Below are 461,373 nucleotides of genomic sequence, written 5' to 3'. Positions count from 1 at the left end.
AGTAGTGGCGTCATCGGGCAGGAACTGGTTGGAAAATAATAATCCCCATACCTGGAACAAGGCCTTGTTCTGGTCGTTATTAATTTCTTTCAGGTGGGCCGCTACTCCACTTTCATAGGCCAGGCTGCCTACTTCCGGTAATTCGATGGAATAAGTGATGTCCGGCTTCAAGAGGGCGCCACGTAAGTTAATCAGTACATCTACTTTTTCGGTGCGGGTAGCCAGCTTATCAGAGCTAATGTTGGTGCCTTGTCCTACCAGGTTATAAAGGCTCACCTTGGGCAGGGAGTACTTAGCCATAATATTTACCCGCGCTTCGGATGGATCACCGTTCCAGATGATGCTGCTGTTCTTTTCTATATCAAATTTCCAGCTGGTTAGGCGCTGGAAGGTAAAGTTGTAGGACCCATTATTGATTTCGTAATTCCCGAACATGGTAAAGTCGCCTTCGGTATTCACGGTGATCTGCAGGTTGCCGGTACCGTTGGCCGAAATGATATCGCCGGTAGTGGCATCCAGGATAACGTCTATCTGTGCATCCGGGTTGGCGGCAATGTCGAGTTTAACCGTGAGTTTGGTATTATCTTTTTTCTTCTTCTTTTCTACGATCTCGGTACCATATGTTTTGAAGGTGATGTAGTCGTATTTACCAATATCCTTGCTGTCGGACATGGGCAGGTAGAAGTGGGTGCCTTTAATGGGCCTGGCCAGGATATGCATCTGCATATCGTTGATCGGGCCGGAGAAGTATACTTTACCATCGGCAATCACATCGCCATAGAACAGGTCGTTGTCATTGGCGGTAGTGCCCAGGAAAACGAAGCCACGGCCGGTTACATCAAAATCGAAATTCAGTTTGTCGAAGTGATCATGACTGATATAGCCGCTGGCGTTACCCTGGGTATTATTTTTATCGACCAGTACAAAATTGCCGAATTCAATCAGGTTATCGTCTACATTGATGTTCAGCTTGGGAATCCGGTAATGGGTGCCGAGGTAATCAACAGTTACGCCCACTGTATCCAGGGAAAGGGTGCCTTTCACCGATGGCTGTGTGGTAGTGCCACCTATTTTGAGGTTGCCGGCTACGGTGCCGGTAAGGTTCGACACATAGCCCGCCAGGTACTTATTCAGCAGGCTGATAGAGGTGCCGTTGAGCTGAATGCCGGCGTCGATATTGTTGTTGCCTGCCAGCAGGCCTACCTGTCCCTGCGCGGCGAAAGCCTTGCCCTCATTGTCAGACTGTACGCTGAAGGTGGCTATCCCCGTTTGATGATGATAGGAGCCATCAACATTTACGATGCCGATAGAATCGTTGTCTATGCGCAGTTCCCGGGTTCTCAACGCGGTATTGATATCCAGGTTGGCGGTTGGATCCGCAATATTGATGGTACCATCTGTAATCCCTTCAATGCGGGTGGTAATGACCTGGGCAGGGATGACGTCGGCCAGGTTCAGGTTTTTAAGGGTAACGATGAACTTCGATTCATCCGGGTTAAACTCGTTGGTTTCTATGGTAACGCTTTGATCATTGCGGGTAATGCGGAAATTTTTTACCGTGAGAAAGTGTTTGCTCCAGTAAATTTCATTGCCGGGTGTTACATTCCACTGGCGCTCGTTCACCGTGAACGCACTATTGAGGAAGTTGACTTTTACCCCTTCCGCGACGGTGATGATACGGGCATAAAAGCCATCCAGGGAGGAAGTGTCTTCTGCGGAGAGGTCTACTTTCACATAAGAGGTATCATGCCCCGAGCTGGCCAGTATCACCGGGTTTTCAAACATTACGTTCTTACCGGATAATATTTTACCAATACTGGTGCTGATATTGACCTTATTAAAATTACCTTCTCCCTTTACCTGTAAATCCTGTACATGGTAACCCCGGAAACCGGCTTCCGGTATGTTGATATTCAGCGCCAGGTTGCCTCCGTTCATCGTATTCAGGGCGCCGTCGACCCGGCTTTGGTTAAAGCCGGTGAACTGGTTTGTAAAGCCTTTCAGCAGTTTATCCACGTCTCCCAGGTTGAAGGCAAAGGTGAAGTCCTGGTTGATATTGGTTTGTGACGGCGGGCTGAAATAGCTGGGATAATATTTATAAAGCAGCAAGTGAAAGGCGTTGGGTAGTTGGAGAAAGCTATATTGTCCTTTTACAAACCCACTGATTTCACTACCGGCAAATTCCAGTACTTTTTTATTGTCCACCATATGCGACAGCACGTTGAGGGAGTCGAACTCCAGTCGCCGGTTGTCTTTGAACACTGATACTTCATACATCCGGGCGCTTCCATCGAAGTTGTCGATGTTACTGCCTTTGAAATTTAGATCCAGCTTGGCCTGCAGGGTAACGGAATCTTCCGTGAGGTGCAATGCTTTCAGGTCACTTTTACGGATTTCTGAATTGAAATTAAATACGGGAAGGGCCTCGTTGAAATCGATGGTACCGGCAAAGTCCATATCGAGGTTGGGATCATTGGCAGTGAGAGAGCCATTGAAAAATTTACGGCTCATTTCCCCTTTGGTTTTGATGTTGCGATAGTCGTAGCCGAATAGGGAAATTTCCTGTATATTGGCGTCTACACTGGCTTTGAGCGTTTTAAAGTTAAAGCCGGCGCCGTCTACTTTGGCATCCAGGGAAACGGTAGACAGGTTATCGTTGTCGAAAAGGCTGCCTATATCAAAGTTGCTGGCCTTGAGGCTACCGGAATACACTGGTATATCCCTGCTGGTTTTAAAGTTCAGATCGGAGTTGAGCTTACCCAGGTTGGTCTGAAACTGGCCATAGGCCACAAAGTCATTGATGAATCCGGTGTAGCTTCCCTGGAAATGGATATTGGATAACCGGTCGATGCGAACGGTATTGACAACGTCCTTTACGATAGGCATGATTTGCATTACATCTTTACCGGTAGTTACCAGTTCGTCGGTATGGAAATCGATGAACGTTTCGTAGATGTCTGGCAGGCCACGCATTTCCAGGCTTCCTTTCAGGCGGGTGGTGCTGCCGGCGCTGAGGTCTATTTCAGATGCTTTCAGGTTACTTACCGGCCCCCGGGCTTTTCCGTTGAGAATAATTTCTTTTTTCCAGGAAGAAAGAGGTGGGGCAAAAAAGGCAATATCGTCGGAAGATAGTTTACAGTTTTTGAAATGCGCCTGCATAAACACATCATCGATATAATTGCTCATATCACTGATGTCGCTGTATTGCATGGTGTAGTAGTCGCCGATATGGCTGCGGTTTGTTTCCAGGTCGAGCTGCGAGAACTCCATTTCTACGGGCGACATTTTAAAGCGGCTACTCAACTTCTTCACTTCAAAGCCGCTGCGCTCTTTGGTACGCAGGATAAGGTCGCCTATCACGCTATCCTTTACCAGGCTGGTATTGGTGAGGGAAAGGTTGATATCATTGAAGCGGATATGATGTGGCGCAAAGTAGCCTGCCTCAATTTTAGTGGTATCGTCGGGATTATCGACGCCGAACATCCCATTTTTGATATTAATCTCTTTTATAATAAGTTTCCAGTTAGCGCTATTCCACCGAAGCTCATTGATCCGGCTACTATCCACGGGGTTGGTGCCCGGGGCAGGGCGTCTGCGGTGGCGCAGGGGGGAAGAGGCATAACTGCTCACGATAAACGTTGGTGCCGTGAGGGTGAGTTCCTGGATATCGATATTATGTTTTTGCAGGTCGAGGTTCTTGGCATCCAGGTAAATGCGCTTGGCGGAAGCCCTCATATCTTCACCTACCCAGGCATCTACCTGGTTGAACTGTATATTGCGAAGGTCTATTTTTTTAAGGTCCAGCGAAATGCCTTTGCTGGGCGTACGGCTCGTATCCGTTGGACCAGAGAACGCTTCTTCCAGGAAGTGATAGTTCCACACAGAGTCTTTGCGGGAACGGAGGAGGTTTACCTGCGCGTTTTCCAGTCCTATAAACTTGATCACCGGCTTGTCCTGGAAAAAGAACCAGTCAGTAATGCGTACCTGTAGTTTGCCGGCGTACAACAGGGTATCGCGATGTTGATCTTCTATCAGCGCTCCCTCCAGCTGCATATGATTGAACAGCTGAAACTTTACACGGTCAATCTGTACCCTTGTTTTCAGCTGTTCTGATAAACGGCTGGTCACTTCCCCCACGAGGAAGTTCTGTACCACCGGGATGTTTACCAGTATTCCGATCAGGATAACAAGGCCTAACAAACAGAGTAACACGACAGATAATATTTTCCGTACTTTTTTCAGGCGCCTAAAGTTTATCCGGCAAAAATAATTAATAGTTGCCAGTCCTTGGCAATCAGCCAATAAATAAGATGGATTTCCCGTTTAAACAGCGTAATGACGGGTGCTTTTTTCGTATATAGATAACAGTGAGTAAGATGTTTTTGGCGCTGGTGATCAATATTTGTATGGGTAAAATGCATGATAGGTATTTATCACTGGATTGTCTTGTATGTATCATTATGATGATGTTATTTTACCGTATTGTGGTTTTATTTTCATTTGCCATATATTGATATGATAATTTTATGTTTTTTAATATATTGATTATGAATTTATTATATTCATCATAGCAATATTGGTATAGTAATTCTTTCTGTCACTGCATTGTCAATAATTACCCCTATGCCTATTAAGAAAATTTTAACATTTCTAATTTTCCCCCCGGAACTGTGAACAATTGAAGTAACATCGACCAAAAAAGTAGACAGTTATTATCAGCGTGCCTTAATAAGTGAACAATACCACGAGCATTAAACATCAGTAACATTAACCAGGATCAATAATGACATGCTTACACAAATTTCAGGTGAGTGCTTAGAGAAGAAGATTATTACCCGTGAACGTTAATAAGTGAACAACATTTCAGGACTGTCAACCAAAAAAAACAAAAGAAACAATAAACGATTTCCAGTGAACAAAAGGTAGTTATCGACCCATCTGATAATTCCAGCTTAATTTATTAAACCAGAATCTATGCACAAAAAGTTGCTATTGCTAGCGCTAATGGGACTGCTATGCCTGCAGGTATGGGCCCAGGAGCGAAAAATCTCCGGTACCGTTAAAGATGACAAAGGGGTTGTATTGCCCGGCGTATCTGTGAAAGAAGTGGGTACCAACAACGGAGCCGCTACTACACCAGATGGTAAGTTCACCCTGACGTTAAGAGGTAACTCCGGTAAGCTTTCCATCTCCTATATAGGCTTTGAAACGCAAACCATTGTCCTCACAGGTAATACTTCCTACACCATTTCATTAAAACCGGATGCTAAAAGTCTAAAAGACGTAGTGGTGATCGGGTACCAGGAAGTAAAGCGTAAAACCGTAACAGCAGCGGTATCCAGCGTGAAAGGTAAAGAAATTGAAAACTTGCCTTCTCCCAGTTTCGACCAGCTGTTGCAAGGCCGTGCTGCCGGTTTGAACGTACAGAACTTTACCGGTGAACCCGGTGTACGTGGCTCCTTTGTGGTAAGAGGAAATACTTCCATCAGCCGCAACGCCTCTGCCGCCCGCACTTTGAGCTCGCCTTTATTTGTGATCGATGATATTCCCATTTCTATGGATGATGCAGCTGCATTTGATAATACCGGTACCAACTATATTGCCGGCATCAACCCTAACGATATTGAATCGATCGACATCCTGAAAGATGCATCTGCAGCAGCCATCTATGGTTCCCGTGGGGCCAACGGCGTAGTGATCGTGAAAACAAAACGGGGTAAGCCCGGTAAGCCACAGGTAAATGTTTCGGCCTACACCGGTTTGGTGCAGCAGCCTAATTTCGAAAAAGTATATGGCGGCGCGGAAGAAAGACAGTTTAAAATGAATTTCCTCCAAAAGAACCTGAGCTATGATCAGTTGGCCATCAGGATACCTATGCTGCTGACAGATAGTCTCAACCCGGCTTTTAACGGAGCCACCGATTGGCAGGATCTCTTTTACCAGAAAGCCCTGATCCAGAACTATGATCTTTCTGTGGCCGGCGCCAACGACATGACCAATTACCGTATCAGCGGTAACTACTATAACGAAGAAGGAACCATTAAAGGAACCGGCTTTAAGCGCTACACCGTATCTGCCGCCATGGGCGTGAAACTGAGCACGAAGCTAAATGTAAGCTCCCTGTTCCGCCTGAGCCGTGGCGATAGATCCAGGGGCCGCGGTACTGCGCCCGGTGAAGACGTGATCCCGCTGGCCGGCGGACAGTATCGATCTTCTCTCTTTAACCTTTCGGATTTAGATAAGAAAAACTTCGTAGGCGACTTTGCCGATGGAAAAGATAAAAATATCAATGATGATATCACAGCCAGTGTAACGCTCAACTACGATTTCAGCAAAAAGCTGCGTTTTGCTTCTACCGGTTCTATACAGTCGAGCGTCAATTCCCGCGATATTTTCAGACCCGGTGCGTTGAACGTAGCCGGATTGTCCTATGCACAAAGCAGCAAGTCGCGTTATGAAAACGTAAACCTCGATAACACCCTGAGTTACACGACCAACATAGTGAACAATGATCACCATCTTAACGTGTTGCTGGGTAACACCATTAATAACGTGAAGAATGAATACACCGGTATCGGCGCAGGCGCGCTGAGTAACGACAACGTGAAAGTAGTACAGGGTTTTGTTCCGAACTATTTAACATTCTATGATGCTGGCGGAAACCTGGTTTCCGGATCCAATTATCAGTCAGCTGGTCTGCTGTCTTTCTTCTCCCGTGTTAACTATGACTATAAAGAAAAATACCTGTTGTCGCTCGCTTACCGTGCCGATGCGTCTTCCCGTTTTGGTAAGGACAGCAGATGGGGATACTTCCCTTCTGTTTCTGCCGGATGGAATATTTCCGAAGAGCCGTTTATGGCGCCGGTGAAAAAGTGGGTGGAGTACCTCAAAATACGTGGTAGCTTTGGGGTTACCGGTAGTTTGCCTACCGATTATTACCTGCCATTCAATACCTACAGCATCAACCAGGGAACCTACGGAGGTTCAAACGGCGGTACTTACAATGGAGTGAATGCAGTAACACCGAACTTTAGTGACGGGGTAGCACAGAATGGCTTGACCTGGGAGCAGGCACTGCAATCCAACATCGGTATCGATGCGAGCTTCTTTAGCGGCCGTTTGAACGTTACTGCAGATGCGTTCAACCGCGGTACTTCCCGCAAGCTGTTCGACCTGATGCTGCCTGCCACTACCGGGTATAATAAAGTAAACACCAACGCGGTAGATGTACGTAACACCGGTGTCGAATTCACCGTACAAGGTAGAATTATGCCTGCTAACAGCAAATTCCAGTGGAACTCTACGCTGATTCTCTCTTTCATCAAAAACCAGATCGTGGCATTGCCTAATGGTAACCGTGATCTCGTGGTACCTGATGATAATACCGGTATGACCTATATCCTGACCAAAGGAAGGGCGATCAATGAGTTTTACCTGATGCAGAGCAAGGGCGTATACAGTACCGCAAAAGATATTCCTTTCAACCCTTATACCGGTGAGAAACTGACCTATTGGAACGGTAACCATACCGTACAACCGGGTGATTTTATCTGGGTAGATCAGAATGGTGACTACGATGTATGGGACTGGAATGATAAAGTACGTGCAGGTAACCCTAACCCCGGTTGTACCGGCGGCTTTACCAATACTTTTATGTATGGTCCCTGGAGCTTGCAGGTGTATATGACCTTTACCCTGAAACGTGATATTTACAATAAATACATGTCCGACAGGCTGGAAGCTTTAACCAACCGTTATGCGGACGTAGCGGCTATCGACCCTGCCTCCATCGACAGCTGGCATAAAGAGGGCGACCAGAGCAAGTATGCGCAGGTAATTCCTTATAGCCAGAATTATTATTACCAGTTCTTACCATTTTCTTCAGCCTTTGTGGAAAATGGTTCTTATGCCCGTATCAAATACCTGAACCTTTCTTATACCGTAGGGCCTAAATTATTGCAACGTGCAAAACTCAGTAAGCTGCAGATATATGGCGTGATCGACAACGTGAAAATGTTCCAGAAATCCAGCGTGCCTGATGCGGAAGCGGTGGATGAGAAAGGTACTTACACCGGTGGCGGATACCCTATTCCAAGGAAGTTCACATTAGGGGTAAATGTTGGTTTTTAATTTTAAAAAGAAGTTGATATGAATTGTCTTAAAAATATATTTACAGTGATGGCAGCGGGGCTGATGTTATCGCCATTGGTATCTTGCCGCAAGCTATTAAACCAGGACCCGATTAACTCGCCGTATAGTAATGTTTTCTGGCAAAACCAGCGGGATGCAGAGCAGGGCGCAGCAGGTGGGTATGCCTTATTGCGCCGGGCCTTAACTACCAATACAGACTGGGACCAGAGCATGTCGCATTTTGCCTACGGCTCCTTGCCGGCTTTCGAGTTCGCAGACTATGGCACTTATGATGTAAGGGCGTTGGTGAAAGGCGGAGATGGATTCAATAATGCTGACTTTTTAGGGGCTTACCTGGATAAATACCACGACTGGTCGCCGTACTACAAAATAATTACCCAGGCGAATATTATGTTGCATAATATTCCCAATATCCCCGATAACCAGTTTACGGACAACCCTACCCGTACCCGTAATCGTTTCCTGGGAGAGGCGTATTTCCTGCGTGCATTTTCTTATTTCTATATGGCCCGTATCTGGGGCGATGTACCGGCTGTATTTCAATATGATGCCGACCCGGCACATTCGACCAACATTCCCAGAACCAGCGAAAAGACTATCATAGATAGCTGCGTGAGCGATCTGAAAAATGCGATCCGCCTGCTGCCCTGGGAATATAAATCCGGTACAGAAAGAGCGGTGAGAGCCAACAGGGGAGCAGCCTTTGGATTGCTGGCACATGTGTATATGTGGAAGAATTTCCTGAATAAAGGCCAGGTGGTTTCAGATGTTACTAACGCCATCGCAGCGGTTGATTCTGTGGAAAACAGCGGCATGTACCAGCTGGAGCCTTATGCTAATTATCCGAAAGTGTTCCATGGAAAATCAAATGAAGGAATCTTTGAGATCAACATGCAGGCCGCTAACGGTGAGCAACAAATTGAAACAGGTTTTTATTATAGCCTGATGAAAGCGCCTTTCATCTATAATAAAAGCTCCAAAGTAGATGTGGTAAATCTCGACCTGATCTACTCCCTGTATGACGTGCCTTCTTCAGATGTACGTACCAATTACTTCTTCTCCGGGTTAACGGACAACAGCAATGCCTATGATGTGATCCTGTGCAAGTTTGCAGGCCCTAACCGGGAAAATATCAGTTATAAAAATCCGGGCGACAACAGCGGCGCATCGGTAGACGCCAATATTATGTTGCTCCGCTATGCCGACTTGTTGCTGCTGCGTGCCGAAGCCTATGCCGATCAGGGCAATGAAGGTGCCGCACTGCAGGATATCAATACCGTAAGAGCCCGTGCGCAGGCTGCCCCGCGTACTGCTGATGATATCGACAACATTAAATGGGAAGTACTCCGCGAGCGTTCCCGTGAACTGTATGGCGAAGGCCAACGTTGGTATGACCTGGTACGTACCGGTTTCCTCACTAACCAGGATTTGAATGGCGGTGGTATATTCCCGCAGAGCCGCTTTGATGCCGGTGGCTGGAAATGGCCAGTGGGAAGAGTACTGTTTCTCAATAACAACGTGATTACCCAAAACAGTTTCTGGCTGGGTAAAGTGAAATAGCTTTTAAAATCTTACAAACGTATTGACATGAACAAACTGAAAATATATACTACCCGGGGCGGATGGGCTATGCTGCTGCTGGCGATGTTGTTTACCGCCTGTAAAAAGGATGATCACTTTATTGGAGGCAGCCCCACCAATGATCATACACCAATGACAACTTACGATTACCTGAAGGCGAATCCTTTGTTTGATACGCTGATTTTGCTGATCGATAAAGCCGGGTTAAAGGAAACGGTAAATAGCGATATTACTTTTATTGCACCTACTGATTATTCCATTAAAACGTTCCTGGCGATGCGAACGTTCCAGTTGCAAAAGGCCACAAATGATGAGAACGTTAAATACACCATCGATAGTTTGAAAGCGCCTGAGCTGCGGGATTCCCTGATGGCTTATATGTTTGACGGCAAGATTGTAAGAGCAGACTTGTCGCTGGAAGCCCAGGTGTATAAGAATAAGGTAGGAGAAAGCTTTGCCTTCAAGCAGGTAAAATCAGGCGACTATTCTGATATACTTTCTTCAGGTGTGCGTTACCTGTCGGTAGCTAAGATTATCAATGGGCTGGATCCGGATCCGCTGCCTGATGGCTACCCCGACGGGGATAAGGACAAAACAAACATCCTGCAAACTACAGGCATTATCACCACTACGGGCGTGTTACATGTACTGGAAAACAAACATGCCTTTTACTGGAAATAGTCATTTATCAAAAAACTTAAAAGTATGTCTGAAAAATATAACCTGAAAAAATTACTGGGGCCTGCTATCCTGTTGGGTGTACTGATAGGTGGATGTAAAAAGATCGATGAAGGTTTTTTGAGTGATGGACTCTATGTGCCGGATAATCCTCTTACCATACAACGGGGTAATCCCTTCCAGAAAACCAACGCTATCCTGGCCGATGGTACCACACAGCCGATGACCATTACTTTACTGGATGTGAGAAGGGCAGATACCAAAAAACATGCAGATGAATTTTATAAGGAGTACCCGGTATACGTATATACGGCGTCGGTAGATCCTGCCGTTGACACCACCATCGAACAGGTGAATAAGAAGCGTACCCTTAAAAATCTGAAACCATTTGTGTTTTTGACGAGCGGCCAGTTCATATTCAATGGCGCTACAGATAGTTTGCCATTGGGTGTTACTTATGAGTATGATATCCAGGTGTCTAATGTGGCGGGATCCAAGGTGTATAAGAATATTGCTACCATGACTACCGTCGATCCACCTTTGATAACAGAAACGACGGCCAATTGCAACTTCTTCCCGAATGATGGCTCTGCTACTATACCCATGGGAGCGCCTACGATGACGATTACCCGCGTGAATGAAAGTGGTGCATCGGTTATCCTGAAAATAACCGATAAGAATGGCGTACCGTTTAACCCGGCTAAGGGAGAAATCATCAAGCGCGGCGACCGTCCTATTTTCGAGAACTATGCCCGTTTCCACCCTATCCAGTATACGGATACGGCCATGATCTGTAATTTTGAGATCGCGCCATTCCCGCTGAGTAAATATTCCAACGGAGGTACCAACTGGAACTACCTGATGTATTATCGGGTTCCTTCTACTTTTTTAAAGGTGGATCCGGCTTTAACAAATAAGATTGGTAGCGCCAATCCGCTGTTTGCCTTCCGTTTAATGAAAGCAGGCGTATACGTAGTAGAAATAAAACTGCCGAAAGTAACGCATATCTGATAAGGATACCGTTATGGTATATAGATTGTCTGAACCGGGAGTCATCCTGGTTCAGACAATTTCTTTTAGGAACTGGTGCAGCGTGGTAATGTCTTCCCGCAAATGCAGGGCAGATACTACAGCCCTGTTCACGGGCACGTTCTGTGGCTGTGGATAAGGAAAGCTGGAGATAATGATATCGCGGTCTTCCAGCGATTTTACCAGTGTGTCTCCCGGTGGCAGGATAAATACCGGTAACCCATGCGGATTATGCACCGGAAGATCTGCCATGATTTGCTGCATATGTGTGATATTTTGTTGCAGCAGCTTACGCATTTTTTGTATCAGCTCCCCTGCATGCAGCCAGGCATGGGCATTGGCGGGCGCCATGGGAGTGCTGCCTGCAAAAAGAGGGCTCTTTTTTAAGGCCATAATATCTGCGGCCGATCCGGCTACTACACCGCCCTGTATGCTGTAGGCCTTGGCCAGGGAGGCGGTGAGCAGGTAATGTACCTGAGGCGTTTTAGGCATAAAGTGGATACTGCCTTCTCCTGCCGGGCCAAGTATTCCTATGCCATGGGAGTCGTCGGCTACTACCAGCACTTTGCGTTCCAGTTCCTGCAGCCATTGAAAAGGGTGCCGTGTGCTGGTCAGCGGGTTGACGGCGTCGGTAATAATCACAAAGGTATGATCCGGGTGACTGTTTACCTGTTCAATCGTTTGGCGGATCCATTCTTCCCGGGTTACGAGGGGAAGTGCGGTGGGCAGGCCCCACAGCGCAGGATGCGTATCCGGTGCATATAGTGGTTTACCGCAGGTGAGCGCATAATGCACGGCCGCCTGGGAGGCGAGGAAGCCGGATGAAAATACAGCGGCCGACTGTAGATGCAGCAGTGTACAAAGCGCATGTTCTATTTCTTCGTATAGCGATAACCGTATGTTGCCTGCCCTGGAGGACGGGAAAACGGTACCATACTTTTCCACCCCCTGTGCCAGCAATGCCTTAAAAGCAGGCTGCTGGTGCAATCCAAGGTAAGCAAATCCTGAAAAAAACAGGCAGGTCCGGCCTTCCAGTAAGGTAGTTCTGCCGGGCGTATGATCTGTATACTGCATCTGGTGTTATTCTTTTTTGGTACAAAGGATAAACTGGAAATCGGTCGATGTTACTTTCATATCGAAGTAGTCGTCTGTTAACTTTGTAATGGTCACCAGGTTTTCCACTTTCCTGTCGCCGTTTTTAGCGGTCACAGAAATCATGGCGCCGTTACTGAGTATAAAATATTTACCGGTATCTGATTTACCGGCAATGGTAGCTACGAAAACATTCCCTTTCAGAAACTGGTAGTACGCATCCCGGTAGTAGGTCTTTTTAAGGTCTTCCGCCTGGATATACTGGGTGTTGCTGATAGGCGCGTCGGGCGGTACTTTTACGTCATATACCCGCCACTTTTTATTCATTAGCAGTTCATTGTTCTGTTGGCTCTTGCAGGCTGCCATCATTCCTATGCCGGATATAACGGTCAGTACTATACGTATTTTCATGAATTATTTATTCCCTGTTTTTGCTTTGTTAAAGGCGGCCGATCCTCCTTTGGGGATAGACAGGCTTTGCCATTTATCCTGGAGAATCATTTTACCGATATATACGATCTGGCCTACGTGATAGGGCACATGCGCCAGCTGGCGGTTGATGGCATCTACCACGATATGTGGTTCGTTGCGGATAAAAATGGTTCTGTCGAGATCACTTTCCTGGAGGCTGCGGATCGCATTCATCATACAGTCCCAGCCTTCATTCCATTGTTCCAGCAGCTGAGCGGCACTAGTATCGTGTTCTTCAAATTCCTGGTCCCTGTCCCGGTTGGGTTTTTCTCCATCGGTTGTCAGAAAATCGGTCCAGCGCGACAGCATGTTACCATGCAGGTGTTGTATAATATGAGCAATGCTGTTGGGTTCGCCCGCAGGTTGCCAGTGTAGTTGTGCAGTATCTAATCTTTCAATGGTTTTCAGGCCTAGCTGCCGGTGGGTTTCCAGCCGGTTTAATACGCTTTGCAGATAGATGGATTGGAAGGACATAAAAAAGGTATTTGGGTGTTATTGATTTAGTATCCAGCTGCACTATCATCGCCCCGTTTATCGCCAGACGCTTCCAGGAAGCGGCTCTCAGGAGCTCTTTTAATGATTTCGGTGCGACCTATGGGCCCTCGTTTGCTGATCTTATATCCCATGGCTTCCAGCGCCTGGATGGTACTGTCGGGGAAGTCTTTTTCCACGGCAATTTCATCTGGCAGCCACTGGTGATGAAATTTGGGCTTATTGATGGCATCTGCCGGTGACATACCAAATTCCAATGTGTTAATGAGTGCCTGGAAGACTGAGGTGATGATAGTAGATCCTCCCGGTGTGCCCAGGGAGTACAGTACCTGGTTTTGTTGTAATACCAGGGTAGGCGTCATGGAGCTGAGCATGCGCTTGGCGGGTGCAATGGAATTGGCTTCGGTGCCTACCAGGCCATACATATTGGGTACGCCGGGTTTTACGCTGAAGTCGTCCATTTCGTTATTGAGCAAAAAGCCGGATTTGCCCACTACCGTTCTGCTGCCGAAGTGCCCATTGAGCGTAGTGGTTACTGCTACTGCGTTTCCATCTTCATCGATGACGCTGAGATGGGTGGTTTCTTCGCTTTCCGGCAGTACGCCAGCTTTGGTTTTATCGCTGGAACCAGCCTTACCTGGCGTAAAGTCCTGCATGCGGGTGGCCAGGTATTTTTTGTTAGTCAATTTTGCTACCGGTACTTTAACAAAGTCGGGGTCGCCCAGGAATTGTGCCCGGTCGGCATAAGCACGGCGTTCTGCTTCCACCATCAATTGTACAGACTGTGGGGATTGGAAGCCCCATTGCGACAACGGATAGTTTTCCACCATTCCCATCAGCTGTTGCAGGCAGATGCCCCCGCTGGAAGGCAGTGGCATGGTGACAATTGTATAGCCTTTATAGTTAAAGGCCACGGCTTCTCTTTCGCGGGCCTTATAGCTTTTTAGATCCTGGAGGGAGATGATACCATGGCCCCTTTTCATTTCAGCTACGATATTGGTGGCGGTTTCACCCTGGTAGAATCCTGCCGCCCCTTTATTGCGTATAAGCGTGAGCGTATGTGCCAACTCCTTCTGTATGAGGGTATCTCCTGCTTTCCAGGGTTGTTCTTTAACGAAAGCTGTTTTGGTTGTATTTAATCTTTCGAAGTCTGCCCTGGCAGCATTCAGCCCATTGGCCTCTGCTTCGGTGATCACAAATCCTTTCTCTGCCAGCCGGATAGCGGGGGCTATCAGTTTGGAAAAAGGCAATTTGGCGTATTTCATGGAAGCAAAGAGTCCTGCTACGGTGCCGGGGATGCCGGCAGCCAGGTGCCCGTCCAGGCTAAGCTGGGTAATGGGATTGCCGGCTGAGTCGAGGTACATATCCCTGCTGGCTTTGGCAGGGGCGGTTTCGCGATAGTCGATGGCTATATTGCGCCCATTTTTCAGATGCCCTACCAGGAACCCACCGCCGCCAAGATTGCCGGCGCCGGGGTATACCACTGCCAGCGCCAGCTGTGTGGCGATGGCGGCATCGATGGCATTCCCTCCCTGTTGCAGTATCATGGCGCCCACCCGGCTGGCCAGGGGATGCGCTGATACAACAGCGCCATGCAATACTTTGATGTCTTTCTCAATCGTATAATCGAAAGGATGTAAATCATCTATGGGTTGTTGGGCACGGGCGGTTTGCCAGGTACACACCACCAGTCCGAGCAGGATCAGGAAACGCATGGGTATCGTGTTTGAAGCTAAATTAAGATAAGCGCCGAACTATAGAAAATTTATCATCCGGAGAACCGGGGAAACATTCATGCAAACAGCCATAACCGGAAAACAATTCCTACCTTACAGTATCTAATTATCAGGCTTTCTATGTGCAGACTCGTTTTACTGACGTTCGTGATGCTGGGCTTTCTTTGTACTCATGCCCAGGTACCTACCCCAGATCAATTCCTCGGCTATCCCCTGGGAGCCCAGTTTACTCCCCATTACCGGGTACTCGACTATTTCAGGCAGGTAGCTGCCACCGCTAAAAATGTAAAGCTGGAACAGTACGGTACCACTTACGAAGGCCGGCCCCTGATGATGGCCATTGTAGCCTCTCCGGAAAATTTTAGCCGCCTGGAAGACATCCGGCAACATAGTCTTGATCTTTCCAACGCCCGCAGCAACAGCAACGGCCAAGAGCCGGTTATCGTATGGTTAAGCTACAATGTACACGGCAATGAAGCCGTATCTACAGAAGCGGCTATGCAAACGCTGTATGAACTGGTGAATAACGCCAATGCACAAACGCAGCAATGGTTGAAAAATACGGTAGTCATCATTGACCCATGCCTGAACCCCGATGGACGGGAGCGGTACGTAAATTTTTATAATGCCACCCGCGCGGTAAAACCCAATGTATACGCCTGGTCCCGCGAGCATAATGAGCCCTGGCCCGGCGGAAGGTCCAATCACTACTATTTTGACCTGAATCGCGACTGGGCCTGGCAAACACAAAAAGAATCGCAACAACGGATTGCAAAATACAACCAATGGATGCCGCAGCTGCATGTCGATTTTCATGAGCAGGAAATAGAAGCACCTTATTATTTTGCGCCGGCAGCAGAACCATTCCATGACGCTATTACGCCTTGGCAGCGCGAAATACAGGTATTGATAGGCCGCAATAATGCAAAATATTTCGATCAGCAGGGCTGGTTGTACTTTACCAGGGAGCGTTTCGACCTGTTCTATCCCAGCTATGGCGATACCTATCCTATGTACAACGGGGCTATTGGCATGACCTATGAGCAAGGTGGCAGCGGAAGGGCCGGTGTGGCCGTGCTGAAGAGAGATGGAGATACCCTGACCTTATCAGATCGTATTGCGCATCATTTTACCACAGGGATGTCAACCATCGAAGTAGCTTCTCAGCAGGCTGGAAAGATCATCACAGAATATGCCCATTATTTCCAGGCTGCCCGGAAAACGCCGCAAGGAGGCTATAAAGCCTACGTAGTGAAAGCCAATGGTAATACCGAAAAGCTGAATACGCTGGCCGACCTCCTGCGCCGGAATAACATTGAAATAGGCTATGGCGCCAATACCGGCAGTGCCAGCGGATTTAACTATTTCACCGGCAAAACGGAATCCTTTACCATCGATAAAGAAGACCTGGTAATCAGCGCCTTTCAGCCTCACTCCAATATGCTGCGGGTACTGTTTGAGCCGGTATCCCACCTGACAGATTCTGTCACCTACGACATTACTGCTTGGGCGCTGCCCTATGCTTACGGGCTCACTTCCTACGCCCTAAAACAGCCACTCACACCTGCGGCAACCACGGCAACTATACGAAATAACACGCCGTTATCAGCCCAGAAGCCTTATGCCTACCTGGCCCAATGGAACAGCATACGGGATGTAAAGTTCCTGTCTGCCTTATTACAGCATGATATTAAAGTACGCTTTACAGAAGCGCCTTTCAGCGTTGCTGGAAAAGACTTCTCTGCTGGTACGCTGATCATCACCCGCTCCGGTAATGCCACCCATGGCGACCAGTTCGACCAGTTTATTACCTCCCAGGCCAATCGTTTCAAGATATCCCTGGACGCGGTATCCAGCGGTTTTGTAGATAAAGGAACTGACTTTGGTTCTGATAAAATCAGGTTCATCAAAAAGCCCAACGTAATGTTGCTCACCGGCGATGGCGTTTCTTCACTGGGGACAGGGGAAATCTGGCATTTTTTTGAACAGCAGCTGGACTACCCGCTAACGGTAGTGAATGCACGGAATATAGGAGAGGTGAGCTGGGAACAGACAGATGTTATCATTTTGCCAGATGGCAGTTATAAATTATTCAGTGAGAAAGTTGCAACAGAGCGTTTGAAAGAATGGATTAATAATGGCGGAAAACTTATAGCCCTGGAAGGAGCTGCGGTGGAACTGGCCGGCATGGATTGGGGCATAAAACTGAAGAAAGAAAAAGAAGAAGAACAGAAAGAAGACAAGAGAAAAGTTATTCCCATGAGCAACTACGATGCCCTGAAACCTTATGCCAACAGGGAGAGAGAGAGCATCCGCCAATTTGTTCCCGGTGCTATTTATAAAGTACAACTGGACACAACTCATCCGCTGGCATTTGGCTACGGCCCTTACTATTATACACTAAAGCAGGATGCCCATTTGTATGATTTCATTGAAAGTGGCGGCTGGAATGTAGGCGTATTGAAGAAAGACAGCTATCTCAGTGGTTTTGTGGGTGCAGATACCCGGGCGCAGCTGAAAGATGGATTACTATTCGGGGTAAAGGAAATGGGCAGCGGTCAGTTGATTATCCTGGCAGATAATCCATTATTCAGAAGCTTCTGGGAAAACGGTAAGCTGTTGTTCAGCAATGCCGTATTCCTGGTCGGACAATAAAAGCAACGAAAAAGCAGCTGTTTTGCGACTGCCCTGCATAACAGCTGCTTTCAAAACAGTGTGTATACCTTATAGGTTGCGCTTTATATTACAACCCAGGCTATGGGAAGTGTTTACTGCTACCGGTTTTCCGGTCAGCATTTCATTAATGGCATTATGGAGTAGCCGTGTTTTTACTGCGTCGGCATTCCCCGGGCTGTCATCAATCCCACCCTTATAGGTCAGGCGGCTATTCTTATTGAATAAAAAGCATTCAGGAGTGTGGTTGGCATCAAAGGCATCTGCCAGCACTGCTTTCTTATCTACCACATAATACCAGCTGAATTGTTGTTTGGCCGCATATTCCTTCATGGCTGCAAAGGATTCCGGGCCATTGCGGGCTGCTTCGTTGGAATTGACCATTACCACACCGATATTGTTTTTACGGGCATAGGTACATACCTCACGCAGCCGGTCGTGGTTCCGTTGCATATAAGGACAGTTATTGCTGCAAAAGATCACCAGCAACCCGTTTTCCTGTCTGGCTGTATTCAGGGAAATTTCCTTGCCTGACACGTCGGTACAGGTGAGCTCGGATTTAGGTAATAAGGCGCCCGGCTCTAACGGTGTTTCCAGTTCAGGTTGAAATGAAGAAAGTAATACAGTACAACAGGATAAATAAAAGGTGGCCTTCATCATAACAAATGGTTTTCAGGTCCGGACTAAATATAGTAAATGCGACAGTTATTTGCATGTGTTTGTCAAATAAACATATCAAGATATAGAAGAAAAATACAAAATAAAAATAATTATCAAGTGAAAAAAAATAATAAATTGATTATCTGGTGGATAGCGGAGCAGTGTTGGGTTTTTCATCTTGTCTTGCATCGCTCACGCTCCGGATGCTGGCATTTAGTTCAAATCCTACGAGGAGAAAGAACGAGTTGAAGAAGATCCATAGCATGAGTACCAGGATGGTACCGATAGATCCATAGATTTTATTGTAGTTACCGAAGTTGTTAACGAACCAGGAGAAGCCGATGGTCACCAGGATCATACAGACTGTGGCCACGGTAGCGCCGGCGGTAATAAATTTCCATTTGCGCGTGGTAGCGGCGCCAATGCGGTAAAGTACTGCGTTGACTGAGTAAAATAACATTACAATCACTACCCACCTGGCAATATCAAGCACATTTCTTAGCGGGGCGCTGGTAATGCCTACCAGGTTAAATAGCCAGCGGAGCGTGGTGCCCTGGGCAATTATAAGAGCTACCGTTATTAGTATCAGTAGTACCAATATGGCAGTAAGTTGCAGGGCGATTAACCGGTTTTGCCACCATTTTCTTTTTCGGAAACCGGCGCCCTGTATTTTGGAAAAGGAGCGGAGGATGCCCATGACGCCGTTAGACGAATAAAAGAAACCCATCAGGAATGCGATGGAGAGCAATCCATTACGGTGGGTATACAGAAAATCGTGGATCATTCCCCTCACGATCATGTAGGTATTGTAGTTGGGTGTCAGATCCTGGGCTAGGTCATAGAGGGTAGGCTCTATATTTTTTACCGGGATATAAGGTACCAGGGTAAAAAGGAAGATGAAGAAGGGTGGAATGGCCAGCAGAAAGTTGAAAGAGATGGCCCTGGCGCGGTCGCCCAGGCCCCTGTTTTTGGTTTCCTGTCCGAAGTGTTTAAGCACATCATACAAGGGTAGCCCTTCAAATCCCGGCAGGATAAGGGTTTTAGTCCTTTCCACCAGCCGGCGGTAGGGGCGGGAATGTAGGATGATGTTTTCGGGCTTGAACGGCAAGTTTATTTTTTAAAATTGATTATTCCCTTATTTCAACGGCGTTTGTTGCTGTTAAAATAAGGGAATAATTAAATATAGTATTTGTTAGAATCCTCTTTTATTTAGTTCTGCCTGGTATTTCCTGGCATTCACCAGGTGCTCTTCGTAGGTGGCTGCAAAGGCATGGTAACCGGAGAAATCGGACCTGGCGCAAAAATACAGGTAATCTGTGTCAGGTGTGTTTAATACGGCATTTAATGTTTTTTCTGAAGGGGTACAGATAGGGCCGGGAGGAAATCCGCTATAACGGTAAGTATTATACGGAGAATCGAACAGGGTATGATTTTCCCTTATCCGTTTCAATCCGAAGTCCTGCAAGGCAAACTTCACGGTAGGATCGGCCTGCAGGCGCATACCTTTACGGTAGCGGTTCAGGTATACGCTGGAAATCAGGGGCTTTTCATCGTTTTTATTCGATTCCTCTTCCACTATGGAAGCCAGTATGGTGACTTCATTGATAGACAGGCCCAGTTTGGAGGCTTTTTCTTTTCGATCATCTGTCCAAAAAGCCATCCTGGCTTTTTCCAGTTTTTTGAAGACGGCTTCCGCGCCTGTATTCCAGTAAAATTCGTATGTATCAGGCAGTACTCCACACATCACGGTATTGGTATCGAGGCCAAATTGACGAAGGTATACCGCATCGGCCATCAGGGAGCGCAACACGGTTGAATCGGCTTCCAGGTTGTTGGCTATCTTCCTGACAAAATCGTCTTTAGTGCGTATTTTATTGATGACCAGGTCTACGGGTGACTGTTTCCCGGAGCGCAGCATGCGGGCGATATCGAAATTGCTCATTCCCCGGTTAATCTTATACCGGCCAGCCTTTACCCGGGAAGGATAATCCAGCCGTTGAGCTACCCAATTGAAGCTGTTGCGGTTGCGTATAATGCCTTGTTCTTCCAGTCCATCCAATACATTGGCGTAGGTGCTGTTAGTACGGACATAGAAGTATTTGCTATCGCCAAAAGCCTTGGTATTGGGGCCAAATACGCGGTAGGAGATATATACCAGTGCTCCGGCCAGCAAGCAGCCGGCAATAACCAGTATTCGCCTTATCCAGACAGACTTTGAGCTGGGTTGTTTGTTTTTTTTTGCCATAGATAGTGTTGGACATTAGAGTGGGGCGAATGCGCGCTATCAGCTGGTTTTTCAATATACTCTGTCAGTCGCCATTAAAAAAAACCTCGCTTTTAACGGCGAGGTTTTAAATATTATTATTCAATATGTTATTTATTTCTGTGCAGGAGCAGGGGCAGGAGCCGGAGTGCCAGCAGGTTGCTGAGCCGGAGCCTGTGGTACTACAGGTTGACCACCAGCTGCTTTTTCTATTGCACTGGGAGCCATTGTTTGTACTTTACTGGTTTTACCAATGAAGAAAGGAGCTGTCAGGCAGAGTAATGCGATCACTACCGCCAGGATCCAGGTACCTTTTTCCAACACGTCAGTAGTCTGACGCACCCCAATCACCTGATTACCAACACCACCGAAGCTGCCGGATAATCCGCCACCTTTAGGGTTCTGGATCAGCACAAAGAAGCCTAACAACACACAGGCTAATATGATCAGGATACCGAAAATTATCAACATAGAAATTATTGTTTATTTTTTGTCTGTTAGTGACTTTAATTCTAATATCTTTTGCGCAAAATAAGCGTTTTTGTCGGGATTAAGCAAACTTAATTTTTGATATATCTTAATCGCGTTGCCATATTGGTGCTGGCGTATCCATATCTCTGCCAGGGTTTCTGAAACGATGTCATTGTTGAAAACAATAGAATTCATGGCCATTTTCTCTACGGTTTCAGACACTTCCGGTTCTTCATCTTCTTCATAAATGCGGTGCAGCTGTTGCTGGTACCAGTCTTTGCTGGTTTTACCTACAAAGTTGTCTTTCATCTGCCGCAGCCAGGAAGTAAAGCTTCTCATTTCTGCGGCGCCTTGTATGCTTAATTCATCTGCTTCTTCCGGATTTTTCAATCGTTTATAAGCGAAATAGTCGTCGGTGTATAAAGGCTGGAAAGTAAGTTCCGTTTCTGTTGTATCTACTGCCAATGGGAATATTTTAATAGGCCCCGGAGAAGGATCTTCTTCTTCCGCTACCGGCAGGTCAACCGGCGCAGGAGGGGGCATCACCGTGGAGGCATTTGCAGGATGCACATGGGTATCCTGTTCAAAGTCGGCCACGGCAAGTGGTGTATGGTGAATAATGTCCTGTTGTGGCAGGGCATCTTCCGGAATTACGGGTGCAATGCGGTCTTCCACTACTGGTAAGGTCGTTTCCTGTGCTATTTCTTCAGCTATGGTGGCTGTAATGCTTTCTCCCGGTATGACGGTTTCGGTGGTGACAGCAGTAGTAGCTTCCGGTGCCGGGATTTCCGTACCGTTGTGGATAGCGGCCATCGTATGCTCCGGTTCCTGCTGTGGCAGGGCATCTTCGGGGATTACGGGCGCAAGACGGTCTTCTACTACAGGTAATGCTGCAATGTCTTGTGCTATTTCCGCGGCGATGGAGGTGGTAGCATCTTCTTCCGGAAGCGTGTTTTCCGGCATATCACCCGTAATCAACTGGTAGACATAATGGGGCTGGTCGGTATACAACAGCGCTTTTTTCACGGCGTCGCCCTGAAGATTGCCGGTTTGCTGGTATACTTTTTTGGCCAGTAACAGCCTGCCTGCAGCAAAATAAGGGTGATCTGCCACGAGCTGCTCCATTACAGCTTCGTCTACCTGTTGCAGGGAAGGCTGTAGAAACACATGCGATATAATCCTGTTTACCGTCATAGGTTACTAATGTAATAAAAAATGAGTTACCCGTTACCAGTTCGCAAAAGCCCTGTTGAAGATATCATCTGTGATACCCGGGATGATCTGATCATCCAGCAGTCCGTTTTCCACGGTGCTGGGCAGCTGGGTAGCCTTGAATTCAGCAGAGCGGGAAAATGACTGGGTAAATCCTTTTTTATCGCCTATTCGTTTAATGAATACAACATTAACGGTCACGTTCAAACGGGAAGTAGCTGCCTGGTCAACATTGGTAACTGCCGCGTTGGAGAAGGAATAACCGGTGATAGTAGCTTTGAATTCGTAATCGGCTTTCGGTGCGTTCTCGTTGATCTGCGTCAGGCGGGTTTGTGACGTGATTTTATCGCGCAGCTTCTGGGTCAGTTTCTGGCTCAGGGTAGGGTTGTTGATCGGCGCCCTGTTTTCAATAAAGCGCACGTTCACCGTAGAAGCGCCCTGGTCTATACTGGCGCCGGTAGCTGAATATTTCACGCTGCACCCTGCTGTGGATACCGCCAGCATAGCTACTGACAGCCATGTTTTAATACTTTTTATCATTGTAGTGCTGATATTAATTCGTTTATTCTGCGATGTTATATTCTTTGAGTTTGCGGTAAAGGGTTCTTTCCGAAATACCCAGGTCCAGCGCGGCATCTTTACGTTTGCCCTTATGTTTTTTCAGCGCTTTTACAATGAGTTCTTTTTCTTTATCGGCAATAGACAATGTTTCTTCTACTTCTTCGTGATGATCAATTTTATTATCAGAGATGATAATGGGTTGTGCCGTGGCGATGTTGCTGCCTGATGGCGTACCCAGATCCGTAGTGGCAGGGAAACTATGCAGTACATGGTTGTTCTCTGGGTGATACTCTGCTGCATGCGCCATATTAGGATTCTGCAGGATATCGAAGAACATTTTCTTTACCTCAGTTACATCTTTCTTCATGTCGAAGAACAGTTTATACAGGATATCCCTTTCGCTGGCGAAATCGCTGTTTTGCTGCTGTGGCGCGGCCAGCATTGGTAAACGGTTTACTTCCGGCTGGTCGGGCAGGAAACGTTTCAGGTCGTTGGCAGTTACCAGTTTATCGGATGATAACACGGAAATCTGTTCTGCAATATTTTTCAGTTCGCGGATATTACCTCTCCAGGGATAGTTCACCAATATATTACGGGCTTCTTCATCCAGTTGAATAGAAGGTGTTTTATATTTTTCGGAGAAGTCTACCGAGAATTTTCTGAATAACAGGGGAATATCTTCTTTACGGTCGCGCAGGGCGGGGACGCGGATAGGCACGGTGTTGAGACGATAATACAGGTCTTCCCGGAATTTGCCCTGTTGGGTACGTTCCAGCAAATCGCGGTTAGTAGCGGCTACTACGCGCACATCTGTTTTCTGTACTTTGGAGGAACCCACCCGGATATATTCGCCGGTTTCCAATACACGCAACAGGCGGGCCTGAGTGCCCATAGGCATTTCCCCGATTTCATCGAGGAAGATAGTGCCGCCGTTAACGGTTTCGAAGTAACCTTTACGGCTGTCTACCGCACCGGTAAAAGATCCTTTTTCATGGCCGAAAAGCTCTGAATCGATAGTTCCTTCCGGGATAGCGCCGCAGTTCACCGCAATAAAGGGATTGTGTTTGCGTGCACTCAGGGAATGAATGATCTGGGAAAATACTTCCTTACCCACCCCACTTTCTCCGTTAATCAGCACTGTAAGGTCGGTATTGGCTACCTGAACAGCCACCTGCAATGCGTAGTTGAGTGCGGGACTACTACCAATAATGCCAAACCTGTTTTTTATAGCCTGTATGTCCATAAGCGGTTGTTCGTATGTTTGATGGTTAAATTTATAGCGGCATTGTTATCTGCCGGCAACTATTGTATGGCTTTTCCTAGGAGGGTACCAGAGGTACAGCTTTCTACTTTTACCATCACATAGTCACCTTTTTTGAAGTTTTCTTTAGGGAAAACAATGACTTTGTTCTGGTCGTTGCGGCCAAAAAGCTGTTCGTCAGAGCGTTTGGACGTTCCTTCTACCAATACTTTGAAGGTTTTTCCTATTTCTCTTTCCATCCCTGCCTGTGAATGTTTGCGGTGTAATTCCACTACTTCGGCCAGCCTTCTTTTCTTTACTTCTTCCGGGATATCATCGTCATAGCGGCGTTCCGCCAGGGTGCCCGGACGTTCGGAATAGAAATACATATAGGCCAGGTCGTACTGCGCGTATTTCATGAGACTGAGGGTATCCTGATGATCTTCTTCCGTTTCTGTGCAAAAGCCACAGATAATGTCGGTCGACAGGCCACAGTCAGGAAGCAGTTCCTTGATACGGTCTACTTTTTTCATGTACCATTCCCTGGTATAGGTACGGTTCATGAGCTGCAAGATACGGGAGCTGCCGCTTTGTACCGGCAGGTGAATATAGTTGCAGATATTCTCATACCGTTGCATGATAAAGAGTACTTCGTCGGTAATATCTTTCGGATGGGAGGTGCTGAAGCGTACGCGGAGCAGGGGATCTATCTGCGCTACTTTTTCGAGCAACATGGCGAAGGTGATGGTTTCGCTGCCGTCGGTGCTGGTCCAGTAGTAAGAGTCAACGTTTTGTCCGAGGAGCGTGACTTCCCGGTAGCCATTATCGAACAGTTCACGGGCTTCCCGTACAATGGAATAAGCGTCGCGGCTGCGTTCCCGGCCACGGGTAAATGGTACTACACAAAAAGTACACATATTGTTACAACCTCTCATAATGGACACAAAGGAGGTGACCCCGTTATTATCCAGTCTTACCGGGCTGATATCGCCATAAGTTTCTTCGCGGCTCAATAATACATTCACTGATTTTTGCCCGGTTTCTGCTTCTGCAATCAGGGCAGGGAGGCTGCGGTAGGCATCGGGGCCTACTACCAGGTCTACCAGTTTCTCTTCTTCCAGGAGTTTTCCTTTGATGCGTTCGGCCATACAGCCTAAAACGCCTACCAGCATGCCGGGTGTTTCCCGTTTCAGCTTTTTGAATTCTGTAAGTCGTTTGCGAACGGTTTGCTCCGCCTTTTCACGGATGGAACAGGTATTAAGGAGAATGAGACTTGCTTCTTCTGCGTTGCGGGTTGGGCCATAACCCTCTTGTCCAAGTATAGAGGCAACAATTTCACTATCGTTGAAATTCATTGCACAGCCATAGCTCTCAATGTAGAATTTTTTAGTATATGTTTGGGTGCCAGTCACTGCGGGAGCATAGGCTTCTCCCTGGCGACTTTCATCATGCACTTTAGTTTCCAGATCAAGCATCCTGACAAAAATTTTGGAAGGCAAAAATAAGTAATAAAAACAACAAAATGACAGAATGGCAGCATGTAAAATAAAACGCTCTGTAACCACCGGTTACAGAGCGTTTCAATATTTTATACTTGACTACGCTTTCGCTGCCAGTTTTTTCCCTACCCAGCTGTCTTTCAGCGGTACCAGCCACTGTGTATCCAGCTCTTGCCTGGTGAGTACGGTATTATTCAGATAGAGTGTATTTTCATCGATATAACCTTTTTCAAGTGCATAGGGCACCTGGGCCATCGGCAGGAGTTGTACTTTATCTTTTACGATAAAGCCCAGCAGCAGGCGGTCAAACATATTTACCCCGTACTGCTTTTCTATGCTTTTAATGATTCTAACGGAACTATCTGTACTGCAACCACTTACGGTAGTCCGGGATTCATCTGCAATAAGAATGATCACCTGGTTCAACACCACCTGTCCCCAGCCTTTTACCGGTGCGCCGTGAGCGTTCCATTGGGCGGTAAACTGGTGCAGCTGTTCATTTATCTCAAGTATCTCCTGCTCGTTGAACGGTCTGTTGCTTTGGTATATCCACACCCTGGAGGCCGGAGAGAAGTCTGCAGGGAAGATGTTGTTCGTATTCATACCGCAAATTTACGCAAATGAATTTATTTCATGCTTTGCTCAATTAATTCTGCAATGTCGAGCACTTTTACGCTTTCTTCCTTACCGGCTTCTTTTACGCCATCGGTCAGCATGGTCATACAGAAGGGGCAATTGGCTGCAATCACGGAGGCGCCGGTAGCTACGGCTTCCTCTCCGCGTTCGAAGTTGATCCGGGTGGTGCCTTTTTCTTCTTCTTTGAACATCTGTGCGCCGCCGGCGCCGCAGCAAAGTCCTTTACTCCGGCAACGTTTCATTTCTATCAGTTCGGCATCCAGCGTTTCCAATACTTTACGGGGCGCTTCATATATGTTATTGGCGCGTCCGAGATAACAGGAATCATGATAGGTGATCTTTTTTCCTTTAAAGGAGCCGCCCTCCTGCATTTTAACCCGGCCTTCATCGATGAGTGACTGCAGGAAGCTGGTATGATGTATGACTTCGTAGTTGCCGCCCAGCGCGGGATATTCATTTTTCAGTGTATTAAAGCAATGTGGACAGGCAGTAACAATTTTTTTTACGCCATACATATTTAACAGCTGTATGTTATTCTGCGCCATCATTTGGAAGATGAACTCATTGCCGGCTCTTCTTGCCGGATCTCCAGTACAACTTTCTTCCTTACCCAGTATGGCAAAGGAAATTCCTACTTTATCCAGTATCGTGGCAAATGCTTTTGTTATCTTTTGGGCACGCTGATCAAAACTGCCTGCACAACCCACCCAGAAAAGGACTTCAGGGGTTTCTCCGTTCGCGGCATATTCTGCCATTGTTTTAATATGCATTCGTATCTTTTTTTAATGAGTTATTCTGTAGCCCACTTATCCCGGTCGTCCATACTGAATTTCCAGGGAGCCATATTATTTTCAATATTGCTGAACATGCCGGTCCATTCTGCCGGGGCACTGGATTCCTCCATCACCAGGTGACGGCGTAGTTGCAGGATAATATCCAGCGGATTGATACTTACCGGGCATTCCTGTACACAGGCATTGCAGGTGGTGCAGGCACGCAGCTCTTCTTCGGTGATATAATCGCGCAGCAGTGTTTTGTTGTCGTCTGTAAACGTGCCGTTGTTGGCTTTGATGTTGCGGCCTACTTCTTCCAGGCGGTCGCGGGTATCCATCATAATTTTACGGGGCGACAACAGCTTACCGGTGATATTGGCCGGGCAAGCGGCAGTACAGCGTCCGCACTCCGTACAGCTATAGGCATCCAGTAAGTTTTTCCAGGTAAGGTCGGTCACATCTTTGGCGCCGAATTTAGGCATAGTGTCCGAAGCCGGCGCATTGGCGGCCAGTTCCGGTTGCAGCATCAGCTGTACTTCATGTTGTACGGCGGGCATATTTTCCATTTCCCCTTTGGGTTCTAGGCTGGCATAGTAGGCATTGGGGAATGCCAGGATAATATGCAGGTGCTTGGAGTAAGGGAGATAGTTCAGGAAAGCCAGTACCCCGGCAATGTGGAGCCACCAGCAGCTCCGCTCTATTACTTCGAGGGTGCCGTCAGACATACCCGCAAATATGGGCGTAAACATACCGGAAACCCAGAAGTTGCCGGTAGGAATATAATGCGCGGCGCCCCTGGCTTGTAATGCCTGGTCTGCCGCATTCATGGTCAGGAAGAGCAGCATCAGCACTATTTCAGTGATCAGGATATAGTTAGCATCGGAACGTGGCCACCCGTCGAGATCTTTGCTAATAAAGCGTTTTAGCTTTAAAATATTTCTGCGTACCAGGAATATGGCGCAGCCGGTAATAACCAGTACGGCCAGTATTTCAAATAAGCCGATTAAAACGGGATACAACCCTCCCAGTACGGGAACGAATAAACGATGTTGCCCAAGAATACCATCCAGGATAATTTCCAGTATTTCAATATTAATAATCAGGAAACCGGCATACACAAAAAAGTGGAGTACAGCTACCAGTGGATTGCGGAACATCTTCTTCTGGCCAAATGCCAGCAGGAGCAAATTTTTCCAACGCAGGTTGGGGTGATCGTTCAGGTCTTTGTCCCGTCCCAGTAAGATGTTTTTCCTTATCTGGCCGGCCTTTCTGGAGAAAAGGTATACTGCTGTTCCAAACAGGATGACAAATAATAATTCTTGTACAATTCGCATTATCTCAGATTTGACTCCCTAATTTATGTCTTTTTTAGGTGCCGGCCATTCGACTGCTATATTTAGTAGTATTGATTTTTTGAGAGATAACAGCAGCCTAATGGCTAATTGCTTATTTTTGCCGATATGGAAAGCAGGAACATCATTCTAACACAGGATATCATTCAAAAGAAAATTGAACGCATCGCTTACGAAATTTATGAACTCAACAGCGATGGCGGTGAAATCATTCTGGCTGGTATCTGGGACCGGGGTGTGATTGTAGCACACAAGATAGCCGCTATACTGGAGCAGATTTCTCCCCTGAAACCCCATATTATCGAGTTACGCCTCGATAAGCAACGTCCGGGAGAAGTGGTAGTATCGGAAGATCTCGACTTCAGTGATAAGGTAATTGTGGTGGTGGATGATGTTGCTAATTCTGGCCGGACTATGCTGTATGCCCTGAAACCTTTTCTGAAATACCTGCCTAAAAAAATCCAGACCGCCGTGCTGGTTGACCGTAAACATAAGTCCTTTCCATTATCCGTCGACTTCGTAGGCTATTCACTCGCTACTACACTACAGGATATGGTATTGGTGGAAATGAACGGAGAAGAAATTGTATCTGCTTATTTTGAATAACGCCGCCTAAAAGTACAAAGCGTGTAATTTCACCTGGCCTGATGAGTTCAACTCCAGGGTGGGTGCGGGAATTTTTATCATGTTCAGTACCTGGAACAATACCTTTACGCCTTTTTTACGGGTATAAATTTTAGTAAAGTCCACATCCGGAGAAAGATAGAACTGTCTTATCCGTTTCAGGTGGCTATAGTCCTGGTCCACGCCATGCTGATCTGTCCAGGTATTATCCCTGCCGCCCAGCATGTTATCCGCGCCATATCCTACCGCTATATTCAGCCATTTTGGAAAGTTACTTTCCTTATAGAAGGAGTAAACGTTGACAGACAGCCAATAGGTTTGTCCGTTATAGTTTTTCAGGGTTCTTTCCCAGAAGCTTTCGCCAAACAGCTGGCCGGCCTTGGCCCGTAATGTAGGATCATTGTATAAGTCGGGGTGTGAGGAAAACTTCAGTTGAATGCGTTGTTCATTCCAAAATAATTCCTGGCTGACCAATATGCCGGAACCGATGGCATTGGCGCCCATATCGCCCCATGAAAATCCCCACTCTGATGAAAAGCCATCCAGTACTTCCACGACCGACTGAAATGCAAAGCCGGTTAAACCCCCGATCCAGATTTGCTTTTTCCTCGGAAGTCCCGACCATCGCCACATTTCACGACTGTATTTACCAATAAAATAAGCGCTGAAGATATGCCCGGCTTTATCCATCTGGTTCCATTCGCCCATATCGTTGAAAAAATGGAAGCTGGACCTCGGATAGCCTTTATACCAGGCGGTATTCAGGGCGGCGAGGCTGGCGCCATACAGCGCTGCAGTAGTGCCGGTAAGTATCCATACATGTGAAGGGGTGGTGGTATCGGGAATAGAAAAGAAAGACACTTTTTTTTGTGCTTCGCCACACAGGAAATGTAGCAGCAGGATCAGCATCAATAGGTTTTTTTTCATGCGGGTATATCAACAATAAACCCGGGAATGCAGAAAGGGTGTTTGTTTGATGCGTCCTTTCAACATTCCCGGTGGCTTCCTCTTTAGGGGAGGAGTGGGTATTATTTCAGTTTCAGATCCTGGATAATACCATTTATTTTCTGATCCAGTTCAGCAGTTACTTTATCATAATCAGCTGCGTTGGCCAGCGGTGCATTTACACTGAAGTAAAATTTAATTTTAGGTTCCGTACCGGATGGGCGGGCAGATATTTTGCTGCCATCGGCCAGTAAAAACTGTAGTACGTTGGATTTGGGGAGGTCGAGTGCTTTTGTTTCCCCGGTTTTAATATCGCGGATCTGTTGCAGTTGGTAATCGTAGAGCGTTACTACCGGAGACCCGTTGATGGTTACTGGTGGATTTTCGCGGTATCCCCGCATCATTTCTGCAATTTCTTCGGCGCCTCTCATGCCTTTCTTGGTGATGGAGATCAGTGATTCTTTATAGTAGCCATAGCGAACGTAGATGTCGATCAGTTCTTCAAACAGCGATTTACCCTTGCTGCGTGCATAGGCCGCCATTTCACAGATCATGGCTACGGAAGAAATTGCGTCTTTGTCACGGATATTGTTGCCTATCATGTAACCATAAGATTCTTCTCCTCCGCAGATAAAGTTTTCCTGTGGCTCTTTCCGGCGGATCAGGTCAGCAATCCATTTGAAGCCGGTCAGTACATTATAGCAGTTAATATTGTTTTTTGCTGCAAATACGTCAATCAGGTCAGAGGTTACCACGGTTTTGGCAATGAAGTCGTTGGGTTTGGCCAATCCTTTGTTTTTGCGGCCTTCCACGATATAGTTGAACAACAGTACGCCGGTTTGGTTACCGTTGAGCAGTATCCACTCGCCTTTCAGGTCTTTTACGGCAATGCCTACACGATCGGCATCGGGGTCGGTACCCAGGAGGATATCGGCATCGAGTGCTTTGGCTTTTTTCAGCCCCAGGTTCATTGCTTCGGATTCTTCCGGGTTAGGGAATACGACCGTTGGGAAGTTGCCGTCGGGTGTGGCCTGTTCGTCTACGATGGTTACATTGGTAAAGCCATAACCAGCCAATACGGCGGGTACCTGGGTAATACCTGTACCATGAATAGGCGTATATACTATTTTAAGGTCGTGCTGTTGTTTATTAATGTCCGGGTTGATGGACAGGCTGATAAGCTCCTGCTGGTAAGCTTTGTCTATTTCAGCCCCAATCAGGGTAATATTAGCTTCGCCACCGGTCCATTTCACGTCATCGGGGGATGCGATATTCTCCACTTCGCGGATCACATTACCATCGTGGGGAGGTACCAGTTGGGCGCCATCATTCCAGTAGGCTTTATATCCGTTATATTCCTTAGGGTTATGGGAGGCGGTCAGTACCACGCCGGCATGGCAGTGGAGATGGCGGATGGTGAAAGATAGCTCCGGCGTTGGACGCAGGCTTTCGAAGAGAAATACCTTAATACCGTTTGCGGCGAATACATTTGCCACCGTTTCAGCAAAAAAGCGGGCATTATTGCGACTGTCGTGGGCAATGGCTACTTTAATATCGCCGGTAAAGGTTTTTTTAAGGTAGTTGGAGAAGCCCTGGGTAGCCATTCCAATGGTATATTTATTCATCCGGTTGGTACCTACGCCCATGATACCACGAAGTCCGCCGGTACCAAATTCGAGGTTACGGTAAAAGGCATCAGTGAGTTCGTCGGGGGTACCTTCCTGCATCTTCTTAATGGTGGCCACGGTTTCGGTATCGAAGTTACCGTTGAGCCATTGTGATACTTTGTTTTGAATACTTATATCCATAGTATTTTTTTTGAGCCGTAAATGCTAAAACGAAGTGTAAAGTAAAAATAAAAAAATGAATGTGGGAAATTACAGATTTCAAAAAAGCATTGAAAATTGTGGGTAATGGTTAATTTTGCGGCCATGAGGCGGTATGAAGATACTTATAAGCAAAAAGGCTTACGTAAACAACTAGTGGATAGTATCCGTCAGAAAGGTATTACCGATGAAAGCGTACTGGCGGCCATAGGCGCCATTCCGAGACATTTTTTCCTGGATACGGCTTTTGAGAGCATTGCATACGATGACCGGGCTTTCCCGATCGGGGAGGGTCAAACCATTTCCCAGCCGTATACAGTGGCTTATCAGACACAACTACTGGAGGTGAAACCCTATGAAAAAGTGCTGGAAATCGGTACCGGCAGCGCCTATCAGGCCTGTGTGCTGGCGGAGCTGAAGGCCAATGTTTTTACTATTGAGCGGCAACGCAAGCTGTTCGACCAGGTGAAAGCATTTCCTTTTAAAGCCCAGTACCCCAATCTCCGTTTTTTCTACGGAGATGGCTATGAAGGCTTATCTACCTATGCTCCTTTTGATAAAGTACTGGTGACTGCGGCAGCGCCACATATCCCTGAAAAACTACTGCAGCAGTTAAAGCCCGGGGGAAAGATGGTCATCCCGGTAGGAGGGCATGAAATACAGCGCATGTTGCGCATTACCAAAATCAACGATACGGAAAACGAACAGGAACTGTTCGATAACTTCTCTTTCGTGCCTATGCTGGCAGGAAAGAAATAATAAAGAGCGGAAAGCTTACGCTTTCTGCTCTTTAGAGCCTGCCAGTACCTTCTTTGGGTTTCTCCTCTTCTTTTTTCTCTTCTTCTTTCTTATCATCATCGTCCTGCGGCTTCTTTTTCTTGAACAGGTTGGGGTCCATTTTGCCGAACCGGTACCGCACATTCAGGCGGATAAAGCGGGTCGTTCTTTTGCGGTCGTAGTCCTGTATGAAAGTAGCGGTTTGGTAATGTGAATTGAACTGCTGGGTGTTCAGGATATCTGAAATATTAAGCGCCACCACCAGTGCCCTGGTTTTCAGGAATTCTTTGCGAACGCCGAAGTCCATCCCATTCATGGCTTTAAAAGTACCCTGGGGCTGGATCCGGGGAGAGCGGAAATGGCCGCTCAGCTCCACGCTAACCCTGCCGGGTAAACGAAACTGGGTGTTGCCATTGAGCCCATAGCTGAAATTTTCGTTGTTGATGGTAACGCTGGTAAGCTTGTTATATTCCAAATTGAGGTTGGCCCATACCTTCCACCATTTGGAAAGATTGAGGCTATAGGAAACGTTGCCCCCGATGTTTTGCTGCGTAGCCAGGTTCATCGGCTTGGTGGTGGTTACCCCCGAAATGGTGTCCAGTGTGCTGATCCGGTCTATGTTGTCGTTGGTTTGAGCATAGTAGCTGCTGATGCTCATATAGTTATTGGTTTTGGGATAATATTCGGAATAACTGACCTCGAATTTATGTGATAAAGCTGGCTGCAGTTCCGGGTTACCTGTACGGATATTCTGTGGATCGGAGTTGTTGACGTACGGTAACAACTGGTCAAAGTTGGGCCGGTCTATACGGGTAGAATAGTTGAATACCAGGCTCTGGTTCTGGTTTTTAGGCAGATTGTACTTCAGGAATACGCTGGGAAACAGGTTAAAGAAGCGATTATTCACAGTAGTATCCCGGGTAACGGAATACCCTTTGAGATGCGATTGCTCGGCGCGTACACCTACCTGGTAGCCGAGGTTACCGATAGCATTAGCAAAGTTGAAGTACCCGGCAAAGATGTCTTCTTCATAATTATACTGGTTGGATAACACGGGGCTCACCTTGTAATCGGGTATACTCCAATCATACAGGGAGGCGATGTAGTTGTTATCGATATGCCGCATGGTGGTTTTTACCCCTGCCTCCAGTTTACCTTTGGCGCCTATGGGAGAGGTATAATCGGATTGCAGGTTCCAGAAACTGTTTTTGTTGCGGGAGGTGTTGTATTGTTTATCCGCGTTGGGCAAGGTATCTATGCCGGCAACATGATACTGCGTATAATAGTTGCTGCTGCTGTTGCTGCTATTGCCGCTGTAGCTCACATAGGCGGTGAGCTCCTGGTTGGGCTTATCGAAAGTATGTTTATAGTTGAGATTGGTGTTGTTGTTACCGCTGTTGCTGCGGCTGGTATTATTTCGGTCTCCGTAGCGAAGGGTGGCTTTTTTATCATCCATGTAGTTCAGGAAGATATTGTCTTCATTCTGGTTATTATTACGGTTAATACCTTGAGAGATGGTAAAGGTATTATGGTCGTCGAGGAAGTAATCGAAGCCAAACCGTCCTCCATTATTGCGGTTGGTATTTTCGTTCCGGCTCGATTGGGAGAAGAAGCTTGTATGGCTGCTGTCGGCGATCAGGTTTTGGCGATAGCTGTAGCCGCTGCCGTTTACCTGTTCATATCGCCCGTTGTAGTTGCCGAAGAAGTTAAACCGTTTTAAGCGCAGGCTGGCGTTAAGACTACCACTTCCTTCGCCCCTGGTGGCGCCGCCGGCGTTGATCATTACATTGTAGCCAATTGCCTTATCTTTTTTCAGGACGATGTTGATAATGCCGCCGCTGCCGTTGGCTTCGAACTTAGCGGAGGGGTTGTTGATCACTTCCACCCGGTCGATGCTTTCGGCGGGGATCATTTGCAGCGCTGTTTTAGCATCGCCAAAGGGAGAAGGTTTTCCATCCACATAGATGGTGACACTTTTTCCCCGGAGAGTAATGTTATCATCTATATCTACGTCTACACTGGGAATGTTTTTCAATATGTCGGTACCGGTTCCACCTTCGGCGTTAATCATGTTACCGGCATCAAATACCTGGCGGTCTATCTGCATGGAGAAGGCAGGTTTTTCGGCTTTTATTTCCACGGCGTTCAGCACTTTCCCGGCAGGTTGCAATCTTAAGGTGCCGGCAAAAGTATTTTTTCCTTCCGTTACCTTCACTGCTTTTTCGAGCTTTTCATATCCCATGAAGGTGATACGTAATACATATATGCCCGGGGTGATATTATTCAGGGAGAAGTTGCCGGCAGGGTTCGTATAAGCGCCGGTAACCATCGCTGAATCGGCTTGTTTGAGTAATACAACTGATGCGTATTCAACGGGTTTGCCGGTAGCGATGTCTGCTATTTTTCCGGTAACTTTTAACGGGGCCGCTGCTGTCGTTTGGGCGTTCACGTTATACGACGCCACGAACAGCACGACGATGAGAAAGAGATAATTTCGCATGCGTGGATTTAGCAACTTTAATTCTTTGATACAACAACCCCATAAAAGTAATAGCCGTATGGTTAAACATCGACGAAATATGATGAGTGGTAGCTAAAAAAACATGGCCGGCAGCCGCGCTACTGCGTGGCTAACCGGCCTGTGGTTTGCATTCACCTTCTTAGATATCTTTTAGAAACTCTGCATAGGATCGCCCATCTGCATATCGTTTCCATTTCCCTGGTCTTTCTTTTTCTTTTTAAAGAGCGAAGCATCGAATTTTCCAAAGCGATAGCTGAAGTTGAGCTTCAGTATACGGGATTCGCGCTTGCGGATATAATCCTGCGCAAACTCCGGAGTGGCCTGGTTTAGCTCGTACTGGCGGGTATTGAAGATATCCGACAGGCTAAGTGTAACTGCTGCTGCTTTGTTTTTGAGAAATTCTTTCTTCACTGCTATATCTACGGTACTGAAGCCTTTGATGGTGCCCTGTGCGGTGGTTGGAATCTGGTTGAAGCCGCCGCCGCCGCCACGGCCTCCACCACCGCCGGATGCCGGCAATGCAATGGTAGGCGCCTGGTAGGTGGCATTTACCTGTACCGTGAAATTGGCAGGTAACCTGGTTTCTGAATTAATTTTGGCAAACCAGCTAAAGCCACTGTTGTTGTAGTTCTGACCATTGGCATTTACCTTCATATCCGTTTGATAAAGGTTCACATTGCTGGTAAGATCCCATCCTTTTACTACCTGGTTTTTCAGCGTAAGTTCTGCGCCATAGGAATTACTCCTGTTGGCATTGATAAACTGGGTGAGCAGTGTATCTGCACCAATAGGCGTACTGATGGTGGAAATCATGTTATTAGTATTCCTGAAATATACGCTTCCGAGGAAATTGCTGTTAGCCCAGTTTTTAACATAAGAAAACTCAAAGCTGTTGGTGTATTCCGGCTTCAGGTTAGGATTTCCTTCGCGTTGGTTCTGCGGATCGCTATAATCGCGATAAGGAATCAACTGGAAGAAATTAGGCCTGTTTACCCGGCGGGAGTAGTTGAGCTGCAGCTCCTGTTCATGTTTTAATTTCTCTGACAGGAATAAGCTGGGATATAGTCCTGGTACAGCTTTGGTAGGCTTGTATTTGGTGCCTTCATTTTCGCCGGCATATACATATTGTTCTACGCGTAAGCCTGCCTGATAGCCGAAGTTACCAATGGTATTGGCGAAGTTGGCATAGCCGGCGTATATTTCTTCGTTGTATTTGTAGTTGTTGGACAACAGTGGGTTGGGGATAAAATTACCACTGATGGTATCTTTGTCAAACACGTTATACATGCTGGTATAATCACGCACGGTGGCTTTGGCGCCCAGTTCCACCTTCCCGTTTTTCCCGATTGGATTGGTATAATCGGTTTGGAAAGTCATGAAAGTTGTTTTGCCGGAGGTGGTATTATTTTGCAGCATGGCTTGCCCCAGTGGCTGGCCCATGGCGTCCTGCGCCTGGGTGAGGTAGTCACCATTGCGGCTATTGGAGCTCCGGTTATAGTTAATGTCGGCCGTCCACTCTTTATTGGGTTTAGCATACGTATGCTTGAAACTCAATGCAGTGGTATAGTTCCGGAAGTTGAAGTTGTTATTGTTGAGCCGGTTGCTTTTGCTGGTGATAGTATGATTGCGATCGGAAAAAGTACTGGCGAGGTCTTCCTGGTTTTTGAAATCACCTGCTACGATGTTCTGTGAAACAGAGATCGTGTTCCGGTTATCGAGCATATAGTCGAGTCCGAAGCGACCAAACTGGAACAGGGGTTTAGTGGTGCTGTTGCTGTTTTGGAGCAGGTAGCTGGTATCTTTGGCGGCGCCACTGCGATAGTTGCTGCGATTGGTAGTACCATCAGCCCAGTTGTGATTGGAGTTGATATTGTAGTTGGCAAATACGTTGAATTTTCCCTGGCGGATGTTGATATTGCCGCCGCCATTGAATTTGTTTCCTGTGCCTACGCCTGCATTTACCGAACCATTGAATCCTGCTTTACGGTTTTTCTTCAGCACGATATTTAGTATTCCTGACATTCCTTCTGCGTCGTATTTAGCAGAGGGATTGGTTACCAGTTCAATGCTTTCAATGGCATCTGCCGGTATCTGATCGAGGGTGAGCGTAGAAGGTTTACCATCTACGAAAATATTGGGAGAAGCGTTACGCACAGTAACGTTACCATCAAGGTCAACGTTTACTGCCGGTACACTTTTTAATACGTCTTGAGCTGTACCACCTACGCTGCTAAGGTTTCTGTCTACATTAAATATTTTTTTATCAATCCCCATAGTGAAAGCGCTTTTCTGGCCGGTTACTTCCACGCTTTGCAGGGTTTTTACATTGGGTTGCATTTTAAGGTTGCCCAGGTCCTGTTCTATTGTCTGGCCGGTGATGACTACTTTTTTGACTACGCTGGTATAACCCATGAAGTTAACGCGTAGTATCATGGGCCCGAAGGGTAGATTTTCCAGGCTGAAATCTCCATTAGGTTTAGTGAGCATGCCGGTTACAAGAGCAGAGTCTTTTTGTTTCAGTAAGGTAACAGAAGCATATTCTATGGGCTTTCCTGTTTTGGCGTCCACCAGTTTGCCATAAAGGTGGCCTATCTGTGGCATGTTGGGGCGTCCCTGTTGAGTAGGTCCTTGCTGGGGATTCGTAGCTCTCGGCGTCTGTGCATGGGTATGGACTTGCCATAGTAATAGCCCGGCAAGTACTGCATAGCATTTTTTCATCCTGTTTATGTTTTATCCCGACTTTTCTTATCAGATCAAACAAAAGTATCGGGGTATAGGTATGAAAGGTCGGAGATTGTGATGAGTGGGATTATTATCCGCAGGAAATCACAAAAACAGGCGCTAAGAGGTCTTAACAGTAGTTAACAAAGCCGGTGTGGCAGCTTAAAGGAGACTAATACCCATGGCAATGAGCCCGGTGATAAACCCGGTGAGAGCGCCCAGCCATTTAAATTGCCGGAGGGCAGCGGGGAGGAGGCGGTGAACCGTACGTTCCAGCTCTTCTGCGGAAATGGCCGTAATTTTTTCTGTCACCATTTTTTCCAGGTCCAGGTCTTTTTCTGCGTTGTCGAGGTATTGGTTAATTAAAACAGGGAAGAGTGTATCCAGTTCAGCTACCAGGTGTGATTTGATCTGGTTAACGATGCTGTCGCCGATGAACATGGAGAGAACCGGCATTGCTTTGGGGAGTCTTTCGCGGAGGAAGGCATCCAGGTGGGTTTCCACCAGCGGAATGATTTTTTTTATCTTTTCCGGATCTGTCAGTTTGCGCTTAATGTCTTCAAAGGAAAAACTTCCGGCCACCATAGCACCAATACCTGCGGCCAATTGCGCCTGTCTTTTGGGGAACATCCCGTGTAAGGTGATGAACCCGATTTTTACGGGTTGATAGGGGCGAAACAGCAGTGTAGTAGCAAGGCTGTTAAGCAACCAACCAATGAGGGCGGCAATAACCGGGAGGAAAAAGATCATTATGAGTAATTGATTTTCAGGTTATCACAAATGTAGAGAATCAACAGGCAATTTTTGCATAGTTTATAATAAGATTGTTTTAACGATATGCTTTCTTCCAGATGGAATAGTTACTGTGGTTATTTCTGCGCGGAAAAATCTTATTTAAAAAAACAAAGAAAAAATTTCTTTTGTAGAGAAAGTTTCTCTTATATTTGCACTCCCAAAAACGAGATAATCGTTTGGACACGGTGGTTGTAGCTCAGTTGGTTAGAGCATCAGATTGTGGTTCTGAGGGTCGAGGGTTCGAAACCCTTCAATCACCCAAGATAAAGTAAGGCTTCAGTAATGAGGCCTTTTTTATTTTTATATCTCTCGCAAAACAGTCAAGCAGTAAAGTCGCTAAGCAATTTTTACAGCAATAAGATGGCAGGAAATTTTTCGATGAAGCAATAAGGAAGTGAAGACGTTATGCTGAAACCTTTTTTACTGATTTGTTCCGTTAGAAAAACAAAAAAGGCTTCGTATTTTACGAAGCCTTTTTAAAACCTGGGTGATTGAAGGGTTTCGAACCCTCGACCCTCAGAACCACAATCTGATGCTCTAACCAACTGAGCTACAACCACCGTTTTTCCGTTGTTGGGAGTGCAAAGATAAGCGAAAGTATTTTTAAATTCCAAAAACTTTGAATAAAAAAATTTCAAGGCGTTACATATGTGAATTACTGTAAATGTAATTGCCGGTCCACCATGTTAACTGATCTGGTTGTTTGTGGGCATTTGTTACCAGGTTTAGAATTATTCACAGGTTTTGCACACTTCCGGAAAAAATGTATCTTTGCGCACTTTCCCATTCCATTCCCATTTTTTTAATTAGTTGATTATCAGCTGAATGTTGTTTGCTTAGCATCATTGATGTCCTGGTTTCCGGGTATTTTGATGCGGTTGAGTGCGGATATGTTACCCAGGCTGGAATATTTAACAAAATTCCTTTACTACTGTCAATTAGAGTAATATAAGTGTTTAATTTTTAATTGTATATACATTATGGATCAGCTAAAACTGAAGTTACAGGAGTACTATCAGCGTTACCAGCAAATGGACCAACGGGTGAAGCCTGGAAAGGAGGAGCCTGGTTTTGAGGACGTGCTGGACATGGAAAACGATATTCTTTCACAGTTTGGATTGCCGACGTCCCGTCGATTTGTACAGATACTGCACGACTTTGTACATCACGGTCATGTGAGCGACCAACTGCTGGATTTTGTGAGCAAGAAACTGCGTACCGCTGCGCGTAAATACCTGTTATCGCCTGTTATGTCGGACATTGATTTGCTGGAAGGAGCCCGCGAACAGAAACGGAGTCCCTACGATGTATTACCGGAGTTGGGCTACCCGGTACATGAATATGCATTGTTCCTGCTGGGAGAACTCTTTTACCGCCGCAACATGGCCGCTACCGATATTGTGGATGAGCTGAAAAAAATGCAGCACTTCGACAGCTGGAGCGATCTGATGTTGTTGAGCAAAATACATAATCACACTACCCATGAATTGTATACCAAGCTGAAAAAGCATGAGCTGCGCTTCATCGATGAGTTTATACAGTTTACCCGCCGCCAGGAACCATCCCGGCTGGTAAATAAACGCGCTACTCCCCTGGAAGAAGGTTATACACCCAACTACAAAACCATTACCAAGGTGCAGGTGGAAGACATCATTTTCGATGAGCAAACTTCTCCCAGCTTATTTGGTAAAATAAAGAGTGGTCGCGGTTACGCCCGCATCACCATCAGCCTGGAGTTTTCAGAATTGAACCAGATCCTGATGAGCAGCGATGAACTGGGCGTAGAGATCAGTAATCATATCAAAAAACGCCTGGCTAACCCCGCTGCGGAAAAGCCAACGGTAATAGATATACGTGCAGAATTCGGAGATGTATTGAAACTCGACAACTGCTATCTCGAGGTATATAAACCTCAGCACAGAGAAGGCAGCAAATGGGTAGAAGACAAAGATAACTTCTACTTCGTAGATAAAATTCTCTCTAAAAAAGAATTTGAAAAACGGACCAAGGAAGCAGAAGTAAAACGTAAAATACAAGAATGCCTGGAACTAATCGGCGGCTCCTATGTATATTACCAACGGCTGCGCCGCCTCGGTATCACGGATGAAGAAGCCAAGCTGCGTGCAGGCTTACAGGACGAACTCCTGTTTAAATTGTCTTTCTTCCTGAATAAAGTGAAAGAGTAGCGTAAAGCTAAAAGCATAAAGCAAAAAAGCTATTGAGGCGAATGACGTAAGCGGATACTCGCTCGGTTCATTCGCCTCAATAGCTTTTTTGCTTTATGCTTTTAGCTTTATACTTTCGCCCCTAGAGCAATCCGATACCCAGCGTGAGCACACATACGGCGAGTAAAAGAACACCTGTATATAAAATACCTATCCATTGATTGGGGGCTGTTCTTGTCCTCCCTGCGGCTGCTGCAAAAAATCCGCCGCTGATCAGCAACGTACTCACGGGCACGCCTATCCGGACCAGCCAAATCAATCCTGCACTCAACGAGGCCTCATCTGCCAGGAGCTGACAAATCAACGATAAAAGTAACAATACCCCTGCATGCGCATGGCCTGCCCTGAACATGCCCTGCTGAAAAGGGGTAAGTGATAACCGGGACATCTTTCCGCTGACGACCTTTAAAAGAAAATATCCTCCAAATTCTATGGTGGGAACGGTGATCAGGATAAGCCCGCACATCAACCTGGCTGAAGCTGTCATAGTACAAGTATTGGTAAGACGATAAATATACCTGCTTGTTTATTGCGGTCCCTTAACAAATGTTAGTTTCTTCCTTACAGGGAATTTTTTATGTTTGAGGAAAAAAGATGGAAGAACTTACATTGGGCGTTGGCTCCAGGGTGCAGCACGCCCACTTCGGCCCCGGCGTAATTGTAGCAGTAAAATATGCACAATACCGGGTAACCTTCATGGACCACGGTATTAAAATGATCGATAAAACGGATCCACTCTTTGAAGTACTCGTAGCGGAAAACGCAACGCCTGAAGTAGAAACGGCATCCGACGTGGAAACATCGCTGCTCAAAATCCTGCGCCTCTGGGGCGGCATTACGGAGGTAGTGCCTCTGGGCGACCGCTGGAAAGGTGGTACGCTGATCCTGCAGCCGGGCGATGCTGGCCTTAAAGCCAAAGAATTGCCGATAGATACCTTTTTCCATAAAATAGTGATGCTGCGCGATCGCCTGCGTGTACTGGAACAAAACATCAACAGCCATAAAGTACTGACGGATGAAGAAAAGATAAATATCCAGCAATATATTACCCGGATCTATGGCTCTCTTACCACCTTCAATGTTTTGTTCAGAGACAAGGAGCATTGGTTTACCGGTGAGAAGACCAACGACTAGTTTGTATCTATATGATAAATCTGTTCCAGCTCCCAGCGGTAAGGCCCCAACATGTGATGGGTAAATACGTTTTTACCGTTGAAAGGAAATTTTTCATCATACCCGTTTACAGGATATAATATCACCGGGGTGCCTGCCGGGGTATAACTGTGGCTGTTCACAAAATCCGGCCGCCCATACCCCGGCAAAATTTTCTGTACCCGCTTGGCAGCAAACTTTCCCAATACCCGTTGCAAACGCCGGGATGACCGTTTGGTAGGGCGGTCGAGGCGGCCGTACATATAGCGTAAGGCGCCGCGGATAGGCCATTTTTGTGCTTTGATAGCGCCGCTGATATCTGTAAAGGGATTAACCGTAGTAAAGTCGCGGGTAGTTTGAATAGAGAACGGAGTTTCCGGTACCCAGTCGCGCGTATTCACAACTCTTAAGCCCCAGCCATCGCGGCTGATGTAGTCAAAATCATATGCATATTCCTGGTTACCTGGTTTAGGAGCGGCGCTGGCATAGGTTTTAAACACCAGGCCCTTGGGAAGCCCTTCCGCATACTCAAAATAGGAGCGCATCAGGAAACAGATAGCACCGCCCTGGCTATGCCCGAAGATAATATATTCGTGTATGCCTTGCTGATAGTATTCATTGATTTTACGGATCATGTCGGGACCCATAGCGGCTACAGCCAGCATCCAGCCGGCATGTACATAAGCTTTCGGATTTTGTGCCACTTTGTAGGGAACAATGGTGCTGTCGTTCAGTTTTAGCTTTCCCTCGGCGGGGATCATACCGGCGTAAAAGTTTTCCAGCCAGGAAGTGCTGGTACCGTTGGTACCACGGATAGAAATAATGCCTACGCCATCTTTGCGCAACCATAGATCCCAGCGATTTTCCAGTCCCACTACCGGCGAACGGTACACCAGCTCACAATCCCGGGGTGGCGTGCTCGTCACTTTTGTCCAGGGCGTGTCTGCCATGCGGTCTACCAGTTTTAACAGTTCGCTGTACTCCGAAGGATTGAAATTAGGTGCTAGGTGCTGTCCAACAGCATTATTTCTCCCGAAAAATAAAATTAGAAAACAGAACAGTGAAATGCGGATCCCCATAGAAAATTACGAATTACAAAACATGAACAACGTATAAAATACTAATAAAAGTGCGTTGCTTTAAAACAAAATGAAACAATCCAGATGATGCTATTGTTCTAAATGCGTTTAACTTCCATGCCTAAATTAATCTAAATATGGGAAAGAGAATTGAGCACGATTTCCTCGGAGAAAAGGAAATACCCCAGGATGTTTACTACGGTATTCAAACATTGCGTGCTATTGAAAACTTTCATATTACCGGTATTCCGCTGATGGTGGAACCCGTATTTGTTCAGGCATTGGGTTATGTAAAGAAAGGTGCGGCTATGGCTAACCGGGACCTGGGCGTACTGGATAAAAATATTGCGGAATATATTATTAAGGCATGCGACCGGGTGATAGCAGGGGAGTTCAATAACCAGTTCCTGAGCGACCTGATACAAGGCGGCGCCGGTACTTCGGTGAATATGAACGCCAATGAAGTGATTGCCAATATTGCGCTCGAAATGATGGGCAAGGAAAAAGGGCAATATGAATTTTGCCATCCCAACAATCATGTAAACTGCTCCCAGTCTACTAACGATGCTTACCCCACGGCCTTCCGTATTGCGCTGATGAATAAACTTACCGGTTATAAAGAGATACTGGGCGACCTGGCAGGAGCCTTCCATGCCAAGGGAGAAGAGTTTAAAGACGTGCTGAAAATGGGCCGCACCCAATTGCAGGATGCCGTACCTATGAGCATGGGAGATGAGTTCAAAGCTTTTGCCACCAATATCAATGAAGAGCTATCACGGATAGAAGACAGCAAACGCCTGATCTCCGAGATCAACATGGGAGCTACCGCCATTGGTACGGGTGTAAATGCGCCCAAAGGATATGCCGCGCTGGTAACTAAATACCTTGCCGAAATAACCGGGCTGGAACTGGTGCTGGCAGGCGACCTCATTGAGGCTACTTACGATACAGGCGCTTACGTTCAGCTGTCGGGCGTGTTGAAGCGTACTGCGGTGAAGATTTCCAAAATATGCAACGACTTGCGGTTATTATCTTCCGGACCACGTACGGGGCTAAACGAAATTAACCTGCCGCCTATGCAGCCGGGTTCTTCTATTATGCCGGGAAAGGTAAATCCTGTCATCCCGGAGGTGGTAAATCAAACAGCTTTTTATGTTATTGGCGCCGATCTGATGGTGACCATGGCAGCCGAAGCAGGGCAGTTGCAGCTCAACGTAATGGAACCTACCATTTCTTTTGCATTGTTTACCGCCATCACTTATATGAGCAATGCCTGCAAAACCCTGAAAGACAAATGTGTGGTGGGTATTACGGCCAATGCTGACCGTACGCGGGAAATGGTGATGCAGAGTATTGGGATAGTGACCCAGCTGAATCCTATTATCGGTTATGAGAAATGCTCTGCCATTGCGCGGGAAGCGCTGGAAACAGGTAAATCGGTACATGACCTGGCAGTAAAGGAAAAGCAATGGGTAACACAGGAGAAATGGGATGAAATTTTCACCTTCGATAACCTGATCAGGCCTCAATTTATACAATAAGTATGCGTGCCGGCTAACCGGATAACCGGCTGGCCGGAGCTACACCGCAGTATTACAGGCATTGATAGCGACTGGTATTTATGACTGAATATGGTTATCTTCAGCCATACTTTCTTCATATGATCTGGTTACAATTTGCAATTTTACTGGGGGCTATCCTTATTGGTGCCCGTATGAAGGGCATAGGATTAGGGGTGATGGGTATGGTGGCCCTGGCAATTTATATCTTCCTGTTCAGGATGCGTCCTGCAGATCCGCCTATCGATGTAATGCTGATCATATTAGCGGTAGTGAGCACTGCAGCTACCCTGCAGGCTGCGGGGGGAATGGATTACCTGGTAAGGCTGGCGGAGAAGATCCTTCGTAGCAAACCTTCACTGATTGTGTTACTGGGACCGTTGGTCACCTATGTATTTACCCTGTTTGCCGGTACAGCGCATGTCACGTATTCCCTGCTACCCATTATTGCAGAAGTATCTACCAAAAAACGTATACGGCCCGAAAGAGCGCTGAGTATTTCCGTGATCTCTGCCCACCTGGCTATTACTGCGAGCCCCATATCAGCGGCTACTGCGGCGTTGTTGACGATCCTTGGTGGCAAGATGGCCCTGCTGGATATCCTGAAAGTCTGTATTCCGGCTACGCTGATAGGCACACTGGCGGGCGTAGCAGTATGCTGGAAGAAAGGGAAAGACCTGGATAAAGACCCATTGTTTCTCGAGAAAATGAAGGATCCTGCTTTCGCCGCAAGTATCAATACAGATGTGGCTACGGCCGCAGCGCCTTTGTTGCCCGGCGCCAAAGTTTCAGTTTTTATTTTTGGGTTAGCGGTGTTGATGATTGTGTTGGTGGGCGCGTTTCCTGCTATGTTGCCTTCATTTGGAGCGGGCAACAGTAACCTGTCGGTAGATGCGCTGGGACATATTAAGATGTCGGCCATCATAGAACTGGTGATGCTGGCGGCAGCTGCGGCTATTATGTTGATTTGCCGTACAACAGCAGCGGCGGTGGCTAAGGCTAGTTTGTTCAATTCCGGTGCGCAGGCAGTGGTATCTATTTTCGGGGTAGTGTGGATGAGCGCTACTTTCATGCAAAGTAATGCCGCTACCATAGAGCATGCCCTGGGAGATATGGTGCGTTCGGCGCCCTGGACTTTCGCTATTGCCTTGTTCCTGCTGAGCATCCTGCTTTTCAGCCAGGCGGCCACTACCAAGGCATTGATGCCGCTTGGGGTCACCCTGGGTATTATACCACCCTATATGCTGGCCATGTTCCCGGCAGTAAACGGCGACTTTGTATTACCTGGTTATCCTACGCTGCTGGCAGCCATTAACTTCGACCGTACCGGCAGCACCCATATAGGTAAATATCTCGTGAATCATAGCTTTATGATACCCGGTATAGTGAGTGTAGCTGTGTCGGTAGCAGCGGGCTTTTTGCTTGCAGGGATATTGTTGTAGTACTTACTATCATAAAAAAGGGAAGGCGAATGATGATCATCATTCGCCTTCCCTTTTTTATGACATGATTTTATCAAAATTCCTTTTCCAGCCGGCCCACGCTACCATCTTCGGTAATACCTTCCGCCACCAGGCGGAAACGTTTAGTGAAGTCGTTGTTGTAGAAATGGAAACGGGCGGTATGCATCGTAGTGTCTATCGCTACATTCGGATTCCAGTAGAGAGTGAGGCGCTTATCCGGTAGGGCATGCACCTCTTTCTTCACGGAGTAATCAGGAGAATAGAACTGTTTTACAACTGTATAGCCAGCTTTCTTATACAGTTTAAATCCTCTGATGCTGGGATCATTTTTAGGTGCATTGTCGCCGCCTTTCTTAGTATATACCGCGATGGCGCCGTTAGCGCCCCCAAAGCCGCCCATAAATGGAGGACGGAATACTTTTACCAGGGCGATGTCCTGCATGGAGAGAGTGCTCAGCATGCTCACATCTGTTTGCATTTCATTCAGGTATAAGCCTGGTTTTCCACCGCGCCAGGAGAGGGAAGGATTGTTGAGATCACCGGTGATCTGTAACCCTGCTACTTTTGACTGGAGATATTGGAAAACGTTGAGTGAAATCGGTGTTTCCTTGGTGAGGTCGAAGGAGTAACCATCGCCGCCGGAGAACATACCGGAAGTATAGCGTTTTTCGGTGGTTTCCTCTGGTTTCACCTTTTTGGCATTTACGTTTACTTCCTGCAGGTATACCGTTTTGTTGTTGATAGAGCGCATTACTTTGTTGCCTTCTGATGCCGTTACGAGGAACTGCTTCAGCGCGTTAGGATCTACTGCTGGCGGTACCCGCAGCGGATAAGGTATTTTAATTTGTGTAGGACGTTCGAAGAAGTGGTTATCGAACTTCACATTTACATCTACTCCTTTTTTCACGAGGTCGTTGCCCTGGTAATAGATATAGGCTGTATCGGGGAATACCATGTTGGCTACTTCAAATTGTCCTTTGTCATTGATAGGTGCAGAAGCAAACATAGAGGAGCTGTCTATCGGCAGGCGGATGATCATATCCAGTTTGCCGGTAGGCATGGGCCGGCCATTGAGCATGGTGGCAACTCCTTTCATGCTGAGTCCCTGTTCGTAAGGGAATCGGATGTCAGGAAACTCGTTTTTGACGATTTTTTCCCAGCTGAAGCGCGACCAACCATTGGTCATCATCACCAGGTCCAGTCCTTTCAGCGTAGAGTCGGCGGTATTGCGGAAGTACCAGGATGGGTTATAAATATATCCTTTCAGATCGGAGGTCAGTAAGAAGGTAGATACAATGTTGTTGGAATTTTTATCTACCGGTACCGCATCGGCATCTGTTACGGATACAGAGATGTTGGATTGCATGCTATCGGGTAATCTCAGCTCTATGGTATTCAGTGACCGGGGTTCTTTATGAGTGTCGGCATCCAGTACATCCATTTCCAGCAGGTCATTTTTACGGACAAACGCCAGTCGCTCAGACAAAGGCAGTCCTGTTTTGGCAAAGAGGGTGATGTGGAGGATACCGGTAGGGATGTGATCTGCCGGGATAAAGCCACTGATGCGGCCTTCTCCAACATTGAGACTGGCTTTATATACCAGCTGGGAGCCCATTTGGGCCAGGATGACAAGGTCGTTGAGCGAGGTGTCGGTAACATTACCGGGAACGGCCTGGTAGAAGATGCGGTTGCCTTTGTTGAATATTTTCAGGGAAGCACCGGTGGTTACTGCTGCAGGAAGAGCAATGGTTTTGGTGCCTTTCGTGCTTTTCACAACCGCCTGGAATGCATCCTGGGCATCTGCGGGTGTAATTTCGAAGCTACCCATTCCATCATGCAGGGTTTTAATGACTGCGTTGCTGGTGTTTTTACTATTTTTTACCGTACCGGAAACTTCTATCGGGTAGCCGTTGTTGTCGATGGCTTTAAAGGCCACCACGTTAGGCTGGCCGGCGATCAGGTTTCCGCCTTCGGGGAAGAACTGTACAGAAAAGTCGGGCGCCGTGGCGGCGGCAGTATCTGCCGGTACTTTACTTTTGCCGGAGGCATCAAATATTTCAATATTCCTGCTATAGCTGAAGGCGGGGTCGAAGTTGAGCATCCAGGAGGTGTAGGCGCGGAGCTGGTATACGCCTGGTTTCTGGGTTTCTGGCAGTTCGAAGAAGCCCGGTGAGCCCCCATTGCCTACGGCGAACAATTTTTTCTGGACAATAGTATTGTTTTTATCAAGCAGTTCTACATAAAGATTGGTGGCGGTGGTAGCCGGCGCGCCCTGCAAGGTGAGGTATCCTTTGAACCAGATGGTTTCCCCGGCGGCATAATAGTCCTTGTCGAGGTGCAGGTATACCTTTTCCGCAGGATAGCGGGAGCCAAATGTATGTAATGCTTTTATGATGCGGTCGGACCAGTCATCATTCGATGGTAGGATAGCCAGTGCACTCATTACGCCGGTTAACAGAACGGCTGGGATCATCCATTTCAGGTGATGTCGCTTTTTCTTCAGGTGCGGTTGCATGCAATATAGTTTGAGCCAGTATAATATATGTAAAAATATAAACTTCGGAAGATTAATCGATAAGATTACAGCAGGTTTGTTATTATTGCGTGTTCAAGCCGTGGTTTTAACAAGATTTTAATGAATTCAGAAAGAAAACGTTTAGTGGTGACTGGTGGCGGGGCTGCCGGCTTTTTTTGTGCTGTGAATGCAGCGCGGCTTTGTCCGCAGCTGGAGGTGATATTGCTGGAAAAAACAGGTAAGCTGTTATCTAAAGTAAAAGTGAGTGGCGGCGGGCGTTGTAATGTAACGCACAATGCGCCGGATATTACGTATATGGCTAAACGCTATCCAAGGGGACAACATTTTGTAAAGAAGGCGTTCTCCCGGTTTTTTGTACCTGATACCGTGGCCTGGTTTGCAGAAAGAGGGGTGAGGTTGAAGGCGGAAGAGGATGGCCGGATGTTCCCGGTAACAGATAATTCCCAAACTATCATCGATTGCCTTTTGAAGGAAGCCGATAAGTATCATGTGAGCATACGTACCAATACAGAAGTAACGGGTTTTACGAAAACGGCCCAGGGCCATTGGGAATTGCAGTTGCAGGCGGGTACTATGCTGAAGGCAGATTACCTGTGCATTGCTGCCGGCGGCTATGCGCAGGCTGGCAAGTTTGCCTGGCTGGAGGCTTGCGGGCATAGCATCGTACCTCCGGCGCCTTCCTTGTTTACTTTTAATATGCCAGGGAACCCGATTACCAGCCTGATGGGCGTGGCTACCACGGCACTGGTAAAGGTAGCCGGTACCAAACTACAGGAGCTGGGCCCGGTGCTGATTACCCACTGGGGTATGAGTGGCCCGGCAGTATTGCGTTTGTCGGCCTGGGGCGCCCGGGAGCTGCAACAAATGCAATATACTTTTACTGCCATAGTGAACTGGTTACCGGATTACAACGAAAACACGCTGCGTGACTACTGGCAACAGGCACGTATCGACGCGGGTAAGCAGAAAATATATAATAAGAATCCTTTTGGATTACCCCAGAGGCTGTGGCAGTTCCTGTTACAGCAGGTGGATATCGGGGAAGATATCCGCTGGGCGGATCTTCCGGCCAAAGACCAGAACCGGCTCATAAAGCTGCTGGTGAGTATGGAGTTTCCAGTGAAAGGAAAAACGACTTTCAAAGAGGAGTTTGTGACCTGTGGCGGCGTTACACTCAGTGAAATAGATCCTGCTACAATGGAAAGCCGGATAGTGCCTGGTTTATATTTTGCCGGGGAAGTAATGGATGTAGACGGAATCACGGGCGGCTTTAATTTCCAGCATGCCTGGACGAGTGGTTTTGTAGCGGCAGCAGCTATTGCTTATAAAGCGCAAAGCTAAAGGCATAAAGCATAAAGCTATTGTGGAGAAACTCAGCGAATATTTAAAATTCGCTTAAATCAATCTCCGCAATAGCTTTATGCTTTATGCCTTCAGCTTTATAGCTTCAAATAATGTACTCCTGGCGCGTATTCCTTTTCCAGTGCCTGCAACAGGTTTTCAAAATCTTTCGGTTGCCGCAGGAAATCCACTTTCGTGGTATCTATCACGAGGGTACGTACCGGATGTTGTTTAATGTACTGCATATAGGTGTCGTGTACATTCAGCAGGTATTCATCCGGAATATGCTGCTCGTAGGACCGGTTACGGTGTTTAATGTTTTCCTGAAGTTTAGCTACCGGCGCATTCAGGAAGATGAGCAGTTCGGGTTGTACCAGCTGCGGATTAATGATATCGAATAATTTCTGGTACAGGGAATATTCTTCTTCCGGCAGGTTAATTTTTGCGAAGAGCAAGCTTTTGATAAAGAGGTAATCAGAAATGATGACATCGCTGAAAAGGTCTTTCGATTGCAGCATTTCCTTCAGTTGTTTATAGCGTTCGGCCATAAAGAACAGTTCCAGCGGGAAAGCGTATTGCTGCGGGCGTTCATAAAAGAGCGGTAAAAAAGGGTTGTCAGCAAATTCTTCCAGGATGAGTTTAGCAGAGAAATGAGCAGATAACATATTTGCCAGGGTGGTTTTCCCGGCGCCTATATTTCCTTCTACCGTAATAAATTTATAGTGCATGAATGTTTATTTAGTATGTAAGCATCGCGGTGGGTAGCTATTTAAGGTTGATAGCGGCTGGCCGGCAATGTGTCGGTGCAGCTGGCTGCCAGTTCGCGCACTGTTTGGTGTAATCCTGGGTGAACATAGTCGGGTACTATTTCCAGTAGTGGTACGAGTACAAATTGCCGGAGCTGCATCCGGGGATGCGGTACTTTCAGTTCCGGCAGCGAGATCACGCTGTCATTGAAAAAGATAAGATCTATGTCGATCACGCGCGATCCCCATTTCTGCTGGCGGATGCGTCCTATTTTCCGTTCAATTTCCAATAGTGTATGCAATAACGTTAGTGCATCCATGTTGGTGCGGATTTCCAGCCCCTGGTTCAGGTAATCGGGTTGATCCACGGCTCCCCAGGGAGCGGTCTGGTATAAGGCGGAGGTTTTTACTACCTCTCCGGCAGTTTCCTGGATAAGGTGTACCGCCTGTTGGAGGTTCCCGGTACGATCTCCCAAATTGCCACCTATAAGTAATATTGCTGTATTCATGTATATTTCGAACCTCAAAAGTAGCCATATTCCTTATTTTTGAAAAAATGTATCTTGTTATCTCAGTTTCATCTTAACAAAAACGTATGCGTTTCTTTAAAGTTTTCCTCGCTTCCCTGCTTGCTTTTATTGTTTTCACGATTATTTGCTTCCTCGTATTAACGGTCATGATAGGTAGGGCGCTTACCTCAGAAAAGGTAAATATTTCCCCTAATGGCGTGCTGGTACTTGAAACCGGTCAGGCCTATAAAGAACAAAAGCTAGTTAACCCGATCGGCGCATTGTTAAGGGATGAACCGGGCGAGGTGCCGGGATTGTACCAGACAATACGCCTGATTGGCAATGCGGCTACAGATGACAATATCAAGGGTATTTACCTGAAAGTAAATGGTAACCCCAATGGATTTGCCAGCACGGAAGAGCTGCGTGATGCGTTGCTTCGTTTCCGCAGGTCCGGCAAATTTGTGGTGGCTTACGGCGAGGTGATGGAGCAGAGTGCCTATTACCTGGCTACTGCGGCCGATAAGGTGTACCTAAACCCCAAGGGAGCAGTAGATTTTACCGGTTTTTCCAGCCAGCTGACGTTTTTAAAAGGAACGCTTGAAAAGCTGGAGATCAAACCGGAAATCTTTTATTGCGGGAAGTTTAAGAGCGCAACAGAACCTTTACGCGAAACGCAGATGACTGAGGCTAACCGGGTGCAGACTACACAGTTCCTGGGCGAGTTATACAGCAATTTCCTGACGGGCGTAGGTAAAGCCCGTCATATAGATACCGCTACCCTGCATGGGTATGCCAATGAAAACCTGATCCAGGAGCCCGCGGATGCGTTGAAGTATAAGCTGGTAGATGGATTGAAATATGACGATGAAATTGTGGCAGAGCTGCAGGGTAAAACTGGTATCAAGCCGGATGAGAAGGTAAACCTGGTGAGCCTGGGTAAATACAATAATGGCACCACGTTAAGTGATGGCAGTGGTGATAATAAGATTGCGCTCATTTATGCACAAGGCGATATTGTTGGAGGAGAATCCGAGCGCGATAATATTATTGCCAGTGAAAATTATATCCGGGAAATCCGCAAAGCCCGGCAGGATAAAGACGTGAAGGCAATCCTGTTTCGTGTTAACTCGGGCGGTGGTAGCGCGTTGGCGTCGGAAGTGATCTGGCGGGAATTGTCGCTGGCCAAAAAAGTGAAGCCGGTAGTGGTTTCTATGGGTGATTATGCGGCTTCCGGCGGTTATTACATCTCTTGTATGGCCGATAGCATCTTTGCGGAACCCAATACCTTAACCGGCTCTATCGGCGTATTTGGAGTAATGTTTAATATGCAGGACTTCTTTAAAAATAAACTGGGCGTTACTTTCGATGGGGTAAAAACCGCTCAGTATGCAGACCTGGGGTCTGTAGGGCGTCCGTTGACAGAAGGCGAAAAACGTTTTATACAGAATGGGGTCGACAGCACCTATGCTTCTTTCAAATCCCGTGTAGTAGCCGGTAGAAAACTGGATGCTGCTATAGTGGACAGCATTGCACAGGGACGTGTATGGAGCGGCCTGGAAGCCCAGAAGCTGGGATTGGTAGACCGTATTGGCGGTATTACCGAAGCCCTGGCCTGTGCTGCCCGCCTGGCTAAGTTGTCTGAATACCGTTTAAGGGAGTATCCTGAGGTAAAGGACCCGGTGTCGAAACTGATGAAGACAGTAGGTGCAGATGTAAGTACACATATGGTAAAGAAAGAGCTGGGGGTTAACTATGAGTTATACCAGCAAATTAAGGACATGCAGGCTATGCACGGGGATATCCAGGCAAGAATGCCATTTAAGTATAGCTTTTAGAAGCTTTTGAGCATAAAGCTTAAAGCAAAAAGCTATTGTAGCGGGTGAGCAAAGCAGATATTTAAGAATCGCGTCCCCCCGCTACAATAGCTTTTTGCTTTCCGCCTTCCGCTTTCTGCTTTTTTATAGTAGTTTTACCGCCGTTTTTAAAAGCAGATCAGATGAATGGAGCTAAGTACAGTCAGCTAAGGGCCATGCTGGCGATAACGAAGGGCAGTTTACGGGGCATTTTCCGCAGTCCTTCCGCCGTGGTATTCAGTTTGGGCTTCCCGATGGTATTTATCCTGGTATTCGGGTTTATTGGCGGCAGCAGTGTTTCCGTAAAAGTGGGAATTGACCGGCAAACGGATATCAAGAGTGAGTTTTACCAGGGGCTGATGCATGTTAACACCCTGAAGATGATTGCCGATCAGCCCGCGGCAGAGATGGAAGATGACCTGAAAAAGGGGCGTTTGGTAGCTATTCTGAATATTGTACCCAGCGAGGGGGCTGATCATGTGATGCACTATGATATCCAGATGCGCACTTCCACGGCGTCGGATGCCAGTAAGAAACAGATCCTGTTGAATATCCTGAAGGGGGTGACGACGAAACTGGATGACGAAGCATATAAACGTCCTACGGTGGCTACCATTAGCCAGACAGAGATCCCTGGCCGTGAGTTTAAAACTATTGACTTCATTTTACCCGGGCAGCTGGGTTTTGCGTTGATGAGTGCGGCGGTTTTTGGTACCGCTTTCCTGTTTTATAATATGCGTCAAACGCTGGTACTCAAGCGTTTTTTTGCTACGCCTATCAAGCGTACTTATATTGTATTGGCGGAAGCCGTGAGCAGAATGATCTTCCAGCTGATCAGTTCGGTGGTAATCATTGCTTTGGGGCATTTTGCCTTTGGCTTTACGCTGGTGCACGGATTTGCCACCTTCCTGGAAATGCTGGTATTATCGGTATTCGGACTGCTGGTATTCATGGGTTTTGGTTTTGTGGTCAGCAGCCTGGCGAAGAATGAAAGCACGATCCCTCCTTTGGCTAATATTGTGACCCTGCCCCAGTTTCTGCTGGCGGGCACCTTTTTCCCGATAGATTCTTTTCCTGGCTGGTTGCAGCCCATTTGTAAAATTATGCCGCTCACTTACCTGATAGATGCCTTACGCAAGGTAGCGTTTGAAGGACAGCATTTATGGCATGTAAGCTGGGATATTGCTATCCTTACCCTATGGGGTGTTGTCGTGTATGCGGTAGCCGTGAAAGTATTCAAATGGGAGTAGCGCGATTTCGTTAGCTTTGTGCTATCTAAATCCAGTCAGATGCAAGCCTTTTTCATTATCCTGGGTGCATTTATTGTCCTAGTACTGGGGCTCTTCATTTTCAGTTTATTCTTGTCCCCCTCCGTAAAGGTAGAGCGATCGTTGCTCATGCCTGCCCAGGCAGGCGCTATTTTCCCGTTGGTCAATGTAGTGCGCAACTGGGAGCTATGGTCGCCCTGGAAAGAACAGGACCCGATGGTGAAGATCACCTATGGGGAGAAGGAAAGCGGCGTGGGCGCGGGCTATAGCTGGGAAAGTCATAACCGTAACGTGGGAAGAGGGCATATGTCGGTCACCGAATCACGGGAGGATCAATATATTGCTACCAACACGGATTTCGGGGGAATGGGGATGGCCAAAGGCTATTTCCGTTTCGATCCCATGCCGGAAGGTACGCTGGTTACCTGGGGAATGATATGCGACATGGGGCACCACCCGCTACGGAAGGTAATGGGCCTGATGATGGATAAGTGGGTGGGGAAGGACGTTGAAAAGGGATTGGGCAATATCCGGCACCTGTTGCAACGATAAGGGGATAAGCCCTTCAACGATAATATATTTTTTCTATGCGTCTTTTTAAGTCATTGGTGATCGGTGTGATCATTTTATGTGGATTGAGTTTCTTACTGTCCTTATTATTCCCTTCCACTGCGGTGGTAGAGCGTACGGGGGTTATTAATGCGCCTATTGATACGGTATACGCCCATGTGAGCAATCTGCGGGCCTGGGATGGCTGGAATCCCTGGACCCGGCCGGACAGTACCGCTACCCTGGTATATTCCGATCCGGCGGCCGGCACCGGCGCCTGGTATAGTTGGGAAGGAAAGCTAAACAGTGGTAAAGTGACCATACTGGATAGCGCGCCAGGCAAAGGAGTACATTACCTATTGGATATCAAAGGGGTACGCCCGGTAAACAGTGGTATAGAACTAAAACCTACTGCCGATGGCAAAGGCACGGCGATATTCTGGCACCAGGAAATAAAACTGGGATTGCTACCGTGGTGGAAGCTCCGGGGGTTCGTGGCTGATAAAATTTATGGACCTGTGATGGAAAGCGGGCTGACGAAGCTCAGCCAGGTTTGTGAGCACCGTTAAATATGGATTTATTTTACCATTGATCCAATAGTTTGGTTTTCGCTGGATAGAATAGTTTAAATTGTTAAGCTATCTCAAAACAATCATCTCATTCCAGAAAAAACTTAGCAAATGAAACATTTCTTTTTGGCAACCTTATTTTTGGCAGTTACCAGCCTCGTTTTTGCCCAGGAAAAACCACCTAAAAGCCCGCATGTAACTGTAGAGGCCAACGGTATCAAAGTAGTATATGGACAGCCTTCCAAGAGAGGCCGCGTTATTTTTGGCACCCTGGAGCCATGGGGTAAAGTATGGCGTACCGGTGCTGACCAGGCTACCGAAATTACCTTCTCCAAAGACGTTGTTTTTGGCGGAAAACCAGTAAAAGCAGGTACTTACACTTTCTTCTCTATTCCTGATCCTAAAACCTGGACGGTGATCCTGAACGGCAAACTGGGACAATGGGGCGCTTATGACTACGAAAAGAATAAAGGCGAAGATGTAGTAGCGGTGAAAGTTAAGCGGGAAGCACTATCCACTCCTGTTGAAAAATTAACTTTCACTTTACCCGGAAATGCGGTGGTGTTTGAATGGGATGACACCCGGATCAGCGTGCCGGTTAAATAAGCAGAAGGCATAAAGCACAAAGCATAAAGCTCTTGAAGCGAATGAACGAAGCGGATACTTATTCGCTCCGTTCATTCGCTTCAAGAGCTTTATGCTTTATGCTTTTAGCTCCCTCAGCAGCTCGCGAATGCTTTGATACACCTGTTCCAGTTGTTCATCCGTAATACAGTAGGGTGGAAGAACGTAGAGGGTATTGCCCAGCGGACGAAGCATGATCTTCCGGGCGCGGAAGAAGCGATGCAGTTCGTCGGCCAATGAATTCGTATATCCGTCAGCATTGGTAGTGCTGATTTCAAACGCCAGAATAGTGCCCAGCAACCGGGGATGTTTTACGATGGTTATTTGTTGCAGCTCCTGTAAAAAAGCCTGGTGCTTTTCGTGTATACGCTGGCGATTAGCGGCGCAGGCGGGATCTATGAAAAGGTCCATGCTGGCCAGTGCAGCAGTACAAGCCAGTGGATTGGCCGTAAAGGAGTGTCCGTGAAATAATGTTTTTAATTTGTCGTTCGACAAAAATGCATCGTAGATGGCGGCAGTACTGGTAGTAACGCCCAGCGCCATGGCGCCACCTGTCAGCCCCTTGGAGAGACAAACCATATCCGGCAATGTTTGGAGATATTCCATAGCGAAATTCTTCCCGGTTCTGCCAAAACCAGTCATCACCTCATCGGCAATCAACAGGATATTCCTGGATTTACAGTATTGCAGCAATTGATCAAAGGCGTTGGCTTCATACATAATCATACCACCGGAGCCTTGCAGTAGCGGTTCAAAAACAAAGGCGGCTATATCTTCCGGTTGTAAGGCGTTGATGGTAGTTATGAGCTGGGAGAGATTAGCCGCACTGGGCACATCGATGAAATGTACATCAAACAGGAGGTCATCGAATACGCGGGTGAACACACTTCTGCCGCTAACGCTCATAGCACCGAACGTGTCGCCGTGGTAGGCATTGTTGAACGCCAGTATTTTACGTTTGCGAATGCCCTGGTTATCCCAATACTGTATGGACATTTTGAGGGCTACTTCGATGGCAGTGGAGCCATTGTCGGAATAGAAAACGCGGCGCTGGTTGGGGGGCAATACCTGGAGCAGGCGTTCTGCCAGGTTCACAGCCGGGGGATGTGTATACCCAGCAAAAATGCAATGTTCCAGTTGCAATGCCTGGGCAGCTAGCTGTTGCGCAATATGCGGGTGGGCATGACCGTGTATGTTCACCCACCAGCTGGAGGTGGCATCTATATAGCTTTGGTCGTTTTCATCGAAAAGAAGGGCGCCCTGTCCGCGTACCATGCCGATAGGCGCGGGGGCCGTCTGCATTTGGGTGTAAGGATGCCAGATCACGTCGAGGTCGCGGGCCGACAAAGATTTTGTTTGCATAGTTGCCTGCTTTTGTGCAGGCGCGAAGTTAGTACAAAAGGATTTATACTGGTTTATGCTGTGCGAGTATGTCCAGCAGTGCTTCTGCTGCATAAGGTTTAGGCAGGATATCTTTTATCCGTAAGGCAGCCAGTCGTGTAGATACTTCAGGGAGTATATCGGCTGTTACTACTACAATGAATGCACCGGGTTGCAGGCGTTGTATATGCGGAATGGTATCGTATCCATTCATTTCTGGCATATGCAGGTCGAGGATAATACCATCAAAAGTAGTGCTTTGTATTTTAGAGAGCGCCTCGCGCCCATTGCTGGCGGTTGTAATACTGGCGCCGGTTTTTCTCAGCTGTAATTCCAATATGCGGACATTAATGGCGTTGTCTTCCACGATCAATAACCGGATGCCATGGAGAAAATGAGGGCTGGTAGTGTTATTTTGATAGGACATGGTTAGTTTTTAGTGATGGTGCGGCCCCGACAGGTGCCGTCATGCATTTTGTTTTGGTTGCTTAATACGAGCCGGCGTGACTGTGCTGCCGGAATAATAAATGTAAGTATTTACCGGGGAATATGAACAGTCAAAGGGTATCCTTAAAAAAACGGCGTGCAGGTATTGCTGTGCCTGCACGCCGTTGAATATATAAAAGCGGTATGCTATTGCTTCATGCCATTGTTTTTAAACAGGTAGTAGGCGGTCTGGTAGTACGCGAGACTGTTTTTCAGCAGGCTGCTGTCCATTGCTGCCGGGTGTTGCTCATTTTTTGTGGCGTTCCAGCTAAAGCACTGGGCCTTCTGCTGCGGGCTCAGGATTAGTAGTTTGCCGGGTTCCAGGTAGCCTAATTTTTGGTAGGTACTCACCATGGCCCGTGGCTGATAGGCGGAGTCGAGTACATTTTCTCCATAAAGTTTGCTTTTATAGGTCCAATGCAATAAGCCCAGCAAAGTAGGGTAGATGTCAATCTGCGAGCACATTTGGGTAATTTCCCGGTGCGCCTGGCCAGGTACATTATACAGGATGCAGGGAATATGATACTTACTGATTTCTATTTCATTTTTGCCGGCGCTGCTGGCGCAGTGGTCTGCTACGAAAATGACGATCGTGTTTTTAAACCAGGGTTTGGTGCTGATCTTTTTTAAAAACTCCCCGATGGCATAATCGGTATATTTTACCGCTCCTTCCCGGCTGCTGCCGGAGGCAATGTCAATTTTTCCGGCCGGATAGGTAAAGGGCCGGTGATTGGAGGTAGTCATGATGAAGTCGTAAAATTGCTTGCCAGCAGCATATTTCTGGTCGGCGCTCTTAATAGCAGCCGTATAAATATCTTCATCACAAATTCCCCACGCATTTTCGAACTGGATATCACTTTTCGGGATGCTGGTGCGCGTGGTAGCAATGTTGTCTTCTACCAGGTTATTAGGATTTTTATGATCCACAATATCGTAGCCGTTGTTGCCAAAGTACTTGTTCATATTATCGAAGTAGCCATCACCTCCATAAAAGAAGGTGCTTTCATAGCCGGCCTGTTCAAAGATATGTCCGATGGTGTAGAGGTTTTCATTGTTTTTGCGGCGTACGATACTTTGTCCCGGTGTAGGCGGAACGGCCAGAGACAGGGCTTCCATGCCTCTTACGGTGCGTGTGCCGGTAGCATACAGGTTAGTAAACAGGATGCTTTGTTTGGCAATGCTATCCAGTACCGGTGTGATATGCTGGGTATTGCCGAAACGGTCCATGAAATCGGCGCTGAAGCTTTCAATGGTCACCATCATGATGTTGGGCATTGCTGTGGCAGCGGTATCGGTGATGTTACGGTAAATACTGCGGCCGTTTTCCAGGTATTGGCTGCCAGGCTCCTGGAGCCGTGTACGGAGCTGGTGAAAGTTATTGTCTTCATCTTCCATCAGATAATATTTGTCGTAAGCCAGCTCATTATTCAGAAAGGCAGATACAAAGGAATATACCCCTGTTTTGGAGAGCTCCTGTGCATAACGGTTTTTGCTTTTTTCTGCCCAGGTGTTGCTCACCAGGAATACATGCAGTAGTAATACGCCCAGTAGTAACAAAAAGGTAAGTAGTCTTTTACTGAAGGGGGTGTGCGATTGAAAGCTGTTACGGAAGATGCCCCGGCGCGCCGTGAGCCAGGTGAGCAGGGCGGTAAACAGTAACACGCCACCGATCAGCAGGGGCAAAGGATACGACTCGTTGATATTCTCTATTACTTCGTAGGTATAAATCAGGTAATCAACAGCAATGAAGTCAAAGCGACCAGCATATTCTCCCCAGAAGGTAAACTCCGCAAAGAAGGAAAATACCAGGATCATGGTGGCCAGGAAGAAGCCCACATAGGTAAAGATGCGGTTAAACCGGGTGTTGTTGATCCGTTGCGGTAACAGCAGCAGGTACGCGGCATAGGCAATTGTGAAAAACAGTGCTACGCCCAGGTCGTAAATAAAGCCTTTACCGTAAATAGCGGGTATATCGGAGATATGAAGACCAGACTGCGGGAGGGCCCAGATTAACAATGCAGTTCTAACGAGGAAGGACAGGCTAAGGACTAAGGCGCCGAACCCGAAGAGGACGGCGTACCTGGATTTAAACGATCTCATTTGCACAGAAAATTAGGATCGCAAAGGTACGCCGTTCTCAATATTATCTATAAATTAAATTTTACGGAGAGGTTGATGGTACGGCCATCGATAGGTCCCCATAGCGGGGCAAAGGTAGGGTTGCTTACTGTGCCGGTATACAGCGGGGTATTTTTACCCTGCCTGGCATCAAAGATGTTTTCCCCGTTGAGTACCACGGTGATATGCTCGCCGAATTGACGGGATATCATGGCTGCCCAGAACCAGTAGTTGGGCGTTTTTTGATTGTTGTAATCATATTGGTTACCCACCCAGGCGTTTTCTATGCCAAAGCGCCATTTCTCTTCTATTTCATAGGCCAGGGTGCTGGCAAATTTGTCTTGTGGTGCAAAGGCTACATGTGTAGCAGCGGTATTATCATATTTTGACACCGTATGATTATAGCCAAGGTACAACTCCAGGTGGTCGAGGGCCATGCGCAGGTAAGTATCTGTACCCAGGCTATTTACCGCAAAGGGCATATTTTCCAGCCGAACCATGTTTTTAGCATCTGCTACTGGTAAGATAGGGTTTTTGATATGGGTGTAGTACAATGCCTGGTTAAGGGTGATTTCTACCTTACCGATATTGGTCCGGTAGTTACCATCGAAATTAATGCCCTGGCTTTTTTCAGATTTCACTCCGGCGTTCAGCGGGAGGAGGTTGCGGTAACCAATGGTTTGTGTTTGGGTGGTAAATACAGCGGGTGATTTATAGCCAGTACCTGCACTCAAACGAATAGAGATATTTTCTATGGGTTTGTATACAAAGGCGAGGCGTGGCAGTACATACCAGCCGAATACGTTGTGGTAATCGGCGCGGAGTCCTGCTTCGGCCATGAACTGATCAGTGATGTGGTAGCCGTCCTGTATAAAGGCGCCCATGGTGTTGTAGGTATAGTTATTCAGGAGTGTACTGTCGCCTTTGGCGCGGCGGTATATTTCGCCGGTGTTGTTCAGTCCTGCTACCCAATCATGGCGACCGCTTTTTTTATTGTAGGCGGCTTCCGCGTAGGTGCTGGTTTGATTACCCAGCAGGGAAAAGGTTCCTTCATCGTTTTGCAGGTGAAAGAAACTACCTACTCCTTTTACTGTGAGGGCGCCACCGCCCAGGTTTTTGCGGGTAAATTGCAGGTCTACGCTATGGCGATTGCTGTTGTTTACTTCTGTATATTGGTGAATATTGTCCGCCTGGTGTTCCAGAACCTGCATATCGCCTCCTTCCCGTTTTTCGATGGTACCGGTGTACCCGGCTATCAGCGTGCTTTGTGGGTTAATATACCAGAAGAATCTTGGGTGGAGGAGATATTGGCGAACGCGGGGCACATCACTGAATCCGTCTTTATTTACGTCTACCGGGTTTTGGGTGGTAACGCCGGCGAAGAGGGTTAGGCCTGTTTTTCCATAACGTTCTGCGTAGAAGGCGTTTACGTTGGTTTCTTTGAGTGTGCTCCGGTTGGCCAGTATGGTCAGCTCCGGCTTGTTGCCAGGTGTTTTGGCGATGAAGTTGATGATTCCGGCGATGGCGCCACCGCCATAGAGGGTGGATACGGAGCCTTTGATAATTTCAATTTGTTTAAGGTCCAGTGGTGGGATGGCGAGCACGCCAAAGTTGCCGCTTAAGCCTTCATATACCGGCATGCCATCGCGGAGTAGCTGGGTATATTTACCATCCAGTCCTTGCATGCGGATGGCGTTATTGCCGCTAACGGCAGACGTGTTTTGGATATGTATCACGGATAAGTCGCCCAGTATGCCGGCTACGTTACCTGGTTTGATACCGCTTTCTTCTATCATTTCTTCTTTACCCAGCACTTCTACTTTCATGGGCAGATCTTCGATGCGACTGTTGTTGCGGGTAGATGAGATCACTACTTCTCCCAGGTCAGATATTTTGCTGATAGTATCTTTTGACGGTGCGGGCAAGGTGTCTTTAACGGGAACGGGCACACGGTTTTGTGCCTGTATGGTTCCTGTAATGCTCAGTACGATGGCTACCAGTAAAATTCGTTTCATATGATGGCTCTGATACTTTAATAGTACAAAGAAAGGAATTGAATCTGGAGTAAATCTGAACATCAGCCGTTAATGGCTGAATATATGCCAGCGCTGAAAGTATGCCATCCGGTTTCGTAACTGTATTGTAGTGACAGCTGGTAGGAATCAGCAATTTTTTTTACGATAGCCAACCCTAAGCCGTTAGAGTTCGTATACACGTTATGTTGCTTTTTAAAGCGTTGGAAAAGTATGTCTGATGGAATCTGTGGTAATTCGCTGGTATTGGAGATGCTGAAGGTTTGTGCGCTGATATGGATGCGGATATGGCCAAGGTGGTAGTTGTACTTGATAGCATTACCGAGCAGGTTGCTCACCAGAATATCGGTGAGCGCGGGATGGAGGGGCCAGGGTGCGGTAGCAATCATCTCGGCGTGGATTTGTAGTTCTTTTTCGCGGATCAGTTCTTCAAAGAGCGAAAGGTATTTTTCTACTACGGTGCACAGATCTGGTTGATCGGTAACCGGGTATTGCTGGTTTTCGATTTTTGCCAGCAGGAGCAGGTTATGATTTAATCTTGATAAGCGTTGCAGTTCGTCGTAGCTGGTCAGGATGCCTTTGAGTTGTGTTTCGGAGAGTGAGTCGTCCTGCAGCAGTAGTTCCAGTTTACTTTGTGCAATAGCTAGTGGCGTCTGCATTTCATGGGCGGCATCTTCTGTGAGTTCTTTGATGTTGGTATAATCCTGGTGAATGCGGGTAGTCATATTATTAAGCGCGGCATTCAACTGGTTGAATTCGTGGGTAGCCGTACGGTCAAACACGGTATTTTCCAGTTTGTTGAGCTGGAGCCGCTGTATTTTATCCAGGGAGGCGTAAAATGGCTTCCAGATGCTTTTGCTGATTAACCAGTTGGAGAGCAGTACAAACAGGAAGAGACCTCCAAAGGCTGCCAGCATCACATGGATAATATTTTTTATGAGGTCATCTTTTTCAATGAGTGATTTGCGTAATGTCAGCTGGTAGTTTCTGTTATTGACGGTAATGACCTGGGTCAGTTGCCGGAAGGGGGCATAAGTATCTTCCGGTTCCTGGTAGATATTGACTCCTTTGAGATTATGTTTGGTTTGAACTGGTTTGTCGGTGGGTTGTAAATTGAATTCAGGTGTATTGATAGCGAATACGGGATTGCTGATAGTGGCTGTATCAAGATAGCGCATCCACTGGAGTTTATCGTTGACCAGTTCTTCATCTGTTTCGTGTTTTATTTCCTTATTGAAGGTGGCATAGAGATAGAAGGCGCCTGCGGTAAAGACAGGCAGCATGATAAGTAGGAAATACACCATTGTTTTGGTCAGCAGCTTCATGGAGCGGGTATCTTTTTTCACTGTCAGGGAGATTTTAACCGAAGCGGTATCCGGTGCCATATACGGTTTTGATATAGTCTTCACCATCTGCCTCCAGCATTTTTTTACGGAGGTTTTTGATGTGGGTATAGATAAAGTCATAAGACCCGGCCTGGTCGTATTCATCGCCCCAGAGATGTCCGGCCAGTGCTGATTTGGTGACTACGCGGTGTTGGTTAGCGATAAAATAAAGCAGTAGCTGGTATTCTTTGCCGGTGAGGGTAATTGATTTGTTATGTACCAATACTGTTTTAGACGCAGGCTTGATAGTGATTTCATTGAAGGTGATAGTGGTATTGCCGTCAAATTTTTTGCGTCGTAAAATGGCATTTACGCGGGCGTTGAGTTCGGAGAGATGGAAAGGCTTGGTGAGATAATCGTCTGCGCCGAGTTCGAGGCCCCTAAGTTTATCTTCCAGTGAATCTTTGGCGGAAATGATGATGATACCGGCTTTGGATTCCAGTACTTTCAGTTCTTTGACCACATCGAGTCCATTTCCCAGGGGAAGGCCTATGTCTGCCACAATACAATCGTAGTCAAATTCATTGACTTTGTGGATGGCTTGTTTAAAATCTTCCGCCAGTTCACAGATATAGCCCTGGTGAGTCAGGTATTCCTGTATACTGTTTCTGAGTGCGGGTTCGTCTTCTATAATCAGCACTTTCATGGGCTAAAATTAGGGATAATTCCTAAAGGAATTCTGTAGCAGCGGGATTTGGCGGGAACTACCCCGGAAGTGGTTGTTGGTGGCCGGTTTTAAATTGATGTAGTTAGGCGTCCATATCAGTAAAATGGATTTAGTAGCTTGTCAATGCCCTGATTGCTAACCGGTTTTTTTGATAAAAGACAAAACTATGAATGGTTGAATATCGTAGATATATTACGGATAACTAAAATACTTATGGCGCTTATTTTATGAATACGTATTTTAAAATCGTTGCGAACCGGCTTATAGCAGGTTCGCCGGCAGAAGATGCAATACGGGCGCGGTCTGCGCCCGACGATGATACAAAGGAGCTGATTGCTTTGATGGATCATATCCCCAATGCCCGGTCGGTGGCCATTATGTACCGGCAAATGATGAAATCCGGCTTATTGGAGAAGCGTTTTAATACCGGTGATCCGGGCAGGCGCTGGCTGGAGATAGAACGGATGATCCTGGACAGGGAGATAAGGCGCAAAGGCAATAAACGCAAGCTTATCTGGATGTTGATCATATTTATCCTGGTGGGGATTACTTCTTATTTTGGAGGTGTTTATTTATTGACCAGGAGCCGGCATTTGGCTGTACAGGCTTTTAAATAGGCTACTTCTATGTTTTTCCCCATGAATGGTAGTGTTGGGATGAATTGTTAGCTTCCGTAATTATTTTTCTGCCTGGGTTATCCCGCAATTGAAAGCCTTGCCACTCCCGGGTTCCATTTTTCCCTCTACTGAGCTGTCTGTATATCGTTGCGCTGATCCTGCACAGGTTGGCGGTGGTGTTCTATTGCCTATTGTAAAGCGTTTTCCGGGCAGGTGTGTCCCTGCCCGGTGATGATTAATTTTTTTCCGGCATCTTAATGCTGAGTGGCAGCTCATTGCGGAGCATTTTCGCGGCCTGCCCGGTTAGCCAGAGGTAGTGATCGGAAGGCTTCCCATCCAGGTCGATAAAAGGAGTGGTGGTGCTCACAGGTGGCTGATCGGTGGTTTTAAAGATGGCAGTGGCTTCATTCACTTCATCGAACATGGCTACATACAGCATGGTGGCGCCGGCGTTAATAGCGGTAGTGATTTGCTGCCAGTAAAAGCGACCGCCCTGCCGGGGAATAGAACCCGATGGCTTTACATCGTCCGGAAATTCATAGCGGCTGAGGTTATGCCAGCTGAAGCCGGGATACACACAGGGCACATATTCCAGCCGATGCTGACGACACCAGGCCATGTCTTCCAGGGTGTTGTCGCGGTAGCGGTCCATATCATTATGCAGCAGGGGAGAGTAGCGTTGTACCGTCCAGGGCAACACAATATCTGCCTGTTGGAGCAGGGTGTGCAGGTATGGGTCTGGTACACAATCGGCGTTGAGCGTACGCCAGGCGGTAGGTACGCCCAACATCACGGCACATCCTCCGTATACCGGGTCATTTTTAAGAAAATCGATCAGTCGTTCCAGCCCGATATTTCTTAGTTGGTAAGGACGATCCGGGAACCCAATGCCCCAAATGGCCACCACTGGTTTACCATTCTCCTGTAAATAAGTTTTAGCGCCTGGCTGATTGGTTACTTTCAGCTGATCTACCAGGTATTTCCAGTCGGCAATGATGGCCGAGCAGTCTTCTCCGCTGGCTTTGAGCCCGGATAAGTCATACATGACGGCGATAGCACGGTGATACTTTGACGCGGCGGCGAGGGCATTTTTGAGTATCACACCGGAGCTGCTGTCACGGTGTTTGGCGGTGTTGAAGAAGCGTTGCATGAAAACGCCGTCTATACCATATTCCTGCATCCATTTGAAATGGAGGTCGGTTGTGCTTTTATCGTAAGAACTGAAGAACTTTGCCGGTTGCCCATCAGCGAGCTTAAAAGGAGTACTATAGGTTTTCTCATATTCACTGACATCCGGCCACATATCGATTCCACTTCGGGTTTCATCACCATAAGCAAAGTGGCTGGCGCCGGAGCCATCGCCAGCAGCCCGGAACCAGCCCTGGTAGCCGGCCATGATCAATCCGTGATAAGTAGGGTACTGTGACTCCCGGCTGTGTTTTCGCTGGGCCTGGACGGGTATGGTCACCAGGAAAAGGAACGCGGTTACATAACGCTTCATATGCATACTATTTGTTTATAACGGGAATGGTTATAGCTGCAAATAAAGCGGGAAGGCCTAATGAAAGGCCTAACAAACCATTAATAAGCGGCATTAATGGCAATAAATGTTGTTTTTTATTCTTTCCAGGGGGTAGCGGGATTGTTGACGGCCTTCCAGAGCAGACCATCCAGGTCGTTGAAAAAGCTGCTGTCGGTGCGGGTATTACAAAGCATGGCCCAGGTAAAGCCATGATGAGAGCGGATCACTTCAGCAGCGGTGCCGGGCAGGGAGCCGGAATGCCACCAGTTATGGTAGGGATTCACTGCCCATCCGAGGGCATAGCCGGGGTTGGCCGCAGAGGCAGTGGTCATAGCAGTAATGGAAGCGGGCGTCAGGATGTCGGCGGGTGCAGGAAAGCCGTCGATATGTACCAATAGCCTGGCGAGGTCGGTGGCAGATGCAATCCATCCGCCATGGGCGTCCATGCGGGAGATATTATAGATATAAGGCTGTTCGCTATGCTGGCCGTAGTATACTACCTCATTACTTTTTCTTTGTTCCTGCGTATTACCGCCAATTTGCATGCTCGTAATGCCGCAGGGCTGTAATATGGCCGTTTTTACATACTGCTCATAGGTCATGCCCGATACTTTTTCAATGACCCGGCCCAACACACAATAACCGAAGTTGGAGTATGCATACACCTTTCCGGGGGTATCCACCAATGGCTGATGATCGAGCGTCCAGCTGAGGAGTTGTTCGGCCGTCATTGCCGGGTGCATAAACATCGGATCTTCCCCGTTGTTGGTCCAGCCGCCGGCGGTATGTTGCAGCAGTTGCCGGATAGTAATCTTTTCCAGGTTGGGCGCGTAAGGTTGTTGGCCATAAGTGGTGCCCAATACACCATGTGGGCCGAACACGGTATTATCGAGCGATAGTTGTCCCGCTTCCACCAGTTTCAGTATAGCCGTGGCAGTGATACATTTGGAAACGCTGGCAATGCGGAACAGGCTGTTGCTATTAACAGGTATTTTGTGAAGCGTGTCGGCATATCCGTAATTACGGGCATATACTAACTTACCATGATGCGAAATGGCAATAGCCATACCCGGCACCTGGTATTGGGTCATGAAAGCCTGTACGGTGCTGTCGATTTCCGGGATAATTTGGGCGTTTGAGCGCGGGGGCAGAAGGAACAGGAAGGGGAGGAGTATGCGGGAATATGTCATGAGAGGAAGGTACGGAAATAATTTTTGTGGGGAACAAGACGGTTGCGGCAAGGGTAAATAGAAGGTACATAAAAGCAGGTTACTGAATCTGGATATTTTTTAATGCAATTTTAAATGCTGTAATTATTGGGGTTTTTAATGAAAAAGAATTTACTTTAGTAGTGATATAAAATGACTTTGTTTAGAATCCTTTGATACGTTATAAGACCCAATGGCATAATTCTCCATCTAAAAATAATATAACTCCATATTGTATTCCAAAATACCATCGTAGTATTGGGTGGATTCCCTGGCACTAGAAAAATTGGACGCTGAATATCTGAACCATGGCGACAGACAGGGGAGCTAAAAAAACTGTTTTATATGCAACAAATGACTTTTGCTCAAATGGAAGAGATCCAGGGAGGCTATAAAATGCCTCAGGCAATTATGTGTGGCTTGACTGTGGCCGGTTGGGGGCTCTCTATTGCTTCGTTGATTGCCGCCCATAATCCGCTCAGCGCGATTGGGTATTCAGTTTCAACAGCCGCATTGGCTGGGTGTTTTGTATAAGTCATTAAAATGGGCTGGGTGGAAGAGGCGTCATAATCACGCCTTTCCATCCTTTCTGAAACTATGACTGAGGACGGTGCCCAGCTCGTTCTCCTTATTTAAGTCAAAAAAAGAAATCTTTTTGAAAATGAATCACAATTATTATTTCATTTTGGGCCTCACAGCATTAACAATTGCCGGTATCATGTTGGCCCTGGTAATTAGTAGGTATTACTCAACAGGCTTTGATAAAGCCGTTATCTATTATACACTAGGCTTTTTAGGGACCTTAATCGCAGGAATAAATTTTATCCTAGCTAACAAAAAGCTGAGAAACGGCAGAAGTTAAACATGCTTAGGGAGATCCTCTCTTAATCCTTGTTGTCCTACGGCCACATAACCAGCGCATAAAACAATTGAGAGATAACTTGCTACAATACAGATTAGTTTGGTCATATTGCTACATTCATTTAGGGTATAGTTATCGTTTTATCAGTGGTCCCGACAGGTATCTTACTTATTCTTTTCCTTTTTTAGCAATTGAATTTCCTTATTCAACTGAATAATATACAGCGTTAATTCCTCTACTTTCTGCACCAATGTCCGGTTCACTTCTCCCAGATCCACTCCTTCTGCATTTACAGTGGCTGCTGAGGGCAGTTGGGGCAGGTGTTTGTGCTGGTCAATAAATTGTTCGAGCGTATCTAATTTGGGAAGATCATATGTTTTGTCAAATACATAATCCGGCCAGGGACTGGCTTGTGTAACCTTTACTCTCCGGGCGCTTAGGAGCCCTTCTACAGCAAGTTTGCTGGTGCCAGGATCGGTAGTACCGACGCCTATGTTGCCGTTGGGTTTAAACACCATCCAGGGTGTAGAGACAGGTATATTTGCAGTAGTATTGCCTCCGATATAAGCATAGATAAGGTTTTCGTTGTTGGCATATGCGCCCAGGGATACCAGTTTCCCGGTGCCCAGTGTGGCGCCCTTGTAGGAAATACCAAATTCTCTTGCCCAGTTGCCAACATAGTCCGCATCTATATTAATCCCATATGGATAGCCATTTGGATTAGTGGCTTTTATATTTCCTCCGTTTACATCCAGCAGGGAGGATGGTGCAATGGTACCAATGCCTACGTAACCGTTGGGCTTAAACGTCATCCAGGTAGCGTTATGTGACGCATAGTTCGTGGTGTTTCCGCCAATATAGGCATAGTTGAATATTCCGTTGTTCATATAAGCGCCAAAGGAAGCCACTTTCCCCGATGCTTTATAAGAAATACCAAATTCCCTTGCCCAGGGAGATGTAGTAGAATCCATGTCGATATTAACACCGTAAGGATAAAAGTTAGGATTGGATACTTTGATGTTTCCATTGTTTACATGTAATGAGGCGGATGGCGTGTTTGTTCCAATGCCCACATTTCCGGTGGAAGGATAGATGTTCTGGGCTTTAACCGGTAAACCGGCAAACAGCACAATGGCTGTAGTGATGACGTATTTCATGGTACAGTATAAATTAAAATGATCATGTTGTTCGTACGCAATTCCCGTAAACTTCCAATTAGGCTTCATTGAAGAAAGGCACTCACCGTTTAAAAAGGCCGCTATTGCACCTTTGGGTATAGGCGGAATGTTGTTTTTTCATGGGCACAGGCAGTTTTATAGTCCGGAGTTTAACAGCAATTTGTACAGATAATCGGTTTTTGATAAATGTACGAACTTAAATGTACGGTAGCAATAATAATAACACATTGCGTAACCAATCTGCGTAACAAACCTTCACAGGTTATGCCACAAAAATATTTCCTTCCAGGTAAGTCCTGCACGTTCCTCCAATTAGCACTTTATCTCCGGAGTCTTCGCAATAAAGTTTGCCTGTTCTGGCAGACAGCTGCAACGCCGTCATTGTTTTTTTGCCCAGTTGCTGACTCCAGAAAGGGATAAGGGAACAATGTGCGGAGCCGGTCACAGGATCTTCGAAAATGCTGGCCTGCGGCGTAAAGAAGCGGGATACAAAATCCACTGTTTTACCTTTGGCGGTAACAATAATGCCACCGGGGTCGAGATTGATCTGGTCGAGGATACTTCTGTCGGGGCGCAGGTTACGGATAATTTCTTCATCGTGATAAATCAGCAGGTAGTCCCTCGCTTTGAGCACCTCCATAGGATATACGCCCATGCCTTTTGCGATTTCAGGAGGGAGAGAAGCCGCGGTAGCCGGTCTTGCAGGGAACTGGAGTACCAGGCGTTCATTCTGTTTATATACCATTAACACACCGCTTTGGGTATGAAAGGAGATCTGGTGCATATCCCAACCTAAGTGGTTCATGAGGATATGTGCGCTGGCAAGGGTAGCGTGTCCGCAGAGGTCCATTTCTATTTCAGGGGTAAACCAGCGTAATTCATAGTGCCCGGGTTGGCCGGTGGGAACAAAAAACGCCGTTTCGGGCAGGAAGTTTTCTGCTGCAATAAGCTGTAGCACTTCGGTGGGTAGCCATGCTTCCAGGGGACAAACGGCAGCAGGGTTTCCTTTAAAAAGTTCGTCTGTGAAGGCATCTACCTGGTAAATGGGCATATGTGGCATAACGAAACGTTTGATGGCTACTGTAAAGGTATTGTATTTCCCGCAGGGAAGCATTTAATCAAGTATGCGCAGTTGTGCTTCAATCAACGTGGAGAGTAATTCATTGTCGGGGTACATCCTGCGGGTAATACCCAGCCCATTCCAGTTATTGAGCAGTAGCCGGGCCAGCAGGGCAGGATCTAGTTTAGAAGTGAGGATACCTTGTTGTTTGCCGCGTTGGAGCGCTTCGAGGAAATTGGCTTCCAGTTCCTGCAGGTGGTGGGTGGCCTGCTTCATCAGTAGCGGGTCTATATTGGATAGTTCAGCGACTGCATTGCCGAAGATGCACCCTTTTTGATGTATCTTTTTGGGTTGCCGAGCAATGCCCCGGAAGAATTCCCGGATGTATTCAATTGGATCTGCTGCCGCATCGAGCTCTTTCCGGAACCTGCTCACCGCAGCCTGGTCAAACTGTTCCAGCACTTTCTCATACAGCTCTTTCTTACCACCTTTAAAGGCAAGGTAAAAACTACCTTTGCCAATACCCATGGCGGCCAGCAAGTCTTCTGTGGAGGTAGCTTCATAGCCCTGGCGCCAGAATACTTCCGCCGCTTTGGAAATGACTGCTTCGTTATCAAATATCTTTGGCCTGCCCGACATGTGTGGTTGTTTTATCTGGCAAAGATATATTCTTTACCGGGTAGTACAAAAAGAACTAACTTTCTCTCACACCATGTAGTAATTTTTCCATCGCATTTTGCAGAGACCCGGCACGGGTTACTTCGCCGGAGTTGACAAAGAATATCTCATCGGCATTTTCGATGGTGTTCAGGCGGTGTGCAATGATCACGCGGGTAGTGGTATCGGGCAATTTTTCAAGGATTTCTCCCAGCAGCTGTTCTGTAACCGTGTCAATATTCGCGGTAGCTTCGTCGAGGATGAGCAGGTCGGGTTGCCGGAGCACCGCCCTCATAAAGGCGATCAGCTGTTTTTGCCCTAAGCTCACACCATCGCCTCCGGATACTACTTTGGTATCCAGCCCGTTTTCAAAAATAGCCAGCAACTTTTCGAGGTTAGCCTCATGAATAGCTGCTGTGAGTTGTTCGTTGGTATAATCTTTATAACGAGGGTTGCCGTATAAGATGTTCTCTTTTACGGTGCCGGTAAACAGGAACGGTTCCTGGAGAATGAATCCGATTTTCTGGGAACGCTCATCTGCGGCATAAGCCCGGATATCTTTCCCGTTCAGCAAAACGGTACCCTGGGTAGGATCATACAGGCGGGCAATCAGGGAAGCGGTTGTAGTTTTACCTCCGCCGGTAGGTCCTACCAGCGCATAGGTTTTACCTTTCTCTAAAGATAAATTGATGTTGTGCAATATTTCCCTGCCCTCTGGGTAACCGAAATGCACATGCCTGAACTCCAGTAACGCCGGCGCAAGGGATGGCTGCGTGGTATCGGGAATGGTGACCAGGTCTGTTTCCAGCTCCAGTATTTCGGCGATACGATCCCAACCCGCCATAGCCACCTGGAAGTTGGCCCAGAGCGTAGCGAGTTGTCGCAGCGGATTGTAAAAATAGGTAGCATACGCGAGGTAGCTCACCAGCAGGCCTATACTGAATTCTCCCTCGCTGATCAGGTAAATACCTCCCGTGAGCACCAGCAATTGCGCTATACTGGCGCACATGGCATAGAAAGGAAGGAAGATATTGTTGGCTAAACCCGCGCCGATAGCGGTTTGATAATTTTTTTCGTTGGCTTCATTAAAACGCTTCCGGAAATAATCGCGGCGATTGAAGGCGATGATTACTTTAAAATTACTGAGACTTTCCTGTATCTCTGCACTCATACCACCCACCGTTTTCAGGTTGGCCGCATTCTTTCTCTTAATCCAGGGCGAAAGGATACGGGTAAATAACAGGATCAGCAATGCAGGCGCCAGTGCGGCAATACCGATTTTATAGTTGATGATCAGCAGGAAAACACCAGCACCGATCATGGTAACGATGTTGCCCACAAACTGCATCAGTGATTGTGAAAAGAACTGGTTGAGTTTATCCGTATCATTGTTTACCCGGGAGATGAGATCGCCGGCCTTGTTCTGGTTGAAGAAAGCTACGGGTAGCTGCTGTATTTTGCTGAAGATCGTATTCCGCAAGGTAAACAACGTTCTTTGTCCTACGCTTCCCATCAGCTTCGTTTGAAAGAAGCTGGTGAAAAGCGCTACCAGGTACATCGCCAGCAGGATGCCGGAAAACACCAGCACGCCATGATACTGTTTATGCTGCACATAATGGTCGATGGTATACCCGATAAGGAATGGCCCCAGCAGGTTGAGGGTAGAGTTGAGCAGGATCGCTAACAAGGCCACCACCAGGTTTTTCTTTTCGTGAGAAATTAATTGCAGCAGGTTTCTGAACGCCGTATAATTTGACGTTTTATGCTCCTTGCCGGTATATTTATTAAGATTGTAATTCATAGTTGCTGGTACTTTGTTGGGAATTAAAAATCTGGATGTACTCAGGACTGGCGAGCATCAGTTCCTCGTGCGTGCCAGCGGCAATAATTTCGCCTTGCATGAGCAGGATAATCTGGTCGTAATGGGTGACGGCGGCTATCTTCTGGGTAACAGACAACAGGGTGATGCCTGGGTACAGCAATTGCACATTATGCAGGATTTTCTGTTCGGTGTTGGAATCTACGCGAGCCGTAAAATCGTCGAGCAGCAATATCCTGGGATTCACGGCCAGCGCGCGGGCCAGCATAATCCGTTGCTTTTGTCCGCCGGAGAGACTAGCCCCTCTTTCCGAAACGATGGTGTCCAGTTTGTTGGGCAGACTGTTAATAAACTCCTTTAGTTCGGCAGCCTGGATCGCTTTTTCCAGGGCTTCGTCGGTAACGGTATCGTTGAAGGCGATATTTTCGCGGATACTCATATTGAAAATGATACTATCCTGGAATACAAAGCCCACCTGGCTGTGGAAGGATTCGCTGTTATAGTCTGTTACGGGGTGGCCATCTACCAGCACAGAACCCGATGATGGTTTCAGGAGACCGGTAAGCAGGTTGAGTAATTGCGTTTTTCCGGCGGCGGTGGGGCCTATCACCGCTACTTTTGAACCTGCCTTAACAGAAAAGCTGATGTCTTTCAGCACCGGTTTCTGACCGTAGTTTACGGTTACCCTGTTGAAGGCGATATCTCCCTTTAACTGCGCTGTAAGCGTACCACTGGGCATCAGGTCGGGCATATTGATCACGGCGCTAATGCGTTGGTAGGAGGCGGTTGCTTGTGCAATGATGTTGCTCATGAAGCCGATTACCAGGATCGGGAAGATGAGCAGTGCGAGGTAGCTGTTAAATGCCGCAAAATCCCCCAGGGTCATACTGTTGGTGATCACAAAATGGCCGCCCAGCGCCAGGATAATTAGCCCGGCAATACCGGCGGTGAAGGTGATCACGGGAATTAGTCCCGCAAACAGCCGGACAATCGACAATCCGAAGCCCATCGCTTTGCCATTGGCATCGAGAAATTTTTCGTATTCCAGTTGCTGGGAATTGATAACCCTGATAAGGGCTGCGCCAAGGATGCTTTCATTGATGACTTTGTTGAGCCAGTCCATGATTTCCCGACTTTTCATGAACAGGGCCCTTACCTTGCGTAAAACCAGGAAGAAAGTGATGCCGATAACAGGAAGGGTGGCGATAACTGCCAGTGCCAGTTTCCAGTTAATGGTCAGCAGCAGAATGCTGGCGCCGATAATAATGAACAGGGATGATACCAGGGAAACGATGGCCTGTGAAACAAATAATTTGATGGAGTCGACATCGGCAATGAGGTTGGTCAGCAACCGGGAAGGGTTGGCCTGTTCTACCCAGGCGTAGCTTTGCCCGGATATTTTGTTGGATATTTTCGTGCGCAGGTTGCGCGCTACCTGTTCAGACACATAAGTTTGTATGATGTTTTGCAGGTAGGTGAAGGTGAGGATGATGATGACCGCTACCATAAATTTTATGAGTAGGGGCTGGAGTTGAAAGGTGCCGTGTTCATAGGCATCAATTCCATTTCCAATGATTTTGGGTAGCCATAGGTTGAGCCCATTGCTCACCAGCGTAAACAGTATGAGCAGTGCAACCATGCCCATGTACGGTTGCAGCAAACTGAATATGCCGGCTTCTTTCTTTTTAGTACCAGCTTCTTGTTTCATCTTAACAGGTGTGTGTTTGGCGGTGCAGCTAAAAAAGGTTTTCCGTTTGGAGACGAATCCGCACTGCAAATATTGTAAAGGGGAGCAAGATATCACAATTTTTTTGCTCCTGGGGGATAAAAATTGGGGGAAGAATATAGCGGAAGAAGCCCGTTTCTTCCGCTATATCCGGGTGTTATACGGCGAGTGGTTGTAATTGTTTCTTCTCCTGGACGGCAGATGCCAGCCAGTAGAAATCATCGATGAATTTTTGTGCCGACCGGGTGGTGTGTTCATTCGTCAGTTCGTGTCCGTCATTGAATGCGCCGTATACTTCTGGTACCAGCAATTTGGTCGGCAGCGGAAATGCGCCCAGGCTGAGGATGACCTGCTGCAGCTGTGATGCAGCATTGATCCCGCCAAATTTCCCTGCGCTGACGCCTACTGTGCCAACTACCTTTTTGTTGAATTCGGCGTAGAAGTAGTCCAGTGCATTTTTCAGTACGCCGGAGAAGCTCCCGTGATATTCCGGCGTAACCAGGATAATGGCATCTGCTGCATGGAGCCGGTTGCTGAGTTCCTGTGCTGTATGCGGCAGTTGTGGATGCTTACCTACGCGTTCTTCCAGCATCGGCAGTTGGACGTCGGCGAGGTCGACCAGGTCGGTGGTCAGGCCCCGTTGCTGTAATACCTGCTGAAGATGATGTGCTATTTTATGGGATTGCCTTCCCTGGCGTATACTCCCTATTAATATTGCTATTTTCATCGCAATGGATTTTATGTGTAAGTAAACAGGCAGTGCCGGGTGTATGGCAACCGCGTTATTATTACAAGCTATCAGCCGGAGGGCCCGGCCAGCTGACAGATGGGAAAACGCAGACGCTGCCATGGCCTGTATACCAGGCCTGTAGTAGGTTTGCCACGTTTCGTTTTAGTTATGGAACAAAGATAGTATCTTTACTGAATAAACCAAATAAACACTTTGTTTATTATGAATAATAATTTTCCGGAGAATGACCGGGCCATCTGGGTACTGAAGACAAAAGGGCCTCAGGCCTTGTGTGTGGTGGCGGAGGAGCTGAAGATAACGATGGAGGGCGCGCGTTTCCAGTTGCTTAAGCTGGCCAATGAAGGCCTGGTAGAGGCCAGCACAGAGGCCAAAGGCAGGGGAAGACCGAAGCAGATATGGTCGCTGACAGAAGCGGGGCATGCCCGGTTTCCGGATAGGCACCAGGATCTGGCCACCCGCCTGCTGTGTACGATGAGTAGCACCTTGTCGCCGGAAAAGATGGGGGAAGTATTGCGTGCTACCGCACAGGGCATCGTAGAAAAATACCGCGAGGCATTAAAAGACATTAAAGACCTGGAGAGCAAAGTACGTGTGCTGGCAGATCTCCGCAAACGGGATGGTTACATGGCGGAGTTTCAACAAGAAGGTGACAGCTTTCTCTTGATAGAAAATCACTGCCCTATTCATGCCGCTGCCAAATGCTGTCAATGGTTTTGCCAGTCGGAGCAGGACATGTTTACCGAAGTACTTGGAAAGAAGGCGCATATCACACGTACCGAGCATTTGCCATCAGGGCAGCGCCGCTGCGTTTATCGTATCAGCGGAACGTAATATTTTTTGCATATACGCAATATTAAATCGTAAATTAGTATTTATCCCAACCAATATTCTATGATCGCACTTGTAGTAAGATGGGCCTCCCTGGTAGCCATCGCCGCCGGCACTGCCGGTATGCTTTTTTGTTTTCCGTTTCTTTTTTCTGCTCTTCATGAAGACCTGATCGGCGCAGGGTTTCCGTTCGCGGGGGGCGCTATTATTGCGGGTGCAGGTTTAACAGCGCTTTCCAAAATCGTGGAGGAGGGGGAGGGGTTTATGTGTTTGCTCGTAAAATGGGGGGCATTAACCGCCATAGGCTTAGGGGTAGCGGGCATGTTTTTCTGCCTGCAATTCCTGTTCTCCGCCCGCATGGCGGACCTGATAGGGGCTGGCTTCCCATTTGTAGGCGGGGCCATTATTGCCAGCGCAGGATTGATTACATTGTCGAACCTGGCTGTTAAAAAGATTAGTGAATAAATATAGATGGAAGCAGTAATTTTTTGTGGCATACAGGCCACGGGTAAATCTTCTTTTTACAGGGAGCGATTTTTCGACACCCATATGCGGATTTCTATGGATCAACTGCATACGCGCAACAAGGAAAACCGTTTTCTTGAACTTTGTTTTTCGATGCAGCAGGCTTTCGTATCTGATAATACGAACCCGGCAAGGGCCGACCGTGCCCGGTATATTGCCCTTGCCAGGCAGCATAAATTTAGAATAACGGGGTATTATTTTCAGTCAGCCTTGGAAGGTGCGATGGCGCGAAACAGCCAGCGCTCAGGCAAAGCATTGATCCCGGAAGTAGGAATACGCGGCACTTATAACCGCCTGGAACTGCCTTCACCGGGAGAAGGATTTGATGAGTTATATTTCGTAGAAATTGTTGATAATCTATTTGTCGTTAAACCCTGGAAGAATGAAATTTGATGAATTAGACCAGAAGATGCGGTTGTATGAAACTGCGCACGATCTGGTGGTTTTACCGGAAATGTATATGGTAGCCAGGATCGATGGACGGGGATTTACCCGTCTCACTAAAGAAACACATGCTTTTGAAGCTCCATTTGATGAGCGGTTCAGGGATTACATGATTGCCACTACTCAACATTTGATGAATTGCGGCTTCCACGTGGTATATGGTTATACCCAGAGCGATGAAATTTCGTTACTGTTTGATTTTAATGAAGCCGCCTTTTCACGCAAACTCCGGAAGTATCATTCTATATTGGCCGGGGAAGCCAGCGCTAAGTTTTCTATGTTGTTGGGAAGCGTAGCTACCTTCGATTGCCGTATTTCCCAATTTCCCCATGAAAGGCTGGTGGTAGATTATTTTCGCTGGCGTAATGAAGATGCTTACCGCAATGCCCTGGAAGCGCATTGCTACTGGCGCCTCAGAAAGGATGGCTACTCCCGGAATGAAGCCGCCCAGCGACTCTCCGGCGCCAGCGCGGCGGATAAGAACGAGTTGTTATTTTCCTATGGCCTCAATTTCAATGATTTACCTCAATGGCAGAAGCGGGGAACTGGCATTTATTGGGCAGAGGTGGAAAAGGAAGGCTTTAATGTAAAGACCCAGGAAGCGGTCACCGTAAAAAGACGACAATTGTATAGCAATACCGAGTTGCCCATGAAAGATGCTTACAGCGAATTTGTGCAGCAATTTGTCCCAAAAACCGCATTATAAGGCATCCCCCAGGTATTCCGCTGTAATAAACCGGGTACACCGATGTTGTAGATCCCGGCACTCGTCGAATAATAAAGCTGCACCCTGGTGACGCTGCACCTGTTGTGTGACCAGCTCCAGGAATAAATCTTCCCTGGCTACTCCCACCGCCTGGAAGTCGGCCATTATAGCATTGGAGAGCGATAAGGCGCAACACAATTGGATAATGGCCTGATCGTTCGCATTAACCTGGTGTATATTACTGTGGGGATAAACATTTGGCAGCTGGTATATCTCCCGGATAATTGGATGATGGGGATTCCCATTTTTTGTCACGTAGGACTGTACCGTTTCGGGGATCAATTTTCGCCAAAAAGACCTGGACCCGATTTTTTTTGCATAGATGAAAGGGGATATCTCCTGGAGCTGGGGCACCATTAATCTAACCGTTTCCATAAAGTAGGGCCCACCTGGCAATCCAATGATAACTACCTCGCCGGGACTCACCGTAAAGGATGGTATATAAAAACGACCAATAGTGGCGCCTGTAAAGCGTAATAGAATATTATCCATTTAATTAAAAGCTTATCAAATATACATCACCTGCTTTGCCCCACTTTGTTTCTTGTGGCAAAGAACTTAAGTACTCACCATAAATACTTAAACTATCACCACAAACAGTTAAGCCGTTTGCCGGAAATTTGATCTATCAAAAAATAAACAAATGGCAACGAAAAACAAAATAGCATTGGTTACCGGCGGCAGCCGCGGATTAGGCAAAAATATGGCACTACAGCTGGCACAACAGGGTTACCAGGTACTGATCACTTATAAAAGCAATAAGGAAGAAGCGGAAAGGGTGATAACGACTATCCGCGAAATGGGAACATCCGGCGCCGCTTTTCAGCTGGATACCGCGAATACCAAAGCATTTGACGCGTTCTTTACTACGTTATCCGACTACCTGCAGAAGGACAATGGCAATGGCCGGTTCGATTTCCTCGTCAACAACGCAGGTATTGACCGGAGGGCGTTGATTACACAAACAACGGAAGAAGAGTTTGATGAACTATTCCAGGTACATTTAAAGGGCGTGTTTTTCCTGACACAAAAAGCATTGCCTTTTATGAACGATCATGGACGTATCATTAATTTATCGACCGGCCTGGCAAGGTTCGTTACACCTGGATACGCTGCTTATGCTGCCATGAAAGGCGGTATTGAAGTATTTACCCGTTACCTGGCAAAAGAGGTGGGCGGTCGTGGTATTACCGCCAATGTAGTAGCTCCTGGCATCATTGAAACAGATTTTACCCGGTCCGTATTTGAGCATGCCCCTGAGGCTATTGCGCATATCAGGTCGCAAACGGCGTTGGGCCGTACCGGCGTACCGGATGATATTGGCGGAATTGTGGCATTCCTGTGTACAGAGGAAGCCCGTTGGATTACCGCCCAGCGTATTGAGGCCTCCGGCGGAATGTTTCTCTGATATTTAAGTTGAAAGATAAAGTGGCTGTCCGGTTACCGGACAGCCACTTTTATGAGCAGCGTTTTTTTAAATTGCTCTACATTTAAATCAAAAAGTAATGTTGGGAGAAGCAGTATTGAAGAAATTATACTTTCATAAAGCTGGAAGCGCTTTAATTGTCAATGCGCCGGAGGTATATACCACCTTAATCGGCGACGTGGCGTACGATCAGCGTCCGGCGGCCCAAAAGAAGGGCGCCTATGAATTTGTGCAGGTATTTGCGACTACCCAAAAGGAGCTGGAGCAGCTGGTACAGGCTACTGTAGGAGTGGGGAAGCCGGATTGTATCTACTGGGCTTGTTATCCCAAAGGTACCGGCAGTATTAAAAGTGATATCAAAAGAGAAACGGTATGGGTGGCCTTTGAAAAAGTGGGATTGGAGGCTGTCAGCAGCGTGTCTATCAATGATACCTGGACGGCCTTGAGGGCCAGGCCAGCGGTCCGGTAACCCAGCCGGGTTAATTGCCCGCCAGGGGAAGTTCCAGGAAAAAGGAACTGCCACCTGTTTCATTGCTTTCAAACCAGATCTGTCCTTTTTGCGCTAAGGTGTACTCCTTGCAGAGAAATAGCCCCAGGCCAATTCCTTTTTCATTATCAGTACCGAAGGTGGACCTTACTTTCAGCGAAAATATATCTGCCTGCCTGGCCGGATCGATCCCTTTACCGCTGTCTTTTACTTCAATACGGCATTTGGCATCGGCAGTTCTGCTGGTACGGATGTAAATAGCTCCGCCGGCAGGAGTAAATTTTGCTGCATTGCCTACCAGGTTGCGGACAATCAGCTGTAGCATATTCATATCGGCCATTACTTTAATGGAAGCATCTATATTGATGTCGAGGGCAATCTTCTTTTTGACTACCGCCATTTTATTGATTTTTAGGATAGGGTGTATGGCCGTAGCTACATCTACAGGTGTGAGATGGGTATTAAGTCCGTCCATCTGTGTTTTAGACCATACCAGGATGTTATACAACATTTCCTGGGTGCTGTTAACAACATATAGCAGCTCTGTTTCTATCTGGGCCTTGTTTTCCGCGTCGAGCTCTATATCCCGCATCAGTTGCAGGTACGATTGTATAGAGGCCATGGGATTACGCAGGTCGTGGGAGATAATGGAAAAAAGTTTACTTTTTTCGGAATTCAGTAGTTCGAGCTTGCGGTTTTTTTCTTCCCCTCTTTTTTTCTCCTGGTTGTAGGCATTTTTCAGGTAGACGGTACCTACAAAAATGACCAGTATACAGGTGATATAAGTGGGGGTCATATCTTCAAAAATATCTCCGCGGGTTTTATAAACGTTTAATACGGAATTGGGGTGATAGTATTCGTAGCAAATTAACCCGATTACAGTCACCAGGTTGAAGGCCAGCCACCAGTAGTATTGTTTGACCGGGGAAATGAGCATGATCAGGAAAAAAGCCAGGGTGAAGGACAACAAAGAAGCGCCTTCTATGCCGCTGCTGTAAAAGTAGTTGATACCAAACATCACGTTGATGCTGATCACCGCCAGGGCTACTCCCAGGTTTACCTGTTTCCGCAACCTCGACAGGTAATAGATAAAGCCGAATATCAGCGTCAGGATCACAAATATAAAGGAGGTGACGGTTAGGCCCGTGGCATAATTATAAGGGATATTAAAAGCGATAATAAAGATGGCGATGGCGCAGATGGTATTAAAAATGCGGTTCTCGAGGGAAATATGAAGTGGATCACCGATAATATTATGAACCATTCCTTGTACCCGCTGCGACAGATTCCGGTTGCTGTTTATTGACATGATACGAATTTAAACAAAAAGATTTCTTTGGTATAGCTGTATATAAGGTAATCGGGATATTGAAATGTCATTTTTTTTCAGATTTCTTCTTACAATTTGATTAATTTTCAAAAAGAATCGTTGTACAACCAAAATATAATTTCAGCCGTTATGAAAAGCATTGTCTGCGCTACATTGCCCCCCTATGGCATAAATCAGACCAACTTAATTAATGTTTTAATAATGTAACATTCGTTTACCCGGTAAACGGATAAAAGTAATTTCGTCAGGTGCGATCATTCAATATATGACAACCCATTTAACAGACATATCATTGTTTCATCTTATCAAGGAGGATAACATGGAAGCCTTTACAGCATTGTATATGCGGTACTGGGAGGAGTTGTATGGGTATGCCTGGAAGATACTGGAAGACAAAGCGCCTGTAGAAGATATACTGCAGGAACTTTTTTTGCATATCTGGGACCGGCGGAAGCGTCTTAATATAGACCATCACGTAAAAGCCTACCTTTATAAAAGTCTTAAAAACCGGATCTATAATTTTCTAAAAGCCAATGCAGTGAAAAACGCACATTATGAGGCGTTGTTCAACAGTATGGGCCAGCTGGCAGAAGAAGATGCCACTATAGACCGGAAAGATTACATACAGCGCTTACTCTGCCACCTGGAGGCGCTCCCGGGAAAAATGAGGGCCATTGCGCGCCTTTATCTCCTCGAAGGCCATAATATCAAAGAAATTTCCGATCAACTCTCCCTTTCAGAACATACCGTTCGTAATCAGCTGGCCAATGTAAAGCGACGACTTCTCCGAAAATAGCATTTGTTAACGAAATGTTAAATAAGAGATCCGCCTGATCAAAAAATAACCGCCCGATTGTCTTCGTGTACACATACCGGTTATTATGCGGCGACGAGACAAAAAAATAGCGGACTTCCTGGATCGGGTGAGCCACGGGAACAAAGCCACTCCATTTGCTTCGGAAGAAGAGCGGCAACAGGCCCAACAACGCCTGCTGAGCGGCATTATGGCGAGAGCCGAAGCCCCTGTGCCACGTGTCCATATTATCAGCATTGCCCGCATTGCTGTGGCTGCCGCTACGCTTTTACTACTGGCCGGAGTTACCTGGCTATGGCAACAGCGCTCCGCTAATAGGCCTGCCGCCCTTACCTGGATCACCACCGGGGCGAGAGAACAAAAGCGGGTAATGCTCCCCGATAGTTCCATCGTTATATTAAATGCCGGTACCCGGCTCAGTTACAGTACCGCTTTTAATAAAAACGACCGGGTAATTACCCTGCACCAGGGAGAAGCCTTTTTTGATGTACATACCAACGCTACTATTCCTTTCAGGGTGTTTACAGACAGTATCAGCACTACAGTGCTGGGCACCTCTTTTAATGTCATGAAATATGCACGTGCCCATACGGTGAAGATTACGGTGAAAACAGGAAAGGTACAGATAGGTACCACCAATAAAGTACTGGGTAACCTGCTGCCAGCCGATATGATGCTGGTAAACGCCCGAACTGGTCATTTTACCAGCAGTCATGATGATGGCCTGCAAGGCGATGAATGGACCAGTGGTCGCATCATCATGCGGGAAGAACCTTTATCCGCTATCCTGGAACGCCTGGAAATGATTTACGGGGTAACATTTGACCGGCATTCGCTGCCCGACGATTCGCTGCGGACAATCACCTTCAATGCAAGTATGCCCCTGCCGCAGGTGCTGACAATTGTAGAAACCATTAGTAATGTGCGGTTCGGTAAGAAAGACGACCAAAACAAAATTCACGTCTATGTAAAATAAAACAGCATTCGCCCTAACGAATGCTGCTGAAAAACTCTCACATAAAATGTAAGCTCATGATTCTCATTTCTAAAATTAGAGAAAGGATATCTATTTGCCAATTATTTAGGGCAAAAGTACTCCGATTGTTTTTATGGCTGCTGCCATTGGCCTGGAGCAACACCATGGTAGGGCAAACCGGCGCGCAGCTCGACAAAAAAATCCCCCATGTGACCATTGCCGCCGGTAATGCACTGGACGCCCTGAAAGAAATTGAAAAAGTAACCGGGCTCAATTTTGCCTACAATGCCAACCAGCTAAAGAATTTCCCGGTAAACCGGCAGGTATACGACAACAAATCCCTGCGTGAGATATTAGCCAGCATATTGAAAAACACGAAATCCATGGTGAATGAACAGTCGGGCGTCATCGTCATTTTACCGGGAGCGGCACAGGATACTGCCCCCGGCAGACCTGCAAAGAAAGCCAGCGGTATCGTTACCGACAAAACCGGCCCTCTTCCCGGCGTAACCGTCATTGAACAAGGTACCAACAACGGTACTGTTACAGATGAAAACGGGCGCTATACTATCAAGCTCAAAAGCGTACCATCTACCCTGGTATTCAGTTTAACCGGCTCCAAAAAACAGGAAGTCCCTGTTGCAGAAGAAGGTACCTTGAACGTTAACATGGAAGGAGATTTACAGAAACTGGGAGAAGTAGTGGTAACGGCTTTAGGCATTAAAAGAGAAGAACGCTCGCTGGGATATGCTGTACAGAAAATAGGCGGAGAACAGGTCGGTACCAGCAAGATTACCGACCTCAAAACAGCGCTGGCAGGAAAGATTGCCGGCGCCCAGCTGGTAGGCGCTCCCAGCTCCACTTTTCGCGATGCCGGCATCAGGATACGCGGCGCCAACAGCCTGGGAGGCGGTTCCCCGATTTATGTACTGGACGGTACCATCATTTCTCATACCGATATTAACCTCGACAATATAGAATCTATTTCCGTGCTGAAAGGTGCTGCAGCTACCGCTCTATACGGTATCCGGGCTGCTGCCGGCGCCGTATTGCTGACCTCCAAAACAGGCAAAAGAAATCAGCGTATGCGGGTGGAAGTTAACTCCGGTACCGCTTTTGAAAAGCTGTCGGTGATCCCGCAATACCAGAATATTTATGGTGCAGGAGATAATACCAATTTTGACGTATTTCATTTTGATCCCAACAAACACCCGGCCGACTGGCAACGATTCGATGGACAAAAAATGGTGCAATATTATATGGACCAGAGCTGGGGGCCAAAAATGGATGGCACCATGGTAAGAGAGTGGTTTAGCTGGTATCCTGGTGACGACTTTGGTAAGGAAACACCCTTTGTATCGCATCCCAATAATATCCGTGACTTTTTTCGCACCGGTATCAACCTCAATAACAGCGTAGCTTTTTCCGGTGGCTCCGAGCGGGCGTCTTACCGCTTGTCGTATGCCAACCAGTACCGGGATCTTATCTATCCCAACGCCAACCGTAAACGTAATTTCATTGATTTTACCGGCACCTTTGATGTGACCGATAAATTTTCTGTTTTTGCAGACATTAATGTAGTAACCACGAAGCAGATTGCCGAACCTTATGATGGCGGTAACTCCAATCAGCGTAGTATCATGGCGCAGTTTAACCAGGAGTTTCAACGCTCTGTGGACATGAAACGGTTATGGCCCTACAAAACGCCGGATGGCACCTACCGTACCTGGAATATCCTGGGCCCTAACGGCAATGATTCTGCTACCGCCTTACGCCCGCGCAAGCGCGATAACCCTTACAGCGTGTACTATGAAAGCTATCGCCGCTATTCCAACTTCCGCGTGTTTGGTAACGCCGGGTTCAACTATAAGATTTTGCCGAACCTGAAGTTAACGTCGCTGGTACGCGCCGATATCATGGTAGATGATTACGACGATCGCATTGCATCGGGTACCGTAAAGCAAGACTGGTACAAATCCGGCTCCTCGCTGCCACGTGAGTTCAACTACGAAATGACCCTGAACTACAATAAGCAGTTGCGTGACTGGTCGGTCGACGCATTGTTGGGCGGCAATATCCGTCATTATAAAATGACCCGTAATGAAGCCAACACTGTGGGGGGATTAAGTGTGCCCAACTTATACGCCATCACAGCTTCTAACCAACGGCCCAATGCGTTCAACGATTACTTTGAACAGGAAGTTCGAAGTGTATATGGTAAGCTGTCGCTGGGATATCGGCATTTGTTATATATAGATGTAACAGGGCGTAATGACTGGTCATCTACCTTGCCGGTTGCGAAGAACTATTATTTCTATCCTTCCGTATCCGGTAGCTTTATTTTTACAGAGCTGCTGCCGAAGAGTAACTGGCTAAACTTTGGTAAAGTAAGATTAGGGGTGGCGCAGGCCGGATCAGATGCTGGTATCTACGCCATCAACACCGGGTATAACCTGCAAAACCCTTATGGCAGTTCCCCGGCGTTGAATACGCCCGACCAGCTGATAGACCCTCATCTGTCGCCTTCGTTGAGCACCAGCATAGAAGCGGGACTGGCTTTGAAGCTCTTCAACAACCGTGTAGGCGTTGATGTAAGCGTTTACAAGAATAAAAATACCAAACAGGTGGCCAGCCTGCAGATCAGCGAAACCAATGGCTACAATAGCTACCTGACTAACCTGGGAGAAATACAGAGTAAAGGAGTGGACCTGGCTATAACGGCTACCCCCGTACGAAATCGCGATTTCAGCTGGGATCTGTATGCTAATATCGCCACCAATAAATCGAAGGTCATTGACCTGGCGGCCAATATGGACAACTACCTGGCAGCCTCCCGGGAAAATGGACTAAGATTGGAGCTGGACCACCGCAAGGGCGCCGAATGGGGCCTGCTGGTAGGGCCTACCTTTCAATATTACCAGGCCAAAGACGCCAATGGCAAACCGATAGAAAGCGCATCGAATGGTAAACCCATACTCAACGCCAACGGTGCGTACCTGACCAACGAAAACCAGCCATTGGGTTCTATCCTGCCCAAGTTTACCGGGGGATTGGGTAGCACCTTTGTGTATAAGAATTTCGACTTTAGCTTTTCCATCGACTACCAGGTAGGTGGTAAATTCCTGTCGCTCACCAAGATGTTCCTGCTGGGTACCGGCCTGGATCCGGCTACCGTAGGCACCAACGACAAAGGTATCGATTGGCGTTTGCCGGTAGCCCAGGGCGGCGGTATCAAGCCGGATGGCGTACTGGCTGATGGCACGCCATTTAACGGTTACGTGGAAGCACGTACGTACTATTGGACTTACCTGTTTAACAAAGTGGCGCCGCCATTTATTTTCGATGCCAGTTATGTAAAGCTGCGGGAGCTGCGCCTGGGGTATACTTTTGCAGCAAAGCCCTGGACCAGGCGTTTGGGTGTCAACAGCCTGAATGTAGCCTTGTATGCACAGAATCCGTGGTTGATTTATACAGCCCTGAAAGGCATCGACACTTCCGAACTGGAAAGTTTTTGGGAGGAAAGGGGACAGGTGCCGGCAACCCGCACCATTGGCTTTAACCTGAAACTGGTATTGTAGGCTATCAAAATATTTACTTATGAAGCGTCAATATATTACTTATATACTATTGCTGGTATTATCACTGTACGGATGTAAGCCGGGCGATTTCGGGGATATTAATACCAACCCTAACATGCCTACGAAGCCTTATACCGGCTATCTGCTCACCAATGTTATCAGGGATATGGCGTCGACCATTGGCGGCAGCAGTGGTAGCCCTATCCGGGAAGCGCCCTTATACGCGCAGCATTTATCCGAAATGACTTATCAACGGGAAGGAGTATACGTAAAGGGTAACTGGGATTTTGGCTACTACCAGGGAGCATTAAACGATTTGCAGGTAGTGATCAGCGTAAACTCCGATCCTGTCAGGAAGGCCCAGGCGCTGTCGTTTGGCTCCAATGCCAACCAGCTGGCCGTGGCACGTATCCTCCGGGCGTATTTCTTTTTACACCTGACCGATCGTTGGGGAGACGTACCTTATTTTGAAGCCCTGAAAGGCAACGATAATCTTACTCCTGCCTACGATAGGCAACAGGACATTTACAATGACCTGTTCAAAGAATTAAAATCGGCAGCCGCGCAGTTTGATGGAGGAGTAAATGTAAAGGGAGATATTTTATTCGGAGGTGACCCGTCAAGATGGAAAAAGTTTGCCAATACCATGCGTTTGGTGATGGCCCTGCGTTTGTCGAAAATAGATGCTGCCAAAGGGAAGACAGAATTTAATGCCGCCCTGGCCGATGGTGTGATCACAGATAATAAGGACAATGTGGTGTACAATTACCTGGCAGGCGATCAGAACAATGAAAATTACTGGTCGTACAGTTGGCGGGTAGACAATAATCCTTATGCGTTGTCCAAAACGCTGGTAGATATGCTGCTGGCCAATAATGACCCCCGTTTGCCGAAGTTTGGCGACAAAGCCGGAGATGGTTTATACCACGGGCAGCCTTATGGCGTCATCAATACCAACTTTGGCGCTATGTCCATGTTGGGAGCGGGGATGCGTAAGCCAGAGTCGCCGGTGTATGTGTATACCGCCGCCGAAGTACAGTTTGCCCTGGCAGAAGCGGTGAAGCTGGGCTGGATACCTGGCAATGATACAGATGCCGCGGGTTATTATCTCAACGGTATTAAATATTCCCTGCAGCAATTTGGCGTATATTCCGATGCGGCCTATGCCACCTGCATTGCTACCCCTGGTGTAGCTTACGACCCAACCCATGCGCTGGAGCAGATTGGTACGCAGAAATGGGTATCCCTATTCCTCAATGGTTGGGAAGCCTGGTATGAGTGGAGGCGAACGGGCTTTCCCAGGTTACAGCCACCTGCCAATGCACAAACCCGCGATGGGCAAATTCCCCGCCGTCATGGATACCCTTCCAGGGAGGCATTACTGAATAAAGCGCATTACGATGCAGCCGTGCAACGCCTGGGCGGGCCGGATGACCTGAGCAGCCGGGTATGGTGGGATAAGCAGTAAGAAGCGGAAAGCATAAAGTAAAAAGCTATCGAAGCGAATGACCAATGCGGATAATTATCCGCGATAATCACTCGCTTCGATAGCTTTTTGCTTTTTGCTTTCCGCTTTCCGCTTTCAACATTCCGCTTTTCCCAAAGATTATCACTATTTTTCCGGCGTATTTGGCCACTTAATATGCGCAATAATGATGGGCGATGGTGATTTACTACAGCTTATAAGGCAAGATGATACAGCCGCATTTGAATCTATTTATGATAAATACTGGCAGGCCCTTTATTTAAAGGCTTGCCAGCGGGTGGATAAAGATGAGGCAAAAGATATGGTGCAGGAGGTGATGATCACTTTGTGGAGAAGGAGGCAGGAGATCTGCGTGAAACAGGAAGGCGATTTGGGACGGTACCTGTTTACCGCCATCCGGTACCGGGTGATCAGTCATTATGCATTTACCGCAACAGAAATTAAGCGAGCCGGTTTTTTCGACACTTTTGAAAATCAAGTAGCAGCAGATACCCTGGAGGCGAAAGAGTTGCAAGTACGTATTGAAGCGGAGATAGGGCGGCTACCCGCCCGAATGCAACAGATTTTCCGCCTGAGCCGGGAAGATGATCATACCATTACAGATATTGCGCGTATGCTCCAGTTGTCGGAGCAAACGGTGAAAAACCAGCTGACGGATGCGCTGAAAAGGCTCCGTACCTCCCTCAAAGCCTCTTCTACCAGCGATTGGACCCTGGTATTGCTATACCTGTTCTTCCACGTACATAATCACCATTAATCCGTTCCTTACTATCCTGTTCCGTTGGTTGTGATCAACCAGGGGAGAAGTATGTGCGATAGGCTGGCGGGTAAAATTTTTTTTCCAGTGGACTAGTACCAGATCAATTTTTTTCAGATAAGTAATAAAATCGCAGGCATTGGAAGTCAGTAAAATCAGACAACTCTTTAAGAAATATATGCTGGGGCATACCTCGGGGGAGGAGCAACAGGCGGTGGAGCAATGGTATCAACTTTTTGATGCCGATGTGTTGCCCAACATGAACGAAGCAGAGCAGGCCCGGGTAAAGCAGGAAATATGGCAGGGTATACAACCGCAAATTGTAGTGGCTAAAACGTTTTATCTCAGGCAGCCCTGGATCAGGGCGGCGGCAGTTATATTGTTACTGGCCTGCGCTGGCGCCACCTGGTTTATGCTTCATTCCCGCAGCACTGCACCACGTTATGCCACTTATACCACCCGCGTGGGGGAAAGAATTACCATTCACCTGGGAGACGGCTCCCTATTGGCCCTGAACGCCGGTACTACCATCCAGGTGCCGGAAGATCTATCCAAGACAAGAACCCTGCAACTCATCGATGGGGAAGCTTTCTTTGACGTGAAAACAAACCCCAACCTGCCCTTTATCGTAGAAAGCGGCCCCGTGCGCACTACGGTACTTGGTACTTCCTTCAATGTAGCCGCCTATAAAGACATGCAAACGCTCACCGTAGGCGTGGTATCCGGAAAAGTGCGCATCGCCACCAACCACGAGCAGCTACAGGTATTGGAGCGCGACCAGGAGCTCATCTATAATAAAGCGAACCGGCAAATGAGAGTAGCCTCTGTAGATGAAAGTTTGCCCGGATGGAAAGAAGGCAGGCTGGTATTTAACGACGTGTCGTTCGATGACATGGTAATACTGATGGAAAAGAACTTTGGTATCAGTATCAGCACCACGGCAGACCATGTGAAGTCAACCCGGTATACCACAGAACTGCCAACCGGCATGGATCCGGAAAAAGCCGCACAGGTACTGGCAGCCATCCACCACCTGAAAGTGCGGGTAGCAGGCCCTCATGCCGTGATTTACGAGTAATAAATAATATATAACCAAAAGCTAAACGCAAAAAAAGACAGCAATGCCACGTAAATGGAACCTTTTGTTAATGCTAACAATTAATGCCTAACCACGTATGAAGAAAATTGTAAAAGAATTTAAAAAACGAATGCTGGTCATCGTTTTAATGCTAACCTGTGCGCCGACCCTATTGCCGGCATACGCAGGACAGGGGCAAATCCTGCATGAAACCAGCGTTACCATCGCCCTGAAAAGCGGTAGCCTGGAATCAGCATTGCGCGATTTGCACCGGCATACGAAGATTACCTTTGCCTACGACCGGCAACTGATCAGTGCCTACAAGATAGACGGGCACTCTTTTTCCAATGAGCGACTCGACTATGTACTGGAAAAATTATTGCAGCATAAATCGCTGGGGTTCGCGGAAGTAAATAATATTATTGTCATCAGTAAATTGAATACGCCGGCATCATCCATTAGTAGCCCTGCCCGCCAGGAAGTGGTGGTGTCCGGGATCATCAGGGATGAAACCGGCAAACCACTCCCCGGTGTAAGCGTAGCCGTTAGAGGCGTGAGCACCATGACCACCACCGATGCAGAAGGCAAATACAAAATCCTGGTCAACCCGGATAACGCCGTACTGGCCTTTAGCTTTATAGGCTATGAAACAGCTGAAGTAACAGTAGGAAGTCAAACAGTGATCAACCTGCAACTGAAACTGGCCAGCAAATCGCTCGGGGAAGTAGCCGTAGTGGGTTTCGGTACCCAGCGTAAAGTAAGCCTGGTAGGGGCGCAGTCCACCATCAATGCCAGTGAATTTAAACAGCCGGCATCAGATATTTCAACCATGCTGGCAGGCCGCATATCGGGTGTAGTGGGCGTTCAGCGCTCCGGCGAGCCCGGCAAAAGCGGCGCCGACATCTGGATCCGCGGTATCGCTACCTTTGGCGACGGCAACAAATCAACGCCACTGGTATTGGTAGACGGTGTAGAACGGGCCATCAACAACATCTCTCCGGAAGACATTGAATCGTTTACCATCCTGAAAGATGCTGCCGGAACGGCCGTATATGGCGTACGTGGGGCTAACGGCGTTATTCTCCTGAAAACAAAAACCGGTAAGGTAGGTAAACCGCAGATCTATTTCGACTACAACGAAGGCGTTAACTCTTTTACCAAAAGACCTAAAATGCTGGATGGGATCACCTATATGAACCTGGCCAATGAAGCAGCTACTGGTCGAAACCAGAATCCTATCTATTCCCAGGAAAAAATTGATAAAACAAAAGCAGGCGCCGATCCGCTGTTATACCCGGATGTAAACTGGATGGACGCCGTCTTTAATAAATATGGCCGTACCCGCAGCGCTAACCTGAACGCCAGCGGGGGCGTGGAAAATGCGCAATACTACGTATCACTTGGCTACTTCAATGAAAGTGGTTTCCTAAAAACAGACGAGCTATCGAAGTACAACTCGTCCTTAAAGTACAATCGCTATAACTTCACGTCCAATCTCAACCTGAAAGTCACTAAAACAACCAAACTGGATGTGGGTATACAGGGATATTTCTCCAATGGTAACTACCCAGGTATTCCCAGTCACGATATCTTCCAGAGCGCCATGGATGCGTCTCCGGTGGCTTATCCCATTATGTACCCGGGTAACCTGGTACCAGGACAATCTGCCAACGGCGGTTTCCGTAACCCCTACGCAGACCTGACCCGCCGTGGATACCGCAATGAGTTTAAAAACCAGCTGTATTCCAATATCCGCGCTACCCAGGACCTGAAAGCCCTTACGCCCGGATTATCGGTAACAGCGATGTTTGCGTTTGATACCTATAACCAGAATTATATCATCCGTTCCAAGAGAGAGGATACGTATTATCCGGATATGAATAATCCCTACAAGCCGGATGGTTCGCTGAACCTGATTAAAACTTTTGTGGGAGATGATTACCTGGGATTTGACAACGCCAACAATGATCGTCAAACCAGCCGGCAGTTTTATACAGAAGCCGCTATCAACTACGATCGCGGGTTTGGCAAGCATCATGTGACTGGTTTGGGACTGTTCTATTCCAGCGACAAGACCAATACACTGGCGGGCGATTTCATTAATTCTATCCCCGAACGTTACCTGGGTATTGCGGGTAAGGCGGCCTATTCTTACGATGACCGCTATTTTGCGGAGTTCAATTTCGGTTATAACGGGTCAGAATTATTTGCACCGAAAAATCGTTATGGTTTCTTCCCCGCTATTGGCGTGGGTTGGGTAGTATCGAACGAACGTTTTTTTGAACCGCTGAAAAACGCGATCTCCTTCCTGAAGTTCCGTTACTCGAATGGTAACACAGGCTTGGGTAGTGCACGGGAAAGGTTTCTGTATATTACCAACCTGAATACCAACGACAACACCTATAAATATGGAACCGGTTTCGTCGACAATGGGCGCGGTATCAGTATTAACCGCTATGCTACCGATGTACGCTGGTCCGTGTCCAATAAACAGGACCTGGGCGTAGAAATGGTAGTGCTGGGCGACCGCCTGAGAGTGAACCTGGACGTATTTAAAGAACATCGTACCGGTATCTTCCTGCAACGCGCATCCAACGTGATGTTTATGGGATTGGAAAACCAGCAGTTTGGTAACCTGGGCGTTGTCGATAACCAGGGACTGGATGCTAACCTCGAATACCGTATGAAGATAGGACAGGTGGCCGTAAATGTGCGGGGCAACATTACCTGGAATAAGGATAAACTGATAGAAGATGACCGTCCGCCACAGCTATACCCCTGGATGGAGCATCGCGGCAATAATGTAAACGCCCGCTATGGCTATATCGCAGAAGGATTGTTTAAAGATCAGGGGGAGATCGATAAAAGCGCAGTGCCCGGCGACCGCTCCCAGGTAAAGCCAGGAGATATCAAGTATAAAGACCTGAATGGCGATGGCATCATCAACTCTGCCGACGTCACTAAGATTGGACGCGGCGATATACCAGCCGTGGTATATGGTTTCGGCGCCGATATCAGCTATAAAGGCTTTAATCTCACTTTCCTCTTCCAGGGCTTATCCGATGCCGACCGCCTGTTATCCGGCAGTGCCGTGATTCCTTTCAACGGTGGCGGTGGGGTTACCAACGCCTTCAGTATTGCTACCGACCGATGGACAGAAGACAATCCCCGCCAGGATGCCTTTTATCCAAGGCTCGCTTATGGAGAAGCGGAAAACAAAAACAATACACAGGCCAGCTCCTGGTGGGTGAAAGATGTGAGCTTTATCCGTTTGAAACAGTTGCAGCTGGCGTATAACCTCCCTGGCAGCTGGCTACAGCGCATAGGGATCCGGAATGCGGCTATCTATCTCAATGGTATCAACCTGCTCACCTTCAGCAAGTTTAAGTTGTGGGATCCTGAGCTGAATACGGATAACGGCTCGTCTTATCCTAATGTAAGAACGATTTCGTTGGGCGCTAACCTGAAGTTTTAATCACATAAGTCACTGATCATGAAAAAGCTATTATATATTTTGCTGGCTATAGGATTATTATCTTCCTGTAGAAAATACCTGGACCAGGTGCCAGACGACCGCTTAACCATTGAAGAAACGTTTCGTACCTGGGCCACAGCCCAGCGTTTCCTCGACAACGTATACAGCAGGATTCCTGATGAATTCGGGCAGCGTAATCCAGGCGATAATACCAACCGCGGGTTGTGGACCGGCGGTTGTGACGAAGCCGATTACGTATGGGGTTTTGTACAGTCGAACGATGTAAACATTGGTAACTGGGATGCCAAGTCAGGTTTTGTAGGAGATTACTGGAGAAACTTCTATAAAGGTATCCGCGCTGCCAGCGTATTTATCGACAATGCTGACAAAATCATTGACCTTACGCCGGAGCTGAAAGAACAGGCCAAAGCCCAGGCCCGTGCACTGAGAGCCATGTACTATTTTTACCTGATGCGTATATACGGACCCGTTGTATTAATGGGTGAAAAGCCGGTAGCTGTAGACGCCACCCTGCAAATTCCCCGTAATTCTTTCGAAGAATGTGTAAACTATGTAGCAGACGAATTGCAGAAAGCCGCGGCAGTACTGCCGGTAGATTATTCTTCTGATAAGCTGGGACATATTACCAAAGGGATTGCACTGGCTTTCCGCGCCAATGCCCTGATGTATGGCGCCAGTCCTTTGTACAATGGGAATACCGACCTAGCGGCGCTGAAAAATAAGGATGGCAAGCAGTTGATCGGCCAGACCTATAATCCCCAAAAATGGAAGGATGCTGCCGCGGCGTATAAAGCTTTCATTGACGAATTTGTACCGGGCACCTATCATCTGTTCACAAAGAATGATGCCAATGGTAATTTTGATCCGTATCTTTCCTGCCGCGATGTATTCCTGACCGACTGGAACCCGGAAGTTATCCTGGCCCGCCCGGATAACTCTCTTGGCTCCCGCCAGTATGAAATGACGCCTTATCACAGTGGGCAGGATTCGAGGGATGTAAGAGGCAGCGGTGGTTTGGGCGCTACGCAGAATATGGTAGATGCTTTTTTTATGAAGAATGGCCGAAGCATCGATGATCCGTTGTCCGGCTATGTGAAAACCGGTTATTCCGATTTCAGGGCGCCTAACGATAAGGTAACACAGAGCATCTATAACCAGTGGGTAAACCGCGAGCCCAGGTTTTATGTAAACATCACCTATGATGGCAGCATCTGGCTGAATAAAAGTTATCCGAATATTGTAACCCGCCTTTATAACACAGGTAATTCGGGTAAAAAAACAGGGGGTAATGATTACACGCCTACCGGTTACATTGTGCGCAAAGCTATGGGATTAGATAAATGGGATATCGGTGGTCGTACGCTGATGCTGATCCGCCTGGCGGAAATCTTCCTGAGCTATGCAGAGTGTGTAAATGAAGCTGATCCAGGCAACCCGGACGCGCTGAAATACATTAACCTGATCCGGGAAAGAGCGGGTATTCCACAGTATGGTTCGGCTTCATTGCCAGCGCCTGTTGGGCAGGCGGCTATGAGAGACGCCATCCGTAAAGAACGCCGCGTAGAGCTGGCCTTTGAAAACAACCGTTTCTTTGATGTTCGTCGCTGGAAGATAGCAGAGCAAACAGAAAATGGCCCTATTTATGGGTTGAACATCAATGCAGACTTGCCAGATTTTCTGAAAGTAGTACCTTTCGAAACACGTGTGTTTAATAAACGTCATTACTTTTTCCCGATCCCATCCGATGATGTAGACAATGACCGCGAGCTGATACAGAACCCGGGATGGTAACAATGCTTAATACGATCAGTAAATAAATAGCTATGAAAAGAACCTTTATGTTGCTGGCTGCTTTGCTGTTGCATAGCAATTGTTCCCGTAGCAGCGCTAAAAATGATGTACCGGGGCCTGCCCCGGTACAAGGCGTTTCTTTTACGCTGAAAGACGCAACTACGGCCTATAACACGTTTAACCAGTATTTCTATAGCAGCAGCGATAAGCTGTATTATGCTACTACGGCGCAAAAGGCAATCGGCGCCATCTGGACCCAGGCCATTTACTGGGACATGGCCATGAACGTATATAGGCGCAGCGGCACTGCGGCAGATCTCCAAAGGGTAAATGATATTTTCCAGGGAGGCTTTAACCGCTACGACCAGTATAACTGGAACAATACCAAAGAGTGGTTTATCTACGACGATATGATGTGGTGGATCATTTCCTTAGCCCGGGCGCACCAGCTCACAGGAAACAAGAACTACCTCGACCTGTCTTTGTCGGGATTCAAACGGGTATGGGATGGTTCCTACGACCCTGCAGGCGGCGGCATGTTCTGGGATTTTAATCATAGTGGAAAAAATGCCTGTATTAACTTCCCTACCGTGATAGGCGCTATGACCTTATACAATATTACGCACGATGCTACTTACCTGCAAAAAGCCAAGGACGTGTACAGCTGGGGCGTTAATAACCTCTATGATGCCAACTCCGGCAGGGTGGCGGATAATAATGTAAATGGGCACAAGGGCTGGTCGGATTATACTTACAATCAGGGGACTTTTATTGGCGCCGCCGTAATGTTGTATAAGGCCACCGGCGCTCCGGCTTATCTTGACCAAGCGAAGCTGGCGGCTACCTATACGCAGAAAACCATGAGCGATGTAAATGGTATACTGCCTGCGGAGGGCGACTGGAATGAACAGGGTGTGCTGAAAGCAATTTTCGGTCAGTATATCATGATGTTAATCAATGACGGCAAGCAAACCCAATTTATGCCCTGGGTACAGCAAAATATCAATGCTGCCTGGGGTAACCGGGATGCTGCCCGGGGACTTACCTACCGTAATTATAAGGTGCCTTGCGTTACTGGTGAACTGCAATCGTATGAGGCCAGCAGTGCGGTATATATGATGCAGATTTGCCCGCCGGCTAAGTAAACGGGAACATCGTTTTCATTAGGTAAAGTGCTACTTTTGCACTTCAATATTTTGTACCATATGAAGACGATGTTCTTTTTTTGTTTTGTTTGTATCCTCTCTTTCCTAACCTGTACTGTATTTGCCCAGGAAGAAACAGATGGCCGTACCTGGGGTTTATTTGCCGACCAGTCCCGCTACGTCTATGGTGATACCGCGTTTGTACGTGCCAGCGCCGATACCAAACAAGCTCCCATAGATACTTTGTATACCGGCGATGAAATTGCCATTACCGCCATCACCGACAAGGTGTTATCTCTCAAAGGCATGAAATTGCCCTGGATAAAAATTAAGTATAAAAAAGAAGGACAGGATAAAGAAGGTTTTCTCTGGCAGGGCGTAATATCGCTGGCGCCGATGCGCCGGGGCGAGCTTAAACTGGTGGCGGGAATGGAGCGCCGCATGGATACCATCCTGGTATACGATGATGGCAGTAAAAACCCCGGGAAACAGTTTTTAGTAAAAGTCAAAGCGGTAGAAGGTGGAAAAGTAGCCGCCACCAATTCCTTTCGCATGATGGATGACGAGGCCGCCAACTTTGCGGAGCCCAAAGTAATGAGCGGACTGGGTTTATCCAATGTACAATACATTATGGTAATAAGCTTTGGTGGAGAGGCTTGTGGTATTCCCACCAACTACCATTACTTTGCCTGGTTGAATGACAGACGGCTGGTAGCCTTACCGGAAAGAATGTGCGTAGGCGATGCCGGCGCTTTTTATCATGATGAATCTTTTATCTTCCCGGTAGAAAAAGGTGGGGAACCAGACACCATTATCTGGCATGTGGAAGAAGAAGAAGCAACAGATAAAGATGACAAGGAAGGCAATCCTATTATGAAAACTAATATCAAAGAGTCCAGTAAATATGCCTGGGATGGGGTGAATGGTACTTTTAAGAAGGTTGGTAAATGGAGGTCTTAAGGCGGTAAAATAAAGTTGGTAACCTTATCATTAGTAATGGCCGTTCATCTATAATTTTTACACCGTGCTATTTTATTGAAATAGCTTTGTGAAGTGTAAAAACCGCCCAGTCATTACTTCCCATGTCCGTTTACCATCAGCCCAGAAAACGCGTAATCATACTCATTATTACGGCTTTAATATTGATCATTACAACCAGGTTATTGTTCCTGCAGGTAATAGAAAAAAAATATGCCCGCCTGGCAGATGCCAATGCGGTGGTCAGGAAAACAGTATACCCCAGTAGAGGAATTATTTTTGACCGGCAGAACCGGAGTATTTTAAGCAACGATATTCTTTATGACCTGGTAGTAACGCCGGCTGCCATTAAAAAGATGGATACTGCTTACCTCTGTAATATCCTGCAAATAGATGAGGCGGAATTCCGGTCACGTATTGCCGATGCCATTAAGAAAAATGGAAGGGTCCGGCCTTCCGTGTTTGCAGGCTTATTGTCGGCGACTACGTATAGCCGTTTACAGGAGAGCATGTATTTGTTTCAATCGGGTTTTGAACTGGTACCACGGCCTATCCGGTCATATCCGTATAAGGCTGCTGCCAATATATTGGGGTATATCGGGGAGATTTCTCCAGGGATGCTGAAAATGAGTGCCTACCAGGATTACCAGTCGGGCGACTACATAGGATTAACTGGCTTGGAAAAGACCTATGAAGCTGTGTTAATGGGGCAACGGGGTACGCAATACATCCTTAAAGATAACCTGAATCGCCCGCAGGGAGCATTGGAGAATGGAGCGTTTGATACTGCGGCCATAGCAGGAAAGAATCTCCGTTTATCATTAGATATAGAATTGCAGGTATTGGGCGAGCGCCTGATGCATAATAAGGTGGGCAGTATTGTGGCTATTGATCCGCAAACGGGTGGTATACTGGCCATGGTAAGCGGGCCGGTATTTGATCCCAACCTGTTGACCGGTAGTTCCCGTACCCGTAACGTGGGTAAGTTGTTTAGCGATCCTACAGCACCTTTTCTCAACAGGGGGATACAGGCAACTTACCAACCGGGATCGGCGATGAAGCCATTAACCGCGCTGGTGGCCCTGGATGAAGGGCTGATTACACCCGGCTTTGGTTATCCTTGTCATGGCGCCTATACCAGTTGCGGGCACGTGGTGAAATGTTTACACAGCGAGGAGGGGCATGCCGCTAACCTGCGGGTAGCGATGGCACATTCCTGCAATGCTTATTTTATTCATTTGTACCGGATGGAGGTAGATGCCGACAAATGGGGAGGGGTGAAGAAAGGGCATACCAAATGGCGGGAATACATGACGCGCTTTGGATTGGGGCATAAGCTGGGCGTAGACATTCCGGGTGAAAACGGTGGTGTTGTGGCAGATACCACGGTATTGAACCGGCTTTACCGGGGGCAGTGGAATTCCTGTTCTGAATTATATGTCGGAATGGGGCAGGGCCAGGTGGCGGTCACGCCCCTGCAAATGGCCAATGTGATGTGCATGATTGCCAACCGCGGATATTATTACCTGCCTCACCTGGTGCAGTCGATTGATAATGATCATTCCAACCTGCTCAAGAAATACAAAGAAAAGCATGCTATCGGTAATGTGTCTGATACTGCCTATCGTTCTGTTATTTATGGGATGGAAGATGTGATAGAACATGGTACTGGCCGGGGCGCTCAAATCGCCGGGATTGCCGTTTGCGGTAAAACCGGCACCGCGCAGAACCGGGGCCGGGTAAATGGGAAGGTGGTCGACCTGGAAGACCATTCCGTATTTGTAGCTTTTGCGCCTCGGGATAATCCCCGTATAGCCATTGCCGTAATTGTGGAGAATGCTGGTACCGGCGCCCGGTTTGCCGTGCCTATTGCCAACCTGATGATGGAAAAATACCTGAAAGATACCTTGCCTGCTTCCAAAATGGCTATTATGCAGCGGATGTTGGAAAGCAATACGATTCCGTCGGAAAAGCAGGAGAATTCGAAGATTGATTCACTGAATACTACTACGGGCGCGTTAACGGCGGCGGATATATTAAAGCAGTATTTTCACTAAGTCGCTTATTCGTATCTTGGGTAACAAAATCTCCTTCCAATGTTTATCTGGAAATGGCTGTTGAAAATATCCGGTATACTGGCCCTGCTGTATATAGCGGTTTGTATACTGGTTTACTTCATACAGGAGCGGTTGTTGTTTTTCCCTGAGCGGTTGCCACAGGGATATACTTTCCATTTTGATGGCCGGTTCCGGGAGTATGAAATTGCCATGAAGGATGGTACGAAGCTGAATGGATTATTGTTTCTCGCGGATACATCGAAGGGACTGATCTTTTATCTGCATGGCAATGCCGGGTCTTTAGCGGGTTGGGGAGAGGTAGCGGATACGTATACCCGATTGGGTTACGATATATTTATTTTTGATTATCGGGGATATGGAAAGAGTGAAGGAAAGATCAGCAGTGAGGCCCAGTTTCATGAAGATGTACAAACCATATATGATAGTATCTGCCGGCATTACCCGGAAGATAGCATCACCATCCTGGGATATTCTCTTGGTACGGGACCTGCGGCGAAGCTGGCGGCTGGCAATCATCCGCAGCGGCTGATATTGCAGGCGCCGTATTACAGTCTCACTGATTTAGGCAGACATGCCTATCCTTTCCTGCCTTCTTTTTTATTGAAATACCGGTTTGCCACTTATCAATATATAAGGCAAATAAAAGCGCCGGTCGTTATTTTTCACGGCAACCAGGACGAGGTCATTTATTATGGTTCCTCTGCTATAAAGTTAAAGGCTTGCCTGAAACCTGCGGATACCTTGATTACCCTGCCGGGGCAAGGGCATAACGGCATTACAGATAATCCTGCTTACCAGGCGGCGATCGGTAAACTATTACAGTAATGACGTACTACACCGTAATTACTTTTACCCCTTTCTTTTTGCAGTACGATAGCTGGTCGGGAGCAGCATCCGTGATGATCGTTTGCACGGTTTCCAGTGGTGCAAAATGCAGGTAAGAAGGTTTGTTGATTTTGGCCGCATCGCAGAGCAGGTAAGTGGTATGACTATGACGGGCCAATGCCAGTGCCATATCTGCTTCCTTTTCACTATGGGCAAACAACCCCTTGGCCGATAAGCCATCTACCCCAATGAATGCTTTATGCGCCTGGTAGCGGGCAATATGTTCGATAGCCATGCTGCCATGAATGGCTTGTCGCGCGGCATCGTATTCGCCGCCGATGATATTGAGAGATACAGCGGTGTTCTGCAAAGCCTGGATGATGGGCATGGAATTCGTAATCACTTTGATTTTCCGGTTTTTAATAAACTGGCATAGGCGGAAAACCGTGCTGCCACAATCCATGAATATGATGTCACCATCATTGATGAGGGCGGCTGCCTTACGACAGATATTGTCTTTAGCGGATTGATTTGCCGTAGCTTTATGGGTGAACTGAAACGGGAGCGGGGGCTGATTTACCGGGATGGCGCCACCGTGGGTGCGGTATAGTTGCCCTTCGTCTGATAGCCGGTTCAGATCCCGGCGTATGGTAATTTCTGATATGTCCAGGGCCAGCGCAAGTTCCCGGGTATCCACTTCTCCCCGGGATGCCAGTTGCGCCAGAATTTTATTTTTTCGTTGTTGGAAATTCATATGAAATGACTAACTTGATCAAATATAATCAAAAACGATCAAAAACGATCAATTTATATGAAAGCAATCAACATCCTGGAAACAGCCATCTTATCCGACAACTGGTATACGTTGAAGAAGATCACTTATGAGATAAAGGGAAGTGATGGTGTGATGGTGAAACAGGAGCGGGAAGCGTATGATCGTGGGAACGGCGCCACCATTCTCCTGTATAATCAAGAACAGAAAACAGTAGTACTCACGCGACAGTTCCGTATGCCTACCTATATCAATGGTAACGCATCGGGCATGCTGATAGAATGCTGTGCTGGGTTACTCGACGCCGATAACCCGGAGGACTGCATCCGCCGTGAAACGATGGAGGAAACCGGTTATGCCGTTACGAATGTGCGTAAGGTATTTGAGGCGTATATGTCGCCCGGCTCTGTTACAGAGATTTTGCACTTTTTTGTGGCGGCCTATTCTGCTGCGCAGAAAGTGCAGGAAGGAGGAGGATTGGCAGAAGAGCAGGAAAATATACAGGTGCTGGAGCTACCGTTTATGCAGGCGATGGAAATGATCCGCAGTGGTGATATTAAGGATGCCAAAACTATTATGTTGTTGCAATATGCGGCGCTTCACCGCATTTTCGATTAAGATAATGAAAGGGGCGTTGGTGGGGAAAACGTTTTATCTTTGCAGGTATTATCCGGCAGCATATGAAAATAGCCCATTATTCACCATCGCCTCTACTGGTTCCCTTCGTCAAAACTTTCCTGGTAATAGAAAGTGAGGAGGGGATAGAGAATAATACCTTGCCGGATACATCAGTGGTGATGAGCTTCCGTATTCGGGGAACAGTGAGCTTACGCCAGGAAGCGTTGTTGACGCCATTGTCGGAAACGAACATAACAGGGTTGCGGAAATCCGCAAGGCTATTGCACTATGCACCGGGCACCACCATGTTGCTGGTGATATTCCAGGAAGGAGGGGCTGCTGCATTTTTTAAAGCGCCTTTGCACGAATTATTTGATACGCATTTGCCATTGGATGACCTGGTACAGCTACGGAAACTGGAAATGGTGGAAGAGCAGTTGCGCGAAGCTGCACAGCCTTCGCGGTGGATAGCTATCGTAGAGCAGTTTCTCCAACGGGAGCTGGTCAGGCAGCCCGATGTATTAATTCATCATGCTGTGGCCCAAATAAAAGCGGCGGACGGGCATATCAAAATAAAGTCTCTCGCTGCTTCGCTGTTTATTAGCCAAGATGCATTTGAAAAGCGCTTCCGGCGCAGCATAGGTACTTCTCCCAAGCAGTTTGCTGCTATTGTGAGATTAAGACACCTGCTGGCACATTATACACCACATACCTCATTGACGGCAGTCGCCTATAGCGCCGGGTATTTCGACCAGGCGCATTTCATTAAAGACTTTAAAGGATTTACGGGACAATCGCCCCAGGCTTTTTTCCAGTCGGCCGACTGGTGGTAACAGTGCAAAGCCCGTGTTCCCGGTAGTTTTACGAATATTGGCGGTTCATTTTTTCTGCGGAGGATGGATTTAAAAAAAATAAATCGCCGAAAATTTTTAAATGAGCAATTGCTCACTTATATTTGCAGGTAATGAGATACCGTGACGAAAATAAAATGCAGGCGATTCGGGATTGTGCCATTGAGATGGTAGCGAAGAATGGTTTGGAAAATTTTGGGATCAACCGTTTGGCAAAAGCAGCGGGCGTATCTCCGGCTACTATTTATATCTACTATAAAGACAAAGAGGATTTACTCACTTCCATCAGTATTGAAGAAGGGGTGAAGATGACCCGTGCTACGCTGAAGGGATTTGATCCGAATGCATCGTTCCGCGAGGGATTATGGGTACAGTGGAAAAACCGGGCAGCGTTTTCGCTGGATAACCTGCTGGCCGCTGAGTTTTTCGAGCAGCTGCGTAACTCCACCTATAAAGATAAGATGAGGGAAGCCATTAGCCTGGAGTTCCGCAAAAGCATGGGCAGCTTTATAGAAAATGCCGTGAAGCGGGGAGAGATCAACGAAATGCCGCTGGAAGTGTATTGGTCGGTAGCTTTCGCACCGCTATATGCCCTGATCAGGTTCCATAATGAAGGACAAAGCCTGGATGGCCGTAAGTTCAAATTTTCGGAAAGTATCATGAAACAAACATTTGATTGCGTGTTAAAGGGATTATCGAAATAGCTATTTTTTTTCTCAAAAAAATAAATGAGCGCTTGCTTATATAACATGAAAACAGCAAATCATATTCTCATTTTCAAAACGAACATCACTACTCCGGAAGACCGCCTGAAAGTAGCTGCCGTACTCGATCAGCAGCCATTCATCAGCAAATGGACGGTAGACACAGAAGATATAGACCGGGTATTGCGGATAGAATCGGCCATTGCTGCAACGGCGCCAATCATTCACCTGATCCGTTCGCGCAATTATGAATGTGCCGAGTTGGAAGATTAACATCATTGACTAATTAATACCTCCATCATGAAACAAATGCCTGCTTTCACCACCCATCAGAAGCTGGTGATCACCTTGTTGGCCCTTACCCAGTTTACCGTCGTACTTGACTTTATGGTGATGTCGCCCCTGGGCGATATGCTCATGAAATCGATGAGCATTAAGCCGAACCAATTTGGCCTCATCGTATCTGCTTACGCCTTTAGCGCAGGTGTGTCGGGCCTGCTCACCGCGGGTTTTGCCGATCGTTTCGACCGTAAGCGGCTACTCGTATTCTTTTACGGCGGATTTATCCTCGGCACTTTTTGTTGTGGATTGGCCAACAGTTATGTAACGATGGTAGCAGCCCGTATCGTTACCGGTTTATTCGGTGGTGTGATCGGCGCTATTTCATTAGCCATTGTTACTGACCTGTTCGACATTTCCCAACGCGGCCGCGTAATGGGATTTACCCAAATGGCTTTTGGAGCCAGCCAGGTGCTGGGCATTCCCATCGGCCTATACCTGGCCAATGCCTGGGGCTGGGAAGCACCGTTTCTCCTGATCGCCGGACTGGCACTGGTGATAGTACTGCTCATCTGGTTTATCCTGGAACCCGTTAACGCACATCTGGCCGTACAAAGGGATAAGAACGCATTTTTGCATTTGTGGCACACCGTGCAAAAAAGAGATTATCGTATAGGCTTTGCCGCTACCGCATTAATGTCGGTTGGTGGTTTTATGATGATGCCATTTGGTAGTGCTTTTGCGATTAACAACCTGCACATCACGGCGGAACAACTTCCGTTCCTCTTTATGGTCACGGGGGTCAGTTCTCTTTGCATCATGCCATTACTGGGTAAGCTGAGCGACAAAATAGATAAGTTCCGCCTTTTCGCTACTGCCGCCCTGCTTATGATGGGCGTAGTGATTGTATATACGCACTTGTCGCCACACCCGCTGTGGATGATCATGGGATTAAATATCCTGATGATGGGCGGTATTATGGGGCGTATGATCCCGTTTACCACGCTCATCACAGGTATTCCAGACTTATCGGACAGGGGCGCCTTTATGAGCGTTAACTCCTCCCTGCAGCAAATAGCCGGTGGGATAGCCGCCCTCATTGCCGGTATGATCGTATCGCAACAAAGCAAATACAGTCCATTGGAACATTATGATACCTTGGGTTGGGTGATTGTAGGACTCACCATTCCGTGTATCTTCCTGGTATATTGTGTAAGCGTGCTGGTAAAAAAGAAACTGGCAAAAGGTGCTGTGGCACATGTCGCCTCTTTCCCGGTGGAAGCCTGATAGAAGTTTTTTAAAAATGGGGGGCGCCTTCGGCGCCCCCCATACTCATCGTTTAATTTCTTTCCTGGTTCTTTATTTTTTGCGATAACTCCTGCACCTGTTTGTTTAGTTGAATGATGTACAACATTTGTTCCTCCACTTTCTGCAACAGGAGTTTATTCATTTCGCCGAGGTCAATCCCCTCTTCTTTTACCTGTTGAGTAGTGGGAATGCCCGGCAAGTGTTTATTTTGCTTAATAAAATCAGCTACTTCATGGACAGCGGGTAGCTGATAATCTTTGTTAAATACAAAGTCTGCCCAGCTTTCCTGGGTAACCTTCACCCTGCGGGCGCCGATAGTGCCTTCCACTGCCAGCTTATATCTCTGTGGATTATTATTACCGATGGCAACATTACCGGTGGCACTGATCGTCAATAAACGCCCATTGGGATTGGCGCTTAGGTTAGCATTCACAAAGTTAAATCCGCGTAGACCTGTATTAAGATTAAAGTTTACACCATCATCATTTACGCCTACCCCTAAACTATAGCCAGAGGTACAGGTGCCGGTTCCGAAAAGAAATTGTTGGTTATCACTTATAATGTGCAGGCGGGCAGCAGGGGCTGGAGGTGTACCACCAGCATCTAATCCAATTCCAACATTTCCATTTGGTGCGATATTCATATCAGTTTTATTTACTGTCCCTCCTAAGAGTAAACCGTAATTAGTGAGGCCATATACCTGCACAATAGATCTTGTAAAGCCAATACTATAAGCCTGGCCACCGAAACTGCCGTCTACTCCCAGCTTAAAGAATTTTTTTACATTCAGCGTATCCACCTGGGCATACGATTGAGCAACCAGGAATAGGGCAAACAGTGTTGCAAAAACTCTCTTCATAGATATTCATGTTTAGTGATAGATAATTCAATACGGGAAACAAAAGAGGTTAAGGGGTACCATATGTCGATGGGCATAAGTTCATATACAGGGTTACCACAACTGGAACAGCTTTCGCTCACAGAATAATGGTGTGAAAATAGCGAAAATACTTACAACAAAAAAGGATGGCACATCCGTGTGCCATCCGGGAGAAATCTGTTACAGAAGCGTACTAGCGGAGGTATGTCAACGGCGTATTTTCTTTCGCGACAGTTAAGCGGTGATAAAAAACATACGAGCCAAACAGGAGTATATATGCCACGGATATAGCCGCCCATTGCGGCACCGGATCTCCTACCGCCATACCGGAATACATGGCGCCGGTAAAGTCGAAGAACAGCCCCGCATAAGCCCACTCTTTCAGTCGGGGGAAACGGGGAACCAGTATGGCTATAACGCCCAGTATCTTCGCCAGTCCCAGGAAAGGGGAGAGATAAGCAGGGTAGCCCAGGTGTTTGAATATGGCCAGTGCTTCGGGAGTACTGAGTAAATCAGGAATAGCACCCAGCAGGGTGAGGGCAGATAATATGCCTGTGAAAATCCAGTAAGTAATTTTTGTCTTTTTCATATTTGTCAGCTATTTTGATGAGGAGTGATGAACGATACAAAAGTACTTTCCTGCTTTGACGAACACCTGGGGTGTACACGACTTAAAAAGGGTTGATTCCGACAATCTTTTGTCTTAGATTTGGAATATGAAACAGATATCCATTCTCGTTCCCAGGGGTGCGGTAGCACTCAGTTGTATTGAGGGCTCCTTTGTTGCTTTTACCAAGGCAAACGATTTTTTGGAGAGCTTAGGCCGTCCGCCGCTGTTTAAGGTACAGTTGGTGGGGCTAACGAATGAGGCGCAGGTATATGATCGTTTATTTAAAGTAACGCCGGATACTACGATTTCACAGGCGCAGGCTGCTGACCTGATCATCATTCCGGCGGTGAATGGGGAACGGGCGGATGTTATTGAACAGAACAAGGAATTTTATCCGTGGATTGTAGCGCAGCACCAAAAGGGCACGGAAGTGGCCAGCCTTTGTGTGGGCGCTTTTTTACTAGCGGCTACCGGCTTGCTGAAAGGCCGGCGTTGCTCTACGCATTGGCTGGCGGCGGATGAGTTCAGGAGTATGTTTCCGGATATAGAACTGGTGTCAGAGAAAATTATCACTGATGAAAACGGGATCTATTCCAGCGGGGGGGCCAATTCATTCTGGAACCTGTTGTTGTACATCCTGGAAAAATATACTGACCGTGATATGGCCATTTTAGCTGCTAAATATTTTGAGATAGAAATAGACCGGAACAACCAGTCTTTCTTCACCATATTTAAAGGGCAGCGGGAACACCAGGATGAATCGGTGAAGGCGGCGCAGGAGTTTATTGAACAGAACTTCCAGGAAAAGATTACTGTAGAGCAGTTGTCATCTATGTTTGCGGTGGGGCGCCGGAGTTTGGAAAGACGGTTCAAAAAAGCAACTAACAATACAGTATCAGAATATATTCAACGTGTAAAAGTAGAAGTGGCAAAGAAAGGATTTGAAAGCAGCCGGAAAAATATCAATGAAGTGATGTGGGAGGTTGGTTATTCTGATACAAAGGCTTTCAGGACTATTTTTAAGAAAACCACCGGATTGTCGCCATTGGAATATAGAAATAAATATAACAAGGCGGTTGTCAGGTAAGCAATTTAATGGTCGTGGTTAGCAGGAACGGAAAATAGCTTTTGCCACTGGCCTTCCAATACGCCTTTCAGCATGCTGCATAGCTCCTGGAAGGTATTAGGCTTGGTCAGAAATAGTTTGGCGCCCAAACGGAGGGCATCTTCCATATCCTCTTTCATGTCGGAAGTACTGAGAATGATGATGTTGGTTAATTTATGCTGCAGGATTTTTTTCAGCTCAATTAAACACTCCCGTCCATTCATCAGGGGCATGTTAAAGTCGAGAAAGATGTAGTCGTAGTCAGGCTGCGGACTTTTTTCTTCCTGGAATAAGGCGAGGGCTTGTATACCACTGTCACACACCTGTGTTTCTATTACTGGTGAGATATTATTGATGGCTTCCTGGAAGAAACTACGGTCATCCGCATCATCATCAATAATCATTATTTTTTGTGGTTTCATCATAATGGCTAAAATTTAAGATACTGGATTTTCATTCTACATTGATGGCGGGAAATATGAAGATAAACAAAAATGTGAGAGTAGTCGAATTAATTATTTCGTAATACATACGGCTGACCTGGGATGAGAAGGTGCTTATACGCCAGGATGTTGGCGGAGAGCGCCGGTAACAGATGAAAAGGTAATATAATTATCTGGTAAGAGAAGTCACTTGCGAGCCGGTAAATGAATGATATGAAGATATTTCAACAAGCTATACAACTACGTCCGAGAAAGCGGGGTTTTCACCTCATCACGTCTGAACTGGTGCATGCATTTTCCGGGCTGTCGGAAATTAAGGCGGGTATGCTGCAGGTATTTATCCAGCATACCTCCGCTTCGCTGACGCTGAATGAAAATGCAGATCCTACAGTGCGGATGGATTTTGAAACCTGGTTTAACAAAGCGGTGCCGGAAAATGATCCTGACTACCGTCATAACGACGAAGGGCCGGATGATATGCCCGCTCACCTGAAGGCGGCCCTGCTGGGTAGCTCCGTCATGATTCCTATCCATAACGGCCGGTTGGCATTGGGCACTTGGCAGGGCGTTTATTTATGCGAGCACCGTAACTATGGCGGCGCCCGTAATTTATTACTGACCGCCTGGGGAGAATAGCGCTCAGGTCAGTGCATCGTGGAAGATAATACCCAGGGTATGCCTTTGCCCGCTTAGTACCGGGCTTACGCCGTGCTTCATATTTACCCGGTAGTATCCTTTGCTGCCTTTAGCCGGACGGAAATTAGTCGTAAAAATGAGCAGGTCGCCTTTCCCGGGGCGTAACACATTGGCTTTAGACTGCGCCCTGGGAATTTGTTCGGTCAATACGAATTCACCTCCCGTATAATCTTCTCCCGGTTCATTCAAAAAAATAACCAGCTGCATCGGGAAATAAATATCACCGTACAGATCCTGATGCAGGGTATTGAATCCGCCGGCGCCATATTTCAATATGAGCACCGTTGGCTGCGTTTGGCCGTGGGCGTGGCAATATGCTTTTAGATCCGCATGCGCCGCCGGAAACCGGCCAGGTAACTGCAACAGTTCCATCCACTTGTCGGCTACGGGGGCAATAAAAGGGTATACTGTTTCCCGGATACTGTTGATGAGGCCTGGAAGGGGATATTGGAAGTATTTATATTCTCCTTTGCCAAAACGGTAGCGTTCCATGACAATTGTTTTGCGATAAGTATGATCAGCCTGGTAGGCATGGATAAGCGTTTCACATTCTTCAGGCGTTAGTACCCGGTTCACTACGGCATATCCCTGTTCCAGCAATTGTGCCGTAGTATCCGGCCAGGAATGTGCCAGCAATCTTTCCGTAATCGTTTTCATCTGTTTATCATTTAATGTGAAGTAAAATTAGCCGTAACAGAACGGCGGAAAAACCCGGTTCTTGCGGTCTTGTAAAGTTGGCAAATGGTATTATTACAATTATGCGTGGTGTTTTTTAGACAACCTGTTTGACGGGGAAACATTAAGTTGTAACGTTGCGCAGGTTTTAAAGAAAAGCGAGATGTTGAAGGTAGCTATCCTGAGTGATATTCATGCGAACCTGCCCGCCTTGCGGGCAGTATTGGAAGATATAGCCCGGTTTGGGGCCGACCAGGTATATTGCCTGGGGGATCTGACGGATGCGGCGCCCTGGCATAATGAAGTAATTGACCTGGTGCGGCAGCGGTGTATTCCGGTTATCATGGGGAACCACGATGAACGTATTGCTTTTGATCACCCGGTGCTGCCATTGAGCAAACATGGCGAAGAAGAACGGGAGGCCCGTATTAGAGCCATTGCTCATACCAAGACAACCATTACTGCCAACAACCGTGCTTTCCTGGGGAGTTTGCCCGGGCACCTGCGACTTGTTTTTGCATCATTTACATTGTTGCTTGTACATGGAAGTCCCCGCAGCAATGATGAGTACCTTTATGAACAACATGATGAAAATGATATCCTGGATATGATGGCAACACATCAGGCTGACGTGCTGATTACGGGGCATACACACTTATCGTATGTACGACCCTTGTCTGTACCGGGAAAGATGATCATCAATGCGGGATCGGTGGGGCGGTCGAAGGAAGTGGATCGTTTAGCAGCTTATTTGCAACTGACAATTACACCGGGTAAGATTACGCCGGTGATCCGTAAGATTGCTTACCCGGTGAGTGAAACCGTGATGGCTATCCGACAAAGTCCGATACCGGATTTTTATGCTGATTTTTTAGCTGGATGATATTAGTATCTTTATATACTAAATCATACGTATGGAAGCCACGCCACGTGATTACAGCAGTATTAGCCCCACAGCCAGAGCGCTGTTGTTACTGAAAGGGATGACCACTATCCCATTTATGAAAGAAGCAGCACAGCTGATCCTGTCGCCTGACCCTTACGCACCCGATTTCAACAGCAGAGACCTGGCCATGTGGGCGGGGGTATTACATTTCGAGGATCGTTACTGGAGTATTGACCAGCTGCTGGCGGGGCTGCCCCTGCGGAATGTTTTGGAGTTGTCTTCAGGTTTTTCTTTCCGTGGATTGGCGATGATGCAGCAGCCGGGTTATTATTATGTGGATACCGACCTGCCGGATATTATCCGGCTTAAAAAGCAACTGGTAAGTGCTTTAGATTCGGTGTCTACCACGGGTACGCTGGAGTTGCTGCCGTTAAATGCTTTGGATGAAGCGGCGTTTTCGCAGGTGGTAGCGCATTTCCCGGCAGGAGCGCTGGCGATTGTGAATGAAGGGTTGCTGATGTATCTCAGTATCGCGGAAAAGGAGCAGCTGTGCGGTATTATCCGCCGGGTGCTGGAGCAACGTGGTGGATACTGGATCACGGGAGATATTTATATCAAGACAGACGAGCGGAAGATGGATATGCAGCGTAGCAAGGAGTGGCAGGAATTTTACCGGCAGCACCAGATCCATGAAAACAAGTTTGATAGTTTTGACCAAGCGGAATCTTTTTTCAATAGTATGGGATTTGTGGTAGATAAGATGGCAGTGCGGGAACATGCGCGGTTAACAGCGCTTCCCCGGTTGCTGGATGTAGCTACCGAGGGGCAGTTGCAGCAAATGCGCAGTGTGGGGCGTGCCAGGGCCACGTGGCGGCTGAAGTTAGCGATGTAGCCGCTGCTAAGCCATGACTACCAGTTCTTTCAGGGTAGTGTACAGTTGTTCGATATTTACTGGTTTACTTAGAAATCCGTCGGCTCCTGCGGCGGTGACTTCTTCTTTTACTTCATTAAAACTGTTACCGGACACCAGGATAAAAGGTATTTGTCGCAGTTTTTTATCTGCCTTGAATTGTGCCAGCATTTCCACGCCGCCTACATGCGGCATGATCATATCCATAAGGATGGCGTCTGGTTCATGGATGCGGGCTTTGGTAAAGCCCTGATGGCCGGTGTCGGCCAGTATTACTTCCACGCCCAGTCGTTTGAGGGCGAGGGAGAAGGCGAGGTGATTCAGCGGGTCATCGTCTACTACCAATACTTTCATACCATTTAGGCGGCCATAGTCGATGTTGTTGCCGGCGCTAAGCGGAGGAGCGGAGACTTCCAGGGGCATTACCAGGGTAAAGATGCTGCCGCCTTCCGGGTTATCGGTAGCGGTCAGATCGCCCCCCATCATCCGGGCGATATGCCTGGCGATAGGCAGGCCGAGGCCACTGGACTCTGTATGTTGTCCCATTTCAGTGACGTAGGGATCAAAGATATGTTCTTTCCTGTCGACCGGGATGCCCGTGCCCTGGTCGGTGACCGAGAAGATCAGCTGTTGGTTTTTGACAACGGCTTTCACGGTGATAATGGAGCGTGCTTTGGTAAACTTGATCGCATTGCTTAGCAGGTTGGTGATGATGGTGCGTAGTTTGGATTTATCAGCCAGGATATATTCAGGCACCTGGTCGCTGAAGGCGATATTGATATGTACGGATCTTCTTTTAGCAAGGTATTCGTAAGTATCGCAGAGTTGCAGTATCCAGTCAGTGAAGTGGAAGGGTGACTTGTTGATTTCATCTTTCCCCGCTTCAATCCTGGACCAGCCCAGCGCATTGCTGATGACCAGCTGCATATCCTGGCAGGCAAAGTGTACAGCTTCCAGGTGAGCAATGCCTACCTGGACGGTATTTTTTTCCTTGTCGGCCGTTTCAATATAGTTTTGGAGAATGCTGTTGACCACATTGAGGGGAGACCTTATTTCGTGGGTAGTTTCCCGTACATAAATCCGCATGGCCTGGTTGGTTTTGTCAAGTTGGTTTACCAATGCCTGCAACTGTCTATTCCGGAAGCGGCTTTCTTTCGTAAAGTAATAGAGTGCGGTACCATTGAGGAAGGTGGCGGCAAATATAGCGAGCCAGTGGAGGGCATCGTTGGATGCTTTGTCCAGCGGAAGGCCGGCAATGACCGGGTGCCGGTAGTTTAATTCTACCAGTAGTAAGGCAGCAGCACTTGCCGTGATAACAAGGGTTTGCAGTAATGCCGTATGGAAGACAAGGAATACGCAAAACACCAGGAAGGGGGCAAAGAGGTAGATTTGGGAAGCAGGGCCCAGCAGTATGCCAAAGTACCAGATGGCCAGGCTGTGCAGGAGAAACATCAGCTGTTGCCCGTATTCGGGCCGGCTATACCTGGTTACCAGTAATACTGATAAGAACAACGCACTTTCTATCATGGCCGGGTACAGGATGATTTTGTAACCAGTCATATAGTATAATATGCAGCCCAGTGCAAAGGCCAGCAGACTGGCGCCAACGGCCAGTGAATTAATAATGGAAACCACTCTTGCGGTGGGGTCGTCTGCTTTATTCATATCAGTACAATAGTGCTCGGTCCTGGGTAATACATTTTTCATAATCCTATTTTTTTCCAGGTTGATTGTTTCAAATCGGGGCAGGTTTTCCATCTTGCCGCATTCAAGGTAGAGGAATGCAGATTATCAATTGTAAATTCTTTGTTAACAACATACTTATTTTGGCGTAAGTTTAAAAGGAATCAGGGAAGATTTTCACAAGAAACGCACATTTTTACGTGGGTTATGAACATTGTATCATATCTGCAAAATGCACTACATACAGCCGGTTGTTTCTTAAATGATTTGTGATATAGCAGTTGCCCCATGTTTTATCATACTCCTTTTTTTACTACATTTAATGTGCCCGCAGATGGGCAGTACTACCTATATTCCAGGTACTGTTTCCGCGATAGCTTTGCGTGACCACATGTTATCCGCTTATACCAGGCATATCACTTTGATGATACTGATGATCGTATTTATCAGTGCCCACACTTGCGGGCAGGGTCTGACGCTCCGTAATACCGACAGTATATATACTTTAACGTACCCCGCGCTCTTCCGCGATGCCGGCAAGAACATGGATATTACCGCGGTGCAGTCGGCCCCCTTTGCCCCTTCACCGCAGGCGGTGGTGGCACTGGGCGTTACTACCGATGCAGCCTGGATTTATTTTGATGTGGTCAATCAAACCGGGCGGAATAACTGGTGCGTGGAAATAGCGGCTCCGGTGTTACATACGGTGGATGTATACCTTAAGGACACCACCGGTACCCGGCATATGCAGGTAGCGGTAGATGATCATGGGTTTGCTGCACGGCCGGTGAAAGTAAATGACCTGATCTTTCCCCTCCACCTGGCGCCGGATACGGTTACCCGTATATACCTGCGGGCGACCAGCAACAATACCCTGCGTATCCCGGTGCGTATCGCCACGATGGAACGGTTGTATGAAACCAATCATCGTATTGATTTCGGAAACGGATTTTATTTTGGCCTGATGGTCACCCTAACGGTGTATAACCTGTTTGTATTCCTGCTGTTGAAAGACCTCACTTATCTTTATTATGCAGGATATATTTTCTTCAGTGCCATCTTACAATTGATATGGAATGGATACCTGTTGGACTTCTTCCCCGGCAGTGCATTAAACCTGGCTTCCCTGGCCTGTGCCATATCTATGATTTTCAGTGTGCTGTTCACCAACGCTTTTTTGCAAACCGCCCGGGATCTGCCACATATTTACCGTTGGCAGCCCTGGCTGATTGGATTGCTCTGCATTCCTGTACTATTGCTGATGACGGGCATTGCCAACTGGAGCTTCCGGGTTTTTCAATGGGAGATGTTCGGTGGCTTTATCTTTTGGCTGTATACCGGCGTGATGAGCTGGCGCAAAGGGTATCCTCCCGCTAAATATTACCTGGTGGCCTTTGTGACTTTGATCGTGACCAGTCTCATTTTTAATGGACGCGACAATGGAAGAATACCGGACCATTGGTTTTCTATGCTGACCTTGCAAACAGGGCCTTGCCTGGAAGCGTTGATACTGTCTTTTGCCCTGGCGGTGAAACTGAACCGCTATAAAAAGGAGAAAGAAAAGACCCAGGCGATGGCGTTGGCACAGGCCAATATTTTTTCTCGCGACCTGATTACTATGCAGGAAATGGAACGGAAAAGAGTCGCTTCTGAATTGCACGACAGCGTAGGGCAACAACTGATATTGCTGAAGAACAGAACCCTTTCCCTGCGGGGGCATACCGACGAAACCGTGCAGCGGCTATCGCATGAACTGGGCCAGGATATAGGCAATGTATTACAGGAGATCCGGGATATTTCTTATTCCCTGCGCCCGTACCAGATGGATATGCTGGGGTTAACAGAATCGGTGAAAAGCCTGGTGGCCGAAATGATGGAAGCTGCTGGCATCGATTGCACTATCGCGGTGGATAATATAGACCAGGTGTTGGATAGGGAGCAGGAAATGAACCTGTACAGGATTGTGCAGGAAGTGGTGAATAATATTGTTAAACATGCCGGCGCCTCCCTGGCAGCTATCAGTATCCGCCGTGAGCCTGGTCAGTTGGAAATTATTATCCGGGATAATGGCAAAGGTTTTCCTCCGGATACAAAAGTAAAGGGCCTGGGGCTAACAAGTATCCGCGAGCGCGTGGCGCTGCTGGAGGGCCATCTGGACATTACCCCATATCTGCCATCAGGAACAGTTGTTAAAATAATCATACCGCTAAAACCATGAGTACAGTAAATATTTTAATTGCAGATGATCACCCTATTTTTTTAAAGGGGTTGAAGGAAGTGGTGGAGGCAGGGCATCACCTACAGGTGATTTACCAGGCGGCAAACGGGCAAGACGCTATACAGGGCGTAGCCACTAAATTGGTGGATGTGGTGATCCTCGATATAGACATGCCCGTCAAAAATGGTTTGCAGGCCGCCGTTGAAATATTACAGTTAAAACCGGAAATGCCCGTCATTTTATTGACCATGCATAAAGCAAAAGACGCGTTTTTAAAAGCGCTGGATATAGGCGTCATGGGATATGTGTTAAAGGAAAATGCGGTCGTAGATGTCATGTATGCAATAGAAGCGGTGTTGCGTGGGCATTCCTATATCAGCCCGGAGATGACCTCCTTTTTGCTGGCGCAGAAGCGCAGCCGGCAACCGGTGATGGATAACGTGACCACTTTACTCACTTCTTCCGAAATAAAAATATTAAAGATGGTAGGAGAATATAAGAGTACGAAAGAGATAGCAGACGAGTTATATATCAGTGAAAAAACGGTGTCCAATCACCGGATGAACATCACTAAAAAATTGCAGTTGACGGGGAAGAATAGCCTCCTCCGGTTTGCAATTGAGTGGAAACAATAGTATATGCGCATAGGTAGCTGTACCCGGTTTATATTCCTGTTGCTGGCAGGCCTCTTTACTTTGCCGCCTGTTGCAAAAGGAGCGGAAGTGCAGCTGTTAGAAAACAGGGGCATATACCCGGTGCACGGTGTTTCCTATTATGTGGACAACAGCCGGCAAATGGATATCACGGCGGTGCTGCAGCATGCAGGAGACTTTCACCGGGTCCATTCTACGTTGTTATCTTTGCATACTACCGCTGCAGCAGTATGGGTAAAGATCAGCATAGATAACCATACTACCGATACTTCCTGGTATTTGCAGCTGGCTAGTCCCCCGGTGATGCAGGAAGTGATCTTATACGAATTAGCACAGCAGCACCCCCGTCGTATTTTCCATCTTCCCAAAAACAGTAAGGCATTAAATCAAACAATTATGCCGCTGCGACCTGCGGCAGGTGTTATAACAGACTATTATCTCCGGGTACGGGGCGATAATATGGTACGGCTATCAATGGCGGTGGCGGATATACAAACATTGTATGAGCGCAATCACCGGCAGGATGTGCTGAATGGCATTGTGCTGGGCGTGCTGGCAGCATTTATGGTGTATAATATTTTCATTTTTCTCCTGTTAAAAGAACCTGCTTATTTCTTTTATGTGGGCGGTGTTTTTTGCTGGGGGCTGAACCTCGCTTTTTATAACGGGTATCTTCCGCTGATCGTTCAAACGCCTGGTTGGATGAACAGCGCTTCAGTGCTGATACCTGTAAGTACGTTTTTTAGTATCTGGTTTACCAATGCTTTTTTACAGACAAAAATATACGCTTACCGTTTTTACCAGCTAGGTTGGTGGCTGACAGGAATCCTGGTCATCCCGATGACATTAGGGGTATTGGGATATTGGGCGGCAGGTTTCACCGTAATCCAATGGATCATGTATCCGTTCTTTTTTTATTGGATAGGAGCCGGCGTGGTCAGTTACCGCCGGGGATTTATTCCTGCAGGCTATTACCTGGCCGGATTTGGCGCTTTTGTGCTGGGAAATACCATCAACAACCTGAAAGACCTGGATATATTACCGGATGTTTTCCTCACCCGTACCAGTATGCATTGGGGAGCCATTGCGGAAGCATTTATCCTGTCGCTCGCATTGGCGCAGAAATTCAATTATTATAAACAGAAGGAAGAGAAAATACGGCGGGCGGCACTGAAGCTAGCCATTACCTTTTCTCACGACCTGATACAGGCACAGGAGAAAGAGCGGAAGCGTATCGCCACTGAATTACATGATAGCCTGGGACAAAAGCTGATACTGATCAAACATAAATTGTTGCTGGCACAAAAGCAGGGTATTGATTTGCCGCAGGATCAGTTTTCAGGGAATGTAGGGGCTATTATAGAAGAGGTGAGAAATATTTCCTATTCGCTGCGTCCTTACCAGATCGACTTAATAGGGCTTACGCAGGCGTTGCAAAGCCTGGCGGAAGAGCAGGCCGCTGCGGCAGGTATCACTTGTCATTTGTCGATAGATTCCATGGATGGACTTTTTCCACCGGATAATGAAATCAATATTTACCGCATTGTGCAAACGCTCTTACAGCAGGCGTTGCTCCCTGCGCCAACGGTAAACGCTTTTTCGCTGACCTTGCGCAAAACGAATGAAGAGATACATTTATTTTTTACGCCAGATCCCTATGTACCAATGGCGGACGATATCCTGCTGAGGGATATTCGTGAGCGGGTGAGCATATTACAGGGGCGCTTCCTGGTGCATGCCAGCGGCTATGATATGTCGCTGCCCGTAGTGCCCTGGCGGCCATAGGTATTGCTGCCTATATAATTAAACAGTAATGCCCATTTTTCCCGCAGGGGGCCGGAAGTACTTTTGTAGCAGAGTAATTCTGAAGATATGGCACAATTACGGTTCAATGTTTTTAAACAGGCGCACAAAGGTCTGAGGCTCTTATTAAACGATACCATACAGGCAATTCAACAAACAGATTTTTCTATACTGGCGGATGGAAATGCCTGCATAGTCACCATAAAAACTACCCTGCAACTGTTTCACGTACATGCCAGCCTGGAAGACCAGGATGTATTTCCCATGCTGTTGCCAATAGCGCCTGCCGTGGTAGTGCACTTCGAGAAGGAGCATGAAAAAGATGAAGCGCTGATTATGAATCTTCATAAGATTTTTGAACAGTATGAGTTGGCGGATAGCCCGGAAGCGCTGCTGGCCGCAGGTAATACGCTATTACATGAATTCGTTGCCTTCACTGCTTTTAACCTGGAACATATGAGCCAGGAAGAATGCCTGCTGAATCCTTTTTTATGGTCGCACTATACCGATGACGAAATAATGGCCATAGCTACTGCTGCTGTGAAGAAAATACCTCCGGCCAAAAACGATCTTTTTATACCCTGGATGCTGAAAGGTAACAGCGATAAGGAAGTAGCGCAATGGTTGCAGCGGGTAAAGGAAAGTGCGCCGGCGCCTGCCTATGAGCGCCTTTATGCTACTGCGGTACAAACATTGGACAGTAGCAGGATGCAGCATATTACCGCTGTTATGGAAGGATGATATAGGTAGTGTTGCCTATATAAATGATCATTAACGCTTATGATTGGACGGTATGAGTTCCGCTAAATTTGAGTCACTGATAATTAAATCATCAACGATGAGACGCCCCATATTAACAGGTATTTTCCTGCTGGCTATGCTGGCCTGCCGCCATCGACCAACAGAACAGCCGGAGCCGGTTGTACCTCAAACCTATACTTCCTTTGGCGATAGTGCCATTGCTTATGCACACCCCACTGCTATTGACCTGGATAAAGACGGTGCACAGGACTTCACTGTGATGGTACCATTGATAATGGAGAATGGACGAAGTGAGATGCGGTTCGTGGTGGTACCGGCCCTCGGCAATAGCACTTTATTAAATGGCAGTTTGCCGGCGAGTTACGCTGCCGGAGAACGGGCGCCGCTCACCGACCAGTCGCCACTGGTATGGGCGGTGCATCAGTCGCCGGTGCTGGTGGCAAAAATATACGATCCCGCTACCCAGCTGACGCATTGGAATGGCGTATGGAAGCAGCAATATAAACGCTCGCTGGCGGTGCGGATGCAAAAGAATGATAAGGCCTATTTTGGATGGATACGTTTTTCTTATGCAGGAGACGACCAGGAGGCGATCGTGCTGCATGATGCCGCGATTGCTACCCAGCCAGGCGTAATGCCCAAAGCACTTTAAGCAACAATACGGGCACACCTTTTTATATGGATTCAGCGTAAGCACTGCGCATCGTCAGGGCATAACCCCAAGATAAAGGACCTCCCTCTCATAGGGCAGGTCCTTTTATTATAATACTATTACTGTACCCGGAAAGAATTTTTTTATTATCTTGCCTTCTTCAAAGGAATTTTTTTTATGCATCGCATTTATTCAAGTACTCCTCCTCCTGCTGTTGTTGTAGTATCCGCACAATAACCAGCGTTCTTTTACTTAGCAGCTGCGCCTGTTGCAGGCAGCAGTATGTCCATTTTATATCTAAGTCAGTCAGACCTGGTTATTCTTCGTGCCCTGTATTTTCTCTTTTTTATTGTTTTAAACGAAAATAATGACCAGGTATATATTCATGGTTTTTGCCGGTGCGTGCAGCTTCGGCATCCTTTCTACATTTGTAAAGCTGGCTTACCGGGAGGGGTATGCCGCAGCCGAGATATCCGTCACACAAGCCTTTACAGGCATGCTGGTGTTATGGGGCCTTACCTTGATTTATCAACGGAGTAAAGAAAAACTGAGTGGGCGAGACTGGCGCTGGTTGTTGTTTACTGGCGCCACGATTGGGCTTACCAGCTTTGTATATTATGTATCGGTAGCGTATATACCGGCTTCGGTAGCCATTATCCTGCTGATGCAATTTACCTGGATAGGGTTGTTGCTCGACTGGATCATTTTTGGAAAACGTCCATCGGGTTTGCAATGGCTCACTGCGGGTCTTATCCTGCTGGGTACCTGGCTGGCCAGCGGTTTGGCCAGCGGGCGTATGGAAACGTTGTCGGTAAAAGGGGTGGCCTATGCGGGTGCTTCCGCGGTGCTGTATGCCATTTATGTGATCGCCAATAGCCGGGTGGCCAAACAGCTGCATCCCTTGCGGAAGAGCGCTATTATCATGACAGGTTCGACGATGGGCGTGCTATTGGTAAATGCGTCGGCGCTGGCGGTGAGCACACATTTTAATGTGGGTCTCATCAAATGGGCTTTGTTCCTGTCGCTGTTCGGAACGATCATTCCACCGTTGCTATTTGCGCGGGGAATACCTAAAGTAGGTGCAGGTATCAGCGCCGTTATCATGACGGCAGAATTGCCGGTCGCTATTATTTGTTCACACCTCTTGCTGGCGGAGCCGGTAAATGGTGTGCAATGGGCCGGAGTGGTAGTGATGCTGCTGGCCATGGTGCTGTTGAATGCGCATTATTTCAGGCGTTGATGAGTGCTGAGCAGGAAGCAGAAAGCTATTGAAACGAAGGATCTGCGGAAATCGCCATCCGCCTCAATAGCTTTTTGTTTTCCGCTTTCTTTACCGCGACATTACTACGATCAGCGCCAGCGCCAGTCCATAATCTTTAAACTCGCTACGCATGACCTGCAGGGATTTTCCCATATGTTTTTCTACGGCTTTCACAGAAATGCCTAAACGTTGTGCTATTTCCTTGTGACTGAGGTGTTCGCGGCGACTGAGTAAAAATACCTGCCGACTGCGTGCTGTTAATTTATCCAGTGCTTGTTCCAGTTGCTGTTCCAACAGTTTCACATCGTAGGTGTTGGCCGTTTCTGTTATTTTATCTGTGGGGAGATGTTGATGGTGTTGCTGGTGCAATAGTGAATTCCTGATTTCATTGAATATCCTGTTGCGCAGCGCGCCATACAGGTATGCTTTTATATTTTTTATCTCCCCCAGGGTATGGCGGTTTTTATACAGTGCAATAAAAATATCCTGGAGCATATCTTCCAGCAGATGCGGTACTGGAAACCTATTGTGGGCATGACGATACAGGTCGGCAGCATAACGCTGATACAAGGTTTCGAACGCCTTGTTGTCATTGTTCGCCAGTAATATTACTAATGCTTCATCCTGTAATGCAATATACTCGGTCATTCTTTCCCACTTATGCCGGCAAGGTCAGATGGCCGGCTATGCTTGAAGGCTTAAGATATAAAAAAAAGGGGGCAACGTATCAAACCCGCAAAAAATAAATTTAAAAAAAGGGGTAGGGTAGGAAGACAGTGGGGTGTCTACAGCATTAGACAACCAAAATAAATGAGTGATCAGCAACTGATTGGATTACTGGAAAAATACCTGCAGGGTAACTGTACAGCAGCTGAGAAAGCCGCGCTGGAAGCCTGGTACGAAGGATACAGGGCAGCGGTCCCGGCAGATGGGGAACCTGCATCGCCCAACTTACTGGCAGTTTATCATGACATCACCGGCCGGCTAAAAAAGGAAGGTGATTGGGTGGAAACGCCGGTGCGCACCCTCGCTCACCGGTGGTGGTGTATTGCTGCGGCTGTTTTAGTGCTGGTAACTGCCGTGGGCATCTGGAAATATTATCCCCGTCCTGCCCGGCAATTGGCCCTCGATACAGACGAAGGCATCCGGAAACAAGCCACCCTGGCAGATGGTACAGAAGTTTGGATGAACGTGGGTAGTCATCTGCGCTATCCAGCCAATATGGATAAGAGCCGCGAAGTATACCTCCAGGGAGAAGCTTTTTTTGCGGTTACTAAGAACGATGCCCAACCTTTTATTATTCATACCGATGATATGCAGGTGCAGGTACTGGGCACCCGCTTCAACGTAAAAGCCTATACCGGCGACGAATCGCTGGAAGCTACGCTGGTGGAAGGGCGTATTGCCATTGCCCACGAGGAACATATGCTAAACCTGGCTGCCGGCGAAAAATTAACGCTGAGGAAGAAAACCGCTTCCTTCCAGCAACCACCAGGCAGCCGCGTACTGGATTGGGGCGACCGGATCGCTATCGTGGAAAAAATGGCGCTGGCAACAGAGCGGGACAACACGGGCGAACTGGTATGGATGGATAACAAGCTGGCATTTAAAGATAAGTCGTTCCCTGAACTGGTAAGACTGATGAGCCGTTGGTATAACCGCAAAATTATATTGACAGATACTTTCCCGGCAGACTACCGGTTTAAGGGTACTTTTAAAAAGGAAACAGTAGAAGAGGTGTTGAATGCATTACAAATAACAGCTGATTTTAAGTATACAGTCAAAGGCGATTCCATCTTCCTGCATCACTAAATCAACCAAATCATAAAAAACACGCAATGAAAAATTTTACCTGGGTTCCACCTAAGTGGGTATAGCCACTCCTTCTGCCAAAAGAAAGGGACGCGTGCGGCGTCCCTTCCAGCCAAACATGGAATGAAACAAGTACATCCGTGCGGGATGCTCATTGTTTCAAATGTCTAACGTTCAATTTCAAAAGTATGAAAAAAACGCTGTGTTTAAAAACAGCCCGTTCCAACTATTTAGCGCGAAAAACATTCCTGGGTATGAAGCTTTGCCTGATTCTCATAACTGCTGCTGTTTTACAGGTGCGTGCAGAGGCTTATTCACAAAGCAAGTTTACACTCAATAGCCGGCAGATAGCACTGCATAAGCTGTTGGAGTGGGTGGAAACGAAAAGTGATTACCGTTTCCTCTACAACTACAAAACTTTTCCGAAAGATGAAAAGGTTGATGTAAACTTCAAAGAGGCCACCCTGCCGGAAATCCTGGACCAGGTACTCACTAAAAATTTCAGATACCGGATGCTTGAAGGCGGACTGGTAGCCATTTCGGAAAGTACCGCCGATATCATCGTAAAAGGTAAGGTAACTTCCGAAAACGGACAGGAACTGCCCGGTGTAAGCATACAGCTGAAAGGTACGGGCCGCGGTACCGCCACCGATGTAGACGGTAACTTCACCATCAACGTGCCGGAGAACGGCATACTCCTCGTGTCATTCCTGGGATACCAGGCCGTAGAAGTACCGGTAAAAGGGATGAAGCAACTACCAGTGATCAGGCTGAAGCCTTCGGAAGCAGGACTAAATGAAGTAGTCGTACTGGGATACGGTCAGAAGCAAACCCGCCAGAGTATTACCGGTGCTGTATCCAGCGTACAAACCAAAGAGCTGAAGCAAAGCCCCGTCGCCAATTTATCGAATGCATTGGCAGGACGCCTGCCAGGCCTCATTACCGCGCAGCATTCCGGACGCCCCGGTGGCGACGATGCCCAACTGTTTATTCGGGGCATCAGCACCATCGGCGCTACCAATCCCCTCGTAGTAATCGACGGATTGCCCCGCGGCGATGCTAACATCGGGCAGCTGGACCCCAACGAAGTAGAGTCGGTGTCTATCCTCAAAGATGCTTCCTCTACGGCATTATACGGTATACAGGGCGCTAACGGTATCGTGTTGGTGACCACCAAACGCGGTAAAGACGGTCCTCCCAACATCCAGGTGAATATGCAGTATGCCTTGCAGCAACCGACTAACTTTCCCCGCTTCCTGAGTTCTTATCAATCCGGCGTGCTGGAAAATGAAGCCGCCAAAAACGATGGACTGCCTCCCGTATTTTCAGACCAGGAACTGGAATATTATAAAACAGGACTGAAACCCTATGATTATCCCAATACCGACTGGTACCAGGAAATGATCCGGAAAAACTCCCCGCAAAAAACGGCCAACATCAATATTGGCGGTGGTTCCAAGTATGTGAAATACTTTGTTTCCGGGTCTTACCTGCGGCAGGAGCCTATTTACCGCAGAGCTAACGAAAACATCTACGGCGTAAAATATAAATATGACCGTTTCAATTTCCGGTCCAACGTAGATATTACGCTCGACAAAAATACCGACCTGCAGGTAGACCTGGCCTCCCGGCTGGAAAACAGAACTGGTCCTTCCAGCGATCGTAACAACAACGAATTCCTTTGGGTAGTATTGTCGCAGATGACCAACCGCCTTACACCCCGGCTCAATCCCAATGGGAGTATTGCTTCCGGCACCATGCGGGAAGACTTTTACAATCCCTATGGTATGCTCACCCGCGGCGGCTACCTCGATGCCTACTGGCATAGCACCAATGGCAGCGTAGCCATGACGCGTAAGCTGGACTTCATTACTCCCGGGCTGAAAGTAAAAGGGCTGTTTACTTTTGAAAACTATGGCGACATCAACTTCGCGCTGGACCAGGAGTTTGACTCCTATCGTTATAAGTCGGTGCCCGGCGGCGATGGTATATATACCCAACACCGCAAGGCCACCAGCCTGCAACGTTCCGGCTATTCCAGCGGCGAAAGATATTATTACTACGATCTCAAACTGACGTATGACCGTGACTTTGGTAAACACTCCATCAGCGGCTTATACCTGTTTAACCGTAATTACCGGTCCCAATCAGGTAACCTGCCAAGAGTATACGAAGGATTTGTAGGCAGGATTGCTTACAACTATGCGGCTAAATATTATCTCGAATTTAATGCCGGTTACAACGGTTCTGAGAACTTCCCTCCGGGTAAGCGTTATGGCTTTTTTCCGGCAGTTTCTGCCGCTTGGATACTGAGTAGCGAAGAATTTATGAAGCACCAGTCGGCCTTTAGTTTCCTGAAAATGCGCTTCTCGCATGGTTATGTGGGCAATGACCAGATAGGCGGCGACCGCTGGTTGTATATGTCTGATTACGCCCGGGGTGGCGGATTTACTTTTGGTAGCGTAGCATCTTCTGTTGGCGGGTATTATGAGAACAGGATTGGTAATACCGCTATCACCTGGGAGAAAGCCGCCAAAACCAACCTGGGAATTGAAACGGGTTTCATGAAGGATAAGCTGAAGTTTTCGGTAGACATCTTTAATGAGCTGCGTAAAGACATTCTTACGTATGCCGGTACCATTCCTGCTTATATGGGTATCACCGCTTCGCTCAACAGGAATATGGGGCGCATCCGTAATAAAGGGATAGAAGCGGAGCTGAACCTGTATACCAATATTTACCAGGTAGGTGTTTTTTCAAAGCTGAATTACCAGTATGTAAAAAACAGGATACTGGAGCTGGACGAACCTAAGCTGGCTTATCCTTATCAGAGTGCTGTGGGCAATCCTATTGGCTACGACCTGGGATATGTGGCAGAAGGGCTGTTCCAGAGCCAGGATGAAATCAACAAGAGCGCGAAGCAGACTTTTTCGCCGGTGATACCGGGAGATATTAAATACAAGGACCTTAACAACGACGGTAGAATAGACGAGGCCGACAGAACCATGTTGCCCATGATGAATGTACCCACCAGCTACTTCGGTGCCACGTTAGGCTTCGACTATAAGGGGCTGGATGTAAGTGTATTGTTCCAGGGTGCGGGCGGCGGGCGCCAGATCTTTTCAGCGCAGCTGACTGCCAACTACCGCGAAAGCTTTCGTCCTTTTCATGAAAGCCGCTGGACACCGGAGAATGCCGCCAATGCTACTTTCCCGGCACTGCACCTGACAGAGGCCAATATGGCCAATAACTTCGTGTCCTCTACCTACTGGATACGGAAAACAGACTACGTGAAATTAAAGAATGCAGAAATAGGTTACCGCTTACCTGCGAGCTGGCTGAAGCGGGTGAAGATGAAAAGCGTACGTATATACGTGAATGGTATGAACCTCGTAAGCTGGGACAATGTGAAAGAACTGGGTATTGATCCCGAATCAAATACCGGCGGACGTTGGGGATGGCAACCTTATCCCATTATGCGGGTATACAATGCTGGTGTGACGATCAATCTTTAATCATCTGCGATAAAATATAACCATGAGAACGTTCTTACATAAAACAGGAATCGCAGCGGTGCTGGTGTTATGCGTGGCTGCCTGCGGAAAAAATTATCTCGATAGAAAGCCCAGCGACCTGATTACCGAAAAGGAAGTGTTTTCCAATATCGAAAACGCCGAGGGGTTTGTGAATAACATTTATACGAGTTTACCTAATATCTTCAAGCCTGGCGCTGCCTGGGGACTGAGCAGTGCTACCGATGAAACCAACCAGGCGAACGACTCCTATGCTGGCAGCTTTAATACCGGTTCTATGAGCCCTTCTAATTTCCCGTTGCAAAGCTGGTGGGGCGATTACTATGGTAAAATACGGGCCTGTAATAAGTTCCTGGCGCAATATAGCCTGGTGCCGGAAGACCCGAACTATCCGCAGCGCCGCTCCCGTTTAAAAGGCGAAGTGCTGCTGTTGCGCGCCTTCTACTACTTTGAGCTGATGCGCTCTTTTGGTGGCGTGCCGTTGTTGCTGGAGGAAAAGAATCCTTTCGATAACCCATCGGGTATTTATTTCAAGCGCAACAGCATCGATGAAGTTACCGCCGCTGTTATCAAGGATTTGCAGGATGCTGCTGCGTTGTTGCCGGTTACTTATAATGAACGTCCTTCCAATTGGGGACGTGCCTCCAAAATGATTGCCATGGCCCTGGAAGGAAGGGTGCGGTTGTTTTATGCCAGCCCGCTTTTTAACCCGGGTAATACAGCTGGCCGCTGGCAAGCTGCTGCCCTGGCTTGCAGAGCGGCGTTAGATACCGCTCTCGCCAACGGATATACGTTGTACGACAATTACGGCGATATCTTTACGCAGTATTTCAACCGGGAAGTGATCTGGAGCCGTGGCGCCCCCGGCGCTTTCGGTGATGGCGGTATAGACCGGGAAATGAATCCCCGTAGTGCTAACGGGTATGGCAACATTACACCATTACAGGAACTGGTAGACGATTATGAGATGAAAGCAACTGGTTTACCTATTACAGATCCCGGTTCTGGCTACAGTGCGCAACGGCCTTATGATGGCAGGGATCCGCGCTTTTATGCCACCATCCTGTATCCCGGCTGCAGCTGGAAAGGAAAGGTACTGGACCCTAACGGCGCCGATGCGCCACGCTCCGGGCAGATAGCTACCAACTACTGGCCACGTAAATACCTGCTGCCTTCAGTAGACCTGTTTGCCGGTACCGGCGCCAGCGATCGCAAGTGGGTACTGATCCGCACAGCGGAGTTGTATCTCAATTATGCAGAAGCACAAAATGAAGCAGCTGGTCCCAGTGGCGATGTATACAATGCCCTCAACGCGATCCGTACCCGGGCCGGCATGCCCGCTTACAGCGGAGGAAACCAGGCCACCCTGCGGGCTAAGATACGTCATGAAAGAAGGATAGAGCTGGCCTTGGAAGATCACCGTTTCTGGGATGTACGTCGCTGGAAAATAGCGGAAGTGGTGGACAACAAAGAAGTACATGGTGTAGCGGTGAGCGGCACCGGTAACATCACCTATACTTACCCGGTTATCCGGAAAAGAGTATTTGACCCCGCAAAAAATTACTGGCTGCCCATTCCACAGAGTGAAATAGATAAGGTCAGTGGCCAGAATCCTGAATTTAAGCAAAATCCGGGTTGGTAACGGTTTGTATCTCCTTAAAAAAATAACAAATGAAAACTATTATATACCGTTTGCAGGTAGTTCTGTTGATCCTTACAGCTACCGCCTGCAACAAAGACAAAGGTTTTGTACACGACAACAATGCCCCGGTGATAGTGGATAGATTTACGCCGGAGGCTGGCGCCGCCGGAACCGAAGTGTTGATTTACGGCAGCAATTTCAGCACCGATACCACGGGTATTACCGTTACCGTAAATGGTAAGAAAGCCTTGATAGAAGGCGTGATCAGCGATCATATCCTGGTGGTGATACCGGAGAAAGCCGGCACCGGAAAAATATCGGTGACCATCAATGGACAAACCGGGACGGCGCCCAAAGACTTCCAGTATCAAACTTCGTATAAGGTAACTACCCTGGCCGGTAATGGCGCCGCGGGGTATGGGGAAGGGAAAGGCAGCGCAGCATTTTTTAATTTCAATAACCGCTGCGGATTGGATGTAGATGCACAGGGAAATGTATATGTGGCAGACGGTGGTAACCTGCGGGTAAGGAAGATTACACCGGATGGTACGGTATCTACTCTTTGCGGCAACGGTACTTACGGGTACCTGGAAGGAAAGGGCACTGATGCCCAGTTTATGCTGCCTATGGACATTGCCACCGACAACCAGGGCAATGTGTTTGTGACGGATCCTATCGCCTGGACGATCCGCAAGATTACCCCCGATGGTACTTCTTCGCTGGTATGCTGGGGGAATGCCTGGGGGATAGGGATCGATAAGCGAAATGGAACGATGTATTATGCCAATGCGCAAAAGCCGGGAAGCATTTACCAGGTAACGCCCGACGGGCAGTCCACACAAATCATTACCGGCCTAGAATACCCGGCAGATGTAGCAGTAGATGATAAGGGCAACCTGTTTGTTACAGAAAATGGCACCTCCGTTATTAAGCAATTTAAGGCCGGCACCTGGGAGCAGGATGGCATCGCCGGTGCAGCGGGTCAAACCGGGTTGGTGAATGGCATTGGCAGTGCTGCCCGTTTTGATTATCCCTGGTTTTTAGCTATAGACGCCACCAACAACCTGTTTGTAGCGGGCAATGGTACCTGGGATGGATCTTCCGTGAATACCAATCAATGTATCCGCCGTATCAACATAGCTACCTGGGATGTAACCACCTATATTGGAGGCACTACAGCAGGATTTGCAGACGGCTCCGGCGCTGCGGCCCTGTTCTATGCTCCTACGGGCGTAGCGGTAGATAAAGACGGTGTAATATATATACAGGATAGAAACAATAACCGGATTCGCAAAGTAATAGCAGAGTAATGAAAAGGATCATGAAACAATACCTGCTGGCAGCGGCATATTTGCTGCTGCCATTGACTGCGCCCGCGCAGCAACCCGCCTTTAAATGGAATGTATTACCAGTAAAAGGGCTACTGCTGAGCGTACCTGCTCCACAGGACGTACCCTTGCTTTGCCGCTTCATCAAAGAAGCATTGAAGGCAGAAGGCGTAAATACACTGGCACTCAGGATTGAATATGCATACCAGTTCAAGTCGCACCCGGAGCTGGCAGAACACAACGCCATTTCAGAGAACGACCTGAAACAGATTGTGCAGGCCTGCAGGGAAGCGGGCATCCGGTTTATACCGACCATGAACCTGCTGGCCCACCAATCTGAGCAAACCGAGATAGGGCCTTTATTAAAGCGCTATCCCCAGTTGGATGAGTCGCCCGACTATAACCCGCCGGTGCCCTGGAAAAATGGCGGTATGTTCGACTTCTACAGCAAGTGTGTTTGCACGCAGCATCCCGATTTGTTTCCTATCTTTTTTTCACTGATGGATGAGTTGATTGATGTGTGCGGCGCCGACGCCTTTCATGTAGGTCTTGACGAAGCATGGATTATCGGCTATGATAAATGTCCCCGTTGCGGTGGGCGTGACAAAGCGGAATTATTTGGCGCCTATGTGACTGCGCTGCATCAGCATCTCAAAGAAAAAAAATGCCAGCTATGGATGTGGAGTGATCGCCTGATAGATGGTAAAACTACCAACCTGCTGGCATGGCAGGCCAGCATGAATAATACCGCCCGGGCGATAGATATGATACCAAAGGATATCATGATCTGCGACTGGAAATATGAGGATGCACCGCCTACTCCCGGCTACTTTGCGGTGAAAGGATTTCAGGTGCTGCCTGCCGCCTGCGGGAATAAAGACGTAGCGCTGGCGCAGTTGGAGCAGGTATATGCCGCCCGTAAAAATGCCCTCCGGGCAGAATTTTCCCGTACGTTGTCAGAACGCATGCCTGGCGTATTTGAAACCATGTGGGTAAATACCCGTGAATTTATAGATGGTTATTACAACCGCAAAGGTGTGCGTCCGGCTACACAGGACAATGTAGATACTTTTAAGGCGTTGTTTGCCGAAATCCGGAAGAAAGAGAAGCAGTAGTAGCTGGCAGCATTTAAGATACAAATGAAGGAGGGCGTTTCCAAACGCCCTCCTTCTTGTTTTAATGAATTAGTATCAAAATAACAATTAAATAATAACCCCTCCCTTTTCTTATCTATATTATTGTCAATACGACAGTTAACATACTTGTATTATAGCGTTATTGGGTATTTTGGGATAATATACGTTTACAATCGGTTAATTATTCTGTATCCATGTTTACTGCTTACCCCTACTTTTATTGTGCTAACTATTCTATGAGAGCCTTCAACTGTCAACCAAACGTTAATCAAATGGCACATTCAGTAAAATCAGCAGTATCACGATGTTTCATACCGCTATGCGTGGTATGTTTTCTTGCGCTCTTCCCCCGTGCTGCATCAGCACAGAAGAGGGCGATTACAGGTACTGTGGCCGATTCATCCGGCACGCCTGTTATCGGCGCCACCGTCCGGGAAAAAGGTGGTAAGGCTGTCACTACCTGTGGCGCCGACGGGACTTTTAAATTAACCGTAGATGAAAAAAATTCCCTGCTCATTTCCAGTATCGGGTTCCTGAATGCGGAAGTGCCGGTAGGCAGCAGAACTATCTTCGCCATTACGTTAACCAGCAACACCGCCGCGCTGAATGCAGTAGTTGTAACGGCGCTGGGCGTAAAGCGGGAAAAGCGCAACCTGACATTCAGCTCCCAACAGCTGAACGGGGAGGAACTGTTAAAAACCAAGGAACCTAATCTGGTCAATACATTGGCAGGAAAGGTACCGGGCATACAGATCACCAGTTCTTCCGGTAATGCAGGGGCCTCCTCCCGCATTGTGATCCGGGGTAATTCTTCTCCTACCGGCGAAAACCAGGCATTATTTGTGATCGACGGCGTGCCGGTAGATAACACAGAAACCGGTAATATCAGCGGTGGTGCAGCAGGTTCCGGCGTAAACCGTATTGCTGATATTGATCCTGCCATTATTGAAAATATAAATATCCTCAAAGGCGCCGCCGCTACCGCGTTGTATGGTTCTTCCGGCGCCAGGGGCGTAGTGCTCATCACCACTAAAAATGGAGGGGTGGATAAAAAGCCGGTATTCAATTTTTCGTCAGATGCCTCTTTTGAACATCCGCTATTACCGGAACGGCAAACCATGTATGGACAGGGTACCAACGGCATCTTTTATAACGGGGAGGACGCCGATAAGAAAACGAGCCTTTCCTGGGGCCCCCGCATGGATACACTCAAGGTAAACGGCCAACCTGCGTCCACCTATAACCCGTACAACTTTTTCCGTACCGGTATCACCACCAACAATACTATTTCTGCTGCCGGCAGTAACAATAATTCCAACTACTTCCTCAGCTACTCCTATTTTAACCAGAAAGGAATAATGCCAGGAAATGATTTTAAACGTCATTCCTTTTTTGCGAAATACAATTCCAAAATAGGAAAATATGTAAGCACCACTTTCCAGCTGGGATACAGTAACTCCGGCCAGGACAGGCTGCCGGAAGGCGCCAGCAACGGACCTTTATTTGTATTGCTGGTGCAACCGGTATCCTGGAATCCTTACCCGGTGTTCAAGCCAGACGGCAGCCAGCGCGGCTATCGCAATTCCAGGAATATGCCCCTGTGGACGCTCGATAACATCAGCAACAATTCTAAAGTTAACAGGTTTCTCCCGGTATTTACCGCCAATATCACGCCCACCAGCTGGCTTACTATTACCGAGAGACTGGGCGCAGATATGTATACAGAGTCCGATAAATACATAGAACATCCCAGCCCGCAGATCGGCCTCACCGGGCAGATCAGGAACCAGAACGTCAACTTCCAGCAGTTTAACAATGACCTGATCGTGAACGCTACCAAAACATTTGGCAAGTTTAATGTGAACCTGCTGCTCGGTAATAATATCTATACTACCTACAACCAGTATATGAATATTAATAGCACCGGACTGAATATTACGGATTTTAACAACTTATCGTCCGGTACCACTATTACTGGTACAGAAAGCCATACCCAGCTCCGGAAGGTGGGCTTCTACTCACAGGCTAACATTGAGTACAATCGCTTCCTGAACCTGTCTTTAACCGGCAGGTACGACGGTAGTTCTGTGCTCAACCCCGACAAAAACTTTTATCCTTATGGATCGGCCGCAGCCAGTTTTATCTTTTCTGAGTTCCTAGGACCCAGGGCTTCCAATGTCATTAACTTCGGAAAGGTACGGTTGAGCTATGCCACCGTAGGTAACGACGGCGTTGGTGCGTATGCGTTATCTACTCCTTATATACAAGCCGGGCGGAACACGAATGCCGGTTATTTCCTGTTCCCCTTCCAGGGACAACAGGGATTTTTGCTGACATCAGCGCTGGGTAACCCATCACTCATTAATGAACGGCTAAATGAGTATGAAGCAGGGCTTGAAATGCGTTTCCTGAAAGACAGGATCAGCTTTGAAGGGTCCTATTTTAGCCGGCGCTCCAAAAATGGTCTCATTCCCGGTTCACAAATCTCTAATGCTACCGGCTTTAGTAATACCACTTTTAACTCCGCAGAAATATCCAACAAAGGAATAGAACTATTGCTGGGAGCCACTCCTGTGAAATCAAAAGATTTTAGCTGGAATATTACCCTCAACTTTTCGAAGATCAAAAACAAAGTGCTGACTTTGGGACCAGGCATTGAGCAGTTGGGACGCCTCATCAAAGGTCAGCCTTACAATATCTTTTATGGCGCCCGCTATAAACGCGCCGACAACGGGGAACTGCTGATTGATGCCGGCGGATTGCCGGTAGTCGATCCCCAACAGGGCATTGTAGGAGACATCAACCCGGATTGGCTGGCCGGACTGGATAACAGCTTCCGCTATAAACAATTCAGCCTTTCCTTCTTCTTCGATATGAAAAAAGGCGGCGATGTGCAAAATGATGTAGAAGCAGCCGGGCTTTACTACGGTACATCGAAAGAGACAACCACCCGCGGCAAAATCGTCATAAAAGGAATCAGCGAAGCAGATGGAAAGCCTAACAACGTGGAAGTAGATGCGCAAACATATTACCAGACCAGGCAATACGAATCAACCATCCAGGATGGTACTTATATCAAATTGCGGAACGTGAGTCTTTCCTACTTCCTGCCGGCATCCTTCCTGGCTAAAACGCCGTTCAAATCCGCTTCGCTGGCGGTTTCCGGCAGGAATCTCTGGATCTATAGCCCGCACTTTACCGGCGCGGATCCTGAAGTAAGCTCCTACGGCAATGGCAATAGCTCACAGGGCATCTATGCGTTTTCTACGCCCACCGCACGCTCTATCAACTTTTCACTGAAATTCAGTTTTTAGTATGCCAGCACCACTAAAATTTATCAACATGAGAAAGTCTTTTTATATACTGCTGATCGGGGGACTTTGTTTACAGGGCTGTAAAAAATTCCTGGATGTAAACAAAGATCCCAACAACCCGGTGGATGTGCAGGAGTCCTTGATCCTGGCGTCGGCAGAACTGAATATTTCCGACAATATACAAGGCGGTAATGCCGGGATCATTATACAGAACTATGTACAGAATATAGCTGCCAACCAGCTGAATCCTTATGTGGGCAGTTACCAGCTGTTTAATATTGATATGGATGGCGACTGGTCTAACTTTTACGTTACCTCGCTCAACAACCTGATTACTCTGAATAAAAAGGCAGAAGCGAATAACAATTGGAACTATGCGGCCATTGCCAAAATACTCACTGCGTACACACTCGGTACTGCCACCGATTTCTGGGGAGACATTCCTTATTCAAAAGGATTTACCAGCGGTGTTTTCACCGTGCCGTACGACAAACAGGAAGATATCTACAAAAGTATCCAATCGCTGCTCAGCGATGCCATTGCCAACATCGATAAGAACAGCAGTCCCAAAAGTCCTGCTGGTGACGACTACTTCTACAACGGCAATATGAGCGCCTGGCGTAAGCTCGCGTGGTCGTTGAAAGCCAGGTATTATATACATCTTACCAAAGCGCCCGGGTATATTGCCAAAACGCAGGCAGAAAATGCGATAGCCGCTTTAAAGAATGGCATGACTTCCAACGACGACGATCTTAAGTTTAGTTATGCAGGTGCTGCAGGCGCAGAAAATATCTGGTATCTCACCTTTACGCCGGTAACTACTTGCGTGATGAATGCCACCCTGGTAGATTCATTGCGTAACCGGAACGATCCCCGGTTATCAAAGATGATTGCTCCTGCCACTGCAACAGGATTGTATACCGGTAGAAAAATTGGTACGCCCACCGGCGACCTGGCCAGCTATGCTTACCCTGCTGCATTTTACGGCGCCAAAGCCTCTTCCAATTATATATTCAATTATACGGAGGCACTATTCATACAGGCAGAGGCGCTGCTGATCACCAGCGGTTATGCCGCGGCACAGCCGGTATATGTAAATGCTATCAATGCTCATCTGTCTAAATTGGGTATTGATCCCACTTCCGCTGCGGCGACTGCGTATGTGAACAGCCGTAAACTAACGGCTGGCAATGCGTTGCAGCTGATTATGGAAGAAAAAGCGGTGGCTAATATCTTCAATTTTGAAACGTATAACGACTGGAGGAGAACAGGTTTCCCAAAACTGCAGAAGGTAGACGGTGCATTGATAGACATCCCCCGGCGGTTATTATACCCGCAGAGCGAGATCATAACAAATGCACAACCACAACAAACCGCCATCCAGAGCACGAGGGTGTGGTGGGATAATTAAGACAATAGCACAAATAAAGAGGCTGTACCATTTGATTATGATACAGCCTCTTCTTTGATGCCGGGGAAAATTATTGTTTTACTACTTTGATCGTCTTGCTTTGTGTACCCTGTCTGACATGGATATAATAAATACCCGGTGTCAGGTTTTGGCCAAGCTGATAATAGGCGCCGGCATTTATCCTGGCAGAATAAACGGTGTTGCCAGCGGTGTTAACAATCATCAGCAATGCCGGAGCATTCGAAGAAGAGGTCATCCTTACATTAAATGCACCACCGGAAGGATTCGGATATATGCTGGTGGTAAAATCCAGTGTAGGATGCGTACTTAATTTGTCATCGCCTACTACCATCGTACCGGAATTTTCGCTCAAACTTTGCAAGGTATCTCCGGGGAAGGTCGTCCGTACTTCGATCGCCGCAATGGAGCCGCTGTAAGGATCATACTGCCCTGTTTTAGGATGGAAGAATACCTGTATCAGGCCTGTGCTGTTGGCTCTTGCCCGGATGGTTTTGATAACAACCGTATTCAACTTATTACCGGCTGCCTGGTATACATTAAAGTTGGTCAGGCTGTCGAGGCCGTTGGTGGCTTTTATGCTGAATATCCGGTTATTTTTCTGTGCATCCTGTGGCTCCACGAAGTGTAAGCGGATGGCATAAACTGCATTAGGCGTAAGGCCGCGCAGGTAATAACGCATTTGGGTTACGTTATCTTTGAATACCCGCATATACTCGTATATCTGTGGCGGAGCAGGATCAACTACATGAGATACATCCACCGGGCCATCTACCTTTTGTACCCAGGTATAACCGGCATGCCACAGTTTATCTGTACCCGTAGGACCTTCCGGTACATATTGCGCAAAGGTGGTATTGGCATATGGGCCCGGAGGCGTGTTGGTGGTACCGGCGTTGATGCCATAAACAGCCGATTTATTTGTTTTTAACACTTCTATACAATAATCATCCACCCATAGGGTGCCGGTGCCGGTTTTAGCTATCCAGTAGGTAAGCCCGGTGGCGCTGTCGGGCACATTGATGGTATCTCTTATCTGGGCCCAGTTGTCGCGATATGCTCCTACGTTATCCACCTGTTTTTGATAACCAGCATTGCCCGTTGCTGCGCCGGTACTATCAATGAAACCAACGCCATAACCAGCCCACCACGGATAGCCTATGACATCTTTTTCTACTTTAATCCATTGGGTAAATACGATGATACTGCCGCCTCTCACCGGTATGGCGCCTTGTACATTTAAAGCGGTTTTGGCAGTGGTGTAACCCATGGTGGCTGCCTTGTCGCCGGAGTGGCCTTTTCCACTAACTGCGTATACGGCGCCCGGAGTGAGCGTGGTATCTTTATAGGTTAACCAGTTAACCATACCACTTTCAAAGCCATAGTTGGGAATACCGCCACAGGAATCAAATGGCACTACCGTTACCGGCACGGCGGCTGAAACCCCGGAGTTGTCAACCGTATTGGCGGTAATGGTAAGCGTACCCTGTTTAAGGGCAGTGATCACGCCTGCACTGTCGATGGTCGCCAATGCCGCATTGGAACTGCTCCAGGTCACTTTTTTGATGGAGGTATTGGCGGGTATAAAGGAAACGTTTACGCGTATCGTATCTCTTTCGCCAATGGTAACGGAAGATGGCTGGAACGCTAAACCAGTGGCCAGTACATTGGCTACATGGATATTGGCTTGTGCAGTTATTGCCGGGTTATCTGCCGATGTAGCTTTGACGATCACATCGCCCTGTTTGATGCCGCTGATAAGACCGGTGGCGCTAACGGTAGCCAGGGTGGTATCTGAAGAGGTCCATATCACGCCTTTATTGCTGGCTTTGGCCGGACTGATGGTTGCATTCAGCTGCAGCGATGTTCCTACAAATACATTGGCGGAGGTGCTATCTAACGTTAACGTGGTAACTGGTATGTAGATGACATGGTATGTTTTGGTAGCAGTGAAGCCACTTTCTGCGGAGGTGGCCGTGATGGTAACCGTGCCCGCTTTTTTTCCTGTTACGATTCCATTCAGGTCTACCGTAGCAATGGAGTCGTTAGAGGATTTGTATACCAGGTTCCGGTTAGTGGCGTTGGCTGGTGTAACTGTGAGTTTCAGCGTGTCTTTATAGCTTACATACAAATTGCTGCTATCTGAATAAATATTGATTCCCTGCAGGGGGATAATATTTGCCTCAAGGGCGGCTATAGAAGCGGTGTATGGACCGTTGATAACGCCATTTGGATAAAAGAACACGGCTAATAAACCCTGGTTGTCTGATTTGGCTTCCAGGGTGCGTGTCACCACGGTATTCAGCTTATTGCCTGCCGCCTGGTAAGGGTTGAAGTTAATGAGACTATCGCCGGCTGTTTTTACACTGAATAACCGGTTGGCTTTATCCACATCGCTGGGTTCAATGAAATGTAACCGTATGGAGTAGTTGGCATTGGGAATCAGGTTGCGGAAATAATAACGCATCGGTGTTTGATTATACCTGGAGATGCGCATGTATTCATATACCTGGCGGGGAGCAGGCGATGTTACCAGGGTCAGGTCCACTGTTGCGGTAATTTTAACGTTGCCGGTATATCCTGCATGCCATAATTTATCCGTACCGGCTATGCCTTCAGGTATATACTGACCTACATTGGTATTCTGATAAGGTGTTGCCGGGTTACCGGTAGTTCCTGCATTGATGGCAATTACCGTTGTATTTACCACCAGCTGCACGGTTTTGGTGAAGCCGCCGTCTGCCGCAGCAATAGCAAGGGTAGTCGTACCCGTCTTAAAGCCGGTTACTACGCCGCTGGCATCTACTTTGGCAATAGTGGTATCCGCTATCGACCAATGCAGGGTTTTATTGGTAGTATTAGCCGGTATAATGGCCACGGCTATTTGTTTAGGCGTATTCATGGTGCCATATACAATACTGTCTATCGTAACACCAGTGGATATGGTAGGCGGAATGACGACCAGCTGCCGCGTATTTGTTTTTCCGCCGTCGACCGAGGTCAGCGTGATCATGACAGTACCTGCATTGAGGGCCTTTACGTTTCCGAAGGGATCTACTTTTGCTACTGCCGTATCAGAAGAGCTCCACGTAACGGAAGGATTGGTAGGATAGGTTGGTGTCAGCTTCGCATTCAGTGTTATGGCGTATCCCTTTACAATGGTATCTGAGGAAGGATTGACGATTTCGACCGACTGCACAGGGCCGCCTATCGGTGCACCAAAATAGATACCATTTCCGTGGGCGGAAATAATCATTCTACCTTTGTTATCGGCAGCAATGCTTGGCGCTACCCCCGGCAAGCGGTCCAGGATGGTAGTCCAGGTACGGCCGGTATCATCCGAGCGGAAGGCACCGTAGTAAATACCATTGATAGGAACGGCCTGGCTGGTGACGAACAAAGTCACATGTGCAGTAGGGGTAGTGTCGGACATGGCCACTGCTACCCATTTCGGCTTAATACTGTCGCCACCTACTTTCACGAATGTTTTACCAGTGTCGGTGGTATGATAAAGCGCACTGTTCTGAGGATAGGCTTCATTGTGATAGGCAATCCATACATCCCCTGTTTTTCCCGGCGTTGTTTCCACGTTGGAGGTAGTGGCGTAAGCGGAGCCATTGGAATTATTGCCACCATTGGCGGTAAGCCCGGCGGCAGCGGTTTGCGCGAATGATTTTCCACCATCGGAGCTAACAAAAAAGCCGCCCCGGTCCCATACATAAAAATAGTCGCCGTTTACTTTATCCGAGGCCAGGTGGTTTTCACCGGGATATACCATCCACTGCCCGCCTGCGGGTAAGATCCCGGAAGAAAGGCCGGTAGATTTAGTCCAGCTGGTACCCAGGTCAGACGACCAGTAAACGTTGCCCAGGTTATTGCCATCCATTTGCGTGAGCCAGACAATATTCCGGCGATCGGCAGATACGGCCATACGTCCGCGTAAACCCGGTGATTTTGGGAAGAGGGTATAGGTATCGCCGCCGTCGGTGGAATAGCCCGAACGTGAGTCGCTGATGTTGGAGGTATTTGCGCCATCGGAGCCCGCGCGCACGATAAAATTGGGATCGGTATATTGGAAAGCTATACCGTTCATATTGAATGCGCCAAAGACGTTGTTGTGCAGCACGGTATTGGAAACAGCACCCTGGTATAATGGCTCTGTCAGGGAACGATGATGACCGCCGCCGACATCTGCTGTAGCAGTGAGGAGAACGTTCTTGCCGCCGGGAGGACACAGCATAGGACCGGTTACCATGATTTCTTCCAATCCTACTACACGGACCTTCCAGTTGTTAGTGGCATCGGAGATGTTATCGGTAGAAAGTATATCCAGCAGGTCGTTGATCCATACCCTATTGGGATAAAAAGGATCCCACGTAAACGCGATGGCATTATGTCCTGGGTCATTATACGGCAGGCCATCATTCGCTGAATGCGGCGCTTCTGTATTATCGCGGGTGATGAGCCCCTGCGTATAAGAGCCCAGGGCACCGCCGTTCTTGGAAATATAATAGGGATCTTTTTGCCAGGAGCCACGGGTGCTTACAATGATGTAATCTGAATTGGCAGGGCTTACGGCCACCTTAGAGAAAAACCGGTCGTTTTTTACCGGATCAGGTTCTAAAGTTACCGGTGAGATGTCTTGCCAGGTGCCATTCCTATACTTGAATACGCCCTTTGGCAGGTTTTCAGCGCCGGCAGATATGTACAGGGTCCCATCGGCATGAATCGTAGCCCGGATGGGATATAAGGGGCTATTGCTCATCAGGTTGAATGAACCACCACCATCATTTGATACATATACACCTGTGGCGCGACCAATATAAATCCGCTTGCTGACATTTACGCCATTGAGGTTAATGGTACCTGCACTTTTGTCGTAAAGGAGGAAGGAGCAGTAGCCCGATGTTGTAATGGAACTTACCTGCGACCAGGTAGCGCCGGCATCTTCCGATTTCCAGGCACCGGTCTGGTCGGTTACTACCCATACCCGATTACTGTTGGCCGGATCTACCTGTATACGGTCGCCATAAGCCTGTGTGTTGTTGGGACTTACCCAAATAGGTACATGCAAATCCGTCCATGAATCGCCCCGGTCTGTACTCTTCATGATAGTGCCGGCACTGGTACCTTTACCGGGCCCGGATCCGGCTATGTGTTCTACGGTAGCATACAGGATGTTACCGGTAGAATCATTGGGATCAACGCCAATACTCCCACAGCGCTGGCTAAATTCCCAGCCCCAGTAGTTAACAGGCATCTTTTTGAATAACATTAAATCCTCCCATCTCTGCAGGTTCTTGTTCCATCGGTAAGGAGTACCTACATCGGTGGTGATGAAATAGAGGTCGGCTACCTTCGGGTGCGGTACAAAAGAGGGTAGCGCGCCAGACCCGCCTATCCGGACCTGGTTCCAGGTATACGTTTGCGCATGTAAGCCCTGCAAGACTGCCAGGAGAAAAATAGTAAATAGTAATGTGTAGCAGATCTTTTTCATGTTCATAGTGGAATTATAAGGGTTTTTTAAAATGATCCTGGCCGATGTTTTCATGACGAAGCGTAACAGACGTCTCGATGTCACCCTGCACGTGTCATTAAAATCGAAGGTTGGAAGTATGGTAACAGGCTATCGGGAACAGCCCCCGAAGGGCTGTGTGTCGGTTTTCCGATTGATAGTTTATTTGATAAACTTGATCAATCATTTATTCAACATTGTTTCACATTATGTACAGCTGATAGAGTAATACGTTTGTGAAGAACAAACTACGTAGTGGGGAGAGGGAAATATTTTTAAAACGGGGAACCCTTTACAGGAAAGTGCTTGACTAAATGGCGAGATCTGTTGGCCGCCCAAATCAGTTGGGTATTTTTAAAGTGTAAAAAGGACGTCTCATTTATTTTTGAGACGTCCTTTTATATAAGTGGTTGGTTTTTGCCAGCTTAGAAGCTGCTCATAGGCATGGCAGCGGCGGCTTTAGGAGCGCTGGCTTTGGTGCCGCGGGAAATCACCTCTTTAATTTTAGTTTCGGTATCAGTACCGAACCCGGTGAAACGCTCCATAATTTTTCCTTCTGTATCTACCAGGTACAAGGTAGGAATACCGGAAAACTGGAACTGCTCCATCGTTTTATCTTTGTTGTCGCTGAGCAGTTGTTCCCAGGGCATTTCTTCCTCCTTCATGGCTTTTCTCCAGGCATTTTTATCGGTATCTATAGAGATGCTTACCACATCGAAGCCTTTAGCGTGATAAGCTTCGTATAGTTCTTTCACTTTTGGAATAGCCTGGCGGCAAGGACCGCACCAGCTTGCCCAGAAATCTACCAGCAGGTATTTACCTTTGTATTTTTCCAGTCCGGCAAGTGAACCGTTGGCATCCGGGTATTTCACAGCAGGCATGGGCTGCCCGGTTTTCAGCTTCATGGCTTGTGCGCGGTTGGTAATAATGGTTTGCTTTAATTGTTTGGCTTCTGTTAACCATGGATAACGGATAATCAGTTTTTCCAATGCGGCCATGGCTTTGTCATACTGCGCAGACGACTCTGTGCTGGCCATCCCTCGCAAACCATATACCATTACGGGTCTGTCGGCATAGGCACGGTTCAGTATTTCCTCGCGTTGATTGACATCTTCACGCATAGGATTATACTTCTTGTGATTTTTCATATAATCAAACCAGGTAGTATCCTTGTCTGCGTATTTTTTGGCGTAATACTCCATATTGTATTCATCTATCATGCGGCGGTAGTATAATTCGTTGTTCAGTACCGACAGGTTGATGTAGTTGTTGTCATAAGATCCATCCACATAGTTGTAGTGCGGAACTTTTACTTTAAAGAAAGCGGTATCATATCCCCTCATTTCCACTTTCACATCGGCATCGCTCCAGAAGGTGGCGTGGTCCCAATGCAGCGCGTCTATGCTGTAGATGCCCTGGTGATCCTGTTTGATTTTAAAAGTGAAGGTATTGTCTTTTCCCAGTACGCAGGAGTCCACCACTTGTGGCTTACCGCTGAAGTTGTCCTTGGATAACCATACTTTGTTGACTTCCACTTTGGGATCTGTAAACGCTACTTTACCATGAACAGTAATGGATTTTACCACATTGTTTTGCTGTGCCAGCAAGGCGGCAGGTGTGGCCAGCATGGCCAGTGGCATAGATAAGGCAAGAACTGCTTTCTTCATTATTGGTAGTGATTTAAGTTATTATGAACGTAGCAGCAAAATACAGCGCCGGGTATATCCCGCCGCGAATAATGGACATACAGGGTACGTTTATGTACATTCTCCCTTTTGAAAGGGATGAACGCGTTGTAGGCCAGTTAGCTGCAGAGGCCCGCCACTGAGGACGTAAAATCTTGTATGACCTGCCTTTTTAAAAGTACGAACCAGCCAATGGGAAGGACGAAAAAAATAAGCGGATTTTTATAGCGAAACCTTTGCGGCATATAGTATCTTCAGCCCTGTTAACAATGATATTATTGAAATCGTCATATCGTTATTTCATACATCTCGCCATTTGGATGGCGTTATTGGGACTATACGCGTTTCCCCAGCTGCGGGTCAACTGGCCTTCTGCTGTTGGGCTGAAATGGGTGTTAGTGCATGATGTCGCCTATGGATTTATCAATTTTCACCTTTTTTATGTGTTGGTGTTTACCTGGTTACCATCGCCGGTAAAGCAGCGCCAGTACGCCAAAGGGGTAGTGGGTACGTTGTTGATAATATTATTGTTTGCAGTGATTAAGTTCCTCGTGGGCTATTACTTGTTCCCCGACCAGATATTACAACGGATGATCGCGTTAACCGGCGTGCCTAAAATCTATATGTCCTTCCGGGAATACTTGCCAGCTACCATCAGAACTGGACTGGGAGTATCGCTGCTGGCCTATGGCTACCGGCTTTTCCTGCAATGGCGCAATACTGAGCCGGAAGACAGGATGCTGGCTACAGCGGCTACGCAGGCCCGCTCCAGGTATGATCGCATGCAGGAAGGGTCCAGGCAGTTGTTGCATCATTTGCAACTACTCACCCCCGTGCTGGAAGATGAGCAAAAACGAGAACACGAAGGTACCAAGGCTATTCTGATCTTGTCTGACCTGTTGCGATACATGTTGTATGATAAAGCCCTGGAGAAGGAAAGGGTGCCTTTAAAAAAGGAATTAACTCACTTTGAACGTTATGTGGAACTACGCAACTTACTTCATCCTCAGCAACTCCTGCAGCTACATACCGTGGGTGAAGCTTCGCTGGGTACTATTGAAGGGCTACGCCTGCAACAGTTCCTGGAAGCTGGTTTGCAGCAATGGAACGAGGTAGCCGGTTCTATTACCATTGAATTGACTTGCAGTGAACACGTGGTAGCATTATCACTCGCGGCGCCCCATCAAAAAAGCATTCATCAACATATTCGGCTGTTTCCCGACCATGGATAGAACGCGTACACATATCCGTGAATTTTTGCTCCTGCTGCTGGTATGGATGCTATTAATGTATGTAGGTAGCTTTTTGCTGTTAAGAAATTATACAGCGGAAAGTATGCGCAATATCAACATTAACGATGGTGTATTTGGCCTGATCAACTTTGCCCAGTTTTATATTTACCTGCGATGGGTAGTTACCCCATTCCTGCAAAACAGGAACTGGAAATCTTTTGTCGGGAAGTTGTTACCGGTATTTGCCGGGTTCGTTATCATAAAATATACCATTGCTGCTGGTTGTTTTCCGAAAGATGTACTATACCGTGGGTATCGTATAGAAAACAGGCAACGGGTAGATATATACGTTACTGCCACGGAGTACGCTATTAGCAGTTTATGGAGCGGGGTATTGGTGGTGCTGGCTGCTTTTTTCTACCGTTTTTTTATATGGTGGCTGGCAGAAGATAAACGCAGAGCTATTTTGCAAAAGCAGCAACTACAGGCAGAGTCAGGATTTCTGAAGATGCAGTTAAACTCACATTTCCTGATCAATAGTTTAAACAGCATTTACTCCCTGGCGTTGATGGGGTCGCCGGAAGTGGTAAAGGCCAATAAAACGCTGACAGACCTGCTGTCGTACATGGTGGATCAGCCTTCTGATATTGACTACCGTGGACCGGTGTCCGCTGAAATCCATTATCTGCAGGATTTTGTAACCTTGCAGCGCCTCCGTACCGGTTGTGAAGCGGGGGCCGTGTTTAATATCCCGGCTCGGTTGCCGGATAAGCAGATAGCGCCTTTATTGCTGGTACCTTTTGTAGAAAATGCTTTTAAACATGGAGTGAGTAACCGGCCGGAAATGCCCGTTACTATAACGCTGGAGTGTAGTGATCAACAATTGGTATTCCGGGTGCATAACCATATTTCCGGCCATCAGCGGGATAAAACCGGCGGAATCGGGTTGGATAATGTGAAGAAACGGTTGCAATTGATTTACCCGGGGCGTCACCAGCTGGAGATCCGGGATTCAGGCAATGAATATTATAGTAACTTAGTGATTAACTGGTAATGATATGGCTTTAAAGTGTATAGTGGTAGATGATGAACCATTGGCGGCCCAGGTATTGGTGTCGTTTATCAATAAAACGCCGGACCTTCAGCTGTTGAAAGCCTTTCATCATCCATTGGAAGCATTGCAGTTTCTGAAGCAGGAGAAAGTTGATGTGGTATTCCTGGATATCCAGATGCAGGAGCTTAGTGGGATAGAGCTGATGCAGCTGGCGCCTGCGGGCTTGCAGATTGTGATCGTATCGGCATATGACGAGTATGCTGTGGAAGGATTTGACCGGGAGGCGGTAGACTATCTCCTGAAACCAGTATCATTCGACCGCTTTGCGCGGGCAGTACAGCGGGTGCTGGCAAAAAGTACACCCGCCATATCCCAGCCCGCCGGCACTGATTATATTTTTGTACGCACCGACAAGCGTATAGTGCGTGTAGACCTGAAAGATATTCTCTTCGTGGAAGCGCTTCGCAACTACGTGGCGATACAAACCAGTCGCCAGAAAATACTCACCTTGCAGAACCTGCGCAGTTTCGAGGAAATCCTGGCGCCTTTCCGGTTTTTCAGGGTGCATAAGTCGTATATTATCTCTTTGGATAAAATAGACAGCATAGAAAGACAACGTATTTTTACCGGCCCTCACAGCATTCCTATCGGGGACGCCTATTTGAAACAATTCCTGGAGGTGATCAATATGCCGAGGTAGGCATTAATTCAGTTCCTGGCTCCACTGTAAAAAAAATTGCTGTACGGTGTGCGTAGCTTCGGAGCCGCACAGTAGCACATTTTCCAGATGTAAGGCTTCTTTTCGTATTCGGGGTTTACAAATACGTTCTTATTGCGGACGCCATCTTTAAGCTCGGCGCCGAAGTCTACTTCTTTCATCTCGTTCAGCAGCTTCATTAGCCCCCGCTTATAGCCTTCCCTTACCTCGCCAGACATTTCTTTTATCTCTACTATTTCCACATATGTTTTTTTCATTTCCTGCTGTGAAAACAGGAGGTTGGGATCGGACACCGTGGCAGGCTTCCGTTCCCACATCAGCCAGGCTGCCAGTGTCAACACGATGCTGATGGTGAGTAATTTTTTCATGTCCTGTTGTTGTGTATATGGAAAATATTAACGTACACAAAACTAGGGATAGCAAAAGGTAAGGCGCATAGGTAATAGTGTTCATTTACCTGGGTAATGTTGCCATATAGGTAGTGTTACCTATGTAAATGAATATTGCTGCTTATATGCAGGTATTCCTTCCTCTTTACTTTTGTGGTATAAAGCATGGATTTTGTGATAGTAGGAACAGATGAAATGATAATCGTTGATAGGAAAAAGGACCGGTATATTGATACCGGTCCTCGTTAATTGGGCTGCATTGCATCAGCGCGATTGTTTTGGTGTATTATTTCTCCGCCTCGTGAATCGCCATCACCGTTTTTATGACGGCATCTGGTGTAACTGAAATACTATCAATTCCCTGTGATACCAGGAATTTAGTGAAATCCGGGAAGTCGGAAGGCCCTTGTCCGCAGATACCTACTTTTACCTTCATACGTTTAGCTACCTGTATCAGGTGGGTGATCATGCGTAGCACTGCCGGATTGCGCTCGTTATAAATATTGGCCACAAGGGAGGAATCCCTGTCGAGACCAAGTGTGAGCTGTGTCAGATCATTAGATCCTATCGAGAAGCCGTCTATGAGGGCGGCAAATTCTTCCGCCATCATAATATTGGAAGGCAATTCTGCCATCAGGTATACTTCCAGACCGTGTTCGCCACGGCGTAGTCCGAACGATTCCATGGTGGCCAGCACCGCCTGCAGTTCTTCTATAGTCCGGCAGAATGGGATCATTACTACTACATTTTTAAGCCCCATGGTTTGTCTTACTTTTTGAATGGCTTTGCATTCCAGTTCAAAAGCAGGCTTGTATTGGGCGGAATAGTAGCGGGAAGCGCCTCTCCAGCCAATCATGGGATTTTCTTCTGTGGGCTCAAAGTATTTACCTCCTAAGAGGTTGAAATACTCGTTGCTTTTGAAATCAGAGAAGCGAACGATGACTTTCTCAGGGTAGAAGGCGGCGGCAATTTTTCCAATGCCGTAAGCCAGTTTACTCACGAAGAAGTCTGCTTCGTTGTCATATCCCTGCATCAGCTGTGCAATCTGTGCCGACAGTTCCGGGTCATTGAGCTCTTTGTGTTTGAGCAGTGCCAGCGGATGCACTTTGATGTAGTTGTTGATAATAAATTCTTCCCGGGCCAGTCCCACGCCTTTGTTGGGCAGGTGGGTAAAAGAGAAGGCCATGCCGGGAGAACCTACGTTCAGCATCAGCGGTGTGCGAATAGCCGGGAGGGTAGACAGGTCCAGGTGGTTTTCCCGGAAGGGAAGTATATGTTCATATACAATCCCGTCGCTGCCTTCTGCGCAGCTGACAGTGATTTCCTGGCCGGCATTGAGTCTTTCTGTAGCATCGCCGCAGCCAACAATGGCAGGTATGCCCATTTCACGGGCTACGATAGCCGCGTGGCAGGTACGCCCGCCCTTGTTGGTAACGATAGCGGAAGCCATTTTCATGATAGGCTCCCAGTCGGGATCTGTCATGTCGGTGACCAGGATGTCGCCGGGTTTAAATTCACTGCCTGTAATTAAACGGTTGTCGAGGGAAAAGAGAATATTTACTTTGCCGGCGGCAATTTTATCGCCTACGGCGATGCCTTTCAGCAATACTTTAGGCAGGGAGCCATTATGGTGAATGGCAAAAGAAGATATCTGGTTATGATCTTTCCGGGAGTGGATGGTTTCCGGACGGGCCTGTACGATATACAGTTCATTAGTAAGTCCATCTACCGCCCATTCTATATCCATTGGACACCAGCGTCCTTTCTTTTCAGAGTAGTAGTCTTCAATACAACGTACCCACGTGGCGAGTTGCATGATTTGCCTATCATTTAAACAGAAGTGGTGTTGCTGCTTTTTCTCCACCGGGATAATCCTGGTGCGTTGATCGCTGCTTTCGCCGTACACCATTTTCTTATCCTTCACGCCCATTTTTTTCTCAATAATGGGGGTGTATCCTTCCTGCATACAAGGCTTGAATACGATAAATTCATCAGGGGATATGGCGCCCTGCACCACCATTTCTCCCAGCCCCCAGGAGCCGTTGATTACCACTACATCTTTAAACCCGGATTCTGTGTCGAGAGAAAAAGCTACCCCGGAAGCGCCCAGGTCGGCACGTACCATTTTCTGTACGCATACAGATAAGCCTATGCTGAAATCGTCGTATCCAAAGTTGCGGCGATAGCTGATAGCACGGTCGGTGAACAGGGAAGCGAAACAGTTTCTTACGGCATCGATCAATGCTGCGGGGCCCCTTACGTTGAGGAAAGTTTCCTGTTGACCCGCAAAGGATGCATCGGGAAGGTCTTCCGCAGTAGCGGAAGATCTCACGGCCACGTCGGTCTGGTCTTGCCCGTATTGCTGCGACAGGGCATAGTAGGCGGCAATAATTTCCTGGCTGAGTTCATGGGGAAACCGGGTGCTGCTGATGGCTTGCCTGATTTTTTGCCCCGCCCGGCGGAGGGTAATGATATCATTGAAATCGACGGTAGCCACCTGTTCTGCAATAAATTCTTCCAGCCCGCTTTGTTTCATGAATTCGTAGTAAGCGTTGGTGGTGATGGCAAACCCGGAAGGCACCGCTACGCCGGCTTTGGAGAGGTTAGCAATCATTTCGCCCAATGAGGCCGATTTGCCTCCTACCAGGGCAATAGCGTCCATGCCCACCGCTTCAAGCGGCAGTACAATACTTTCTCTCATGTAAAAATGAGTTTAGTGAATAAAAAATATGGAAGGATAACTTAAGTCTTCCGAACGTGGTTGTGTTTTTGTTACCAGCAAATTAGACCATGTAACGGTGCCACGATAAGGATTCGGACAAAAGCGAAAAGAAAACTAAAAAGGATGCTTATAACAGACTTTTTTTCTGAATCAGTAGCCATATTCCTATTTTTGATAAAAATACGCCCATGACTTTCATACCTGACCAGATTGATATGTGTATAATGGACATATTGCAGGAAGATGCCAGGACAACCAATAAAGAGATTGCTTCCCGGTTAGGTAAGTCTGTTACTTCTATATTTGAAAGAGTAAAACGGCTGGAGGCAGAAGGCTATATCCAGCGATATATTGCCGTACTCAATAAACATAAGTTGGGTAAGAACCTGGTGGCCTATACCAGCGTTACGCTGAAGGAGCATGGACACGACCGCCTGCTGTCGTTTGAGCAAAAGATCAACTCTTTTCCGGAGGTGATGGAGTGTTACAAAATGAACGGGCAGTTCGACTACCTGCTGAAAGTGCTGGTAGCAGACATGGAGGCCTATGAAGTGTTTAACCTCACGAAATTATCGCGACTTGATAATATCTATAAGATCCGTAGCCTCTTTGTGTTGTCAGAAACCAAGCATGAGGTGGAGCTGAACCTGAAAACTAACTGGCAGGCGAAACTGGTTCCTAAAAATAAATAAATTTAAAAAGTAAGGATTTCTCATCTTCCCACTACCGGGAACTGTGCAATGCGCAATTGTGTACAACCATAAGGTATCAGTGTAATCTCTTCTTCTTCTCCCATTTCCATACCGTAGGTAATACTATAGGGGATGGGACCGGTCATGTCGTTATATAACTGCCACGACGGAATACGTTTGGCTTTGGTGGTAATGGAGATAGGGGCATTAGCCTGATTCCAGGGCGAGTCGGCCAGTGTCCCGGTTTTAACTACCTTATATTGCGCTGCCAATTGATCGGTGGGCGTGGCTATCAGGGCATAGTTCCAGGGGGTGGTGGGCCGTACTTCCTGGTAAGTATCGCCATAATCCAGTGGATCTTTGGTGTTTTTAACAGTGTTCACCGCTTCTCCGATCTTCAGCGCATAGGTAACCGGGCCCCGTTCTACCGATACCGAATTTTCGAACCAGGTAGGTTGTTGAATGGTCATAGGCAGCTCCAGGGTTACCACATCTCCGGAGGCCCATTCCCGTAATACGGGTACTACCTGGTTGCCGGTCACTTCCTGCCAGGTTTTCCCGTTGATGCTAACCGTTCCTTTTTTGCACCAGGCAGGGATGCGCAGGTGAAGTGGGAAGCGCACTTTTTTACGGGTTTGTATCATAAACGTGACCGTTTCTTCAAAAGGGTATTGTGTGGTTTCGGTAATGGTAACGGGTGTATGTTGCGGGCCTACGTTTATTTTCACTTCGCTGGGAGCGTAGATCATGGCGGCTGCGCCGCTGTCGGCGCTGGCATACCAGAGGTGTTGCACTAATTTAGGCCAGCCCTGGTGCATGTTGGAGGTACAGCAGGGGTACCCTGATAATAAGCCATAACATACATCGGTGCCGCTATGATTTACATCGAAATTACGGATATGGCGGGTGGCCATTACCTGGTTGGCCTGCTGGAAATACTGCCGCTGCATAAAGTCGCCGGTTACCTGTGCGGGTAGTGCATTGAACGCAATTTTCTCCAGCTGGTCGGCATACCTTACTTCCCCGCTAACTTCCAGGATACTTTCCAATGTAAACATCATTTCCACTGCTGTGCATAGCTCTGATCCCTGGGTGGGGTTATTACCATGCAAGGCTTCATCGCCGCCATAGAGGCCATGGGCCATGCCATTGAAGCGTTGCAGGTCGTCGAAGCCTTTGCGGGTGGCTTGCCGGTATTGGTTGTCGGGGTGTTGCTGGTAATAAATCATGGGCTCTTTCATGCCCTGGGCCAGGTTTACGCCATGAATACTGCCGGGAGTAGACAGGAGATTGGTATGTAAAAAAGCCTGCGTGTAATCGAATGTTTGTTTGTGGATGAGTTCCGCCAGGTCGAGCAGGAAAGCATCGCCGGTGATATTATACAACCAGTACACCACCATCAGGTTATCTCCGGCGCGATAGCGCGCCCAGAACGTCCAGTGATCCAGTGGGTGCTGGGGCAATTCTTTGAGCTGGTAGCGAAAATAGCGGGTTAACAGGGTAATGATGCGGGGATCGGCAGTGGCCTGGTAGTATTGTTTCAGTACTTTCAGCATCACCATTTTAGGCCACCAGTCGCGGCTATTGTCCCGTTGTATGCCGGGTTCAGGGGGATAGTCTTTTGCCGGACCAAAATAGCCATTGGCCTGTTGACTTCGGATAGACCATTCCACCCATGGTTTAACTTTGGCAATAAGTGCCGTATCGTGCAGAATATAGGCCAATGGCAGTAGTCCGTCGAGCCAGTAAGGACCTCGTTCCCATTGATCGCCATCGCCGCCCAGCCAGCCATTGCGCTGGTTCATTACCAGTGGATACAGTTTATCCAGCTGCCCGGTAGCGCCATTTTTTTGCTGTATCAGCATATGCCGCAACCATCCTTTGGGCGCGATTGCCCCAATGGGCAATTCGGTAAAAGGCTTTTGATATAAGGGCGCCCGGTTAAAAATATAGTTCGTGGCTTGTTGGCTGCTTACAGGGTTACCCCAGGAAAGACCGAGCCATAACGTGGAAAAAATAGCAATACGTTTCTTCATGCTTGCTGTTCAGCGCTTATTAGAGAGGCTAAGTTAGGCGTGAAAACTGCCGGTAGTTAGCCGGATCTGCTCATTATTTCGCTAAAATGTATCAGGAATGTATCGGGAATGAAAGTAGAATAACTACAAATTCCTACTTTTGCATCACGAAAAACACCTATTTATGAAGCTATATATGGCAGTAGCAATTCCGGCATTTTTGCTAATAATACACCCTGATGCGCTTTTCAGTAAAGACAAAGCAGCGGTGGAAGCAGTAGCCCCCAAGCCCCAGTCACGCATTTCCTTTGGCAGTGGTATCGACCTTATTGTAAAAGGACTGGGATTAAACATTGATAATATCCGCTTTATCAAGGAGCCTAAGGCCACCGATTACTTCGCGAAAGCGAATAATAAAGCGTCTTATGCATCGTCGCTGATTATTGCCGCCAACAATGGCATAGAATCGGGCCGCTCGCTGAATCCCGAGTCGCCGGCTACCCGGGAACAGTTTGCCCTGGCCCTGTTTGAAGCGATAAAGTCTACCGGTCCATACCCTGAAACAATGAACTGGGTGATCATCAAAGACGAAAAATCCTTTACCGGAGGAGGGTTGCAGGCCGTACAATCGCTCAGCAAGTACAAAGTGGTTACGCTGGAAAATGGCAGCTTCCGGCCCAAAGCCTATATCACCAAAGCAGAGGCTACGAAAATGGTGAAAGCCGCCGCTGATTTTGTAAAGTCACACCGTGGTGCCGCCGAAAATGATAATGCCGGTAAAGAAGTAATTACGTATACCACCAAACCGGTAAATGATAAAGTGAAAAGTGTGGAGCTTTCAGCTGGAGAAAAACCTACCGGTGGTTATGACCTGCTGGTGAACAGTATCGTGTTTTCAGGGACCGACGCTATTATTCACTATAAGTTGATGCCACCACCTCCCGGCAGCATGAATGTACAGATGATTACGACTCCTAAGGCTACTACTTATATTCCATCTACCTATAACGTAGTATTACAGCAAGATTAACAGATTAACGTATAGTCGTCCTCGTTATACACTTTTATAGTTAGCCGCAAACGTTACAGTGATCATAAAAGCAGGGCCTCCGATATTCATCATACCGGAGGCCCTGCTTTTATGATCACTTTTAAATACTGTTCTTTCCAATCACCGTCCAATCCTCCTGCCCATGCCCTTTGGCAATCCATTGATCCATTTCTTTGGCAATAGCTGGCAGTACCGCCAGGGGAACGCCCGCTTTATTGGCAGCGTCGATAAACAGCTGCGTATCCTTCCGCGCCATATTCAGCTCCCAGGAAGGGTTGTCGTAGCTGCCGGAAGTCATACGTTTTATCCGGGCGGCGAGGCCGTTGCCGGGATTCCACTCGCCAAAGAGGCCCGTCACATCACTGAGAGGAATGTTCAACGCTTTGGCGAGCGACAATGTATCTGCGAGGCCGGCGGTTAAGGTCACGAGAAAGCTGTTGCCGATCAGTTTTATGCCCGCGGCCTTCCCTTCTACGTCGCCAAAATTGATTACCTGGCCCGTCATTTCTTTCAGTACCGGCAGGTAGGTGGCCACTACTTCCTGGTTGCCGGAAACAAGCATATACCCGGTGCTTTCCAGGGCATTCTGCGGACCCATAAATACCGGTGCGTGGAGATAGGTAAAGCCTCGGGCTTTCCAGTCCTTTGTTCTTTGCACAGCGCCATCAGCAGAGGTGGTAGTATGATCTATGATCACGGCGCCGGGTTGAAGCCCCGGAGCGGCCGCTGCCAGTACCTCATCTACTGTATGATCATCTTTTAATGTAATATGTATGCGGCTTGCACCTTTCACGGCCGCCGTTACGTCTGCAAATGCTTTGGCGCCATAAGCCTCCAGTGCAGTGGCTTTTGAGGTGGTACGATTCCATACCTGCACACTGTTCCCTTTATTAATCAACGCCCTTACGAAATTTGACCCGAGGAGGCCCATGCCTAAGAATGCTATCATAACCTTTTTTCTTTCGAAGATAGGAAAAAGTTAAAAGGTATGGGGGGGAAGTGACGTCTTGCACGTCATATAAACGATTGTGCTGTTTCTTTTTTAAGGAAATTATTGGACTTGATGCCGTTTACCTACAACTGTACCCGCAAGGGCGTAATGTGCCTGTTATTGTGGTGGATTTCGGGCGCAGTATATGGACAAACTGCGCCTGGGATCACCGGAAAAGTGGTGAATCAATTTACGCAGGAACCACTGCCCTTCGCCACCGTTTACTGGAAAGCTGCCGGCTTTGGCTGTATGACAGACAATGCCGGCATATTTAAGCTGAAACCAAGTAGCCGCCCGGCAGATACGCTGGTGGCGCGCTACGTAGGATATGCTGTTAAATACCTGCCCATGCAGCATCCGTACAACAATACGGAGCTGATCCTGCAACTAGAAGCTACGATGAACAAAGGCGTGGAAGTAAAAGCAAAGCTGGACCGCGGCCTGGTTTGGTGGCGGCAAATAGTGGCGCATAAAGTGGAAAATAGTCCCCGCCATTATAATAACTACTACGCCGAACTATACAATAAATTGGAACTCGACCTGGCTAATTTTAACCGGAAACGACTGGCCAACAATAAACTGTTACAACCTTTTGCCTTCGTATTGGATCGGGTGGACAGCACTTCTGAACAAAAGCCTTTCCTGCCGGTATTTCTCGGCGAATCGGTATCAGATTATTATGTGGCCGGCACACCTCCCCGGATACGGGAAGAAATCAAAGCTTTGCATACCAGCGGTATTAAAAATGAATCGGTGATGGAATACCTCGGTGGCATCAACCAGAAAATTAATACCTACAACAACTATATGCTGATATTCAAACGGGAATTTATCAGCCCCGTCAGCGAAAACGGCGACCGGTACTATCGTTATAAAGGACTGGATACCATACAGCTGAATGGACAATCCTATTTCCATCTTGCCTTTACGCCGAAACGGGAAGGGGAAAATCTTTTCTCGGGTGATTGCTGGGTCAACAGCCATAGCTGGGCATTGCTGAAAATCAGTTTGTCGGTGTCGGGCGCTGTGGATATCAACTTTGTAAAACGACTCGACATCATACAGGAATTTGCCCAACTGAATGAAAAAGATTGGGTAGTGACGAAAGATAAATTTATTGTGGAGCTGGCGCCGCTCGGCAACGAGAAAACTACTTTTATTGGCCGGAAAACCACGCAATATCAACAGATCAGGGTAAATGCACCCGATATTGCCGGCAAAGTAATGGCCAATAAAAAAGCGGAAGAAGTGTTGATCGCAGACACGGCCTTAACGGCAGGTAAGGAATACTTACGTCAGCACCGCCCCGATCCCCTGAGTAAAAATGAACTGCACGCTATCACATTGGTAGATACGCTGAAATCGATGCCCGCCTTTACCCGGTTAAGCAATACTTTCACCTTCCTGGTAGACGGACATATCAAGCTGGGTAAAGTGGAGATAGGCCCCTGGTATAAATGGATCAGTCGTAACCGTATTGAAGGGATGCGATTACGTTTCGACCTCGGCACCACGCCTGAATTTAACCGGAATCTGCGCCTGTTCGGCTACCTGGCCTACGGCAGCAAAGACAAAGCCATGAAAGGCAAAATGGCGGTAACATACGAATTGCCTAAAACAGGATGGAGCTTTGCCTCCTGGTATAAAGACGATCTTGATAATAACCAACGCGGATTTAACGGCGAAGAGGTATCCCTGGATAACATATTCGGCGCCCTGGTACGGCGGCATGGCATTCCACAAAAGTTTATACGCCAACGTGAGTTTAAACTGCTGGCCATGAAGAAGATTGCCGGCACTTTTTCCATACAGGGAGCCGTGTCACATAGTGCCTACACCACTTTTGATCCGTTACCTTCCCATAAAATGTTCCTGCGCCAGGGAGAAGAAAGAAATAACCTGGTGAATATGGAGATGCAACTCAATCTCCGTTATGCACCGGGAGAAAAGGAAATCCACACTTTCCGGAAGATACGCAGGATACGCGGCCAGCAACCCGTGCTGGAACTGAATTATGCGCTGGCGCCTTCCGGTATCCTCGACAGCCGGTATAACTACCAGAAGGTGAACGTAAGCCTGATGCAGCAGGTTCAGCTGCCTAACTGGGGGCAACTCAGTTACATGGTGTACGGTGGAAAGATCTTCGGCGACCGGTTGCCTTTTATGTTATTGCAGATGCACCCCGGCAACGAAACATACTATTACAATAAGCAGTCGTTTAGCCTGATGAACAAGTACGAGTTTTTCAGCGACCAATATGCAGGGATTAATATCGAACATCATTTCGACCGGAAACTGTTAAACCTGCTGCCTTTTATGCGGAGAACCGGTGTGCGCCAGTTCTGGAACGTGAAGACGGTAGTCGGCAGTATGTCGCCCAGCAACCGGAGCTTTAACCATATTGAATTTTCGGACTATGGCATGCGCTCTCTTAAAGGAAATGTATATACCGAAGTAGGTACGGGGATAGATAACATCTTTAAATTTTTCCGTGTGGATGCTGTATGGCGATTATATCCCAATAGTAAGAATGCATCCCATGCTGGTAATTTTGGACTGTTTGGCAGTTTGCGGCTACAGTTTTAAACCGGCACGCAAAGGAGTAAAGCAGCAAAGGCGCGAAGCTCTTTGTTGCTTTGCGCCTTTACCTCTTTGCGTGATCAGGTTTTTGCTTTTTCAAAGTTGCTGTTATCCCGGTTTTCCTTGCTGGTTTGCAACAAGATTACAAATGGAGCTTCCTGGTTTTTATGATCCAGGTGAATAAAGTATTCATTTTTGCCAATCAGTTCCGGTGTTCCGCTGATGATATTTTTTTCCAGGGAAGTCACATTTACCAACGTAGTTTGCGCAGGGAGCTTTACCCGCAAGCTGCCAGATACGGGTACATTACAAACCACCATGTACACGCTGTCTGTACCGGATTTGCGGATATAATATCCCCAGTCCTGTTTTGCGAAGCCGGCATCTGTACCACCGTAGATAGCGCTGCTGTTTATCTTCATCCAACGGCCTATTTCCTGCATGCGCTGCACTTCTTCTGCACGGAAAGTGCCATCACTTTTAGGGCCGAAGTTGATCACGAAATTACCGCCCAGCGAAGCAGATTTCACCAGCATTTCAATGAGTTCGTTGGATGATTTGATATGTCCCGCCCATTTGGCGTTGTAGCCCCATTGGTTTTCAGGAATGGTCATTACACCTTCCCAGTCGTTACCATGTACGTCAGATGATCTTTCCGGCAGCTTACGTTCCCAGCCCTGTTCATAATCACCCATCAGGCGGCCATTGGAGTCGAAGTGGCGGGCGCCTTTTTCATCGGCACGTAAACGGCTGCCGATGATGAGACCAGGGTGCAGCCGTTGCAGGTATTGCTCCAGCTCATCGGAAAATGCCCCGTCATTTTTCCAGGAGTCGTCCCAGGTGCCGTCGAACCAGAAACCTTTTACCGTTGGGTATCGCTGTAATAATTCGGTCAACTGGTTTTTTACAAATACCTTGAACCGTTGATAGGCAACGGAGTCTGCCGGCGTTTTTAATGCAGCGCGCCAGTCGGCCTGGTTCCAGTCGATGATGGAAAAATACAGGTATACATCAATTCCCTTTTTATTGTAGGCATCTACCATGGGACCAATAACATCTTTTTTCCAGGGAGATGCAGCCACGGTATATTTACTGTATTTACTGGGCCACAGGCAAAAGCCATCGTGGTGCTTGGTGGTGATGATCATGTATTGGGCGCCCATATCGCTGGCTTGCTGCGCCCATTCTTCCGGTTTGTAGTTGACCGGGTTAAATTGTTTATACAGGTTATCATATGCCTGTTGTGGCATCTCCTTCCAGGAACGTATCCATTCGGCGGCGCCGTTATAGGTTTTCCCTTTCCATTCGCCACCCGGAATGGCGTATAGTCCCCAGTGAATGAATTGCCCCAGGCGTTGGGATCGCCACCGGGCCATGTCGGCATCTGTTCTGTTGCCAATGCGGTGGGCGCCGTGTTCCAGCGGGAGCGTGTCTCTTATGCTTTGATTCGTTTGTGTGTGGCCGTGCAGCTGTAATAACAGGAGGGCGCTGGTGGCTATAGTACTGAATGTTTTTTGCATCATGATCAGTTAAGTGTCCAGGTAATGGTATCCGTATAGGCTTTGCCGTTATAGGCGCCGGTGGCAGTGATCGTATTGTCGCCGGGTTGAAGAGTAATATCATCAAAGATAAAATCTCTTTTATTAGCGCCTGTATGACCGGCAACCGGCGCATTATTATTTACCCGAAGGGTTACCTGCCCGAGGTTGCTGAATACTTCTACCTTTACGTGGGCCTGGTGACGGATATTGTTGCGGCGTTCGGCGATATATACCATGGGCGCCGGGTTCCAGTTGGATTTATACCAGTAGAAAGCATCTTTTTTCTGTTGACGGTCGTAGGTGATCAGGCCTTTCAGGTTGCGGGCATTCACGCCGCCTCGGTTCCACATGGGTACAGCAAACTCGAACATATTCCATAAATAGGAAGCGGTGATATACGGATGTTTTTCTATCACTGCCCATTGTTGCACGTGTGTAGCTGTTTGATAAGTTTCCGGAAATACCTGCCCGCTTACCGGGTCAAAGTCTGTTACCAGGCTATCGGTATGTTGATGAATATTCCCATCGGCGCCATATTCCGTTAGCATTAGTTTATAATCGGGGTAATCTTTTTCCAGTCCTTTTACCCAGCCTTCTATATCGCCGATCTTGCCTTCATACCAGCCGAAGTAACGGTTCATACCCTGGATGTCTGTGGACAGGTTGGCGGGGCGATTCATTTCGCCATAACCGCTTACCGCCACGGTATACCGGCCAGGGTCATTGGTTTTAGCCACGTCATTCAATTGACGGGTGAGTACCGCCACATAGTCGTCGGGTGTTTTGGCATATACTTCATTGTGCATACCCCATACGTAAATGGCCGGGTGGTTGAAATTTTGCCGGATTAACTCAGTGAGTTGCTGTTTGGCATTTTCACTTTCTTTCCCGGAGAAGTTATTAACGAAAGGTATTTCCGCCCAGATCAGGAAGCCCATGCTATCGCACTGGGAGTAGAGGTATTCTGATTGCTGGTAGTGGGCAAAGCGGATGGTGGTGGCGCCGATTTCGCGTATCAGGTCCAGGTCTGTTTTGTGCTGTGTATTGCTGAGCGCATTGCCGCAATCCTGCCATTCCTGGTGGCGGGTAACGCCATGCATCGGGTAGGCTGCGCCGTTCAGGAAACAACCTTTCCCCGCCTGCACTTCGATGCGACGCAGTCCCAGTGGCTGGGTTACGGCATCCAGTACTTTGCCGTTGGCAATAATGGAAGTAGTGAGGGCATAGAGATAAGGATCTTTGAGCCCGTTCCATAAATGCGGATGAATTACCGGTAGCTCCTGGCGGATGATGTTCAGTCCTTGTGGACTAAGGTTGACATCTTTAACGGAAATGGATACACGCTTATTTTGCTGATCTTTTATTTCCGTTTGTACCTGTACGTGCGTATAATAAAGGCGTTTGTTTTCGATCTTGGCAGTTACCCCTACCTGTGCTGTTTTATTACCCAGCTCCTGGGTAATATAAATGCCCGGAGAAGCATAGTCGGTCGTGGTGATGTTGATATCGTTGGTGATCAGTAGGTTGACCGGCCGGTAGATACCTCCAAAAATGCCAAAGAGAAAGTTGTTGACAGGCAGCACATCTTCCCTGGCTTTATTATTGACTTTTACCAAGATAGTATTTTCTTCTCCATACTTCACCACGTGTGTTATCTCAAAGCAGAAAGCGGCATAGGAACCTTTATGCTCGCCGATGAAACGATTGTTGACATATAAGTCGGCCACGGAGCCTACGCCGTCGAAGCGGAGGAACAGGCGCTTTCCTTTCAGTGAAGTGGCTACAGGAAATTGCTTTTGATAGCAACCTTCGCCGGCGTAAAAGTTTTTGCCCTCCTGCATATCTTTATTATTCCAGGTATGCGGGATGGTTACGCTTTGCCAGCTGGTATCGGACTGTGTCTTTTCTGCTATGAGCGGACCTTTTCGGAAGGCCCATCCATCGTTGAAGGGGAGGATGGTTCTTCCTGTTTGTCCGTACCCCTGTGAAAACAGGAGTACAGACAATAAGGAAATGAGGAATGATTTCTTCATGGCAATGATTTATTTACCGTAGCCATCATTTTGTGTGAGCACGGCATCTTTATTCACATCAATTTCTGATTGTGGAATAGGCAGATGTATGTTAAAATCGCTGATGGTGGGTGCTACTTTCGGATTGTATTTGCGTACTCTGGCCACCAGTGTATTAGTCCTGATGAGGGTGAGGCGGCGCAGCTCTTCTGCGGTGAGTTCCCGGGCCCTTTCATCGAGGATATAGTCCAGCGTTACATCGCCGGGTTGCACCGGTGTTGCGTGGGCGCGGTTGCGGATTACGTTGATGCTGGTGGCGGCATCAGCATTGTGCCCCTGCTTGAACTGTGCTTCTGCCAGCAGCAGGTAAGTCTCTCCAAGACGCATCTGTATCCTGTCTTTGTACGATTGCGCGCCCTGTATATCCTGTGGTTGGAACTCATACCATTTGGTGGTATGGGCATAGATGTTCTGGATGGTATCGAAGCCGGTAGCATTCACGGGTTGTCCATACTTAGGAGAAGCAGGATCGTTGTAATAGTACTGGCGGCGGATATTGAAGCGGGAGTTGCGCATATCGTCGTTATCATACAGGTTGTATGTCCACCAGTTGGTAGGCCGTATTCTGCCGATGCCGCGTCCGCCGAGGGAATCGCATACTTTCATGCCGGCTACGTTTACATAAAAAGGTCCCCACTCGCGGCGGCGCTGATCAAATGCGGAGGCGCCTCCCGGGATATTGTATTGTTGCTCTATAACCCAGATGGCTTCGGTATTGCCCTGGTTACGGCGCATATTACCGTAGGTAAACATATCGGCAAAAGGATCACCTGGTTGGGATGCTTTTACGCCATAGCGGGCATTGATGAGGCTAAAGAAATTGCTATTGATAATCCTTTTGGCGGCGGCTTCTGCATCGGCAGGCTTGTTGGCGCGCAGCAGGGCTTCGGCTAACAGTTGTGCCGCCGCAAATTTATTGATGCGCCCCTGTTTCTTTACACTGGCCGGATCTGGCAGGTGTGCCTCTGCAAAGGTGAGGTCATCGATGATTTGTTGTATCACCGCTGTTTCAGTAGCCCGGGTAAAATCGGTGCGGGGTGCTGTTACCGGCGTGGTAATCAATGGCACCCCACCAAACAGGATAGAGAGATGGTTATATGCATACGCTCGGAAGAAACAGGCTTCCGCTTTGTATAAGTCGCGCTGGGCCTGCGTGAGCGTTGCCTTCGGGTTGGCCGAGGCGGTAATGATCGCATTGGCCGTATTGATTAATTTATAACCATAGTTCCAGATGCTGCTCAGCGAACCTGTTTGGGAATTGAGGTTCTGGTAGTTTTCATATGGCGCCTGTATGGTATTCGGCTGACCGGTAACGGCCATATCAGTACCTACATAAAAGGTGGCCAGTAGGCCCTGCGTATCTCCGTAGTCATTGCGCATGACACTAAGCATCCCGGTGCTGGCGGCTTCGAAGCCTAATTCATCTACCAGCGTATTATCCAGTGCATAGGCCGATTTAAGGTCTTCGTCAAGAAAATGTTTACTGCAGGAGGAAACAGACAGTGTTAATACCCCCGCAACTAAGATCCTGCATATATATAAGCAATTTTTCATGGTCATCTCTTTTAAAATTATAAACTGATATTAACACCCAGTATCAACGACATATTCAGCGGATAAAAATCGGAGCTCTGCTGGCCCGCGCCCTGTCCGTTATTTAAGCGCGTGCTGGAAGAAGTAATAGAGGACGGCGATGTTTCCGGGTCGTATCCCTGCCATTTGGTGATGGTAGCCAGGTTACGGCCACTGATATATACCTGCAGGTTAGAAATGTTGTAACGCTGTAAGGCCTGCTTGTTGAAGTTGTAGCTGAGGGTTACGTCTTTCACGCGGATAAAGGAAGCATCCTGGGCATATTTATATCCTTTTGGATTGGTGTAAAACAAGGCCGGGTTAGTATTGATCTTGTTTTCGGAAGTCCAGTAAGGAATGGAAGCCGGCAGGTTGATAATGCCTGCCTGATCACGGTTGTCGAGGATGTTGTTGGCCCGTAGCGCTCCGTGTACATCCTGCAGGAAGATATTCAGTGAAAAGTTTTTATAGGTAAAGGTGTTTGTCAGGCCGGCAATATATTTTGGTAATTGTGTGCCGAGATAGGAACGGTCGGCGGCATCTATTTTACCACTGTTATCCAGGTCTTTGAATTTGAGATAACCTGCTTTGGCGCCGGGATCTATTTTAGCATCTTCTCCTTCCTGCCAGATGCCTGTCATGGTATAATCGTAAATGCCCAGCAGTGGCTTACCAATGAACAGGTTGTTGCCGATATCATCTTTGTTATCGCCATACAGCGATACTACTTTATTCCTGTTGAAGGAGATGTTGAAAGCCGTTTGCCAGGTGAAGTTTTCGGATTGGATATTGCGGCTGTTCAGTAATATTTCCAGCCCCTTATTGGCCGTTTCGCCGATATTGTCATATACAGAAGTATAGCCGTTGGCAGCCGGTATTTTCCTGCTCAGCAACAGGTCGTAGGTGCGGGTGCTGTAGGTTTCAATGCTACCGCTGAGGCGGTTGTTCCACAAAGCAAAGTCGATGCCCAGGTTCAGACCGGAGGTTGTTTCCCATTTGAGTTTGCTGTTGCCTAATATATCGGGGACTACACTTACGGCTGTAACCCCGTCAAATACATAATTGGTAGTGGCAAGGCGCGACAGGGTGCGATAGCTGCCTACCGCCTGGTTGCCGGAAGTACCATAGGAAGCGCGTAGTTTTAGTTGGGAAATCAATGGGAGTTGCGCCATGAATTTCTCATTATGAATATTCCAGCCTACCGCCACAGAAGGGAACACGCCGTATTTATTATCCGGCCCAAAGCCGGAGTAGCCATCACGACGGATAGTGGCAGTGAGCAGGTAGCGGCTGTCGTAGTTATAGTTGATCCGGAACATTTGCGACAAGAGCATGCTGCCGGTGTAGGAAGTGGTAGTTTTCTGCACCTGTGCTGCTTTCATATTGTAGAAGTCGAGGTTATCGTTTACAAAAGAATTGGCATCCAGCTGGGAGGTAAAGTTTTCGTCTTTCTGTGCACTGTATAAACCGGTGAGATCGAGGTGATGTTTCTTCCACTGGGTAGTATAGGTAAGAAGATTTTCAACGATCCATTGTTTACTTTCTCCGTTAATCACCTGGGCAGTGCCTTGCATATCGCCCATTTTGCGACCGGTATAGTCGCCACTGCGGTTAGGGCGGAAAGAATAGGAGGCGTTGACCCGGTATTTCAGTCCTTTTACAAAATCTGGTGCTATTTCCGCATACCCGCTGGCCGTCATGTTTTTACTGCGACTGATGGCCGGATCGTACAGATTGATCAGGGGGCTTGTATACAGTGTTTGCGGTGCAATCGGGTATACCTCGTAGTCGCCGGCTGCGTTGTAAAGCGTGCCGTAAGGGCTGAGGGCATTGGCACTAAAGAGCGATACTTCACCGCCATCGTTATTGTTATTAACGAGGAACATATTCACGCCGGTTCTCAACCAGGACGTTACCTTGGCGTCTACATTAGCGCGGATGCTGGAGCGGTTGTACTGGTAGCCTTTAAGGGTACCATCTTCTTTCAGGTAGGTACCGGAGAGATAATATTTCACGTTGTCGCTACCGCCGGAAATACTCAATTCGTGGCTATGAATATATCCCTGTTGTGCAATTTCTTTGAGCCAGTCTACTTCTTTGGCTCCGTTGGCAAAATTATTTTGTTCAGATAGGTAAGGCAAGTCTGGTGCATCGGGGCGGCCCGCCTGGATATTATACCAGTGGTTTTTGGTGCGGTATTGTTCACCGTTCATTTGTTTTACTACGTTGGACTGGTATTCCGGGCCGGCATAGCCATTATAGCTGATCTGTGGCTTACCGGTTTTACCTTGTTTGGTGGTGATCATGATCACGCCATTGGCGCCCCTGGAGCCATAGATGGCCGAGGCAGAAACATCTTTCAGCAGATCGATCGAAGCGATATCGTTGGGGTTGATATCATTATAGCTGCCGCTGAAAGGGATACCATCTAATACAATGAGGGGCTCGTTACTGGCGTTAACGGATTTAAGGCCGCGCAAATAGAAAGCAGGAGAGCTTCCTGGCTTGCTGCTGTTGCTGATGATATTTACCCCGGGTGTAGTTCCTTGAATCGATTGCAAAACATTTGTAACGGGAAGATTTTGCAGTCTTTCTTTCGGTACAGAGGATATGGCGCCGGTTACATCGCTTCTTTTCTGTGTACCATAACCTACTACAACCACTTCTGTTTGTTGCTCCAGGGAAGCTTTCAGCGTTATGTTGAATGTGCCGCTGCTGGCTACGGCAACTTCCTGGGGCGCCATTCCCACAAAAGAAAAGATTAATACCTGAGGGCCTCCTGCGCTGATGCGGAGGGTGTAAGAACCATCATCGGCGGTACTCACGCCCTGGGAGGTATTTTTAACCCTTACTGAAACGCCGGGCAGCGGATGGCCGGTTTCATCGGTTACTTTTCCCCGTACTTCGATGGGAGGCGCAGCAGGACTGCTGTTGTTGTTATAGGTCGTTGGTCTGGGAGAGATGAATACAGACTTGTTTTCAATCACATATTTCAGCGGCTGATCTTTCAGCAGGAGATCGAGGAAGGTCTGTATAGATACATTTTCCACTTTCAGGGTAATGGGATGTGCTTTTTCCAGTACTTCGCGGCTGGCTACTACGGTATAACCGGATTGCCTCCGGATAACCGAGAATAGTTTTTCTACCGGCACATTGCGTCCCGACCAGGTGATCAGTTGCGCATACCCCGTGGCACTCACTTGCAGTAAAGCGGTAGTTAATAATAAGAAAGTCAGTTTCATAACTAACAGCATTTTGGTTGAAAACCGGCTCCTGTTGCATGTTTTTCCTAACATAGGCGCATGGGAATACCGGTTACAAAGAGCAATTTTTTGCATAGCTTTGCATTGATTTGGCTTGTAAATAGATTGTTGTATGGAATACTCAACTGTTTTGCATAGCTGTATCTTTCTTAGCCGGAGGTGGGTCGAAACACTTCCGGTTTTTTATTACAGGTGTCCTGCTTGTTGATGGTTGAATGTTTAGTTCACTGTTTTTCTATAACATGTCTGATAAAAACGTCTTTTTATGATTTTATAATTATTTTTCTGCCTGTCAGCTGGAAGTGAATGCCTGAATCTTTCAGGAAATTGAGTACGCTGGAGAGGTTTACATCACTACCTATTTCTCCTACAAAGGTGATGTCTGGCGGCGTTGATTCATATACCACTTCAATATCATACCACCGGGCAATGATGCTCATGACGGTGGTTAGTTTTTTATCCTGGAAATTAAGCACCCCATTTTTCCATGCAATAACGGCCAGGGTATCTACCTGGTGTTGCAGGGTGGTGGCGCCGGTTGGTTTATTGATCAGCAGCTGTTGCCCTGGCTGCAATACTTTTGGTTGATGATGTACATTTACGCGCACCGCACCTTCGAGCAGGGTAGTGCTGATGTTGGCGTCTTCCTGGTAATTATTGATATTAAAATGTGTGCCCAGCACTTCTACGCTGGTTTCATTATTTAATTTCACAATAAATGGCTGCCGGCTGTTGGGTGCTACCTCAAAATAGGCTTCCCCATTGAGGGTAACAGTTCTGTTGCTGCCGGTAAAGGCGGTAGGGAAGCTGATGGCGCTGGCGGCATTGATCCATACCTGGGTACCATCCGGCAGTTGAAGCCTGAATTTGCGACCGCGTGGGGTGCTCATGGTATTATAACTTACTGTGCCGGCGGCTGATGCATCATAGGCCAGCTGGCCGTTTTGAAGGGTAACGCGGGTACCTTGCTGGGTGGTTACCACGCCATTGTTTAAGCTGTCCAATACTACCTGGCTGCCATCTCCGAGCGTTAATACAGCGCCATTCTTTCCCGGTTGCACATCAGTATTGGCCGTTATTGCCACGGGGGGCGGTGGCGTATGATGCCGCCAGGTAAACCAGGCAGCGGTGCTGAGGAGTAGTCCGGCGATTGCCGCCGCCGCCACATAAGGGCGACGATAGAAGCGGATTTTTTTTACCACTGGTTCTCCATGCAAAATACGCTGGAGCTGTGGTTCATATACAGAAGGATCATAGGCCGGATCGGCTATAGCAGTGGTATGCAGCTCGTTGATGAGCGCGGTCCATTCCTCGTCGTCGTTATTGGTACGCAATGCTGCAAACAATTCAGCTTCCTCCGCAGCGGAGGCGGTACCTTCGTAATAACGCTGTAATAAAAAGCGATAATAATCTTTAGCTTCCACGATACTGTTCCCTTCTTTTGCTGGTTAGACGCTAAAAAATAACAAGTGTACTATGCGTCAGAAAAAAAATCACAAAAATCTCGACAACAGGGTAATCAGTAAGATAGGAAGGCGGGTGCCGGTGTGTTTTTCCAGGTATTCCCGGATAAATTTGCGGGCGGTAACCAGTTGGTTTTTAACGGTGTTTTCAGAGATGTCCAGCGCTTCGGCAATTTCCCGGCGGGATTTGCCTTCCTGCGTATTCATCATAAATACTTCCCTGCGGGAGGCCGGTAATTTTTCCACCGCTGTTTTAATCAGGCCTTGCAGCTCCTTTGCATAAATGCCGGCAGAAAAGTCATCCTGATCAGGAATGTCAGCGATGATATCGTCTTGCCGATTTTTTTCCCGGGCATGTTGCCGGAGCACCGACAACGATCTGTTGGAAGCCAGTGTGTACAGCCAGCCGCCTGGATTTTCGATATCTGCCAGCGTGTCGCGGAGCAGCCATACCTTTAGGAATACTTCCTGCATCACTTCTTCTGCGGTGGTATCCGACTTCAGTAATTTTTTGACAGAGCCTATCAGCAAGGCATTGTACCGGTGATATAATAAACGAAACGCTGCTTCATCTCCATGGGCGATTGCTGAAAAAAGTTTTCTGTCGTCTGGTATGTTCACAGCGTGTTCCTGGTTATTGGTGGCAAAAATGTTTAGCTGCCCTCAATATTAGGGCATTTAGGGGTTTTCTGCAAACGCTTTCTTTGATAGATGGCATTTCATTTTACTTTTTTATTTTTATACCACTACCGGAAACTTTTAAACGACTGTATGACTAATTATACTAACATGGCTTCCGCAGCTATCCATGCCGCGCAATCCCATATCGCTGAGAATGCCCACCTGGTGCCAATTTTCGCTACTTCTACATTTACTTTCGATAATGCGCAACAAGGTATGGACCGTTTCCAGGGTACGGCCCCCGGTTATATTTATTCCCGCTTCGGCAACCCTACAGTAACCGTTGCAGAAGAGGTGATTGCCGCACTGGAAGCGCTGGGGCTGGAACAAGAAGATGGCAGCTCACTGCCGCTGAAAGCTATTTTACATGCCAGTGGACAGGCCGCCATGGCTACCCTGATGCTGTCGAACCTGGTGGCGGGCGACCAGGTGCTTACTCACTATTCATTATATGGAGGCACCCACGAGTTCCTGTTTAACTTCCTGCCTGCCTTTGGGGTAACGGCACAAATTGTAGACCTGCACGACCAGGAAGGACTCGATGCCCTGTTGTCGGCTAATCGTGCTGTGAAACTGATCCATATTGAATCGCCCGCCAATCCCTCTATGCGCTGCGTCGACCTGGAAGCGGTATGCCGCATCGCCGGCAGGCACCAGGTGAAAGTGAGTGTAGATAATACCTTCGCTACACCCTACCTGCAGCAGCCATTCCGCTATGGCGTTGACTTCGTATTTCATTCTACTACCAAGTTTATGAACGGGCATGGCACCGCTATCGGCGGCGTGTTTATTGGAAAAGATATTGCCTTTATGCAGTCGAAGGCGCGTAAAACCGCGACTTTGCTGGGTGGTTGCGCCAATCCTTTTGATACCTACCTGCTCATCCAGGGCATTAAAACCCTGGAGCTCCGTATGAAGCAACATTGCAGCAACGCGCAACAGGTAGCGGAATTTCTTCACGGCCATCCGGCGGTAGCCAAAGTAAACTTTAATGGGTTGCCTGATCATCCAGATTATGCATTGTCGGCCCGGCAAATGCGCCACCCTGGCGCGGTAATGAGCTTTGAACTAAAAGCGGGATTTGAAGCGGCCGTACGATTTATCGACCGCCTGCAAATGTGTTTACGGGCAGTGTCGTTGGGTACGGTAGATACGCTCATCTCTCACCCGGCGTCTATGTCGCATTCCGGTATGAAGAAAGAGGACCGCGAAAAAGCAGGTATTTCTGATGGCTTAATCCGCCTGAGCGTAGGACTGGAGGATGTAGACGATATTATCCGCGACCTGGACCAGGCGCTTTCTGCATAATATTATATCCCCGGCAGGCAACGTGATAACCCATACACGCCTGCCAGCGATACCAGCGCCATCACGATAGTGCTGGTACTATATACCCGCAGCATATCCTTTACTTCCAACCCGGAAAACCGGGAAATAACCCAGAAGTAGGCATCGTTTGTATGGGAAATCATCATCGATCCGGCGCCCATAGCCAATACACAGATGATGCGGCCATTGCCGGAATCTAACCCGATAATGGGCAGCAATGGTTGCATAATTGCAGCGGCTGCAATGATAGCCACGGTCGAAGAGCCTTGGGCAGTTTTGAGCAACGCGGTGACGAGGAAGGGGAGTAATAACCCCATGGCGGCCACTGCCGGGCTTTGTGCAATGTGACTACCAATATCGGCTTTGGCCAGGATGGCCCCAAAAGCCCCACCAGCGCCTATAATCACCAGTATGCCGGCAGCTTTTTCTGCGCTTTCCTGCAGCAAAGCGCCGGCCTTATTTTTCAATTGTGTTAAGGCTAACAGGATGCCCACACTGAGCGCTATTTCCGGGGTGCCCAGCAACGCCACGGTTTTTAAGGCATGAGATGGCGCCACGCCGGTTTCCAGGCTAAAGAGCGAGCGTACCGCAATCAGTAAGATAGGAGCCGCCACCGGCAGCACCGACATCCCTACAGAAGGTCCCGCAGCCACTGGCGTGGCAGTATTTTCGGTACTAACGTGAGCGGCTAAACGTTTTCCTGCAAATACGGACCATACATAACCGCCTGCGGCCGCGGGGATAGCAATCAGCAGGCCATAGAGCATCACCATACCGGTTTCGGCATGAATGGTAACAGTCGCCGCAGTAATACCCGGATGTGGCGGCATGAGGCAATGCACGGCGTATAAGCCGGTGGCCAGAGAGGAAGCCATGATCATCAGCGATACGCCGGAACGCTGTGCCAGCGCTTTGTTTAATCCGCTTAATACAATAAATCCCGAATCACAAAAAATAGGCATGCCCACCAGGTAACCAATCATATTCATAGTCAATGCCGCCTTACCGGTACCAATACGTTGCAATACATAATTGGCCAGTACCGCCGTGCTGCCACTCTGTTCGAGTATCAGACCCAATGTAGTGCCCAGTATAATCAGTAATCCTAATGAACCTATAATGCTGCCCATGCCGGATTTGATACTGCCGAGAATATCTGCTGCCGGCAGGCCTAATATACAACCGGTCAATACTGCTGCCAGCAATAAAGCAAAAAATGCATGTACCCGGAACCGGGCCGTGAGCAATACAATGAGGGCAACGCCCGCTAACAGGCCCAATAGGCTTTGTAGTAAAGGAATGGTCGTCATAGTTACTACAAGATAGAAATTAATGCTATAAAAAAAGGCCGGATCATTGGATCCGGCCTCCCTCCTGCAACAATTATTGCTACTGGATACTGATCTGCTGTGCAGCAGCGGTATCCAGGTAAGGTGTCTTAATATGTAACGTACCTTTTTTATCGGATGCATTAAAGAAGCAACCGGTAGCCGCTTTATCGAAGGCCTGTTGACTGCTGAACACTTTCACTGCCTGGCCATTGACCATCACCTTTTTTGGAGCGGTAGCACGGTGTACCTGGAGCAGGTATACGCGTTGTTTGTTGATACCGGGATAAGCGCCCCTGGCCGCGTTGATGGTGATACGTGTGCCCTGGGTGGCATCTGCTTCGATCAGCGTTCTGGCAAAGGCCCCGTTTTTGTATTCGCGGGTCAATCCATCATCTTCATATAAATCGAAAGAAGATTTACCGGCAGGATAAATGTCGAGCGTGAGTGTATCTGTTTTTTTTTCTCCATCATAGTTCATCTGCGGATACATAGGAATAATGGCGCCTTGCTTTACAAACAGCGGTAACTTCTCCAGCGGGGCGTTATAGTTATTCAGCACGGTGGCGCCGGTATAGGCGGTGCCATCCCAGTAATCGTACCAGGTGCCGGCAGGGAGATAAATGCTGTCGCGCTTGCCTTCACTTTTATATACGGGTGCTACCAGTAAGGATGGCCCGTTCATAAACTGGTATTGCGTAGCGGTACCACGGCATACCGTATCTTCCGGAAATTCCAGTATCATAGCCCTGGATGCAGGAACGCCGGTAGCATGGGCATCTGCGCAGAGGGTATACATATAGGGGGTGAGCCGCATTTTGAGCCGCAGGTATTTCCGGTTGGTGGCGGTGTTTGTTTCCCCCTGGAGATAGGGCTGCTTATTTTTCTTTGCCCAGCCATTCATGACCATGAGTACGGGCGTAAAACATTTCCATTGAAGGTCGCGTACGTAGGTAGAGTCGCTGCCCCGGAAAATGCCGTCTACATCGCCGGTGGCGGCGTTTTGGGCCGATAAGCCCGCGCCAATGATGGTGGGGATGTGAAAGCGGATATATTCCCAGTTGCCCGATTGGTCGCCCGACCATACGGTGGAATAGCGTTGGGTACCTGCCCAGCCCATTACGCTCCAGATATAGCCCCTGGCATCGCTGTTATTTTCGATGCCTTCATAAGCGGCCTTGCAACCATCCAGCGCAAACTTATAACCAGGGCCTACCCAGGCTACATCCAGTTTGGCTAACCGGGAGCCGTATACGCCTACTTCTTTGGCTATTTTATCTACCCCGTTTTCTGTCCACAAGCCGGTATAGAAACCACGCTTATGGAGTTCCATGATGGTAGAGTCCAGTTTCGTATAACCACAGCCGTAGCCATCGTTCGGCAGAATCCAGCCACGGGGCATATCGTTTTCGATGTATTTGTCGGCCACCAGCTTAATTACATCCGGGGTGGTACCGGTAGTTCCGGTACCTTTATATGCTTTGGAGTCGGTGCCGGTACCGCCGCGATTGTAGCAGTTGGCGTCGCCCAGGCTCAGCGCCCAGCGAGGCATGAGGAAAGGTCGGCCGGTAACGCGGGTATAGCCATCGAGAATTTGTTTGAGGGAAGGGCCGTAGAAATAGAAGCAGTCGAAACGGTTTTCATTGTGTTTGAATTGCAGCGTATCTCTAAAATCATATTTACCTACATCGAATGTGTTCCTAAAAGCACCGTATCCGGCAGTGGACATATAGAATGGCGCGGGGTTAGGGCGGCCGCCATTATCCCAGCCATTTCCTTTTTCTATTAAAATTTCCTGTCCGCGATGGGAGAAATAGCCATTCTGCATGCCGCCGCCATAGAAATATTCGTTGGGCTGACGTTTCATGGTTTGGGTGGTCACCGAGCCAAACGTAAGCGGGGCCGACTCTTCCCAGATAGCTTTGGTATCGGTAATATCGTATAGGGCAAAGCGTAAGGGCTGCTTATATATACGTACCACGCAGCTGTTGCTTTTTACCTGGTAGTAAGCACCTTTGTCGCTGCTGCTAAGGGAAACCTTTCCTGGCTGATTCATCACCACGATGTCGTTGCCGGCGGGGTCGGTAAATTCGCCATCCGGGGCCATCCAAAGCCGGAAGATATCATCCGCGTAAAAGATGAGCTTAGAGGCCGATAAGCCTGCGCGGATATCAAATTCATTGGCGCCGGCAGCCTGGAAGCCGGTTACATTACCGATGTGCGACGCATTAGCGTTGATGTGTACGCGCAGGGAGTCATTGGCGTGGTGTTCATCTTCCGGGTACTGCAATACAAACGCCACATTATGCATAGGGCGATCGGTGAGGTCGGTAGCCGGGAATTTGATGTTCAGTTCCTGGCCGGGCTGCAGTCCCTTTTTATTGGCAGGTACAGTCACTGTTACCGGTGGTCGCTGGTCGATGTTGCAGCGCACGGTAAAGGCGGATTTGATGGCATCTATCCCGCTGTTTTTCACGGTGATGGCCAATTCATCGGCTTTGGTGAACGTATTTTTTTCTTCTGTATGGGAAGTGAGGCGAGTAAGAGCCAGGTCTTTTTTGTAACCTTCTGCCAGTTCAATATCATCGATCATCCAGTACCAGCTGTAAAATCCTTTCCAGTAAAAACGGATGTATACCTGTGGCTGGTGAGCGGCTATTTTAGAAATGTTGAGTTCCTGGTTAATAGGAATAAACATGTCGTTGGCCGTTGGTACATTGTTCATTACGTTGAAGTCGGTCCAGTGAATGCCATCGGTGCTTATACCTGCCAGCAAAGCGGCGCCGGGGGCGGCAAAGGCGCTGTTGTACCGGAAGGTATGCTGGAACCGCAGTATCACCGACGACTTGCCGGCACAGTTGATAGCGGCAGTCTGGACCCACGTGTCAGGATATTCTTTCTTTTTAACCCAGGATGGCTGGTCTTCATCTACGAAGTAGCCTGCCTGGAATTGCAGGTGATAGCCGCGGCTTTTAGAGGCGATGGGAGGTGCCTGTTGCTGGTATTCGAATGAGCCGGGATAAGGCTGATTGGTAATGATCCAGTTGAGTTGTTTATGACTTGAGTCTACGTTTTTCCATCCGTCGGGCAGGTCGGCGGTATTGAAATGTTCGGCCCAGAACACCCGGGTGTCAGCGGGAGCATTTTGGGCCATGGCTTGCAGGCCAGCTACGGCCAGTAGAGCAAATAGCAGTGCTTTTTTCATGAATTGTTCACCGTTAAAATCAAAAAAATTCCGGGAGGCCGGAAGGAACCCCAATATTATGTTATTGTAATGTCCTATGCCAGCCATAGGGAAAGAAAATGACATTCGCACTACTTTTCGCCGAATCCCGGCACTGGTAGCTGTCATCCGGGGACGAGCCATAACAGTATATAACATTAACGCATATATGTTTTTCTGAATATTAGAGATTGTCGGTGCAACAGCTTGATAATGGCTATTTTACATACCTTTGTGCCCTAATACACAGGATATGAAAAGAATGTTATTCATGACACGCTATTGTTTGCTGGCCCTGGTAGCAATGGCTTTTATGGCTTCCTGCGCATCTACCAAGAAAAGCAGCAGTCCACATGTATATATGAGCAAGCAGTACGAAGAGTTGAAGAACGTATTGAATGAAGCGGAAGTAAGTATTATCAAGGACAGTTTAAAGATTATTTTCCCCAACAACGTATTATTTGCCTCTTCATCCGACCAGGTAAATGACGCTATAAAGCCTACTTTTGGCCGTTTTGCTGAAATTCTCAATAAGTATAGCAAAACCAAGATATTGATTACAGGTCATACGGATAATACCGGTTCGGCCGATTATAACAGGGAGCTGTCTGAGAAGCGGGCGGCTTCTGCGAAGGGATTGCTCAACAGTTTTAATGTGAACAACGACCGTATGTTTACCTGGGGATTATCGGATCGTGATCCGATTGCCTCTAATAATACAGATGCCGGCAAGGCCCGTAATCGCCGGGTAGAGTTCGTGATTTTGTATGATGTAAAACAGTAAGCGGAAAGCAGAAAGCATAAAGCGAAAAGCTATTGCGGAGATTTACGTAAGCGAATTTTTAAATACTCGCTGAGTTCTTTCCCTCAATAGCTTTTCGCTTTATGCTTTCAGCTTTTTTCCGTATTATTAAACCATTCGTGAAACCCAAAATATTCCCGTTATGCATTCTCGCCGCAATTTCTTACAGCAAATCGCCGCTACGGCCATGGTATTGCCTTTTATGTCGCTCCCCGGTTGGGCCGTTACCCGGCGTCCGAAAGAAGGAAAAGTACTGAGAGTAGCCCTCATGGGATTAGGCAGCTATGCCAACCGCGTAGCCGATGCCATGAAGTCCTGCACCAAGGCCAAACTGGTGGGCGTGATCAGCGGAACGCCTTCCAAAATCACCGACTGGCAGCAACGTTTTGGCATCCCGGCCGCCAATTGCTATAACTACGACAACTTCGACCGTATCAGGGATAATCCTGACATAGATGTGGTATACATTACTACGCCTAATGCTTTGCATCATGGGCAAACACTGCGGGTAGCCGCTGCTGGCAAACATGTGATCTGTGAAAAGCCAATGGCCCTCAATGCCCGTGAAGGCGCTGAAATGATAGCAGCCTGTAAAAAAGCCAACGTGCAATTGCTGGTAGGCTATCGTATGCACTTTGAACCCAAAACGCTGGAGATTATCCGCATGCGGAATAATGGCGAATTCGGGAAAATATTATTCTTCCAGGGCCAGTGCGGCTTCCGTATAGGCGATCCTACCCAATGGCGGTTGAATAAGGAACTGGCAGGTGGCGGCTCGCTGATGGACATTGGTATTTATGCCATCAACGGCGCGCGCTATATGACGGGAGAAGAGCCATTGTGGGTAACCGCCCAGGAAACCAAAACAGACCCGGTAAAGTTTAAAGCTGGCGTAGATGAAACCATACAGTTCCAGCTGGGATTTCCCAGCGGCGCAGTGGCCTCCTGCCTGTCTACCTATAATATGAATAACCTCGACCGCTTCTTCCTCAACGGAGAAAAGGGGTTTGCAGAACTGCAACCTTCTACCGGCTACGGACCCATCAAAGGACGCACTTTTAGAGGGGAACTCACCCAGCCGCATATGACCCATCAAACGGTGCAGATGGAAGAAATGGCTGACATACTGCTGGCCGGAAAGCAGCCGTTGGTAGCAGTCAATGGCGAAGAGGCGCTGAAAGACCTGAAGATTATAGACGCTATTTACCAGGCAGTAAAAACAGGAAAAAAGGTTAATCTCACCTGAGCAGCCATGGAATTGGCCGAGGAAATTCCGGGCATGACCGTTAAAATCGGCAGGATCATCTATTAGTGAATTCCCGCCCGCAATACGTATCAGATCCCTTCGTTTCTTTATGGTTAAAATAACAACTATGAAAAAACGAATGCTGGCAGCTTTGTGTGTTTTCTGCTTTGCTGTTTCATCCCTCAGTGCCCAGGGGTTTCACTATGGCCTAAAAGCCGACCTGAATATGTTTAAGCTGGATGGAGAAGGTATTAATCCCAACTATACGCTGGGAGGAAGAATTGGCGTATTTGCCACCTATGATGTTACGAAGAAATGGGGGATACAGCCAGAGTTATTGTTTTCACAGGTCGGTCCCAAGCGGGCAGATGACTTCAGCGCACGGTATATTCATGATAGTAACGACGGCGCCAATAAAAATATCAAGTTAAGCTACGTCACCCTCCCGGTATTATTGCGTTACAATGTTAATAAAATGATTACGATTAATGCAGGACCGGAATACAGCTATCTTTTCTACGAAAATGATAACCTGCTCACCTATAACCGCAGCGCGTTTAAACGCGGCAACCTGGGAGCCGCTGCCGGCGCTACGTTAACCTTTGACGTGCTGCATGTATACGCCCGATATGTATTGGGCCTGTCCAATATCAATGATATCGATGATCGTTATCAATGGAAAACCCAGCAGTTGCAGGTGGGATTAGGGATTAACTTTAAGTAAGCGGAAAGCTTAAGCAGAAAGCAAAAAGCTATGGCAGCGAGTGACCAATGCGATTTTCAATAATCGCAGAATATCATCCGCTACTATAGCTTTTTGCTTTAAGCTTTCTGCTCCTTCAACACATGCGCCTGGATATTTTCCAGCTGGCGGATATGCCGCCGGGTATGTATATTGATAAATTTGATCCACTCCAACCGGGTAAAAGGACCAAATCCGGGTACTTCAAAAGCCAGGCATTCTTCGTTGAGATCTACGGTGTTGGCAGCGGTAGTCAGCTTATCCCATACCTGGTGAATATGCTCCATTACCTGCGTTTGCGTATGTGGTGCATTGCCGGGGGCAATCATCTCAGCTGCATTAAATTTTGCATTATAATCCTGGAACAAAGCCTTTATCGCATTTACCTTTTCGTCGGCCGCCCGCTGCGTAGGTGCTGACGGGCCATACACCACGCCACAATCTCCCGATTTCCAGATATGTTCCGCTACCTGCGCCGCCGTCCAGCTACCTTCAAAAGGTACGGTATTGAGTTGTTTATCATCGAAGCCCGACAACACCTCTACCAGTAGTTGACCGGTTAGTGCTGTTTCGCTAATCAATTGCCCTCTCATAAGTGATTTTTTAAAGGATGAATAATACAGCAAACTTAGGATGATCTGCGGAGTTATACCGGGTGGTAATGCGACAAATAAGCGGGCGGAAAGCGACAGCATGCAGCGAGGTTTTCCCGGTTCCAGTCCTCCCGGTTTTTGGTCCCCTAAAAAAAATAAGCAGCTAATAATTATTAATTGTATATTAGACAATTAATAATGACAGGCGTCGGTCCTGAGGTAAAAGTCAATTCGCAGCAGGTGGTTTTTGCCGGGATCAGACAGGTTTCACGTTTATGTTAATTTTCCACTTATGAATGGTGTGCATCTTCAACAATATGCAGACGATCTTCTATTAAACTTGCTCAAAGAAGGCAACAGGGAAGCCTTTGATGTGATATACCTGCGCTATTGGGAACAACTTTACTTTTACCTGGTAAAAGCCATCAAAGACACCGAAGAAGCAGAAGATATTCTGCAGGAAGTGTTTGTCTCGTTATGGAAACGGCGCCACAACCTGGGCAACATTACCTCATTATATGCCTATCTCTTTTCTTGTGTACGATATGGAGGCTTCCGCTACATCCGGCAGCAAATGAAAAAAACTACTTTCCGTCAATCGTGGGGCTTCCTGTTTTCAGAAGCCGACGACGTATTTGAACAGCAGCTGGACGCCAGTGAACTACTTCACCTGGTGAACCGGGAAATAGATAAACTCCCCCTGAAGATGCGCGAAGTATTTATCCTGAGCAGGAAAGAGGATCTTTCGCATAAGGAAATTGCTCATAAGCTTAACATATCCGACAAAACAGTAAAGAAACAAATCAATAATGCGTTGAAATACCTGCACCTGAAACTCAATGTATAAACGCTGTTTCATGAAAACATCCCGCCACTGAAATTTTTTTTTCCTCATCTACTACCAACGTTTCTTTTCCGACACTACTTTATAGATTGCCCAAATTGTTTTTAATGAAAGAAGAAACGCCCGGACGTTTACTAGACCGTTATTTAAAGGGAGAATGTACGCCGGAAGAACAAAGACGCCTGGAACAATGGCTGGATGAACGATCGGCGGCCGGCACGCACAATATGGCCACCTTTAACCGGGAGGAAGTGCAGCAGCGCCTTAAAGCCAAAATTGACCGGCAACTGGAAGCCCGGCCATTGGTTTATATGTTACGCGCATTTCGTATAGCCGCTGCTGTTATTGTAATATTGCTGGGTACTTTTATCATTTTTAAAAACACGGAAACAGGCAATACTATATATGCCACTACCAGGGCGGGCAGAGGACAACGCCTGCGGCTTACCCTGAGCGATGGCTCTGTGGTTACGCTCAACGCGGGCACCAGTCTCCGCTATCCCCGTGTTTTTAAAGGCAACAGCCGGAAGGTAACCCTGCAGGAAGGAGAAGCCTTTTTTGAGATACAACCACGGGAACGATGCCCTTTTATAGTAGGCACTGCCAACACAGCAACAACAGTACTCGGTACTGCTTTTAATGTACAGGCCTACGCCGCTGCCAAAGAAGTAAAGGTAACCGTAGTGAGCGGAAAAGTAGCAGTAAAGGAGTCCCATGGATCCGAAACCATGGTAGTGCTGCCTGATGAACAAGCAGCCCTGTCGCCCGCAGGGATAGATAAAAAACAGGTCAGCGCTGCCGATAACACCGGTTGGCTACAAGGGAAACTGCAATTCAGAAATGAAAGCCTGGAAAAGGTAGCATTGATACTGGAAAACAATTACGATGTAACGATTACTTTCAGCAAAGAAGCAACGCGGCATATCCGTTTTACCGCCACCTTCAGCACCGACGACCCGCTGGATAAAATTCTTTTTGCCATCACCAAAGCCAACAAACTTAATTATTCCATGAAAGATAAAATCATATCACTCTAAATCACCTGGTTATTTATCAGGAATAACCACAAGTTGAACTAAATCACTAGCACATGTACTGACAATCATCAACAAAAAATAACCAGCATGATCCGCGAAATCATAGCTGGCTATCAGGTAGCCTATGGCTGCCCTGTTTAGAAAAATAAACGACCATTTATTTAACCAAAACGTTCAAATGTATGAAAAAATTCATTTGGTGTCATCTCTATGCCCTGCAGAGAATAGGGTGTATCCTGTTCCTGCTCGGCATCACCGCCGCCAGCGGATGGGCAGAAGCACAAGCCAGACCCACTGCAAGCAGGGTAAAGATCGATCTGCAGCTCACCGATAAATCACTACCGGAAATATTGGGCCTGATAGAAAAGAAGAGCGGACTCGGCATGGTATATAACGATCAGCTGGTAGCCGGTTATGATCATCTTTCTATTACCGCCAACCAACAACCGGTAACCGCTGTATTGGATAAGCTCCTGAAAGATACCCGGCTCCACTACCTGCAAAAAGATAACCTGGTGATCATCATTGAAAAGGAAAACAAGCCGGCTTCAACGCCTGTCAACACCAGCGGTCACCTCAACGAACAGGAACCCATAAAAGGTAAGGTAACAGACGACAAAGGCGAAGCGCTGCCCGGTGTAAATGTAAAAATAAAGAACGCTGCTACCGGTACAGTTACCGACGTAACAGGGCATTATACCCTGCATGCCAACAGCGCCGATGCTGTGCTCATATTTTCCTATCTTGGCTTCCAGGACCAGGAAATACCGGTAGCCGGGCGTACTTCCATCGATGTGGTGCTGAAAGCTACCGTGGCCAACCTGCAGGAAGCCGTTGTAATCGGCTATGGTACCCAGCGTCGCGGAGATGTAACCAGCGCCGTGGCCACCGTTAAATCGGCCAACTTTGTAAAAGGACCCGTGCAGGACGCCGGACAACTCATACAAGGCAAAGTAGCAGGTATGACCATCGGTACGCCCAGTGGTAATCCTACCGCCGGTTCCCAGATATTACTGCGCGGTAATACTACCCTTTATGGCGCCAATGCCAACCCTCTCGTCATTATCGACGGCGTACCCGGTGATCTTAAAACAGTAGCGCCGGAAGACATCGAATCGGTAGATGTGCTCAAAGATGGCTCTTCTGCCGCCATCTACGGCGTAAGAGGCTCCAACGGCGTTATCATCATCACCACCAAAAGAGCCCGCGGCAGTTTCTCCAACACCGTTGACTATAGCGGCTATACGACCACGCAGGTGATTGCCCGGAAATTGAATATGCTCACCGCCCAGGACTACCGCGACCAGATCCAAGCCGGTACCCGCCTGGCTTCCTGGGATGCGGGCAGTTCAACCGACTGGCTGAAAGAAGCTACCCGCACACCCATTTCTCATGTACATAATCTTACCATCCGCGGGGGCAACGCTACCACCAACTACCTCGTATCCGGCAACTACCGCGCATTACAAGGCATCTTTAAAAAGAGTGATAACAATACCTTTTCCGGAAGAATTGATGTAAACCACAGCATGTTCAACGATAAAGTGAAACTGAACGTGGGCATTCTCAATCAAACTAATAACTATACCCGCAACAATAACGGCGACAATAGTTTCAACGGATGGATATACCGGCAAACTGTGATTCGTAACCCTACAGAGCCGGTGCGTAAAGCCAATGGCGACTTCTACGAACAAACAGGCAACTTCGATTATGAAAACCCACTGGCTTTGCTGTATGAAAGCGACGGGCAAGCCAAGAATGTAAACTCCCGCATGAATGCCACGGTAACATATACGCCGGTTAATAACCTTAAGTTGTCAGCATTGTTTTCCTATGCCCGGTTTAATTCCAACAAAGGGTATGCGGAATCAAAAAAGCATATTTCCAATATCAAAAGCGGGGTGAATGGCTTCGCCTCCGTAGCTGCCGACCTGTCGATCGACCGCCTAACAGAGTGGACCGCAGAGTATAACCGCAACTTTGGAGAACACCATTTTACAGTTTTGGGTGGCTACGGCTACCAGGAAAACGAATCCTCCGGCAATTATGCCGATAACCAGGATTTTCCTACCGACCTGTTTGGTTATAATAACCTGGGGTTGGGAGAAGGTATCAAGAATAAACTGGCCAATATCAGCAGTTATAAAACAGAAACAAACCTGATCAGCTTCTTCGGCAGGCTCAATTATAACTATGCCGACAAATACCTGTTGCTGGCGAGTTTGAGAAGAGAGGGCGCCAGCCAGCTGTACGGCGCTAATAACCCCTGGGGTAATTTCTGGGCGGTATCTGGCGGCTGGAGAATTTCCAATGAAGGATTTATGAAACAGCAACGGCTGTTCGATGACTTGAAGCTGCGCGCTGGTTACGGTATCACCGGTAATCCACCTAATGCGGGCTTTCTTAGCAAACCATTGATCGGTTACGGGGATTATGTGTATACGAACGGTAAATGGTCTAAGATCCTGGTACCTGCTACGAACCCTAACCCGTTTATCCGCTGGGAAGAAAAATCTGAGGCTAATATCGGGCTGGACTTTAGTATGCTCAAAGGCCGCATCAGTGGTAACATAGATGTATACAACCGCCGTATCAAAGGATTGCTGTACAACTACGCGGTGCCAAGCCCCCCGAACCTGTACCCGATCACGACGGCCAACGTAGGGAAGATGGAGAACAAAGGGATAGAAATCATGCTGAACTTTGTACCGGTAAAAACGAGTGATTTTACCTGGAATACCAGCGTTAACTTTTCTACCAATACCAACAAGTTAATCAGCTTATCCAACGAGCTATACCAGACCACCACCCCTTATTTCACTACCGGCGCGGCAGGTGTGCCTATTCAAACCTTTACCAATATTGTAACAGTTGGAAAAGGAATAGGCGATTTTTATGGCTATAAAGTGATTGATATCGATGACAAAGGGAAATGGATCTATGAAGGGAGAGATGGTAAGCCGGTTAAATACGATGATTTCCCACATGCTTTCGAAGATAAGAAAGTGATTGGAAATGGATTGCCTAAGTATTATGCGGGCTGGAATAACAATTTCTCTTATAAGCGCTTCGACCTGGGTATTACCATGCGCGGAGCTTTCGGCTACCAGATCATCAACTCCCAGCGCATGTACATGGAAAACCCTACCATCCAGAATTATAATATCCTGAGATCCGCCTATGACAAGGTATTTGGGAAAACCGAACTAAAAGTAAATGCCCTGGAGTTCAATAGCTACTATGTGGAGAACGGAGATTTCTGGAAGATAGATAACATTACATTGGGCTATACGTTTCCCGGGTTTAAAAATAAGTACCTGAAAGGAGCGAGGGTATATGTGTCTTCCCTGAATACTTTCACTATTACCGGTTACAAAGGACTGGACCCCGAGGTGAACAGGATTGGTTTAAGCCCAGGTATGGACGACCGTGATAAATATCCTACTACCCGTTCCTTTACGCTGGGTGTAAATCTGAATTTTTAATCACTAAAATGACTGCACATGAAAATGCGCTTTAACATATATGCTTTACCATTAGCGATGCTGATGATCGTTACTGGCATGGCCTGTACCAAATTAAAAGATAAGCCGTATACGACTATTATCTCCACGGAATTTAATCCTACTAAAGATGACATAGCAGCGCTGGTCGGCGCCGGCTATTCGCAGTGGCGGTTTATATTGCTTGATTGGAACGGCTTGTGGCGTGCCCAGGAAGTAACAGCCGACCAGCTGGTGATACCCAAACGCCCCTGGGGTTGGTTTGATGATGGCGTATACCAGCGCTTACATCGCCATACCTGGACTACCGACGACGATGTGGTGAATCAAACCTGGTCGAGAACTTACGCAGGGATTACCAACTGCAACCGGATTATTTACCAGATAGAATCCGGCCTGATACCGGTGGGAGACGCGAAGCCCGCTACGCTGGCAGAATTGAAGGTACTGCGGGCTTCGTACTATGCCGTGTTATGCGATTTCTATGGTAATGTTCCCCTTGTGACCCAGTTCGATCTGCCTATGGGATATTTGCCGAAACAAAACACAAGAAAAGAAGTGTATGATTTCATTGTAAAGGAAATCACGGACAACATTCAGTTGCTGAGCAGCGCCAACGATGTAACTACGTATGGCAAGTACAATAAGTGGGCGGCGTTTACCCTGCTGGCCAAGATGTACCTGAATGCCGGCGTGTATACCGGCACGCCGCAATGGGCTAAATGCATTAGTGCCTGCGACAGCGTTATTCACTCCAACGCATATATCCTGGAGGCGGCGCAGAAGAATGTTTTTGTGACCGAAAACCAGAACTCCAAGGAAATCGTGTTGGCCATTCCTATGGATGAAGACTATACCAATAACTGGAACGCCTTTGACCTGCACATGCAAACGCTGCAACAGGAAAACCAGGCTACCTATAACCTAAAAAATACCCCCTGGGGCGGCATTTGCGCCATTCCACAGTTCATCAGCACCTTTGACGTGGCCGATGCCCGTTACCAGCGCAACTGGATCAAGGGACAGCAATACACCTCTTCCGGGCAAATGCTGTATGTGGCGCAGGGCGATTTTGCAGGCAAGCCATTGAGCTTCGTAAATGAACTGCCGGGGCTGGAGAAAGGCGAGTCCGTACATGGATTCAGGCTAGGTAAGTTTGAAATAAAAATGGGTGCTTCTAATCGCCTCAGTAACGACTTCCCGGTATTCCGTTATGCAGAGGTGCTGATGATGAAAGCAGAGAGCTTGCTGCGTACCGGCAAAGCCGATGAAGCGGCGGCAATAGTAACACAGGTTAGGCAACGGGATTTCCTCAACGATCCTGCCAGGGCAGTAGTAACGGGCACTCAGCTGAAAGCCGGCAGTGTATATGCTTATGGCATGAAAGACCAGGTAAATAACCAATTTACCAACGAAGGCGGCGCCGATATTGAGTACGGCCGTTTCCTCGATGAACTGGGCTGGGAATTTGACCAGGAGGGCCACCGGCGTACAGATCTGATCCGGTTTGGCGTGTTTACCAAAAAGTCGTGGTTATCGCATGCGGTTACCAACAATAACAACAGGATCCTGTTTCCTATCCCCAGAACGGAAATACAGAAGAATGGTAACCTGACCCAGAATCCGGGGTATTAGAGACATCGGTGTGGGGCTGCCCTGCGGGTACTTTTTCGTGTAAAGACGCGAAAAAATACCCGTAGGGCAGCTTTTTTTATATGTATATTTATGCAAATAATGTCAATAAATCACCTATTTTCAATCAACTGAAATCAACAAGAAAACACCTATATCGTTGGCCAATAGGGATGTTACCCAAAACTGCTGTGTTTTAAAAAGCGAGGAAATCATTTGTCTGTAGATGCCACACATATCAATAAAGAGCTGCTCCTGCGTATAGCCGGTGGAGATGAAAAAGCATTTACCCAACTGCTGATGGAACATTCAGGGCTGTTGTACGGCTTTGTGCTGCGGCATACCGGGGTAAAGGAGGTGGCAGAAGAAATTGTACAGGATATTTTTACCCAGGTTTGGCAGACCCGGGAAACGCTGGCGGAAATCCGGAATTTTCGTACTTATTTGTACGTCATTTCCCGTAATCGTATACTCAATGAAATCAAGCGGCTGATGCGGGAACGGAAGCGTCATGCCGAATGGGTGCATACCGCTGTAGAAGTACTGGAGGAAGATACTGCAATAATAGAGCAGCAATACAACCTGATAGAAGCGGCTATCCGGCGTTTACCTCCGCAACAAAAGAAAGTATGGACCCTGAACCGGCAGGAGGGAATGACCTACCAGCAGATAGCAGCGGCGATGAATATTTCCAGGGAAACCGTTAAGACCTATATCCAGCATGCCAATGCGGCTATTACCAGGTACATTGCCAGTCACCCGGGTATATAATTTAAAATTTTTGCTCGCCCTTTACCCCCTTTTTTCAAGTTGCGTTGTCCTTATGGATAAAAAACGTCCGATTTTGGAAGATTACCGTGCCAGGTTCGCGCAACTGCATCAATTATGGTCCATACAATCCCTCTCTGCAGCGGAGCAGGAAGAGTATGTGGCGTTGCTGGAGCAATACGGTGAAGCGGATGCGTTGGGAGCTATGTTGGACGACAGCTGGGATACAGTAGAGGATGAAGGAACGTTTGCCGCATCGGACAAAGCCGCGCTGGCCCGTCGTATTATTTCCGCGGCGCCGCCGGAGCGATTTACAACAACAAGGATACACTTACTGCGTCGTTGGTGGGTGGCTGCTGCGGTATTGTTTGTGATAGCATTGGGCGGCTGGCAGTATTATGTGTATACTCATCAGGTTGCACCGGTAATGGGGGTAACAGATATTGCACCGGGTGACAATGGAGCTATTCTTACGCTGGGCGATGGCAGCCAGGTGGTATTGGATAGTTTGAGTGATGGGATAGTAGCTAAACAACATGGCACGAATGCGGTGATCAGCAAAGGACAGCTGGCTTATGAGGCAACAGCCGGTCAGCAGAACGGAGAAGTGGTGTATAATAAAATGTCGACGCCGAGGGGAAAACAGTTTCAACTGATATTACCTGACGGCACAAAAGTATGGTTGAATGCCGCTACCGCTATCCGGTATCCTACTGCGTTTACCGGTAATGAAAGAAGCGTGGAGGTAAGTGGAGAAGCTTATTTTGAAGTGGCCCCCGATAAATCCAAACCTTTCCGGGTTCATTTCATATCGGCGGAAGGCCGCCGCCAGGGTACTGTACAGGCGTTGGGGACCAGCTTTAACGTATGTGCCTACCAGGACGACCTGGCCGCCAAAATAACCCTGCTGGATGGAAAAGTATTGATAACCCCATCGTTGGCCGACAGCAAAGGCACTATCCTGGTTCCCGGTCAGCAAGCGGCCCTCACGTATCGCCAACTGGCGAACTTAAAGGTACAAACCGCCGATACCAGCCGCGTAATGGCGTGGAAGAATGGTATGCTTAACCTGCATAATATGGCCCTGGCAGAAGTGATGAAGCAAATATCAAGATGGTATAATATAGATGTCGTATATGAAGGCAATATCCCGGATATTACCTTCTGGGGCGAGATCAGCAGATCAGAACACCTGTCAACTGTACTTGGCTTTATGGAAGAATCAGGCATTAAATTCAGCATCGGTGACGGAGGAAGGCAAATAATCGTCAAAAAGAGTAATTAATTAAAAATAAGTAGCATACCCCTGTTCCTGTGAAAGTCAGATAGGTAGCTGTAGTTCCGTTACGACGGGGAGCGCAATTTTATCAATCAAAGTAAACCAAGTCTATGCACTTTACAACCTGCAAAGGTCGTCCTGGAAAGGAACGGCTTAGTAAGCTATTGCGGAAGCTGACTGCATTTGTCATCCTCATTATGTGTTTACACATCAGCGTAAACGGCAGTACGCAGATCGTTTCCATTTCCGGAAAGAAAATACCCGTAGAAGAGGTATTTCTCACCATTAAAAAACAAACCGCTTATGCCGTTGTCTGTAAATCCTCTGTGATAAAAGAGATGAAGCCGGTAGACCTGAATGTAAAAGACATGCCGCTGCGCAACCTGATGGACCTGACCGTCAAAAATCAGGGATTGCAATACACCATCGGTAAAAATTCTGTATTTATTTTTCCTGATTCGGCGGCAGCAAAAAATGATGCTAAAAAAAACGAAAGGGAAGACGTTACCCGGCAGCAAGAGCCCGTAACCGGTAAGGTAACTGATTCTACCGGCGCCCCCTTGCCAGGGGTGACTGTTTTCGTGAAAGGAAAATATAGTACTGCGGTAACCACCAGCAAAACCGGTAGCTTTTCCATCGCTGCCGCTGATGGTGATGTGCTGGTAATCTATAACCCCGGCTTTACGACTCGCGAAATTCCCGTAAAGAAAGGGCAAACACTGCAGGTGACATTAAAAGTGCCGGAAAAATCACTGAATGAGGTGATCGTCACCGGTTTCCAACAGTTGAACAAGGAAACGTTTACCGGCGCCGTAGGCAAGGTAGATAAAGCCCTGCTGCAGCGTTCGGGCGTGGGTGATGTGTCGCGGATGCTGCAGGGCGCCGTAGCCGGTGTTAGCGTAGAAAACGTATCCTCCACCTTCGGCAGTACGCCAAAGATCAGGATCCGGGGAAGCGCCTCCATCAGCGCTAACCAGGAACCCTTATATGTGGTAGATGGCGTACCCGTTAGCTCTCCTGCCAATATACAACCCAACCAGTTATATTCCGGCGACCCCGCCGCCCTGCTCGGATCTGCCATTGCTGGCCTAAACCCCGCAGATATTGAAGATATCGCCATCCTGAAAGATGGATCCGCAACCTCCCTCTATGGTACCCGCGCCGCCAATGGCGTAGTATCCATCACTACCAAAAAAGGAAAAAAAGGACAGATGACGGTCAACGTAGGAAGCGCCCTGACACTCGGCATCCGCCCCAGCGTAGCCACCTTTAACCTCATGGACTCCAAGGAACAAATGGAGCTTTCCAATGAGCTTTACCGCTATGGTTATCTTTCAGTATTAAACTACCCGAGCACCACCGGCGCCTTTACAGATATCTATAACCAATATACCCAGCGTAATATTACCCTGGCCCAGGCCAACGAATTGCTGAATAAAGCCCGCGCAGTGAATACCGACTGGTTTAAGGTATTATTCAGGAATAACCTCGTACAGGAACATAACCTCTCTATCGGCGGCGGCAGCGAAAAAGCAACTTACTTCCTGTCCGGCAGCTACCTGCACGACGATGGACAAGCCAAAGGATATAATACCAACCGCTATACGGCTAATTTTCGTACCGTGATTAACGTTACCAAAAAGCTGGATGTGGACTTTATCACCAACTTCACCTACCGGGATCAGCTCACTCCGGGAACGTTCAACAGCAGTACCCGTAATGGCCAGTCGTCCCGTAACTTCGACCTCAACCCATTCAGCTATGCGGTGAATACCAGCCGTGCTATGGTGCCCTATGATGAAAATGGTAACTACAAATATTACCTGCGCGATTTCGCGCCGTTCAATGTATTGAATGAGCTGCGTGAAAATTTCAATACACTTAGCAGCACAGATATCAGAACAGCGTTGAAGCTGACGTACAAAATCATCCCGGGGCTCACGTATGAAACGCTGATGTCGGCCCGGAAAACCAGCGCAGACCTGAGCCACGTGATGACTGAAAGATCCAATGTGGCTGCCGCTTACCGGGTAGCCTCCCCGCTGTCTATCGCCAACCTAAATACCCTGCTGTATAAAGATCCGAACGATCCTAACGCTATACCACAAACGATTTTGCCCACAGGCGGTATCCTTGATCAGCAAACCGCCCGGGGAAGTTTTTTAACGATGCGACACGCGTTAAACTGGAACCATGCTTTTAATCGCCTGCATGTTGTCAACGTATTTGGCGGCTTCGAAATAGGCAGTGATAAAGTTAATACGACCTCCACCCGGGGATGGGGATACCAGTATTATGCTGGTAAAATTATTTCCCCCAGCCCCCTGGCATTAAGAGCGGCCATTGAAAAGAATGAGCCATATTATACGGAAACATTTACACGGGAAAATAAAACGGCTTTCTTTCTCAATACCAACTACGTATTCGATGACAAGTATATCGTAGACCTGGCCGCCAGGGTAGATGGCAGCAACTTGTTTGGTTCTGCCACCAAAACCCGGTTCCTGCCTAACTATAGTATCGGGCTGGCCTGGAACGTAAGCCGCGAGAAATTTATGGAGCAGCTGAACAGCGCCGGCAAAATAGATTTCCTGAAAGTAAGAGGTAGCTATGCCTTACGAGGGAACGCATGGCAAAGTTCTCCGGCCTTAAATGCCAAATACCAAAACTATTACCGCGGCGATCCTAACTATGATGAGTTAGGCATTAACATCCTCTCCCCGGAATTATATAACCTCAACTGGGAAAAAGATTATACCACCAGTGTGGGTATTGACGTAGGATTGTTCAACAAAATTACCCTCACAGCAGAATACTATAACCGCGCCAACAAAGACTTGGTAGCATCCAGGAACGTATCCTATGAGGATGGCTTCAGTACCAAAACGATCAACTGGGCCAGTATGACCAATAAAGGGATAGATGTAACCCTCGGGATTAAAGACATTGTACGCACGCGGGATTTTCACTGGAACTTCAATGTGCTGGTGGGGCAGGTGAAGAACAGGCTAACACAAGGTATTTTTTCACCATTGTTAACCCAGAAAACAGCGCCAACAGGTTATGGAGAAGTGGGCAAGCCACTGAACGGCTTATACGCCTATCGTTTTGCCGGCCTGGATAATATGGGACAACCCCTGTTTTATGGGGCAAAGAATAACAAGTACAGTAACATTGTGCTGTCTTCACAGGATGACTCACTGATTGCATACCAGGGTTCCCGTGATCCAACCGTAACCGGCTCTTTTACCAACAGCTTCAACTATAAATCATTCGAGTTACGGGTGTTTTTCACTTATAGCTTTGGCAATAAAGTATTCAGAAACCCTATTATCAGCAGCATTTACGACGACAACCTGGCTACCCAAAAAGATGTGGCTGCCCGTTGGCGTGTTCCTGGTGACGAGAAGATCACCAATATCCCCGGCCTGGTATCCAATATCCAGGACGCCTATAACCAGGCTGCTTTTATTCAACGGGAGTTTGCCTACAACAGGAGCGACCTGATGGTGGTAAATGCCGCAGTGCTCCGGTTGAGTGAAGTTACTTTGTCGTACGACTTTGTACCGAAGAAAGCAAGCCCGTTGAAAATGGCTCGTTTGTCGCTCGCTGCCAACAATCTTTATTTCTGGGCCGACAGGGACTTACGTGGAGTAGATCCGCAAAGCATTATTTCGGGTGTCAATCTCCCTAATCCTACATCTTATACACTCAGATTAAACGCCCAATTTTAAAATATTCAGCTATGGTAAAGACAGCTCTGAAAATAAGCAACCTGGCGATGTTACTGTTGCTCTTCTGCGGGGGAATGACAGGTTGTAAGAAGTTTACAGAAGAAGCATATGATAACCGAGCGCAAATAGAATCGGCCGATCAGTATGCCAAAGTATTGGTAAATGCCTACCCGGTAAGACATGACCTGTTTACAGACATTCTTACCGACGACTATGACTTTCATGCGCAGCTGGCGCAGGCTTCCAACATCAGTGCCTACCTGCCCATGTATTTATGGAAAGATGATTACCCGGATAATATTAACACCGGACCGGCAGTGGCCTACGCAGGGTTCTATTCAAAAATATACTATGCTAATTTAGTCACAGAAGGTATTGATGCGGCCACCGGGTCGCCGGAACAAAAAGCGGCGGTAAAAGGAGAGGCCCTGCTGGTCCGCGCCTATTGTCATTTTATATTGGTGAACCTTTTTGGACAACACTACAATGCGGCCACGGCAGCCAAAGACCTGGGCATTCCGCTGGTGACTGAAATCAATAAAGGGAATATAAACTTCTACCATCGCAATACGGTGAAGCAGGTATACGACCAGGTAGAAAAAGACGCTACCGACGGCCTTGCGTTGTTACAAAAAGGAGGCACGTATGTACCGGCCAACCCTTACCATTTTTCCGTCGCCAGTGCTAATGCTTTTCTTTCCCGTATTAAACTGTATAAGGGAGAATGGGATGAATCAGTTAAATATGCAGATGCCGTGATCGCGGAAAAGGGACGTATCGTCCGGAACCTGGCGGCGGATCTTGTTTTCCAGCAATCCAACGGCTTGCCTTTTTTTGCAGCAAGGTATATGGACCCGGCTTCTCATCCTAATTTGTTGATGTTATCCTATGTGACTAACCTGTCGCCCATTACCCCAACCGGCTTTTCTATTTGTGGTTTTTTCCCCAGCGACTCCATTGTTCCGCTGTTTCAGCCAGCAGGTACCAGCGATCTTAGAAGAAGGGTGTTTACGGCAGTAGGTACGGTAATTGACCGGCGGCTGATTGCCATCAAGTATGGCACGCAGCCTAACAGTCCGAATAACACGCCCATTAAAACACCTTACTTCAGCATGGAAGAAGTACTGCTCAATCACGCAGAAGCCCTGCTGAGAAGCACTAACGGTAATGCTATCGCCGGCGCACTGGCCGATGTGGAATCCATCCGTAAGGAAAGATATGTGCCCTATATGGCACTGGATCCAGCTATCACGAAACAGGCGTTACTGGATATAGTGTTGTTGGAGAGAAGGAAGGAATTTGTAAATGAAGGATTGCGTTGGTACGATGTAAAAAGGCTGGGGCTAAGAGTAGAGCATCGCACCTCCAGAGGCGGCCCTCCGGCAGATGTACTGACTGCCGGCGATCTGCGGAAAGCCTTGCAGATACCACGTTTGGAACAGGAACGGAACGTACCTATTGCCTCTGAATTAAATCCCAGATAACCACCTGCAAACTTCTTATTATGAAACAAGTAATCAAATTATCTGTCATAACTGCAGTGATCAGTCTGATCTGTTTCTCTTGTGTGAAAGACAAGCAGCCGATGATCAACGATACCATCGATTATTTTCCCAGGGGAGCGCTGAGAAATGGGCTGGATAGCCTGATAGATACCATTCAGCAAAAATATGGATTGCGGGTTATTTATAAGTTCGAACCCCGGGTAATTGACCCGACTACTTTTTTTGTGCCCGCCAAATATGATAAAGCCAAGCCCTATACGAAAGTAGTGGTGGAAAAAATGTGGCTGGAACCGATCAGCATCTATGCACCGGAGTTTTCCAAACACCAGATACCGATCGAATTCCTGACGGTAGGAACCGGTATCCACTTTAACTCGTTGAACTCAGGGCCCGCTGCCGGCGCAGGATTGAACGCCCAGTATTACCGGTTAGGTATGGGAGATGTGGATAACTACGTGTTGGACCGGGGGTGGATCAGGGACCATATCTGCACCGTATACCACGAACATGCACATCAGCTGGATCAGAAGTTTGGGCGCCCAATAGGATATGACCAGGTATCACAAGGGACTTACTACGATTTACAGTTCCAGTATAAAACAGATGAACAGGCAAACCAGGACGGATTTTTTACGGCTTACGGGGGATATTTACCAGAAGAGGATTTTGCCACTACGGTAGAAACCATCATTCGGCTGCCCAAGTCGGAAGTGCTCCGCATTGCCGCCATCAATCCAAAACTGGAAAAGAAGTATAAGATGGTCAACGCTTTTTACCTGAGCAAAGGTATCGACCTGCACCTGATGAAGGTAAAGCTGGATTCTACCGTGATGGCGCTGGTACCCTAACGTATTTAATGACATTAAAAAAAGGGAAAATGAAAACTACATATCAACTCCTGATAGCCCTGGCGATGGTGGCAAGTATGGTGGGGTGTACAAAATATGAAAAGGATTTTAACCTGGATGAGCTATCGGCTAAACAGGACCGGCTCAATACACAAATTCTGCAGCGGCTGGCAGATGCGCCCAATGGCTGGGTGATCTACGTGCCCAACCCGGATACGGCGGTGCTGAGTGCTACCCCCATCATCCTGAAGTTTGATACGGCCAGCCGTACCTATACTTCGAAATCGCCATTCCCGGTATCCAATGCCACCACGCCCACTTTGTTTGACGTGAGCAGCGCTACCGGTGCCCCTTTGCTGAGCTTTGCCAGCGGCAGTGTGTTCTCAGGCTGGAACGAATCGGGCGGCATCAGCGATTTCTTTTTTAAAGTACTGAACGTAGGCCAGGATACTATAGATATACAACCTTATCGTAAGGGGCAAACCTACCAGTCGGAAGGAGGTATTCCCATGAAGATGATTCGTTTAAAAGCGCCTATCACCTGGTTTGATAACCCCTTCAACCTGCGTTCGCTATTGCTGTCAGCGGCATCGCCTTTTCAGAAGAGCAGCATCAACGTATTGCAGTTGACCTATCAAAATGGATCCGCCCCCAGTTCTCTCAGCATGGCATTCTTCGCGATGGGGCCGGATGACCTGGCATTCCTGAACGCCTATGTGCCGTTTAACCGGGATATGAAAATGTATCCGGCTGCAGTGGCGGTAAACGGAGATCCGGATTATTTCAGTTTGTATCACCTGGGTAATAATAGCTTTTTCTCCCACGTAGACAATGGATTTTCTCCAGGATGGCTGTTTATCGACTTACCCCGGGCAATCATTAAGAAGTTGAAAACCGATCACCTGATCGTGCGGGCAGTGAGTAACGATCGCGCTAAAGTAACGGTGTTTGCCGTGGATAAAAATGGGAATGAAGTGATTACAGGCTTGCTGGAAGCGAGACCGTAAACGATTGTCATTTCCTATAAAGCAGGTGTTCCCTTTAATGGGGAGCACCTGCTTTATTTTTTATTCCTCCACAAAAAAGCATTGTTTCCCAACGATGAATTATTTATTTTTAGACAGATTCGCTTAAACGATTAAGCATTTTGTTGCCCATATTAACAAACAGGTGTTCCCGTTATGGGCTATGTAACCAGGATCGGCGTATGAAGACGACCGACCCGGCATCCATCTCAAAAAAATATGCGTATGAAAAAAGATAACAACCGGCGTTCTTTCCTGAAAAATGTAGCCATTGCCTCTTTCGGCGTAACCGCCCTGCCTTCGGTAGCTGCAGCGGCTCACCCGCCAGTTGACGATGAAAAACGGGATAACAAGGAAACCGGTACCCGGCGGAAATTCAACGGCGTTTATACCGGTAAATACAACAACCGGCCGGCATTTCCTATAGGCGGCATCGGGGCTGGCATGTTTTGCCTGGAAGGCACCGGCGCTATCTCTCATTTATCAGTGCGCCATAACCCCGAAATGTTTCACGAGCCGGCTATGTTCGCCGCTATTAGTCTGAAAGGTACGCCCGGACAGGCACGGGTGCTGGAAGGCCCGGTGCCCGACTGGAAAAAATTTGGACAACGCGACGCAGGCCTTGGAGGTACTGGCGGCGCTACCTGGGGATTACCCCGGTTTAAAACGGCCACATTGCAGGCTCGTTTTCCCTTTGCTCATATCACGCTCGCCGATCCGCAACTGCCATTGCTGGTAAGCATAAAGGGCTGGAGCCCTTTTATTCCCACAGATGAAGACCATGCCAGCATGCCCATCGGCGCCCTGGAATACCAGTTTACCAATAAAGATAACCAGGCGGAAGAATATGTTTTCTCTTACAACGCCCGGAACTTTATGCGCCAGGGCGACGCTGGCAATGCTATAAAACCTTACGCCAATGGATTTATATTATCACAGGCCGCCCTTGCTGATGCACCGGAGAAGCAGGGGCACTTTGCTATCTATACCAACGACAGCGAAACCGTAGTGGATCATTGCTGGTTTCGTGGTAACTGGTTCGATCCCCTCACCATGGTATGGAACACGCTGAAAGAGGGTAATACCCGCAACACCCCACCCGTGGCACAGGATGCACCCGGCGCATCCCTGTTTGTACCTTTCCGCCTGCAACCAGGTGAAAAGAAAACTATTCGCGTGATGATGGCCTGGTATGTACCGGATTCCAAATTGCGTATAGGCGACACCATTAGCAACAAACCGGGAACGCCACCATATTATAAACCCTGGTACAGCAGCCGGTTTGACAGCATACTGGCGGTAGCTGGGTATTGGACCCGGCATTACGATACCCTTCAGGAAAACACACAACGCTTTACCGATACTTTTTATAGCAGCTCTTTGCCACCGGAAGTGCTGGAAGCGGTGGCTGCCAATCTTACTATCCTGAAATCGGCTACTGTCATGCGGCAGCATGATGGGCGCTTCTGGTGCTGGGAAGGCTCCGGCGACACCTGGGGTAGTTGCCACGGCAGCTGTACCCACGTATGGAATTATGCGCAGGCCGTGCCTCACTTGTTTCCTGCATTGGAAAGAAGTTTACGCAACACGGAGTTTAACGAAAATCAAAATGCCGAAGGCCACCAGGGTTTCCGCGCCAATCTGCCGATCTCTCCGCTGGTCCATAATTTTCACTCGGCAGCAGATGGACAGCTGGGTGGGGTCATGAAGGTATACCGCGACTGGCGCATCAGTGGCGACCACAACTGGCTGAAGAAAATGTATCCGCTGGTAAAAGTGAGCATGGACTATTGTATCCGCACCTGGGATCCCGAAGGAAAAGGACTGGTGGAAGAACCACATCATAATACCTACGACATTGAATTCTGGGGCCCTACCAGCATGTGTACCAGTTTTTACCTGGGCGCATTGAAGGCCATCATGCACATGGGCACATTCCTGCAACAGGAGATAGCGGCCTACAACAGCCTTTATGAGAAAGGGAAGCAGGCATTGGAAACGACTTTATACAACGGCGAATTTTTTATACAGCAAATTAAGTGGACGGGCTTAAAAGCACCCGACCCGGTAAAGGCACAGTCGTTCAGTACACAATACGCGGAAGAAGCATTGATGTTGCTGAAAAAAGAGGGCCCCAAATACCAGTACGGAGCCGGCTGCCTGTCCGACGGTATACTGGGAGCCTGGATAGCCAGCGTGTGTGGACTGGAAGAACCTGTTGATGCCTCCAAAGCCAAAAGTCATTTGCTGGCGGTACACAAATACAATCTGAAAAAGGATCTGAGCACCCATGTAAACCCGCAACGCTCCACCTATGCACTGGGAGCGGAGGGCGGTCTGTTGCTGTGCTCCTGGCCTAAGGGAGGCATGCTGTCGCTTCCCTTTGTATATAGCAACGAGGTATGGACGGGCATCGAATACCAGGTAGCAGCTCACCTGATGTTTCATAGTGAAGTGGAAAAGGGATTAGAGATCGTGCGTGCGTGCCGTCAGCGATACGACGGTATTGTGCGTAATCCTTTCAATGAGTACGAGTGCGGGCATTGGTATGCCAGGGCCATGTCGAGCTACGGATTGTTACAGGCGCTGACCGGCGTGCGCTACGATGCCGTGGATCGGGTGTTGTATATCGATTCCCGGGTAGGCGATTTCAGCAGTTTTATTTCCACGAATACCGGTTTTGGTACGGTGAGCTGGAAGAAGGGAGTGCCTTCGCTGAAGGTGGCGTATGGAACTATACCTGCCACGCACGCGGTGGTGGCAGGTAAGAAAATGTCTTTGCAATTGGCATAACTATCCGCGAAGCGTTTGTATGTTGTTGACCAGCTGACCGATATGATCGATGCTAATTTCAACGCGGTCGTGATCCTGCAGGGTGAAGTCGTTGCCGGGTACAAGGCAGGTGCCGGTCATCAGGTAACAACCAGTGGGGAAAGCGCAGCCTTTAAAGAGAAAGCGGACCAGCTCTTCATGGCTGCGTTTCATCTGGCTGATAGGTACGTTGTCGTTGTATTGCAGCTGTTCCTGCCGGTAAATCGACATGCTGATGGTGGTATTGGCCGGGATGGGCTGGTCGGGCACCATCAGGCAGGGGCCCAGTCCCGCACATTTTTCATACACTTTTGCCTGCGGCAGGTACAGCGGATTTTCTCCTTCAATACTGCGGGAGCTCATGTCGTTGCCTATCGTATAGCCTTCCACGGTACCCTGGCTACTCACAAATAAGGTAAGCTCCGGCTCGGGTACATCCCAGGTAGAATCTTCCCGGATATATAAGGTTTGCTGATGCCCGGAAACGCGGTGGGGAGTGGCTTTAAAGAAGAGCTCCGGACGTTCGGCCACATATACTTTATCATAGAAGGTGGCGCCACCGGATATTTCCGATTCTTCCATGCGGGCGGTGCGACTGCGATAGTAAGTAACGCCGGCGGCCCATACTTCCTGCGATCCGATAGGCGCCAGCAAATCGTGGGCGAGCACAGTGGCCGCCGCATTCCTGGAGACAGGCGTACGGCCGTTGATATCTGCAAGCACATGTTGGTATAATCCCGGTCTGTTTACATATTGATCCCAGGCGGCATTAATGGAGTAGTACTGTTCCTCGTGCGCTACCAGGAGGAACTGGGAAGTTTTATAAATGTGGAGGATATTCATGTGTGTTTATTTGCTGGTGAGAAAATGTTGTACTTCTTCCAACGGCAGTTGCCACAGTTGTTGTGCCATTGCCTGTAGGGCCTCCCGGCTCCCTTCGAAGTGCATCGTCACTTGTTTATAGGTCATGGCTTCGCCAGGTTTTAAAGCCTTGGCATCAGAAGAAGATTCCACTTCATAGAAGGGCCCCATTTGTGTGCCATCGGCCAGTGGACCATCATTGTAGCAGTTCACAGCATCGCCTTTAAACGGTTCTTGTTGGTGTTCCCATTTGGCGTTAACGTAATGTCCTTCTGGTACCACTTCATAAAATAATACGGTGAGTGTATTATTGGCAAGGTCGATACTGCCTGCCCCTTTTTTTGCTACGAGTGGAGAGAGGCCCAGTTTGCCACGTGATTTACCATCGGCTCGCAGGAGCAGCAGGCTGTCTTTTACCTGCAGGTTAGCGGGACCTATTTTACCAAAATAGTCATCGGTGATGTGCTTTTGTGTGTCGGGGATATGCCTGAAAGGAGCTACCACGGCGGTTTGGTCCGATGGTTTGAACATGCCGAGCAGCCATATGCTCAGGAGGCCGCTTTGTTCCTGCCAGGTGCTATCGCCTTTGTTGGTGAGGGTGTTAGTAGTTTCATAAGCCACGCTGTGTACGCCTGCCGGTAATGAAAATCCCAGTGTTGCGTTGATGTCCTGGTTATTGAGCAGGTGGATTGTGCGACTGATAAGCAGGCGGAAATGGGTACCGGAATAATTCTGCAGGGCGCCCTCTTGCTGGTAGGTGATGGCGGTATCGGATTGCGTGGTAACGGTATAGTGCGCAGTGTCTATCAATCCGGGTGTTTGCCAGTTGGCAAAATCAAAGGGTTTTCCCGGTGGAAAGAAAAGGGCGTACTGTCCTCCTTCTGGCCCCAGCCAGAAGCGTTCTTCGCCGCCAAATGCGTTGATATGGGGCGCATATTTTCCGGAAGCGACCAGGTTGTAGTTGATCCAGCCAAAGCTTTTACCGCTGTTGCTGCCGGTGGTGCTAGTCATTACACGGGCCTGGTAGTCGCCGGTTACTACTACGCGGCCGCTGTCGCCGGCATGTTTTAATACCACCACGTTTTGGAGGTGTTGTTGCAGGAAAGCCACGTCTTCGTTGAAGTTGCTGGGAGTGGCAGTATGTTGCGCCGTGTTTTTGGTACCGCTGTTACAGGCGGCCAATCCTGCGGCGAGGCATCCAGATAGGAGGATAGATTTCATATCGGTGGAATTGAGGTGAATGTTTATATCAGCGCCCTGTCGAGATGTACATAGCCACCGTCCACATGTATCAGTTGCCCGGTGGTATGGCTCGATTTTTCTGACAACAGGAACGCAGTGGTTTGTGCAATTTCTTCCGGGTGCGTCATGCGTTTACCGAAAGGTATGTTAGCCACGATGCTTGCGAGCTTGGCTGTTTTATCCGGGAAGGTGTTGATCCAGCTTTCATACAGCGGCGTCCATGATTCCGCCACGATGATGGCGTTGACGCGGATACCGAAGGAGCGGAGCTCCACAGCCCATTCCCGGGTGAGGGCATTGCGGCCACCGTTGGCAGCGGCATAAGCGGAGGTGTTACCCTGGCCGGTTTCAGCGGTTTTGGAGCTAATGTTTACAATAGCGCCTTTGCTGGCAATCAGGAAGGGAAGGGCGTGGTGTGCCATCAGGTAATAGTGTACCAGGTTGCGGTGGAGGGATTGCATAAACCCTTCATAGGAACCTGTTTTAAGTCCTACGCCATCGTTAATGCCGGCATTGTTTACCAGTCCGTCGATCCTGCCGAATTGGGCAGTTACGGAGGCAATGGCTTGTTCACAGGTGGTAGGGTCGGTGAGCTCCGCTACAACCTGTGCGCCTTTCCCTCCGGCTTGTTGAATATGTTGCAGGTGGGCCTGGTTATCGGCTTCATTGCGGCCAATGATAACGGGAATAGCTCCTTCCTGTGCCAGTATGTTAGTAATGGCGGCGCCTATGCCTTTGGCGCCGCCGGTAACGAGGATGATTTTATCTTTCAGACCCAGGTCCATAGCTGATTATTGTGTGTTTGAAAAATGTCCGTCTACCAGTCGCCATATACCCAAAGGATTGCTGTCCTGCAATTCGGGTGGCAGCATTGATGCGGGGAATCCCTGGAAGCATACCGGCCGGCAGAAGCGGTAAATAGCGGCAGTACCTACAGAAGTGCCGGCGGCAGGGGTGGCAGCAGGCCAGGGGCCTCCATGTACCATAGCGTGATTAACGGCTACGCCTGTAGGAAAACCATTGACAATGATCCGGCCTGCCTTCTCCCGTAAGATATCTATCAGGGGGGCATGTGCAGCCAGCTCTGTTTCCGTACCGTGAATGGTAACGGTGAGTTGTCCCTCCAGCCGCTGTGCCAGCAGATATACTTCTTCCATATTGCTAGCTTGTATATGAAGGGAGGAAGGTCCGAATACTTCGTGACAGAGCGCGGGATTTTCAAGCGCCTGGGCCACAGATACCTGTAACAGGCAGGGACTTCCCTGGTGTGGGGCAACAGGTGCTTTCCCCAGTACCACCGCGCCTTGCCCGGTCAGTTGTTCCACACCGCTGGTGTAGGCTTCCAGTATGCTTGGTGTAAGCATATACCCGCCAGCTGCCGTGGCAATGCCTTGTTCCAACGACTGTACAAAGGCGCCGGCGCCGTCTTTAGCGGTGATGAACATACCGGGATTGGTACAGAACTGTCCAACGCCCTGTGTCACCGATTGCAGGAATTGTTGCGCCAGTTCGGCTCCTTTTTCCTGTAAGATACCCGGGAGAAAGAAAACAGGATTTACGCTGCCCATTTCAGCAAACACCGGGATGGGCGTAGCTCTTCGTGTAGCCGTTTCATATAGCGCTTTGCCGCCCTTGAAGGAGCCGGTAAATGCGATAGCGGACAGTAGAGGATGTGCGGCCAGGTATTGCCCTGTTTCATGGGAGGTGCCATGCAGCATAGAAAATACCCCTTCGGGCATTTGCGTGCTGAGGGCGGCCTTACGGATGGCGGTGGCTACCAGGTGAGAGGTATGCGGATGCGCGGGATGTGCTTTAAACACCACTGTACAACCGGCGGCCAATGCAGCGGTGGTATCGCCGCCTGCCACTGAAAAGGCGAGTGGAAAGTTGCTGGCGCCAAAGATGCCGATCACGCCAATAGGTATTTGTAGCTGGCGGATATCGGGCTGGGTGTTGATCCGGGCGTTGACCCAGGAGCCTTCGGTGATGGTGTCGGCAAATAATTGTAGCTGCCCGGTGGTGCGGTCTCTTTCGCCCTGTAGCCGCGCAATAGGTAGACCGCTTTCTGCAGCGGCCACCTGGATGAGCTCATCGCCCAAGGCCGTGATTTCTGTTGCAATGGCTCGCAGGAAAGCTGCGCGCCGGGTGGCGGGCAGCTTTTTGTAGTGCGGAAAGGCTTTGGCCGCCAAAGTGAGAGCGGCATCCATTTCGCCGGCAGTGGCTTCCCGGAATTCGGTGGGCAGCCATTGTTGCTGCACCGGGTCAAATGCACGGAAAGTATGGTCGCCTTCTCCTGAAAAACTGGTGCCGATCAATTGTAATCCTGTTAACATGGTTCTGCTCATCGTCCGGGTAGTTTATGCGTATACGTTAGTTTACTTCCAAATCATTTTTTGCCGGTAGTGCCGGGAAGGGAGCATGTGGTTCGCGTTGGTACCAGAACACTACGCTGCTGATATCGGATTGTTGTGGCAGATACCGCCCGCCACTGCGCCAGCCCAGGTCTTGTATGGTTACCTTCAGCTCTTTTTCGAAGCGGATGGGATCCATAATATGCCAGCGGTATAAGCCAAAGCGTTGCTGGGATTTATAGAGTCCGTCGGGACGGATTACCTGGTGCAGCCCGGTATACGGCGTATTAAATTCCTGGTAATGTCCTTTGTTGTCGAAGTTGTAGGAGCCGCAGAAATAGTCTTCCGTACCGGTACCACAGATGGTAGGGGCCTGGCGGTCGCCATCCAGGAAGAATTTGATTTCTCCTTCTCCCCACCAGCCGTTGTTGTTAACGCCCCAGGCGAGGTAGGTGCCTACGTACTGGCCTTTTCCTTTCACGCCGTCTATCATGGTAAACTCAGCGCCTTTTACCGGGTTATTGCGGCGGAATTGCGCGTGGAAATAGCCGGCATCTTCCGGTACCTGGGTAAGAGTGTAATCTACCTGGTAATAGAGCGTCATTCTTTCGGTGTTGATATTTTCCATGGTGATTTTGCACTTCTTGCGGAAGGGCATGGCCCAGTAGCAGTTGAAGGCACTACCCGGATTTACGCATATGGCGAGGGAACTGAGCGGTGCATATTCTCCCCAGCCCATACCAAAAAAATCGCCTACAGGCACTTCTACCGAGGGGGTGGATTCATCATCCCAGTAGATGCGGAGAATAGAATAGCGCCAGTTGCCGGTGGGCGTCATCCAGATGTGCTGGATGGCGCCGGGCCCGCTCATTTCTGCCAGGGTAACCGTTTTTCCGGCCTCGATGTTGATGAACGGATTCACTTTCCATCCTTGACCTAATTCCCTGGCGGCGTTTTTAGCGGTGCCCTGGTCTAATGGTGTCATACCGCCTTTGCCGGGTTCGCCGGTCAAGTTTTCCGGGCTGATAGAACGGGTTTTAGCGTCAGATAAACGGAACAGGTTACCCATGTTCATATCCAGGCCATTAAAAGGTTGTTGTGCATAGATGGCCGCGCTGACACAAGTGGTAAGAACAAGCAGCAATAGTTTTTTCATTTTTACGTGGTATTAGATCACTGTGAATAATAAGCTTTAACGTTTAAGCATGGGCATCACACTACACGGGTTTATGACTGGTGGCGGGTTAGCGGCGTTTGCCACAGGATTTTCTGACCACCAGCGTGGTATCGATACAAATATGTTCTATGCCTTTATGCGGTTGATTGATTTGTTCCAGTAATACCCGTACAGCGGCTTTACCCATTTCAGCGATAGGTTGCCGTACAAAGGTAACGGGACAGTAGAACAGGTCCAGCGCATCCGTTTCATCGAACGTGATGATGGCCAGTTCATCGGGGATACGGATACCCCGTTCATTGATATACTTTAATCCCTCTATCGCCAGGCTGTTGGTGGCAAAGAAGATGGCATCGGCCCGATGGCGGCTGTTGAGCAGCTGATCGATGGCCAGCTGCATATCTTCTTTGAGATGCGAGTAGCGGGCGGTTTTCAACAGGCTACGGCCGGCGTCATGGCCATGCGCCTGCAGGGCCTCCTGGTAGCCGCGTTTGCGCTCACTGATATGATGCAGGGTTGTTTTATACGCGATCATACCTATCCGTTGCCTGCCTTTGCGGATCAGGTGTTCCACCGCTTTCTTAGCCCCCTGGTAATTATCCACTGTAATGTAACTGGCCGCCATGTCCGGGAAAAAACGGTCGATCAGTACAAAAGGAATATTTTGCGCCTGCAATTGCCGGAGCTGTTGCTCCGACCCTTCGGCAGGAGTAATGATCAAGCCATCTACCTGCCGGTTCAGCAACACATTTACCAGGTCGCCCGACTTAGCAGCATTTTCATCCGAGCTGCCAAAAATAACGGTGTAATTATTCCGCTTGGCTTCATCTTCAATCGTTCGCGCAATATGGCCGAAGAATGGGTTGGAAATATCTGCCACTATCAATCCAATGGTAAATGAGCGCCCGCTCTTCAGGCTACGGGCAATATGGTTAGGCTGATAGTTTAGCTTCCGGGCAATTTCCCGGATCTTCTTCGCAATTTCTTCGCCTACCCGGGCCTCTTTTTCTTTGTTCGTCAGCACATAAGATACCAGGGCGGTAGATACGCCGGCTGCAGTTGCAATATCTTTTAGTGAGACTTTCTTCATTCCTTAAAAATATGCTTAAACGTTTAAGGATGCAAGTTTTTTGGAAAATTTTCTAACTTCCCATTAAGGATATCTATACGGCCGCGGCCGGCGGCCGCAAAAAAATCCAAATACCCTGTCCAATCCGTACAAAACCATTTGTTATACAGGTATAACATTAAAACGTACAACAATGCAAGAGTTTATCCTGATTTTCAGACATGAAGACGGCCATAAGATAGCCTCTCCGGAACAAAACCAGATATGGATGAAACAAACCATGGACTGGATCGGTGGTATTGCCGCACAAAACAAATTTGTAGGCGGCAATGGTCTTCCTTTCGCAGATGCGAAGGTGGTACATGCCAATAGAACCGTGACCAATGGTCCTTTCGGCGAGATAAAAGAAACCATTGGCGGCTACATTATCGTAAAAGCCGGTTCAGTGGAAGAAGCTGTGGAGTTTGCAAAGGGCTGTCCCATTTTGCAGGGCGATGGCAATACAGTGGAGGTACGGCAAATCGCTAAAGGTGATGGCGTACATTAAAAAAGGCATTAGTCCCGGTAACATCGCTACCGGGACTGTTTTATTTTTATGTCATGGAACAACCGGCCTTAATACCACATTTATTCAGGACTGAATTCCGGAAGATCACTGCAGTGCTCTGCAAGGCTTTTGGGATAGAAAACATCGCTGTTGCGGAAGATATCGCCGGCGAAACGTTTTTGTCTGCCCTGGAAGTATGGCCCTACAAGGGTATTCCGGAGAACCCGGTGGCCTGGTTGTACCTGGTGGCAAAGAATAAAACCAGGAATTATCTTTTACGCCACCAGCACTTTGCAGAAAAGATAGCCCCGCAGATGAAGGCCGTGGCAACAGACAGCGAACAGCTGGATATCAATCTCTCGGAAAAAAATATTACAGACAGCCAGCTACAGATGTTGTTTGCCATTTGTCACCCCGCTATCCCGGTGGAAGCCCAGATAGGACTGGCCCTTCGTATTCTTTGTGGCTTTGGGATCCCTGAAATTGCCAACGCTTTTTTAACGAACAAAGAAGTGATCAATAAAAGATTGTTCCGGGCAAAAGAGAAGTTAAGAGATGAAAAAATTCCCATTGAATTCCCCCCGCCCACGGAAATCAACCAGCGTCTCGATGCGGTGCTCACAACTTTGTACCTGCTGTTTAACGAAGGCTACTACTCAGAAAGCCAGGATGCCGTACTACGGGAAGACCTTTGCCTGGAAGCAATGCGGCTCACCTATTTATTGATAGCGTACGAAGCCACCAACCAGCCGGAAGTCAATGCCCTGTTTGCATTGATGTGTTTTCATGCTTCCCGGTTTGAAGCCCGTAAAAGCGACAACGGGGAAATTATATTGTACCACGACCAGGACGAAACCCGCTGGAACCAGGAACTGATAGGCCGTGGAGCATGGTTCCTGCACAGGGCTTCAGAAGGCCAACGGCTTTCCCGTTACCACCTCGAAGCGGCAATAGCCTACTGGAGTACACAAAAAAATGATACGCCCGAAAAATGGGAACAGGTGCTGCAACTCTATAACCGCCTGCTCCAGGTAGCCTATTCTCCTATTGCTGCGCTCAACCGAACCTATGCCCTCGCTAAGGTATACGGCGCAGCCATTGCTATTACCGAAGCGGAAAAATTGAAGCTGGAAAACAACCACTTTTATTTTGCCCTGCTGGGAGAGCTGTATAGCAGTATTAACCCCAACAAGGCCCGCGAACATTTTCAACGGGCATACGAAATGGCAATAACGGAGACGGATAAACGAACAATGCGGCAGAAGATAGATATGCTATAAGCCGGTACATCTCCGCAAGAAACGGGTTGTGTACACCCTGTGCAAACGTCACCTTTACTGTAAAAACAGACGTTATGCATGTAGTCAGTGAACCGGCTATACTCTACTTTGGAACACCGGTTGTATTAATCAGCACACTCAATGAAGACGGATCAGCTAACCTAGCACCCATGTCATCAGCTTTCTGGCTGGGACAAGGATGTGTATTGGGACTGGGAGCCTCCTCCAAAACGACCCAAAACCTGTTGCGCACCCGCACCTGCGTACTCAATCTTCCTTCAGTAAAAGAAGTTGCCGGCGTAAACCGCCTGGCACTCACGACCGGCAGTAACCCGGTTCCGGAATTTAAACAGCAAAAAGGTTATCGGTTTGAACCTCATAAATTCGAAACAGCCCGTTTTACACCATTGCCCGCTGATAAAGTATCCGCACCCCGTGTAGCGGAATGCCCCGTACACCTGGAAGCCACGGTATCGGCAGTACATTCCCTGGGCACCACACAAAGTATATGTATCATTCACCTGGATATAATCCAGGTACACCTTCACCCCAGCATTCTGATGGATGGGCACCTCAACCGCGTAGATCCGGATAAGTGGCGGCCGCTGCTCATGAGTTTTCAGCAATTATACGGGTTTGGAGAGAGAGTGGAAGAATCGGTATTGGCTCAAATCCCTGAACACCTGTACGCAGTTTCTAAACGGTAAAACTTTCTTAATTTCAATAGGATAAAATGTGTGGGGTATGTTACAAAACAGGGTAGACCCATTCGGCCAGCTGATTAAAACCAGCGCCCATGGTGGCTGGATGGGCAACCGGGGCATATTGCATGATGAGCAGCAACATATTTGCCGGGCATATAAATCTACTGCCTGGATCACCTGTGTACTGCAATTCAAAAACCGCAAACGAACGGTGATGGCGCCCGGTCGTTATACCGAATTGTTTTTCCTCGATGAAGCTACTGCCTTCTCCGCAGGCCACCGTCCCTGCTTTGAATGCAGGCGTCCGGCTTATCAGCATTTTAAATCCTGCTGGCTGGCAGGCAATCCGCAATATGGATTTACTACGGAGGTATCGATCCAGGAAATAGATAAGATTTTACAACAGGAAAGAATCAACAGGAAGAAGGAAAAGATCACCTATGAAGATACTTTTGGACAACTACCGGACGGTGCTTTTATCGTCATAAAAGAACAGCCCTGCCTGGTATTCCGGCAAGCGGCTTATCCCTGGTCGCCTTTTGGCTATGGTGCATCTGTAGCCGTCAGCTCCGATGCAACGGTAATGGTGCTAACGCCGGCTTCCATCATCCGGGCGTTCCAGGCCGGGTACATGCCCGAAATAATACTTCCCGGTATTTAAACAGGTAGCTTTCTTATTTTTGCACTATGAAACATATAGATTGTGCGGGCCTGATTGTGGTGAAAAACCGTCGGCTATTGCTTGCCTATAGTAATAACAAAGGCGCCTGGTATTTGCCGGGAGGAAAGGTAGATCCGGGAGAAACGGCGGTAGCAGCCCTGCAACGGGAAATTAATGAAGAGCTGAATATCCGTTTACCGGAAGAAAGCCTGCGATGGTACTACTTTATTACGGCGCCGGCTTTTGGTGAAGATAACCTGGAAATGCGACAACATTGTTTTTTGCATGAGCTGGAACAGGAGCCCGTTCCCTCTGCTGAAATTGGCGCCCTGCGATACTTTACGCCTGCCAGTTATCAAATGGAAGCCCATCAGGTAGCGGGCGTGTTAATGGCTTTCGACAAGCTGCGCGAAGACGGGCTCGTAGATTAAATTCATAAAATTTGATACCACTGCATGATATCACACGACGCGCTACTACAGCGTTTTAATGAGGCTGTTGATCAATGGATGGCTTTCCTGGACCATTACTCCTGGGAACAATTGTTGCTATCGCCAGCGCCGGGAGCCTGGTCATTAGGGCAGCTATATATGCACCTGATCGACGATACAGCGTATCATATCGAACAAATGAAGGCCGCCTTACTGGCTACCGGGGATAGCGATAAAGAGATGCACCCTGATGCTAAAGCGATCTTTGCGCGAGAGGGATTTCCCGATGTGTCGATAACAGGACCGGCTACTTACGACAGCGTATCGCAGCCAGTGAACAAAGCCGCACTCTTACAGGGATTGGAGCAGGTAAAGTACGATGTACAACAACTACTATCAGCTACCGATATTACGCAGGCCAGGGGCAAAACCATGCACCCGGGGTTACATTTTTTTAGCGCAGCAGAATGGTTACAGTTTACCACCATGCATATGCAACACCATCTGCGGCAAAAAGCACGAATCGATCGCCTCATCAATAAAAATGACCAGGAATGGGACAGGAAATAGAAAGGAAGTTTTTGGTAAACGCAGCACAATGGCAGCAGGCGGAGAAACCTGTGGGAGAGCGTTACAGGCAGGGATATCTCCTGTTGGACCCGCATAAGACCATCCGGGTACGCCTCACACCCACCAAAGGTTTTTTGACGATCAAAGGGAAGTCGACCGGCGCCACCCGGGCAGAATTTGAATATGAAATACCGATGGAAGAAGCCAGCGCCTTGTTAGATCAGTTTGCGATCGCTGAGCTGTCGAAGATCAGGTATACTCTTACCTACCAGGATAAAGTTTGGGAGATCGATGAATTCCTGGGGGATAATGCCGGTTTGATCGTGGCAGAGATAGAGCTGGAAAGCGAAGACGAATCTTTTGAACGACCAGCGTGGGTAACGGAAGAAGTGACAACTGATGCCCGGTATTATAATGCGAATTTGACGACGAGGCCTTATAACAGATGGTGAAGGCTGGAAGTAAAGAGCTGAAAGCTGAAAGCAAAAAGCTATTATAGCGAATGATCCATGCGGATAATTACTCGCTATAATAGCTTTTTCCTTTCGGCTTTCTATTAATATCCTGTATTCTGTATCAACACCGGTGCATTTCTATCTATTTCTGTTTGTGGAATAGGCCAGAAATCATACTGAGGCAGATACTTGGTTTTGATGGTGGGCTGCAGCGGATTAGGCACAAACCCATTCAGTTTCTGGGCAGCAATTCCCCATCTTCTCAGGTCGAAGTAGCGGAGTCCTTCCAGGGCAAATTCCACTCTTCTTTCATGCCGGATTTTGGCCCGCATCTGGGTTTGCGATAAACCCGCAGGTAAGTCGGGCATATTACTGCGGTTTCTCACCAGCTTAATAGCGGCATATACGGAGGCATCAGGGCCGGCCACTTCATTTTGGGCTTCTGCATACATGAGTAGCACGTCGGCAAAACGCAGCAATATAAAGTCATTGTCATCAATGGTACCATAGTCGGGATCTACAAGGGAAGGATCCAGCCATTTCTTTACGGCATAGTAGCCGGTAGTCCAACTATCTTTACCCGGGGTGGCAATCGCCAGGGCGCCTGTAAATGGCCAGCCTTGTGCTTTAGTATCGCCAGGGAAAAAGAAAGTTTGGCGCATACGCGGATCACGGTGTTCGTATGGCTTGCCAGGTACATACACGGCAGAGGAGGCGGTATCTTTTCCATCGGCGGCTTCATATTCGTCAATCAGGTCCTGGGTGCCTTGCTCTCCCTTCCAGCGTTGCAGATTCACGGAAATAGCCACATCCTGGTGCAGCACATTGGGACGAAGATATTTCACAGAAAACATAATCTCCTTACTGTTATTCTGATCAGGCTTATAGAAGTTGCCGGCATAACTCGGATTCAGTGAATATTTGTTGCCGGTAATGATTTGCTGTGCCAGGGCAGCAGCTGCTGCATAGTTTTTCTGGAAAAGCAATACCCGTACTTTATATCCCTGGGCAGTGCTCTTTACAGCATGTCCATTACCATAGGCATCGTCAGGCAGCGCGGCGATAGCAGCATCGAGGTCCGTCAGCACCTGCTTGAGTACGGCATCGCGATCTGATTTAGCCCGGCTGGATTTATAGTCGAGGCTAAACGGATCTTCTGTTACAATTACGGTATTGCCGTAGAGCTGTGCCAGCCAGAAGTAGTTGAATGCCCGCAGGAAATAAGCTTCTCCCTTGTATTGGGTAAGTTTATCGCCGCTCAGCACTTTGTCTACGTTGGCGAGGAAACTATTTACAGAGGCAATCGCCTGGTAACAGTTGGTATAATATGATAACACAAAATCGCCCGACTGTGGCGTAATACCACCGGTCAGTGCATTGAGGCCACCACCGTAGTTGTATTGCCCATAGGAATCATCGGTAAAGTTATCCCAGGCAAATACAGTGTACTGGGAAGTAGCATATCCGCCACTGCTTGCGTATAAAGTATTGTATAAACCGGTAAGTGCTTTGTCGGCATCATCAGGTGTTTTCCAGAAAAGGGAGGAGGCCAGCTTATCCGGCGGCGTTACATCCAGCACATTTTTACCACAGCCGCTGCCTATGATCATCGCTATTCCTACTAATATTAATAATTGCTGATATTTTTTCATAACTAGTCATTTAACAGGAAGAAATTAAAACTGTACCATCGCACCAAAGGTGTAGGTCTTTGTTTGCGGATAGGTAACATAGTTGCCGCTGCTTACGCGCTCAGGATCCAGTCCGGGAAACTTGCTGATGGTAAATACATTGTCGGCGGTGAAATATACCCGGAGCGATTTAATACCCACCTGTTTCAGCATGGGAGCAGGTAAGTTATAGCCCAGTTGTACATTCCTCAAACGCAGGAAAGACGCATCTTTCAGGAAATAGGTAGATGCATAATTCTGTACGGGTTGATAACCATCTGCTACATAAATCTTAGGCATCGTGTTGGTATGGTTCGTTGGCGTCCAGCGGTCTCTCCACGCAGTGGTCGGTACAGAGCCTTGTCTGAAAGGTTCTATACCCCAGCCGTTCACATAAATTTTTTGTCCTTCGGAGGCATACAGTTGGGCACTCAGGTCAAAATTTTTCCAGGAGGCGCCCAGGTTAATGGCATACTGGAAAGAAGGGTATTTCCCTTTGATGTAAGTGCGGTCTTTATCATCAATCACGCCATCGTTATTGATATCTTTTATTTTCAGATCGCCAGGAGTAGGCGTGACAGGCTGTTTGGGCGATTTGGCGATTTCATCTGCACTCTGGAAAATGCCATCCCAGGTGTACAGGTAAAATTCATCCAGCGAATGGCCTTCTTCCCGGATAGTGGTGCCACTGATTTCTCTTTTACCAAATTTCTCCAGCGTGTTTTTATACGCCTGGAAGTTACCGCCTATATACCAGGTGAAATTTTTCCCGATGCGGTCATTATACTGTACGCTAAATTCCACACCCTTGTTTCTTACAGCGCCGTTGTTGATAACAGGTGGTTGTAATCCTAACCACAGCGGTACTTGTGAGGTGCGGAGAATATCAAAAGTATACTTGTTGAACCAGTCGGCGGTAAAGCTGAGTTTATTATTCAGCGCGGTCAGGTTCAATCCAAAGTCCAGTACCCGCGTGGTTTCCCAGGAAAGTCCCGGATCAATGATCTGGCGGCCATTGAAGCCTGTGGCAATGCTGGTGCCAAATACATAAGGGGTATTGTCGAGGGTGGACTGATACGGGTAAGTTCCAATATTCTGATTACCTAACTGTCCCCAGGAGGCCCTTAACTTCAGGTCATTGATCCATGACACGTCTTTCATAAAGGCTTCTGAAGACATTCTCCAGGCGCCGGAGAAGGAATAAAATAAACCCCAGCGCGTGTTGGAAGGCAGCCTGGAAGTACCATCGTATCTTAGGCTGGCGCCAAACAGGTATTTATCTGCGTAATCATAATTGGCATTCCCATAAAAGGAGCGGATACCCCATTGTCCGGAAGTTCCATTATTGGCCTGGCCATCTTTAGGACCGAAATCAAGCTCCCGTAAATCGTTGGTAGGAAACTGCGTACGGCTGGCGCCTAAGGTATCTGCTTTGTTCAGCTCTTGTTGATAACCGGCCAATGCGGATAGCTGGTGATCTCCGAATTTCTTCTTGTAGGTGAACTGTGAATAATACACGGTATAGAGATAACCCATATTGCCCACCGTAAGGCCGGGAGTACCGTCATCGAGTAAACCGGCGGGACTCATGTCGCTAAAGTAATAAGTAGGAATAGTAGGGCGGAAGTCATTGAATTTGTAGTTGTCGTAATTCATACCGGCCCTGTTTTCCCATCTCAATCCATCTACGATATCTACATCGAGCGACAGGTTGCCCTGTGCGTAGTAGTCGCTGGTTCTTACGCGGATATCTTCCTGTACAATGGCTACGGGGTTTTTGTTGCCCAGTTCATTGGAATAGGCCTTTTTGATCCACTTGCCATCTACAGAAGCAGGGTACAAAGGTGACTGTGCCAGTGCAGACAGGAACATATCGCCTGCCCCATTTTCTGGATATTTTCTGTCGGCATAACGCATTTGTACATTGGCGCCTACCGTAATTCTTTTATTAACCCTGGAACTCAGGCCCAGGTCGAGCGTATATTTTTTGTAGTCGAAGCCAATCAGTACGCCGGGCTGGGTGCTTATGCCTACGCCCAGGCTATAGTTGGTGTTGTCTTTACCACCGCTCATGTTCAGGTAATGATTCTGGGTATAAGCGGTTTGGAAGATATCGTTCAACCAGTTGTGGTTAGGATATTTAACACGGTCGGTGGCATTCTGGTAGAGGTCAATTTGCTGCTGGGTATAGAGCGGTGACAGGCCGGAATTGGTCCGCGCTTCATTCGACAACTGCATGTATTCAGCTGAGTTGGTAATGATATCCGGCAGTTTGGCGGCTTTGGAAATACCGAGGTTGTAGTTGTAGCTAAGCGAAAAACCTCCTTTCCCTTTTTTAGTTTTCACCACGATCACACCGTTGGCGCCGCGTGATCCGTAGATAGCAGCAGATGCCGCATCCTTCAATACCGATACCGATTCAATGTCGTTGGGATTGAGGATATTCATGTTGCCGGGTAGTCCGTCGATGATGACTAATGGATCATTGCCCGCGCCGCTGAAGGTGCTCACACCACGAATCCGCAGTTGTACATTTTCGTTGCCTGGCTCTCCCGATCCCTGGGTTACCTGTAGGCCGGGCAGTTGTCCTTGCAGGAGAGAGGCGGGGTTGGTGGCCACGCGTTTGTTGAGATCGGCTCCCGATATGGTAGCTACGGCGCTGGTGAGCTTATGTTTTTCCTGGGTGCCGTAACCTACTACCACTACTTCATTCAAGCCGGCCACATCCTCTCTCAGCGTGATGGAGAACTGGCGCTGATCGCCTACTACTACTTCCTGGCGGAGAAAGCCAATGGCAGAAATAACGAGGATGGCATTGTCTGGTACTTCCAGCGAAAACAATCCTTCCGGGGAGGTGAGGGCGCCCTGCGTAGTGCCTTTGATCTGTACGGTGATATTGGGCAGGGGATTCCCTTTTTCATCTACCACTTTCCCACTGATTTTTTTGCTGCGGATTTGTTCCGTGGCGTTTTTTAGCACCACCATATTGTTTTCCAGGATGCTGTAATGCAGTCCCGTTTGATGGGTGATTTCCTCGAGCACGGCCTTGATGTCGGCCTTTTCCATAGTGAGTGTTAGCTTGGGCAGCTTTTCTATATCGCTGTTGCTGTAGTAGAAAGTATAGCCCGATTTTTTTTCGAGATAACGGAATACTTTTTCTGCATCTGCTTTTACAAAGGAGAGCGACAGGTTGTTTTGTGAATATCCGGCTGCTGAAGCCTGGAAAAATAAAAAGAGTAGAACACCAGTAAACTTGAACATCAGTAGTAATTTACTTCCATTACATGGCACTACAAACGAAATTAGTTTGGTTGCTATTTTCATAACCTGTAGAATTCTTAGGAATACTTTAAAAAATGTGGAATATGGAATAAAATACCGGGAAATTCCGGGCATAGCTTTCCCACTAGGGAGGTCGCTCCCCAATCATGATAACGTGCATCATAGCTGGATTTTAGTTAATTGTTATGATATCGTCCTGGATGGAATATTTGAATGGTTGAATTTCCTGTAAAATGTTTAATAGTTTTTCTACGGACACGTTGTCGGCGCGGCCGGAAAACCGTGAGCCGGCCAGCTCCGGATCCCGGATAATGATTTTAACGCCATACCAGCGTTCCAGCCGGAGTGCCAGGCTTTGCAATGTTTCATTACGGAATATCAGCTGGTTATTTATCCAGGCTGTTTCCAGTACATGTGTGCTGTCGGCCGTTGAAATGGGCGACAACGGTTGACGTTCTACCGCCACGTTGCCGGCCTGCTCCCGGGCTACGCCTACATTTCTTCGGGAAGGCGCGGCCCCTGTATGCACAATTACTTTTTCGTTGGGAGCTACTTTAAGTCGCTGTTGTCCCTCTTTTAATATTACTTCCACCGCACCGGATATCACGGCCGTTTCTTCAAAATCTTCTTCTTTATACGAACGTACATTGAAAGAAGTGCCCAGCACCCGGATATCCATGGTAGCAGCATGAATAATAAAAGGCCGGTTGGCTGCATGTTTAATATCAAAAAATCCTTCCCCACTGAGGTATACCTCCCGCTGATGTTTATCCATTTTAGTGGGATAGCGCAGCGTGCTGCCGGCATTGAGCCAGATGGTACTACCATCCGGTAAGCGGATCTTTGTTCGCATTCCTGCGTCGGTACTCACTATTTTATACCCATTCTGTTTACCGCCATAGAGGTAACCCCACAGCGCGCCTGCACAGCCCAGCACGAATAAAAAGCCCATCAGCAATTTAAGCACCGGCCATTTGCGGCGTGGCGGCTCAGCAGCCGGAGGCTCCGCAGCAATTGCCTGCGTGACCTTATCCATCAGGCGCGCGGTAGCGTCGTCCTCGTCCTCAGCAGATTTTCTGCTGAACGAAAGCTGGTTTAGCATCCCCGACCGAAGCCAGTCGCCCGGATGCTGCAATAACAACTCATCCAGTTCTGCCTTTTCCTCATCGGAAATCTCATTGTTCCAATGCAAGGACAGTAACTCCCATAGCCGTTTGGTCATTTATCAAAAATATAATGATTCATGGATATGCTATAAAGACAACACCCAAACAAAAAACAATTAAGCGAAACGAAAAAATTTCAGGAGTAGGAATAGAGCAAGGTAGTGCCCAGGGATAGCCACATTTTTTTCAGGGCCAGGGTCATTTGTACATTTACGGTGGCTTTGGAGATATCGAGCAACGTAGCTACTTCTTCATAGCTAAGCCCTTCTTCTTTTACGAGGACGAATACCTGCCGGCAGCGTGGCGGCAACGACCGGATAGCAGCCTGTATAAGATCCAGGTGCTCTTTGCTGATCATAATATCTTCCGGATTGCGATGGTGGTGGCGGTTCACTTGTATTTCCCAGGCAGCATGATGAGCCTCGCGGCGCCCCTGGCTTTTCAGATAGTTCAATGCCGTATTTCTAACGGCTTTAAACAGGTAATAACGAACATTCTGCGGGCAGGCTACCTGTTGCCGTTGTTCCCATACCTTAATAAATACATCAGCTACAATCTCTTCTGCTTCTTCCTCATTACCCACAATACTGTACGCGAAATACCTTAATGAAGGCGTAAATGCCCTCATCATTTCCTTAAACGCGGAAAGATCCCCCATGACCCAAAAGGATGTGTAAAGCTGGTTGACGTTGATCATAGCAAAGTGTAAACTAAAGTAGCATTTCTTTTAATGCACGCAGTATGGTGAATTACCCATATGTAATAGTATATTACCTGAAACAGGCATTCCTCATTGGGCCTTTACTATATTTAAGTAAACATTAATGTAATTTTTGAATATTTCCAGTTAGATTCAGGGAATAATTATACTACATGACATTTTCATCCCTTAAGGGCGTAATCACCTCCCTTGTTTGCCTTGGATTAATAACAACTGCCCATGCGCAGTTATCAGACAGAATCAGCACCCTCTCCAGGCTGGAACCCGCGCTCACACAAATGTTAGCAGAAACCCATACCGCCGGATTCGCCATTGCTGTTGTTGAAAAGAATAAAGTGGTATATGCCAAAGGGTTTGGTTATCGCGACCTGGCCTCCAGGCTGCCGGTTACTCCTGATACCCGTTTTGCCATAGGCTCCTGTACCAAATCCTTTACCAGCGCACTGCTGGGTAATCTGCGGCAGCAGGGGAAAGTAGATTTCGATAAACCGGCTACTACTTACCTGCCGGCACTGCATTTCAATAACCCCGACCTCGACCACCAGGTAACCCTCCGCGATATGATGTGCCACCGAACCGGTTATTCCCGCTATGATATGGCCTGGTACCTGTTTGGCACCGACTCCCGGGATACGCTCCTGAAACGGATGTATTATATGAAACCCGATTTCCCCCTGCGCGCCCGCTGGCAATACAATAACTTCATGTTCATGGTGCAGGGCATGGTAACAGAGCAGCTCACCGGCAAATCATGGGAACAAAATATCAACAGCCAGATTTTTGAACCCCTGGGTATGCAGGCATCGTCTATCGGTACCGTGGCATTAGCGGCCGCCCCGGAACGCTCCCTGGGTTACGAAGTAGATGATAAAAGCAAGATCAAGGAAATGAAATACCATCCCATTACCGCTATGGGCCCGGCAGGCGCCATCAATAGCACGGTAATGGATATGTCGAAATGGCTGATCACCTGGATCAATGGAGGTGTCTACAACAAAAAAGAAATCATTCCCGCCGATTATGTAAAAGAAGCCCTCTCTTCGCAAATGGTGGTATGGGGAGGTTTGCCAGACAACAAATCTACTTATTCCCAGTTCCTCAACTACGGCTTTGCCTGGATGCTGTTTTCCTACCGCGGGCATTACCGCGTAGAGCATGGTGGCAATATAGATGGTTTCACTGCACTGACGGCCTTTTATCCTACCGATAGCATCGGCATCGTGGTGCTCAGTAACCAGCAGAATTCTGCCGTGCCTACCCGGGTAACAGACCTGGTTTCTGATCACCTGATGGGTATCAATACCACGAAAAGAGAAAAGCCCAAGCCTAAGCAGGACGGCGGCCCCGGACCGGAAAAAGATTCCGCGTTTACCCCGCACCCGGCTTCCCATCCTTTATCAGCATTCGCCGGGCAGTATAAGAATGATGCCTACGGGTATTTTGACCTCTACGTAAAAAATGATTCCTTATACGCCAGGTTTCCCTATATCACCTGGTACCTGTACCACGAAAACTATGACATCTTTTCCCCGTTCAATGCAGCCGACTCCGTGATCGATGTGAAATACAAATCCAATATGAGGGTACAGTTTCTTCTCGCCACCACCGGGGAAGTAGACCAGCTGCAGTTTTCCTTCGATCCCATTGGCGGACCGGTTATCTTCAACCGGGTAGGCCAAACGCTATACCTATCGCCGGATGTCCTTAAAAAATTTACCGGACAGTATAAGGGCGGAGACCTGTCTATCAGCGTTAAACTTGCTGCCAATAATGTGTTGCAGGTGTATGTACCCGGACAACCCACTTTCACGCTGGAAGCGGAAGACAGCCACCTTTTCCGGGTAAAGGAACTAAAGAATTATAAACTGAGCTTTGTGGAAGACGGGGACCAGGTGACGGCTGTAAAACTAATGCAGCCTAATGGCACATTCCGCGCGGACCGGGTAAAAGAAGAAAAGTGAAAATTCAGCTAAAGTTTAGCAGGGAATAATTATTTTTGGAAGCATGGACCGGGCATCAAACACCGGCCCAACGGTTATCACTGTAATCATCCGGATGAGCAGCACCTATACTTATTTATTATCGGTCAGGAGTCCACGAAACAATGTTATCATATGAACAGGTTATTTGATCTGGCCGCAGCGCAGGCCACCGCACGTCCCAACAGCATTATGCTTGCCTCAAAAGTAAATGGCGCCTGGCAAACCCTCACTTGCCGGGAAGTAATGGAACAAGCAGCCGCCTTTGCCGATGGATTACTGGAATTGGGGATACAAAATGATGAATTGCTGCCGGAGAAACAGGAAAAAATAGCCCTTGTGTCGCAAAACAGGCCGGAGTGGATTATCGCCGACCTGGGGGTTCAGCAAACCGGCGCCATACTCACACCTATTTATCCAACGATCAGTCCCACCGAGTTTGCACTGATCCTCAACGAGGCAGAAGTACGTATCATGATCTTCGCCGGTAAAGAGCTGTACGACCGCTTCCAGCCAGCATTTAAAGATATTCCTACACTTACCCACGTATATACATTTGATGAAGTACCCGGCGTAAAGCACTGGAAAACACTCACCGCTTCCCCGGCTGGCGCTGCCAAACGAAAAGCTGTATGCGACCGCATTGCCGGCGAAACGGTAGCTACCATCATCTATACCTCCGGTACCACCGGTACTCCCAAGGGAGTGATGCTCACCCATCGCAACATTGTGAGTAATGTCTTTGGCTCCATGCCTGCATTTTCGTTTGCCCGCAAAGATGATCGCTGCCTTAGCTTTTTACCGCTGAACCACATCTTCGAAAAAACAGTCACGTATATCTATATACAGGCAGGACTCAGCATTTATTACGCCGAAAGTATGGATACCATTGGGGATAATCTGAGAGAGATAAAACCGATGATATTTACCTGTGTGCCCCGCTTACTGGAAAAAGTGTACGAAAGGATTATGGGAAAAGGCATGGAGTTGAAAGGCATCAAACGGGCGCTGTTCTTTTGGGCAGTCGACCTGGGAAAACGATATGATAATATCCACCGGGGCAGCATTTTTTATCGTGTGCAGCTGGCCCTGGCCAATAAACTCATCTTCAATAAGTGGCGGGAAGCGCTGGGCGGCAGGGTAGACGCCATTGTGAGCGGATCGGCTGCTATGCAGGAAAAGCTGATCCGCATTTTTACTGCCGCAGGTATTATCGTGATGGAAGGTTATGGTTTAACGGAAACATCGCCGGTTATTTCTGTAAATCGTATCGAAAGTAAAGACCGCCGCATTGGCACCGTAGGTACGCTGATCGATGGCATAGAAGTAAAGCTGGCAGAAGACGGAGAAATCATTTGCCGCGGGCCCAATATCATGTTGGGCTATTACAAAAAGCCTGAACAAACAGCCGCCGTCATTTCAGCGGATGGCTGGTTGGCTACTGGCGATATAGGTGTTTGGGTAGAAGACAGGTTCTTAAAAATCACGGACCGGAAAAAGGAAATATTTAAAACTTCCGGTGGAAAATATGTGGCGCCCCAGGCCATTGAAAACAAGATGAGGGAAAGTCCTTTTATCGCACAGATGATGATCGTAGGCCCCGGCCGTAAGTTCGTGTCGGCACTGATTGTACCTGGCTTCGACCAGGTGCGGAACCGGCTGGCCAGCCAGGGGATTGCCTTGCCGGACAATAACCGGGAGCTGATCAAATTGCCTGCCGTCATTCAGCTGATCCAGGAGCAGGTGGACCGCTACAACCCACTCTTCGGACACGTAGAACAGGTAAAGAAATTTACCCTGCTCCCCGGCGAGTGGACCGTCGATAACGGCATTCTCACGCCCAAGCTCTCGCTCAGGAGAAAAGTGGTAGAGCAACAATTCGAAAAAGAAATAAACGCCATGTACGAATAAGCTGCCAGCTAAAGTCGCTGTATATTTGCATCGTTATATGCAGGTACCTCCATCCATAGCGCTATCTGGTTTTATTAAACACTACCTTTTCCTGGAAACGACCACGGAAGCGGTAAAGCAGCTCCGGTTATTTGCCGATGGCCATACCGGTTGGGTGTTTTCGTTTAAAGACCGGCTGATCCGCGGGTTTACCGCCGATGATACACCCGCTTATTTACCGGATAGCTTTGTATATGGGCAGGTAAACGCCTTCCGAGATCTATACGGCCATGGGCATATTTCCCTGATGATCGTGGTGTTTCACGCACATGCTGTCTACAGCCTGCTTGGCATCCCTTCCGGTGAACTCAAAGACGATATTTTACCAACAGCCGAGTTATTCGGCACTGCCGCAGAAACTTTGTATGACAGGCTACTGGAACAACCCGGTATTTCCGAAAAGATCCAGCTGGTGGAAGACTTTTTCGGTACGTGGTTGTCGGGGAAAAGTTTTCCGGTGCAGCCGCCCGTAATTGCCGCCATGCGCTTTATTGCCGCCAGCAAGGGCCTGGTGACGGTGCAGCAGCTTACTCAACTAACGGGATGCCACGAACGAAAACTGGAGCGGGCATTTACCGCCGGCATCGGCGTTTCTCCCAAGCAGTTTGCGGGGATTGTAAAACTGCATGTATTTCTCCGCTGCCTGAAAACATCGCCCTCCTCCACACACCTTACCTCCCTGGCGTATGATGCCGGTTATGCTGATCAGCCGCACCTGATCCGGGAGTTTAAAAAATATACCGGGCTTACCCCCTCTCAATACCGGCACCAGGTACACCCGCTGGCGGTTAACTTCCTGGCATTTCGGTCACCCGGTGCTTAAAAAAAATGCTTTTGTCGGATTTGTACATTTTTCGCAAAAAGGGAGCCATTAGTTTTGTGCTATAAACAAATAGCCATGAACAATATAAGCATTGCCACCGCACAGTTTGAGAACAAGAGCGGGGATAAAAGTTATAATCTCTCCGTTATCGAAGAACTGGCAGAGAAAGCTGCCGGCGAGGGCGCCAACGTTATTGCCTTTCATGAATGCGCCATTACAGGCTACACTTTTGCCCGGCATCTCAACAAAGAACAAATGCTGGAGCTGGCGGAATTTATGCCCCAGGGCTCCAGTATAACACGCCTTCAGGAGATAGCCGCCCGCCACAACATCGTGGTGCTGGCCGGCTTATTTGAGAAAGATGAGCAACAGCGCCTGTTCAAGACTTATGTATGCGTTGATAAAAATGGACTGGTAGCCAAATACCGGAAATTACATCCTTTTATCAATCCCCATCTTACACCGGGAGACGCCTATTGTATTTTTGAGATAGAGGGCTGGAAATGTGGTATCCTGATTTGTTATGACAACAATATCATTGAAAATGTGCGGGCTACCCGTTTGTTGGGCGCCGACATTATTTTCATGCCGCATGTAACGATGTGCACGCCTTCTACCCGCCCCGGGGCCGGGTTTGTGGACCCCGTGCTGTGGGAGCGGCGGAAAACAGATCCTACCTCCCTGCGACTGGAGTTTGATGGTATGAAGGGCCGCGACTGGCTTATGAAATGGTTGCCTGCACGGGCCTATGATAATGGGGTATATGTCGTTTTTTCTAACCCGATTGGTATGGACGACGACCAGCTAAAAAACGGTTGCGCGATGATAATAGATCCTTTTGGAGATGTGATCGCGGAATGCCGCACCCTAGGCAACGATATCATTACCGCTACCATTAACCCAGAAAAACTCGCACAGGCGGGCGGTTCCCGGTATATCAAGGCGCGGCGCCCCGATTTATACCGTGATATTATCGGACAGGAACATGCACCGGAACAAAAGGTGGTGTGGCTGAATAAATAATCAGCAACGAGCATCTGGCTTAGATACTATTATCTCCCGGAAATACAGTATTTTGGTTACACTGCCGGAGTAACCTTACCGGGAAATATGGTAAAAGCAAGTCGCCTTATGCTTACATTGGTCATCGAATATATCCTGCTCGTTTTTATTATCCTGTTTTTTGTTTTGCTGGCGCGGCAGCTGAAGATCGCCTACCCGATTGTGCTCGTGCTGGGCGGTCTCCTGGTGAGCCAGTTTCATTTTCTTCCTTCCATACAAATCAACCCGGAGCTGATCTTATTGATCTTCTTACCCCCTTTGCTATATGAAGCGGCCTGGTATACGTCGTGGAAAGAGTTTTGGCGGTGGCGAAGAGTGATTACCAGCTTTGCTTTTCTTATCGTTGTATTTACTTCGCTGGTGGTGGCGGTGGTATCGAAGGCGTTGATCCCCGGATTTACGCTGGCACTGGGCTTTCTGTTAGGTGGCATAGTTTCGCCCCCGGATGCAGTGTCGGCCACTACCATCCTGAAATATGTAAAAGTACCTAAGCGGATTTCTGCGATACTGGAAGGAGAGAGTTTGATGAATGATGCCTCCAGTTTAATTGTATTCAGCTTTGCCCAAACAGCGGTGATGACGGGCGTATTCGTATTCCACGAAGCGCTGGGCAGCTTTGTGGTGGCCATAGTGGTGGGAGTAGCCATTGGGCTGGCGGTTGCAGTGGTATACTATGGCATTCACCGCTGGTTGCCTACCAGCGCGCAAATGGATGTAGTGCTTACCCTGACGGCGCCCTATGTAATGTACATTGCGGCAGAATCGCTACATGGCTCCGGCGTACTGGCGGTAGTCAGCGGGGGCCTTTTCCTCTCCTCCCGCAGCATGCGCATCCTAAACTACCGCAGCCGCCTGCAGGGCGCCAATACATGGGCTACGCTGGGATTCCTGTTGAATGGACTCGTATTTATGCTCATTGGGTTGGAGCTGCCTGTTATTATCCGCGAGCTGGGAACTGTGAGCATAGGCGCCGCTATTAAATATGGATGTATTATTACCGGCGCCCTGATTGTAACGCGCTTGTGCTGTACGTTAGGCGCTTCTGTGTTCACCGTATTTATCAGTCGGTATATTACCACTGCCGACAACCGTCCGGGCTGGAAAGGCCCCGTCATTATTGGCTGGGCGGGCATGAGGGGTGTGGTGTCGCTGGCGGCGGCCTTGTCTATCCCGGTGTTGATGAACAACGGCCAGCCTTTCCCGCAGCGCAACCTGGTATTGTTTATCACGTTTACAGTGATCCTGCTCACCCTGGTGGTACAGGGGCTGACTTTACCCTTGGTGATCCGTTGGGTGAAGATGGAAGATCCCGACAAGGTATGGTCTACCGAAGAGCAGGAAGAAAAGATCCGCGAGGCGCTGGTGGATCATAGTATTCAATACCTTGATGCCCATCATACCGGTGATATGCAGGCCATTGTGGAGCTCCGGGATCTGCGTACAGACCTGGCCACCGGTAAAGCAGTTGCCATCCGCCACAAACGGCCGGGTATGGACCGTGAGGGATATAAGAATGTATTCCTGAAAATGCTCGATCATCAACGCCATGTATTACATGAGCTGAATAAAGACCCGCATATGGACCACGAAATTATCCGGAAATACCATGAACTGGTGGATATTGAAGAGGAGTTGCTGAGGATGAAGTGGGAAGAAAGCGAATAGAACTCCCGCATAAATTGTACCTTGCCGGCATGAGAATGAGTCAATATCTCCGGCAGGGAAAGTCTGAAAACTACCAGGACGCCGAGGCGAAGGGATTGCTGAAAGCCGGTGAGGTAGCGGCCTTGCTGTCTAAACGTTTTAATAGGAAGATCGCAGCAAAGGAGCTGGAAGTCTTTGCTTCGGAGTGGCATCATGCCGGCGTATTTAAGCGGACAGCTTCCGGTAAGCTGGGTGGGCGCCGGGTTTACTTCTTTTCCGCCACCGATATCGATCGTATCTCCCTGGAGAAAATACAGGCCAACAGGCTGGCCGCTGCCAGCAAGCCAGCACCTGATACCCGGGTGGTACAGGGTTGGTATCCCCAGTTTTTTCGTATGACCGATCCTGCTACCCGTAAAACTTTTTCCAAACCTTTTATCGGGATCTATAAAGGACGGGCCGACAAAGCGCCTAAAGGGTTTACGCCATTGGAGGATAAAGCTTTTGCTGCGGCAGAAATGCAGCGGGGTAAAGCGCTGAAGCCGGGGGAAGTGCCGGTTTTTTAAGGTTGTATTACTTTTTGTCGTATCTGCCGGTATTGTGCGGTAAACAGATCAGGCGACAGCCGCTTTTCCAGCAGCAGTAATATTTCTTTGTAGGGTCGTTTTAGAAACATGCTACGGGTAATCGTCAGCTTTTTATCACCGTAAAACAGGGTAACCTGTGGCTCCATAAATTTTCCCGCTTCCATCATTTCTACTTTGTAAATGTCGCCCCAGGGAGCATGATGGGCGAGCCATCCACCGGTAAAGTTCAGCGACTGTTCGGAAAAGGTAAGTTTCAGCCGGGTATAGGCAAACATGGACCAGGCCAGGAGCAGGCTCGCAAACGTGATAAAGATAAACAGCGGGGATTCGTTGATCTGGGAAATGGCATAGCCGGTCATGGCCAGCATCACTACACTCATGACAAGGCAGGTGATTCTGAAAAAAGTGGGTATCCGGAATTCCCTGTTCATTTACGATTGGTTTAAATCTGCCTGTAAGATAATATCTAATATATTTGCGTCCTCAAAAAATACAGTTGCCGGAACGAGGATCCGCTGCATCCCGATTACAGCTTTTTTACTTATCTTAAATGAAGAAATCATCCACGATATGAAAAGCATACCTACTTTGCCACTGGTGTCGAAATATGTTGCAGAGCAACCACGCTTTACTTTACTGGATTCCGTTACCAACAGGATAGTCCTGGTTGTTTTTTGCAGCATTTTCAGTTTCCTGTTCATGTATATTTTCCTGCCATTTAATATTAATATCTGGTATGAAGGGCAGCACCTGGCGCTGATGCCCCTGTTCCTCATTTTTACTTTGTGTGGGGTAGCTGTGCTCTGTATCACCCAGTTTGCCCTGGCAGGCTGGAAAGTGCGCCGGAAGTTAACCAATGCCACCTACGGTTGTTGGTTTTTGGGAGAAGTATTGCTGGTGTCGCTGCTGGTTACCATCGTAAATGTGTCTATCACGGATACTTTCTTTTTTACCTGGACAGAATTTGTGAATACCCTCCGTTATACTTCCCTGATTTTTCCATTGCCTTACTGCATAGCCCTGCTTTGGTTTTTTACCCGGGAGAAAATAGCCCAGCTCAAAAGCCTGGAAAAAGATAAAGAACAGGTAGGGGAGAAAACGGAAGAAAATTGTATCCTGATCCGCGATGAACATGATAAGCCCGTGTTGACCCTGCATCCTGGGAAACTGCTCCTGGTAAAGGCAGAAGATAATTATGTACAAGTATATTACCTGTCGGGTAACCAGGTTTGTAAAGAGCTGGTGAGAACGTCCCTGAAGAAACTGGAAGGTTATTTATCGCCCCGGCATTTTGTGCGGGCACACCGTTCTTACCTGGTGAATATTACCAAGGTGGTGCTTTTTAAGAAAAATACAAAAGGGCATTACCTGGAGTTGGAGGGATTACATGATTTCCCCGTACCGGTATCTGCTACCTGTTTGCCGGTGTTCCAGGAACGATTCACCCCCGCGGCCTGATTTCTACCCCTAATAGCCCCATTTTCGCCCCAAAGTCTTACCTGGTAACACTTCCCCTTTCGGTATTTTATTAATATCGCTCTATCACACATGACCTTTCATTGCCAGTAAAAATTAACAACCAAGCCATCTAAATCGTTCTGCCGATGTTTAAATCCACTTTTATAAGTATGGTTTGCCTGTTCGGGTTACAATTTGTTGCTACCGCACAGATTGTCATTTCAGGAAATGTTCGGAACAGCGTTACCAAAGAAGTAGTACCTGTAGTATCTGTTACCATGAAAGAAGCCCCCAACGGCGACTATACCAACGACCAGGGGAATTTTAAGTTCTCCACGCGAAAGACATATCCTGTTACCCTTATACTGTCATCGGTTGGTTTTGAAACAAAGGAGATCACCGTTTCCGGCCCCGGTTTCCAGCGGGTAGAATTATCACCTGCCTCGGTATTAGGGAAGGAAGTGGTGGTTTCTGCCAGCCGCTTTGTACAAAAGAAAATTGAGTCGCCCGTAACCATCGAAAGAATTGGTACCAAAGACATCATCAACTCCCCGCAGCCCAGCTACTATAACATGATCCAGGGCCTTAAAGGAGTAGACGTGACTACTTCCAGCCTGTTGTTTACCACCATCACCACCCGCGGCTTTAATACCAGCGGTAACACCAACTTCACCCAGATTGTAGATGGGATGGACAACCAGGCCCCGGGGCTCAACTTTCCCATAGGCGCTATCATCGGGTTGACGGAGCTGGATGTCGATAACCTGGAAGTACTCTCCGGCGCCTCTTCCGCGCTGTATGGTTCCCGCGGATTAAACGGTACCATGGTGATGACCGGCAAAGATCCGTTTAAATACCAGGGACTCAGTGCCCAGATCACCCAGGGCGTGAACCATGTAAAAAAGGGGAAGTCTAACGACCCGTTGGGACCCTCGCCTTATTACGACTGGACCGTGCGTTGGGGAAAGAAAGTAAGCGATAAGTTTGCGTTTAAGATAAATGTGCAGTACACCCAGGCGAAAGACTGGATGGCCAACGATACCACGAATACCAATGGCCCCGGTGGCCCGCGGCAGGACCCTAACTACAATGGCGTAAACATTTACGGCAGTAAAACCTCCGCAGACATTAACCCCTTCCTGGAAGGCGCTCTGGCGCAGGTGCCGGAATTGGCGCCTATTATCAACCCCATGCTCGCAGAAGGAAGTCATTATGTGGCCCGCACCGGCTACCCCGAATATGGTTACCTGAGCAGCGATGCTAAAATGTTCAAAGCCAACGTAGAACTCCGCTATAAGATAAAGCCTAAGTTGGAAGCTATTTTATCCGGCACCTACGGCCAGGGCAACGCGGTATACAGTAATGATACCCGTTATGCACTGACCGGCTTTCACCTGGGCCAGTACCGGGCGGAATTAAAGGCCGAGCACTGGTTTGTTCGTGCCTATACCAGTCGCGAAAACTCCGGGCACACCATCATTGCCATGCCTACTGTGCAACTGATCAATGAAGCCTGGAAGCCCAGCTACAATGCCAATACCGGCGATGGTTGGTACCCGCAATATACCAGCGCTTTGCTGGAAGCTATGTCGCAGGGCAAAAGCTACCTCGATGCCAGCAATATGGCCAGGGTATTTGCAGACCAGGGCCGGCCAGACGTCGGTAGTCCCCGGTTCCTACACCTGAAAGACAGTATCTCCAATATCCCGACATCAAAAGGTGGTACCCTGTTTACCGACCGGAGCCGCCTGTTCAACACCGAAGTACAATACAACTTTACCCACCTGGTAAAATTTGCCGAGCTGATTGCCGGGCTCAACTACCGCCTGTACCGATTGGACTCCAAAGGCACCTTATTCCCCGATAATGATGCCCCGATCGATGTAGCAGAATACAGCGCTTATGCCCATCTCACCAAAAAAGTAATACACGATAAACTCAGCCTGGCAGCAGCATTCAGGTACGATAAAAATACTTTGTTTGCCAAGCCACGTATCACTACCCGGGTATCTGCCGTACTGGAAGTAAACAAGGAAAGCTTTATCCGCTTCTCTTACCAGAACGCCTATAGCTTCCCTTCCAATATCCAGTCGCTGCAAAGCACCCTGATAGACTACAACAGCTTCGCTTCCGGGGGCTCCGACCGATTACTGAATGGCGTGTATCATTTTGATAAATACCCGGCTTACACCCTGAGTAGCGTAGACTCTTTCCAGCATAGTAAAAATCCGGCCGACCTGAAACAGTTTCAGCTGAAAGATATCCGGCCACAATCCGTAGATGCATTTGAGTTAGGCTACTCTTCCCTGATTGCAGGCAGGGTACTAATTGATGTATTGGGATATTACTCTACCTGGAAGAACTTTATCGGCTATGTAAACGTAGCCAATACGCCGGGAACCGATGATCCACAGGCATTCCTAGACCACAGCAAATATATTCAATACAATATCGCTTACAATGGCGCCGAAAAAGTAAATACCTATGGCTATGCGGCCAGCGTGAGCATTGATTTCTCCCATCACTTCCTGGGAAAGGTCAATTTCTCGTCCGACTTCCTCAAGAACCGGAACAACAGCCAGGTAAATAATTTTAATACGCCCAATTATAAGTTTAATATAGATTTTGGTAACACAGGTTTTGGTAAGAAAGAACGTTATTCTTTCAATACTACCTTCCGTTATCGCCCGGCTTATTTCTACCAGATAGGCTTCGGAAGCGGTACCGTGCCGGCATCTGCGGTGATCGATGCCCAGGTGAGTTACCGCCTGCTACAAGCGCATTCCACCATCAAGCTGGGAGGTACCAATCTTACCAATACCTATTACAGGAACGGCTTTGGTAGTCCTGCTATTGGCGGTATGTACTACATCACTTTTGCATACAATGTTTTCTGATAATAAAAATAAATTACATGAAACGATACACACACTACCTGTTGTTGTTATCCTTACTGGCGGCCTGCAAGGGTCCGGAAGTAAAAGATGCCGGAGATGCCGGCGGTTATAAGAAACAGCTGAGCTTTGGTCCGGGAGACGAAACAAAAATAGCGGAAGCATTACTGACGCTCACCGACAGCAGTAACATTACCCTGAAAGAGGGACTGTACAAATTTGACAACTTGAGCATTGCGCAGCTAAAACATATCAAAATACAGGGTGCTGGCCCGGATAAAACGATCCTGGACTTCTCGGCGCAAAGCCAGGGTGGGGAAGGTATCCGGGTTACCGACGTAAAAGGATTTACCATTGATGGTCTTACACTGCGGGATTCCAAAGGCGATCTGATCAAGATCAACAAAAGCGAAAATGTGGTGATCACTAACCTGCATGCCGTGTGGTCGGTATCAGATTCCACTACCGGTGGATATGCTATTTACCCGGTAATGTGTAAAAATGTGCTGGTAGAAAACTGTTATGCGCAGGGTGCTTCCGATGCCGGTATTTATGTAGGGCAAACCGATAGCGCCATTGTACGTAAATGTAAAGCATATAAAAACGTAGCCGGCTGTGAAATAGAAAATACTTCGCACGCAGAAGTGTATGACAACGAGTTTTGGGGAAATACGGCCGGTTTCCTGATTTTCGACCTGCCGGATTTATCTAAAAGGGGCGGTTTTGTAAAAGCATACAACAACTATTTTCATGATAACAACGAACGTAATTTCGCCAAATCAGGCAGCTTTGGCTCTACGTGGGGGGTTGGTAATGCGGCTCCCGGCAGTGGAGTGGTGATTTTGGCGGCATCTGATATCGACCTTCATCATAATCGTATTATCAACAACAACTCCAGCGCTATTTCTGTAGTATCCGGATTTTTTATCGATGAAAGCGCGGGATCAAAAATCAATGATCATTATTTCCCGATTCCCCGTAACGTGCATATCCATGATAATACTATGGAGGTGGGCGCTGCGTTTCCACCGGCCGTTTACGAGCATCATACCGGTAAAATACTGGTAGGTATTGAGCAGCAGCTGAATGCGATGGATCCGTCCCGCAAAAATGCCCGTTTACCGTTTATTACTTATGATGGTATTACGACCAATGTGCTCACAAAAGGTACGGCGGTAAACCCTGATTCCCTCTGTATTCAGCAGCAGGGTCCTAATCTATTTGTGAATGTGGATGCGCTGAATATGAAATCGAAGAACTGGCATCCCAGCACGGATGTGACACCTTATGTTTGTAAATAAATTTTTCTTAGAGAGATGAGGAAGCTTTGCTTATTGATATTGTGTATAATACTATGGCTGGCCGCCGTGCAGAGTTGCCAGCAACGCCCGGCGCCTGCTGCGGTGGCCGGGCCGTTTCAATTTAAAGATAAATTGTCGGACTACGGCTTTTTCACCGGTGCCCTGAAAACACTCACACCCCGCAAGGGTGTAGTGAATTATGAGTTAGCCACACCGCTGTTTACCGACTATGCAGTGAAAGACCGTTTTGTAGTAGTGCCGGCAGGAAAACAAATCCGTTATACCGATCACGGTGCACTGGATTTTCCTGATTCTACTTTCATCGTTAAAAACTTCGCGTACACCAGTCCTGCACACGAAAAGGTGATGATAGAAACCCGGTTGCTATTCAGGGATCCGGCCGACCATCAGTGGAAGGTAATGAATTACCTCTGGAATAAAGACCAGCAGGACGCGGCCAAGTGGATACTGGGTAAGAAAATTCCCATTACTTTCCTGGACGATAAGGGGCAGGAGCAGTCGACCGTATACCAGATGCCTAATACCAACGATTGTAAACGTTGTCATATCAACAACAGCGTGCTTACGCCCATTGGGCCCAAGGCGCGCAACCTCAATTATGTACGCCATGGGCAAACGGCCAATCAATTACAGGAGTGGGCTGCCAACGGGCTACTAACAGGTATGCCTGTCCTGGATAAGGTACCGCAGCTGCCCGACTGGAAAGACAGTGTGCACTTTAGCGTGAGTCAGCGCGCCCGGGCCTACCTCGATGTAAACTGTGCCCATTGCCATACCCAGGGTGGCGATGCCTATAACACCGGTCTATTCCTGGAATATGAACAAACGGGAACCGACCACCTGGGAATGATGAAATCGCCGGTATCGGCGGGTGGCGGCGCCGGCGGCCTCGATTACGACGTAATCCCCGGCGATGCACAACACTCCATCCTGGTATACCGGATGAATAGCATTGAGCCTGGTACGGCCATGCCGGAATTGGCCCGTACGGTGATTCATAAAGAAGGGGTGGCGCTGATCCGGCAATGGGTGAATGGGATGAAGCCAGAACGCTAACTATTTGGATTTCAATGAAATAGCGAAAGTCGCCTGTACACAGGCGACTTTTTTGTGTTTTCCATTTTTCCGTTTTTTTCCCGATTGCGTAAATCATTTTCCCGATCTGATACCTTTAACGAACTGAATCACCGCAACTTTGCGAAAAATATAAGTAGTTGAAGCATTTATACTTTATTCTCAGCCTCGTTTTAATAAACCTTACTGTACTGGCGCAAAACGGCACCATCAAAGGAAAGATTACCTCTGCGGATGGCCAGCCAGCCGGCTTCGTAACCATCGGTTTAAAAGACACCAAAAAAGGCGCCCTCACCGATGAAGAAGGTCAATTTATCATCAAAAATGTAAAGCCAGGTAATTACGTCCTGGTGGTTTCCTATACCGGTACTAAAACCCTCCACAACAACATTACCGTGGCTGCCGACGAGGTAACCGCCCTGCACCTGGCCCTGGAAGCAACTTCCAGCCAGCTGAATGAAATTGTGGTAGATGGTACCCGGACTCGCACCATCAATAAAAAGCCAGTGAGCATCGGTAAATTACCAGTACCCGTGATGGACCTGCCCCAGAGCGTGGCCATCATCGGGCATGAAGTGCTGGAAGACCAACAATCCCAGCGCATGAGCGATGTGGTGAAAAATATCAACGGCGTATACATGGCCTCCACCCGCGCAGGTACCCAGGAAGCTTTCAACGCCCGCGGATACGCCTTCTCTTCTACCAATATGTTCAAGAACGGCGCCCGCGTGAATGCCGGTGCTATGCCGGAAATGAGCTCCCTGGAAAGAATAGAAGTGCTGAAAGGAAGCGCTGCTATCCTCTATGGAAACGTAGCGCCGGGAGCAGTGATGAACATGGTCACTAAACAACCTAAATTCAACTTCGGCGGAGAGATAAACCTCAGAGCCGGTAGCTTCGGACTCCTGAAACCCGCTTTCGATGTATATGGTCCTATCTCCAAAAAAGTAGCGTTCCGCGTAAACGGTACCTTCGAAACCGCCGACAGCTACCGCGACCAGGTACACTCCAAACGTTATTATATCAACCCCTCCCTGTTGTTTAAGTTGAGCGACCGCACCGAATTAGTGGTACAGGCCGACTACCTGAAACACGACTTTACACCGGACTTCGGTATAGGCTCTATCTCCGATACAGCCATCATGAAAGTGCCACGCAATACTTTCTTTGGGGAAAGCTGGCAATATGCACATACCCAGCAAACGACTGCCTCTGCTAATATCCGTCATAAACTGGGCAAAGGCTGGTCGCTCAACGGTATCGTGTCTTACTCCAAATACCAGCGCGATTACTACGCCATAGAAAGAATACAAATACAGTCCGACGGTAAGTTCAGACGCCCGCTAGGCAGAAATGCTACTAACGAAGACTATTATTCCGGTCAACTGGATCTTACCGGTAAAGTAAGAACGGGTTCCCTCGAACATACTATCCTCGCCGGTGTGGATGCCGACAGATACCTGACTGGCACCTATGCTTACGGCGTACCAACTGTATTGCCGGGTACTACCGGTATCTACGACAGTATCAATGTATTTGACCCGGCTAAATATAACCGCAGAACCGATCTGCCAACCTCCACGCTCACTACCGTAACTAATGCTCCGATCAACAGAGTAGGCGTATACGCTCAGGATCTCATCAGCATTTCAGAAAAACTGAAAGTACTGGCTGGTCTGCGTTATTCTTACCTGCAAACAGAAGGTACAGTGGCATATGATTTCAAAGGAGGTAAAAAAGTAGGTGACGGAAAATATGATCAGGCATTTTCACCCCGCTTGGGTATCGTTTACAAACCAGTAGCCAATACAGCCATCTTCGCCAGCTACTCTACCTCCTTTACGCCAAATACCGGCCTGGATGTGGATAGCCAGACATTGAAACCTTCTATCATCAGTCAATATGAGGTGGGTGTTAAAAACGATTTCTTCAATGGCTTACTGTCTGTAAACGTAACTGCTTATCGCATCCGAAATAACAACTATGCACAAACAGCGCCTTACCTGAAAGATGGTGTAACGCCTAATAACAATACCACTATTAAAGCACTGATTGGGGAAACCCTGAGCCAGGGCGTGGAACTGGATATCGCCGGCCACCCGCTGCCAGGACTGGATGTAGTAGCCGGTTACAGCTACAACAACATGACCATCGAAAAGACCTCTGGTCTGAAAGGTAGCTCTATAGAAGGAGAACGCCTTGTAGGCAACCCTAATCATACGGCCAACGCCAGCGCCTTCTATACTTTACAACAAACTAAACTGAAAGGACTGAAATTTGGTGCAGGATTCTATTACATTGGTCAACGTTACGCCGGTTGGAACAATACTGTCGGTCAAACACAAAAATTCAGCCGCCTGATCTCTGTACCTGGTTTCTCCACTCTCGACCTGAGCGCCGGATACAACTTCAAACGTTTTGCCGTAATGGCCAAGGTGTCTAACGTTACCAATACTTACAATTACTACGTACACGAAAACTATAGCATTAACCCGATACCGCCTACCCAGTTTACCGGAACGGTATCCTATAAATTCTAAACTGAATTAAAAACGCGACAGCCGGTTCTTTAAAAGAGCCGGCTGTCGCATTTTATAGAAGATGTCAGTAAGCTATTTACATTCGCCGGCTACCAGCGGAATGCTATCAAACTTCAATTTATCGTTATCCAGGTTAAAAACCGGTTGGCCCAGGCGGTCTATGCTTTCCGGCAGGGCTTCATAGGCATGTTGGCCTGAAATCTTAAAAATAGCAGGCCTGGAACTTTCCACCCCTTCACTGAAGAAAGTATACTTACCCCGGATAATCCCGTTGTGCAGTACGCCATTGAATTTACCGGTGTTTTTATCTTTCTCAAAGAAATTATAAAGGAGCGCGCCGGTGGCTACGCTGTCGGAAAAGGAGATGCTAAGCTGGATAGTATCCCTGCCTACCGCTTTGGTGTAACAATGCGTGGTGTTTTTTTCTTCAGCAGGTGCAGCGGTAGTCAGTGTATCCGTTGCCGTAACGGCTTGTTTGGATGCCTGTTGCTGGCAGGATATCAGGATGTCTGCTGCCAGTACCAGTAAGATGATAGGTGTTTTCATACCCTTAAATTAACACTATTTTATTTCCCGGAAAGAAATTGTAATTATGTGGCATCATGAAAAAACTGATCTGCTCCTGGTTATGCTGCCTGCTGGCGGTTACCTGCTTTGCCAAATATGAAAACCCATCTGATACCGCATCTACAGTGGCCAGCTGTCGCAAATGTATAGTGGTAGCGGAACAATCGCAACATCGTATCGTGATTGTAAATGTCACTACTGGGGCCATGATCTGGGAGTGGAAACCGGAATTATCCAACATCCAGCCGGCGCACGTTAAATGGTTCAGCAATCCCAGCGATGCCAAAGTGGTGTATAATAATCAATATATTTTAACCAATGCCTCCGGCGGGGGAGTAGCCCTTATCCGCATTGCGGACAGGAAAACCGTGTTTTACGCCTATGCCGGCGGTAATACGCATTCGGTGGAGCTATTGCCTGATGGTAATATTGTGAGCGCCTCCAGTACCGGCAATTACCTGATGCTGTTCAGAACCGATACCTTGCGCTATCCCGATGGCGTATATACGAAAAAGATTCCCGTGGCTTTTGGGCACAACGTGGTATGGGACGCCACCGGCAAACGCCTCTGGACTGCCGCCATGGATACTATGCACGTATTCCGCTATAACTTTAACTGCCAGGCCCCCGACCTGACGCAGGAAGCAGCGGTGGCCATCCCCGGAACGGAAGCCCATGACCTGTTTCCTGTATATAGAAAAAATAGCTTATGGCTTACGAACACAACCAACGTATATACTTTCGACATAAAAACCCGTAAAACCTCGCAGGCGCCGGTATTACAACACGATATTAAAAGCGTATCCTCCGGACCGGCCGGCTACCCGGTGCTGCTGGTAAAACCCAAGGAATCGTGGTGGACCGACGAAGTAATAGATGCCGGCGGGCATACTGTCTTCTCCCAAAAAGGCTGGAAAATTTATAAAGCGAGATGGGTATTGCCCAATACCTTCAGCTATCCCGCCGGTGATCAGTTGCATCTTTGCCGCTAACGCGCGCCAAATTTAATTTTCGTACTTTTGCGCCAAATGCAAAAAGAAAAGTACTCCTTAGGTAATATACTTACCAATCTTAAGATCGATTCACTCAACGACATGCAACAGGCATCGGTAACCGCTAACCAGCAACATGCCGATGTAATCCTGCTGTCGGCCACCGGTTCCGGTAAAACGCTGGCGTTTTTACTGCCCATATTGGAAAGACTGGATCCTGCCAATAAAAACACCCAGGCCCTCATCGTAGTGCCTTCGCGGGAACTGGCCCTGCAAATAGAAAAAGTGTTCAAACAAATGGGCACTGGCTATAAAATTACCGCCTGCTATGGCGGCCACCTGCGGGAAACCGAAGAAAATAATCTCATTCAGCCCCCGGCAGTCATTGTAGGCACGCCCGGACGACTGGGAGATCATATCCGCCGCGAAAATATTACGGTCGCCGCTATTAAAACACTGGTGCTCGATGAATTTGATAAAACCCTGGAATTAGGCTTCCAGGAAGAAGTATCCTTCATCGTGGAATCATTGCCCAATATCAAAAAGCGTATCCTCACCTCCGCTACAGAAGCCGTGGAGATCTCGGCATTCCTGGCGCTGGATCAACCCGCAAAACTGAACTTCCTGCCGGAAAACGGTACGCCGGTTGAAAGGCTCGCCATCAAGCAGGTATTATCGCCGGAAAATGATAAGGTGGAAACCCTCTTCCGCCTGATCTGCTACCTGGGCAACCGCTCTACCATTGTGTTTTGCAACCATCGCGAAGCGGTAGAGCGTACCAGCAAAATGCTGTCGGAGAAAAGTATTATTAATACCTTCTACCATGGCGCTATGGAGCAACAGGAACGCGATGCAGCCCTCTGCAAATTCCGGAACGGGTCCGTAAATGTACTGGTGACCACCGATCTGGCCGCCCGTGGACTCGATATTCCCAACATCCGCTACATCGTTCACTTTCACCTGCCACACACGGAAGACAGCTGGACACACCGTAACGGTCGTACCGCCAGGATGGAAGCCAGCGGCACCGCTATCGTGATCCTCGCCCCCGATGAAAAGCTCATGCCTTACCTGGCCAATGAAACCATAGAAACCATTGAGCTGCCCGAAACAGCGAAATTGCCCGAGAAACCTAAATGGACTACGCTGTTTATTGCCGCCGGTAAAAAGGATAAAGTAAATAAAGTAGATATCGTAGGCTTTCTCGCCAAACAGGCGCACCTGAAGAAAGAAGATATCGGCTTAATTGAAGTAAAAGACTTCTTTTCATTTGTAGCAGTGGTGAAATCCAAAGTGGGACACGCGCTGGAACAGATTAAGAATGAAAAGATCAAGAATAAGAAAGTGAAGATTGATATAGCGAGATAATAACGCTTTATATAGTTAGAGGCAGTGGTCATGGGACCACTGCTTTTTTATTTTTTCGACTTACAGTGATATAATGATATGATAGGTCATTTCCCTTCCTGGTAATAAGACTGCGTAACCTCAATCGCGCCCACAATATGATCATTAAAGGCTTCCAGTTCCTCCGCTGGTACCCATAGTTCGTTGTGTATAACTCCACCTACATTTTCCACCGGGTATCTTTCCAGGAAACGGCTGTCCACCGCAAAGCGGGTCACAAAGCCGGAGCCGTAAGCAGGAACATTCCATTCTACTGAAATCTGGATGGCATAAGCTTCGTTCATAACAGGATAAAAAATGGGTTGATCTGGCTTCCGGGGCGGAAATCTTTTCCAGCCCGACTGTTCTATTAATTTTAGTTCATCTGGGCCTACGGGCCGATATAAGGTGGTTAACTCCATTGCAGATAATTGTCTAATTTTAGTGACGAATATAACATAATGGCTACGAATACCCAACTCCGCCGGCAAGACATTCCGCAGTATGTATTGAATGATTTCCGGCATCTGCACCGGGTAGAGCACGATACTTCCGATTTTGGTTACAGCAACCTGGATGCGGCCAAACGTGTTCCCGGTTTTGAAATATACTCCAGCGAAGGATTGCGGCCGGCAGTAGGCCCGCTGAAGTCCGACTTCTACCGGATCAGCATTACCCTGAGTGGTAGTGTGGATGTGCAATTGGGGCTGGAACAGTTTAAACACCGGCCCGGCACATTGAGCTTTACCTTTCCTGGCCAGGTATTCAGTAAAGACAATATCAGCGCAGACACTTTTGGCTACTATATTTTATTCAATGCCGACTTCCTGGAAGATATTATCCCGGCAGCGAAAATCCCGGTGGAATTTCCTTTTTTCGACTATTCCGGCGTACCCTTTATACAGCTGGAGGTTGCCGCTATTACAGCGGTAGCGGATTTTGTGAGAAAAATCAACGAAGAGCTGCAGCAGCACCGGCCCGGCTGCGAAAAGGCTATCCATATGTACCTGTACCTCTTATTGCTGGAAGTAAAGCGAAGTTATGTAGCACAGGGATTGGATGTTACGGCAACGGATACACGTAATACCTACCTGGTGCCGCGGTTCAAGAAGCTGGTGAGCCAGCATTTCCTGGCCAAGAGAAAGGTAGGGGATTATGCCACGCTGCTGGGCGTTACGCCTAATCACCTGAACCGTACGGTAAAGGAAGTCACCGGGCATACCGCATCGGAGGCCATTGCCGATATGCTGGTACAGGAGGCCAAAGCGGCGTTGCGGTATACAGATACTTCCGTGGCGGAAATTTCGTGGCGACTGAATTTCAGCGACCCTGCCGGTTTTAACCGGTTTTTCCGGGAACAGACCGGGCAAACACCGTTGGCGTTTCGTAGAAAAGCATAATTGGGTTAATACAAAGCATAATTGCGATAACAGTGCCCCGCCTTTTATGCCGCAACTTTGTGAGCATAAAAGTTAATGATATGTCTACCTCATTTGAAAGTAAGAAAGTAGTGATTGCAGGCGGTTCTTCCGGCATTGGATTAGCCACAGCAGTAACATTGGTACAACAGCGGGCGCAGGTAACCATTACTGGTCGCGATGCGGATAAACTGACCCGGGCGGCGGCCGCCCATCCAGGGTTACACACGGCGGCGATGGACAGCTGTAACAGGGCGGCACTGGATCAGTTTTTCAAGGCCCATGGGCCTATCGATCACCTGGTGATTGCGCTGAGTGGCGCCAAGGGAGCCGGTACTTTTGCCGACTTGTCGCTGCAGGAACTACGGGAAGGGTTTGAAGGAAAGTTCTGGCCCCAGTTGAATACCTTACAGGCAGCTTTGCCCTATGTGAATAAAACAGGCAGTATTACCCTCATTACCGCGATATCCGCTATTACGCAGGCTCCTGGCGTATCCGGGCTGGCCGCTATCAATGGGGCGCTGGAATTAATGATTCCTTCCATTGCCCGGGAAATACAACCTTTACGTATCAACGCTGTTTCGCCGGGCGTGGTAAACACTGCCTGGTGGGATTTCCTGCCTGCGGAGGCCAAAGCTGCCACCTTTGAACAGTTTGCCACACAAACACCAGTAGGCAGGGTAGGAGAGGCGGAAGAAATAGCAGATAGCATCCTGTTCCTGATGCGAAATAGGAATATAACGGGATCGATTATACGTTGTGATGGTGGATTAAGTCTGTAACAGGGGGACTATGTATGTCGCAGGGATTTCATCACCTGTTGAAATACCTGCCGCAGCATTTCCGTAGTAAGGGAAAAGGGCTGGCCTGACATGCTGGCATTATCGATATGAAATTTAACTAACGTATAGAAGGCGCCATAGGCAATAGCCCAGAACACTTCTATGGGCAGAGAAATAATTTCTCCCCGGTTCATAGCATTTTGGGTAAACCGCTGCATGGCCGCTTTGAAGGCAAATTCCGGGGAACCGTCCTGTTTTTCGATCAGGGGAGAGTTTCGGAACTGTTCTGCAAAGCGGTAATGCAGCGGGTATTGCGTAATATATTGATAGCGGTTGTACCATTGCTGCCATAACCCGGTTTCAAAATCCGCATCAGGGTCAAATCCTTTCATGGTTTCTGCCACAAAGGTGGCGGCGGTGGCAGCATATAGCTGGTTAAGGAGGTCTTCCCGGTTCTTGAAATAGATATAGATCGTAGATACCGATATATTGGCCGCTTTGGCCAACTTATGCATACTAAGTCCGTCAAATCCTTCCTGGACAATCATTTCCATTGCCTTCTCCCGGATGGCCAATGCTTTATTTTCGTCTTTAATACGCATAAAGACAAAGATAAAAGAATGATTGTTCTTTTTAGAATATTTATTGCAGGAAAGCCAGGGAACTACCTGCCGGCAGTTCATAGGCTTCCTTGCCTGCTTCGAAGATGCGGGCGCTTAGGGCGCCTTCCAGGGTGAGTTGCCTGCCCCTGGCGTAAATCCAGCTGCCTTCCCGCAGTCCCAGCACCGGGGTGGTATTTTGTGTATGATATTCTTTGATCCTGGTTTCCCGGGTTTCGCCCATATGCTGGGAACCCTCGATGGGGTCCAGGTAATGTGGATTAAGATTGAAAGGAATCAGCCCCATGGTAGCAAAACTGGGCGGATATACGATCGGCATATCGTTGGTATTTTGCATAGACACGCCCCCGATGTTGCTGCCTGCGCTGCACCCCATATAAACGGCGCCGGCTTTCACAGCTTCTCCCAGGATATTCATCAGCCCTTTTTCATGCAGCTGTTTTACCAGCAGGAAAGTATTGCCTCCACCGGTGAAAAAGCCATTCGCCCCGGCAATAGCGGCCCCCGGGTCATCGAAGGTATGCAGTCCCCGCACTTTTACACCAATAGCTGCAAAGGCTTCGGCTGCCCTGCTGGTATAATCATCATGCGAAATCCCTCCCGGGCGTGCATATGGAATAAATATGATCTCGTCTATCCCTTCGTACAACACTTTCATGGCCGGTTGCAGGTAAGCCAGGTAAGTTTCCCCAAACAAGGTAGAAGTGCTTGCCAGTATAAAATGTTTCATAGGCCATAAAGGTACAGAAAAGCAGAAATAGGAGCGCAAGAAGCTCACTGCTTCCCGCTTCTCAAAAAAAATATTATTTTTAATTGTAAATATGACAATTATTTTGTTTTTTTGAATTCTCACAGGTCAGGCAACGACGCCTGCCCCTGTTTTTTTAAAAGCCTCGTTATGAAAAAGCACTATCAGTATATCCGCACAGGTATTTTAGGAATCCTGCTTTCCGCGGGGGCAGCATCTGCCCAGAACACGGTCACTTTTAAACCGGACGCGCCTACCCAAACCATTAACCGTAATATTTATGGTCACTTCGCCGAACACCTGGGGAATTGTATCTATGGCGGGTTTTACGTGGGCGATACATCTCATATCCCCAACGTAAGCGGGGTACGCAAAGATGTAATTGCCGCCCTGCGCAAAATGAAGATTCCTAACCTTCGCTGGCCCGGAGGATGTTTTGCAGATACCTACCACTGGAAAGATGGCATAGGGCCTAAAGATAAAAGACCTACCATCGTAAATACCTGGTGGGGCAACGTAACGGAAGATAATAGCTTTGGTACTCACGACTTCCTCAACATGTGCGAAGAGCTGAACACGGAACCTTATATCTCCGGTAACGTAGGTAGCGGTACGGTGCAGGAGATGACTGATTGGGTACAGTATGCCAACTTCCCCGGCAAAAGCCCGATGTCTGACCTGCGCCAGCAAAATGGTCGTAAGGAACCCTGGAAAGTGCAATTCTGGGGCGTAGGCAATGAAGCCTGGGGATGCGGTGGTAACATGCGCCCTGAATACTATGCTGACCTGTACAGGAAGTACGCCACCTTTATGCAGGGAAACGTCTTCCGTATCGCTTCCGGCGCCAATGGCCCGGACTATAACTGGACAGAGGTGCTCATGAAAAATATTCCTCATCATTTGTTACAGGGTATTGCCCTGCACCACTACTCCACGGTAGAATGGAGTAAAAAAGGCGATGCGGTAAATTTTAACGAGCAACAGTATTTCGCAACGATGAAGTCGGCGCTGTTTATGGACACCCTGGTTATTAAACACAGCGCTATAATGGATAAATATGATCCGGCTAAAAAAGTAGCACTGGTGGTAGACGAATGGGGTGGATGGTATGATGTGGAAGGCGGTACCAATCCCGGGTTCCTGTTTCAGCAAAATACGATGCGCGATGCCATGATTGCCGGCGCTACGCTCAATATCTTCAACAACCACTCCGACCGGGTACGCATGGCCAACCTGGCGCAGGCCATCAATGTGCTGCAATCCGTTATTCTCACTAAAGGTGATGTGATGGTATTAACGCCTACCTACCACGTGATGGAAATGTATAACGTTCACCAGGATGCCACTCTTATCCCCATAGCACTGCACAGCAACGACTATGTATATAAAAACGAGAAATTGCCTGCCGTTTCTGCCTCTGCGTCGAAAGATAAAAATGGCGTTACCCATATTTCACTGGTGAACATCGATGCACACAAAACGCAGGACATTACGCTGGATACGCATGGACAAGGATACAAGTCCATCAGCGGCCGCATACTGGCTTCTGCCAAACTGCAGGACTATAACAGCTTTACCAAACCAGATAATATCAAGCCGGCCGACTTTAAAGGCGCTACCCTGAAGAACAACCAGGTCAGCGTGAAATTACCTCCGTTCTCAGTAGTCGTACTGGAACTGAAGTAAGTAACTTACCGGTCGACAAACGGGTGTAAACGCACCCGTAATTTTTATCTCTTTTTAAATAAGTGTCAAGATTACAATAAATATGAAGGCGTCATACGTAATAGGAGTAGACTATGGAACGGATTCTGTCCGGTCTATCATAGTAGATGTACAAAATGGGCAGGAAGTAGCCGCATCGGTATTTTACTATCCCCGCTGGAAAGATGGTCTCTATTGCAATGCAGCGCAGAGCCGTTTCCGCCAGCATCCGCTGGATTACGTAGAAGGACTGGAAACGACCATTAAAGCCTGCCTGCAACAGGCCGGCAGTACCGTGGCCGCTAATATCAAAGCCATTTCTGTAGATACCACCGGCTCTACCCCGGTAGCGGTAGACGAAACCGGTACGCCGCTGGCGCTCAACCCGGCCTTCCAGGACAATCCAAACGCCATGTTTGTATTGTGGAAAGATCATACCGCGCTGAAAGAAGCTGCTGCTATCAACGCTACTGCCGCCACTTTCGGGGAAAATTACCTTCGCTATGTCGGAGGCATCTATTCTTCTGAATGGTTCTGGGCCAAGCTCCTGCATATTCTCCGGGTAGATGAATCCGTTAGAAATGCTACGCATTCCTGGGTGGAACACTGCGACTGGATCCCATTCCTGTTGTCCGGTGGAAAACATGCCAGTGAGCTGAAACGGGGTATCTGTAGCGCAGGTCATAAAGCCCTGTATGCTGCCGAATTTGGTGGATTGCCGCCAGATACGTTCTTCACGGCAATAGACCCACTGTTAAAAGGATTTACCCAACGGCTGTTTACGAAAACATATACTTCCAGCGAAGCAGCTGGTAACCTTTGTCCCGAATGGGCAGAAAGATTGGGACTGCCCACCAGCGTAGTGATTGGCATTGGTGCGTTTGATGCGCATATGGGTGCCGTAGGCGGACAAATTGAGCCCTATCACCTGAGCAAGGTAATGGGCACATCTACCTGTGACATGCTGGTAGCACCTATGGAAGAAATGAAAGATAAGCTGGTGAAAGGCATCTGTGGCCAGGTGCCCGGCTCAGTGATCCCTGGGATGATGGGAATGGAAGCAGGCCAATCAGCTTTCGGCGATGCTTATGCCTGGTTCAGTAACGTACTGGCATGGCCGTTACAACAGCTGCTGCCGGGTTCTTCGCTCATAGATCCGGAACTGGCTGCAAAGCTGGCCGCCGAAACCTCCGGCAGAATGATTGCCGAATTATCCAGACAAGCCGCCGGGATTGCTCCCGACGAGCATAGTGAGCTGGGCGTTGACTGGTTGAACGGTCGCCGTACTCCCGATGCAGACCAATCCCTGAAAGGAAGTCTGACTGGCCTCAACCTCGCTACCGATGCGCCGCGCATTTTCCGCTCCGTAGCAGAATCAACCTGCTTCGGCGCCAAGGCCATCGTAGAACGTTTCGAAAGAGAGGGCGTGCCGGTAAAAGGCCTTATCGGCATTGGTGGTGTGGCTAAAAAGTCGTCCTTCATCATGCAAATGATGGCCGATGTAATGAATATGCCTATCCGTATTCACCGCTCTGAACAAACCTGTGCGTTGGGCGCCGCCATGTTTGCTGCTACCGCCGCGGGACTCTTTACCCGGGTAGAAGAGGCCATGGAAGCTATGGGACAGGGATTTGAAGTAACCTACCACCCCGATGCTCAACGGGCCGGCATATACGAAAACAGGTACCGGAAATATAAAGCATTGGGCGCTTTCACCGCGAATATCAACATCGATTAATTTATTGTATGCAACAGTATCAACATATCCGGCAGGCTGCCTACGAAGCCAATATGCAGCTGCCAGCGCTGGGGCTCGTGATCTTCACCTTCGGCAATGTAAGTGCGGTAGACCGGCAACTGGGTGTATTTGCTATTAAACCCAGCGGGGTGCCTTATGGGGAGTTGTCGCCCGACAAGATGGTCGTTGTAGACTTTGACGGCAAAACAGTAGATGGCCAGCTGCGCCCTTCTTCTGATACCCTCACCCACGCGGTATTGTATAAACATTGGGAACATATCGGCGGTATTGTACATACCCACTCCACCTATGCCACCGCATGGGCGCAGAGCCAGCGCGATATTCCCATTTATGGCACCACGCACGCTGATCATAACACTGTAGATATTCCCTGCGCACCGCCTATGTCGGATGCCATGATTGCCGGCGATTATGAGTACCAGACCGGTTTCCAGATTATGGATACCCTCCGGGAACGGGGACTCACCTACGAAGAAATTGAAATGATCCTGGTCGGGAACCATGCCCCTTTCACCTGGGGTAAAACTGCTGCCAAGGCCGTATATAACAGCGCCGTGCTGGAGTCTGTTGCCCAGATGGCGTATCTTACAGAGTCTATCAACAGTAATGCTCCCCGTCTAAAAGACGCACTGATAAAAAAACATTTTGAACGTAAACATGGCCCCAATTCCTATTATGGGCAATAAACCAAACAACATGACGAATCTGAAAACTCTTGAGATCTGGTTTGTAACCGGTAGCCAGCATTTATACGGAGAAGAAACACTGAAACAGGTAGCGGCACATAGCCAGGAGATAGCAGCTTCCCTCAATAACGATGCGCGTATACCCGTTACCGTAGTATACAAACCTACCGTAAAAACACCGGATGAAATTTATGCCGTTTGCATGGAGGCCAATGCTGCTAGGAACTGTATCGGTATAGTGACCTGGATGCATACTTTTTCGCCGGCCAAGATGTGGATCCGTGGCCTGAAAGCGCTGGCGAAACCTATCTGCCACCTGCATACGCAGTTTAACCGCGATATCCCCTGGAAGGAAATAGATATGGACTTCATGAACCTGAACCAGAGCGCACATGGCGACCGGGAATTTGGATTTATGATGAGCCGGATGCGCATGAACCGTAAAGTGATTACCGGTCACTGGCAAGACCCCGAAGTGCTGGAAGAATTGGGTGGCTGGGCCCGGGTGGCCGCCGGCTGGAACGACTGGCAGGGAGCACGTTTTGTACGCTTTGGCGACAACATGCGCTTTGTAGCAGTGACCGATGGCGATAAAGTGGAAGCAGAGTCAAAGCTGGGCTTTTCCTGCAATACGCATGGTATAGGCGACCTGGTAGCAGTGATCAACAGTATTGGCGATAGCGAAGTGAATGCCCTGGTAAAGGAATATGCCGACACTTATACGATTTCTGCGGCCCTGTTACAGGACATAGCCCTGAAAGATGCCGCCAGGATAGAGCTGGGACTAAAAGCATTCCTGGAAGCAGGTAATTATAAAGGTTTTTCCGATACGTTTGAAGACTTACATGGCATGATCCAGCTGCCGGGTATTGCTGTGCAACGGCTCATGAAGGCTGGTTATGGCTTTGCCGGTGAGGGCGACTGGAAAACGGCAGCACTGGTAAGAGCGATGAAGGTGATGGGCAGCGGGTTAGCCGGTGGTAACTCTTTCATGGAAGACTATACCTATCATTTTGACCCTGCCAACCCAATGGTACTGGGTTCACATATGCTGGAAATCTGCGAGTCAATTGCTGCCGGTAAGCCTTCCTGTGAGAAACATCCGCTGGGAATAGGCGGTAAAGCCGACCCGGTGCGACTGGTGTTCAATGCGGCGGCAGGTCCCGCTATCAACGCTTCCCTGGTAGATATGGGTAACCGTTTCCGTTTACTGGTGAATGAGGTAGAAGCGGTGTTGCCGCCACAGGATTTGCCTAAACTGCCGGTAGCGAGAGTATTATGGAAACCATATCCCGATATGAAGAAGGGCTGTACTGCCTGGATCCTGGCAGGGGGCGCACACCATACCTGCTATAGTCAGAACCTTACTTCGGTACATATGCAGGACTTTGCAGAAATGGCCGGAATAGAACTGGCGCTGATAGGTAAAGATACCGATCTCCGCGAGTTTAAAAATGAGCTGCGCTGGAATGATGCCAGCTACCGCAGCTATTAAATGCTGGCGAAGGGCAGCAGGTATTTGAAAATATGGAGATACCTGCTGCCATCCCGCCGCTATATCAACCGATCTTTCAACACGCATAAGCCCAATGCTGATTGCCAACTGCTAAAAGGCACACAAATTACCCGTTATGAAAAATATACTTTCCATTGGCGATGTCATCGTCTTTGTTATTTATTTCGTCATCGTTGCCACTTATGGTTATTGGATATACCGGAAGAAGAAAAAAGCGGCTACTGATACAAAAGACTTTTTCCTGGCCGAAGGATCCCTTACCTGGTGGGCTATTGGCGCCTCGCTGATTGCCTCCAATATTTCGGCTGAGCAGTTTATCGGCATGAGTGGCGATGGTTATTTTGTAGGAATAGCGGTAGCTGCATATGAGTGGATCGCCGCCATCGCCCTGATCATTATCGCCGTCTGGTTTATTCCCATCTACCTGAAGAATAAAATTTATACCATGCCGCAATTCCTGAAAACGCGCTACAATGAGACGGTGGCGCTGATCATGGCAGTTTTCTGGCTGTTTCTCTATGTATTCGTTAACCTCACCTCCATTTTATACCTCGGCGCCCTGGCCATCAATGGATTGCTGGGCGGTCAATACCTGCATGTGGTAATGATTGCGCTGTCGGTTTTTGCAGTCATCATTACCCTGGGAGGTATGAAGGTAATCGGGTATACCGACGTGATACAGGTAGGAGTATTGATTATCGGCGGCTTGGCTACTACCTATATGGCACTCACCATGGTGAGCGAGAAATTTGGGTTGGGACATGATGCGATTGCCGGTTTTGGCGCACTGATGAAAGATGCGCCCGATCACTTTCACATGATCCTTGCCAAACCGGATGCTTCGTCTTCCCAGGAATATATCAACAAATACCTCGTGCTCCCTGGTATCCTGATGTATGCAGCAGGGCAATGGATTGTGAACCTCAACTATTGGGGTTGTAACCAGTACATCACCCAGCGGGCGCTGGGCGCTAACCTGCAAACTGCCCGTAACGGGATTATGTTTGCCGGCCTGTTGAAAATTATGATGCCCATTATCGTTATGCTGCCCGGTATTGCGGCGTATGTGTTGCAAAAAAATGGCCATCTGCCCGGACTGGAAAATAAAGACGGCGCATATGCTGCTATTCTCGGTTTCCTCCCTTCCGGTCTGAAAGGATTGTCGATAGCCGCGTTAACAGCAGCGATCGTAGCTTCCCTGGCGGGAAAGGCCAACAGTATCTCTACCATTTTTACCCTGGATATTTATCGTAAATATGTCCGCCAGGATGCCTCAGAAGCCAAGCTGGTATGGACCGGCCGCATTACCGTGGTTGCTGCCATGGTGCTGGCAATCCTGTTTACCTGGAATGATTTGCTGGGCATAGGCGGAGCCGGTGGATTCACCTTCATTCAGAAATATACCGGCTTTATCAGCCCCGGTGTATTTGCCATGTTCCTGCTGGGTATGTTTTGGAAACGGACTACCGGTGCGGCAGCAGTGGCAGGTATTATTACCGGTTTTACCCTCTGCGTGTTCTTTAACCAGTTTGCACCGGCGGTGCTGGGACATGAAACGATTTTCTATACCGCTTACCCCAATGGTAAAGGCGGCTACGAAATTCCTTTCCTGATCTGTATGGGCCTGGCTTTCCTGTTTACCATGATCGTAATGGTTGCTATCAGCCTGGCGGGACCTAAAGTAAATCCGAAAGCATTTATATTCGATAAGGGAATGTTCAGGATCAGCCCTGCTACAACCGTGCTGATCGTTGTAACGTTGCTGTTACTATCGGCTTTGTATATACGTTTCTGGTAATAGCTGTGGCGACTATCTTTTTTAGCCCCGTGTTTCGCGGGGCTAAACTTAATTTGTATTTTTATTGTTTAATCAATCGCTATGAAAAGATATTCGCAGCAAAGTCGCTTATTATTCGCTGTTGACTGTATTATTTTTGGATTTGACGGACAAGAGCTGAAATTGCTGCTGATACAAAGGGGCTTTGAGCCTTTCAAAGGACAATGGAGCCTGGTAGGCGGATTTGTACAGGAGAGTGAAAGCGCTGAAGATGCCGCCAGCAGGGTGCTGAAAGACCTCACGGGGCTAGATGGCATTTATATGGAGCAGCTGCATACCTTCAGTTCCCCCTCCCGCGATACGGTAGAACGTACCGTATCGGTGGCTTATACCGCCCTGATTGATATACAGAAATATAAACAGCAGCTGAACGAAGATTTCCACGCTGTATGGTTTCCTATCAACCATCACCCGGAACTGATTTTCGATCATAAACAGATGGTAGACCAGGCCAAGGCAAAGCTACGGTATAAAGCCGCGCTGCATCCGCTGCTGCTGGAACTGTTGCCGGGTAAATTTACCATCCCGCAGTTGCAGCATCTCTATGAATCCGTTTATAATGTGGCCTTCGATAAAGGTAATTTTAGCCGTAAAATCCTCTCTACTAAATTGCTGGTAAAGCTGGCGGACAAAGATAAGCTCAGCTCGAAAAAGGGCGCTTTTTACTACCGGATAGACCGTAAGAAGTATAACGCCAATTTCCATGCTTTCCTCAATTTTGTGCCCGATCCGCATATATTGGCCGCTACAAACGGGGTGTAAGGGAAATATAAGTTTTTACGTGTTTGCTGAACAATTAAAAAACTTCCGTAACTTAGGCCCACGCAGTGCAAGGGGATAGTGAACGTGTTCTTCGGAACACTTTTTTATACGATTTTTTTTAATTGTTTATTTGACAATTAATTAGAGTTTAAATCAATGCCTGATATAAATTTTTAAAACACCGTATATGAAATGGACGACTGTATTTTTGCTATCGTCCCTGTTTTTTTATTTTCACGGCCATTGGCCTGCTGCTCGTGAAGCAGCCCAGGAAAAGTAATTACCACATATGAGAACACAACGTTTGATGACAGCAGCGGCTTTGTTGATGGGCATGTATACCTTGCCGTCGGTAGCACAACAGCCCCTGCAATTTACAGTAAAGGCTAACGAGATAAAAACGCCTGTAGCCCCGCATATGTGGGGGATCTTTTTTGAAGATATCAACCTGAGTGCCGATGGCGGTATTTATGCAGAACTGGTGAAAAACCGTTCGTTCGAATTCAATGCTCCCCTGATGGGCTGGAATATCCCGAAGGAAGCGGCTGCCAACGGAAATGTACTGGTGGTGAATCGCCATGATACCCATCCTTCCAATCCCCGCTTTGCACGAATAACTGTAACGGGCACACGCAGTTTTGATATGGTGAATGAAGGCTTTCGTGGCATGGGCATTAAAGCCGGTGAGCAATATAATTTTTCTGTATACGCCCGTCAACAGGGGAGCACACTGGTAAAGATCAGGGTGGCCCTGCTGGATGAATCCGGGAAGGAGATCGGTAATGCGGCTGTATTGCCCCAGGGCAGTGAATGGCAGCCTTATAAAGCATCATTTACCGCATCGGCCACCGTGGCTAAAGCCAGGCTGCGGGTGGAATTCAGCGGACCAGGCATCCTCGATGCCGACATGATATCCCTGTTTCCCCAGCACACCTGGAAGGAGCGGAGCAATGGGCTGAGAGCCGACCTGGTACAATTGCTGGCCGACCTGCACCCTGGTTTCCTGCGTTTCCCCGGTGGCTGTATTGTAGAAGGAAAGGAGCTGACCAACCGTTACCAATGGAAGAAAACCGTGGGCGATGTGAAAGACCGCGAACTGATTATCAACCGCTGGAATACGGAATTTGCACACCGCGCCACACCGGATTATTACCAGTCATTCGGATTGGGATTCTTTGAATATTTCCAGCTGGCAGAAGACATTGGCGCATCACCATTGCCTATCCTCAACTGTGGCATGGCCTGTCAGTATAACAGCGGAGAAGTAGTAGCCGTCAATGAACTGCAGCCTTATATCCAGGATGCACTCGACCTGGTGGAATTCGCCAATGGCGATACCCACACCAAATGGGGCGCATTGCGAGCCAGGATGGGACATCCCGAGCCGTTTCACCTGAAAATGCTGGGCGTGGGCAACGAACAATGGGGCCCTCAGTACGTGGAACGCTATACTATTTTTGCAAAGGCCATTAAAGATAAATACCCCGACATCAAGCTGGTGAATAGCCTGGGCCCCAGTCCCAATGGCGATAAATTCGATTTCCTGAATGATACGCTTCGCCGCCTGAATGCCGACATCCTGGATGAGCACTACTATAGCTCTCCCGAATGGTTTTTGAGCAATGCAGGTCGCTACGATCATTACGATCGTAAAGGCCCTAAGATCTTTGCGGGCGAGTATGCTGCGCATACCAAAGACAATGGCGCCAATAAAAACTCCTGGCAGGCCGCCCTGGCGGAAGCCGCGTTTATGACAGGCCTGGAGCGTAATACCGATGTAGTGGTAATGGCCTCCTATGCACCGCTGCTGGCGCATGTTGACGGCTGGCAGTGGGCGCCGGACCTGATCTGGTTCGATAATCTGCGGTCGTATGGCACCCCCAACTACTATGTACAGAAACTCTACGCCAACCACAAAGGATCGGAAGTAGTATCCATGCTGAAAGGCAGCCAGGCGATCAGCGGACAAGACAGCGTATATGCCTCTGCGGTACTCGACAAGGCCACCGGGGAGTTAGTAATAAAGATGGTGAATGCAGCAGCAACGCCCGTTCCTGTGGCAGTAGCTGTACAGGGTGTGAAGGGACTCGCTGCCAGCAGTCGCCTCATCACGCTGCAAAGCAACGACCTCCAGGCGCTGAATTCCCTGGATGCGCCTACGCATATTGCGCCCACAGAAAAGACCATCGACACTCGTGGCAAAACAATTAAAACCACCATGGCGCCCTGGTCTTTTTATGTGATCCGCACAAAGATAAATCCGTAGTTGTCGCTTGACATATTTGTTGTAACCGTTGGCGCCTGTCAACGGTTTTTTTTCGATTTTATTATGAGCAAAGCCTTATTGATCGGATTCCGGTTCCTCTTCAGGAGCAGCCAGGCGCGGTATATATACAGCCCGCTGGCATGGGGTAGGTCATAATGCAGCAATCCGCGTGGATAGTATCGACTACCTGGTGTTTCACGCCTATGATGCCGGTAACCAGGGGAAACCGGTATTAAGAACGGCCCCCATTTAATGGAAGAACGGGGGGCCGGTAGTTCATTAATCTTTGATCATCCTGCATCCATACAACGGACCTGCACTGTTGTTGGCTTTAGGCACAAAGCGGATCTGTACCTGTTGCTTGCCTTTGGTAAGGTGTGCCGGGATAGGATAAGCGATATCGTAAAAGCGGCTGCCTTTGTACTTGTTGATATCTTCAGTGGCAATGGTAGTACCATCGACCAAGATATCGAAGGTTCTGCCGCGGTTATCCATGCCCCAGTAAGTACATTGCAGTGTGTGGGTGGCCTGTGGATCTACTTTCATGGTAAAGGCAAAATATCCTTCGGGCCAGGCGATGCGCCATTTGCGGCCATGCTCTTCTTCGGTGGTTGTTTTTTCACCGGTAAAATTGTGATCGCGTTCGGGCTGCATTTCACCCGGGCGCAGGATATCGGTGGTGCGGGCATCCAGCTCCTGTTGCTTTTTCTTTTCCGCCGCATATACTGCCTGTTGCTGTTTCCAGCTATCGGGGCTAAATACATCCCAGTATACGGTGTAATACTCATTGCGGGTAGTGTTGAAAGGCACCAGGGTAACGTCCTGCGGCTGGCCGGTGCCGGCGGAGCGGAAGCTGAGCTCGCGGCTGTCGGCACGCTTGATCCAGGTATCAGGGGTTTGATTGGCGGTTACCAATACAGGTACTCCGCTTACCGGGTCGGGTTCTTTTTCTCCAAGTATACCAGATAACAATACCGGGCCGTAGAACAGCGCCTGGCGATTAGGATTGTCAGGCATCGCTTCTGTATATACATCCGCTGGTAAAGTCAGCAATACCCGGTCGTTGTTTTTCCAGGTACGGGCGATGGTAAAATAGCCGCTTTCATCCGTTGTCAGCGGTACCTGTTGTCCGTTTACCTGTAAGCTGATACCAGGGCGTGCCCAGGCTGGTTTGCGGATACGAAGGGTAAAGGCGCTAACTTTACGGCTACTAACGGTGAGGGTTACACGGTTATCTGCCGGTAGTCCGGTAGTCTGGGTTATGGTGATGCCTTTTTCCTTCCATGTTAATACAGAAGGGATAAAGAGGTTCACATAGAGGCTGCCGTCTTCCCCGCGATAGTAAATGCTTTCACCATATTTTACATGGTTTTCCATACCCGATCCCACGCAGCAGGTAAAGGTTTCAAATTCGTCGCTGTATTCTTTGTGGCCGCCCATACGGAGGGGGATAAAGTAACACATCATACCGGTTTCGTGGTTTTGTGAAGCCAGGATATGGTTGTACAGTGCCTTTTCGTAATAGTCCATTAACCGGGCTTGTGGCGACAACGCAAACAGGTGTCTCGTCAGCTTCAGCATGTTATAGGTATTACAGGTTTCGGTGGTATTATCGGTTAAAGCGTCGTTCAGGTGACGGGCAGGACCGAAGTATTCGTAGTTGCTGTTGCCCCCGTTGGCGTAGGAATGATCCCGGGTGACCATTTCCCAGAAATATTTGGCGATGGCAGCATCTTTGGCATCTTTATTCAGTTCGAACCTGCGTATGCTGGCGATGGCCTTGGGGATCTGGGTATTGGAATGTTTACCCGGTAAAATATCTCTCCCGATAGCCAAAGAATCCAGGATCCGTTTATCATAAAAGCGATAGGAGAGATCCAGGTATTTTTTATCGCCGCTTAGCGCGTAGGTATTGACCAGTGTTTCCGCCATGCCGCCATATTCGCAGATCAGCATTTTTTGCATCTGCTCTTCCGAGAGATTTTTAACGATATTGCCGGTCCAGTCGGCCAGGCGTTTATTAACTTTTAGGGCAGTAGCATTATTGCAATACAGCCAGGCATCCAGCAGGCCGGCCATAATTTTATGCACAGTATACCAGGGCGACCAACCGCCGTTCAGGTCAAAGCCACGGGAGCGGATATCGCCTGCAGCAACCTCCGACCATAATTTATTATCGTTGGGGAAAGCGCCGATGTAGCCATTCTGCCGTTTGTCCTGGCAAATGGCCAGCTCACTTACGAGGTAGTTGACCCGGTTTAGGTACGCCGTATCTTTAGTGGCGGCATATTGCATGGCACAGGCCGAAAGGTAATGTCCCATGGTATGCCCCGCCAGCCCGCCGGTTTCCCAGCCGCCATACTGTTTGCCTTTAGGCTCCAGGCCAGCATTGGATCGGAATGCCGACAACAGTCTGTCCGGATCTATTTTAAGCAGATAGTGCGCATCAGCCAGCATAGCGGTTTTGAAGGGGCCATCTGATAAAGTAACATCCGATATGGGAAAAGGATATGCTTTAATGTCTACAGCCGGCAACACTTTCATCTTACTTTCTTTCCATCCTGGAACATAGGATTGTGCCTGCGCACTATAATAGCATTGCAGGCCGCCCGCCAGTAACAGGCAGGGAATGATCAGTCTTTTCATGTCGTCAATGTTTAACAAGGCTAAAGCTAGCTACCACCCCGTATACTTACTTTTTAATTATTGACAGATAGTACACGTATTTTAATCAATCGCGTTTTTAATTGTTATTTTGACAATAAATTTCAAATAAATTTATTTGATTGTAGCAAGATTATCCCGATATTTAGACACTCTTTTTTCACTTAATACCAAAATACGTTATGGATATGAACTTAAAGGCATTGTCCGCCCTATTGATTTCCGGTGGAACCCTCATTGCATCCTGCAATAATGGTGCAAGTACCAAAAAGGAAGATAAGGACTCCACATCAACTACTGCCACTGCCAGCGCTTCTGCTCCCGCTAAATTCGGACAGTCGGATGGCCAGGAGGTGCTGCAATACACCCTGAAGAATGCTAATGGCATGGAAGTTAAAATACTGAACTATGGTGGCATCATTACAGATATTATTACCGCTGACAAGAACGGGCAGAAAGGCAATGTCGTTTTATCCTACGACTCCCTGTCTGGTTACCAGCAGAAGGGCCAGCCTTACTTTGGTGCGCTGATTGGCCGTTATGCCAACCGCATTGCCAATGCTAAGTTCAAACTGGATGGTAAGGAATATTCCCTGGCAGCCAATGACCACGGTAATACCCTCCATGGGGGTCTTAAAGGCTTCGATAAGGTAGTATGGGCCGCCACGCCGGCCGGAGACAGCAGCCTGCAACTCACCTATACCAGCAAAGATGGAGAAGAAGGTTATCCTGGTACCTTACAGGCTACCGTGGTGTATACACTCACCACTGATAATGCCCTGCAAATCAACTATAAGGCTACCACCGATAAACCAACACCCATCAACCTCACCAACCACGCTTACTTTAACCTCTCCGCAGGCAAAGACAGCAACATCCTCGGACATGAACTGTCGCTGAAAGCCAGTCGCTATACGCCGGTGAATGATAAACTCATTCCTACCGGGAAACTGGACCCGGTAAAAGGTACGCCTATGGACTTTACCGCTCCCAAGAAAATTGGTGCGGATATCGACAAGGTAAAAGGTGGTTATGATCACAACTGGGTACTGGATAAGAAAGACAACGAACTGGAAACCATTGCGACTCTATATGATCCTACCAGCGGCCGTTATATGGAAGTGGCTACCACGCAACCCGGTATCCAGTTTTATACCGGTAATTTCCTGGATGGTACCCTGGCTAATACCCGCGGCGGACAAAAATATGGCCAGCATGCAGCCCTCTGCCTGGAAACGCAGCATTTCCCTGATTCTCCCAATCAGCCATCATTCCCCAGCGTTATCCTGAAACCCGGAGAAACATTTTCACAGACTACGGTATATAAGTTTTCTACTAAATAGCGGAAAGCAGAAAGCTTAAAGCAAAAAAGCTATTGAGGCGAATGATTAAAGCGGATATTAACTCGCTCTGGTCATTCGCCTCAATAGCTTTTTTGCTTTAAGCTTTCTGCTTTCCGCTATCCTAATAATTCGGATTCTGTATCAAAGTGCCTTTACTTCTGTCGATTTCTGTTTGCGGCATGGGGAAGAAGTAGTTCTTCGGACGGGTGAACTTGCGGGGAGCGCCACCACGGGTCACTACCGAGCCATTATAGGCCAGTTTAGGTTTGGCGTTGATGGCAACAATATCTACCAGTTTGGCTTTATCCCAACGCAGGAGGTCCTGCTGACGCTCATTTTCACCGCACAATTCCACCCGGCGTTCATGCATCAGCTCTTTCATACCGGCATTGGTAACGGCAGGCAGTGTGGCGGAAGCGCGTTGACGTATGGCTTTGATTTCGGCATCACCGGCGCCGGGGCCATTGAGGCGGATCTTAGCTTCGGCTACCAGCAGGTAGATGTCGGCCGAACGCATCAGCGGGGTTTTTAAGGAATAGTCTAAACCACCGGAAGGCTTCCAGGCGCAGAATTTCTTATAATGATAACCTGTCCAGGAGGCAGCTGCATCGTAAGTAGCGATACTGGTGCCAATGTTTACCTGGTCGCCGGGTTGCATGATGCAGATATTTTTGCGGGGATCACCTGCTTCAAATTCATCTACCAGTCCTTTTGTAGGATAGAAAAAGCTCCAGCCATTCCAGTTCCTCGGCGCGTGATAGGTGATGAAGTCGGAATAACCGCTACCATCTACGGTTTGAACTGCCAGCAGCATTTCGCTGTTGTTGCCGGTGGCTACGCTGAAGTTATCTGCATAGCGGGGAGCCAGTTTGTAGTTGGCATTAGTAATTACTTTATTACCAACTTCAATGGCTTTATCCAGCTTTTCCCAGTTCATATACAGCTTGCATAACAATCCCCAGGCAGTGCCCTTGCTGACGCGGCCTTTATCGCCATCGCCGTAGCTTTCGGGCAACTGGTCAGCAGCGGCCAGCAGGTCGGTTTCTATTTGGGCGCGCAGCTCGTCGGCGCTTACTTTAGGTTTGTTGTAGTTGGATTTTACTACGTCGTCTTCTGTTACCATCGGTGCTTCGCCATAAATCAGCAGCAGACGCCAGTACGCAAAGGCGCGGAAGAAATGGGCTTCCCCAAGGCAACGATTTTTAATTGCCGGGTCTATATCGGTTATTTTAGGCACGTAGATCAATACGTTGTTGGCGCGGTTGATCGTTTCATATTTCCATCTCCAGCCCACTTTTACACTATAGGTAGATGCATCATAGCTATAATCTTCGATGGCGGCATCATAGTCGTGATCGCCACCACGCACCTGGTCATCGGAGCAGTTGTCGAACACAAACTCGTTAAAACCGGTGTAATCTTCTTCCAGTAACACGTTATAGATACCGGTAACGCCGTCTACGGCATCGCTCTGGTTGCGCCAGTAGTTACCGGTGGTATAGTTCCCCTTGGGTTTCACATCGAGCACGCTTTTACAGCCTGCCATAAATAATGCGGAAAATGCGAGTATATATTTGATCCGTTTCATGATAATTCAGTTTAAGTTCCCGTTAATCAGAAGTTGAGTGTAGCGCCGAAAGTAAATGTCCTGGCCTGTGGATAGGCAGCTACGTCTACGCCTCTTTGCCTGTTGCCATCCCCGGTGCCGTTGGCGCCATTGGTGGACGTGCTATATCCCAGTTGTGGGGTAAGCCCGGAATATTTGGTGAGGATAAATAGATTTTGTGCTGCCGCATATACATGGATATCGGAAATACCGCTACGGCCCCATATTTTAGCCGGGATGGTATATCCCAGGGATGCATTTTTGAGGGCAAAGTAGTTACCATTTTCCACAAAGCGATCGGACACGCGGTTGTTCTGGTTGGCATTGCCCAGGGTCATGCGGGGGACGGAGTTGCTGGTACCTTCGCCATGCCAGCGGTTGAGCGCATCGGCGTACATGTTGTATGGATAGTTGGGATCCATACCCTGCATTTTATCGGCGTTATAAAGTTTTACGCCGCTAACACCGGCAAAGGAGAGACTCAGGTCAAATCCTTTATAGCCGGCGCTGGCCTGGATACCATATACCATTTTCGGATTGGGGCTGCCCAGGTTTACGCGGTCTTTTTCATTGATGATACCATCGCCGTTGGTGTCCACAAAAATGACATCGCCAGGTTTGATATTATCCTTGTTGGGATCATTTTTAATGTTAGCATCGTTCTTGATTTGCGCATCGTTTTGATAGATACCATCTGTTTTCCAGCCATAGTAGGAGGCCAGTGGCTGCCCTACATAGGTGCGGGAAATTTCCTGTCCCTGGCGGCCATAAGGAGTAGAGCCGATATAGGAAGTAGGATCATACAGCTTGGTCACTTCATTTTTGATAAAGGAGGCATTGGCGCTGATGTTATAATGAAAACGGTCGTTACCGCCCTGGTAGCTGGCTTCCAGTTCCCAGCCTTTGTTGTTCAGCTGTCCCAGGTTGCGGTCGGGGATAGCGGAAGTACCATGCAAGTCCATCTCTGGTGCTGGCACCAGCATGTCGCGGGTTTTCTTGTTAAACCAGGTGATGGTGGTGTTCAGGCGGTTGTTGAGGAAGCCGGCTTCCAGGCTGATATTGGTCATCTCTGCTTTTTCCCAGGTTATATCGGGGTTGGCTAAGCGGGAATTCCAAACGCCGGTGTATGGGTTTTCGCCGAAGTTATAGCGTCTGTCTTTATCGATAGGTGCCAGGTATTGGAAGTCGGCTACGTTTTGGTTACCAAGTTGTCCCCAGCCGCCGGTGATTTTCAGGTTGCTGATCGCTTTCACGTTATCCTTGAAGAAGGTTTCGTCCGAGATGCGCCATCCGGCTGAGAAGGCGGGAAAGTAGCCCCAGCGTTGGTCAGGTGCAAACCGGGAGGAACCGTCGGCACGGAAGGTAACGGTGAGCAGGTACTTGTCTTTGTAGCCATAGAAGCCTCTTACAAAACCGGAAGCGATGGCATTGGAGGCGTAGTAATTACCGGTTGCATCGTGGATATCGTTACCATTGCTTAATACCCGTTGGTCCAATGCTTCGTCGTTATAGCCCCAGCGGTCGCCCCGGAACCAGGAGCCGTTGAAGGTTTGCTGGGAATAGCCACCGGTGAGGGTGATATGGTGCACTTGTGAAAATACCTTGTTATAAGTCAGGAATACTTCACTAAGCTGGTTGTTATTGGTTTCATTGCGGTTAAACAATTCAGCGTGGTCGCGGGCCCTGGTTTGATCCAGCACTTTAGGTGCAAAGCTATATTGATTGGCCATGGAGCCATCGAAGCCGAAGTTACCGCGGAGGGTGAGGCCGTCGGTGATTTCCAGTTCGCCGTATACGCTGGCCAGCATGCGGTAGTTTTTGATCCACGTATCGGTGGTTTCTGCGGTGTATACCGGGTTATTGATATCGCCCAGTTCATTGCTGGCTTTGGAGCTGCCATAGCTGCCATCCGGGTTATGAAGGGGAATGGCAGGGTTGAAGCGGAGGGCGCTGAAGATAAGGCCGGTCTGGCTGGAATAGGTATCCGGCCCGCTGCTTTTCTTGTACGTAAGCTGCATATTTTCACCTACTTTGAAACGCTTGCCCAGCTTATGTTCTGAGTTGATGCGAACAGAGTACCGTTGAAAGTAGGAGTTGGTGATGATCCCATTTTCTTTGTAGTATCCTGCGCTGACGAGGTAGTTGGAGCTACTGTTGCCACCGCGCAGGCTTACGTCTGCGTTGGTGATATCGCCGGAGCGTAGCAGGGCACGTTGCCAGTCGGTGCGCTGGGTGGAATAATAGGGGTCTTTCCAGATTGCTTCTACCGGAACGCCATCGTTGGTATAGCGTTCCTGTTTGAGCATGGCCAGGTCGGGAGCGGTGAGCAGGGGAATATAGCGGACGGTGTTGGAAACGCCCCGGTATAAGTTAACGGAGGTTTTCAGTTTTTCACCGTAATTACCTTTTTTAGTGGTGATGATAACTACGCCATTGGCGGCCCGGGTACCATAGATCGCGGAAGAGGAGGCGTCTTTGAGTATTTCCATGGAGGCAATGTCGTTAGGGTTTACATCACTGAGACCGCCGGCGGGAATTCCATCGATAATGATCAGCGGGTCGGCGTTATTGATAGTACCGGTACCGCGTATACGAATGGAGGGTGTGCTGCCGGGGGCGCCGTCAGAGCGGACGATATCCACGCCGGAAACGCGACCCTGGATGGCTTGTGCGGCATCCGGTACCGGTATGTTTTTAATATCTGATCCTTTTACGGAAGCAATAGTACCGGTAACATCTCTACGGGTTTGTACACCGTAACCTACTACCACTACTTCTCCCAGGCCTTTGGTGGTGGCGGCCAGGGATACATTGATAACGGTTTTGTCGCCAATGGTGATTGTTTGCGGTTCATAGCCTATAAACGTGAACAAAACCGATTTAGCACCTGTTGGTAAAGAAAGGGTATAGTTCCCTTTTGTATCGGTGCTGGCGCCACTGCTGGTACCGGGTACGGTTACGTTTACGCCGGGCAGCCCTTGTCCGTCAGCTGCTCCGGTGACTTTCCCGGTAATGGTCTTTTGGGCAAAAGCCGCACTGGCAGCGGCACATAAAAAGACCATCAGAAAGCATAATTTTCCAGTGAATGAATACCTCATGATAAAATGAATAAGACGTGAATAGAAGAAACGTGATCGCAACAGTTATACGGCTTGTTCTTTCCTGTTGTCGCTTTCCTGTTTTTTGGCGGTGATTAAATAAAAAATGCTAAATCGTTTTTGCGCTCTTGTCTGTTTTTTTATCGGCGTAATATGGTTTTTAATGTGGACGAATAATGATTGCTAAAATGTTATGGCACGTTGCTGTTGTAGGTATTGTAAGATGTAGATTCTGATAAACGGGCGTACAAAAACGGGATGAAAGAAGGTTGACATGGTTACTCGATTAGCATTTTCACAGTTCGACAGATGGTGACCACACCGCAAATGATCAATTGATTATTGGTATTACATTCACACAGTACACACTTCACAACATGGTTGGTTCAACCGAAAAATACACTTTTTTTTGGCTGACAAGTACAGAATTTTTTTCTGTTGCCAGAAAGGTAGTGAATTTTACAAATGTAAGGGTATAGTTTTTTACCGGGGATTGATGCTGGATTAAATAAGTATTAACTATGGAAACAGGATAAGGGAAATGCTTATCAGCAAAATAAAAGCCGGGACCACTCCTAGGGTCCCCGGCAAAGGTTGGTTTATCAGGTAATTTTATGACTGTACATCTGCCGTTTCCCGCACGGAAACAGCCGCTGCTTCACCATTTTTACGTTTAGCGAGGTAATAAACCGGAATGCCAGACAAAGTAATGATCAATCCCGGCCAGGTAAACCTGGGCTTATAGATAAATAATAACCCACAAAAAGCCAGCCCCATAATAATATACAGTATCGGTAGTACCGGATAGCCAAATGCTTTATAGGGACGCTCTGCATCGGGACGTTTCCTTCGCAGGATAAAAATACCCGCGATGGTGAGCATATAAAAAGCTACTACCACAAAGGAGATCATGTCGAGTAAGTCGCCATACCGGCCGCTTAAACACCACAAACAGGCCAGCAAACATTGGATCCATAAAGCAAAAGAGGGTACCGCTGCTTTGTTGAGCGTGCCGGCCCGTTTAAAAAATAAGCCATCATTGGCCATGGTGTGGTATACCCGCGCGCCAGCCAGTATCAGTCCATTGTTACACCCGAAAGTAGATACCATGATCATGACGGCAATAACGATGGTGCCTGTATTACCAAGTACCGCCTGTGACACGGACACGGCTACACGATCTTTAGGGGCGTGTGCTATTTCTGTTAAAGGGAGTACGGAGAGATAGGTAATATTGGTGAGCAGGTAAACCACGGTTACAATAGCGGTACCCAGGAATAAACTTAATCCTATATTTCGCCTGGGATTTTTTATTTCGCCAGCTACAAAGGCCACATTATGCCAGGAGTCGCTGCTGAATACCGAGCCCACCATAGCGGCGGCTATGGCTCCAAAGGCGGCCATGGTAGTATAGGAAGCTGTGGTACCGGTGTCGGTTAACGCATGCAGGTGCCAGGCATCGTGCCAGTTGGCCTGCCATATCGCCGGCTTTAGGGCTACCAGTCCGCATACGATCAGCGCGCCCAGGCTGATTAATTTGGTAAGCGTAAAGGTAGTCTGTATGGTTTTACCTCCTTCAATACCCCGTGTATTCATGTACGTGAGAAATACAATGACGAGTATCGACAGCAGCTGCGCAGCAGTGATCTGCAGGCTGCCCAGTGGCAGCACCACGTTTTCTTCGCTGAATACCGGCAACAGGTAAGCGGTGAACTTAGCAAAGGCTACGCCCACGGCCGCAATGGTAGCTGTTTGTATGACCGTGAAAAAGCTCCAACCATACAGGAAAGCTGTCATCGGGTTGTAAGCTTCTTTCAGGTATACATATTGACCGCCGGCACGGGGAAACATGCCACTCAGCTCGCCATAGCTCAGCGCAGCGGTAAGGGTCATAAAGCCCGTAATAAGCCATACAAGCAATAGCCAGCCCGCACTACCGGTATGCCGCGTAATATCGGCGCTGACAATAAATATTCCGGAACCGATCATACTGCCCGCCACCATCATGGTGGCATCCAGCAGCTTGATAGAAGGCTTGAATGAAGGAGTGGCTGACATAAGTAGCTATCGTAATTTGGTTGATATGCAGGTATTTGTACTCCTTAAAACTACAGCTACTTTGCTGGCTATTCTATTCGCTTATTGACCAATACTATGCAGATTTTGTACTGCCGTCATGGTCCAGCTGGTCATATTCCCGCAGGTAGCTGCGGGGCGATTTACCCGTAATACTCTTAAACACCCGGTTGAAGTTGGCGATGCTGTTGAAACCACAGTTGTAAGCTACCGTGGCAATACTGTCGAATGAACCCCCAGCAAGTTTTTTGCAGGCTTCATTGATACGTACTTCGTTGAGGAACGATACAAACGTTAAACGCGTATGTTTTTTAAAATACCGGCAAAAGGCCTGTGGCGTCATATGCGCCTCGCGGGCGATGTCTTCCAGCTTAATCTCTGTATCATAATGTTGCATAATATAATTGTAGATATACCCGATGCGGATACCTTCCTGTTCATTAACAGAGGATAACCTCGACCCCGTAATCAATGGCTCGAGATTTTTCAGTGTAAGAAAGAAATTCATCAGGTCTACAAATGCCATGAACTGCAGTATGCCCTGTGCTTGATGGATCTTCAGCATGCGGCTGGATACCTCCAGCACATGCGCCTCGGGGATCTTAAATCCATTTTTCGACTGCTCTACAAATGATTTGATCTTCTTAAACTCCGGCAAGTCAAATAACGGCGCCAGCTTACCATCGGGATTGAAGAATACGGTGAGCGCCTGTACATTCTTTTTGTTCTTTCCCACAAATGGCATCGCCTCGCTCTTTAATACATGCGGCTGGTTACTACCTATCCAGTATATCTCATTCGACCAGAAAGCGTGCATATTGTTTTCTACTATCAGGGTGCCCTGCCCATGCTGTATCCAGGTTAACTGGATCTCTTCATGCCGGTGCAAGTGCGGATAAAATGCAGGCAAGGAATCATGCTGTGTGATGATAGTTTTATCATGCGCCACAGGTATGGTAAACTGCAATACTTTCATGGAATCACATTATTCTTTTTTTAACACCTTTGAAGGAATTGAGCCTCAATTTAGGTGAAGATATGAGAACAAGTTATTAAAAAACGTTTAAAAACTAAACTTTGTGCATAGTACTTTTAATAAAAATATATCCGCCAGGTTATCGATTAACTGTCGATACTACATTTATTTATAACAGACCGGAATGACTTATGAAATACAAGAAAATACTTTGCTGGCTGTTTTTATGGGGGACTCCTGCCACCTGCCTGCATGCACAGCAAAGTAAACCAACACCTTATCAGCCCACGCGTGCAGAGATACTGCAACGTTACCGCAATGCGCAGCGATGGGATACCGCTACCCGGAAAACGGTGTTTAAACACAATGTCGACGCCAACTGGCTGCCAGGCGGAACGTCTTTCTGGTACGCCAATACGGCCAGGGATAGCAGCCGCACTTTTTACCTGGTACAAGCCGCCACGGGAAAAAAAGAGCTGATAACCGACTCCGCAAAAATTGCGCAACTTAAAAAAAATGCCCTGGCGCCTAACGCTGTCCGTTCTCATGAACCCAGCCGCTGGGAAGGGTTTGCGACCGACAGCCTTTCTCCTGACAAACAATGGGTAGCCGTTACAATCGATGGCAACGTGTGTGTGCGCTCTGTAAAAGATGGGTCACTTACCCAATTTACAAAAGACGGCAAAGCCACTAAGGACTTCTACGGCGCATTGGCCTGGTCGCCCGACAGCAAATACCTCGTAGGCTACCGCATCCACCCCGTGGAAGATTCGGCCGTTTACTATGTACTCACCGACGTACCCGGTACCACCCGCGGGCAACTCCGCTCTCAGCCCTATAAGCAACCCGGCGATCCGTTTACTACCTACGAAATGTACCTGTTTACGCTAGCCAGTAATACCACCACCAAAGTCAATGCAGACATCATCGATTTCTTCGAGGCGCCCGTATTGCACTGGCGGCATAACGATGCCCGCTACTTCCTCTATGAAAAAGTGGACCGCGGACACCAGCGCTTCCGGGTAATGGAGGTAGACGCCAGCAACGGGCAAACCCGCACAGTACTGGATGAAAAGTCGCCCACCTTTATTTATGAATCAAGGTTGTATACCCACTACCTCCCAGACACCAACGAAATGCTTTGGACCTCCGAAAAAGACGGCTGGCGGCATATCTATCTCGTAAACACCCTCACCGGGGAAATTAAAAACGAGGTAACAAAAGGCGACTGGCTGGTAAGGGAAATCGACAGCATAGATGCAAAGAAACGGGAAATATGGTTCCGCGGCAGCGGCAGAAATAAGCATGAAGATCCCTACTACGAACATTATTACCGTGTCAACTTTGCAGGCAATAAACTGGTAGACCTTACGCCCGGCAAGGGCAACCACCTGGCTTTCTTTTCTCCCGACAGAAAATACTTTATAGACAAATACTCGCAGGTAAACGTACCACCGGTCAATGAGTTGCGCCGCACGGAAGACGGGAAGCTGATCACCGTGTTGGAAAAAGCAGATGTGAGCGCCTGGCAGGCACTCGGAGTACCTTTCCCGACGCCCTTTGCCGCCAAAGGCCGGGATGGCATAACGGATATTTGGGGTATTATGTGCCGCCCAACAGATTTTGATCCTACCAAACAATACCCGGTAGTGGAAAACATTTATGCAGGCCCCCAGGATGCTTTCGTTCCCAAGAATTTCATGAGCTACTACAGCGATATGCAAGGCCTGGCCGACCTGGGATTTATTGTGGTGCAAATCGATGGCATGGGCACTGCCAACCGCTCCAAGGCCTTTCATGATGTATGCTGGAAAAACCTGGCCGACGCCGGCTTCCCCGACCGTATTGCCTGGATTAAAGCCCTGGCAAAGCAATACCCGTTTGTAGATACTTCACGGGTAGGACTTTACGGTACTTCTGCAGGCGGACAAAATGCACTTGGCGGGTTACTTTTCCATCCTGAATTTTATAAGGCAGCCGTGGCATCCTGTGGCTGTCACGACAACCGCGTAGATAAGCAATGGTGGAATGAACAGTGGATGGGATACCCGGTAGGCAAACATTATGAGGAACAGTCCAATGTTACCAACGCCGGCAAATTAAAAGGCGACCTGTTACTGATTGTAGGAGAAGCAGATACCAACGTGCCGCCGGAGTCGACCTACCGTGTTATCAATGCACTGATTAAAAACGGGAAGCGATTTGATTTCCTGCCCATACCAGGTATGGGACATAGCGATGGAGGCCCTTACGGCCGTTCCAGGCGCCGCGACTTTTTTGTACAACATCTGTTACATACCACGCCACCCGATAAAAATATCAACGAATAAAATATCAGCTACTTGAAAAAAATACTATTACTGATGGCCGGTCTGCTGTTGCAACAGGCCATCACCTATGCGCAATCTGCCGATAACGACCTGTATCAGCAAACCAGTGAAGTAAATAATATCATGGTGCAGTACGAGGCAGATGCCGGCAACCTTCGCCGTTTTTATTTTGTAGAAACATCGCCGGAGCATATTGCCCGTATGAATGCGCTCATCAAAAGCTACCAGCAACGTCTGGAGGCGTTGGACTATAGCCATCTTAAGGTAGGCGCCCAGGTAGACTATACGCTGTTTCGTCGCCGGCTGATTGCCACAGCAACCGACCTGAAAGAGGCTGGTGAGGAAAATGAACGCGTGAAAAGATGGTTCCCCTTCGCGGATAAGATTTACCAGGTAGAACAAAGTCGCCGCCGGGGTACCAAACCGGATGCACCGGCATTTGCTGCTCAGCTCAGCAGTATTGCCAAAGAAATCGTGCTTCTGAAAGCTAAGCTGGATAAAGACAGTAGCTTTGCTCAACCAACGGCCCGCCAGGGAATGGCTACCGCTAAAGGTTTACGGCAGGCGCTCAACAGCGTGTACACGTTTTATAATGGATATGATCCACTCTTTTCCTGGTGGATACCGGCGCCTTATCAACAGGTAGACAGCCTCTTAAAAAACTATGGCGCCGCTTTTGCCGCCAAAGAAAAGAGTAGCGCTAAAATGCCGGACGACGGCAGCGGTATTGCCGGTCACCCTATTGGCCGCGCTGCGCTGATCAGGGGACTGCAGGAAGAAATGATTCCCTATTCCCCTGAGGAGCTGCTGGCTATTGCCAATAAAGAATTTGCTTTCTGTGACGCAGAAATGGAAAAAGCTACCCGGGAAATGGGACTGGGCACCGACTGGAAAGCCGCCATGGAAAAGGTGAAGAACAGCTATGTGCCACCGGCCGACCAGCCGGCGGCAATGATGAAGTTATACAACGAATCGGTGGACTTCCTAAAGCAGAAAGACCTGATCACCCTGCCGCCACTGGCAGAAGAAACATGGCGTATGATCATGATGACGCCGGAGCGTCAGCTGGTTAATCCCTTCTTTACAGGAGGAGAGGAGTTCAGTGTATCCTATCCCGTTAGCAGCATGAGCCACGACGACAAGATGATGAGCATGCGCGGTAATAATCCCCATTTCTCCCGGGCTACGGTTCATCATGAACTGTTGGCAGGGCACGCGCTGCAGGAATTTATGCAAAACCGTTATAAAGCCTACCGGCATTTTGAAACGCCCTTCTGGATCGAAGGCTGGGCATTGTATTGGGAAAGATTGTTGTGGGACCAGGGCTTTGCCAAATCTCCTGAAGACCGTATCGGTATGCTCTTCTGGCGTAAGCACCGCTGCGCCAGGATCATCTTCTCTATCAACTACCACCTCGGTAAGTGGACGCCCCAGCAATGTATCGACTTCCTGGTAGACCGTGTAGGCCACGAACGCGCCAACGCGGAAGGAGAAGTGCGCCGCTCTTTCGTAGGTGGCTATAGCCCTCTTTACCAGATTGCTTACATGATTGGCGGCCTCCAGTTTGAAGCCCTGAAAAAAGAGCTGGTAGACAGTGGGAAAATGACATACAAACAATACCATGATGCCGTACTGAGAGAAAATATGATGCCTATTGAAATGCTGCGGGCTATCCTCCTTAATAAGCCCGTGCCGAAAGACTTTACCAGCAGCTGGCGCTTTTATAAATTATAGCAGAAAGCTGAAGGCAGAAAGCAAAAAGCTATTGAAGTTGTTAATCAATGCGTTTTAGTATCCGCTTCAATAGCTTTTTGCTTTCTGCCTTCAGCTTTCTGCTCCACCGATCCTGTTAAAATCATCAGCCTATGAGTTAATTTTCAGGTAGTAATATCCGCACTTTTAAAATAGTTTTGTAACAGATAATAATTGTCAATATAACACTTAAATAAATCAGCCAAAAGAACGTCCATTGCCTTGTCGACAGTGTATATATAGACCTGTATCATAGAATATCAACCAGAATTTTTCAACATAGCTAAATCCTTCTCCATGCGAAAACTTGTCATGGCCTTTATCGCCCTATTGGCGGTCTTACCATCTGTTGCCCAGACAGTAAAAATAACGGGCACCATTACAGATGAAAGAAGCGGGCCACTTCCCGGCGCCTCCGTGAAAATTAAGGGCGGCTCCCAGGGCGTTGTCACCAACGACAAAGGTGAATTTGCTATCATGGCATTGCCGGATGCCACCCTGGAAATTAGTTTTGTCGGCTACCTCAAACAGGAACAAAAATTAAAAGGCCGCTCACATCTCAGCATTGTATTAACACAAAAGAATGGCGCATTGGAAGACGTGGTCGTTATCGGTTACCAGACCGTGAACCGGAGAAAGGCCACTGCGGCGGTATCCAGCATACGGGGAAAAGACATTGAAAACATCCCCGCTGGTAGTTTTGAACAACTGCTCCAGGGGCGTATGTCGGGTGTAAACGTACAGAACTTCACCGGCGAACCCGGCGCCGCACCCACCATCTCTGTAAGAGGTAACACGGCCATCGGTACTTCTTACCAGAACAACCAGTACAAAATCCTCAACAAACCACTGTATGTGATTGACGATGTACCGCAGTTCAGCGATGATATGATTGGTCCGGACATGGGAACCGGTACCAATAACATTGCGGGTTTAAACCCTAATGAAATTGAATCCGTTGACGTACTGAAAGACGCCGCCGCAGCAGCTGTATATGGCTCCCGCGGTGCTAATGGGGTGATTATCATCAAAACAAAACGCGCCCGCACCGGATCGCCCCGTTTTAGTATTTCTACCTACGGGGGACTAACGGAAATACCTAAGCTCCGTACCGTACTGGTGGGGGCAGCAGAGCGTAGGGAAAAGATACGCCTCTACGACGATGCATTTGCCGGTAACCAGGACCGTCTCATTCACCGAAGTCTGATCATGACCGATAGCCTCAATCCCGATCTGAATAAGGCTACCGACTGGCAGCGGCTATTTTATCGCAACGGCTTTATCCGAAATGTAGACCTTAACGTATACGGGGGTACGGAGTATAATACCTATCGCTTGTCTGCCGGTTATTATAAGGAAGATGGTATCGTAAAAGCCTCCGGTTTCAAACGCTATACGCTCAACTATTCTTCCTCTATACGGACTAAAAATGGTGCGTTGGAAGTGATTCCCAATATCCGCCTGGCCCGTATGGAAAGAGGCCGTGGGTCGGGTAGTGCCGACCTGCTGGGCGCCGTAGGGCAAAGCATGCCTTCTTCGCTTTTTGCCGCCGATGACAATAGCCTGCAACGCGTACTGGGCAGATATAGCAGCAATATGGATATCAATATCGATAACCAGGTAAACGGCGATATCTCGTTTAACCTGCGGTTATCTAAGCAGTTGTCTTTCCGCTCCCGTAACTCCGTGTCTATGGTGATGAGTCGCCGGGATGTATCAGTACCCGGTGATCTGAATGCGGACTTAGGAAATTCTGCCTCCTCCAACAGTGGCTTGCAACAAAGCTATACTACCTCCAACGACCTGAACTGGAATGCTGTTTTTGGCAAGGCCAAAGAACATACCATCAATGCTATTGTAGGACAGGAGGTGCAATACAGTACCTACCAGAATACCTATGCCCGCGGCGATCGCGGCGCCAGCGATCAGATCCAGGTAGTGAACGGATTTCCACAGGGACCTTATCTCTATGGTAGTTCCTCGTATTCGGCTTTCGGGATACTGTCGCTCTTTTCCCGTGTCAACTACGACTATAAAAGTACTTACCTGCTGTCGGCTTCCCTGCGTGGTGATGCTGCTTCCAGCTTCGGTCCCAATAACAAATGGGGTTACTTCCCGGCAGTATCCGCCGGCTGGATCATCAGCAACGAGCCCTTTATGCGCCGCTACGCCAGTTGGTTGTCGATGCTGAAATTAAGAGGCAGCTACGGCGTACTCGGTAACCTGCCCGGTGATTATTACCTGCAATACAGCCTCTATAATATTGGCGGGGCCGGGTACAATGGCAGTAACCTGAATCCTAATACCTATAATGGCGCGGTAACAATTACCCCGCAATTTGGCTCTGGTGGCGTAGCACAGAAAGATATCAGCTGGGAGAAAACAGGCAGCTGGAACGGTGGGATAGAAGCAGAGCTGATGAACGGAAAATATTATTTCAGTGCAGACGTATACGTGAAGAACAGTAAAGCAGGGTTGATTGATATGAACCTGCAAAGTACCACCGGTATTGCCACCGCTAAAACAAATGGTGCGCAGATTCGTAACTCCGGTATTGACATCAATTTCCAATTCCGCAATGTGCTGCCGGAAAAGAGTGCCCTGCGCTGGGAAATTTTGTGGAATGTAAGCATGAATCAAAACCTGGTGGTCAACCTGCCAAACGACAACCGCGATATCACCTTCGGCAACCTGTTTAATACCACGCATATCCTTACACGCGGAAAAGCGGTAAATACTTTTTACCTGCTGAAAACATTAGGCGTATATGCTACCGACGATGATGTGCCTACAGATAGATATACCGGTAAGAAATTCCAGGTAGGAGCTGTGAACGATCCCAATGCCAACAATCCTTTCCGGGCAGGAGAATTTATTTTCGCCGACCTGGATGGTGATGGTATTATAGATGCCTTCAACGGCGGTATTTCAGGAGATAAGATTCCTTATGGTAATCCTAATCCCTTCCTGACGGGCGGTATTACGCAGAACTTTTACTGGAAGAATTTCACTTTCGGATTCCTTTGCACGTTCACTTTTAAAAGAGATGTGTTAAATCTTTATGACTCAGATACCTATGGCCGTTATGGCTGGGACCAATCGGGTAACGAGTTTTCCAAATACGCAGTGTCTGATCTCTCCAAAATGAATATCTGGCGCAAACCAGGCGATAAAGCTGAGTATGCGAGAATGGACATCGGTACTTTCCGTTATTACTACCGGGCCGACCAGACCTTCTTCCTGGAAAAAGGCGATTATTTCCGCATCAAGAATATTTCTATGGGGTATGCACTTCCCCAGAAAGCTTTGAAGCCGCTGCACCTGAGCAGGCTGCGCTTCTATGGGCTGATGGATAATGTATACATTTTCCAGGCATCGAAAAAGTTGCCGGATGCCGAAAACGTAAACCCCTATGGAGAGTATAACGGTGTCGGCTATCCGAGCCCGCATAAATACACCCTGGGCATTGATGTAGGATTTTAAACACAGCTAAACACTTTTTATGAAACGGATCTTCTTTACACTCATCATAGCAACTGCATTTTTATCGTCCTGCAAAAAAATGCTGAACCAGGAGCCGAAAGATACCACCTACGAGGAAAAATTCTGGAAGTCGGAAAATGACATGAAGAAAGCGCTGGCAGGAGCTTATGCATCGCTGCGTTCTAACTTGCTTGACCAGGATTACTTTCATAACCTGGGTGATATGACCCTGGGCAGCGAGTATATCGTGATTCAAAACGCCCCCTATTTCTCTAACTCCGATTGGAATTTGCAGGTGGGCAAGTTTGAAATGAACTATCTCGATGTATTCCGGAACTGGTCGAGGTTTTACAGCACCATCCTCCAAACCAACCTGATGCTGCAAAAACTTCCACTGGTACCAGACAATACCTTCCAGGACGACCCCGTAAAAGGACGCAAAAATATAGCGGGGCAAACCCTGTTTATCCGTTCCTACGTATACTTCCAGCTGCTGCGCACTTTTGGGGATGTGCCGCTGGTAACCACGCCGGATCCCAATCCTATTGCCAACAAGCCATTGGCGCGCACCGACAAAAACCTGGTAGTGCAGCAGATCCTGAACGACCTGGATTCCGCGGCCAATTGCCTGGATATGTCGTATGAAGTGGAAACTACCCGTGGTACCGTGCCCAACAAAGCCAGCGTGATGGCGCTGCAAGCACAGGTATACCTGTGGCGTGCCTGCGTGATCAAACGTCCTGCATTTGAAGCTACACCGGATATGAGCGATGTGAACAAAGCCTCTGACCTGATTGAAACGATTGTAAATAGTGGCTTATATGGGTTGGCAGCCCCCGGTGGAAAAATAGACAGTATTCAGTATGCCAAAGTATTTACCAGTAACAGCCGGGAAAGCTTATTTGAACTATATACCCGCTACGCTTACAATGAAGGCTCAAATAACCTCATGCCCATTAAGTTCCTGAGAACGCCTATCCTGGCGAAGACCGATTACCCAAACCTGATCCTTGGCCCCAGTTACGTGAACAACCTGTTTCCACGGATTGTGCAGGTGGGACCTGATCCGGAAGATACTGTAACAAATACGGATATACGTAGGAAGGTATTCCTGTATGATGCGGATGGCGCCAATCCTGTTTTTGTGAAGTACAGTAACGTGATTTATAATAATCCTAACCAACAGGCCGATCCTTACCTGGACAACAACGTAACCTTACTGCGTTATGCCGACTTGTTACTAAGCAGGATGGAAATTGCGGTTTATAAAGGTCAACTCGGATTGGCTTATTCGCAGCTCAGGGATTTTCGCCAGAGCCGTAGCCGGCCGCAAATGGACTCTGCCACGTTTGTAAGCGAAGCGCCACTGTCGTACAACCGCCTGCTGGATGAAATTATGACGGAACGCGCCTGCGAATTATTTATGGAAGGACAACTGTACTTCGATGATGTAAGAATGAAACGCTCTTTTGTGCCCTGGCTAACGCCTTCCCGGTATAACCAGGAAGGTTTCCTGCTGCCGCTGGATCCTGCATTATTTAACAATAACAGACTGCTGGTACAGAATAAGTATTGGGCGGGTAAAATTTAATCATCTAAAAAAGTATTCATCATGAAATATATTCACCTGCTACTCCTGGTGCTGCTGGCCCTCGCAGGATGTAAAAAAGATAACTACCTCGTGAATGAAGGAGGTACCGATTTGGAGAGGATCAGGAAGATGTCGACCTACGATTTCCTGCGGGAAAGTAAGGTCCTGGATACAGTAGTGCTGTTGATAGACCGGGCGGGAATGAAAGACGAAATCAATGGAGATATAACTTTTTTCTCTCCCACTACCTATGGGGTAAATTCTTTTCTCAAACAACAAACCATTGCCCTGCAAACGCGCACCAATAATGAAAATATAAAGTTTACGCTCGACAGCCTGTCTGCCGATAGTATTAAATTTTACCTGCGCCGGCACATTTTCAAAGGGGTAATAGACAAGAAAGCATTGACGTATACGAAGAAAAGTTTTACCAATGTGAATGGTGAAGGGAATTATTATATCAACCTGGAGAAGTATTACATAGACGTCAGTGGTATTCGTTCTACCACCAGCAGGATCCAGTTCCGTCGCATTTTTGGCCAGCCAGATGAAGATGTGCCGGCCGGGGTAGAAAACCGGGCGCCGGATTTTTACACCTATGTGCAAACATCGGAAGTCCGCACAGCTACCGGTATGGTACATGTGTTGGATGCTGACGCCAACTACGGATTTTACGTTTACAGAAAAAATTAAAAATCAGCCGAGTATGAAATATATCTTATTCGCAATCATGGCCGGGGCATTGCTGGTAGCAGGTTGTACCAAAGTGCAGGAAGGTTTTTTAAGTGATGGTATCCGTTATAAAAGCCCTGAAATATTTATTCCCAAAGGGATTACAGCGCGTTATCCAGGTATTCTTTTCGATGGCTCTACGCCGCCGGTAAAGTTCGAAATCTTAGATATGCGGCCGGTGGAAGGAGGGAAGCTGCCGGCAGCTTTTAGTACTAAGTACCCGGTATGGGTGTTCAAAGATAAAATGTCGTTCGACCCTGATACAGATACCACCATCGCACTGTTGCGCGCCAAGCAGGATAGTCTGCAGGAACTCCCGTTCGAGTTTAACCCGGTAAACGGAGGTTTCCTGTTTAAAGCGCCGTCGGCCAACTTGCCCAATGGTGTGTATGAATTTGATGTAAAAGCCACCAACGTGAATGGCAGCAAAGTGTACAAGAACCTGGCCCGCCTGCATATCGACGATCCTGAGTACATCCGGATGACAGAAGTGCCCGTTATTCCCGGCTATGATTCAGTCACCAATACTTTCCCGGGGGCGGTCCAGGGAACGATGGAGCTGAAGCGCATATCTGCACAGGGAACCCAGGTGATGCTGAAGATCATGGATAAAAATGGAAAGCTGTTCAACCCCAAAAATGGGGAAGTGATTAAGCGTGGCGACCGCCCTTCTTTTGCCTCTTATGCAAGGTTTAACCCGGTGATTGTGACGGATACCGCCCTGATTACAGATTATGCCATTGCTCCCTATCCCGCCAAACTGATTCCCGGTTATGTGAACTATCTGATTTACTACCGTATACCGGCATGGTTTATTAAGATGGATGGGGCGGCCCCCAAAGCATGGTCGGCTAACCCGCGTTTTGGCTTCCAGATACTGTTTGAGGGCAGCTACGAGGTAATTATACATTTACCCAATGTAACCAGGCTGTAAGAGAGTAGAGAGCCGAAAACCGAAAGCATAAAGCAAAAAGCTATTGAAGCGAATAATCGGCGCGAGTAAATATCTGCCCGGGCTATTCGCTTCAAGGCTTTTTGCTTTACACTTGCTGCTTCTAAGATAAAATGTTGGGAATACTCGTTAATATCTACGCAGTATTCCTTTCTTTTTATGAATAATTTTATTTGTCATATTGACAATTATATGTTTAGACATATTTGTCAACCATAAATCCAATTTTCTATATTAGGTGTTCATAAAGATAAAAGGTATGAAATCATTTTTGGGGAAGATGGCGTTGACCGGCGCCGGCATACTTTTAGGCAGCACAGGGTTGCAGGCCCAGCTGCAAAAAGATTATCCGATAAAACCAGTGGCCTTTACGCAGGTAAAGGTGAATGATAATTTCTGGGCGCCCAAAATAAGGACCAATGCCAGCGTTACCATCCCGTATACATTGGAACAGTGCAGGAAGACAGGCAGGATAGATAATTTCCTGCGGGCAGCCGGCAAATTACCAGGCGATAAATTCACTGAGTATCCTTTCGATGATACAGATTTATATAAAGTCATTGAAGGTGCTTCCTATGGGCTGCAAACGCAGCCCAACCCCGCGCTGGAACGGTACCTCGATACCTTGATCACCATCATTGGCAACGCCCAGGAAAAGGATGGATACCTCTATACTTTCCGCACCATGAAAGCGGCTAAACCTCATGACTGGATTGGTAGTAAACGCTGGGAAAAAGAGGAAGACCTGAGCCACGAATTATACAACGCCGGCCACTTGTTTGAAGCTGCGGTAGCGCACTACGAGGCTACCGGTAAAAGAACCCTGCTCAATATTGCCATCCGGAATGCTGATCTCCTGGTAAAGGATTTTGGATGGGGAAAAGAAGAGAAGTTCCCCGGTCACCAGATCGTGGAAACCGGGCTTACCCGCCTGTACCGGGTTACCGGCAATAAGTCGTACCTCGACCTGGCCAAATTTTTCCTGGACGTACGCGGTCCCGGCACGAAAGACAGCCAGGAATACAACCAGGCCTACAAGAAAGTAGTAGATCAGCATGAAGCCGTAGGACATGCCGTTCGCGCTGCCTACATGTACACCGGCATGGCCGATGTAGCTGCCCTTACTGGCGACCGCAAATACTTATCTGCCATCGACGATATCTGGGAAGATGTGGTAGACAGGAAATTATACATTACCGGCGGTATTGGCGCCACCGGCGCCGGCGAAGCTTTCGGGGCTGCGTATGAACTCCCGAACATGTCGGCCTATGCCGAAACCTGCGCCGCCATTGCCAACGTGTACTGGAACAACCGCATGTTCCTGCTTCACGGCGACTCCAAATATATAGATGTGCTGGAACGTACTCTGTATAACGGGCTGCTGTCCGGGGTATCCATCAGCGGTGACCGGTTTTTTTATCCCAATCCGCTGGCCTCTATGGGGCAGCACCAGCGCAGCGCCTGGTTTGGATGCGCCTGCTGTATTTCCAATATGACCCGCTTCCTGCCTTCTATGCCAGGTTATGTATACGCACAGAAAGACAATGATTTATACGTAAATCTGTTTGTCGGCGATGCTGCCACCATACAGCTGAAAGCCGGTAAAGTAGGCATTGTACAGCAAACAGATTATCCCTGGAACGGGAAAGATGATATCACCATCAACACGGCGAAACCTACGGCCTTTACCCTGAAAGTACGTATCCCCGGATGGGCAGAAAACCGCCCGGTGCCCGGTAACCTTTACTTCGAGGAAGATAACTCCGCAGTTACTATTCCCATCCTGCTGAATGGTCAGCCGCTCCATTACACGGTGGAGAAAGGATATGCAGTGATTAAACGCACCTGGAAAAAAGGAGACAAGGTAACGATCGACTTACCGATGGACGTGAAGAAGGTGCTGGCCGCTACGCCGGTGAAAGACGATCAGTACCGCTTTGCGCTGGAACGCGGACCCATCATGTATTGCCTGGAGGGACCGGATAATAAAGATGCCACGGTACAGAACATCGTAGTGGCAAAAGATGCTACTGTAACACCGGTCTTCCAGACCAACCTGCTCAACGGCGTAATGACCCTGCAAATGCCGGGCAGCTCTAGCAGCCGGCAGCTGAATTCGGATGCACTGATTAACAGTCAGCAAACGGTAACGGCTATCCCGTATTATTCCTGGGCTAACCGCGGTCCTGCTGAAATGACGGTATGGATTCCGTTTGAAGCCGCCGCCGCCCGTCCTAAGCCTGCACCTACCATTGCGTCTAAAAGCAAGATCAGCGCGTCGGTAAAGAACCGGCGCATGCTCATGGCCCTCAATGACCAGTACGAACCCAAGGATTCCAAAGATAACAGCGCCTTGTATTTACATTGGTGGCCCGCTAAAGGCAGCAGCGAATGGGTGCAGTATGACTTCGACAGTGCTCATACCATTAGCCGTTCTAAAGTATATTGGTACGATGATGGTCCCTTCGGTGGCTGCCGCATTCCCACCGCCTGGAAGCTCTACTATAAACAGGGCAGCGAGTGGGTACCTGTAAAGAATGCCACACCCTACACGGTAGAAAAAGACAAGTACAATGTAGTATCCTTCGAACCGGTAACTACCAACGCCCTAAAGCTGGAAGTGCAGCTGCCGGCAGATAATTCGTCGGGTATTCACGAATGGATAGTAGAATAATAAGATAAACGCATGAAACAGGGTTATCTGGCCGCCATCGGATTGCTGATGGGTTATTACCATACTATAGCCCAATCCAGGGCTGATATCCACGTGAATACAACGGTAAAGGGCGCTACGGTGCCTGCCACCCTGCATGGTATTTTCTTCGAAGAAATCAGCCATGCCGGAGAAGGCGGGCTGTATGCAGAAATGGTGCAAAACCGTGGCTTCGAAGATCATGTAATCCCTGCCGGTACCCGCCTGGAAAACGGTTGGTTACAGCCTTTCCCGGCAAAGCCCCATTTTATGCTCGGGCAGCCGTCTGACTGGAAAATGGAATGGCCCGTTCATAGCCAATGGCCGGCGTGGCATATTGAAAACAAAGGCCTGCAGCTGTCACTGGCCACAGACCATCCATTGTACAAAGCTACGCCGAATGCATTACAGGTGATGGTAACAGGTACGGATACACGCAATTATCCTTCCTTGGTTAATGAAGGATTCTGGGGTATGAATATTACCCGGGGGGAATCTTACCGGCTGTCTTTTTTCGCGAATAACGTAAAAGGCTATACGGGAAAGATTACTGTATCCCTGCAATCGGGTACCGGTAAGGTATTGGCTGATACGACATTTAACATGGCGGGTTCTGCTTACTGGCGACAATATTCGGCAGTATTCACTGCAAAGGAAAGTGATCCGGCAGGTAAACTGGTGCTCTCTTTCCAAAACAAAGGGATACTGTTACTCGACATGGTATCGCTGTTTCCTGTACATACTTTCCGCAACCGCCCCAATGGCATGCGCAGCGACCTGGCCATGCTCATTGCCCGCATGAAACCTGCCTTTGTGCGCTGGCCCGGCGGTTGCTATGTAGAAGGGATCACAATAGAAAGTGCGCCCAACTGGAAAAATACCATCGGCCCCCTGGAGCAACGGTCAGCTACATATAGCCCATGGGGTTATTGGAGCAGCAACGGTTTCGGCTTCCACGAATACCTGCAGTTTTGCGAAGATATCAACGCCGCAGCGTTATATGTATTCAACGCAGGCGTCTCCTGCGAATACCGCAGCGGCACCTTCCTCCCGGAAGATAGTCTCGCGCCGGTGATACAAAATGCACTCGATGCCATTGAATACGCTATAGGGCCAGTTACCTCTCACTGGGGAGGAGTACGCGCCGCCAACGGCCATCCGGCGCCCTTTCCGCTTAAATACGTGGAAGTAGGCAACGAGCAGCACGGGCCTGCCTATGCGAAAAGATATAACAAATTCTACAACGCCATTCATGCCAGGTATCCGCAGATCGGCATCATTGCCAGTATGGGTATTGGCGATGTAAACCGCCATACGCTCGACAGTATGCAGCATACCGATATTGTGGATGAACATGCCTATAAAGATGCCGGCTGGAGTCTGCGAAATTTCGATCATTTCGATCGTTATAAACGCGGTAACTGGAAAATGTACGTGGGCGAATACGCCACCAACGCCGGTGTAGGTAGCGGTAATCTGCAGGCCGCGCTCAGTGATGCGGTATACGTGATGAGCATGGAAAAGAACGCCGACCTGGTTAACATGAGCAGCTATGCCCCTTTGCTGGTGAATGAGCACGACGTGGACTGGCCCGTGAACCTGATCCATTTTAATGCCGCCAATAGCTTCGCCAGGATCTCTTATTATGCCCTCAACCTGCTCAATGATCATAAAGCATCTTTCAACTATCCCGTCAGCACTACCCTGCAACCCGAAACAGTGGTAAAACCAAGGTTTTCAGGCGGTATAGGTCTCGCTACCTGGGATACAGAAGCCGATTATAAAGACATCGTAGTGGTGCAGGATAAAGATACAGTATACAACAGCGCCAAAGACCCACAGTGGATGGACTGGCTCTCCGTAAGAGGGCAATGGAAGAAGTCAGGAGACATCCTGGGACAAACAGCGGAAGGTCCTCAGCAACTGGCCGTTCTGAAGAACTATCACTTTAACGCCTATACGCTGACTTTAAAAGCGCGTAAAACCGGCGGGGTCAACGCCTTCATTATTCCTTTTGCCGTGAAGGATACCAATACCTGCCTGCGGGCGCATATTGGCTCCTGGCTCAACTCGCATGCCGTGTTTGAAAGTCTCACGAACGGAGATGACGTAGCCGGTATCAGCAACCCGGTACGGTTGAAAGCACCCTTGGAAAAAGACCGCTGGTACAATATCCGGCTGGAAGTAGGTGCAGAGGAAGTGAAATGTTATGTGGATGATATCCTCCTAATGACTTATCAGGAACCGCAAAAACTATTTGCCATCGCCGGGAAAGATGAAGCAACCGGTGATATTATCCTGAAAATAGTCAATGCAGCTGAAAGCCCTGTGAGCGCTGCCATCCACCTGGATGGGAAGGAAGTGGTAAGCCCTGTGGCGGAGGTAATTACCCTTACAGGAGATAAACCCGGCGCAGAAAACTCGTTTGCAACGCCCACTGCCTATGTCCCACAAACAAACACTATTGCTAACGCGGGTACGAACTTTAACTGGACGGCGCCCGCTTTGTCAGTTAATGTTATCCGGTTAAAATCGCGCAGGTAAGCCTGCCTGATCCGGTAGAATAACCAGCTCATGTTGTAACAAAGTGGTGATAGTCAGCAACTATCACCACTTTTTGTTATTATCCGGACAAAATATTTTTTTTACTTTGTATTGCAAAGTACTTTTTATTTTATAATTTTACCCCGTATTCAAAAACTGTATATGGAAGCAGCCCCGGCTAAAAGGCTACCAGAGCCATTTTTACTAGGCCTCGTATTGTTAACAGTATCCCTGCCGTTATTTGTAACATCGTGCTATGTGGTAGAAGACAAAGCCGTCTTTGCCTTTTTAATCAATCACCTGATTGCTCTTTTCTATTTCCTGGCGCTCTGGTGGAGTGGGGCGCTGAAAGCAGGCCCTAACCGCAGGAAAGTGACGGCAGCAGCATTTGTATTGTTATTCATAGATGCCTATACCGTTAATAATGTATTCTCTGTTTTTCAAACCTCCGCCCCCTGGTTTGTGGTGGTATTAGTGCTGCTCTGCGCCAATACCCTGGCCTTTGGTTACTTCGACCGCTGGCCGGAATGGGTAAGGCTCCTGCAATGCGCGGTATTGGGATTTACCTTCCTGGCGCCAGTATACCTGGCTATCTATCTCTTGCCCCTGTATATCATCAGCCTGATAGCCCTCATCGCTATCGGCATTTCTGTGGTCACCTTTACGCCGATACTGCTTTGCTGGTTTAATTTGAGGATGGTGCAGCAGGAAGTCTGGAAAGTGAAACGTTACCGGCTTACTTACCTGTTTAGCGGCGCCGCAGCACTGCTCCTCACGGCTGCTTACGTTATTGTGTACGGTATGCAGGTGAAAGCGATAGATGACAGCGAACACCTGGCAATCAGCCAAAACAATGGAATGCCCGTTTGGATGAAGACCGCCCAAACCCTGCCTCGTGGACCGTTGGTAGAAAAGATACTGAAAACAGACCTGGTGTATGTAAGCCCGGTATGGACAGACGCCAGCTTCTGGGATGTCCCCGACAGGCGCTACGACCATGAACTGATACATGATCCCCTCTTCGTAACAGCCAGCGCATTGTTTGGCCGTACTACCATTAGCGGGGACGATCGCCTCAACATCCTCAACGTAATCTATGATAAACGCCACTACACAGAAGAACGCCTTTGGAGCGGCAACGACCTGGTAACTACCCGGGTGGCCACCACAGCGGATATATGGCCGCAATACCACCTGGCCTATACCGAACATACACTCACCGTAGCCAATCACGACGAAAGAACCTGGACCCGCGACGAGGAAGCGATTTATACTTTCCACTTGCCACAAGGCGCAGTGGTAACCTCCCTGTCCCTCTGGATCAACGGCAGAGAAGAAAAAGGCGTGCCCACTACCCGGCAGAAAGCCACCCAGGCCTATAAACAAATCGTAGGAGTGGAGCGGCACGATCCCTCTGTAGTACACTGGCAGGAGGGCGATCGGGTAGTGGTGCGCGTATTTCCTGTACCGGCAGCGGGAGAAAGAAAATTTAAGATAGGCATCACTTCTCCGCTCTCCGTGGAAAAAGGGCAGTTATGCTATCAGCCCGCCTGGTTTGAAGGTCCACCGCATGAAGATGCCAGCTATGAGGCAAACCTGCACATGGATCGCTGGCCTGCCGGCATCACACTGCCGCCAGGGTTTCGCAGTGGCAGCCAGCATACCATCACCCGGAAAGGAGACTATGACGCCAACTGGGAACTGCGCTTTCCCTCCATACCAATGGACAATGCGGCATTCAATTTTAACGGTCTGCGCTATACGCTGTTGCCTTATACCCCCAATTACGAAATATCCCTGCCGGCCGATTATTACCTGGACCTCAACTGCAACTGGCGCTATGAAGACTACCGCAAAATATTGCTGCAGCTGAAAGGTAAGGCGGTATGGGTATTTCACCCAGTCAACGGAAAAACAGCCGTTACAGACAATAACCAACAGACGCTCTTTAATCAGCTGCAACAGGCGCGTTTTTCCCTGTTTCCTTTTCATCAGCTTCCGGAGGCCGCCAACGCTTTGGTGATTACAGCCAGCGATAATATCTCTCCGCAGCTGAAAGATCTGGATAGCTCCTTCCGGGAGCCGCTGCTGCAATACCTGGCGCATCAACCGGTGAGGGTATATAATATAGGCGCCACCATTTCTCCCTACCTGGCCACATTGAGAGAATCACGGTCACTGATCTACGATCATGGCACTACGGAAGAATTACTGCGCCAACTGAAGCAACAGCGTTTCCTGCGCCCGGAGGCCGATAGCGCCGACCAGGTGATCGCACATGCCGGCATGCGTATCGTTAGCAGTGCTGACAATGCGGGCAACACCGGTCCTGATCACCTGGCCCGTCTCTTTGCCTATAACCAGGTGCTACAGCAAATGGGCCGGCAGGTGGCAACCGATAGCTCCGCATTAATTAATACCGCTGCCAAAGCCTATATCGTTACACCATTATCCAGCCTGGTGGTGCTGGAATCTGCGCAGGACTATAAACGGGTTGACATAAAAGAAGACCTGAACTCCCTGCAAAATGCTACCCTGAAGAGTCACGGCGCCGTGCCGGAACCGCATGAATGGGCCTTGTTTATCATCGCCGTACTGATCCTGGCTTATGTAAGATTTGAGAAAGTATTGTTTCGCAGAAAAAAAACGGTATGCTAACGTTATTGGATATACATAATTTGAATAGAGGGGCAAAACTGTCGGCGGCGATGCTGCTGGCAGTTTATTTTATCCTCGCCATCCTGCAGTTGCAGGGCTATTTCGAATGGCGCAGTCCCTTCTTTTTACTGTGCGTGTTGACGATGATGCTGGTACTCCAAGTAGATGCCTCCCGGAAAGGCAGTACCCGCTGGGGCTGGATCGCCCTGGTTTTCGGCCTGCTATCCTGGCAAATGCCTGTATTTACGTTGCGATATGCAACTTTACTGACCGCAGCCTTTTTTGTAGTAGAATATTTTTACGGACGTTTGTCATTCCTGGTGGCATTAACAGCCATCCTGGCCAGTCCCGCTATCGACAATATCACCGGCGTATTTACCTTCCCCATCCGGCTGTGGTTGAGCGGAATGGCCGGTCACCTGTTACATCTTGTAAACCCCGCCATCACTACCAGCGGTAACCTGATCCTGGTAGGAGACAGCGAGTTTAGCGTAGACACAGCCTGTATGGGTTTACAAATGCTGCTAACTTCATTGCTGTGTGGTGTGGCGTTGATAGCCTTGTACCAACGGAAACTACAGCGTGTTTTATCTCCGGTTTTACTGTTGCTGGTATTGGCTTTCATCGTAGTATTAAATGTAGTCGCCAACCTGTTTCGTATTATCTTACTCGTGCAGTTGGTACTGCCTCCGGGTACTGCTGCCCATGAAATGGGCGGCATTGTTACCTTATTGATCTATGTGGTGTTACCCCTATTATTCCTGCTGCCCCGGTTAATAAAACGGTTGGGTAAGGCGAGGGTTCAAGGACCGCCTGCGCCGGTACCTTACGGTTATGGGATGGGATTGCAACTGTTGCTGGCCGCCGGTATCATTGGCATTCATTGCTGGGCGCCATCTAAAGCCGCCGCCCGCGCTATGCCGGTAAAACGGCTGCCTGGATATACCTATACGGTATTACCGGATAACGTAGTGAAAGCAACGAATGCGGAAGCGCTGTTATATGTAAAGCCGGTAAAAGGTTTTTATTTCACAGATCATCAGCCCATGATCTGCTGGAAGGGGAGCGGCTTTGAATTTCATAAAGTGAAGGAAGCCTCCATCGGGGGGAATAAGATTTTTATCGCAGAATTAAAAAAAGATAGCAGCACGCTTTATACCGCCTGGTGGTATGAAAGCGGCGCCCATGCCACCAATAGCCAGCTGGAATGGCGCTGGGATGCGGGTATTAACGGCAATGACTATGCGCTGGTGAATGTTACGGTAGAAAAGCAATTCCTGCTGGTACCTACCGTAACAAACCTGCTGAACGCGCATCTTATCCTGGAATAACCTCTGTGTCTTCTTTGTGGCGGGGTTGATAATAGAGATAGAAGTAGGCCAGTATCAGCAATCCGGTCAGGAAAGGAATCAGGGCCAGGTGTTTGTAGGTAATATCTCCAACAATAACCCGGGTATCGAAATGTAAAAATTCGCTGATCATCCAGTAGGAATTGGCGGCAATCCACACGCTGATGGCTACGTTGTGGCATAATTCTGCCATAAACTGACGGGTACGCCAGGCAATAATAATAGAAATGATCAGGGTAGGGAAGATCATGGCAATGCCCAATGGTTTCCAGATCATGCACCAGCTGATATCTTTTAATAACCAGAAAACGATATGCAGGTTTTCCATTTTACGGTAACTTAAAGGAATACTGTATACCAGCGATTTGGTTGACGACTTACTCATGTTGCTTAGACGGTTAATTTACAGGGGATAAAGATATTCTTTATCTTCGTTTTTACACCAGCCCATCGCATATGAGAGACGAATTTTACTGGTCCTGGCAGCAGACTACCTTTCATGGCATCCGGTGGATGCCGGAGCGCTTCAAACGCCTGCTGATTATCGTGCATGGCATTGGCGAGCATGTAGGGCGTTATGAACATGTAGCGGAATTTTTTATACAGGAAGGTTTCGCGGTGATGGGAATCGACCATTACGGCCATGGTAAGAGCGATGGCCCCAGGGGCGCTTCGAAAGGCTTCCCCTTTATGTTCGACTACCTGGAAGCCTGGCTGGAGGAACTACAGTCCACTTATCACCAACCGGTGGTGATGTATGGGCATAGCATGGGCGGCGGCGTGCTCACCGGCTTTTTACTCCGCCGGCAACCAGGTATACAGGCCGCCGTTATCTCGGCGCCTGCGCTCATTATTGGCCGCCGTCCCGGTAAACTATTAAGAGGCGCCCTGCAATTACTCAGTGCTGTTGCCCCAGGTATCCGGATAAACCAGGGCCTCGATATCAATAAAATTTCTCATGATAAGTCGGCGGTAGAAAAGTTTAAGGCCGATCCTTTGCGGCATGACCGGCTCAGTTTACGCCTAGCTAACGACATGATACAAAATGGCCTTTGGTGCCTGCAACATGCGGACGAGCTCCGGGTTCAATCCCTGCTTATCCACGGAAATGCTGATGAATTCACCGCGGTGGAAGGTTCTCGCCTATTCGCAGAAAGGGCGCCTGCCGGTATGGTTACCTACCGCGAATGGGAAGGCCTGTACCACGAAATGCATAATGAACCCGAATACCGGGAGGTGCTATTGTTTATCGCCGGTTGGCTGAGTAATATAAGATAATTAGTAACTTGGGTTTACAATTTATTAATTATGAAAATCCAACAATCCTTGAAATGGCTGGTGCCAGCCATTGTCATGCTTTTTTCTTCAAAAGTGAATGCACAACAATTTGATCTCGGTGTTCGCGGAGGTATCAGTATCCCTAATCTTACCGGCGGCGGCAGCAGCATGCAAAATCCTCTGAATACCGGCTATAGTTCCCGTCAGGGCCCCGACTTTGGTATCCTGGGCGAATATCATATCAGCAAACTGTTTTCCATTGAAGCCATGATCAGCTACTCCTCCCAGGGAGGTAAAAAGAATGGCTTCCAGGCTTATCCATTCCCGGATGAAGCCAAACCTGTTGTTCCTCCTGGTCAACCTATTCCTCCTTACCTCTATGCCGACTTTAAAAGTCAGGCAAAATTGAATTACCTGATGGTGCCTATCTGGGCTAAGTTCGGTTGGAACCTGGGACATTCACCCCTGCGCTTATACGCAGATGCAGGACCGTTTTTTGGGTTCCTCGTAGGAGCAAAGCAAGTTACCAGCGGCACCAGCAACGTATATTTTGACGAAGGCAAAACGATGCAGGTACCTATCGGGTCAGTTGATTTTAACAAGACCACCGACATTAAAGACCAGCTGAATACATTCAACTTCGGCATAAGTGGAAACCTTGGATTGGCCTACCTTTTCGGTCGTAGCCAGGTATTTGTGGAAGGTGGGGGCAACTACGGCTTCCTGAATATCCAGAAAGGATCTGCCAACGGTAAAAATAATGCCGGAGCAGCTACTGCTTCTATCGGGTATGCATATCGCATTTGTAAATAACATTATTGAATCGGTTGGTATTTGTTTCCCGGGAAATAAATACCAACCGATTTTATTTAAGGATTAGTAGACCATAACCCTGCTGATTTCAACAACACCCGCCGGTTCAGCTTCAGCTGCGCTACTACCAACTCCGCCAGGTCTTCCGGTTGCAATACTTTTTCGGGATTACCATCTGTTAATTGCAGATTTTTCGCCATATCAGTGGCAATGGTGCTGGGCGTTAATGCGCTCACCCGGATGTTATGCTTCCGCACTTCCAGCATCAGCGATTCTGTTAATCCCAGCAACCCGAACTTGGAGGCGCTATAGGCACTGGTGGCCGGTGCACCGCGTTGGCCGGCTGTGGAAGCAATGTTGATGATATCGCCGGCTTTCCTGGCAATCATTTCCGGTAACACCGCCCGGGTAACATAGTATGTTCCCATCAGGTTTACCTGGATGATTTGTTCCCACTGCGTGGGCGTCAATTCCAGGAAACCGCCAAAGGCAGCAATCCCTGCATTATTGATCAATATGTCGATGCCCCCCAGCTCTTTGGTTAAACTGGCTACCGCCGTATCCACAGCAGCCATATCGCTCACATCGGCAACAGCATACGCTGCTTTAACGCCGTTGGCCTGTACTTCCTTCGCTACTGCTTCCAACGATCCCGCTGTGCGTCCCATCAGGGCAATATCTACGCCTTCCTTTGCCAGGGCTATAGCCAGCGCACGGCCTATCCCTTTTCCTCCGCCCGTAATGAGGGCCTTTTTCCCTTTTAATGATTCCATATGATATATTCTTTTTTTGCAGTAAAAATACCTGACAAAGGTATTCCATTTACAGGTTATCTTCGCACCACATCCTCATTAACCACATCAATCATGGTACAGATTTCTAATGAAAAACTCACCGTACAAATAAATCCGCAGGGAGCAGAACTGCAAAGCATTGTACGTAACGACAACAATCAGGAATATTTATGGAGCGGCGACCCTGCCTTCTGGGGAAAGAAAAGCCCGGTACTGTTTCCCATTGTAGGCGGCCTGAAAAATAACACTTACCGGTACAATGGAAAATCCTACACCCTCGGTCGCCACGGCTTTGCCCGGGAACAACTGTTTACAGTCACAGAGCAGGAAGCGAACCATGTTAGTCTCCATCTCTCCGACAATGATACTACCAGGGAAGTATATCCCTTCCGGTTCGGCTTTACCATCCAATACCTCCTGCAGGACGACCAGCTGCAGGTAACCTACCAGGTTACCAATAACGACAGTAAAGAGCTGCTCTTTTCTGTAGGCGCTCATCCCGCGTTTAAACTGCCATTGGTAGATGGTACTACCTACGAAGATTATTACCTGCATTTCAATAAGGAAGAAACGGCCGGTATATGGCCCTTGTCACCCGGGGGACAAATAGAAGCCGCTCCGGTACCGTTACTACAGCAAACAAAAGAATTGCCCCTGAAGAAATCCTTGTTCTACCAGGATGCCCTGGTGTTTAAATCACTGGCCTCTACTGCAATCAGCATTGCCAGCAAACACACATCGCATGGGCTCACCCTGGAATTTGAAGGATTCCCATACATGGGCATCTGGGCAGCGAAAGACGCCAACTTTGTATGCATTGAACCCTGGTGCGGTATCGCAGATAGCGTAAATGCCAGCGGAGAACTGACAGAAAAAGAAGGCATCAACCGTTTGGCGCCAGGTGCTGTGTTTGAAAGAACCTGGACAGTGGCATTCTTTTAAGAGCTGAAAGTATAAAGCAAAAGCTATTGAGGCGAATGACCTTAGCGAGTTTTTAATATTCTTCGCTTTGATCATTCGCCTCAATAGCTTTTGCTTTATACTTTCAGCTACTAAAAATTATATCCTGCTTTGAGTCCAAAAAAGCCCCTGGTACCATCTTTAAACCAGGCTTCGTATTTGGCTTCCACATCCAGGCCCAGTAAGCGGATACCGATTCCAGGAGCCACCAGGCCGCCTACGCCGTTGTAGTTCTTACCCGTATACTGTACCGTACCACCTTCCACTTTCACATACAGCAGGGAAATCAACTGGTATCTCAACCCCAGGCGGATAGGCACTACATTATAGTTAGGGTACGTATAGGTAGTACCGTTACTGGTGTAATCCTTACCGGGAAAGCGAAAGTAACTGACAGAGCCCACCGCCGTTAAACCTGCTACGAGCTTCACATCAGCACCCAGGCCGATACCATACCCCGTATTGTGGGTGTCATTGAATTTACCAACAGGGAAACCGGCTTCCACAAAAGGCCCGATACTGAAGCGTTTCAACTGTGCCTGCGTCGACTGTGTACTGATACACATCACCAGGAGCATGGTGGCAAATGCCAGGACGATTTTTTTCATAAGAACTAATTTTCAAAGGAAATGGTTGACTAAACAATCAGCCATAAAAGTACGTAACTAATTGCTAATTACGACTGATGAATTAGTACAGGATGAGATATCGCCAAATCTTCCCGTTGGTGATCGCCGCTTGAATGATGCCCATTGCCGGATGGTAATTCTATTTTGGGCGGTATCAGCCTGTACACTACGGGTGTCACTATACGCGACAATAATGTAGAACTGATCAACCCTCCAATCAGTACAATGGCCAACGGCGCAATCAGCGGATTGGTAGATATGGCCACCGGTATCAGTCCGCCTATGGCGGTGAGCGAAGTGAGTACGATCGGCAGGAAACGTACTTCGCCGGCTTCTCGTATGGCCGCATCCAGCGGAGTACCCTGCATGCGTAGCTGATTGGTAAAATCTACCAGTAAGATGGTATTCTTCACCTCTATACCAGCGAGGGCTATCAAGCCAATAATCGCCACAAAGGACAGGGAGTTGCCGGTCAGCCAAAGGGCTATTGCCGCCCCTACAATACCCAGTGGAATTACCGACAACACGATCAGCATACTCTTAAAGGTTTTGAATTGCAGAATCAATACGGCTACAAACAGGAACACGGTCACAATAATCACGCTCATAAAGCCACCAAAGGAGTTGTTACGGCTTTCTACCTCGCCACCCATTTCATAAGTATATCCTTTGGGTAAATGCATGGCGTCCATTTGCTTTACAACGTCGTTAATAACCTGGTCGGTCAGGAAACCCTTGCGGATAAAGGCACTTACGGCTACTACCCGGTTTTTCTCCTGGTGATTAATGGTCAGGGGAGACGTTTCCAGCTGCAGCTGTGCTACCTGAGAAAGCGGAATCGCCGTTCCCTGGCTGTTGTTCACGTACAAATCCTTAAATACATCCAATGTAGGCTTACCCGCTTTTTCTTTGGTAAGCAGGATATCGTAATCGTTATCGTTTTTATCATTGTACTGGCCCAGGTTAATACCGGAGATGGCTAAACGCACTACCCGGTCAATATTGGCAGTAGGAATCCCCAATTGCTGTGCTTTTTCCCGGTCTATCTTCACCCGGATATCCGATTTAAGGGTGCTTACCGGGTTGTTGATATAAATGGTGCCGGCGGTTTTTTCCAGCAGCTTTTCCACGTTGCCGGCTACTGCCCTCAAAGTATCCAGGTTATCGCCAAAGAGCCTTACTTCTACCGGTGCCACCATCGGTGGACCCTGTTCAAAATTCTTTACTTCCACTTTGGCGCCGGGATAAGGTGTCCAGCGCTTGCGGAGCGACTCAATCAGCCTGGTTTTTTCCGCAGGACTGGCATGAGGGTCCAGCTGTACGAAGATCTGGGCATAGTCGCCCCGCTCATTTTCCTGCATTTCGTTGTAATAAATACGCGGATTGCCTTTTCCAATATTACTAACATAGGAACGGATGTCTTTTTCGTGTTTCAGCGTTTGTTCAATTTGTTGTACAATACCGTTGGTATAAGCAAGATTGGATTGCGGCGGCGCAAAAATGTTGATGAGGAATTGTGGCTTTTCAGAGGCGGGGAAGAGGCTGAAGCCGATGACTTTAAACAGGCCAATGGCGCCGCCAAAAATCACCAGGGATACGATCAGCGTCAGTACGGGCCTTTGCAGGGCCTTGTCCAGCAGGCGGGCATAGCTGCCATGGATCAACTTTTTCAGCATACGCATAAACAGGTTGCCATCAGGGTGACCACTATGCTCTTTCAACAACCGGCTGGCCAGGAAGGGAATAATAGTCAGCGACACGCCCATGGAGGCCAGCACGCTGAAAATAACGGCCAAAGGGAGGCTCCGGATAAAGTCGCCGCTCCCTTCGGGCATAAATACCAGCGGCATAAATGCAATAATCAATGCCGCCGTGCAGCCAACAACGGCCAGCCCGATCTGCGAAGTGGCTTTCAACGTGGCTTCCATACGGGAATGACCTTCCAGCATCCATCGTTCTATATTTTCTACCACCACGATGCTGTCGTCTACCAGTAGTCCCAATGCTACCACCAATCCTACAATGCTCAGCTGGTTCAGGTTATAGCCAAAGAACTGAAGCAATACGATACCAATAGATAACGACAGGGGAATGGATATCATCACGATCAAAGCCGGGCGTTGTCCTAGTGGCAACAGAGTAAAGGCCACCAGGAGTATGGCAATGAGAAAGTCTTTTCCCAGCCCGCTTAACCGGTTATTGACTGCATCGGCCTGGTCGAAATACTGCACCAGGTCAATGTTGGCGGGCAAGGTTTGTTTGAACTTTTCTATAACGGGTTTATACTGCTGCTGCGTTTTGGAAATGTTTTCACCGCTCTTCTGTGCGGCAGAAACCACAACGCTGCGATGCCCATTGAGGCGTACAAAGTATTTTTCATCTTCAAAACCATAATATATCCGGGCGATATCTTTCAGGAATACAATTTTTCCATTGGCATTGGATACAATGGTGTTGTTGATTTCATCGATATGCTGGTAGTTGCCGCTGGTTTTGATATTGAAGCTCTTATCGCCTGCATCGATGCTTCCACCGGGGATATTGGCCATTTCGCTTTGTACGGCAGCCATCACGGTATTTACTGGCAAATGCAGCTGGGCCATTTTATCGAGCTGCAGTTCCACCCGTACCTGCTGGTCTGGCAAGCCATGCAGTTTTACATTTTTGAGAGAAGGAATTTTTTCCAGTTCATCCTGCAGCTTGTCGGCGTAGTAACGCAGCTTGTCGCGGGAGGCATTTTCAGAGATCAGCGCAACTTGCAATACATTTACATCGGAGGGTTCCTGCTTCCTTACTTCCATGCTGTAAATGTCTGCCGGCAAGTCTTTCCGCTTGTTGTTGACCTCTCTCACCAGCTCCTGGTATTTCTGGTCTACGTTAGAACTGTATTTATATTCTACCCGTATCAGGGCCACGCCATCATTAATGGTGGTGCGTACCCGTTTGATGTCATCCAGTCCATAGATTTCTTTCTCCATGGGATCTACTACCAGGTCTTCCATGTCTTTGGGACTGGTGCCGGGGTATACAACTACCACGGTAAACTGTGGCGCTCTCATTTCGGGATCTTCTGAGCGGGGCATATTGAGGATGGTTGTAAGTCCCAGCACGATGATCATGATGAATATTACCAGTGTAAACTGGTAATTTTTGACGGCATATCTCGCTATTTTCATGGTAGTAATGATTATTGGATGATGCGGATAGGTGATTGATCCTTCAGATAGGCGCTGCCGGAGATGATGAGTGCCCTGGCTTGTTCCATGCCGCTGCTGATGAGTACATTTTCTTTTTCCATACCGGCTACGGTGACGGCCACTTTCTGGGCTGTTTTGTTATCGTTGGTCACAAATACAAAACCGGTGCTGCCGTTTCCGTCCAGCAGGGCGGCGTAAGGAATGCTCCAGGTGCTGCCGGCAGTGGCAGCGGCTGCGTTAATATGACAGCGGCCAAACATCCCGGCCGCAATAGCGGCGGGCTTGCTGCCGGTCAGTTGCACGTCTACCAGGAAAGTGCCGCTTTGCGCATCAATACCCTCCGATTTACGGGTAACCACGCCAGTTAAACTATCGCCTGGTACGCCGGAAATTTCTATGCTGGCTTTATCTCCTGTTTTTATCTGCGCCCACTCTCTATCGCTTACGCCTACACGTAATAACCAATGAGCGCTGCTGGCGCCGTTGGTTTGCAGCACAGGCGTGCCGGCATTGACCATTTGGCCGGCACTTACCAGCTTATGCAACACATAGCCATCCTGCGTAGCATGGATAGACGAATAGCTGCGGTTAAACTGGGAGGTGCTCAGTTGCTGCCGGGCCTGGTCCATGGTGGTTTTGCTGTTATCCAGCTGTTCCTGGGTAGCTACGCTGTCGTTGTGCAGCCGCATGGTCCGTTGGTAATCCCGTTGCGCTTTATCAAAGGCCAGTTGATCGCGTTGCACCTGTGCATCAATTTCTGTAAGATTGAGGGTAGCCAGTAGCTGCCCTTTATGCACCCGGTCGCCTTCTTTTACCAGTATATTATTGATAATGCCATTGGTTTTAAAAGAGAGATATACTTCATCATCGGTGGTAAACTGGCCAGACGCATGAATGGTGATAGCGCTGCCCTGTTTAGCCAGGGGCATTACTTTCACGGGAATAGTGTCTGAATTGCTGGTAACAGCCGCCGGCTTGCTGCCACAGGAAAACAGGAGCAGGGAAAGTGGCAGCAGCAGTAAGGTATTTTTCATGTGAGTATAATTTATTGGTTGTTGTTATCAATCTGGTAAGAGGCCTGGGTACGCTCTACTGCGGCGTAAGCGGTTTGTATGGCCGCCTGGGCAACTGTGGTTTGCAGTTGTGCCTGGGTCAGTTGATTCTGCGCATCCAGGAGTTCTATATACAGCAGCTGCCCCTCTTTATACACCTTCAGCTGATCACGATAATATCTTTCTGCGAACGATAACTGGCTTTTGGCGGTGTTGAAATTCAGCAGGGCGGTCTGGTAGTCGTTAACAGCCTGGTATACCTGTAGCCGTAGGGCTTCTGCTGTTTGGTCGGCCGCATTGGTGATGGTTTGTACATCATTGGCTGCCTGTTTGATTTTGTATTTGTATTTGTGAGAAGCAAATAAGTTCCATTCCAGGTTTACGCCGAACAGGTAATAGCGCGTATCCCGGTTGAAGTTACCGCCCATGCCCTGGGAACCCAGGTCGAGGAAGGTGCTGAGTTTAGGCACCAGGTAAGCCCGCTGCAATTTTTCGTTTAGCCGGTAGGCATTTGTGGCGCTTTTGTATTGTGCCAGCTCTTCCCGGTCGTTGATGTCTTTGCCGGGCAACTGTGCAGGCGAGGTGAGCAAAGTGCTGTCGAGCGTAATGCTTTCAGTAAGACCACGATTCAACAGGAAGTTGAAATAGGCACGGGAATTTTGCCGGGAGGCGACTGCCTTATTGATATCGGCTTCTGTTTTTTCTTTCTCGGTTTGCGCGCGATATAAGGCCGTGTTGTTACGTACGCCGTTGCGTACCATGCTTTCATTGATGCGGATATTTTCCTGGATCAGCGACAAAGCGTTGTTGTATATAGCCACGGCCTGGGAGGCCTGGTAATATTGGTAGTAGGCGGTTTTGATATCTTTTACCAGTTCCCGCTTATATACGTTTACGGCTGCCTGTTGCTGCGTGATCTGCTCTTTTTTTATCAGCTGGTTATAGTAGATTTCTGCGTTCAGCAATGGAAGTGAGGCCCGCAGTTTAGCATCATAAAAATTATCGGGGTTCAGTTGTACATGCACATTGTCGAGCGATTTAAACTGGTGGCTGCTGGTCAACTGGTTCAAACTGTTGTATACCGGGTTCATAATATCGCCAATGGGAAAGTCGATAGTACGGCCTCCTGATGATTTGGTATAACTGCCCAGCAGCGATACGCTCGGTCCAAATAAACTCCTCGCTTCCTGCAAGGCCAGCATTGATTTCGATAGCTGGAAATCCTGTTCTTTCAGCCCCTTGTTATTTTGAAAAGCTTGTTGAATGTATTGGTCCAGCACACTGTGTTGCGCCAGGGTAGGGCGTCCGGCCAGCAGCAAGGCCATTAACAATGCTCCTTTAATGATAGATGTGTACATAATGAACGGTGTTTATCAATGCGCAAAAAAATAAAGCCATTAGGCTCCTGTAATCAATGTTGATATACTAAACGGTGTTTAATAATATTGCTAAAAAAAGCCAGAATGGCTTTTTACTGATTTTATGCTTTGATCATCTCCAGGTATTCGTCAATAGCGGTCGCAATTACCCCCGGTATATCTTCTTCCGGTACCCTGGATACCTTGGTACATCTGCCCCGCAGATGCAGGCTGATTAAGCCGTGCGCAAAGCCCCATACCGACAGTGTTGCAATAGTAGCATCTTTAAATTTCACCACCTTCTTTTCTATACACTCCTGCATCAGTCCATGTAAGGCATCGTAAGAAGGATCCCCGTTCTCCCATTTCTCCTTCTCTACCAGGGTATTCATCGGCGCCTTGATAATAAACATCAGGTCGTACAATTCCGGATGCTGCCGGGAAAAGTCGAGATAGGCAACGGCCAGCTGCTCTAATCGTTTAAATGGATCCACGGCGTTTATCTTCTCCCTGAACTCCTCTGCCAGGGTGGCAAAAGCCTGGCTCTGTACATCGTATAACAGCTCGTCTTTATCCTTGTAATAAAGATAAATGGTAGCCGGACTGTACTCAATCTTGTCAGCGATGTTTCGGATGGATACTTTCTCATATCCCTCTTCCACGATCATCTGAACAGCAGCATCAACAATGCGCCGGCGCATTTCTGCCTTTTCACGCTCTTTTCTTTCAATAATGCCCAAGTTGTTAGGTTTACAGTGCAAATATACTGAACAGTGTTTATTTTCCAAATTTATTTTCAGCAATACTGTTTCCAATGCTATTCTACGCTTACCTCATCGCAGCATAAAGCCGGTTGCTTTCCCGCTACCAACCGCCATTCCGGTAAACCGGGAGGGCATTTGGCAGTAACCCTGATATACCTGACGGAAGTGGCCGGTAAAGAAAAGGAGTAGTGCTGAATTTGAACGGCATAATCTTCGCCCGGTACCGGGATATTCTTTTCCCCCACGGTGGTAAAATGTTGCCCGTCTACCGACGTTTCTACCTGGATCTGTACCGGCGTAAAAATATAATGCCGGGCATCCTGCAGGAAATTCATCTGGACCTGGTGAATAGTTTTGTTACTACCCATATCAACAGTGGCGATCATATCTTTACCATAGGTAAATAGCCAGTTGTAACTGAAATCCTTACCACCCGTTAACCCGTCGGTAAGCGTAGCTTCTTTTTTGGGTGAATACTCCGGGGTATAAGGATGAACCAGCGTTACCGGTGCATGCAATGCCAGGCTATTAACCCACTTACGGGAAAAAAGCTCCTGCCATTCCTGTACATAGGCATCGGGCGATAATCCACCTTCCGACAGCTCCTGTACGCCCGCAGTTTTACATTGTTGTGCGAATTGCTGCACACGCTGCGGCCACCTCGCCTTTACCGTTCCATTAGCCTCCAGGTAGCCATATTGCTCATTCCCATAGTAGCGCGATTGCTGTAGTACCACGTATTCCAGGAACAGGCGGGTACCAGCCACCCGCTGCTGGAAAACAGGATTATTACTGGCCGCTGCTTCGGCCTTGTCCAGCAAAGTAGCGTAGTGGTCTATCAGCTTGGGAGATAAATAGTCCCGGATGTTATAAACCGGGTTCCCATAAATATCCAGCGTAGTAGGTGTGATTTTAACGGCATTACTGAGTGCCTCCAGGTATTGCCCTATAAACGGCGCTGCCGGACCATAATATCCTTTCAGGAAATCATGGCTGACCTGTTGTATATCAGCGTCGGGATGCCATAACAGGGCCGCCTGTACGTAGCTGTTGTACGCCGCCATATCGCCATACGTTTCGCCGCTGCCCTGGGAAAAGACGCCCTTAACATGATGCGCCGCAAAATATTTGATATTGGGTTGGAGGTTATTGTAATCCGGGAAAGGAGCCAGGTAGTTGGTAAACTGCGTGGTATAATCCCAGATAAACAGGTTGGTGGTCATTGCTTCCCATCCTTCCAGGTGCTTGCGGAAGGCTGCCGCCGAAGGCGTTTGTGCCAATGGCTCCTGCCGGAAAGCATCTATGGTGCTCAGCATAATATACACATTGCTGCCCGGCTTCGTTTTCAACGGGGGGCTGGCCGTATAACCATATGCCAGTGTAGTGAAGCGTTGCTGCGGAAACTGACTGGCTACGCGGTTTACAAACCGGATTAGCGAACCCTGTGGCCCGCCTTCTTCTGCATCTGCCTTACGGCATAAATCACAGGTACAGGCGCCGCCACCATCTTCGGGTGAAATAGACCAGTATGCTGCATCAGGATTAGCCGCAATGGCCTTTTTAAACCATGCTACCGTTAATGCATATACGTTTTCATTACTCAGGCAGAGTTGCAGGGCCTGCCTTTTCCCGTTTACCAGTGAGTAATATTCCGGGTGTTCTTTAAAGTAAGTGGCAGGCGGCAGAAGCTTAAAAAAGGAATGTCCCCACAGCCCCCACAGGTCTTCAAACCGGTGTAACCGGTGCCACGACAGGTATTCCGGGTCCATCGAAGGAGGGTAGTAGCTTTCCCGGTAAAGGAAAGCCGGTTCCTGCAAATCGGACAAGGACCCATTGATACGTATATCCTTTGCCGTTGGTACAAACGCAGGACCTGCAGCATCTTTACGGCAACCCATATACGCCTGCAGGGTATGATATACGCCGTAGACTATACCCTGTCCGCTGCCTCCACGGATATAGAGAAACTTGTCTTTACTGCCGGTAAAAAAGCCTTCCGGCTTTATCTTTTCAGGGCCATAAGTATGATCAGTATTACCAATAAATACGGCCGGCTGATCTTTATATTGATTTTCCGGGATCACCGGCAAAGCGGCGCCGGAAATACGTTTTACATAGTCCCTGAATATATCTGCTGCTTTGCTTTCCGCCTTGGTAACCTCCGCGGGTACTACAATAACATAGGTACTGCGACCCTGCTGTACCAGCGGCAATTCACCTGTTTGCGGATGACAGGCGCCGAATAGTATCGTTGTCACCGTTAACAAAACACTGCTCATAAATCTGCACATTGTAAGTCTGTTAAAATTTCCGTTGGAGCATCAGGTAAATATCATACTGGTTCTGATAGCCCACGTCAGTAATTTTCTGGTTGATCCAGGTGCCATATAATCCCAGTGTAGTGCGGTAATGCAATACTTTTTGATAACCTACCCCCACACTATGCGTCAGCAACCCCGAAAGATTAGGAAAATTAATCAGCCGGCTCCGGTCATCCGGAGAAGTACCGAGGCCACCTACCAATTGCAGGTAATCCTGCCGCTTGTTCATAAAATAGCGGGTAGTGAGATTAAAGGCGGTGTAGTTTTTGGAAGATTCGTTGATCACAAAGCCCCTGAGGTTCACCCAGAAATCACCGAATGGCTTAGCTACAGAAACCACACCAGAAATACTGCTGGTACTGTCCAGGTTCAGGTAACGCCCGCCCAGCTCTATTTCTATCTCTTTTTTAAATGTTTTGAAGATGGAATAGGCCGCTCTCCATTGAGGGAATACTTCCTTATTGGAATAAGCCACCATGCCATAAGAATACAGGCTGCGATTATGGGTATAGTACATTTCGGCCAACCCCTGTAAGCCGTTACCCGTTTGCCTTCCGGCGTAGTTCACCTGGAAAGCATAAGAGCCGCGTTTCATAAAGCGCCGGTACTCCACTGTGGCAATATTATATTTATTGCCCGAGTAGTCGAAGCTGGAATTCAGGTAGTACAGACCGAACTGGTTTTTCAGCGTTTTGCTTTCCAGGTACTCGTGATAATCCCTGTTTTCCGGTGTGTTATGCAGCTTTGCTACAGAATCGGCTGCCAGTGCGGCAGCTGCAAAATCTTTTTTGTTCTCCAGCGTGATAGCCCGCTTCATTAAAAAGCCTTCATTGTCGGGGTAGTACTTAAGTCCCTGCGTTGTATAAGCCAGGGCGCTGTCATAGCGCTGTTGCCCGTTCAAAATATTGATGCTGTACAGCAGGGCCAGGGAATCTTTCGGATGCAGGGCCAGCACCTGGTTGAAGCGCAGTAAGGCGCTGTCGGGCTGCTGGTGGCGTTGGTATTCGGTTCCGGCCGACATCAGGCTGTTGATATAGGCTGTTTTATATTTTTGCGTGTAAGGATACCTGTTCATCAATTCGCCGGTAATGGCGGCAGCAGCGGCATATTCATGCTGATCCTGCAATACGGAGGCTTTCTTTAGCAGGAAATCGCGGTTGCCCGGGTAGTACCCCAATGCTTTGTCGGCGTAATACAATGCGCTGTCTGGCTGGCCGGTGGCGCTTTCCAGGTTCACCATATAATCCAGCGCATCTATATTGTTGGGGGATACGTCCAGCACCTGCTTAAACTGTTGTTTAGCCAGGTCGTACTCTTCTGCTCTCATGTAGTTCCGCCCATTGGTCAGGTAAAGGTCAGTGAGATGGTTGTTTAAACGATCATCTGCGGGGAACCGGGCAGCCAGTTGCCGGGCAATGGCGGCGGCTTCTTCATATTTGCCGGTTTCGCTCAGCAGGGCTGATTTCTTTAGCAGCAAACCGGCATTGTTGGGATAGTAGGCAAGTGCCTGGTCTATTACCCTCAGTGCGGCGGTATTATTTTTTTGGGAGATATAGGTGTTGGCCAGGAGGTTAAGGGCAGTACTGTCATTGGGACTGGCCTTCAGGGCACTTTCAAAAGAGGCCGCGGCCAGGTCGTACTGCTGCTGTGCGAGATAGTCGCGCCCACTGGCGGTTTGCAATGTTACTAATCTTTCCCGGAGTGCTGCATTGGGGGTACGCTGAAACAGCGTTTCTGCCAGCGCAGCGGCGGCACTGTATTTATGGTCGCTTTCCAGTACATCCATTTTCATGGCTAACAACCTGGCATCGGCAGGGCGGTGCTTTAATCCCTGGTTAATCCAGGCCAGGGCTTCCTTATAGGTGCCCCGGGTCATGCTGTAGCCGATGAGTTTATCCAACGCTTCGCGGTTGCCCGGGTCTTTTCCCAATACGCCGGCATACAACGTATAGGGATCGGTGTTAGCATAGTAGTTAGCGGCTTCCAAACGCAGCGAGGTAGCCAGGGTGCGGGCTTTGGCATCGGAAGGATACCGCCGCTGTATTTCGGCTAAGGTAAGAAGGGCATCTGTATAGGCATGCATCTCCTGTTCTATGCCCAGTTTGCGCATCAGCAGGTCGTAAGCACCTGGCCGGGCCGCCAGGGCCTCGTTTACCTGGTCTAAGGCCGATTGATAATTGCCGCCTTTCAAAGCCACTGATAAATTGGCTTCGCGGGCGTCGGGGTTGCGGGGATCTACCAGTAATACCCGGTCATAACTTTGCCGCGCCATACTGCTATTGCCCAGTTGCTGAAAATATTTGCCGCTTAGCAGGTAATGCTCTATGTAAGCATTACGTACGGTGGTATCTTCCGGGTACTTACTCATCAGCCTCTCTGCGTATTCATTCCCCTGGTATACTTTGTGTTGAAGGTCCAGTATGCCCAGCTTCTTGCGCATGAATTCCGGGCTGCCGGGGAAGTTGCTAAGCGCTTCATCGGCATAGCACTCCGCTTCTGCATATCTACCGGTGGTTAATTCTACGTTAATAGCATAGTAATAGGCATCGCGGTAGCGGGGATTTTTAGCCAGCACGGCTTTAAAATATTTCCGGGAGAGATCGTATTGCTTTGTGAGCATATAGAGCCTGGCCAGCAGCAGCTGCTGGTCGATGAAGTCAGGTTGTTTTTCCAATGCCTGCTTCGACAGGCTGATAGCTTTGTCATAGTGCTCCTGCTTCGTTTCCTGCACCGCCTGGTTGTACAGGGATTCAGCGTTGTCTTTTTCTTTAGAGAGCTGTGCCTGCGCTTGCAGGGCGCAACACACCACAATGCCAGTTAACAGCTGTTTTAATACCGCCATTATTTCTTATTTAAGCGTTTACTTTCTTTTTACTGAAACCTTGTCTCTGCATATTTCCCCAGGTCGATTTTTTTCCGGTGAGAAAGAACCAATATCCTTTTAGTGCAAAAAATACAATCAGCGGGTGATAGATCAGCGGTTCCAGGAAGGCCATCAATGCCAGGCCCACCACTTCCCGCCAGGTATTATAGTACCGGTAGGTAAGCTGATCCCAGCAAATGGCCAGCGTGGTAATCATCACGGAATACAGGTACACAAATCCCAGCAAAATAATGGCATATTGCCAGCTCACCTGGTCTGTGACAATCAGGTAGATATAATAACAGATACCGATAAATTCGATGATGGGCGCCAGGAATTCAAAAAACAGGTTGTAGGGAAGTACGATCAACCCTAGTTTTCTATAACGGGGATTAAACAGGAACTTCCGGTGGATGGTGATGATTTCGCTCAGCCCCCGGCCCCAACGGGTACGCTGCCGGCCAAAAATTTTCAAGTTGGGTGGACCTTCCGTCCAGCATTGGGTGGTGGGAATATAACGGATGGCGTATTGCTGTTTATTATCGATCATGTAGGCACACATGCGGGTCACGATATCCATGTCTTCTGCAAAAGAAGTATGGTCATAGCCCCCCGCTTTAATAGCCACTTCCTTATCAAATAAGCCCAAACCACCGGATACATTAGGTACACAATTGATACTGCTCCAACCCATTTTTCCCAACACATATGCCCTTATGTATTCCATTTCCTGGAAGCGGGGTAATAATTTTTCGGGGGGGCGTACCCGTATGATGATACCCTCATCTACTTCACAGGAGTTGGCCACCCGTAGTGTGGCGCCGGTGGCAATCACCCGGCGGCTGTCTTCCACCATATGCACATATCCGCACTCGGGGCAAGGCTTGCCTACTTCCTTTGTTTTCTTATGTTCCTCATCCATAAAGGGCTTGATCATACGCAGCAGTGTATCTTTTTCGATGATACAATCTACATCCGTACACAAGAAATAATTGAATGAAGCGGCGTTAATACCGGCGTTGGAAGCATCTGCCTTACTCTTTCCATTCACTTTGTCTATCACCATCAGCTTATCATAGGCCGTGTTGGTAGACTTGAATATGCGTCGTACCGGCCGGGTGGTAATACGCTGGTTGTAGGCAAAGTCAACTTCTACCAGTTCAAACTCATTTATCAGTTTTTCCAGGGTATCATCGGTGCTCCCATCGTTTACAATGATCACTTCGAAGCGGGTATAGTTCAGGGTAAGGAGGGAGCGTACATTCATGATGATGGTAACGCCCTCGTTGAAAGCGGGGGCTATCACGGATATGCCCGGTGTAAGCGGCGATTCCAGCAGCTGGCTATAGTTGGTATAACTGCTTTTGCGCTGGAAAAGTCTGATACCACGGTAAGATAAGTAAGCCAACAGGGCATACATAACTAACATGGCACTTCCATATATAAATACACCGCCTTCAAAAAACGATTTCAGCATATGCTTTTATTACTTTATTTCTTTTTCCCAAAGCCTTGTCGCTGCATATTTCCCCAGGTGCTTTTTTTACCGGTAAGGAAATAATAGTATCCACGCAACGAATAGAGCACAATAAGGGGATGATAGATTAAAAACTCCATAAAGGGCGTCATGCACAAATAAGCCACTTCCCACCAGGACTTATAATACCGGAAGGAGAGCTGGTCCCACACAATGGAAATGGTGGTGATCATCACGGAGTACAGGTACACAAAAAGCAGCAATAGCAGTGCATACGGCCAGTTGATATTGCCGGTTACAGCCAGCACGATATATACAATGATACCGCTGAATTCAACCAGGGGCGCCAGTAATTCGAAGAAGAAGTTGAAAGGGAAAATGATCAGCCCCATTTTTCCGTAACGGGGATTCATGAACATGCTGAAGTGACTATACATCAGCTGTGCCAGCCCTCTCGCCCAGCGGGTGCGTTGCCGGTTAAATATTTTGAGCGTGGCCGGCGCCTCCGTCCAGCAGAGCGTTTTGGGAATATAGCGTATGGCGTAATCGATTTCATTGTCATGGGCATAACGGCACATCCGCGTTAGCAGTTCCATGTCTTCTCCAAAGGAACTATGATCATATCCGCCACAGCGGGTGGCCACCTCTTTATCAAACAGGCCCAGTCCCCCCGATACGTTGGGCACACAGTTAATATAACTCCAGCCCATTTTTCCCAATACGAAGGAGCGGATGTACTCCACTTCCTGGAAGCGGGGAAGGAGCTGCCTTGGAGGACGCATGCGGGTCATCACACCCTCATCAAACTCGCAGGAGTTGGCAATGCGTAAGGTGGCGCCTACGGCGATTACCCGCTTGTTTTCTTCCTGCATAACCGGCAGGATCAGCTCCAGCAGGGTGTCTTTATCCAGTATACAGTCTACATCCGTGCAAACGAAATAGTTAAACGTAGCGAGATTGATACCGGCGTTAACAGCATCGGCTTTACTCTTCCCGTTTACTTTATCAATCACGATCAGTGAAGCGTAGGCGGGGTCGGTAGACTTAAATATTTTCCTTATGGGTTGTGTCCGTATTTTCACACTAAAGGCGTAGGCTACTTCCACCATTTTAAACTCTGTAATGAGCTGTTCCATGGTATTATCAGTACTGCCATCGTTAATAAGTATAATCTCGTAACGGGGATAGTTAAGGGTGAGTAGGGAACGTACGTTGGAAATAATGGTCATTCCTTCGTTAAAGGCAGGTGCCAGGATAGTAATACCCGGTGCCAACGGGGAACTGGACAGGAGGTCCAGCTGGTGCAGGGAATTTTTCCGGGTGTATTGACGGACTGCCAGCCTGGAGAATATGGCCAGTAAAGCATATACCAGCAATAACACCAAGCCATATACGAAAATCGCGCTTTGATATATTTTTCCCAGTACTTCTAAAATACCACTCATTAGTATTTGATTAATGGGTTCATACAGTGTTTCAGGATACGCAGGTTTTCCGGTGTGGCCGTAGCCATCAATTCTTCTATCACCTGTTTGGCAATCCAGTCATTTCTTACAAGCGACTTAGCAGCGCTCTTGCGCAGGTCGAAATCGGTGGAATGCAGGAATTCCAGTTTCAGGAATTCTATATGACGTCCACTGCTGATACGTCCCAGGGCTTTTAATATTTCTATCTGGCAATGCAGTGGTTGCGTACTGTAGATACTTACCAGTTTGTCTTCCACGTCGGGCACCCGCAATTTTCCCAAACAGTTGATGGCGTCGGCCCGCAGGTAATGGTCTTTAGTGTCCAGTAGTTTAATAACCGCAGGCACTGCGGGCAACTGGTTGTAGTGCACAATCAGCTTCAGGCAGAAAGACACCACGCTTTTATTGGACGAGTAAGTAACCCAGCGGGCAAAGTTAGGGATTGCAATATCTTCTGTGGTGCTGATGATACGCAGTAATTCTACCTGGTCCCACATCAGCAGTGGCTCTGTTACCACATCAAAAAACTTAAAGGGCTCATTTTTACTGAGTTTGATATAGGCATGGCGGGCAGCGGCTCTCAATTCCCGGTTACGGCTATTCGTTAACGGTAAAATAGTGACATCTGCCACGGACATGTCCATGCTGGTAAATTCGATCAGCGCCTGTACTTTCTTTTCCCAGTGGCCTGCCTTCATCTTTTTCATGGCGTCTTTGTCCAGCTCCAGCTGCATATACAGGCTACGGAGCAGGAGCCCCATATTTCCCCGCACATTGCGGCGAAAATGGATAATACGCTCGGTAAGAGCGGCCCGGGCCCACTTTTTATCCAGGGGCAGCTCCTGGAAGGCGTCCAGGTTAAGTACTACCTGGTCGGCTGGCACAGTGTCGGCCTCCGGGTGGGTCAGTACTTCATCTATAATGAGGTTATCTATTTTGGGAAGCAGTTTCGCCAAACGCTTATCCCGGCGGTTACCGCGATAACGGTTTCTCAAAATGGAAAAATAGGCGAGCAGGGTACCCCCGGCAGCTACTACTATAAATATCATGGCCAGCTGTATCACCAGCGGAGCAGACCGGAAGATATTAATAAAGGGTTCCAGGAAGGCAGGTAGTTGTATGTCGAACATCAGCTATTTATTCTTCATTAATAATCGTTTAACGCGGATCATTAATTCGGCAGGGATGATAGGTTTTTTGAGGAAATCATCTGCCCCCAGCTTAAATCCTTCCATCACCATGTCTTCGTTCCCCGCATTGGAAACAATGATCACCGGGATAGGCCGGGGCTGGCTTTTTACCTTGCTCAGAATTTCAAATCCATTGGCATACGGCATCATAATATCCGTAATAATCAAATCATAGCCGTACTGGGTAGACTCCAGTTTTTCAAATGCCTCTTTGCCATTAGATACATGATCCAACTCATATTCTGAGGATGGGAGGATTCTTGCCACTATCTTGGGCATTATTTCATCGTCTTCTACTAACAGTATTTTACTCATAGTGGCTGCGTTTGTTCCGTAAACAATGTGAATGAACAATTGTTTACCGATTTTTATAAAATATGGTATAAGTGTCTCTCTTTAAAATCAGTTTTAACGGTATATGCGTAGATATATACTAATAGCAGAAATGATTAGATTTTCTATTGAAAAAAATATTTTTAAATTAATACTAAAACCACTACATAACATGACACAAAGGTATTGAATATGAAGGCATTTCGGTACTTTTATACCTAATATAATAAATTATCAGACATTAACGAATTCCTTTTTTCATTGTGGCACCAATCAAAATTTCACTGGCCAACAGGTTGTACCTCGGCTTCGCATTAGTGGTATTGCTGGTATTGCTGAGTGGCTTATTAACCTGGCGTACATTTGATTCTCAAATGGAGGAAGCCGGCTGGGTACAACACACCTACCACGTACTCAACAATTCCGAGCGGGTACAGCGGCTCCTTTTTGATATGGAAGCCGCCAGGAGAGGGTTTAGAAGTACTTTCGACCATAAATTCCTGAAGCCCTATGAACTGGCATTGCCTAAAGTGGCGCCGGCACTCAACGACCTGCATGCCCTGGTATCAGATAATCCTGTACAATACAAAAACGTGGATTCCCTGGAAGATGAAGTCAATAACCTGTTGAGTTATTGGAATGAACTGGACCATAGCCTGAATAGCCAACGCTTCGAACAAAACAAAGCCATCACCGAAACAGAAGCCCTGCTGATGGACCGGGTACGGGCTAAAATAGCGCTGGTCAACACAGAAGAACGCCGCCTGCTGGACCTTCGGGAAAATTATAAAAACGAGTCTTTATCTAAAGCGATAAGAGCGTTGATGATCAATAATGCGTTTATCCTGTTAGTAGGCTCTATCCTGATGCGGGTAACTTACCTGGAATTTAAACGAAGGATCCGCGCGCAGAAAGCGCTCAATCTTAAGCTGACAGAAGTAGTAGACCTCAACGAGGCCGCCAATGAGCGCAACTGGATGCTCACCGGCGTGAATAAAATGAATGATAGCCTTCAGGGAGCGAACAGCCGGGAAGAACTGGTACATAATGCCCTGCAAACCTTAACCACTTTCGGCGAATTTGCCGCCGGCGCTTTTTACCACTTTAACGGGGAGGCCAACCATCTGCGTTTAGAAGCCACTGTTAATATGCCAGCGGCCGTTCCCGCCGTAGTGGCTATTAATGATGGCTTCGTGGGTACCGCTGCCAGCGACCCCAACCTGCGGGTGATCCGCGGAGTGCCGCCCAGTTACTGGCAACTGGCATCTGCCAGTGGCAACGGCGTAGCCGGGGAACTGGTATTGATACCACTCTGGGTAGATAGCGAACTGCTGGGAGTGATCGAGTTGGCTTCCTTTAAGCCGGTAACCCCACTCCAGGTAGGCCTGCTGGAAATACTAAAAAAAGACATCGCCGTAGCTGTGAATGCCGCCAATGCCCGCGAAAAGGTTATGCAGCTCCTCCGCCAGGTACAGGAACAAAAAGAAATACTCATCAGTCAACAGGAAGAACTCCGGCAGTCCAACGAAGAACTGAGCCGCCAGTCGGAAATATTACAGGCTTCCGAAGAAGAACTAAGGGTCCAGGAAGAAGAGCTGCGACAGGTAAATACAGAGATTACCGTAAAAAATTACGCGCTGGAACTTGCCCGGAATGACTTATCCCAAAAGGCAGCGGAGCTGGAAGCCAGCAGCCGGTATAAATCTGAATTCCTGGCCAATATGTCGCATGAACTGCGTACCCCGCTCAATAGTGTACTCATTCTTGCCAAAATGCTCCAGGAGAACAAGGACAAAAATCTCACCACGAAACAAATGGAATATGCCGGCATCATCCACAAGTCCGGCTCGGACCTGCTCCACCTGATCAATGATGTACTGGATCTCTCCAAAATAGAAGCAGGTAAGGTAGAAATGAACTTTGAAGCCATACCGGTGAGCGAAATTATGGATGACCTTTCTGATCTCTTTGACGTTGTATCCCAGGAGAAGAAAATACAATTCATTAAAACCATCGCGCCTGACGTGCCTATCACCCTGTTTACAGATAAACTCCGGCTGGAACAGGTGATCCGCAACCTTTTATCCAATGCATTTAAGTTTACGCCCGCTGCCGGCGTCATCACGCTTTCCTGGTATATGGTCAACCCGGATACCCTTGGTATCAGTGTTAGCGACACCGGGGCGGGCATCCCAGCCGACAAGCAGACCCTGATATTTAATGCTTTCCACCAGGGCGATGGCAGTACCAACCGCAAATTTGGCGGTACCGGGCTGGGACTCAGCATCAGCCGCGAACTGATGCAGCTGCTCAAAGGATCGTTGGTGCTCGACAACAGTACGCCAGCAGGCAGTACTTTCAGTATTATCATCCCGGTCCATCCCGATGCCAATGCCAATGCCATCGTTACTACGGATGATACCCTGGAATATATACCGTCACCATCACCGCTGCCACCCCCCGCTATCAGCGACGACCGGCATAATATCAGCAAGCAGGACAAACTGATTCTCATTATAGAAGATGATATTCATTTCGCCGATATCCTGCGCGACTTTGCCCGTAATAAAGGATTTAAAACGATTGTGGCCCACAATGGCCAGGATGGATTAGCCTATGCCCGCAAATACTTGCCGGCGGCTATTATCCTCGATATGAACCTGCCCGTTATTGATGGTAAGAGCATCCTGAAAATCCTGAAGAGTAATGAAGACCTGAGCAAAATACTGGTACATGTTGTCACCGCGGCCGACAATGCAGGTATTGGCGAAGATAACGTACATGGTTATACGAGGAAGCCACTACAACTACCCGACCTGGAAGCCGTATTTACCAATATCAACGCCCGCATACAGGCAGGGCTAAAGAAAGTATTACTTCTGTCGGCCGGCCCGCGTAGTGCAGATACCGCCATCAAAGCCAAAAGTGAAGAACGCCACCTGGAAACCCAATATGATGTGGCCGCCGGTGTGCCCGAAGCCAGGCAACTGCTGGCACAAAAGAAATATGATGCCGTTATTATGGAAATAGGCGCGGAACTGGAGCTGGACAAAGTGATGGAGCAGTTAGAGACACTGACCAGTATGCCCGAAACCGGTGATACCCCGTTGATCGTGTATCTCGACCAGGATATTACCAGCAGCGAGGAACAGCAGCTGAAGAAATACGCGGCCGCTATTGTACGCAATTCCGCCCTCGCCACCGACCGGTTAATGGATGAACTGGAACTCTTCCTGTATAAACTGGAGAAAAAAGAAAAAGTAGCACCCCAGGAAATGCCCGGTACCGCTACGACCCTGTCAGGAAAAAAAGTGCTGCTGGCAGACGATGACATGCGCAACGTATTTTCTATCAGCGCCCTGCTGGAAGACCAGGGAATCGAAGTGCTCACAGCGGCAGATGGTAAGGAAGCAGTACAAACCCTGCAGGAACATCCGCAGCTCGACCTGGTACTGATTGATATTATGATGCCGGAAATGGATGGTTACGAAGCTATGCGACTGATCCGCGCCGACCCAAGGTTTCAGCAACTGCCGGTGATTGCTCTCACCGCCAAAGCAATGGCGGAAGACCGGGTAAAATGTATGGAAGCAGGCGCCTCCGATTATATCGCCAAACCCGTAGATAATATTAAATTATTGTCGTTGTTAAAAGTCTGGTTATCTTAAAGCTATTATGATAGAAGGTATCAGCAATAGCGATTTTACTGAACTGGTGAAGATTATTCAACAGCGGTATGGCTATGATTTTACCGACTATGCGGTAGCATCGTTGAAACGCCGGTTTGTCCGCTTTATGGCATATAAGCATATCGACAGCATCTTCGAACTGAAACACCGGCTGCTCAACGAAACGCACTTCTTCCAGGAAATGGTTCAGTATATTACGGTGAATGTAACAGAGATGTTTCGCGATCCATCGTTCTATAAAGCGCTCCGGGAACAAGTGTTACCGCGACTGGCATCTTACCCTAATATCAAAATATGGCATGCTGGCTGTGCCTCCGGGGAGGAAGTATACTCTATGGCCATCCTGCTGGAAGAAGCCGGGCTAATGGACCGCTGCCGCATTTACGCTACCGATATGAATGCCGCCAACCTGAAAAAGGCGGAGGAAGGCAGGGTTACGCTGAAGGAAATGAAAGACTATACTTATAACTATATACAATCGGGCGGGATCCATGATTTTTCCGGTTATTATACCGCTCACGGGGATCATGTGATTATTCAGCCGGAATTAAAACGTAATATTATTTTCTTCCAGCACAACCTGGTTACCGACCAGGTGTTCAACGAATTTCAGCTGATCTGTTGCCGGAACGTTTTTATATACTTTAACAAGACACTGCAGGAACGGGTGGTAAAGTTATTCTATGAAAGCTTAACTTCGCTGGGCTATCTGGCGTTAGGTCTAAAAGAGTCGTTATTGTATAATGAAGAAAGAGTAAAATTTGAGCCGGTAAATGCGGCTAATAAAATATTCAGACGTAAAACATAGCCTTTGACGCTTCCCCCTAAATACCGTATCCTGCTTATCGGTGGTTCTGCCGGTAGTATGGCCGTATTGGTGACGTTGCTGAACCATTTTCCCTCTCCTTTTCCAATACCGGTAGTCATTATTATGCATAGGTTAAAGAATGTAGTCAGTGAATTGGATAAATTACTGTCGGTACAGCAGGTGATCAGGGAGCCGGAAGATAAAGAGCCATTACTGCCGGGAAAGATTTACCTGGCGCCGCAGAACTATCACCTGTTGATAGAAGAAGATGCCACCTTTTCGCTGGATTATTCGGAGTTGGTGAATTTTAGCCGCCCCGCCATAGACCTGAGCTTTGCGGGTGCCGCTGCCGTTTTTGGCGCTCAGGTAGCGGGCATTTTGCTGAGCGGCGCCAACAATGACGGGGCAGCCGGATTGTCACGCATCATTGCAGCTGGTGGTACAGGTATTGTACAGGACCCGGCTACCGCAGAATTCGACGTTATGCCGCAGGCAGCCATCGATGCCAATCCCGGCGTACAAGCTATGTCTGTAGAAGAGATCATCCACTTTATAAGTAACATAAGCACAGAAAATAAAAGTTGACAAATGAAGCAGCTCAAACCGAAAACACTTACTATCCTGTTGGTAGATGATAAACCGGAAAACCTGGTGTCGCTGGAACATATGCTGGAAGGGGAGAACCGGGAAATCATCAAAGCCAATTCCGGTAATGAGGCCTTAAAGACGGTATTACGGCGCAATGATATCGGGTTGGTGATGCTGGATGTACAAATGCCGGATATGGACGGTTACGAAGTAGCCCGCCTGTTGCAAACAAATCCTAAAACAAAAGATATTTCTATCATCTTTGTTACCGCTATTAATAAAGATGAGCAATTTGTAATGCGTGGTTTCCAGGAAGGCGCCATAGATTACCTGTCGAAGCCACTCGATATCAACGTGACCCGGGCGAAAGTCAATGTGTTTGAAAAGCTGTACCGTTCCCAGTCAGAGCTGAAAGAGGCCATAGCGGAAAAGGAAAAAATCAACAAACAACTGGAGCGGTTTATGTACGTGGTCGCGCATGACCTGAAGTCGCCACTGTCGGGCGCTATAGGACTGCTGGCGCTGATCAACGATGATGAACGTATCCAAAGTGCCCCTGATCTGAAAGAGTATATGAAAATAGTATTGGGTGCTACCAATCACCTCACAGAAATGATCACTTCTATGCTGGAGTATACCCGGCAGAGCGATATGGAACAAACAATTGAAGAGGTAAATGTACATGAACTCATAGCGCAGTTATCCCATTTACTCTTTCCCCCGGCGCATATACATATTGTAACAGAAGGCACCTTGCCGGTATTGGAAACCAATAAGCTGAAGCTCCAGCAGGTGTTTCAGAATCTTATTTCCAACGCCATCAAATACAACGATAAGAAAGAAGGATGGATTACTATTGGTGGCACTGATAAGGGAGAGTACTACGAATTTTATGTAAAAGACAATGGCCCGGGAGTGGCCAAACGTGATACCGACCGTATATTTCGGTTATTCGAAAGATTGGATAACGATAGTAAAGAAGAAGGTAGTGGTATCGGGTTAAATATTTTTAAACTACTGGTAGAAGAACAGGGAGGCAAAGTATGGGTAGACTCTCAACCAGGCGAAGGCAGTACTTTCTATTTTCTCTGGCGCCAGTCCTGATTATTCAAATATCCATAAACGCCCGCTAACTTGATGGGTGTTTACGGGAAAGCAGGATACCTTCAGGGTTTTATTTTCCAGTTGCCAGTGCCAGTTGGTAATTGAATTTTCGGGAGAAGAGAATAGCTGAACGGCCTCTCTGTAAATGTCTTCGCTATTGGTGGCGCTGTTGCGTAATTGCGTCATGGCATCCGACAAGATAGCCGGCAGTTGTTCCCCCGGACCGGAAAGCCCCAGCAGGGTAGCGCCTTCCTGGTTAATCCACCCCGAAAATCCATCGTTGTTGATAAATACCATAGCATGCGGGATGGTGTGCAGGATAGCGGAAAAGCGTGCGGCAATACGCTGAAAGTACAGTTGCTGCTCAGATTGCAACAGGATTTCTTTCAGTCGTAAGCTGATAGTTTCAATACATTCCTGGAATTCAGCAGTAAAAGTTTGGGGCGCACTCCAGCCCAGTATCATCAGGCTGTTATTGGGAGTGGTATTTACCGGAATAATAACAGCAGAGGATAATGCCTGCAGGATACCTGAGAACGCATTTTCTTTCGCTGGGGGGATTTCCCGCCAATAAATAGTTTTAAACCCCTGTGCATACAGCAGCTTTTTGATGGGGTCAGGGTTCAGTACAATTCCATTCAGATGAACGGGCGACGCGCATTTTACCTTGGCGGTGTCTTCATCTTCAAACTCCAGTTGCAGGGCAATATCTGCCGTGGTAAGGCTTTTTACCAATGAAATGCTGAATGCAAGAAAAGAAGAAATGTGTTTGTCTTTATCCCAGCGACCCGTTTGATTAATAAAATTTAAGGCTTTACGCTCCCAGTTACTCACAGTATGAAATTAAAAGAATGAAATAATTACAGGAAGGACTGTATCGCAGCAATCACTTCCCCGGGTGCACTGATATGCGGGAAATGTCCTTCTGTATTCACTTTGGTTCGTCGGCTATTAGGTATATGTGCTTCCAGGTATTCGCTCACTATTCCCGGAACAGCAATATCGTTGGTGGTTTGTACTATCAGGGTGGGGATGGTTACTTTGGGCAACTCGTCCCGGTAATCCATATAGAAAATAGCTTTAGCTACCTGTATGGCGATGTCTGGTCGCAGCTCCTGCAGGGAGGCAGCAAATTGCGCCGCCAGTTCGGGCCTGTCTTCATTTCTCATAGCCAGTTTGGAAAAGCCGGCAGCCCAGGCATGGTAGTTGGCTTCCATGGCTTCAAAGAGACTGGTCAATGCGGCATCATCAAAACCGCCTATATAGTTGTTTGCCGGATCATTAAGATAACGGGGGCTGGAACCCAGCAACACCAGTTTGTCGATAATACCAGGGTAATATACACTGTGAAGCAGCCCAATCATGCCACTCACGGAATGTCCGATAAAAGTAACATTCTTCAGTTCCAGTGCCTGTAAAATATCAGCTACATCAGTGGCGTAGCCATGTATGGTTTCGTAGCGCCGGTGACTATAAGCTTTAAGGTCAGCTTTTCCGCCGCCCACGTTATCAAACAGTACAATCTTGTAATCCCGGTTAAAGGGCGCAATGACGTCGTGAAAAGAGGTTTGATCAATGCCAAATCCATGGGCAAACACAAGGGTTTGCGGGGCAACGAGGTTACCAACTACATGGATGTGATTTCTTTGGATGATGTCCATAAGACGCGTTAATAATTGAAAATGTGCACTATAGCAAACGAAACAAGTGGTTATTTGGAATAACGGACCAGCCCTATAGGACCGGTCCGTTATCATCTTCACATCTTCAAATATAACGCAATTAGTCCGAACGAACTATTTACTCACCTCCAGCACCCTGAAAGTGCCGGGAACAATGGTTTTGGTGGCATCCTGGTAATCTGCTACCGGCAGGTATACACGATGCGTAGCAGGATCTACTGCCAGCGTACGTGCGCCTTTACGAGTGGGCACGGTGGCAATCGTTTGGTATTTATCCGGGCCCTCAGCTGCAATCACCGACAAGGTACCTTCTCCATTGGAAGTGAAAATAGTTTTTTGACTGGCATCAAAAGCTACCCCGTCGCAGCCTCCGCCTATATTGATTGATTGCACAATATGTCCGTTGCCGGCATCCATGACAACGAGCAGTTTATTGGCGCAGCCGGAATAAAGGCGGTTTGTTGCTGTATTGATAGCCAGGCCGGTAGGCCCTTCGCCCTTGCCCAGCGACCAGTGGGCGCCTGTAGTAAAGGTGCGGGCATCTACTTTTACAATCTCGTTTTTATCTTCCAGGTTCACGTAAATGTTCCCTTTCCCATCGCTTACCGCCGTTTCGGGACCGCCTCCAAGTGCTACGGTGGCTACTACCTTGTCGGTAGCTGGATCTATGACACTAAGGTTGTCGCTTTCTCCATTGCAGATAATAATTTTCCGGGAGAAGGGCTCAAATAGAATGGCGTCGGGCTTGTTACCGGTTTTAATTTCACCCAGCACACGGTTGTTGCGGATATCAAATACAGTGGCGGTATTAGCCTTGCCGTTAGTAGTATATCCCTTCCCTGCTTTCACGGCAAATGCCACCCCATGAACACCCGCCGTATTTTCAATAACGCCGGTGCTGTCGCCTTTTACTTTGTCCAGTACATTTACCCGCGTGCCATGCGCAGCATACAGCTGTTGCGTAACGGGATTCAGGGCAATATAGTCCCACTTGCTATCGCCTGCTACGGCAAAGGTGTTGGATACATGATACTGGCCCGATTGTGCAGCAGCAGCAACCACGGATAACAGGAATGCTGCGGTGAGGATTTGTTTCATACAAATGAATGGATTTTGAACAAAGCTCAGTAGCGATTCTGTAGATAACCTGTAGGAGTGAAATCCTCCGGCTAAAAAACTCCTTGTTTTTTTGCAGGGCTTTTACATATATTTATGCCTAAACCTTTTTTGTGATTGATGGACTTGCCGGATTCCGCACTGCTGGAACGTATGCAGTTACTGGACGATAGAGCTGCCTTCGATGAACTATACCACCGTTATTGGGAACGGTTATACATCGCAGCATATGCCAGGCTGAAGAATGAAGCAGATGCAAAAGATTGTTTACAGGAAGTGTTTGTAGCCCTATGGCATAAAAGAAAAGCAATCGTCATCCGGGAGCAACTGGACGCTTACCTTTTCGTTTCGCTCAAGTATCGTGTGCTCAATCATCTCCGTAACCATAACAATTACTTAAAACACCTCGACGTTTTTTCCGCGTTCCCTCATCCGATTTTGCCTTCGGCAGATGACCACCTTTTCCTGGCAGAAATACAACAGGTGATCAGCAACACCATTGCAGACATGCCCGAAAAAATGAAGGAAGTATACCTCCTGAGTCGCCGTGAAGGCCTATCGGTGCAAGAAACAGCCACGCGGTTGGGTATCTCCCAGCAAACAGTAAAAAATCAGCTCACCTCCGCCCTGAAACGCCTGAAAGACCGGCTGGGCAACTACCAATAAAATATTTTTTTTACTGACTTAGTACTACCGTTTCACAGCGGTGTCTTTAACAATACAAATGGGTAAAAGCGTGGATGATCAAGATAAAATAGCAGGGATTCTCCAAAGACTTGAAACCGGGACCTGTACTCCGCAAGAGCTGCAATGGCTGCAAGACTGGTATCATTCCCAGGACGGACAGCCGGCGTATACATTCCGGGATGAAGCCCATAAACAGCAACTGAAAACTGGTATGCTGGAGGGAATTCACGGGCAACTGGAGCCGGAAGAAATACCCGTGGCGCGTATGCATTACCGCTGGCAGATAGCGGCAGCAGTAGTGGCAGGCGTAATAGGAGCAGGAGGCTGGTGGTTTATGCATAGCTGGCAGCCCCGTCATAAAATGATACAGGTAGCAGTGGCCGCTGGTCAGCAACAGGAACTGTTTTTACCAGACAGTACCCACGTATGGCTCAATGCCGGTGCTAAAATGGAGTATGCACAGGAGTTTGGCGACGTACGCACGGTAAAGCTGGATGGAGAAGGGTTCTTTGATGTAAAACAAGATGAACATCGTCCGTTTGAAGTACATACACAAGATATTCATGTGCAGGTACTCGGTACCTCCTTTGATGTAAAGGCCTACAGTACCCTGGATGAAACCCAGGTAACTGTAAAAGCCGGGATGGTAAAGGTATTGCACGACCAGAGAGGATTGGATGTACTCAGCGCCAACGACCAACTCACGTTTAGCCGGTCGGCGCAACAATACATGAAATCAAAAGCAGACAACCAACAAATCAATGAATGGGCCAATGGCATGATCAGCCTTTCCCAGGTAAGCTTTGCTGAACTGGCCCTGACGCTGGAAAATCAATACGGGGTACATATCCGCTTTAATCCGGCCGAAATGAAACACGACGAATACACGCTGCGATGCAGCAAACAACTCACTATCACCCAGGTATTAGACCTGGTGAACAGTATTCATCCTGTACAATATGATATAAAAGAGAAAGAGATTACTATACATCGCAAAAACTAATACGCGCATACAAGGAGGATGCAACCAAAATAGGTAAGGATGGCCACAACTACTACCATCCCTGCGATAGCTATGTCCCATAGGGAATAAAAAACCGCGTCTGTTGGCGCAGACACGGTTTTAGAAAAGTTATATAACAGTCAGGCAGTGAATTGCAGACACGCTTGATGACTGCTATATGCATTTAGTTAACACTAAAATCAACCAAATATATGCAAAAATCGCTTACGCTAACTTTTATACCAGGTCTTATGAGATGGAGCGTAATGGTCACTGTCTTTATACTGGGAGGTTTCACCCTCTTGTATGCCAACAACGGCTATAGCCAACTGTTACAACAGGTAAGAGTGACCGAAAAGTTTGAGAACGAATCGCTCGCTTCCTGTGTCAAAAAATTGGAATCCAACTATCACCTTTCTTTCGGGTACGACAACCAGGAACTGGTACGCTACCAGGTGAAAAAAATGAAATTTGTAAATGAGCGGCTGGACAAAGTATTAGACGCTTTGTTAACCAATACGCCACTCCACTACCAGGAGAAAAACGGGGTGCTGCTCATTGTAAAAGCAGCCACGCCTGCCATTACGATGGCAGCACCGCCACAAACCGGCCCGGGTAAAATCAGGGGTGTTGTAACCGATGGTCCCGGTGGTACACCTATACCCGGCGTAACCGTAAAATTAACCGGTACAAAATATTATGCCGTCACCAATGCAGATGGCAGCTTTGAAATCACCGTACCCGCTGGTACTTACCAGATAGCTCTTACCAGCATTGGATTTGCCGCCCAAACGGTGCCTGCCGTGAAAGTAATTTCCGGAGCTGTAGCTATGCAGCAAGTATTTATGTCCACTACACCTGCCCGCTTAACAGAAGCTGTGGTAATCGGTTACGGTGTGCAGGAAAGACGCAGTCTGCTGGGATCTGTGGCCAGCTATGTCCCCAGCAAAGATCCCGGTCAAACGCCCATTACGCTCGACCAGGCTATGGTAGGTAAACTGCCCGGTGTATACATTGCCCCTTCCAGCGGTGTGCCCGGCGCTGCCAGCAGTATCACCATCCGTGGTATCAGCACCCTCAACGCCAATGGCAACGCGCCGTTGATCGTAGTAGATGGGGTGCCGATTTATGGTATCGATCCTAACCTTAATACAGTCAATTATAACCAAGGCGTGGGACAGGGCTTCTCTTTCGGCGGTAACCAGGTACAGAACGAATACCGTCAGCCTACCACCTTCGAGAAAAATCCGCTGTCCACCATCAACCCGGATGATATTGAATCCATAGAGGTGCTGAAAGATGCGTATTCTACCGCTATCTACGGCTCCCGTGGATCTGCCGGCGTTATCCTGATCACCACCAGGAAAGGTGCCCGAGGCAAAATGAGGGTAGATGCACAGTTGAGCGTGTCTGTGAGTAAGCCCCGTAAATTGCCTTCACTGATGACAGGCGATCAGTACGCTGGTTTTTATAATGAACTTTTCCGCGTGAAAGACTCTATCGGTAAAGCCCAATCCGGTTTTTACCGGCCGCTCAATTATAAATTCCCACAAGGCGTAAACACCAACTGGCTCGATGAAGTGGTACGTAATGCCATTGGCACCGATGCCCAGGTATCTATGAGCGGTGGCACCGATAAATCCAACTACTATGTGAGCCTGGGCTACAATAAAGAGCAGTCTTATATTGTAAACAACGATTTCACCCGCTACCAGGCGCGCGTAAACTTCGATAACCAGGTGTTTAAATCGCTCAAAGTAGGTGTGACTATGGCCCTGAACCAGGCTACCAATAACTCGCTGAATGCACAAAACGTTTACCGCGAGGCCGTACAAAAAGCGCCTAATATCGGGATATACGATAGTACCGGTAAATATAACTGGCTGTATGGTAATAATCCCACCGGTCCGGAAGATGTGTCAAACCCAGTAGGGGATGCCCGTTCCGGCCAAAACTATAGCACCGACAGCCGAGTCCTGGGTAACGTATTTGCCGACCTGAAGGTACTTCCAGGTTTGACTGCGCATTCCGATATGGGGGTAGACTGGATTAATTCCCGCTCTTACGACCGTATCATCGATCGCCCTAAAACCGTGGGGGGCAGCGCAAATGAATCGCAACAGCAACTCCGCAAATGGGTGATCAACAACCGCCTCGACTTCAACAAAATGATCGGCGATGGACATGCCATCAGCGCCATGGTGGGACAGAGCTACGAAAAGTCAGTAGAAAATATCAACACTGTGTATGGCACCCAGTTCCTCAATGACGACATGCTGAGTATCATTACCGCTACCAATAAAAGGGTGCTGAACTCCCTGCAACAGCAGTGGGCACAGGTGTCGTACCTGGGGCGCCTGAACTATGAATTTAAGCACCGTTACCTGGCCGGCGTTACTTACCGCATGGATGGTTCTTCCCGCTTTTCCGCCAATCACCGCTATGTAGGATTTCCTTCCTTTGCAGTGGGATGGGTGCCCAGCGAGGAAAGCTTCCTGAAAGGCGTAAAAGGAATTGATCAGCTGAAAGTGCGTGCCAGCGTGGGATTTACTGGCAACGACGGAGGCAATGGCTACTACGGCAACCAGGGACAGTATATCATAGACGTGTACGGCGCCACCTACGGTAATACGCCTACGATCGCCAACAAGCAACCCGCCAACCCAAACCTGCAATGGGAACGTACCACCACCTGGAACATAGGGGCTGATATCAGTCTGCTGAACGGTCGCATCAATGCTACATTAGATTACTATCGTCGCCAAACGTCCAATGCTATCCTGCAATCGGCGCTGCCTTATTTTATGGGCTTCAGCCTGCAACAGCAGAACCGTGCGGATCTCAGCAACAAAGGGCTGGAGTTTAGCGTCACCACCCAGAATATCAACCACAAGGCCTTTACCTGGACCACCACCTTCAATATTTCTGCTAACCGTAACATCGTTACCCGGTTGCACCAGATCAATGAAGAACAACTGGCCCAGCAAAATGAAACCTCTGGTGGCCGCTTCTGGCGCGTAGGGCACTCTGCTACCGCATTTTACCTGTATGATTGGGCAGGCATAAACCCCGACAACGGGCAGCCACGCTGGAGCGATAATAGCGGTAAAATCTCTGAATCACCTATCCAGGTGCAATATTCCAGCGCTCCCTATACCCAACGTAAATATATGGGCGATGCTATGCCTGCGGTGTTTGGAGGTTTTGGCAATAACTTTACCTATAAAGGGTTTGAGCTGAATTGCTTCTTCTCTTTTGCCGCAGGCAACAAGATGTATAACGGTGCAAAAGCAGGCATGTACAGCTACCTGGGCAGCTCTTACTTTGCCAACAACGTATATAATCTTTCTACCGACCTCCTGAATTACTGGAAAACACCAGGGCAGCAAACGGACGTCCCTGCATTGTTCAATAAATCTAATTTCTCACAAGCTGGTTTCGGTACCTCTTACGACTACACGCTCGACCGGAAGAACTCCCGTTTCCTGGAAGACGCTTCCTTCCTGAAGTTACGCAGCCTAGTGCTGGGATATAACTTTAACAGTAAAATGTTGAAGCCTGCAAGAGTATTCAGCGCGCTGAAAGTATATGCTGAAGCCAATAATGTGTTTATTCTCACCAAATACTCAGGCCTCGATCCGGAAGTAAGCGCCTACGGATCTTCTGCACTGAGTATGGGTTACGATGAGCTGACCATGCCAGCACCACGTACCTGGAGAATTGGCCTTAAAGCATCTTTCTAATTTTTAAACTGAGCCGGAAATGAAAAAATACAGATACCATATAAGCTTGTTTACCTTGTTGCTGGCACTTTGTGCCTGCAACAAGCAGTTAGACCTGAAGCCGGAAAATACCATGGTGGAGGCCGAGTTACTGAAGAATGAACCTACCACCGTTAACTACCTCGCAGATACCTACATCCGCATGATGAATGCCTGTGCCGGTAATAACTATATATTGGGAGATGTAACCGCAGGCATTGTCAGCGGCTATGACCAGGATATTGTGAAAGGGACAATAGACCCGAAGAGTGAGAGCTACGCTTCCTTGTGGTCTGCTCCTTACCTGGCCATTAACCAGGCCAACGTGATCATTGCACAGTTGCCAAGATGGGCGCAATTCGATAAATCTAAGCAGGCGGTGTATATAGCAGAAGCCAAATTTATCCGCGCGTTCTGCTACCTGACATTGCTACAGTTATATGGTAATGGCGCTTTGCAGAACAAACCGGATAATATGGGCGTGCCGTTGCGCCTGGGCGCCTTCGATGGCTATGATGGTTCACAGAATATTCCCCGTGCTACTAACAAGGAGGTATATACACAGATATTGAAAGACCTGGATGAAGCGATCGCCGATTTGCCGGCTAACCGTGGCGATGCGTTAAACCAGGCCAGTCGCGCTACCAAAGGCGCCGCCAATGCTCTCGCCGCCAGAACCTGCCTGTATGCCCGTCAATACGACAAAGCCGCCGCTTACGCACAGGCTGCTATGGCCGGTAATTATTACCAGCTGCAGCTCAATTTTTGGACGCTGTGGCCGGATCATAATAAACAAAGCACTGGTAGTTACCCGCTCAGCAGCGAATTGCTGTTTGCGTTCCCGGAAAGTTATAACAAGTCATCCAAATTCAACGACAACAATGGCATTTACTATGCAGCCGGCTACTACCCGGTACTGCCCGATTTTCTGGCCAGTTACGGCGCCGGCGATGAAAGGAAAGACAGCCTGATGTTGTCCTATAAAAATATCATCCGCAAGTTCACGGATACGAATACACGGGATAATGTGCCAATGATCCGCTTGCCGGAAGTAATGCTTACCGCAGCAGAAGCGCTGGCACACACGCAGGGGGTTAACAGCACTTCCATCAGCCTGCTCAACCAGGTATACGCCCGCGCCTATACGAAAACTGGCGTACCACATGTATATACAGCAGTTGATTTTGCAACACCTGCTGCACTGATTACCCGCATACTGCAGGAACGCAGATGGGAACTGGCCTTCGAAGGATTTGCCCGCTTCGATGCTATCCGCAACGACATGGCGCCTAACCCGCAATTACCGGTCAACCGCTATGCTTTTCCCGTTCCCCAGCATGAAATAGATATCACCCAGGGCCTGATCAAACAAAATCCAGGCTACTGATTATTATACGGAAACTAAAACACATGCAAATGAAGAAAGTTATCGCAGCCCTTTCGGGTACGCTGATCAGTTTGGGCTGCTTTGCCCAAACCGTCCAGGAGATTACACTCCAGGGTACCATTACCGGCGACCTGAAGGGACACAATAAAATGTATCTCTACTCCCGCACTTATCACGACTCTACCACGATAGAAAATGGGAAATATACCTTTCATATCCCCTTTAAAGAACCGGTTTTCCTGATCCTGTACCCGGAGTACATAAAGGCGGAAAGGCAGATGTATACGCCCTTCGGTATTCTTATGGATAAACCGGTTACTTACACAGTTACCAGCGATATCGCCAAAGGGCTGAATGCCTCTACCGTAAAAGGTTCTGAGGCAGTTGAATTACTACAGGCCTACGGAAAAGATAAATCAGCCGCCTGGAAATTTATCAGTGAAGCACTGAAAAAAGAATACGGCCAGCCGTGGCTGCAGGAGTCCGACCCCCGCTATGCTGCGTTCGAGGAAAGACAGAAAGCTTTACAGCAACAATACCTGGTGCCCCTGCTGCAAAAGCTGGTGAAAGACCACCCGGATTCCTACGCATCAGTATTTAGCCTGGGGGAATCTAAAAGCATCATGACAGTAGACCAACAGGATAGGCTGTACGAAGGGTTATCGTCCCGGATGAAGCAAACTAAGGAGGCAAAAGAATTTCACGCGTTTGCACAAGGTATTAAAAATTCTGCCGTAGGAAAAAAAGTGAAAGACTTTACACTGCCGGATGAAAAAGACCAATCCCTGGCTTTCAGCCAGTTCAAAGGAAAGTATGTGCTGATCGACTTCTGGGCTAGCTGGTGTGGCCCCTGCCGTAAATCGTTCCCGCATATGCGCGAAGTGTTCCAGCAGTATAAAGATCAGCGCTTCGATATCTACAGCATCTCCATCGATAAGAGTAAGGAGGACTGGTTGAAAGCGGTTGCGCAGGAAAAGAACCCCTGGAAGCAGGCACTGGACAATATCAATATTGCAGGCAGTGGCTTTGCCATTACCGGCGTGCCTACCACTTACCTGATCAGCCCCGATGGCGTAATCCTGATGAAAGAAGTGGGTTTTAATCCGGATGGAACCGGCGCTATTGAAAAGAAACTGGCAGAACTGTTTGGTGGGAAAAAAGTAACTACAGCAGAAGTGCCTAAGCCAGCCAGCGGCAACATCGCAAAAGCCATTCCTATGGCCACCATGCAATAATGAAGCTGGTCTTTTTGGTAAATAATGAAATCACCTGTAATTAAGTTATGTTTATGAAAAGAATATTCACGCTGTTGTTAATCTGTTGCAGTGCCGCGGCCATGGCTCAAATGCAGGCCGCAAAGAAGATCATACCGGACTATACTCATGAAACTATTATCAAAAGCTCTCCCGTGAAAATCTGGCGGGTAATACGGAACCTGTCACAGGTAAAGGATTACTCCAATGGCATGATTAAAGACGTGCAGATTACCGGGGAAGGCGATAGCCGCGTGCGGGAAATTACTTTCACCGACAATACCAAACGTAAAGACGCCATTGAACAGGTACATGAATCCTATAAATTTTTTGTATTCAGTATTGTGTCTCCGCTGCCTACAGGCATCACCCATGCTACGGTGACTGCCCTGGTAGAGTCAATGCCGGATAAAGATGATACAGCGGTAGTAAGATGGAGTATTATACTGGAAGGAGATAAAGGTAGTCGCAAGCCATTGGTAGATACACTTTCTACCGAAATTGCCAACTACGAAACGGGGTTGAAAAAGATGCTGGAATAGATACATTTGGTTTATTTTCCTGCTCAGGGCCGTTATAGTATGGCCCTGGGCAGGAAAAAAACGCAGGAATGGTGTATCTTTGCGCCTTACTAAAAAAGGCCTTATGACACAGCAGCAAAAAGCGTTTTTATTTGATATGAATGGCACCATGATCAATGACATGGAATTTCACTTGGAAGGGTGGTTCAACATGTTGAACAAGCTGGGCGCCAATCTCTCAAGAGAGATAGTGAGGAGTCATATGTATGGTAAGAACGAAGAACTGCTGGTACGCATCTTCGGAGAAAACCACTTCACACCGCAACAGATGAGTGAGATAGCCCACGAGAAAGAAGTGCTGTACCAGGAAGCCTTCCGTCCCCACCTGGAGCTGATTGCCGGTTTACCTGCTTTCCTGGAAAATGCCGCCGCCGCACATATCCCCATGGCCATCGGTTCTGCGGCCAATGCGTTTAACATCGACTACGTACTGGATAATCTGCATATCCGTCACTATATGGGCGCCATCATCGGGGCCGAACAGGTAGCTACGAGTAAGCCCAACCCAGAGGTATTCCTGCAATGTGCAGCAGCCTTGGGTGTAGCACCCGCCAGCTGCATCGTGTTTGAAGATGCGCCCAAAGGCGTGGAAGCGGCATTGAATGCAGGTATGAAAGCGGTGGTGCTAACGACCATGCATACCCGGGAGGAATTTGCCGCCTACGATAATATTATCGCTTTCGTGGCAGATTATACCGATCCGGTGTTGCAACAATTGTTGGGATAATTCCGGAATCTGACAATATAATTTCTTAATGTCAACAGGGAATTATAAATTGCCGGGTTATATAAAATTTTGCTGGTATGACACGTTATTCCGGGCAGTCAAGGATGCTGGTGGCAGTTGACTGTATCATTTTTGGCTTTGATGGAGAAGCATTAAAACTGTTACTGATAAAGCGTGGGTTTGAGCCCCTGAAGAACAAATGGAGCCTGATGGGTGGGTTTGTACAGCCCAACGAAAGCTTTGAAACCGCGGCTGAACGTGTACTGCATAAGCTCACCGGCCTGGAAGGCGTATATATGGAACAATTGTTTGCTTTTGGCGATCCCACCCGTGATCCCGTAGAGCGTACCGTATCCATCACCTACTTTGCACTCATCGATATTAACCAATACAAGCTGCAGATCAGCGACGAATACCATGCGGAATGGATTGCCCTCGATCAGCTACCAGACCTCATCTTCGACCATACTGAAATGGTAAAGATGGCCCAGGAAAAGCTCCGCTATAAAGCCGCCATACATCCCATCCTGTTTGAGCTGCTGCCACTGAAGTTTACCATTCCGCAGCTCCAGCTCCTCTATGAAGCGGTATACGATGTCACCTTCGACAAACGGAACTTCAGCCGTAAAGTACTTTCTACTGGCCTGCTCATCAAACAAAAGGATAAAGACCGCCTGAGCTCCAAGCGGGGCGCGTTCTATTTTAAACTGGACAAGCGCAAGTATAACGCGAAATTCAATGCCTTCCTGAACTTTGTGACAGATCCCGGCAACCTGCGCTAGTCATTTACATACCAGCATCTATCCATATACGCCCGCTCACCGGCGTATAATTCAGCATAAGGTTTCCCTGGCTTTCAGGCCCCATCCGGCTAGCCTCCTGGAACTTGGTGCCTATAGGCGAAATAGCGCTCATAAAACCGATATCGCCCTCCGGAAAGGCTGGCGCGGTATGGTTGTTGCCCGCTCCTTTGGGCGGCAGGGGACGAAACACCTGCAAAAACGTACCCTCATTGCCGATATAAAAGGTAACCGGGGTACCGGTGGTGTAAAAAGTAGCCCGGTGCACCTGTGCATGATAGCCTTTAAACTCAGGATATTCCCAGCTTTCACCGGTTACCGTGTTGTTATAGGTTTTATACCAACTGCCAAACTGTTGACCCTGCAGCCTGTTTTTCCATACCCGGTACGGCCCTTCGCCAATCCAGGCCATTCCTTTCACCGCACTTTCCGGGTAGTTAAAGGTAATGCCGGTAAACGGCGTTTCTCCTTTTACGCTATAGCTATAATCCAGCTGGGCGGGGACGCCAGCTTTAATGGTCCATTTTACCTGGAGAAAGCCATTGCCTTCATAACGGGCGGTAACAATGTAACCGCTGTCGCCCGGGCTGTGGCTGAACTGTTGCAGGGTTTGCGTTACGCCCGCCAGCACGGGGCCTCCGCTGAGCGGCACCACCTGCCCATTGGCAACGATCTGCATCAGCTGCCCACTGGTACGGCTAAACGCATACCGGGTATTGCCGGCGGCAACGGTCAGCGTATCCCCACTGACAACGCCCGCCACTTGCTGTCCGTTGCCGGTAGCAGCCGGCGGCGCCGGCAATCGTAAAGGCCAGCTCTTTTGTAAGATCGCCCGTCCATACGGGTCGGTTACTGTAATATATAGCACGTCGGCCAGGTCCCAGACCCGGGGATGTGCCAGTTGCAGGAAGCCTTTGGTATGTGGCGCCAATGCCGGCGCGGTAATATAACCGGCACTGATGGTGTCTGCCCGGTTATCTTTTCCGGGAGAAGGCAACCGCAGCAGCTGCCACCGGAACCCGCACTGGGAGAGAGGCGTATAGTCATAACAATTTTCAACAGGTATACGGCCGTTGAAGGCAGCTGTAATAACAGGCAATGATATTTGTACCGGCGACCAGGTGTCTTTAATGGCGTAAAAGCTGCCCTCTTTCTCCCGGTGAGGGCCCACAATGCCGTCAGGAGCATGATTCCCGTCGGTATCTATCCATCCGTCCTTATCGGTACGTACGAGCCCCTCATCCGCCAATACCCACAGGAAGCCGCCACCACCCCGCGGATGCTGGGAAATGCGCGCCCAGAAATCCTGTAACCCTGCGCCCATACCGCCATCGTACAAGCCATGCATAAACTCGGTGGGCATCAGGATGTCTTGCTGGTCATATAAACTCGAATTCACTACGTAGTTGTAGTCGGGATAGTGTTTCGTGTCTATGCCGCTGTATCGCTCCCAGGGATGCAATACCGGCCGCTGTTGCGGATCATAAAGGGCATAGTCGCCGTCCAGCGCCCGGTTAAAGCCGCCTTCATTACCATTGTCCCAGAAGATAATGGAAGGATGGTTAACATCCCGTACCACCAGCTCTTTCACCAGCCGGCGCCCGATAACAGTATCATAAGCAGCCTGCCAGCCCGTAAGCTCGTCCAGTACAAAAAGTCCCAATGAATCGCATACATCCAGGAAGTGCTCATCCGGCGGGTAATGCGACATGCGCACCGCGTTCATGTTCATATCTTTCATCAGGTTCACATCCAGGATGCTGATGTCTTTACTCAGCGTACGACCGGTTTCCGGCCACGCACTGTGGCGGTTTACGCCTTTCAGCAAAACCCGCACGCCATTCACGTATATCCCATCCCGTGGACGTACCGCAATGGTGCGGAAGCCAAAGGGCTGCGTAACACTGTGTACTACCTGGGCACCGTTCTTCACCTGTATTACCGCCCGGTAACGATGAGGGAACTCAGCACTCCACGTGCGGGGACGCGCTACCTGTTGCTGTAATGTATATATACGTTCGTTCGGCTGCGTGGTATAGGCTTTCTCGTTGGCTGTAACAGCTTCCTGTAACGGCTTACCATCAAGACTAAATATTTGGGCGCTGACGGAATATCCGGACGGAAGGTTGTTGGTAAATACCTGCACGGTAAAGTCGCCTTTAGCCGTAGCATTAATAGCCAGGTGGTTAATATGTACCCTGGGCTTCACTTCCAGGTAAACGGGCCGGTAAATGCCTCCCAGTACCCAAAAATCGCCATTACGTTCGGCCCTGTTCACACTGGCATTGGCCGACATTTTACTCACTGTTACCTCCAGCAGGTTGCTGCCCTTACGCAATAGCTTGCTGATATCGTAGCTGAACCGGTAAAAGCCGCCCTGGTGAATAGCGCCGGCAGCACGACCATTAATTTTTACATCCGCATCGGTCATTACCCCATCAAATACCAGGCTTACCTGCTGTTGTTGCCAGTTGGCCGGCGCATCAAAACGATAACGATAACTGCCTTTTTCATCTGCTTTTACTTTATCATGTCCATAGTTATAACCGCCAAATCCCTGCTGTTCCCAGTTGGAAGGAACGGGAATGGTCGTCCACTGCCCGCTTTTGCGGCCGCCGGAACAATAAAAGTCCCAGTCAACGGTATGGTCTTTATCGGTGCCGGAAAGATAGATGCGTTGGGTTTCCTGTGCGGACGCGGACTGCAGGCATAATGTTGCCAACAGAAGTAAAGCAATGCGTGTTAACATAACTAACTGGAATTTTAAAAATGCCCCTAAAAATAAAAAAGAAAAAGGCCAATACCAGTAAAGTTTTCACTTTTACCAGGTATTGGCCTGTAGCTATTTACGGAACCCCTTACCAACTAGCGTTTGTAGCAGGCCATCATCTTTTTAAAAATTTCATTGTTCTCATATACTCCCCGGAAAAGCTGGGAATTAGGGCCGTAGGCAAATACCATCACCGGGATACCCGTATGATCGTTGGTAGCAAAGTGGCCACGCAGCGTGCCTTTGGCGATATCGCCATCCATGAGGGCAAGGCCGCCGGTTTCATGGTCGGCAGTAACGATCACCGTGGTCTGCTTATCCTGGTCTGCAAAGCGTAAAGCTTCTCCTACGGCTTCGTCAAAATCGAGCATCTCACGTACCAGGTAATCCAGGTCATTCATATGGCCACCCTGGTCAATACGGGAGCCTTCTACCATTAAAAAGAAGCCTTTACCGGAAGCATTGAGCTGCTGTAACGCTTTCTTCACCGCTGCTTTCAGGTAATTGCCCCGGCCATTGCGCATAGCGCTCACTACTTTATTAGGGAGAATAACCAGCGTACGATTTTTCGTAGTGGCGTTCCAGTTATCGAGGTTATCATATACCTGTATACCGGAAGCTGCCAGTTGCGGTCCAAAGTCTTTGTCGAGCGATTCCCGGCCGCCGCCTACTGCCAATTGCAGTTTGCTGCTCAGCAGCTGGCGCTCCAGGGTATAGGTGCTATCGCGGTCGGCAGTATGGCCGTAGAAAGAGGCAGGCGTGGCGCCGGTGATTTCTTCGGTAACAATCACACCACTTTGTATGCCTTTAGGCGCCAGTATTTCCGGTAATACGGGGATGGACACGTAAGTGTTATCGAGACCAATGGCGCGGTTATGCGTTTTCTGCCCGGTACCCATGGCGGATCCGCCGGCGGCAGAATCGGTGTGGTAATTATCGGTGGACTGGGTTTTGGATAAGCCCAGCTGTTTCATCTGGAAGATGTTCAGCGCACCTTTGTTGGCGGTATAACCGGAAAACATTTCTGCCAGGCCGGTACCATCGCCAATCATCAGGATCACGTTTTTAGAACGTACTTGGGTGGCATCGGATACATATGTAGGTGTATATACGGGATGTACCGGCATATTGGACGCGGTGGTGCGTTGAGTACTGTGCATCACATCATACAACTCTGCCGGATGGTCGGAGCCAATCCAATCTACGCCCAGGTCCATTAGCTTATAATAGGTGGAGCGGGTAGATGGCGCACCCCAAAAGCGGAACGCATAGCCTTGCTGGTGTACACGTTCTATCACATGGGTTACCTTTTCCAGCTCCGCCGGTACCAGGGTACCTTTACCATTCCAATGACTATAGGCGCCGAAGTCAACGCTGAGCATGGCAATGCGTGACTTTAACGTTGCCGGGTATACGCTGTCAGGCCGGCCATCGAAGAAAAAGATAGGATCGTATTTGGGCCATTCCGCCATAGGAGGTAAGTTACCGGAGATGACCAGCTTTACGGCAGCAGGGTTCTGGCTGCGATCAAAATACTGGCGATAGGGAAGTATCAGCTCCTGTAATGCCTGTAACGTAGGGCTGCCTGCTGTTTTCAGATCTATCAGTAATTGCATGGGAGCGCCATCGGCATAGGGTTTCCCATTATAAAGTGCAAACTGCCGCAATACCGGCTGCAGGTACATTTCTTTAAAAGTACGGAAAGGAGTGATGGCACTGGGATCATGGGCTACATACAGTACACCGTCTTTCAGGTGTATGTCGGCTTCTATGGAACCAAACTGGAGTGAAGCAGCGGCATAAAAAGGCGTAGCCCGTTCATAGTCATTATGGGAGTGTGCATTGGCCATGCTATACTGTTGCATTTGCGCCTGTGCACTGCCGGCCAGTAATATACCTGATAGTATGGGCAGAAAATTTTTCATTGTATCCTAAAATCTGATTTATAACCTGTTAAATGGAGAATGTACCCCGTTTTGCGGGGCCAAAGTTGACATAATCCTATCTTGTATCCATACACCGCACCTTTATCTTTGTGTTAATTGTTCCACTTGGAAAATCGATTTAGTCTTTCGCTCCGGGTGGCAAGATATATTTTTTGACGGCAAAAGAAAAACGTGGGGATCAGTGGGAAAGAAAAACAGTAATTACCCGCTAAACGGAAAATTAGCCGGCATCAGAGGGTGGGCCAGTTTTGTATCAGCGCTTTCAGAAGGTTTTGGCCTTCGTGCCATTCACCTAAACCCGACTCACTGTTGATATGGCCCTTGGCGCCGGCATTCACAAAACGGCTACCCCATTGGTTGGCTAAAAAAGCGGCTCTTTCCAGTGAGCAATAGGGATCGTTGGTACTGGCGACTACCATACTGGGGAAGGGCAGTTTCACCAGGGGAATAGGGGAAAAGCCCTGCGCTTCTGGCGGGAAATCCTGCCTTTCGGCATCTGCAGGCGCTACCAGCAAAGCGCCGGTAATTTTCAACCTGGTTTTTTCCGCCCAATGCACCAATGCTATACAGGCCAGGCTATGGGCAGCAATCACTACCTGTGGACCGGCATCCGCCACTGCCTGCTCTATGGTGGCTACCCAATCCTCGCAGACCGGGGCATCCCAGCTATGTTGCTCAATCCGTCTGGTACCTGGAATCAGCTGCTCCCACAGTGTTTGCCAGTGTAATGGCCCGGAGCTACCTAGCCCGGGCGCTGTCAGAACTTTAATTTCCATGACAAGAAGCGTTGTATGTTGAAAGATAGTAAAAGAATAAGGAATAACACAGGGTGATTTCCAGACCGGCCATGAACAAGGCCTGCCACAAAAAAATAGCCGGTACTGGAAAGCACCGGCAACAGGTAACAACCAAAACAGCATTATTAATACTGAGTATCGTCGATTTTAAAAATACCGGCAGGAATATTCCCGCCGGTGTACATAAGTGGATTTTTAAAATACAAACCCTTTCCGCTTGAACATCCAGATATTACGCCAGCCATCTCCCTGCTGTACCAGCGTCATCTCGTTTTCGTTCAGCTTTATAATATTGTAAGCCACATTATTGCCCCAGCTAATGTCGGCCCCGTTAATCTTTATTTTCTGATTCAGCGTATCCAGGCTAAAAAAGCCCTGGGTGGTAGTGCCGTTATGCGTGATAGCAAAATGGGCATTACCGTTCAGATCAAAGGTCATCTGGTCATCAATTACGCCCTGGGTTTTCAAGCCCGCGGCGTCTACGGTCCACCAGGCGGGCTTGTCGGCATCCCCGGGACCATTGCCAAAGCAATAGCCACCAGGTACATCTACTGCCCATACCCAGGTCTTACCAGCCGCATCATTGGTAAGCAGGTGATATAATTTACTGGAGAAAAATTTCGGGTCGTTGGCGCTAACTTTCACTTTCACAGAATCCGTTTTAGGACCGCCACTGCCATAGGCGGAATATTTGACGTAAAACTCGCCGGCAAAAGGTAATATCACTACGGCCTTCGTTTCTTTAGTGGTGCCAAAAACGTAATCCCAGAAAGGAATTACACCTTTGGTGTTGCTTTCCAGCGTTACCTGGTTGTCGTACCCCGGCGTTTGGGTAACGGAAAAGTCGAGTTTAATGCCAGCAGGATCTTCCGGGGTAATCCGGTCCTCGTAAGGCGTACAGGCATTCAGTGACAAAGCCAGGGCGCCGGCTAAAAATATATACAGCGATTTCATTTTGGTAGATTTTAATGTGAACAGTATCACCATCCGGTATTTTGTATCAGCGAACCATTAGACAAATTGATCTGTGTTTCAGGGATAGAAAACAAACCATTGGTTTCACTCCTGAAACTGATATTGAAGGCAGGATCGGTAGCGGTATTGTCTATGGCGTTCTTCGCTACACTCATGCCCTGTCTTAGCAAATCCCAGTAACGCAACCCTTCGAGCGACAATTCCAAACGGCGCTCTTCCATGATTTGCGCCTTGCTGCTGAGCGTTATCCGATGCGTTTGATCGCCGAAGGCACGGTCACGCACCCGGTTAATATACCCCTGCGCTTTGGCAACATTGCTACCCAGGTTGAGTTCCGCACCCATCAACAACACATCTGCAAAACGAATGGCCATGAAATTATCGTAGTTGTCCCATTGGAAGCTACCACCCAGGTCATCGGCATTACCGTCTTTTAAAGGCGTATATTTTTTACAGAAGAACCCGGTGTACTGCGCCTGATCTCCCTTTACATAGGTATTCGTATACCCTTCGGCGTTAATAGAAATGATGGAAGCAGCCTGTCTGCTATCGCCAGGTGCGAAGGCACGGTACAGCTTTTCATTCACCGTAGCGCCGCCCCAGCCTTTATAGTAAGGACCCAGCACCTGGCTGCGTATACCAATCATCACCTGTACCCGGTTACCATTCTGCTGGTTCTGATCCCCTAAACCCAGGTAGGTAAATTGTATGGTAAAAATGCCTTCCTGGTTATTCTGCCCCGCATAGGCTTCCTTGCTTTCTGCTGACGCACGAAACAGGTTTTGGTATTTAGGCACCAGGCTGTAGCCGCTGTTGTTAATCACATCATCAATAGCAGTAATGGCATCTGCCTGGGTAACTACACCAGCTACATCAGGCTTGTTATAGTAGCCGGTATAATAGAGAAATACACGACCTAATAACGCTTCTGCGGCCCATTTGGTGGCACGCCCATTTTCAGCAGCAGGAATACTGCTGTAGGACGTAGCAGGAAGATCGGCAGCAGCCTGCTTCAGGTCACTGGCAATGAGATGATATACACTATCTGCGCTCGCCTGGGGCACACTATAGTTGCCAGGCTCCAACGGCGTAGTGATCAACGGCACATGGCCAAACATCCGTACCAGGTCGAAGTAAAAATAAGCCCGGAGAAAATGCGCTTCTGCGATGTAACGCTTCTTCGTAGCATCGTCGCCTTTAAAGTTTACGCCATCTACCTTTTGTAAAAATTTATTAGCGCGATAAATACCAGTGTAGTATTTCTTCCAGGCATTGCTGTTCTGATCGGTCATCCGCAGGCTTTTGTCCCATTGGATCCAGCCGTTATCAGAGGCGCCACCGCCGCCAAAACAGTTGTCTGAGGCGATTTCGGAAGTAAGGGCAATGTTACCAAAGCCATCCCAGTTCAATACACTATAAGCAGCCACCAATCCCTGGTAGGCATCGGTAGGTGTTTTATAAAAATCTTCTTCTGTGATCGTATTAATCGGCAATGTTTCCAGGAATTTCTTTCCGCAGGAACTCATTACCCCTGTTATTATAATCGCTGCAAGTATCTTTTTCATGATTGCCCGGGTTTAGAATTTAACATTAAGACCGAATAAAATAGTTCTGGGCTGTGGGAAATAACCGAGGTCAGTTCCGGAAGACCAGGGATCTATACCATAACCAACTTCAGGATCCAGGCCACGGTAATGTGTAAACGTAAACACATTCAAACCGGAAACATAGAGCCTTAACTGCTGCATAGGCAGGCGTTTCAGTAATGTCCTCTTCAGGTCGTAGCCCAGGTTGATACTCTTGATACGCAGGAATGCCCCGTTGTGTACATACAGGTCAGAGAAGCGGGTATAGTTCTGGTTAGGCTCGTTGTTTTGGGTAACACGGGGCAGGTAGTTAGAAGTACCTTCTCCATGCCAGCGGTCAAAGATGGCCGTAGTATAGTTGTTAATATAACGGTCGTAAGCGCGGGTACCATCTACGATATCATTGCCGCCCACACCGCTGAGCAATACCGACAGGTCAAAGCCTCTCCAGTCGGCAGACAAAGACATTCCATATGTTTGTTTTGGATTCGGATCGCCTACCTTGGTTTTATCATCGCCGGTAATGATGCCATCACCGTTCATGTCTACAAAACGTACATCGCCAGGCTGTGCATTTGGCTGTATCTTCTGACCGTTTTTACCGGTATAAGCATCAATTTCTGCCTGGTTCTGGAAAATACCGGCTGTTTTGAGGCCATAGAAGAAGCCGATAGGCATCCCATTCTGTGCCCGGAAGTATTCATCCATATTGGAAGCCAATACCCCGTTATAAGACGGATGCAATACACCTTCCTGGTTAGGGATCTGCAATACGGTGTTTTTATTGAAGGAAATATTACCACCAATACCAATATTCACTTCACCAAATTTGTGATGGTAGTTGATACCCAATTCTATCCCTTTGTTTTCAATATTACCCCCATTGATGGTAGGTGCGCCGGTACCTACGATATCCGGGATGGGCGCGGTTACCAGCCAATCGCGGGTACTCTTCTTGTACCAGTCAAAGGTGATGTTCAGATTTTTAAACAACGTCGCATCAAATCCTATGTCCGTTTGTTCCGATGCTTCCCAGCGTAAGCGGGGATTGGGAATTTTGTCGGGAGCGGCGCCCACGGCTTTCACGCCATTGAAGTAATAGTCGCGGTAAGTGGAGTTAATGGTTGCCAGGTAGCGGAAATCGTCGATCCGGTCGCTGCCATTTTGCCCCCATCCACCACGGATCTTCAGGAAGTTCAGCCAGGAAATATCACGCAGGAAGTTTTCATTGGTGGCAATCCATCCTACGGAAAAGGAAGGAAAGTATCCATAACGGTTATCTGCGCCAAATTTCGTGGACCCATCCCGGCGAAGGGTGGCGGTCAACAGGTATTTTTCATCGTAGTTATAAAAGATTCTTCCAAAGTAAGACTGCAGGGCATTCATGCTCCGCGTACCAAATACTTTACGGGTATCTTCGTTGGTCCCATTGCTGATGATGGCGTGATCAAAGTCGGGAATGATAAGGTCCGATTTGCTGCCACCTACATTATATCCTTCATACTTCTTAGCGGTGGTACCTACCATTACATTCAGGTTATTTTTACCGACATTCAACTGGTAGGTGAGGGTGTTATCCCAGTTCCAGGTAAGGTTGCGGTAAATAGCCTGACTGGCCTGTGAGTGGGTACTGCTGTTATTGGTACCCAGGTTATATACCGGGATAAATGAATTCACATAGTTATAGGAGATATCCGCGCCGAAATCAGTGCGTAGGGTCAATCCCTTGATCAGCGTAGCTTCTGCATAGATATCGCCGATGATACGATCGATGATAGTTTTATTGTTTTGCAGGTAATCGATACCGCCAATCGGGTTAATTTCATCTGCGTAGGCCGATTTACCATAGCTGCCATCGGCATTGTATACGGGGAAAGTTGGATTGGCATTTAACAGCCCGCGGATGGAGTTGTTATAGATATTGCCGGTACCGATTCCCCGTTGACGTGTGTGGGTATACGTTAAATTCTCCCCGGTTTTAATTACATCTTTATACAACTTATGCTCTGAGTTAATACGGAAAGATGTTCTTTCAAAGTTAGACCTGCCGGGTAGTCCCATAATTCCTTGTTGCCCCTGGTAGGAGAGGGAAGAGGAATAAATCGAACGTTCATTACCACCGGAAAATCCCAGGCTGTATTGCTGGATGGGTGCATTACGAAGCGTGGCTGCTTTTTGCCAGTCGGTGCCTTCGCCCATCTTGGCAATGGAATCTGCGGAGTAGATAGGCACGGAGCCTGAGTTAATGGCCGCTTCATTCATAATGTTGGCATATTGCTTCGCATTGAGCAGGTCCAGCTTTTTAGCAGGGTTCTGCAACCCATAAGACGCATCAAATGTTACGCTTACTTTGCCGGCTTTTCCTTTTTTGGTGGTGATCATCACCAGCCCATTTGCAGCGCGGGTACCATAAATGGCTACGGAAGCGGCATCTTTTAATACATCAATACTGGCGATATCAGTAGGATTCAAATAGGCGATATCTTCCACGGGGAAGCCGTCTACGATGAATAACGGTTTTGCATCGCCATTAGTGCCTATACCACGGATGGTAAACTTCATCGGGTCGCCGGGCTGGCCGGAGTTAGCCGTTACCTGTACACCCGGGGCCTGTCCCTGTAACGATTGCTCAAGACTAACACTATGATTCTTGATCAGGTCATCGTTGTTCAGGTGAACGGTGGCGCCGGTAACTACTTTCTTCTTTTGCACGCCATAACCTACTACCACCAGCTCATCCAGGCCAGTGGCGCTCGATTGCAGGCGGATGGTCATCGGGCCTCCCACGGTAACCGGCACTTCCTGCCTGGTATAACCTACCAGGGAAATTACCAGTATTTCGCCGGCATCGGCTTCTAGTGTGAATAGTCCATTGACGTTGGTGACGGTACCACGGGCGGTACCTTTTACTACTATATTAACCCCGGGGAGCGGCGCGCCATCTTTGGCGCCCAATACCTTGCCGGTAACGGTTTGTTTTATAACATGCGTATAGGCGCTGCTGTTAGCAACGGAGGCCAATAACGCGGGTGGAGCAGTAGCCGCTAAACTGCAGACAGCAATCGCCCGTAAGACATACTGCCGCGGAATAAAATTGCTGATGGCGTACCTGTTTTTCATGTGAACGTGTTTTATTAGGCTAAAAAGTGAACAGACAGTAAATGTTTTTTTGATGGAAGAATGGTCCAGGTCAGAAGGCCCGGACCGTTTTTGCTATTCCATTATATGTTATCATTTTACCTGCTATTTGCTGATTGTCGGGCCCTCCGGGCTGTTGCTTACTTACAAATACTACCTCGAAGTACCGCTGCTGCAGCATGCCGGGGAAGCTGCCTTCCCGTTGTCCTATGCGGAGCGTTTGTGCAGCGTCATCCCACTGAAAGCTAATCTGGCTGTAAGCGCCTTTCTCGTATTGATAGTTATTGGTTTCATCTTCATAAAGGGTAAAATTCCCATCTTTACCGGTATACACGTACAGGCGGATGGTGTCGGCAGGCCGCTCGCTGGTATATTGCAACGCAGGGCCAACCGGCAGGATCGCGCCTTCCTTTACATACAAAGGCATCCGTGATAAAGGCGCATCGGCTTGTATATGCCGCCCGCCCGGCTGGTATTGCCCAGTGTAGAAGTCATACCAGCCATTACCCATCGGCAGATACAATTCCCGGCTACGTGCTTGGTAATGGGTAACAGGATTTACCAGCAGCGAAGGCCCAAACATATACTGATCACGGATTCCCAACACCGCTGTATCCTGGCCATAATCCATGGCCAGCCCGCGCATAATCGTATAGTCGTGATGGTAAGTACTGCCTGCCAATGAATAGATATAGGGCAGCAAGCGGTAGCGCAACTGATCGTAATACAGCATCGACCGGTACGCAGCGCTGCTGTCGGGCGCTATATTATACATCTCGCGGTAAGGGTATTGCCCGTGTGACCGGAACAAGGGGCAAAAAGCGCCATACTGGAACCAACGGGTATTTAATTCTCTCCACTCTTCCAATGCTGCGCCTTGTGGATTGGGCTTATCATATTTATCTTCTACAAAAAAACCGCCTATATCAGTGGTCCAGTAAGGCAAGCCCGACATACAAAAGTTCAGACCCGCAGGTATTTGCCTACCCAGCTCTTCAAAAGTGGCGGCAATATCCCCGCTCCAGGTGGCGGCAGCATAGCGCTGCAACCCCGCATAGGCGGATCGGGTGAGGATAAATACCCGTTGATCAGGCTTCACCGACCGCTGCCCTTCGTAAATACCTTTGGCATTTACCAGCGCATAGGTATTGAAGTATTGCGTAGATGATCCAAGTGCGGTTGGATTCATCAGTGTTTTCCTCACTTCAATGGAGGAATTGGATAAAATATCCGGTTCAGTGGCATCCAGCCACCACGCGTCTACACCTTTGCTAAACAGGTTTTTGTTGATCAGGCTCCAGAACAGCCGCCGCGCTTCGGGATTAAACGCATCATAAAACGTAGATACGTACCCGTTACCAATCCAGTCGCGCTGCCTGTTTTTGATGTTCTGTTTGTACAGCCAGTTTTTACTGTCAAACAACTTGTAATTATCGATCCCCTCGTAAAATTTGGGCCATACCGATATCATAAAGTTGGTATGATACTGTTCGTGCAAACGTTTAATCATACCCGCCGGGTCAGGGAAGCGGGCCGGGTCAAACTGCTGGCTTCCCCATTCATCCTGCTTCCAATAGCTCCAGTCAAGCACAATGTTGTCGATAGGAATCTGTCTTTTGCGGAACTCCGCCACAGTATTTTCAATCTCCGCCTGCGTTTTGTAGCGTTCCCGGCTTTGCCAAAAACCGAGTGCCCAACGTGGAATCATAGTAGCCTTGCCGGTTACCTGCCGGTATCCACTGATCACTTCATCCATGTTTTTACCATACATGAAATAGTAGTCAATTCTTTCGGCAGCTTCGGAACTGAGCTTCATTTTATCGGTAGCTGCCGGATCAGGAGCAAGGAATTTAAGGGAGATGAACGACTGGGATGTTTCTGGAATCCATTCTACTTTAACAGTGGCAGGCTGTCCCTTTTTCAACGTTTCCCGGAAAACGGAGGCGCCGGGATTCCAACTTTCTCGCCACCTGTCCAGTTTCAGCTGCCCATTGATCCATACTTTGGTATAACCGGAAGTAGTCATGAAAAATTTGTAGTCGCCGCTGGCATCAGGAGTCACCGTGCCTTCCCAGGTCACCTTCCCTTCTACCATCGGGAACGCCGCCGGTAAGGCGCTCAGCCGGTCCAGGAACTCATAGTCTATTTTATCTTCGGTCTTTTTAACGTACACTGTATTGTTATACCGGTCGCCATAAGTAGCAGTAAAGCCTCCCGGCTTACCCTCCGCAGAGACTAAGTGTAAAGCTGACATTTGCTGGTAAGGCCGGTCATCGCCAAAACGGGTAATGGAATAGTTATCCCATAGAATACCGTAGTTATGGTTAGATATCACAAAAGGCACCGCCGCCACAGAGTTGTACTGGGTAAGGTCTACATCCTGGTTTTTGTAGTTCATTACCCCGGTCTGATGTTGCCCCAGCCCATAAAAAGCTTCGTCGGCGGGCGATTCAAATACCTGCTGTATTTTATATAAAGATTGCTGATCGATAGTAACCGGGGTAAAAGTTTTACCTCCGCCGCGTTGCTCTTGTAGTATAACATGACCTGCCTTATCAGAGAAACGCACTTCTCCTGTATGCAGGCCTACGGTGGCGATGAGGCTGGCGGTGCTGAGGGTTACATTATCTGTGCTCTCTGCCGCATCCCATTGAATGGAATGGCCCTGTTTATTAACGGCCATGAGGCTCGGGGCTCCCTGGAAACTTTCGCCAGGGGTAGCGGTTACGTGAATCACCTTATCTGAAACCACCTGTAATTTTATCTGCCTCGCGCCATTACGGGCGGGTTGTTTTAAATGTACAACTATACCATCTGATAGTTTATCTACCTGGCTGGCAAAACATCCCGTGGTAAGAAGTGTGGCAAGTACAATCGGTATCGCCCTCTTTGTCTGCATAACTTGACTTGATTTTTCCTTGATTGAACGTGGTTGTTGGTGATAGGTAAATGGCCTTTTTCCAAAACGTGGTTACTCAAAACGTGTGGAAACAAAAGTAAATGGCCCCCCGGATTCATAGGGTACGGGTATGTTTTAGATGTGGGGCGATTATGTTAATCTGTTCCCCCTGCGAGGTAACATAATGATAGGTAACTGGGTATAAAATGTTAATCCGGGAAAATGCGAGCGATTGATTTTAAATAGGTTACAGCAGAAACAAGCCAATGAGTGATGCGGTAATCAAACCATACAGGATGATCTCTATTAATAGATACAAACGGTTGCTCTTCTTAAAATTGTGCTTGAACATAGACAGATATAATAGTTTCCGGGGCAAAATTATCTATTGTCCCCCGTTGCCAGGGGACGTCTTTCGTTATTTGATAGGGTAGATTTGTTTTAAAAGAGCGGAAAGCATAAAGCTATTGTAGCGAATAACAATTTTATCATTCGCTAGTCATTCGCTACAATAGCTTTATGCTTTCCGCTTTATGCTCTCTGCTTTATACTGCGATGGCAGTACATTATATTCCATCTTAAAGTAACGGGTGAAATATTTGGGGTTGTTGAATCCTACCTCATAGGCTACTTCGGCTACAGTGAGCTGGCTTTTTTCCAACAGTTGAACGGCGCGCTTCAACCTTATACTCCGGATAAACTCAATCGGTGATCGTCCGGTGAGCGCCAGTATTTTCTTGTAAACAGATACACGGCTCATAAACAACGCCCGGCTTAGTTCCTCCACAGAGAAGTCAGGATTGGAAATGTTTTTCTCTACGATCTGCAAGGCCTGCTGAATAAATTGCTCATCGGCAGAAGAAATGGCAATCTCACTGGGATTGGCTTCTATATGCTGCTGGAAGGTTTTCCGCAAGGAGGTTTGTTGGGAGATAATATTGCGGAGTCGCGATAATAATACCTCAAAATTAAAAGGCTTGGTAATATAATCTGATGCACCTGTTTCCAGGGCCTCCAGCTGTTGGACCTCTTCCGCCCGGGCGGTGAGTAATACTACCGGCAGGTGGGTAGTACGTTGTTGGGCCCTCACTTTTTTACAAAGTTCCAGGCCGTCCATTTCGGGCATGGAAATATCGCTGACGATTAAGTGGGGGAGGGTTTGCTGCAACAGTTTCCAGGCTACTAACCCGTTTTCGGCTTCCAGGATCTGGAAATATTGCGACAGGTTATCTTTCAGGTAAAAACGAAAATCTTCATTATCCTCCACCAACAATACTACCGGCTTTTTGCTGTTGTTCACCGGCGCTGCTACAGCAAGTGCAGCCTGCTGTGTGCGGATGGTTTCCTCCATAGCGCCGGCAACAGCAGGAGTAACGGCCTTCACCGGCAATACTACGGTAAAACAGCTGCCCATTTCCGGTGCACTGTCTACGCTGATATTGCCTCCATGCATTTTCACAAACTCTTTGGTAATGGATAAGCCAATACCGCTGCCCTGGTTCACCACAGAGGCGGGCAAATCATGCTGAAAGAAACGTTCGAAGATATGGTCCTGCTTTTCCAGCGGAATCCCAATACCGTTATCCTTTACCGCTATTTCCAACTGCGCATCGGATTCCCGGTACTGTACCTGCACACCAATGGCCCCGTCTTCCGGGGTAAACTTGAAGGCATTGGAAAGCAGGTTAAAGAGAATCTTTTCTATTTTGTCCGCATCATACAGCATCTTCAATTCCTGTACATTGCTCTGAAAGGTAAGCGAGATATGCTTTTTATCGGAGAGGTCTGAAAAGGAACCAGTGAGCTCCCTTAAAAAGCTGATGATATCTCCCTCGCCGGTATGCAGTTTTATTTCTTGTACTTCCATTTTACGGAAGTCGAGCAACTGGTTAACGAGGCTCAGCAGCCGCCGTGCATTCCGTTGCATCAGCTCCAGCTGGGATCTTAACGGCGCCTCCGCGGTTTGTTTGATGATTTTTTCCAGGGGAGTAATAATGAGACTGAGCGGGGTTCTGAATTCATGGCTCACATTTGTGAAGAAGCGTATTTTCAGGCTATCCAGTTCATGCATGCGTGCCGCTTCCTGGGTTTGCTGCGCCATCCGGAACTTCAGCCTTTCCCGCTCCAGGATGATCCGGCGGGCCAGTAACAAGGCGCCTATGATCAGTAACACATAACACAGGAAAGCAGGCCAGGTTTTCCAGAAAGGAGGAAGGACCCTAATCTTTAAGGTAAGTCCTGCATCATTCCATACGCCGTCATTATTGGATGCTTTTACCCGGAAGGTATATTCTCCCGGATCGAGGTTGGTAAAAGTAGCCCTGCGTTGCGTGCCGTCGGTATATAGCCAGTCTTTGTTAAACCCCTCCAGCATATACGCATACTGGTTTTTCTCCGGGTGAAAATAATTGAGGGACGCAAACTCCAGGGAAAATACATTCTCCCCGTGTTGCAGGGTAATACTGCGTATTTCGGAGATGGCCCCCGGCAATAGTACCCTTCCATTGATTTTTTCACCGGGTAGTATGCTCTTGTTAAAGATCTGCAGATCGGTTAATACAACGGGTGGTATGTTTTTGTTAAGGGCAATGCTGGTAGGATAAAACAAATTAAACCCATTCCCTCCGCCAAAGATCAGCTCACCCCGGCTGGTTTTAAGGGCGGCATTCTCGTTGAAATCCTTGCCCTGCAATCCATCCGATTCATCGTAATTCTTGAAGTGATACGTAAGCCCCTTCCCGTTAGCCCCCGGCTGAAAAGTCATATTACATAAACCATTGGGAGTGCTCATCCAAAGGCTATGGTCATTGGCCTCCAATATATTCAGTACGGTATTGTCAGGAAGACCGTCGCTTTTCCGGAACGTCGTGAAGTCGTCGTCTTTCGGATTGTAAAGATCCAGTCCCTCGCGGGTACCGATCCATACACGGTCCTGGCTGTCCTGGAAAATGCATACAATGTTATTATGACTCAGGCTCGCCGGGTTATTAGGATCATTGCTGTAATGCCGGAAGATCCCAGTTCCCGGACTGCGTATATCCAAACCATCAGAAGTACCCACCCACAGGCTCCCTTGCTTGTCTTCCAGCAGCGCAGAAACATATTTGGAGGGAACGGCCGGCCGGAAATGAGCGAATTTATTCGTGACAGGATCTAGTTGATTCAGTCCCCCCGCCAGCGTCCCCACCCAAAGGCGGTGTTGACTGTCTTCCAGCAATTCCCAGATACTATTGTCGCTTAGGCTGCTACTGTCTTTCGGATCATGCTTGTAGTGAACAAACCGATGGCCATCAAACCGGTCCAGCCCTCCAAAATAGGTGCCTACCCACAACTGACGGGCATGGTCTATTAAAAGACTCACTACTACGTTACCAGATATACTATTGGCGTTGGCGGGATCATGGCGGTAGGTGGTAAAGGTATTGCGGCTGCGGTCGAAATAGATTAATCCACCCCCATTGGTGCCTATCCAGAGATTGCCTTTATCGTCTTCCACAAACCGGTTCACATCATTAAATGTTAAACTGTTGCGGCTATACGACATGTTCTGGTAAAGCGGGAATTTTACCATGTTCTCATGGTAGTAATTCAGCCCTTTTTTAAAGGTGCCTATCCAGATGATACCGGTGTTATCTTTATACAGGGCGTTAATACTATTCTGACTCAGGCTGCGACTATCCTCGCTGATGTTTTCAATATAACGGACCTGCTGTGCTTTTTTATCTATAATATTAATGCCTCCATGATCGGTGCCTACCCATATCAATCCATTGTTATCGGGCACAATACCCCTCACGATGTTATTATTAAGCGCCAAGCCAGGCGTATGCTGATCTATATGCCGGAAGGTATATTGACGGGTATTAAAATGGTAAACCCCGTTGTCTTCATTATTGTTGAACAGCCAGAGATCCCCGTCATTGTCGGCCACCATCGACCAGTTAGCGCCGGCCAGGCTGTTATTACGATAGAGGACACGGTGGCTGCGGCTGTCCATTTTTTCCAGGATACCGTTGCTATGTAGTAGCCAGCAATCGCCGGCCTTGTCGGCTACCAGTGCAGCAACGCTATTGGTGGCAATACTGCTGGTATCGGCATTATGCGTAAGCCTCGTGGCGGTATGTTGTCCATCAGTAATAAAAATGCCGGCAGTTGGGTGTAGCAGCCAGTACTGGCCGGAAGGCATCCTGGTGATGGCTGTTAGGGTATTGCCGGGAATGCCCCATTGCTGCAGCAATATCTCCGGATGGCGGTTAAAGCGGCCGGTAACGGGATCATAAATATTGATACCGCTACGGGTTCTGATCCAGAGCCGCCGCGCGGGTCCCTCCATGATCTGGCTGATATTGTTGTCGGATAAAGAACTGCTGTCGCGTAAGTCGTGGAGATAAACGGTAAAATGGTATCCGTCAAACCGGTTCAGTCCTGCTCCTGTCCCAATCCATAGGAAACCAGTACTATCCCGGAAAATGCAGTTCACCTGGTTGTTGGATAAGCCCTGGTTAATGTCAATCCGGTTAAACTGGTAAGCGAGGGTCTGACCCGGTAATGTCCTGGTAAATAGTAGAAAAAAGAAGAATATAATAGCCCGCTTCCGCATGTGCACACCCCTTGGTTGAAAAAATGTTAGCCTGACAATTATTAAGGCGCAACAATATAACACAAAACGATTATAAACAAAGAAAGGTCGAAAGAATTCGACCTTTATTGCTAAAATTCCACGTTATGGCACTCAGGTCCATAAAAAGTTAATCAGCTAATAGTCCGGTATAACCGATATATAATAAGTGATATTTTGCGACGGTGTGCGGGTTGCCAGCCACTTGCCATACAAAAGTAGGGGAAGCTAAAACGATTGTCAAGAAATTAGCAAACAATATTTTTAAAATTGTAGAAAGAGTGTCCGGTACCCACTTTTTACCTGCATGATAATTTCAGCAACCGGTTGGAATTATAATCTTTAAAGAATATTGAGTATTTTTTGGCCAATTTTAAAAATTCCATGAAAGTACTTGCACTCAGCCTATTCTTGTCGGCCGGCCTTGCCTGTGCCAGCGTTGCCCAACAGCCCGTAAAGTCTCCGAAGGTCACCCTTGATTACTATTACAACAACGAATTTAAAAAAGACCACGCCGGTAACCCATTCAGGTGGCACTACATCTGGAATGAAACCGATAATGGCGGCTTGTCTATCTGGGGCGGTATCTTCGACTCCCTCGGTGTAAGAAGGGATAGTCTCCTGGAAGCCCCCACTATGGCTAACTTGCAGCATACTGATATTTATATGATCATCGACCCGGATACAGACACCGAATCGCCACATCCTAATTACATGAATGAAAAGGATGCCCGCGAAATTTATAACTGGGTGAAAGCTGGTGGCGTACTGGTATTGATGGAAAATGACTCGCTAAATGCCGACTTTATCCATTTTAATAAACTCAGTGAAAAATTCGGTATCCATTTCAACGGCGACAGCAAAAACCGCGTACAGGGCCGTAACTGGACACAGGGCGCTTTTAAAATCCCGCCTGGACATGAAATATTTTCCGGTGTAAACAAAGTATATATCAAGGAGCTATCTACCCTCACGCTGAAAAGGCCTGCCAGGGCAGTATATGAAAACGGCGGCCATGTGATTATGGCCGTTGCAGCCGTAGGTAAAGGCACCGTGTTTGCGGTTGGCGATCCCTGGTTTTATAATGAATATGTAAATGGGGAAAGGCTTACGCCTGATTATGAAAATTACGGAGCAGCCGTGGATCTCACCAAATGGCTGCTATCTAAAATAAGACGATAATGGCTAGTGTCCCAGGAATTGCAGGTTCCTGCGGATCCCGGCAAACTTACTGCGCTTCAGGGGAGAATGGCGGAAAATGGTTTTAAAGGCTTCTTCTGTCAGCTCTTCCCAGTCACGGGTAGTGAAATTCAGGACAGCCGGAATCGGGCTGAACTCCGCCTCCTGGTGCGCTTTGGAGAAACGATTCCAGGGACATACGTCCTGGCACGTATCACAGCCAAACATCCAATCGTCAAACTGCCCCTTCATCTTCTCCGGTATCAGCTGATCTTTCAGCTCTATAGTAAAGTAGGAAATACATTTGCTGCCGTCTACTACGCCTGGCGCTACCAGCGCTTGGGTAGGACAAGCATCCAGGCAGCGTGTACACGACCCGCAGTAGTCGCCCACCGGACCGTCGTAGTCCAGGGGAATATCGGTGATCAGCGTGGCTATAAAGAAAAAAGAACCTGCCTGTTTGTGGATCAGGCTCCCATTTTTGCCTATCCAGCCAAGCCCGCTACGCCGCGCCCAGGCCCGCTCCAATACCGGCGCCGAATCTACAAACCCGCGCCCCTGCACCGGCCCGATATGCTCCTGCATCCGCAGCAGCATAGTCTTTAACCTGGCCCGGATCACCTCGTGATAATCATGACCGTAAGCATACTTGGAGATACGGGGAGCATCCGCCCGCTGCTGGGCAGAAGGGAAATAATTGAACAGCAGCGTAATCACCGACTGGGCGCCGTCTACCAACTTCCGGGGATCTATCCGCTTGTCGAAATGGTTTTCCATATACTGCATGTTGCCGTGCATGCCCTTATTCAGCCAGGACTCCAGCCGACGCGCATCATCATCCAGTTGCTCCGCACGAGCTATACCACAGTGATCAAATCCCAGCTCCTTTGCCAGCTGCTTTATGAATAAAGTATGGGTCATCTCCGCAAAATTACATGAATTTTTATACCTTCATGTAGCATAATTACCCTATGCCTTGTAACTGTATGCGTTATATCCCTTGTTTGCTTACCTGCGTGGTAAGCGGTTTGTTGTCCCTGAGTGCCCTGGCCCAGGAAAATGGAAAAATAAAATTCGGGAAAGTCTCCAAAGAAGAATTTACCGACAAAAGATTTGAGAAAGATACCGGCGCCCACGCGATCGTACTGTCGGAAATAGGATCTTCTGCCTTTGAAGCAGATGGCGGCGACTTGCGCCTGGTCTATAAAGTACACCGCCGCGTGAAAATCGTGGATAAAAATGGCTTCGACGTGGCCACGGTGAGAGTACCCCTCTACAAAGGAGATACCCGGGAAGAGAAACTCCTCAACCTCAAAGCCGCCGCCTATAACCTGGAAAACGGGGAAGTGGTGGAAACCCGGATGGATAGTAAAAACATCTTTAACGATAAGCAGGACAAATCCCTGCTGGTAAAGAAGTTTACACTGCCGGCTGTAAAGGAAGGTACAATCATAGAATATGCTTATACGGTGGCTTCTCCATTCTACCGTTACCTGCGCTCCTGGACTTTCCAGGGAGAATATCCCCGCCTCTGGAGCGAATATAGCGTAGCCATCCCGGAATATTTCGACTATATGCTCATTCCGCAGGGGTATGAGAAGTTTGCCATAGAAAAAAAAGACTACAGCAGGGTTACCTTTTCCTTCCGCACGGAGCGTAGCGGCGCAGCCGGTCCCTCCGACATGGTTACGGTAACACCGGGCGTAACCACCTACCACTGGGCCGTTAAAGAAATTCCGGCTATTCACCCCGAAAGCTTCATCACCACTGTCGATAACTATGTACGCAAAATAGAATTCCAGCTGTCGGCCTACAACTGGCCCAACGAAGCCCGGAAACCCGTACAGAGCTCCTGGGAAGAACTGATGAAAGACCTGATGAAAACGGAAGACCTGGGCGGCGTACTCAATAACAACAACGGCTTCCTTTCCGGCACGGTAGAAGACCTGGTGAAAGGTGCCAAAACGGACCAGGAAAAAGCACAACGGATTTATAACTGGGTACGTAATAATTATACCTGTACCGACCACAGTGCCCTGTGGATGGAGAAATCCCTGAAAACAGTGTTTTCCGGGAAGAGCGGTAACGTCGTGGAAGTAAACGTGCTGCTGACCGCCATGCTCCGCAAAGCCGGTCTGAAAGCAGATCCGGTGCTGCTCAGTACCCGCGACAACGGCTATGTGTACCAGTTTTATCCTTTGCTCACCCGCTTTAACTACATGGTAGTGCACTTAACTATCGGAGAAGAATCTCATGACCTGGATGCATCGGAACCCCTGATGGGCTTCGGAAAATTGCCGCCGGTATGCTATAACGGCGCCGCCAGAACCATCGACGAATTTGCCACCCCTGTGTTTTTAAATGCAGATTCCTTGCGGGAACAGAAATTTACATCGGTGTTGCTGGGAAAAATAGAAAATGGCGCGGTAGCCGGAACATTCATGCAAAGGCCCACCTACTTTGAATCGTATGACATCCGGGAACAGATAAAAGCCAAAGGCCGCGATGAGTATTTCAAAAAGATCGCAAAGTCCTATACCGGCGAAATTGAACTGACCAGCAAAGAAATTGAAGATATTGACAGCCTGGAATTACCCGTGATGACAAAATATGAGTTCAAAATGCAGGTAGGAGGAGATGATATTGTGTACATCAATCCATTGATGGGAGAAGCTTACAAATCGAATCCGTTCACCTCCATGGAACGCAAATTCCCCGTAGAAATGACCGGCGTTTCTGATGAAATCTATTCTTTCAATATGGACGTTCCCGATGGCTACGTGGTAGATGAATTGCCTAAATCTGCGATCGCCAACTTTAATGAAACGGAAGGCGTATTTCAATACATGGTCCAACAGGTAGAAGACCATATACAATTGCGTTGCCGCATCAAGCTGACGAAGGCTAACTTTATGCCCGAAGACTATAGCGGCCTGCGGGAATTCTACGACCTGATCGTAAAGAAGGAAGCAGAACAGATTGTATTAAAGAAGAAGAAATAACGTATGCATAACCTGTTAACAACCATCGCCGCAGTGTTGCTTGCTGTGGCTGCCCGGCCCGCATGGGCGGGCGATCCCGAATACCCGGTGAAAACCATTCCTGCCGCTCTGAAAGAGAATGCACACATCGTTAAGCGCCTGGAAGAAACGACCATCCGGATAAACGATCTCACGGATGTGCGTGTCAACCGGCACTACGTTATTACCGTGTTGGATGAAGCAGGCGCCAATTACGCCAAACTGGCCGTTTCCTACAGTAAGCTCAGCGAAATACTTGGTATCAGCGGTAGTCTCTATGATGCGGAAGGAAAACAGGTAAAACGCCTCAAACAAAGCGATATCAAAGACCTGAGCGCAGTAGATGATGGGAGCCTGATGACGGATGAGCGCATAAAAGTGCATCAATTCTATTATAACGTATACCCCTATACGATAGAATATGAAATCAGTGAACGCTCTTACAGCACCCTTTCGATTCCCACCTGGATACCACAATCAAATAGCGATTGTACAGTAGAACAAAGTACCCTGAAAGTAACGGCACCAGCCGATTTTACCCTGCGCTTCCGCAGCTATTTATACAACGGGGAACCAGTTATCACTACCAATAGGGATACCAAAACATACGCCTGGGAAATAAAACAGATCAAAGCGCTAAAACCAGAGTTAAATGCCGTGGAGTTTTACCGCCGTACACCTGCGGTATTCTTGGGCACTACTGATTTTGAATTGGATAAGTATAAGGGCAACTCAAATTCCTGGAAAGGACTGGGCACTTTTTTTTACCAGCTCAATGCCGGCCGGGATGTGTTACCTGATGCCGCCAAAGCAAAAGTGCATGAACTGACCGACGGACTGCATAGCCGGGAAGAAAAGATAAAAACACTCTACAAGTTTATGCAGCGCAACAACCGCTACATTAGCATACAGCTGGGAATAGGAGGGTGGCAAACTTTTGATGCGGCTTCGGTAGCTACTAAAGGCTACGGTGATTGTAAAGCATTATCCAACTACATGATGGCATTATTGAAAGAAGCAGGTATCAAATCCAATTGTGTATTCGCAAAGGCAGGCGAAAATGCACATACTATCCGTGAGGACTTTCCATCTTCCCAGTTCAACCACGCCATCCTGTGTGTGCCCGGTGAGAAGGACACCACCTGGCTGGAATGCACCGATCCCTATTTGCCTGCCGGCTACCTGGGAGGTTTTACAGACAACAGGCCCGTATTACTGCTGGATGAAAAAGATAGTAAACTAGTAAGAACACCTGTGTATGGCATGGATTGTAACCAACAAATCCGCCATATTAATGCTACCGTAGATTCCAGTGGAAACATGATGCTGAGCGCAATAAAAGTGACCAGTGGTCTCCAACAGGATGATTTACGCAATGCAATTCATCGCCTGAGCCGGGAAAAGCAACTGGAAATGTTGCGGAAAGGCTTGGGACTGTCGAGCTATGATATTGTAGATTATAATTATAAAGAGCTGGAAACTGCCACCCCGGCTATTGAGGAGATGATAAAGGTAAAAGGGAATAACTATGCCACGGTAACGGGTAAACGAATGTTTATCACTCCCAATATTTTCGCCCGCGATGGAATAAAGTTGGAACTTGATACAACCCGTCAATCGGATATCCGGTTGAATATGGCCTACCGCGACATTGATTCCGTAGAGATCATCCTCCCTGTAGGGTATAAGCCGGAATCAGTACCAACACCTGTAAGCCTGTCTTCAAAATTTGGGAACTATAGCGCCTCTGTCCTATTAAAAGGCAATACGGTAACTTATATACGAAAAATGGAACGGCAGTCGGGTACATTCCCTGCTGCAGAATACCCGGAGCTCGTGAAGTTTTATGGTGGTATTTACCGGGCAGATAGAAACCGGTTGGTATTGGTGAAAGAGTAGTAGAAAGCATAAAGCAGAAAGGAGAAAGCTATTGCGGAGAGGAACTTAGCGAGTATTTAAAATTCGCTTTAATCATTCTCCACAATAGCTTTCTCCTTTCTGCTTTCTGCTCAACATTTATTTTTCCCTCACGCTTACAGAAATATGTCTGTCTTTTTTCCGTTCTTCATCCGGCGCATCTGCGGCAGCTTTGGCAAATTGTGAACCATAGCCTTCTGCTCCCAACAGCTGGGCTTCATTGGCGTTTTGTTTCTTCAATGCCGTTAGCACAGATGTTGCCCGTTCTTTAGAAAGACGGAGATTGGCGGTACTATCGCCGGTACGGTCGGTATAACCGCCTATTTTGATTTTCGATTTCGGGAAGGCTTTCAGAATAGCGGCAATATTACCTACCTGCTTCATACTTTCTTCTGTTAATTCTGCACTACCGGTTTTGAAATTGAGGTTGTCGAAATCAAACCATACATCTTTGCCTGGCTTGCGGCTATCATCTTTCAGGAAGGCGACCAACTGGTCTTCTATACCTCCTTTGAACGCATCCAGTACGGTACCATCTGGTAGCGTGACTTTAATGCTTTCCCGGGTGGTAGCTGCCGCGGTCGGACTCGGTACGGTCATAGAAGCGGAATCTGCCAGCTGCCCGGTGCTGATACTATCGGTAGTAGTGGTACCTGTTTTATTGCCACCGCAACCCCGCATCAGGTACCACAGTAGTATGATGGCAATCAATATCAATAACAGCGACCATATCCAGCGATTACTGCTGTTGGCTTGTTTCAGGTTTACTGCACCGGCAGTGGTAGTGGCGGCGCTGCCAAGGCCGCTGGCAAGTCCCCCGAGCTTCTTTCCTAGCTCTCCAATGCTGCCCAGGCCCAGTATGCCGGCGATATTCAATCCTCCTGGTATAGCGCCCAGGATCTTATCTTTTTGAGTATCCAATAATGATAGAAATGAATTGGGCGTGAGATTGTTTTGTACCGCATATTGCCCCACGGTACCTAATGTGGCTGGCGCCGCTGATTGTAGTAACGTACCGGCCGATGATTCCTTTATCCCCGCAAAATTAGACACCATACTGATAATAGCATCAACTTTTTCACCGAATAAACTGCGCAGCAGGTCTGCCCCCTTGGCGAGTAAACCACCTGCACCACCCTGGATCGCACCGGCTACAGCGCCTGGATTGGCATCCCCGGCTACTCCTTTTACCATGTCCAGTAAACTGCCCGCATTACCCGATGATCCGGCCTTGTTTAACAGTCCGCTTAATACCACCGGCACAATTCCACTTAATGCTTTCTGAATACCTCCTTCACTCTCTCCAAGTTGTGAGGAAGCCTGACTAACTACATTGTTGTTGAAAATGTTCTTGGCGCTTTCCAGTAAATCGAAAGACATAATTGTAGGGTTTAATAATGAGGAATGTATTGCTTAGATTTGATACTTCTCTATGGGTATACCACTATGCCGTCACAGGAATTTTATAACAACAGAGTCGGCCGTGTTGTTTGATTCTGTCAGAATTAACCTGGCATATTACCGGGAATACCTGCTTTTCCTCAATTAATGAATTGATCTCTAACGCAGTACATCTCGCCCGCCCAAGCTTCAGATATACTGTGAACCTGAAAAAATAGCAGTCTCCTCCTTCTCTTTCTGCTAAAAATGCAGTAAAACTTTATTGTATATGTCATAATTTCCGGATATACAACATTGGATCAGGGTTTGTTGTTACCTAAACATGTTTGATGACATCAAAAAAAGGAGAAAAATAACTAGATATGAATTTGAATAATTTCACTATAAAATCGCAGGAAATACTGCAACAAGCACAGCAACTGGCCTTTAACAATCAGAACCAGTCCATCGAAACCGGGCATCTGCTGAAGGCTTTATTAAATGATGAAGATAGTCCTATTGAATATTTACTGAAGAAAAACGATGTGAATACGTCGTTTGTTACCAGTAAACTCAATGAGCAGATCAATAAATATCCCCGCATCGTAGGTGGAGAAGGTGGTCAAACCCTTAGCCGCGATGCTAACAACACAATACTCCGCGCCGGCGCTGCCATCAAGGAGTTTAAAGATGAGTTTGTAAGTGTGGAACACCTGCTGCTCGGCATTCTTGGTGGTAGCGACGATACTGCTAAATTGTTAAAAGACGCCGGACTAACCGAAAAAGGACTGAAAGCCGCTATCAAAGAGCTGCGCAAAGGCGATACGGTTAATTCACAGACGGGCGGTAATCAATATAATACCTTACAGAAATATGCGAAGAACCTCAATGAAATGGCCCGGGAAGGGAAACTCGATCCTGTAATTGGCCGTGATGAGGAAATCCGCAGAACATTACATATTCTTTCCCGCAGATCAAAAAATAATCCCATCCTGGTTGGGGAGCCTGGTGTAGGTAAAACCGCCATCGTAGAAGGCCTTGGACACAGGATCATTAACGGTGACGTACCGGAAAACCTGAAATCCAAAATCATCTATGCCCTCGATATGGGAGCCCTCATGGCCGGCGCTAAATACCGTGGTGAGTTTGAGGAAAGATTGAAAGGTGTGGTAAAAGAAGTAGCCGAAAGCAACGGGGAAATCATCCTTTTTATAGATGAGATTCACACCCTGATCGGCGCCGGTGCAATGGAAGGAGCCATGGATGCGGCTAATATCCTGAAACCAGCGCTGGCACGAGGGGAACTCCGCGCTATCGGTGCTACCACGCTCAATGAATACCAGAAATATTTTGAGAAAGATAAAGCGCTCGAACGCCGCTTTCAGAAAGTACTGGTAGACGAACCTTCTGTAGAAGATGCGATCTCCATCTTACGCGGACTGAAAGAAAAGTATGAAAGTCATCACCATGTGCTGATCAAAGACGAAGCTATTATTGCCGCCGTTGAATTATCACACCGCTATATTACCGACCGCTTTTTACCAGATAAGGCCATCGACCTGATTGATGAAAGCGCAGCAAAGCTCAGGCTGGAAATGAACTCCATGCCGGAAGAACTGGATGAGCTGGAAAGAAGGATCAGGCAACTGGAAATCGAAAGAGAAGCAATTAAGCGCGAAAACGATGAAGATAAACTGCGTGAACTAGGGGAAGAAATTGCCCGCCTCGGTGAAGAACGCAACACCTTCAAAGCTAAATGGCAAGCGGAAAAAGAAGTAGTAGACCAGATACAGAACGCCAAGTCAGCAATCGAAAACCTGAAGCTGGAAGCTGAACAGGCCGAACGCAACGGCGATTTTGGACGCGTAGCCGAAATCCGCTATGGTAAGGTGAAAGAAAAGGAAAAACTGGTAACCGACCTGACCGAAGAATTGAATAAAATATCTGCCAATCATAAACGTCTTCTTAAAGAGGAAGTAGATGCAGAGGATATCGCAGAAAATGTGGCAAAAGCAACTGGTATCCCCGTATCTAAAATGATGCAGAGTGAAAAAGATAAATTGTTGCACCTGGAAGAAGAGCTGCACCAACGGGTAGTAGGACAGGATGAAGCCATCATCGCAGTATCTGATGCTATTCGCCGCAGCCGTGCAGGATTACAGGACCCGCGCCGACCTATTGGCTCTTTTATCTTCCTGGGTACTACCGGTGTAGGTAAAACAGAATTGGCCAAGGCATTGGCAGAGTACCTGTTCGATGATGAAAACATGATGACCCGCATCGACATGAGCGAATACCAGGAAAAGCACTCTGTAAGCCGGCTGGTAGGAGCGCCTCCGGGATATGTTGGATATGATGAAGGTGGACAACTCACAGAAGCCGTGCGCCGTAAACCATATTCAGTGGTACTGCTCGATGAAATCGAAAAAGCACACCCGGATACCTTTAACATTTTGTTACAGGTACTGGACGATGGACGACTCACCGATAACAAGGGCAGGGTGGTGAATTTCAAAAATACGATCATCATCATGACCAGCAATATGGGTAGTCATATCATCCAGGAAAACTTTGAAAAGATTACGGATGCCAATAGGGAGGAAGTAGTAGATAAAACGAAGGAAGAAGTGATGTCATTGCTGAAACAAACCATCCGTCCGGAGTTCCTGAACAGGGTAGATGAAGTAATCATGTTCCAGCCTTTGATGAGAAATGAAATTAAAGGAATAATTAACATTCAGTTACAACAACTGAAGGACATGGTAGCAAAAAATGGCATGATATTGGAATTTTCTGATTATGCGCTCGAATACCTCTCTGTTCAAGGTTACGACCCGCAGTTTGGAGCAAGACCGCTGAAACGTCTCATTCAGAAAGAAATCATTAACCTGCTCAGTAAGAAAATTCTCGCAGGCGACATTGACAAATCGAAACCAGTGTTGATTGATGTGTTTGATGGCGTAGTAGTAATAAGAAACAAGTAATTCTAAATACGACGATACATAGTTAACGATAAGCCCCGCGATTCTTCGCGGGGCTTTTTTATGGTCTGTACTTATACCGCGTTGAGGCGGGTTTTATCAGTCGCTTTCAGTAAATTTGAAAGAATCAAAACTTAAACGATATGCCGGGAGAAAGAGAAAGAAGATTTATGCAGCATGCTATAGCGTTGTCCCGCAGGGGCATGGAAAATGGCGACGGCGGACCTTTTGGATCTATTGTTGTAAGAGGTGATGAGATAGTGGGAGAGGGATGGAACCAGGTGCTTTGTGATACTGATCCAACAGCGCATGCAGAAGTAGTCGCGATTCGTGCTGCCTGTAAAAAGCTGGGTACTTTCCAGTTACACGATTGTGAGATCTATACCTCCTGCGAGCCATGTCCTATGTGCCTGGGCGCCATTTACTGGGCGCGCCCGCAACGGGTATATTATGCCAATACCAAGGAAGATGCCGCTGCGATCGATTTTGATGATTCATTCATTTACCGGGAAATAAATGTGCCGCATACCGATAAAAAGATTCCGCTGATTGCTATGCCGGAAGCCGCTGCCCTGGATGTATTCAGCGACTGGAAAGAGAAAGGGGATAAGACATTATATTAAATCAGAAGGCATAATGCTAAAAGCTATTGACGCGAATGACCAGTGCAACTAATATCTGTAAGGTATTCGCTTCAATAGCTTTTAGCTCCTATTAATATTAGCTCCTGTTAACAGTAGAAAAATGATAGGCCCAGAAAAGTGCCAGTAATAAGAAAAGTATACAGAGGATAATAACGGCCAGGTATATATAATTTTCAGATTTTCTCCGGGAGCGGTAACGGGTACGTAGTTTTTTCAACAGCTCCCATTTCATCTGTCGGATCCACCCGGGGATCTTTTCCTTATCTTTTATAGCTTCCAGCCCTTCCAGTGCATCGCTGCAAAGCTCACAATCAGACAGGTGCATTTCTACTTCATGTTGTTCTTCAGCCGTCAGCTTACCCTGCACATAGTCCAGTAGCTGCTGTTGTGAAAGACAGCGTGTTGTTGAAAAGATATCGTTGAAATGCTCGTTCATATCACTATGGATGCAAATTAACTTTTATTTGCGCGTTGTTGTTTTTCCAGTAAAAGTTTCAGGTTTCGCTTGCCATTTTGAATATAGCTTTTCACCTGTAGTAAACTATACCCCGTTTGATCAGCTATTTCCTGGTAAGATTTCTTCTCCAGATAAAATAGCCGCACACAGTCCCGTTGCTCAGGACTCAACTGGTTCATGGCCTGTTCCATATTTTCCAGCAGCAAATCCTTTTCCTGGTATACCCGCTTATCTTCCTGTTCCGCTGCGATGCCTCCCATATGCTTGTCGGAAATTTCTTCCTTGTATTTCATATGTTTTTGCCGCAGCTGCATCAGGCAGTAGTTTTTGGTTACCTGGTGTATCCAGGCCCTGAAATATTGTATCTCATGTTTATGGATGTCGGACAACATCTTGAGAAAGATTTGTTGCACGGCATCCCGTGCATCTTCTTCATTCTTCAGGTACTTCATGCATATACCCAGCAGTAGCAGGGCATAGCGATCAAACAGCACACCGATCCAATCACTGTTGTTGTCAGCTTTGAACCGCTGTAATAGCTCCTGGTCTGTTAGTTGTTGTATGGCTGGATTATTCACAGGCTAATAAATGGAATGCTGCATACTAGATGCAGCATTCACAAAAATCCATATTATTTTTTGATATAAAAAGTTTACATGCTATCCAGCGCTTGCTTGGCGGCGTCTTTCATGCTGCCGTCCATGCGTATCACTTCACGGAACATGCGGCGGGCTTTGCCCATTTGTCCTTTGCTGCGATAGCAGATAGCGAGTTGATAGCGGGCCAGTTCCACGTATTTGCCGGAACTGACAGATTCCAGTCTGCGGTACCTGTCGATTGCTTCGCCCAGGTTACCTTGTTGCTGGTATACCATGGCGGCTTTATAAAGGTATTCGTCACTGTTGATGGGGGAGGCGGCGGCTGATTCTTTTTTAGCCGGTTCTGGCGCCTTTTGTTCCTTGGCTACCTGGGCAGGCTTATTATCTGGTTTTGCTGGCGTCTTGGTGTCATCGTCTTTGGCTTTATCATCTTTATTTGCCTTATCCGCTGCGGCTTTACGGATGGAATCCTGCTTTTGCTTCAGCAGGTTAGCCTGCTGTGCTTTGCGGATACTGTCTGCCGCAGCTTTATGTTGCGCAGCTTTCAGAGCGGCTGCTTTCTTCAACGCCGCAGAATCTACAGGCTTCGCGGCTGCCGCCAGGATTGGTTTTGCCGGTGGTGTGGCTGGTGCCGTATGGGAGGCTTCCGGTGCTGGTGCTGGCGCAGTAGTATGATTTACGGGCGTTACTACCGGCGGATTACCGGTGGCGGCAGTAGCAGCGGCACTATCCCTGGCGGGCACACTGGCCATTACATGCATGGGTGGCGGCTGGTTCCGGATATGGCCACGCATTACATATACGCTGCCTATACCGAGCCCGATAAAAGCAACGATCCAGAAGTACGCCAGCATATGCTCTTTATTCCTTTCCTTGCGGGTATACTGGGCTATCTTCTGCGTGTGGGAAACAGGCTGAATGCTGCTATGTACATAGCGTTGCAGCTTATTGGTCAGGTCCTGGTATCTTTCTGTACTTTCTTCCTTTTCCAATGCCTGTAAGGCATCAAAGCACAGGTCGCAATCTGTGAGATGCTGCTCTACCAGGTGTTTTTCTACATCTGTCAACCGGCCTTCCAGGTAACGTGGCAGCTGATCCCTGCTGAGGCAACGGATCGTAGAAAAAATCTTTAGTACTTTATCATTATTCGGTTTACTACTTAACATATCCATTCATAAATAGCTTGGCAAGTTTTCCTTTGGCGGCTTTCAGCTGTGTTCTCAGTTTTTCCCTGGAGATACCGGTGGTAGCGGAAAGGTCGGCAAAAGGTTTATTTTCAAGATAGAATTGCGTGATGAGTGCCCGGTCGTCGGCGTTAAGTCGCTGTAAAGCCTGTTCCAGCCGTACTATCAGGTCCTGCCGGTCGATAATATTAGTAGCGGCTTTATCTACAGTATTTTCGATATGGAGTAAATCTCTGCCATCGCGTGATGGGTAGAAGGGCGTATTTTTCTCTGGTTTACTAAGATACCCTTTCTGTATATGTAAAATCCATTCGTTTACCTTGTAGATCGTCTGGGTTTTAAGACTGGCACTTAATCTTTGGAGAAGGGAAGGAAAGACTACGTTAGGGTCCAGGTTGGATTGCTGACTTAAATGAGGAAGGGTAACCGCAACCAGCAGATGGCTGTACCTATCCATCAATACGCCTTCTGCCTCGCGGTCATGTTGTTTTCTGGCGCGGGATATTAACTCTTTGTCCGATAAATTGGTTAACTGTTGTTGCATAAACTTATTACTTTATATTTACGTACAAAAGCGGAAAAAGTTCATTCAGCGCATAATATTATTGAATAACAAAACGGATTTATACAATTAATATGCCATACGCCATTGTAACTGTGCCAGTTGCGCCATTGCGGGGAACGGCCTCACACAGAAGTGAAATGATTTCCCAGCTGTTATGGGGCGCTGCTGTATCTGTTATTGATACAGCTCCAGATGGCTGGGTACAAGTAAAAAATCAATACGACGGATATATGGGGTGGGTCACCGCCGCCCACCTGGAAACCATTGACGAAGCGCTTTTCCTGGAACCGGCTACCAGGTATCTGCCGGGTTGGGTAAATCGCGTAACGATGAACGGGCTGCCAATGCAGGTGCCTTTCGGTTGCCTGGTGAAAGGACACGGCGACACAGCCGTTCAATGGGGTTCTATTACCGTAGGATTCGAAGATAAACCAGTTTCGCTAAATAACAACAATTCTGTAGATGTTGCCGCACTTAAAGCAGCTGCGGAACAGTTTTTAAATACCGGCTACCTCTGGGGAGGCACCAGCGTGTTTGGCGTGGATTGTTCCGGCTTTACACAAAACGTGTTTAAACTCTCAGGTATCTCCCTGCTCCGGGATGCATATCAACAGGCCGGACAGGGGCAATTAGTGGGATTCCTGCAAGAGGCGCACCTGGGCGACCTGGCCTTTTTTGATAATGAAGAGGGACGCATCACGCATGTGGGCATCCTCCTCAACGACCATGAAATCATCCACTCTTCCGGTAAAGTACGCATCGATGACATCGATAACGAAGGGATCATTAACCGGGATACAGGCCTTCGTACACACCGGCTGCGGATTATAAAACGATTCTTTTAAGAACGAAAAGCATAAAGCCGAAAGCAAAAAGCTATTGAGGCGAATAATCGATGCGATTTTAATATTCGCAAAGGTCATTCGCCTCAATAGCTTTTTGCTTTCGGCTTTGAGCCTTCAGCTCTTATCAGCTCTGTTTGAAAATCTTACGGTAATCTTCGAAGCTCTTTACAATAATTTCTTCTGCTTTTGCTTTGTTCTGGAATTCTTCTACCACCACGGTTTTCTTTTCCAGTTTTTTATACTCCTCGAAGAAATGACGCATTTCATCAATGAAGTGAGGAGGTAACTCGGAAATATCGTTAATATGGTTTACACTCATATCATTGGCAGCTACTGCGATGATTTTGTCATCTGCTTCACCACCATCTATCATCTGCATCACACCAATTACTTTGGCTTCAATGATGCACATAGGTACGCATTCTATTTGAGAGAGCACCAGGATATCCAGTGGATCGTGGTCATCGCAATAAGATTGTGGAATAAATCCGTAGTTGGCAGGGTAGTATACAGATGAATACAGTACGCGGTCCAGTTTTAGTAAACCGCTTTCTTTATCCAGTTCATATTTGGCACGGCATCCCTTTGGAATCTCTATAATGGCATTTACAATGTTAGGCACTTCAGAACCGGGATTCACACTGTGCCAGGGATTTGTCATCATAATAATCTACTTTACTTTAAGGTTTATTGTTCAATATTGGATTAATGCTGAAAAGTGAATAAAACACTCACCTCACTTTTCATGAAGATATGGTCAAAAGGTTCCGTTAAGTAAAAACAGGAAATAAGCCACACATTCAATCATTAATGCGTGGCAAAATTAAGGTAACTGGCTGTTAATAGCTAAAAATTATCCTCCTTTTGTACAAAAAGCCAAAGGGGGAGAAAATTATTTAGTTTCAGGCAGTATAGCGCCGGCGGAAGATGCGGTATCAGCCGGCAGTACAGTGGTGGAGTCAAATGTGTTGCCAGTTTGTGGCGCGTAATTAGGAATGATGCTGTCGAAGGTCAGGGAAATTTTCCACTGTCCGTTTTCCTTCACCATTTGTAGCACTTCTTTCTGGTGGGCAGATGAATTCAGGATGGTGACAGCCGCTTTGTCGCCATTCTCTTCTATATTCACCACTTCTATCTTCGCATTTTTAATTTTCTCTCTTTCTGCACCACTGCGGCGGCCATCGAAAATAGCATAGATCTGTATTACCTGTTGGGATTCTTTGGTGGCATAATCCCTTGCCTGGTCGTAGTTCGAATCCTGAATGGCATGCATAAAGGCCAGCGCTACCTCTTCTGGGGTAGCCCTCTTCTTACAACTGCCCAGCAGGAAGGTTGTAGTCAATGCCAGTGTCATGATTCGAAAAAAATTGGTCATGCGGTCGATAATTATAATATATCACAACAAAAATAGGGGTAAACTTCAATTCTGCAAAGTCTTACGACTACAGCTACGCTTATTCACAGGCTCCCGGACTGAATTTTCCCTCAACGTAAAAACAGGTGAACTTACGGTAAACGCCGTTAACAAAGAGTTAATATTTGATAATCCGGCTATTTTGCCAGGTACAGATTCGGCTGCCGGGAGCTGCCCGGAAGCGTAACAGGCCTCACAAAATAGCCGGTAATAAATCGGTTTATTTGTCCTTGTTAGCGTCGTATGCCTTGATGATTGCTTTTACCAGGCGATGTCTTACCACATCTTCTTCATCAAGTTCCACATGCCCTATCCCTTCAATGTTACGAAGGATTCGGGTGGCTCTTTCCAGACCGGATTGCTGATTTTTAGGTAAATCTATCTGGGTAAGGTCACCAGTGATGATGGCCTGTGCAGAAGCGCCAATACGGGTTAGAAACATCTTGATCTGTAAATCAGTGGCGTTTTGTGCCTCATCCAGGATAATAAAGGAATTATCCAGGGTACGGCCGCGCATATACGCCAGCGGGGCAATTTCAATAACACGGTTGGTCATATAATAACTCAGCTTTTCAGCCGGGATCATATCGTCCAGCGCATCATACAGCGGACGCAGATAAGGATCAATTTTTTCTTTCAGATCTCCCGGCAGGAAGCCCAGGCTTTCACCGGCTTCCACGGCAGGACGTGTCAGAATAATCTTTTTAACCGCTTTGTTTTTCAATGCGCGTACCGCTAATGCCACTGCCGTATAGGTTTTACCAGTACCAGCCGGACCTATCGCGAAAATAATGTCATTCTTTTCCGCCATAGCCACCATCTTCTTCTGGTTAGATGTACGCGCCCTTACTGTACGACCGTTAGGACCAAACACCAATACCTCATTGGGGTTACGCTCACTGAAATTATCGATTCTCGTGCCCTCCTCATCTCCTAGTATCTGCTCAAAATAGTTCTCCGTAAGATTACCATTCCGTTCCAGGTACTTCACAATCTGACTGATTTTTTCCTCCGCTGTAGCCACTTCTTCCGGTGCCCCACTCAATTTTAACTGGGTGCCCCTGGATAGGATCTTCAGCAATGGGAATTTCTTTTTCAGCAGATCGAGCTTTCCGTTGTTAACGCCGAAAAACTCAATGGGATTAATACTGTCTAAATTGATAATGGATTCAGTCAATGATTCTATGATTTAATTGTCCAGGAAATCGCTGTTCGTATCGAATATATTTAAATCTTGTATAACCTGGAGGACGCAATTGTTAAGCTATCACTAAATTCTGTACCCATTCTGCTTGAAGGACTCCACTTTAGCGGCAATATCCTTATTACCTAAAGCAAGAATGCGGGCGGCCAGGATAGCTGCGTTACGGGCACCTGCTTTACCTACTGCCAGCGTACCAACGGGTAAACCCGCAGGCATTTGCACGATAGAATACAACGCATCAACACCACCAGGTAAACCGCCATCCAGAGGAACTCCCAGAACAGGCAGCGAAGTGTAAGCAGATACCACTCCCGGTAAGGCTGCTGCCATGCCCGCTGCGGCAATAATTACGCCAAATCCCTTCTCCTGTGCGGTTATACACAATTCTCTTACTTTATCCGGATTCCGATGTGCTGAAGCTACGATCATCTCGTTCCCGATGCCAAAATATTGAAGGTGCTTCTGCGATTCTTCCATCACTGGCTTGTCACTCTCAGAACCCATGATAATCAAAACTTTCATCTCTTGATATTTAAGTAAAAATGTTAATGTAATAAGTTGTCCCAAAGATATTGATCGTTTAACAATTTGAAAAAACTGAAAATCCACAGCTAGTGGATAAATGATGTACTTGATGCGCGCTTCCCCTTGTTAATAGCGATTTTATAAGGAATTGACCTTTCCGGAACATTTTATTACTTTTACCTGTGCAATAGTGTTTTTTATTATATTATGTCTACTTTCGGCATTCGGGACACAACGATCTTAGTCACTGCTATCATATGAATGTAGTTATGCTGGAACAGCATTACCGGCACTTGCAACATCTTGAATCCGCCATTAATGCCTGTGCACTCTCTGTTACAATCAACACTGTGGGAACAGTGACTGCGGTAAATACGCAGGTGGTAACGGCATTACAACAACCAGCGGAAGCATTGGTTGGGCAGCCCGCTATCAGCATACTTCCGCCTGCCGATCCCCGGCAATGGCAACGCATCTGGACATCCCTGCTCGCTGGTCAGCCTGTACAGGAACAAATCTGCTTCCTGAAACCAGACCAACAACCACTCTGGCTCGAAGCCGGTATCAGCCCTTTCATGCAGGAAGACGGTACTATGGCCCATTGTATACTCATCGGCATGGACATCACCGCCCGCAAACTCGCTGAAATCAAACGGGCACAGAATGAACCCTACTATAGCCAGGTACTTGAAAATCTTCCACTCGGCCTCCAGCAGTTTTCTCCCGAAGGGAATAGCCTCGACCTCAATACCCGCCAGCGGGAAATATGGGGAGAAACACACGCCTTCTTCACCAAACCCGGCTACAACTGGCTGGAAGATCCATTCTACCGCCTCAATGGCCTCGTGGGAATGTTTGATGAAGTCCGTAAAACCGGCAAAACACTCAAACGGGAAGTGCTCCTCAGCTATCGCGAAAAAACCAACGAAAACATTACCAGGCTATACCCGGTATACTTTGAAGCCACCATCTTCCCACTCACCGATCCACAGCGGAATATGGTCAATATCTTCCTCATACTGGACGATATCACGGAAAAAAAGCTCTCGGAACTCAGCCTCCAAAAAAGCGAAAGACTCCTCGATAATATCATCGAAAACCTGCCCATAGGGTATATACAGTTTGATAACTTCGGCTTTATACGCCGCATTAATCAAACCCAGCGGCAGTTCTTCCAATCGCCACATCCCACTATGATGCGCCAGCCCTTCAATGTCATGAACGATAGCCTGGCCACCATGTTCGAATTGGATAAACTCTTCCTCCAGGCCCTGGAAGAAAATAAGTCCCTGCGCGTGGAAAAACGCATCGACTTCTCACAGGACAAACGCTGGACCACGGTAGGACGCGAAGTATACTTCGACCTCACCGTGTTCCCGGTGATTGAACCCGTAGATAAAGAAATGATCGTAGTAGCCCTGGTCAACGATATTACCGATAAAAAAATACAGGAGCTGGAAAACCGGAAAAACCAGGAATTCCTGCAACAAACCGGCAGTATCGGCAAAATAGGCGGCTGGGAACTGGACTTGGAAAGTAAACAAGTGCGGTGGACCGACCAGTCGTATTACATCCACGACTGTACCCCCGGCTCCCCGGTCGACTACGAAAGCGCCCTGGCGTTTTATACCCCCGAAGCCCGCGAAAGCCTGGAAATACTGGTCCATCAGTGCATGACCACCGGCAAGCCCTTCGATGCCCAACTCTCTATTATTTCGGCCCGCCAACAGCTGAAAAGAGTGCGCTCTATCGGTCAACCGGGATATGTAGACGGGAAACTGGTACGTATGTACGGGGTAGTACAGGACATTACCGAACAGGTGGAAATAAAGGACGCACTCTCCCGCAATACGGAACTGATGCGGCTTTTCTTTGATACCATTGATATGGGATACGCCGCTATGGAAAGAAACGGTAATCTCAACTTCCTCAACCGCAAGGCAGAAAAGATGATTGGCCACCCGGTAGCCATTGGCAGCAATATCTTCGAAGAGTTTCCCCGGCTCAGTGGTACCGTTTTCTATGCCCGGCTCCGGGAATGTATACAACAGCAAACCTCCCAGTCCTTTGGCATCTATTTCCCGGTAGTCGACAAATGGTACGATTTCCTGCTCACACCCATGCAGGACGGCGGTATTTCCGTATTTATGCGCGATATTACCGACAGCAGGAAATTACAGAAAGAACTGAGAAAAGCCAACGACCAGTTATCGAATCTCAATAAAAACCTGGTTAACCAGAATAAGCAGCTGGAAGATTTTGCCCATATTACCTCTCATAACCTGCGGGCGCCCATTGCCAATCTTAAGGCGCTGATGCAAATGCACAATGAAGCCATTGCGCAGCAGGAGCGGGATCTGTACCTGGGCATGGTGCATGAAGTCATCAAAAAAATTGATGAAACCCTCAACGACCTGGTGGAAGTAGTACAGATACGTAAAGACGTAAATGTGGAAAAGGAAAAACTACTCTTTGCCGAGCGCTTACAAAAAGTAAGGGATGTGTTGCTGGTAGATATTGAAACCAGCCATATTCAAATTACCTTTGACTTTGATGAAGAGCCAATGATAGAATATCCCAAGGTATACCTGGACAGTATCCTGCAGAATTTTATCACCAACGCGATCCGCTATCGTTCCTCAGAACGTACGCCAGCAGTACATTTGAAAACCTGGAAGGAGAACGACAACATCGTACTGAGCGTACAGGACAACGGGGTGGGCATAGATATGGAACGTTTTGGCAACAAACTTTTTGGGTTCAGAAAAACATTCCATAAAAATAAAGATGCAAAGGGAATAGGCCTGTTCATTACCAAAACCCAGGTAGAGGCGATGGGTGGTAGTATACGGGCTGAAAGTCATCCTGGCGAGGGAACAAAATTTATTATTACATTTAGATCCGAATAAACCCCCTTTATGAAGTTGATCGATACGATTTTTATTGTAGATGATGACCCGATTCACCAGCAGATTGCTAAAATCATGATCGAACGTCAGGCTATCAGTAACCACATCCGCGTATTTTCAGATGCACAGGATGTCCTGGACTATCTCCGTACCAACGCTGGCAGTCCCGAAGCCTTACCAGATCTTATTTTGCTCGACCTCAACATGCCGGTGATGGATGGTTGGGAGTTCCTGGAAGAGTATGCCGGGTTCTGTACAGAACTCCCCAAGAACATCAGAATCTTTGTATTAACCTCATCCATTGATGAGAAGGACAAGGAACGGGTGAGCGGCTACAGCTTTGTAACTGGCTATCTCACCAAACCTTTATCCAAGGAAATTATTGCGCACTTGTCTTAAGGAGATGAATCATTTTTTCGGGATCGGCAGCGGAAAAAACCGCACTGCCTGCCACTAATACATTGGCGCCCGCCTGGATTAACTGCCCCGCATTTTCGGGTCCTATGCCTCCATCCACTTCTATCAACGCCTGGGCATGATTATCTGTAATCAGTTTCCGCAGTTGCCTGATTTTATGATAAGTCTGCTCTATAAAGGTTTGACCACCAAAACCAGGGTTTACACTCATCACCAGTACCACATCAATATCACGAATCACATTTTCCAATAGTTCAATAGGTGTATGCGGATTCAGTGCTACACCGGCTTTCATACCCAGGCCCTTGATTTGCTGGATATTCCGGTGCAGGTGTATACAGGCTTCATAGTGCACTGTTAAAATATCGGCGCCCGCTTTTTTGAAATCTGCCGCATACTTCTCCGGCTCTTCTATCATCAGGTGTACATCACAGGGTTTATTAGCCTTTTGCCGGATCTGGGCAATCACCGGCAGACCATAACTGATATTCGGTACAAACCGGCCATCCATCACATCGAGATGAAACCAATCGGCCTCACTGCGATTAACCATGTCCACTTCTTTTCCCAACTCCAGGAAATTCGCTGCCAGTAAAGAAGGCGCCACTAAAACAGGATGTTTTTCCAAATGCAATATTTTTGAGTCATGTAAATGTAAGCAATTAAGGCTTCAGTCTCTGTAAGGCCTCTCTGGCTTCTTTGAAATCTTTTTTGAAGGAAACAGCTTTGGCATAATCATCTGCGGCCATGGCTTTATTGCCTTGCTGTTCCTGGCTTTCGGCCCGGTAGTAATATGCCCAGGCGTCTGTAGGCGCTGCTTTGGCGGCCAGGTTAAAATAAGTATAAGCCTGTTTCCAGTCCTGCTTACCCCGGTAAATTTTACCGATAGCCAGGTAGGCCGGCTCAAACCCCGGATCTGCTACAATGCATTGGCGATAGGTGGCCAACGCGTGCTCCGGATTATTAAGATAAGTTTCTTGTACTTGTCCGGCTTCATATAAGGGCTGGGCATTGGTAGTATCCATCCGCCAGGCCTGTTGATAATAGTCAACGGCATGGGGTGCCGTCTTGGCGCGCAATAAATCACCCAGTTCCATCACGGCTTCAAACTCTGCCTGGTTGCCGGCTGCCTGTATGGCAGTGGTCAGGTGCTGAATAGCTGCAGCTGTATCGTGCCGGTCTTCTGCCATCCTCGCTTTCAGGTAAAAGGCTTTATCGCGTGCATCTTTGCTTTGTGCCAGCACTCCGGCAATACTATCGGCCTGACCATACTGTTTATTTTCAATCATCGCAGTGGCCAGGCGGTATTGCAGGTACGTATAGCCGGGAGCGATAGCCAGTGCTTTTTGGAAATTGCCGGCTGCCTTGGCATAGTTGTTCATTACCAGGGCCGCTTCGCCAGCACCGGCCCAGTAATCTGTATTGGAAGGCTGCAGGGAAGCTGCTTTCTCAAAATCAACCTGCGCCAACTCCGGATTGGTATTAAACAACAGCAGGGCACGGCGGTAATACAGGGCATCATTTTCCGGAAACCGTTGAATGGAATCTGTGACAGGGCGGATAATATCACTATATAAAGCCGAATCAGCAGCGTTGGCACCAGCTGCATGACGGGTGCCGGACTCATGACAGCCTACGGCACCCACGAACAACAGGAGGATAGGTAAATACTTCATATTGGCGCCAAAACTACAGAATCATTACCGCATTAACCAGTTTTTAAGTGTAGCATAATCCGCCGGTAATAAGGTAGCTTCTTTTTCCTTGCTGTATAACGACATCACCTTGGCGGGCGTATATATTTCTTCCCGGATAGACTTAGGTGCCGTATCCTCAAACTTCACCGGGTGGGCTGTTTCCAGGAAAACGCCGGTTAGCTCCGGCGAATTTTGCAGGTAGCGTTGTAAACCCATAAAGCCTACAGCCCCATGAGGGTCCAGCATATAGTGATGTTCTTTCCACACCTGTTCCATAGTGCGGATGGTGTCTTTATCATTAAAGCTATAGGCGGTAAATCGCTCTGCTAGTTGGGGAAGACTGTTGCCGAATAACTGTAGGATCCGTACGAAATTACTGGGGTCGGCCACATCCATCGCATTGGAGAGGGTAGGCGTAGCGGTACCAGGCTCGTATTTGCCGCTGGCCATGAAACGGGGCACCGTGTCATTAATGTTGGTAGCGGCCACAAAATGTGAAATAGGCAACCCTATGGCGGCAGCCATCATACCGGCGCATATATTGCCGAAGTTGCCGCTGGGTACAGAAAATACCAAGCGAGGATGGGCCGCTTTCATTTGTTTGTAAGCCAGGAAATAATAAAACATCTGCGGCAGCCAGCGGGCCACGTTGATGGAATTGGCGCTGGTCAACGGCCGGTAGGCCTGTAGCTCTGCATCCAGGAACGCTGTTTTTACCAGTTGCTGGCAGTCGTCGAAGGTGCCGGCAATTTCCAGTGCATGTATATTATGCCCTAATGTAGTAAGCTGCTTTTCCTGTAAGGTACTCACCTTTTTAGAGGGATACAGGATCACTACCTCTACGCCAGGTACCTGGTAGAAGCCATGGGCCACGGCGCCGCCGGTATCGCCGGAAGTGGCCACCAGTACGGTAACCGGCTGTGTGGCATTACGGCGGAAATAGCCCAGGCAGCCGGCCATAAACCGGGCGCCTACATCTTTAAAAGCAAGCGTAGGGCCGTGAAACAGCTCCAGTGCATACGTATGACCGGTTACTTTTTGTACCGGGAAGGGAAAATGTAAGGTGTCTGCTACGATCTTTTTTAATGCTGCTTCGGGTATTTCATCTCCAACAAATGGGCGGATGACGTTAAGTCCGATTTCATGATCCGTATAATCTTGCAGGTGACTAATAAAATCTTTGTCTAAACTAGGAATTTGATCCGGGAAGTAAAGTCCCCTGTCTGGTGCTAACCCTTGTACAACTGCTGTCTCGAAATTTACCTGGTGCTGCTTGTTTTGTAAGCTGAAATACTGCATGAATAAAACGTTGTTAAGAGGTTAGTCAATCACTTTTACACCTGCGGTGTTGATTTGGGATACATAGATTTTATAATCTACTCCCAGTGGTGCGTAAACGCTATCCATGGTGGCCGCTACTTTGCGGGCATTCTCTTCGCCTTTGCTCAGCATGAAAACAGATGGGCCGGAACCGGAGATCCCTCCACCCAGTGCGCCGGCTTCTTTGCATTTTAATTTCAGCTCATGAAATGCCGGGATCAGGATGGCCCGTACCGGCTCTACAATCACATCTTCCAGCGAACGGCTGATCAGCTCATAATCGTCCTGGTAAAGACCGGCTACCAGCGCGGCCACATTACCCCACTGGCGGATGGCATCCGTCATCAGTACTTTTTGTTTCAGTATCTCCCTTGCATCCGATGTTTTTACTTCGATCTGGGGGTGTATAACGGTCACCCATAAATGTTCCGGTGTACGTAAGCCGGTAATATCGAGTGGGCGGTAGCTTCTTACCAGAGTAAAGCCGCCCAGGATGGCCGGTGCTACGTTATCCGCGTGAGCAGAGCCACAAGCCAGCCTTTCGCCTTCCATGGCAAAACGCACCAGTTGTTTTTTGGTAAAAGGCTCTCCCAGCAGGTGATTTACGCCTACTACAGCGCCCGCACTGCTGGCGGCGCTGGAACCAATACCGCTGCCCGGATGTATCTTTTTAAAGATCTCTATTTCAATACCAATATCAGGTCGCTCATATTTCTGTAATAAGGCCTGAACAGCCACCCCGGCCACATTCCTGGAAGCTTCCAGGGGCAGGTCGGCGCCATGGATGGCGGTAATACGGATACCGGGTTCACTGCTCCTGCGGAGAATCATCTCGTCTCCCGGTGCATCCAGGGCCAGCCCTATTACATCAAATCCACAGGCAACATTAGCCACAGTTCCCGGCGCAAATACTTTGATACTATCCATAAACCGTATTAGTTAGTTTAATTTAAGAATTGATTTTTACGTTTGCAACAATCCGCAAAGTCTTCATATAAAATTTATAATCTGGCACTGCGGATAATATCTGCAAATATGCCCGAGGCGGTAACATCAGCGCCTGCACCGGCCCCCTTTACAATCAGCGGCTGGTCTTTATAGCGGCTGGTACTATACAGTACGATGTTATCCTTGCCTTCCAGTTTATAAAACGGGTGATCCACGCCTACGCTTTGCAGGCCTACGGATGCTTTACCATCTTCATAACGGGCTACAAATTTCAAACGCTTGCCCTCAGCGGCAGCGGTTTCCCGCAGTCCCTGGAAATGACCGGCATGTACATCCAGTGTTTCATAAAAGTCTGCTACCGACGGCGCATCCAGGCAGGCATCGGGGAGGAAGGAGTAGTTGGTGATTTCATCCATCTCAATGGCGGCGCCACTTTCCCGCGCCAGGATCAATATTTTTCTCATTACATCTTTCCCGCTCAGGTCTATCCGCGGATCTGGTTCGGTATATCCTTCATCCTGCGCGGCTTTTACTACCTGCCGGAAGCTGGAGCCATTCACAAAATGATTGAATACAAAGTTCAGGCTGCCGGATAATACGGCTTCTATGCTATGTACTTTATCACCGCTCCTGATCAGGTCATTCAGTGTGTTGATCACTGGTAAACCGGCGCCCACATTAGTTTCAAACAGGAACGAAGCATTGTATTTCCGGGCCAGGTCTTTCAATTTCTTGTAGTAGGCATAGTCGGAAGAACAGGCAATCTTATTACAGGTAACCACGGAAATACCATGTTGCAGGAATTCGTGGTATACGGCGGCAATATCGGCGCTGGCAGTATTATCCACAAATACGCTGTTGCGCAGGTTCAGTGTTTTGATCTGTTGTACAAAATCAGTGGTGCTCAAATGTGCTCCGCCGGCCAGCTGGTTACGCCAGTCATCGAGTACAATGCCGGTTTCGGCTACCAGGGTATGTTGGCTGTTGGCCAGCCCGATCACCCTTACCTGCAAGCCCAGCTCGTTGCGCAGGTAATGTTCCTGCTGTTGCAGTTGTTCCAGCAGTTTGCTGCCCACGTTGCCAACGCCTGCTATAAAGAGGTTGATCTGTTTGAGCGGTGTTTCAAAGAATGTTTCATGCATTACGTTCAGCGCTTTCCTGATATCTGCTTTGTTGATGACGGCAGAAATATTTTTTTCAGTAGATCCCTGTGCAATGGCCCTTACGTTGATACCATTCCTGCCAAGGGTGCCGAAAAGCTTGCCGCTGGTGCCATGGTGATTTTTCATGTTATCGCCTACTACGGCTACAATGCAGAGATCTTTTTCTACCTGCAGCGGTTCTATACGTTTCTCCAGTATCTCCTGTCCGAACTCACTGTCTACGGCAGTTTTGGCTTTCAGCATATCTGCTTCATGAATACCTACGGTGATGGAGTGCTCCGAGGAACTCTGGGTAATCAGTATCACGTTGATGCGTTCCCGTAGCAGGGATTCAAACAGGCGTTTGGAAAATCCGGGGATGCCCACCATGCCGCTACCTTCCAGGGTCAGCAGAGCAATATGTTGAATACCGGAGATACCGGTAACGGGTAAACTCCGTTCTTCGGTGTCCTGTATCAGGGTGCCATGATCTTCAGGAGCAAAAGTATTTTTGATCCAGATGGGAATACGTTTACTCATGACCGGTTGAATGGTGGGAGGGTAGATGACTTTGGCGCCGAAGTGCGACAACTCCATGGCTTCTACATAAGAGATATGTGAGATAGGAATGGCCTGTGATACCATGCGGGGATCAGCGGTCATCATGCCGCTTACATCTGTCCATATATCCAATACAGAGGCATTTACGGCAGCTGCTACAATGGAAGCGGTGTAGTCGGAGCCGCCCCGGCCCAGCGTAGTGGTTTCGCCATCTGCTGTAGCGGCTACAAAGCCCGGAAGCACTACATAGTCGCTGGTATTCTGTGCAAAGAACTGTGCAATATTATGATTGGTGGTAACAAAGTTAACGGTAGCATGACCGAATTGCTGATCGGTAACAATCAGTTCGCGGCTGTCTTTACAGCTGGCGGAAAATCCCTGTTGCTTCAGCTTTTCTGCTACGATCACGCAGGACATCAATTCGCCATAACTCATGATTTTGTCGAGGGTGCGGGGACTTAGTTCCGCTACCTGGAAGATGCCATCACAGAGGTTTTCCAGGGCATTGAGTTTTTTCTTCAGCTGGCTGATCTGGCTGCTTTGTGCGGTGATGGGAAACAGTTCACGAATGGTATCCAGATGCCTGGCTTCAATTTCCTGTAACACTTCTTTGTAAGCTTCCTGGCCTTTTTCAGCCAGTTGACCACAGCGTATAAGCTTGTCCGTAATTCCTCCCAGTGCTGATACAACAATGGCATACTGTCCTGCAGGTTTATATTGTTTGAGGATGTGACAAACCTGTTCTATTGCTTTGGCGCTTCCTACTGAAGTGCCGCCGAATTTTAATACTTGCATATGGAAAATTTATACGTAGATAACTCCGGGTCCTCCCGGTTAGGTACCACCTGCTGTGGTCATTGGATCATATGTGAAAATTAACCCCGTACTGGGGTTGTAATAATGGTAGACGTGGTCGCCATAGTGCCCGTAACCACCTGCCGGGAGGCAGCAGTTGTTCTAAAGGATTGATATGTATAAAACGGTATCACTATTGAAATATGACGATTGTGTAACAAAAGTCCGCAATTACACTGGTAAATAAAAGCGCAGTGAGCATTTTTAGAAATGTTTCAAAAAAAGATCATTTGGTTTGTTTTTGTTTGTTATAAAGCTTTTTTTAATGATATTTTTTCAAAGAAAGAACGATTGTTTGATGTTTTTGCTATTTCGTTATTTTCAATAAATATTGAATCCATGACAATTTAATGACTGTTGTGTTTATTATTATTAAGTTTTGTTATTCAGGTAACCGGATCGTCAGATACCTTTATTTATCTACCATCTTCAGAACATCTTTTGGCGATTATTAAATTATATCCTTACCTTAGTAACCTAAACAATCGCCACTTGTCCATTTCGCTGAAATATACAAGCAACAGTCAGTCAAATTATTACTTCCTCATGGCAACACTTGCCATGGATTCGGCTTTGGCATAACCTTTCCCAACGGCCTCTAACGGCCATTCTTCGTATTTATATATTGTAACTTTGTAATAGTATTCTGTTGCTATTCCTGCGTGTGTACAACTGCTTACCAGTTCACATTTACAGGTATCCGGCAACCCGCTACGCAAATAATTTTATATACCGGCAACCGGGGAATCATACACCCATTCAATTATTAATTATACACCAGAACAATCATCGTACACCAGAACAATCATCGTACACCAGCACAATCTTTTCAACTTACCTGTTATGCCACATTATCATAAACTTGGACAAATACCGCATAAACGCCATACTCAGTTCCGCAAACCGGATGGCAAGCTGTATTCGGAACAGTTATTTTCTACAGAAGGCTTTTCTTCTCACTCCAGCTTATTATACCATTGTCACCCACCTACAGAGATTGTTAAGGTGGGCGAGCCCTATTCTGTGGCGCCCCTGGTGGCAGAAGAGAAAATGCTGAAACACCGCAGTTTCATGGGCTTCAAAGTAAAGCCGGAAGATGATTTCCTGCAAAGCCGCAAGGCGGTATTGGTCAATAGTGACCTTCATATTGTACTGGCCGCCCCACGCCAAAGTATGGAAGGGTACTTCTATAAAAATGCAGATGCCGATGAAATGATCTTCGTACATGAAGGAAGCGGCGCCCTGAAAACACAGTACGGGCAACTTACTTTCGGCTATGGCGATTACCTGGTAATTCCCCGTGGTACTATTTACCAGATCAAATTCAACACTGCAGACAACCGCCTGTTCATTGTAGAGTCGTTTAGTCCTATTCGTTATCCTAAAAGATATCTCAGTAAATATGGCCAGCTGCTGGAACATTCGCCCTATTGCGAAAGGGACATCCGGCAACCGGAAAACCTGGAAACGATCGATGAAGAAGGCGATTTCCGGATCCTGGCAAAAAAGAAGGGCATTATTTACCCGCTTCATTATAAACATCATCCGTTTGATGTGGTAGGATGGGATGGCTGTGAATACCCCTTCGCCTTTTCTATCCACGACTTTGAGCCGATCACCGGCAGGGTGCACCAGCCACCTCCGGTACATCAGACATTTGAAGGCAACAACTTCGTAGTATGCTCTTTCTGTCCACGGTTGTTTGATTATCATCCGCAGGCAATTCCTGCTCCCTATAACCATAGTAATATCGACAGCGATGAGGTATTGTACTATGTGGACGGCGACTTTATGAGCCGTAAACACGTAGAGCGCGGCATGATTACACTGCACCCGGCGGGCATTCCGCATGGACCGCACCCGGGCGCCGTGGAAAAGAGTATCGGGGCTAAAGAAACAAAAGAACTGGCCGTAATGGTGGATACCTTCCATCCATTACAGATAACAGCAGCAGCACTGGACATTGAAGATGGCAGCTATGTAATGAGCTGGGCAGAATAATAACAAAATCAACCTCCTTAATAGAACCAAAACAATTGAATGTTATGGAAACAGCATTAATGAATGCCGACAACCTAACCGGTCAGCAGGATTTTTTACCACTCAACGGCACCGACTATGTTGAGTTTTATGTAGGCAACGCCAAACAGGCTGCCCATTACTATAAAACAGCTTTTGGCTTTCAATCCGTGGCTTATTCAGGCCCTGAAACCGGGGTAAGAGACCGGGTTTCCTATGTATTGGTACAAAACAAACTACGTTTTGTACTGACGACTTCCCTGTTGCCCGATACTGATATTGCCCGCCATGTGGCCAAGCATGGCGATGGTGTTAAGGTATTGGCCCTGTGGGTAGATGATGCCCGCGCCGCTTTTGAAGAAACGGTAAAACGTGGTGGTACGCCTTACCTGGAGCCGGTAGTAGAGAAGGACGAATTTGGTGAGGTGGTGCGCAGCGGTATCCGCACCTATGGCGACACTGTGCATGTTTTCGTGGAACGGAAAAAATACAACGGACTTTTCCTTCCTGGTTATAAAGAATGGAAAACTGCTTATAATCCCACAGATACCGGTTTATTGTATGTAGACCATTGCGTGGGTAACGTAGGCTGGAATGAAATGAATACCTGGGTATCGTTCTACGAACGTGTTATGGGATTCAGGAATCTGATTTCTTTCGACGACAGCGATATTTCCACCGAATACTCTGCCCTGATGAGTAAGGTGATGAGTAATGGGAACGGCCGTGTGAAATTCCCGATCAATGAGCCGGCAGAAGGAAAGAAAAAATCCCAGATCGAGGAATACCTGGATTTTTACGGTGGCCCCGGCGTACAACACGTGGCCATTGCTACCAATGATATCGTAAAAACAGTGACCGAACTGCAAAGCAGGGGAGTGGAGTTCCTGACAGTGCCTTCTTCCTATTATGAAACGCTGCTCGACAGGGTGGGTAAAATTGACGAAGAAGTGTCTCCACTGCAAAAACTGGGCATACTGGTAGATCGGGATGATGAAGGATACCTGTTGCAGATCTTCACTAAGCCTATACAGGACCGGCCGACAGTGTTTTTTGAGATTATTCAGCGTAAAGGAGCCCAGTCCTTCGGTAAAGGTAATTTCAAAGCCCTCTTTGAGTCGATCGAAAGAGAACAGGCCCTGCGTGGTAACTTATAATTAACACGACCTTTATCTGGTGTACGGTTGCCACAACCTGCCACTGATGGTTACAACTATTAAATGCAGAGCCCGCCTGGATTGCCCGGCGGGCTTTTTTTATTTTTATTTATACAAATATTTATTATTTTTAATGTATAATTTTAAATAATAAAAGAATGCGGATATAGCGGAGATTGTTTCAGAAAGTACTTATTGTTAACAACTTAATAACTAGCACTTCCTTTATTTCCGGTTATTTTTATACTTTCTTTTACATAATTTAACTTTTCTTAATGTAAAACCTATGCTCAACAAATTATTCATCCGACGGGCTGGCGCAGCTATGCTCATCGCCTCCACCATTACCTTTTCTGCTTTTCGGGCTGATAACGATGGCCAGTCAGACACTTACCTGCATAAAATATCTTCTCCGGCAGGGCAAACCTTACTGGAATACAATGCCGACAAAACCATCCGGAAAATTGTGCAACAGCATAAAACAGAAAACGCAGACTACAACAATGTGCAGCTGCCGGTATATGAGAATGGCCGCCTGGTAAAAAGCCTGCTGGCAGATGACGAAAATGCCACTACCGGTGAACTGTATACCTCTTATGATTATACACCTGATGGCGATAACATGGCCAAAATCAGCTACTACCGTAACAATGTAGTATATGCCTGCGATTCGCTGGTATATAACGCTGCCGGTAAACTGGCTTTCCGCTACCAGGTAAGTAAAGACGCACAGAAAGACGCCTGGGAAAATACCGGTTACCAGCAGTTTACCTGGAATGAAGATGGTGACATCTCCAGAATGGATACTTACGGTAAACAACCCGGCTACACCAGGTTTGTACATACGGCCATGGTAACCTATACTTACGATAACCGACCTAATCCGCAGCAGCAACACCCTGAGCTGGCTGGTCTGATGGACCTGAACGTGGCGCATTTATCAGCGCATAATATTGTAACTGAAAGCTATAACAGCGCCAATTCTTCCCGGGTAGTCACCAGCACTTACTCTTATGCCTATAATGCTGGTAAGTTTCCTATACGTGGCACCTATACCTCCGGAGTGGATGCAGCAGTGGTAAAACTGGAATGGATAAAGCTACAGTAAGGCAATAATCTGTAACTTTACAATATTAAAACCAGGGTTCCGTTTTTTATGAGGATGCAAACATTATTCGGCGTATTATTTCTGTTGGGAGGAATTTTTCAGGCGTTCACGGCTATATTGATCTACCAGGGACATAAACATTATATACTTAAGATTGCCAGTAAAAAGGTGAGTATGGTAGTATATTTTATTCTTTCGCTGTTATTGTTTTATCTTGCTTACGTGAATCTGGTTTAATATTAAAATTTTGTTGAATTAGTATATGAAACGACTTGTTGTAATCGCTTTGATATTGCTTGGTGCCGGTAAAATTTTTGCGCAGCAGTCTTTCCTCGAAAATCAGAAAATGTTTCCCAAAGTAGGGGAGGCCTACCGGGAAAAAGAGGAGCTGCTCAAAAAGGAATTTGAAAAGAAAGGGCTTACCTATCCTGCGAAATATATTTTCATACGCTCTTTTAAACTGGACAGCGAAATGGAGATATGGGTAAAGAATAACGCATCAGATAGCTTCCGCCTGTTCAAATCCTACCGGGTTTGTACCTTGTCGGGGAAAATGGGTCCTAAGCGTAAAGAAGGCGATCGCCAGGTGCCGGAAGGCTTCTATTATATCAACGACTTCAATCCAAATAGTAACTACCACCTCTCCCTGGGTATTAATTATCCCAACTATTCAGACCGCATCCTCAGCGATCAGAAAAATCCGGGAGGTGAAATCTATATCCACGGCAACTGTATCACGGTGGGTTGTATTCCATTAACCGATGAGTTTATAGATGAGGTATACGTGTTGGCCGTAAATGCTAAAAATGCAGGACAGGATTTTATCCCGGTACACGTTTTCCCGGTTAAATTCAACAATCAGGGTTCCATGAACTACCTGGGTACCTTTACCCTTACCGACGGTTCTTCCAAACAGTTTTGGACGGAGCTAAGGTCCGCTTATGACTATTTTGAAAAACACCATAAGCTGCCGGTAGTGCTGGTCGATGCCAAAGGCAAATACATACTCTAAGCCGAAAGCATAAAGCAAAAAGCTATTTTTTAGAGCTGAAAGCATAAAGCAAAAAGCTATTGTAGCGAATGATCTTAGCGATATTTATAAATTGCGTTGATCATTCGCTACAATAGCTTTTTGTTTTATGCTTTATGCTTCCGGCTCTAAATATAATTTGGTTTTTAGAATTATTTTTTTCAACTTGTTCAACGGTCAAATCAATTTACTATTTATGCATAGAAGAGACGCAATAAGGAATGTGGCGATTTTGTTGGGTACAGCCATTTCCGCTTCCACGTTATCAGCTTTAGAAAGCTGCACGGGTTCCGCACCGAAGAACTATGATTTGCAAAAGCCTGAAACCAAGGCATTATTAGCAGAAATTGCGGAAACTATTATACCCAGAACCGGTACGCCAGGTGCCAAAGATGCTAAAGTAGAAGACTTCATCATCGTGATGATGAACGATTGCTACAAGAAAGAAGACCAGAAAGTATTCCTGGACGGCCTGAAGAAAATCAATGATGCGAGTGACAAACAATTTAAGAAAGGCTTCATGGACATCACCCCGGAACAACGTACCGAACTGCTGACTAAAATTGAGCAGGAACGTGTAGACTACAATAAACGCAAAGACAAAAAAGAAGGAGATCCTACCCATTATTTCCAGTACCTGAAGGAATTAACCCTCCTGGGCTACTTTACCTCTGAGCCAGGTGCTACCAAGGCTTTACGCTATGTAGCTGTTCCCGGCAAGTACGAAGGGTGTACGCCTTATACCAAAGGCGAAAAAGCCTGGGCAATATAATATAATGGCTACCGGCTGTTAGCGAATGCAAAAGTGTTAACCCACTAAGCACTAATAACCGAATGCTTTCTTTTTTATGCGTTAAATCTGATAATACATGAACCTGAATATAAAAGCACAGGAAGAAAACACCTTTGATGCCATTGTAATTGGCTCCGGTGTAAGCGGTGGCTGGGCTGCCAAAGAACTGACTGAAAAAGGCTTGAAAGTACTCATGCTGGACCGTGGTAAACCACTGGAACACGTGAAAGACTACGAAACGGCGACTAAAGATCCCTGGGAATTCCCGCATCGCGGCCGTATTACAGTAGATCAACGCGAAACGCACCCCAAGCTGAGCCGCGACTATCCGTATAGTGAGCACAACGAAAAATACTGGATCAACGATTCGCAAAGTCCCTACAACGAGGTAAAACGTTTCGACTGGTACCGCCCCGATATCGTAGGTGGTAAATCCATTATGTGGGGCCGTCAGTCTTATCGTCTCAGTGATATTGACTTCGAAGCAAACCTGAAAGATGGCATCGCGGTAGACTGGCCTATCCGTTATAAAGACATTGCGCCCTGGTATGATTATGTAGAGAAATTTGCCGGTATCAGCGGTACCCGCGAAGGCTTACCACAGCTGCCTGATGGCCAGTTTATGCCTGCTATGGAGATGAACTGCGTGGAGAAGGATGTAAAGAAGAGCGTGGAAGATAAATTCAAAGGCCGTATTATCACCATGGGCCGTGTAGCTAACATTACGCAACCACTGCCTGGCCGTGAAAAATGCCAGTACCGCAACCTCTGCAGCCGCGGATGTCCGTTTGGCGCTTACTTCAGCACACAATCCTCTACATTGCCGGCTGCCCGGGCTACGGGCAACCTCACGCTTCGCCCGGATTCTATCGTAAACTCCGTGATTTACGACGAAAAACAAGGCAAAGCAACCGGCGTAAGAGTCATTGATAAGCACACCAAACAAATGGTGGAATACTATGCTAAAATCATTTTTATTAATGGTTCTACTCTCGGTTCTACCTTTGTAATGCTCAACTCCACCTCTTCCCGCTTCCCCAACGGATTGGGCAACGATAGCGGCGTACTGGGTAAATACCTGATGGATCACCACTTCCGTACAGGCGCTTCCGGTACCGCCGACGGGTATGAGGACAAATATTATTTCGGTCGCCGTGCCAACGGTATCTATATTCCCCGCTACCGTAACATTGGTACCGATAAGCGTGATTACATACGCGGATTTGGTTACCAGGGTGGCGCCAGCCGCTCCGGATGGAGCCGTGGTATCGCGGAAATGGGCGTGGGTAAAGATTTCAAAGAAATGCTTACCGAACCTGGCAAATGGAGCATCGGTTTAGGTGGTTTCGGTGAATGCTTACCATACGAAGCCAACCAGGTAACGCTCGACAACTCCGTGAAAGACGCGTGGGGCCAGCCAGTACTGAAGTTCGATGCCGAATTCAAGGAAAATGAGAAAAAAATGCGGGTAGATATGATGAACGATGCAGCTGAAATGCTGGAAGCGGCAGGTATTAAAGATGTGAAAACATACGACAACGGTTCTTATCCGGGTATGGCCATTCACGAAATGGGTACCGCACGTATGGGCCGTGATCCGAAAACATCCGTGCTCAACGGCTTCAATCAAATGCATGCGGTGAAAAACGTATTCGTTACAGATGGTTCCTTCATGACTTCCGCTTCCTGCGTGAATCCTTCCCTCACTTATATGGCAATGACAGCACGCGCGGTAGACTATGCAGTGAAAGAATTAAAGAAAGGTAATATCTAAAAAGGGATCAATGAATCTGAATATAAAGGCCGTCAAGGAAAATACCTACGATGCGATCGTGGTGGGCTCCGGTATCAGCGGAGGCTGGGCGGCGAAGGAGTTGAGCGAAAAAGGTTTGAAAACACTGGTGCTGGAAAGAGGGCGTAATGTAGAACATATCAAGGACTACACCACCGCCATGAAAGCTCCCTGGGAATTTGACCATCATCTCAGCATCAGTAACGAAATGAGGGAAAACCACCCAATCCAGAGCCGTTGCTATGCATTTGATGAAGCTACCCAGCAATTCTGGGTAAATGATAAAGAAAATCCCTATAACGAAATAAAGCCGTTCAACTGGCTTCGGGGATACCATGTAGGCGGACGTTCCATCATGTGGGGCCGCCAGGTGTACCGCTGGAGCGATCTCGACTTTGAAGCCAACGCAAAAGACGGGCATGGGGTGGACTGGCCTATCCGTTATAAGGATATTGCTCCCTGGTATGAATATGTGGAAAGATACATTGGTGTAAGCGGGCAAGCCGAGGGCTTGCCGCAACTGCCGGATGGCGTTTTTCTGCCGCCTATGGAGATGAACTGCCTCGAGAAACACGTGGCCGCCAGAATAAAAGAAAAATACAATGACCGCATTATCACCATTGGCCGGGCAGCACACCTGACCAAAGGACTGAACAACCGCGGCCCTTGCCAGTACCGTAGCCTCTGCGCCCGGGGCTGTCCGTTTACCGGCTATTTCAGCAGCAATGGTGTCACCTTGCCGGCTGCTGCCGCTACCGGTAACATGACACTGCGCCCCGACTCTATTGTACTGGAGGTGTTATATGATAAGGATAAGGCTAAAGCTACCGGCGTAAGAGTGATGGACTCCCATACCCTGCAAACGGTAGAATATTATGCCGACATCATCTTCCTGAATGCTTCTACATTGGGTACCAGCTGGATTATGCTGAACTCTGTATCCGATCGTTTCCCGAATGGTTTTGGTAATGATAGCGGACAACTGGGGCATAACCTGATGGACCACCACTATGGCGTAGGCGCCGGCGGCGAGTTCGAAGGTTTCGAAGATCAGTATTACAGCAGCGGCCGCAGACCCAATGGTATTTATATCCCCCGTTTCCGCAACACCAACGACAAAACCATGCAGAAGGATTATGTGCGTGGATTTGGCTACCAGGGCGGCGCCGGCAGGGGCAGAGGCATCAGTTGGGATGGCATCGGCGTAGCTTTGAAAGAAGCGCAGACCGAGCCAGGAAAATGGCATATGGGCGTGGGCTCCTGGGGCGAACACCTGCCTTATTTTGAAAACAAGGTAACGCTGAACAAGCATAAAAAGGATAAGTATGGCCTGCCCACCCTCGATATCGACTGCGAGTTCAAGGCAAACGAAATGGCTATGCGTAAGGATATGCAAGCCAGCGCCATTGAAATGCTGGAAGCGGCAGGGCTAAAAAATGTAAGTGGTTACGACGCGGCGCCTCCTCCAGGCCACTGCATTCACGAAATGGGAACTGCCCGTATGGGTAAAGACCCGAAAACCGCTGTACTCAATGGTTTCAACCAGGTACACGCGGCTAAAAACGTGTATGTAACAGATGGCGCCTGCATGACCTCTTCTTCCTGCGTAAATCCATCTATCACTTATATGGCGCTTACCGCGAGGGCTTGCGATCACGCGATCAGCGAACGAAAAAAAGGAAATATTTAATAAAGGCCTTATCGGGCTTATTAGAAAGGGCTGTAGTTTTATGACCGGAGCATACCGGGAATAAAATTGCAGCCCTTCAATTTTACCGATTTTAAATTATTTAGCGTATTTTGAACGCTTATCGGCAATTTATCTGAACAATGAAGAAAATAATTCTAAGTGGCATGCTGGCGTTGTCCTGTTGGATGGGACAGGCAGTACAGGCACAGAGTAAACATGCTTTTGCTTTAAGCAAAACGGATTTCCTGCTGGATGGCAAGCCTTTCCAGATGATTAGTGGAGAAATGCATCCGGCCCGTATTCCACATGAATACTGGCGTCACCGCATCCAAATGGCAAAGGCCATGGGTTGTAATACCATTGCTGCCTATGTTTTCTGGAACTACCACGAGCCTGTAAAAGGTCAGTTTGATTTCAGTACCGGGAATCATAATATCGCAGAGTTTATTAAAATAGCCCAGCAGGAAGGAATGTGGGTGTTGTTGCGCCCGGGCCCTTATGTATGCGCAGAATGGGAATTTGGTGGCTTACCGCCTTACCTGTTGCAATCGCCGGATATTAAAGTACGCTGCATGGACCCGCATTATATGGAAGCAGTAACCCGCTACGTGGAGCACCTGGCTGCGGAAGTAAAGCCCTTGCTGGTCACCAATGGCGGCCCGGTGGTGATGATGCAGATAGAGAATGAATATGGCAGCTATGGTAATGATAAAACTTATTTAAATACCCTGAAAGACCTGTGGGTAAAACAGGGAATCAATATTCCTTTCTATACAGCCGATGGCCCTACCGCCTATATGCTGGAAGCCGGCGGCGTAGATGGCGCTGCGATAGGACTGGATTCTGGCGGATCTGAAGCAGATTTTGAAGCCGCTAAAAAACAGAATCCCAATGTACCATCCTTCAGCAGTGAATCTTACCCCGGATGGTTAACACATTGGGGCGAACAATGGCAACGCCCAGGCGTGGAAGGTATCTCCAAAGAGGTAAAATTCCTGATGGATACCAAACGTTCTTTTAACCTGTATGTGATTCATGGAGGTACCAATTTTGGGTATACTGCCGGGGCTAATTCGGGCGGCAAAGGAGGTTACGAACCAGATGTCACCAGCTACGACTATGATGCGCCTATTAACGAGCAAGGAAGCGCTACGCCTAAATACCAGGCTTTGCGTCAACTCATCGGTAGTTATCTCCCGAAGGGTAAAAAACTACCACCGGTCCCTGCGCCTATTCCAACGATTACTATTCCGGCTATCAACCTGACGCCTTTCACCTCCGTATGGGATCATCTGCCACAGGCCGTACAAACACCGCAGCCTAAGCCATGTGAGGCATTCGGGCAGGATTATGGTTTTATGCTGTATAAAACCACCCTCATCGGGCATAAGAGCGGTAAGCTGACCATCAAAGATCTGCACGATTACGCCACTGTATTTCTGAACGGAAAATATATCGGGAAGTTGGATCGCCGCCTCGGTGAAAAAACGATCGATATTCCTGCAAGCGACGTGAAAAACCCTGTACTGGAAATCCTGGTAGAAGGCATGGGCCGTATCAATTTCGCAGATGCCATCATCGATCGCAAGGGGATTACGGATCGTGTAGTCCTAAACGGTATGACCCTGATGAACTGGGAAGTATACGGTTTGCCGATGACAGAAAAGTATGTACAGGAACTTACCCCGTCTGCCAACAATGCAGCCAAGCCGGGCCAGTTCTATAAAGCCTCTTTCCAGCTGGATAAAACCGGCGACACCTATATCGATATGTCGAATTATAAGAAAGGCATAGTATGGGTAAATGGCCATAACCTTGGACGCTACTGGGAAATAGGCCCACAGAAACGCCTATACTGCCCGGCTCCCTGGCTGAAGAAAGGAGAGAATACCATCGTGGTATTTGATCTGCACCAGGAAGAGGCGGCGCCGGTGTCCGGAGCAACAACGCTGTAGAGCAGAAGGCTGAAAGCAAAGCAAAAAGCTATTGTGGGAGAATAACCAGAGCAAATAATAAAAATCGCTCTGGTTATTCTCCCACAATAGCTTTTTGCTTTCCGCCTTCTGTTTTTCACTCATTGTGTATTGTTTACACAAATAACTTTCTTTTTACACTGCCTTGCTTTTAACATTGAAAAATGGTAACTTAGAAATGGTGGTTTTTCATTTATTTACTTCTTAAAAAGCAGCTTGCCATGGGAAAAGTACGTAATATCCTGCAGGCTAAGGGTCATGCAGTATACTCCATAAATCCTGATAACACCGTTTTTGAGGCCCTTCAGAAATTGGTAGATCATAACGTAGGTGCGTTGACTGTAGTAGATGAGAATGATCATTTCCTGGGGATTTTTTCAGAACGTGACTACGCCCGCCGGGTGATCCTGAAGGGACGTGCCTCTAAGGAAACATTAATCCGGGAAATCATGACAGAGCGGCCTATCACTGTTACGGAGGACGATGCAATTGAAGACTGCATGGCATTGATGACAGATAAAAGAATTCGTCACCTGCCGGTGGTAGATGATAGGGAAAGACTGATAGGATTGATTTCTATCGGTGACGTGGTGAAGTTTATTATCGATGACCAGCGGTATATTATTACCAGTCTGGAGTGTTATATTACCGGTACACATACCTGATGAGCGCAGTGTAAACAGTTTTGTTCATTCGCGGTAGATTTAGTAACTTTATTTTCATAGAGTCTTTACCGTTAGTAAGAAAATGAAATGTTATGAGCCGGATATATATCCGGCGCCCCTCTGTGAGATGGCGGTTTACAGACTAGCTGATTTTTGTTTACAATCTGGTTAATCATTAATAGCAGACCTGTTCAGTAGATTGGAAAGCAGACTACTGGTTTTTTTCTAAAGCATGGCATAACGGACTTTTAAGTAAATCGCTCGGAGGGCGAACACTTTGAAAAGCGCTGTTTCTGACATTACGCCCATGTGGCCGTTGCTGGCCTATGCGGCTATCGTGGTGGTACTGATTGGTACTATCCTGGGTCTATCTTATGTGCTGGGTCAGCATCATAAAGATCGTGCTACCGGCGAAGCATATGAGTCCGGTATCATCTCCACCGGATCTGCCAGACTCCGGTTTCCTTCCCAATTTTATCTCGTAGCAATGCTGTTCGTTATCTTCGATATCGAAACTGTATTGATTATTTCCTGGGCCATTGCATATCAGGAAGTAGGATGGACTGGATTTATAGGCGTAACTATATTCATTGTTATATTATTGGCAGTACTGATTTACGAATGGCGTAACGGTGCATTGGACTTCGGGCCCGATGGGAAAAGAATTTTACGCGCATACAAAAAAATGAAAAGGAAGCATCCCTCAGGAATTCACCATTACCAGGAAAATAAGACATCAACACCCCCGGCACTTACGTAACAGCAGTAAAATAATCAGGCATAGCTAAATCAATTTCGTATGAAATGGTGGTTGACTAATGCAAATGATCTAACCGGTAAAGTATCCGGCAATACGTCTATGGAAGAAGTCATACAGCAAAGTGTGATGTTGACTTCCGTAGAGAGCCTGCTGGCATGGGGACGGAAAAATTCGCTCTGGCCTTTTCATTTCGGCCTTTCCTGTTGTTTTGTGGAGATGGCTACCGCCATGACCCCCAAGTATGATATGGCCCGCTTCGGCGCAGAAGTGATCCGGGGCACACCCCGGGAAGCCGATGTGATGATTATTGCCGGCACCGTATTTATCAAAATGGCGCCCGTTATTCAACGGCTGTATGAACAAATGATGGAACCCCGCTGGGTGATTTCTATGGGCTCCTGCGCTAACTCCGGCGGTATGTACGATATCTACAGCGTAGTGCAGGGAGTGGATAAATTTCTGCCGGTTGATGTATACGTGCCCGGCTGCCCTCCACGCCCCGATGCGTTTATGCAGGGACTCGTATTACTGCGTGACAGCGTAGGTAAAGAAAAAAGGCCGTTGAGCTGGGTGATCGGAGAACAAGGCGTAATAAGGCCGGAAAAAATTTCCATGAAAGAAACCCTGCGCGAAAAAAGACAACAAATGACCAATTTTAAAACACCTGATGAAATATAAATAATACTAACAGTAATGGCTATATGAAATAAATTACCGGAAGAAATCAGAAGATTATTTACCCTCATCGTCTAAAACTTAATACGCTATGCCAGAGCGCATTGCAGCGGAATTAAGCACCCGTTTTGGTGATATCACCTTTCAGCCTCAGGCTACACGGGATGGGACGCCCACCTTCTGGACGCCACAAGAGCATATTGTGGCCATACTACAGTTCCTGAAAGCGGAAATACAAATGCCTTATCGCATGCTCTATGACCTCACGGCCATCGATGAGCGTGCGTATAAACAGCAGCAGAACGGGCATAAACCCTATGACTTCACCATCGTATATACCCTGTTTTCTTTCGAAAGAAATGAATTCCTCCGCCTTAAAGCCGGCCTCCACGGCGAATACCCCGCCATCCAGAGCATCACAGCGGTTTGGCCTGCTGCCAACTGGTATGAACGCGAAGTATACGATATGTTTGGTATCCGCTTTCACGGCCATCCTTTCCTGAAACGCATCCTGATGCCTGCTACCTGGGAGGGGCATCCGCTCCGTAAGGAGCATCCGGCCAGGGCTACCGAAATGGGGCCATTTAAGCTCTATGATGAGAAGCAGGATAGGGAGCAGGAGTCGCTGCGCTTTAAACCCGAAGAATGGGGCTTAAAACGCCATAGCGAAGATGCCGACTTTATGTTCCTCAACATTGGTCCGCAACACCCCGGCACTCACGGCGTTTTACGCATTATCCTCCAGCTCAACGGCGAAGATATTGTAGATGCTGTGCCGGACATCGGTTTTCATCACCGCGGTGCGGAAAAAATGGGCGAACGCCAGTCCTGGCATACATATATCCCCTATACAGATCGTATCGACTACCTGGGCGGCGTTAACAATAACCTGGCCTACCTCCTGGCGGTAGAGCAACTGGGAGGTATCGACGTGCCGCTGCGTGCACAGGTAATCCGGGTGATGCTCTGCGAACTGTTTCGCATCGCCAGCCACCTGGTTTGGTATGGCACCTTCGCCCAGGACCTGGGGCAGTTATCCCCCGTATTCTACATGTTCACCGACCGCGAACGCGTTTTCGAAATCATTGAAGCCATCTGCGGCGGCCGCATGCACCCCAACTGGTTCCGTATCGGCGGCGTAGCACAAGACCTGCCCAAAGGCTGGGAAGTGCTGGTGAAAAACTTCCTGCAATATTTCCCGCGACAGCTGAAAGAATATGACGCCATGGTGATGAAGAATTACCTGTTTAAAGCCCGTACCAAAGGCATTGGTATCTATACCCTGGAGGAAGCGATTGAGTGGGGCGTTACGGGGCCGGGACTACGCGCCTGTGGCTTGGAATGGGATATGCGCAAAAAGCGCCCCTATAGCGGGTACGAAAATTTTGCCTTTGAGATCCCGGTGGCACAGAACGGCGACTGTTACGATCGTGCTGTAGTGCGGGTGGAGGAAATGCGACAAAGCCTCCGCATCATAGAACAATGCATGAGCTGGATGCCCGAAGGCGATTATAAGTCGCATCACCCGCTGGCGACCCCTCCGGTGAAAGCCAACACCATGCAGGACATAGAAACGCTGATCCACCATTTCCTGAATGTGAGCTGGGGACCTGTTATTCCCTCCGGGGAAGCTATGAGCTGTACCGAAGCTACTAAGGGATGGAACAGCTATTACCTCGTGAGCGATGGTAACACGGCTGCTTACCGGGTAAGGGTACGAACGCCCTCGTTCCCGCATATGCAGATGATTCCGCTGATCAGCCGCGGATATACCGTGGCAGATCTTTTATCGATACTGGGAGGAATGGATTATGTATTGGCAGACATCGACAGATAATTAAACCATATATGCTTTCTGCTATTGAAATAGAACAAATCACCCATGAGCTGCAACAGGTGCCGGTAAAAAAGGCGGCCTGCATTGAAGCCCTTAAAATTGTGCAGCAGCAACGCCGCTGGATATCCGATGAAAGTGTGGCCGATATTGCCGCCATGCTCGACATGAGTACCGCTGAAGTGGATAGTGTAGCCACCTTTTACAATCTCATTTTCCGCCGGCCGGTGGGCCGCCACGTGATCCTGCTCTGTGACAGTATCAGTTGCTACGTAATGGGCTATACGAAAATAAAACAGGCGCTGACAGACCTGTTGCATATCGGTTACGGGCAAACAACGTCCGACGATCGTTTTACCCTGCTGCCCAATGCCTGCCTGGGTACCTGCGATCATGCGCCGGCGCTGATGGTAGACAACGACCTGTATCGGGATATAGCCATCGCAGATTTACCACAAATACTGGATCAATATTTATAAAAATGGAACGACCACTTACACAACATATTCCTCTTTCCGGAGCCGCCCTTCAGCTGAAGGAATACGAAGCGGTGGGTGGTTACAGCGCCTTACGCAAAGTATTGCAGGAGCTGACTCCCCGAGAAGTAACCGAAAAAGTAAAAGATGCCAACCTCAAAGGAAGAGGAGGCGCTGGATTCAGCACCGGTATGAAATGGAGCTTTGTGCCCATGAATGTTACCGGCCCCAAATACCTGATTGCCAACGCCGATGAAATGGAGCCCGGTACTTTCAAAGACCGGTGGCTATTAGAAGGCAATCCGCATCAGCTGTTGGAAGGGATGATCATTGCCGCCTACGCCATACAGGCTACACAGGCATTTGTTTTTATGCGCTGGGCGTATAAGGAGGCTGCGCAGATCATGACCAGGGCAATTGCCGACGCCTATGATGCCGGTTATCTCGGTAAAAATATACTCGGTAAAGACTTCCGGCTGGACATGCAACTGCACACCGGCGTAGGCCGGTATATGTGTGGAGAAGAAACCGCGCTGCTCAATTCACTTGAAGGCAAACGCGCTACACCCCGTGCCAAGCCTCCATTTCCGCAGGTGAGCGGCCTGTTTGGTAAACCTACTATTGTTAACAACGTGGAAACCCTGTCTTACATCCCGCATATCATGAATAACGGGGGCGACTGGTTTAAATCGCTGAGCTATACCGCCGACGGGGGAACGAAAATTTATGGCGTAAGCGGAAAGGTCAACAAGCCCGGTGCCTGGGAGCTACCTATGGGAGTTACGATGCGCGAATTATTGGAGGAATACGCCGGTGGCATGAAAGCTGGCCTTCGCTTTCGTGGCGTACTGCCCGGTGGCGCTTCCACGGATTTCCTGACCGATGCCCACCTCGATGTGAAAATGGATTTTGCCGGCGTAGCTGCTGCCGGAAGCCGCCTGGGTACCGGCACTATGGTGGTATTGGATGACCAAACCTGTCCCGTTGGATTCGTTCATAACCTGGAACATTTCTTCGCACAAGAATCCTGCGGCTTTTGTACGCCCTGCCGGGAAGGGCTGCCATGGACGGAAAAAATATTACTAGCCCTTGAACAGGGAAACGGAACATATGCAGACCTGGAACAATTGCAATTACATACGCAATTGCTGGGACCTGGAAATACTTTCTGTGCGCTGGCGCCCGGCGCCATGGAACCGTTGCAGAGCGCACTGAAATATTTCCGGGAGGATTTTGAGCAACATGTCAAAGATAAAAAATGCCCATATGCCCATCATTAATATCGATAATAAAAACTACGAGGTAAAGGAGGGGAAGAACCTGCTCGAAGCTTGCCTGTCGCTGGGTTTGAACCTTCCTTACTTTTGCTGGCATCCCGTGTTGGGCGCCGTGGGCGCCTGCCGGCAATGTGCGGTGAAAGTGTTCAAAGACGCAGACGATACCAAAGGCAGAATCATCATGTCGTGTATGGAGCCGGTAAAAGATCAGCTGCGTATGTCTATCGACGATAAGGATGCCCGCAGCTTCCGGGAACACGTGATCGGCTGGCTGATGATTAACCATCCGCACGATTGCGCCGTATGCGATGAAGGCGGGGCCTGCCACCTGCAGGATATGACCGTAATGACAGGCCATAGTTACCGCGATTATCATTTCACCAAACGCACTTACAACAACCAATATCTCGGACCATTCCTGAACCATGAAATGAACCGCTGCATCCAGTGTTACCGCTGCGTACGTTTTTATAAAGATTTCGCCGGCGGAAAAGACCTGGATGTATTTGCGGCGCATAACCATGTGTACTTCGGGCGCCAGCAGGACGGTATCCTGGAAAATGAGTTCAGTGGCAACCTGGCAGAGATCTGCCCTACTGGCGTTTTCACGGATAAAACACTCAAGCAGCACTATACCCGCAAATGGGATCTCACGTCTGCCGCCTCTGTATGTCAGGGTTGCGGCCTGGGATGTAATATCCTGGCAGGAGAAAGATATGGCGCAGTAAGACAGATCACCAACCGCTTTAATGCGGCCGTGAATGGATATTTCCTCTGCGACCGCGGTCGCTATGGCTACGAATTTGTCAACAGCGACCAGCGTATTAAAACACCTATGGTATACCACGGGCCAGCCGAACAATCCAATGGTATCCCTATCCTGGACCATGTGCATCGCAGGATGGTACCGGGAAAAACAATAGGCATCGGGTCTCCGAGGGCATCGTTGGAATCCAATGCGGTATTGAAAGAGTTGGTAGGAGCAGATAATTTTTACCTGGGCGTATCAGCCGCCGATCACGATCTGGTATCATTATCACTCCGCCTGCTCCGGCAGGGCCCTGTGCGGGCAGCTTCTCTGCAGGACGCTGCCGCAGCAGATGTAGTGCTGATCCTGGGAGAAGATGTAACAAATACAGCGCCGATGCTGGCATTATCCGTACGGCAAGCAGTTCGGCGTATGCCGGTAGCGGCAGCGCAGCAACAGGTGCATCTCGCTGCCTGGCAGGATGCCGCCATACGCGAAGCTGTGCAAGACGATAAGGGGCCCCTGTTTATTCTCAGCGTGCAGGAAACCAAACTGGATGAAATAGCTCAGGGCGCCTGGCATACAGCGCCTGATAATATTGCACGTATAGGCTATGCCGTTAGCCACCTGCTCAATGATGCTATTCCGGAAGTAACCGGTATGTCGGAGCAGGGGCGGGACATTGCTGCTACCATTGCAAATACATTGAAGACAGCAGCCCATCCGTTGATCATTGCCGGCTATGGCGGCGGCAGCGAAGCCATTCTCAAATCGGCCGCCAATGTAGCCTGGGCCTTGCATGACCTGGGTATTGACGCCATGCTCAGCTTTACGGTACCTGAGTGCAATAGCGTGGGACTGGAAATGCTGGATGGGCATCGGTTGGAATCGGCTTTAGGACGGGCACTGAATAACGGTATAGATACAGCCATCATCCTGGAAAATGACCTTTATCGCCGCCTGAACCAGCACAGCGCAGAGCGCTTCTTCAGTAACATCAAAAATGTGATCCTGCTGGATCACCTCTATAATGCTACGGCCGAAAAAGCAACCGTGATACTGCCGGCAGGCACCTTTGCAGAGTCGGATGGCACGCTGGTGAATAACGAAGGCCGTGCACAACGTTTCTTCCAGGTGTTTGCCCCAACAAGCGCTGTCCAGGAAAGCTGGCGCTGGCTGCTGCAGGTAGCCGCTGTTTGTGGCCATACTACTTTATCTTCTCTGCAACACCTGGATGACGTAGTGAAATACATGGCGACTACCTACCCACAGTTCGACGGCATCACCACACTGACACCAGATGCTCATTTCCGCCTCGCCGGGCAGAAAGTGCCGCGGGAGCCCCATCGATATAGCGGTCGCACCGCCATGCTGGCGAATAAAAATGTAAGTGAACCAAAGCCGGCAGAGGATGAAGATACCGCGCTATCCTTTACCATGGAAGGATACCGGGGAGAACCCCCTTCTTCCATGATTCCTTTTTTCTGGCAACCAGGATGGAATTCGGTGCAGGCAGTCAACAAATACCAGGTAGAAACCGGTGGTCCGCTGCACGACGGCAATGCAGGAAAACGGCTGATTGAGCCTAATGTTAACGGGCATACGCCTTTTTATACGGAAGTACCCGAGCCCTACCTGCCGCTCAAAGAACATTTATTACTGGTACCCTGTTACCATATATTCGGATCGGAAGAACTGAGCATTCATACGCCCGGTATTGCAGCACGCATGCCCGCTCCCTACCTGTTGCTGCATAGCGAAGATGCCAAACGCTTCCAGGTAACAGAAGGGCACCTGTTGCATTTTATGGATAACGGTCACCACTATACGTTACCGGTGATTATTAACGATACCTTACAGCAAGGGGTAGCCGGAATACCTGTAGGCCTGCCAGGCATGCAGATAGCAGAGGTGCCGCAGCTGATAAAAGTATAATGATATGACAAACTTCTGGTGGATCATTGGCGGAGTACTCTTTGCACTTCTGAACACGGCCGCAGGTCTGATCTGGGTGGAACGCCGGATGCTGGCGCTTTGGCAGGACCGCTATGGACCTAACAGGGCAGGGCCGTTTGGATTATTAGTCGTGCTGGCAGACACACTAAAGCTGTTCTTCAAAGAGGACTGGATTCCTCCCTTTGCAGATAAAATAGTGTTTGTATTTGCGCCCGGCGTAGTGATGCTCAGCGTGCTGATGAGCTTTGTGGTAATGCCTTTTGGGCCACATGTCATTGTAGCCGATTTAAACATAGGCTTACTTTTTTTTCTCGCCATGTCATCGCTGGGGGTATATAGCGTAGTGCTGGGCGGTTGGGCTTCGAATAACAAATACGCCCTATTGGGCGCTATGCGCGGAGCTTCCCAGATGATTAGCTATGAAGTATTCATGGGGTTGGCACTCATGGGCGTAGTAGTACTGAGCGGCTCCTTTAACCTGCGGGAGATCGTGGAAGCACAACGAACCATGTGGTTTATTGTGCCGCAATTCCTGGGTTTTCTCATCTTCCTCGTGGCGGGGGTGGCAGAAACGCACCGCCTGCCTTTCGATATACCGGAAGCGGAAAGTGAGCTGGTAGCGGGCTTCCACTCAGAATATTCCGGAATGAAGTTCGGGATGTTCTTCATCGGGGAATACCTGGGCATTACCCTGATATCAGGGATGCTGGTAACGCTCTATTTCGGCGGCTGGCTGGGCCCTGCCTTCCTTCCGCCGGTTATATGGTTTGCGATAAAAACTTTTTGCTTCATCCTGCTCTTCATCCTGTTCAGGGCTTCTATGCCAAGGCCGCGGTATGATCAGCTGATGGAATATGGATGGAAGGTACTATTTCCCTTATCCATCCTGAACCTGCTGGTAACGGCAGCGATCAAACTTTGGTTAAATAATTAAAACAGAAAACAATGTTTAGTCTGGTTAGAAGTATGTGGCTGATATTCCTGCATATGTTTCACAAGCGGGAAACATATCAGTACCCCGAGCAGAAAGCGCCACTGCCGGCCCGCTGGCGTGGGCGTATTGCGCTTACCCGTGATCCGGATGGGGGAGAGCGTTGCGTAGGCTGTTATCTCTGCGCAGCGGCCTGCCCGGTAGATTGTATTTCCCTGCAATCTACAGAAGATGAATCCGGCAGGCGATATCCTGAATTTTTCCGGATCAACTTCTCCCGTTGTATTTTTTGCGGGTTCTGTGAAGAAGCTTGTCCTACTTACGCGATACAACTGTTACCCGATTTTGAAATGGCTGAATACAGCCGCCAGCAGTTGGTATATGAAAAAGAAGACCTGCTGATTAACAGCGAGGGAAAATATCCTGGCTATAATTACTATAAGGTAGCAGGGATGGCTATCCAGGGAAAAAATAAAGGCGACGCCAGGAATGAAGAACCGCCGGTAGATGTCAAAAGCTTACTGCCATGATGGGACTTACATTTTACATAGCGGCCGCTATTGCGGTGATTGCCACGGTAATGGTCATTACGCGCTATAATATCATGCATGCTTTGCTGTACTTGGTGGTATCGTTGTTAGCCGTGGCCGTGGTGTTATATCTCTATGGCGCGCCCTTCATTGCCGCGCTGGAGGTGATCGTATATGCGGGAGCCATCATGGTATTACTGATATTTTTTGTGATGATGCTAAACCTGGGTAAAGAGTCGGCCATACAGGAGCAACAGTGGTTAAAGCCCCGCATCTGGATATTCCCGTCTTTACTCTGCCTGGTGCTCCTCGGAGAACTGGTTTTCCTGATATCTCAGAATCATCAGCCACCATCAGCAATAAAAGTAGTAGATCCAAAGGCGGTAGGGATGGCATTATTTGGCCCTTACATGGCGGCGGTAGAGCTCACAGGTATCTTGCTGATGGCAGGTATCGTGGGTGCCTATCATTTAGGGCGACAGAAAGAAAAAACATTACACCGGTTTCTCGAAAATTAAAGAACATGAATATACACCCCACCACCGCAGGTATGCTGCTGGCCGGCATTTTGTTCGTATTGGGACTGATCAGTATACTGGTGCGTCGCGACATCATTTTTATGTTACTCTCCGTAGAAGTAATGCTCAATGCAGCTGGTTTGGCTTTTGTAGTGGCATCTGCGCACTGGGGTAGGGCCGACGGACAGGTGATGTTCATCTTCATATTAGCCATGGCGGCGGCGGAGGTGTCGGTAGGATTGGCCCTGATACTACAGCTATATCATCAGCTTAAAACATTGGACAGCGATGAAGCCGCTAAAATGAACGGATAAAATGAACTGTTATGCTTCCTGCACTCATACCGATCATTCCTTTTATCAGTGCGTTCCTGCTCATGCTGGGTTGGAAACGCTTGAGCCGTATAGCCACAGCTGTATTAGGTTGTGGCAGTATCGGGCTGGCAGCGCTGGTGGCCGTCATCATAGCCATACAATTTGCTGGTAATGCCGAGCAAGCCGTTGTACAACATGCCACCAACTGGGTACTGGCTGGTACTTTCCAGGCAGGCATCGATTTCAGGCTCGATGCGTTGTCGGTTGTTTTTGTCCTGGTGATTACGGCGGTAGGCTTCCTGATCCACATATATGCCGCAGGATACATGCACGACGATCCGGATTATGCACGTTTTTTCGCGTGTATGAACCTTTTTGTGGGCGCTATGCTCACGTTGGTGATGGCCGACAATCTATTACTACTTTACTTCGGCTGGGAGGGCGTAGGGCTTTGCAGCTACCTCCTGATTGGTTTCTGGTATAAAGACCCCGCCAATGGATACGCCGCACGTAAAGCATTTATTGTAACGCGTGTAGGCGATACCGCTATGGCCATTGGATTGTTTATGTTATTTCAATATGCGGGTACGCTCAACATACCCGATATACTCGGGAAGAGTCCACAGCTCTGGACCACCGGTGCGCCGGTAGTGACCATCATTGCTTTGTTATTACTGGGCGGAGCGGTAGGTAAATCTGCCCAGCTGCCACTGCAAACGTGGCTACCGGATGCGATGGCGGGTCCTACACCGGTAAGCGCCCTGATTCATGCCGCCACCATGGTAACGGCGGGAGTGTACCTGGTCGCGCGCATGCATGTGCTTTTTGAACTGGCTCCGCTGGCTGAAACCATCACGGCTGTTATCGGCGCTATTACCCTGGTGTTGGCCGGTTTCAGCGCATTGGTGCAAACAGATATCAAGCGGGTATTGGCTTACTCCACGATCAGCCAGATAGGATATATGTTCCTGGCATTAGGCTGCGGAGCCTGGTCGGCGGCTATCTTTCATTTTGTTACCCATGCCTTTTTTAAAGCGTTGTTATTCATGGCGGCGGGAGCGGTAATAGTAGCCCTGCATCATGAGCAACGCCTGGCTAAAATGGGAGGGCTCCGAAAACTATTGCCTGGTGTGTATTGGGTATTCCTGATTGGCTGCGCGTCGCTGGCAGCTATACCATTTGTAACAGCAGGTTTTTATAGCAAAGACCAGATCATCTGGTTGTCGTTGTCTGCTACCCACGGGCACGTGGCGTTGTGGCTGGCGGCCTTGCTGGGCGCCCTGCTCACAGGCATGTATACCTTCCGTATGTTTTTCCTGGTATTTTATGGAGAAGCTAAAACAGCGATGCATCACCGGCCCGGTAAAAGCATGATGATTCCTTTGTATATACTGGCTGTTTTATCAACCATAGCCGGATTTGTAGAATTACCACATACCATGGGGCATGTAACGCTTTTCAGCAATTGGTTACACCCCGTATTGCCGGAAGTAACGGTAACAAACGATAGTAACGCCATGGAATGGGCATCGCAGGCGATGTCGGCTTTACTGGCCATAGGCGGCATAGGCCTGGCTTATGCCTGGGTGCTGCTGCGCCCTAAAGGAATGTCCGATTTCCTGGAAATGCCTGCCATAGATTGGTTACGGAAGTATTGGGCCAGAGGCTGGGACTTCGATTATGTATACAACATCTTACTGGTACATCCTTATATCCACCTGTCGCGCATGAACCGGAAAGACCTGGTAGACAAGCTGTATACTGGCCTGGCAACCCTGATGCAATGGTGCCATAATGTGCTGGCACGCACGCAGAGCGGTTTATTACGTTGGTATATCATGGCAGTAGTACTAGGTGCTGTAGCGGTATTGTCGGTACTTATCTGGAGAATATACATATAACTTAAACGAATAAACGAAAAAATATGATCCTGCTGGTGCTATTAATCGTTCTTTTTGCTGCTGCCCTGCTATCCTGGATAGCGGGGGCAAAAAGCCATGCAGCGTGCCGTTGGATAGCGCTCTGCAGCTTGTTGTTTAACCTGGGGATAGTGATCCGTATCTGGCTGGCGCACACTGCCATCTCCGGTCGCTGGTGGTACCAGTATAAGATAGACTGGGTGCCACATTTTGGCATCAGCCTGCACCTGGCCATGGACGGCCTCAGCCTGCTGATGCTGGCCCTTACTTTTTTCCTGGGAGCACTGGCTGTGCTCATTTCCTGGAAGGAGCTGCAAACACGGGTGGGGTTCTTTCATTTCAACCTATTGTTTGTACTCTGCGGCATCACCGGTGTTTTCCTTACCATGGACCTGTTCCTCTTTTATTTTTTCTGGGAAATGATGTTGATACCGATGTACTTTTTGATAGGGATATGGGGGCATGAACACCGGGAATATGCGGCCAACAAGTTTTTCCTGTTTACCCAGGCCGGGGGGCTGCTGATGTTGCTGGCCATACTGGGACTCTATTTTGTACATGCAGCTAACACTAACGTATATACGTTTAATTATTTCGAATTGCTAAATACGCCCATGGAAGGGACTACCGCACGCTGGCTGATGTTAGGATTCCTGGTAGCCTTTTTAGTTAAGCTCCCGGCAGTGCCTTTCCATACCTGGTTGCCGGATGCGCATACAGAGGCGCCTACTGCCGGTAGTGTAGTGCTGGCCGGATTGTTATTGAAGACTGGCGCCTACGGTATCCTCAGGTTTGTATTGCCTCTGTTTCCTGCGGCGGCGGCGGAAATAGCGCCGCTGGCCATGCTGCTTGGAGTAGCGGGCATTTTGTACGGAGGCATGCTGGCATTTGCACAAACAGACCTCAAACGATTGATTGCCTATACCAGCGTGAGCCATATGGGATTTGTGCTGCTCGGGGCATTCGCCTTTAATGAAATAGCCTACCAGGGCGTGGTGATGCAAATGATCACCCATGGCATCAGCACGGGGGCGCTGTTCATCATTGCCGGCGCTTTGTATGAGCGGATCCACACCCGCAACCTGTGGCAAATGGGAGGACTCTGGCTACGGATGCCTTTAATGGGTAGTGCCGCTTTGATCTTTGTGATGGCCTCTCTGGGATTGCCGGGCCTGGGCAACTTCATCGCCGAATTCCTGATTCTATTGGGTAGCTGGCCTGCCAGCCACTTGTTCACGATCCTGGCTACGATAGGGCTGGTGATTGCTACCGCCTATTCCTTGCGGCTGATGCAAAAAGTTTTTTTAGGTCCCTGCGACCGGCAATACGCTATGCGGGATCTTAACGGGCGTGAATTGGTAATCATCATATCATTGGTTATTGTTATCTGCTGGCTGGGCTTTCATCCGCAGCCGGTTCTCAACACCACTCAAAACACCGCTTATGTCATTCGTTGATTTCTTAAGCCTTGGTCCCCTGATCACACTTTGCGCGGCGTCGGTTATCGCGATGCTGTTGGTGGCCATCTGGCGCAATCACCGCATTGTATATAGCTTTGCCATTATTGCATTTTTGATGTCGATGACGGCGGTGATACCTGCTATTATATACATTCCTCACCCAGTACCTCCTTTATTGGTAATCGATGAATTTTCATTATTCAATACAGGGTTAATCCTGACGGCTGGGTTGATCATCCTGTTGCTGTCATTTAACTATTTTGAAGAAAGGGAGGAGCGTAAGGAAGAGTATTACCTACTACTGATACTGGCCACTATCGGGGCACTGGTACTGGTAGTAAGCCGGCATTTTATGTCGCTGTTCCTGGGGTTGGAAATACTGAGTATCAGCCTATATGGATTAATTGCGTACTTGCGCGCCCGCGCACGCTCCGATGAGGCGGGCATTAAATACCTGATGTTGGCGGCACTATCATCGGCCTTCCTGTTGTTTGGAATGGCGCTGGTATACGCTTTTACCGGGCATATGGATTTCCCGGGGATTGGTGCCGCGCTGCGACAGGCGGGATATTTGCCGGTAAGCGTTATGGCTGGCTTCGGGATGATGCTGATAGGAGTAGGATTCAAGCTGGGCGTGGTGCCCTTCCACATGTGGGCGCCGGATGTATATGAAGGAGCGCCGTTGCCCGTAGCAGCCTTTATTGCTACCATTTCCAAAGGAGCTATGTTGGTATTGCTGATCCGCTTTTACCAGGATATACAGGGCAACAATTATCCGATGTTGTGGTGGATGGTGGCTATTATAGCAGTGGCGTCTATGTTTGCCGGCAACTGGCTGGCCCTTACGCAACAAAATATTAAGCGTATCCTGGCTTACTCGTCTATTGCACATATGGGTTATATCCTGGTGGCATTTTTGTCGGGCGTGCAAACGGGGCTGGAGGCATTGGCATTTTACCTGGTAGCCTATTTTATTACCAGCATAGGCGCTTTTGGCGTAGTGATTGTAATGTCGAGCAGCCTGCAGGATGCAGAAACGATGGCGGATTACAAAGGGCTGTTCTGGCGTTATCCATGGGTGGCCACGGTGTTTACTGCGATGTTGTTGTCACTGGCTGGTATTCCATTGACAGCAGGGTTTATTGGTAAGTTTTACGTGGTAATGGCCGGAGTGAACGGGCATCAATGGTTCCTGCTATTTATGCTGGCCATCAACAGCGTGATTGGACTATATTATTACATCCGCCTGGTAGCCACCATGTTTGCAGTTCCTGCACCGGGACAGCAAACAACGGTAGTACCGGCGTTGCCTATAGCAGGGAATATCACCCTGGGTATTTTAACGGTATTGTTGATTGGGCTGGGCGTGTATCCCACCGCCATGATGCAGCTGATACAGCAAATGATGCGCATTTTAAGCTGATCATCCTGCCCTGTTCTGTTCATCAGCGGTGCCTGTTTTTCTTTCCCGCGCTGCCTTGATGCTGGCATTGCCGAATTTATAGCTGAAAAAGAGATTAAAGGTTCTGAACTGCCAGGTATTGAAGATGCCCAGGTTCAGGTTTTTGAATTCTGCGACGCCGCGATAGCTTTCATTCCGCAGGATGTTATTATAACTTGCTTTTACCGTCAGCTTCTTATCCAGGAACAATTTCTGTATTCCCAGGTTCAGGTTATATTGACTATACCCCCTGAACATACCGAAGATAAAAGGAGAGTTGTAGTATCCCATCACTTCCATCTTCATATCATGCGGCAGTGTGATAGTATTGGTGCTGCTTACATATGCATGAAAATTATACCGGCTGTAAGGCTCATTGGTGGAAGGATCTTCAAATTTGTACTTGTTGTAGGAAAACTCTACGTTGTTATCACTGCTCCACCATTTGGTGACCTGTACCGGGATGGTAAATATCAGGCCGTAGAAATCGGTCTTGTCGTAGTTTCGCTCGGTACTGATAGAGGCTTTGGTACTATCGTCCTGGGTAATAAACTCCTCCATCATATCTTTTATCCGGCTATACCGGAAGGTAGCAATATACTTGTCTTTCAGGGTGTACGATAGTTCGGCTATATTGCTGTACTGTGGCCGCAGGTAAGGATTTCCCCTGAAATAAGTGTATTTGTCGAGATAAAACATAAATGGATTTAACTGCCCATAACCCGGACGTTCTATCCTGCGGGATAAAGCCAGGCTGAGTTTATTTTTATCATCCAATTTTTGCTCGATCCCAATGTTGGGGAAGAAATCGGTGTAGGACCGTTTTACATAGGTGTCGGTAGTAAAAGAGCGCCCGGCCGAGCGGGTATTTTCCACCCTCAGTCCCAATTGAACGCTCGTTTTTTGTATCTGCTTTTTAAAGCTGGCATAGGCGGCATAAATATCTTCCTGGTAATTAAAACGATCACTTTGTGAGAGGGACGGCTTGTAAGCGCCCTGCATCAGGGAATCAAATCGCAGGTCATTGGTGGTAGTAACGAAGCTCACCTTGGCGCCTGCTTCCAGTTTCCCCGACGGGCCTAGAGGCCAGCTGAGATCCGCTTTCAGGCTTTTAATGATTACCTGGGTATTACCGTTGGTGCGAATACTATTGGGGTTACGGCTCGTATTGGAATGGGTATCATACAGACTGTCATTTAGCTGCATCAGGCGGTGATTGTTAAACTGGGCATAGTCTGCATCAAAGCTGATTTCCCGTCCGCCTACGGTATCCAGTACCCCTTTGTAATTGAGGTTGAGGGCTATGTTATCGAATTTATTGTTGTTGGTGGTAAGGCTGTGGATGATGGAATCCGGTGTCATGTTTTGTTTGCCGAGAAACGCATCACTGAAAATTTGGTTACTGAAGGCGTTTTTATAGCCATTGGCCAGTATCCCGATGGTGTGTTTTTCAGTGAGGAAATAATCCAGTCCCACTTTCAGGTAGTTATTTTTAAAGCGGTTGCGCTGGAAAATGCTCTGATCAAGGGAAGTAATGCTGCCATCGGTTTCCTGGAACAGCCGGTCATATTTGCGGGTAACCATCCGGGGATAGTCGCCCTGGTCGAAGTCGCCGAAGAGGTTAAACTTTTCGGTTCTCCAGTTAATATTCCCTGATACGCCATAGCGGCCGTATTTAGACTGGGTAAGGGTAGTGTTGATGGCACCGTTGATACCTGTCAGTTTTCCTTTTTTAGTTTTAATGTTGATGATCCCCCCGTTACCGGCCGCATCATATTTGGCAGAAGGGCTGGTCAGTATTTCTATCGTGGCAATGCTTTCTCCCGGGGTAGTTTTTAGGAGGTTCGTGAGTTGTTCCCCGCTCAGGTAGGTCAATTTGCCATCTATCATTACCGTTACGCTCTGGCCTTTCAGGGTTACATTTTCATTATTGTCTATCTGTACGCCCGGTGCCCTGCGGAGCAGGTCCAGGGCGGTATTGCCGGCGGCGCTTACACTGTTTTCGATATTCATCACAGTTTTACCGGCGGCGGTTTCGATCAGGGGCTTTTGTGCCGTCACATTTACGGCCTGAAGGTTTTTACCCAATGGCGGCAATAATACATTGCCCAGGGCAATGGCTTTATGGGTGGCATCTACCTGGAATGGTTTCGTATAGGTAGTGGTATATCCCACCTGGGAGGCCTGGATGAAATAGTGTCCATGAGACACTTGTTGAATGGTGCAGCTGCCGTTTTCAGCGCTCATTTCTCCTTTAACAAGGGCGGAGTCTTTCACCTTGCGTAGTATCACGCTGGTAAAGGGGAGCGGTTTCCCGCTATTGTCTGTTATTGTCAGTGTAATCTTTCCTGTGATGGGTTGTTGTGCGAACATAGGGGCTACGCAGCAAAAAAGCATTCCCAGGGCGACGATGATTTTTTTCATACGATCGTTTCCGTTGTTAATTTCTCAAAAGCTATTTCCTGAATATTGGGTCGGGTCCTTACAATCTACTATTTGCTAATTTTTAATTGATCTTCGTAATACTGCAATGCCATTTTCAGCACACTTTGTATTTGTCCAAGGGGCATTTGTGCATTATCATTTGCTACACATGATTGGGTATTAGCAGTACAGGAAGAGGGAGCCTGGAAGCTTCCCAGGGTGATCAGGTAGACAGGAAGTTCATCCGGGTTTTTGGCCGAAAGGTGGCCATGGCTTGCTATTTTCCCTCCAAATGCCAACAACAGCATCGCTAAGGAACTCAGACATAAAAGAATAGCAACTTTTTTCATACCACATTTTTACTAAAGACGGACAGGTACGAAAAAAGTTGCATGAGGAAGGGAAATAATTTAACTGGATAAATTTATTTTTTCCAGAGGCGCTGTATAGTGGCGGGTGAGCGTTGTTCCAACAGGATGGTATGCCCATCGCTCAGTTCCTCCAGAAGGCTGGCCTGGTAATAACGCACCGTCAGTAGTTCCAGCCCTTCATTATAAACGATTTTGAATTGCTGGTGCAGGGTTTTTATCAGCAGCTCTATTTTTTCCGGGTTATTGTCGATACAGCAGGAGAAATTAATAGCTCCATTTTGCATCAGGTTGATTTTTACCTTCAATCCGTGGAAGATTTCATAAATATCGCTGATCTTATCTTCTGTAATAAAGGAATAATCTTTAGAGGTAATGTTTAGTAAAACCTGGTTTTTCTTCAGAACGATAATAGGAGGGAGCTGCTTTACGTCGGCAGTTTCCTTGATAACGGTACCTGGAAGGTTTTTATCCAGGAAACATTTTACCAGCAAAGGAATTTGTTTGTTCTGAAGCGGTTTAATGGTTTTTGGGTGTATCACCTGGGCGCCATAATACGCCATTTCTATCACCTCGCCGTAACTGATTTCCGGGATATTTACGGTATTGGGGAACAGTTTTGGGTCGGCATTTTTTAAGCCTTCCACGTCTTTCCAGATGGTCTGGCTTTCTGCATCGAGCATATTGGCAAAAACGGCGGCGGAATAATCGCTGCCTTCCCTGCCCAGGGTAACGCTTTCATTTTGGTCAGTACTACCTATGAAGCCCTGAGCAATGACGATGTTGGTGCTGTTGAACAGCGGAGCTACTTTTTCGGTCACCTGGCGTTGTGTATACGTCCAGTCAATGTTGGCATCCCGGAAGTTGTCGTCCGTACGGAATACATCCCTTACGTCCACCCAGGTATTCGTGAGCCCTATGCTATTGAAAAACGCGCTGACAATGGAGGTACTGAGCAACTCACCCAAACCTACCAGTTGGTCGTAATAATAGTCATAAGTCCGCATGGGCTTTTCTCCGAGTGTCCATTCGGCTTCGGTAAAGAATTGTTGCAGCTGTGTAAAAAGGGGGTGCTGGCGATTGCCTAACAGCGCCTCTGCCACATTGAGGTGATGCTGTTCAATGTTAAACAACAATTGGGCAGCAATTTCCCTTTTGCGGAGGAAAAAGTTTTCTGCCACTTTTTCCAGCTCATTGGTCGTTTTTGCCATCGCAGAAATAACGATGAGGAGCTTTTCGTCCGGAAATGACTGTACGATTTGTGCCACCTGGCGGATACGTTCAACACTTTCTAAACTTGCGCCACCAAACTTGAAAACCTTCATATGAGAGTTTATATTCTATTAAAAAATTATTTGGCAAAGTAAGACAAGTTTAGAATTGTTTTAAAATCTGTTTACAGATAAATGACAGTTCTCTTAAAATAGTGGCATTTCCGTTAATTTCGTGACAGAACCTAACGTTATGAATCTTAAGCAAAAAGTTATGACCCTGGATGAGTTTACCATTCAGGAGTTGCGTAATTACCCGGGCGCAACAGGGCAATTATCCGGTTTACTACGGGATATTGGTTTGGCGGCTAAGCGGGTGAATGTAGAGGTAAATAAGGCGGGTATTGCCGATATCCTGGGGGAAGCCGGTAAAACCAATGTACAGGGGGAATCGGTAAAGAAACTCGATGAATTTGCCAATGAACAATTCATTAACTCATTAGAAACCAGCATCTCTTGCTGCGGTGTAGCGTCCGAGGAAAATGAAAACTTCATTGCCTTCAAAGATGAGCACTCCAAAAAGTCTAAATACGTGGTGCTCATGGATCCCCTGGATGGTTCCAGTAATATTGACGTCAATGTATCTATCGGTACCATTTTCTCTGTATATCGCCGGCTAACCCCGGAAGGTACAGCATGTGAACTGGAGGACTTTCTTCAACCCGGCACCCGGCAGATTGCCGCAGGTTATATCATCTACGGCTCTTCCACGATGATGGTGTATGCCACCCGGCGTAGTGTACAGGGGTTTACCCTCGACCCTTCTATCGGGGAATTCTGCCTGTCGCACCCGAATCTTAAATGCCCTCCGGAAAGCGACATCTTCTCCGTAAATATAGGCTACTACCATCTTTATGAAGCCAAGATCCGCAAATCAATTGATCACTTTATGGCCAGGAACGAAAACGACCGCATTTACCGCCATCGTTTTGTAGGCTGTATGGTGGCTGAAATACACCGTACCCTGATACAGGGGGGGATTTTTATGTACCCCGCCTTTGGGAAATGGGCATCCGGCCGTTTACGGCTGTGTTATGAATGTAACCCCATGTCATTTATCATGGAAAAGGCGGGCGGAGTGGCCATGGCCAACGGTAAACAACGCCTGCTGGAGCTGAAACCAGCGCAACTGCACCAACGCATACCTATTTTTATCGGGTCCAAAAATATGATGGATACCTGGCAGCATATTGTTAACGAATAGGAGAAAGATTTTTATAAAAACGGTGTGGAATGAATACAAAATATTCATTTCACACCGTTTTTAATTTTTGGTATAACACTTGCTAAACCCCCGGCTAATTTATTAGTCTTATTAACTACCATTCATTATTTATTTTTAATTATTAACCATTTTAGTTCTATGTCGATTTTGAAGAACCAACGGATCTTTTTACTGTTTGTAGCCATGCTGGCTTTCTTCCAGGTAAATGCGTGCTCACGTGTTACCAGCCACCAGGGCGACCATAACGGGGAAGGTAGCATGGATGAACAAATCCTCTACTACACCAACAAGTTCCGTCAATCCAAAGGTCTGAAGCCCCTGCAACTCGACGAAACCATCAGTCAGCAGGCCCGCCGCCACAGCCGCGATATGGCCAACGGCAGCACAGGGTTCGGACATGAAGGATTCGAGGACCGCGTGGCCAACGTGTCCAGAAAGATGGGCCGCGTAAGCAGCGCTGCTGAAAATGTAGCCTATGGTACCCTCGATGCCGAAGCTGTAGTAAACGGCTGGATCAAAAGCCCCGGCCATCGCAGGAATATGCTGGGCGACTACACCCTGATCGGCATAGGTACGGCAGATAAAGGCCGGATAACGTTCTTTACGCAAGTCTTTATTAAGCAATAGAGCAAAAAGCGGAAAGCAAAAAGCTAACGTAGAGAAGAACTTAGCGAGTATTTAAAATTTGCTTTAATCATTCTCCACAATAGCTAAAGCTTTCTGCTTTCCGCTTTTTTCGTATTTTGGCCCCATGGAAAAGAAAAAGATCATCGAAGTAAACAACCTCGTGAAAAAATACGGGGAGTTTATGGCGGTAAAAGGAATCAGCTTTGAGGTGTATGAAGGCGAGATCTTTGGCCTGCTGGGCCCTAACGGCGCCGGAAAATCCACTACCCTGGAAATTATTGAAACCCTGCGCGATAAGACCGAGGGAAAGGTAGTTGTTGGAGGATACGACCTCGACAAAGACCCAAACGAAATCAAAAAAATCATTGGCGTACAACTGCAAAGTTCAGGATATTACCCGGGACTGAACCTGGTAGAACTTATTGAAATGTTCGGAGGGCTGTATAACCAACCTGTAGAGCCCATGAAGCTGCTGGGTATGTTTAACCTGGAAGATAAGGCGAAGGCAAAGTTCAAGGAGCTTTCCGGCGGGCAAAAGCAACGCTTTTCCATTGCTACCACCCTGATCAACAAGCCACAGATCATATTCCTCGACGAGCCTACCACGGGGTTGGACCCCCAGGCCAGGCGCAATCTCTGGGATCTTATCCAACAGGTACGCAACCAGGGTACCACCGTAGTTATCACCACCCACTATATGGATGAGGCAGAATTCCTCTGCGATCGCTGCGCCATTGTTGATAGCGGCCGCATCATCGCCATCAATTCGCCGGATGCACTCATCGATAACCTGGTATCTTCCGGTTTTGAAAGAAGGAAAGAAGTGAAGAAAGCGAACCTCGAAGACGTATTTATTCATCTCACTGGTAAAGACCTCCGGGAGGAATAGATGATGGAAGCACTCAAATATCCAATTGGCCGCTTTGAGCCACTACCGGCCTATACACCCGCCATGTTGCAGGGCTTTATAAAAGATATTCACTACCTGCCACAGCTGATAGAAATTGCGGTACAACACCTCGACGAATACCAGCTGCAAACGCCTTATCGCCCCGAAGGGTGGACGGTAGCACAGGTAGTACATCACCTGGCCGACAGCCATATGAATGGGTATACCCGCATGAAGCTGGCCCTCACGGAGGATAAGCCGGTGATCAAGCCATATGAGGAGGGCGACTGGGCACTATTGCCAGATGTAGCCGCTACCCCCATCAATGTTTCCATCACGCTGCTCCATGCCCTGCATACCCGCTGGACCAACCTCATGGAACACCTGGCGGAAGCCGACTGGGAAAGGACTTTTATACATCCGGCCAACGGCACCCAACACAATCTCAAAACACATGCGGCTAATTATGCCTGGCATGGAAAACACCATCTGGAGCATATTCTGCGCCTGAAAGAAAGGATGGATTGGTAACGTACTGATATGATGACTATGGACTGGAAATTACTTTCTTCAAAATACCTTTTTAAAGACGCCTGGCTCACCGCCCGGGCAGATAAATGTGAAACTCCGCTGGGTAAAATTGTAGAGCCTTATTATGTACTGGAATATAATAACTGGGTAAATGGAGTGGCCATCCGCGAAGATGGACAGGTGATCATGATCCGTCAATACCGCCATGGCATCGGCCAAACATTGCTGGAAATCCCCGGAGGTACGATGGATCCTTCAGATCCTTCTCCTTTATTTGCGATGCAACGGGAAATGCTGGAAGAAACCGGGTATGAGTTCAAAGAATGGGTAGAACTGGGTACCATTGCGCCTAACACCGCATCCAGCAACAATTACACCTATATGTTCCTGGCTACCGGTGGGGTAAAAGTACAGGAACAGCAACTGGACCACAATGAAGAAATAGAAGTGGTGACAATGCCTATTGGCGAGCTGCAGCAACTCCTGCTCGACAACAAAATAGTACACAGCCTGCATACTACCTGTATCTTCTATGCGCTGCTGCACCTGGGCAAAATGGGCATGAAGTAACGTTACATCACTTCTGCCACTACAAAAAAGCTTCCACAAACCAGTATCATATCATCCGTTTTGGCATGTTGCCGCGCTGCTTGTAAGGCCGCCTGCACGGAAGGGAAGGCATGGCCCTGTAAGCCGCTTTCAGCGCCCATTTCTGCCAACGCTACTTCATCCAGCGCACGGGGAATCTGCGCTTTGCAGAAATAGTAATGTGCGGTAGCAGGAAACAAAGGCAGTACTTTTTCCACTTCCTTGTCTTTTACAAATCCCACTACGATATGTAACTGCTGGTAATTGACATGCCCCAGTTGTTCCACGATTTCTTTTATACCGGCTTCATTATGGCCTACATCTAATACTGTCAAAGGATGTTGTTGAATAACATCCCAGCGTCCTCTCAGGCCAGTGAGTTTTTTTACATGGGAAAGTGCCGTGCTTACGTGCTCCCAGGTAATATGCCAGCCTTGTTGTTGCAATAACTTTACGGCCGACAACACACCCATCACATTTTTTTCCTGGTATTGTCCGTTCAGGTCGAGCTGAAACTTCCGCATTTGCTGCTGCTGCCGGTCCATCAGCATCAGGCTGAGGTGATGTCCTTCAATAGCACTGGAAGACTCCATCCATTCCTGGTCGGCAAAGTGAATAGGGGCCTGTTTCGATTGTGCGGTAGTAATAAATACTTCCTGTACTTCAGGTTGGGTTTCACTGATCACTACGGGTACACCCGGTTTTATTATACCTGCTTTTTCCGCTGCAATTTCCGGGAGGGTATCTCCCAGCATATTTTTGTGGTCATAGCTGATATTGGTAATCAGCGACAGTTCTGGTATAATCACGTTGGTGCTGTCCAGCCGCCCGCCAAGTCCCACTTCAATGATGGCGATATCCACTGCTTCCTGTTTAAAATATTGGAAAGCCATGGCTACTGTCAGCTCAAAAAAGGAAGGTGCAATATCGGTAATATGCCCGCGCATATCTTCTGTAAAACGCACCACAAAATCTTCGGGTACCATGGCGCCATTTATCCGGATACGCTCCCGGAAATCCAGTAAATGCGGAGATGTATACAGTCCTGTTTTATAGCCCGCCTGCTGAAAGATCGCTGCCAGCATGTGACTGGTAGAGCCTTTCCCATTGGTGCCGGCTACATGTATAGTTTTGAAAGCGTGTTGTGGCTGTTGAAGCTGCTCCAATAACGCCAGCGTGTTGTGCAAATCCGTTTTAAAGGCACTGGCGCCCACTCTGGTAAACATGGGCAACTGTGCATATAGATAATCCAGCGTTTCTTTATAAGAGGCCATATTAATTATTATTAACCGGGCAGCCAACCTGGCGTTTACGCATCTGGAAGATGCCTCCACCATTGCCATCGCCCCGTTTAAACATGCTTGAGTTTAAACGCAAAGCTACGAAAGCCTCTCCATGATCGATATGCTTTTCAAGCAGGTTGGTAAAAATTGTGCCCGAGCCAATCACCAGGGGACCAATGCGAATGGCGGCGCCTACATCGGCCTGGCCATTGTGATTAATGGTGAGTGGGAGATAAGCACCAAACAGGTAGCTTTCATATCTCGGTGTGATATTAAACTGGGTAAGCGCATAGGTTTTGGTAATGTCGCGCTGCCCTGCTGTAAGCGCTATCACTGCCTGAGCGCTCACAAAAAAACGGCCGTCTATATTGTAATCGCCCATTAAGTTGAGCGCAGTAGGTAAGGTCATGCTGAAGGTAGAATCAGTGGCCAATGGGGTAAAGTAGTTATTCAGCCGCCGGGCATATTGCTGCAGACTTTCATTCTTTTTATACTGCAAATCATTAGGTACTACATGGTCTTTTACCAGGTTCAAATCAGTATTGATAGCGCCCTTATTGTATTTAATGCGACCAATATCAGTAATGGAAACGCCTATACGAAATTGATAGTCATCCACATCGGAACCTTCATATTCGCCAAAGCCGCCATTATCCGCGCGATATTCGTAGATCACGCCGATATCAGCGCCAATCCCGGCATTTTGAAATAGATGCAGGTTTTTCTGCGCAGGCGATTGCCAATCGTCCAGCTCTTTATTGTAACCGTAATACATGGTACCACTGGTAATGGTGCCATCATGGGTATTGTTTAGCCGGAAGTCTACATTTTTTACCGCTGCATACCCGGCGGCCACACCGCTCAACAGTTTCAGGGTAACACCAGCTTTCCAGCGGCCTGTATAGGTTTCCTTGATCACCCGTGCATAGCTGAGTCCCAATTCATGCCAGATGTGAGAAGACACGCCCACCTGCGGAATACTCAGCGCCTTATCCACGAATGCGGGATTGGGGAAATTGACGCCAAAAAAATTAGCAATAGGTGTAGTTACATTACCGCCGTTGCTGCTGCTGCGCATACGCCATACAAAGGAAACTGATTGCTTTTCATCAATTTTGTAAAGTACGGAAGGTAACACTACTTCTGCCATCTCCCAGCCATTTTGCTTTCGGTTGGCGCCCTGGTCAAGGAAGTAATCTCTACCCAGCCGGAAGGTATCAGGCATATGGAACAACACTGATTTGGGCACACTCGCATAGGTATTGCCCGCGTTTACGTCTACGCCAACAATGTTGACGTCCCATTTGTAGCGATAGCCGGCCGCACTGGCGGGGTTGGACAGAACGCCGTGAATACCGGCGTAAGTGCTGTTATTATATCCCGGAAATGTTTGCGCAATAGCGGTAGCCGGCAGCAATAATAGTAAGGCTGCGGCACGGAAAAAGATACGGTCAAGTTTTTCAATCATCGTTGGCGATAAAAAATAGGTTTCTCGAAAACACACACAAACTTTGCGCATATTGATGTTTATAGTCATAGGTAGAGATGTAGGAGCCGGTAAATACGTATTTTTTGCAGTCAGACTTATCAGTCATGCAAATAAACAAGGGTACTCGGTGTCATTATTACAGATTATTCAGCTTTGAAATAGAAGCGTATAGTGCCAAATTGCTCTTCCGGCGCATCCGGATTGGCATTATACTTTAATTGTCCGCTTCTCGCGGCCTTCCTGGCAATCTCGATCAGTTGCGGGTTGCTGATGGTAGACCCCTTCATACTAAAAGTGGCAGATGTCACATTTCCTTGTTGGTCTACTTTTATATTAATGGCTACATAGCCTGTTTCTGTACCGTCGTAGGTTACTTGTGGTCTTCCAATGAGGCTTCTGCCATTCAGGTGAAAATCTGAACGACCACCCCCGAGGCCACCACCCGTATAACCGCCACCGTTGGGATTACCTCCCAGTTGGCCACGGTCGCCGGGCTTGCCGGTATTGCCTTCTCCCGTAGCGTTATTAGACCCGTTGGCTCCATTACCGCTATTGGCGCTGTTACCCGTACCGCCGGAAAATACCGCTTTGGGCTTAGGCGCCGGAGGTGCAGGCTTGGGAGGCGCTTCTGTTGGTTTCTTAACTGGCTTGGTAACAGGTTTGGGCTCTAATTTTTTAGGAATTTCTTTTGGTTTCTCTACAGGCTTTTCTGGCTTCTTAATTTCAGGCGCCTCTTCTTCATCCTGTGTAGCAATATCCTGCTGCGGTTCGCTGTTATCCCTAACGGCAGTGGCTGGGCTCTCAGCAGGCGCCGGTTCCGCCGCTGCAGCGCTGGGAGGATTAGGATTCATGGGTTGTACATCCCCCATTCCCTCATCGGAGGTGCCGAGGTTGACTTCCATGCCCAGGTCCTGGTCTGGCAATGGGGGAGGTGCTGAAAAGCCGGTAAATATGAGCGCTACTAACAGCAACGCATGAACGCCGATAGTAACCCCTAATGCCTGAATATTTTTTTTACCGTTTTTATCCTCCATGATAACCTTATTGAGCGCCTGTTTAGACCAAAGTTAATCTTTTGCGCCAGAAAAAATAATCACTATCCCAAAGATGAATTCCGGATCTTTGCAAAAACTATGCTGTTAATCCTGTTTTTGCTATTTATTTGAGCCAATTTTTATGAACCTTATAAAACAAACCGTTCGACTTTATCAAAACGCCTATACCGGTCTTTCCCCCGCTACCTGGTGGTTGTCGCTCGTGCTGCTGATTAACCGGAGCGGAGCGATGGTAATTCCGTTTATGACCGTTTATCTTACCCAGCACCTGCACTTCAGCATTGCCCAGGCGGGGCTGGTAATGGCCTGCCTTGGCACTGGCGCTATAGTAGGTGCTTTGCTGGGCGGATGGCTGTCAGATAAAATCGGTTTCTACCAGGTACAATTCTGGAGTCTGTTCTCTAACGGATTATTGTTCATTTTATTGGGACAAATGCGCACGTTTGAACAAATTTGTATCTGTGTATTCGTGATGAGCTCTGTAGGAGATGCGTTCCGGCCGGCCAACAGCATTGCCATTGCTGCTTATAGCGCGCCGGAAAACCGGACCCGTTCCTATGCGCTCAACCGCCTGGCCGTTAACCTGGGCTGGTCAGTGGGCCCAGCCATAGGTGGAATACTGGCCAGTTTTAACTATCACCTGCTTTTTTATGTGGATGGAGGCACCTGCCTGGTAGCCGCCCTGTTGATGCGCATTTTCCTGCCCCCTGTTCCGGCGCCACCCAAAGCAGAAAAAGCTGCTGTGAAGCCGGAAGATAAAGTATGGAAAGACCATATTTACCTTTGGTTCCTGTTTTTCGCCACGCTCAGCGCCATTTGTATGTTCCAGTTCACCAGCATGGTACCCCTGTACTATAAAGAAATCATACACATGCAAGAGTGGGCCATCGGGCTTACGATGTCGCTCAATGGCATTATGATCGCCGTGTTGGAAATGGTGACGGTATACCGCCTGGAAGGTACAAAGCCCAACCTGGTATTTATAGCCCGGGGAGCCGTGATGGTATGTACCGCTTACCTGTTATTGTCGGTAATGCCTCCTTTCTGGGCTCTTGCCGCCATATTTATGATGGTTATCACTTTCGGCGAAATGTTTTGTCTCCCGTTTATGAATAGCTTCTGGATTGCCAGAAGCCGCGATCATAACCGTGGTCAGTATGCAGCGCTTTATACAATCTCTTATTCGCTTGCCAATATTGTATCGCCTACTACGGGCGCCTTTGTAGTACAGCATCTTGGATTTAAGCCCTGGTGGGCTATTACAGCGCTGGGATCTTTATTGGCCGGTGGAGGATTTCTCTGGCTGCAAAAAAAACTGGGAGTGGAGAAAACAATACCTGCATCCGGTGTTGTATAACGCGGTGACGGATGCAGGCAAGTACTTTATAAACACTGATAATTGGTAATATTAATATCAAATGGAACAAGACAGTCAGTGGAATAAAACGAAAGCGTTGCGACTTTATTGACCGCCGGCGCGCAAAGATCATTAAGCCCCACATACACTCCCTGAGCTGGTACACTGGAAAACCATACTTTAAAAACATAATCGCCATTCCCCATTTGAGGAAATACATAAGGGAAGGTAGGGTTAGTGATTGTCACAGAGGCTCCGGTGGGCACAAATGTTAGCTGCATACTCGATACCGTTGCAGATGCCTGCTTATAAGCAGTAATAATTGGACTACATCTTTTAACCTTGGCATGGTTACCCTTCTTCTCTTTTTTGGGCGTAGTACCCGGCAAATCAAAACTACTGGCTGTCAGCAATAACAGGAAAAGCGCTGATAAAAAGGAATACTTCTTCATGTGGGTCATTTTTTTAGATGAAACAATGCCTTAATTTAAGTAATTCCGCCTTCGTTACATATTAGAAATTCATCATGAGAAGTAGGCGTTAATGATCCAAAATTGTTCAACACTTTACAATTATTGTCTTCAAATCGGTAATTTTGCAGAAAAACTAGTAAAATTGGTTAATGAAAGTCATTCAATTTACGGTCCCCGTTGCTGAAGAAGGCGCGGTGGTCATACAGGAAGACATTTTGCCCTACTTTTATAACTACCTGCACCGGCACAAAGAGGCCCAGGTAACCCTCATCATCAAAGGGGAGGGAACGCTGATTGCCGGCAATTACACCCAGCCATTCCGGGCGGGAGAGATTTATGTGATTGGTGCTAACCAACCCCATATGTTTAAGGGGGATGCCCGTTATTTTGAAAATTTACAGGAGAAGAATATACACGCCATCCATATCTTTTTTGATCACGAACAGGCGTTACAGGGATTATTTTCCCTGAAGGAAATGGATAGCGTACGGAAATTTTTGCAACTGACGGCCAACAGCCTGCAACTACCGGCCATTCACGAGGAAAAGATGAATGCGGAAATTTTAAAGATTTCCCGCCTCTCCGGCGCAGAAAGACTCCTCGCATTTGTAGGGATGCTGGTATATTTTTCTAAACAGGTGAAGGACTGGAAGTCTTTATCCACCGGCTTTTCCCGCCATTCCTACAGCGAATCGGAAGGGTTGCGCATGAATGATATCTATCAGTACACGCTGGAACATTATGCGGAAAATATTTCGCTCAGCCAGATCGCAGGAGTAGCACATCTTACCACTTATGCATTCTGCAAATACTTTAAGAAACATACCCGTAAAACCTACCTGGAATTCCTGAATGAAATCAGGATCAATGTAGCCTGTAAGAAAATTATTAATGGCGATTTCGATAGCATCGCTGCAGTGGCCTATGCTACAGGGTATAACAATCCTATTACTTTTAACCGGGTGTTCCGTAAGGTGACGGGGATGTCACCGTCTGCCTATGCCAGGCAATACCGCTTTGAAGAAGTGGCGGAATAAAATAGCCTTTGGCAATTGACCGGAAGCATCCGGAAAAATTACCAAAGGCCGTATCTATTAATGGGCAAAATCGCTCATGTAGTCGCCGGTAATACGTTCCATCGGCGGATTGAAATAGCCGAATTTAACGTCCGGGAATTCTTCGTGGATCAGTTCCTGTAACTGCTTTACCCCTAAGCACTCGCCGGTTTCAGTAACGCCCAGCTTGCCCAGGTACCAGTCAGGATCAATATTGAAGTTGCGCCATTGGATCATGTTCAAACCGGTTTCCTTAATCAGTTTGCGCAATGCTTCATACTCATCTGCACTATCGGTCATGCCCGGAAATACAAAGTAGTTGATGGAAGTCCATCCGCCAAATTCACGTACCACCTTCAGGCTCTCTATAATATCATCGAAAGTATAATTGTTAGGACGATAGTAAGGCGTATAATACTTTTCCTGGGCCGAGTTCAAACTTACGCGAATACTGTTCAACCCTGCTTCACACAAGGCTCTTACAGCATCCGGTTTACTGCCGTTGGTGTTGATATTGATACTGCCTTTAGGCGTATGCTTGCGTATTTCAAGGATCGATTCACGGATGGTTTCCCACATCAGTAAAGGCTCTCCTTCGCAACCCTGGCCAAAGCTCACGATCGGGTAAGGGGCTGATTCCAGGTGAGGAACCGTGTATTCCACGATTTCTTCGGCAGTAGGTTTAAAGCGTAACCGGTCCTGCGTAGAAACAATGCTCTCTTCTTCCGGCTGGAAGGAAATACAACCTACGCAATTGGCGTTACACGCGGGAGAAGACGGAATTGGGCATTCCCATCTCCCCATAAAATAATTACGGGCAGCAGGACATTCATAAGTCAACGCACAGTTTTCAGCCAGATGTTGTACCAAGCGGTTATGCGGATATGCTTCCAGTAAGGTTTTTACTCCTTGCTTTACTTTTTTGGCATCAAATCCTGCACATTCCTGGCGGATATCGGCTTCAATACGGGTAGCTGGTACATAGAATTTACCATCCAGCCAGCCTACAGCAGTATAGCAGAACAGCGGCAGGGTAGGCGCGTCGGGCATGGTTTCGTAGGCGGCCAGGTAAAAGCCGGTATGCGCCGGCGGAATAAAGGCGGCTACGGCCCATCCCTTTTCACAAAGCTGCATGTCGCCGGTTTCGGCATTGATGCCAATACCGCGACGGCCAGGCAACTCATACAGATTACCTCCTTCCGGTAATTCAATCCATTCATCCGCTTCTACCGGCCATGCATCCCAGCCACTACGGCCGGTAACATACATGCTGGTATCTTCAAAAATATTTCCTTTACCGTCGGAATATAATATGTAAGGTGTTTGTTTTAACATCGGGTGATTTTATAAATTATTGAACCCTGCTCTGAAAGAACGCATTTAATGCAGCCCTTTGTTCCTGCCCGGGCTCATCCAATACTTCCAGTTGCAAAATCCTGTTGTTCTTATAGTCTATTGTCAGCAGGTCGTTCCGCAAAATTACGTTATTCAGTTCGTTCCAGCCAACCAGCCTTTTAGAAAAGAGGGTAGGGAGCGTAATACCTGTGTTGTCCATCGTTACATAGGAAGGCTGGAATATTTTGTACTCCATCCAGCCTACATAGGCCATACAGCTGCCTACTGCAAATAATAACAGCGCTGTAACCGGGTACAGGTGCGACAGGAAATACAGGCTGCCCGTGAAGCAAATGAAAGCCTCAATCATCCTTGCTACCGTGTTGGCTTCTGTAAACTTTTTAAATTTCTTCATCATAAAAGGGAAGCCAATACAGGCTATTCCTACTACCAGGAAGAAGAATACCAGGAACCAGTTGGGCTGCGGACTACGGTACACGCCAATGGCATTAAACAAAAACAATATGCCGGTGAGGCCATGCATAATCGGTAATAACCGTATTCTGCTGCTGGTATTCGGATGCAGGATGCGCAAACGGTGCATGAATAGAAATGTAAGATTAAGAATTAGAACTGATCAACAGGTTACAGAGCTTAAATAGCACCCGGGCGCCCACATTGGCATCCCACTCGTCATGGGAAGCGCTCACTTCATTCAAGTCGAAGCCAATCAGCTTACGCCCGCTTTCCAATACACGTCTGAAAAGATAATATACCTGTTCTGCTTCAAAACCACCAGCCACCGGTGTGCCGGTATTAGGGCATAACTTCGGATCCAGTCCATCTATGTCAAAGCTGATATATACCTGTTGCGGTAAGGTCTCCACAATGCTATCGCAGATGGCCTTCCAGGTTTCGCCCTCAAATTGTCTTTCTTTGATCTGTTTATCAAAAAAGGTCACTACCCGACCTTCGCTGTTATTGATATAATCTACTTCTTCTTCGCAATAGTCACGGATACCTACCTGCACCAGTTTGCTGAGCTGCGGCACCTCGGCTAATGCGTTAAACATAATAGAAGCGTGCGAATACTGAAAGCCTTCATAAGCATCGCGCAGATCGCAGTGCGCGTCGATTTGCAGGATGCCAAATTCGCCTTTGTTTTCGCCGATGGCCTTGAAAAAGCCCAGGGGCGTGCTGTGGTCGCCACCCACGAGGCCTACCAGTTTACCTTTTTCCAGTAAAGCCTTGGTTTGGTTGTATACCCATTCGTTCATTGCACGGGTGCCATTACCCACATCTACCAGCGTTTTCTTCAGGAATTCGTTTTCGGAAATATCTCCTCCTTCAGTCAGGAATTTCAGGTACAACTCTGCTTCCTTACGCAGGTAATCGCTGCGTAGCAAAAGGTGTTTATCTGGTTCACGCATGTAAAAACCCTGTTTCCAACCATCTTTTACATCCGCATCGTAAAGGTCTACCTGGAAAGAGGCGCGGAAAATATGCTCTGGTCCACGGGCAGTACCGTTATTATACGATACCGTTACTTCCCAGGGAACTGGTAATAATACCAGGCGCGCTTCTTCTTCAGAAAAAGGTAAGCCGAAAACGTTGTTGGACAGCAGGCCAACTGAATTAGGGTCAAATTGAGATAAATCTGCCATGATAAAATCGTACTTTTCTAAATTCGGCGCAAAGATAGGATTATGTTTACTTCCAGCCTTCCTTCTCCTAAAAAGAATTGCCTTTTATATAAAATTTGCCGTAAGAAGGTCATTTTGACTTAATTTTGCCGATCGATCGGAAACAATTAAAGAGAAGCAAAAAGGAAGGAAGTGTAATTGTGTGCTGGTAGTGGGTTTTGCCGCTTATGTCAAATAGGGAAGATAATTTTCATATGAAAAAAACAAATATTATTCTGCTGGTGGTAATTGCCATTGCAATTGGAGTGATCGTCACAATGGTGGGAGATTTCAGTACCTATGAAACTTTCGCAACTGCAAAGGAAAAGGAAGGGAAGGAGTTCCATGTTATTGGTAAGCTCGATACCCTCCAGGCTATGAGCTATGATCCAACAAAAGATGCTAACCTGTTCAGCTTCTATGTACACGATAAAACCGGGGAATCACATAAAGTAGTATTCTACGGAGCTAAACCTACCGACTTTGAAAAAGCAGAGTCTATCGTGCTCACCGGTAAAATGGAAGGCAACGAATTCCATTGCAGCAAAATACTGATGAAATGTCCTTCGAAATATAAGGATGACCAGGTTGTCGTAGGCAATAAACAACTGTAATTTAATTGTTTGAGAGTTTTGCAGGCGATCAGCTCACTTCCCGGAAGTGAGCCGGTGTCGCATGAAAGCTTTCAGATGCCGGAATATTCACATCTCAGAGGAATTTTATGAAGTTTGTAGGGGAACATTTACTGCCAGGCCAGATAGGCCACTTCTTTGCCATACTGGCATTTGTAGCATCCATGGTAGCCACCGTGGCTTATTATAATGTGGTTAAACTAAAGGATCCCGCTTTACAGGAGTCCTGGAAACGACTTGCCCGCTGGTCTTTTATTATACAATCTGCCGCCGTTATCGGGGTTTTTGCTTGTCTATATCATATTCTGTATAATCACTATTTCGAATATAAATATGCCTGGCGCAATACTTCTCGCGACCTGCCTATTCAATATTTACTATCAAGCCTCTGGTCCGACCAGGAAGGAAGCTTCCTCCTCTGGAGCATCTGGAACAGTATCCTGGGTGTGATCCTGATCCGTACATCCAAAAAATGGGAGGCCCCGGTAATGACCACCTTTTCCCTGGCACAACTGATTATGGCCAGTATGCTGCTGGGTATTTTCATCCTGGGCTATAAAGTGGGCAGCAACCCGTTCATGCTCCTCCGCCAGGCAGCTGAAAATCAACAGGCGCCTATATTCCAGACACCTAATTATATGGAGCACATCCATGATGGTAATGGCCTGAACGTAACCCTCCAGAATTACTGGATGGTGATTCACCCGCCGATCCTGTTCTTGGGCTTTGCTTCCATGATTATCCCGTTTGCCTTTGCTTTTGCCGGCATCTGGACCCGCGACTACACCGGTTGGGTAAAGCCAGTACAACCCTGGGCACTCTTTGCCGTGGCGCTCCTGGGCACCGGTATTATGATGGGGGCCGCCTGGGCATATGAATCACTGAACTTTGGCGGTTACTGGGGCTGGGACCCGGTAGAAAATGCCTCGCTGGTGCCCTGGCTCACTATGGTGGCGGGTGTACATACCCTGCTGGCTTATAAATCAACCGGCCACTCACTGAAATCTACCGTATTCTTCTTCTTCATCTCCTATATCCTGATCCTCTACTCTTCTTTCCTGACCAAGAGTGGTATTTTGGGAGATACATCTGTACACTCCTTTACAGATATGGGGATGACCGCCCAACTGCTGTTTGCCATGCTGGTATTCACCATACCATCTATTGCATTGCTGATCATGCGGAGGAAAGAAATTCCAACAGTGCGGAAAGAGGAAAGCAGCTACTCCCGCGAGTTCTGGCTGTTTGTAGGTTCACTGATCCTGCTGATTGCAGGCATCCAGATAACCTTCACTACTTCTATCCCGGTATGGAATAAAATACTCAGCGCCACCGGCTTGAAAACATTGTTTAAAATGAATGACATCGCGCCACCATCGGATGTTATTTTCCACTATAATAAAATCCAGGTATGGATTGCCATTGTACTGGGCGTATTGACCGCCATTGTACAATTCATGAAATACAAAGACACCCCGCGTGGACAGCTGACTAAAAAGTTGGCCGTTCCCACTGTCCTGGCATTGCTGCTGACCGGCCTGGTAGCCTGGAAAGGTACCATCACCTACGATAACTATGGCGCAGGGTTCCTGACAGCTATTTACCTGATGCTCTTTGCCAGCATTTATGCTATAACGGGTAATTTCGTATACATATTCTCCGGGCTGAAAGGCAAACTTAAAAATGCCGGCGCTTCTGTGGCGCATATCGGTTTTGGGATGGTATTACTGGGCGTATTAATCTCCTCATCCAGGATGGAAGTAATTTCCCTGGATAAGATGAGAATGCTGAATGATGGCTTCTTTAGAAAGGAAAGCAAGCAAAATCCGCGCGAAAATATCATGCTGCCGAAAGATGTGCCGGTACAGATGGGTGAGTATCATGTGACCTATGCGGGCGACTCTATCGCACAAGGTGATCCAAAAACTTATTACATTGTGCACTACGAGAAAAAGGATAAACAAACGGGTAATATCCTGGAGAAATTTACCCTCTATCCGGACGCGTTTGTAAACAGGAAGGAAAATGCTATTTCTTCCAATCCTGCGTCCCGTCACTACCTGACCCGCGATATCTTTACCTATGTATCGGCTGCGCCGAACAAGGAAGAAGAAGCAAAAGCGGATACTACCGCATATGTGACGCATGAAATTAAACAAGGCGACTCTATCTTCTTCTCCAAAGGGTTCATGGTACTCAAGGGATTAAATACCAAACCGGAAAGCCGCAACTATATTCCGCAAAACGGAGACCTTGCAGTAGGAGCAGAACTGGAAGTATATACGCAAACAGACGATCACTTTAAATTACAGCCGATTTACTTTATCCGCGACAGCAGCTACCAGTACAGTGTAGAAGACACCCTGGCGCCATTGTCGCTGAACGTAAGGTTCTCTAAGATTTTACCTGCGGAAAATAAGATTGAGCTGAAAGTAAAGGAATCAACTGGCTTCAACGATTACATTGTAATGAAAGCCATGATATTCCCTTATATCAACGTACTGTGGCTGGGCGTAATCATTACGATTATAGGTACCGCCATGAGTATTTTCCAGAGGATAAGAAGATAACCGGAAGATATTTAATAAAAGGAATCCTCCAGCGGCTGGTCCGTTGGAGGATTTTTTCTTTATTAAATGTTCCCGCTGTGTATGGCATATCAGAAATCTTATCTACATTTAATCTTATTAAAAATCCTCTTAATGCCCAGGTGGTTACGTATATCCCTCATCGTTATTGCCACATTGTCGGTGGTATATCTGTTAGGCCCCAAACCAGCAGATCCGGAATATAATCATGCCTTACCGCCCGTTCCAGCGGCCGGCCCGGCGCTCGACAACTATATCGCTACTAAGGAAGCCCGGCACTTGCTCAAACCTGATAACCAGGCCCGCATTGTGTGGCAGGATTCTGGATTTCATAAAACACCTTACGCAGTGGTATACCTGCATGGCTTTTCCGCCAGCCAGGAGGAAGGAAACCCTGTGCATCGCAACTTTGCACAAAAGTTCGGCTGTAATCTTTACCTGTCGCGGCTCGATGGGCATGGCATCGATACCAGCGATCCCTTGCTGCACATGACGGCAGAGGGCTTATGGAAAGATGCGGAAGAGGCTTTGAGCATAGGCAAGGCCCTGGGAGATAAAGTTATCCTGGTGGGCACATCTACAGGCGGCACCCTGGCGCTCAAGCTGGCAGCTGCGTATCCCAGAGACGTATATGCCGTAATTAATATGTCGCCCAATATCGCGATCAATGACAACCTCGCATTCCTGGCCAATAACCCCTGGGGCCTGCAGCTGGCACGGCTTGTCAACAAAGGCGATTTCAGGCGGGGAAAAGATACCAACCCGGAAGTAGCCAAATACTGGTACAATACTTACCGCCTGGAAGCGGTGGTACAGCTGGAAAGCCTCCTGGAATCCTCTATGACGAAGGAAACATTTGAAAATATTCATCAGCCGGTGCTCAACTTATATTATTATAAAGATGAGCAACACCAGGACCCAACCGTAAAAGTATCCGCTATCCTGCAAATGGAAGAAGCGTTGGGGACGCCCGCTTCCCTGAAAGAAGCCATCCCTGTGCCTAATGCCGGCGGGCATGTAATGGGCTGCTCATTGGTGGCGCATGATGTGCCTGGCGTAGAAAAGCTTATCAGTGATTTCGCTATAAATAAGCTTAATTTGACACCCATCCACTGACACTATTTAGTTAGCCGCAAATCTGAAATCTTTTATAACTTGTGATAACATTATATATTGAAGCAACGTTAGGTATCTATGCGGTTCCGTCTTAAACAATTTCTTGTTTCCACTTTCCTGTTAATGGGCATATCCCTTTGCTATACAAGGGCGATGGCACAGGAAGCGCATGGGGCGGACGTAATACCCTTACATGCCATTGTAGTAGGAAAAGATACCATCCCCGTTATCACCCTCGCGATTGTGGATGTAGTAGAAAAAATGCCGAAAGCCTTGCGTAAAGAGCGGGAACGCTGGAGCCGCCTGCGTAATGCCGTATATGTAACGTATCCCTACGCCCGCTCAGCCGCCCGAGTATTAAAAGATGTGAACAGCCGCCTGGCTACCATGAATAGCAAAAGAGAGCGCAAAGCGTACCTGGCTTCCAAGGAAAAAGAACTGAAAGCCCAGTTTGGCGATAAGCTGGAAAACCTGTCGGTATATCAGGGGAAAGTGCTGATGAAACTGATAGACCGGGAAACCGGGCAAAATTGCTACGACATCATCAAGGAACTGAAAGGCGGATTCAATGCCCGCGTATGGCAAACAGTAGCCTTTTTCTTTGGTGGCAATCTCAAAAGCGACTACGATAAACAGGAAGACCACGACATAGAAATTATCGTACAGGAGCTGGAAATGTACCAGCACTACCGCGCCTACAATTAATTCAGCTATCTTCGTAATATTCGCCTGAACCAGAAAAGGGACTATTATGAAAGCAAGGATCTTACTTACCAGCTTATTGTGTATATCAATGGGGGGCATGGCCCAGTCTGTAGCAGATGATGACCCGGTATACGTACTGGACAGTGTGGTGGTTACCCAAACTGCCATCGGCCAGGTAACCCCGGATCGTATCGGTGTTATTACCATTGCCAAAGGGGCAAAGGCCATCCTGAAATATGGCAACCAGGCCGCCAACGGCGTAGTATATATTGAAACCAAGCCCTTTGCCCGTCAACGTGTCAATGTGTTGCTAAGCAGCCAATCTTCCGCCTACGATAGCCTGTTGCATAAATATGGCAACGACAGCAGCTTTTATTTTATCGTGAATGGCACCCCGGTAACGCCAGTGAATGAAACCGGATTTATGACCCTCGACCGGAAAACATTTCGTTCCCTCCAGGTAATTTCTGAAGCGGTGTTACAGGATAAATACCGTATCATGGATAAGAAGGCCGGGGTGATCATCACCAGTACAGAAGATTAAATAATTTCCCATCTTTGCACCTCAATTTACAGCATATGAAACTGGATATACTGGCTATTGCCGTGCACCCTGATGATGTGGAACTGGGATGTGCCGGCACATTGATGATACATGCACAACAGGGAATGAAAGTAGGCGTGGTAGATCTTACCCGTGGAGAGCTGGGTACCCGCGGTACTCCTGAATTAAGAGAAAAGGAAGCCCAGGACGCCGCGAAGATTATGGGACTGGAAGTACGGGAAAACCTTGGCCTTGCCGACGGCTTCTTTAGAAATGACACCATGGAACAAATGGCCATCATTACGGCCATCCGCAAATATCGCCCCGACATCGTACTGGCCAATGCTATGGACGATCGTCACCCCGACCATGGCAGGGCCGGCAAACTAATTGCCGACAGCTGTTTCCTGGCCGGATTAAGAAAAGTAATTACTACCGTAGATGGACAGGAGCAGGAAGCCTGGCGCCCCGCCCAGGTATTTCATTTCCTGCAGGACCGCTACCACGAACCTGATTTCGTAGTAGATATTACCCCGGTGATGGAAAGAAAACTGGATGCCATTCGCAGCTTCAGCTCACAATTCCTGGCGCCGAAGGATCACGAACCGCAGACCTATATTTCCGGTGCCGGTTTCTTCGACAGCGTTATTTACCGGGCTAAGATGCTGGGCAAAATGGTGGGTGTGGAATATGCCGAAGGCTATACTTCTGCTAAGATGATCGGCGTAAAGAGTTTTGCCGATATGATTAATAAAACTACCTGAGCATAAATACAGGAAACAGCCGGTTCTTTTATTATATTGGTAGTATGAATCCAATGAAGTTACCCATCCTGCTGTGCCTTATTTTCGTCAGCTTTTCCGCAGGCGCTCAAAAGAATGATGAGCGCCTTACTGCCATCTTACAGCCCATGTTGGAGTCCTTTCATGGCGTGGCGGGCATTTATGTACATCACCTGAGAAAAGACCGCACCGTGGCCATCAACGCTGATACGGTGTTTCCTACTGCCAGTATGATTAAAATGGCTATCCAGGTCGGTGTTTTCAACAAACTGGCCGCGGGCGAGCTGCAATATCACCAAAATCTCGTCTACCGGGATTCCTTATTGTATAAAGGGGAGGACATATTAGGCTCTTTCCGTGACAGCGAACAGATAGCACTGGATAAAGTGGTGATGCTGATGCTGACCATGAGTGATAATACTGCCAGTTTGTGGCTGCAATCGCTGGCCGGTGGAGGAGCGGTGATCAATCAGTGGTTGGCTGGGCAGGGCTTTGAGCATTTGCGGGTAAATTCCCGCACCAAAGGGCGGGAGACTAACCGGGAAGAATATGGCTGGGGACAGACGAGCCCCCGCGAAATGGCCCGGTTAATGGAAATGATCTACAAGGGACAGGTAATTAATAAAACGGCCAGTGAGCGAATGTATCGTAATCTTACCCGTAATTATTGGGATGCCCAGGGAATATTGCAGGTACCCCCAAATATTCGCACCGCGTCAAAAAATGGCGCGGTGGATGAATCACGTTCGGAAGTGATAATGGTGAATGCGCCTCACGGCGACTATGTATATTGTGTGATTACCAAAAACAACGATGATCAGGGATGGAACCATGATAATGAAGCATGGCAACTATTGCGGAGAGTGGGATTTGCGATCTGGCAATACTACGAACCAGCCAGCACGTGGAAACCCGACCCCGCCTTGGGGCAGTATTAGGTAACGGTCAATGGGACCCGCTAAACACTAAATGAACAGATCTCGGGTAGCGTCAAATTCATCGTGTTTAATGATACTGTTTTTAATAAACGGAATCAAAGCAAGTCCAATCGTTATAACCACCAGTAAAATGTATTTTTTCTTCATTTCCATGCTATAAATAATTAATAATTAAGTCCTCCTATATAACTAAATAGCGTGCCAAAAGGTTACAGAAATAGCATTAAAATGTTAACTCCAGGATATTTTTTTTGTGTATATCGAGCATGATCCCGCCTGTACGTACAGCAGCAGGGAAAAAGCATATATATAGAGAAACTCAATGTCGTATTTCTAAAATCTATTTGATTAATAATGAATGTAATGTGATCTTTGCGGCGTCAAAGAAGAAAATCATTAGTCTGTAAATCAAAAAGAGAATCGTAATTATGAAAAATGTTATCTTATCCGTAGGGTCAGAGTTTCCCGAATTCAAAAAAACGGCTGTTGTTTCCATCGAAAAAGGTAAAGAGTTTTATGAACTGTCTTCCGAAGAGCTGAAAAACTCTGGTAAATGGATGGTGATGTTTTGGTGGCCTAAAGACTTCACATTTGTTTGTCCTACCGAAATAGCTGAATTTAACAAACATGCACAGGATTTTGCGGATCGTGATGCAGTATTGATCGGAGCATCCACTGACAGTGAGTTTGTACATGCTGCCTGGAGAAGAGATCATGAAGACCTCCGTGGTTTACAATTCCCTATGCTGGCAGATACTTCCAAGTCTCTCGCTACTGAACTGGGTATCCTGGAAGCCAATGAAAAAGTAGCTTACCGTGCCACTTACATCGTAGATCCACAAGGTATTGTACGTTGGGTTTCCCTCTACGACCTGTCTGTAGGCCGTAGCGTAAAAGAAGTACTGCGTGTACTGGATGCGCTGCAAACAGATGAGCTGTGCCCTTGTAACTGGACAAAGGGAGAAGCTACCCTGAGCGTTTAATTGATTCATTACTTATTTTATCAGGAGGATATTTATGCCGGTGTTTATCGGCGGCATAAATATCCTCTTTTAGAAAATCTATATATTATGTTTGCAACTACAAATCAGGATACAGCAGTGCAATTGCTGGAAACGGTAGGTTTGACGGGAGCGCATCTTTCGGGAAAGCTGCAATCGTTGGCTAATGTGGATGCACGTTACCTGAAGGATCTGAAGATTAATGTGACCAATGTTATTGCGGCAGGAACATTAAGCAAGAAAGAAGCTTACCTGATCGGGTTGGCGGTAGCCGTTAATGAGCGGCACGCCGATTTGCAGACAGCCTTCGAAAAGTTGGCTGTACAGGAAGGCGCAACAGAAAAAGAAACTGCCGAAGTGTTGAGCTGTACTTCCCTCATGGCTGCCAATAACGTATATTATCGTTTCAGGCATTTTGTGAATAAGGAATACTATACCGCCACACCTGCAGGCATCCGCATGAGCATTATGGCTAACCCGGTATTGGGAAAAGAGTTTTTTGAGCTGCTCAGCCTGGTGGTATCTGCTCTCAATGGCTGTGAAATGTGTGTTACTTCGCACGAAGAAGCCGTAGTGAAACATGGAACGGAGCAACAACGGGTATTAGAAGCGGTAAAATTAGGCGCGGTGTTACGGAGTCTTATTGTACTTTTGTAAAAAAAAATATCAGGCAAAAGGACAGATGAAAATTTGTCCGATAATCAATTGATTATCATTATTTTGCATTGTGTTCACTTATTAACTAAAACCGGTGTTGAGACTGTTTTTTACGTGTATGTGAATAAATTCATTTAATAATATTTGCAAAATCCGTAAAAAATATGGACTTTTGCATTCCTAAATTTTTAGATCATGGCAAGAGTATGTCAGGTGACAGGAAAGAAGCCGATTACGGGTCACCATGTTTCCTTCTCCAACATCAAGACAAACAGAAGGTTTCTTCCTAACCTGCAAAAGAAACGTTTTTTCCTGGCAGAAGAGGACAAATGGATTTCATTAAAAGTATCTGCTGACGGTTTAAGAACCATCAACAAGAGAGGTCTGTATGCAGTTGTGAAGGAATTGCGTGCAGCTGGTCAGGAAATCTAATTCTAAGACTCACTTAATTTGTAATACACAATGGCAAAAAAAGGTAATAGAGTACAGGTAATTCTGGAATGTACAGAGCACAAAGCTTCTGGCCAGCCTGGAACTTCCCGTTATATCTCTAACAAGAATAAGAAGAACACTCCTGAGCGTCTGGAGTTGAAGAAGTACAACCCGATCCTGAGAAAGGTGACTGTACACAAAGAAATTAAATAAGTAATTGTTGATGGTGAATGGCTGTATTTGCATACTGCCAATTAGCCATTAGACCATAAAAACAATAGTATACTATGGCAAAAGTAGCTTCAAAGAACGCGAAAGTAAAGGATGCTAAAGCAGCAGCTGAATCAAAGGTTTGGACCAAGGTTATCAGAGCCGTTCGCTCTCCTAAAACCGGTGCTTATACCTTTAAGGATGCGATCGTGCACAAGGACAAAGTCCTCGAGCACATAAACCAAAAGTAATTCGGCTTTACTAATAATACTGAAAAGCTGTCCCGTTAAACGGACAGCTTTTTGTGTTAATACCCTTGGATAGTTATATCGGGTGCATGATTCAGGTAATGAACTTCCTGTGGTGAAATCCGCTTCGCGATTGTTAACACAAAAGACGTATTTTAGCAACTTATTATAACAGGTGCTGCAGTAAAGCAGCCGGATCACTCAAAAAGGGTCATACCCATACCCAACTAAACTAACTATGAGCTTTTTCAATAAACTATTTTCTAGGGAAAAGAAGGAGAATCTGGATCAGGGATTACAGAAAACCAAAGAGAGCTTCCTAAGTAAGATAGGGCGCGCTATTGCAGGGAAGTCGACCGTAGATACCGAAGTATTGGATAACCTGGAAGATGCCCTTATTTCCGCTGATGTAGGAGTGGATACTACTGTAAAAATCATTGACCGGATTGAGGCCCGTGTGGCAAAAGATAAATATCTGGGAACCAGCGAGTTGAACAGGATGTTGCAGGAAGAAATTGCAGCGCTCCTGGTAGAGGCACCAGATAGTGGCTTCCGTGATTTTGACATACCAGCCGGAAAAAAGCCCTATGTGATTATGGTAGTCGGTGTAAACGGGGTTGGTAAAACTACTACCATTGGTAAACTGGCCTATAATTTTAAGAAAGCCGGTAAATCTGTAATGCTGGGAGCGGCGGATACTTTCCGTGCGGCCGCAGTGGATCAGTTAACGATCTGGAGTGAAAGGGCGGGGGTACCTATTGTAAAGCAGCAAATGGGGTCCGATCCTGGGGCAGTAGCTTTCGATACAGTACAAAGCGGGGCCGCCAAAGATGTTGATGTTATTATTATAGATACTGCTGGCCGTTTGCACAACAAATTGCACCTGATGGATGAGCTCGGAAAGATCAAGCGGGTAATGAAGAAGGTTATTCCGGATGCGCCACATGAAGTATTGCTGGTGTTGGACGGCTCTACCGGTCAGAATGCCCTGGAGCAGGCTAAACAGTTTACAGCTACCACGGAAGTAACAGCCCTGGCCATTACTAAACTCGATGGTACTGCCAAAGGTGGCGTGGTGTTGGCAATTGCCAATCAGTTTAAAATACCGGTAAAATACATTGGTATAGGTGAAAAAATGGAAGATTTGCAGGTGTTTAACAAAGAGTCTTTCGTAGACTCATTATTTAGTATAAATAGCTGATTATCTGTTAATTATGGCGGATAATTGTCAATTAGGATAAATCTTATTTAATATTTCACTTTAAATAAAATGAAGTTCGGGCTCCAAATGAAGGAGTCCGGACATTTTTATAACTTTCCAGCACGTTCTTTGTTTCTTTAAAATAGTTCTGCATTTATTACATTTGATATTGTTCCCTTTTTGTACCCTTTTTTAACCAATTCGTAAGTATGATAGTACAAAACATAGATCGAGTTGAAGGAATTACACCAGCGGATTTCAAGAAGCATTACTACACTCCACGTAAACCTGTTATTATTGCCGGGACGGGACTCAGTCAAAACTGGCCGGCATACTCAAAGTGGACATGGGATTATTTCAAATCGATAGTGGGAGACAAGACAGTAGGAGTTTATAACAATGAACGGGCGAATGAGAATACCCTGGTAAACGGGGCAGATGACTACATCACTTTTGGTGAGTACCTGAGTATGGTAGAGAAAGGGCCGGTAGCGCTCCGCATTTTTCTATTTAATATCTTCCAGCATGCACCTCAATTGGTGGAAGATTTTACCTGGCCGGATGAGCTGGCATCAGGATTCCTGAAAAAATATCCCATGTTGTTCGTGGGAGGAGCGGGCTCAGTAGCGCATATGCATTATGATATTGACCTGTCGCATATTTTTCATACCCAGTTTATAGGCCGTAAACGGGTATTATTATTAGAAAACAATCAATCTCCTTTTATTTACCGCATGCCATTTACCGTGGAAAGCGCTGCCAATTTTGTAAACTGGAGCGAGCACCTGGATACAGACCAGTTTCCCGCCTTAAAGCATGCCCGGGGTTATACCAGCATATTAAACCACGGCGACACCATGTTTATGCCCGCCGGCTACTGGCATCACATGGAATACCTGGATGGCGGATTTGCCATGAGTTTACGCGCCCTGGATCCCAGTCTGCTGGGTAAGCTCAATGGATTATATCATATTGTGGGCTTACGGGGCATGAATAACCTGATGATTAAGATGGCGCCTAAATGGTGGTATCATAAAAAGAGGGAAATGGCCCGGCAACGTGCAGAAAGAGCATTGCAGGAGTTGCATTGACAAAATAAGTTCGGGAATGGATAAGTCGCTAATTAACAGATAGTTAGTATAAATTTCTAATTGTCAATTCTTTTTGCTACCTTTGCACCTTCCTTATTCAACCCCCACTAAGACTCAAAGTCACATACAGTAAGTCTGCTGTTAAATTCAATCAGTGTCTGTGTGTCTTCGTGGCGGTAGCGGTTCAATGAATGCTTGACCGCTTGTAAAAAACATTCGCGCTTGAAGACAAAAACTTTAAAGAAAGACAAGGTTAATATTATTACGCTTGGTTGTTCCAAGAACATGGTGGATTCAGAAGTGCTCAGCGGACAGTTGGCAGCTAATGATATCGACGTGGTGCATGAGAGTGCTAAACGTGACCACAATATTGTGGTAGTGAACACCTGCGGATTTATTGACAAGGCTAAAGAAGAATCGATTAACACCATCCTGGAGCAGGTAGAACTGAAGCAGCGTGGTAAGCTGGATAAAGTATACGTTACCGGATGTTTGAGTGAGCGTTACCGGGGCGACCTCGAATCAGAGATTGCAGGGGTGGATGCCTGGTTTGGCACCATGGAACTACCATTGATCCTTAAAAAATTTGACGCAGATTATAAAGCAGAGCTGGTAGGAGAAAGACTTTTAAGTACCCCTTCTCACTATGCTTACCTGAAAATAGCCGAAGGCTGTAACCGTACCTGTTCTTTTTGTGCAATCCCACTGATGCGTGGTAGCCATGTATCCAAACCGATTGAGGAACTGGTAAAGGAAGCCGAGAAGCTCGTAAAATCAGGTGTAAAAGAAATCATGCTGATTGCACAGGAGCTGACCTATTATGGTCTGGATCTGTATAAACAACGTCGTTTGGGAGACCTGATGCGTGCGTTGGCCGGGGTAAAAGGGCTGGAGTGGATTCGACTCCACTATGCATATCCCACCAAATTTCCTATGGAGATACTGGACGTGATGAACGAGTTCCCCAATATCTGCAAGTACATTGACATGCCGCTGCAACATGCTTCCAATGCCATGCTGAAAGCCATGAAACGCCAGATTACCCGTGAAGAAATTGAAGAGCTGGTACATAATATCCGGGCAAAAGTGCCGGGCATCTGTTTACGTACTACCCTGATTGCCGGCTTCCCCGGTGAAACAGAGGACGACGTGGAAGAATTAAAAGGCTTCCTGGAAAGAATGCGCTTCGACCGGGTGGGGGTATTTACTTACAGCCATGAAGAAGGCACCAGCGCCTATGAATTGGAAGATAATGTTCCGGCAGAAGAAAAGGAGAGAAGAGCGCAGGAAGTTATGGAAGTACAGCAGGAAATCTCTCTTGAGAAAAACCAGGAAAAGGTAGGAAAAACATTCAGGGTAATTGTAGATAAGAAAGAAGCGGGTAGATACCTGGCTCGTACAGAATTCGATTCCGTGGAAGTAGACAATGAAGTAATTATTGATACCACCAAACGCCTGAAGCCAGGTGATTTCGTGGATGTCAGGATTACCAAAGCATTCGACTACGACCTGGAAGGTGAACTGCTGAGCTAACGGGTATGAATCCGGCGGCGATTCGTTCCGGCCACATTATTTTTATAAACGAGGCAACACGATTCAAGAGCCAGCTGTAAATACCGGCGGCTGCACAGCTAAAAGCAAACACCTGATAGCTGAAATAATATTTCTAACGGCTGATAGCAAATAGCTAAAAGCCATATCCACAGCTCCCGACGGAGCTTGATTAATGCAAATCAATGACAACATTTGAATCACTGGGCTTACAAGAGTCCATCTTAAGGGGAATTACAGACCTGGGTTTTGTTTCCCCAACCCCCATCCAGGAACAGGCAATACCAGTATTGTTAGGAGGTGACCGCGATTTCGTAGGTCTTGCCCAGACGGGCACTGGTAAAACGGCAGCTTTTGGTCTGCCTTTGCTGCAACAGCTGGATCTGAAGATTAATAAACCACAGGGACTGATCTTATGTCCTACCCGTGAACTTTGTCTCCAGATCACCAATGATCTGAAAAACTTTAGTAAATACCTCGGCGAAGTAAGTATCGTAGCGGTATATGGCGGTTCCAGCATCGTGCAGCAGCTGCGCGAACTGAAAAGAGGTGTACACATTGTAGTGGCAACTCCGGGCCGTTTACTGGATATCATCGACCGTGGCGCTGTTAACTTTGAAAATGTGCGTTACGCCGTGCTGGACGAAGCAGATGAAATGCTGAACATGGGCTTCCAGGAAGATATCAACAACATTTTATCCAACACACCGGAAGGTAAAACTACCTGGCTGTTTTCGGCTACTATGCCGCAGGAAGTTCGCCGGATCGCCAAGAAGTACATGGAAGATCCGTTTGAACTGACGGTAGGCAGCAAAAACAGCGGTAACGTAAATATAGAACACGAATACTATGTAGTGCGTCCACGCGATAAATACGCGGCCCTCAAACGTATCGTAGATTTCAACCCTGAGATTTTTGGTATCATCTTTACCCGTACCAAGATTGAATCCCAGGAAATCGCTGAATCGCTGATTAAAGACGGATACAACGCGGATGCCCTCCACGGTGATCTGACCCAGCAGCAGCGTGATAAAGTAATGAAACGTTTCCGTGAAAGAGCGTTACAGGTACTGGTGGCTACCGACGTGGCAGCCCGTGGTATCGACGTAGATAACGTTACGCACGTAATCAACTATGACTTACCGGATGACGTAGAAAACTACACCCACAGAAGTGGTCGTACCGGTAGAGCAGGTAAATCCGGTATCTCTATCGCTATTATCAGCGGTCGTGATACGGGTAAAATCCGCCAGATTGAACGCGTGATCCAGAAGAAATTTGTGAAAGCGGAAGTTCCGGATGGTTTTGCAGTATGTGAAAAACAACTGTTTGGCCTGGTACATAAAGTGCATAACGTAGTAGTAAACGATGAGCAGATCGAGCCTTACATGGAGCGTATCAACGAAGAGTTTGCAACAATGAGCAAGGAAGAGCTCATCAAACGTTTCGCTTCCCTGGAATTCAACCAATTCCTGGATTACTACCAGGATGCGCCGGACCTGAATGCGAAAGATGACCGCCGTGTGGGTGATGACAGAGGACCACGCAGAAGCGACGGTAAATTTACCCGTTTATTCATCAACCTGGGTTCAGTAGATGATTTCAACCGTGGCGATATGCTCCGTTACCTGTGTGATAACACTGGTTTGCGGGGTAATAAGATTGGCCGTATTGACCTGAAGGGCGTATATTCTTTCTTTGAGGTAGAGAACGACGAACTGGCGAAGGTAACAGAAGCTTTCAAGAAAGTGGAATACAATGGCCGTAGCGTGCGGATTGAAATGTCGCAGGATGGCGACAGACGTCCCCGTAGCGGTGGTGATCGTGGTCCACGCAGCTTCGATAGCAACCGCAAGAAAAGCTGGAGCTCTGAAGGCGGTCGCCCGGGCGGCAGCCGCGGTGATAAGCGCGAGTCTTTCGGCAGCGGTAACAAACCTCCGTATAAAAAGAAATACTAATTCCGTTACCGGAATAGATATAAAAAAGGAAAAGGTGTCCAATCGGACACCTTTTCCTTTTTTATATCTAGTTGGATCGTATCTCTCATTTTCCCAAAAATTAAACTATCTTGTTAATAAAGACACCCAATTCACACGTTATTATGACCGGAGATACTAATCGCACTATACAGTATGTAGAGCCCTTTACCCTGTTTTCTTCCACTGATATTACGTTGTTTCAGTCGGGATCACATTACCGGCTATACGAAAAATTCGGTGCCCATCCGATGGAGGTAGAAGGTGCCAATGGTACCTATTTTGCCGTATGGGCGCCAGATGCTGCTTTTGTGGCCGTGATGGGAGACTTTAACGGGTGGGATCATTACAGTCATACCTTATTACCCCGCTGGGACAATTCGGGCATCTGGGAAGGATTTGTACCGGGCGTGAACCCGGGGTCGTTGTATAAATATTTTATCCGGTCTAACAGTGGGGAGGAGCTGATTAAAGGAGATCCTTATGCCAATTATTGGGAGGTACGTCCAAAAACGGCTTCTGTTGTGCATCGGCTGGACTATGAGTGGGATGATAAGAAATGGATGACCCAACGGCAGCGGCGTAATTCGCTGAATAGCCCGTTTGCTGTATATGAAGTGCACCTGGCTTCCTGGCGCCGCCCGGATCCGGCAGACCCAGAACGGGTATACTCTTACCAGGAGATAGCCGACATGCTGGTTCCTTATGTAAAAGAGATGGGCTTTACCCATGTGGAGCTAATGCCGGTGATGGAGCATCCTTTCGATGGTTCCTGGGGTTACCAGCTGACCGGTTATTTTGCGCCTACCTCGCGTTATGGCACACCGCAGGATTTCATGGAAATGGTAGAAGCTTTTCACCTGGCCGATATTGGGGTGATACTGGATTGGGTGCCTTCGCACTTCCCGTACGATGCGCATGGGCTTTTCCGCTTTGACGGATCACATGTGTACGAATATGCTGATATGCGTAAGGGGTATCATCCGGATTGGAACAGCTATATTTTTAACTACGCCCGTAACGAGGTGCGCTCTTTTTTATTGAGCAATGCTGTTTTCTGGCTGGATCGTTTTCATGCCGACGGGTTGCGGGTGGACGCCATTGCCTCTATGATCCACCTGGATTATTCCCGGGAAAAAGGGGCCTGGGTCCCTAACGAGTTGGGTGGAAATGAAAACCTGGAAGCGATCAGCTTTTTGAAGAAGCTGAATGAAACCATTTATGCATTGTTTCCCGATGTACAAACTATCGCGGAAGATTCCACTTCGCATTATGGCGTGTCCAGACCCACGTTTATGGGGGGCTTAGGATTTGGTATGAAATGGATGATGGGTTGGATGAATGATACGCTGGATTATTTCAAGAAGGATCCCATTCACCGCAAATGGTACCAGAATGATTTCACTTTCAGCATTGTATATGCATTTGGAGAAAATTTTATGTTGCCGCTGAGCCATGATGAAGTGGTACATGGAAAATCTCCCATGATTTATAAGATGCCTGGTGATGACTGGCAAAAGTTTGCCAATCTGCGTTTACTATATAGCTATATGTACACGCATCCGGGCACCAAGTTATTATTTATGGGGGATGAGTTTGGGCAAACGTCTGAATGGAATTTCCGTGGGGAGCTGGACTGGCATCTGATGCGACATGCCACGCACAAGGGATTACAGGCATTTGTAAAAGATTTGAACCAGTTATACACGCAGTCTACTGCTTTGTATGAACAACAGTTTGATGCTGCAGGGTTTGAATGGGTGGTAGTCAACGACTATGACAATTGTATATTGGGTTACGTAAGAAAAGGGAAGGAACCGGGAGATGTGTTACTGGTAGTACTTAATATGACGCCAGTTGTGCGGGAAAATTACCTGGTAGGATTGCCAGTAGCGGGAGAGTGGATAGAAGTATTGAATAGTGACAGATCTGAGTATTATGGCAGCGGCGTGATAAATACCGGGGTATTAAGGACGGTGAAGCAAACATATAACGGCAGGGATTATACGCTGTCCCTGCGCTTGCCGCCGCTGGGAGCTGTCATATTGAAGTGGCAGCCAACAGACCATGGGAAAAAAAAATAATGATTTTTATACGTTGATAATTTAGGCAGGCTTTAGCAAAGCCTGCCTGTTTTTTTAATAACCTGTTGATAAGCTATCTTTTATAAAAGATTGAGCAGTGTGATATCCCATTTTGAATGCCTTCTCTTAACAAATTTTAACACTGCTTTAAACCTTTTTATCTTTTATCGATCTATACTCAAGCTGTTCCGGAATAGCAATAACGATGGGGAAATGAGCGTTTTTATAATTACGTCAACTTTCAGCCAGATCGATCGAGCCATACTTTTATTTAGTTATTTTAAAACCATTAATTTATGAAAAACTTTCTCCGTAAGTCGGGGCTAGGTTTAGTGATGGTAGCGGTGGCTGCCGTTTCACTGATGGAGGCCTGTAACAAGGATAATTCAGCCTCTACAAAGCCAATTGCCGCCAATCAGCAAAAAGTTAGTCTTTACCTTTCAGATGATCCTGGATTTTTCGATAAAGTGTTCCTGGATATCCGTAAAGTGGAAGTGCTGGTAGATACGTGTGGAAAGACAGATGACGAAGGTTGGGAGGATAAAGATCGCTGTTGGTGGGATGAAGATCATGACCATGACCGGGGTAGCAAACCTGACAGCTGCCAGTTGTGGGATTCTTTAGACATTCATCCAGGGGTATATGACCTGTTAACTCTGCGTAATGGCGCTGATACACTGCTGGCCGGCGGCGCTGTTCACAAAGGTACTATGGAACGCATTCGTATTACTGTGGGCGACAATAACTCGCTGGTAAAGAATGGCGTTACCTATCCGTTGAAATCCGTTTCGGGTCAGTCTAAAATTATCGTAAGGGTACGTCACAACGAATGGGATGCGTTGACATCCGACAATCTGCAGTTATGGCTGGATTTCGATGTACAGCGTTCTATCATCAGAGTATGGGATGGCAAGTTTATTCTCCGTCCGTTTATCAATGTATTCACCATTGTAAAAATGGGTAGTATTTCCGGTAAAGTAACTCCTTGGGATGCATATCCGGTGATTTCTATCTACAACAGCAATAAAGATACATTGTACGCATTGCCATGGAGAGATGGTGGCTTCAAGGTACGTGGTTTGAAAGTAGGTAGCTGGAATGTATTTGTAAATGCTTCCAATGGTTACAAAGACACTACGGTTACCAATGTGTCTGTAACAGCTGGAAAAGATACCCGGATAGGAGACATCAAACTGCATAAATAATCAGGAGCAGAAAGCTTAAAACGGAAAGCAAAAAGCTATTGTTGCGGATCATCTTAGCGAGTATCAAAAATCGCATTGGTCGTCCGTAACAATAGCTTTTTGCTTTCCGTTTTAAGCTTTCTGCTTTCAATTATATGCATAAAATATATAAATTGTGCTAAAAGTAGTTACGATGAAACAGACATTCTTTTTATACCTGCTGTTACAGCTGACGTTTGCAGTGGGCACGGCACAGGTAAAATCCAACCAGCGGGATGCCCAGCATCGTAAGCAGGGTTATTGGGTTGAGGTTGTGGGAGAGGTAAGAGGAGAGCCGGGATATACCTGGGAAGGGGTGTATAAAAACGATCGTAAAGAAGGGGTTTGGAAAAAGACTTCCGCTATCGGCAATTTGCTGGCGGAGGAAACGTATAAGAACAATGTGCTGGATGGCTATTGCAAGTATTACTATTCAAATGGCAAGCCCAGTGAAGAAGGCGCCTATATCGCCACGGAAATCGATGGGCAGCGGGACACAATTATGATTATTGACCCGGTGACCAATGCAGAAACGCCTACAGAAATTGTACGTAAAGGAAATTCTGTGCGTAATGGCGTTTGGAAATTGTACGATGAAGAAACCGGCAAGATGGTTAAGGAATATTACAAGCGGGGAGATACCGTTACTGCGGAAGAGTTAGGGGATAGCACTACCGTAGAAACGGCGCCGGTGAAGAAAGCGGCGTTGCAGTTACCTCATGAACACAATACCAGGCAGAAAAAGAAGGGGTAAAAAATGAACAGGCCAAAAAGCTAAAATGAACAAAAAGATTTGTCCATTTTAGCTTTTTTTATGTAATTTCATTAAGAGGATTGAATTTTAGGACCCCGTCAGTTGATCATTATTTTGTGTAAATCCTTTTAACTTGTTTGTATGAAAAGCCTGACAATCAACCACGCAGAAAACTCTCCTGAATTACATGGAATTGACTACAGCGGTACTTCCCGGATGGAGATGCTGTTCAGAGGTATTTTTATTTTCCTGGTATTCTGTGCATTGGTATCGATATTTTTCCTGTCTATATTTTATTAACGATAGATAATTATTATTTGCAGGCATTGCCTGTTAGTAAAAAGCGCAAGGATTCTTTGTAATCCTTGCGCTTTCTGTTTTAGCACGTATTTTATCCTTTTGCTAAATTGATTTTTTTCTTTGAAATGATTGCCAGGCATGACTTTCGGAAGAAACCCGTTTGTTTATATCATTCGGCACTCTTAATACAATGTTAACGAGTTATTCATTTTGTTCATTGTGAGTTTCAGGCGGTTATATTTTTTGTACAATGATTTTTAGCATCTACTTTTATATTTCTAAAGTTGGCATAGGTTATGAAACCGGCGCTAGATCTCTATCTGTAGTGCCTTTTCTTTTTCCCTGTTTTTTGTTTAGCTGATTTTTATTTCTTCAAAGCTACGCGGCACAACAATCGCCACTGTATTATCAGGTAGCACATTTTCCGGCTGCCATGTTACCGGCGTACCATCTACTATCAGCGAGGACGGCTTAAAGGGTAATCCGTGTATAATGATCCGGTGATTTTTATAGGCCGTTTCATAATTCACATAAAACTGCTTTCTCAGCTGGAATTGTTGTGGCGTAGAATATTGCTTGAAGCGGATTACGTTGTATTGGCCGTTCTTATAACCATAATGGTCGCCCGCATCTTCGTATAACACGCTCTTTACTTCCTGATCGCTGTAGTATATATGCAACAGCATTTCGGTAACCGCCTTTTCCTGGGTGTATTGCATATCGGGATATTGGGGAATCACTACCCCTGCCTTTACAAACAAAGGCATTTCATCGAGTGGCGTAGGCACGGTTACTTCCCGGGCGCCGGTATATTGCTGATCGTTCCAGAAGTAATACCAGTTACCGGCAGGGAGGTATACTCCTTTTTCTTTCATACCTTTTTCACTGACATGGCTGATCAGCATCGCATCTCCGAACATGAACTCATGTGAACAGTTGTGGGTGGCCGGATCTTGTTGAGCTACAAATGCCAGCGGGCGGAGCATAGGCGTGCCGTGTGTAGCATATTGCCAGAAGGTGGTGTACAGGTAGGGTTGGAGCCGGTACCGAAGGGTAATGAACTTGGTGACCACTTTTTCGTATTCCGGTCCAAAGCTCCAGGGCTCCTGGTTAAAACCGGTTTCATTGCTGGCTGAGTGCGTACGCATCAGCGGATGAAAAACTGCTAGCTGAATCCAGCGGGTATACAGTTCACCATCGGGTTCCCCGATAAAACCACCGATATCACTACCGGTAAATGAGATGCCGGATACGGCCAGACGTTGACATTGTACGCTGGCCAGCCAGAGGTGTTCCCAGCTGGATACATTGTCGCCAGTCCATACGGAAGACCAGCGCTGTGCGCCGGAATAGCAGGAGCGGGTGATCAGGAAAGAGCGGTGCGGCATGAGGTATTTTTTCATACCGGCGGCCGTGGCCTTACTCATGAGGTGGCCATATATATTATGCGCTTTACGGTGGCTCACTTCTTCTCCATCGTAGTCGTGGCGTACATCTTCAGGGAAAGTACCCATTTCAAAAACCGCTGGCTCATTCATGTCGTTCCATACACCACGCACCCCCGTTTCTGCCAGGCTTTTGAACAGGCTGCTCCACCATTCCCGCACTTCGGGATTGGTATAATCAGGGAATACGCATTTGCCGGGCCATACATCGCCTTCCATGAGGGCGCCGTCGGCACGTTTGCAGAAGTAGTTATTTTTAACCCCTTCCTGGTAAACCGTATAGTCGGGATCTACCTTGATACCGGGATCTATAATCACCACCACTTTAAAGCCTTCTGCAGCCAGTTCTTTTATCAGGCCCACCGGGTCGGGAAACCACTCTTTGTTCCACGTAAAGCAGCGGAAACCATCCATATAATCGATGTCGAGGTAAATGACATCGCAGGGTATCTTCCTGGTTCTGAATTCTTTGGCAATTTCTTTTACACGGGTATCAGGATAGTAACTCCAGCGGCATTGGTGATAGCCCAGTGCCCACAGAGGGGGGAGTTCCGGTGTACCGGTAATTTTAGTATAGGATTCCGCCACTTCCAGCAGATCCGGTCCGTAAATAAAGTAGTAATTCATTTCACCGCCACGGGCCCAGAAGCTGCAGGCATCTTCTCTTTCCTTTCCAAAATCGAAGATGGTACGGAAGGTATTGTCGAAGAAAATACCGTAGCCAATACCATGGTGTAGTCCGTAATAAAAGGGAATATTGCGGTAGAGGGGGTCGGTATCTTTCTGATAGCCATAAGCGTCGGTACCATAGTTTTCCAGGCGCTTGCCCCGCAGGTTCAATTCCGTAGGTTTATCGCCCAGGCCATAGAAACACTCGCCTTCCTGTACCAGTTTGCTGCAATATTGGATTTTACCGCCTTTCAGCAGGTAGTGTTGCCAGTGATAGCCCATTTCATCCTGGTTAATTACCTTTCCTTCTTTATCGGAAATGGTGATACGGAGGTTGTCGCGGGCAATAAATACCCGGAGGGCATCGGTATATATTTCGAAAGTTTCTTCCCATTCCTTGATACCAAACGAAATAGGCGATTCCTGCAAAGTATCGCTGGTGGCGTAGGAGAAGTCGCGTTGAAAGGTTCCTTCCGCCGCATACCTGAAGCGGATAATTTTGTCGGCTATGACCCTTACTTCGAGTATCGTTTCAGTGGTATAAAAACAAAAGTAATTTCCTTCTTTTTTCCATTCCCTGATACTATCGGGATAATGTTTGGCGCCATATTTACTTGACGAGGTTTCAACTTGCATAATCTCTTTTTCTGGGTCCGTGGCAATATAATACCGTGGTTTTAAATTACATAAAAAAATCAGACTAGTGATAATGTATCGCGTTGGAGGCTGATATTTCTGCGTTTACCTGATTATTAGGGTGCTTGACAAAAAATACTACAAAGTGATTCAATTACTCGTTAACTTCATATTAATATAATTACTTTTTGCTTTAACCTATTTTAGCAGGTGCACCTTTCCAGGAGCACCTTTTTATTGGCGATTACCGGAAACCGGTCTTACTTTTTAGCGGTATCCAGCTGAGCAATTTCCTTCCCGGCCAGGTATATTTTACTGCCTTTTCTTGCCCTGGCAGCCACATTGAATCCTTTCCCGATTTCCTGCCAGTTTTGCCCGCCATCCGTTGATACCGCTGTGCCGGAGGTACCGGTGGTGATGAGGAACCGCGGCGACCGGAAGGCTACACATGACTTATAGCCTACAGGCGGTGTCTGGGGTGTTGTCCAGCTTTGACCACCATCAGTGGTAAGCAGACAGTTACCTTTGCTGGCGGTATCCTGCTTATAGTCGCCGCCTACTGCGATACCATCGCGGGCGTTACGGAAAGCAATGGAAAATATGCCGGTAGTGCTGCTGCCCTGTACGGTCGGTATCGTATAGGCTTGCCAGTTAGCTGTTTCTTTAAACAGCCTGGCGACGGTTCCGCCGGTGGCAAAATAAACTTTTTTCCCGGGAAGGTTGACTATGCTGGTGCCGCTGGCAGCAAAAATTGCTTCTCCTTCTTTGGCTACTGGCAGAGCGCGTGCTGGATCTGCTTCCCAGGACAGGCCGCCATTATGTGTGCGAATGACAATAAATTTATGATCGATCGGATCGCCGATAGCGATGCCTTCTTTATCGTCAAAGAACTGCATGGCATCGAAGAAGATCCCGGGGCGATGATCAGAAAAAACGCGGCGCCACGATTGGCCCCCATCTTCCGTTAAAAAAATAAGTGCAGGAGCCCCCGCATTCAGCACAATGGCTTTATGGTCATTAAAGGCATAAAGAGAGCGCCAGTCGCAGCTATCGCAACCGGGCACCTGTGTCCACTGCCAGTGAGCACCGCCGTCGATACTGCGGCCTACTTGCCCACCGGTACCGGAAGCCCACACAATATTATCTGTGACCACACTTAATCCCCGTATACTTTTTGCAGGAGGTGCCGGGGAAATGACTTTAATCTGGTATAACGAAGCGCGCTGCTGTGCCGATGCAGATAACCAGCCCGGGAAACAGCCCAGGCATCCTATGAATAATATATGGGAACGGAAGGCCGGCTTGCTGGTAGTAACCAGCCTCAGTAAGGCTTTGAGCGAAAAGCGGCCGGATAAAGTCAGGGCGGTAGTCATAAAGCATATCATTTATTTCCAATCTGTTATCAGGAAGAAAATTACAAAATTGCTACAAAGTGTGAGGCAGATTTATATATTTGCAGATTACCTGACCTGCTTACTTCAATACATTATTATAGTGCATCAACCGCATCGCTTAAAAATGTTCGTCCTGTGCTGCTTATGGGGGATTATCTCCGGGGCGCTGCATGCACAGGATAAACCCTATATTTTTGATAGCTATAGTGTAAATGAAGGGCTTTCTCAGAGCACAGTATTCGATATTACACGAGACGACCAGGGGTTTATGTGGATTGCCACCCGCGATGGGGTGAATCGGTTTGACGGTTATACTTTTAATGAATACCGCTATAAACCCAGCGCCTTATACAAGGCCGGGGAAGGTAAAGGGGAACTGGTTCCCCGGAGCGCCACTGGCAGCAGCGCCGTTATCAATCGTTTTGACCTGAAAGGATACAAGGGTTTTTCGTTTTATAAGGATAGCCGTCATCAGCTGTTACTGGCGCATAATAACGGGATTAGCGTATACAATAAGTATCGTAATAACTTCCGTACGCTGCTGGAAGATACCTCTAATGTAAATGCTCAGGAGCGTGATGCCAACGTAAAATTCAGCATATTGGGGGAAGACACTGCTACCAATTCGTTGTGGGTATGGCGTCCTATGAAAGGCTTGTATATATTGGATAATACCACCTATGCCATTCGGCGTATTATCCTATACCCACCACAGTTTTGGCAGAAAGGTATATTGCCTTCAGCCATGGTTAAAGACGGCAATAACATCTGGATGAATGGAGAGCCGGGAGAACTGCTTTCTCTTAATATCAGGAACCTGCGTTTATCTACCTATTGTTTGCCGGGAGTAGGCGCCCAGCCAGTGCTGCGGAGTCTGAACAAGGACTCAATGATTATCGTAAGTCCCGGGCATATTACCATCTTCAATAAACAAAGAAACAAGTTCAGCGACCTGGCCTTTGATATAAAAAACGAACGGGGCGAAGCCTTCGAGCCAGCGGTGGCAGAGCAGGACCAGTACGGGAATGTATGGATAGGCGGCAGTGACGGGGTGCTCATTTATAGCATTACCCGCAATGAAATTATCCGTCATATTGTTAGTTTCAACACCTTTGAAACCCGTTCTTTCAATAATGTGTCTTACCTGTACCGGGATAGCTCCGATAATATGTGGGTAGGCACAGACGGGGACGGTTTGAAGAAATATTCCCCGCATAAAAAGGTATTCAACCTGTACCGGTCGCCTTATATCACGCATAACATGGTGCAGGCTTTATACAAGCACGATGATGGGAAGCTCTACGTAGGCCTGATGCGTGACGGGCTGAATATTTATGCGGAAGGAGGCCGGTTCCTGGAGCGTATTTCCAATGAGTTATACCCGGGGAAATTTCCCGGAGATGATCTGGGCGCTATTTGCCGGGAGGATGCAGATCATTTGTGGCTGCATTTTACAGAGATGCATATAGGCTTGTTCAATGTACAAACCAAGGCTTTCCAGGATCTCACCGGCAAAGTCACAGCCCTGGGACTGCCCAAGCAGCGTGATGCCTATCCATTCCTGTTTAAGCGTACCAACGGCGAACTGTATTTCAACTACGGCAGCTACCTGTTGTTATTCAACGATCTGCGCAGTGATACACGGACCGGTTATGAGGTAGCAGTGGTGCATAATTTTACCGACGAAACGCTGACCACCTATTTTGAAGATATGATGGGGAACCAGTACGTAGGTACGAAATCAGCATTGTATGTAAAGAAAACTACCGACTCCCGGTGGAAGTGGGTGCAATTACCTTCCGGTACTACAGTAAAATCGATCAACAAGAATGCGCATAAAGAGTTGCTGGTAGCCACCAACAAAGGATTATTTGTCATTGACGAAGCCAATAATATCAAACAGCATTACAACAGTTACGACAATCCGAAGCTGATTAACGACTACATGTATGGTGTGTTGTTGGACGATAAAGATAAAATTTGGGTGAGTCATAATAAGGGGTTATCGATGATTAATCCGTTAGGAGGTGAGATCACTACTTTTAATTATGAAGATGGGCTACAGTCGAATGAGTTTAATACCGGTGCATTTTATAAATCGATAGACGGTGAGTTATTTTTTGGCGGGATACGGGGTGTAAATGGCTTCTATCCTAAGAACTTCCGGGATAATCTGTCTAACGCCAAAGTGATTATCCGCCGTATGGAAGTGCTGGATAAGCCCTACGAATCAGATACGGCCATATCCCTGCTGAAGAAAGTTGAGCTGCCTTACAACCAGAATACGATTGCGATAGAATTTGTGGCACTGGAGTACACCAATCCCTTAAAAAATCGCGTGCAGTATAAGCTGGAAGGCGCAGATGAAGATTGGGTACAGGCAGGTACATTCCGTATGGCCCGCTATACCAATTTGCATCCGGGCAGTTATACATTTAAAGTGAGAGGATCAAATAACGATGATATCTGGAGCACAGTGCCTACTACGTTGGAAATCGTGATTAAAATACCTTTCTGGCAATCGTTGTGGTTCCGGTTCTTATTGCTGCTGTTGTTGTTGGGCATTGCCTATTATTTTTCCACGCTGTATCTCGATTATAAGATCCGGCATGAGAAGCTAAAGCTGGAAAAAGAACAGGCGGTAGACCAGGAGCGGGCGCGTATTTCAAGCGATATGCACGATGACCTCGGATCGGGATTGTCTACTATTCGCCTGTTGAGCGAAGTGGCCAAGCGAAAGATCAAGGATCCGTCGCAAACGAGGGAAATAGAGCGTATTTCAGAGACAGCCGGAGAGATGGTGGATAAAATGAGTGAGATTATCTGGGCGATGAGTTCTGCGAATGATTCACTGGCCAACCTGATCGCGTATATGAGAAGTTTTGCAGCGGAGTTCCTGGAGCATGCGCATATTACCCACCAGTTCTATATTCCTGAAACCATACCCAATATTAAGCTGAGTGGGGGGACGCGGAGGAATATTTACCTGGCGGTGAAGGAATCGTTGCACAATGTAGTGAAACACGCCAAAGCTACAGAGGTAATTGTGGAGGTGAAAGTGCATAAGAACATGACGATAATGATTAAGGATAACGGGAAAGGATTTGACCAGGAGAAAGTGAGGTTATTCGGTAACGGATTGAAAAACATTCAGAAAAGAATGTTGTCTGTAGGGGGAAATGCCGATATTACGTCGAACAATGGGACAATAGTTTTTCTCGATATCCCACTAAATTGACATACATTTGTTTTTAATAACATCTAAGTGTTATAATTCCTTTTAAACATGACGGTATACTCTAAGAAAAAGTCCCAGGATAACATGGACACTATCACCATTGCGATAGTAGAAGACAATCATGATATCCGCACGGCGATGGAATTGCTGATTAATGGTTCTGACGGTTACGCCTGTGTTGGTACTTTTAATAATGCAGAAACCGCAGTTGAACAGATCCCTCAATTGATGCCAAATGTAGTGCTGATGGATTTCAACCTGCCGGGAGGTATGAATGGCATTGAATGTATTGCCCAGTTGAAGCGGGAGCATCCGGATATGCAATTTATGATGCTCACGGTGTATGAAGATGACGACAAGATCTTTATGGCATTGGAAGCAGGTGCCAGCGGGTATATTCTGAAGAAAACTTCTCCAGGCGAATTGCTCGAGGCTATCCGCGATTTATATGATGGCGGTTCGCCTATGAGTTCGCAGATAGCGAGAAGGGTAGTCGCATTTTTCCAGAAGCAGGCAAAGCCTAATCCGGCCCTGGAAGCGTTGACTACCAGGGAAAAAGAAATCTTGGACCAGTTGTCTAAAGGCTATCTTTATAAAGAGATTGCCAGCAACCTCTTCATCAGTATCGAAACTGTACGTCGCCACGTACACAACATCTACGAGAAGCTGCATGTAAGAAGCCGTACCGATGCAGTGAATAAATATTATAACAGATAATGAAGAAGCTGAAGGCATAAAGCTGAAAGCAAAAAAGCTATTGTAGCGAATGATATAAGCGGAGATATTATAATACTCACTGTTTTCATTCACTGCAATAGCTTTTTTGCTTTCAGCTTTTTGCTGAAACTTTAGTTTTATGCTTTTTGCTTAGCTTCCAGCTTTTTGGAAATATTATGCACAGTCAGGACTACAGCTGCTATTAACAGACAAGTAAGCTTAAATAAAAGACCAGTTTTCATAAGATAGGGATTATACGATTACTAGGTGAATACGGTTAAGTATAGACATAACACTCCCTGATGGCTAATGCCAGGCTGATGAAACTTGTAAAAGCTATTGTGCAGTGCCGGTTATAAAATAAACCAGTAAAAGAGAAATTGATTATCGCATCATTTGCCAGGAATCGAACTTTTGCATCAGCTGCAGAAATTTGTTACCAATACGGTTATCCTGTTCTTTTTTAATAAAGTAGGTGGCTATCAGTGCCACTAATAATAGGACAGATAGCAGGATCAGGCATAGTGTTTTCATAAGGACATAGGTTAGGATTATTCAAAACTTGATTGTTGTAAATATAGATAAATATTTGATATAAGTTTTATTTAACATAAATTTTTTTATCCCATTTTGTGGTTTCATAACGGAGGAAATTTTTTCCGGATAAAAAAACAGGTGATCCGCCTGATTTTAACAAGTCTTATTGTATTGGTAGTCAGTATCGTAAGCATAGTGTATAACTTATACTTGGGATGATTCACTGAATCCTTTATTTTTGCCAGCAATCAGATTTTGCTAAAAGATTTAGTATCCTTGCAGAATCGGATACATCCTTGAAATAATAGTATTTAGGAAATTTAATATATATGGCAAACACGGACAAAACGGATAACAAAGATCTATTTGCTTCCTACACGGAAGACTCCATACGGTCGCTGGACTGGCGGGAGCATATCCGCCTCCGGCCTGGTATGTACATTGGAAAGCTGGGAGATGGATCGAGTATGGATGATGGTATTTACATCCTGTTGAAGGAGGTGACCGATAACTGTATTGATGAGCATACCATGGGTTTCGGTAAACAGATTGATATCAAGGTAACAGAGCATCATGTTACTGTCCGCGATTTTGGGAGGGGTATTCCTTTGGGAAAAGTGGTAGATGTGGTGAGTAAGATTAATACCGGCGCCAAATATGACAGCAAAGCCTTCCAGAAATCGGTAGGATTGAATGGGGTGGGTACCAAGGCGGTGAATGCTTTATCGAGCTATTTCCGGGTACAGTCCGTTCGCGACGGCCGTATAAAGGCTGCCGAATTTGAAAGGGGCGTACTGGTAAAAGAATACAAAGAAGGGGCTACCACCGAAGCAAATGGCACCCAGGTAACGTTTACACCGGATGATACGGTATTCAAGAATTACCGTTTTATCCCAGAGTTCCTGGAAAACCAGATATGGAATTATTGCTTCCTGAATGCTGGTCTCACGATCAGTTTCAATGGCAAGAAATATCTTTCTAAAAATGGCTTGCTGGATTTGCTGCAACGCAAAACCAACGAAGATGAACTGCGCTATCCTATTATTCACCTGAAAGGAGAAGACATAGAAGTAGCCATCACCCACGAAAGCCAATACGGGGAAGAATATTATTCCTTTGTAAACGGTCAGCATACTACCCAGGGAGGTACACACCTGGCTGCGTTTCGTGAAGCATTTGTAAAAACCGTTCGGGATTTCTACAAAAAAGATTACGATGCTACCGATATCCGGGCTTCTATCTGTGCCGCTGTTTCCATCAGGGTGCAGGAGCCGGTTTTTGAATCGCAAACAAAAACCAAGCTGGGTTCACTGGTAGTATATGAAGGAGGTCCTTCTGTGAAAGCCTTTGTATTGGAATTCCTTTCCAAACACCTGGATGATTACCTGCACCGGAATCCTGCCGTAGCAGATGCGCTGAAGAAAAGAATAGAACAGAGTGAACGTGAGCGTAAAGAGCTGGCAGGGATTAAAAAACTGGCCAACGAAAGAGCCAAGAAAGCCAATCTCCATAACCGTAAACTGCGTGACTGCCGTTTACACCTGAACGATGAACTGACTGGAAAAGACAAGGCTGAGCAGGAAGCCCGCCGTTTAAACTCTACGATCTTCATTACCGAAGGTGACTCTGCGAGTGGTTCGATTACCAAATCCCGCAACGTGGAAACGCAGGCGGTATTTAGTTTACGTGGTAAGCCGCTGAACAGTTTCGGGCTGACCAAGAAGATTGTATACGAAAATGAGGAGTTCAACCTGTTACAGCATGCGCTTAATATCGAAGAGGGACTGGAAGGCCTGCGGTACAACAACATTGTAATTGCCACAGATGCAGATGTAGACGGGATGCACATTCGTTTGCTGTTACTCACCTTCTTCCTGCAATTCTTCCCTGACCTGGTGAAGAATGGGCATGTATATGTTCTGGAAACACCTTTATTCCGGGTCCGTAATAAACAACAAACGCTCTACTGCTATACAGAAGAAGAGAAGCAGAAAGCAATGAAACAGCTGGGAGGTAAGCCTGAAATTACCCGCTTTAAAGGATTGGGTGAGATTTCCCCGGATGAGTTTAGCCGTTTTATCGGTGATGATATGCACATAGATCCGATTATTTTATCGAAGGATATACATATCCAGAAGTTGCTGGAATACTATATGGGTAAAAATACCCAGACCCGCCAGGAGTTTATTATCAACAACCTGCGGTATGAAAAGGATTTAGTTGAAGAAACTGTATAGCTAGGTATATGGGTTTAGTACACATTGTTTTTGGTCAGTCTTCGGTACCGGTATTGAGTGAAGCCGTGGCGATGGATGAAAAGATGAGCGGAGAGTTGCTCTGTTTTGAAGATGATCTGTCGGTAGGGCCCCTGTTCATACTGGACACCAAAGAAGGCCGGGCAGGGCGCAGGCAGTTCTGGATGCAATTGGCAGGTGTTGCTTTACCTCCGGTAACAGCCGCAGAAGAGGAAATGCCGGCAGCACCGGCAACGCCGGCAGAAGAAGTACCGGAAGATGCTGACCGGTTCCAGGTGCTGAAAGCACAGCTGAAAGAAAACCCTGACCTGGAAGTATGGATCTGGGCCGGGCAAAATGCACGGGATGTGTGCGGTTACTATTGGCTGGTAAGCCAGTTGTATGATTTTGCAGGCCGTATTCATATTATTTACCTCAACAATCTGCCTTTCCTGAACGAGAAGGGGGCGGTATTTTATCCTACCCATTTGCACCAGATTTTGCCAAAAGAGTTCCTGAAAGCGAAGAAGCTGGCGCGTGCTATTTCTCTCGCGGAGTATGAGCTGGATGGAGATGAATGGCATCGCCTGATGAATGAGAATGCAGGCATTCGCCTGCTGGAAGGAGGAAAGAAAATTAAAGGTGAGCCCACCCTGTTTTATGACAAGGAGTTGCTGACGCAGAGCGGAAAAGAATTTGTGAAAGCATGGCGGGTGGTACAGCAGGTAACCGGTAAGCTCAAATACCCGGTGATGGACCAATTCCTGGGTTGGCGGCTGAAGGAGCTGATTCGCGAAGGTAAGCTGGAAAGCAAAGGGGAGCTAAAAACCATCCGTGATTTTGAGGTGAAGCTACCGGGGGAAAATATGCCTGCAGAAAATACTGAAAACCCTCATACTGTATGATTAAAATAACACCGCTTGCGTTAATGGGCGCCGATGATCGTGGCAGTGGCTACTTTTGGGACTGTAACCGCACTGGCAATTTCCTGGTATGCTACCGCAATGCCGGCAGCAGCAGTGGGCAACATTACCACGAAGGCAAGCGGGATAACAAGAACCCGGAAATTATGTATCTCTTTACCGGCAAGGCCGCCATTCACTGGTGTGCAAAGGATGGAGATGCGATTACAGTTAGCGAAGTAACAGCGCCTGCAAGGGTGGAAATTCCCATCAACATATGGCATCAGCTGATTGCCATTACAGATTGCTGTTTTATAGAAATGAATTCTCTGGAAGATGTACAGCAGGACAGTGTCCGTGTATGGAGGCCCGATTTTGAAAAAATGATTAACGTAAAACCGTAAGTGTATTATACATGGATATGGAAAATAAAACATCAGACGAATCTCTGCACAATGTCATCCACGTGGGAGGCATGTATGAGAGCTGGTTCCTGGATTACGCTTCCTATGTAATCCTGGAGCGGGCCGTGCCCAGCGTGGAAGATGGGTTGAAGCCTGTACAGCGTCGTATCCTGCATGCCATGAAAGAAATGGATGATGGCCGTTTTAATAAAGTGGCCAACGTCATCGGGCAAACGATGCAGTATCACCCGCATGGGGATGCTTCTATCAGTGATGCTATTGTAAACCTGGGTCAGAAAGACCTGCTCATCGAAACCCAGGGTAACTGGGGGGACGTTAGAACCGGTGATGACGCTGCTGCCGCGAGGTATATCGAGGCCCGCCTGTCGAAGTTTGCCCTGGATGTAGCTTTTAATGCTAAAACCACTTCCTGGCAACTGAGCTACGATGGCCGTAAAAACGAACCATTGGCATTACCAATGAAGTTCCCGCTGCTGTTGGCACAGGGTGCAGAAGGTATCGCCGTAGGGTTGTCTACCAAAATATTACCGCATAACTTCTGCGAGCTGATAGAAGCGGCTGTGAAGTACCTGAGGGGCCGGAAATTTGAGCTGTATCCCGATTTTACTACGGGTGGTATGATAGATATTGCCAACTATAACGATGGTAAACGTGGTGGAAAAGTAAGGGTACGTGCGCATATTGAAGAAAAGGATAAAAAGACCCTGCTGATAAAGGATGTACCGCATGGGATCACCACCACCCAGCTGATGGAGTCTATCGTAAAAGCAAACGACAGCGGTAAAATCAAGATCAAGAAAGTAGTGGATAATACCGCTGCTGATGTGGAAATTGAAGTGCAGCTGGCGCCTGGTATTTCACCGGATATTACAATCGATGCGCTCTATGCCTTTACGGATTGTGAAATTTCTATTTCTCCGAATGCCTGTGTTATTGTCAACGATAAACCGCAGTTCCTCACGGCGTCTGACCTGTTGAGGGCTTCCGTAGATTATACCAAAGAGCTGCTGAAGCAGGAACTGGAAATCAAATTGGCGGAGCTGCAGGAAAAATGGCATTATACATCCCTGGAGAAGATCTTCTTTGAAAAAGGGATCTATAAGGAACTGGAGCAAAAGCATAAGGATTGGGAAGCTGTACTCACCGCAATCGATAAAGGATTTAATCCGTATAAGAAGCAATTGAAACGCGAAATTACCCGCGAGGATATTGTGAAATTAACGGAGAAACCTGTACGCCGTATTTATCGCCTGGATATCAATGAACTTAATGAGCAGATCAAAGGTATTGAGGCAGATATTAAAGAGGTGAAGCATCATTTAGCCAACCTGGTTGATTATACTGTGGCTTATTATGATAACCTGTTGAAGAAATATGGTAAAGGCCGGGAGCGTAAAACACTCATTAAAACCTTCGACACCATCCAGGTAGCGCAGGTGGCCATTGCCAATACCAAGATATATGTGAACCGGGCAGATGGATTTATTGGTACTTCCCTGAAGAAAGATGAGTTTGTAGCCGATTGTTCCGACCTGGATAATATCATTGTATTCCGCCGTGATGGTAAGATGCTGGTGACAAAAGTAGCTGATAAAACTTTTGTGGGTAAGGATATTATCCACGTAGATATCTTCCGCAAGAATGACGAACGTACTACCTACAACATGATCTATGTGGAAGGTAAAACGGGCGTCAGCTATGCGAAGCGCTTTAATGTAACGGGTGTAACCCGCGATAAGGAGTATGAACTGGCACATAAAGGAGAGAAAAACTCCAAGGTGCATTACTTCTCCGCTAATCCGAATGGTGAAGCAGAAGTGGTGACTATCAAGCTGAGTCCGAACTGTAGCGCCCGTAACAAGGAATTTGACCTTTTCTTTGAGCAGATTGCCATCAAAGGCCGTAGCTCCATGGGAAATGTAGTGACCAAATATCCTATCCGCGGGGTGAAGTTTAAGGAAAAAGGCGTATCAACACTTGCCGGGCAGAAGATCTGGTATGATACCGAAACTGGCCGTTTAAATACTGAGGAGCGCGGCGTATATATAGGCGCCTTTGAAGGTGACGACAAAATATTTGTGGCGTTTAAGAATGGTACTTATGAGTTAACCAATTATGATCTCACGAACCGTTACGAGTCTAACGATGTCGTGTATATTGAGAAATTCAACCCGGAGAAAACGGTCACCGCCATCTATTTTGATGCTGACAAAAAGCAATTCAATGTAAAACGTTTCCGTATTGAAACGCAGACGTTGAACAACAAATTCCTGTTCATCAAGGAGGGTGCTGCTAACTACCTGGAGATGGTAACGACCCATACTCAACCGGTTGTATTGCTGAAAACAGGTAAAAAGCGCAGCCCGGAAGAGGAAGAAATAGACCTGTCCGAATTTGTGGAAGTAACCGGCTGGAAAACAGTAGGTACGAGGATTGCCGGCGATGACCTCATAAGTGCAGAATTGTTGTCGGAAGATGAAGACCCGGATCCTAATGAAGAAGGACCGGCAAGCGGAGGACAAGGGGAATTATTTTAGAAGGAAAGCATAAAGCAAAAAGCAAAAAGCCATCGTTCATTCGCTACGATGGCTTTTTGCTTTATACTTTCCGCTTTCCGCTTTTTCTCGTTTTTTTTCCCCTTAACAATTAAATAAAACAGTATCTTAATATGGATGTTTAATTTGCACCTGTCCATATTTTTATTGTTGGGATGAAATACGAGAACTTAGCCGAAACTGAACTGTTACAATTGATCGCCGCTGATAATGGCGCCGCTTATGAGGTATTGTATAACAGGTATTGGCAACCGCTTTTTCTTTTTGCCTATAAGCGGCTGAAAAATAAGGACGAATCGAAAGATGCGGTACAGGATGTATTTATCAATTTATGGAAGCGAAGAAATACGTTGCAGTTAACAGCTTCCCTGCGTACTTATCTTTTCACCGCAGTCCGGTATGAGCTACTGCGAAAAATAGCACAGTCGAAGAAAACATCGGGTAGCGAGGAAATGGCATTGATGCCAGTAGAAGCGGCTACTATTGACATGTTGAATGAAAAGGAACTGCAGCATGCGTTGACTATCGCCATTGATCATTTACCGGCTAAAATGAAAGAGATCTATCTATTAAGCCGGCATCAACATAAACCCATTGCCATTATAGCCGAGGAATTATCTTTATCTGAGCAAACCGTAAAAAACCAGCTTTCCAAAGCCTTACTGCGACTGCGTCAGCATTTAAAAGAAGCGACCGTTATCCCCGTACTCTTTCCCTGTGTTTTTTATTTCCTTAACATTTAGTTAACATATTGGAATGGTACTACCTTCAGGTTTAAGATGCTTCACTATAGCATGAGTACATCTGAATTTAAAAATATTGTTGAACGTTATCTGAAAGGAGAGGCCAGTGCTGTAGACCAGGCGATGATTGAAGCCTGGCTGGCGGCTACGGAGGATAGCCCGGTAGACCTGACTGCCGATGAGTTATCAGAAATCGGGGTGGATATGCTCCAGCATCTGAGAGTGCAGAATGGCTATGCCCTGGGAACCGAAGCAGGGGAGTCTGCATCCGATGCCGCATACCCGGAAATAAAGGAACGACGGTTATTATCCTGGCTGCAGCGCATAGCGGCAGTACTGATGGTAGCCATCAGTGTAGGAGCGTTATTCTATTGGGGACGTATGTTCACCCGTACCAGACCGCCCGTGGTATCAGTAAGTACACCGGCGCCGGTTACCATTTACCGCGTGAGGGTAGTGGCTACCGATGCTGTCAGGAGAGTGATGCTGCCCGACAGTTCTATTGTGCTGCTAAATCGTGCCAGCAGCCTGTATTATACTATTCCATTTGATCATGCAATACGAGAAATATATATGGAACGCGGAGAGGCCTTTTTCCAGGTAAAGCAGCTGGCTGCCCATCCGTTTATTGTGCATGCTGCGAAAACCAGGACGACTGTATTAGGTACTTCCTTTAATATTCGTATATTCGATAACGTTAGATCTATCAAAGTGATAGTGAAAACTGGGAAGGTACAGGTAGCCACCGGGTTATCTATAGCAGACAGTACCCGGCTCCTGACACCGGAGCAGGGCATCGAAATTAATGCCGCTCATAACAGTGTACGTGCCTTTTCCCAGCCCGCAGATATCATTACTTCCTGGTATGATGGCGTGCTGGTATTTCATCAGAATACCATGAAAGAAGTGGTAGAAGCATTAGAAAACCGTTACCACGTCCGCATCCGGCTGGGCACACCCGCGACGCAACAATGCCGTGTTTCGGGCAACTTTACCAGGAGTCATACTATCACTGAAGTATTGGACGCTATATGCCTTGTACATCGTTTGTCTTACAAAAAGAAGAACAATGAATTTTTCATCTATTAATTAATAAATAAAAAACCGGCTATGCGCTAACATAACCGGTCACTTGTTTTGCTGACTAATCCTTCCGTAACGCTAATTACCGGATGAGGCAGCGTGTTTTTAATTCAACATAAAAACTGTTCAAATTTATGAAAAATGTAGCAAGCAATTCTACAATCCGTTATCTTATGCGCCTAAGTTTACTGACAACCTGCCTTGCCGTGGCAAGCTTGTCTTTGTGGGCCAAAAGCCTGGAGGGGCAGTCTCTCAAAAAGAATGTGTCTCTTAAAGTAACCGGCACTAACCTTAACCGTATCTTACAGCAGATTGCACGTCAAACGCACCTGCGCCTGGTTTATGATGCAAAAGAGGCCGACAATTACTACATGGATTCGCTGGATACAAGGGTACGCCCTGCAGATGCCCTGCTGGACTCCCTGCTGGCGCCTACCACGCTGGCATACCGCGAGGTAAATGACCTGTTGGTAATTTATCATAAAGATGAACAGGAGTTTGGCCTGCATGGAAAGGTGATAGATGAAGGCAGTAAAACACCGTTGCCAGGCGTAACAGTTTCGCTAAAAGGTACCAAACGCGGCAATGTTACAAACGCGGAAGGTGGTTTTACGCTGGCTTCTGTAAAGGCAGGCGACGTGCTGGTGATATCGTATGTAGGCTACGAAACAAGAGAAGTAATTGTTTCCAATAATACCTTTCTGACCATCGCCCTGAAGAGCAGCAATGCCCGCATCAATGAGCTGGTGGTGGTAGGTTACGGTACCCAGAAGAAAGTAAACCTTACCGGCGCCGTAAGCCAGATCGATGCCAGCGCCATTGAAAGCCGTCCTATCGCTAACCTCGGACAAGCCCTGCAGGGTGCTATCCCTAACCTCAACATTAATTTTGGTGACGGCCGCCCCGGTGGCAGCGCATCACTGAATATACGCGGCTTTACCTCCATCTCCGGTGGCGCTCCGCTGGTACTCATAGATGGTATTCCTGCTAACATCAATACTGTAAATCCCCGGGATATTGAATCAGTATCGGTATTAAAGGACGCTTCCTCCGCAGCCATATATGGCGCCCGTGGCGCCTTTGGTGTGATATTAGTGACTACCAGGAAAGGAAAGTCCGGCAAGATGCAGATCAACTACGGCACTAACTACGGCTGGGCTACGCCTACTGCCAGCACCAATTTTATTACCAGTGGCTATGATGCTGCTATGCTGAATGATGAGGCATTTAAAATTACTCTGGGAAAAACCTACACCGGTTATACCGATGAAGACTATGCGGAGCTTCTGAAAAGAAAGACAGATCCCACCTTACCTTCTGTAGTTATACAGAACCGCAAGGGTAAAGATATGTACATATACTACGGAAACACCGACTGGTGGCATACGATGTTCCGCGATGAGCTGCCATCACTGGAGCATAGCCTGAATGTAAGCGGTGGATCCGATAAAATCAACTACCTGGTATCAGGCAGAGTATATCAGAAAAAAGGGATGATGCGTATTTCACAGGACGTATATAATTCCTATAACTTCCGGGCGAAGCTGGAAGCAGAAGTAAAGCCCTGGTTGACTTTAACCAGCAACACCCAGTTTAACGCCAACGACTATACATATCCAGGCAGCTCAGTTAACGGAAACTTTGTTTCTGTAAGCGTGCATGCGTTACCATCATATGTACCCGTAAATCCCGACGGTACTGCTACCTATCGTACAGAGCTGAATAACTATACCATTGGCGATGGTATATACGCCGATCTGCTGCATGGCAAAAGCAAGGGAGCTACCAAACAAACGGAATTGATTAATACCGTTGGCGCCGTCTTTAAAATTACACCTGAGTTTAATATTAATGCCAACTACTCACTGACTGTAATTAACGGTAACAGCTATCACCGGCAGACAGCCTCCCCCTGGTCTATTTTTCCGGGCGTCATCAGTTATGTGAATAATGACGATCTGTGGCAACAAGACGATAACTGGACCAACCAGGTAGTAAACCTGTATGGCAATTATAATAAACGTTTTGGCAAACATTCCCTTAGTCTTACTGCCGGGGTGAATGGGGAATTACAGCGATATCGTATGCTGTATTCCCAGCGGAAGGATGTGTTATCAGAAGATTTGAATGAAGTGGCGCTGGGTACCGGTGATGCCACCGTAAACAGCGACAGGCAAGAACTGGCACTGCTCGGCGCTTTCGGCCGTGCCGCCTATAGCTACGCCGATAAGTACCTGGTGGAATTCAACGGCCGCTATGATGGTTCTTCCCGTTTCCCATCCAACCGTCGCTTTGGTTTCTTCCCTTCGGTATCTGCCGGATGGCGTATGAGCGAGGAAGCATTTTTTGCGCCGGTGAAGAACGTAATCAACGATATCAAATGGCGGGCGTCTTATGGTGCATTGGGCAACCAGGACGTACGCAACAACAACTACCCTTATATCCCGATCATGGGAATGGGTACCTTAAGTTATATCACCGAAGGCAAACGTACGCAGTATGTAAGCCTCCCGGCGCCTATTTCTCCCAGCCTTACCTGGGAAAAGGTAAACTCTACCAACTTTGGGGTGGATATGAGCTACCTGCGCAACAGGCTGAATGTAACGTTCGACTGGTATGTGCGTAATACCAAAGATATGCTGACCAAAGGGATGACTTTGCCCGGTGTTTTTGGTGCTTCAGAGCCCAGGGAAAATGCGGCAGACCTGAGATCTAAAGGTTGGGAAGTGAACGTGGACTGGCGTAATTCACTAAAGGTGGCCGGCAAGGCGTTTACTTATAATGTTGGGTTTAACGTAGCTGACTTTAAAGCGGAAATTACCCGCTTCGATAACCCCAATAAAATTCTCAGCGATTATTATACAGGTCAGCGTTTAGGAGATATCTGGGGCTATAGCATTGCCGGATATTTCCAATCAGACAAAGAAGCGGCCGACTGGAAAGTAGACCAGACACAGGTAGGAAATAACATTTTCTCTGCTCCCGGTGAATGGGGTAAACTCCGTGCAGGTGACCTCAAGTTCGTAGACCTCAATGGCGACGGTATTATCAACAAAGGAAAGAATACATTGGAAGATCATGGCGACCAAAAAATAGTAGGTAATTCCTTGCCTCGCTATACATTCGGTATCCGGGGTGGTGCAGACTGGAACGGTATTGATTTCAGTTTCTTCTTCCAGGGCGTGGGCCATCAGAATTGGTATCCCGGCGCCAACGCAGATAAGTTCTGGGGGCCCTTCTCCCGTCCTTACATGTCTTTTATCCCGACAGATTTTGCTGATAAACTATGGAGCCCTGAAAATCCCAATAGTTATTTCCCGCGGTTGAGAGGATATATCGCACTGAACGATAATGGATCATTAAAAGAAAACAACGATAAATACATGCAGGACCTGGCTTATATCCGTTTGAAAAGCGTGATAGTAGGTTATACCCTGCCAGAGACTTTGCTGAAGCGCATTAAGCTTACCCGTTGCCGCATTTACCTGAGTGGCGAAAACCTGCTCACTTTCACCAAGTTGAAAAGCAGGTACCTGGATCCAGAGCAGCTGACCACCGATCCTAACCTGGTAAAAACCGACGTGAATGGCCGTGTATATCCTTTTAGCAAAACCTTTTCTGCCGGTTTGGATATCAGTTTTTAATGTTTATCAACGAAAAAGAAATGACGATGAAACAAATCAACTTACTTATCATATGCTTGCTGGGATTGATGATCGGCTCCTGTAATAAATTCATGGACAGAGACCCGCTGGCGAAAATTTCTCCCGATAATTTCTTTAAAACAGAAAAAGATTTACGGTTGTATATCAACTCCATGTATACGATGGTGCCGGATGCGGAAGGGATCTACAACGAAGACATGGACAACGTGGTAAAATCCAGTACTTCGGAGTTTCTCACCGGCAAACGCCAGGTGCCGGTAACCGGCGGAGGATGGACCTGGACAGAGCTGAGAAAAATCAACTATTTCCTGGTCAATTGCAATAAGGTGTTGCCCTACGCTACCACGCGCAAGTATGTAGGCGCCGCTAAATTTTTCCGCGCCTGGTTTTATTTTGAGATGGTTAAAAAGTTTGGAGATGTACCCTGGTACACTACTCCGTTGGATGTAAACGACCAGGCGCTGCTACAGAAAGCGCGGGACCCGCGTAAGCTGGTGATGGATTCTGTAATGGCTGATATCGATTCGGCAATTGTGTCATTGGATGGCATCAAGAGCAATGAGCTGGTGACTAAATGGACCGCCCTGGCTTTGAAAGCACGTATCGGTTTGTTTGAAGGCACTTTCCGCAAGTATCATAAGGAATTCAATTTACCAGATGAAAATAAATTCCTGCAGGCTGCCGCAGATGCTGCTGCACAGCTAATGGCCGGCGGACAGTATCGTATTTTTACCAGCAGTCCGGACGTAGCCTACCGCGATTTGTTTGCCACGAAGAATGCTAACACGGATGAAATTATTTTAAGCAGGAAGTATAGCGCAGGATTGCAATTGTATCATAACGCCAACTACTATACGATTACTGCGTCCTACGGACAACCGGGGCTGGAGAAAAGTTTGGTAAACAGTTACCTGATGAAGGATGGTACCCGTTTTACGGATCAGCCGGGATATGATAAAATGCAATTTTTCCAGGAGTGCCAGGGCCGCGATCCAAGGTTGGCGCAGTCTATTCGTACACCTGGTTATACCCGTATTGGAAACACCAATAAGTTGGTACCAGATTTTGGCGCTGCGGTTACAGGTTACCAGGTGATCAAATATGTGACGGATGAATCGCAGGATTCTTATGTGAAGAACGATAATGATATGCCGGTGTTTCGATATGCAGAAGTATTACTCAACTATGCTGAAGCGAAAGCAGAATTGGGACAGCTAACCCAGGCTGATATTGATCAAACTATCAAATTATTACGTAACCGGGTAGGTATGCCTGGTCTGGATGTAGCCACCGCTAACGCCCATCCTGATCCGTATGAGGCTGCCCGTTACAGCAATAAAAATATTAGCGGTGTTCTCCTGGAGATCCGTCGTGAGCGCCGTATAGAACTGCTGATGGAAAATTTCCGCTGGAATGATATCTGTCGCTGGAAAGAAGGGACTATGCTTACCAAACAGTTTAAAGGCATGTATTTCCCGGGTACCGGTTCATTTGACCTAGATAATGATGGCAAAGTGGATATCGTGATTTACGAAGGAACCAAGCCAACGGGACCTAAAGGACCGGCTTACCTGAAACTGGGATCAGAAATAGACCTGGAAAATGGTGCTTCGGGAGGCTCTATTGTTGTGAACCGGAATATCAGTAAAACCTTCAACGAAACAAGGGATTACCTGTATCCTGTACCCATACAGGAACGCACGTTGAACAGGAATTTGACACAGAATCCCAATTGGAATGATGGACTATAACAACTATGATCAAGGCCGGGAGCATTTGCTTCCGGCCTTGATTCTTTTTAAATTTTACCTCCCATATTGGTGATTATCGTTTCCAGGAAACGGATAGTAGCCAGGTATTCTTCCACGGTAGTTCCTTCCAGTACTTTTTTCCTGTTTTCTTCCTGTAATGCTGCTATCTCCGCGTAAGCGGTTTTCCCTTTTTCTGTAAACCTATACAGGTCTTCCGCTTGTTCCAGCCATTCCCGGGCCACCAGTGCAGCCATCACCTCATCGAGTTCTTCAACAGTCAGGAATTTGTCGACCATGTGATAGTATAGTTGCTTGCTGATTTTTCCGTGTTTGTCGATGCTTTTCAGTACCTGCCAGTGAAACCGGTTAATGCCGTGTCTTTCAAAAGCAGCGTTGGTGAAGGCGGTGATCAGGCTGTCGGCTTCTTTCAGGTACCAGCCAATGGGAAGTTTGTGAGTAATGTCGGGTTGCATAAAAGTGCTTTTAATCGTTGACAGGTGTAGTGACTTCTATCAAAAATGTATCAAATGAAAAATAGAACCCATAGGTCTTGCGCATGAACTGTGGCGTTTGTGTTGCCGCGATGCCGCCCTGTAGCAGGCGTTCGTGCATCTGGTTCACAGCAGCCTGGCTGTCCAGGTAAAACCCTATGTGAAAAGAATCCGGGTAAGTATGATTCCCTTTCTCATTAAAACGCTGGTGCATCAACACCAGTACAAAGTTATCGGGGCCTTTCAAAACAGAAAGCGCATCGTTGGGTTTAGGGTCTGTACAGGTAAAATCGAAGTACGTTTCGAATAAAGCGCGTGTTGCCGGCACATCCTGCACGCTGAGGTTGAGGTGATTTAATTGCATGTTTCAATAGATAATAAATGAATGTTCGCTCTTTTAAATGCAAATATAAACGAATGACTGTTCTTTTATAAATTATTTTTTTAAGAGATGGATAGGCGGTTTATTGTTTCTTTTTCGGAGCTGGTTTCTTCGGCGTTGGCTGTTCGAAATAATCCTCTGCACTTTTGGGCTGGGTCATACTTTTCTTTTTCTGGTCCAGCGGCAGAGGGGTAGGAGCGCCTTTACCCAGTGGAATGGCGTCATGGAAGATCTTGTCGACATGCATCCATTTGCCGGCCGCCCATTTAAAACCCTCGTAGTCCATGTCAGATACGTAAGTATATTTCTTCCCGGGTTCATTGGTTTCGGATATCAGGTGATCAAATACGATCATATCCAGGTCTTTATTGTAGTTCAGCGTCGCTGTGCTTTCCTTTTTATATTCTATGATAAAACGATTTCTGACCGGCTTAGGGGCGCTATCTTCTGCAAAGCTGAAGTAGGGGCCGCCGAATACCGGCGCGCCGTTTTTAAAGGTCAGCATTTCAATTATTTTCTTTTGGCTGCGCGGGTTATTGGCATCCCAGCCAAAGAGCGTATAAAACTCCTGGTTGAAGTAATGACGGTGGATGATATTGTAATACAGGCAACCGTACCAGGACTTATTGTTGGTAATGGTATCGGTATTAGTCATAAAATCAGACGCATCAAATAGTGGAAACAGTTTAAGTGTTCCATCGGGTGTATTCAGCTGGATGGCGCCAAAATGCCTGTAGAAGCCGTTTTCGTGCTCAAGTGCCCAGGTAAAGATCCGGAAGGTACTATCCTGCGGATACTGGATAGATACTGTTTTCAGGGAATCGAACCGGAAACGGAAAGAATATTTTGTTTTCAATGCCCGCACCAGGAGAGGAATAAACTCATCTGTGGCCCTGGCCCGGCCATCGTCGCCTTTACCGCTAAAGATTTCCTGGCTCAGTGCCTGCAGGGTATCCTGGTCGCGTTTCAGCTGTTTTAAGCCGGCAGCATCTGGTTGCTGTGCATAGGTTAGTAAGCCGGTAAGGAGCAGGATAATTGACAGGAGTGATTTTTTTGCCATATCTATTATACGGTTCAGAAAGGGAATTATTGTACAGATTGTGCAAACTGCAACAGGTTTTCGTATCGTTGGTCGATGAGTGGATGCGGAAAGGGGACTTCGGGGCGGGTAGAGGGAATGAAAACTGTTTTCATGTCCAGGCTTTTTCCAAACTGCATATCGCTGAGGGTATTGCCTACCATCACCGCCTGGTGGAAGTCGATATCCGGGAAGTCCTGTTTTGCCTGCAAGCCCATACCGGTAGCAGGTTTGCGGCAAGGGCTATTGCTATCTACATCCGGGCAGAAATAAATTTTATCAATCCTGCCCTGGTGCGCTTCGATTTCCCGGAGCATGAGGGCATGAATATCCTGCAAGCCGGCTATTGTCAATAGTCCCCGGCCAATACAACGTTGGTTGGTAACCAGGATAATGCGGCTGAAATGTTTAGCCAGTATAGGCATGGCTGTTAGTACGCCTGCACTGAAGTGGAACATGTCTGGGCGCAATACGTAGCCATCCCTGATTTCATCATTTACAACGCCGTCTCTGTCGAGGAATAAAGTCATATCAGTGTTTAGCAGTTACCAGGTATTTTTTTGCCGTTTCATAATCTTCCGGGATACCAATATCGATGAAATAAGTATCGCTGACAAATCCGTATAGTTGTCCCGCAGCCACGCCCGGTTCCAGCACTTCTTTCTCAAAGGAAAATTTTTCCGGTAAAGCGAGGCTTTTTAGAAAGTGCTTATTGGTGAGGTAAATACCGCCATTGATTAACCCGTTTTCACAATATTGTTTTTCATGAAAAGCGGTGATCTTTTGCTGTGCATCTAACTCAATGCTGCCGTAGCGGTCGAATTGCTGCATAGGCTTCAATGCCAGCGACAAAGGCGACTGTTGCGCCTGGTGAAACTGGTACAATGCAGCCAGGTTTACATCGAAGTAAGTATCCCCGTTTACGATGAATACTTCCTCACCGGTAATCGCGGGCAGGGCGTGTATTATGCCTCCACCGGTACCCAGGGGCTCCGGTTCAACGGTAAAGGATACACGAAGCGGTAGCTCCATACTATTGCACCAGTCAATCACTTGCTCCGACAGGTAACCGAGGGACAAAACCGCATGGGTAATACCCTGACGGTGCAGGTATTGCAACAGGTAATATAAAAACGGATGTGCTCCGAGGGGAGCCATGCACTTGGGTTTGTTGGCTACTACGCTACGCAGGCGGGTGCCTAAGCCTCCGGCGAGGACAATACATTCCTGGGTCATTCTCCAAACAGGTTGGTTTCCACTATTTCGCAAATGATATGTCCTACGGTGATATGTGCTTCCTGGATGCGGGGCGTGTCGGTGGAAGGAATATTTATCAGGTAATCGCTGTTGTCCTTCATTTTGCCGCCGGTGCTGCCGGTCATGCTCACTACGATCATTCCCTGTTCCTTAGCCACTTTAATCGCTTCCAGGATGTTAGCAGAATTGCCCGAAGTAGAAATGCCGACGAGCACATCGCCCGGGCGGCCTATTCCCCTGAGAATGCGGGCATATACCTGGTCGTATCCATAGTCGTTACCCACTGCCGTTAAATAGGAAGTATTGCAGTGCAATGCTTCTGCATATAAAGGCTGACGGTCTTTATAAAAGCGGCCGGAAAATTCGGCGGCCAAGTGTTGCGCATCTGCAGCGCTGCCACCATTGCCACAGAAGAGTACTTTGTGATCGGTTTGCAGGCTGTGTGTGATGGTATCTGCTACCAGTTTGATGGTATTAAGCAACCGCTCATCCTGGCAGATGGCTTCTTTCACTGCAATGCTTTCCCGGATCTTATCAATAACTTTTATCATCAGGCAGATTTTTGAATTGTTGCAACGTTAAATACTCCACGTTTGAATACCGTGATTCGTAAAGGTATAACGTTTTACATCGCCGCCAAAACTGCTCAGGGCGTCTACCACCGCAAAGCGTGTATTTTTAGGGCAATAGAAGATCATAAATCCTCCTCCGCCTGCGCCTGAAATTTTACCGCCGCTGGCGCCTGCTTTGCGGGCCGCATCGTAAATTTCATCCAGTTGCGGATTGGTGATGCCCTGGGCCATCTTTTTCTTGTACTCAAATCCGTAATCCAGGATTTCACCTATTTTATCGATGGTACCACGCAGCAATGCCTCCTTCATCATAACGGCCTGCTCTTTCAGGTGGTGCATGGCTTCGATGGATGTATCCTTCTTTTCAGTAACGTTTTTCTGTTGTTCAGATATAATAGAGGAAGATAAGCGACTGGTAGAAGTATAGAACAATACCAGGTTATTTTCCAGCTCATGCAGGTTTACTTCTTTGATACGCAGCGGGTTTACAATTACCTTGTCGCCTTTGTAAAACTCCATGAAGTTAACGCCTCCGAAAGTGGCGGCGTATTGGTCCTGTTTACCTCCGGCCTGTTGTAAATCCTCGCGTTCAATAGAGTAGGCCAGGTGAGCCATATCATATTCTCCCAATGGGAGCTTCAGCCATTCGGCAAATGCGCCCAGCACAGTGACGACCAGGGTGGAAGAGGTGCCGAGTCCTGATCCTGCGGGGGCGTCTACAAAGGTGGTCAATTTAAATCCTGTGGCAGGCAGCAATCCATAGTCTTTCTGTACCCGGTTAATCACCCCTTTCAGGATATCCAGCTTGCCATCTAACGGTAAAGGATATACGGCATCGTAGGTAGCTGTTTCCCTTCTGTCGGCGCAGTCAAAAACAACCTGTCCATTGCTGAGTGGTTCTATGGATGCGCGGGCGTATAAAGAGATCGTAGCATTCAGGATGGCGCCACCGTATAAATCCGAGTAGGGGCTTACATCTGTACCGCCACCGGCCAGGCCTATACGTAATGGTGCTTTACTTCTGTATATCATTTTCGTTGTTTAAATGTTTGTTGTGTAACGTACATGGCCGGCCTTTCAGCTTCCTGCTAAAATATGGATTTCTTTGGCCAGCCTTGCCCAGGAATATTGCAGTTTTTCTTTCTGAAGAGCGGCCACCATATCAGCTTCGCGGTTATCTACAAAATATTTTTCGATAGCAGCGGCGATCGCGGCGGGATCAGGTGCTGCCTGGAATCCTACAACACCGTCTGGTACCATTTCCACGAGTCCTCCCACATTGGTAACTACCATGGGTTTTTCGAAGTGATACGCAATCTGCGAAATTCCGCTTTGGGTGGCGCTTTTATAAGGCTGCACTACCAGGTCGGCAGCGCAGAAATAGTTTTTCACCGCTTCATTGGGAATAAAGTCGGTATGCATCAGTACCCGGTTGCCCAGTTGTAACTTTTGGAGCAATTCCAGGTAAGGAGCGGCATCTTCGTAATATTCTCCTGCAACGATAGCGTGTACATCCAGCTTTTTGAGTCGCTCGTCTGCCATGGCCTGCAGCAGCAGGTCCAGTCCTTTATATTGACGGATGAATCCAAAAAACAGGATATAGCGTTTGCTGGGTTGCAGCTTCAGCTGTGCTCTGGCAGCTTCCTTGCTGATCAGGGCGCCGTAATTATCGTAAATAGGATGGGGGATGAGCGATACTTTTTTAGAAGGTTCAAACACCCGCAAGTCGTTGAGTACCGACTGACTCATGGCGATGAAGGCATCTACCGGTTTCAGGAAATATTTGGTGAAGGCCACGTCGCCCGGACGTTTCTCATGTGGTACCACGTTATCGAGCACAGCGATGACTTTAGTATTTTTCCTTTTCCCCAGTCTCAACAATGAGCCCAATGCAGGCCCCATAATAGGCAGCCAGTATTTTGTAATAATAATATCTGGGTTCATTTTCCGGATTTTGCGGCCTACGATCAGCCAGTTGAGCGGATTTACGGAATTAATGAGCCGTTTGATCCGAAGGTGCGAGGGAGCGGGATCGCTGGAGAACTGACTTTTTCCCGGGAAGAAGAGTTTGGGATACTGAATGGTAAATGTCCAGATTTCCACATCGTCTGTTTGTTGCAGTTCTTCTGCCAGCCGCTCGTTATAAGCAGCCAGCCCACCCCGGAAAGGGTAGGCTGTACCTAAAATAAGTATTTTCTTTTTGTTGGACATAGCTACAAATTACGGGATTAGAGGCGTCTCTCCGCCAGGTTTGACACTTGCAGATCGTAATCTGTAACCGGTTGGGTGTGATCCATCCGCTCTTCCACCAGGTAAGCATTGCGTTCGGTGGCGTTGCGGGTTACCAGTTCTCCTATAAACCCGGTAAGGAACAGTTGAGAACCAATAATCATGCAGAGCAACCCAAAGTAGAAAAGCGGCCGGTCTGTCATGTTCACTTTATCGAAAAAGATTTTGGCGAGGGCCAGGTAGGCCGCTACTACAAAACCCACAAAAAAGCAGAGTGAGCCCAGGGCGCCGAAAAGGTGCATGGGACGTTTGCCGAATTTGCCGATAAACATAATGGTGGCCAGATCGAGGAAGCCGTTGATAAAGCGTTCCAGGCCGAATTTGGTGACGCCGTATTTGCGGGCGCGGTGTTCCACTACTTTTTCTCCGATTTTCCTGAATCCGTTCCATTTGGCTATTACCGGGATATAGCGGTGCATTTCACCGTATACCTCGATAGATTTAACGACCTTTTTGCGATAGGATTTAAGGCCGCAGTTCATGTCATGCAGCTTTACTCCGCTCATACGGGTGGTCGTATAGTTGTATAGCTTGGAAGGAATATTTTTGGTAAAGGTATTATCGTAACGTTTCTTTTTCCATCCGCTCACCAGGTCATATCCGTCTTCCATGATCATGCGGTATAATTCAGGTATTTCATCCGGGCTATCCTGCAGGTCGGCATCCATGGTAATTACCACATCGCCCTGCGCGGCGCTGAAGCCTTCATTGAGGGCAGCAGATTTGCCATAATTACGCTGAAATTTAATCCCCTTGATACGTGGATTTTGCGCCGCCAGTTGCTGGATAACGTTCCAGGAGTCGTCGGTGCTGCCATCGTCTATCATCCATACCTCGTAGGTAAAATGATGGGCATCCATCACCCTCTCAATCCATGCGGTCAGTTCAGGTAATGATTCTTCTTCGTTTTTTAAAGGAACGATTACGGATATGTTCATCTTTATAGAATAGTATTATAGTTTGGCGCCTACTGGTGCTTTTTTCCGGACAATCAATGACAACACCGCTGAAACAATGAAAAATTTGATCAAATTTCTCAGGTATTCAATAAAGGAAGAAGCCATGGTTACCCGGTAATCAGCGTTTTTCAGGTCATTCAGTTGTTTGTCTATCTCGTCCTGTGGCGCTTTAAATGCGTGTAATAACCATTCTGTATCCTTCATCAGGTGTTGTTTGGATATTTCCAGGAATGCTGGCGTGGCCATATAATTAAATACAACGTAATTGTATATTGCCACTAACAGCGAGCTGAGAATAAATGTGGTAAAAATAGGCTTAATTGCCTCTTTAAAACCGATATATCCGCCGAGCTCCTTTCTCCTGGCTACTCCTGCGAGCATTCCCAACACCGCCCATACAATAAATTGTATAAATTTCAGCTTCAGTGAAAACAGGTATTCATATCCGGCTTTCCAGGCTACCAAATTCCAGGCAATCATGATCACACCGACTAGCAATCCCCATTTCAGGCCGGGATTTGAATTTTTTTGCATATGCACACGTTAGTTATTTATATGAAAAACGGGTCCATTCACCGTGGCATGTACTTTACCTTTCAGCTGTTCGCCAATATACGCTGAATTTTTGGACCGGGAAGCGATATGGTCAGCAGTAAATTGCCAGCCGGCTTCCGGATCAAAGATAGTAAGATTGGCGGTGGCGCCTTCCTGCAGGGCAGGTTGTGGTAATCCGAATATATTTCGGGGATGTATGGTCAGCATATTAATCAGCTGTTCCAGCGGCAGTTGCGGCAGGTATTGCCTTAATACGCCAAAGGCACTTTCCAGCCCGATCATACCATTTTTCGCATATTCAAATTCCACTTGTTTCGCATCCCAGTCCTGCGGCAGGTGGTGGGTGGCGATACAGTCCACTGTACCATGTAATACCGCTTCCTGTAAGGCTTTCACGTCATCTGCGGTGCGTAGTGGCGGGTTTACTTTCAGATGGGTATCATAGTTAATCAGCTGCGCATCTGTGAGCGACAGGTGATAAGGCGTTACGGAGCAAGTTACCTTGATACCTGCTGCTTTGGCGGCAGCAATCAGTTCTATCGACTGGCGGGTACTAACGCCGGTGAAGTGGATCCGGGAATCCGTGTATTTAGCCAGTTCAATATCACGTTGTATCAGTAGTTCCTCTGCCAGGGCTGGTTTGCCGGGCATGCCGAGTTGAGTGGAGTAAATACCTTCATGCATGAGTCCATGCGCGGAAATACTCTGGTCATCCGGCAGTTGTATCACGGTGCCATGGAAGGCTTTCACATATTGAAGGGCTTTAAGCATCAGTCCCGGCGACTGTACCGGTTTAACGCCATCCGAAAAGGCTACGGCGCCTGCCTGCTGCATTTCATACATTTCCGCCAGCCCGGCGCCTTCCAGGTTTTTAGTGATGGCGCCAATTGGCAGGACTGTAGCCGCCGAATGGCGAGATTTGCTCAGTACATATTCGATTTGCGGTTTGGTATGTAAAGCAGGTTGGGTGTTTGGGATCACCATTACGGTAGTAAAGCCACCGGTAGCAGCGGCCCTGATACCACTTTGCAGGTCTTCCTTGTGCTCCTGTCCCGGATCACAGAAATGCGAGAAAACATCCATCCAACCGGCAGATACATGCAGGTTATTACCTGAAATAACAGTTGCCCGTGCATCTTCCAGGTGATCAGCTACCTGTTGAATGATACCATTCTGAATGGAAATATCTTTTTGCTGCCCGTGAAGAGGGGAGGAAGGCGCGATAATCTTTACGTTCTTAAGTAATATGTGCATGCGTTACGTTCTATAACCGGTCCGAAAATACAGGGGCAAATGTAACATAAAACTATTAATTGATGAAGCCCGTCACCCGTAGTTTTGGGATAGATATACAGGTTGGTATGATAATTGAAAATGCAGGGGTAGCAGATCAAAATAACAAGTGATGACTGATTATCTTTCTAACCTCATAGCCCGGATATGCGACCGCTCGGATGAATTGCATAATGGCCAGACAACCAGCTGGCAGGCCCTCCGCGAGGCCGAGCAATTGGCGAATCACGCCTATATTCCCCAGCTGTATCAATTTATTGAACAAGAACCTGACAAAGAAAAACGCCGCGCCGCTTACTTCATTATCACCCAGCTTTCCCGTAATACCAGCGATCCGGAAGTAATCCGTTTCCTGCTGGACCGCTTGAAGCTGGAACAGGACGCTGACATGATTACGGCAATCCAGCAAGACCTGGAGCGTGGGCCGGCCATCCCGGGATATATTAACCTGGAGCCATTATTTAACAATACCTTATCACTCAATAATAATGTACGCCGCTCGGCCTTGCTGGCCCTGCGAGGTACTCATAACCCTGCAGTGGAAGATTGGGCGCACAACCTGCTGAAACGCACCAGCAATGAGTATGATGTCTATTATATTACCTTGTTGCTACACAAAGTAGGTACGCAAAAAAGTGTACCGATCCTCCGCAGATTGCTGGAATACCAGCGGCAAGATGTAAAAAGCCTGGCATTTGCTACCCTGGCAGATATTGAAAAGGAGAAGGAAGCCATGTTTTATATGCGTTGCCTGCTCCGCGGTCAGCTAAAATTCGAAGCCATGGAAGCCATCTATAAATACGCAGATGAAAACGCCATTCAGGCTGTTACCACCCGCATTACCGAACTTTTATCCAAAAGGCGCAGCAACGCCCGGATGACCATAGAAACTGTGAAAAACGGATTTACAGACCTAATGCTGGGGATGGAATTCCTGTTCCGTTTCCGTACCGCAAAATCAGATATCCGGAAAACTTTTTCCTGGATCACAGAAAAAAGAGCCGATTACTTGTTACCCGAAGAAAAAGAATGGGTAAAGCGGCATTTGGCCCATTAATCGGAAAGCATAAAGCCGAAAGCAAAAAGCTATTGTGAAGATTTATCTAAGCGATTTTTTAATACTCGCTAAGTTCTTCTCCATAATAGCTTTTTGCTTTCGGCTATATGCTTTCTCCTAATTCCTTACA

General features: G+C 47.7%; 350 protein-coding genes and 2 tRNA genes (1 of these 352 cut by a window edge). 204 read left to right on the top strand and 148 right to left on the bottom strand.

The features are described from left to right. A protein-coding gene (locus tag HGH90_RS32075) for a translocation/assembly module TamB domain-containing protein (protein ID WP_169190529.1) crosses the window boundary here: on the bottom strand, window positions 1–4,212 show its 5' portion. It extends 582 nt beyond the left edge of the window; 4,212 of the gene's 4,794 nt are visible here — the first part of the coding sequence; its start codon is at window positions 4,210–4,212; the stop codon falls past the left edge of the window. A 762-nt stretch (window positions 4,213–4,974) separates the two neighbouring features. On the opposite strand from HGH90_RS32075, the gene HGH90_RS05150 reads away from it, so the two are divergent. The 4 genes from HGH90_RS05150 to HGH90_RS05135 are packed head-to-tail and all read left to right on the top strand — an operon-like array spanning window position 4,975 to window position 11,421. Then, complete coding sequence (locus tag HGH90_RS05150) at window positions 4,975–8,130, top strand: SusC/RagA family TonB-linked outer membrane protein (protein ID WP_169190528.1); 3,156 nt, start codon at window positions 4,975–4,977, stop codon at window positions 8,128–8,130. 18 nt (window positions 8,131–8,148) lie between these two features. Beyond that, the gene (locus HGH90_RS05145; protein ID WP_169190527.1) at window positions 8,149–9,711 is read left to right on the top strand and encodes a RagB/SusD family nutrient uptake outer membrane protein; all 1,563 of its coding nucleotides are present in this window, start codon (window positions 8,149–8,151) and stop codon (window positions 9,709–9,711) included. A gap of 27 nt (window positions 9,712–9,738) precedes the next feature. Beyond that, the gene (locus tag HGH90_RS05140; RefSeq protein ID WP_168763954.1) at window positions 9,739–10,413 is read left to right on the top strand and encodes a hypothetical protein; all 675 of its coding nucleotides are present in this window, start codon (window positions 9,739–9,741) and stop codon (window positions 10,411–10,413) included. A gap of 24 nt (window positions 10,414–10,437) precedes the next feature. After that, window positions 10,438–11,421 (top strand): DUF5007 domain-containing protein, encoded by a 984-nt coding sequence (locus HGH90_RS05135; protein ID WP_169190526.1) that lies wholly within the window; start codon window positions 10,438–10,440, stop codon window positions 11,419–11,421. 51 nt (window positions 11,422–11,472) lie between these two features. Here HGH90_RS05135 and HGH90_RS05130 read toward each other — a convergent pair whose 3' ends face one another. Genes HGH90_RS05130 through ggt form a run of 4 tightly spaced genes read right to left on the bottom strand, consistent with a single transcriptional unit; the run spans window position 11,473 to window position 15,209 of the window. Beyond that, window positions 11,473–12,513, bottom strand: coding sequence for an aminotransferase class I/II-fold pyridoxal phosphate-dependent enzyme (locus HGH90_RS05130; protein WP_169190525.1), 1,041 nt, complete (start codon window positions 12,511–12,513; stop codon window positions 11,473–11,475). A 6-nt stretch (window positions 12,514–12,519) separates the two neighbouring features. Then, complete coding sequence (locus HGH90_RS05125) at window positions 12,520–12,942, bottom strand: hypothetical protein (protein WP_168763951.1); 423 nt, start codon at window positions 12,940–12,942, stop codon at window positions 12,520–12,522. 3 nt (window positions 12,943–12,945) lie between these two features. After that, a complete protein-coding gene (locus HGH90_RS05120) occupies window positions 12,946–13,476 on the bottom strand; it encodes a DUF1572 family protein (RefSeq protein WP_168763950.1) in 531 nt (176 codons plus the stop codon). Between the two features lie 26 nt (window positions 13,477–13,502). Continuing rightward, window positions 13,503–15,209, bottom strand: a complete 1,707-nt coding sequence (ggt, locus tag HGH90_RS05115; protein WP_168763949.1) for a gamma-glutamyltransferase — start codon at window positions 15,207–15,209, stop codon at window positions 13,503–13,505. Between the two features lie 141 nt (window positions 15,210–15,350). Between ggt and HGH90_RS05110 the strand changes: the two genes are divergently transcribed. Next, window positions 15,351–17,885: a M14 family metallopeptidase gene (locus HGH90_RS05110; protein ID WP_169190524.1), complete on the top strand. Its 2,535-nt coding sequence runs from the start codon at window positions 15,351–15,353 to the stop codon at window positions 17,883–17,885. A gap of 69 nt (window positions 17,886–17,954) precedes the next feature. Here the strand turns inward: HGH90_RS05110 and HGH90_RS05105 are convergent, their stop codons facing one another. From HGH90_RS05105 to HGH90_RS05055, 11 genes are all read right to left on the bottom strand, one after another. Continuing rightward, window positions 17,955–18,563 carry a redoxin domain-containing protein gene (locus HGH90_RS05105; protein ID WP_248276966.1) on the bottom strand — a complete coding sequence of 203 codons (609 nt, stop codon included), beginning with the start codon at window positions 18,561–18,563 and terminating at the stop codon, window positions 17,955–17,957. 139 nt (window positions 18,564–18,702) lie between these two features. Beyond that, window positions 18,703–19,671, bottom strand: a complete 969-nt coding sequence (locus HGH90_RS05100) for a YihY/virulence factor BrkB family protein (RefSeq protein ID WP_169190523.1) — start codon at window positions 19,669–19,671, stop codon at window positions 18,703–18,705. An 84-nt stretch (window positions 19,672–19,755) separates the two neighbouring features. Beyond that, window positions 19,756–20,808: an endolytic transglycosylase MltG gene (gene mltG, locus HGH90_RS05095; RefSeq protein ID WP_168763946.1), complete on the bottom strand. Its 1,053-nt coding sequence runs from the start codon at window positions 20,806–20,808 to the stop codon at window positions 19,756–19,758. A gap of 132 nt (window positions 20,809–20,940) precedes the next feature. After that, window positions 20,941–21,297, bottom strand: coding sequence for a preprotein translocase subunit SecG (gene secG / locus HGH90_RS05090; RefSeq protein ID WP_168763945.1), 357 nt, complete (start codon window positions 21,295–21,297; stop codon window positions 20,941–20,943). Between the two features lie 12 nt (window positions 21,298–21,309). Next, on the bottom strand, window positions 21,310–22,491 hold the full coding sequence (locus HGH90_RS05085) for a hypothetical protein (protein WP_168763944.1): 1,182 nt from the start codon (window positions 22,489–22,491) through the stop codon (window positions 21,310–21,312). A gap of 33 nt (window positions 22,492–22,524) precedes the next feature. Beyond that, a complete protein-coding gene (gene lptE, locus HGH90_RS05080; RefSeq protein WP_168763943.1) occupies window positions 22,525–23,049 on the bottom strand; it encodes an LPS assembly lipoprotein LptE in 525 nt (174 codons plus the stop codon). 22 nt (window positions 23,050–23,071) lie between these two features. After that, window positions 23,072–24,313: a sigma-54 interaction domain-containing protein gene (locus HGH90_RS05075; RefSeq protein WP_145668130.1), complete on the bottom strand. Its 1,242-nt coding sequence runs from the start codon at window positions 24,311–24,313 to the stop codon at window positions 23,072–23,074. A gap of 59 nt (window positions 24,314–24,372) precedes the next feature. After that, on the bottom strand, window positions 24,373–25,785 hold the full coding sequence (gene miaB, locus HGH90_RS05070; protein WP_168763942.1) for a tRNA (N6-isopentenyl adenosine(37)-C2)-methylthiotransferase MiaB: 1,413 nt from the start codon (window positions 25,783–25,785) through the stop codon (window positions 24,373–24,375). A gap of 123 nt (window positions 25,786–25,908) precedes the next feature. Further along, window positions 25,909–26,412, bottom strand: a complete 504-nt coding sequence (locus HGH90_RS05065; protein ID WP_168763941.1) for a hypothetical protein — start codon at window positions 26,410–26,412, stop codon at window positions 25,909–25,911. 23 nt (window positions 26,413–26,435) lie between these two features. Continuing rightward, window positions 26,436–27,215, bottom strand: coding sequence for a (Fe-S)-binding protein (locus tag HGH90_RS05060; RefSeq protein WP_168763940.1), 780 nt, complete (start codon window positions 27,213–27,215; stop codon window positions 26,436–26,438). Between the two features lie 20 nt (window positions 27,216–27,235). Further along, complete coding sequence (locus tag HGH90_RS05055) at window positions 27,236–28,552, bottom strand: (Fe-S)-binding protein (RefSeq protein ID WP_169190522.1); 1,317 nt, start codon at window positions 28,550–28,552, stop codon at window positions 27,236–27,238. A gap of 126 nt (window positions 28,553–28,678) precedes the next feature. On the opposite strand from HGH90_RS05055, the gene HGH90_RS05050 reads away from it, so the two are divergent. After that, a complete protein-coding gene (locus HGH90_RS05050; protein ID WP_168763938.1) occupies window positions 28,679–29,176 on the top strand; it encodes a phosphoribosyltransferase family protein in 498 nt (165 codons plus the stop codon). Between the two features lie 6 nt (window positions 29,177–29,182). Here HGH90_RS05050 and HGH90_RS05045 read toward each other — a convergent pair whose 3' ends face one another. Further along, entirely contained in the window at window positions 29,183–30,121 is a 939-nt protein-coding gene (locus HGH90_RS05045) for a DUF2279 domain-containing protein (protein WP_169190521.1), read from the bottom strand. A gap of 101 nt (window positions 30,122–30,222) precedes the next feature. Further along, complete coding sequence (locus HGH90_RS05040; protein ID WP_168763936.1) at window positions 30,223–31,947, bottom strand: phospho-sugar mutase; 1,725 nt, start codon at window positions 31,945–31,947, stop codon at window positions 30,223–30,225. Between the two features lie 123 nt (window positions 31,948–32,070). Between HGH90_RS05040 and HGH90_RS05035 the strand changes: the two genes are divergently transcribed. Then, complete coding sequence (locus HGH90_RS05035; protein WP_168763935.1) at window positions 32,071–32,724, top strand: protein-L-isoaspartate(D-aspartate) O-methyltransferase; 654 nt, start codon at window positions 32,071–32,073, stop codon at window positions 32,722–32,724. 31 nt (window positions 32,725–32,755) lie between these two features. Here the strand turns inward: HGH90_RS05035 and HGH90_RS05030 are convergent, their stop codons facing one another. The 3 genes from HGH90_RS05030 to HGH90_RS05020 form a co-directional block, all read right to left on the bottom strand. Next, window positions 32,756–35,242 carry an outer membrane beta-barrel family protein gene (locus tag HGH90_RS05030; RefSeq protein ID WP_168763934.1) on the bottom strand — a complete coding sequence of 829 codons (2,487 nt, stop codon included), beginning with the start codon at window positions 35,240–35,242 and terminating at the stop codon, window positions 32,756–32,758. A 171-nt stretch (window positions 35,243–35,413) separates the two neighbouring features. Further along, the gene (locus HGH90_RS05025) at window positions 35,414–37,981 is read right to left on the bottom strand and encodes an outer membrane beta-barrel family protein (protein WP_168763933.1); all 2,568 of its coding nucleotides are present in this window, start codon (window positions 37,979–37,981) and stop codon (window positions 35,414–35,416) included. Between the two features lie 165 nt (window positions 37,982–38,146). Further along, window positions 38,147–38,734 carry a DUF445 domain-containing protein gene (locus tag HGH90_RS05020; RefSeq protein WP_168763932.1) on the bottom strand — a complete coding sequence of 196 codons (588 nt, stop codon included), beginning with the start codon at window positions 38,732–38,734 and terminating at the stop codon, window positions 38,147–38,149. Between the two features lie 230 nt (window positions 38,735–38,964). Between HGH90_RS05020 and HGH90_RS05015 the strand changes: the two genes are divergently transcribed. Continuing rightward, a tRNA-His gene (locus HGH90_RS05015) sits at window positions 38,965–39,038 on the top strand. Window positions 39,039–39,265: 227 nt separating this feature from the next. Here the strand turns inward: HGH90_RS05015 and HGH90_RS05010 are convergent. Further along, a tRNA-His gene (locus tag HGH90_RS05010) sits at window positions 39,266–39,339 on the bottom strand. 420 nt (window positions 39,340–39,759) lie between these two features. Between HGH90_RS05010 and HGH90_RS05005 the strand changes: the two genes are divergently transcribed. Continuing rightward, window positions 39,760–40,965, top strand: a complete 1,206-nt coding sequence (locus HGH90_RS05005; protein ID WP_168763931.1) for a hypothetical protein — start codon at window positions 39,760–39,762, stop codon at window positions 40,963–40,965. A 121-nt stretch (window positions 40,966–41,086) separates the two neighbouring features. Here HGH90_RS05005 and HGH90_RS05000 read toward each other — a convergent pair whose 3' ends face one another. Then, window positions 41,087–41,491, bottom strand: a complete 405-nt coding sequence (locus tag HGH90_RS05000; RefSeq protein WP_168763930.1) for a hypothetical protein — start codon at window positions 41,489–41,491, stop codon at window positions 41,087–41,089. 107 nt (window positions 41,492–41,598) lie between these two features. Between HGH90_RS05000 and HGH90_RS04995 the strand changes: the two genes are divergently transcribed. Further along, a complete protein-coding gene (locus HGH90_RS04995; protein ID WP_168763929.1) occupies window positions 41,599–42,138 on the top strand; it encodes a hypothetical protein in 540 nt (179 codons plus the stop codon). Here HGH90_RS04995 and HGH90_RS04990 read toward each other — a convergent pair. After that, the gene (locus tag HGH90_RS04990; protein WP_168763928.1) at window positions 42,135–43,106 is read right to left on the bottom strand and encodes a lipase family protein; all 972 of its coding nucleotides are present in this window, start codon (window positions 43,104–43,106) and stop codon (window positions 42,135–42,137) included. The two genes, HGH90_RS04995 and HGH90_RS04990, sit on opposite strands and share 4 nt — an antisense overlap. Window positions 43,107–43,372: 266 nt before the next feature. Here HGH90_RS04990 and aspA point away from each other — a divergent pair, with 266 nt between their 5' ends. Further along, window positions 43,373–44,776: an aspartate ammonia-lyase gene (gene aspA / locus HGH90_RS04985; RefSeq protein WP_168763927.1), complete on the top strand. Its 1,404-nt coding sequence runs from the start codon at window positions 43,373–43,375 to the stop codon at window positions 44,774–44,776. A 119-nt stretch (window positions 44,777–44,895) separates the two neighbouring features. After that, window positions 44,896–46,236, top strand: a complete 1,341-nt coding sequence (locus tag HGH90_RS04980; RefSeq protein WP_168763926.1) for an anaerobic C4-dicarboxylate transporter family protein — start codon at window positions 44,896–44,898, stop codon at window positions 46,234–46,236. 73 nt (window positions 46,237–46,309) lie between these two features. Here the strand turns inward: HGH90_RS04980 and HGH90_RS04975 are convergent, their stop codons facing one another. Continuing rightward, window positions 46,310–48,772 carry an MG2 domain-containing protein gene (locus HGH90_RS04975; RefSeq protein WP_168763925.1) on the bottom strand — a complete coding sequence of 821 codons (2,463 nt, stop codon included), beginning with the start codon at window positions 48,770–48,772 and terminating at the stop codon, window positions 46,310–46,312. Between the two features lie 120 nt (window positions 48,773–48,892). Here HGH90_RS04975 and HGH90_RS04970 point away from each other — a divergent pair, with 120 nt between their 5' ends. Further along, the gene (locus HGH90_RS04970; RefSeq protein WP_169190520.1) at window positions 48,893–50,134 is read left to right on the top strand and encodes an NAD(P)/FAD-dependent oxidoreductase; all 1,242 of its coding nucleotides are present in this window, start codon (window positions 48,893–48,895) and stop codon (window positions 50,132–50,134) included. Window positions 50,135–50,232: 98 nt separating this feature from the next. On the opposite strand, the gene HGH90_RS04965 is transcribed toward HGH90_RS04970, so the two are convergent. Then, complete coding sequence (locus tag HGH90_RS04965; protein WP_168763923.1) at window positions 50,233–50,862, bottom strand: deoxynucleoside kinase; 630 nt, start codon at window positions 50,860–50,862, stop codon at window positions 50,233–50,235. 41 nt (window positions 50,863–50,903) lie between these two features. After that, a complete protein-coding gene (gene folK, locus HGH90_RS04960; protein WP_168763922.1) occupies window positions 50,904–51,389 on the bottom strand; it encodes a 2-amino-4-hydroxy-6-hydroxymethyldihydropteridine diphosphokinase in 486 nt (161 codons plus the stop codon). 86 nt (window positions 51,390–51,475) lie between these two features. On the opposite strand from folK, the gene sppA reads away from it, so the two are divergent. The 5 genes from sppA to HGH90_RS04935 all read left to right on the top strand — a co-directional run bounded on the left by sppA (window position 51,476) and on the right by HGH90_RS04935 (window position 56,237). Continuing rightward, the gene (gene sppA / locus HGH90_RS04955; RefSeq protein WP_169190519.1) at window positions 51,476–53,227 is read left to right on the top strand and encodes a signal peptide peptidase SppA; all 1,752 of its coding nucleotides are present in this window, start codon (window positions 51,476–51,478) and stop codon (window positions 53,225–53,227) included. Window positions 53,228–53,388: 161 nt separating this feature from the next. After that, window positions 53,389–54,495: an ABC transporter permease gene (locus HGH90_RS04950; RefSeq protein WP_168763920.1), complete on the top strand. Its 1,107-nt coding sequence runs from the start codon at window positions 53,389–53,391 to the stop codon at window positions 54,493–54,495. A gap of 39 nt (window positions 54,496–54,534) precedes the next feature. Next, on the top strand, window positions 54,535–55,065 hold the full coding sequence (locus HGH90_RS04945) for an SRPBCC family protein (protein ID WP_168763919.1): 531 nt from the start codon (window positions 54,535–54,537) through the stop codon (window positions 55,063–55,065). Between the two features lie 35 nt (window positions 55,066–55,100). Continuing rightward, complete coding sequence (locus HGH90_RS04940; protein WP_168763918.1) at window positions 55,101–55,631, top strand: SRPBCC family protein; 531 nt, start codon at window positions 55,101–55,103, stop codon at window positions 55,629–55,631. 111 nt (window positions 55,632–55,742) lie between these two features. Further along, the gene (locus HGH90_RS04935) at window positions 55,743–56,237 is read left to right on the top strand and encodes a DUF2911 domain-containing protein (RefSeq protein WP_168763917.1); all 495 of its coding nucleotides are present in this window, start codon (window positions 55,743–55,745) and stop codon (window positions 56,235–56,237) included. Between the two features lie 96 nt (window positions 56,238–56,333). Here the strand turns inward: HGH90_RS04935 and bioA are convergent, their stop codons facing one another. The 6 genes from bioA to HGH90_RS04905 form a co-directional block, all read right to left on the bottom strand. Continuing rightward, complete coding sequence (gene bioA, locus HGH90_RS04930) at window positions 56,334–57,617, bottom strand: adenosylmethionine--8-amino-7-oxononanoate transaminase (RefSeq protein ID WP_169190518.1); 1,284 nt, start codon at window positions 57,615–57,617, stop codon at window positions 56,334–56,336. A 43-nt stretch (window positions 57,618–57,660) separates the two neighbouring features. Continuing rightward, window positions 57,661–58,062 carry a response regulator gene (locus HGH90_RS04925; protein ID WP_168763915.1) on the bottom strand — a complete coding sequence of 134 codons (402 nt, stop codon included), beginning with the start codon at window positions 58,060–58,062 and terminating at the stop codon, window positions 57,661–57,663. 206 nt (window positions 58,063–58,268) lie between these two features. After that, a complete protein-coding gene (locus HGH90_RS04920) occupies window positions 58,269–60,221 on the bottom strand; it encodes an LTA synthase family protein (RefSeq protein WP_169190517.1) in 1,953 nt (650 codons plus the stop codon). Between the two features lie 47 nt (window positions 60,222–60,268). Beyond that, window positions 60,269–62,254 (bottom strand): TonB-dependent receptor plug domain-containing protein, encoded by a 1,986-nt coding sequence (locus tag HGH90_RS04915; RefSeq protein WP_169190516.1) that lies wholly within the window; start codon window positions 62,252–62,254, stop codon window positions 60,269–60,271. 62 nt (window positions 62,255–62,316) lie between these two features. Then, the gene (locus HGH90_RS04910; protein WP_168763912.1) at window positions 62,317–63,657 is read right to left on the bottom strand and encodes a sensor histidine kinase; all 1,341 of its coding nucleotides are present in this window, start codon (window positions 63,655–63,657) and stop codon (window positions 62,317–62,319) included. Beyond that, on the bottom strand, window positions 63,632–64,303 hold the full coding sequence (locus HGH90_RS04905; protein ID WP_168763911.1) for a response regulator transcription factor: 672 nt from the start codon (window positions 64,301–64,303) through the stop codon (window positions 63,632–63,634). Before HGH90_RS04905 ends, HGH90_RS04910 begins: the two co-directional genes overlap by 26 nt. Before the next feature lie 248 nt (window positions 64,304–64,551). Here HGH90_RS04905 and HGH90_RS04900 point away from each other — a divergent pair, with 248 nt between their 5' ends. Then, complete coding sequence (locus HGH90_RS04900) at window positions 64,552–64,941, top strand: hypothetical protein (protein ID WP_169190515.1); 390 nt, start codon at window positions 64,552–64,554, stop codon at window positions 64,939–64,941. 235 nt (window positions 64,942–65,176) lie between these two features. Here the strand turns inward: HGH90_RS04900 and HGH90_RS04895 are convergent, their stop codons facing one another. Next, complete coding sequence (locus HGH90_RS04895) at window positions 65,177–66,442, bottom strand: glycoside hydrolase family 71/99-like protein (RefSeq protein WP_211172579.1); 1,266 nt, start codon at window positions 66,440–66,442, stop codon at window positions 65,177–65,179. Window positions 66,443–66,558: 116 nt separating this feature from the next. Next, window positions 66,559–67,653 (bottom strand): serine hydrolase domain-containing protein, encoded by a 1,095-nt coding sequence (locus HGH90_RS04890; RefSeq protein ID WP_168763908.1) that lies wholly within the window; start codon window positions 67,651–67,653, stop codon window positions 66,559–66,561. A gap of 363 nt (window positions 67,654–68,016) precedes the next feature. Here HGH90_RS04890 and HGH90_RS04885 point away from each other — a divergent pair, with 363 nt between their 5' ends. After that, the gene (locus tag HGH90_RS04885; RefSeq protein WP_168763907.1) at window positions 68,017–68,205 is read left to right on the top strand and encodes a hypothetical protein; all 189 of its coding nucleotides are present in this window, start codon (window positions 68,017–68,019) and stop codon (window positions 68,203–68,205) included. Between the two features lie 492 nt (window positions 68,206–68,697). Here the strand turns inward: HGH90_RS04885 and HGH90_RS04880 are convergent, their stop codons facing one another. The 6 genes from HGH90_RS04880 to HGH90_RS04855 all read right to left on the bottom strand — a co-directional run bounded on the left by HGH90_RS04880 (window position 68,698) and on the right by HGH90_RS04855 (window position 75,700). After that, complete coding sequence (locus tag HGH90_RS04880) at window positions 68,698–69,690, bottom strand: hypothetical protein (RefSeq protein WP_168763906.1); 993 nt, start codon at window positions 69,688–69,690, stop codon at window positions 68,698–68,700. 283 nt (window positions 69,691–69,973) lie between these two features. Further along, window positions 69,974–70,771 (bottom strand): PhzF family phenazine biosynthesis protein, encoded by a 798-nt coding sequence (locus HGH90_RS04875; protein ID WP_169190513.1) that lies wholly within the window; start codon window positions 70,769–70,771, stop codon window positions 69,974–69,976. A gap of 54 nt (window positions 70,772–70,825) precedes the next feature. Further along, on the bottom strand, window positions 70,826–71,410 hold the full coding sequence (locus HGH90_RS04870) for a TetR/AcrR family transcriptional regulator (RefSeq protein WP_168763904.1): 585 nt from the start codon (window positions 71,408–71,410) through the stop codon (window positions 70,826–70,828). A 55-nt stretch (window positions 71,411–71,465) separates the two neighbouring features. Next, window positions 71,466–73,229 carry an ABC transporter ATP-binding protein gene (locus HGH90_RS04865; protein ID WP_169190512.1) on the bottom strand — a complete coding sequence of 588 codons (1,764 nt, stop codon included), beginning with the start codon at window positions 73,227–73,229 and terminating at the stop codon, window positions 71,466–71,468. Beyond that, window positions 73,213–74,955, bottom strand: a complete 1,743-nt coding sequence (locus HGH90_RS04860; RefSeq protein ID WP_169190511.1) for an ABC transporter ATP-binding protein — start codon at window positions 74,953–74,955, stop codon at window positions 73,213–73,215. The genes HGH90_RS04865 and HGH90_RS04860 overlap by 17 nt, the downstream gene beginning before the upstream one ends. A gap of 175 nt (window positions 74,956–75,130) precedes the next feature. Continuing rightward, window positions 75,131–75,700 carry an NADPH-dependent FMN reductase gene (locus HGH90_RS04855; RefSeq protein WP_168763901.1) on the bottom strand — a complete coding sequence of 190 codons (570 nt, stop codon included), beginning with the start codon at window positions 75,698–75,700 and terminating at the stop codon, window positions 75,131–75,133. A gap of 225 nt (window positions 75,701–75,925) precedes the next feature. On the opposite strand from HGH90_RS04855, the gene HGH90_RS04850 reads away from it, so the two are divergent. Genes HGH90_RS04850 through HGH90_RS04835 form a run of 4 tightly spaced genes read left to right on the top strand, consistent with a single transcriptional unit; the run spans window position 75,926 to window position 78,227 of the window. Continuing rightward, window positions 75,926–76,555: a helix-turn-helix transcriptional regulator gene (locus HGH90_RS04850; RefSeq protein ID WP_168763900.1), complete on the top strand. Its 630-nt coding sequence runs from the start codon at window positions 75,926–75,928 to the stop codon at window positions 76,553–76,555. 60 nt (window positions 76,556–76,615) lie between these two features. Beyond that, window positions 76,616–77,017 carry a hypothetical protein gene (locus HGH90_RS04845; RefSeq protein WP_169190510.1) on the top strand — a complete coding sequence of 134 codons (402 nt, stop codon included), beginning with the start codon at window positions 76,616–76,618 and terminating at the stop codon, window positions 77,015–77,017. Between the two features lie 6 nt (window positions 77,018–77,023). Next, entirely contained in the window at window positions 77,024–77,470 is a 447-nt protein-coding gene (locus tag HGH90_RS04840) for an AAA family ATPase (protein ID WP_169190509.1), read from the top strand. Next, window positions 77,460–78,227 carry a tRNA(His) guanylyltransferase Thg1 family protein gene (locus HGH90_RS04835; protein WP_169190508.1) on the top strand — a complete coding sequence of 256 codons (768 nt, stop codon included), beginning with the start codon at window positions 77,460–77,462 and terminating at the stop codon, window positions 78,225–78,227. The genes HGH90_RS04840 and HGH90_RS04835 overlap by 11 nt, the downstream gene beginning before the upstream one ends. Here HGH90_RS04835 and HGH90_RS04830 read toward each other — a convergent pair. Then, the gene (locus HGH90_RS04830; protein WP_169190507.1) at window positions 78,222–78,779 is read right to left on the bottom strand and encodes a hypothetical protein; all 558 of its coding nucleotides are present in this window, start codon (window positions 78,777–78,779) and stop codon (window positions 78,222–78,224) included. The two genes, HGH90_RS04835 and HGH90_RS04830, sit on opposite strands and share 6 nt — an antisense overlap. Window positions 78,780–78,930: 151 nt before the next feature. Between HGH90_RS04830 and HGH90_RS04825 the strand changes: the two genes are divergently transcribed. Both HGH90_RS04825 and HGH90_RS04820 read left to right on the top strand, forming a co-directional pair. Beyond that, window positions 78,931–79,695 (top strand): SDR family NAD(P)-dependent oxidoreductase, encoded by a 765-nt coding sequence (locus HGH90_RS04825; RefSeq protein WP_168763898.1) that lies wholly within the window; start codon window positions 78,931–78,933, stop codon window positions 79,693–79,695. Window positions 79,696–79,792: 97 nt separating this feature from the next. Beyond that, window positions 79,793–80,182 (top strand): hypothetical protein, encoded by a 390-nt coding sequence (locus HGH90_RS04820; RefSeq protein WP_168763897.1) that lies wholly within the window; start codon window positions 79,793–79,795, stop codon window positions 80,180–80,182. Window positions 80,183–80,192: 10 nt separating this feature from the next. Here the strand turns inward: HGH90_RS04820 and HGH90_RS04815 are convergent, their stop codons facing one another. Beyond that, window positions 80,193–81,509: a sensor histidine kinase gene (locus tag HGH90_RS04815; RefSeq protein WP_168763896.1), complete on the bottom strand. Its 1,317-nt coding sequence runs from the start codon at window positions 81,507–81,509 to the stop codon at window positions 80,193–80,195. A 286-nt stretch (window positions 81,510–81,795) separates the two neighbouring features. On the opposite strand from HGH90_RS04815, the gene HGH90_RS04810 reads away from it, so the two are divergent. The 12 genes from HGH90_RS04810 to HGH90_RS04755 all read left to right on the top strand — a co-directional run bounded on the left by HGH90_RS04810 (window position 81,796) and on the right by HGH90_RS04755 (window position 100,532). Further along, on the top strand, window positions 81,796–82,326 hold the full coding sequence (locus HGH90_RS04810) for an RNA polymerase sigma factor (protein ID WP_168763895.1): 531 nt from the start codon (window positions 81,796–81,798) through the stop codon (window positions 82,324–82,326). Between the two features lie 85 nt (window positions 82,327–82,411). Beyond that, window positions 82,412–83,320, top strand: coding sequence for a FecR family protein (locus HGH90_RS04805; protein WP_168763894.1), 909 nt, complete (start codon window positions 82,412–82,414; stop codon window positions 83,318–83,320). 125 nt (window positions 83,321–83,445) lie between these two features. After that, window positions 83,446–86,898, top strand: coding sequence for a SusC/RagA family TonB-linked outer membrane protein (locus HGH90_RS04800; protein ID WP_168763893.1), 3,453 nt, complete (start codon window positions 83,446–83,448; stop codon window positions 86,896–86,898). Between the two features lie 19 nt (window positions 86,899–86,917). Further along, window positions 86,918–88,366 (top strand): SusD/RagB family nutrient-binding outer membrane lipoprotein, encoded by a 1,449-nt coding sequence (locus HGH90_RS04795; RefSeq protein WP_169190506.1) that lies wholly within the window; start codon window positions 86,918–86,920, stop codon window positions 88,364–88,366. 184 nt (window positions 88,367–88,550) lie between these two features. Next, window positions 88,551–89,141 carry an RNA polymerase sigma factor gene (locus HGH90_RS04790; RefSeq protein WP_168763891.1) on the top strand — a complete coding sequence of 197 codons (591 nt, stop codon included), beginning with the start codon at window positions 88,551–88,553 and terminating at the stop codon, window positions 89,139–89,141. Between the two features lie 139 nt (window positions 89,142–89,280). Then, window positions 89,281–90,219 carry a FecR family protein gene (locus tag HGH90_RS04785; RefSeq protein ID WP_169190505.1) on the top strand — a complete coding sequence of 313 codons (939 nt, stop codon included), beginning with the start codon at window positions 89,281–89,283 and terminating at the stop codon, window positions 90,217–90,219. 97 nt (window positions 90,220–90,316) lie between these two features. Next, complete coding sequence (locus tag HGH90_RS04780) at window positions 90,317–93,694, top strand: SusC/RagA family TonB-linked outer membrane protein (protein ID WP_168763889.1); 3,378 nt, start codon at window positions 90,317–90,319, stop codon at window positions 93,692–93,694. Between the two features lie 18 nt (window positions 93,695–93,712). After that, window positions 93,713–95,506: a RagB/SusD family nutrient uptake outer membrane protein gene (locus HGH90_RS04775; protein ID WP_169190504.1), complete on the top strand. Its 1,794-nt coding sequence runs from the start codon at window positions 93,713–93,715 to the stop codon at window positions 95,504–95,506. Window positions 95,507–95,538: 32 nt separating this feature from the next. Next, window positions 95,539–96,651, top strand: coding sequence for a glycoside hydrolase family 76 protein (locus HGH90_RS04770; protein ID WP_168763887.1), 1,113 nt, complete (start codon window positions 95,539–95,541; stop codon window positions 96,649–96,651). A 60-nt stretch (window positions 96,652–96,711) separates the two neighbouring features. Then, the gene (locus HGH90_RS04765) at window positions 96,712–97,611 is read left to right on the top strand and encodes a hypothetical protein (protein ID WP_169190503.1); all 900 of its coding nucleotides are present in this window, start codon (window positions 96,712–96,714) and stop codon (window positions 97,609–97,611) included. A gap of 122 nt (window positions 97,612–97,733) precedes the next feature. Then, a complete protein-coding gene (mrdA, locus tag HGH90_RS04760; RefSeq protein ID WP_168763885.1) occupies window positions 97,734–99,686 on the top strand; it encodes a penicillin-binding protein 2 in 1,953 nt (650 codons plus the stop codon). 39 nt (window positions 99,687–99,725) lie between these two features. Further along, on the top strand, window positions 99,726–100,532 hold the full coding sequence (locus tag HGH90_RS04755) for an alpha/beta hydrolase (RefSeq protein WP_168763884.1): 807 nt from the start codon (window positions 99,726–99,728) through the stop codon (window positions 100,530–100,532). Between the two features lie 7 nt (window positions 100,533–100,539). On the opposite strand, the gene HGH90_RS04750 is transcribed toward HGH90_RS04755, so the two are convergent. Beyond that, window positions 100,540–101,286: a DeoR/GlpR family DNA-binding transcription regulator gene (locus HGH90_RS04750; protein ID WP_168763883.1), complete on the bottom strand. Its 747-nt coding sequence runs from the start codon at window positions 101,284–101,286 to the stop codon at window positions 100,540–100,542. 57 nt (window positions 101,287–101,343) lie between these two features. Between HGH90_RS04750 and nudK the strand changes: the two genes are divergently transcribed. The 5 genes from nudK (at window position 101,344) to HGH90_RS04725 (ending at window position 105,043) form a co-directional block, all read left to right on the top strand. Beyond that, window positions 101,344–101,922: a GDP-mannose pyrophosphatase NudK gene (gene nudK / locus HGH90_RS04745; protein WP_168763882.1), complete on the top strand. Its 579-nt coding sequence runs from the start codon at window positions 101,344–101,346 to the stop codon at window positions 101,920–101,922. 62 nt (window positions 101,923–101,984) lie between these two features. Then, window positions 101,985–102,755, top strand: coding sequence for a helix-turn-helix transcriptional regulator (locus HGH90_RS04740; RefSeq protein WP_168763881.1), 771 nt, complete (start codon window positions 101,985–101,987; stop codon window positions 102,753–102,755). A gap of 131 nt (window positions 102,756–102,886) precedes the next feature. Then, window positions 102,887–103,477 (top strand): TetR/AcrR family transcriptional regulator, encoded by a 591-nt coding sequence (locus HGH90_RS04735; protein ID WP_168763880.1) that lies wholly within the window; start codon window positions 102,887–102,889, stop codon window positions 103,475–103,477. A 45-nt stretch (window positions 103,478–103,522) separates the two neighbouring features. Beyond that, entirely contained in the window at window positions 103,523–103,750 is a 228-nt protein-coding gene (locus tag HGH90_RS04730) for a hypothetical protein (RefSeq protein WP_168740221.1), read from the top strand. A gap of 27 nt (window positions 103,751–103,777) precedes the next feature. Next, a complete protein-coding gene (locus HGH90_RS04725; RefSeq protein ID WP_169190502.1) occupies window positions 103,778–105,043 on the top strand; it encodes an MFS transporter in 1,266 nt (421 codons plus the stop codon). Window positions 105,044–105,095: 52 nt separating this feature from the next. Here HGH90_RS04725 and HGH90_RS04720 read toward each other — a convergent pair whose 3' ends face one another. After that, window positions 105,096–105,923, bottom strand: coding sequence for a hypothetical protein (locus HGH90_RS04720; protein WP_169190501.1), 828 nt, complete (start codon window positions 105,921–105,923; stop codon window positions 105,096–105,098). A 214-nt stretch (window positions 105,924–106,137) separates the two neighbouring features. Next, complete coding sequence (locus tag HGH90_RS04715; RefSeq protein ID WP_169190500.1) at window positions 106,138–106,533, bottom strand: DoxX family protein; 396 nt, start codon at window positions 106,531–106,533, stop codon at window positions 106,138–106,140. A 127-nt stretch (window positions 106,534–106,660) separates the two neighbouring features. Here HGH90_RS04715 and HGH90_RS04710 point away from each other — a divergent pair, with 127 nt between their 5' ends. After that, the gene (locus HGH90_RS04710; RefSeq protein WP_168763876.1) at window positions 106,661–107,641 is read left to right on the top strand and encodes a GlxA family transcriptional regulator; all 981 of its coding nucleotides are present in this window, start codon (window positions 106,661–106,663) and stop codon (window positions 107,639–107,641) included. 5 nt (window positions 107,642–107,646) lie between these two features. Here the strand turns inward: HGH90_RS04710 and HGH90_RS04705 are convergent, their stop codons facing one another. Further along, window positions 107,647–108,084: a response regulator gene (locus HGH90_RS04705; protein ID WP_168763875.1), complete on the bottom strand. Its 438-nt coding sequence runs from the start codon at window positions 108,082–108,084 to the stop codon at window positions 107,647–107,649. Between the two features lie 237 nt (window positions 108,085–108,321). On the opposite strand from HGH90_RS04705, the gene HGH90_RS04700 reads away from it, so the two are divergent. Further along, window positions 108,322–108,738 (top strand): secondary thiamine-phosphate synthase enzyme YjbQ, encoded by a 417-nt coding sequence (locus HGH90_RS04700; protein ID WP_410493674.1) that lies wholly within the window; start codon window positions 108,322–108,324, stop codon window positions 108,736–108,738. A gap of 3 nt (window positions 108,739–108,741) precedes the next feature. Here HGH90_RS04700 and HGH90_RS04695 read toward each other — a convergent pair whose 3' ends face one another. Next, entirely contained in the window at window positions 108,742–109,455 is a 714-nt protein-coding gene (locus tag HGH90_RS04695; RefSeq protein ID WP_169190498.1) for a 2OG-Fe(II) oxygenase, read from the bottom strand. A 181-nt stretch (window positions 109,456–109,636) separates the two neighbouring features. On the opposite strand from HGH90_RS04695, the gene HGH90_RS04690 reads away from it, so the two are divergent. Beyond that, window positions 109,637–110,356, top strand: coding sequence for a metallophosphoesterase family protein (locus HGH90_RS04690; RefSeq protein WP_168763872.1), 720 nt, complete (start codon window positions 109,637–109,639; stop codon window positions 110,354–110,356). 31 nt (window positions 110,357–110,387) lie between these two features. After that, window positions 110,388–111,251, top strand: coding sequence for a hypothetical protein (locus tag HGH90_RS04685; protein ID WP_168763871.1), 864 nt, complete (start codon window positions 110,388–110,390; stop codon window positions 111,249–111,251). A gap of 6 nt (window positions 111,252–111,257) precedes the next feature. Here HGH90_RS04685 and HGH90_RS04680 read toward each other — a convergent pair whose 3' ends face one another. Then, window positions 111,258–112,976, bottom strand: a complete 1,719-nt coding sequence (locus tag HGH90_RS04680) for a hybrid sensor histidine kinase/response regulator (RefSeq protein ID WP_168763870.1) — start codon at window positions 112,974–112,976, stop codon at window positions 111,258–111,260. A 310-nt stretch (window positions 112,977–113,286) separates the two neighbouring features. Between HGH90_RS04680 and HGH90_RS04675 the strand changes: the two genes are divergently transcribed. The 6 genes from HGH90_RS04675 to HGH90_RS04650 all read left to right on the top strand — a co-directional run bounded on the left by HGH90_RS04675 (window position 113,287) and on the right by HGH90_RS04650 (window position 120,280). Then, window positions 113,287–115,170, top strand: coding sequence for a 7TM diverse intracellular signaling domain-containing protein (locus HGH90_RS04675; protein ID WP_169190497.1), 1,884 nt, complete (start codon window positions 113,287–113,289; stop codon window positions 115,168–115,170). Then, window positions 115,167–115,805 carry a response regulator transcription factor gene (locus HGH90_RS04670; RefSeq protein ID WP_168763868.1) on the top strand — a complete coding sequence of 213 codons (639 nt, stop codon included), beginning with the start codon at window positions 115,167–115,169 and terminating at the stop codon, window positions 115,803–115,805. The genes HGH90_RS04675 and HGH90_RS04670 overlap by 4 nt, the downstream gene beginning before the upstream one ends. Before the next feature lie 3 nt (window positions 115,806–115,808). Then, the gene (locus HGH90_RS04665) at window positions 115,809–117,608 is read left to right on the top strand and encodes a 7TM diverse intracellular signaling domain-containing protein (protein WP_169190496.1); all 1,800 of its coding nucleotides are present in this window, start codon (window positions 115,809–115,811) and stop codon (window positions 117,606–117,608) included. Window positions 117,609–117,695: 87 nt separating this feature from the next. Continuing rightward, on the top strand, window positions 117,696–118,367 hold the full coding sequence (locus HGH90_RS04660; RefSeq protein WP_168763866.1) for a hemerythrin domain-containing protein: 672 nt from the start codon (window positions 117,696–117,698) through the stop codon (window positions 118,365–118,367). Window positions 118,368–118,464: 97 nt separating this feature from the next. Further along, window positions 118,465–119,040, top strand: coding sequence for a hypothetical protein (locus HGH90_RS04655; RefSeq protein WP_168763864.1), 576 nt, complete (start codon window positions 118,465–118,467; stop codon window positions 119,038–119,040). Window positions 119,041–119,407: 367 nt separating this feature from the next. Beyond that, the gene (locus HGH90_RS04650; RefSeq protein ID WP_169190495.1) at window positions 119,408–120,280 is read left to right on the top strand and encodes an EamA family transporter; all 873 of its coding nucleotides are present in this window, start codon (window positions 119,408–119,410) and stop codon (window positions 120,278–120,280) included. Window positions 120,281–120,370: 90 nt separating this feature from the next. Here HGH90_RS04650 and HGH90_RS04645 read toward each other — a convergent pair whose 3' ends face one another. After that, entirely contained in the window at window positions 120,371–120,949 is a 579-nt protein-coding gene (locus HGH90_RS04645) for an RNA polymerase sigma-70 factor (RefSeq protein ID WP_168763861.1), read from the bottom strand. Between the two features lie 162 nt (window positions 120,950–121,111). On the opposite strand from HGH90_RS04645, the gene HGH90_RS04640 reads away from it, so the two are divergent. The 7 genes from HGH90_RS04640 (at window position 121,112) to HGH90_RS04610 (ending at window position 134,477) form a co-directional block, all read left to right on the top strand. Beyond that, window positions 121,112–122,113 (top strand): FecR family protein, encoded by a 1,002-nt coding sequence (locus tag HGH90_RS04640; protein ID WP_169190494.1) that lies wholly within the window; start codon window positions 121,112–121,114, stop codon window positions 122,111–122,113. Window positions 122,114–122,301: 188 nt separating this feature from the next. Beyond that, complete coding sequence (locus tag HGH90_RS04635; protein WP_169190493.1) at window positions 122,302–125,628, top strand: SusC/RagA family TonB-linked outer membrane protein; 3,327 nt, start codon at window positions 122,302–122,304, stop codon at window positions 125,626–125,628. A 22-nt stretch (window positions 125,629–125,650) separates the two neighbouring features. Next, window positions 125,651–127,288: a RagB/SusD family nutrient uptake outer membrane protein gene (locus HGH90_RS04630; protein WP_169190492.1), complete on the top strand. Its 1,638-nt coding sequence runs from the start codon at window positions 125,651–125,653 to the stop codon at window positions 127,286–127,288. Window positions 127,289–127,317: 29 nt separating this feature from the next. After that, on the top strand, window positions 127,318–128,598 hold the full coding sequence (locus HGH90_RS04625) for an IPT/TIG domain-containing protein (protein WP_168764061.1): 1,281 nt from the start codon (window positions 127,318–127,320) through the stop codon (window positions 128,596–128,598). After that, window positions 128,598–129,731, top strand: a complete 1,134-nt coding sequence (locus HGH90_RS04620) for a family 20 glycosylhydrolase (protein ID WP_169190491.1) — start codon at window positions 128,598–128,600, stop codon at window positions 129,729–129,731. The genes HGH90_RS04625 and HGH90_RS04620 overlap by 1 nt, the downstream gene beginning before the upstream one ends. 293 nt (window positions 129,732–130,024) lie before the next feature. Continuing rightward, the gene (locus HGH90_RS04615) at window positions 130,025–133,066 is read left to right on the top strand and encodes a SusC/RagA family TonB-linked outer membrane protein (protein ID WP_169190490.1); all 3,042 of its coding nucleotides are present in this window, start codon (window positions 130,025–130,027) and stop codon (window positions 133,064–133,066) included. 28 nt (window positions 133,067–133,094) lie between these two features. Beyond that, window positions 133,095–134,477, top strand: a complete 1,383-nt coding sequence (locus HGH90_RS04610) for a SusD/RagB family nutrient-binding outer membrane lipoprotein (protein WP_169190489.1) — start codon at window positions 133,095–133,097, stop codon at window positions 134,475–134,477. A gap of 70 nt (window positions 134,478–134,547) precedes the next feature. Here HGH90_RS04610 and HGH90_RS04605 read toward each other — a convergent pair whose 3' ends face one another. Then, window positions 134,548–139,992: an Ig-like domain-containing protein gene (locus HGH90_RS04605; RefSeq protein ID WP_169190488.1), complete on the bottom strand. Its 5,445-nt coding sequence runs from the start codon at window positions 139,990–139,992 to the stop codon at window positions 134,548–134,550. Between the two features lie 443 nt (window positions 139,993–140,435). After that, a complete protein-coding gene (locus HGH90_RS04600; RefSeq protein ID WP_168763846.1) occupies window positions 140,436–141,677 on the bottom strand; it encodes a TlpA family protein disulfide reductase in 1,242 nt (413 codons plus the stop codon). 296 nt (window positions 141,678–141,973) lie between these two features. On the opposite strand from HGH90_RS04600, the gene HGH90_RS04595 reads away from it, so the two are divergent. The 3 genes from HGH90_RS04595 to HGH90_RS04585 are packed head-to-tail and all read left to right on the top strand — an operon-like array spanning window position 141,974 to window position 144,681. Next, the gene (locus tag HGH90_RS04595; RefSeq protein WP_169190487.1) at window positions 141,974–142,927 is read left to right on the top strand and encodes a histidine kinase; all 954 of its coding nucleotides are present in this window, start codon (window positions 141,974–141,976) and stop codon (window positions 142,925–142,927) included. Further along, complete coding sequence (locus HGH90_RS04590) at window positions 142,920–143,981, top strand: sensor histidine kinase (RefSeq protein WP_169190486.1); 1,062 nt, start codon at window positions 142,920–142,922, stop codon at window positions 143,979–143,981. Before HGH90_RS04595 ends, HGH90_RS04590 begins: the two co-directional genes overlap by 8 nt. Window positions 143,982–143,985: 4 nt before the next feature. Further along, a complete protein-coding gene (locus tag HGH90_RS04585; protein WP_168763840.1) occupies window positions 143,986–144,681 on the top strand; it encodes a LytR/AlgR family response regulator transcription factor in 696 nt (231 codons plus the stop codon). Between the two features lie 8 nt (window positions 144,682–144,689). On the opposite strand, the gene HGH90_RS04580 is transcribed toward HGH90_RS04585, so the two are convergent. Beyond that, a complete protein-coding gene (locus HGH90_RS04580) occupies window positions 144,690–145,067 on the bottom strand; it encodes a hypothetical protein (protein ID WP_169190485.1) in 378 nt (125 codons plus the stop codon). A gap of 307 nt (window positions 145,068–145,374) precedes the next feature. Next, window positions 145,375–147,789 (bottom strand): phosphoenolpyruvate synthase, encoded by a 2,415-nt coding sequence (ppsA, locus tag HGH90_RS04575; RefSeq protein ID WP_169190484.1) that lies wholly within the window; start codon window positions 147,787–147,789, stop codon window positions 145,375–145,377. 209 nt (window positions 147,790–147,998) lie between these two features. Here ppsA and HGH90_RS04570 point away from each other — a divergent pair, with 209 nt between their 5' ends. Beyond that, the gene (locus HGH90_RS04570; RefSeq protein WP_168763835.1) at window positions 147,999–148,502 is read left to right on the top strand and encodes an Lrp/AsnC family transcriptional regulator; all 504 of its coding nucleotides are present in this window, start codon (window positions 147,999–148,001) and stop codon (window positions 148,500–148,502) included. 20 nt (window positions 148,503–148,522) lie between these two features. Here HGH90_RS04570 and HGH90_RS04565 read toward each other — a convergent pair whose 3' ends face one another. Beyond that, entirely contained in the window at window positions 148,523–150,538 is a 2,016-nt protein-coding gene (locus HGH90_RS04565) for a beta-L-arabinofuranosidase domain-containing protein (protein ID WP_168763833.1), read from the bottom strand. A 163-nt stretch (window positions 150,539–150,701) separates the two neighbouring features. Here HGH90_RS04565 and HGH90_RS04560 point away from each other — a divergent pair, with 163 nt between their 5' ends. After that, window positions 150,702–151,547, top strand: coding sequence for a protease complex subunit PrcB family protein (locus HGH90_RS04560; protein ID WP_168763831.1), 846 nt, complete (start codon window positions 150,702–150,704; stop codon window positions 151,545–151,547). Between the two features lie 121 nt (window positions 151,548–151,668). Here the strand turns inward: HGH90_RS04560 and HGH90_RS04555 are convergent, their stop codons facing one another. After that, the gene (locus HGH90_RS04555) at window positions 151,669–152,517 is read right to left on the bottom strand and encodes an NAD(P)-dependent oxidoreductase (RefSeq protein ID WP_169190483.1); all 849 of its coding nucleotides are present in this window, start codon (window positions 152,515–152,517) and stop codon (window positions 151,669–151,671) included. A 114-nt stretch (window positions 152,518–152,631) separates the two neighbouring features. On the opposite strand from HGH90_RS04555, the gene HGH90_RS04550 reads away from it, so the two are divergent. Next, complete coding sequence (locus HGH90_RS04550; protein ID WP_169190482.1) at window positions 152,632–155,145, top strand: DUF5686 and carboxypeptidase-like regulatory domain-containing protein; 2,514 nt, start codon at window positions 152,632–152,634, stop codon at window positions 155,143–155,145. A 74-nt stretch (window positions 155,146–155,219) separates the two neighbouring features. Here the strand turns inward: HGH90_RS04550 and HGH90_RS04545 are convergent, their stop codons facing one another. The 6 genes from HGH90_RS04545 to HGH90_RS04520 all read right to left on the bottom strand — a co-directional run bounded on the left by HGH90_RS04545 (window position 155,220) and on the right by HGH90_RS04520 (window position 165,671). Next, window positions 155,220–156,662 carry an alpha-L-fucosidase gene (locus HGH90_RS04545; protein WP_169190481.1) on the bottom strand — a complete coding sequence of 481 codons (1,443 nt, stop codon included), beginning with the start codon at window positions 156,660–156,662 and terminating at the stop codon, window positions 155,220–155,222. Window positions 156,663–156,664: 2 nt separating this feature from the next. Further along, on the bottom strand, window positions 156,665–158,713 hold the full coding sequence (locus tag HGH90_RS04540; RefSeq protein ID WP_169190480.1) for a glycoside hydrolase family 2 protein: 2,049 nt from the start codon (window positions 158,711–158,713) through the stop codon (window positions 156,665–156,667). Window positions 158,714–158,722: 9 nt separating this feature from the next. Then, window positions 158,723–160,306, bottom strand: a complete 1,584-nt coding sequence (locus HGH90_RS04535) for a RagB/SusD family nutrient uptake outer membrane protein (RefSeq protein WP_168763822.1) — start codon at window positions 160,304–160,306, stop codon at window positions 158,723–158,725. Between the two features lie 17 nt (window positions 160,307–160,323). Continuing rightward, on the bottom strand, window positions 160,324–163,566 hold the full coding sequence (locus HGH90_RS04530; RefSeq protein ID WP_168763821.1) for a TonB-dependent receptor: 3,243 nt from the start codon (window positions 163,564–163,566) through the stop codon (window positions 160,324–160,326). 284 nt (window positions 163,567–163,850) lie between these two features. Further along, window positions 163,851–165,011: a FecR family protein gene (locus tag HGH90_RS32070; RefSeq protein WP_168763819.1), complete on the bottom strand. Its 1,161-nt coding sequence runs from the start codon at window positions 165,009–165,011 to the stop codon at window positions 163,851–163,853. A gap of 69 nt (window positions 165,012–165,080) precedes the next feature. Next, window positions 165,081–165,671, bottom strand: a complete 591-nt coding sequence (locus HGH90_RS04520) for an RNA polymerase sigma-70 factor (RefSeq protein WP_168763818.1) — start codon at window positions 165,669–165,671, stop codon at window positions 165,081–165,083. Window positions 165,672–165,821: 150 nt separating this feature from the next. On the opposite strand from HGH90_RS04520, the gene HGH90_RS04515 reads away from it, so the two are divergent. Continuing rightward, window positions 165,822–167,039, top strand: coding sequence for a trans-sulfuration enzyme family protein (locus HGH90_RS04515; RefSeq protein ID WP_168763816.1), 1,218 nt, complete (start codon window positions 165,822–165,824; stop codon window positions 167,037–167,039). A 2-nt stretch (window positions 167,040–167,041) separates the two neighbouring features. On the opposite strand, the gene HGH90_RS04510 is transcribed toward HGH90_RS04515, so the two are convergent. Together HGH90_RS04510 and HGH90_RS04505 are read right to left on the bottom strand one after the other, a co-directional pair. Continuing rightward, window positions 167,042–168,370 carry a GntP family permease gene (locus HGH90_RS04510; RefSeq protein WP_168763814.1) on the bottom strand — a complete coding sequence of 443 codons (1,329 nt, stop codon included), beginning with the start codon at window positions 168,368–168,370 and terminating at the stop codon, window positions 167,042–167,044. Window positions 168,371–168,449: 79 nt separating this feature from the next. Next, a complete protein-coding gene (locus HGH90_RS04505; RefSeq protein WP_211092945.1) occupies window positions 168,450–171,593 on the bottom strand; it encodes a TIM-barrel domain-containing protein in 3,144 nt (1,047 codons plus the stop codon). A gap of 271 nt (window positions 171,594–171,864) precedes the next feature. Here HGH90_RS04505 and HGH90_RS04500 point away from each other — a divergent pair, with 271 nt between their 5' ends. The 3 genes from HGH90_RS04500 to HGH90_RS04490 all read left to right on the top strand — a co-directional run bounded on the left by HGH90_RS04500 (window position 171,865) and on the right by HGH90_RS04490 (window position 174,383). After that, window positions 171,865–172,395, top strand: coding sequence for an OmpA family protein (locus HGH90_RS04500; protein ID WP_168763812.1), 531 nt, complete (start codon window positions 171,865–171,867; stop codon window positions 172,393–172,395). Between the two features lie 160 nt (window positions 172,396–172,555). Beyond that, window positions 172,556–173,659, top strand: coding sequence for a Gfo/Idh/MocA family protein (locus HGH90_RS04495; protein WP_168763810.1), 1,104 nt, complete (start codon window positions 172,556–172,558; stop codon window positions 173,657–173,659). A 127-nt stretch (window positions 173,660–173,786) separates the two neighbouring features. Next, a complete protein-coding gene (locus HGH90_RS04490; RefSeq protein WP_168763808.1) occupies window positions 173,787–174,383 on the top strand; it encodes a porin family protein in 597 nt (198 codons plus the stop codon). A 98-nt stretch (window positions 174,384–174,481) separates the two neighbouring features. On the opposite strand, the gene HGH90_RS04485 is transcribed toward HGH90_RS04490, so the two are convergent. Then, the gene (locus HGH90_RS04485; RefSeq protein WP_168763807.1) at window positions 174,482–174,994 is read right to left on the bottom strand and encodes a DinB family protein; all 513 of its coding nucleotides are present in this window, start codon (window positions 174,992–174,994) and stop codon (window positions 174,482–174,484) included. Window positions 174,995–175,286: 292 nt separating this feature from the next. Here HGH90_RS04485 and HGH90_RS04480 point away from each other — a divergent pair, with 292 nt between their 5' ends. The 11 genes from HGH90_RS04480 to HGH90_RS04430 all read left to right on the top strand — a co-directional run bounded on the left by HGH90_RS04480 (window position 175,287) and on the right by HGH90_RS04430 (window position 193,965). Beyond that, complete coding sequence (locus HGH90_RS04480) at window positions 175,287–175,841, top strand: RNA polymerase sigma factor (protein ID WP_169190479.1); 555 nt, start codon at window positions 175,287–175,289, stop codon at window positions 175,839–175,841. Window positions 175,842–175,945: 104 nt separating this feature from the next. Next, a complete protein-coding gene (locus tag HGH90_RS04475; protein ID WP_169190478.1) occupies window positions 175,946–176,875 on the top strand; it encodes a FecR family protein in 930 nt (309 codons plus the stop codon). 182 nt (window positions 176,876–177,057) lie between these two features. Then, window positions 177,058–180,363 (top strand): SusC/RagA family TonB-linked outer membrane protein, encoded by a 3,306-nt coding sequence (locus HGH90_RS04470; protein ID WP_211172578.1) that lies wholly within the window; start codon window positions 177,058–177,060, stop codon window positions 180,361–180,363. A gap of 18 nt (window positions 180,364–180,381) precedes the next feature. Next, the gene (locus HGH90_RS04465; RefSeq protein WP_169190477.1) at window positions 180,382–182,016 is read left to right on the top strand and encodes a RagB/SusD family nutrient uptake outer membrane protein; all 1,635 of its coding nucleotides are present in this window, start codon (window positions 180,382–180,384) and stop codon (window positions 182,014–182,016) included. Between the two features lie 213 nt (window positions 182,017–182,229). Further along, window positions 182,230–182,784 carry an RNA polymerase sigma factor gene (locus tag HGH90_RS04460; protein WP_168763800.1) on the top strand — a complete coding sequence of 185 codons (555 nt, stop codon included), beginning with the start codon at window positions 182,230–182,232 and terminating at the stop codon, window positions 182,782–182,784. A 73-nt stretch (window positions 182,785–182,857) separates the two neighbouring features. Further along, on the top strand, window positions 182,858–184,066 hold the full coding sequence (locus tag HGH90_RS04455) for a FecR family protein (RefSeq protein ID WP_169190476.1): 1,209 nt from the start codon (window positions 182,858–182,860) through the stop codon (window positions 184,064–184,066). Window positions 184,067–184,170: 104 nt separating this feature from the next. Continuing rightward, window positions 184,171–187,794 carry a SusC/RagA family TonB-linked outer membrane protein gene (locus tag HGH90_RS04450; protein ID WP_169190475.1) on the top strand — a complete coding sequence of 1,208 codons (3,624 nt, stop codon included), beginning with the start codon at window positions 184,171–184,173 and terminating at the stop codon, window positions 187,792–187,794. Between the two features lie 11 nt (window positions 187,795–187,805). After that, complete coding sequence (locus HGH90_RS04445) at window positions 187,806–189,278, top strand: RagB/SusD family nutrient uptake outer membrane protein (protein WP_169190474.1); 1,473 nt, start codon at window positions 187,806–187,808, stop codon at window positions 189,276–189,278. A 20-nt stretch (window positions 189,279–189,298) separates the two neighbouring features. After that, window positions 189,299–190,147 carry a putative zinc-binding metallopeptidase gene (locus HGH90_RS04440; protein WP_168763795.1) on the top strand — a complete coding sequence of 283 codons (849 nt, stop codon included), beginning with the start codon at window positions 189,299–189,301 and terminating at the stop codon, window positions 190,145–190,147. A 29-nt stretch (window positions 190,148–190,176) separates the two neighbouring features. Next, window positions 190,177–191,154, top strand: coding sequence for a DUF4302 domain-containing protein (locus HGH90_RS04435; RefSeq protein WP_168763793.1), 978 nt, complete (start codon window positions 190,177–190,179; stop codon window positions 191,152–191,154). Window positions 191,155–191,397: 243 nt separating this feature from the next. Beyond that, window positions 191,398–193,965 (top strand): GH116 family glycosyl hydrolase, encoded by a 2,568-nt coding sequence (locus HGH90_RS04430; protein ID WP_168763792.1) that lies wholly within the window; start codon window positions 191,398–191,400, stop codon window positions 193,963–193,965. Here the strand turns inward: HGH90_RS04430 and HGH90_RS04425 are convergent, their stop codons facing one another. The 6 genes from HGH90_RS04425 to HGH90_RS04400 all read right to left on the bottom strand — a co-directional run bounded on the left by HGH90_RS04425 (window position 193,966) and on the right by HGH90_RS04400 (window position 200,704). Continuing rightward, window positions 193,966–194,826, bottom strand: coding sequence for a fumarylacetoacetate hydrolase family protein (locus tag HGH90_RS04425; protein WP_168763791.1), 861 nt, complete (start codon window positions 194,824–194,826; stop codon window positions 193,966–193,968). Between the two features lie 6 nt (window positions 194,827–194,832). Further along, on the bottom strand, window positions 194,833–196,065 hold the full coding sequence (locus HGH90_RS04420) for a DUF6786 family protein (protein WP_169190473.1): 1,233 nt from the start codon (window positions 196,063–196,065) through the stop codon (window positions 194,833–194,835). A 23-nt stretch (window positions 196,066–196,088) separates the two neighbouring features. After that, window positions 196,089–196,871: an SDR family oxidoreductase gene (locus HGH90_RS04415; protein WP_168763789.1), complete on the bottom strand. Its 783-nt coding sequence runs from the start codon at window positions 196,869–196,871 to the stop codon at window positions 196,089–196,091. 6 nt (window positions 196,872–196,877) lie between these two features. Further along, window positions 196,878–198,431 carry an aldehyde dehydrogenase (NADP(+)) gene (locus HGH90_RS04410; protein WP_168763788.1) on the bottom strand — a complete coding sequence of 518 codons (1,554 nt, stop codon included), beginning with the start codon at window positions 198,429–198,431 and terminating at the stop codon, window positions 196,878–196,880. 25 nt (window positions 198,432–198,456) lie between these two features. Then, window positions 198,457–199,593, bottom strand: a complete 1,137-nt coding sequence (locus tag HGH90_RS04405; RefSeq protein ID WP_168763787.1) for a glycoside hydrolase family 172 protein — start codon at window positions 199,591–199,593, stop codon at window positions 198,457–198,459. Between the two features lie 88 nt (window positions 199,594–199,681). Next, window positions 199,682–200,704: a LacI family DNA-binding transcriptional regulator gene (locus HGH90_RS04400; protein WP_168763786.1), complete on the bottom strand. Its 1,023-nt coding sequence runs from the start codon at window positions 200,702–200,704 to the stop codon at window positions 199,682–199,684. 172 nt (window positions 200,705–200,876) lie between these two features. Here HGH90_RS04400 and HGH90_RS04395 point away from each other — a divergent pair, with 172 nt between their 5' ends. The 7 genes from HGH90_RS04395 (at window position 200,877) to HGH90_RS04365 (ending at window position 205,328) form a co-directional block, all read left to right on the top strand. Continuing rightward, window positions 200,877–201,230 carry a YciI family protein gene (locus tag HGH90_RS04395; RefSeq protein WP_168763785.1) on the top strand — a complete coding sequence of 118 codons (354 nt, stop codon included), beginning with the start codon at window positions 200,877–200,879 and terminating at the stop codon, window positions 201,228–201,230. 53 nt (window positions 201,231–201,283) lie between these two features. Beyond that, on the top strand, window positions 201,284–202,510 hold the full coding sequence (locus HGH90_RS04390; RefSeq protein WP_168763784.1) for an RNA polymerase sigma factor: 1,227 nt from the start codon (window positions 201,284–201,286) through the stop codon (window positions 202,508–202,510). A gap of 74 nt (window positions 202,511–202,584) precedes the next feature. Further along, window positions 202,585–203,217 (top strand): flavin reductase family protein, encoded by a 633-nt coding sequence (locus HGH90_RS04385; protein ID WP_168763782.1) that lies wholly within the window; start codon window positions 202,585–202,587, stop codon window positions 203,215–203,217. A gap of 37 nt (window positions 203,218–203,254) precedes the next feature. After that, window positions 203,255–203,875: a hypothetical protein gene (locus HGH90_RS04380; protein ID WP_168763780.1), complete on the top strand. Its 621-nt coding sequence runs from the start codon at window positions 203,255–203,257 to the stop codon at window positions 203,873–203,875. A gap of 26 nt (window positions 203,876–203,901) precedes the next feature. Then, the gene (locus HGH90_RS04375; RefSeq protein ID WP_168763778.1) at window positions 203,902–204,306 is read left to right on the top strand and encodes an NUDIX hydrolase; all 405 of its coding nucleotides are present in this window, start codon (window positions 203,902–203,904) and stop codon (window positions 204,304–204,306) included. A gap of 24 nt (window positions 204,307–204,330) precedes the next feature. Beyond that, entirely contained in the window at window positions 204,331–204,876 is a 546-nt protein-coding gene (locus HGH90_RS04370; RefSeq protein ID WP_168763776.1) for a DinB family protein, read from the top strand. Next, window positions 204,861–205,328, top strand: coding sequence for a CYTH domain-containing protein (locus HGH90_RS04365; RefSeq protein ID WP_168763774.1), 468 nt, complete (start codon window positions 204,861–204,863; stop codon window positions 205,326–205,328). The genes HGH90_RS04370 and HGH90_RS04365 overlap by 16 nt, the downstream gene beginning before the upstream one ends. A gap of 104 nt (window positions 205,329–205,432) precedes the next feature. On the opposite strand, the gene HGH90_RS04360 is transcribed toward HGH90_RS04365, so the two are convergent. From HGH90_RS04360 to HGH90_RS04345, 4 genes are all read right to left on the bottom strand, one after another. Next, window positions 205,433–206,983: a RagB/SusD family nutrient uptake outer membrane protein gene (locus HGH90_RS04360; RefSeq protein ID WP_168763772.1), complete on the bottom strand. Its 1,551-nt coding sequence runs from the start codon at window positions 206,981–206,983 to the stop codon at window positions 205,433–205,435. 24 nt (window positions 206,984–207,007) lie between these two features. Then, on the bottom strand, window positions 207,008–210,262 hold the full coding sequence (locus HGH90_RS04355; protein WP_168763770.1) for a SusC/RagA family TonB-linked outer membrane protein: 3,255 nt from the start codon (window positions 210,260–210,262) through the stop codon (window positions 207,008–207,010). Between the two features lie 193 nt (window positions 210,263–210,455). Continuing rightward, window positions 210,456–211,505, bottom strand: coding sequence for a FecR family protein (locus HGH90_RS04350; protein ID WP_168763768.1), 1,050 nt, complete (start codon window positions 211,503–211,505; stop codon window positions 210,456–210,458). 80 nt (window positions 211,506–211,585) lie between these two features. Further along, window positions 211,586–212,146, bottom strand: coding sequence for an RNA polymerase sigma-70 factor (locus HGH90_RS04345; protein ID WP_168763766.1), 561 nt, complete (start codon window positions 212,144–212,146; stop codon window positions 211,586–211,588). A gap of 176 nt (window positions 212,147–212,322) precedes the next feature. Here HGH90_RS04345 and HGH90_RS04340 point away from each other — a divergent pair, with 176 nt between their 5' ends. The 6 genes from HGH90_RS04340 (at window position 212,323) to HGH90_RS04315 (ending at window position 220,194) form a co-directional block, all read left to right on the top strand. Next, window positions 212,323–214,131: a serine hydrolase gene (locus HGH90_RS04340; RefSeq protein WP_168763764.1), complete on the top strand. Its 1,809-nt coding sequence runs from the start codon at window positions 212,323–212,325 to the stop codon at window positions 214,129–214,131. Window positions 214,132–214,284: 153 nt separating this feature from the next. Beyond that, window positions 214,285–216,060, top strand: a complete 1,776-nt coding sequence (locus HGH90_RS04335) for an AMP-dependent synthetase/ligase (RefSeq protein WP_169190472.1) — start codon at window positions 214,285–214,287, stop codon at window positions 216,058–216,060. 25 nt (window positions 216,061–216,085) lie between these two features. Next, window positions 216,086–216,922 carry a helix-turn-helix domain-containing protein gene (locus HGH90_RS04330; RefSeq protein ID WP_169190471.1) on the top strand — a complete coding sequence of 279 codons (837 nt, stop codon included), beginning with the start codon at window positions 216,086–216,088 and terminating at the stop codon, window positions 216,920–216,922. Between the two features lie 75 nt (window positions 216,923–216,997). Then, on the top strand, window positions 216,998–217,945 hold the full coding sequence (locus tag HGH90_RS04325) for a nitrilase family protein (RefSeq protein WP_168763759.1): 948 nt from the start codon (window positions 216,998–217,000) through the stop codon (window positions 217,943–217,945). A gap of 108 nt (window positions 217,946–218,053) precedes the next feature. Next, window positions 218,054–219,649 (top strand): Na+/H+ antiporter, encoded by a 1,596-nt coding sequence (locus HGH90_RS04320; RefSeq protein WP_168763758.1) that lies wholly within the window; start codon window positions 218,054–218,056, stop codon window positions 219,647–219,649. Between the two features lie 29 nt (window positions 219,650–219,678). Next, window positions 219,679–220,194, top strand: a complete 516-nt coding sequence (locus tag HGH90_RS04315) for a hypothetical protein (protein ID WP_168763757.1) — start codon at window positions 219,679–219,681, stop codon at window positions 220,192–220,194. Here the strand turns inward: HGH90_RS04315 and HGH90_RS04310 are convergent. Then, window positions 220,191–220,646 carry a hypothetical protein gene (locus HGH90_RS04310; RefSeq protein ID WP_168763756.1) on the bottom strand — a complete coding sequence of 152 codons (456 nt, stop codon included), beginning with the start codon at window positions 220,644–220,646 and terminating at the stop codon, window positions 220,191–220,193. The genes HGH90_RS04315 and HGH90_RS04310 overlap by 4 nt on opposite strands. Before the next feature lie 139 nt (window positions 220,647–220,785). On the opposite strand from HGH90_RS04310, the gene HGH90_RS04305 reads away from it, so the two are divergent. The 5 genes from HGH90_RS04305 to HGH90_RS04285 all read left to right on the top strand — a co-directional run bounded on the left by HGH90_RS04305 (window position 220,786) and on the right by HGH90_RS04285 (window position 229,503). Then, a complete protein-coding gene (locus HGH90_RS04305) occupies window positions 220,786–221,673 on the top strand; it encodes a LytTR family DNA-binding domain-containing protein (RefSeq protein WP_168763755.1) in 888 nt (295 codons plus the stop codon). Window positions 221,674–221,819: 146 nt separating this feature from the next. Continuing rightward, window positions 221,820–224,570, top strand: a complete 2,751-nt coding sequence (locus HGH90_RS04300) for a carboxypeptidase-like regulatory domain-containing protein (RefSeq protein WP_168763754.1) — start codon at window positions 221,820–221,822, stop codon at window positions 224,568–224,570. 17 nt (window positions 224,571–224,587) lie between these two features. Further along, window positions 224,588–225,868: a parallel beta-helix domain-containing protein gene (locus HGH90_RS04295; protein ID WP_169190470.1), complete on the top strand. Its 1,281-nt coding sequence runs from the start codon at window positions 224,588–224,590 to the stop codon at window positions 225,866–225,868. A 15-nt stretch (window positions 225,869–225,883) separates the two neighbouring features. Further along, window positions 225,884–226,945, top strand: a complete 1,062-nt coding sequence (locus HGH90_RS04290; protein ID WP_169190469.1) for an SO2930 family diheme c-type cytochrome — start codon at window positions 225,884–225,886, stop codon at window positions 226,943–226,945. Between the two features lie 158 nt (window positions 226,946–227,103). Then, on the top strand, window positions 227,104–229,503 hold the full coding sequence (locus HGH90_RS04285; protein ID WP_169190468.1) for a TonB-dependent receptor: 2,400 nt from the start codon (window positions 227,104–227,106) through the stop codon (window positions 229,501–229,503). A gap of 72 nt (window positions 229,504–229,575) precedes the next feature. On the opposite strand, the gene HGH90_RS04280 is transcribed toward HGH90_RS04285, so the two are convergent. Further along, a complete protein-coding gene (locus HGH90_RS04280) occupies window positions 229,576–230,049 on the bottom strand; it encodes a hypothetical protein (RefSeq protein ID WP_168763749.1) in 474 nt (157 codons plus the stop codon). A 56-nt stretch (window positions 230,050–230,105) separates the two neighbouring features. Here HGH90_RS04280 and HGH90_RS04275 point away from each other — a divergent pair, with 56 nt between their 5' ends. Both HGH90_RS04275 and HGH90_RS04270 read left to right on the top strand, forming a co-directional pair. Next, window positions 230,106–231,062 (top strand): DUF6528 family protein, encoded by a 957-nt coding sequence (locus tag HGH90_RS04275; protein WP_169190467.1) that lies wholly within the window; start codon window positions 230,106–230,108, stop codon window positions 231,060–231,062. 36 nt (window positions 231,063–231,098) lie between these two features. Then, window positions 231,099–232,430: a DEAD/DEAH box helicase gene (locus tag HGH90_RS04270; protein WP_169190466.1), complete on the top strand. Its 1,332-nt coding sequence runs from the start codon at window positions 231,099–231,101 to the stop codon at window positions 232,428–232,430. 86 nt (window positions 232,431–232,516) lie between these two features. Here the strand turns inward: HGH90_RS04270 and HGH90_RS04265 are convergent, their stop codons facing one another. Then, a complete protein-coding gene (locus HGH90_RS04265; protein ID WP_169190465.1) occupies window positions 232,517–232,870 on the bottom strand; it encodes a hypothetical protein in 354 nt (117 codons plus the stop codon). A 39-nt stretch (window positions 232,871–232,909) separates the two neighbouring features. Here HGH90_RS04265 and HGH90_RS04260 point away from each other — a divergent pair, with 39 nt between their 5' ends. Both HGH90_RS04260 and HGH90_RS04255 read left to right on the top strand, forming a co-directional pair. Next, window positions 232,910–233,848 carry a helix-turn-helix domain-containing protein gene (locus HGH90_RS04260; RefSeq protein ID WP_168763745.1) on the top strand — a complete coding sequence of 313 codons (939 nt, stop codon included), beginning with the start codon at window positions 232,910–232,912 and terminating at the stop codon, window positions 233,846–233,848. Between the two features lie 80 nt (window positions 233,849–233,928). Next, a complete protein-coding gene (locus HGH90_RS04255) occupies window positions 233,929–234,648 on the top strand; it encodes an SDR family oxidoreductase (RefSeq protein ID WP_168763744.1) in 720 nt (239 codons plus the stop codon). A gap of 8 nt (window positions 234,649–234,656) precedes the next feature. Here HGH90_RS04255 and HGH90_RS04250 read toward each other — a convergent pair whose 3' ends face one another. Together HGH90_RS04250 and pepE are read right to left on the bottom strand one after the other, a co-directional pair. After that, window positions 234,657–235,250, bottom strand: a complete 594-nt coding sequence (locus HGH90_RS04250) for a TetR/AcrR family transcriptional regulator (protein ID WP_168763743.1) — start codon at window positions 235,248–235,250, stop codon at window positions 234,657–234,659. 40 nt (window positions 235,251–235,290) lie between these two features. Then, entirely contained in the window at window positions 235,291–235,998 is a 708-nt protein-coding gene (gene pepE, locus HGH90_RS04245) for a dipeptidase PepE (RefSeq protein ID WP_168763742.1), read from the bottom strand. Between the two features lie 168 nt (window positions 235,999–236,166). Here pepE and HGH90_RS04240 point away from each other — a divergent pair, with 168 nt between their 5' ends. From HGH90_RS04240 to HGH90_RS04210, 7 genes are all read left to right on the top strand, one after another. Then, window positions 236,167–237,702: an alpha-N-arabinofuranosidase gene (locus HGH90_RS04240; protein WP_168763741.1), complete on the top strand. Its 1,536-nt coding sequence runs from the start codon at window positions 236,167–236,169 to the stop codon at window positions 237,700–237,702. 82 nt (window positions 237,703–237,784) lie between these two features. Further along, a complete protein-coding gene (locus HGH90_RS04235) occupies window positions 237,785–239,458 on the top strand; it encodes a ribulokinase (protein ID WP_168763740.1) in 1,674 nt (557 codons plus the stop codon). An 8-nt stretch (window positions 239,459–239,466) separates the two neighbouring features. Then, entirely contained in the window at window positions 239,467–240,165 is a 699-nt protein-coding gene (locus HGH90_RS04230) for an L-ribulose-5-phosphate 4-epimerase (protein ID WP_168763739.1), read from the top strand. Window positions 240,166–240,175: 10 nt separating this feature from the next. Further along, complete coding sequence (araA, locus tag HGH90_RS04225; RefSeq protein WP_169190464.1) at window positions 240,176–241,660, top strand: L-arabinose isomerase; 1,485 nt, start codon at window positions 240,176–240,178, stop codon at window positions 241,658–241,660. A gap of 136 nt (window positions 241,661–241,796) precedes the next feature. Continuing rightward, window positions 241,797–243,479 (top strand): sodium:solute symporter family transporter, encoded by a 1,683-nt coding sequence (locus tag HGH90_RS04220; protein WP_169190463.1) that lies wholly within the window; start codon window positions 241,797–241,799, stop codon window positions 243,477–243,479. A gap of 81 nt (window positions 243,480–243,560) precedes the next feature. Next, window positions 243,561–244,280 carry an NUDIX hydrolase gene (locus HGH90_RS04215; RefSeq protein ID WP_168763736.1) on the top strand — a complete coding sequence of 240 codons (720 nt, stop codon included), beginning with the start codon at window positions 243,561–243,563 and terminating at the stop codon, window positions 244,278–244,280. Between the two features lie 289 nt (window positions 244,281–244,569). Next, entirely contained in the window at window positions 244,570–246,546 is a 1,977-nt protein-coding gene (locus HGH90_RS04210; RefSeq protein WP_247679859.1) for an alpha-L-arabinofuranosidase C-terminal domain-containing protein, read from the top strand. Between the two features lie 279 nt (window positions 246,547–246,825). On the opposite strand, the gene HGH90_RS04205 is transcribed toward HGH90_RS04210, so the two are convergent. After that, window positions 246,826–249,192 carry a glycoside hydrolase family 127 protein gene (locus HGH90_RS04205; RefSeq protein ID WP_169190462.1) on the bottom strand — a complete coding sequence of 789 codons (2,367 nt, stop codon included), beginning with the start codon at window positions 249,190–249,192 and terminating at the stop codon, window positions 246,826–246,828. 200 nt (window positions 249,193–249,392) lie between these two features. Between HGH90_RS04205 and HGH90_RS04200 the strand changes: the two genes are divergently transcribed. Then, entirely contained in the window at window positions 249,393–250,553 is a 1,161-nt protein-coding gene (locus HGH90_RS04200) for an aldose epimerase family protein (RefSeq protein WP_211092943.1), read from the top strand. Between the two features lie 121 nt (window positions 250,554–250,674). Here the strand turns inward: HGH90_RS04200 and HGH90_RS04195 are convergent, their stop codons facing one another. The 4 genes from HGH90_RS04195 to HGH90_RS04180 form a co-directional block, all read right to left on the bottom strand. Next, window positions 250,675–252,141, bottom strand: a complete 1,467-nt coding sequence (locus HGH90_RS04195) for a RagB/SusD family nutrient uptake outer membrane protein (RefSeq protein WP_168763734.1) — start codon at window positions 252,139–252,141, stop codon at window positions 250,675–250,677. 26 nt (window positions 252,142–252,167) lie between these two features. Then, window positions 252,168–255,221 carry a SusC/RagA family TonB-linked outer membrane protein gene (locus HGH90_RS04190; RefSeq protein WP_169190461.1) on the bottom strand — a complete coding sequence of 1,018 codons (3,054 nt, stop codon included), beginning with the start codon at window positions 255,219–255,221 and terminating at the stop codon, window positions 252,168–252,170. A gap of 648 nt (window positions 255,222–255,869) precedes the next feature. Then, a complete protein-coding gene (locus tag HGH90_RS04185) occupies window positions 255,870–257,315 on the bottom strand; it encodes an APC family permease (protein ID WP_168763732.1) in 1,446 nt (481 codons plus the stop codon). 94 nt (window positions 257,316–257,409) lie between these two features. Further along, window positions 257,410–258,309, bottom strand: coding sequence for an AraC family transcriptional regulator (locus tag HGH90_RS04180; RefSeq protein WP_168763731.1), 900 nt, complete (start codon window positions 258,307–258,309; stop codon window positions 257,410–257,412). A gap of 191 nt (window positions 258,310–258,500) precedes the next feature. Here HGH90_RS04180 and HGH90_RS04175 point away from each other — a divergent pair, with 191 nt between their 5' ends. From HGH90_RS04175 to xrtN, 10 genes are all read left to right on the top strand, one after another. Further along, window positions 258,501–260,639, top strand: a complete 2,139-nt coding sequence (locus HGH90_RS04175) for a S9 family peptidase (protein ID WP_169190460.1) — start codon at window positions 258,501–258,503, stop codon at window positions 260,637–260,639. Between the two features lie 12 nt (window positions 260,640–260,651). After that, entirely contained in the window at window positions 260,652–262,373 is a 1,722-nt protein-coding gene (locus HGH90_RS04170; RefSeq protein WP_248276965.1) for a DUF885 family protein, read from the top strand. A gap of 315 nt (window positions 262,374–262,688) precedes the next feature. Continuing rightward, window positions 262,689–265,874, top strand: coding sequence for a SusC/RagA family TonB-linked outer membrane protein (locus HGH90_RS04165; protein WP_169190459.1), 3,186 nt, complete (start codon window positions 262,689–262,691; stop codon window positions 265,872–265,874). Between the two features lie 19 nt (window positions 265,875–265,893). Beyond that, complete coding sequence (locus HGH90_RS04160; protein WP_168763728.1) at window positions 265,894–267,465, top strand: RagB/SusD family nutrient uptake outer membrane protein; 1,572 nt, start codon at window positions 265,894–265,896, stop codon at window positions 267,463–267,465. Window positions 267,466–267,486: 21 nt separating this feature from the next. Further along, window positions 267,487–268,158, top strand: coding sequence for a hypothetical protein (locus tag HGH90_RS04155; protein ID WP_168763727.1), 672 nt, complete (start codon window positions 267,487–267,489; stop codon window positions 268,156–268,158). Window positions 268,159–268,171: 13 nt separating this feature from the next. Beyond that, window positions 268,172–269,131 (top strand): DUF5007 domain-containing protein, encoded by a 960-nt coding sequence (locus HGH90_RS04150; RefSeq protein WP_168763726.1) that lies wholly within the window; start codon window positions 268,172–268,174, stop codon window positions 269,129–269,131. A 277-nt stretch (window positions 269,132–269,408) separates the two neighbouring features. After that, window positions 269,409–271,823, top strand: a complete 2,415-nt coding sequence (locus tag HGH90_RS04145; protein WP_248276964.1) for a glycoside hydrolase family 127 protein — start codon at window positions 269,409–269,411, stop codon at window positions 271,821–271,823. 12 nt (window positions 271,824–271,835) lie between these two features. After that, window positions 271,836–274,385, top strand: coding sequence for an alpha-L-arabinofuranosidase C-terminal domain-containing protein (locus tag HGH90_RS04140; RefSeq protein WP_169190458.1), 2,550 nt, complete (start codon window positions 271,836–271,838; stop codon window positions 274,383–274,385). 162 nt (window positions 274,386–274,547) lie between these two features. Next, the gene (locus HGH90_RS04135; RefSeq protein ID WP_169190457.1) at window positions 274,548–277,043 is read left to right on the top strand and encodes an XrtN system VIT domain-containing protein; all 2,496 of its coding nucleotides are present in this window, start codon (window positions 274,548–274,550) and stop codon (window positions 277,041–277,043) included. Continuing rightward, window positions 277,037–278,374: an exosortase N gene (gene xrtN / locus HGH90_RS04130; protein WP_169190456.1), complete on the top strand. Its 1,338-nt coding sequence runs from the start codon at window positions 277,037–277,039 to the stop codon at window positions 278,372–278,374. Before HGH90_RS04135 ends, xrtN begins: the two co-directional genes overlap by 7 nt. Here the strand turns inward: xrtN and HGH90_RS04125 are convergent. Continuing rightward, window positions 278,361–278,777 carry a hypothetical protein gene (locus HGH90_RS04125; protein ID WP_248276963.1) on the bottom strand — a complete coding sequence of 139 codons (417 nt, stop codon included), beginning with the start codon at window positions 278,775–278,777 and terminating at the stop codon, window positions 278,361–278,363. The genes xrtN and HGH90_RS04125 overlap by 14 nt on opposite strands. Window positions 278,778–278,848: 71 nt before the next feature. Between HGH90_RS04125 and HGH90_RS04120 the strand changes: the two genes are divergently transcribed. Then, window positions 278,849–279,670, top strand: coding sequence for an alpha/beta hydrolase (locus HGH90_RS04120; protein WP_168763722.1), 822 nt, complete (start codon window positions 278,849–278,851; stop codon window positions 279,668–279,670). Between the two features lie 30 nt (window positions 279,671–279,700). Then, complete coding sequence (locus HGH90_RS04115; RefSeq protein ID WP_169190455.1) at window positions 279,701–280,483, top strand: porin family protein; 783 nt, start codon at window positions 279,701–279,703, stop codon at window positions 280,481–280,483. Window positions 280,484–280,539: 56 nt separating this feature from the next. Here HGH90_RS04115 and HGH90_RS04110 read toward each other — a convergent pair whose 3' ends face one another. Beyond that, window positions 280,540–281,256, bottom strand: coding sequence for a 3-ketoacyl-ACP reductase (locus tag HGH90_RS04110; RefSeq protein WP_169190454.1), 717 nt, complete (start codon window positions 281,254–281,256; stop codon window positions 280,540–280,542). Window positions 281,257–281,349: 93 nt separating this feature from the next. Here HGH90_RS04110 and HGH90_RS04105 point away from each other — a divergent pair, with 93 nt between their 5' ends. Next, window positions 281,350–282,219: an aldose 1-epimerase family protein gene (locus tag HGH90_RS04105; RefSeq protein ID WP_169190453.1), complete on the top strand. Its 870-nt coding sequence runs from the start codon at window positions 281,350–281,352 to the stop codon at window positions 282,217–282,219. A gap of 110 nt (window positions 282,220–282,329) precedes the next feature. Here the strand turns inward: HGH90_RS04105 and HGH90_RS04100 are convergent, their stop codons facing one another. The 11 genes from HGH90_RS04100 to HGH90_RS04050 form a co-directional block, all read right to left on the bottom strand. Beyond that, window positions 282,330–282,845, bottom strand: a complete 516-nt coding sequence (locus tag HGH90_RS04100; protein ID WP_168763718.1) for a hypothetical protein — start codon at window positions 282,843–282,845, stop codon at window positions 282,330–282,332. Window positions 282,846–282,913: 68 nt separating this feature from the next. Beyond that, window positions 282,914–286,042 (bottom strand): efflux RND transporter permease subunit, encoded by a 3,129-nt coding sequence (locus HGH90_RS04095; RefSeq protein ID WP_168763717.1) that lies wholly within the window; start codon window positions 286,040–286,042, stop codon window positions 282,914–282,916. Between the two features lie 11 nt (window positions 286,043–286,053). Then, window positions 286,054–287,097 carry an efflux RND transporter periplasmic adaptor subunit gene (locus HGH90_RS04090; RefSeq protein ID WP_169190452.1) on the bottom strand — a complete coding sequence of 348 codons (1,044 nt, stop codon included), beginning with the start codon at window positions 287,095–287,097 and terminating at the stop codon, window positions 286,054–286,056. Between the two features lie 11 nt (window positions 287,098–287,108). Then, the gene (locus HGH90_RS04085) at window positions 287,109–288,473 is read right to left on the bottom strand and encodes a TolC family protein (protein ID WP_169190451.1); all 1,365 of its coding nucleotides are present in this window, start codon (window positions 288,471–288,473) and stop codon (window positions 287,109–287,111) included. Between the two features lie 122 nt (window positions 288,474–288,595). Then, window positions 288,596–289,213: a TetR/AcrR family transcriptional regulator gene (locus tag HGH90_RS04080; protein WP_168763714.1), complete on the bottom strand. Its 618-nt coding sequence runs from the start codon at window positions 289,211–289,213 to the stop codon at window positions 288,596–288,598. A 77-nt stretch (window positions 289,214–289,290) separates the two neighbouring features. Next, window positions 289,291–291,516, bottom strand: coding sequence for a DUF4838 domain-containing protein (locus HGH90_RS04075; RefSeq protein WP_169190450.1), 2,226 nt, complete (start codon window positions 291,514–291,516; stop codon window positions 289,291–289,293). A gap of 22 nt (window positions 291,517–291,538) precedes the next feature. Next, window positions 291,539–294,400: a tetratricopeptide repeat protein gene (locus HGH90_RS04070; RefSeq protein ID WP_169190449.1), complete on the bottom strand. Its 2,862-nt coding sequence runs from the start codon at window positions 294,398–294,400 to the stop codon at window positions 291,539–291,541. Window positions 294,401–294,410: 10 nt separating this feature from the next. After that, window positions 294,411–295,898 (bottom strand): glycosyltransferase family 2 protein, encoded by a 1,488-nt coding sequence (locus tag HGH90_RS04065; protein ID WP_169190448.1) that lies wholly within the window; start codon window positions 295,896–295,898, stop codon window positions 294,411–294,413. A 14-nt stretch (window positions 295,899–295,912) separates the two neighbouring features. Next, window positions 295,913–297,343, bottom strand: a complete 1,431-nt coding sequence (locus HGH90_RS04060; RefSeq protein WP_169190447.1) for a glycosyltransferase family 2 protein — start codon at window positions 297,341–297,343, stop codon at window positions 295,913–295,915. Further along, on the bottom strand, window positions 297,343–298,494 hold the full coding sequence (locus HGH90_RS04055; RefSeq protein WP_168763709.1) for a HEAT repeat domain-containing protein: 1,152 nt from the start codon (window positions 298,492–298,494) through the stop codon (window positions 297,343–297,345). Before HGH90_RS04055 ends, HGH90_RS04060 begins: the two co-directional genes overlap by 1 nt. 3 nt (window positions 298,495–298,497) lie before the next feature. Beyond that, the gene (locus HGH90_RS04050) at window positions 298,498–298,869 is read right to left on the bottom strand and encodes a response regulator transcription factor (protein ID WP_168740361.1); all 372 of its coding nucleotides are present in this window, start codon (window positions 298,867–298,869) and stop codon (window positions 298,498–298,500) included. Window positions 298,870–299,150: 281 nt separating this feature from the next. Between HGH90_RS04050 and HGH90_RS04045 the strand changes: the two genes are divergently transcribed. The 4 genes from HGH90_RS04045 to HGH90_RS04030 are packed head-to-tail and all read left to right on the top strand — an operon-like array spanning window position 299,151 to window position 305,076. Next, window positions 299,151–302,555 (top strand): response regulator, encoded by a 3,405-nt coding sequence (locus tag HGH90_RS04045; RefSeq protein WP_211172577.1) that lies wholly within the window; start codon window positions 299,151–299,153, stop codon window positions 302,553–302,555. Window positions 302,556–302,562: 7 nt separating this feature from the next. After that, window positions 302,563–303,384 carry a CheR family methyltransferase gene (locus tag HGH90_RS04040; RefSeq protein WP_169190446.1) on the top strand — a complete coding sequence of 274 codons (822 nt, stop codon included), beginning with the start codon at window positions 302,563–302,565 and terminating at the stop codon, window positions 303,382–303,384. 3 nt (window positions 303,385–303,387) lie between these two features. Continuing rightward, entirely contained in the window at window positions 303,388–303,969 is a 582-nt protein-coding gene (locus HGH90_RS04035) for a chemotaxis protein CheB (protein WP_247679855.1), read from the top strand. A 3-nt stretch (window positions 303,970–303,972) separates the two neighbouring features. Beyond that, window positions 303,973–305,076 (top strand): sensor histidine kinase, encoded by a 1,104-nt coding sequence (locus HGH90_RS04030; protein WP_168763707.1) that lies wholly within the window; start codon window positions 303,973–303,975, stop codon window positions 305,074–305,076. On the opposite strand, the gene HGH90_RS04025 is transcribed toward HGH90_RS04030, so the two are convergent. The 3 genes from HGH90_RS04025 to HGH90_RS04015 form a co-directional block, all read right to left on the bottom strand. After that, complete coding sequence (locus HGH90_RS04025; protein ID WP_168763706.1) at window positions 305,077–305,910, bottom strand: hypothetical protein; 834 nt, start codon at window positions 305,908–305,910, stop codon at window positions 305,077–305,079. It lies immediately after the preceding gene. Window positions 305,911–305,936: 26 nt separating this feature from the next. Continuing rightward, complete coding sequence (locus HGH90_RS04020) at window positions 305,937–306,737, bottom strand: alpha/beta fold hydrolase (protein ID WP_168763705.1); 801 nt, start codon at window positions 306,735–306,737, stop codon at window positions 305,937–305,939. Between the two features lie 135 nt (window positions 306,738–306,872). Then, window positions 306,873–307,856 carry a YncE family protein gene (locus HGH90_RS04015; protein ID WP_168763704.1) on the bottom strand — a complete coding sequence of 328 codons (984 nt, stop codon included), beginning with the start codon at window positions 307,854–307,856 and terminating at the stop codon, window positions 306,873–306,875. 138 nt (window positions 307,857–307,994) lie between these two features. Between HGH90_RS04015 and HGH90_RS04010 the strand changes: the two genes are divergently transcribed. From HGH90_RS04010 to HGH90_RS03975, 8 genes are all read left to right on the top strand, one after another. Then, a complete protein-coding gene (locus tag HGH90_RS04010) occupies window positions 307,995–308,540 on the top strand; it encodes an RNA polymerase sigma factor (RefSeq protein ID WP_168763703.1) in 546 nt (181 codons plus the stop codon). A 70-nt stretch (window positions 308,541–308,610) separates the two neighbouring features. Continuing rightward, window positions 308,611–309,564 (top strand): FecR family protein, encoded by a 954-nt coding sequence (locus HGH90_RS04005; protein ID WP_168763702.1) that lies wholly within the window; start codon window positions 308,611–308,613, stop codon window positions 309,562–309,564. Window positions 309,565–309,815: 251 nt separating this feature from the next. Further along, window positions 309,816–313,307, top strand: coding sequence for a SusC/RagA family TonB-linked outer membrane protein (locus HGH90_RS04000; RefSeq protein WP_169190445.1), 3,492 nt, complete (start codon window positions 309,816–309,818; stop codon window positions 313,305–313,307). A 19-nt stretch (window positions 313,308–313,326) separates the two neighbouring features. Continuing rightward, complete coding sequence (locus tag HGH90_RS03995; RefSeq protein WP_169190444.1) at window positions 313,327–314,712, top strand: RagB/SusD family nutrient uptake outer membrane protein; 1,386 nt, start codon at window positions 313,327–313,329, stop codon at window positions 314,710–314,712. Window positions 314,713–314,741: 29 nt separating this feature from the next. Next, window positions 314,742–315,947: a TlpA disulfide reductase family protein gene (locus HGH90_RS03990; RefSeq protein ID WP_168763699.1), complete on the top strand. Its 1,206-nt coding sequence runs from the start codon at window positions 314,742–314,744 to the stop codon at window positions 315,945–315,947. A gap of 53 nt (window positions 315,948–316,000) precedes the next feature. After that, window positions 316,001–316,507, top strand: coding sequence for a hypothetical protein (locus tag HGH90_RS03985; RefSeq protein WP_168763698.1), 507 nt, complete (start codon window positions 316,001–316,003; stop codon window positions 316,505–316,507). A 103-nt stretch (window positions 316,508–316,610) separates the two neighbouring features. Further along, on the top strand, window positions 316,611–317,273 hold the full coding sequence (locus HGH90_RS03980; protein ID WP_168763697.1) for an HAD family hydrolase: 663 nt from the start codon (window positions 316,611–316,613) through the stop codon (window positions 317,271–317,273). A 77-nt stretch (window positions 317,274–317,350) separates the two neighbouring features. Next, window positions 317,351–318,055 (top strand): NUDIX hydrolase, encoded by a 705-nt coding sequence (locus tag HGH90_RS03975; RefSeq protein WP_168763696.1) that lies wholly within the window; start codon window positions 317,351–317,353, stop codon window positions 318,053–318,055. A 4-nt stretch (window positions 318,056–318,059) separates the two neighbouring features. Here the strand turns inward: HGH90_RS03975 and HGH90_RS03970 are convergent, their stop codons facing one another. The 8 genes from HGH90_RS03970 to HGH90_RS03935 form a co-directional block, all read right to left on the bottom strand. Next, window positions 318,060–320,822 (bottom strand): glycoside hydrolase family 2 protein, encoded by a 2,763-nt coding sequence (locus tag HGH90_RS03970; protein WP_168763695.1) that lies wholly within the window; start codon window positions 320,820–320,822, stop codon window positions 318,060–318,062. Between the two features lie 116 nt (window positions 320,823–320,938). Next, on the bottom strand, window positions 320,939–322,768 hold the full coding sequence (locus HGH90_RS03965; protein WP_168763694.1) for an alkaline phosphatase: 1,830 nt from the start codon (window positions 322,766–322,768) through the stop codon (window positions 320,939–320,941). A gap of 251 nt (window positions 322,769–323,019) precedes the next feature. Beyond that, a complete protein-coding gene (locus tag HGH90_RS03960; protein ID WP_168763693.1) occupies window positions 323,020–323,565 on the bottom strand; it encodes an RBBP9/YdeN family alpha/beta hydrolase in 546 nt (181 codons plus the stop codon). Between the two features lie 216 nt (window positions 323,566–323,781). Further along, a complete protein-coding gene (locus HGH90_RS03955; protein WP_169190443.1) occupies window positions 323,782–324,540 on the bottom strand; it encodes a hypothetical protein in 759 nt (252 codons plus the stop codon). A gap of 26 nt (window positions 324,541–324,566) precedes the next feature. Continuing rightward, on the bottom strand, window positions 324,567–326,126 hold the full coding sequence (locus tag HGH90_RS03950) for a RagB/SusD family nutrient uptake outer membrane protein (protein ID WP_168763691.1): 1,560 nt from the start codon (window positions 326,124–326,126) through the stop codon (window positions 324,567–324,569). A gap of 12 nt (window positions 326,127–326,138) precedes the next feature. After that, window positions 326,139–329,267, bottom strand: coding sequence for a SusC/RagA family TonB-linked outer membrane protein (locus HGH90_RS03945; protein WP_169190442.1), 3,129 nt, complete (start codon window positions 329,265–329,267; stop codon window positions 326,139–326,141). 70 nt (window positions 329,268–329,337) lie between these two features. Beyond that, window positions 329,338–332,184: a TIM-barrel domain-containing protein gene (locus HGH90_RS03940; protein WP_168763689.1), complete on the bottom strand. Its 2,847-nt coding sequence runs from the start codon at window positions 332,182–332,184 to the stop codon at window positions 329,338–329,340. Window positions 332,185–332,701: 517 nt separating this feature from the next. After that, window positions 332,702–336,784 carry a two-component regulator propeller domain-containing protein gene (locus HGH90_RS03935; protein ID WP_169190790.1) on the bottom strand — a complete coding sequence of 1,361 codons (4,083 nt, stop codon included), beginning with the start codon at window positions 336,782–336,784 and terminating at the stop codon, window positions 332,702–332,704. Between the two features lie 402 nt (window positions 336,785–337,186). Here HGH90_RS03935 and HGH90_RS03930 point away from each other — a divergent pair, with 402 nt between their 5' ends. After that, on the top strand, window positions 337,187–337,984 hold the full coding sequence (locus HGH90_RS03930) for a DUF4350 domain-containing protein (protein ID WP_169190441.1): 798 nt from the start codon (window positions 337,187–337,189) through the stop codon (window positions 337,982–337,984). 3 nt (window positions 337,985–337,987) lie between these two features. Here the strand turns inward: HGH90_RS03930 and queG are convergent, their stop codons facing one another. After that, window positions 337,988–338,902 carry a tRNA epoxyqueuosine(34) reductase QueG gene (queG, locus tag HGH90_RS03925; RefSeq protein ID WP_169190440.1) on the bottom strand — a complete coding sequence of 305 codons (915 nt, stop codon included), beginning with the start codon at window positions 338,900–338,902 and terminating at the stop codon, window positions 337,988–337,990. A gap of 65 nt (window positions 338,903–338,967) precedes the next feature. Here queG and HGH90_RS03920 point away from each other — a divergent pair, with 65 nt between their 5' ends. Then, window positions 338,968–340,983 carry a DUF3857 domain-containing protein gene (locus HGH90_RS03920; protein WP_169190439.1) on the top strand — a complete coding sequence of 672 codons (2,016 nt, stop codon included), beginning with the start codon at window positions 338,968–338,970 and terminating at the stop codon, window positions 340,981–340,983. A 3-nt stretch (window positions 340,984–340,986) separates the two neighbouring features. Continuing rightward, window positions 340,987–342,900 (top strand): DUF3857 domain-containing protein, encoded by a 1,914-nt coding sequence (locus tag HGH90_RS03915; RefSeq protein ID WP_168763685.1) that lies wholly within the window; start codon window positions 340,987–340,989, stop codon window positions 342,898–342,900. Window positions 342,901–343,017: 117 nt separating this feature from the next. Here the strand turns inward: HGH90_RS03915 and HGH90_RS03910 are convergent, their stop codons facing one another. Next, the gene (locus tag HGH90_RS03910) at window positions 343,018–344,298 is read right to left on the bottom strand and encodes an OmpA family protein (RefSeq protein ID WP_169190438.1); all 1,281 of its coding nucleotides are present in this window, start codon (window positions 344,296–344,298) and stop codon (window positions 343,018–343,020) included. Window positions 344,299–344,681: 383 nt separating this feature from the next. Between HGH90_RS03910 and clpB the strand changes: the two genes are divergently transcribed. Next, a complete protein-coding gene (gene clpB, locus HGH90_RS03905) occupies window positions 344,682–347,282 on the top strand; it encodes an ATP-dependent chaperone ClpB (RefSeq protein WP_169190437.1) in 2,601 nt (866 codons plus the stop codon). Window positions 347,283–347,422: 140 nt separating this feature from the next. Next, a complete protein-coding gene (locus HGH90_RS03900; protein ID WP_168763682.1) occupies window positions 347,423–347,902 on the top strand; it encodes a nucleoside deaminase in 480 nt (159 codons plus the stop codon). A 97-nt stretch (window positions 347,903–347,999) separates the two neighbouring features. Here HGH90_RS03900 and HGH90_RS03895 read toward each other — a convergent pair whose 3' ends face one another. The 4 genes from HGH90_RS03895 to HGH90_RS03880 all read right to left on the bottom strand — a co-directional run bounded on the left by HGH90_RS03895 (window position 348,000) and on the right by HGH90_RS03880 (window position 350,707). Further along, window positions 348,000–348,359 carry an anti-sigma factor family protein gene (locus HGH90_RS03895; RefSeq protein WP_169190436.1) on the bottom strand — a complete coding sequence of 120 codons (360 nt, stop codon included), beginning with the start codon at window positions 348,357–348,359 and terminating at the stop codon, window positions 348,000–348,002. Between the two features lie 17 nt (window positions 348,360–348,376). Further along, window positions 348,377–348,958, bottom strand: a complete 582-nt coding sequence (locus HGH90_RS03890; protein WP_168763680.1) for an RNA polymerase sigma factor — start codon at window positions 348,956–348,958, stop codon at window positions 348,377–348,379. Between the two features lie 74 nt (window positions 348,959–349,032). Next, window positions 349,033–350,145 (bottom strand): zf-HC2 domain-containing protein, encoded by a 1,113-nt coding sequence (locus HGH90_RS03885; RefSeq protein WP_168763679.1) that lies wholly within the window; start codon window positions 350,143–350,145, stop codon window positions 349,033–349,035. Beyond that, window positions 350,135–350,707, bottom strand: a complete 573-nt coding sequence (locus tag HGH90_RS03880) for an RNA polymerase sigma factor (RefSeq protein WP_168763678.1) — start codon at window positions 350,705–350,707, stop codon at window positions 350,135–350,137. The genes HGH90_RS03885 and HGH90_RS03880 overlap by 11 nt, the downstream gene beginning before the upstream one ends. 92 nt (window positions 350,708–350,799) lie before the next feature. Between HGH90_RS03880 and HGH90_RS03875 the strand changes: the two genes are divergently transcribed. Further along, window positions 350,800–351,573, top strand: a complete 774-nt coding sequence (locus HGH90_RS03875; RefSeq protein WP_211092941.1) for a C40 family peptidase — start codon at window positions 350,800–350,802, stop codon at window positions 351,571–351,573. 124 nt (window positions 351,574–351,697) lie between these two features. Here HGH90_RS03875 and HGH90_RS03870 read toward each other — a convergent pair whose 3' ends face one another. From HGH90_RS03870 to purE, 4 genes are all read right to left on the bottom strand, one after another. Then, on the bottom strand, window positions 351,698–352,237 hold the full coding sequence (locus HGH90_RS03870) for an inorganic diphosphatase (protein ID WP_211092940.1): 540 nt from the start codon (window positions 352,235–352,237) through the stop codon (window positions 351,698–351,700). 228 nt (window positions 352,238–352,465) lie between these two features. Beyond that, on the bottom strand, window positions 352,466–352,948 hold the full coding sequence (locus tag HGH90_RS03865) for a DUF4878 domain-containing protein (protein ID WP_168740392.1): 483 nt from the start codon (window positions 352,946–352,948) through the stop codon (window positions 352,466–352,468). Between the two features lie 259 nt (window positions 352,949–353,207). Continuing rightward, window positions 353,208–354,164 (bottom strand): PhoH family protein, encoded by a 957-nt coding sequence (locus HGH90_RS03860; protein ID WP_168740393.1) that lies wholly within the window; start codon window positions 354,162–354,164, stop codon window positions 353,208–353,210. 93 nt (window positions 354,165–354,257) lie between these two features. Further along, window positions 354,258–354,713 carry a 5-(carboxyamino)imidazole ribonucleotide mutase gene (gene purE / locus HGH90_RS03855; RefSeq protein ID WP_168763677.1) on the bottom strand — a complete coding sequence of 152 codons (456 nt, stop codon included), beginning with the start codon at window positions 354,711–354,713 and terminating at the stop codon, window positions 354,258–354,260. A 260-nt stretch (window positions 354,714–354,973) separates the two neighbouring features. Here purE and HGH90_RS03850 point away from each other — a divergent pair, with 260 nt between their 5' ends. Next, window positions 354,974–357,625: a PAS domain-containing sensor histidine kinase gene (locus tag HGH90_RS03850; RefSeq protein WP_169190435.1), complete on the top strand. Its 2,652-nt coding sequence runs from the start codon at window positions 354,974–354,976 to the stop codon at window positions 357,623–357,625. Between the two features lie 9 nt (window positions 357,626–357,634). Further along, complete coding sequence (locus HGH90_RS03845; protein WP_168763675.1) at window positions 357,635–358,024, top strand: response regulator; 390 nt, start codon at window positions 357,635–357,637, stop codon at window positions 358,022–358,024. Here the strand turns inward: HGH90_RS03845 and rpe are convergent. The 5 genes from rpe to thrA form a co-directional block, all read right to left on the bottom strand. Next, window positions 358,005–358,670, bottom strand: a complete 666-nt coding sequence (rpe, locus tag HGH90_RS03840) for a ribulose-phosphate 3-epimerase (RefSeq protein ID WP_168763674.1) — start codon at window positions 358,668–358,670, stop codon at window positions 358,005–358,007. The two genes, HGH90_RS03845 and rpe, sit on opposite strands and share 20 nt — an antisense overlap. Before the next feature lie 34 nt (window positions 358,671–358,704). After that, window positions 358,705–359,718: a tetratricopeptide repeat protein gene (locus HGH90_RS03835; RefSeq protein WP_169190434.1), complete on the bottom strand. Its 1,014-nt coding sequence runs from the start codon at window positions 359,716–359,718 to the stop codon at window positions 358,705–358,707. A 24-nt stretch (window positions 359,719–359,742) separates the two neighbouring features. After that, the gene (thrC, locus tag HGH90_RS03830) at window positions 359,743–361,038 is read right to left on the bottom strand and encodes a threonine synthase (RefSeq protein WP_169190433.1); all 1,296 of its coding nucleotides are present in this window, start codon (window positions 361,036–361,038) and stop codon (window positions 359,743–359,745) included. 21 nt (window positions 361,039–361,059) lie between these two features. After that, entirely contained in the window at window positions 361,060–361,986 is a 927-nt protein-coding gene (locus HGH90_RS03825; RefSeq protein ID WP_168763671.1) for a homoserine kinase, read from the bottom strand. Between the two features lie 74 nt (window positions 361,987–362,060). Next, window positions 362,061–364,505 (bottom strand): bifunctional aspartate kinase/homoserine dehydrogenase I, encoded by a 2,445-nt coding sequence (gene thrA / locus HGH90_RS03820; protein ID WP_169190432.1) that lies wholly within the window; start codon window positions 364,503–364,505, stop codon window positions 362,061–362,063. A gap of 903 nt (window positions 364,506–365,408) precedes the next feature. On the opposite strand from thrA, the gene HGH90_RS03815 reads away from it, so the two are divergent. From HGH90_RS03815 to HGH90_RS03710, 22 genes are all read left to right on the top strand, one after another. Further along, window positions 365,409–366,566 carry a homogentisate 1,2-dioxygenase gene (locus HGH90_RS03815; protein WP_169190431.1) on the top strand — a complete coding sequence of 386 codons (1,158 nt, stop codon included), beginning with the start codon at window positions 365,409–365,411 and terminating at the stop codon, window positions 366,564–366,566. A gap of 44 nt (window positions 366,567–366,610) precedes the next feature. Then, window positions 366,611–367,741 (top strand): 4-hydroxyphenylpyruvate dioxygenase, encoded by a 1,131-nt coding sequence (hppD, locus tag HGH90_RS03810; protein WP_169190430.1) that lies wholly within the window; start codon window positions 366,611–366,613, stop codon window positions 367,739–367,741. Between the two features lie 286 nt (window positions 367,742–368,027). Then, on the top strand, window positions 368,028–368,849 hold the full coding sequence (locus tag HGH90_RS03805; RefSeq protein ID WP_169190429.1) for a hypothetical protein: 822 nt from the start codon (window positions 368,028–368,030) through the stop codon (window positions 368,847–368,849). Between the two features lie 262 nt (window positions 368,850–369,111). Then, complete coding sequence (locus HGH90_RS03800) at window positions 369,112–369,861, top strand: murein L,D-transpeptidase family protein (RefSeq protein ID WP_168763666.1); 750 nt, start codon at window positions 369,112–369,114, stop codon at window positions 369,859–369,861. 214 nt (window positions 369,862–370,075) lie between these two features. Next, window positions 370,076–370,651: a gluconate 2-dehydrogenase subunit 3 family protein gene (locus HGH90_RS03795; RefSeq protein WP_169190428.1), complete on the top strand. Its 576-nt coding sequence runs from the start codon at window positions 370,076–370,078 to the stop codon at window positions 370,649–370,651. A 97-nt stretch (window positions 370,652–370,748) separates the two neighbouring features. Continuing rightward, window positions 370,749–372,446 carry a GMC oxidoreductase gene (locus HGH90_RS03790; protein ID WP_168763664.1) on the top strand — a complete coding sequence of 566 codons (1,698 nt, stop codon included), beginning with the start codon at window positions 370,749–370,751 and terminating at the stop codon, window positions 372,444–372,446. Window positions 372,447–372,456: 10 nt separating this feature from the next. Continuing rightward, on the top strand, window positions 372,457–374,154 hold the full coding sequence (locus HGH90_RS03785; RefSeq protein WP_168763663.1) for a GMC oxidoreductase: 1,698 nt from the start codon (window positions 372,457–372,459) through the stop codon (window positions 374,152–374,154). A gap of 140 nt (window positions 374,155–374,294) precedes the next feature. Continuing rightward, on the top strand, window positions 374,295–376,109 hold the full coding sequence (locus tag HGH90_RS03780; protein WP_169190427.1) for a glycoside hydrolase family 35 protein: 1,815 nt from the start codon (window positions 374,295–374,297) through the stop codon (window positions 376,107–376,109). A 239-nt stretch (window positions 376,110–376,348) separates the two neighbouring features. Next, complete coding sequence (locus tag HGH90_RS03775) at window positions 376,349–376,792, top strand: CBS domain-containing protein (protein WP_168763661.1); 444 nt, start codon at window positions 376,349–376,351, stop codon at window positions 376,790–376,792. Window positions 376,793–377,069: 277 nt separating this feature from the next. Next, window positions 377,070–377,552, top strand: a complete 483-nt coding sequence (locus tag HGH90_RS03770) for an NADH-quinone oxidoreductase subunit A (RefSeq protein ID WP_247679854.1) — start codon at window positions 377,070–377,072, stop codon at window positions 377,550–377,552. A gap of 39 nt (window positions 377,553–377,591) precedes the next feature. Then, window positions 377,592–378,230, top strand: a complete 639-nt coding sequence (locus HGH90_RS03765) for an NADH-quinone oxidoreductase subunit B (protein WP_168763660.1) — start codon at window positions 377,592–377,594, stop codon at window positions 378,228–378,230. Window positions 378,231–378,318: 88 nt separating this feature from the next. Then, complete coding sequence (gene nuoC, locus HGH90_RS03760; RefSeq protein WP_168763659.1) at window positions 378,319–380,064, top strand: NADH-quinone oxidoreductase subunit C/D; 1,746 nt, start codon at window positions 378,319–378,321, stop codon at window positions 380,062–380,064. Window positions 380,065–380,075: 11 nt separating this feature from the next. Next, window positions 380,076–380,540, top strand: coding sequence for an NADH-quinone oxidoreductase subunit NuoE (gene nuoE / locus HGH90_RS03755; RefSeq protein ID WP_168763658.1), 465 nt, complete (start codon window positions 380,076–380,078; stop codon window positions 380,538–380,540). Window positions 380,541–380,542: 2 nt separating this feature from the next. After that, on the top strand, window positions 380,543–381,817 hold the full coding sequence (gene nuoF, locus HGH90_RS03750; protein WP_168763657.1) for an NADH-quinone oxidoreductase subunit NuoF: 1,275 nt from the start codon (window positions 380,543–380,545) through the stop codon (window positions 381,815–381,817). Beyond that, window positions 381,804–384,497, top strand: a complete 2,694-nt coding sequence (gene nuoG, locus HGH90_RS03745; protein WP_169190426.1) for an NADH-quinone oxidoreductase subunit NuoG — start codon at window positions 381,804–381,806, stop codon at window positions 384,495–384,497. Before nuoF ends, nuoG begins: the two co-directional genes overlap by 14 nt. 4 nt (window positions 384,498–384,501) lie before the next feature. Then, entirely contained in the window at window positions 384,502–385,452 is a 951-nt protein-coding gene (gene nuoH / locus HGH90_RS03740) for an NADH-quinone oxidoreductase subunit NuoH (protein ID WP_169190425.1), read from the top strand. 11 nt (window positions 385,453–385,463) lie between these two features. Continuing rightward, complete coding sequence (gene nuoI / locus HGH90_RS03735; protein ID WP_168763654.1) at window positions 385,464–385,979, top strand: NADH-quinone oxidoreductase subunit NuoI; 516 nt, start codon at window positions 385,464–385,466, stop codon at window positions 385,977–385,979. Further along, window positions 385,979–386,497 (top strand): NADH-quinone oxidoreductase subunit J, encoded by a 519-nt coding sequence (gene nuoJ, locus HGH90_RS03730; RefSeq protein WP_168764047.1) that lies wholly within the window; start codon window positions 385,979–385,981, stop codon window positions 386,495–386,497. Before nuoI ends, nuoJ begins: the two co-directional genes overlap by 1 nt. A 5-nt stretch (window positions 386,498–386,502) precedes the next feature. Further along, on the top strand, window positions 386,503–386,811 hold the full coding sequence (nuoK, locus tag HGH90_RS03725; RefSeq protein ID WP_168763653.1) for an NADH-quinone oxidoreductase subunit NuoK: 309 nt from the start codon (window positions 386,503–386,505) through the stop codon (window positions 386,809–386,811). Window positions 386,812–386,822: 11 nt separating this feature from the next. Next, window positions 386,823–388,712: an NADH-quinone oxidoreductase subunit L gene (gene nuoL / locus HGH90_RS03720; protein WP_169190424.1), complete on the top strand. Its 1,890-nt coding sequence runs from the start codon at window positions 386,823–386,825 to the stop codon at window positions 388,710–388,712. 23 nt (window positions 388,713–388,735) lie between these two features. Further along, a complete protein-coding gene (locus HGH90_RS03715) occupies window positions 388,736–390,187 on the top strand; it encodes a NuoM family protein (protein WP_168763651.1) in 1,452 nt (483 codons plus the stop codon). Then, window positions 390,174–391,613, top strand: coding sequence for an NADH-quinone oxidoreductase subunit N (locus HGH90_RS03710; RefSeq protein WP_168763650.1), 1,440 nt, complete (start codon window positions 390,174–390,176; stop codon window positions 391,611–391,613). Before HGH90_RS03715 ends, HGH90_RS03710 begins: the two co-directional genes overlap by 14 nt. On the opposite strand, the gene HGH90_RS03705 is transcribed toward HGH90_RS03710, so the two are convergent. The 3 genes from HGH90_RS03705 to HGH90_RS03695 all read right to left on the bottom strand — a co-directional run bounded on the left by HGH90_RS03705 (window position 391,614) and on the right by HGH90_RS03695 (window position 395,748). Further along, window positions 391,614–394,055 (bottom strand): TonB-dependent receptor, encoded by a 2,442-nt coding sequence (locus tag HGH90_RS03705; RefSeq protein WP_169190423.1) that lies wholly within the window; start codon window positions 394,053–394,055, stop codon window positions 391,614–391,616. It lies immediately after the preceding gene. 68 nt (window positions 394,056–394,123) lie between these two features. After that, on the bottom strand, window positions 394,124–394,405 hold the full coding sequence (locus tag HGH90_RS03700) for a hypothetical protein (RefSeq protein WP_168763648.1): 282 nt from the start codon (window positions 394,403–394,405) through the stop codon (window positions 394,124–394,126). A 74-nt stretch (window positions 394,406–394,479) separates the two neighbouring features. Then, complete coding sequence (locus HGH90_RS03695; RefSeq protein WP_168763647.1) at window positions 394,480–395,748, bottom strand: aspartate kinase; 1,269 nt, start codon at window positions 395,746–395,748, stop codon at window positions 394,480–394,482. Between the two features lie 139 nt (window positions 395,749–395,887). Here HGH90_RS03695 and fbp point away from each other — a divergent pair, with 139 nt between their 5' ends. The 5 genes from fbp (at window position 395,888) to HGH90_RS03670 (ending at window position 399,536) form a co-directional block, all read left to right on the top strand. After that, window positions 395,888–396,898 carry a class 1 fructose-bisphosphatase gene (fbp, locus tag HGH90_RS03690; RefSeq protein WP_168763646.1) on the top strand — a complete coding sequence of 337 codons (1,011 nt, stop codon included), beginning with the start codon at window positions 395,888–395,890 and terminating at the stop codon, window positions 396,896–396,898. Window positions 396,899–397,057: 159 nt separating this feature from the next. Continuing rightward, window positions 397,058–397,546, top strand: coding sequence for a CAP domain-containing protein (locus HGH90_RS03685; protein ID WP_211092939.1), 489 nt, complete (start codon window positions 397,058–397,060; stop codon window positions 397,544–397,546). 124 nt (window positions 397,547–397,670) lie between these two features. Next, window positions 397,671–398,435: an ABC transporter ATP-binding protein gene (locus tag HGH90_RS03680; RefSeq protein ID WP_168763645.1), complete on the top strand. Its 765-nt coding sequence runs from the start codon at window positions 397,671–397,673 to the stop codon at window positions 398,433–398,435. After that, complete coding sequence (locus HGH90_RS03675; protein ID WP_168763644.1) at window positions 398,436–398,966, top strand: YfiT family bacillithiol transferase; 531 nt, start codon at window positions 398,436–398,438, stop codon at window positions 398,964–398,966. Between the two features lie 18 nt (window positions 398,967–398,984). After that, a complete protein-coding gene (locus HGH90_RS03670; protein ID WP_248276962.1) occupies window positions 398,985–399,536 on the top strand; it encodes an NUDIX hydrolase in 552 nt (183 codons plus the stop codon). A 2-nt stretch (window positions 399,537–399,538) separates the two neighbouring features. On the opposite strand, the gene HGH90_RS03665 is transcribed toward HGH90_RS03670, so the two are convergent. The 3 genes from HGH90_RS03665 to HGH90_RS03655 all read right to left on the bottom strand — a co-directional run bounded on the left by HGH90_RS03665 (window position 399,539) and on the right by HGH90_RS03655 (window position 403,360). Further along, a complete protein-coding gene (locus HGH90_RS03665; protein WP_247679852.1) occupies window positions 399,539–400,828 on the bottom strand; it encodes a bifunctional folylpolyglutamate synthase/dihydrofolate synthase in 1,290 nt (429 codons plus the stop codon). 1 nt (window position 400,829) lies between these two features. Continuing rightward, complete coding sequence (locus HGH90_RS03660) at window positions 400,830–402,305, bottom strand: DUF5723 family protein (protein ID WP_169190422.1); 1,476 nt, start codon at window positions 402,303–402,305, stop codon at window positions 400,830–400,832. A gap of 164 nt (window positions 402,306–402,469) precedes the next feature. Next, complete coding sequence (locus HGH90_RS03655; protein WP_168763642.1) at window positions 402,470–403,360, bottom strand: hypothetical protein; 891 nt, start codon at window positions 403,358–403,360, stop codon at window positions 402,470–402,472. 142 nt (window positions 403,361–403,502) lie between these two features. Between HGH90_RS03655 and HGH90_RS03650 the strand changes: the two genes are divergently transcribed. Continuing rightward, window positions 403,503–404,738, top strand: coding sequence for an MDR family MFS transporter (locus HGH90_RS03650; RefSeq protein WP_169190421.1), 1,236 nt, complete (start codon window positions 403,503–403,505; stop codon window positions 404,736–404,738). A gap of 26 nt (window positions 404,739–404,764) precedes the next feature. On the opposite strand, the gene HGH90_RS03645 is transcribed toward HGH90_RS03650, so the two are convergent. Then, complete coding sequence (locus HGH90_RS03645) at window positions 404,765–405,190, bottom strand: hypothetical protein (RefSeq protein WP_168763640.1); 426 nt, start codon at window positions 405,188–405,190, stop codon at window positions 404,765–404,767. Window positions 405,191–405,360: 170 nt separating this feature from the next. Here HGH90_RS03645 and HGH90_RS03640 point away from each other — a divergent pair, with 170 nt between their 5' ends. Beyond that, window positions 405,361–406,248, top strand: a complete 888-nt coding sequence (locus tag HGH90_RS03640) for an AraC family transcriptional regulator (RefSeq protein ID WP_168763639.1) — start codon at window positions 405,361–405,363, stop codon at window positions 406,246–406,248. Window positions 406,249–406,305: 57 nt separating this feature from the next. Here HGH90_RS03640 and HGH90_RS03635 read toward each other — a convergent pair whose 3' ends face one another. From HGH90_RS03635 to HGH90_RS03625, 3 genes are read right to left on the bottom strand one after another with little or no spacing between them, the layout of a single operon-like run. Next, window positions 406,306–407,601, bottom strand: coding sequence for a radical SAM protein (locus tag HGH90_RS03635; protein ID WP_169190420.1), 1,296 nt, complete (start codon window positions 407,599–407,601; stop codon window positions 406,306–406,308). A gap of 16 nt (window positions 407,602–407,617) precedes the next feature. Next, window positions 407,618–408,205, bottom strand: coding sequence for a hypothetical protein (locus HGH90_RS03630; protein ID WP_168763637.1), 588 nt, complete (start codon window positions 408,203–408,205; stop codon window positions 407,618–407,620). 16 nt (window positions 408,206–408,221) lie between these two features. Continuing rightward, a complete protein-coding gene (locus tag HGH90_RS03625) occupies window positions 408,222–409,265 on the bottom strand; it encodes an agmatinase family protein (RefSeq protein WP_168763636.1) in 1,044 nt (347 codons plus the stop codon). Window positions 409,266–409,498: 233 nt separating this feature from the next. Between HGH90_RS03625 and HGH90_RS03620 the strand changes: the two genes are divergently transcribed. From HGH90_RS03620 to HGH90_RS03525, 20 genes are all read left to right on the top strand, one after another. Then, entirely contained in the window at window positions 409,499–409,897 is a 399-nt protein-coding gene (locus HGH90_RS03620; RefSeq protein WP_169190419.1) for a cytochrome c maturation protein CcmE, read from the top strand. Between the two features lie 107 nt (window positions 409,898–410,004). Beyond that, window positions 410,005–412,485: a cytochrome c biogenesis protein CcsA gene (ccsA, locus tag HGH90_RS03615; RefSeq protein WP_168763635.1), complete on the top strand. Its 2,481-nt coding sequence runs from the start codon at window positions 410,005–410,007 to the stop codon at window positions 412,483–412,485. A 132-nt stretch (window positions 412,486–412,617) separates the two neighbouring features. Further along, window positions 412,618–413,619, top strand: coding sequence for an alpha/beta hydrolase (locus HGH90_RS03610; protein ID WP_168763634.1), 1,002 nt, complete (start codon window positions 412,618–412,620; stop codon window positions 413,617–413,619). A gap of 153 nt (window positions 413,620–413,772) precedes the next feature. Continuing rightward, window positions 413,773–414,324: a DUF4294 domain-containing protein gene (locus tag HGH90_RS03605; RefSeq protein ID WP_247679851.1), complete on the top strand. Its 552-nt coding sequence runs from the start codon at window positions 413,773–413,775 to the stop codon at window positions 414,322–414,324. Between the two features lie 46 nt (window positions 414,325–414,370). Further along, the gene (locus tag HGH90_RS03600) at window positions 414,371–414,868 is read left to right on the top strand and encodes a hypothetical protein (protein WP_169190418.1); all 498 of its coding nucleotides are present in this window, start codon (window positions 414,371–414,373) and stop codon (window positions 414,866–414,868) included. 35 nt (window positions 414,869–414,903) lie between these two features. Then, window positions 414,904–415,632, top strand: a complete 729-nt coding sequence (gene bshB1 / locus HGH90_RS03595) for a bacillithiol biosynthesis deacetylase BshB1 (protein WP_169190417.1) — start codon at window positions 414,904–414,906, stop codon at window positions 415,630–415,632. A gap of 44 nt (window positions 415,633–415,676) precedes the next feature. Beyond that, a complete protein-coding gene (locus HGH90_RS03590) occupies window positions 415,677–416,588 on the top strand; it encodes a serine hydrolase (RefSeq protein ID WP_211172576.1) in 912 nt (303 codons plus the stop codon). Window positions 416,589–417,028: 440 nt separating this feature from the next. After that, complete coding sequence (locus tag HGH90_RS03585; protein ID WP_394349218.1) at window positions 417,029–417,571, top strand: peroxiredoxin; 543 nt, start codon at window positions 417,029–417,031, stop codon at window positions 417,569–417,571. Between the two features lie 87 nt (window positions 417,572–417,658). After that, complete coding sequence (locus HGH90_RS03580) at window positions 417,659–418,246, top strand: carboxymuconolactone decarboxylase family protein (protein WP_169190416.1); 588 nt, start codon at window positions 417,659–417,661, stop codon at window positions 418,244–418,246. A gap of 195 nt (window positions 418,247–418,441) precedes the next feature. After that, window positions 418,442–418,678: a 50S ribosomal protein L28 gene (gene rpmB / locus HGH90_RS03575; RefSeq protein ID WP_089759466.1), complete on the top strand. Its 237-nt coding sequence runs from the start codon at window positions 418,442–418,444 to the stop codon at window positions 418,676–418,678. Between the two features lie 30 nt (window positions 418,679–418,708). Then, window positions 418,709–418,891 carry a 50S ribosomal protein L33 gene (gene rpmG, locus HGH90_RS03570; RefSeq protein ID WP_079468086.1) on the top strand — a complete coding sequence of 61 codons (183 nt, stop codon included), beginning with the start codon at window positions 418,709–418,711 and terminating at the stop codon, window positions 418,889–418,891. Between the two features lie 74 nt (window positions 418,892–418,965). After that, the gene (locus HGH90_RS03565; RefSeq protein ID WP_145669504.1) at window positions 418,966–419,139 is read left to right on the top strand and encodes a DUF4295 family protein; all 174 of its coding nucleotides are present in this window, start codon (window positions 418,966–418,968) and stop codon (window positions 419,137–419,139) included. Between the two features lie 235 nt (window positions 419,140–419,374). Continuing rightward, on the top strand, window positions 419,375–420,337 hold the full coding sequence (gene ftsY / locus HGH90_RS03560; RefSeq protein WP_168740437.1) for a signal recognition particle-docking protein FtsY: 963 nt from the start codon (window positions 419,375–419,377) through the stop codon (window positions 420,335–420,337). Window positions 420,338–420,546: 209 nt separating this feature from the next. Beyond that, entirely contained in the window at window positions 420,547–421,428 is an 882-nt protein-coding gene (locus HGH90_RS03555) for a cupin-like domain-containing protein (protein WP_168763630.1), read from the top strand. 222 nt (window positions 421,429–421,650) lie between these two features. Then, window positions 421,651–422,961, top strand: a complete 1,311-nt coding sequence (rimO, locus tag HGH90_RS03550; protein ID WP_168763629.1) for a 30S ribosomal protein S12 methylthiotransferase RimO — start codon at window positions 421,651–421,653, stop codon at window positions 422,959–422,961. Between the two features lie 203 nt (window positions 422,962–423,164). Continuing rightward, window positions 423,165–424,937, top strand: a complete 1,773-nt coding sequence (locus HGH90_RS03545) for a DEAD/DEAH box helicase (RefSeq protein ID WP_168763628.1) — start codon at window positions 423,165–423,167, stop codon at window positions 424,935–424,937. Between the two features lie 143 nt (window positions 424,938–425,080). Beyond that, entirely contained in the window at window positions 425,081–427,039 is a 1,959-nt protein-coding gene (gene glgB, locus HGH90_RS03540) for a 1,4-alpha-glucan branching protein GlgB (protein WP_168763627.1), read from the top strand. A 296-nt stretch (window positions 427,040–427,335) separates the two neighbouring features. Then, window positions 427,336–428,244 (top strand): DUF4382 domain-containing protein, encoded by a 909-nt coding sequence (locus tag HGH90_RS03535; RefSeq protein ID WP_168763626.1) that lies wholly within the window; start codon window positions 427,336–427,338, stop codon window positions 428,242–428,244. Window positions 428,245–428,416: 172 nt separating this feature from the next. Further along, window positions 428,417–429,016 (top strand): toxin-antitoxin system YwqK family antitoxin, encoded by a 600-nt coding sequence (locus HGH90_RS03530; RefSeq protein WP_168763625.1) that lies wholly within the window; start codon window positions 428,417–428,419, stop codon window positions 429,014–429,016. A gap of 141 nt (window positions 429,017–429,157) precedes the next feature. Further along, complete coding sequence (locus tag HGH90_RS03525) at window positions 429,158–429,316, top strand: hypothetical protein (protein WP_168763624.1); 159 nt, start codon at window positions 429,158–429,160, stop codon at window positions 429,314–429,316. Window positions 429,317–429,669: 353 nt separating this feature from the next. Here the strand turns inward: HGH90_RS03525 and HGH90_RS03520 are convergent, their stop codons facing one another. After that, window positions 429,670–432,066 (bottom strand): glycoside hydrolase family 31 protein, encoded by a 2,397-nt coding sequence (locus HGH90_RS03520; RefSeq protein WP_168763623.1) that lies wholly within the window; start codon window positions 432,064–432,066, stop codon window positions 429,670–429,672. A gap of 260 nt (window positions 432,067–432,326) precedes the next feature. Next, window positions 432,327–433,439 (bottom strand): WD40/YVTN/BNR-like repeat-containing protein, encoded by a 1,113-nt coding sequence (locus HGH90_RS03515; protein WP_168763622.1) that lies wholly within the window; start codon window positions 433,437–433,439, stop codon window positions 432,327–432,329. 145 nt (window positions 433,440–433,584) lie between these two features. Between HGH90_RS03515 and HGH90_RS03510 the strand changes: the two genes are divergently transcribed. Together HGH90_RS03510 and HGH90_RS03505 are read left to right on the top strand one after the other, a co-directional pair. After that, on the top strand, window positions 433,585–436,698 hold the full coding sequence (locus HGH90_RS03510; protein ID WP_168763621.1) for a sensor histidine kinase: 3,114 nt from the start codon (window positions 433,585–433,587) through the stop codon (window positions 436,696–436,698). 48 nt (window positions 436,699–436,746) lie between these two features. Further along, window positions 436,747–437,415, top strand: a complete 669-nt coding sequence (locus HGH90_RS03505) for a response regulator transcription factor (RefSeq protein WP_079468073.1) — start codon at window positions 436,747–436,749, stop codon at window positions 437,413–437,415. A gap of 384 nt (window positions 437,416–437,799) precedes the next feature. Here HGH90_RS03505 and HGH90_RS03500 read toward each other — a convergent pair whose 3' ends face one another. Beyond that, window positions 437,800–437,949, bottom strand: coding sequence for a hypothetical protein (locus HGH90_RS03500; RefSeq protein ID WP_168763620.1), 150 nt, complete (start codon window positions 437,947–437,949; stop codon window positions 437,800–437,802). A 332-nt stretch (window positions 437,950–438,281) separates the two neighbouring features. On the opposite strand from HGH90_RS03500, the gene HGH90_RS03495 reads away from it, so the two are divergent. The 8 genes from HGH90_RS03495 (at window position 438,282) to HGH90_RS03460 (ending at window position 451,310) form a co-directional block, all read left to right on the top strand. Further along, window positions 438,282–440,189 carry a DNA topoisomerase IV subunit B gene (locus HGH90_RS03495; RefSeq protein ID WP_169190415.1) on the top strand — a complete coding sequence of 636 codons (1,908 nt, stop codon included), beginning with the start codon at window positions 438,282–438,284 and terminating at the stop codon, window positions 440,187–440,189. 8 nt (window positions 440,190–440,197) lie between these two features. Next, window positions 440,198–441,091 carry a DUF1835 domain-containing protein gene (locus tag HGH90_RS03490; RefSeq protein ID WP_169190414.1) on the top strand — a complete coding sequence of 298 codons (894 nt, stop codon included), beginning with the start codon at window positions 440,198–440,200 and terminating at the stop codon, window positions 441,089–441,091. Next, window positions 441,088–441,492: a hypothetical protein gene (locus HGH90_RS03485; RefSeq protein WP_168763617.1), complete on the top strand. Its 405-nt coding sequence runs from the start codon at window positions 441,088–441,090 to the stop codon at window positions 441,490–441,492. The genes HGH90_RS03490 and HGH90_RS03485 overlap by 4 nt, the downstream gene beginning before the upstream one ends. A gap of 17 nt (window positions 441,493–441,509) precedes the next feature. Next, entirely contained in the window at window positions 441,510–444,050 is a 2,541-nt protein-coding gene (locus HGH90_RS03480; RefSeq protein ID WP_248276961.1) for a DNA gyrase/topoisomerase IV subunit A, read from the top strand. Between the two features lie 173 nt (window positions 444,051–444,223). Continuing rightward, window positions 444,224–444,811 (top strand): RNA polymerase sigma factor, encoded by a 588-nt coding sequence (locus HGH90_RS03475; RefSeq protein WP_168763615.1) that lies wholly within the window; start codon window positions 444,224–444,226, stop codon window positions 444,809–444,811. Between the two features lie 51 nt (window positions 444,812–444,862). Next, window positions 444,863–445,900 carry a FecR family protein gene (locus HGH90_RS03470; protein WP_169190412.1) on the top strand — a complete coding sequence of 346 codons (1,038 nt, stop codon included), beginning with the start codon at window positions 444,863–444,865 and terminating at the stop codon, window positions 445,898–445,900. A gap of 167 nt (window positions 445,901–446,067) precedes the next feature. Next, on the top strand, window positions 446,068–449,538 hold the full coding sequence (locus HGH90_RS03465; protein WP_211092936.1) for a SusC/RagA family TonB-linked outer membrane protein: 3,471 nt from the start codon (window positions 446,068–446,070) through the stop codon (window positions 449,536–449,538). Window positions 449,539–449,564: 26 nt separating this feature from the next. Beyond that, window positions 449,565–451,310, top strand: coding sequence for a RagB/SusD family nutrient uptake outer membrane protein (locus tag HGH90_RS03460; RefSeq protein ID WP_168763612.1), 1,746 nt, complete (start codon window positions 449,565–449,567; stop codon window positions 451,308–451,310). A 47-nt stretch (window positions 451,311–451,357) separates the two neighbouring features. Here the strand turns inward: HGH90_RS03460 and HGH90_RS03455 are convergent, their stop codons facing one another. The 11 genes from HGH90_RS03455 to HGH90_RS03405 form a co-directional block, all read right to left on the bottom strand. Then, entirely contained in the window at window positions 451,358–451,783 is a 426-nt protein-coding gene (locus tag HGH90_RS03455; protein ID WP_169190411.1) for a MarR family winged helix-turn-helix transcriptional regulator, read from the bottom strand. Between the two features lie 10 nt (window positions 451,784–451,793). Next, window positions 451,794–452,165 carry a VOC family protein gene (locus tag HGH90_RS03450; protein WP_168763610.1) on the bottom strand — a complete coding sequence of 124 codons (372 nt, stop codon included), beginning with the start codon at window positions 452,163–452,165 and terminating at the stop codon, window positions 451,794–451,796. Window positions 452,166–452,265: 100 nt separating this feature from the next. Then, window positions 452,266–453,243 (bottom strand): hypothetical protein, encoded by a 978-nt coding sequence (locus tag HGH90_RS03445; protein ID WP_168763609.1) that lies wholly within the window; start codon window positions 453,241–453,243, stop codon window positions 452,266–452,268. A gap of 26 nt (window positions 453,244–453,269) precedes the next feature. Then, window positions 453,270–453,791 (bottom strand): D-glycero-alpha-D-manno-heptose-1,7-bisphosphate 7-phosphatase, encoded by a 522-nt coding sequence (locus tag HGH90_RS03440; protein ID WP_168763608.1) that lies wholly within the window; start codon window positions 453,789–453,791, stop codon window positions 453,270–453,272. Between the two features lies 1 nt (window position 453,792). Continuing rightward, complete coding sequence (locus HGH90_RS03435) at window positions 453,793–454,497, bottom strand: nucleotidyltransferase family protein (protein WP_169190410.1); 705 nt, start codon at window positions 454,495–454,497, stop codon at window positions 453,793–453,795. Next, complete coding sequence (locus HGH90_RS03430; protein ID WP_168763606.1) at window positions 454,494–455,069, bottom strand: SIS domain-containing protein; 576 nt, start codon at window positions 455,067–455,069, stop codon at window positions 454,494–454,496. Before HGH90_RS03430 ends, HGH90_RS03435 begins: the two co-directional genes overlap by 4 nt. A gap of 27 nt (window positions 455,070–455,096) precedes the next feature. Beyond that, window positions 455,097–456,122, bottom strand: coding sequence for a dehydrogenase (locus HGH90_RS03425; protein ID WP_168763605.1), 1,026 nt, complete (start codon window positions 456,120–456,122; stop codon window positions 455,097–455,099). A gap of 45 nt (window positions 456,123–456,167) precedes the next feature. Beyond that, window positions 456,168–457,301, bottom strand: coding sequence for a glycosyltransferase (locus tag HGH90_RS03420; RefSeq protein WP_169190409.1), 1,134 nt, complete (start codon window positions 457,299–457,301; stop codon window positions 456,168–456,170). Window positions 457,302–457,318: 17 nt separating this feature from the next. After that, entirely contained in the window at window positions 457,319–458,317 is a 999-nt protein-coding gene (locus HGH90_RS03415; RefSeq protein WP_168763603.1) for a glycosyltransferase family 2 protein, read from the bottom strand. Between the two features lie 15 nt (window positions 458,318–458,332). Beyond that, a complete protein-coding gene (locus HGH90_RS03410; RefSeq protein ID WP_168763602.1) occupies window positions 458,333–458,872 on the bottom strand; it encodes a DUF4199 domain-containing protein in 540 nt (179 codons plus the stop codon). Between the two features lie 9 nt (window positions 458,873–458,881). After that, the gene (locus tag HGH90_RS03405) at window positions 458,882–460,147 is read right to left on the bottom strand and encodes a dihydroorotase (RefSeq protein WP_168763601.1); all 1,266 of its coding nucleotides are present in this window, start codon (window positions 460,145–460,147) and stop codon (window positions 458,882–458,884) included. Window positions 460,148–460,298: 151 nt separating this feature from the next. Between HGH90_RS03405 and HGH90_RS03400 the strand changes: the two genes are divergently transcribed. Further along, window positions 460,299–461,243, top strand: a complete 945-nt coding sequence (locus HGH90_RS03400) for a hypothetical protein (RefSeq protein ID WP_168763600.1) — start codon at window positions 460,299–460,301, stop codon at window positions 461,241–461,243. The last annotated feature ends 130 nt before the right edge of the window (window positions 461,244–461,373 follow it).

Origin of the sequence: Chitinophaga sp. Ak27, from assembly GCF_012726295.1 — a bacterium.
Classification (GTDB): domain Bacteria; phylum Bacteroidota; class Bacteroidia; order Chitinophagales; family Chitinophagaceae; genus Chitinophaga.
The sequence above is the reverse complement of the archived record's forward strand: the minus strand, read 5'-3'. Positions and strand labels throughout refer to the sequence as shown.

Coding starts and splice junctions, on each gene's coding strand:
- HGH90_RS05150 (WP_169190528.1), top strand. CDS start 4,975: ATGCACAAAAAGTTGCTATTGCTAGCGCTAATGGGACTGCTATGCCTG.
- HGH90_RS05145 (WP_169190527.1), top strand. CDS start 8,149: ATGAATTGTCTTAAAAATATATTTACAGTGATGGCAGCGGGGCTGATG.
- HGH90_RS05140 (WP_168763954.1), top strand. CDS start 9,739: ATGAACAAACTGAAAATATATACTACCCGGGGCGGATGGGCTATGCTG.
- HGH90_RS05135 (WP_169190526.1), top strand. CDS start 10,438: ATGTCTGAAAAATATAACCTGAAAAAATTACTGGGGCCTGCTATCCTG.
- HGH90_RS05130 (WP_169190525.1), bottom strand. CDS start 12,513: ATGCAGTATACAGATCATACGCCCGGCAGAACTACCTTACTGGAAGGC.
- HGH90_RS05125 (WP_168763951.1), bottom strand. CDS start 12,942: ATGAAAATACGTATAGTACTGACCGTTATATCCGGCATAGGAATGATG.
- HGH90_RS05120 (WP_168763950.1), bottom strand. CDS start 13,476: ATGTCCTTCCAATCCATCTATCTGCAAAGCGTATTAAACCGGCTGGAA.
- ggt (WP_168763949.1), bottom strand. CDS start 15,209: ATGCGTTTCCTGATCCTGCTCGGACTGGTGGTGTGTACCTGGCAAACC.
- HGH90_RS05110 (WP_169190524.1), top strand. CDS start 15,351: ATGTGCAGACTCGTTTTACTGACGTTCGTGATGCTGGGCTTTCTTTGT.
- HGH90_RS05105 (WP_248276966.1), bottom strand. CDS start 18,563: ATGATGAAGGCCACCTTTTATTTATCCTGTTGTACTGTATTACTTTCT.
- mltG (WP_168763946.1), bottom strand. CDS start 20,808: ATGGCAAAAAAAAACAAACAACCCAGCTCAAAGTCTGTCTGGATAAGG.
- secG (WP_168763945.1), bottom strand. CDS start 21,297: ATGTTGATAATTTTCGGTATCCTGATCATATTAGCCTGTGTGTTGTTA.
- HGH90_RS05085 (WP_168763944.1), bottom strand. CDS start 22,491: ATGACGGTAAACAGGATTATATCGCATGTGTTTCTACAGCCTTCCCTG.
- lptE (WP_168763943.1), bottom strand. CDS start 23,049: ATGATAAAAAGTATTAAAACATGGCTGTCAGTAGCTATGCTGGCGGTA.
- HGH90_RS05075 (WP_145668130.1), bottom strand. CDS start 24,313: ATGGACATACAGGCTATAAAAAACAGGTTTGGCATTATTGGTAGTAGT.
- miaB (WP_168763942.1), bottom strand. CDS start 25,785: ATGCTTGATCTGGAAACTAAAGTGCATGATGAAAGTCGCCAGGGAGAA.
- HGH90_RS05065 (WP_168763941.1), bottom strand. CDS start 26,412: ATGAATACGAACAACATCTTCCCTGCAGACTTCTCTCCGGCCTCCAGG.
- HGH90_RS05060 (WP_168763940.1), bottom strand. CDS start 27,215: ATGCATATTAAAACAATGGCAGAATATGCCGCGAACGGAGAAACCCCT.
- HGH90_RS05055 (WP_169190522.1), bottom strand. CDS start 28,552: ATGCGAATTGTACAAGAATTATTATTTGTCATCCTGTTTGGAACAGCA.
- HGH90_RS05050 (WP_168763938.1), top strand. CDS start 28,679: ATGGAAAGCAGGAACATCATTCTAACACAGGATATCATTCAAAAGAAA.
- HGH90_RS05045 (WP_169190521.1), bottom strand. CDS start 30,121: ATGAAAAAAAACCTATTGATGCTGATCCTGCTGCTACATTTCCTGTGT.
- HGH90_RS05040 (WP_168763936.1), bottom strand. CDS start 31,947: ATGGATATAAGTATTCAAAACAAAGTATCACAATGGCTCAACGGTAAC.
- HGH90_RS05035 (WP_168763935.1), top strand. CDS start 32,071: ATGAGGCGGTATGAAGATACTTATAAGCAAAAAGGCTTACGTAAACAA.
- HGH90_RS05030 (WP_168763934.1), bottom strand. CDS start 35,242: ATGCGAAATTATCTCTTTCTCATCGTCGTGCTGTTCGTGGCGTCGTAT.
- HGH90_RS05025 (WP_168763933.1), bottom strand. CDS start 37,981: ATGAAAAAATGCTATGCAGTACTTGCCGGGCTATTACTATGGCAAGTC.
- HGH90_RS05020 (WP_168763932.1), bottom strand. CDS start 38,734: ATGATCTTTTTCCTCCCGGTTATTGCCGCCCTCATTGGTTGGTTGCTT.
- HGH90_RS05005 (WP_168763931.1), top strand. CDS start 39,760: ATGGATCAGCTAAAACTGAAGTTACAGGAGTACTATCAGCGTTACCAG.
- HGH90_RS05000 (WP_168763930.1), bottom strand. CDS start 41,491: ATGACAGCTTCAGCCAGGTTGATGTGCGGGCTTATCCTGATCACCGTT.
- HGH90_RS04995 (WP_168763929.1), top strand. CDS start 41,599: ATGGAAGAACTTACATTGGGCGTTGGCTCCAGGGTGCAGCACGCCCAC.
- HGH90_RS04990 (WP_168763928.1), bottom strand. CDS start 43,106: ATGGCAGACACGCCCTGGACAAAAGTGACGAGCACGCCACCCCGGGAT.
- aspA (WP_168763927.1), top strand. CDS start 43,373: ATGGGAAAGAGAATTGAGCACGATTTCCTCGGAGAAAAGGAAATACCC.
- HGH90_RS04980 (WP_168763926.1), top strand. CDS start 44,896: ATGATCTGGTTACAATTTGCAATTTTACTGGGGGCTATCCTTATTGGT.
- HGH90_RS04975 (WP_168763925.1), bottom strand. CDS start 48,772: ATGCAACCGCACCTGAAGAAAAAGCGACATCACCTGAAATGGATGATC.
- HGH90_RS04970 (WP_169190520.1), top strand. CDS start 48,893: ATGAATTCAGAAAGAAAACGTTTAGTGGTGACTGGTGGCGGGGCTGCC.
- HGH90_RS04965 (WP_168763923.1), bottom strand. CDS start 50,862: ATGCACTATAAATTTATTACGGTAGAAGGAAATATAGGCGCCGGGAAA.
- folK (WP_168763922.1), bottom strand. CDS start 51,389: ATGAATACAGCAATATTACTTATAGGTGGCAATTTGGGAGATCGTACC.
- sppA (WP_169190519.1), top strand. CDS start 51,476: ATGCGTTTCTTTAAAGTTTTCCTCGCTTCCCTGCTTGCTTTTATTGTT.
- HGH90_RS04950 (WP_168763920.1), top strand. CDS start 53,389: ATGAATGGAGCTAAGTACAGTCAGCTAAGGGCCATGCTGGCGATAACG.
- HGH90_RS04945 (WP_168763919.1), top strand. CDS start 54,535: ATGCAAGCCTTTTTCATTATCCTGGGTGCATTTATTGTCCTAGTACTG.
- HGH90_RS04940 (WP_168763918.1), top strand. CDS start 55,101: ATGCGTCTTTTTAAGTCATTGGTGATCGGTGTGATCATTTTATGTGGA.
- HGH90_RS04935 (WP_168763917.1), top strand. CDS start 55,743: ATGAAACATTTCTTTTTGGCAACCTTATTTTTGGCAGTTACCAGCCTC.
- bioA (WP_169190518.1), bottom strand. CDS start 57,617: ATGCAAACAAAATCTTTGTCGGCCCGCGACCTCGACGTGATCTGGCAT.
- HGH90_RS04925 (WP_168763915.1), bottom strand. CDS start 58,062: ATGTCCTATCAAAATAACACTACCAGCCCTCATTTTCTCCATGGCATC.
- HGH90_RS04920 (WP_169190517.1), bottom strand. CDS start 60,221: ATGAGATCGTTTAAATCCAGGTACGCCGTCCTCTTCGGGTTCGGCGCC.
- HGH90_RS04915 (WP_169190516.1), bottom strand. CDS start 62,254: ATGAAACGAATTTTACTGGTAGCCATCGTACTGAGCATTACAGGAACC.
- HGH90_RS04910 (WP_168763912.1), bottom strand. CDS start 63,657: ATGGCACCGGATACCGCTTCGGTTAAAATCTCCCTGACAGTGAAAAAA.
- HGH90_RS04905 (WP_168763911.1), bottom strand. CDS start 64,303: ATGAAAGTGCTGATTATAGAAGACGAACCCGCACTCAGAAACAGTATA.
- HGH90_RS04900 (WP_169190515.1), top strand. CDS start 64,552: ATGAATACGTATTTTAAAATCGTTGCGAACCGGCTTATAGCAGGTTCG.
- HGH90_RS04895 (WP_211172579.1), bottom strand. CDS start 66,442: ATGAAGCGTTATGTAACCGCGTTCCTTTTCCTGGTGACCATACCCGTC.
- HGH90_RS04890 (WP_168763908.1), bottom strand. CDS start 67,653: ATGACATATTCCCGCATACTCCTCCCCTTCCTGTTCCTTCTGCCCCCG.
- HGH90_RS04885 (WP_168763907.1), top strand. CDS start 68,017: ATGCAACAAATGACTTTTGCTCAAATGGAAGAGATCCAGGGAGGCTAT.
- HGH90_RS04880 (WP_168763906.1), bottom strand. CDS start 69,690: ATGAAATACGTCATCACTACAGCCATTGTGCTGTTTGCCGGTTTACCG.
- HGH90_RS04875 (WP_169190513.1), bottom strand. CDS start 70,771: ATGCCACATATGCCCATTTACCAGGTAGATGCCTTCACAGACGAACTT.
- HGH90_RS04870 (WP_168763904.1), bottom strand. CDS start 71,410: ATGTCGGGCAGGCCAAAGATATTTGATAACGAAGCAGTCATTTCCAAA.
- HGH90_RS04865 (WP_169190512.1), bottom strand. CDS start 73,229: ATGAATTACAATCTTAATAAATATACCGGCAAGGAGCATAAAACGTCA.
- HGH90_RS04860 (WP_169190511.1), bottom strand. CDS start 74,955: ATGAAACAAGAAGCTGGTACTAAAAAGAAAGAAGCCGGCATATTCAGT.
- HGH90_RS04855 (WP_168763901.1), bottom strand. CDS start 75,700: ATGAAAATAGCAATATTAATAGGGAGTATACGCCAGGGAAGGCAATCC.
- HGH90_RS04850 (WP_168763900.1), top strand. CDS start 75,926: ATGAATAATAATTTTCCGGAGAATGACCGGGCCATCTGGGTACTGAAG.
- HGH90_RS04845 (WP_169190510.1), top strand. CDS start 76,616: ATGATCGCACTTGTAGTAAGATGGGCCTCCCTGGTAGCCATCGCCGCC.
- HGH90_RS04840 (WP_169190509.1), top strand. CDS start 77,024: ATGGAAGCAGTAATTTTTTGTGGCATACAGGCCACGGGTAAATCTTCT.
- HGH90_RS04835 (WP_169190508.1), top strand. CDS start 77,460: ATGAAATTTGATGAATTAGACCAGAAGATGCGGTTGTATGAAACTGCG.
- HGH90_RS04830 (WP_169190507.1), bottom strand. CDS start 78,779: ATGGATAATATTCTATTACGCTTTACAGGCGCCACTATTGGTCGTTTT.
- HGH90_RS04825 (WP_168763898.1), top strand. CDS start 78,931: ATGGCAACGAAAAACAAAATAGCATTGGTTACCGGCGGCAGCCGCGGA.
- HGH90_RS04820 (WP_168763897.1), top strand. CDS start 79,793: ATGTTGGGAGAAGCAGTATTGAAGAAATTATACTTTCATAAAGCTGGA.
- HGH90_RS04815 (WP_168763896.1), bottom strand. CDS start 81,509: ATGTCAATAAACAGCAACCGGAATCTGTCGCAGCGGGTACAAGGAATG.
- HGH90_RS04810 (WP_168763895.1), top strand. CDS start 81,796: ATGACAACCCATTTAACAGACATATCATTGTTTCATCTTATCAAGGAG.
- HGH90_RS04805 (WP_168763894.1), top strand. CDS start 82,412: ATGCGGCGACGAGACAAAAAAATAGCGGACTTCCTGGATCGGGTGAGC.
- HGH90_RS04795 (WP_169190506.1), top strand. CDS start 86,918: ATGAAGCGTCAATATATTACTTATATACTATTGCTGGTATTATCACTG.
- HGH90_RS04790 (WP_168763891.1), top strand. CDS start 88,551: ATGATGGGCGATGGTGATTTACTACAGCTTATAAGGCAAGATGATACA.
- HGH90_RS04780 (WP_168763889.1), top strand. CDS start 90,317: ATGAAGAAAATTGTAAAAGAATTTAAAAAACGAATGCTGGTCATCGTT.
- HGH90_RS04775 (WP_169190504.1), top strand. CDS start 93,713: ATGAAAAAGCTATTATATATTTTGCTGGCTATAGGATTATTATCTTCC.
- HGH90_RS04770 (WP_168763887.1), top strand. CDS start 95,539: ATGAAAAGAACCTTTATGTTGCTGGCTGCTTTGCTGTTGCATAGCAAT.
- HGH90_RS04765 (WP_169190503.1), top strand. CDS start 96,712: ATGAAGACGATGTTCTTTTTTTGTTTTGTTTGTATCCTCTCTTTCCTA.
- mrdA (WP_168763885.1), top strand. CDS start 97,734: ATGTCCGTTTACCATCAGCCCAGAAAACGCGTAATCATACTCATTATT.
- HGH90_RS04755 (WP_168763884.1), top strand. CDS start 99,726: ATGTTTATCTGGAAATGGCTGTTGAAAATATCCGGTATACTGGCCCTG.
- HGH90_RS04750 (WP_168763883.1), bottom strand. CDS start 101,286: ATGAATTTCCAACAACGAAAAAATAAAATTCTGGCGCAACTGGCATCC.
- nudK (WP_168763882.1), top strand. CDS start 101,344: ATGAAAGCAATCAACATCCTGGAAACAGCCATCTTATCCGACAACTGG.
- HGH90_RS04740 (WP_168763881.1), top strand. CDS start 101,985: ATGAAAATAGCCCATTATTCACCATCGCCTCTACTGGTTCCCTTCGTC.
- HGH90_RS04735 (WP_168763880.1), top strand. CDS start 102,887: ATGAGATACCGTGACGAAAATAAAATGCAGGCGATTCGGGATTGTGCC.
- HGH90_RS04730 (WP_168740221.1), top strand. CDS start 103,523: ATGAAAACAGCAAATCATATTCTCATTTTCAAAACGAACATCACTACT.
- HGH90_RS04725 (WP_169190502.1), top strand. CDS start 103,778: ATGAAACAAATGCCTGCTTTCACCACCCATCAGAAGCTGGTGATCACC.
- HGH90_RS04720 (WP_169190501.1), bottom strand. CDS start 105,923: ATGAAGAGAGTTTTTGCAACACTGTTTGCCCTATTCCTGGTTGCTCAA.
- HGH90_RS04715 (WP_169190500.1), bottom strand. CDS start 106,533: ATGAAAAAGACAAAAATTACTTACTGGATTTTCACAGGCATATTATCT.
- HGH90_RS04710 (WP_168763876.1), top strand. CDS start 106,661: ATGAAACAGATATCCATTCTCGTTCCCAGGGGTGCGGTAGCACTCAGT.
- HGH90_RS04705 (WP_168763875.1), bottom strand. CDS start 108,084: ATGATGAAACCACAAAAAATAATGATTATTGATGATGATGCGGATGAC.
- HGH90_RS04695 (WP_169190498.1), bottom strand. CDS start 109,455: ATGAAAACGATTACGGAAAGATTGCTGGCACATTCCTGGCCGGATACT.
- HGH90_RS04690 (WP_168763872.1), top strand. CDS start 109,637: ATGTTGAAGGTAGCTATCCTGAGTGATATTCATGCGAACCTGCCCGCC.
- HGH90_RS04685 (WP_168763871.1), top strand. CDS start 110,388: ATGGAAGCCACGCCACGTGATTACAGCAGTATTAGCCCCACAGCCAGA.
- HGH90_RS04680 (WP_168763870.1), bottom strand. CDS start 112,976: ATGAAAAATGTATTACCCAGGACCGAGCACTATTGTACTGATATGAAT.
- HGH90_RS04675 (WP_169190497.1), top strand. CDS start 113,287: ATGGGCAGTACTACCTATATTCCAGGTACTGTTTCCGCGATAGCTTTG.
- HGH90_RS04670 (WP_168763868.1), top strand. CDS start 115,167: ATGAGTACAGTAAATATTTTAATTGCAGATGATCACCCTATTTTTTTA.
- HGH90_RS04665 (WP_169190496.1), top strand. CDS start 115,809: ATGCGCATAGGTAGCTGTACCCGGTTTATATTCCTGTTGCTGGCAGGC.
- HGH90_RS04660 (WP_168763866.1), top strand. CDS start 117,696: ATGGCACAATTACGGTTCAATGTTTTTAAACAGGCGCACAAAGGTCTG.
- HGH90_RS04655 (WP_168763864.1), top strand. CDS start 118,465: ATGAGACGCCCCATATTAACAGGTATTTTCCTGCTGGCTATGCTGGCC.
- HGH90_RS04650 (WP_169190495.1), top strand. CDS start 119,408: ATGACCAGGTATATATTCATGGTTTTTGCCGGTGCGTGCAGCTTCGGC.
- HGH90_RS04645 (WP_168763861.1), bottom strand. CDS start 120,949: ATGACCGAGTATATTGCATTACAGGATGAAGCATTAGTAATATTACTG.
- HGH90_RS04640 (WP_169190494.1), top strand. CDS start 121,112: ATGAGTGATCAGCAACTGATTGGATTACTGGAAAAATACCTGCAGGGT.
- HGH90_RS04635 (WP_169190493.1), top strand. CDS start 122,302: ATGAAAAAAACGCTGTGTTTAAAAACAGCCCGTTCCAACTATTTAGCG.
- HGH90_RS04630 (WP_169190492.1), top strand. CDS start 125,651: ATGAGAACGTTCTTACATAAAACAGGAATCGCAGCGGTGCTGGTGTTA.
- HGH90_RS04625 (WP_168764061.1), top strand. CDS start 127,318: ATGAAAACTATTATATACCGTTTGCAGGTAGTTCTGTTGATCCTTACA.
- HGH90_RS04620 (WP_169190491.1), top strand. CDS start 128,598: ATGAAAAGGATCATGAAACAATACCTGCTGGCAGCGGCATATTTGCTG.
- HGH90_RS04615 (WP_169190490.1), top strand. CDS start 130,025: ATGGCACATTCAGTAAAATCAGCAGTATCACGATGTTTCATACCGCTA.
- HGH90_RS04610 (WP_169190489.1), top strand. CDS start 133,095: ATGAGAAAGTCTTTTTATATACTGCTGATCGGGGGACTTTGTTTACAG.
- HGH90_RS04605 (WP_169190488.1), bottom strand. CDS start 139,992: ATGAAAAAGATCTGCTACACATTACTATTTACTATTTTTCTCCTGGCA.
- HGH90_RS04600 (WP_168763846.1), bottom strand. CDS start 141,677: ATGAAGAAAGCAGTTCTTGCCTTATCTATGCCACTGGCCATGCTGGCC.
- HGH90_RS04590 (WP_169190486.1), top strand. CDS start 142,920: ATGGATAGAACGCGTACACATATCCGTGAATTTTTGCTCCTGCTGCTG.
- HGH90_RS04585 (WP_168763840.1), top strand. CDS start 143,986: ATGGCTTTAAAGTGTATAGTGGTAGATGATGAACCATTGGCGGCCCAG.
- HGH90_RS04580 (WP_169190485.1), bottom strand. CDS start 145,067: ATGAAAAAATTACTCACCATCAGCATCGTGTTGACACTGGCAGCCTGG.
- ppsA (WP_169190484.1), bottom strand. CDS start 147,789: ATGAGAGAAAGTATTGTACTGCCGCTTGAAGCGGTGGGCATGGACGCT.
- HGH90_RS04570 (WP_168763835.1), top strand. CDS start 147,999: ATGACTTTCATACCTGACCAGATTGATATGTGTATAATGGACATATTG.
- HGH90_RS04565 (WP_168763833.1), bottom strand. CDS start 150,538: ATGAAGAAACGTATTGCTATTTTTTCCACGTTATGGCTCGGTCTTTCC.
- HGH90_RS04560 (WP_168763831.1), top strand. CDS start 150,702: ATGAAGCTATATATGGCAGTAGCAATTCCGGCATTTTTGCTAATAATA.
- HGH90_RS04555 (WP_169190483.1), bottom strand. CDS start 152,517: ATGATAGCATTCTTAGGCATGGGCCTCCTCGGGTCAAATTTCGTAAGG.
- HGH90_RS04550 (WP_169190482.1), top strand. CDS start 152,632: ATGCCGTTTACCTACAACTGTACCCGCAAGGGCGTAATGTGCCTGTTA.
- HGH90_RS04545 (WP_169190481.1), bottom strand. CDS start 156,662: ATGATGCAAAAAACATTCAGTACTATAGCCACCAGCGCCCTCCTGTTA.
- HGH90_RS04540 (WP_169190480.1), bottom strand. CDS start 158,713: ATGAAGAAATCATTCCTCATTTCCTTATTGTCTGTACTCCTGTTTTCA.
- HGH90_RS04535 (WP_168763822.1), bottom strand. CDS start 160,306: ATGAAAAATTGCTTATATATATGCAGGATCTTAGTTGCGGGGGTATTA.
- HGH90_RS04530 (WP_168763821.1), bottom strand. CDS start 163,566: ATGAAACTGACTTTCTTATTATTAACTACCGCTTTACTGCAAGTGAGT.
- HGH90_RS04515 (WP_168763816.1), top strand. CDS start 165,822: ATGACTAATTATACTAACATGGCTTCCGCAGCTATCCATGCCGCGCAA.
- HGH90_RS04510 (WP_168763814.1), bottom strand. CDS start 168,370: ATGACGACCATTCCTTTACTACAAAGCCTATTGGGCCTGTTAGCGGGC.
- HGH90_RS04505 (WP_211092945.1), bottom strand. CDS start 171,593: ATGAAAAAAGCACTGCTATTTGCTCTACTGGCCGTAGCTGGCCTGCAA.
- HGH90_RS04500 (WP_168763812.1), top strand. CDS start 171,865: ATGAAAAGAATGTTATTCATGACACGCTATTGTTTGCTGGCCCTGGTA.
- HGH90_RS04495 (WP_168763810.1), top strand. CDS start 172,556: ATGCATTCTCGCCGCAATTTCTTACAGCAAATCGCCGCTACGGCCATG.
- HGH90_RS04490 (WP_168763808.1), top strand. CDS start 173,787: ATGAAAAAACGAATGCTGGCAGCTTTGTGTGTTTTCTGCTTTGCTGTT.
- HGH90_RS04485 (WP_168763807.1), bottom strand. CDS start 174,994: ATGAGAGGGCAATTGATTAGCGAAACAGCACTAACCGGTCAACTACTG.
- HGH90_RS04480 (WP_169190479.1), top strand. CDS start 175,287: ATGAATGGTGTGCATCTTCAACAATATGCAGACGATCTTCTATTAAAC.
- HGH90_RS04475 (WP_169190478.1), top strand. CDS start 175,946: ATGAAAGAAGAAACGCCCGGACGTTTACTAGACCGTTATTTAAAGGGA.
- HGH90_RS04470 (WP_211172578.1), top strand. CDS start 177,058: ATGAAAAAATTCATTTGGTGTCATCTCTATGCCCTGCAGAGAATAGGG.
- HGH90_RS04465 (WP_169190477.1), top strand. CDS start 180,382: ATGAAAATGCGCTTTAACATATATGCTTTACCATTAGCGATGCTGATG.
- HGH90_RS04450 (WP_169190475.1), top strand. CDS start 184,171: ATGCACTTTACAACCTGCAAAGGTCGTCCTGGAAAGGAACGGCTTAGT.
- HGH90_RS04445 (WP_169190474.1), top strand. CDS start 187,806: ATGGTAAAGACAGCTCTGAAAATAAGCAACCTGGCGATGTTACTGTTG.
- HGH90_RS04440 (WP_168763795.1), top strand. CDS start 189,299: ATGAAACAAGTAATCAAATTATCTGTCATAACTGCAGTGATCAGTCTG.
- HGH90_RS04435 (WP_168763793.1), top strand. CDS start 190,177: ATGAAAACTACATATCAACTCCTGATAGCCCTGGCGATGGTGGCAAGT.
- HGH90_RS04430 (WP_168763792.1), top strand. CDS start 191,398: ATGAAAAAAGATAACAACCGGCGTTCTTTCCTGAAAAATGTAGCCATT.
- HGH90_RS04425 (WP_168763791.1), bottom strand. CDS start 194,826: ATGAATATCCTCCACATTTATAAAACTTCCCAGTTCCTCCTGGTAGCG.
- HGH90_RS04420 (WP_169190473.1), bottom strand. CDS start 196,065: ATGAAATCTATCCTCCTATCTGGATGCCTCGCCGCAGGATTGGCCGCC.
- HGH90_RS04415 (WP_168763789.1), bottom strand. CDS start 196,871: ATGGACCTGGGTCTGAAAGATAAAATCATCCTCGTTACCGGCGGCGCC.
- HGH90_RS04410 (WP_168763788.1), bottom strand. CDS start 198,431: ATGAGCAGAACCATGTTAACAGGATTACAATTGATCGGCACCAGTTTT.
- HGH90_RS04405 (WP_168763787.1), bottom strand. CDS start 199,593: ATGAAAAAACTATTGCTGCTTGTTCTTACCACTTGTGTCAGCGCGGCC.
- HGH90_RS04400 (WP_168763786.1), bottom strand. CDS start 200,704: ATGAAGAAAGTCTCACTAAAAGATATTGCAACTGCAGCCGGCGTATCT.
- HGH90_RS04395 (WP_168763785.1), top strand. CDS start 200,877: ATGCAAGAGTTTATCCTGATTTTCAGACATGAAGACGGCCATAAGATA.
- HGH90_RS04390 (WP_168763784.1), top strand. CDS start 201,284: ATGGAACAACCGGCCTTAATACCACATTTATTCAGGACTGAATTCCGG.
- HGH90_RS04385 (WP_168763782.1), top strand. CDS start 202,585: ATGCATGTAGTCAGTGAACCGGCTATACTCTACTTTGGAACACCGGTT.
- HGH90_RS04380 (WP_168763780.1), top strand. CDS start 203,255: ATGTTACAAAACAGGGTAGACCCATTCGGCCAGCTGATTAAAACCAGC.
- HGH90_RS04375 (WP_168763778.1), top strand. CDS start 203,902: ATGAAACATATAGATTGTGCGGGCCTGATTGTGGTGAAAAACCGTCGG.
- HGH90_RS04370 (WP_168763776.1), top strand. CDS start 204,331: ATGATATCACACGACGCGCTACTACAGCGTTTTAATGAGGCTGTTGAT.
- HGH90_RS04365 (WP_168763774.1), top strand. CDS start 204,861: ATGGGACAGGAAATAGAAAGGAAGTTTTTGGTAAACGCAGCACAATGG.
- HGH90_RS04360 (WP_168763772.1), bottom strand. CDS start 206,983: ATGAAAAAATATCAGCAATTATTAATATTAGTAGGAATAGCGATGATC.
- HGH90_RS04355 (WP_168763770.1), bottom strand. CDS start 210,262: ATGTTCAAGTTTACTGGTGTTCTACTCTTTTTATTTTTCCAGGCTTCA.
- HGH90_RS04350 (WP_168763768.1), bottom strand. CDS start 211,505: ATGACCAAACGGCTATGGGAGTTACTGTCCTTGCATTGGAACAATGAG.
- HGH90_RS04345 (WP_168763766.1), bottom strand. CDS start 212,146: ATGATCAACGTCAACCAGCTTTACACATCCTTTTGGGTCATGGGGGAT.
- HGH90_RS04340 (WP_168763764.1), top strand. CDS start 212,323: ATGACATTTTCATCCCTTAAGGGCGTAATCACCTCCCTTGTTTGCCTT.
- HGH90_RS04335 (WP_169190472.1), top strand. CDS start 214,285: ATGAACAGGTTATTTGATCTGGCCGCAGCGCAGGCCACCGCACGTCCC.
- HGH90_RS04325 (WP_168763759.1), top strand. CDS start 216,998: ATGAACAATATAAGCATTGCCACCGCACAGTTTGAGAACAAGAGCGGG.
- HGH90_RS04320 (WP_168763758.1), top strand. CDS start 218,054: ATGCTTACATTGGTCATCGAATATATCCTGCTCGTTTTTATTATCCTG.
- HGH90_RS04315 (WP_168763757.1), top strand. CDS start 219,679: ATGAGAATGAGTCAATATCTCCGGCAGGGAAAGTCTGAAAACTACCAG.
- HGH90_RS04310 (WP_168763756.1), bottom strand. CDS start 220,646: ATGAACAGGGAATTCCGGATACCCACTTTTTTCAGAATCACCTGCCTT.
- HGH90_RS04305 (WP_168763755.1), top strand. CDS start 220,786: ATGAAAAGCATACCTACTTTGCCACTGGTGTCGAAATATGTTGCAGAG.
- HGH90_RS04300 (WP_168763754.1), top strand. CDS start 221,820: ATGTTTAAATCCACTTTTATAAGTATGGTTTGCCTGTTCGGGTTACAA.
- HGH90_RS04295 (WP_169190470.1), top strand. CDS start 224,588: ATGAAACGATACACACACTACCTGTTGTTGTTATCCTTACTGGCGGCC.
- HGH90_RS04290 (WP_169190469.1), top strand. CDS start 225,884: ATGAGGAAGCTTTGCTTATTGATATTGTGTATAATACTATGGCTGGCC.
- HGH90_RS04280 (WP_168763749.1), bottom strand. CDS start 230,049: ATGAAAACACCTATCATCTTACTGGTACTGGCAGCAGACATCCTGATA.
- HGH90_RS04275 (WP_169190467.1), top strand. CDS start 230,106: ATGAAAAAACTGATCTGCTCCTGGTTATGCTGCCTGCTGGCGGTTACC.
- HGH90_RS04270 (WP_169190466.1), top strand. CDS start 231,099: ATGCAAAAAGAAAAGTACTCCTTAGGTAATATACTTACCAATCTTAAG.
- HGH90_RS04265 (WP_169190465.1), bottom strand. CDS start 232,870: ATGGAGTTAACCACCTTATATCGGCCCGTAGGCCCAGATGAACTAAAA.
- HGH90_RS04260 (WP_168763745.1), top strand. CDS start 232,910: ATGGCTACGAATACCCAACTCCGCCGGCAAGACATTCCGCAGTATGTA.
- HGH90_RS04255 (WP_168763744.1), top strand. CDS start 233,929: ATGTCTACCTCATTTGAAAGTAAGAAAGTAGTGATTGCAGGCGGTTCT.
- HGH90_RS04250 (WP_168763743.1), bottom strand. CDS start 235,250: ATGCGTATTAAAGACGAAAATAAAGCATTGGCCATCCGGGAGAAGGCA.
- pepE (WP_168763742.1), bottom strand. CDS start 235,998: ATGAAACATTTTATACTGGCAAGCACTTCTACCTTGTTTGGGGAAACT.
- HGH90_RS04240 (WP_168763741.1), top strand. CDS start 236,167: ATGAAAAAGCACTATCAGTATATCCGCACAGGTATTTTAGGAATCCTG.
- HGH90_RS04235 (WP_168763740.1), top strand. CDS start 237,785: ATGAAGGCGTCATACGTAATAGGAGTAGACTATGGAACGGATTCTGTC.
- HGH90_RS04230 (WP_168763739.1), top strand. CDS start 239,467: ATGCAACAGTATCAACATATCCGGCAGGCTGCCTACGAAGCCAATATG.
- araA (WP_169190464.1), top strand. CDS start 240,176: ATGACGAATCTGAAAACTCTTGAGATCTGGTTTGTAACCGGTAGCCAG.
- HGH90_RS04220 (WP_169190463.1), top strand. CDS start 241,797: ATGAAAAATATACTTTCCATTGGCGATGTCATCGTCTTTGTTATTTAT.
- HGH90_RS04215 (WP_168763736.1), top strand. CDS start 243,561: ATGAAAAGATATTCGCAGCAAAGTCGCTTATTATTCGCTGTTGACTGT.
- HGH90_RS04210 (WP_247679859.1), top strand. CDS start 244,570: ATGAGAACACAACGTTTGATGACAGCAGCGGCTTTGTTGATGGGCATG.
- HGH90_RS04205 (WP_169190462.1), bottom strand. CDS start 249,192: ATGAAAAGACTGATCATTCCCTGCCTGTTACTGGCGGGCGGCCTGCAA.
- HGH90_RS04200 (WP_211092943.1), top strand. CDS start 249,393: ATGGATATGAACTTAAAGGCATTGTCCGCCCTATTGATTTCCGGTGGA.
- HGH90_RS04195 (WP_168763734.1), bottom strand. CDS start 252,141: ATGAAACGGATCAAATATATACTCGCATTTTCCGCATTATTTATGGCA.
- HGH90_RS04190 (WP_169190461.1), bottom strand. CDS start 255,221: ATGGTCTTTTTATGTGCCGCTGCCAGTGCGGCTTTTGCCCAAAAGACC.
- HGH90_RS04185 (WP_168763732.1), bottom strand. CDS start 257,315: ATGTCAGCCACTCCTTCATTCAAGCCTTCTATCAAGCTGCTGGATGCC.
- HGH90_RS04180 (WP_168763731.1), bottom strand. CDS start 258,309: ATGAAAGTATTGCAGTTTACCATACCTGTGGCGCATGATAAAACTATC.
- HGH90_RS04175 (WP_169190460.1), top strand. CDS start 258,501: ATGAAATACAAGAAAATACTTTGCTGGCTGTTTTTATGGGGGACTCCT.
- HGH90_RS04165 (WP_169190459.1), top strand. CDS start 262,689: ATGCGAAAACTTGTCATGGCCTTTATCGCCCTATTGGCGGTCTTACCA.
- HGH90_RS04160 (WP_168763728.1), top strand. CDS start 265,894: ATGAAACGGATCTTCTTTACACTCATCATAGCAACTGCATTTTTATCG.
- HGH90_RS04155 (WP_168763727.1), top strand. CDS start 267,487: ATGAAATATATTCACCTGCTACTCCTGGTGCTGCTGGCCCTCGCAGGA.
- HGH90_RS04150 (WP_168763726.1), top strand. CDS start 268,172: ATGAAATATATCTTATTCGCAATCATGGCCGGGGCATTGCTGGTAGCA.
- HGH90_RS04145 (WP_248276964.1), top strand. CDS start 269,409: ATGAAATCATTTTTGGGGAAGATGGCGTTGACCGGCGCCGGCATACTT.
- HGH90_RS04140 (WP_169190458.1), top strand. CDS start 271,836: ATGAAACAGGGTTATCTGGCCGCCATCGGATTGCTGATGGGTTATTAC.
- HGH90_RS04135 (WP_169190457.1), top strand. CDS start 274,548: ATGGAAGCAGCCCCGGCTAAAAGGCTACCAGAGCCATTTTTACTAGGC.
- xrtN (WP_169190456.1), top strand. CDS start 277,037: ATGCTAACGTTATTGGATATACATAATTTGAATAGAGGGGCAAAACTG.
- HGH90_RS04125 (WP_248276963.1), bottom strand. CDS start 278,777: ATGAGTAAGTCGTCAACCAAATCGCTGGTATACAGTATTCCTTTAAGT.
- HGH90_RS04120 (WP_168763722.1), top strand. CDS start 278,849: ATGAGAGACGAATTTTACTGGTCCTGGCAGCAGACTACCTTTCATGGC.
- HGH90_RS04115 (WP_169190455.1), top strand. CDS start 279,701: ATGAAAATCCAACAATCCTTGAAATGGCTGGTGCCAGCCATTGTCATG.
- HGH90_RS04110 (WP_169190454.1), bottom strand. CDS start 281,256: ATGGAATCATTAAAAGGGAAAAAGGCCCTCATTACGGGCGGAGGAAAA.
- HGH90_RS04105 (WP_169190453.1), top strand. CDS start 281,350: ATGGTACAGATTTCTAATGAAAAACTCACCGTACAAATAAATCCGCAG.
- HGH90_RS04100 (WP_168763718.1), bottom strand. CDS start 282,845: ATGAAAAAAATCGTCCTGGCATTTGCCACCATGCTCCTGGTGATGTGT.
- HGH90_RS04095 (WP_168763717.1), bottom strand. CDS start 286,042: ATGAAAATAGCGAGATATGCCGTCAAAAATTACCAGTTTACACTGGTA.
- HGH90_RS04090 (WP_169190452.1), bottom strand. CDS start 287,097: ATGAAAAATACCTTACTGCTGCTGCCACTTTCCCTGCTCCTGTTTTCC.
- HGH90_RS04085 (WP_169190451.1), bottom strand. CDS start 288,473: ATGTACACATCTATCATTAAAGGAGCATTGTTAATGGCCTTGCTGCTG.
- HGH90_RS04075 (WP_169190450.1), bottom strand. CDS start 291,516: ATGAGCAGTGTTTTGTTAACGGTGACAACGATACTATTCGGCGCCTGT.
- HGH90_RS04070 (WP_169190449.1), bottom strand. CDS start 294,400: ATGGCGGTATTAAAACAGCTGTTAACTGGCATTGTGGTGTGTTGCGCC.
- HGH90_RS04065 (WP_169190448.1), bottom strand. CDS start 295,898: ATGCTGAAATCGTTTTTTGAAGGCGGTGTATTTATATATGGAAGTGCC.
- HGH90_RS04060 (WP_169190447.1), bottom strand. CDS start 297,343: ATGAGTGGTATTTTAGAAGTACTGGGAAAAATATATCAAAGCGCGATT.
- HGH90_RS04055 (WP_168763709.1), bottom strand. CDS start 298,494: ATGTTCGACATACAACTACCTGCCTTCCTGGAACCCTTTATTAATATC.
- HGH90_RS04050 (WP_168740361.1), bottom strand. CDS start 298,869: ATGAGTAAAATACTGTTAGTAGAAGACGATGAAATAATGCCCAAGATA.
- HGH90_RS04040 (WP_169190446.1), top strand. CDS start 302,563: ATGATAGAAGGTATCAGCAATAGCGATTTTACTGAACTGGTGAAGATT.
- HGH90_RS04030 (WP_168763707.1), top strand. CDS start 303,973: ATGAAGCAGCTCAAACCGAAAACACTTACTATCCTGTTGGTAGATGAT.
- HGH90_RS04020 (WP_168763705.1), bottom strand. CDS start 306,737: ATGGACATCATCCAAAGAAATCACATCCATGTAGTTGGTAACCTCGTT.
- HGH90_RS04015 (WP_168763704.1), bottom strand. CDS start 307,856: ATGAAACAAATCCTCACCGCAGCATTCCTGTTATCCGTGGTTGCTGCT.
- HGH90_RS04010 (WP_168763703.1), top strand. CDS start 307,995: ATGGACTTGCCGGATTCCGCACTGCTGGAACGTATGCAGTTACTGGAC.
- HGH90_RS04000 (WP_169190445.1), top strand. CDS start 309,816: ATGAGATGGAGCGTAATGGTCACTGTCTTTATACTGGGAGGTTTCACC.
- HGH90_RS03995 (WP_169190444.1), top strand. CDS start 313,327: ATGAAAAAATACAGATACCATATAAGCTTGTTTACCTTGTTGCTGGCA.
- HGH90_RS03990 (WP_168763699.1), top strand. CDS start 314,742: ATGAAGAAAGTTATCGCAGCCCTTTCGGGTACGCTGATCAGTTTGGGC.
- HGH90_RS03985 (WP_168763698.1), top strand. CDS start 316,001: ATGAAAAGAATATTCACGCTGTTGTTAATCTGTTGCAGTGCCGCGGCC.
- HGH90_RS03980 (WP_168763697.1), top strand. CDS start 316,611: ATGACACAGCAGCAAAAAGCGTTTTTATTTGATATGAATGGCACCATG.
- HGH90_RS03975 (WP_168763696.1), top strand. CDS start 317,351: ATGACACGTTATTCCGGGCAGTCAAGGATGCTGGTGGCAGTTGACTGT.
- HGH90_RS03970 (WP_168763695.1), bottom strand. CDS start 320,822: ATGTTAACACGCATTGCTTTACTTCTGTTGGCAACATTATGCCTGCAG.
- HGH90_RS03965 (WP_168763694.1), bottom strand. CDS start 322,768: ATGAAAAATTTTCTGCCCATACTATCAGGTATATTACTGGCCGGCAGT.
- HGH90_RS03960 (WP_168763693.1), bottom strand. CDS start 323,565: ATGGAAATTAAAGTTCTGACAGCGCCCGGGCTAGGTAGCTCCGGGCCA.
- HGH90_RS03955 (WP_169190443.1), bottom strand. CDS start 324,540: ATGAAATCGCTGTATATATTTTTAGCCGGCGCCCTGGCTTTGTCACTG.
- HGH90_RS03950 (WP_168763691.1), bottom strand. CDS start 326,126: ATGAAAAAGATACTTGCAGCGATTATAATAACAGGGGTAATGAGTTCC.
- HGH90_RS03945 (WP_169190442.1), bottom strand. CDS start 329,267: ATGAAAAACAGGTACGCCATCAGCAATTTTATTCCGCGGCAGTATGTC.
- HGH90_RS03940 (WP_168763689.1), bottom strand. CDS start 332,184: ATGCAGACAAAGAGGGCGATACCGATTGTACTTGCCACACTTCTTACC.
- HGH90_RS03935 (WP_169190790.1), bottom strand. CDS start 336,784: ATGCGGAAGCGGGCTATTATATTCTTCTTTTTTCTACTATTTACCAGG.
- HGH90_RS03930 (WP_169190441.1), top strand. CDS start 337,187: ATGAAAGTACTTGCACTCAGCCTATTCTTGTCGGCCGGCCTTGCCTGT.
- queG (WP_169190440.1), bottom strand. CDS start 338,902: ATGACCCATACTTTATTCATAAAGCAGCTGGCAAAGGAGCTGGGATTT.
- HGH90_RS03920 (WP_169190439.1), top strand. CDS start 338,968: ATGCGTTATATCCCTTGTTTGCTTACCTGCGTGGTAAGCGGTTTGTTG.
- HGH90_RS03915 (WP_168763685.1), top strand. CDS start 340,987: ATGCATAACCTGTTAACAACCATCGCCGCAGTGTTGCTTGCTGTGGCT.
- HGH90_RS03910 (WP_169190438.1), bottom strand. CDS start 344,298: ATGTCTTTCGATTTACTGGAAAGCGCCAAGAACATTTTCAACAACAAT.
- clpB (WP_169190437.1), top strand. CDS start 344,682: ATGAATTTGAATAATTTCACTATAAAATCGCAGGAAATACTGCAACAA.
- HGH90_RS03900 (WP_168763682.1), top strand. CDS start 347,423: ATGCCGGGAGAAAGAGAAAGAAGATTTATGCAGCATGCTATAGCGTTG.
- HGH90_RS03895 (WP_169190436.1), bottom strand. CDS start 348,359: ATGAACGAGCATTTCAACGATATCTTTTCAACAACACGCTGTCTTTCA.
- HGH90_RS03885 (WP_168763679.1), bottom strand. CDS start 350,145: ATGTTAAGTAGTAAACCGAATAATGATAAAGTACTAAAGATTTTTTCT.
- HGH90_RS03880 (WP_168763678.1), bottom strand. CDS start 350,707: ATGCAACAACAGTTAACCAATTTATCGGACAAAGAGTTAATATCCCGC.
- HGH90_RS03875 (WP_211092941.1), top strand. CDS start 350,800: ATGCCATACGCCATTGTAACTGTGCCAGTTGCGCCATTGCGGGGAACG.
- HGH90_RS03870 (WP_211092940.1), bottom strand. CDS start 352,237: ATGATGACAAATCCCTGGCACAGTGTGAATCCCGGTTCTGAAGTGCCT.
- HGH90_RS03865 (WP_168740392.1), bottom strand. CDS start 352,948: ATGACCAATTTTTTTCGAATCATGACACTGGCATTGACTACAACCTTC.
- purE (WP_168763677.1), bottom strand. CDS start 354,713: ATGAAAGTTTTGATTATCATGGGTTCTGAGAGTGACAAGCCAGTGATG.
- HGH90_RS03850 (WP_169190435.1), top strand. CDS start 354,974: ATGAATGTAGTTATGCTGGAACAGCATTACCGGCACTTGCAACATCTT.
- HGH90_RS03845 (WP_168763675.1), top strand. CDS start 357,635: ATGAAGTTGATCGATACGATTTTTATTGTAGATGATGACCCGATTCAC.
- HGH90_RS03835 (WP_169190434.1), bottom strand. CDS start 359,718: ATGAAGTATTTACCTATCCTCCTGTTGTTCGTGGGTGCCGTAGGCTGT.
- thrC (WP_169190433.1), bottom strand. CDS start 361,038: ATGCAGTATTTCAGCTTACAAAACAAGCAGCACCAGGTAAATTTCGAG.
- HGH90_RS03825 (WP_168763671.1), bottom strand. CDS start 361,986: ATGGATAGTATCAAAGTATTTGCGCCGGGAACTGTGGCTAATGTTGCC.
- thrA (WP_169190432.1), bottom strand. CDS start 364,505: ATGCAAGTATTAAAATTCGGCGGCACTTCAGTAGGAAGCGCCAAAGCA.
- HGH90_RS03815 (WP_169190431.1), top strand. CDS start 365,409: ATGCCACATTATCATAAACTTGGACAAATACCGCATAAACGCCATACT.
- hppD (WP_169190430.1), top strand. CDS start 366,611: ATGGAAACAGCATTAATGAATGCCGACAACCTAACCGGTCAGCAGGAT.
- HGH90_RS03805 (WP_169190429.1), top strand. CDS start 368,028: ATGCTCAACAAATTATTCATCCGACGGGCTGGCGCAGCTATGCTCATC.
- HGH90_RS03800 (WP_168763666.1), top strand. CDS start 369,112: ATGAAACGACTTGTTGTAATCGCTTTGATATTGCTTGGTGCCGGTAAA.
- HGH90_RS03795 (WP_169190428.1), top strand. CDS start 370,076: ATGCATAGAAGAGACGCAATAAGGAATGTGGCGATTTTGTTGGGTACA.
- HGH90_RS03790 (WP_168763664.1), top strand. CDS start 370,749: ATGAACCTGAATATAAAAGCACAGGAAGAAAACACCTTTGATGCCATT.
- HGH90_RS03785 (WP_168763663.1), top strand. CDS start 372,457: ATGAATCTGAATATAAAGGCCGTCAAGGAAAATACCTACGATGCGATC.
- HGH90_RS03780 (WP_169190427.1), top strand. CDS start 374,295: ATGAAGAAAATAATTCTAAGTGGCATGCTGGCGTTGTCCTGTTGGATG.
- HGH90_RS03775 (WP_168763661.1), top strand. CDS start 376,349: ATGGGAAAAGTACGTAATATCCTGCAGGCTAAGGGTCATGCAGTATAC.
- HGH90_RS03765 (WP_168763660.1), top strand. CDS start 377,592: ATGAAATGGTGGTTGACTAATGCAAATGATCTAACCGGTAAAGTATCC.
- nuoC (WP_168763659.1), top strand. CDS start 378,319: ATGCCAGAGCGCATTGCAGCGGAATTAAGCACCCGTTTTGGTGATATC.
- nuoE (WP_168763658.1), top strand. CDS start 380,076: ATGCTTTCTGCTATTGAAATAGAACAAATCACCCATGAGCTGCAACAG.
- nuoF (WP_168763657.1), top strand. CDS start 380,543: ATGGAACGACCACTTACACAACATATTCCTCTTTCCGGAGCCGCCCTT.
- nuoG (WP_169190426.1), top strand. CDS start 381,804: ATGCCCATCATTAATATCGATAATAAAAACTACGAGGTAAAGGAGGGG.
- nuoH (WP_169190425.1), top strand. CDS start 384,502: ATGACAAACTTCTGGTGGATCATTGGCGGAGTACTCTTTGCACTTCTG.
- nuoI (WP_168763654.1), top strand. CDS start 385,464: ATGTTTAGTCTGGTTAGAAGTATGTGGCTGATATTCCTGCATATGTTT.
- nuoJ (WP_168764047.1), top strand. CDS start 385,979: ATGGGACTTACATTTTACATAGCGGCCGCTATTGCGGTGATTGCCACG.
- nuoK (WP_168763653.1), top strand. CDS start 386,503: ATGAATATACACCCCACCACCGCAGGTATGCTGCTGGCCGGCATTTTG.
- nuoL (WP_169190424.1), top strand. CDS start 386,823: ATGCTTCCTGCACTCATACCGATCATTCCTTTTATCAGTGCGTTCCTG.
- HGH90_RS03715 (WP_168763651.1), top strand. CDS start 388,736: ATGATCCTGCTGGTGCTATTAATCGTTCTTTTTGCTGCTGCCCTGCTA.
- HGH90_RS03710 (WP_168763650.1), top strand. CDS start 390,174: ATGTCATTCGTTGATTTCTTAAGCCTTGGTCCCCTGATCACACTTTGC.
- HGH90_RS03705 (WP_169190423.1), bottom strand. CDS start 394,055: ATGAAAAAAATCATCGTCGCCCTGGGAATGCTTTTTTGCTGCGTAGCC.
- HGH90_RS03700 (WP_168763648.1), bottom strand. CDS start 394,405: ATGAAAAAAGTTGCTATTCTTTTATGTCTGAGTTCCTTAGCGATGCTG.
- HGH90_RS03695 (WP_168763647.1), bottom strand. CDS start 395,748: ATGAAGGTTTTCAAGTTTGGTGGCGCAAGTTTAGAAAGTGTTGAACGT.
- fbp (WP_168763646.1), top strand. CDS start 395,888: ATGAATCTTAAGCAAAAAGTTATGACCCTGGATGAGTTTACCATTCAG.
- HGH90_RS03685 (WP_211092939.1), top strand. CDS start 397,058: ATGTCGATTTTGAAGAACCAACGGATCTTTTTACTGTTTGTAGCCATG.
- HGH90_RS03680 (WP_168763645.1), top strand. CDS start 397,671: ATGGAAAAGAAAAAGATCATCGAAGTAAACAACCTCGTGAAAAAATAC.
- HGH90_RS03675 (WP_168763644.1), top strand. CDS start 398,436: ATGATGGAAGCACTCAAATATCCAATTGGCCGCTTTGAGCCACTACCG.
- HGH90_RS03670 (WP_248276962.1), top strand. CDS start 398,985: ATGGACTGGAAATTACTTTCTTCAAAATACCTTTTTAAAGACGCCTGG.
- HGH90_RS03665 (WP_247679852.1), bottom strand. CDS start 400,828: ATGGCCTCTTATAAAGAAACGCTGGATTATCTATATGCACAGTTGCCC.
- HGH90_RS03660 (WP_169190422.1), bottom strand. CDS start 402,305: ATGATTGAAAAACTTGACCGTATCTTTTTCCGTGCCGCAGCCTTACTA.
- HGH90_RS03655 (WP_168763642.1), bottom strand. CDS start 403,360: ATGGAGGATAAAAACGGTAAAAAAAATATTCAGGCATTAGGGGTTACT.
- HGH90_RS03650 (WP_169190421.1), top strand. CDS start 403,503: ATGAACCTTATAAAACAAACCGTTCGACTTTATCAAAACGCCTATACC.
- HGH90_RS03645 (WP_168763640.1), bottom strand. CDS start 405,190: ATGAAGAAGTATTCCTTTTTATCAGCGCTTTTCCTGTTATTGCTGACA.
- HGH90_RS03640 (WP_168763639.1), top strand. CDS start 405,361: ATGAAAGTCATTCAATTTACGGTCCCCGTTGCTGAAGAAGGCGCGGTG.
- HGH90_RS03635 (WP_169190420.1), bottom strand. CDS start 407,601: ATGTTAAAACAAACACCTTACATATTATATTCCGACGGTAAAGGAAAT.
- HGH90_RS03630 (WP_168763637.1), bottom strand. CDS start 408,205: ATGCACCGTTTGCGCATCCTGCATCCGAATACCAGCAGCAGAATACGG.
- HGH90_RS03625 (WP_168763636.1), bottom strand. CDS start 409,265: ATGGCAGATTTATCTCAATTTGACCCTAATTCAGTTGGCCTGCTGTCC.
- HGH90_RS03620 (WP_169190419.1), top strand. CDS start 409,499: ATGAAAAAAACAAATATTATTCTGCTGGTGGTAATTGCCATTGCAATT.
- ccsA (WP_168763635.1), top strand. CDS start 410,005: ATGAAGTTTGTAGGGGAACATTTACTGCCAGGCCAGATAGGCCACTTC.
- HGH90_RS03610 (WP_168763634.1), top strand. CDS start 412,618: ATGCCCAGGTGGTTACGTATATCCCTCATCGTTATTGCCACATTGTCG.
- HGH90_RS03605 (WP_247679851.1), top strand. CDS start 413,773: ATGGCACAGGAAGCGCATGGGGCGGACGTAATACCCTTACATGCCATT.
- HGH90_RS03600 (WP_169190418.1), top strand. CDS start 414,371: ATGAAAGCAAGGATCTTACTTACCAGCTTATTGTGTATATCAATGGGG.
- bshB1 (WP_169190417.1), top strand. CDS start 414,904: ATGAAACTGGATATACTGGCTATTGCCGTGCACCCTGATGATGTGGAA.
- HGH90_RS03590 (WP_211172576.1), top strand. CDS start 415,677: ATGAATCCAATGAAGTTACCCATCCTGCTGTGCCTTATTTTCGTCAGC.
- HGH90_RS03580 (WP_169190416.1), top strand. CDS start 417,659: ATGTTTGCAACTACAAATCAGGATACAGCAGTGCAATTGCTGGAAACG.
- rpmB (WP_089759466.1), top strand. CDS start 418,442: ATGGCAAGAGTATGTCAGGTGACAGGAAAGAAGCCGATTACGGGTCAC.
- rpmG (WP_079468086.1), top strand. CDS start 418,709: ATGGCAAAAAAAGGTAATAGAGTACAGGTAATTCTGGAATGTACAGAG.
- HGH90_RS03565 (WP_145669504.1), top strand. CDS start 418,966: ATGGCAAAAGTAGCTTCAAAGAACGCGAAAGTAAAGGATGCTAAAGCA.
- ftsY (WP_168740437.1), top strand. CDS start 419,375: ATGAGCTTTTTCAATAAACTATTTTCTAGGGAAAAGAAGGAGAATCTG.
- HGH90_RS03555 (WP_168763630.1), top strand. CDS start 420,547: ATGATAGTACAAAACATAGATCGAGTTGAAGGAATTACACCAGCGGAT.
- HGH90_RS03545 (WP_168763628.1), top strand. CDS start 423,165: ATGACAACATTTGAATCACTGGGCTTACAAGAGTCCATCTTAAGGGGA.
- glgB (WP_168763627.1), top strand. CDS start 425,081: ATGACCGGAGATACTAATCGCACTATACAGTATGTAGAGCCCTTTACC.
- HGH90_RS03535 (WP_168763626.1), top strand. CDS start 427,336: ATGAAAAACTTTCTCCGTAAGTCGGGGCTAGGTTTAGTGATGGTAGCG.
- HGH90_RS03530 (WP_168763625.1), top strand. CDS start 428,417: ATGAAACAGACATTCTTTTTATACCTGCTGTTACAGCTGACGTTTGCA.
- HGH90_RS03525 (WP_168763624.1), top strand. CDS start 429,158: ATGAAAAGCCTGACAATCAACCACGCAGAAAACTCTCCTGAATTACAT.
- HGH90_RS03520 (WP_168763623.1), bottom strand. CDS start 432,066: ATGCAAGTTGAAACCTCGTCAAGTAAATATGGCGCCAAACATTATCCC.
- HGH90_RS03515 (WP_168763622.1), bottom strand. CDS start 433,439: ATGACTACCGCCCTGACTTTATCCGGCCGCTTTTCGCTCAAAGCCTTA.
- HGH90_RS03510 (WP_168763621.1), top strand. CDS start 433,585: ATGTTCGTCCTGTGCTGCTTATGGGGGATTATCTCCGGGGCGCTGCAT.
- HGH90_RS03505 (WP_079468073.1), top strand. CDS start 436,747: ATGACGGTATACTCTAAGAAAAAGTCCCAGGATAACATGGACACTATC.
- HGH90_RS03500 (WP_168763620.1), bottom strand. CDS start 437,949: ATGAAAACACTATGCCTGATCCTGCTATCTGTCCTATTATTAGTGGCA.
- HGH90_RS03495 (WP_169190415.1), top strand. CDS start 438,282: ATGGCAAACACGGACAAAACGGATAACAAAGATCTATTTGCTTCCTAC.
- HGH90_RS03490 (WP_169190414.1), top strand. CDS start 440,198: ATGGGTTTAGTACACATTGTTTTTGGTCAGTCTTCGGTACCGGTATTG.
- HGH90_RS03485 (WP_168763617.1), top strand. CDS start 441,088: ATGATTAAAATAACACCGCTTGCGTTAATGGGCGCCGATGATCGTGGC.
- HGH90_RS03480 (WP_248276961.1), top strand. CDS start 441,510: ATGGAAAATAAAACATCAGACGAATCTCTGCACAATGTCATCCACGTG.
- HGH90_RS03475 (WP_168763615.1), top strand. CDS start 444,224: ATGAAATACGAGAACTTAGCCGAAACTGAACTGTTACAATTGATCGCC.
- HGH90_RS03470 (WP_169190412.1), top strand. CDS start 444,863: ATGAGTACATCTGAATTTAAAAATATTGTTGAACGTTATCTGAAAGGA.
- HGH90_RS03465 (WP_211092936.1), top strand. CDS start 446,068: ATGCGCCTAAGTTTACTGACAACCTGCCTTGCCGTGGCAAGCTTGTCT.
- HGH90_RS03460 (WP_168763612.1), top strand. CDS start 449,565: ATGAAACAAATCAACTTACTTATCATATGCTTGCTGGGATTGATGATC.
- HGH90_RS03455 (WP_169190411.1), bottom strand. CDS start 451,783: ATGCAACCCGACATTACTCACAAACTTCCCATTGGCTGGTACCTGAAA.
- HGH90_RS03450 (WP_168763610.1), bottom strand. CDS start 452,165: ATGCAATTAAATCACCTCAACCTCAGCGTGCAGGATGTGCCGGCAACA.
- HGH90_RS03445 (WP_168763609.1), bottom strand. CDS start 453,243: ATGGCAAAAAAATCACTCCTGTCAATTATCCTGCTCCTTACCGGCTTA.
- HGH90_RS03440 (WP_168763608.1), bottom strand. CDS start 453,791: ATGACTTTATTCCTCGACAGAGACGGCGTTGTAAATGATGAAATCAGG.
- HGH90_RS03435 (WP_169190410.1), bottom strand. CDS start 454,497: ATGACCCAGGAATGTATTGTCCTCGCCGGAGGCTTAGGCACCCGCCTG.
- HGH90_RS03430 (WP_168763606.1), bottom strand. CDS start 455,069: ATGATAAAAGTTATTGATAAGATCCGGGAAAGCATTGCAGTGAAAGAA.
- HGH90_RS03425 (WP_168763605.1), bottom strand. CDS start 456,122: ATGATATACAGAAGTAAAGCACCATTACGTATAGGCCTGGCCGGTGGC.
- HGH90_RS03420 (WP_169190409.1), bottom strand. CDS start 457,301: ATGTCCAACAAAAAGAAAATACTTATTTTAGGTACAGCCTACCCTTTC.
- HGH90_RS03415 (WP_168763603.1), bottom strand. CDS start 458,317: ATGAACATATCCGTAATCGTTCCTTTAAAAAACGAAGAAGAATCATTA.
- HGH90_RS03410 (WP_168763602.1), bottom strand. CDS start 458,872: ATGCAAAAAAATTCAAATCCCGGCCTGAAATGGGGATTGCTAGTCGGT.
- HGH90_RS03405 (WP_168763601.1), bottom strand. CDS start 460,147: ATGCACATATTACTTAAGAACGTAAAGATTATCGCGCCTTCCTCCCCT.
- HGH90_RS03400 (WP_168763600.1), top strand. CDS start 460,299: ATGACTGATTATCTTTCTAACCTCATAGCCCGGATATGCGACCGCTCG.